The following is a 450616-nucleotide window of genomic DNA, read 5'->3' as shown; positions in this document are numbered from 1 at the left end:
GTCGGCGCCGGTGCCGTCGAGCTTGTGGGTGCGCAGGTGGCGGGGCTTGAGCGGAAGGTTCGGCACCCGGGCGAACGCGGGCGGGGTGAACTCCTCGGCCGCCACGATCGCGGTCGGCGCGTGCCGGTGGTAGAGCAGGGACGAGTCGGAGGAGAAGCCCTCCTGGCCCATCAGCTCCTCGGCGTAGAGGCTGCCGTCGGGCTGGCGGAACTGGGTGTGGCGCTTGCGCGGCACCTCGCCGACGCTGCGGTAGTACGGCATCTCGCCTCCCGGTTCGTCCCGTTCACCGATCCAACGGCGTCCGATAATCGGACGCTGTTGTCCGTTACTTGTAGCGTCCCGTACATTCTTGTCTCGTGTCAACGCAGGTGCCCGCGCTCGTCGACGGCCTCGTCGACGACGCCGCCGTCTTCCCGCCCGGCAGCGCGCCGCTGCCCGACGCCGTCGCCGCGCACCGGCGGCACCGCGCCTCCTGGTACGCCGACCTGGTCGGCCCGCTCCTGGTCCCGGCCACGAGGCTGCCCGAGGTGGCGGGCCTGCTCGGCGCCGACGAGCGGATCGCGGTCGGGGTGATCGGCGACGTGCCCCTCGACCGGCTCGACGAGGTGCGGGCCACGGCCGACCCGCGCATCCGGGTGCGCCAGGTGGAGGCGGCGGTCGCCAAGCGCGGCGAGGACCCGCTTCCCGGCCTGACCGAGCTGGTGGCGCTGGCCCGCCGCGCCGGTGCCGGTCCGGCCACCCTCGACGCCGTATACGCCGAGCTGCCGCTCACGTTCGGGCTGATGGGGGCGCTGGACGCGCTCGCCGCCGCCCGCGCCGACGGCGTGCCGATCGCCGCGAAGTTCCGCACCGGCGGGCTGGCCGCCGAGCTGTTCCCCACCCCGGCGGAGCTGGCCGCCGTGATCTGCGCCTGCCGGGACCGGGACCTGCCGTTCAAGCTGACCGCCGGGCTGCACCAGGCGGTCCGGCACCTCGACCCGGAGACCGGCTTCACCCACCACGGCTTCGTCAACGTGCTGGCGGCGACGCTGGCGGCCGCCGGGGGCGCCACCGTGGAGTCGGTCGCCGAGCTGCTCACCGCGACCGATCCGCGCCCGCTGGTGCAGTACGCCGAGGCCGGGCTGGACGCCCCGCGCCCGCTGTGGATCGGCTTCGGCTCGTGCAGCATCCTGGAACCACTGACCGATCTGATCCGGCTGGGGCTGGTGAACGGGGGCTTTCAAGCATGACCTGGGTGACGGGTGCCGACGGTTCGTCGTACGGGGTCGCCAACCTCCCGTACGGGGTGTTCCGCCACGCGGAGGGCGCGCCGCGCGTCGGCGTACGCATCGGCGACTTCGTGCTCGACCTGGCCGGCGCGGAGGAGGCCGGCCTGGTGCTGGCCGCCGGGACGCTGGGTCGGCCCACCCTCAACGACTTCATGGCCCTCGGTCGCCCGCAGTGGACGGCCGTCCGGCAGCGGGTGACCGAGCTGCTCACCGACGCCGCCCACCGGCCGGCGGTGGAGCCGCTGCTGGTGCCGCTGGCCGAGGTGCGGATGCAGCTGCCGTTCGAGGTCGCCGACTACGTGGACTTCTACTCCTCCGAGCACCACGCGTCCAACGTCGGCCAGATCTTCCGCCCCGGTCAGCCGCCGCTGCTGCCCAACTGGAAGCACCTGCCGATCGGCTACCACGGTCGGGCCGGCACGGTGGTCGTCTCCGGCACGCCGGTGGTGCGGCCGAGCGGGCAGCGGGCCACCCCGCAGGGCCCGGTCACCGGCCCGTCCGTACGCCTCGACATCGAGGCCGAGGTCGGCTTCGTGGTCGGCGTGCCCAGCCCGCTGGGCGATCGGGTCTCCGTCGACGACTTCGCCGACCACGTCTTCGGTGTCGTGCTGGTCAACGACTGGTCGGCCCGCGACATCCAGGCCTGGGAGTACCAGCCTCTCGGCCCGTTCCTCGGCAAGTCCTTCGCCACCTCGGTCGCGGCCTGGGTGACCCCGCTGGACGCGCTGGGCGACGCCTTCATTCCCGCCCCCGACCAGGACCCGCCGGTCGCCGCCTACCTGCGCGACGTGCCGCACCTCGGGCTGGACCTGCGCCTGTCGGTGGAGTGGAACGGCGAGCGGGTCAGCGAGCCGCCGTTCGCCACCATGTACTGGACGCCGGCCCAGCAGTTGGCCCACCTCACGGTCAACGGCGCCTCGCTGCGCACCGGCGACCTCTACGCCTCAGGCACCGTCTCCGGGCCGGAACGGGGACAAGTCGGCTCGTTCCTGGAACTCACCTGGGGCGGCAGCGAGCCGGTGAAGTTCGCCGACGGCGGGACCCGCACCTTCCTGGAGGACGGCGACACGGTGACGATCACCGCCACCGCGCCCGGCCCGGACGGCACCACCATCGCCCTGGGCGAAGTGACCGGGAAGGTCCTCGCCGCCCGCTGACCCACCTTCCGATCATCGACGGTCCCCGGTCGCACAGTTGGTGCGACCGGGGACCGTTGCTTGCGCGTTGATCGTCGCGGATTCCGTCGCCATGCCGCGCCGGGGCCGGGCCGGACGCCCCCTTCCGGTTCCGGCCTGGCCGCCGGTTGGCGTACCGACGACAGGAAGGTGACGACGATGAACGATCTCCCGGGCGCGGTCTGGCGTACCAGCAGCCGCTCCAACGACCAGGGCCTCTGCGTGGAGGTGGCGGACAACCTGGTCGACGACCTCGGCGTGGTGGGCGTACGCGACTCGAAGGACCAGGCAGGCCCCACGCTGGCGGTCAGCCCGCCGGGGTGGGCGGCCTTCGTCGACGCGATCCGGGCCGGCCAGTTCGGTCGCTGACGGGTCGACCGCTCCGGACCGGGGGCCCCCGGCGGTGGAAATTCCGCTCCGGGGGCCCCGATCCGCGCTCACCCGGCGTACCGTCGAGGCCACGGGAGGTGGCATGTCGACGGTGGCGGTCACGGAGTTCGTGGAGGCGCACGACGTCGACCTCTGGCGGCTGCTGACCGACCTGACCACCCGCACCCGGCGCTTCACCGGGCCGGTGGAGGTGCTCACCCCCGGCCCGTTCGGCCCCGGCACCGTGTGGCGGGAGACCCGTTCCCAGCCCGACGGCACCGCGCTGGTCGAGGAGTTCCTCGTCATCGAGGCCGAGCCGCCCCGACGGCTGGTGCTCGGCTCCCGGGGCGCCGGCGTGGACTACCGGATCACCTGGGCGCTGCGCCCGGTCGAGCGGCGTCGCCGGGGCTGCACCGCCGTCACGGTCGAGCAGGAGGCGGTGCCGACCGCCCCGTACGGCCGGGTGGTCGCGCTGCTGCTCGGCGGGCTGGCGGCCCGGGCGGTCGAGCGCGCGCTGCGGCACGACCTCGCCGACCTGGCCGCCGCCGCGGCGGCGACCAACGCGACCGAGGCGGCCTGAGGCGCACGCCGGGCGGCCCGAGGCGCACGCCGGGCGGTCCGAGGCGCACGCCGGGCGGCCCGAGGCGCACGCCGGGCGGTCCGAGGCGCACGCCGGGCGGTCCGAGGCGCATGCCCTGGGCGCTTCGTGGATGCCCCCGGCACGTCACCGCCGGAGCGCCCGGGCGCCGGTGACCTGACAGGGCCCTGACCGGCTCCGCTGGGTAGGGTGCCGGGCGGAGGTGCGGCATGGGGTTCCCGAACGGCCGGCGGCGGATCGCGGTGGCGGTCGCGGCGCTGCTCGGCACCGTCGCCGTCGCGGCGACGGTCTACCGGGTGCTCGCCCCCGCCGAGGTCAGCACGCCCGCGCGGGCCGGGTACCCGGCTGCCGCGTCCCCCTCGGCCGGCGTGATCGGCCGGCTGCCCGTGGCCCCGCTCGTCGTGGACGGCCGGCTGCGGGTCTACGCGGCCCACCGCCAGGTCTACGCCGACCGCCCGGTCGACGGCCGACACCGGACGACCCCGTACTGGTCGTACCGCCGCTGGCCGGCGGCGCTCGACGGGGTCGTGGCGAGCGGGACGACGGTGGTCACCCGCTGGTCCGACGGGCGGCTCGTGGCGCTGGACGCGCGGACGGGCCAGGTCGCCTGGCGGGCGGACGGGCCGGCGCCGGTCGGGGAGCGGGCGGTCCGGCGCACCGGCGCGGCGACGGTCTGGGATCCGCAGGGCATATTCGTGGCCCCCGCGCCCGACGGGCGGCAGGCGGTGGTGGCGGCCGGGGCGGAGTGGGCGCGTGCCGTGGACCTGGCCGACGGCCGCGAACTGTGGCGGTCGCACGTCACCGTCACGCTGCCACCGGGCGACACGGTCGCGGGGTGCCGGGACGCGCTCGGGACGACCGCGTCGGGACACCTGATCACCGTCGACTCCTGCGCGGCGCCGGCGACGGTGGAGTTCCGCGACGCCGCGACCGGGGCGGTGGGCCTGCGCTGGCGGCCGCCGGATGCCGGCGACGAGCTGGTGGCGACCCTGCTGGGCTGCGGCACCGGCCGGACGGGGTGCACCGGGTTGCGGACGGCGAGGCCGGGCGACGACGCGGGCCGGGGCTGGCTGCTCGGCGCCGGGGAACCGGTCGCCGCCCCGGCCCTGGACCGGCCGGACGCCGCACTCGTCGGCGGGACGGCCGTGGCGGTCGTGGACGGGGTGGCGGTTGGCCGCTCGGCACGTACGGGCGCGGAGCTGTGGCGCCGTCCGGGCCTGTCACAGGCGCGGCTGCTAGCCGTCCAGCCCGACCGGGTGCACCTGCTGACGGAGACGAACGACCTGCTGACGCTGGACCCGGCGACGGGGGCGCAGCGGTCCTTCTTCGCGCTCAACGTGGGCTCGGACGGGATCGGCTGGGCGCCCGGCGCGGTGTACGCGGCCAGCGGTTTCGTGGCCGTGGAGCGGCTCCGCAAGCCGGTCGACCCGACGGCGGACGACCAGCGGTACTACCTGACCTCGGAGCCGCTGGTCCTCGCCGCGACGTGAGCGGCGATCCGCGTCGCGCGTGACACCCCCGACCGGCTCGGCTGCTCGACAAATCGGACATAAGTTATTTATAGTCCCACTGTGCGCTTCCTGGCAGCCCTGTTGGGCGCGATCCTGATCCTCGCCACCGCCTCGCCGGCCGACGCCGCGCCGTCGGGCCGGACGGTCCGGCTGGCCCGGACGGTGGGGGTGGACATCACCGTTCCCGCCTCCGTCAACCTCGGCAGCGGGTTCACCGGCGGCACCATCACCCGCCAGTTGGGCACGGTCGAGGTGCGCGACGCGCGAGGCCCGGTCAACCCCAACACCTGGGTCGCCACGGTCTCCGCCACCGTCTTCGTCACCGGCGCCGGCGGGGCGCAGCGGACGATCGCGAACGACCGGGTCTCGTACTGGTCCGGGCCGGCGACGCGGAGCACGGGCGGCGGCACGCTGGTGCCCGGGCAGCCCACCTCCGCCCAGGCGGTGACCCTGAACGTCGTCCGCGAGGCGTTCCGCAAGACCGCCGGCAGCGGCAACAACACGGTGGCCTGGCTGCCGACGATCCGGATCGCCATCCCGGCCGGCATCGTCGGGGGAACCTACCGCGGCACGATCACGCACTCTGTCGCCTGATGGGCGATTTGTCGCGAATCTTCGTCACTGCTCCCGTTGCGACGTTTAACGTGCGTCTCATGAAGAAGCCACTTCTTGCCCTGACCGCCGCCGCGGCCGCCGTGGTGGCCATGGCGGCGCCCGCTGCGGCCGCGCCGACCGGCGACACCATCGTTACCTTCACCGTCGCGACCGCCGACCTCAACATCACGGTGCCCGCCTCGATCAACCTCGGCTCCGTCTTCTCCGGCGGCGTCATCACCGGCGAACTCGGCACCGTCACCGTCACCGACAGCCGGGCCGCCCTGAACGCCACCTGGACCGTCACGGTGTCGGCCAGCTCCTTCACCACCGGCGGCGGCACGCCCGAGGAGACCATCACGCCGGGCCTGGTGGAGTACTGGTCCGGCGGGGCGACCAACACCACCGGCACCGGCGTGTTCGTGCCGGGGCAGCCCACCCAGGCCGACGCGGTCACGCTGAGCGTCCCCCGCACCGCCTTCTCGAAGACCTCGGGCAGCGGCAACAACACGGCGAGCTGGGCCCCCGACATCCGGATCGCCGTTCCGCCCACCGCCGTCGGCGGCACCTACACGGGGGTGATCACCCATTCGGTGGCATGACCGGGCCCGCGCCCTCGCCCTGGCGGTGACCGTCCTGGTCACGGCCGGGGCGCCGGCGTCGGCCGCACAGCCCTCGCCGGCTGCCGCCGGCCGCCCGCCAGCGGTCGCCGAGCCGCAGGTTCCCGAGGCGGACGTGCCGGCCGTCGAGCCCGAGGGGCGGAAGGGCCCGCACAGGCCCTCGGCCAGCCCTTCGGCGCAGCCGAGCCCGGATGCGCCGTCGACGACGGTCGGGATACGCCTGCTCGACGCCCCCGTCGAGCGACGCGACGACACCCGGGCGCACAGGTACATCGTGGACCACGTCCGCCCCGGCACCACGATCAAGAGGCGGATCATGGTGCAGAACAGCTCGGAGATCCGCCGGACGGTAGCCCTCTACTCCGCCGCCGCCGACGTCACGAAGAAGGGGTTCGTCCTCGCCCCGCAGCGCACCGGGAACGAGCTGAGCAGCTGGATCGACGTCGACCCTGCGGAGGAGGTGCTGGCCCCCGACGAGGAGGTGGAGGCCCTCGTCACCATCACCGTGCCTCGCAGGGCCGAGGCCGGGGAGCGGTACGCGGTGATCTGGGCCGAGGTCGCCGGCGTGGACGGGCAGAACGTGCGCAACGTCGGCCGGGCGGGGATCCGGGTCTACCTCTCCGTCGGCCCGGGCGGGGAACCGCCCTCCGGCTTCGAGATCGGCCCGCTGACCGGCAAGCGGGAGAAGGACGGCACCCCCGTCCTCACCGCCCAGGTCCGCAACACCGGCAGGCGGGCGCTCGACCTGGCCGGCGAGCTGCGGCTCACCGAGGGGCCCGGCGGGCTCTCGGCGGGACCGGTGAAGGTGGAGGCAGGCACCCTCGCGCTGGACGGCAGCAGCACCGTCCGGGTCGCCCTGGACCGCCGGCTGCCGGACGGACCCTGGGGAGCGAAGCTCGACCTGGCCAGCGGCTGGACGAAGCGTTCCGCCACCGGCAGGGTCAGCTTCGGGCCCGTACCGGTGGCGGCCACCAGCGCCGTCGACCGCTCCGGGCAGGTGCTCACCGGAGGGCTGGCCACCTCGGGGCTGGTCCTGCTGCTGTTCGCGGTCCACGCCTATCGCCGCCGGGCCCGGATCCGGCAACCGGTGGAGGCCGCCTGAGAGTCCGGTCCGGTCCGCGAGGGGATGGCGGACCGGACCGGCACCTGGCTCAGGCCAGCGCGGTCTCCGCCGCCGCCAGGAAGGCGTCGTTCTCGGCCGGGGTGCCGATGGTGACCCGGACCCCGTCGCCCGCGAACGGGCGGACGATCACGCCCCGCGCCTCGCACGCCTTGCCGAAGTCCACCGCCCGGTCGCCCAACGGCAGCCAGACGAAGTTCGCCTGGCTGTCCGGCACGTCGCCGACGAGCTTGCGCAGCGCCTCCGTGACGCGGTCGCGCTCGCTGACCACGAGGGCGCACCGCCGCCGTACCTCGTCTTCCTGGGCCAGCGCGGCGAGCGCGCCCGCCTGCGCGGCCATGTTGCTGGAGAACGGCGTCACCACCTTGCGGATCGCCGCCGCCACCGCCGGCTGGCCGACCAGGAAGCCGATCCGCAGGCCGGCCAGGCCCCAGGCCTTGGAGAGCGTGCGCAGCACGACCACGTTCGGCCGGTCGAGGTAGGTGAGGCCGTCCGGCACGTCCGGGTCGGTGACGAACTCCCGGTACGCCTCGTCGATCACGACCAGCACGTCCTCGCCGACCGTGTCCAGGAACCGATCCAGCTCCGCCCGGCGCACCGACGTCCCGGTGGGGTTGTTCGGGTTGCAGACCACGATCAGCCGGGTCCGGTCGGTCACCGCCGCCGCCATCGCCGCCAGGTCGTGCCCGTGCCCGGCGTCGTTGGGCACCCGCACGCTTGTCGCGCCGCTGGTCGCCGCGATGATCGGGTACGCCTCGAAGGAGCGCCACGCGTAGAGGAACTCGTCGCCGGGCAGGCAGGTGGCCCGGACGAGGTGCTCGGCCAGCGCCACCGACCCGCAGCCGGTGGCGATCTGGTCGACGTGCACGCCGTACCGCTCGGCCAGCGCCTCGCGCAGCGCGAGCGCGCCCATGTCCGGGTAGCGGTGCACCCCGGCGGCGGCGCCGGCGACGGCCTCTACGACGCCGGGCAGCGGCCCGTACGGCACCTCGTTGCTGGCCAGCTTGATCGCCTCGGGGAGGCCGAGCTCGCGGGCCAGGTCGGCCGGGCTGCGGCCGGGCACGTAGTTGGGCAGCGCGTTCAGGTCGGGGCGGGTCAGCCGCAGCTCCGGCTGGTGACGTCCGGGGTCGGTCATGGGGTGTCTCCCGAGGGGTCGGTGCGGTCGTCGGGGGTGCGGTCGTTCGGGGCGGCGTCCCCGTCGGTGGCGGGCTTGTCGGTGGCGGCGCGCCCGCCCGTGGTGCCGCGGTCGCGTCGGGGGAGCTGGACCACCACGGTCTGCGCCCGCTTGTCGTGCAGCGCCTGACGCAGCGGGTGGTCGAAGAGCGGGGAGAGCGCGTCGACGAGCTGGAGCAGCAGGCCCAGGCCGCAGCAGTACCAGAGCAGGGTGGGCAGGCCGAGGGTGTTCCACCGGCGCAGCGCCCGGCCGAAGCCGAGCGGCTCGTCCGCGCTCACCGGCAGCACCTTGACGCCCACCAGCCGCTTGCCGAAGGTCTGCCCGCCCGAGGCCGTCGTCGGCACCTCGTACGCGAGCCAGAGGGCGGTGGCGATCAGCAGGATGACGACCTGGAGGCCGCCGGCCTGCTCGCTGGGCTGCGGCAGGTTGTCGGTGGAGCTGTCGCCCGCCATCGCCCGCCGGAACACCTCCCGCCAGTACGGCGTGGTTTCCTCGATCAGCCGCCAGACGAACCAGCCGTTCACCACGGCGTTCAGCGCGAAGACGACCATGAAGTCGATCAGCCGGGCGACCAGCCGGGCACCGAACCCGGCCAGCGGGAGCCCGTGCGGGCGCGGCTCCGGCGGCCGTCCGGGCCAGCCACCGGGCGGCCAGCCGGGCGGCGGGCCCTGCGGTTGGCCGGGCCCCTGCGGCGGCTGCCAGGGATAGGGCTGCCCCGGCTGCGGCTGCCCCGGGTGTGCCTGTCCCGGGTGCGGCTGCCCGGGGTGTGGCTGCCCTGGGAAGGGGTGCCCGCCCGTGGGGGCGCCCGACGCGGGCGCCGGGGCGGCGGGTGACGTCGGGGCGGGTGCGGGTGGCGGCTCGGCCGGCGGCGGCCCCTCGGGCGGGGTGGCGTCGACGGGGATCGGTGCGCCGATCCAGCCCTCGCCGTCCCAGTAACGTCGGGTCTCCGGATCAGCCGGGTCGACGTACCATCCCGGTCCGACACTCATGGCCTGGCCTCGCTGCGCTCGCTCACGCAGACACCTTAACGACGACGGTGCCGGCGAACTTGTCGTGGAGGCACTGCTGCCAGGGCTTGTCCCACAACTGCCAGAGCCCGTCGAGGTAGCTGAGGCCGGGCAGGAACATGGCGGCGACGTACTGCACGGCGTACCGCTTGCCGGCGATCCGCCGGTCCAGCGTGGCGGCCGGGTCGAGCGGCACGACCCGCAGCTTCATCACCTTCTTGCCGTACGTCTGCCCGGTGCGCTTCATGTACTCCACGTGGTAGAGCCAGTAGAGCCCGAGCATGACCACGATCAGGCCCAGTTCGAGCAGCAGGATCGGCAGCATGACGTCGGTCAGGAACGACGCGGGGTCGGGATCGGCGAGGGTGCCGTCCGGGTTGGTCCGGGTCAGGTCGTCCATCATGTTCCAGATCAGGATCAGGAACGGCGGCAGGAAGAGGACCATCGCCACCGCCGTGCTCAGCGCGACGTCGATCAGCGCGGCGAGCAGCCGGTCCCCGAAGCTGGCGAGTGGCTGGCCGCCCGGCCCGAGCGCCGGGGCCGGACGGGGCGGCCCGGCCCAGCCCGGGGGCGGCGGCGTCCAGCCCGGGGGCGGGACCTGACCGGGCGGGGCGTGTTGCGGTGGCACCGCGTACCCCTGACTGGAGGGACCGGAAGGCGGCGCGAAGCCGCCGGCGGCGGGCGGAGGCCCACCGGCCGGCGGCGTCGGGTACGTCGGAGGCTGCGTCACGCTCGTCAGTGTTACAGGTTGCCGCGCGCTTCCTGCTCCCGCTCGATGGCCTCGAAGAGCGCCTTGAAGTTGCCCTTGCCGAAGCCGAGCGAGCCGTGCCGCTCGATCAGCTCGAAGAAGACCGTCGGGCGGTCCTGCACCGGCTTGGTGAAGATCTGGAGCAGGTAGCCGTCCTCGTCCCGGTCCACCAGGATCTTGCGGGCCTTCAGCTCCTCGATCGGCACCCGCACCTGGCCGATCCGGGCGCGCAGCTCCGGGTCGTCGTAGTACGAGTCCGGGGTGTCGAGGAACTCGACGCCAGCGGCGCGCATGGCGTCGACGCTGGCCAGGATGTCGTTGGTGGCCACGGCGATGTGCTGCGCGCCCGGGCCCCGGTAGAACTCCAGGTACTCGTCGATCTGCGACTTCTTGCGGGCGATCGCCGGCTCGTTGAGCGGGAACTTCACCTTGCGGGTGCCGTTCGCGACGACCTTGCTCATCAGGGCCGAGTAGTCGGTGGCGATGTCGTCGCCGATGAACTCGGCCATGTTCGAGAAGCCCATGACGCGCTTGTAGAACTCGACCCACTCGTCCATCCGGCCGAGCTCGACGTTGCCGACCACGTGGTCGACGGCCTGGAAGAAGCGCTTCGGCTGGAGGCCGGCGTCGATCATCGGCTGCCGGTCCACGATCGGCTTGCGGGCCACGAAGCCGGGCAGGAACGGGCCGGTGTAGCGGGAGCGGTCGACGAGCGTGTGCGCCGTGTCGCCGTACGCGGCGATGGAGGCCATCCGGACGGTGCCGTGCTCGTCGCTGACGTCGTGGGGCTCGGTCACGCCGGTGGCGCCCTGCGCGGTCGCGTGCGCGTACGCGGCGTCGACGTCCGGCACCTCCAGCGCGATGTCGGAGACGCCGTCGCTGTGCCTGGTCACGTGCTCGGCGCCCGGGGCGTCCGGGCGGACCGCGCCGGTCAGCACGAACCGCGCCGAGCCGCTGGTCAGCACGTACTGGGCGTGGTCCCGGTAGCCCTGCTCAGGGCCCCGGTACGCCACACAGGTCATGCCGAACGCGGTGGAGTAGTAGTGCGCGGCCTGCTTGGCGTTGCCCACCAGGAAGTGCACGTGGTCGAGGCCCTTGACCGGGAACGGGTCGCGGCTGATGTCGTGGTCGACGGCGCCGACGAGCACGTCGACGTCGACGTCGTCGGTCGCCTGGGGTCGGTCGATCGCCTGGGTCATCGCGGTCTCCCTCAAGTTCCGGTCGGCCCCGTGGCCGCCGCCGTCGGTCGTGTGCGGTGGTTCTGTGGTGCGGTGGGTTCTGTGGTGCGGTGGTGCTGTGGCGAGGATCGCGGGGAAGTGCCGCACTGGGCAACTGTCGTGCCCAAGCCTGGTCAGGTTGCGCATTCAGTAGGGTGATATGCCATGAGTGCTGGTCAGGGTGTACAGCTCGACGCCCTCGACGCGCGGTTGATCGAACTGCTCGCCGAGGAACCGCGGATCGGGGTGCTGGAGTGCTCCCGGCGCCTCGGGGTCGCCCGGGGCACGGTGCAGGCCCGGCTGGACAAGCTCGTCGAGCGGGGCGTCATCTCGGGCTTCGGGCCGGAGATCTCCCCGGCGGCGATCGGGTTCGGGGTGACCAGCTTCGTCACCCTGGAGATCAGCCAGCGGGACGGGCACGACCTGGTCGCCGCGCACCTGGCCGCGATCCCGGAGGTGCTGGAGGCGCACACCATCACCGGCTCCAGCGACCTGCTCTGCCGGATCGTGGCCCGCTCGAACACCGACCTCCAGCGGGTGATCGACCAGATCGTCTCGTACGAGGGCATCCGCCGCGCCTCGACGATCATCGCCCTGGCCGAACAGATCACCTACCGCACCCTCCCCCTGATCCGCTCGGCCGCCCAGCGCTGAGCAGGCGCGCGAGAAAGGGGGGCGACACGGCGGCGCGGGACGGCGGCGGCGCGGCGGTCGTCGCTACCGTGTGCGTGTGGCGAAGGCGGGCGGCCTCGGGGGGTGGCGTGGCGGGCTGCTGCTCGCGCTCGTCGTCGTCGTCGCGCTCGCCGCGACCGGAGTGTGGAACCCGTTCCCCGGGATGTGGGACTGGGTGAACCGGAGCCAGCCCATCTCCGAGCCGGACGTGGTCTGGCAGCAGCGCGTCGGCGGCACCCCGCGCAGCGTGACCATCGCCGGCGAGACCGTCGTGGTCGAGCAGCGCACCCGCGTGGAGGCGCGCAGCCTGGCCACCGGCGCCCAGCTGTGGGAGCGCAAGGCCGACTGGGCCGCGGTGGCCGGCGGCGACCGGGACTCCGTCGTCGTCGTGGGCAAGCTGCTGGTCAAGGGCTACGAGGTGCTGGACCCGACGACCGGCGTCACCCGGCGGCGCAACGGCGACGCGGTGGCCGTCTGGACGTACCGCAACATGCTGCTCGACGCCCGCTGCGTCGAGGCCACCGACTGCACGGTGAGCGCCTGGGACGCGCGCGGCACCGCCCCGCTCTGGACGGCCTTCGTGCCCGGGGTGCGCAGCGGGCTGCTCGGCGACAACCCGGGGCTGCTCGACACCCGCCGGCTCGACGCCGTCCGCATCGACGACGGGGTGGCCGGCCCGGAGCCCGTACCGCCGCTGCTCGGCTTCCCCATCGACGGCCGGGTGCACGTCCTCGACACCGCCACCGGGCGGGTGCTCCAGGACGTCGAGCCCGGCCGGGACGAACGGCTGTCGGTGGTCGGCGGCCGGCTGCTGCGGATCACGGCCCGCTCCCAGGACGGCACCTGCTACTTCGCCATCTCCGGCCGGGACGCGGCGACCGGCCAGGAGACGTGGCAGCGGGCCGGGATCAACCTGCGGACCGCCGACAACGCCGGCTGCGTGCAGCGGGAGGACCCGCACGGCGCGCGCAACGTGCTGATCGGGGTGGCCCCGGACGCGCGCGAGGCGGTCCTCGACGGCTACGACGGGCGACTGCTGCTGGTCACCTCCGCCGGGGAGAAGCTGCTCGCGGTCGACGACCGGTACGCCCTGGTCCGGCCGGCCGACAAGCGCGCGGTGGTCGGCCGGGAGTTGGGCGCCGGGCGCGTCCGGTGGACCCGTCCGACCGGGCCGAAGGCCGGCGCGGCGCTCACCCCGTACGCGGCCGTGATCGCCGACGAGAAGCCGTCCCGGCTGGTGGCGCTGGACCCGCGTACCGGGCGGGAACTGGTGAGCCTGCGCACCTCCGCGAACGCCCTCGCGGTCGGCCCGAGGGGCATGGTCATCGGCGAGGGGCGGGAGATCGGCTACGTCCGCTTCGGCGGGGTGCCGGGCGCCCCCGTCCCGCCGCGCGACGGCGGCGTACCCGGTCCCGGCGGCACGGCGGGCGTACCCGGGCCGGAGGACAGCTGCGGCCCGAAGCGGGAGCTCTGCCCCGGGTGAGAGCGTCGTCCCAGGACCCACCCGGCGGGTGGGACTGATCGACCCTTCTGCCCTAGGCTTTCCGCTCATGAGCAGTGCCGCCGCGTTCTCGTACGCCCCCTTGCTGCCGACCGGCCCGGACCAGACGGAATACCGCCTGGTCACCGACGAGGGCGTCGACGTCGTCAACGGGCCGGGGGGTCGCCGGTTCCTCACCGTGGAGCCGACCGCGCTCACCGCGCTGACCGCCGAGGCGATGCACGACATCGCGCACTACCTGCGCCCCGCGCACCTGGCCCAGCTGCGGGCGATCATCGACGATCCGGCGGCCTCGCCGAACGACCGGTTCGTCGCGCTCGACCTGCTGCGCAACGCCAACATCGCGGCCGGCGGCGTGCTGCCGATGTGCCAGGACACCGGCACCGCCATCGTGATGGGCAAGCGCGGCCGGCACGTGCTCACCGACGGCAGCGACGCCGAGGCCGTCTCGCGCGGCGTCTACCAGGCCTACACCCGGCTCAACCTGCGCTACTCGCAGCTCGCCCCGCTGACCATGTGGGAGGAGCGCAACACCGGCAGCAACCTGCCGGCCCAGGTCGAGCTGTACGCGGAGGACCCGGACGGGCAGCCGGACGCGTACAAGTTCCTCTTCATGGCCAAGGGTGGCGGCTCGGCGAACAAGTCGTACCTCTACCAGGAGACCAAGGCGCTGCTGAACCCCACGCGGATGATGCAGTTCCTGGAGGAGAAGCTGCGGCTGATCGGCACCGCCGCCTGCCCGCCGTACCACCTCGCCATCGTCATCGGCGGCACCTCCGCCGAGTACGCGCTGAAGACCGCCAAGTACGCCAGCGCCAAGTACCTCGACGCGCTGCCCACCTCCGGCTCGATGAGCGCGCACGGCTTCCGGGACCTGGAGCTGGAGGCGGAGGTGCTGGAGCTGACCCGCAACTTCGGCATCGGCGCGCAGTTCGGCGGGCGCTACTTCTGCCACGACGTGCGGGTGGTCAGGCTGCCCCGGCACGGCGCCTCGTGCCCGGTGGCGATCGCCGTCTCCTGCTCCGCCGACCGGCAGGCGGTCGCCAAGATCACCCCGTCGGGCGTGTGGCTGGAGCGGCTCGAGACCGACCCGGCGCGCTTCCTGCCCGACGTCACCGACGAGACGCTCGACGCGTCCGAGGTCGTCCGCGTCGACCTCAACCGGCCGATGGACGAGATCCGCGCCGAGCTGTCGAAGTACCCGGTGAAGACCCGGCTGTCGCTGACCGGCCCGCTCGTGGTGGCCCGCGACATCGCGCACGCCAAGATCGCCGAGCGGCTGGACGCCGGTGAGCCGATGCCGCAGTACCTGCGCGACCACGCCGTCTACTACGCCGGCCCCGCCAAGACCCCGGAGGGCTACGCGTCCGGCTCGTTCGGCCCCACCACCGCCGGCCGGATGGACGCGTACGTGGAGAAGTTCCAGGCCGCGGGCGGCTCACAGGTCATGCTCGCCAAGGGCAACCGTTCCGCCCAGGTCACCCGCTCCTGCCAGCAGCACGGCGGCTTCTACCTCGGCTCGATCGGCGGCCCGGCCGCCCGGCTCGCGCAGGACTGCATCAAGCACGTCGAGGTCCTCGAATACGCGGAGCTGGGCATGGAGGCGGTCTGGAAGATCGAGGTCGAGGACTTCCCGGCCTTCATCGTGGTCGACGACAAGGGCAACGACTTCTTCGCCGAGGTCACCAAGCCGGTGCTGACCGTCGGTCGCCGCTGATCCACGCGTACGCGAAGGGGCGCCGGGCAGTGGCCCGGCGCCCCTCGTCGTCTCCGGTGCGTCAGCTCGCCCGGCTGGCGTAGAACGTGCCGCTGAAGGCCTCCGACGCGGTCCCGTCGGCGGTCCGCGTGTGGACGGTGACCCGGTGGATCCCGAAGGTCGTCGGGGTGTAGACCACGGACGCCGACCCGTCGGCGCCCGCCGCGACCGTCTGCGCCGGCTGACCGTCGAAGGAGTAGACGAACTCCGTCACCCCGGGCATGCCGGCCTGGAGGACGAACGTCCCCGGCGTGCCGGCGACCGCCCCCTGGAACTTGTTGATCGGGTACTCGACCGAGCTGACCGTGGGCTTGGTCGCCAGGTGGAACCGGTAGCTGCCCTCGCCGGACGGCAGGTCACCGGCCGTCCGGCTGCGCACATACACGGTGGTGTAGCCCGGCTTCGCCGGCGTGATCGTGACCGTGGCAGTGCCGTCGGCGGCCGCCGCCACGGTCTGCTCCGGCCCGTCGTCGAGCCGGTACGTGTACTCGACGACGTCCTCCATGCGGGGCGCGAACGTCAGGGTGCGCGGCTGGCCGTACCCGGCCGTCGGGTTGGCGTCGGTGATCGTCGGGCTGGTGGTGCGCACCAGGAACGCGTAGCTCGTGGCGGGGGAGCGGTTGCCCGCGAGGTCGACCGCCTCGACGGTGAGCGTCCTGGGCCCGTCCCGGTCCGGCGTGATGGTGACGGTCGCCGAGCCGCCCGGCGCGTCGGCCGCCACCTCGGTCGTCGGCTGCCCGGACAGGCTGTAGCGGAACTTCACCGCGTCGGTGTCACCGCCGGCCGAGAAGGTGAACTGGCCCGGGATGCCGGGACCGCCGTACCAGCCGTCGTCGGCCGGGTAGTCCGTGGAGCTGACCGTCGGCTGGGCGGGGCTGGTGGTGTCGACGGTGAACCGGCACTCCGCCGACCAGGCGGAGGTGTTGCCGACCCCGTCCGTGGCGCGGACGGCGAAGGCGTACCTCCCGTCGGCCATCAGACCGGCCGGAACGTCGTACCGGAAGATCGACCCGGCGGCCTTGGCCAGGGATGTCCACTCGGTCCGCATGGTGGGGTCGTCCACCGGCCACCAGGCGAAGGTGGCGGTCACCGGCTCGACGTTCGACGGTGCCGCGTCCGGGTCGGTGACCTTCGCCGCCAGGTACGGCGTGGTCGTGCCGATCTGCAACTCACAGGCGTAGGGGTACCCGTTGATTCCCAGCTCGGTCGGTACGTCCGGCGGCGTGTTCGCCTCGATGGAGATGCCGAGTTCCCTGATCCAGCGGCCGTAGGGCAGCTTGCTCTCGTGGTCTCCGGCGATCCGCATCATGAAGGTGATCGAGGTCTGCCCGGCCTCGACCGCCTGCTGCACCGCCTCGGTGAGCAGCACTTCCAGCTGCCCCTGGCAAGGAGCGGTCGGCGCGATGTCAGCGATCTTCTCTCGGACTGTGGGTGACGTCTCCCAGGTCGGTGCGCTGGTCGGTACGTCGGTGCGCCACAGCTCGATCTCGCGTGGCTTCGAGCAGTCGTTGACCGCCGTCTCCTCGGTGACACCGAGGGCACGGATGATGCGCTTGCCCTGGAACGGAGAGAGGTTGTAGGTGAAGTAGGCCCGCGAGGTGTGTTTGTCGTCGCCGGACTTCCAGGTGCCGACCGGCACGGTGCCGTCGGTCTCCACCGAGGCGGTCGACGGCTGGCGGGCGTCGGTCCAACTGCCGCTGGTCGGCAGGATGAACCGGCTCGGCCCGGCGGTTGCCGGCGCGGCGGTCACGACCAGGACGCTGGTGGCGGTGAGCAGGGCGGCGAGGCCGGTGGCCAGGAGCCGGCGCGGAGCGCGCGTGCGGCGTACGGCGGGCACGCCGGTGGAACCCCGTTCTTCGTGCAAGGTGAAAGACCCTCCGATGGGAGTGGAGCCGATCCCACGATCCTAGGTGGGTGACCACGGGGAACGCGCTCCACTTTCGAGCGACGTCGATGCGCCCGCCCCTGAGGAGTAGGCGGGCGCACCGCCCCCGTCGGTTGCCCTCGAAGGCAACCCGCTGACAAGTGTCGACGCGAGGGCTGTCGATCCGCTATCGGATCGCTATCGGCTCCGCCTCGCGATCCGTGACCGCCGGGCTACCCTGTGTAAGTTGCGCCGGATCGGGCGAGGGGGCAGATGCGGTTCGGAGACGAGCTGATCGACGCCGTCTGGGAGGAGCGACGTACACCCTGATCGGCGTGCTGGAACGCCGGGCGGGGCAGCCCACGAGGCCGCCGCCCTGCATCGGGAGGCGGGCGGACGACCCGGCTGCGACCTGGTCGCACTGGACCCGGGCGCTCGCGTTGTTCCGGCAGCTGGAGGTGCCGGAGCGGCACGAGGTTTCCCGGCTGCTGGCCGAGCTGCGCTGACCCGGCTCGCCGCGATCATCTGCACGTCGGCGCGCGGCGCGGCAGGATGGTACGCGTGACGACTCCAGAGGCGACGGGTTACCGGATCGAACGCGACTCGATGGGCGAGGTGGAGGTGCCCGCCGAGGCGCTGTGGCGGGCGCAGACCCAGCGCGCGGTGCAGAACTTCCCGATCTCCGGCCGGGGCATCGAGCCGGCCCAGATCCGGGCGCTGGCCCAGATCAAGGGGGCGGCGGCCGAGGTCAACGGCGAGTTGGGCGTGATCGACGCGAACGTGGCCGCGGCCATCGCCGCCGCCGCCGCGCACGTGGCCGACGGCGGCTACGACGACCAGTTCCCGATCGACGTGTTTCAGACCGGTTCCGGCACGTCGTCGAACATGAACACCAACGAGGTCATCGCCACGCTGGCCAGCCGGGAGCTGGGCCGGGGCGTGCACCCGAACGACGACGTGAACGCCTCGCAGTCCAGCAACGACGTCTTCCCGTCCTCGATCCACCTGGCCGCCACCGAGGCGGTCGCGCGGGACCTGCTGCCCGCGCTGGCCCACCTGGCGGAGGCGCTGGAGGGCAAGGCGGCGGAGTTCGAGACCGTGGTGAAGGCCGGGCGTACGCACCTGATGGACGCCACCCCGGTCACCCTCGGGCAGGAGTTCGGCGGGTACGCCGCCCAGATCCGCTACGGCATCGAGCGGCTGGAGGGGGCGCTGCCCCGGCTGGCCGAGCTGCCGCTGGGCGGCACGGCGGTGGGCACCGGCATCAACACGCCGTTCGGCTTCGCGGCGAAGGTCATCGAGAAGCTGCGTGGCTCGACCGGGCTGCCGCTGGCCGAGGCACGCAACCACTTCGAGGCGCAGGGCGCCCGGGACGCGCTGGTGGAGACCTCCGGGCAGCTGCGTACGGTCGCCGTCGGTCTCTACAAGATCGCCAACGACATCCGCTGGATGGGCTCCGGCCCCCGCGCCGGCCTGCGCGAGCTGCGCATCCCCGACCTCCAGCCCGGCTCGTCGATCATGCCGGGCAAGGTCAACCCGGTGGTTGCCGAGGCGGTGCGGCAGGTCTGTGCCCAGGTGATCGGCAACGACGCCGCCGTCGGGTTCGCCGGCTCCCAGGGCGACTTCGAGCTGAACGTCATGCTCCCCGTGATGGGCCGCAACCTGCTGGAGTCGGTCCGCCTGCTCGCCGCGTCGAGCCGGCTCTTCGCCGACCGACTGGTGGTCGGCCTGGTCGCGGACGCCGAGGTCTGCCTGGCGTACGCGGAGGGCTCGCCCTCGATCGTCACCCCGCTCAACCGCTACCTCGGGTACGACGAGGCCGCCTCCATCGCCAAGGAGGCGCTGGCCAAGCAGGTCTCGATCCGCGAGGTGGTCGTCTCCCGGGGGCACGTCGACTCGGGCAAGCTGAGCGAGACCCAGCTCGACGAGGCACTCGACCTGCTCCGGATGACCCACCCCTAACCTGGCTCGACTGGACCTGGCTCGGCCTGGCTCGGCTCGGCCTGGCTCGGCTCGGCCTGGCTCGGCTCGGCCTGGCTCGGCTCGGCCTGGCTCGGCTCGGGCCTGGCCGTCCTGCGCCTCGGTGACGCGCGACGGTCGGTGTCCGCACCGGCCAGTGGCGCCGGGTCCGCACGGTCGCACAGATGGGGCAGCTCGACAGGGCTGGAACCACTTCCGGTGGGCGCCGGGGGCTCAGTGCCGGCTGGCGCATGCAAGGGGCTCAGTGCCGGCGGTGTGTGTGGTCGGTTCAGTGCCGGCCGGCGGTCTTGCGGGCGCGGTAGGCGGTGACGGCGGCCCGGTTGCCGCAGCCCGCGTCGCAGAACCGGCGGGACCGGTTCTTCGACAGGTCGACCAGCACGTTCTCGCAGTCCGGGTGGTCGCAGATCCGCAGCCGGCGCAGCTCGCCGGTGCGTACGAGATCCGCCAGCGCCATCGCGGCCTCGACGGCCATCCGGGTCGCCAGCGGCGCGTCACGCGGCACGGCGTGGATGTGGTACGGCTCGTCGTCGTGCGTGATGAGCTGGGGCAGCGCGTCGTTCTCGCGCAGCAGCCCGTTGACGATGGCGACGATCCCCTCGGTGTCGGCGTACCAGACGCGGCGCAGCCGGGGCCGGAGGTCGCGTACCGCCCGCAGTTCGTCCTCGCTGTGCTCGTGCCGTCCGCTGTAGGTGTGGGCGACGAAGAACGCGTCCAGGGCGGCGACGTCGGGCAGGCCCTCACCGGCGCGGCCGTCGGTGTTGACCAGCGCGGCCACGGCAGTCAGGGAGCATTCCGTGTCATGGGTGAAGAGCAACTTGACTCCTGTCGTGGTGCCCGCCTAGCGTCATGAGCATAGTGGCATTTTACTGATGACAGTGGGAGTGGATCGATGCGTCAACCACCTGCCGCCGGGCTCGGTCTCGGCCTCGCCCTGCTCTCCGCCGTCACCTTCGCCACGTCCGGCACGTTCGCCCGGTCCCTCATCGACGCCGGCTGGTCGGCCGAAGCCGCCGTGGCCGCCCGGGTCGGCGTCGCCGCGCTGGTCGTGGCGGTCCCGGCCGTGCTGTCCCTGCGCGGCAGGTGGGGCGTCCTGCGCCGCAACCTCGCCGCGATCGGCGTGTTCGGGCTGCTCGGGGTCGCCACGGCCCAGGTCTGCTTCTTCAACGCGGTCCGCTACCTGCCGGTCGGCGTCGCGCTGCTGCTGGAGTACCTCGGGATCGTCCTGGTGGTGGGCTGGATGTGGCTGGTCCACCGGCAGCGTCCCCGCCGGCTGACCGTCGTCGGCTCCGTGGCGGCCCTTGCCGGGCTGTTCTTCGTCCTGGACCTGACCGGCGCGGGCGGGCTCGATCCGGTGGGCGTGCTCTGGGGGCTGGGGGCGGCGGTCGGCCTCGCCGGCTACTTCGTGCTCGCCGGGCGGGTCGACGAGGAGCTGCCCTCGGTGGCCATGGCCAGCGGCGGCATGGCCGTCGGGGCCGCCGTCCTGCTGCTGCTCGGCGCCGTCGGCGCGCTGCCGCTGCGGGTGTCCCTCGGCGACGTCACCTTCGCCGGGCAGCGCACCAGTTGGCTGGTGCCGGTGGTCGGCCTGTCGCTGGTCGCCGCCGTCGTCGCGTACCTCGCCGGGATCGCCGGCACCCGGATCCTCGGCGCCCGGCTGTCGTCGTTCGTCGGGCTGACCGAGGTGATGTTCGCCGTGCTGATCGCCTGGCTGGTGCTGGGTGAACTGCCCACCGTGGTGCAACTGCTCGGCGGCGCTCTGATCGTCGCCGGTGTCGCCCTGGTACGCGTCGACGAGCTGCGCGCTCCCCGTGCCGACGACCCCCGGCCGCAGGTCGCCGAGCCCGCCCTGCCGTGACTCGCACACGCCGTCCGACGGCGCCCACCACGGACGAAAGCCAGATTCGCGCGATAGCCGACGTTGCTATGGCGGAAAGTGCCGCGGTGTTGTCTGATGGCTGCCACGTCCCTCAACGAGAGGATCCGATGTGGTGAGCAAGCGCTTCACCGCCGGTGCCGTCGCGTCCGCGACGGCGCTGGCACTTGCGGTGACAGGCATGAGCGTGCCGGCCAGCGCCGAGCCGAGCAGTGCCCGTACCTTCACCGTCGTCGCCGAGGACGGCGTCTCGGCGGACGCCGCGATCGCCGCCATCCGGTCGGCCGGCGGCACGGTGGTCTCCCGCTCCGACGACGTCGGCATGTTCCGGGTGACCAGCGACCGGGCCGACTTCGCGGCGAAGGCCACCGCCGCGACGGCGCTGATCGGCGCCACCGAGCAGAAGGCCATCGGCCGCAAGCCCAAGCTGGACCGGGTCGAGCAGGAGCACCTGCTGGCCGCCGCCGCGGCCAAGGGCGCGGGTGCCAAGCGTGGCAAGAAGATGGATCCGCTGGACGACAGGCTCTGGGGCCTGGAGATGATCCGGGCGGACCAGGCCCGCAAGGTCGAGCCGGGCGACCGCCGGGTCACCGTCGGCGTGCTGGACACCGGCGTCGACGCCAGCAACCCCGACATCGCGCCGAACTTCAACTGGGCGCTGTCCCGCAACTTCGCCCCGGACATGGTGGACGTCGACGGCCCGTGCGAGGTGGCGAGCTGCCTCGACCCGGTCGGCACCGACGACGGCGGGCACGGCACCCACGTGGCCGGCACGATCGGCGCCGCCGCCAACGGCTTCGGCCTCTCCGGCGTCGCCCCGAACATCTCCCTGGTCGAGCTCAAGGGCGGCCAGGACTCCGGCTACTTCTTCCTGGAGCCGGTGGTCAACAGCCTGCTGCACGCCGGCAAGGTCGGCCTGGACGTGGTCAACATGTCCTTCTACGTCGACCCCTGGCTCTACAACTGCACCGCCAACCCGGCCGACTCCCCGGAGGACCAGGCCGAGCAGCGGGCCACCATCAAGGCCATGAAGCGGGCGCTGAACTTCGCCCACGACCGGGGTGTCACGCTGGTCGGCGCGCTGGGCAACAACCACGAGGACCTGGGCGCCCCGCGCACCGACGTGTCGAGCCCGGACTACGGCGACACCGCTCCCTACCCGCGCGAGATCGACAACGACAGCTGCTGGGACCTGCCCACCGAGGGCCCCAACGTGATCAGCGTGTCGGCGGTCGGGCCGTCGGGCAAGAAGTCGGACTTCTCGAACTACGGCACCGAGCAGACCGCCGTGGCAGCCCCCGGCGGCTGGTTCCGTGACGGCTTCGGCACGGACACCTTCCGCACCGACGCCAACATGATCCTCTCGACGTACCCGAAGAAGGTGCTCCAGGAGGAGGGCTCGGTCGACGCGAACGGCAACATCGTCGCCGGGTTCGAGGAGACGGTCTTCAAGCAGTGCAAGGCCAACGGTGAGTGCGGATACTACACCTACCTGCAGGGCACCTCCATGGCGGCCCCGCACGCCTCCGGCGTCGCCGCGCTGATCGTCAGCAAGCACGGCAAGAAGGAGCGGCACGGCGGCTTCGGCATGGCGCCGAAGCTGGTGGAGCAGCACCTCTACCGGACGGCGGCCGAGCACGCCTGCCCGGAGCCGCGCCTGCAGTCGTACGCCAACGAGGGCCGGGACGCCGAGTTCGACGCCTACTGCGCCGGAGGGCTGAACTTCAACGGCTTCTACGGTTACGGCATCGTCGACGCGTACGCGGCGGTGAAGACCCCGCTCAAGCCCAACGCCCGCCCGTAGGGCAGGACGGCAGGGGCCCGGCCGACTCGTTCGGCCGGGCCCCTCGCATGTCCGGCGGTGGACGGCCGACCCGCCGGATGGTGGCGGGAGCGCCCCGGTCACTGGCGCCAGCCCCGGGCCCCGAGCGCGGCGCGAACCTCGCGCAGGACCCCGGGGAAGTCCTGACGCAGTCGCCTGCCGGTCACGGGCAGCACGAGCCAGCCGGCACCGACCAGTGTGGTGGCGATCCGGTCGAGGTGCCCGCCGCCGGCCTCGGCGTGCTGCCCGTCCTGGGCGACGGCGACGCGGTACGCCGGCCACGCCAGGTCGGCGTGCAGCACCAGCCCGGAGGCGACCCGGACGGGGTGCCGGGCGGTGGGGCACGGCAGCCCGGACAGCACCAGCCGCACCCGCAGCTCGGACTCGGCCGGCGACCGGGCGCCCGGATCCGCCAATCCGAACACCCAGCGCGCCCGGCGGCCGCCGGGCCGGTCGGCGTTGCGGTCGGCGACGTCGGCGAGGGCCTCGCGGCTGGTCGACCCCTGCCGGAGCAGCGAGTCGACGATGCCGACCGCACGGAGCGGCTCCAACCAGACCGCCGTCTCCCACGCCGCCGAGGTCGGATCCGTGGCGACCGGCACGCCGGCGGTCCGCAGGTCCGCCACCCGCAGGCCGCCCGGGGACGGGAGGACCGCGGTGCGCCGGCCGCCCGTGCGCTGACGGACCGCCGTACTCAGGCTGCCGTCGGGCGCGCGGACCGCCGTGCCCAGGCTTCCAGCGGGCGGGCCGACCGTCGCGCCCGGACCGCCGTCCGTCGAACGGGACCGGGCGGACGCGTACGACGGTGACGTGGCCGGGCCCATGGAGTGCACGCGCAGGCCCCGCTGCGGGCCGAGGCGCATCGCCCTGGGGACGAGGACGTGCACGTCGTCGGCGAAGGAGGCGGCGTGCTCGACGCCGTGCAGGTAGGCCGCCGAAGGGCCGGCGACGACCGCCTCGGGCGGCAGCCGCAGGGCGGCGGCCCGGCAGGCGAGGGCGTGGTCCCGGTCCAGCCGGGCGTCGGCGTAGACGTCGTGGCGCAGGCGCAGCCAGGCCGAGCTGCGCAGTTGGTGCTCGGTGACCAGTCCCTGTCGGATGGCGTCTGAGCCGCGGAAGACCTGCCAGGCCAGTACGCCGGGCCGGTGCGGTGGAGGTGGCATGTGGGCAGCGTGCCCGCCGTCCTGCCCCGCCCGACAGCCCTGTGGACAACCGGGGCAGCCCCGAGGAACGCCGACTGTGGACAACCGGCACGGCGGTCCGTGAATGTGGTAGAGCACCCGTCCACGCCCGAGGACGGGCGGTGGCTCAGGAGAGGGCGGTGGCGATGGCGGTGGCGGCGGCGAGGACCTGCGCGCCGACCACCTCGGCGTCCAGCGGGGCCAGCGCCACCACCCCGACGCTCGCCTCCAGGCCCGGCACGCCGAGCACCGGGGCGGCCACCCCGTACGCCCCGGATTGCAGCTCCCCGGCGGTGCTCACCGGGCCGGCGGCGCCCGCCCGGCCGGCGAGGATGGCCCGCCCGGCCGCCCCGCGCTCCAGCGGGTGCCGCGCCCCCGTCCGGTACGCGACGTGGAACGACGTCCAGCTCGGCTCGACCACGACGAGCGCGACCCCCTCGCCGCCCTCGACCACCGTCAGGTGGGCGGTCGCGCCGGCCTGCTCCGCGAGGCGGCGCAACGCGGGCAGCGCCCCCTCGGCGAGCAGCGGCTGGGCCCGCCGGGCCAGGTGCAGCACCCCGGCGCCGAGGCGCAGGCGGCCCTCGCCGTCGCGGCGCAGCATGCCGTGCGCGGCGAGCGCGCCGACCAGCCGGTACACCGCCGCCCGGCCGACGCCCAACCGGTTCGCCGCCTCGGTGACGGTCAGCCCGCCCGGCGCGTCGGCGACCAGGTGCAGCAGTCGCAGCCCCCGGTCCAGCGTCTGCGCCGTCTCCCCGCCCCGCGCCGTCGTCTCCACGCCCAGCAGCGTACGACCCGGCTCCGGACAACCCAGGAATGCGGGGACGGCTACCCTTGTACGGTGACGCTACGCCTGTATGACACCGCCACCCGATCGGTGCGGGACTTCGTCCCGCGGGAAGCCGGCAAGGTGGGGGTCTACCTGTGTGGTCTCACCCTCCAGGCCCCGCCACACATCGGTCACCTTCGCTCCGGCGTCAACTACGACGTGCTGCGCCGCTGGCTGCTCGCCGCCGGCTACGAGGTCACCTTCATCCGCAACGTGACCGACATCGACGACAAGATCCTGGTCAAGGCGATGGAGCGGGGCCAGCCCTTCTGGTCGATCGCGTACGCCAACGAGTTGGTCCTGGCCGAGTCCTACCGGGCGCTCAACGTGCTGCCCCCGACGTACGAGCCGCGGGCCACCGGGCACATCCCGGAGATGCACGAGCTGATCGCCAAGCTCATCGCCGACGGGCACGCCTACCCGGCCACCGACGACTCCGGCGACGTCTACTTCGACGTCTGCTCCTGGCCGGCCTACGGCTCCCTGTCCGGGCAGTCGCCGGACGCGATGCAGTCGGCCGGGGACGCGCCCGACCGGGGCAAGCGCGACCCGCGCGACTTCGCGCTGTGGAAGGGCGCCAAGCCCGACGAGCCGGCGGACGCCTACTGGCCGTCGCCGTGGGGGCGGGGCCGGCCGGGCTGGCACATCGAGTGCTCGGCGATGTGCCGGCGCTACCTCGGGGCCGAGTTCGACATCCACGGCGGCGGACTGGACCTCACCTTCCCCCACCACGAGAACGAGATCGCCCAGTCGCAGGCCGCCGGGCTGCCGTTCGCCCGCTACTGGGTGCACCACGGGCTGCTCAGCATCGGCGGCGCCAAGATGGGCAAGTCGCTCGGCAACGCCCTCGACCTGGCGTACGTCGACTCGCTCGGGGTGCGCCCGGTGGAGCTGCGCTACTACTACGCCGCCGCGCACTACCGGTCCCGGATCGACTACTCGGAGGACGCGCTGCGCGAGGCCGCCGTCGCGTACCGCCGGATCGAGGGCTTCGTGCAGCGGGCCGTCGAGCGCGTCGGCGCCGGCCAGCTCGGCGAGCTGCCGGGCGCCTTCGCGGCGGCCATGGACGACGACCTGAACACCTCCGCCGCGTTCGCCGTCCTGCACGAGGTGGTCCGCGACGGCAACACCGCGCTGACCGGCGGCGACGATGTGACCGTCCGCACGGCGCTGGCCTCCGCGCGCGCCATGCTGGATATCCTCGGGGTCGACCCCCTCGACCCGGCGTGGACCGGTGGCGGCCGCACGGACGACCTGCGCGGCGTGGTGGACTCACTGGTCGCGCTGGCCCTGGAGCAGCGCGCACAGGCCCGCGGTCGCAAGGACTGGGCCGCCGCCGACGCCGTACGCGACCAGCTCAAGCAGGCCGGCGTGGTGGTCGAGGACACCCCCCAGGGCCCCCGTTGGACTATTGGAGAGCAGGACTGATGGCCGGCAACTCGCAGCGCCGTGGCCGGCGTCTGACGCCGAAGGCGGGAGCCCCGAAGGGCTCCGGTGGCAAGAACAAGGACTCCCTCGCCGGACGGGGCAGGACCCTGCCCGCCGACGAGCGGCCCTGGCACAAGGCCTACTCGGGCACCGAGAAGCTGCCCCAGCGCACCGCCTGGAAGCAGGACAAGGAGCGCCGGGCGGCGGCCGAGGAGGGGCGCGCCCCCAAGATCGGCCAGCCGGGCAGCAAGGACACCACCTGGGGCAAGGGTGGTGGCCGGGGCGTGCCGACCACGGGCGGGCGCGGTGCGGGCGGTCGGGGCGCCAGGCCCACCGGTCGCGGCGGCCCCCGGGTCGCGCCGGGCCGCAAGTCCAACCCGTCCAAGGACACGCCGGAGCTGCTGGTCGGGCGCAACCCGGTGCTGGAGTCGCTGCGTGCCCAGGTGCCGGCGACCGCGCTCTACACCGCGCAGGGCATCGACGCCGACGACCGGGTCAACGAGATCGTCCGGACGGCCGCCGACCGGGGCATCGCGATCCTGGAGATCAGCCGGGCCGAGCTGGACCGGATGACCGGCGGCGTGCTGCACCAGGGCATCGGGCTCCAGGTGCCGGCGTTCGCGTACGAGCCCTTCGAGGACCTCGTCGCGGCGGCGCTGGAGCAGGCCGCCCCGCTGCTGGTGGCGCTGGACGGGGTGACCGACCCGCGCAACCTCGGCGCGGTGATCCGGTCCGCCGCCGCCTTCGGCGCGCAGGGTGTCTTCGTACCGGAGCGGCGGGCTGCCGGGATCACCGCGACCGCCTGGCGGACCAGCGCCGGTGCGGCGGCGCGGGTACCGGTCGCCCAGGTGACCAACCTGACCCGGTCGCTGAAGGCCTGTCAGGACGCCGGCTTCCTGGTGGTGGGCCTGGACGCCGACGGCGAGACCGACCTCTACGACCTGGAGGCCGCCGTCGGCCCGCTGGTCGTGGTGGTCGGCTCCGAGGGCCGGGGGCTCTCCCGGCTGGTCGGCGAGACCTGCGACCTGACGGTCAGCATCCCGATGGTCTCCGACGTCGAGTCGCTCAACGCCAGCGTCGCCGCGGCCGTCACCCTCGCCGAGGTGGCGCGCCGCCGGGCCGCCGAGGGCTGATCCGCAGACACGGAGATGGGGCGGTCCGTTGATGGCGGGCCGCCCCTTCGCCTGTCCGGGGGCCCTCAGCCCGGAGACGACGATGGGGGCACCCGCCGGTCGGCGGGCACCCCCATCCCGTCGTACGTCAGATGCGGTTGCCGGTGCTCGCGTTGAAGACGTGGCTGCGGCCCTCGCGCGGCTTGACGAACACGGTGTCGCCCATGTTCGGCATGGTGCGCCGGTCGGTGCGGACCACGAAGCGCTCGTTGCTGCCCTCGAGTGCGGCGTGGCCGTAGATGTTGGCGTCCGAGCCGAGGTCCTCGACCAGCTCGACGACGACGGGCATGCCGCCCTCGGTCGGGCTGACCAGGTCGCAGTCCTCGGGGCGGAAGCCGACGGTCACCTTGTTGTCGCCGCCGTCGGCGCGGGCCGCCTCGACCTGCTCACGGGTGAGCGGGATCTGCAGGTCGGCGAAGGCGGCGCCCCGCTCGCCCAGCGGCACGGTCTTGATGTTCATGGCGGGGGAGCCCATGAAGCCGGCGACGAAGACGTTGGCCGGGGTGTCGTAGAGCGCCCGCGGGGTGTCCACCTGCTGGAGCACGCCGTCGAGCATGACCGCCACCCGGTGGCCCATGGTCATGGCCTCGACCTGGTCGTGGGTGACGTAGACGGTGGTGACGCCCAGCTTCGCCTGCAGCGACGCGATCTGGGTACGGGTCTGCACACGCAGCTTCGCGTCGAGGTTCGACAGCGGCTCGTCCATGAGGAAGACCTGCGGCTCGCGGACGATCGCCCGGCCCATGGCCACCCGCTGGCGCTGACCGCCGGAGAGGGCCTTCGGCTTGCGGCCCAGGTACTCCTCCAGCTGGAGCAGCGCCGCCGCCTCCTTGACCCGCCGGTCGATCTCGGCCTTCGAGGTCTTGCGCAGCTTGAGCGCGAACGCCATGTTCTCGTACACCGTCATGTGCGGGTAGAGGGCGTAGTTCTGGAAGACCATCGCGATGTCGCGGGCCTTCGGCGGCAGGTGGGTGACGTCCCGGTCGTCGATGTGGATCGAGCCCTGGTCGACGTCCTCGAGGCCGGCGAGCATGCGCAGGCTGGTGGACTTGCCGCAACCGGAGGGGCCGACCAGGACGAGGAACTCGCCGTCGCCGATCTCCAGGTCGAGCTGGTTGACGGCGGGACGCTCCGTGCCCGGGTAGATCCGGGACGCCTTGGAGTAGGTGACCGTAGCCATGGTGGGGTGCTTCCTTTCACCGGCAGGAACGTGCCGGACGATCCGAGTGAAGGAGCGGCCGGCACGGGACGCGCCGGCCCACGGGCGGCCTCTCGGTGATCGAGATGTCGTCCGTGTCACTGCACGGTAAACGGCTTTCCGTCACCTGCCAAGGCGGGGCGCACGGGATGGGACGGACCGCATAGACATTCCGGTCACTCGGGCACGGGCGGACATCAATCGACCGTCGATGTCGGTCCGCCGCAGGGGGGCGGAGACGTTTCCGGTGGTCGGGGGGCCTGCCGCGGCGGAAATCCGGACGTCAGTCGCTATGCTGGCGTCGGCACCACACGCCCCTGTAGCTCAGCTGGCCAGAGCACTCGCCTTGTAAGCGAGATGTCGCCGGTTCGATCCCGGCCGGGGGCTCCAAATTTCATCAGGCATCCTTCGCCGGGCGCTGTCGCACGCGGCCGACCGCCCGACCGCCCGGCGTCAGTGCTTCCAGAGGCCCTCCGCCCGGAAGTACCGGGCGGTGAACTCCCCTTCCAGGGAGTCCGTGTTCGCCTCATCCGTCCACCAGCCTGGCCAGACATCGACACCGGAAGGCGCGCTGATGGTCGCGAGGATGGTGGCGCATCGGTGGCAGCGCCGAGGAGCCGAGTCCCGGAACCGCCCGCCGCAGTCGCATCGCCGTAGCCGCGCCTCGAATGCCGCCATCAGCGTGGGGTAGGTCTCGTCCCGGGCAGGGAGCGCGTCCGCGATGGCCATGGCCGTGCTGTCGTAGTAACTGACATCCACCCGCATCGGGCAGCCGTCGCAGTAGACAGTCATCATGCTGAATTGCCCGGCGGATGCGTGGCGGCCGATCGACGAACTCATCGTGCAGCGGACGACTACGCAGCCGGTTGCCTCAGGTCGATACGCTCTCCCTCCGAGGATGGTCGATACGCCTGTCGTCCGAGGATGGTCAGGAGCCGATCTGGTGGAGTCTCTTGGTGCGAGGCGGGTTCAGCGCTGGCGTCAGAGCGTGACGGAACACGACAGGCACTGGCACCAGGTGCGGCGATCCAAGATGTTCACGGCGCTCCCCGCCGCGCTCGTGTCGATTCTGGCGGGTAACTTCCTCTGGGAAGCCGTGCGGGCGAACGTGAAGGTGCCCGTGGGCGAACTACCGTGGCGACTTTCCGTCCTGGACCTTCCCACCACTGCGAACCTGCTCGCCGTGTTCGGCGGGCTCATGCTCGCCCGTGCGCAGTTCGCCAAGACGGTCCGGCCCCACTTCGGCTACGGCTGGATGCAGAAGGAGGGCGACGGCGGGCGTTGGATCCTCTATTTCTTCAACGCGGGGCCAGGTCACGCGACGGTGACGCAGATCCTCTACCGGATCGCCTTTCACGGGGAGGAGCGGACGGGCGCGTCGGAGTGGATCAGGTTTCCCGATCTGGACGCTCGGCTCCGGCGTCGTGGCATCGAAGAAGCGGACGCCGAGTTGACGTGGATCGGGCGCACCCCGGTCGTTCCGCAGCAGCGGGGGGTCGACGGCCTCAAGATCGGCGAATTCTCCTATCGCGCCCTGGCTGCCATCGGCCACCTGGACGTCGAGATCCTGGCTGAGGACAGCGTGGGCGATCGGCATCGGCTCTTGATCCGCTCCACCGCGCGACTCCCGTCCAAGGCGACACGGGTGATCGACTCGCTGCGAGCGCGGGAGGTCGCCGACCGGCAGGATGCGGCGGGCCGGTAACCGGCGCACCTATGCTGGGCGGCGTGAGCAGGGCGACGGAGGAGTCGAACCGGGCCATGCTGCGCGCCCGGGACGCGATGGACCGCGCGTACGACCAGCCGCTGGACATCCCCGCCCTGGCCCGGATCGCGTACGTCTCCGAGGCGCACTTCATCCGCACCTTCCGGGCGACCTTCGGCGAGACCCCGCACCGCTACCTCCAGCGGCGGCGGGTGGAGCGGGCCATGTACCTGCTGCTGCACACCGACCGGGACGTCACCGACGTCTGCTACGCGGTCGGCTTCGCCAGCCTGGGCACGTTCAGCCGCACGTTCCGGCAGATCGTCGGGGAGTCGCCGTCGGAGTACCGCAGGCGCAAGGCGCCCACCGCCGCCGTGCCGGTGTGCTTCACCAAGGCCTGGACCCGGCCCAGCAGCTTCGGGCATTAGAGGTCAGTTTTGGATAAGCAGCAGGTCAGGGCAGCCCCGTAGCGTTTCCGGCATGACGATGAACGCGATCAGCCGCTCCCAGATCTACGTGCTCGACCAGGACGAGGCCCTCGACTTCTATGTGGGCAAGCTCGGCCTGGAGGTCAACACCGACCAGGACCTCGGCTTCATGCGCTGGTTGACGGTGAACCTGCCCGGCGACCCGGAGCGCGAGATCCTGCTGGAGAAGCCGGGCCCGCCGGCGCTGGACCCGGCGACCGCCGAGCAGGTCCGTGAGCTGCTCACCAAGGGGGCGCTGGGCGGTTACCTCTTCATGACCACCGACGACGCGCACAAGACGTACGAGGATCTCGTGGCCAAGGGCGTCGAGATCACCGACGAGCCGATGGAGCGCCCGTACGGCATCGACTTCGGCATCCGCGACCCGTTCGGCAACAAGATCCGCATCGGCCAGATGTTCCCCAGGGGCTGACCTGGCGGCGGGGAACCATGATCGGGAGGCGTGCCGCCAGTGGCACGCCTTTCGATCGCGTACGAGGGGGACGACGTGGGGACCCGCCTGCTCTACCTGGCCCGGCACGGCGAGCAGGACCGCCCGCCGGGAACCCCGTCGGGCGTCGACCCGCCGGAGATTGGCCTGTCCGACCGGGGCCGCCGGCAGGCGATCCTGCTCGGCGAGAGGCTGCGCGGCGTGCCCGTCGACGCCGTCCACCACGGCCCGCTGCGGCGCGCCGTCGAGACCGCCGAGCTGGTCGCGGCGGCGCTGCCCGGAGTGCCGGTGTACGCCGCCGAGGAGGTCGGCGACCACCTGCCGCACGACACCGATCCGGTCGGCCTGCCGCCCGCGTACGCCCGGCTGCTGGCGGGTTTCTCCCCGGCGGAGCGGGCCGACGGGCCGCGGCTGACGGCGGCGGCCCTGCGGCGCTTCGCCACCGCCCCGGACGACGGGGACCGGCGGGACCTGGTCGTCACGCACACGTTCCTGATCGCCTGGTTCGTCCGGCACGCGCTCGACGCGCCGGAGCGGCGCTGGCTGGGGTTCAACGCGCACCACTGCGGCCTGACGGTGATCCGCTACGGACCGGGCGGGCCGCCGACCCTGGTCGCCGTCAACGACACCGCCCATCTGCCGCCCGAGCTGCGCGGCACCGGCCTGCCGGAGGACTACCGGTTCTGACCCCGACCGACGGGCCTGTGCTCGCTCAGCCCGTGGCTCCGAGCAGGAGTTCCACGACCGCACGGGTCGCGGCCGGCGCGGCACCGTCGGCCGGGCAGTCCACGTAGCCGGTCTCCACCTCCCCGATCGTCAGCCGGTAGCTGTAGGCGTCCTGGCAGGCGGTGGGCGCCGACGGGCGGCCCGCCTCCGCGGTGAGCCCGGGGTCGACGACGAGCCGGCGCAGCCGGTCGAGATCCGCGCTGGAGAGCCGGCCGGTGCGCCGCGACCCGGCGCGGTCCACGGCGGTCCACCGGCCGTCGGGCTCCACCGTCACGGTGTCGCCGCGTCCGGCGAACCCGCCCGACCGGGTCAGCACGACGCGTGCCGCCGCGGCCGTCGGTGCGGAGGTGGGCGGCGCCACGGTCGGTGCGGACGGGCCCGCCGGGAAGCTCTTCGGCGGCGGCACCCGGGGCGGCTCGGTCGTCGCGCAGCCGGACAGGGCCGTCACCAGCAGCGCGATCTTGACGCCAGCCATCGAAACTGATCTCATTCCGCTCGGACGTGCGGCGAGGCGGCGTGGTTCCCGCCGGCCCCGGTTCCACCGAACGGTCAGTGTCCCGGGCGGAATCCGGATCACCTCTTCTCTTTTGGGTCGTCACATCGTTATATCTACATGCGTGACTATCCCTGTCGCGCATACCCCCGTTCAGGAGGGCACGTGAAAAGACCCATTGCCGCCGTCGGTACGGCCCTGCTCACCAGCGGCCTGCTGACCGGCGTCGCCACCCCGGCGCTCGCGGCACCCCCCACCGCCCCCGCCCCGGGCGGGCCCGCCGCCGCCGCGGCGAGCGTCCTGCGGACCAACCCCGGCGCCGTGCAGGGCACCAGCGCCGAGGCCTACCAGGTGCACAGCACCAAGGTCGACGCCAACGGCGCCGCACACACCCGCTACACCCGGACCTACCAGGGCCTGCGGGTGTACGGCGGTGACTTCGTCATCCACACGACCCCGACCGGCGGCTACGCCGGCTCCTCGGTCGGTCTGGACGCCCCGCTGACCCTGCCCACCACGGCGAAGGTCACCGCCGCGGCGGCGAAGAAGGCCGCCCGCGCCGAGTTCTCCGGCACGCTCACCGCCGTCGGCGCCCCGGAACTCTTCGTCGACGCCAGCTCCGGCAAGGGCCGGCTCGCCTGGGAGACCGTCGTCACCGGCTGGCACCCGGACGGGCAGACGCCGTCGCGGTTCCACGTCGTCACCGACGCCACCACGGGCAAGGTCGTCGGCTCGTACGACGAGATCGAGGCAGTCGCCGGCACGGGCAACAGCGTCTACTCGGGCACCGTCACCGTGGACACCACGCTCTCCGGCAGCACGTACCAGATGATCGACCCGTTGCGCGGCAACGGCTCCACGTGCGACATGAACAACGGCACGTCGACGTGCACCACGTTCACCGACGCCGACAACACCTGGGGCACCGGCGCCGCCTCCAACCGGCAGTCCGCCGCCGTGGACGCGCACCACGGCGCCGCCAAGACCTTCGACTACTTCAAGAACGTGCACGGCCGCAACGGCATCTTCGGCGACGGCCGGGGCGTGCCGAGCCGGGTGCACTACGGCAACAACTACGTCAACGCCTTCTGGGACGGCTCCCGGATGACCTACGGCGACGGCAGCGGCAACTCCCGGCCGCTGGTCTCCATCGACGTGGCCGCCCACGAGATGAGCCACGGCGTGACCGAGAACGTCGTCCCCGGCGGCCTGACCTACTCCGGCGAGTCCGGCGGCCTCAACGAGGCCACCAGCGACATCTTCGGCAACATGGTCGAGTTCTACGCCAACAGCTCCGCCGACCCGGGTGACTACCAGGTCGGTGAGAAGATCAACATCAACGGCAACGGTACGCCGCTGCGCTACATGTACAACCCGTCCCTGGACGGTTCGAGCGACAGCTGCTGGTCCACCGCGACCAGGAGCAAGGACGTGCACTACTCGTCCGGTGTCGCCAACCACTTCTTCTTCAACCTCGCCGAGGGCACCGGGGCCACCTCGTACGGCACCTCGCCGGTCTGCGGCTCCGCCCCGGCGGTGACCGGCATCGGCCGCGCCAAGGCCGAGAAGATCTGGTGGCGGGCGCTGGACGCGTACTTCACCTCCAACACCTCGTACGTCAACACCAGCAACCCGGCCAACACCGCCCGGGCGTACAGCCTGCGCGCCGCGACCGACCTGTACGGCAGCTGCTCCACCGAGTACCGGACCGTCCAGGCGGCCTGGACCGCGGTGAACGTGGCCGGCAACGACGCGCCGTGCTCGACCGGCAACGACTTCTCGGTCTCGCTGTCGCCGACCTCCGGCGCGGTGAACCCGGGCGGCTCGGTCTCCACCACCGTGGCCACGGCCACCACCAGCGGCTCGGCGCAGACCGTGACGCTGTCGGCCTCCGGCCTGCCGAGCGGGGCGACCGCCTCGTTCAGCCCGGCCTCGGTGACCTCGGGCGGCTCGTCGACCCTCACCGTCGCCACCACGGCCGCCACGGCGCCCGGTACCTACACGGTCACCGTGAACGGCGCCGGCTCGGTCACCCGCAGCGCCACCTACACGCTGACCGTCAACGGCACCGGCGGCGGCTGCACCAGCCCGGGTCAGAAGCTCGCCAACGCGGGCTTCGAGTCCGGGGCCACCGCCTGGACGCAGACCTCGGGCGTGATCGGCCAGCACGGCACCGCGCAGCCGGCCCGCACCGGCACGTGGAGCGCGTGGATGAACGGGTACGGGACCACCCGCACCGAGACGCTCTCCCAGTCGGTGAGCCTGCCGGCCGGGTGCACGTCGTACAACTTCAGCTTCTGGCTGCACATCGACTCGGCGGAGACCACCAGCAGCACCGCGTACGACACGCTGCGGGTGCAGGTGCTCAACTCCTCCGGGACGGTGCTGGCGACCCTCGCCACGTACTCGAACCTGAACAAGGCCGCGGGCTACAGCCAGAAGTCGTTCTCGCTGGCCGCGTACAAGGGGCAGACGGTGACCCTGCGGTTCACCGGCGTCGAGGACTCGTCGCTCCAGACGTCCTTCGTCGTGGACGACACCGCGCTGAACGTCTCCTGACGTAGCCGTACCGTCGCCGGCCCGGCGACCACCCCGCCAGGGTGGTCGCCGGGCCGGCGCCGTTATGGTCGCCGCACGCGTCGCCGCCCCCGGCGGCCGGGCGGTACGTCGAAGGGGTGGTGACGGTGGCGGACGCGGAACTCCTCGTCGAGGTGGCCGGGCCGGTGGCGACGGTGGTGATCCGCAACCCGGCGCGGCGCAACGCGATGACCACCGCCATGTGGCGGCGGCTGCCGGAGCTGCTCGACGGGCTGGAGGCCGACCCGGCCGTCCGGGCGCTGGTGCTCACCGGCGCGGGGGACACCTTCTGTGCCGGCGCGGACCTGGGCGACCTGGACGAGCTGCTGGACGCCGGTGACGCCAGCATCGCGGTGGCCGCCGAGGAGCGGCTCGCCGCCTTCGCCAAGCCCACCGTCGCCGCCGTCCGGGGCGCGTGCGTGGGCGGCGGCTGTCAGCTCGCCGTCGCCTGCGACCTGCGGGTCGCCACCACCGACGCGCGGTTCGGCGTGCCGCCGGCGCGGCTGGGCCTGGTGTATCCGGCGCCCACCACCCGCCGGCTGGCCCGGCTGGTCGGCCCGGCCGCGGCCAAGCACCTGCTCTTCACCGCCGAGCTGATCGACGCCGAGCGGGCGCTGCGGGTGGGCCTGGTCGACGAGGTGCTGCCGGGCGACGGGCTCGCCGCCCGGGTGGACGAGCTCACCGCCGCCGTGGTCGCCCGGTCGCAGCTCAGCGTCGCCGCCGCCAAGGAGATCGTCGACGGGCGGGCGGACGAGGCCCGGATCGCCTGGTGGCACGGGCAGGTCCGGGCCAGCGGCGAGGCCCGCGAGGGCGTGGCCGCCTTCCACGAGCGCCGCCCGGCCCGCTTCGGCTGGACCCCGCCCGCCCGGCACTGACCGCTCCACCTCCCGTGGGTGGGGGGCCGACGGGTGCCGCGCCGAGGGCGTACCCCCGACGCGGCCCCCCGTTCCCGCCGGCCGGTCCGTCACCGCCCCGCCAGCGCCGCCCAGCTCGGCACGACCGGCTCACGCCGCAGCGGCATGCCCGCCTCGGCCGGCGTCCGGTCGCCCTTGTGCTGGTTGCAGCCGTAGCAGGCGGCCGTCGTGTTCCGCCAGGTGTTCCGGCCGCCGCGCGAGCGGGGCAGGATGTGGTCGATGGTGCCGGCCGGCCCCCCGCAGTACGCGCAGCAGCGCCCGTCGCGGCGCAGCACGCCCGCGCGGGACCAGGCCGGGCCGGCGCTGAACCGCCAGCGGGTCACCACGTAGCGGACCAGGCGCACCACCCGGGGAACCGGGAACACCCCGATCACCCGGTCCGGCTCGGCCTCGTGGATCTCGGCGACCCGCCGGCAGAGCATCCGGATCGCGTGCTGGACGGTGACCCGGTGCAGCGGGCCGAGGTCGGCGTTGACGACGAGGACGGCGTCCACCGGTGTCTCCCTTCGTGGCGGTGACGATCTCGACGGGCCGGACAGCGAAAGAGCCGCCCGGTCCGGGTTACGGACGGGCGGCTCGACGTCGTGCGGGCACGCGTCAGTCGGGCCGGCCGCCCCCGGGGTCTTCGGCACGGTGACGACCGCCGCCGGCCGGCGATGCCGGACGCGTGGGCAGGCACGACGGCACACCGGTGACGTGCGACATCGACATGACCAGCTCCCGCGGCGGTGGTTGACCTTGCGCGATCACGGTAGGTCCGCGGGGGACAGAGGGGCAACGGATTTCGATCGAGGCCCCGGCTCGTCGGGGCGGCGCTGCCGGCGGGCCCGGCCGGCGGCCCGCGCGGCGGCCAGGGGCCGGTCGATGCGTACGGCCATCCGCGCCGTCAGCTCGCTCTCCAGCAGCGGCCGGTTGACCTCCCCGGCGACCGCGAGCGCCGGCCCCGAGACGGTGCGCCAGATCGCGGCCAGCCCGGCGCCCAGCCCGAGCAGGGCCACGGCGGCCCGGGTCACCGGCGGGCCGGCGGCGGCGAGCGCGCTCACCCCCACCACGGCGAACAGCACGGCGAGCAGCGGTACGAGCACCGGCCAGAAGATCCCCCGGACGGCCTGCACCACCAGCCTCCGGTCCCGCACGATCAGGTTCCGGGCGACGATCGCGTAGTCCTCCTCGTCGAGCAGGTCCCTCGGGTGCAGCCCGCCGGTGAGCACGCCCTGCCACAGCTCGCCCTGGTTGCGCAGCTCACGGGCCAGCTCGGGCAGCCCCGCCTCGGTCGGGTCGCCCACGCCCGCCCTGGTGACCGCCGCCGCCCACGCCGACAGGGAGTGGCGGACCACCGTTGCCGAGTACGGCGGCAGCACGCTGGCCAGCTCGCCCAGCCAACGGCCGATCTCGAACTGCCGCCCGCCGAAGCGCTGGGCAACCTGCCCGGCGTCGCCGTTCCGCACGGCGTCGCCGTACCGGACGGTGTCGGCCAGCGAGCGTCCCAGCCGGTACGCCAGCCCCACCCGCTGGTTGGTGGCCATCGTCCAGCGCAGCAGTTCCACGTTCAGGTCGTCGAGGGCGAGCAGCAGGGCTTCGGCGGACCCGTCGGCCACCCGGCCCCGCGCGTCGGCGGTGGCGGGCACGGGACCGACGCGCCGGGTCAGCTCGGCGATCTGGGTGAGCGCGACCTCCACGCCGTCCAGGTACATCTGCATGCGACGCCGCCCCGACATCTCGGTCAGGTTGGACAGCTTCGGCGGTGCGCCCGTTGGCCGATCGGCCCCGGGGTCGCGCAGCTCGGCGGTCCGCGCGTGGTGGTAGGCGTCCGCCATCCACCAGCCGAGCCGCAGGGCGGTCACGACGCAGGCCCGCTCGTCCCGGATCAGCGGGTACGCGTCGTCCCGCGGCACGTCGGCGACGAGCGGGCCGTCGTCCGTGCGCGGCGACAATCCGACCTCCCGGCTCACCCCAGACGGTCAGCCTAAGTGAACCGAACGGCCCATTTGCCTGTTTTGCTCCTCATCGCCGGCGTGCGGACCCCGGCCCGTTCAGCCCGAAGGGCGAGCAGGCCCGGGCCGGTCAGCCCCGTCCGGCGAGCAGGCCCCGGGGGCGGATCGAGCGGACCCGCTCCGCCGCGCCGCCCTCGGCCCGCAGGACGTGGTTGGCCGCGATGATCCCGGTCGCCGCCGACCGCTCCATCAGCGCGCTCGGGAAGTCCGTCCGGATGCCGTCGCCGGCCAGGTAGAGCCCGTCGGCGTCGGTGCGCACCCCCGGCCGCCAGGCGTGGCTGCCGGGCGTGAACGCCGGCGCCTGCGCCTCCACCCGGGCGCGCAGCTCGCGGACGCGCAGCCGGGCCGCCTCCGGCCAGAGCGCGGTCAGCTCGACCCGCATCCGTTCGGCCAGCTCCTCGGCGGGCACGCCCGCGTCGCAGGCGTACGCGTGCAGCTCGACGATCGAGCCGCCGGTGCGCTCGGCCCAGCGGCGGGACTCGTCCTCCAGCCGGTGGTAGAGGGTCACCGAGTCCAGAGTGGGCTGCCGGGACACCCCGCTGAACACCGCCCGGTCGGCGGAGACGTCCCCGTCGCACCAGAAGCGCGCCACCGCGTACGGCGGACCGGGCCGGCCGAACGCGGGCATCCGCGCCGCCAGCCGGGGCGCATGGTCGGCCAGGCCGGGCGAGGCCGCGACCAGCGCGGCCAGGGCGGGCGGGTCGACGGCGAGCACCACGTGCCCGGCCGGGTACGACGTGCCGTCGGCGGTCGCCACCCGCCAGCCCTCGCCGTCGCGGGTCAGGGCGGTGGCGGCGGCGCCCGTCAGCACCCGGCCGCCGTGCTTCTCCACGTGCCGGGTCAGCGGCTCCCAGATCGCCGTCGCGTAGTCCTCGTCGGGGCAGTCGAAGGCCAGCCCCTCCGGGTTGCCCAGCAGGTAGAAGTGGAACTGCGCGATCATCTCCGCCGCCGACATCTCCGCCTCGTGGTTGAAGAACGAGTGGGAGAAGACCTCGAAGAGCATCGCGCGGGCCCGGTCGGGCAGCCGCAGCGAGGTGAGCAGCGCGTCGGCGGTGCTGTCGTCGAACTCCGCGTAGGTGCGCACCGGGTCGTAGGTGAGCAGCGGCAGCGCCGCGTCCCGGTCCATGCCCCGCAGGTCGCCCAGGCGCAGGCTGGGGCTGCGCAGCAGCAGCGCCAGCAGGTTCGCCGGCGGCGCGGGCGGCAGCCTGCCGAACTCCTCGGTGGGCCACCGTTCGCTGAGGATCGGATAGCCGGGGACCGGCTTGAGGAAGGCCAACTCCGGGTCGGCGCGGCGCAGGATGGACCGCCAGTTGTAGTACTGCCGGAAGAACGCGTGGAAGCCGTGCTCGTTCATCTGCCGACTGCCGTCGGCCAGCGTCTCCGGCCAGGCCCCGAGCCGGCCGCCGAGCGTCGGCGCGGCCTCCAGCACCGTCACCGCCACCCCGCGCTCCGCCAGCACCACCGCCGCCGACATGCCGGCGATCCCGCCGCCGACCACCACCGCCTCGACCCGGCCCGGCACGCGGGGGGCGCCACCACCGCCCGGGTCCACCTCGTGCTCGCGTACGCCGATGAGTCGACCGACCACTTTCGACAGCGCCATGTGCACCTTCCCGCCGGGTGGGTCTCCAGTCTGCCCGCTCAGCCATCGCGGGAACCCTTTCCCGCGGGAAGCGCCTGACGTGCCCCGCCATCACTCCGGCGGCGGGAGGCAGCGACGTTCGCGGTCCGAGGCGGGCCAGACGTACTCCAGGTCGGGCGGGACGTCGTCGCCGAAGAGCGGCCCGTAGTGGCCGGGGTCCTTGCGCAGCAGCGACGAGCGGTGGCTCAGGTGCAGGTCGTCGCGGCCCAGCCAGGGCGGCAGCTCACCGGCCTCGGCCAGCTCGGCCTGGGTGCGGACCCGGGTCAGGCCGCAGGCGGCGGCGAGGTCCGTGGTCATCGTGGTCGCGCAGGTGTCGGCCCGGCCGGGCTCGCACCAGACCGCGCAGACGTCCAGCCCGTACCGGGTGAGGGCCTCCTCGTACCCGGCCCACATCTTCACCGCCGGGTGGTTGCGCCAGCCGTACGTGGGCCAGGTCAGCCCCCGCAGCACCTGGATGGTCTCCACCCGCTGCTTGCCCAGCCGCTTCTGGTCCAGCGTCCGGGCGCTGGCCAGGAAGTCCGGGTACGGCAGGAACGTCTGCATGCCGGTGCTCTACCCGTCACCGGGAGGGACATGCCGGCGCGACCAGCGTTCATGATCACGGGGCTGCGTCCGGCGCGACCGGCTGACTACGATGCGGCACATGGCGGAGCCCCTGCTGGATCGTGCGCGACGTGCCGGCCGGCGGCTCCGGGTCAACGGGGACGCGCGGGCGCACTACGTGATCTGTGGTCGCGACGCCCTCGCCTACTGGGTGGTGCGGGCGCTGCTCGCCACGGAGCTCCAGGCCGGCCGCGTCCGGATCACCCTGGTGGTGCCCGAACGACCGCGCTCGGACGAGCCCGACGGTCGGGACCTCCAGGGCGTCGAGGTCGTCCGCGCCGACCGGCTCGACGAGGTGACCTTCCGTCGGGCCGGGCTGGCCGGCGCCGACGGGCTGGCCCTGCTGCACCAGGACGACGTCGGCAACATGCACGCCGCGCTCTGCGCGCAGGAGGTCGAGCCCCGGCTGCGGCTGGTGGTGCGGATGTTCAACACCGGCCTCGCCAACGGGGTGCGGCAGATCTTCCCCGACTCGGCCGTGCTCTCCGACGCCTCCATGGCCGCACCCGCCTTCGTGGCCGCCGCGTTGGGCGAGGTCGCCCCCACCCACTTCCGGCACGGTGGGCGCACCCTCTACGTGGCCCGCCGCGAGGACGTACGCCCGACCGACGTGGTCTGCGGGGTCGCCGACACCCGCGACCCGCAGCAGGTCCGGCTGCTGCCCGCCGACGGGCGCGCGGCCGACCTGGTGATCGCCGAGGCGACCGGGACGCCGCCGGGGACGGAGCTGGCCGCCCGCCGGCTCAGGCGCGCCCGGCGGCGGCGTCGACCCCTGACGGTGCTGCTGCGCGCGGTACGCAGCTTCGCCACCCGCAAGATCGGCGTAGCGGTGATCGTGCTGCTGGCGGTGATCGGGTTGCTCGGCTCGCTCAACGGCTACGCCGCGCACGAGGACTGGGCCGACTCGCTCTACCTGACGCTGGTGACCACGCTGACCGGGCAGGATCCGAACCCGGACAAGTCGGCCGCCGAGCAGGTCATGCAGGTGGTGCTCAACCTGGCCGGGCTGGCGCTGATCCCGCTGATCACCGCCGTGGTGGTGGACGGCATCGTCAACGCCCGGCTGGCCCTGCACTCCGGCCGCATCCAGCCCGAGCGCTCCGGGCACGTGGTGGTGGTCGGGCTGGGCAACGTCGGCACCCGGGTCATGGCCCAGCTCTGCGACTTCGGCGTCGAGGTGGTGGCGATCGACAAGGTGCCCGAGCCGCGCGGCGGCGCGCTGGCACGGCGGCTCGGCGTACCGCTGATCGTGGGCGACGCCGCGCTGGAGGAGACCCTCCAGTCGGCGTCCGTGGGCGGCTGCCAGGCACTGGTGGTGGTCTCCACCGACGACGAGACCAACCTCCAGGCGGCGCTCATCGGCCGGGCCGTCAACCCGGAACTCCAGGTGGTGCTGCGCCTCTTCGACGGCCACTTCGCCGAACGCATCCAGCAGGCGTTCGGCATCGGCGTCTCGCGCAGCGTGTCGTACCTCGCCGCGTTCTCGTTCTCCGCCGCGCTGCTGGACCGCGCCGTGATCGCCACCATCCCGGTCGGCCGGCACGCGCTGCTGGTCACCGAGGTCTCCGTCGCCGCCGGATCGTCGCTGGACGGCCGGCCGCTCGCCGCCGTCGGGCGGGCCGAGAGCGTACGCCTGCTGGCGCACGCCCGGGCCGGACAGCGCCTCGACTGGGCACCCGATGCCCGGCTGGTGATCGTCGCGGGCGACCGGCTGACGGTGGTGGCCCGCCGGGCCGGCCTGAACGCCCTGCTCCGCGAGGCCGCGCCCCCGCCGGAGGACCCCGTCACGCCCGCGCCCCGCCAGCCGGAGGAGTGACCGTCAGCCCCGCCGGGGGCGCAGGGCGTACCAGAGGGCGCCGACGGCGAGCACGGCGACGCCGGCGAGCACGCTGGCCGGCGGCAGGTTGACCGCGAGCAGCAGGCAGCCGGCCAGCCCCAGCACGGCCAGCGCCCGCACCGGCAGCCGCCGGCCCGGCTCCCGGCCCAGCGTCAGCGCGGCGGCGTTGGCGATCGCGTAGTAGACCAGCACGGTGCAGCTGGAGAAGCCGATCGCGCCGCGTACGTCGCCCAGCAGCACGATGATCACCACCACGGCGGCCACGGCCAGCTCCGCCCGGTGCGGCACCCGGTGCACCGGGTGGACGGCGGCGAGCGCCCCCGGCAGGTCGCGGCGGCGGGCCATCGCCAGCGCGGTGCGCCCCACCCCGGCCAGCAGGGAGAGCAGCACCCCGGTCACCGCCACCGTCGCCCCGGCCCGCACCAGCCACGCCAGGCCGGGCAGCCCGGCGGCGGTCACCACGTCGGCCAGGGGCGCGGCGGAACCGGCCAGCCGGTCGGCCCCGAGCACGCCGACCGTGACCACGGCGAGCACCAGGTAGACCGCCAGCACCACGCCGAGGGCCAGCGGGACCGCCCGGGGAATGGTCCGCTCCGGGTCGCGTACCTCCTCGCCGAGGGTGGCGATCCGCGCGTACCCGGCGAAGGCGAAGAAGAGCAGGCCGGCGGCCGTGAGCACGCCCCGCCCGCCGCCGCCGAGGTCGCCGAGCCGGTCCAGCGAGACGTCGCCGCCGACCGCGCCGGCCACGGCGACCAGGGCCAGCACCGCCAGCACCACGCCCACCAGGACCTTCGTCGCGGTGGCGGTCCTGCCGATGCCGCGCAGGTTCACGGCGGTCACCGCCGCCACCGCGCCGACGGCGACGAGCCGGGCCTGCCCCGGCCAGAGGTACGCCCCGACGGTCAACGCCATCGCCGCGCAGCTCGCCGTCTTGCCGGCCACGAAGCCCCAGCCGGCCAGGAACCCGGCGAACGGGCCGAGCCGCTCCCGCCCGTACACGTAGGTGCCGCCGGACTCGGGGTAGCGGGCCGCGAGCCGGGCCGAGCTGGTCGCGTTGCAGAAGGCGATGAAGCCGGCCAGCACCAGCGCCGCCAGCAGGCCGGCCCCGCCGGCCGCCGCCGCGGCGGGCGCGAAGACCACGAAGACGCCCGCGCCGAGCATCGACCCGAGGCCGATGACCACCGCATCGCGTACGCCGAGGCGGCGCGCCAGTTGCTCCACGGCGTGACCCTAGGGAACGGAGATGAACGGACGGTTCCAGCCCCGCAGTGCTCCCGGCAACGGCAGGTCGTCCCACGGCACCCGGTGCACCAGCCGGTCGAGGAGAAGCCCCAGCAGCAGCCCGGCGACCGAGTCGGTCAGCCAGTGCCAGCCGAGGTAGGTGGTGGTGCAGAGCACCACCACCGGCGGCACGACCCGGACCACGGTGACCAGCCGGGGCGGCACTGTCCGGCCGTACGTGCGCAGCAGCGGGGCGAGCAGCAGCGCGATGACGCCGTACCAGAGGATCGCGTTCGCCACGTGGCCGGAGGGGTAGGACTGGGCGAACCTGAGCGGCAGCTCGTCCTGGAACAACGGGAGGGTCTGCTCGGCGGGCAGGAAGGGTTCCTTGACGCTCGCGCTGGGCGCGGGCCGGGCGGTCCACACCTTGAGCGGGCCGATGGTCAGGTAGCTGAGGGCGAAGGCGAGCACGGGCGGCAGCACCGGGCGGACCGACCTCAGCCGCACCGCGAGCAGCACCCCGAGCCCCAGGGCGATCAACGTCAACGGGGTGCCCTGGCCGAGGTAGTTGAAGACCACCGCCGTCCAGTGCGCGGCCGTCGGCCGGTGCGCCTGCGACCAGTCGGCGATCGCGCGGTCGATCCCGAAGAGCCGCTCGCCGGCGAGGGCCACGGTCAACCCGACGAGGGCCGTCAGCAGCAGCGCGTCGAACCACCAGCCGGCCGGCCGGACCGGCCGGAGCTGCACCTTCGCCCGTACCGTCGTGGTCTCCCGCACCCCGACCACGCTACCGGCCCCGCCCGGCGCCGGATGGGGACGGGCCGGGGCCGCCTGTGTGCCGAGCCACGAAGGGAGGCGCTCGGCGGGGGTTACCCGTCAGACTTGTCCCGTGCGGATCACCTCGGCCCTCGTGGACCCGGCGCTGCTCGACCTCCCCTGGTCGACCCCGCTGGAGGAGTGGCCTGCGCAGCACCTGGTGGCGTTGCCGCAGGGCATCTCCCGGCACATCGTCCGCTTCGTCCGGCTGGGTGAGTACGTCTACGCGTTCAAGGAGACCCGCGAGCGGATCGCCGAGCGGGAGTACGACCTGCTGCGCGCCCTGGAGCGGATCGACTTCCCGTCGGTCGAGGCGGTGGCGATCGTCGCCGACCGGCAGACCGACGACGGGGAACCCCTCGAGTCGGTGCTGATCACCCGGCACCTGCAGTTCTCGCTGCCCTACCGGGCGCTCTTCTCGCACACCCTGCGCCCGGAGACGATGGGCCGGCTGCTCGACGCGCTCGCCGCCCTGATCGTCCGGATGCACCTGACCGGCTTCTTCTGGGGCGACTGCTCGCTGTCGAACACCCTCTTCCGGCGGGATGCCGGAGCCTTCGCCGCCTACCTGGTGGACGCCGAGACCGGGGCGCTGCACCACTCCCTCTCCAACGGCCAGCGCGGCGAGGACCTGGAGATCGCCCGGGTCAACATCTTCGGCGAGGCGCTCGACCTCCAGGCCGCCGGGCTGCTGCACGAGTCGATCGACCCGGAGGTGGTCTGCGAGGAGGTCGTGCAGCGCTACGAGCGGCTGTGGCACGAGATCACCTACGAGCAGCAGGTCGAGCGGGAGGCCCGGCACGACATCGAGGGGCGGATCCGCCGCCTCAACGAGCTGGGCTTCGACGTCGCCGAGGTGGCCATGTCCACGATCGACAACGGGCGCTACCTGGTCCGGCCGAAGGTGGTCGACGCCGGCTACCACACCCGGCGGCTGCTCCGCCTGACCGGCCTCGACGCCGAGGAGAACCAGGCCCGCCGGCTGCTCAACGACCTGGACGCCTACCGGGCGGAGAGCTACCTGATGGACGAGCAGCAGGCCGCGCACCGCTGGCTGACCGAGGTCTTCGAGCCGGTGGTCCGGGCCGTACCGGCGCACCTGCGCCGCAAGCTGGAGCCGCAGGAGCTCTTCGCCCAGATCATCGAGCACAAGTGGCTGCTCTCCGAGCGGGCCGGCCGGGACGTCGGGATGGCCCCGGCCGTGCAGTCGTTCCTCTCCGACGTGCTGGTGCACCGCCCCGACGAGCAGGCCGTGCTCGGCGTCGAGGTCCCCACCGCCGGCTGAGCGGGTCACTCCACCCAGGAGCCCTCGCGCATCACCCGGACCACGTTGAGGTCGTCGTCGAGCACCACCAGGTCGGCCCGGAGTCCGACCTGGAGCGCGCCCAGCTGGTCGCCGAGGCCGATGGCGCGGGCCGGGGTGGTGGCCGCCATCCGTACGGCGTCCGCGATCGGGATTCCGGCGCCCACCGCGTGCCGCAGCGCGGCGTCCATTGTCAGGGTGCTGCCCGCGATCGCGCCGTCGCGGGCCAACCGGGCCACGCCGTCCGCCACCGTGACCGTCTGGCCGCCCAGGTCGTACTCGCCGTCGGCCATGCCGGCGGCGGCCATCGCGTCGGTGATCAGGGCGGACCGCTCGGGGCCCGCCGTCGACGTGGCGAAGGCCAGCATCCCGTCGTGCAGGTGCACGCCGTCGGCGACCAGTTCGCAGACCACGTTCGGGGCGTCCAGCAGGGCCACCACCGGGCCGGGCTCGCGGTGGTGCACCGGCCGCATCCCGTTGAACAGGTGGGTGCCGACGCTCGCGCCCGCCGCGACGGCGGCGCGGGTCTCGTCGTACGTGGCGTCGGTGTGGCCGACCGCGGCGACCACCCGGTGCGCGGTGAGCAGCTTGATCGCCTCCAGCGCGCCGTCCCGCTCGGGGGCGAGGGTGACCATCCGGACCGCCCCGTCGCCCAGCTCGATCAGCTCGGCCAGCTCGTCGGTGGACGGGTCGCGCAGGTACTCGGGGTTCTGCGCGCCGCAGCGGGCGGAGGAGAGGTACGGGCCCTCGAAGTGGATGCCGGCCAGCACGCCCTCGGCGACCAGCGGGGCGAACGCCTCGGTGGCCGAGCGCATGAGCACGAAGGGCGAGCTGACGAGGCTGGCCAGCAGGGTGGTGGTGCCGTGCCGCAGGTGGAAGTCGGCGGCCTGTCGGGCCTGCCCGGCGTCGCCGGTGGTGAAGGTGTGCCCGCCGCCGCCGTGCGTGTGCATGTCGACGAAGCCCGGCACGATCCAGTGCCCGTCGCGGACCGACGGGTACTCGGCCACCGCCCGGATCCGGCCCTCGTGCACCTCCACGCAGCCCTGCCGGATCACGCCGGTCGGGGTCACCACCTTGCCGTTCACCCGAAGAGCCATCACTTCTCCAGACTGTCGAGGGCGAGCAGGGCGGCGCCGAGGCAGCCGGCCTCGTCGCCGAGGGCCGCCGCGACCAGGCGCGGCTCCCGGTGGAACGTCATCCGCTCGTGCAGCGCGGCCCGCAGCGGGTCGAACAGCAGCGCGCCGGCCCGCGCCAGCCCGCCGCCGATCACGACGGTCTCCACGTCGAAGAGGGCCTGGCCGGTGGCGAGGCCGTCGGCGAGCGCCTCCACGGCCTCCCGCCAGACGTCCGCCGCCAGCGGCTCGCCGGCCGCCGCCCGGTCGGCCACCTCGGCGGCGGTCGCCGGGACGCCGGTCCGCGCCGAGTAGAGCCGGCCGATGGCGGAGGCGGAGGAGACCGCCTCCAGGCACCCGGGACGGCCGCAGCCGCAGCGCGGCCCGCCGGGGCGTACCAGAATGTGGCCGATCTCGCCGGCGGCGCCGTGCGCGCCGGTGGCCGCCGCACCACCGACCAGGTGCGCGGCGGCGATGCCGGTGCCGATCGCGACGAAGAGGACGTGCGCGGCGTCGCTGCCCGCGCCGAGCCGGGCCTCGGCCAGGCCGCCGGCGCGCACGTCGTGGCCGACCGCCGTCGGCAGTCCGAGCCGCGCCTGCGCCAGGTCCCGCAGCGGTACGTCCCGGAAGCCGACGTTCGCCGACCAGACGGCGACCCCGCGCCCCTCGTCGATCACCCCGGGGACGGCGATGCCGATCGCGACCGGGTCGAGCCCGTCGGCGCGGGCCTTGCCGGCCAGTCCCTCGGCGACCCCCAGGACCGTGTCGACGACGGCGTCCGGGCCGCGCTCCGCGTCGGTGGGGTGCCGCTCGGTGTGCAGCACGGCACCGTCGGCCCGGACCAGGGCACACTTCATCCCGGTGCCGCCGACGTCCAGCGCGACGACGACGTCGGCTGGCCTCACGCGAGGACCACGGAACGGGTCAGGTGCCGGGGCGCGTCCGGGTCGAGGCCCCGGCTGGTGGCGAGCGCGACCGCGAAGCGCTGCGCCAGGATCAGGTCGGCCATCGGGTCGACGGGGGTACGGCCGGCCGCCCAACTGCCGAGCACCGTGCGGCAGCCGTGGGTGCGGCTGTGCACGAACGCCGCTCCCGTCGCCGCCACGTCCTCCGGCAGCCCGTCGGGCAGCTCGCCGAACGCCCAGACCAGCCGGCCCGGCGCGGCGATCGAGATCGGCCCGTGCCGGTAGTCCATCGCCGGGTACGCCTCGGCCCAGAAGGTGGCCGCCTCGCGGCACTTCAGCGCCGCCTCCTGGGCGAGCCCGACCGTCCAGCCGCGGCCGAGGAAGGTGGCCTGCTCGATCCGGGTCGGGTCGATCGGCAGCGGGGCGCGTACGGCCACCTCCGCGTCGGCGGCGAGCGCGTCGATGTTGTCGCCGAGGTGGGCGCGGAGCAGGGCCAGGGCGGTGGTCGCGAAGCGGGTCTGCACCACCGAGCGCTCGTCGGCGAAGGGCATGGTCACCGCCGCGTCGGCCAGCGCGACGGCGGGGGAGTCGGGGTCGCCGACCAGGACGGTGCTCGGCACCCGCCCGCGCAGGGCGGCGATCAGCTCGGTGACCTCGGTGGTGGTGCCGGAGCGGGTGATCGCGACGAGCCGGTCGTAGCGCCGGCCGGCGGGGAACTCGGAGGCCTGGAAGGCGTCGGTCTCGCCCTGGCCGAGGTGCTCGCGGCGGGCCGCGTACGCCATCGCCATGAACCACGACGTGCCGCAACCCACGACGGCGACCCGCTCCCCGGGGCGGGGGAGGTGGTCCGTCGCGGTGGCGGCGAGGCGCGCCGCCTCCCGCCAGCAGTCGGGCTGGCTCGCGATCTCGGCGTCGACGTACGACATGAGAACTCCTACGCAGGGGAGCGGTGCGCAATACGGCTCGTTAGAGCCGCCTTTCGCGCGTTATTCTGCGCGAAAGCGGCTGGCTGTGGCAACCAGCCCCGGCATCGCGCAGGACAGGGTTTTGCGCCCTCGTAGTTTCGCGCACTACTGTGCACGCAATCAATCACCGACCGCGCAGTAACTGGAGGGCACGGGGTGGACCGCTACGCCAGATGGAACGCCCTGCTCGAGATGCTCACCGACAACGGGCGGGTCAGCGTCGAGGAGGCGGCCGAGCGGCTGGACGTCTCGCAGGCCACCATCCGGCGCGACTTCGACCAGCTCGCCCAGCAGCAGATGATCACCCGGACCCGGGGTGGCGCGGTCGCCAACGGCGTCTCGTACGACCTGCCGCTGCGCTACAAGACCGCCAAGCACTCGGCGGAGAAGCAGCGGATCGGCGCCGCCGCCGCGGCGCTCGTCTCGCCGGGCACCGTGGTGGGCCTCAACGGCGGCACCACCAGCACGGAGGTGGCCCGGGCGCTCGCCGTCCGGCCCGACCTGAACACCAGTGCCGAGGGCGCCCAGCTCACCGTGGTCACCAACGCGCTGAACATCGCCAACGAGCTGCTGGTCCGTTCCCGGATGAAGGTCGTGGTGGCCGGCGGCGTGGTCCGCCCGAAGTCGTTCGAGCTGGTCGGCCCGCTGGGCGGGGCGCTGCTGCGCGAGGTCACCCTGGACGTCGCGCTGCTCGGCGTGGACGCGATCGACCCGCAGCTCGGCGCCGCCGCCCACCACGAGGGCGAGGCGGCCATGAACAACCTGATGGTGGCCCGGGCCAAGCGGGTCGTCATCATCGCCGACTCGTCCAAGCTGGGCGGTCACGCCTTCGCCCGGATCTGCCCGGTGGACCGGGTGGAGACGCTGGTCACCGACTCCGGGGCCAACCCAGAGGTGGTGGAGGCGTTCCGCGCCGCCGGCGTCACGGTCATCTGCGCCTGACGTTGCAAGGAAGGGCCCCTTCCTGGCGCCTGGTGCACAGGAAGGGGCCCTTCCTTTCACCCGATCGGCGCGTCGGATGCATACCGGGTATTGCGGGGGCCTGCATACCGCGTATGGTGTCGCGTGTCATACACCCATCGGGGGAGGTGCAGCTTGCCAGCTGTCCTGGAGATCGAAGGTCTCCGCAAGACGTACAAGAGCCGTCGGCGCGGCACCCGCAACGCGCTCGACGGTTTCGACATGCGGGTCGAACAGGGGCAGGTGCACGGCTTCCTCGGCCCCAACGGGTCGGGCAAGACCACCACGCTGCGTACGCTGCTCGGCCTCATCCGGCCCAACGGCGGCCGGATGACGATCCTCGGCCACGAGGTGCCGGCGGCGCTGCCCGCGGTCGCCGGTCAGGTCGGCGCGATCGTGGAGAGCCCGCAGTTCTTTCCGCACTTCACCGCGCGGGACACCCTGTCCCTGCTCGCCGGCGCGGGCGACGTGCCGCAGCACCGGGTCGACGAGGTGCTGGAGCTGGTCGGGCTGCGTGACCGCGCCGGCGAGCGGGTCAAGACCTACTCGCTCGGCATGAAGCAGCGGCTCGCCGTCGCCTCGGCCCTGCTGAAGAACCCGAAGCTGCTGATCCTCGACGAGCCGGCCAACGGCCTCGACCCGGGCGGCATCCGGGAGATGCGCACCCTGACGCGCAACCTCGCCGAGTCGGGGATGACCGTGGTGCTCTCCAGCCACATTCTCGGCGAGATCCAGCTGATCTGCGACTCGGTCACCATCATCTCGCTGGGCCGGCGGGTGGCGTTCGGCCCGGTCGAGCAGGTGCTCGCCCAGCACTCCTCGGGCGCGGTCCGGGTGCGGCTGGAGGCGGTCACCGACCTGCCGGTCGCCGCCGACGCGCTGACCCGCGCCGGCATCCGGGTGAACGGTCAGGCCGACCACCTGATGCTCGCCGGGGTCGACAAGCCGGCCACGGTGACCCGGCTCCTCGCCGAGCAGGGCCTCTACGTCAGCGAGCTGGCCCCGGTCGCCGTCGACCTGGAGAGCGTCTTCCTCGAACTGACCGCCACCGCGCCGGTACCCGGCCAGCACCGGCAGGTCGACCAGTCCACGAAGGTCGGTGGCGCGGGGCAGCCCGGTTCCACCGGGGGAGGGTGGGGCGCGTGAGCCTCTACCGTACGGAGTTGCGCCGGCTCGCCAAGCGGCGCTTCACCCGCTGGATGGGCCTGCTGGGCCTGCTGGTGCTCGCGGCCGTGGTGGTCGGGGTCTTCTTCACCAACGAGAAGATCGACGCCAGCGCGCTGGCGAAGGCCGAGCGCGCCGCCGAGCAGCAGTGGCAGCGGGACGTCAGCCACAACACGCAGTACCGCGCGGAGTGCGAGAAGGCGAAGGCGGCCGGCACGGCCCAGGCCGGGGAGTTCCCCGACGACTGCGCGATGATCCAGCCCCCGCCCCGGGAGGCGATCCAGGCGGACTGGTTCCTGCCCTCCACGTTCGACTTCCGGGAGAACTTCGGCGACACGCTGCTGCCGCTCGCGGCGATCCTGGCGCTGGTCGGGTTCGTCGTGGGGGCCTCGTTCGTCGGGGCGGAGTGGAACACCGGCGGCATGATGAACCTGCTGCTGTGGCGGCCGAAGCGGCTGACCGTACTGCTGACGAAGCTGGCGGCGCTGCTCACCGGGCTGGTCGCCCTGGCGGTGCCCACGACCGTGCTCTGGTTCGGCAGCTTCTGGCTGGTCGCCACGTTCCGTGGCAGCACGGCGGAGATGACCTCCGGGGCGTGGCAGTCCTTCGCCCTGACCGGGCTGCGCGGGCTGGTGCTCGCACTGGTCACCGCGACCATCGGCTTCGCGCTCGCCTCGCTGGGGCGGCACACCGCGATGGCCCTGGGCGGGGTGATCGCCCTGATGGTCGTCGGCCAGTTCGGCCTCGGCATCCTGCTGGCGATGGCCGGCGTGCGCTTCGCCGAGGCGTGGCTGCTGCCGACCTACGCCGTGGCGTGGATGCAGAAGAAGGTGACCCTGGAGGACTGGAACACCTGCCAGGCCACCTACTTCGGTGAGTGCAAACCGGACACGATGGACATCACCTGGCAGCAGTCCTCGGTGATGATGGCGGTCGGATTCGTGGTGATCCTGGGCGCGGCCCTCTGGGCGATGCGCCGGCGGGACATCTCCTGACCGTCGGCGGTGCGACCGGCGGCTCTCCCCGGCCCCGGTCGCACCGCCCATGCCTGCCGAGGACGACGAACCGGCGTAATCCGGACGGGAGCGCCTTGGGTTCGCGGGACGGACACGACGTGAACCGGAGCGGTCACGTTCCGGCACTGTCGTCCGATGCGAACCGGGTCTGCCCTGGTTAGGCTGGGGGTCCCCCACCGGTCGGCGTCGTGGTGTGCCGCCCGCCAGCCCCACGAGGAGCGCCATGCAGCCCGCCGACGCCGCCCCGGCCGCCACCGAGCCGCCCGTGCCGGGCCGGCCCGGCGAGGCCGCCGCGACCGTCGGGGCGGACGCCACCGGGGAGGCGCGGGACACCGCCAGCGTCGTTCCCCAGCCGCGTACCGGTGCGGGCGCCGGGACGCCGACGGTCCCGCAGCCCCGCTCGGCGCCGGAGCCGGACGCCGCCGTGGCCCCGCCCCGCGAGGCCGCCGCTCCGCCGAGCGGGGCCGGCACCGACGCCGACGCCCCGCCGAGCGGGGCCGGCACCGACGCCGACGCCCCGCCGAGCGGGGCCGGCACCGACGCCGACGCCCCGGCGGACGCCGGGCCGGAGGGTGGCCTCACCGAGCGTGAGCGCGGCATCCTCGCCTTCGAACAGCAGTGGTGGCGGCACGCCGGCGCCAAGGAACAGGCGATCCGGGACACCTTCGGCCTCTCGGCCACCCGCTACTACCAGTTGCTGAACGGGCTGCTCGACAACCCGGCCGCCCTCGCCGCCGAGCCGGTGCTGGTCGGGCGGCTGCGCCGACTGCGTTCCTCCCGGGCCCGCAACCGCCGCCGCTGACCGCTGTCGTACCCCGCGACCGGTCCCGGCCCCGCCGACCCCGTTCCGACCGACCGGTCCGGTGCCGCCCGCGTGGCGGCGCGCCCGGGCGGACCGCCGCTCCTACCCCCGACGCCGGTGCGGAATGTCGGCGATCCGCGCGGGTACGCGGGTGTCGTTCCGGGCCGCATCTCGCGGCCGGTTCACGTTCCGGGCCGTGACCTACGGCCCGGGGCCGACGGAGGGAGCGGGCGATGACGCAGATCAACCCGAGCCGGCCACCGGACGGTGCGACCGGCACCGCACAGCAGACCCGGCAGGAGGCGTCCCGGGTCGGGCACCAGGCGGCCCAGGCCGGCGGACACCTCGCGCACACCGCCGCCGAGAAGGGCGCACACGCTGCGCACACCGCCGCCGAGAAGGGCGGACACGTCGCGCACGCCGCTGCCGAACAGGGTGGACACGTGGCGTCGGAGGCCCGGCGGCAGGCGCGCAACCTGACCGGCGAGGCCGGCACGCAGTTGCGTGACCAGGCCCGGGCGCAGCAGCACCGGGCCGCCGACGGGCTGCGCGGCATCGGGCGCGAACTCAGCTCGATGGCGGAGCGGAGCGAGGATTCCGGGATGGCCGCCCAGGCGGTCCGCCGGGCCGCCGACGCCGCCCAGCAGGCGGCCGGCTGGCTCGACGAGCGCGAACCCGGGGAGATGCTCCACGACGTGCGGTCGTACGCGCGCCGGCACCCGGGCACCTTCCTGGCCGGCGCGGCCCTGGCCGGCATGCTGGTCGGGCGGCTCACCCGGAACCTGACCGGGTCGGGCGACGGGGTGCGGCGCGAGGGCCAGCCGTCGATGCCGCCGACCGGGCCGGGTACCGCGCCCACCGCGGCCGGACCGCAGCCGTACGAGCGGACGGCCGAGGCGCCGTACATGCCCGAGGGGGCGTACACCGGGACGGCCCGGGTGCGCAACGCCTCGCCGTCCGGTCGGCAGGGGCCGGACATCCCGGGCGGGGTGGCGCCGTGAGTGCCCCCGAGAAGGAGCGGACGCAGTCGGTCGGCGACCTGCTGGGCGACGTGACCCGGGACTTCTCCGTGCTGGTCCGCAAGGAGGTCGAACTGGCCAAGGCGGAACTGCGCGAGGAGGCGGGTCAGGTCGGCAGGCTCGCCGGCATGTTCGGCGGAGCCTCGCTGGCCGGTTTCCTGACGGTGCTGTTCGTGTCGTACGCGCTGTGGTGGGGGCTGTCCAACGTGATGGACCAGAGCTGGGCGGCGCTGATCGTGGCCGTCATCTGGGGCGTCGTCACGGGTGTCCTGCTCTCCAGGGCGCGCAAGGAGAAGGAGCAGCTCCGCTCGGTGCTGCCCCGGACGAGGCAGACCGCACAGGAGATTCCGGACGCGGTGCGCGGCCGGTGAACCAGCCGGGAGGGAGCAGATCATGTCCAACGATCCGGACCGGATCCGGCGGGAGATCGAGAACACCCGGAACGAACTGAGCAGCGACGTCGACGCGCTGGCCGACAAGGTCAACCCGCGACGGATCGCAGGTGAGCGCGTCGGGCAGGCCCGCGGCGCGTTCACCCGGGCCAGGGAGAAGGTGATGGGCGTGCAGTCTGACGGGCACGGCGCCGCACAGCGGATGTCGCAGGCGACAGGTCAGCGGATGTCGCACGCGGCCGATTCGGCGCGGGAGTTCGGCGGGCAGTCCCGGGAACGGATGTCGCACGCGGCCGATTCGGCGCGGGCGTTCGGGGAGCAGTCCCGGGAGCAGGTGTCGCACGTGGCCGGGTCGGTGCGGGAGGAGGCCCGCTCGCTCGGGCAGCAGTCCCGCCAGCAGGCGCAGGGCAACCCCCTGGCGGCCGGCCTGATCGCCTTCGGCGCCGGGCTGCTGGTCTCGTCGCTCATCCCGCCCAGCCGCCCCGAACGGCACTGGGCCGGCCAGGCCAGGGACATGGTCGGCGAGCATTCCGACCAGCTGCTGGCGCAGGCCAGACACCTGCGGGAGCAGGCCGGCGAGGTGGGCCGCGAGATGGGCCACGAGGTCAGCCACAACATGCGCGGACCGGCGCGGGACGCGGCCCGGGCGGTCGGTGCGACGGCCGCCAGTGGCGCGTCCGCCGTCCGGGACCAGGGCCGGTCGGCCGCCCACCAGATGCAGGGGCAGGCGCATGAGACCGCCGACGACCTCCGTCGCCGCTGAGGCGACCCGGGTGGTCGGGGCGGCGCGGACGATGCGGGTACGCTCCGCGTCCGCGCCGCCCCCCGGCCGGGCGGTCAACGAGGACCTGGTCTTCCGGTTCGGACCGCTGGTCGGCGTGCTGGACGGCGCCAGCGTGCCGGAGGGCTTCGACACGGGCTGCGCGCACGGCACCGCCTGGTACGTCCGGCACCTCGCGGCCCGGCTCGGGCTCGCGGAGGCGGTCCGCCCGACGGCGACCCTGATGAGCAACCTGGCGGCGGCGATCCTCGCGGTCCGGGCCGACCACGGCGACGGGTGCGACCTCGACCATCCGGGCACCCCGTCGAGCACGGTCTGCCTGCTGCGCGACGGGGGCGACCACCTCGACTACCTCGTGCTCTGCGACAGCCCACTGGTGCTCGACGCCGGCGGTCGGGTCGGCGTGGTCACCGACGACCGACTGGACGCCGCCACGGCGGAGCTGCGGACCATGGTCGCGGCCCTGCCGGCCAGCGGCACCGACCGGGTCACCCGCATCCGGCAGGCGGTCGACATGCAGCGGGCGCGGATGAACCGCACCCACGGTTACTGGGTGGCGGCCGCCGACCCGGACGCGGCGTTCCACGCGGTGACCGGGACCCTGCCGCTGCGGGGGCCGGGCGCGGTACGCCGGGCGGCGCTGCTCAGCGACGGCGCGTCGGCCCTGGTGGAGCAGTTCGGCGTCCTCGACTGGGCGGGGCTGCTGGACGTGGCGACCGCCGAGGGCCCCGGCGGGTTGATCGACCGGGTACGCGTCGCCGAGCGCGACCATCCGGACCGGTTGCGCCGGCACAAGCCCGCCGACGACGCCTCCGTGGTGCTCTGCGAGTTCGACGCAGAGGCACCCTGACCGGTCCCCGGGTGGGCGGGCCCGCCGCCCGTCACTCGGGCCGGACGGGCGGTCGACAGCGGAGCGTGAGGCGGAACACGATGCGGTCCGACCGGCTGGTACCTTCCGCCGGACCGCCAGTCGGGGCCCGATGGGGTGGACTTGGGCCGGTGAGGCCGGCAGACTGCGGCACGTGGCGGGAACGGTGCGGCTGGAGCCGGTGGACGAGCAGAACCTGGAACCGTTGCTCTCCGTAGCGGCTGCGGAAGCGGAGCCCGGCGACGTGATGCCGCCGGTGGAGGCCCCTGCGGGCTGGTCGTGCGCCCGGCGGGAGGCGTTCCGGGAGTTCCACCGGGCGAGCTTCGGAGGTCTGGACGGCCCGACCGGCACCTGCATGTACGCGATCCTGGCCGGCGGCGAGGTGGTCGGCATGATCCGGATGAGCCGCCGCACCGAGCCGGGCACGGTCGAGACCGGGATGTGGCTGGGCCGCTCCGCCCGGGGCCAGGGAATTGGCCCAGCCGCCCTGCGCGAACTGTTGAACGAGGCGGCGGCGGCCGGAATGCGACTGGTGGTGGCGGAGACCACCGTCGACAACCACGGCGCCGTTTCCGTCCTCAAGAAGTGTGGCGCCAAATTGCGCGAAAGTGGCGGTGCGGTGCACGCCGAGATATGCCTCGACTCGACGCTGCCGGCCATGTGACGGCCGTTCCGCAATTATTTCCTTTCTGACGTTCTTCCTGCTCGGCGCTGCCTTCGTGTCGGCTTTGCGCGGTTCGTGAGGCGCGTGCTCCGGCCCGGGTTAATGGTGTCGGCAAGGCGCGGGAGTGTTTCGCCGATAGGCCAACGGGTACTGCCCGTCGGGTCCGATTAAACGGGACACCTGATGTGCGGTCCGGCGCGTGCTGATCCCCGGCGGCCATTCTTTCGACCATTGCCGTCAGGTGTCCGGCGCTCCGGGGAGCGAAGGAGAACTGATGAACAGCGGAGCACGAATCGGGCTCGCGGTCGGCTTCGGCTACCTGCTGGGCCGCCGGCGCAAGCTGCGTACCGCCCTCACCCTGGCCGCCGCGGTCGCGGCCGGCCGGGCCAGCCGGGAGCCCGGCGGACTGCTGAAGGCGGGCGGCAACCTGCTCCAGTCGTCTCCCCACCTGAGCAACCTCGGCCGTTTGGGCGGCCCGCTCGCCGCCGCCTCGAAGGCGGCCGCGACCGCCGCCGCCGGCAGCGGCATCGACGCCATCAGCGGCAAGCTGCGCGGCTCGGCCGACGCGCTGCGCCGCAAGGGCGGGGCCGGCGCCAGCGGCGACGGCGACCGGCCGGACCGGGACACCGATGCGGAGCATCAGGGGCGCGACGACGGCGGCGGGGAGCAGGACCGCGACGACGACAGCGGGCGGGAGCGCGACGACGAGGGCGGGCAGCGGAACCGCGACGGCGGCGACCAGCGGCGGGGGCGGTGACCATGCCGGACACGACGAACCCCGGCGGACTCGGGGACAAGGTCCGGGGCCAACTCGCCGGCGAGGCACGCAACCTGGCCAGCGCCATCGGCGAACGCGCGATGCGGGTGGTGACCGAGCGGATCACGGGCGCCACCGGCCGGCTCAGCGACTACGCGAAGCAGGGCGGCGGCCCCGGCCTGATCGCCGCCGCCACCGGCGCGCAGAAGATCGCGGAGGGCGGCTCACCGGTGAAGGCGATGGTCCATGCCGGACTGGCCGGCGGTAAGGAGAAGGTCATGTCGGCGCTCGGCAAGGGCGGCAAGGGTGGCAAGGGCGGCGGCAAGAAGGTCAAGGTCACCAACATCGTCGAGGCGATCGAGGTCGGCGTGCCGGTCCGGGTCGCGTACGACCAGTGGACCCAGTTCGGCGACTTCCCGAGCTTCATGAAGAAGGTCGAGAACGTCGACACCGAGTCGGACGAGAAGCTGACCTGGAAGGCGCAGGTCTTCTGGTCGCACCGCACCTGGGAGTCCACGATCGTCCGGCAGATCCCGGACAAGCTGATCCACTGGCGCTCGAAGGGCGAGAAGGGCTCCGTCGACGGCACCGTCAGCTTCCACGAACTGTCGCCCGACCTGACCCGGATCCTGGTGGTGCTGGAGTACCACCCGCAGGGCCTCTTCGAGCACACCGGCAACCTGTGGCGGGCCCAGGGCCGCCGCGTCCGGCTGGAGCTGAAGCACTTCGTCCGGCACGTGATGACCCGCACGGTCCTCGACCCGGATTCGGTGCAGGGCTGGCGCGGCGAGATCGAGGACTCGCGGGTGGTCCGCGACCACGAGACCGCGCTGCGCGAGGAGCAGGAGGAGCGCGAGAGGCAGGAGCGCGAGGAGCAGGAGCGCGAGGGGCAGGAGAAGGGCGAGGAGCGCGGGCAGCGCGGCCGGCGCGAGCCCGAGCCCGAGGAGGAGCCCGAGGATGAGGCCGAGGACGAGGAGTACGAGAAGCGCAGGCCCGCCGAGCGTGGCCGCCGCCGGCCGCCCCAGCGCCGTCGCCCGGCCGAGGACGAGGAGTACGAGGACGAGTACGACGAGGGCGAATACGACGAGTACGAGGAGGAGCCGGAGGAGGAACAGCCCCCGCCGCGCCGCCGTGCCCCGGAGCGGGCCCGCCGCCCGCAGCCCCGCGAGGAGCCCCGTTCCCGCGAGGAGCCCCGGGCCCGCCGTTCACCGGAAGCGCCCCGGCGTCCCGTGGTCCGCCGTCGACGGGAGGAGCGGGAGTGACAATCGCGACGAGTGAGGGCCAGGGCGGCGGCGCCCTGGAACGCGGCGGAGGGGGCTCCGGCCTGGCCGATGTCGTGGAGACCGTGCTGGACAAGGGCGTGGTGATCGACGCCCAGGTCTCGATCGCGGTGGTCGGCATCCAGCTTGTCGAGATCAACGCCCGGATCGTCATCGCCAGCGTGGAGACCTATCTGCGCTTCGCCGAGGCGGTCGACCGGTTCGACATCACGCCGAAGGGCCAGAAGGGGCTGCCCGACCTGGTCGAGGGGGCCTCGGGGGCGGTCGGCGCCGGCAAGGCGGTCTCGGGGGTCGGTAAGACGGTCGGCGCGATCAAGGACGCCGTCGGCGAGCTGGGCTCGGACGACCGGGACCGGGACCGTGACCGCGACCGGCCCCGGCGGCGACGGGACGAGGAGCGGTGAGCATGGCCGAGGAGACCGGACTGTTCATCTACGGCATCGTGCCCTCCGACGTGGAGCCGACCCCGGACGCCGCCGGGGTCGGCGATCCGCCTGGAGAGGTGACGGCGGTGCGGCACGAGGACCTGGCCGCGCTGGTCAGCGAGGTGAGCCTGACCGAGCCGCTCGGCCGGCCGGCGGACCTGACCGCGTACCAGGAACTGGTGGACGGCACGGCGGCGGTGGCGCCGGTGCTGCCGGTGCGTTTCGGCACGGTCGTCACCGGGCCCGACGCGGTCGCCGACCTGCTGGACGCGCACCACGACCGGTTCGTCGCAGCGCTCGACGAGTTCGAGGGCCGGATCCAGTACACGGTGCACGGACGCTACGACGAGGCGAACCTGATCGCGGCGGTGCTGGCGGACAACCCGGGCGCCGCCGACCTGGCGGACCAGGTGCGTGGGCAGCCTGAGGCGGCCACCCGGACGCAGCGGATCCGGCTCGGCGAGATGATCAGCCAGGCGGTGGAGCTGCGCCGGGAGGCGGAGAACCGGCAACTGGTCGACACCCTCGGTCCCCTCGTCGTGGCGAGCGCGCCCCGGCCGCCGAGCAACGAGCTGGACGCGTCGAACGCCGCCTTCCTGGTCGAACAGGACCGGGAGGACGAGTTCGTCTCGGCGGTCGAGGAGTACGCCGAGCAGCGCCGGGAGCTGATCCGGATGCGGCTGCTCGGCCCGCTCGCGCCGTACGACTTCGTCAGCGCCCACCAGTTGATGGGGTGACCGGTGGACATCCTGTGGACGCTGCTGACCCTGCCGTACGCGCCGGTGCGGGGGCTGACCGCCGTCGTGAAGGTGATCGCCCGGGAGGCGGAGTCGCGGCAGCGCAACCCCGTCGACGTCCGGCGCGAGCTGGAGACGCTGGACGCGGCGGCGGCGGCGGGCGAGATCAGCGCCGCGGAACGGGACCAAGGGCAGCAGCAGGTGCTGGAGCGGCTGACCGGCGGTGTCCAGCGGCCGGCGCCCGCCCCGGGCCGGGCCCCGGCCCGGAACGGCCCCGGGACCCGCCGGCAGAACGGCGGGACCCGGCACCAGTCCGGCGCGGACCGGGCGCGGCAGTCCGCCTCCGGCCGGGCGCGGCAGGCCGGCGCGGAACGGGCACCGCAGCCCGGCGAGGGTCGGGCGCGGCGGACCGGTACGGAACGGGCGCGGCAGGTCGGCACCGAACGCTCGCGGCGGGTGTCGCGCGGCGGCGAGGGAGGTGAGCGCAATGGAGGGTCTGATCCGCGGCGACGGCGGTCGGGCGCGTAGGAGCGAGCCCGTCGACGACGACCGGTACGACGACGAGGAGGAGTACCTCGAACCCATCACGGCCGCCGAGGCGGCGCGCGAGGGGATGCGGCAGATCGTCGAGTTGACCGGCCGGGATCCGGTGGGGACCACCTCGCTGAAGTCGTCGCGGGACGGCTGGCTGATCGGCGTGGAGGTGATCGAGGACCGGCGTATCCCCAGCTCCACCGACCTGCTCGGCCTCTACGAGGTGGAGCTGGACCTGGAGGGCGGCCTGCTCGGCTACCGGCGGGCGCGGCGCTACCAGCGCGGGAAGGGCGAGGTGGGTTGAGGTGAGCGTGCAGCCGCCCCCGGTGGTGCAGAACTCCGGCCAGGTCCTGCCCGCCGGGCACGAGCCGGCCAATCTCGGCGACATCCTGGAGCGCGTACTCGACCGGGGCATCGTGATCGCCGGCGACATCCGGGTCAGCCTGCTCGACATCGAGCTGCTGACGCTCAAGCTGCGACTGGTCATCGCCTCGGTCGACACGGCCCGGCAGATCGGCATCGACTGGTGGGAGCACGACCCGTGGCTCAGCTCCCGGGCGAGGCCGCCGGTGGAGCCCGGCCCACGGGACCCGGAGCAGGTGGAGGCGGAACGCCGCCCCCGGGTCGCCCGGACGGCCGCCCGCAGGGAGGCTCGGGATGAGTTCGACGGCTGACCTCGCGCCCGCCACCGGGCCGGCGAGCCCCGGCGTCGGGGTGTGGCTGCACGGCGTGGCGCGGGAGGTCGATCCCGCCCTGCTCGCCGCGACTGCCGGGATGGACGGCGCCCCGGTGCGCGCGGTGCGGGCCGCCGGCCTGGTCGCCGTCGTCAGCGCCGCGCCACTGTCCGAGTACGGCGAGGAGGCGCTGCGCCGGAACCTGGAGGACCTGGCCTGGTTGGAGCGGGCGGCCCGGGCGCACCACGCGGTGGTCGCGGCCCTGTCCCGCGAGGGCGTCGTGGTGCCCGCCCGGCTGGCCACCGTCCACCACGACGACGCCCGGGTGGCGGCGCAGCTCACCGCCCGGCGGGTCGAGCTGAGCACCGTCCTGAACCGGCTCACGGGCCACGACGAGTGGGGCGTGAAGGGGTACGTCGTGCCGGGCGCGACGCCCCGCGCGGCGGAGCCGGCCGGGTCGGGCGGCGCCGGTGCGGCGTACCTGCGGCGGCGCCGGGCCCAGCTCACCGCCCGCGAGGAGGGGCAGCGGATCGCCGCCGACGCCGCCTCCGCCGTGCACGAGGCACTGGCCGGGCACGCGGTGGCCGTCCGGCGGCACCCCCCGCAGGACCGCCGGCTCTCCGGCGCGCCCACCGCCATGGTGCTCAACGGGGCGTACCTGGTCGGCCAGGGGTCGGTCGCCGGATTCCGTCAGCTGGTCGGCGCGCTCGCCGGGCGGCACCCGGAGATCCGGTTGGAGCTGACCGGCCCGTGGCCGCCGTACTCCTTCGCCGAGGAGCGGCCCGCCGAGCCGGCGCTCACCGTACGGGAGCCGGCGTGCTGACGGCCCGGGGGCCGGCGTGGTGACCACGTCGCTTGCCCCCAGCAGCGCCGACGACCCGCTGGCCTACCGGCCGGTGGCCCTGGTCGACCTGCTCGACCGGGTCCTCGCCACCGGGGTGGTGATCAGCGGCGACATCACGATCGCCATCGCCGACATCGACCTGGTCCGGATCTCCCTGCGCGCGCTGGTGGCCTCCGTCGGGGCGCTCGCCCCGCCGGAACTGCGGGACACTGCCCCGAGCGCCGCCGCCGGGCCGCCGGGGACGTGGCCGTGACCGCCCCGGGTGGCCGTCCGGACGGCGCGACGGGCCCGGGTGGTGGGGGCGGCGCAGTGGGCGTGGGCAGACCGGGCGGCGGTGGCACCCGCCGGGACGAGCCGGGCGGCGGTGGCGGCCGGCGGGACGAGGCGGCCGAGCTCGCCGCCGCGCTCGGCGACACCCGGTGGCAGCCGCCCCGGGTGACGCCGCTGGACCGCCGGCTCGCCGTCGACCGGGACGGCGTCGAGCGGGGGCTGGCCAGCCTCGTGCTCACCGTGATCGAGCTGCTGCGGCAGCTCATGGAGCGACAGGCGCTGCGCCGGGTCGACCTCGGCGACCTCACCGAGGAGCAGATCGAACGGATCGGGACCACGCTGATGGCCCTGGAGGAGCAGATGGCGGGGCTGCGTGATTACTTCGGCCTCACGCCCGAGGACCTCAATCTCGACCTCGGGCCCCTCGGCCCCCTCCTGCCCACCGACTGACGAGTCGTCCACGCCATCGGGCCGCCAGCGCCCGTCACTCCCGGCCGCGCCGGGGGCGCGGGCGGTCAGCCGGCCCGCTTCTCGGCGTACGCGGCGAGCCAGGCGACCTGGGTCGGATCCAGGGACGGGCGGACCCGGGCGCGGGCCGCCGCCACGTGCGCGGCCGTGACCGTGGACGCCGTCAGCGACTCCCGCATGGCGGCCAGGGCCGCCTCGCGCACCAGCGCGGCACAGTCCGCCGCCGAGAAGCCGTCCAGCTCGCCGCCCAGCTCCACGAGGTCCACCTCGGGTGCCAGCGGCACGTTCCGGGCCGAGGCGCGCAGGATCTCCGCCCGCGCCGGCCCGTCCGGCGGCGGCACGTAGACCAGCCGTTCCAGCCGTCCCGGGCGCAGCAGCGCCGGGTCCACCAGGTCGGGGCGGTTCGTCGCGCCGACCACCACCACGTTGCGCAGCGTCTCCACGCCGTCCAGCTCGGTCAGCAGCGCGGCCACCACCCGGTCGGTGGTGCCGCCGTCGCTGGCCTGGCCGCGTACCGGGGCGAGCGCGTCCACCTCGTCCAGGAAGATCAGGGTGGGCGCGGCCTCCCGGGCCCGGCGGAACAGCTCGCGGACCGCGCGCTCGCTCTCACCGACCCACTTCGACAGCAGCTCCGCGCCCTTCACCGAGAGCACGTTCGCCCGCCCCGAGCCGGCCAGCGCCGTGACCAGGTAGGTCTTGCCGCAGCCCGGTGGGCCGTAGAGGAGCACCCCGCGCGGCGGCTGCACGCCGAGCCGGGCGAAGGTGTCCGGGTAGGTCAGCGGCCAGAGCACCGACTCGGTCAGCGTCGCCTTGACCTCCGTCAGGTCGCCCACGTCGTCCAGCGTCACCGAGGCCAGCTCCAGGGTGGAGGCGGCCATGGTGGTGGGACGGACCACCTCCAGCGCGGCGGTGAAGTCGGCCATCGCCACCGTCGGCGTCTCGGCCGACTTCTGGCGCAGCGCCGCGCGCACCCCGGCCTCGCGGAGCAGCGCGGCCAGGTCGGCGGCGACGAAGCCGGGGGTACGCCCGGCGACCTCGTCGAGCCGCACGTCGTCGGCGAGCGGGACCTGCCGGGTCAGCACCGTCAACTGCTCCCGGCGCAGGGCCGCGTCCGGCAGCGGCACGCTGATCCGCAGCGAGAGCAGGTCCGGGGCCCGCAGCGCGGGGTCGACGGCCTCGGGCCGGCCGGTGGTGCAGACGACCGCCGCCCCCGCCCGTACGGTCTCGGCCACCACCTGCCGGAACACGGTCGCCACCGGCCCCGGCCCGTCCGCCGGGGCGAGCGCCTCCACGTCGGTGACCAGCAGCACCCCGGGGCCGTCCGCGCGCGCCTCGGCCGCGGCGGCGCGCAGCCGCTCGGCGGCGGCCTGGTTGGTCAGCGCGGCCACCTCGGGAGCCCAGAGCGGGCTGACCCGGGCCCCGACCCGGGCGGCCACGGCCCGCACGAGGGCCGCCTTGCCGGAGCCGGCCGGACCGGCGACCAGCACGCCCAGCGAGACGGTCGTGCCCAGCCGGCCGAGCACCTCCCGGTGGTGGAAGCCGAGGTCGAGCAGCTCGGTCAGCTCCTCGGCCTGCGACCGCAGCCCGGGCAGCTCGTCCACCGCGGGCGGCGCGTCGTCGACGCTCCCGGCGGTGTGTCCCGCGGCGTCCACGGCGCCCGGGAGGCGTACGCCCCCCGTGGCAGCCGCCCGGCCCGGGGCGGTCCCGTTCGGCGTCGGGCCCGCGTCGAGGCGTCGCCCCTGCGGGGCGGGGCCGGTGCCGGCGGAGCCGTGGGTCGCCTGGCCGTGCTCCCAGCCGACGACGGTGTCCATGGTGACCAGCGAACCGGTGTCGGGCTCGGCGGCGACCACGGCGAGCAGGGTGCTGGTCCAGGCGTACCCGACGCTGTTGGAGAGGCTGCGCCGGGCGGCCTCCACGAGGCTGCGCACCGAGGCGTCGGGCAGCACGTCCTGCGGCAGCAGCGACACGTCGTCCCCGGTCGTCACCACCTTGCCGAGCAGGGCCAGCCGGAGCATCTCGGGCGAGACCACGGCGGCGATCTGCGCCGGACCGGCGAGAAGCACCCGACGGGCCGGCGTGACCGGCAGGCGGCTCACCGTCACCTGCGCGCCGTCGCGGATGCCGAGGTTGCCCAGCATCAGGTCGTCGGCGTAGAGCAGCGCGGTGCTGGCGGTCGGCTCGGCCGGCGCGACGATGCCGGCGGTCACCCGCCGGCCCGCCAGCCGCACCGGGTCGCCGGGGCGCAGCGCCAGCGCGGTGAGCACCTCCGGGTGCAGCCGGACGACGCCCCGTCGGGCGTCGAGGGCCGCCGGCCGCAGGCTCGCGGTCAGGGTCAGGTCGGGTTCCGCCACCGCCCGACCCTAGCCGCCGTGGTCACGCCCTGCCCGCTCCCGGTGCGTTCCGTGCTCCGCGGGGAGCGTCACCGTCCCCCACCAGGGAGGGGTCGCGGCGGATCAGCTCGGCCAGCCGCGCCGCCGGGTCGGGGGTCAGCCCCTCCTGGGCCGGCGTCCAGGCCGGCACCGTCTTGACCGACATCGGCCACGCCGGCGGCGGCGCGGGGGCCTCCGCGTCGACCGTCACGCCCGCGTCGGTCCAGGCGACCCGCAGCGGGTACGCCTGCCCGTCGTGCTCGACCCGGATGCTGACCGCCGTGCCGGGGTGGCCGGCCACCACGCGACGGACCGCCTCGGCGACCTCCACCACGGGATCGCGGTGTTCCGCGCCCCGCCGCGCGTCGGCCCAGCCGGGCCCGGCGTTGCGCCCCTCGCCCCGGACGTCCGCGCGCCCCGGCTCGGATCCGCCCCGCGCCTCCGGCGCCCCGACGGCCTCCCCGCCCGCCGGCTCCGCCTCGGCGGCCCGCCGCCGCAACGCCTCCTCGCGGCGCGCCATCCGGGCCAGTGTCTCGTCCAGTCCACCTCTCATCACGAACCACCCCTTCTCGTGAAACGGGTCGAACCGCCGCAGCGGTTCAGGACCTTCCCTCCCGGGTGGCCCGCTCCAGTGCGCGGTCGAGGACGACCAGCAGGGCGTCCCGCACCGAGAGCCGGTCCCGGGCGTCGAACTGCACCAGGGGCACGTGGTCGCCGACGGCCAGCGCCCACCGGATCGCGTCGAGGTCGTGCGCCAGCCGCCCGTCGAAGGCGTTCACGCCGACCACGAAGGGCAGGCCGGCCCGCTCGAAGAAGTCGATCGCCGGGTAGCAGTCGTCGAGCCGGGCGCTGTCCACCACGACGAGCGCGCCGAGCGCCCCCCGGGCCAGGTCGTCCCACATGAAACCGAACCGGGCCTGCCCCGGCGTGCCGAACAGGTACAGCTTCAGGCTGCGGTCGATGGTGACGCAGCCGAAGTCCATCGCCACCGTGGTGGTGGTCTTCGCGGAGCGTACGCCGGGGTCGTCGACGCCGATCCCGGCGGTGGTCATCTCCGCCTCGGTGGTCAACGGGGCGATCTCGGAGATCGCGCCGACCGTGGTGGTCTTGCCGACCCCGAAGCCGCCGGCGATGAGGATCTTGACCGGGATCGGCGGGGCGGCGGCCGGCGTGGGCCGGGGCACCGCGGCCACCCCGGTGGCCGGCACCCGGTGCGGCGGCGGAGCGGACGCGGCGGGTTGCGGCCCCGTCGGGGAGCCGTACCGGGTGGCGGCGCTGTTGGCGGCGATCCCGCCCAGCGGGGCGACCGGCCATTCAGGAGATCGCACGGAGTCCATCAATCACTCGCAGGATGATGTCGGGGTCGAGGGCGTCGGCGCCGTCGTGCACGTCGAGGTGGCCCGCGGCGCGGAGGTCGCCGACCAGCACCCGGGTCACGCCGAAGTGCAACCGGGTACGGGCGGAGATCTCGGCGACCGAGATCGGCTCGTCGCAGAGCGAGACGATCGCCTGCAACTCGGGTGCCAGCCAGGTCAGCGACGCCGGCCGGTCAGTCGCCGGCCGGGCGGTCACCTGCGTCTCCAGCCCGATCGCCGGATCGGCGCCGGCCACCCGCCCGGCGGTGAGCACGAACGGGCGCGGACCGGCGGGCCCGTCCTCGGTCGCCGGCGCGGCCGTGGTCGCCGGCAGGCCGGGCCGGGCGTCGTGCGGGGACGACGCGCGCAGGTAGGGCCGGATCCGGACCGTGGGTTCCGGGTCCGGCCCCTCGCCGGCGACCTCGGGGGTCATTGCTGGGCGGCGTTCTTCAGTTCGGCGATCAGTCTCGGGGTGAGGGCGCCACCGGCCCGCCCGGCGAAGAGCGTCATCTCGTAGGCGACGGTGCCGAGGTTCGCCGAGCGGTCGGCGACCACCCCGAGCACGGAGCCGCTGCTGATCGCGCTGATCAGCAGGTAACCCTCGGCCATGTCCACGACCACCCGGTTCAGCCCGCCGAGGGCGTACCAGCTCGCGGCGCCGCCGGCGAGGCTCGTCATGCCGGAGACCACCGCGGCGAGCCGTTCCGCGTTGGAGCGGTCCTTGATCGCCGACATGGCCATCAGCAGCCCGTCCGACGAGACGGCGATCGCCTCCAGCACGCCGGCCGTACTGGAGGTGAAGGAGTCCAGCAGCCAGTTGAAGGTGCGCGCCTCCGGGCTCAGGTCCCCGGCGCCCGGGTTCTGGTGGTCGACGTTGTCGTGCGGGAAGGTGCTGGTCACCGTGATGTTCCCTCTTCGTAGCGGTGGTCTTGGCTGACTTCGCGCAGGGCGCGGGCGACGCCCGCCTCGAACTCGGTGAGGAGGTCGCGGACCTCGTCCGGGTTCTCCGGCGGGCTGTCGGGCTGACGGGCCGGGGTGGCGGTCAGGTTCGCCCCGGGCACCCGCCGGGTCAGCCCGGCCGGCGCGGTGCCGTCCGGGCTGACCCGGCCCAGTTCGGCCCGGCGTACGCCCGACTCGACGGCCTCGACGAGTGCGCGGGCGGCGGCCGGGTCCGCGTCGGTGACCGGCACCGGCCCGCTCACCGGCGGGGCGGCCGATGGGGCCGGCGGCCCGGCCGGGCGCAGGGTGGCGCCGGGCACCCGCTGCCGGATGCCCGGCGGGGCGGCGGCGACCGGGGCCCGTGGCCCGGCGCCGGCCGGCGCCCGCAGTTCGACGCCGGCCGGCTCAGCACTGGAGCTGAACGCGTCCCAGGAGGCGCCGGACTCCAGGCTGCGGCTGGCACGGCTCAGCAGCGCCGCGTCGAACCCGGGCGGCACCGCCTCCGCCGCCGCGCCGACTCCGGACGGCGCCGTGCCGACCGCCGCGGGGGGTTGGGACGGTGCCGCGCCGGCCGCCGCGCGGGGTCGGGCAACCTCCGGCTCGTCGGGCGAGCGCCGGTCACGGACGGGTACGGCGGCCCGGGCCACGGTCACGCCGGCCCGCTCGGCGCGGTGGACGACCAGCGACGTCTCCGGGACGTCCAGGTGCGCGGTCACCCCGCCACCGGCGGTCGCCGTCAGCCGCACCTGCCAGCCGTGCCGGCGGGCCAGGCGACCCACCACGAAGAGCCCCAGCACCTCGGTCGGCGCGAGATCCAGCCGCTCCCGCCGGGTGAGCCGGGCGTTCTCCTCCGCCAGCCGCTCCGGGGCCATGCCGATGCCCCGGTCCACCACGGTCAGCCGGGCGCCGGAGCCGGTCGGCTCGCCGCCCACGGTGACCCGGGTGTGCGGCGGGGAGAAGACCGTCGCGTTCTCCATCAGCTCGGCCAGCGCCAGGACGAGGTCGCCGACGGTGCCGGGTGCCACCGACACGCCGGGCGGGACCTGCACGTCGACCCGGGTGTAGTCCTCGATCTCGCCGAGCGCCAGCCGGACCACGTCCGCGAGCGGCACCGGCGCCACGTGCGGGTCGGCGCCGGCCGAGCCGGAGAGCACCACCAGGCTGCCGGCGTTGCGGCGCAGCCGGCTGGAGATGTGGTCGAGCCGGTACAGGTGCTCCAGCCGGCCGGGGTCGGTCTCCTGCCGCTCCAGCCGGTCGATCAGCGCGATCTGCCGGCCCACGAGGTTCTGCGTACGGCGGCCGACGTGGCCGAACATCTGGGCCACGTTGCGTCGGCCGGCGACCTGCCGTTCCACGAGCCGGGCGGCGGTGCTCTGCACCCGGTCGAACGCGCGGGCCAGGTCGCCGATCTCGTCGCGGGCCCGTACGTCGACCGGGTCGAGGCGTACCGGCGCGGCGCCCTCGGTCTCGTCGTCGGCGACCCGGGTCAGCTCCGCCTCGGCGACCCGGGCCACCCGGTCGGCGGAGCGGGTGAGCCGGGTCAGCGGCCGGGCCACCGTCCGGGCGACGGCCGCGCTGAGCAGCACCACCACGGCGAGGATCAGGGTGACGATCCCCGCCACCAGGTACGCCTCGGTCAGCGCCCGGCGTTGCTGCCCGCTCACCTCGGCGATGACGTCGGCGACGAGCTTCTTCTCGATGAACTGCCCGAAGGTGATCATCGAGCGGACCGACGGGAAGAGGGCGTCCAGCGGGATGTCCCTGGTCGCGCCGGCCGGGTCCAGCGCGCTCCTGCTGAGGAAGTCCGCGCTGGTCCGGGCGGCCACGGCCGCGTCGTTCAGGGTCACCAGCTTCAACTGCTCCGGCGTGATGAGGCTGCGGAACCCCTGGTTGTCCGCCCGCAGCCCCGCCATGCAGGCGACGTACGAGGCGCTGACCCGGGGCGAGCCGGTGGCCTTGACGAGCACGATGAGGGTGGCGCAGGCGCCCATCGCCTCGTCGACGCGGAGCAACCCGTCCAGGGCCAGCACCTGCCGCCCGGCCGCCGTGTCGGTGTCCACCCCGAACGGCAGCCGCAGCGCGTCGATCAGTCCCGTGCTGACCGGCCCGTACGCGGCCATGATCTGGTCCGGGGTGGCGGTGCCGGCGAGCACCGCGGCACGCACGTCGGTCAGCCCGCGTACGCCGTGCAGGGCCCCGGTCACCTCCGGCGGCAGCAGGCCCGCCGGGGTGGCCCGCAGGTCGGCGACCCGGTCGTCCACGCCGGCGGTCCGCTGCATCAGCTCGCTGCGGGTGACCCGGCCGAGCAGCAGCCCGACCGAGAGGACGCGCTCCTGTTGCAGGTCCTGCACGAGGCTGCCGATCCGGCTGGCGACGCGGACCCGGTCGGCGATGTCGCCGGCCCGTTGCGCGGCGGCCACGCGGTCGAGCACCGCCGGCACGGCGAGCGCCACCATGCTGAGCAGCGGGATGACCACGAGCAGCGCGAGCTTGCCCCGGATGCGGAGCCTAGCGAGCAGCATCGGAGGGCCCCCACTGCGCGCCGCCGCGTTCGCGGGCCGACCCCGCCGGTTGGAGCTGACGCGGTTCGGCACCCCGTCCGGCGGCCGGCTGCCACGGCGTGTCCTCCGGCGGGGCGTCGGCGCCGTACCGCTCGCGTCGGGCCTGTGCCGCGCGTCCCGGGGCCCGCCGGGCGGCGGCGAGCCACACCGCGCCCAGTGCCGCCCACAGCAGGACGGCCAGCGCCCCGGCCGCCACGGTCAGCCAGCGGTCCCGGTCCAGGTCACGGGAGCGTCCGGCGAGGAGCGCGTCGAGTTCGTCCAGGATGACGGGCTGGAGCTGCTCGGCGGCGGCCTGCGCGTTCTGCCGGGCGCCGCCGATCCGCGCCTGGTCGGTCTCCGCGTCGCGACCGGCCGGCGCGGAGTGGGCCGCCAACGTCTCGACGGCCCGCTGGTAGGTGTCGAGCGGGTTCAGCACGCTCGGGCCGAGGTCGGCGCTCTCCGAGCTGTCCACGGCGGCCCGGAGGTCGGCGACCAGGTCACTGGCCGGGGTGAGGACGCCCACCCGGAGGGCGGCGATCTCGACGGCGGTGCGGTTCCGGTCGGCGGCGGGCCGGCGGTCGGCGAGCACGGCCAGATCGGCCAGCCGGCCGGCCGCCACGACCGCCTCGGGCAGGTCCCGGCTCGCGTGCTGGAGGAAGAAGGAGTCGGGCCGGGGGTCGCGGACGAGCCCGGACGTCTCCCGGACCTTGCCGTGCAGCGCCAGCAGCAGGTCGGTGGCCTCGCCGTACGCGGTGAAGGCCGCCTCCGGGTCGGCGGGGCCGCGGGCGCCCAGCGCCTCGATCCTGGCCCGCAGGCCCGCCCAGCGTTCCTTGGTGCGCAACTCGTCGCCGATCCGCGCGTCCACGGAGGCGGCGGCCTCGACCGCGCGGGTCAGCGCCCCGCTGGTGACGGGCCGGGCGGCGACGGCGGCGGACTGGGCCTCGACCAGGGCGTGGGTGACCGGGGCGAGGGCGCGCAGGTACTCCACGCCCAGCCGTTCCCGGCCGGCCAGGTCCCGGTCGTCGGCCGTGAGCCGCCAGGTCTGGACGAACAGCAGGGTCATCGGCGCGAGCAGGGCCACGAGGAGCAGCAGCGGCAGTACGCGGCCCACCGCGGTGGGCCGCCGGCGGGCCGGCGGTGCGGGGACGGTCATGTCTGTCTCCTCCGGCGGGAGCACGGGATCGGTGGGGGTGTCGGGGGTCGGCGGCGAAGTCCCGTGCACCGGACCGGAAAACTAACCGACCAGCGGGGGCCGTTCCGGCCGCCGGACGGTCAGCTTTGCGTCACGAAGCCCGAAGTAACCGCAGGGTCACTCGCCAGGCACCGTCCGTGCCAGGCCAGAGAGTGACAAGGATGGATCGGAGTGGATTTCCGACGAACATCGGAATTCACATGATCCGAATTCATCTCCGTGAGACCGTCTGGACCGCGCCGGTGCGACGCCGATCGGATCAACCGGACGGACGTACGGAGGATCTCAGCCAACGCTCAGGGTCCGGGCCGTACCGTGTGCCCAATGAGATCGCCGTTGTCGGCCGCGTGGATCCGGCGTGCCCTGCCCACCCGCCGGCGCGCCGTCGCCGCGACGGTGGTCGTCGTGCTGCTCGCCGCCGCCGTGACCTGGGCCGTCCTGCCGCAGGGGCCGGCCGTCCGCACCGAGGCGGCGTTCGTGAACGTCCGCTCCGGGCCGGGCGGGGACGAGCCCGTCGACCTGGACACCACCTTCTACCTGCCCGAGGACGCGTCGGCGGCGAACAAGGTGCCGGCGGTGCTGCTGGCGCACGGCTTCGGTGGCACCAAGGAGTCCGTCCGCGCCGACGCCGAGGAGTTCGCCGGGCGCGGCTACGCGGTGCTCACCTGGACCGCGCGGGGCTTCGGCCGCAGCGGCGGGCAGATCCACCTGGACCACCCGGACTACGAGGTCCGGGACGCCGAACGGCTGCTGGACTGGCTCGCCGCCCGTCCCGAGATCCGCACCGACGCCGCCGGGGACCCGAAGGTCGGCGTCGTCGGCGGCTCGTACGGGGGCGCCCTGGCGCTCCTGCTCGCCGCGCAGGACCAGCGCGTCGACGCGATCGTGCCGATGATCACCTGGAACGACCTGTCCCGCTCCTTCCTGCCGGAGAGCAGCGGTAAGGAGCCCACCGAGGGCGTGTTCAAGTCCGGCTGGGCCGGGCTGTTCTTCGGCGGCGGCGGCAACGTCGGCTCCGGGCCGGCCGGGCTCTCCGGGAACAGCGCCGCGCAGCCCGAGGGGGCGCCCGCCTCCGCCGGCCCGCCCAGCCCGGGGCCGGGCGCCGGCCCGGGGACGGGTCCGGGGCGTGCCCCCGCCGGGGCCGGTGACCCGGCCTGCGGCCGGTTCGCCGCCGACATCTGCGCCGCGTACCTGCGCATCGCCACCACCGGCAGGGCCGACCAGGCCGCCGTGGACCTGCTGCGCCGCTCCAGCCCGGCCGGGGTGCTCGACCGGATCAAGGCGCCGACCCTGCTGGTGCAGGGCGAGGCCGACACCCTCTTCCCGCTCGGCGAGGCGAACGCGAACGCGAACGGCATCGCCGCCGCCGGCACGCCTGTGCGGGTGGCCTGGTTCACCGGCGGTCACGACGGCGGCGAGGGCCCGAAGACCGACTCGGACCGGGTGAAGTTCCTGACCGTGCAGTGGCTCGACCACTACGTCAAGGGCGAGGGCGAGGCCCCGGGCGACGACTTCACCTGGTCGCGGATCGCCGGCTTCGACGCCCTCGACCGGGGGCTGGTGGCGACCGGCTACCGCTACGCCGACTACCCCGGCGTCGCCGGTACGGCCCGCCGGGACGTACCGGTGGCCGGCCCCGCCCAGCCCGTCGCCAACCCGCCGTCACGTAACCCGGCCGCCATCTCCTCGGTGCCCTTCGCCGGTGAGCTGTCGTCGCTGCTCGGCGGCGTGGCCGGCGACATTCCCGGCCAGCACGCCCGCTTCGAGTCGGAGCCGCTGGCCGAGGCGGTGGACGTCGTCGGCGCCCCGACGGTCGACGTGCGGGCGGCGTCGCCGACGGGGGAGGCCGTGCTCTTCGTCAAGCTCTACGACGTCGACCCCAACGGCGCGGCCACCCTGCCCAACGGTCTGGTCGCCCCGGTCCGGCTCACCGGCCTGCCGCCGACGATCGACGCGGCAAGCCCCGTCACCGTCACCCTGCCGGCGATCGTGCGCCGGATCGAGGCCGGGCACCGGCTGCGCGTGGTGGTGGCGACCTCCGACCAGGCGTACGCCACTCCGGTCGAGCCGGCCGTGCACACCGTCGCGGCCACCGGCGCGGTCAGCCTGCCGACCGTCGCCGGCGACCCGATCCCCACCTCCGCCACCGTGTGGCGCTGGGTGCTGGTCGGCCTGGTCGCCGCGATCGTCGTCGGGCTCGTCGTGGTCGTCGCCGTGGTCCGCCGCCGGCACCGCCGCCAGGACAGCTCCATCCACCCGGCGTACGCGGGCGTCCCGCTGGCCGTGCGGCAGCTCCGCAAGGAGTACGCGGACGGCTTCGTCGCCGTCTCCAACGTGGACTTCGAGGTGCACCCCGGTCAGGTCGTCGGCCTGCTCGGCCCGAACGGCGCGGGCAAGACCACCACGCTGCGGGTGCTGATGGGGCTGACCCAGCCCACGGCCGGCGAGATCTACGTCTTCGGGCACCGGCTGGTGCCCGGGTCGCCGGTGCTGTCCCGGATCGGGGCGCTCGTCGAGGGGCCGGGCTTCCTGCCGCACCTGTCGGGGCTGGACAACCTGAAGGCGTACTGGCGGGCCACCGGCCGGCCCGCCGGGGACGCGCACTTCGAGGAGGCCCTGGAGATCGCCGGCCTGGGCGACTCCGTGCACCGTAAGACCAACAACTACAGCCACGGCATGCGGCAGCGTCTCGCCATCGCGCAGGCGATGCTGGGCCTGCCCGAGCTGCTGGTGCTCGACGAGCCGACCGACGGGCTCGACCCGCCGCAGATCGCGGAGATGCGCCGGGTGCTCCAGCGCTACGCCACCGACGGCCGGGCGGTGCTGGTCTCCAGCCACCTGCTCGCCGAGGTGGAGCAGACCTGCACCCACGCGGTGGTGGTGAACAAGGGCCGCATCGTCGCCTCGGGCCCGGTCGAGGAGATCGTCGGCGAGTCGCCCAGCGTGCTCTTCGACGTGACCGACCCGGAGGCCGCCCGGGCGGTGCTGGACGGCCTGGACGGGGTGCGGGTGCTTCCCGACGGGGAGGGGCAGCTCGTGGTGGACACCAACGGCACCGCCCGCAGCGAGGTGGTCGCCGAGCTGGTCCGGGCCGGCATCGGGGTGGACCGGGTGGTGCCGCGGCGCCGTCTGGAGGACGCGTTCCTCGCCCTGGTGGGCGAGAACTCTCGGGGAAGCGGGGACCGATGATGGCGGGCACGTCACCCACGGTGGGAGCGGCGGCCGGCTACCGGCCCTCGGCAACCCTGCCGTTCGGCGCCGAGTTCCGGCGGCAGGCCTTCCGGCGGCGTACGCAGCTCGCGCTCGGGTTCATGGTGCTGCTGCCGCTGATCATCCTGATCGCGTTCCAGTTCGACACGGGCGGCGACGACGACAACGGGCGCGGGGAGTTCGGCAGCCTGGTGGAGTTCGCCACGTCGGGCGGGCTGAACTTCACGCTCTTCACCATCTTCGTCTCGGCGTCGTTCCTGATGGTCGTGGTGGTGGCGCTGTTCTGCGGGGACACGGTGGCCAGCGAGGCGAGCTGGGGCAGCCTGCGTTACCTGCTGGCGGTGCCGGTGCCCCGGGCCCGCCTGCTGACGGTGAAGCTGCTCGTCGCGCTCGTCTACTCGGCCCTGGCGCTGCTGCTGCTCGCCGGCACCGCCCTGCTCATCGGCACCCTCCGCTACGGCTGGGAGCCGTTGCGCAGCACGGTGGCGGCCCAGCTCGAACCGGGCGAGGGGCTGCTGCGGCTGCTGGGCGTGCTCGGCTACCTGGCGGTCGTACTCCTGGTGGTGGCCGGCCTGGCGTTCCTGCTGTCCGTGGTGACGGACGCCGCGCTGGGCGCGGTCGGCGGCGCGGTGCTGCTCTGGATCCTCTCCAGCATCCTCGACCAGATCACCGCCCTGGGCGCGCTACGCGCGTTCCTGCCGACGCACTACAGCACCGCCTGGCTGGGGCTGCTGTCGACGCCGGTGCAGACCGACGACGTGGTACGCGGGGCGATCTCGGCGATCAGCTACGCGACGCTGTTCTGGGGCCTGGCGTTCTGGCGCTTCACCCGCAAGGACGTCACCAGCTAGGGCGCCGGGTCGGTCTGCTTCTTCCAGGCGCTGACCCCGATCCGACCCGTGTTGCCGAGGTCGATCGGCCCGTCCAGGCCCACCATCTGCGCGGGCCGGCCCTCGGCGGGCGCGATGTCCAGGCGCTCGCCGTTGGTGGCGACGACCGTCGAGTCGGTCACCAGGTTGCGCCAGAGCACGGTGGCCGCAGCCCGTTCGCCGGGTTGCAGGGTCAGCGGCCGGGGCGGGGCGTCGAAGCCCGACGTGATCTCCTTCGCCCCGTCGACGACCCGGACGGATATCCGATCACCGTCGCCGTCGTAGAGACGCGGCACCGGGTGGCCGTTCAGCCGGTAGGGCTTCGTGCCGCAGTTGACCAGCAGCAGACCGAGCGCCCGCAGTCCCATCGCGGCGCTGCTGCCCGGTGACGTGATCCGTACGCCGGACTTCGGGCATTCGCCCGCGAGGTCGGACGCCGTGTCGCGCGGCGTCGGTTCGCCCGGCCTCGGGACGAGCTGCGGGGGATCGATCGGCATCGTATCGATCGGCAGGGGCTTGGCCGGTTGTGGGCTGGCCGGCTGTGGATCTGCCGGCACCGGGCCGGGCCCCGGCGCGCAGGCGCCGAGCAGGACGAGGCCGGCGATCGCGACCCCGACCGTCCGCACCGGACCGGGGACTGCGCGGCGCGAGCGTGGTGTGGGCCGGTGCGCGGGACTCGTTGCCGTTGCCGATGCCGATGCCGATGCCGATGACATCTTCCGATCATCGCACCGGACGGGCCCCGCACCCCTGCGTCGGCCCCGGCCGTCTGGCACGGCGGGGCTCCGGACGGTTGGCCGCCGGGATTCCGGTGCGGCGCTGTCGAGCTGCCCCATCTGTGGGACCGGCCCGGAGCGGCCCCTGGCAGTTTCCCGCCGACCCCCAGATGGGGCCCGTGTGGCAGTGTCACCATCAGGGCCGACGTTCGGCAGGGGCGGCGGCACGGCGCGCTGCGTGTCGAGCTGAATCGTCTACGACATCACCCGTCCCGCTCCCGCATGACCCGGGTCGGGCACTCCCTCGGCCCCGGTCCGACGGCAGGGCAAGGGACCGGTCCGACGGCAGAACGAGGAATCGCCGGTCGGGCCGCGAAGCCCCGGGGGTGCGGCGACGGCGGTCGGCCACCGGCACCGTGCACGTGTTCAGTGATGGCGTGGTGTCGGTGAGTGAGAATCGGGTATGGCCAATCCGCCCCCTGAGCCGCAGCCCGAGCCGCAGTCCGAGTCGCCGTCCACCTCGCCGCCCGCGCCGTCGTCCGAGCGGTCCGCCCCGTCTACGCCCGTGCCGCCGCCCGCGTCTGCGCCCGTGCCGCCGCCCGAGCGTTCCCCCGCGTCAGCGCCCGCGCCGTCATCCGCCTCTGCGCCTACGCCTGCGCCGTCGTCCGCGCCTACGCCTGCGCCGTCGTCCGCGTCTGCGTCGTCGTCTGCGCCTATGCCTGCGCCGTCGTCTGCGCCTACGCCCGTGCGGCCGTCCGCCTCTGCGCCTGCGCCGCCGTCTGCGCCCGCGCGGCCGTCCGCGTCGGCGGCCGAGCCGAAGGCCTGGACCGTGCTGGCGGATCAGCGCCTGCCCGGGATTCGCGGGCTGCCGCCGAAGCAGCGCGCGGTGTACGCGACCGCCGCCGTCGTCATCCTCGTGGTCGGCGCGCTGTTCGCCTACCAGGCCAACTTCCTCCTGGACCGGTCGACGGCCACCGATCGGGCCCGCTCGGACAGGCAGGCCGCGAAGGCGGTCGACCGTGAGCAGCCCGCCTTCGTGTCCACCGTCACGCCCCTGGACTACGACCGGGACCTGCCCGAGGCCTTCACCGTCCTGCTCGACCGGCCGCTGACCGAGGACGAGCAGGTCGCCCTCACCGCACTGACCGGCCCGAGGTCGGAGGTGTGGGAGTTCCTGAAGCCGCTCGGCGGCCGAGTGGTCGAGCACGCGTCCTACGTGGCCCCGTTCGAGGACGGCAACGAGAACCGCGGCCGTGCCCAGACGTTCGACCTGAACCTGAACAGCGATCGCGCCGCCGGGCTCACGATCAACGACATGACCGCCGTGAAGGACTCGTGCCGCGCACCCACGGCGCAGACCGTCGTCACCCTTCCCCCCGCGGGTGCGGAGTCCCGGCAGGGGCTGCTGTGGGACCTGACCGGTGGGCCGACGGACGAGCCGCACGGTCCGTACGTCCTGGCCGACGGCGAGGCGGAGGAGGGGCAGTTGTACTTCCGCCGCAACGTCGTCGAGTTGGGCAACGGCCAATCCAACATGGCCTTCCGGGTCCAGCCGGAGGTGTCCACCCACACGTGCGAGTGGCACATCGTCGCGTCCTACACCGACACGACCGGTGCCCACGAGCAACGCATCCCGAGCGGCACCGGCACGTTCACCACCGAGGCCGTCCCGTCGCAGCCCGTCCAGTACTTCGAACGCCCCCCGGGCACGGAGTGGGGCTGCCTCGGCGAGGTGCGTCAGCAGGACTGCCCGGCCACCGGATCCGTACGGCTGCCGAGGCCGCCGGTCCACCGGCCGGTCCCGGGCTGAGCCGCGCGTGCCCGGCACGACCGGAGCCGGCAACCGCCGACGGGTCCCGGCCGAGGCGGCCCGGTCGCGAGGACGTCAGCGGGAACGGGGCCTGCGCTTACGGGTGGGGGAGTCGGGGGAGTCCGGCGCGGTGCCCGAGTCGGCGGTGTCCCCGTCGTCGGACGAGTTGGTCACCCGGGCGTCGGTGTGGCTCAGCTCGGCCAGCGTCGCGCCCCTGAGCTGGTAGACGGCGGTGCGTCGGATGCTCAGCTCCGCCATCGGGCCGCCCGCCGGCCGGGTCAGGTAGACCACCGTCGCCCTGCCGTCGCGCACGCTGACGCTCTCCACCGGCGTACGGTCGCCGAGGTCGACCTGGGCCTGGTAGTCCGGCTCGCCCCTGACGTTCCGCCAGGCGGCGAGGGTGAAGAAGCGGCCGGTGCCGCCGCCGTCGAGCGCGACCACGCCGATCGCGTCGCCCGCGCCGTCGCCGTCGAGGTCGCCGACGGCGCACGGCCGCTGCAACTGCACCGTCGTGCCGTCCCGGTCGGCCCACCGGCCGTCGGAGAGGCGGAGCGGGGTGGCGTACCCGCGGTAGCGGACCTTCCGGCTGCCGACCCGGGTGTCGCGCAGTTCCAGGCAGGTGAGCTGGTCGCCGGTGCGGCGCGGGGTGAGGGTCGCCCGGGTGGTCGCCGGGGTGGCGTCGACGTCGTCCCGCTTCGCGGCGGTGCCGGCGGTCCGGTCGGCGGACCGGTTCCGCTTCTTGCGGTTGCCGGTGGAGCAGGCGGTGGTGAACGCCAGCAGGCAGGCCATGGAGAGGGCCACCACCGGGACGAGCTTGCGACGCATCGCGCGTTCCTTTCCGTCGATGTGCCCGCACCGTAACGGGCCCGCGCCAACGCCCTCGTAAACCGCCTGCCGCCGCTGATGGGAGCGTTCCCACAGAGGGGGAATCAATCGACACTGTCAAATGCCCGGCGGCATTCTGGTGTCGTCCCCTCTTCCTGACCGGAGGTGCCCTGATGCTCGCTGACCGGATCGGCGGCCCGGCCCTTTCCCTGTTCCGCGCCGTCGTCGGCCTGCTCTTCCTCTGCCACGGCCTGGCCTCACTGCTCGGGATCCTCGGCGGCAGCCGGGGCACCGGCGAGGCGGTCCCGCTCGGCGAGTGGCCGGGGTGGTGGGCCGCGCTGATCCAGGCGGTCTGCGGCGGGCTGGTGCTCGTCGGGCTGTTGACCCGGGCGGCGGCCCTGCTGGCGTCCGGCTCGATGGCCTACGCGTACTTCGTGGTGCACCAGCCCGACGCGCTGCTCCCGCTGCGCAACGGCGGTGAGCTGGCCGTCCTGTTCTGCTGGTCGTTCCTGCTGATCGCCGTGTTCGGCCCCGGCGCGTGGGCGGTCGACACCGCGCTGCGGGCCCGACGCCCCGCCGACTCCCGCTCGGTGACCGCCTGAATCCGTACCGTCGAGGAAGGCCCGACGGCGGCTGCGGGATCGCTCACAGCGTGGGATCTCGCGTCGATCCCGGCGGCGTCGGTGCTTAGACTCGACGGCACAACTGCATACCTCATCCAGAGGGGCTGAGGGATACGGCCCGACGACGCCCCGGCAACCACCCCGCGCGCTCATCGCAGAGCGACCGGCGGGGCAGGTGCCAATTCCGTCCCCGCCGCAGGGTGCGATGCGGGGAAAGATGAGAGGACCCGCGACATGACGTCGACGTTCGCCCCCTCCGGCATCGACACCACCGCCAGCCCCGCCCGCGCCCTGGTCTGCCGCGCCTGTTCGGCGCGCTACCCGCTCGCCGCCCAGCACGCCTGCTACGAGTGTTTCGGCCCGCTGGAGGTCGACTACGACGCCGCCGCGCTCGCGACGGTCACCCGGGAGCAGATCGAGGCGGGCCCGCAGAACATCTGGCGGTACGCGGCGCTGCTGCCCGCCGGCCAGGACCCGGCCACCCGGGTCACCCTCGACCCCGGCTTCACCCCGCTGGTGGCGGCCCCGCACCTCGCCGCCGAGTTGGGCATCACCGCCCCGCTCTGGGTCAAGGACGACAGCGCCAACCCGACCCACTCGTTCAAGGACCGGGTCGTCTCGGTGGCGTTGACCGCCGCCCGCGCGCTCGGCTTCAGCCGCTACGCCTGCGCCTCCACCGGAAACCTGGCCAACTCCGTCGCCGCGCACGCGGCCCGGGCCGGCGCGCCGTCGGTGGTCTTCATCCCCGGCGACCTGGAGCAGGGCAAGGTCATCACCACCGCCGTCTACGGCGGCGAACTGGTCGCCATCGACGGCTCGTACGACGACGTGAACCGGCTCTGCGGCGAGCTGGTGGAGACGGACGAGTTCGAGGACACCGCGTTCGTCAACGTCAACGTGCGCCCCTACTACGCCGAGGGCTCGAAGACGCTCGGCTACGAGGTCGCCGAGCAGCTCGGCTGGCGGATCCCCGCGCAGGTGGTGATCCCGATGGCCTCCGGCGAGCTGCTTACCAAGATCGACAAGGCGTTCGCCGAGCTGGTCGAGATCGGCCTGGTCGAGGCGCCGGCCGGCGGCTGGAAGGTGTTCGGCGCGCAGTCGGCGGGCTGCAACCCCATCGCCACCGCCCTGCACGCCGACACCGACACCATCACGCCCGTCAAGCCGACCGGCATCGCCAAGTCCCTCAACATCGGCGACCCGGCCGCCGGCATCTACGCGCTGGAGGCGGTGCGCCGCACCGGGGGCTGGATGGAGTACGTCGACGACGACGAGATCCGCGCCGGCATCCGGCTGCTGGCCCGGACCACCGGCGTCTTTGCCGAGACGGCCGGCGGGGTGACCGTGGCCGTGCTGCGCAAGCTGGTCGAGTCCGGCCGCCTCGACCCGACCGCCGAGACCGTCGTCTTCAACACCGGCGAGGGCCTCAAGACCCTCGACGCGGTGGCCGGCGAGGTCGGCCCCACCCACCGCATCAAGCCCTCGCTCCGCGCCGCCCGCGACGCCGGCCTCCTCGGCTGACCCGCGCCCCCGCCCGCACCCTGGCCGCGCGCGGTTCTCCACGTCGGCCGCGCGCGGTTCTCCGCGTCGATCATGAGATTGGCGGCGAAGTTGATCGCGAACAGTGCCGCCAACCTCATGATCGACGCCCGAGGGTCCGAGGGTCTGGGGGTCCGAGGGTCTGGGGGTCCGAGGGTCCGAGGGTCTGGGGGCCCGGGGGCCCGGGGGCCCGGGGGCCCGGGGGCCCGGGGGTCCGGGGGTCCGGGGGTTCGGGGGGGCCGGGGGTTGGGGGGTTGGGGTGGGGATTCGGGGGGTAACTGGGATTTCGCTGTGAGTGCGGAAAACGCGCCGACGAGGACTTGACGGCAGGAACCGGACGGCGCAAGATGCTCCGTGCGGGAGGGCGTTTCGCCGGAGACTTTCAGTTCTTGCGACCCAACGCCGGAGGCGTTGTGCGAGCGTCCCTCCCGACCAACTTTCGATCGGGCCAGCGTTAATTCGCTGGCCCGATCGTCGTCGGGTGGCGCACCCTCAGCCGATGAGCATCGCGATCGCGCCGCTCGACGCCGCCGACCAGGCCGCCGTCGACGAGGCTTACCGGATCGGCGCGGCGGCCAACGCTGTCGACCTGCCGGACTTTCCGCCCTTCTGCCGGCGGCGCTTCGAGGCGGCGATCCGGCACCCGATGCCGGGCAACGAGCCGCTCTGGGCGCTGGCCCGGCTCGACGGCGTGCCCGCCGGCTACCTCGCGTTGGACCTGCCGCAGCTCGACAACACCGAGAACGCCGAGGCCGACCTGGTCGTGCACCCGGAGCGCCGGCGCCGCGGCGTCGGGCGCGCGCTGCACGAGCACGGCGTACGCCTGCTGCGGGAGCGGGGCCGCAAGCGGGTGCTGGCGATGGCGGTCTCCGCGCTTCCCGGCGGCCCGGCCCGCTCCGGGGCCGCCGCCGCCTTCGCCGCGTCGACCGGCGCCCGGCCGGCACTGGCCGAGGTCCGCCGCCGGCTCGACACCACCCGGCTCGACCACGACGGCCTGGCCGCTGCGCTGGCCGATGCCCGGAGCCGGGCCGCCGGCTACGACGTCGTGCGCTGGCAGGGAGACACCCCGCAGGAGTACGTCGCCGACATCGCCTACCTCGACGGCCGGCTGATGGCCGACGCGCCCCTGGGCGACGTGGAGTGGGAGCCGGAGCGGATCGACGTCGAACGCGTCCGCGGCATCGAGCGGGCGCTGCAGGCGCGGGGGCGGCGGCGCTACCACACGGCGGTGCGCCACGAGGCGTCCGGCCGGGTGGTCGCCTGGACCCTGCTCGACGTCGGGGCGTCGGCCGACTGGCACGCGTTCCAGCAGATCACCATCGTCGACCCGGAGCACCGCGGTCGCCGCCTCGGCCTGCTCACCAAGGTCGAGAACCTGCGCCACCTGCTGGCCCACGAGCCGGCGGTACGCGCGATCGACACCTTCAACGCGGCGGAGAACGCCCACATGGTGCGGATCAACGAGCAGCTCGGGTTCCGTCCCGTCGACGGTTGGACCGACTGGCAGCTCACCATCTGAGTTGTGACACGCCCCTACTGATCTGAGGGGTTCCTGTTGCATGATGGCGGGCATGACGGAGACCCCGCACCCCCTGTACGACAGGCACGCCGACACCCTCAACCGGGCGCTGACCGCGATCACGGAGCGCGGGTACTGGTCCGCCTATCCCGAGTCGCCCAGCCCCCGGGTCTACGGCGAGACCGCCGCCGCTGACGGCAAGGCCGCCTTCGAGGCGTACCTCGGCGGTGACTTCCCCCTCGACCAGCCGGGCGCGGCCGACCGGGTCGCCACCGAGAGCAGCCCGTTCGGCGTCGAGCTGGACGTCCGCTACCCGCACGCCGGCGCCGACGAGCTGGTCGCCGCCGCCTCCGCCGCCCTGCCCGGCTGGCGCGACGCCGGCCCGCAGGCCCGCGTGGGGGTCTGCCTGGAGATCCTCGACCGGCTGCACAAGCACATCTTCGAGCTGGCCAACGCGGTGCAGTTCACCAGCGGCCAGGCCTTCGTGATGGCCTTCCAGGCGGGCGGCGCGCACGCGCTGGACCGCGCGCTGGAGGCGGTCGCCTACGCGTACGCGGAGATGACCCGGCACCCGGGGACGGCGGGCTGGGAGAAGGCGGCCGGCAAGGGCGACCCGCTGCGGATGACCAAGACCTTCCACGTGGTGCCCCGTGGCGTGGCGCTGGTGATCGGCTGCAACACCTTCCCGACCTGGAACTCGTACCCGGGGCTGTTCGCCTCGCTGGTCACCGGCAACCCGGTCGTCGTCAAGCCGCACCCGCGCGCGGTGCTGCCGCTGGCGATCACGGTGAAGTACGCCCGGGAGGTGCTCGCCGAAGCCGGCTTCGACCCGAACCTGGTGCTGCTCGCCCCCGAGGCTCCCGGGGAGAAGCTCGCCTCCACGCTGGCCCTGCACCCGGCCGTGAAGATCATCGACTTCACCGGTTCCACCGAGTACGGCGACTGGCTGGAGGCCAACGCCCGGCAGGCCGCGGTCTACACCGAGAAGGCCGGGCTGAACACGGTGGTGATCGACTCCACCGACGACTTCGCCGGGATGTGCCGCAACCTCGGCTTCACCCTGACCCTCTACAGCGGCCAGATGTGCACCACGTCGCAGAACATCCTGATTCCCGGCAACGGCATCGAGACCGATCAGGGGCACAAGAGCTTCGACGAGGTGGCGGGCGGGATCGCCGCGGCGGTCGCCAAGGTCACCGCCGACCCGGCGCGCGGGGTGGAGATGACCGGCGCGATCGTCAACGACGGGGTGCTGGAGCGCCTCGACGAGGTCACCAAGGTCGGCGAGGCGGTGCTGGAGTCGCGTACGGTCGAGCACCCGGCCTTCCCCGGCGCGGTGGTCCGCACCCCGACGGTGGTCAGGCTGGCGGCCGACGACACCGCGACCTACTCGAAGGAGTGGTTCGGGCCGATCTCGTTCGCCATCGCCACGGACTCCACCGCGCACAGCCTGGAGATCCTGCGCGCCACGGTCGGCGAGAAGGGCGCGCTCACCGCGGCGGTCTACTCCACCGACGAGGCGGTCCTCGACGCGGCCGAGGCCGCGGCGATCGAGGTCGGGGTGCACCTGTCCTGCAACCTGACCGGCGGGGTCTTCGTGAACCAGTCGGCGGCCTTCTCCGACTTCCACGGCAGCGGCGCCAACGCGGCGGCCAACTCGGCGCTCACCGACGGCGCCTACGTGGCCAACCGGTTCCGCATCGTGCAGTCCCGCCGGCACGCCTGAGGCTGTCCGGCTGCCCGGGTCGGCCCCCGCACGGGCCGCCCGGGCAGCCGATCCGGTCCTGGCGGAACGGGTCGCCGGCGCGGGTCAGGCCGGGCGGCGCATCTGGAGCTCGGTGAGCGCCGGGACCGTGGGGTGCGGGACGCGTACGCCGGTGTCGACGAAGCCCAGCCGCCGGTACGCGCGGTAGGCCCGGTCGTTGCCGACCACGACCTCCAGCATCAGTTCGGGGCGTCCGCAGGCGCGGGACCAGGCCGCGACCGCGTCGACGAGGTCGCCGAGGAGGCCCGTGCCCCGCCAGGGCGGGGTGACGTAGACGGCGTACACCACGGTCAGCCCCGGCTCCCCGGGGGCCACCGTGCCGCCGGCGTGCCCGACGAGCCGGCCGCCCGGGTCCGCGACGAACTGGGCGGTGCCCGCCCCGACGGAGACGGACGCGATCCTGGCCGCGTAGTCGGCGTGCGACCGGGCCGCCGCGTCGGCGAGGGTCTCCAGGAAGGCCAGCGGGGCGTCGGCGAGCATCTCCAGCCGCAGCGCCCGCATCCGAGCAGCGTCCGGGGGTCGGACCCGCCGGATCTCGGCCCGCCGCGTCGGCCCCGGACCGTCGGGCGTGCTCGTCATGCCGAATGCCTATCACAGCGATGACGGCCGATGGCGGTCGATCGGTGTATGTCCGATTTGTGGTCGTGCGCCGTCGTCACGCTTCGTGTAGCGTGCGATTTCGGTCACCGTTTCAGCGGCCCTCGTCGATCGCCGAGCCGGTGGTCCTCCGGTGCCGGCCCGCCCGGCCTCCGGGGTCGTGGAACGCCGCGCAGAGTGAGGAAGTGCACCGTGGCAGAGGGCACCGTGAAGTGGTTCAACTCCGAAAAGGGCTACGGCTTCATCGCCGTCGACGGTGGGCAGGACGTCTTCGTCCACTTCTCGGCGATCGAGATGGACGGCTACAAGGCGTTGGACGACGGCCAGCGGGTCGAGTTCGAGATCGCCCAGGGCCAGAAGGGCCCCCAGGCCGAGCGCGTGCGCGTCATCGCCTGACGGGCGTCCCTCCCGCGCCCCCGCGCCGACCGACCTCCCGACCACCGGTCAAGGGGCGCCGGCCGGGGGTGGCCCGGTGGTCCGGGCGGTCGTCTGCCGGTCCGCTCCACCGGGGCGGGCGGTCTGCCGGTCCGCTCCACGGGGGCGGGCTTCGGCGCGGTTGCGTCGGCAGGGGAGGATCGTGAGCCGTTCCAGCCATCGCTGAGGAGGGTTCATGTCCGACCAGCCGCCCCAGGCCGCGCCGCCCCCGGGAGATTCCGACCCCTCCGCGACGCCAGCCGTCGGCCCGGGCGGCGCTGCGCCCGCGGGCCCGCAACAGCCGCAGGACTGGGTCTTCCCGCCCACCGGCGGGTACCCGGCCGGCTCCGGCCCGTACGGCGGGCAGCCGTGGTACCCGGGGGCCCCGGTCGCGTACCCCGGGCACCCGGGCGCCCCGGTCGCCTATCCCGGGCAGCCGGTCCACGGGTGGTACCCGCCGGGGCACGGCCTCGACCCGGCCGACCTGCTCGTCACCCCGCCCGGCGCGGGCGTCAACGGCTGGTTCGGCCGGTGCGCCGGCGCGGTGCGTCGGGGCTGGCGGCTGCTGCTGCCGATCCTGCTGCTCACCCAGGCGCTGCCGGCCCTGGTGGTGTCGATGCTCTCGCTGGTCGTCGACCCGAGCGCCAAGTGGGAGCAGTCGATGGCCGGCGACCCCGCCGCGCTGCCCGACACCTTCCTGACCGACACGGTCGTCCTGCTGTCCGTGGTGCTCGGCAGCGCCCTCGTCTTCGGCTTCGTGCAGAGCCTGGGCTGGGCGGCCGGCACCTGGGTGGTCACCCGGCAGGCGGCGGGTCAGCCGCTGAGCGTGGGCGCCGCCCTCTCCTACGGGGCGCGCCGGGCGCTGGGCCTCTGGGGCTGGACCCTGCTGATGAGCGTGATCATCGGGCTCGGGGTCTGTCTCTGCGTGATCCCCGGCATCTACTTCGCCTTCGCGCTGAGCATGGCCGGCCCGGTCTACCTCTTCGAGCGACAGCACCCGATCGGCCGTTCCTTCCGCATGTTCCACGACCGGCTCGGTCTGCTGCTCGGCCGGGTGGCGCTGGTGGCGGCGGCGGTGATCGTCGGCAGCGGGGCCGCCAGCATGGTGCAGGGCATCGGCACGCTGCCGTTCGGCACCACCCCGCTGGAGTCGCCCGGCACGGCGGTCGGCGTGCTCGTGGTGACGCTGGTGGGCGCGGTGCTGGCCCTGCCGACCCACCTCGCCCAGCTGGTCGGCCTGGTCGTCACGTACGCCGAGCAGCGTGCCCACGAGGGGCCGGTGGACAGTGCGCGGCTGGCCGGTGAACTCGGCTGACCGGGGCGATCGTGCTTGCACTCGGCAGGGGAGAGTGCTAAACAAGTCATTGGCACTCGCATACCGCGAGTGCCAACGGTCGGGGCGGTAGGGCCACGGTCGTAGCGGCGTCCAGACGCGGCTGCGGCACATGGCCGGTCGTCGCGGGCTATCCGGCCCGGCCGAGGAGACGTCGTCGTCGCCAGGTGGCGACGTCCCAAGGTGCGTACACCAGGCGGCCCATCCGGGACACACACTCCGGGTGGCCCGTGAGTGTCCAGGAGGACAACGCCGTATGGCCAAGATGATCGCGTTCGACGAAGAGGCGCGCCGCGGCCTCGAGCGGGGCATGAACCAGCTCGCCGACGCCGTGAAGGTGACCCTCGGCCCCAAGGGCCGCAACGTCGTCCTCGAGAAGAAGTGGGGTGCCCCCACCATCACCAACGATGGTGTGAGCATCGCCAAGGAGATCGAGCTCGAGGACCCCTACGAGAAGATCGGCGCCGAGCTGGTCAAGGAGGTCGCGAAGAAGACCGACGACGTCGCCGGTGACGGCACGACGACGGCGACCGTCCTGGCCCAGGCCCTGGTCCGCGAGGGCCTGCGCAACGTGGCCGCCGGTGCCAACCCGATGGCCCTGAAGCGGGGCATCGAGGCCGCCGTGGCCAGCGTCTCGGAGGAGCTGCTCAAGCTCGCCAAGGACGTCGAGACCAAGGAGCAGATCGCCTCCACCGCCTCCATCTCCGCCGGTGACACCAGCGTCGGCGAGATCATCGCCGAGGCGATGGACAAGGTGGGCAAGGAAGGCGTCATCACCGTCGAGGAGAGCAACACCTTCGGGCTGGAGCTGGAGCTCACCGAGGGTATGCGCTTCGACAAGGGCTACATCTCGGCCTACTTCATGACCGACCCGGAGCGCATGGAGGCCGTCTTCGACGACCCCTACCTCCTGATCGTCAACAGCAAGATCTCGTCGGTGAAGGACCTGCTCCCGATCCTGGAGAAGGTCATGCAGTCGGGCAAGCCGCTGCTGATCATCGCCGAGGACATCGAGGGCGAGGCCCTGGCGACCCTGGTCGTCAACAAGGTCCGGGGCACCTTCAAGTCCGTTGCCGTCAAGGCGCCGGGCTTCGGTGACCGCCGCAAGGCCATGCTGGCCGACATCGCCATCCTCACCGGTGGCCAGGTCATCAGCGAGGAGGTCGGCCTCAAGCTGGACGCCGTCGGCCTCGACATGCTGGGCCGCGCCCGCAAGGTCGTGGTGACCAAGGACGAGACCACCATCGTCGACGGTGCCGGCGACGCCGAGCAGATCCAGGGCCGGGTCAACCAGATCCGGGCCGAGATCGACAAGAGCGACTCCGACTACGACCGCGAGAAGCTGCAGGAGCGGCTGGCCAAGCTGGCCGGCGGTGTCGCGGTGATCAAGGTCGGCGCGGCCACCGAGGTCGAGCTGAAGGAGCGCAAGCACCGCATCGAGGACGCCGTCCGCAACGCGAAGGCCGCCGTCGAGGAGGGCATCGTCCCGGGTGGTGGCGTCGCGCTGGTGCAGGCCGGCAAGACCGCCTTCGACAAGCTGGACCTGGTCGGCGACGAGGCCACCGGCGCGCAGATCGTCAAGATCGCGCTGGACGCCCCGCTGCGGCAGATCGCCGTCAACGCCGGTCTCGAGGGTGGCGTGGTCGTCGAGCACGTCCGCAACCTCAACCCGGGTCACGGCCTCAACGCCGCCAACGGCGAGTACGTCGACCTGCTGGCCGCGGGCATCATCGACCCGGCCAAGGTGACGCGCTCGGCGCTGCAGAACGCCTCGTCGATCGCGGCGCTCTTCCTCACCACCGAGGCCGTCGTGGCGGACAAGCCGGAGAAGACCCCGGCCGCCCCGGCTGGTCCGGGTGGCGGGGACATGGACTTCTGAGTCCAGCTCCAACAACGCCGCAAGGGGCGGGCCGCGTCTGCGGTCCGCCCCTTGCGCTGTCACGTCGGCAGTGGCCGTTGGTTGCGTCTCTTCTGCGCCCGGTCGTACGGCTGCGGGATCTGCACCGGCTCGTCGACCAGTGTCACCGGCTCGTCGGCCGGCTCGTCGACGCCGGCCATCTCCGCCTGCTGCTCGGCGTCGCCGTAGTCGAGCCGGTCGAACGGCAACGGGCCGGGGCGTTCGTCGTCCGTGGTCATGGCTGCCTCCTCTACCGGAAACGGTAGGGCGCGACGATCACCAATGCGGGCGAATGGCGTTATGGGGGTCTATATCCCGTTCGCCCGGTTGTCAGTCCCCGAGCGTCCTGCGGTACAGGAAGAAGACGCGCTCGATCCGGGCACCCGCGCTGCCCGAGTAGAACGGGACCGGCCCGACCCAGCCGATCTGCGCCGCCGTCACGCCCGCCGCCCGTTGCTCGCGCAGGCAGCGGCGCAGCAGCACCCCGCCGATCCCCGAGCCCTCGGCCGCCGGGGCGGTGCCCATCGGGCCGAACCAGCTCGGCCGCGACGACCCGTACGCGGCGAAGCCGAGCACCTCGCCGTCGCGCTCGGCCAGGTGGCAGCCCGCCCCCTCCCGGTCCACCGAGGCGGCCAGTTCGGCGTCCCAGGCCCCGCCGAAGGTGGCGCGGGCGAACTCCCCCAGCGCCGGCAGGTCATTCGCCTCGGCGCGGCGGACCGTGACGCCCTGTCCGGCCAGCCGCGCCTCCGCCGGCTCCGTCGGGCGCAGCGCGGGCGAGCCGTCGTACGACAGGTCGGCGGTCATGTTCCACGCCGTCCGGTCCTGCCGGTAGCCGAGCGCCAGCGCGGCGCAGACCGCCGGGGTGTAGCGCACGTCGATGCCGGGCCAGGCGTAGTGCGGGGGATTCCCGGCGAGCAGCACCTCCACCGCGCCGAGCTCGGCGAGCCGCGCCTCGGCGGTCGCCAGCAGGGCCCTGCCGACACCCTTCCGCCGCTCCTCCGGCGCCACCGCGACCAGGTCGACGTGACCACGGGCGTCGCCGGCGCCGGCGGCGAGGGAGCCGATGAGCACACCGACGAGGCGCCCCTGCCGGTGCGCGCCCCACGCGAACACCGGGCGGTGGGCGGCGGCCCGCGCCCAGAGAGTGTCCACGATGGCCGGCGCCTCGGCCGCGTCCTCCGGCAGGTCCAGTGCCCGCCCGCAGAGCTCCACCACGGCGGGCCGCCGGTCGGGCCCCAGCTCGACGATCTTCAGGTCCATGGACGCCGACCCTAGGTCACCCGGAGCGCTGCTGTTAAGCAGAGCCCCTGTCAGCGCCTGGGTCGGGCTCCGGAAGGGTCGGCGCGTCGGTGGGGTAGAGGCCGGCGACGAACCCGTACACCTGGTCGCCGGACCGGGGGATCTGGGCGAAGCGGCGGGCCAGCGCCTGCACCTCGGCCCAGAACGCGCGTACCTCCCCGATCGGGATGCGGGCGTGCACGAGGGTGCAGCGCAGGTCGTCGGCGGCGTGGGCGGCGGCCGATTCGGCGACGGCCTCCGCGAGCCCGTTGACGGCGGTCGCGACCTGTCTGTCCTCGGGACGGGTGAGCGCGCCGATGTAGAGCGTGCGGGCGACCCGGCCGTAGTACCGCTCGTCGATCGCCCGCACCCTCCGGGTCCGCACCACCCTGAGCAGGCCGGCGTCGACGAGCGCGGTCACGTGGTAGGCGACGCTGCTCTTCGGCCGGTCGACCGCCCGGGCCAGCTCGGTCACCGTGGCGGCCCGCTCCAGGAGCAGCTCCAGGAGGGTGGCGCGCAGGGGATCGGCCAGCGCGCGAAGCTGCGCGGGCGCGGTGACCACGAGCAGGTCGTCGAGGTCGTAGTCCGGGATCCGCTCATTGCTCGACATTTCTCGACCGTTCTAGAATCATGGATCATTCGATCGTTGTCGTCTGTTGACAGGAGTGTAGAGATGGCCGACGTGGTCCTGTTCCACCATCTGCTCGGGCTCACCGACGGGCTGCGCGAGTTCGCCGGACAGTTGCGGGCGGGCGGGCACACCGTGCACACCCCCGACCTGTTCGACGGTGAACTCCCGGCGACCCTCGACGAGGGCTTCGCGCTCACGAAGAGCATCGGGCGCGAGGTGCTGCGCGAGCGCGCCGACCGGGCCGTGACCGAGCTGCCCGACGGGCTGGTCCACGCGGGCTTCTCCTGGGGCGCCGCCACCGCCCAGCGGCTCGCCCAGACCCGGCCCGGCGCCCGTGGCGCGCTGCTCTACGAATCCTGCCTGCCCGTCACCGGCGAATGGGCCGTCGGCCCCTGGCCCGCCGGGGTCCCGGTGCAGATCCATGGCATGGACGCCGACCCGTTCTTCGCACTGGAGGGCGACATCGAAGCCGCCCGCGAGCTGGTCGGCATCGTCGGCCCCGACCTCGGCGAGCTGTTCGTCTACCCGGGCGACCAGCACCTGTTCACCGACAGCACGCTGCCGTCGTACGACGCGGAGGCCACGGCACTGGTGCTGCGGCGCTCGCGGGAGTTCCTCGACCGGCTGGGGTGAACCGGCGCTGCGCCCCTCAGCCCCGTGCCGCCCGCACCGCCGCGTACGCGTCGACCAGGCCGGCGCCGGTGATGTTCCGGTCGCCCCCGCAGGTCTGCGTCCGGGTGGCGTACGTGGCCACGGCCGGGGTCGCGGTGTCCCGCAGGATCTGCCGGGTGCGGGGCAGGTCGCCGACCAGCGCCGGGTTGGCCGACCACATCAGCGCCACCACGCCGGCCACCTGCGGCGTCGCCATCGAGGTGCCGCTCAGGACGGAGTACCCGCCGCCCGGCATCGCCGACAGCACCTCGTCACCCGGCGCGACCAGGTCCGGCTTGGCCGCCCCCGGCACCGGTCCCCGCGACGAGAAGAGGGTGACCTTGCGCTGCCGGTCCACCGCGCCGACGGTCAGCACGTCCGCGTACGGGGCGGGCGGGTCGTCGATCGAGCGGCAGTACGGCCCGGTGTTGCCGGCCGCGGCCACCACCATGACGCCGGCGGCGTCCAGGGCGGCGGTGGCCGGCCCGAGCACGCCCGGGTCGCAGCCCTCGATCGCCGGGCAGCCCCACGAGTTGGTGAGGATGTCCGGCGCGCGCGCCGGGCGCCCGTCGGTGAACGGGTCCCCGCCCGCCGGGAAGGGCGCCAGCATGAACTGGAGGCAGTCCAGGTAGTACGCGGGGTTGCCGAGGTTGCGGTCCAGGTTGACGCAGCCGGCCCAGCGGGCACCCGGGGCGACCCCGATGCCGCCCCGGCCCACCGCGCTGCCCGCCGTGTGGGTGCCGTGCCCGCCCTGGTCGGTCGGCGCCCGGGTGCCGTTCCACGGGTCGCGCCAGGAGTCGTCGCCGCCCCGGAAGCCGCCCGCCAGCGCGGGGTGCCCGCCGTCCACGCCCGAGTCCGAACTGCCCACCACGATCCCGGAACCGTCCACCCCGAGCTGGGACCAGACCCGGTCCGCACCGAGCATCCGGACGTTCCACTCGGGGCCGGCGGGCGCGGGCGCGGTGCCGCGACTGCGACCGGCCGGCGCGGGCAGCGGTCGCACCCGCTGGCTGACCAGCACCCGGTCGACCTCCGGCCGGCGCGACAGCCAGGCCCGCACCGCCGGTCCCCCGTCCACCTCGACGGCGTTGACGAGGTAGTAGGGGGTGTGGTCGAGCCGCAGCCGGCGCAGGTCCCGGCGCAGGTCGGCCTGGGTCCGCTCGGCGGTCGCGACCAGCCGCCGGTGGACCTCGGTGACCCGGGCGTCCCGGCCGGCCCGACCGGTCGTCGCCGGGACGCCGGCGAGGTCGGCCTGCTCGCGCAGCACCACGAACAGCCGCTCGCCGTGCAGGCCGGGCTGGCCCACGCCGACGGCCACCACGCCGACCGCCAGCAGCAGCGCGGCGGCGGTCACCCCGGCCACCCGCCGACTCGGCCGCCGGCCCCGGCCCAGCAGCACGCCGTACGTCACGGCGAGGACGGCCGCGACGGCGAGGCCGGCGCCAGCGGCGGCGGCCACCCAGAACGGCACGTCGCGGGTGCTGGCCAGGAGGAGGGTGATCTCCTCGGGATCGGTGAAGGCCAGCGGGCCGAGCACGCCGAGCCCCACCAGCCAACGGACCGCGGGCCGGAGGGCGCCCGTCCCCGGCCGCCCGGCCGGCTCCCGGCCGTCGGCGCCGGCTTGCCCGGCCGGGAGCGGGCCGGACGGGCCGGCGGGGAGCGGGCCGGAGGGGCCGGCCGGGAGCGGGCCGGAGGGGCCGGCGGGGAGCGGGCCGGACGGGCCGGTGGGAGCGGCACCCGGGGAACCGACGGAGGCGGGGCCCGGCGGGTCGGCCGGGGCCGGGTGGCGGGCCGCCGCGTGCAGGGCCGCCAGCGCGAAGCCGGCCGGCGGCAGGGTCAGCAGCAGGGGAAGCTGGGCCCCGGACTGGCCGACCCCGGCGGCGAGCAGCAGCAGCGCGACCCCGGCGACCAGCCCTCCGACCAGCACCAACCGGGCCGGCCGGGGCGGTTCGCCGACGGTGAAGCGGGACCAGAAGGCGTCGTCCAGCAGCGCCCCGGCGAGCACGCCCAGCGCGGCGGCGGCGACCCCGGCGAGCACCGTCTCCAGCAGCCCACCGAGGGCGCCCAGCCAGGCCCAGGGCAGCAGCAGCGCCAGCCCGCCGGCCACCCCGAGCAGCGTGGCGGCCGACGCGGGCGCCCGGCGCGGGGCGGTCGAGGCGGGCACCCGGGGGGTCGCGACCGCCGCGCGGCGGGCCAGCGCCCGCAGGACGAGGGCGGCCAGGGCGGCCGTGGCGGCCAGCGCGGCGAGGTACGCCTCGTGGTGCACCGGCGGCATCGCCCGGAGCAGCCCCAGCGCGCCGAGCGCGAGGGCCGCCGCCAGCCAGGTCCGGCCGGTGGTGCGGACCGCCGCCGAGCGGGGCAGCAGGGCCAGCGTCAGCGCGGGCGCCCCGACCAGCAGCACGGTGAACAGCACCGTCGCCGGCCAGAGCCAGACCACGCGGTCCAGCCCGGAGGCCAGCAGGACCTGGTCGGCCAGCCAGCCGCCGAGCTGGCCGACGACGACGAGCCCGACCGTCCAGCAGCCGGTCACCGCCGCCGCCACCACCGCCCAGGGGCTCGGCGGGCCCGGCGTGGCCGAGGGCCTTGGAACGGGTTGACCAGCGGGGAACGGGGGGCCGACCTCCATCCTGCGACAGTACGGCGCGGACGGGCTGTCCCGCCGGGTGGCGGCGGCGGTTACCGTGGACGGGTGCGTGACCCCAACGTGTCCCGAACGACGGCCGGCCAGCTCTCCCCCGAGCGCCGGGCCGCCGACCTGCGCCGCCTGCGCGCCGAACGCTTCGACGTGCTGGTCATCGGCGGTGGCGCGACCGGGGCGGGCGCCGCCCTGGACGCCGCCTCGCGGGGGCTGAAGGTGGCCCTGGTGGAGGCCCGCGACTACGCCGCCGGCACCTCCAGCCGCTCCAGCAAGCTCATCCACGGGGGCCTGCGCTACCTGGAGCAGTTGGAGTTCCACCTGGTGCACGAGGCGCTCACCGAGCGCGGGCTGCTCGCCACCCGGCTGGCCCCGCACCTGGTCCGGCCGGTGCCCATCCTGGTCCCGCTGCCCGACGGGCGGGGCGTACGCGGCCTGCCGGCCCGGGTGTTGCGCCGCTCCTACTACGGCGCCGGCGTCGCGGCGTACGACGCCTTCGCCGGGGTCTTCGGCGGCGGGCGCGGCATGCCGCTGCACCGGCACCTGACCCGCGAGGGCGCCCGCCGCGTCTTCCCCAGCCTGCGCGCCGACGCGGTGGCCGGCGCGATCCGCTACTACGACGGGCAGGTCGACGACGCGCGGCTGGTGGTGACCCTGGCCCGCACGGCGGCCAGCCTCGGCGCGACAGTGGTGAACAGCACCCGGGCGGTCGGGCTCATCCGGCAGGCCCGCGAGGTCACCGGCGTCCGGGTCCGCGACCTGGAGGCACCGCCCGGCTCCCCGGACGCCGAGTTCGAGGTACGCGCCCGCACCGTCATCGCCGCCACCGGGGTGTGGAGCGACGACATGTCGCGGATGCTGAACGACGTCGGGCTGCGCCCCGGCATCCGCGTCCGGGCCTCCAAGGGCGTGCACCTGGTGGTGCCCCGCTCGGCGATCACCGGCGAGGCCGGGCTGATCCTGCGTACGGCCACCAGCGTGCTCTTCGTCATCCCGTGGGGCGGGCACTGGATCATCGGCACCACCGACACCGACTGGCGGCTGGACCGGTCCCACCCGGCGGCCTCCGCCCGGGACATCGAATACCTGCTGGAGCAGGTCAACAAGGTGCTCGACCGGCCGCTCACGACGGCCGACATCGAGGGCGTCTACGCCGGGCTGCGGCCGCTGCTGGCCGGCGAGGCCGACTCCACCTCCAAGCTGTCCCGCGAGCACGCCGTCTTCGAGCCGATGCTCGGGCTGCTGCTGGTCGCTGGCGGCAAGTACACGACGTACCGGGTGATGGCCTCCGACGTGGTCGACCGGGCGGCCCACCGGCTGGGCGTCGTACGCCCCTCCCGCACCGCCGACCTGCCGCTGCTCGGCGCCGACGGCTACCCGGCGACGTGGCGGGACCGGGCGGACCTCGCCCGCCGGCACGGGGTGCCGGTCGGGGTGGTCGAGCACCTGCTGGAGCGCTACGGCACCCTCACCCGCGACCTGCTCGCGCTGATCGACGCGGACCCGCTGCAGGCGTCCCCGCTGGCGGGCGCACCGGAGTACCTGGCCGCCGAGGTGACGTACGCGGCCCGGGCCGAGGGGGCGCTGCACCTGGAGGACGTGCTCACCCGGCGGACCCGGATCTCCTTCGAGACGGCGCACCGAGGCCTGGAGTCGGTGGGCCACGCGGCCGAGCTGATGGGCGCGGTGCTCGGCTGGGACGAGGCCACCCGGGCCCGCGAGGTGGAGCACTACCGCGCCCGGGTGGAGGCGGAACGCGAGTCCCAGCTGATGCCCGACGACGCCACCGCCGACGCCGCCCGGCTCGGCGCACCCGACGTACGGGGCTTCGCGGCGGACCGTGGCGCGGACGACGACCAGGCCGAACTGCCGTCCTCGTCCCGCTGACGGCCCGGCCCCGGTCACCCCTACATTCGCCCGCCCGACCCCGGAGAGCGGTTACGGCCCTCACCCAGGGTGGGATAGGTTCCGGCCCGTGCCCTCCGCTTCCTGGTTGCGTCCGGTCCGCGTGTCCGTCGCCGCCCTGCTGGCCGCCACCCTCGCCGGCTGCTCGCTGCCCGGAAACGCCGACGACGGCCCCGCGCCGGGTCCGGCCGGCACCGGGCTGTCGCAGCCGGGGCCCGGCGGCGCGGCGACCGCCGGAAGGGGCGAGGTCAGCCTCCTCCAGCGGGTCGGCACGGACGGCCCGCTGCGCACGCTCAAGGTGGAACCGGACGGCAGGTGGGAGTGTGTCGACTGCGCCGGCGACGGCGTCACGTCGACCGGGGTGCTCGGCCCGGAACACGCCGCCCGGCTCCAGGAGCTGCTCGCCGACCCGGGCCTGGCGAAGGAGACCGACCAGGTCCGGCGCTACCAGGTCACCTGCATCGACGCGCTGACCTCCAGCCTGCTCACCTCGACCGGCCTGGTCACGTCGCAGGACTGCCCCGGCGAGGAGCACCCGCCCATCGCCAACGAGATCCTGCTGCTGCTCACCCAGGCCACCCCGGCCGAGATGACCGCCTGACGGCCGCGCCCCCGGCGGAGGCCCGCCCGGGACCGGCGCCACCGGCGTCCGGACCGCGGCCGGCGGGAGGCCGTCGCGCCGGGCCCGTCAGAGGACCTTGCCGGGGTTGAGCAGGCCGGCCGGATCGAGCGCCGCCTTGATCGCCTGATGCACGCGGACGCCCACCGGGCCGATCTCGCGGGCGAGCCAGTCGCGCTTGAGCAGGCCCACGCCGTGCTCGCCGGTGCAGGTTCCGCCCAGTTCGAGGCCGAGGCGCATGATCTCGTCGAACGCGCGCCGGCCGCGTTCGAGGCTCGCCGGGTCGGCCCGGTCCACCACGATGTTCGGGTGCATGTTGCCGTCGCCGGCGTGGCCGACCACGCCGATGGTCACGTCGCACTCCACCGCGATCCGGGCCACCCCGTCGAGCAGCGCCGCCAGCGCGCCCCGGGGGACCGCCACGTCGTCGATGACCAGGCCGCCGTTGCCGCCCGGGTAGGTCTCCGCCGCGAACTTCTCCATCGCCGGGTGCGCGAGCCGGCGCGCCTGCAACAGGGCCGCCGCCTCCACGGCGTCGGTGGCCGCGTAGACCTCGTCGGCGCCGGCCGCCTCGCAGACTGCGGCCAGGCCGGCCAGATCGTCGGCCGCGCGGGAGCCGGTGTCGGCGGCGGCCAGCAGCAGCGCCTGGGCGTCGGTCCGCAGCCCCATCGGACGGTACGCCTCGATCGCCCGCAGGTGCGTCCGGTCGAGCAGCTCCAGCAGGCTGGGGGAGAGCCCCCGGGCGGCGATCTCGGCCACGGCCGCGCCGGCGGCGGCGGTGGACGGGAAGACCGCCACCATGGTCAGCGACTCCGCCGGGGCGGGCCGCAGCGCCACCGTCACCTCCGTGATCACCCCGAGGGTGCCCTCGGAGCCGACGAAGAGCCGGGTGAGGTCGTACCCCGCCACCCCCTTGGCGGTACGCCGACCGGTGCGCAGCACCTCGCCGGAGGCGAGCACCACCTCCAGGCCCAGCACGTACTCGGTGGTGACGCCGTACTTGACACAGCACATGCCGCCGGCGTTGGTGGCGACGTTCCCGCCGATCGTGGACGACTCCCACGAGCCCGGGTCGGGCGGGTACCACAGCCCCTGCTTCGCCACGGCGGCGGCGAGCGTCGCGTTGACCACGCCGGGCTGCACCACGGCGATCCGGCTCACCGGGTCGATCTCCAGCACCGCGTCCATCGCGACCATGCTGACCACCATCGCGCCGTCGACGGCGTTGGCCGCGCCGGCCAGCCCCGTGCGCGCCCCCTGCGGCACCACCGGCACGCCGTACCGCGCGGCCGCCCGCAGCGCGGCGGCCACCTGTGCGGTGGTGCGGGGACGGACCACGACCAGGGGCGCACCGGCGGCGCAGAGGTCGGCCTCGTCCCGCTCGTGCATCCGCAACAGGTCCGGGTCGGTCAGGACGGCGTCGTCGCCGAGCGCCGCCCGCAGGTCGTCGAGGAGGGGGGATCCGGCCATGTCGCCGAGGCTACGGTCGGTCCCGCGCGATCACCAACCGGTCCCCGGCGCGGGGTACCTTGGCCGGCATGCTCTACCTGGACCGGCCCGCCTGGCCGTGGCGGGGGCGGCTCTGGTCCCACCTGATCAGCGACGTCTCCCCCGCCGAGCTGCACGCCTTCGCCGAGATGCTGGGCGCGCCCCGCCGGGGGTTCGACCGGGACCACTACGACATCCCGGCCGACCGGTTCGCGATGGCGGTCTGGCTGGGTGCCCGGGTGGTGCCGAGCCGGGAGCTGGTGCGCCTGCTCCGGCAGGCCGGGCTGCGCCGCCCCAAGCACCTGGCCCGCCCGCGTGGGGCGGGGGCGGAGGGCTAGCGGAGCGTGGACAGTTCGCGGGCCAGGTTGGCGCGGGCCCGGGGCTCCCAGCGCCGTGCCAGCGGCGGCAGCCGGAACAGCGCCGGCAGGGCGAGCAGCCCGGCGAGCACCCGGGCGCGGCCGGCCCGGAAGTCGGGCTCGGGCACGTGCGCGTACTCCCGTCGGATCGCCGCGGCGTAGCGGTCGTACGCCTCGGGCGGCGTCGCCAGGACGGCGAGGTCGGCGTCGCAGAGCAGCGCACCGTCGGCGTCGCCCGGCTCCACGGCGTGCCCGGCGGTGAGCAGCACCAGCCGGCGCACCTCGGCCACGGCGTCGGCCGGCAGGCCCGCCCGGGTGAGCAGCGTCCCGGCGAGCGCCGCGCTGTCGCGCTCGTTGGCGTCGCCCCCGGCGCGCGGGTCGTAGACGGCGTCGTGGCACCAGGCCGCGAGGCGCACCAGGTCCGGTCGCCCGGCGGCCGGCGCGTGGGCGTCGACCACGTCGAGGACGGCCGTCAGGTGGTCGACGTCGTGGTAGTGCCGGTGCGGTTCCCGCCAGCGGGCCAGCAGGTCCTCGCCGACCCGGGTCAGCTCCGCCGCGTCGGTCATCCCGGCGCCCCGGGCCGCGGCCCGCCACCGGTCGAGAAGGTCGACCACCCGGCCGAGTCTGCCCTACCGCCGTCGCCGGCGAGGATTCACCCGGCGCGGCACGGGTAGTCCCCGCCATGGCCGTGGCCCGGGACCGTCGACCCTCACTGGTGCGACGCGCCATACTGCGCGACCGGGGCAAGGAACTGGACGCGGCCCGGGTCGCCGAGGCCGTGAAGACGTTGCGGCACCGCAGCAAGACCACCCTGCACGACCGCCTGCACCGGCTGCGGATGGCGATGGGCCTCGCCGTGCAGGCCGGCCTCGCCGCCGGACTGTCCTGGCTGGCGGCGCACGAGCTGCTCGGCAACCCGCAGCCGGTCTTCGCGCCGATCTCCGCGGTCGGCACCCTCGCCGCCTCGGTCGGCCAGCGGTTCCGCCGCACGGTCGAGTTGATCGTCGGAGTGGCCATCGGGGTCGCCGTCGGCGACTTCCTCATCTACCTGCTCGGCACCGGCCCGTGGCAGCTCGGGCTGGTGGTCACCCTGGCCATCATGCTGACCATCTTCGCGGGCGCCAGCGTGGCCATCGTCATCCAGGCGGCGGCCACGGCGGTGCTGATCGTCACGCTCAGCCCGTCGACCGAGAACCTGGAGATCCCCCGGTTCATCGACGCGTTCGTCGGTGGCGGCATCGCGCTGCTGGTCACCGCGATCCTGCTGCCGCTCAATCCGCTGCGGGTCATCAACCGGGCCGCCCGGCCAGCCCTGGACCTGCTCGCCGCCCAGCTCGACGTGACCGCGGAGGCCCTGCGGGACCGGGACCGGGACAAGGCCCAGCGGGCCCTGGACCGGCTCCGCAACAACCAGGAGGAGATGACCGCCTTCACCGAGGCCATCGAGGGGGCGAAGGAGACCACCACGCTCTCGCCGGCCCGGTGGCACCGGCGCGACGAGCTCACCCACTACGCCGAGGCCGCCGACCCGATCGACCGGGCGATGCGCAACGCCGGCACGCTGACCCGGCGCGCGGTGACCCTGATCGAGGACGAGGAGCCCATCCCGGAGACGATGCCGGACGCGGTCGCCCATCTCGCCGAGTCGGTACGCCTGCTCAAGCACGAGTTCGCCGTCGGCGAGGAGCCCGAGCAGGCCCGGGAGCGGGCGCTGCGCGCGGTCAGCGAGGCCGGCCGGGCGTACGCCGACGGGGTCGGCTTCTCCGGCAGCGTGGTGATCGCGCAGGTGCGGACCACCGCCAGCGACCTGATGGTGGCCTCCGGCATCAGCCAGGAGGAGGCGAACCGCGGGGTCCGGCAGTCCTTCGGCGACCAGGACCGGCCGGGCGGCGAGGGGGAGCGGGACGACGCCCCGAAGCCGCCCGCCGCCCCGCCGCTCGGCTGACCCGCACCCCATCGGCCCGCCCAGGCCCGCGGGCGGGTGACCGCACCACCCGTGTGGGACCCGCCCAGGCCGGCACGGCGCGAGCGGGTGACCCTATCCCCGTCGACCCGGTCAGGTCCGCAGGGCGCGGGCCAGGCGGCGGACGGCCTCGTCCATGAGGTCGGGTGGGGCGGCGGCGTAGGTGAGGCGAAGGTGGGGGGCCGGGGGTTCGGCGGCGTACCAGGGGCGGCCGGGGAGGACGATGACGCCTTGGGCGGCCGCGGCGCCGGCCAGCGCGACGTCGTCGGTGCCCTCCGGCAGGCGTACCCAGAGGTGCATGCCGCCGCGCGGGACCGGCTGCCGGGCCAGCTCCGGCAGGTGCCGGCGGAGCGCGGTCAGCAGGGCCTCGCGGCGGGTCCGCAGGGCGGTGCGCAGGGCGCGGCGGTGGCGCGCCCAGGCCGGGGTGGTGACGAACTCGATCGTGGCCTGTTGCAGTGGCCCGGCGACGAAGAAGTCGTCGAGCAGCCGGGCCGCCCGCAGCCGGGCGCCGGCCGGACCGCGGGCGCCGATCGCGGCGACGCGCAACCCGGGAGCGGTCGACTTGGTCAGCGAACGCAGGTAGACGACGTGCCCGTCGGGGTCGTCGGCGGCCAGCGGTGGCGGGGCCTGGCCGTCGATGGTGAGGTCGCGGGCGTAGTCGTCCTCGATGAGGAACGCCCCGGCGTCGCGTACGGCCTCGGCGACCCGGGCCCGGCGGTCCTCCGCGAGCGTCGCGCCGTGCGGGTTGGCGTGCAGCGGCTGGCAGTAGAACAGCCGGGCGCCGGTGCGGGCGAACGCGGCGGCGAGCTGGTCGGGGCGTACCCCGTCTGCGTCGGCGGGCACGGGCACCACCCGGAGGCCGGCCGCCCGGGCGGCGGCCAGCGCGCCCAGGTAGGTCGGCGACTCGACGAGGAGGGTGTCGCCGGGCGCGGCGAGCGCCCGCAGCGCGGACGACAGGGCGGCCTGCCCGCCCGGGCAGACCACCATGTCCTCGGCGCGCAGCCCGGCCCCGGACTCGCGGGCGAACCAGGCGCGCAGGTCTTCGCGCCCCTCGGCCGGCCCGCGCTGCCAGGACGCGGGCTGCCGGGCGGCACGGGTGAGCGCGGCCCCGAGCGCGGCGGCGGGTTGCAGCTCCCCGTCCAGGTAGCCCCCGGACAGCGGGATCGCTCCGGCGGGCGGTAACGCCAGTAGCGCCTGCATCTCGTCCTCGCCCGGCCGGCGGGGGCCGAGCGCCACGGTCTGCCACGACAGGTCGGGGGCGCGCCACTCGCGTGGCGGGGCGGCCACGAAGGTGCCCCTGCCGGCCCGCGTCTCGACCAGCCCTTGAGCCACGAGCTGGCGGATGGCCTCGGCGACGGTGACCGGGGAGGCCTGGTGGCGGGCGGTCAGCTCGCGCACCGAGGGCAGCCGCGTGCCGGGATCCGCGGCAGCCGCGAGCCCGCGCAGGTCTTGGACGACGCGGTCGGCTGCGTTACCGTCATTCATGAACGGGAACAGTAGCGCTACTGTCAGGACCACGGTAACGGCGGACCGGACGGTCGGTCTCGCCCTCGGCGCGCTGGGCGTGCTCGCCTTCAGCATGTCGCTGCCCGCGACCCGCGTCGCCGTGCAACAGCTCGACCCGTGGTTCGTCGCCTTCGGCCGGGCCGTCGGCGCGGCGCTGCTGGCATGGGCGTACCTGCGATCCACCGGCGCCCCGCGGCCCACACGCGGGCAGTGGCGGCGGCTGACGGTCGTCGCCCTCGGCGTCGTCGTCGGTTTCCCGCTGTTCACCTCGCTGGCGCTCAGCACCCAGACCTCCGCGCACGGCGCGGTCGTCATCACCGTGCTGCCCGCCATGACCGCCGTGTTCGCGGTGCTGCGGGCCGGCGAGCGGCCGCCGCCGCTGTTCTGGGCCGCCAGCGCCGGCGGTCTGCTGGCGGTGCTCACCTTCCTCGGCGCCAGCGGCGCGGTACGCGGGGCCCTCGCCCCGCCCGACCTGTTCCTGCTCGCGGCGGTCGTGCTCTGCGGCCTGGGGTACGCCGAGGGCGGCGCGCTCGCCCGCGAGCTGGGCGGCGCCCGGACGATCTGCTGGGCGTTGCTGCTCTCGCTGCCCGTCACCGTCCCCGTCATGGTCGTCGCCGCCGTGGCCGCCCCGCCGCAGGCCGACCCCGTCGCCTGGTCGGCGTTCGGCTACCTCACCGTGGTCTCCATGTTCCTGGGCTTCTTCGCCTGGTACGCGGGCCTGGCCCGGGGCGGCATCGCGCAGGTCGGGCAGATCCAGCTCGCCCAGCCGGTGCTCACCCTGGCCTGGTCGGCGCTGCTGCTCGGCGAGGCCGTCACCCCTGCCTCGATCGCGGCGGCGGTGGCCGTGCTGGCGTGTGTGGTGCTGATCCAGCGCACCCGCGACCGCGCGCCGGCACCCGCGGTGGGGAAGGCCTGACGGGGACGGTGCGGGGGCGCACAGGAGTCGGCCGCCCCGCCGGCCCGGGGGAGTGGGCCGGCGGGTGCCCCCGGTCGGTCAGGCCAGCGCGGCGAGGGCGGCGAGCAGCCGGTCCACGTGCCCGGTCGTGCTGCCCAGGCCGATGCTGGCGCGCAGGGCGGTCGGCGGCAGGTCCCGCCGGCCGGCGCGGGCGGCCGCCTCGTCGAGCAGCCGCCGGGCCAGCGGGTGGGCGCAGAAGAGGCCGTCGCGCACCCCGATGTCGTACGTCGCCGCGAGCTCCGCCGCCACCTCCGTCGAGTCCCGGCCGGCCACCACGAACGACACGATCCCCACCCGGGGCGCCGTCGGCCCGAACATGCGCAGCTCCAGCACGTGCGGCAGGGCCGCGAGGCCCTCGCGCAGCCGGGTCAGCAGAGCCTGCTCGGCGTCGTGCAGGGCGTCCCGGTCCGCGTCGGCCAGCGCGGCGCAGACCGCCGCCAGGGGGACCGCGCCGAGCAGGTTCGGGGTGCCCGCCTCGTGCCGGGCCGGGCCGGTCGCCCACCGTACGTCGTGGGTGGCCGCCCCGACGTGGCTGGTGGCACCCCCGCCGGCCAGGTACGGCGGCGCGGCGTCCAGCCAGTCCGCGCGCCCGACGAGCACCCCCGCGCCGAACGGGGCGTACAGCTTGTGGCCGGAGAGCGCGACGTAGTCGACGTCGAGGGCGGCGACGTCCACCGGCGCGTGCGGGGCGAGCTGCGCGGCGTCCACCGCGATCCGGGCGCCGTGCCGCCGGGCCACCCGGGCCAGCTCGGCCACCGGCCAGCGCTCCCCGGTCACGTTGCTCGCGGCGGTCACCGCCACCAGCACGGGCGGGCCCTGCTGCGCGCTGCGGGGGCCCGACGGATCCGGCCTGCGCAGCTCGCCGAGCGCCGCGTCCAGCGCGCGGACCGCCCCGGCGGGATCCGGGGGCACCGGCAGCCGCACCGAGCCACGCGGCCAGGGCAGCAGGTTGGCGTGGTGCTCCCCGCCGAAGGTGACCACCGTCGTGCCGGCGGGCAGCGCCCGGGCCAGCAGGTTCAGCGCGTCGGTGGTGTTGCGGGTGAAGACCACGTGGTCGTCGGCGCGGGCGCCGAGGAAGTCGCCGACCGTCTGCCGGGCGCGCTCGTAGGCGAGGGTGCAGCGCCGCGACAGCGCCCCGGCGCCGCGGTGCACGCTGGCGTACCAGGGCAGCAGCTCGGCCACCGCGTCGGCCGCGGCCCGCGCGCAGGGCGCGGTGGCCGCGTAGTCGAGGTTCACCTGGCCGGGTACGCCGAGCACGTCGAGCGGATCGGCGACGGCGGGCGGCTGCGGCGCGGGCGGGGGTGCGAGGGTGACGGTCATGGGCCGACCTCCGGGTCCAGGGACCCCGGGTGGGCGCACACGGGCGGGGTCCGCGCTTGCCCGGCACGCGATCGGGCCGGGCCCGGTCATCACCCGGGGCACCCCACCGCGAACTCGACGAGGGTTGCCGGCCAGCAAGCCGGGGCTTGACGCTGGCGCTCGTGACCTGCCCGCAGCATAGCCGGGTGAATGCGGCCGGAACAGGCGGCCGGGGATGGCTACGCTGACCGCATGGCCGACACCCCGCCCGGCGCACCCCTGCCGCCGTCGCCGACCGCGCCCGCCGTTCCGCCGCCCGGTGGGGCGGGGCCCGGGATGCCGCTGCGCCGGTTGGGGTGGCGTCGGGCCCTGGTGCTGGCCGGCGCCGTCCTGTTCATCGCGGCGTGCGCGCTGTTCATGCTCTTCACGCTGGGCGAGAACCTGGGCGCCGAGGCGCTGCTGATCGGCGTGGCCGCCGCGATCCTCCCGGTTCCGGTGCTGGTGGCCTGTTTCCTCTGGCTGGACCGCTACGAGCCGGAGCCCCTGAAGTACCTGATCTTCTGCTTCGCCTGGGGCGCGTTCGTCTCCACCGCGGCCTCGCTGACCGTCAACGAGTTCTCCGCCGGGCTGTTCGAGGACTGGGGGCTGCCGACCGCGCTGACCGCGGTGCTGGTCGCGCCGTTCATCGAGGAGTTGACCAAGGCCCTCGGGCCGATCCTGCTGCTGATCTTCCGCCGGCGGGAGATCTCCGGGATCACCGACGCGCTGGTCTACTGCGGGCTCTCCGCGATCGGGTTCGCCATGGTGGAGAACATCCTCTACCTGGGCGGCCACGGCTACGCCAGCGGCGCGGAGCGGTACGGGCCGGCGACCGGCACCCAGCAGGTCATCGCCATCTTCATCGTCCGGATCCTGCTCTTCGGCTTCGCCCACCCGCTCTTCACCTCCATGACGGGGGTGGGGCTGGGCATCGCCGCGCGCACCGCCAGCCGGTGGGTCCGGGTGCTCGCCCCGCTCGCCGGCCTGCTGCTGGCGATGATGCTGCACGGGCTGTGGAACCTGCTGCCGACGCTCACCCAGGCCACCGGACAGGCCTTGATCATGCTGTACGGCTTCATCGGCGTGATGGTGCCGGTCTTCTTCGCCATGGTCGGGCTCGCCCTGTGGCTGCGGGCCTGGGAGGGGCGGCTCACCGAGCGGATGCTCCCGGACTACGTGCGGGCGGGCTGGCTGACCCCGCCGGAGGTGGCGGCGCTGAGCAGCCTGGGGCGGCGGCACGCGGCCCGGGTGTGGGCCAAGCGGGTGGCCGGCGACGGCGGGCTGAGGGCGATGCGCGGCTACCAGTTCGCGGCGACCCGGCTGGCGCTGCTGCGCGACGGCGCGCTGCGCGGCCTGGACCGGCGTCCGGTGGACCGGGAGCGGACCGCGCGGGAGGAACGGGAGCTGCTGGAGGCGATCGGCGCGTACCGGTCGTTCTTCGTGGGCCGGGACCCGCAGGTGCCGGCGGGGATCTGGGACGGGCACCGCTACCACCTGCGGTTCCCGGACGGCACGCAGCGGTCGGTCGAGGCGCCGGACGAGCCCGTCGTGCCGATCCCGGTGGTGCTCGTCCCGCCGCCCCCGCCGCCGGCCGGCTTCGGCCCGCCCGGCTGGTACGGCCAGCAGCCGCCGGCGCCGTGGCACCCCGGCCGCCCCTGAGCCCGGTCGTCAGGTCATCAGGCTGGTGAGGAAGTCACCGAGGCCCTGCGCCATCGCCATCAGTCCCGCCCCGATGGCCTTGAACATCTCCGCCGCGCCCTCCGGCCGGAAGGCCATGAAGTAGATCAGGAACGCGACGCTCCCCCAGAGCAGAATCTTCTTCACGAGTACCGGCATCGCGTCCCTCCCCAGGGCCGGTGATGCGGCTGGCTTCCCGGCGGGGGGCGACGCAAACGGCACCGGCGCCCTCATCCGGGCGGGCGGGGCGGGGTGGGCTCAGAGGTAGAGGCCGGTGGAGTCGTTCTCGACCCGCTCGGCGGCCACGGCGTGCACGTCGCGTTCGCGCAGCAGCACGTACCCGCGGCCGTGCAGTTCGACCTCGGAGCGGTCGTCGGGGTCGAAGAGGACCCGGTCGCCCGAGACGATGGCGCGCACGTTCGGCCCCACGCCCACGGCCGTGGCCCAGGCCAGCCGCTTGCCCACGGCGGCGGTCGCCGGAATCACGATGCCGGCGGTCGATCGTCGCTCACCCTCGCTCCCCTCCATCCGCACCAGGACACGGTCGTGCAGCAGGCGGATCGGCAGCTTGGAGTCGAGATTCTGGTCGGCGGTCACGCCGCAGACGCTACCGTGTCCCGGTCGGCGGGCCGTGGGCGGTTACGCGCCGGGGGCCGGGGGCAATGTGTGGCGGACCTGCCCTACGGTGGCGTCGTCGGACGTATCCTGTCCGCCCACCGGCGTGGGCGGGCCGGTCTCTTGCCAGGAGGTGCGCTTGAGCCGCTTCGAGCAGATCCGCGGACGGCTCCGTCGCGCGTACGAGTCGGGCCGGGAGGCGGCGCGGGCACGCCGTACGGATCCGGCCGACGGCCCCGAGTCGGCCGGCGTGGCCTCGCCGACGTCCCCCGGCCCGGTGGCGGCGCCGTCCGCGACCGTGGTCGGCGCCCCGCCGCCCGGGGCGATGCACAACTCCACCTCCAGCCGGGACGACGCGGACGTGCCGCACGCGTTGCGGATCGCCGCCGCGTGGTCCTGGCGGCTGATCGTGATCGGCGTCGTGGCCTGGGCGCTGCTGAAGGTCGTCGGCACCGTCCGGATCGTGGTCATCCCGCTGGCCGTCGCGCTGCTGCTCTCGGCGCTGCTCGCGCCGGCGGTCGGCTGGCTGCTGCGGGCCCGCCTTCCCCGGTCCATGGCGACGGCGGTGGTGCTGGTGGGCGGCCTGGCCGCGGTGATCGGGACGCTGACCCTGGTGGTGAACGAGTTCATCCAGGGCGTGCCGGAGCTGAGCAAGAAGTCCTCCGAGGGCGTCCGGCAGATCCAGGACTGGCTGAAGACCGGCCCGCTGCACCTCTCCGACGGCCAACTCGACAACTACATCGAGGAGGGCCAGAAGTGGATCAACAACAACACCGAGAAGTTCACCAGCGGCGCCCTCTCCACGGCCGCCACGCTGGCTGAGGTGCTGACCGGCACGCTGCTGGTGCTCTTCGCCACGTTCTTCTTCCTGCGCGACGGCAACAAGATCTGGCGCTTCCTGGTCCGGCTCCTGCCGGTGGCCGCCCGCTGGAAGGTCGACGACGCCGGGCGGGCGTCCTGGGCGACGCTGGTCGCCTACGTCCGGGCGACCGTGCTGGTCGCCTTCATCGACGCGGTCGGCATCGGCGTCTTCCTGGTCATCTTCGACATCCCGTTCGCCTTCCCGCTCGCCGCGCTGGTCTTCCTCGGTGCGTTCATCCCGATCGTCGGTGCGACCCTGTCGGGCGTCGTCGCGGTCCTGGTCGCGCTTGTCGACAGCGGCCCGGTGACCGCGCTGATCATCCTCGGCGCGGTGATCGGGGTGCAGCAGGTGGAGGGGCACCTCCTCCAGCCGCTGATCATGGGCCGGGCGGTGGCCATCCACCCGCTCGCGGTCATCATCGGCATCGCGGCCGGCGTGGTCCTCGCCGGGATCACCGGCGCGCTGGTCTCGGTGCCGCTGATCGCCGTGCTCAACACGGCCGTCCGCCGCCTCGCCGCCCGCACCGTTCCGGACACCCCGCCCGACGCCGTCGTCGTCGCCTCCCAGGCGCCCTGACGGGTCAGACCTTGGCGAGGCGGTCGAGGGCGCCCCGGGCGACCTCCGGCCGGGTGGTGTACCAGAACGGCGGCAGCGACCGGCGCAGGAACGGCCCGTAGCCCCGGGCCGTCTCCAGGCGCGAGTCGAGGACCGCCACCACGCCCTTGTCGCCCGTCGACCGGATCAGCCGCCCCACCCCCTGGGCCAGCCGGATCGCGGCGATCGGCACGCTGACCGCCGCGAAACCCGACCCCCCGCCGGCGTCCACCGCCGCGGCCCGCGCCGCCGCCAGCGGCTCGTCCGGCCGGGGGAAGGGCAGCCGGTCGATGACCACCAGCTGACAGGAGTCGCCCGGCACGTCGACGCCCTGCCAGAGCGACATCACCCCGAACAGGCAGCTGGACTTCTCCTCCCGGAACCGGCGTACCAGCAGCGGCAGCGCCTCCTCACCCTGGAGCAGGACCGGCAGGTCGGTCCGCGCGCGCAGCAGCTCCGCCGCCTGCTGCGCGGCCCGCCGGGAGGAGAAGAGGCCGAGGGTACGCCCGCCGAGCGCGGTGACCAGCTCGAGCAGTTCCTCGCCGGCCGCGTCGGGCAGCCCGGAGACGCTGGGCCGGGGCAGGTGCGCGGCGACGTACAGGATGCCCTGCCGGGGGTAGTCGAACGGCGAGCCGACGTCGAGGGAGCGCCAGCCCGGCCCCGAGGTGGCCGGCGCCACCGCCGCGACACCCTGTGCGGCGCCGTCCTGCGCCCGGCCGCCCTGGGCCGCGCCGCCGTCGGACGGTCCGGTGCCTCGTGCCGGTGCGGCGGTGCCGGTGCGCCCGGCCGACCGGGCGGCCATGGCGGCGGCGGCCGGTGACGGCGGGTCGGCCGGGGGCGCCTCCAGGCCCAGTGCCCGGGCCACCGTGTCGAACCGGCCGCCCAGCGTCAGCGTCGCCGAGGTGGCGACGACCGTGCGCTCCTCGTACAAATGGGTGGCGAGCGTGCCGGCGACCGAGAGGGGCGCGACCACCAGCGCCCGGCGACCGGTGTTGTCGTTCTTCTCCACCCAGGCGACGTCGTGGTCGGCCTCCTCCAGCAGCCGCTGCGCGGTGGCCGAGAGCTCGTCGAGCACCGCCTTGGCCTGCTGCTTGCGCACCGGATCCGGGTCGTCGGACTTGACGTCGCCGATCGCGTCGAGCGCCGCCCGGGTGGCCGCGTCGAGCAGGGTGCACGCCTCGTGCAGCGGGGACGGCAGCCCCGAGGTGATCCGCCCGGCCGGTGCCTCGGCCAGCCCGACGGCCAGGGCGTCGCCGGCCGCCGTCAGCGACTCGGCGACGTCCGGTCGCAGCAGCGGGCGGGCCCGCTTCGCGGAGCGGTCGATCAGCTCCGGCACCAGCTCGGCCTGCGCGGCGGAGGAGACCCGGTCGGCCAGCTCGTGCGCCTCGTCGACGATGAGCAGCTTGTGCGGCGGCACGATGTGCCGGCCGGCCAGCATGTCCACCGCGAGCAGGCTGTGGTTGGTGACCACGATGTCGGCCTCCCGGGCGCGGGCCCGGGACGCCTCGGCGAAGCACTCCGCGCCGAACGGGCAGCGGGACGCGCCGACGCACTCCCGGGCCGGCATGGAGACCAGCCGCCAGGCCTGGTCGTCGACGCCCGGGTCCAGCTCGTCCCGGTCGCCGGTGTCGGTCTTCTCCGCCCAGTCGCGCAGCCGCTGCACCTGCTTGCCGAGCCGACCCGCCTCGCCGAGCCACTTCGTGCCGCCGCCGGGGCGCGCAGCCGGGGCGTCGAAGAGGGTGTCCTCCGGCTCGTCCTCGGTGGAGTTGTCCAGCCGGGCCAGGCAGAGGTAGTGGTGCCGCCCCTTCAGCACCGCGAAGGTGGGCCGCCGGCCGAGCACCGGCTCCACGGCGTCGGCGAGCCGGGGCAGGTCGTGGTCGACCAGCTGGGACTGCAGCGCCAGGGTGGCCGTGGAGACCACCACCGGGCCGTCCACGGTCAGCGCGGGCGTCAGGTAGGCCAGCGACTTGCCGGTGCCCGTGCCGGCCTGCACCAGCAGGTGCTCCCGCGCCTGCACGCACTCCTCAATGGCGGTCGCCATCTGCTGCTGGCCGGGACGCGCCGCCCCGCCCGGCACCGCGCCGACCGCGGCGGCGAGCAGCTCCACCCCGCTCGGCCGGGCGCCCCGCCGCCGGCCTCCGGTGCGGGGCGAGGGGGCGGCGGAACCGGTGGCGAGGCGCGGAGTCACCGTGCGACGGTACCCGCCGTCCCCGACACCGGCCGCGCCGATCCGGGCGTGGCGTCGTCACGGTACGGTCTCCCACCGACCGCGTCCGGTTACTTCCGTGCGGCGACGGATGGGCGGTATCGGTTAGGGTGCGACTCATGCCGAGCGACGTGGTCCGCGTGATCTACCGCAAGTACGACGGCAGCGCCCACCGCGACTACCCGGCCCGCCGGCTGGCCGAGGACGAGCTCGGCGTCTGGCTCGGCGTGACCGAGGGCACGAAGTCCGTCTACCACGGCCGGCCGTCGGTGGAGCAGATCCCGTTCGTCCTCCTGGTGCCGCACCACGCCTGGTGGACCGGCATGTTCAACCCGCCGCCCCGGACCAGCGAGGTCTACTGCGACATCGCCAGCCCGGCCCGCTGGGAGGACGACGACACCGTCCACCTCATCGACCTCGACCTCGACGTGGTGCGCCGCCGGACCACCGGCCTGGTGGAGCTGCGCGACGAGGACGAGTTCGCCGAGCACCGGGCCCGCTTCGGCTACCCCGACGACGTGGTGGCGCAGGCCGAGGCGGCGGCCCGGTGGCTCCTCGACGCACTGGGCGACGGCACCGAGCCGTTCGCCACGTCGTACCGGAAGTGGCTGGCCCTGGTGGTCTGACCCGCCGGCGCCGGCCCCGGGCCGTCACCAGCGCGGCGGCCAGCCGCCCTCCTCCGTCAGCGGCGGCAGGTCGCCCAGCTTCTCCGGATTGAGCTGGTGGAAGACCCCGGTCACCCGGCCCTCGTCCACCGTGAGGGCGGCCACCACCCGCAGCGGTCGCCCGTCCGAGTGCCGGGTCTCCAGGTGCAGGCCCTCGACGCCGTCGACGAGCACCCGACGCGAGCGCAGCGTCCCGCCGTAGCGCCCGGCACGCCCGAACAGGCCCAGGAGGAAGCGGGCCACCGCGTCGGCCCCGAGCACCGGCCGCCGGGCCGCCGGGAAGTGGCCGCCGCTGTCGCCGACGGCGACCACGTCCGGGGCGAGCACCCGCACCAGCGCGGCAAGGTCGCCCGACTCGACGGCGGTCACGAAGGCGGCGAGCACGTGACGCTGCTCGACCGCGTCGGCGGTGTGCCGGGGCGCGTCGGGCGCGTGCACCGCCCGGCGGGCCCGGGAGGCGAGCTGGCGGGCGGCGGCGTCCGTCGTACCGAGCACCTCGGCGATCTGGGCGAACGGCACGGCGAAGACGTCGTGCAGCACGAAGGCCACCCGCTGCTCCGGCGCGAGGCGTTCCAGCACCACCAGCAGGGCGGTGCCGACCTGATCGGCGCGGACCGCCCGCTCCGCGGGGTCGGGCGCGAAGCCGTCGGGGCGCGGGCCCTGGTCGAGCGGCGTCACCACCGGCTCCGGCAGCCACTGGCCGGGGTACGCCTCCCGCCGTACCCGCGCCGAGCGGAGCACGTCGAGGCAGATCCGGGCGCAGGTGGTGGTCAGCCAGGCGCCGAGGTGCCGGATCTCGGCGCGGGCCGCCGGGTCGGCGAGCGCGGCCGCGTACCGCAGCCAGGTCTCCTGCACGGCGTCCTCGGCCTCGCTGCGGCTGCCCAGCATCCGGTGCGCCACCCCCAGCAGCCGCCCCCGCTCGGCCTCGAACTCCGTCACCATCTCCCGCACGCTGCCCCCGCTCCACTGCCGGGGCGCGACCGCCCCGCCCGCCCGCGATTCTCCCGCCCCGACCCCCACACCCCCAAGACCGCCGTCGATCATGCAGTCGTGGTGCCCCGCGTAACGGACCAAGCAGGCGATTCCGCCCACCGCAAGTGCATGATCGACGGCTCATGGTGGTGGGGGCGCGGGCGGGGTTGGCGGGCGGGTGGGGCGGATGTGGGTGATGATCCGGTGATGCGAGGGGTCGAGGGGAGCGGCGTGGGCCGCGATGCCGTGGGTCGGGCCGACGTCGTCGTGGGGCCGGTCGGAGGGACGATGCGGGAGCTGCTCCGGGTGGCGCCCGGCGGGGCGGTCGATCTCGGGGCGGTCGATCCCCGGTCGACGCCCGGGCTGCCGGGGCGGGAGGTGACCGGCCCGCAGCGCAAGGAGTGGGCCCGTGGCCAGCTCACGCTGCTCGGCGCGGAACTGGGCAGGCAGCAGGAGATGCTCTTCGCCGAGGCCAAGGCCCGGCAGTCGGCCCGACCCGTCGGCGCGGCGGCCCGTGGGGCGGGCGGGCGCCGGGTGCTGCTGGTGCTCCAGGCGATGGACAGCGGGGGCAAGGACGGCACCGTCAAGCGCGTGGCCGGCGCGATGAACCCGCTGGGCCTGCACGTCCGCTCGTTCGGCCCGCCCACCCCCGAGGAACTGCGGCACGACTTCCTGTGGCGGATCCGGCGGGCGCTGCCGCCGCCCGGGTACGTCGGGGTCTTCAACCGCTCGCACTACGAGGACGTGCTCGTGGCGCGCGTCGAGTCGCTGGTGCCCGAGTCGATCTGGCAGGCCCGGTACGACGAGATCAACGCGTTCGAGCGGGAGCAGGCCGACGCCGGGGTGGCCTTGGTGAAGGTGTTCCTGCACATCTCGTACGCCGAGCAGGGCCGGCGGCTGCTGGAGCGGCTGGACGAGCCGCGCAAGCACTGGAAGTACGACCCCTCGGACGTCGACGCCCGCGCCCGCTGGGACGACTACCAGGCCGCGTACGCCGAAGCCCTGGGCCGGTGCGGCACGGACGCCGCGCCCTGGTACGTGGTGCCGGCGGACCGCAAGTGGTACCGCGACTGGGCCGTCGCGCACCTGCTCCGCGAGACGTTCGACACCCTCGATCTCGGGTATCCGCCTGCCGGTTTCGACGTCCGGCGCGAACGGGAGCGGCTGCTGGGATCGGAGAGAACGGCGTAGGTGAACAGCAGGTGAACGACCGGTGAATGTGGCCTGACCTGGGGGAGGCCGCGCGATTCCCGGTTCCGTCGTTTTCTAGCATTCCCAGGCGGGCACCCTCCGGGCGACCGCCACCCTTCCACCGACACGACGAGGTCCGTGCTGTGAAGTTTTCCTTCCGCCCGAACGAGGGCGCCTTCTACGAGCTCTTCACCAGGGCCGCGCAGAACCTGGTGAAGGGCACCGAGCTGCTCAACGAGCTGGCCCTGCCCGGGGTGGAGGTGCAGTCGGTCAGCGAGCGGCTCACCGAGGTGGAGCACGACAGCGACCAGATCACCCACGAGCTGTACAAGAAGATCAACTCGACCTTCATCACGCCGTTCGACCGGGAGGACATCTACCGGCTCGGGTCGCTGCTCGACGACGTGATGGACCACCTCGAAGCGGTCGGCAACCTGCTCTACCTCTACGGCCTGACCAAGCTCCCCTCGCTGCCCCGCGAGATGCACGAGATGGTCAACGTCCTGGACGCGCAGGCGAAGCTGACCGCCGACGCGATGCCGCGCCTGAGGTCGATGAAGGATCTCGAGGACTACTGGATCGAGTGCAACCGGCTGGAGAACGACGGCGACCAGGTGTACCGGATGCTGCTGGTCCGCCTCTTCTCCGGCGAGTACGACGCGCTGACCGTGCTGAAGATGAAGGAGGTCGCCGACGAGCTGGAGGCCGCCTGCGATGCCTTCGAGCACGTGGCCAACACCGTCGAGACCATCGCGGTCAAGGAGTCCTGATCCTGTGAGTCCCGAACTCATCGCCGTGCTGGCGGTGATCGCGGTGGCGTTGGCGTTCGACTACACCAACGGCTTCCACGACGCCGCCAACGCGATCGCGACCAGCATCTCCACCCGGGCGCTCACACCCCGGGTGGCCCTGGCCATGGCGGCGGTCGGCAACTTCATCGGCGCCCACTTCGGCGCCGAGGTCGCCAAGACCGTCGGCAGCGGGCTGGTGAAACTGCCCACCGGCACGGCGAGCCTCGGCATCGTCTTCGCCGGCGTGATCGGCGCGATCGTGTGGAACCTGGTCACCTGGTACTTCGGCCTGCCGTCGTCCTCGTCGCACGCGCTGATCGGCGGCCTGGTCGGCTCGACCGTCGCCGCGTCCGGCACGGTCCTCTGGACCGGCATCGGGGAGAGTGTGATCATCCCGATGGTCCTCTCGCCGATGGTCGGCTTCGTGCTCGGCTACATCGTCATGATCGCCGTGCAGTGGATCTTCCGGAAGGGGCACCCGGGCCGGCTCAACCGTGGCTTCCGCTGGGCGCAGACCGCGTCCGCCGCCGCCATGTCGGTCGGCCACGGCATGCAGGACGCCGCCAAGACCATCGGCATCGTGGTGCTCGCCCTCTACGTCGGCGGCTACCAGGACGACCCCAGCTTCATCCCGGAGTGGGCGTTCTGGACGTCGGCCGCCGTGCTGGCCGCCGGCACGTACGCCGGTGGGTGGCGGATCATCCGGACCCTGGGTCGTAAGATCATCGACCTCCGGCCGCCGGAGGGCTTCGCCGCCGAGACCGTCGCCAGCGGGGTGCTCTACTTCAACGCGCTGGTCCTCGGCGCGCCGATCTCGACGACCCACACGATCACCTCGGCGATCATGGGCGTCGGCGCCACCAAGCGGCTCTCCGCCGTCCGGTGGGGCGTGGCCGGCAACATCGTCGGGGCGTGGATCCTCACCTTCCCGGCCGCCGGCTCGATCGGCGCCCTGATGTACTTCCTGGTCCGCCCGCTCTTCAGCTGAGGCCGAGCGGCCGACGGTGTAAGGAAGGGCCCCTTGCTGACGCAATGCGTCAGCAAGGGGCCCTTCCTTACACCTCAGGTGTAGGAGACGCCGATCTGGGCCCGGATGGTGTCGAGGAGCGCCATCACCTCCAGCGTGGCGGCGTGGGGGACCAGCGGGCTCTCCAGGAGGCCCTCGGCGAGGCAGCGCTGGACCTCGGTGGCCTCGTACTGGTAGCCGCCGCCGACCAGCTCACCGGTGATCGTCTCCGGCTCGGCGCCGGCCCGGTGCAGGGTCACCGAGCCGGGGCGGAAGAACAGCTCGGGCAGGTCGATCCGCCCGGCGGTGCCGGTGACGGCGGCGGTCACCGGGGTCGCCCCGACCAGGCCGCAGGTCAGCGTGGCCACCGCCCCCGAGTCGTAGCCGAGGACGATCCCGGTGTTCTCGTCGACCCTCTCGGGGCTGAGCTTCGCCCAGGACCGGACGTGGTCGGGCACGCCGAGCAGCAGGTGGGCCAGGCTGATCGGGTACACGCCGAGGTCGAGCAGCGCGCCGCCGCCGAGCGTACGGGCCCGCAGCCGGTGCTCCGGCGGGAACGGCCCCGCCAACCCGAAGTCGGCCCGCACGTTGGTCACCGTGCCGATCGCCCCGTCCGCGACCAGCTCGCAGACCCGGCGGATCAGCGGATTCGTCCGCATCCACATGGCCTCCATGAGGAAGACCCCGGCCGCGCGGGCCGTGTCGACCAGCTCCACGCTGGTCGCCAGGTCGAGGGTGAACGGCTTCTCCAGCAGCACCGCGCGGCCGGCCGCGAGGCAGGTCGAGGCCGCCTGGTGGTGCGCGGCGTGCGGGGTGGCGACGTAGACGACGTCCAGCTCGCCGTCCGCGGCGAGTTCCGCCCAGGAGGCGTACGCGCGCGGCACGCCGTGCCGGGCCGCGAACCGTTGCGCGCTCTCGGCGGTACGTGAGCCGACCGCCACCAGTTCGGCGCCCGGCACCAGCCGGAGGTCCTCGGCGAAGCGGGCGGCGATCTGGCCGGTGGACAGGATGCCCCAACGAGTCATGGCGGCCACGCTAGCGAAGATCACCGGACGTCGGCGTGGTCATCCACCCGTCGGGAACTAGGCTCGGCGCATGACGATCGACGCCGACGGCTTCCCCGCACCCCCGGCGCTCGTGGCGCACGCCCGCCGGTTCCACGCCGAGGGCGGCACCCCGGCCCCGCCCCGGGTCGCGGCGACCGTCCTGCTGCTCCGGCCCGCCGGCGACGACTTCGAGGTCTACCTGATCCGGCGGGTCGCCGCGATGGCCTTCGGGGGCATGTACGCCTTCCCCGGCGGCGGGGTCGACCCCTCGGACTCGCAGGCGCACCTGGACTGGGCCGGCCCGACGCCCGCCGGGTGGGGCGAGCGGCTGGGGCTGACCCCGGAGGCCGCCCAGGCGGTCGTCTGCGCCGCCGCCCGGGAGGTCTTCGAGGAGGCCGGGGTCCTGCTCGCGGGCCCTGACAGGCAGACCGTGGTCGGCGACGTGAGCGGCGACGACTGGGAGGCCGACCGGGTGGCGCTGGAGCAGCGCCGGGGCGGCTTCGCGGACCTGCTCGCCCGGCGCGGGCTCACCCTCCGGTCGGACCTGCTGCTGCCGTGGAGCCGGTGGATCACGCCGGAGTTCGAGCCGCGCCGCTTCGACACGTACTTCTTCGTGGCCCTGCTGCCGGAGGGGCAGCGGACCCGGGACGTCTCCGGGGAGGCCGACCACACCCTGTGGGCCCGCCCGGCGGACGCCCTGGCCCGGGCGGAGGCCGGCGAGCTGACCATGCTTCCGCCCACCCTGGTGAACCTGGCCCAGGTGGCGGCCGGCGGCGACCTGGCCGGCGTGGCCCGCGCGGCGGCGACCCGGGACGCGTCGACACCGGTCACCCCGCGCCTCGACGTGCCCGACGACGGCGAGCCCCGCTTCGTGCTGGCCTGACCCGTCACGGATCCCGGCAGGAAGCGGCCGGTCTCCTGCCAAGATCTCAGCGGACCAGGGCCGGGGAGGGCGGCGGCGCTAGGCCACGAAGATGCAGAACGGGTGGCCGGACGGGTCCGCGAAGACGTACAGCGGCTCGTCGGGGTTGTCGGTCCGGTCGAGCAGGAGTTCCGCGCCCAGGGCCTCCGCCCGCGCACGCTGCCTCTCCAGCTCGGACGCGTCCGGGACCGTGAAGTCGAGGTGCAACTGCATCGGCACGTCGTGCCGGGGCCAGGTGGTCCGAGGCAGGCGGTCGACGAGTTGGAAGGCGAGCTGGGCCGCCCCGTCGGAGTCTCTGAGCACGAGCCAGTCCCGGTCGTCGGCCGTCCCGTCCGTCGGCGGTTCGTCACCGGGCCGGTACCGCAGCCCGAGCAGTTGCCGGTAGAACTCGGCGAGTTCCCGTGTGTTCGTGGTGTCGAGCACGGTGTGCAGCAACCGGGGATATCCAGACATGCCCGTCCTCCGCAGCGACCGGTGGGCGATTCCGACCCGACCCTAGAGCAGATCCTCCGGTGCCGCCGGGCTCACCGGGTGGAAGGGAGGGCCCCTTCCTATCGCTTTCGCGACAGGAAGCGGCCCCGCCGCACGGGTCAGCCGAAGCGGCCGGTGATGTAGTCCTCGGTCTTCTTCACGCCGGGGTTGCTGAAGATCTTCTGCGTGTTGTCGTACTCGATGAGACGGCCCGGGTCGCCGGTCTTCTCGATCGAGAAGAAGGCGGTCCGGTCCGAGACGCGGGCGGCCTGCTGCATGTTGTGTGTGACGATGATGATGGTGAACTTGTCCTTGAGCTGGAACATCAGGTCCTCGATGGCCAGCGTGGAGATCGGGTCGAGCGCCGAGCAGGGCTCGTCCATCAGCACCACCTGCGGCTCGACGGCGATGGTCCGGGCGATGCAGAGCCGCTGCTGCTGACCACCGGAGAGGCCGGCGCCGGGCTTGCCCAGCCGGTCCTTCACCTCGTCCCACAGGTTGGCCGAGCGCAGCGCCTTCTCCGCCGCCTCGTCCAGGATCGACTTCCTACGGACCCCGTTGAGCCGCAGCCCGGCCACCACGTTCTCGAAGATGCTCATGGTGGGGAACGGGTTCGGCCGCTGGAAGACCATGCCGATCATGCGCCGGACGGCGGTGACGTCCACGTCCCGGTCGTAGATGTCCTGGTCGTCGATCGTGAGGCTGCCCTCGACCCGGGCGCCGGGCAGCACCTCGTGCATCCGGTTGATCGACCGCAGGAAGGTGGACTTGCCGCAGCCGGACGGGCCGATCAGGGCGGTCACCGTCTTCGGCTCGACCGTCAGGTTGATGTTCTCGATCGCCTTGAAGGCGCCGTAGTAGGCGGTGACGCCCGAGGCTTCGATGCGCTTGGCCATGGTGGTGGTACCTCCGGGGTTCATCGGCCGAGCCGGTTGCGACGGGCCAGCAGCTTCGCCGCGACGGTCAGGATCAGCACGAGGGCGACCAGGGTGAGTGCCGCGGTCCACGCCCGGGCCGGCGCGTACCGGGACGCGTCACCGGCCTGCTGGTAGACGAAGAGGGCCAGCGACGACTGGTTGTTCTCGAACGGGTTGAAGTTGATCGCCGCGCCGCCGCCGGCGACGAGCAGCACCGGGGCGGTCTCGCCGGCCGCGCGCGCGATGGCGAGCATGACGCCGGTGACGATGCCCGGCAGAGCGGTCGGCAGTACGACCCGCAGGATGGTCTTCCACTTCGGCACGCCGAGGGCGTACGCCCCCTCGCGCAGCGGCGCCGGGACGAGACGCAGCATCTCCTCGGTGGAGCGGACCACGGTGGGCAGCATCAGCACGCTCAGCGCGAGCGCGGCGGCGAAGCCGGAGAAGCTGGGCCGCCCGTCGTTGAACCACGGCGAGACGATCAGCACCCAGAACGCCAGCACGAACAGGCCGGCGACGATCGACGGGATGCCCGTCATCACGTCCACGAAGAACCGGATCGCGGCGGCGAACCGGCCCCGGCCGTACTCGACGATGTAGATCGCGCAGAGGATGCCGAGTGGGACGGTGATCAGGGCGGCGATGCCGACCTGCTGGAGCGTGCCGACGATCGCGTGGTAGGCGCCGCCGTTCGGGTCCCGCGCGCCGATGTTGTTCATCGAGGTGAGGAAGAAGTCGCCGTCCAGGCGCTCGGCGCCCTTGCTGACCAGCGTCCAGACCACCGAGGCCAGCGGCAGGACGGCCAGCACGAACGCGGAGTGGATCAGCGCGCTCCAGGTGCGGTTGCGGGCCGACCGCCGCCCCTCGACCCGGTTCGCGGCGGCGAACAGGCCGGCCAGGTAGAGCAGCGCGGCGACCACCACGACCAGCACCGGGCCGCCGGTGCCGGTGCCGTACACGAAGGCGGCGGCGACCAGCAGGGCGGCCGCGGCGATGGCCGGCGCGGCGTACCTGGGCAGGCGCCGCGCCTTGAGGGTGGGCGGCTGGGCGGGCGGGCGGGTCCGGTGCGACGTGACAGTAGTGGTCATGCGGCCGACTCCGTGAACTCCCGGCGGCGGTGGATGATCGCCCGCGCCGTGATGTTGACGATCAGCGTGATGGCGAAGAGCACCAGGCCCGAGGCGATCAGCGCGCCCCGCCCCGTGTCGTTCGCCTCGCCGAACGTGTTGGCGATGTTGGCGGCGATGGTGTTGCCGCCACTGGAGATGAGGTTGAACGAGATGCCGAAGGTGATGCCGAGGGTCATCGCCAGGGCGATGGTCTCGCCGAGCGCCCGGCCCAGGCCGAGCATCACCGCGGCGACGATGCCGGGACGGCCGTACGGCAGCACGGCGGTGCGGATCATCTCCCAGCGGGTGGCGCCGAGGGCGAGGGCCGCCTCCTCGTTGGCGGTCGGGGTCTGCATGAACACCTCGCGGGAGAGCGAGGTGATGATCGGCAGCACCATGATCGCCAGGACCAGCGCGCCCAGCATGATGGACTTCCCGAACGGTCCGTCGCCGCCGAAGATCGGGATCCAGCCGAAGTACGTGTTCAGCCAGGCGGAGAAGTCGCGTACCGGATTGATGAAGACGTCGCGGCCCCAGAGGCCGAAGACCACGCTCGGCACCGCCGCCAGCAGGTCGATCAGGAAGCCCAGCGTGGTGCCGAGCCGCCGCGGCGCGTAGTGGGACAGGTAGAGCGCGATGCCCAGGGCCACCGGGACCGCGATGAGCAGGGCCAGCGCGGAGCTGAGGACGGTGCCGAAGGCTAGCGCCCCGATGCCGAACTTCGGGTCCGCGTCGTTCGGGAACCAGCCCTCGAAGGTCCAGAAGCTCTCGGTGTTGGCCCGCAGCGCCGGGACCGCCTTGGCGACCAGGAAGACCGCGATCGCCGCGATGACGACCAGGACGGTGGTGCCGGCGCCCAGGGTGAGGGCGCGGAAGGCCCGTTCGGCGCCGAACGCGCGGGCCCGGGGCAGCGCGCCGCCGCCGCCCAACCCGGCTCCGCCCGGCGTACGGGTGCTGAGTGGTGCCTCGGCCGGACGCGCCGAGGCACCGGCGGGCCGGTCGTGACCTTCGGTCACGCGCGTCCCGCCGGTGCCGGCGTGGGCCGAGCGGTGGGGGGTTTCACCCATCTGCTCGCTCGCTTCGGGTTGAGGTGGTGGTGACGGTCTCGGCGCGGGCGGCTCAGGCGAGGTTCTTGACCGCGGCCTCGACCTTGGCGCGGACCGTCTCGGGCAGCGGTGCGTAGCCCAGCTCGGTCAGGTCGGCCTGGCCGGCGGTGCTCGCGGCGTGGCCGAGGAAGCCCTTGACCAGCGGGAGCTTGTCGGCGGCGAGGCCCTTGGAGCAGACGATCTCGTAGGTCACCAGGACGATCGGGTAGGCCCCGGCCTCCTTGGTGTTGTAGTCGATCTTCATCTTGAGGTCGTCGCCCTGGCCGACCACCTCGGCGCCGGCGATGGTCTTGCCGGCCGACTCGGCGGTCAGCTCGGCGAACTCGCCCGCGCCGTTGCCGACCTTGGCGGTCTTCAGGCCGCCGTTCTCGGCGTACGACCACTCGACGTACCCGATGGTGCCGTCCTGGCCCTTGATGGCGCTGGCCATGCCGTCGGACTTCGCCGCGCCGGTGCCGCCGGGGGCCTTCCACTCCTTGGCCTTGCCGAACGTCCAGTCGGACGCGGCGGTCTTGGTCAGGAAGTCGGTGAAGTTGTCGGTGGTGCCGGAGGAGTCCGAGCGGTGCACCGCGTTGATGGTGGTCGACGGCAGCTTGGCGTCGGGGTTGTCGGCCTTGATCGCCGGGTCGTCCCACTTGGTGACCTTGCCGGCGAAGATCTTCGCCAGGGTGGCCGGCTTGAGCTGGAGGTTGTCCACGCCGTTGACGTTGTAGGCGATGGCGACCGGGCCGATGACCATCGGCAGGTTGATCGCGGCGCCGCCGACGCACTTGGCGTCGGCCTTCGGCTGCTCCTCCTCCTTGAGGGCGGAGTCCGAGCCGGCGAAGTCGGCGGTGCCGGCGATGAAGGCCTGGATGCCGGCGCCCGAGCCGGACGGCTCGTAGTTGATCTTGGCGCCGGAGCACTTCTGCTGGTAGGCCTTGATCCACTCGTCCATGGCGTTCTTCTGCGCCGACGAGCCCTGGGTGTTCAGCGTGCCGGTGGCGCAGTCGGCGGCGGCCGACCCGGAGGCGGAGGCGCTGCTCGCGGGCTCGTTGTTGTCCGAGCCGCATGCGCTGAGAGCGAGCGTCGCGGTAAGAGCGAGGCAGGCGAGGGTGCCGTGCCGCTGGAGCTTCACCTGAGGGGTTTCCCTTCACGTCTGACTTCGCCCCCGGACTCGGGGCCCGGGGTACCGGCGCTCACCGGCTGATCCAAAAGTTAGGAGCGCCAGGTAGCCGGTTCGCCGGTCGGAAGTGAACGGGGAGTGAACAGGTGCGACAGGGCAGATGACCGCTCGCTGAGGGCGGGTTGTCCGTTGTGTGAACTCGGATGCCGTTGTCGGAAGTATGGGGATCTTCCGGGGCGGCGGCGCGCGCGGCACGGGCCCGGGCCGTCGCGACCCGGGCCCGTCCTGGCGTCAGGCCGACTGGTAGTTGACGTGCGCCGACCAGCGGGCGAAGCCGAGCCGTTCGTAGAGCGCGACGGCGGCGGCGTTCGACTCGTCGACGTAGAGCATGACCCGGTCCAGTTCCCGCCGGTCCCGCAGGTACGTCAGGCCGGCCGCGGTCAGCGCCCGGCCGAGCCCGCCGCGGTGGGCCGACGGGTCCACGCCGAGGACGTAGACCTCGCCGATCCGGGCCGAGCCGGGTCGTTCGTGGACCTTCGTCCAGTGGAAGCCGAGCAGCCGGCCGGTCGACCCGTCGACGGCGAGCAGGAAGCCCTCCGGGTCGAACCACGGCTCGTCGAGGCGTACCCGCAGGTCGGCGGGGGACCAGCGGCCCTGTTCCGGGTGCTCGGCGAAGGCCCGCGCGTTGAGCGCCAGCCACTCCTCGTCGTCGGCGCCGGGCCGGAACGCGCGCAGCGTCACCCCGTCCGGCAGCGGGTGGTCGGGGATCGGGGCGGTCAGCGGCCGGCGCAGCTGCCAGAGCACCCGGGCCCGGCGCAGGCCCAGGTCGACGCCGAGCGCGGCGGCGGAGGGGTGGTCGCCGTGCGCCCAGACCCGCAGCGGGCCGTCGGCCGCCGCCAGGACGCCCCGGGCCAGCGCGCGGCCCGTCCCGCGCCGCCGGTACGCCGGGTGCACCACCAGTTCCACCCCGACCCCCGCGCCCGGGTCGGTGGTGTCCAGGTGCGCGTACCCGGTCAGTGTGCCGTCGTCCGCCCGGGTGGTCAGGTGCACGGCGGGCGCGTCCGGGTCGCGCAGCCGGAGCAGGACGTGCTCGTCGAACGGGTCCGCCCCGTCCGCGTCGCCGGCGACCCGGGCGAGGGTCGTCACGTCGGCGATCTCCGTGGGGCTGAGGCGGTCGGCCCGGGTCACCCGGCCGCTGCTCGCTTCGGGGTTGCTCATGACGTCACCGTAGTCCGGTCGATGCCCGGCGCCGCCGCGCTCGGCCTGCCGCCGGGGCGGTGCGGCGGTCGCCCGGCCGGCTCACGTCCTCCCGTCGGGCAGCGCCTCCACCTCGAACCGGCTGGTCAGGTCGGGCAGGATGCGGTGCAGCGCGTCCACCGTGCCCTGCCGGTCGCCGCCGGCGTCGTGCAGCAGCACGACCGAGCCGGGTACGACGCCCGCCGCGACCGTCGCCGCGATCCGGCCGGCTCCCGGCAGCTCCCAGTCCGCCGGGTCCACGGTCCAGTGCAGCGGCGTCATGCCGAGTTCGTGGGACACCGACACCACGGGGCCCGTCCAGGCCCCGCCGGGCTGCCGGTAGTACGCGATCGGCGCGTCGGGCACCGCTGCCCGGATCGCCTCGCTGGTGCGCAGCAGGTCCGCCCGGATGACGGCGGGCGACCGGCGGCCGAGGTCGACGTCGTGGCTCCAGCTGTGGTTGCACAGGGTGTGCCCGTCGGCCGCGATGGCCCGGATCAGGTCCGGGTGGCGCTGCGCGTTCTCGCCGACCACGCAGAAGGTGGCCCGCACCTGGTGCTCGCGGAGCAGGGCGAGCACCTGCGGCGTGTACCGCGGGTCCGGCCCGTCGTCGAAGGTCAGCGCGACCAGCGAGGTGCCGCTGGTGGTCTGCGCGCCGAACGGCCCGTCGGCCGGTCCCGGCGACGGCGTGCCGTCGGGGCTGGCGCCGCCGTCCTGCCCGGTCTCCGCCGGGCTGGTGCTCGGCTCGCCCTCCGGGGTGCGGCGCGGAGCGTCCTTCGTCGGCGGCTGGTCGGCGTAGTGCGGGCCGGTGGCGCTGGTGGTCACGCTGGACCGGGACGCCGGCGGATCGGGGACCAGACTGCGCCCGAGGGCGTACGCGGAACCGAGCAGCGCGGCGACCACCAGCGTGACGAGCCCGATGGTGCGCGCGGCCGAGGGATCCCGGATCAGTGGACCCCACCGTGTCGAACCGCCGCCGCCCCCGTGGTCGATGCGCACTCCGCCGCCCCCTTTTTGTCGCAAACCCGGCAGTCAGAATAGAACCGGCGAGCTGCTCAAAAAGGGCATATGCGAAACCGTCCCCGAAGGGGCGAGGAGGTCAGACCGGCAGGGGCGCGTGCTCGCTCTCCGGCAGGGACCGCGAGGGCGGTACGACGAACTTGTAACCCACCTGCCGCACCGTGCCGATCATCGACTCGTACTCGGAGCCGAGCTTGGCGCGCAGCCGCCGGACGTGCACGTCGACGGTGCGTGTGCCGCCGAAGTAGTCGTAGCCCCACACCTCGCGCAGGAGCTGGTCCCGGGTGAACACCCGGCCCGGGTGCTGGGCCAGGAACTTCAGCAGCTCGAACTCCTTGTAGGTGAGGTCGAGCGGCCGGCCCTTGAGCTTCGCGGCGTAGGTGTCCGGGTCGATCGTCAGCTCGCCGGCGCGGATCGAGCCGCCGGCCCCGGAGGTGGCGTTGCTCAGCCGCCCGACGGCGAGCCGCAGCCGGGCCTCCACCTCGGCCGGCCCGGCGGCGGCGAGGATGACGTCGTCGACGCCCCAGTCGGCGTTGAGCGCGATCAGGCCGGCCTCGGTGACCACCGCGACCAGGGGCACCCCGAGCCCGGTGGCGTGCAGCATCCGGCAGGTCGCCCGCGCCTCGCTCAGCTCGGAGCGGGCGTCGACCAGCACCGCGTCCGGACTGGGGCCGGCGACCAGGGTGCGGACGTCGCGTGGCGCGGTGCGGACCGAGTGCGGCAGCAGGTCGAGTGCCGGCAGCACTGCGGATGGTTCGCCTGCGCGCGCGGTCACCAGCAGCAGGATCTCCACGATCACCTCCGTCCCGGCGGCCGTAGGCCGCGCGCGACCAGCGCACTCCGTGGCGGGGCGTGACGCTGATGAACTTGCGTGGGTCCCGGCGTCGCTGACGGGCGGGTAACGGCTTGAGCGTAACCGAAGGCCCCGGTCGCGCCTCCGCGTCCTTTCCTGTTTGCCCGGCTTGCCCCTGATCGTGACCCCAGGTTTTAACGTTGCCGAAACCGTGGCCCCCGCGTCGGCCGGCGGGTCTGGCACGATCGTGGCGTGTTTCCCTCCAGCTCGCCCGAGACCGGCCGCGACCAGTGGCCCGACGGGCCCCACCCCGGGCCGTCCGGCCCGTCCCGTGGCCAGCCGCCGGCGCCGCGCACCGGGCCGGCCCCCGACGACGACGGCGAGCGCCGGGAGCGCAGCGGCCCGCGCCGCGCCCGGCGGGCCGGTGAGCCGGCCCGACGACCCGACGACGAGCCGGACGACGAGCCGGACGAGGAGCTGGTGGAGCCGGTCGAGGTGCGCCGCCCGCTCGCGCTGACCGTCGCCGGGTTCGCCGCGCTGCTCGGGGTCGGTCTGGTGCTCGGGGCGCAGACCGCCGGCCCGGGGCACCGCCTGCCCTTCGCGTTCGTCGTCTTCGGCGTGCAGTTGCTCTTCGTGCTGGCCTGGACGATGGCCATGCGACCGCCCGCGCTGCTGCTGGTGGCCGCCGTCAGCGCCGCCGCCGCGGTGGCGGCCGACACCGCGGCCGTGCAGACGGACGTCGCCGGCCTGGCGCCGCTGGGCTACGTCGCGGCGGGCGGCTTCGCCCTCGGGGTGCTCGGCCAGCTCGTCCGGCGGGTCGACCGGGTGCGGGTGACCGACTCGCTCGGCAGCACCCTGCTGATCGTGGTCGGCGTCGTCGCCTTCGCCACCCTGATCGTGCTCAGCCGGATCCCGGCGGGCACCCAGGCCATCACGGTGTGCCTCACCGCCAGCGCGGTCGCGCTCACCGTCGCCCGGCTGACCGACGCGGTCGCGCCGTGGCCGCGGCTGGCTCCCCAGGTGCCCCGGGGCGCGGCCGGCGTGGTCGCCGGCGCGATGGTCGGCACGCTGGTCAGCGCCGTCCTCGGCAGCTACCTGGTGACGCCCTTCACCCCGACCCGGGCCGCGATCATCGGGCTGGTCGCGGCGGTCACCGCCGTGCTGGCCGACCTTGCCGTGGGCTACGCCGAGGCGGGCCGGCTGATGGCGGGGGAGCCGCCGACCATGTGGGTGGCCCGGCACATGCAGGGGCCTCTCGGTGGCTTCGCCCTGGCCGCGCCGGCCGCGTACGCCATGTGCAAGCTCGTTCTCTGACGCGGCGGTTGAGCTTTTCCCCGATCGGGTACCACCGGTGGGCCGCTCCGCGGCACCCTCGGCACTGACGACAGGAGGCGGCGTGGCGCACGACGACACGTACGAGGAGCGGCCCCGGCGACGCGGGCGCAAGGTGCTCATCACCCTCGTCGTGCTGCTGCTGGTCCTGGGCGGACTGATCGTGGTGGCCGACCGGGTCGCCGTGGGGGTGGCCGAGCGGGCCATCGCCGACCAGGTCCGGCAGGAGATCGCCAAGCAGGGGGCGCAGTCCTCGCCGCCGGAGGTGGAGGTCGGCGGGGTCCCGTTCCTCACCCAGGTGTTCGACGGCCGGTACGAGCGCATCTCCATCGCGCTGCGCGACGTGCAGGGCTCGGTGCGCGGCGACGCGGTCGCGCTGCCGAAGCTCGACGTGGACGCCCGCAACGTGCGCGCCTCGCTCGACACCATCCGTTCGGGGCAGGGCGACGTGGTCGCCGAGACCGTCGACGGGACGGGCACCATCAGCTACGACAGCCTCGCCAAGCTGCTCGACCGGCCGGGGCTGACCCTCGGCGAGCAGAACGGCCGGCTGGCCGTCACCGCCCCGGTCGACATCCTCGGCCGGCGCCTCACCGTGATCGGCACCGCCGACATCACGGTCGGCAAGGAGGGGCAGGTGGCGCTGAAGTTCAACGACCTGACCGCCGACGGCCTGCCGAACCTGCCGCTGGCCCGGACGCTGCTCAGCAACTACGCCCGCAGCATCTCCATCGACGTGCCCCTGCCCGAGCTGCCGTTCCAGCTCGCCGTCCGGGAGGTCCGGCCGCTGCCCGAGGGGCTGGCCGTCACCGCGGACGCCCGGAACGTGCCGATCAACTCCGCCGCCGGCTGACCGACCCGACCGATCCACCGCCTCCGGCCCCCGCCCCGCCCCGCCCCGCCCCGTCCGCGCCCGCGTCCGCCCGCGCGCGCCGGTTGGGAAGGGCCCCTTCCTCTACCGATTGCGATAGGAAGGTGCCCTTCCTTGCACCCCGGGCTACCAGTACGCGCGTCCCGGATGCTGGTCGGCCCCCTGGTGTGCCCGTGCCCGGCTGGTAGGCTCCCTGCTCATGGGGACGCTCCTCACCAAACGGCGCGCGGTCGACCTGTGCCGCGTGGCCACCTGCCTGTGTCGCCCCGTCATCTGACGGCGGGGCTGTCCTCGGCCGCCTAGCGGCCACCGGCAGGCAGGGATTTTTCTTCTCCCGTGCTCTCTTTCAACGCCCGGCAGCGGCGCCGTCGCACGAACCCGTGATCCGTCCATACGGTGGATCCCGCGCGTGGTGCGATCGTCACGACTTTCGATGCCCCCGTGCTGGTTCACCATCCATCCTCACCAGGGAGTGATCTGATGAGTCGCGACACCGCACTCGTCTCGGCCGAATGGGCCGAGAAGAACCTCGACGCCCCGGGCGTCGTCTTCGTCGAGGTCGACGAGGACACCTCGGCCTACGACACCGGCCACATCGCCGGCGCGATCAAGCTGGACTGGAAGACCGACCTCCAGGACCAGGTGCGCCGGGACTTCGTCAACAAGAGCCAGTTCGAGGCGCTGCTCTCCGAGCGGGGCATCAGCAACGACGACACCGTCATCCTCTACGGCGGCAACAACAACTGGTTCGCCGCGTACGCGTACTGGTACTTCAAGCTCTACGGCCACCGCGACGTGAAGCTGCTCGACGGCGGTCGCAAGAAGTGGGAGCTGGACGCCCGTCCGCTGGTCCGGGACGCGGTGACCCGCCCCGCGACGCAGTACGTGGCGCAGGAGCCGGACACCTCGATCCGGGCCTTCCGGGACGAGGTCGTGGCCGCCATCGGCACCAAGAACCTGGTCGACGTGCGCAGCCCCGACGAGTTCGCCGGCCGGCTGCTCGCCCCCGCCCACCTGCCGCAGGAGCAGGCGCAGCGGGCCGGGCACATCCCCACGGCGATCAGCGTGCCGTGGTCCAAGGCGGCCAACGAGGACGGCACCTTCAAGTCCGACGACGAGCTGCGCAGGATCTACGCCGACGCCGGGCTGGACGACAGCCGCGAGACCATCGCGTACTGCCGGATCGGCGAGCGCTCCTCGCACTCCTGGTTCGTGCTCCAGGAGCTGCTCGGCCACCGCAACGTGAAGAACTACGACGGATCCTGGACCGAGTACGGCTCGCTGGTCGGCGTGCCGGTCGCGCTCGGCGACGAGCCCGGGGAGGCCTGAGCCATGACCGCACCCACCGCTGCCGGCTGCGCCGCGCCCGACCAGGCCGCCCCGCTGCCCGCGAGCCTGGACCTGGAGAAGGAAACCGTGATCACCGGCGTCGTCCGCTCCGACGCGGGCGAGGCCGTCCCGGGCGCGTACGTCCGGCTGCTCGACTCGACCGGTGAGTTCACCGCCGAGGTGGTGACCTCGCCGGCCGGCCAGTTCCGGTTCTTCGCCGCGCCGGGCGCCTGGACCCTGCGGGCGCTCTCCCGGCACGGCAACGGCGACACCGCCGTGACCGCCGCCCGGGGCATCAACGAGGTCGCCGTCACGGTCGCCTCCTGACCTTTCCCCGCTCTGATCGGCCCGTGGCCCGTCGCCTTCCCAGGTGGCGGGCCGCGACCGTCTCCGGGCACTGTCGACCGGCGTGACACGATTGCCCCCGTGAACGGCGTGGAAGCGGCGGGGCAGGCCCCGCCTACCGGTCCCGATCGGCCGGCGGCCCCCCGACGGTGGCTGCCCTGGCTGCTCGCCGGCACGGTGGCGTGGGCGGTGCTGCTGGCGGCGCTGACCTGGCTCTCGGTGCGCAACGATCCGCCGACCGTCCGGGAGCAGCGCACCCTGACCGAGGCCGGTGGCGTCGTCGACCGCGCAGTCGGCGCACTGGTCGCGGCGGCCGGCGAGACCGCCGTGCTGACCCCGCCCGTGGTCGATCGGGGCTGCCGGGTCACCCCGTTCGCCGCCGGCGCCGACCTGTCGCGCGGGGTGGACGTCTTCGTCGCGGCGGGCGGGGAGGCGACGCTGTTGGAGCAGGTCGCCGGCCGGCTGCCGGCGGACTGGCGGGCCGGGGTCCGGGTCACCTCGAGCGGTCCCCGGTTGCGCGGCGACGCGGGCGAGTTCGTCACCGTCTCCGGCGGGGTCGCGGGGGACGGCCGGGTCCGGCTGACCGTCGACACCGGCTGTCGGCCGGTGGGCGACGGCTACGACGTACCCACGACCGGTGCCGCCGGCGCGGAGGCGGACGCCCTGGAGGAGGCCCTGCGGGCCCTCGGGGCTCCGGCCGGTCCGGCCCTGGTGGTGGTCACCGCGCCCTGCCCCGGCGGCGGCACCGCCCGCTCCGCGCGCTCCGCCGGTGTCCCGGCCCCCGCGTCCCCGGCCGCCGTCCTGGCCCCCGTCACGCGCCTTCCGGTGCTGGACGACCCGCAGGCGTACGCCTACCGTCGTGGCCCGGTGACCGTCGTCGCCGACCTCTCGGGCGACCGGGCCGTCGTCTCGGCCAGCACCGGCTGCCCTGCCTGACCCCTGGGGTCAGCGGCTGCCCTGCCTGACCTTGGGTCAGGGGCCGACCGGTGGGTCGCGCGGGGCGCGGCTGCGGCCCAGGGCGTCGACGTGGCCCCAGCGGCCGGGGATGTCGAGCAGCTCGATCCGCCCCATCCCCTCGGGCACGGCGGGGTTGATGATCAGGTGGTCGCCCTGCGGCTCCAGGCCCAGCATCACCCGGAGCAGCAGCAGTGGCGTGCCCGCCGACCAGGCCTGCGGGCTGCACGCGGTGGGGTACTCCACCGGGTAGTCGGTGAGGTCCCGCTCGTAGCCGGCGAAGGCCTCCGGCAGCCGCCCGTCGAAGAACGGGGACGCGGCCAGCATGGCCTCGCAGATCTGGCCGGCCTCCCGGCGGAAGCCGTACCGCCACAGCCCCCAGGCGATGATCGAGTTGTCGAACGGCCACACCGTCCCGACGTGGTAGCCGACGGGGTTGTAGCGCCCCTGGTCGTCGGCGAGGGTCCGGACGCCCCAACCGGAGTAGAGCCGCGGCCCCATCAGGTGTTCGGCGATCCGGCCGGCCCGCGACTCGTCGACGATGCCGCTCCACAGCAGGTGCCCGATGTTGGAGGTGAGCGCGTCGACCTGCCGGCCGTCGGCGTCCAGGGCGAGCGCGTAGTACTCCCGTTCCGGGATCCAGAAGTCCCGGTTGAACCGGATCTTCAGCTCGGCGGCCTCCCGCTCCAGCCGGTCGGCGTACGCGGGGTCGCCCCAGAACTTCCGGGCCAGTCGGGCGCCGCGGATCTTCGCGTCGTACGCGTAGCCCTGGAGTTCGCAGGTGGCGCGGGGGAAGCCGGGGAACCGGCCGTCGCGGTACGAGATCGAGTCCCAGGAGTCCTTCCAGCACTGGTTCGCCAACCCGGTCTGCGGGTTGCGGGTCTGGTACCAGAGGTAGCCCGTGCCGAGCAGGTCCCCGTACGTGTCGATCCAGGCGAGGGCGGCCCGGGTCTGGGCCTCCAGTCCCCGTACCAGCCTGTCGTCACCGGTCCACCGCTCGTACTCGTCGAGCAGGATGACGAACAACGGCGTCGAGTCCGCCGAGCCGTAGTACGGCGAATGGGGCTGTTCCTCGAAGCCCGCCGTCTCGCCGTAGCGCAGCTCGTGCAGGATCTTGCCCGGTTCCTCGTCCCGGAAGTCGTCGATCCGGTGCCCCTGGAGGCCGGCCAGCATCATGAGAGTCGGCGGGATCAGCTCCGGCAGGAAGGGCACCACCTGGAGCGAGGTGATGATGCTGTCCCGGCCGAACAGCGTCATGAACCACGGCAGACCGGCGGCCACCAGGCGTACGCCGAGGGTGATCGACTCGTAGCGCAGCGCCGCCAGGTCGTTGAGGCTCTGCCGGTACGCCCCGGCCAGCGGCTGGCAGTCGCAGCCGAGCTTCGGCGCCCGGGCGACGAGCTCGTCCTGCTCGGCCCGGATCGCCTCCGGGCCGCGGCTGCCCCCGTACTGCGGGAGGTTGGCCCGGATGTCCTCGCCGCGCGCGCCGTAGACGACGGTCGACACGTGCAGCCGCGTCGTCCACTCACCGCGCGGGCCGACCCGGACCCGGTAGGTCATGCCGGAGACCTCGATGTGCGCGGGCACGCTGGTGCGGACGACCGTCTCGCGGTGGAACCTCTCCCGGCGGTAGGTCAGGCGCAGCTCGTTCTCGCCGACGGTGGCGGTGGAGTGGCCCTCCTTGCGCCGCACGTGCTTGATCTCGAACAGGTCCGCGAAGTCGGCGCCCATGTCGAGGCGGACGACGAACTCCATCTCCTCGCCGGAGTGGTTGAGCAGCGTCAGCTCCTCCTCGAAGCTGCCGCCGATGGCCCGGCTGCGGATCATCGAGACCTTCGCGTCCAGGTAGTGCGTCGGTTCGCCGGGCACGAGGAAGAAGCGGGTGCGGAAGGACTCCGCGGTGTCGACGGAGAGGGCGTGCAGCCGTTCGCCGTCGAGGGTCAGCAACCAGGTGGAGAGGTGCCGGGTGTCGAACGAGAAGAGGCCGGTCGGGAAGTCGAGGGACGGCTCGATGTCGCCGCGACTGTCGCTGACCAGGAAGGTGTTGCCGTCCAGGATGCTGACCAGTTCCTTCACGGCAGCCGCCCGGCCTGTCTGCGGGCGACCGTGCGGGGGTCCCGGGTGCCGGGCGGGTCGGGGAAGAACCGGTGGAACAGCAGGAAGAGCACGATGTCGCCACTGAAGCTGCTCTCGTTGCGCAGGACCGACGAGATCGCCTGGGCCCGGCCGGTGACGAGCCGGTCGAACAGGTCCGCGCTGGTGTACCAGATCGCGTCGGCGGGCCCCCGGTCGCGGCTCACCTCGATCGCGCCCGGACGGAGACGGACCAGCCAGTGCACCGTCCGGCCGCCCTGCGCGAGATCGATCTGCATCGTCCCGCTGACCGGGCTGACCAGCACCTCGGGGGCGCGCGCCGGCAGTGATTCGAAGAATCGCTCCGTCGCCCCGGTCACACCCGAATCGTAGGCATCTGCCCGACCTGTCGGGCCGGTATCGGCGGGCGGCGGTCAGTAGACCAGGGCCTGGGCCCCTTCGGCCGTCGCCTCCTCGACGAAGACCGCGGCGCCGGCGATGCGCACGCCAGGCAGCACGTCGTCCGGCCCGATGTCCCGCCGGGCGGCGCACTGCGTGCAGGCGGTCACCGTGCCGGTGGTGAGGATCACGTGCAGCAGTTCGGCGAGCGGGGCCGAGTGCGGCAGCTCGAACTCCTGTGCCTTGCCCGGCAGCGCGAACCAGGTCGACTCCCCGGTCAGCCAGAGCGACACGTGCAGCCCGGCGGCGGCCGCGGTGGCGGCGACGGTGAAGGCCTGGGCACACCGCTCCGGGGCGTCCGCGCCGGCGGTGGCCTTGACGACGAGAGTGCGGGCCATGGGGCCCAGCATAGGATGGTCACGATGGTTACCGAGATCGGGTTCGTCAGCCTGCTGGTCGCCGGCCTGGGCGCGCTCGCCGGTGGCCTGGTCTACCTGGCCGTACGCATATCGAGAGGTAACTGGTGAGCGACGAGAACCCCCTGCAGCCGCCGCCGTGGCTGAACGCGCCGCCGGTCGACCCGTACCCCTACGAGGAGAGCCACGACCTGCGCGTCGGCCCGAAGCTGCATCCCTCGCTGGACGGCCTGCTGCCGTACGTCGGGGTGTGGCGCGGCCGGGGGCGGGGCGGCTTCCCCACCATCGAGGACTTCGACTTCGCGCAGGAGATCCGGATCAGCCACGACGGCCGGCCGTTCCTGTCCTACGAGTCGCGCGCCTGGCTGCTCGACGAGCAGAGCCGCCCGGTCCGCCCGGCGGGTCGCGAGGTCGGCTGGTGGCGGCCGGTGATGGACGGCGACCGGGTCACCGACGAGCTGGAGGCGCTGATGACCGTGCCCACCGGCGTGATGGAGCTGCACATCGGCAAGCGCAAGGGCACCCAGATCGAGTTCGTCACCGACGCGGTGGTCCGTACGGCGACCGCCAAGGAGGTCACCGCCGGTCACCGCCTCTTCGGCATCGTCGAGGGCGCGCTGCTCTACGCCCAGGAGATGGCGGCCCTGGGCCATTCCCTCTCCCCGCACCTCTCCGCCCGCCTCACCCGGGTGGCCGGCTGACCCTCCTTCCGGGGGTCACGGGCGGGGAAAGCCCAGGAGCGCCTGGAGGGCGGGGGTGTGCGCGCAGCGGCGCAGCGGGACGGCGTCCAGGGTGCGGACCTCCGCGAGGCCACGGACGGACGAGCTGAGCCAGACGCCGTCGGCGGCACGCAGCTCGGCCGGGGTGACCAGGCGCTCATCGGCGCGCAGGCCGAGCGCGTGGGCGTGCGCGAGGAGCCAGGCGGCGGTCACGCCCGGCAGGATGCCGGTCTCGGCGGCGGGCACCGTGCAGAGGGTGCCACCGGCCAGCCAGACCAGGTTGGCCGTGGGCCCCTCCAGCGCGTACCCGTCGGAGGAGACCCAGAGCGCGTCGTCCACGCCGGCGCGGGCGGCCCACCGGCGGGCGGCGGTGCTCACCGCGTACGAGATGGACTTGACCCCGGCCGGCAGCCAGTCGAGTTCGGCGCGGGCCCGCGCCGCGACGCCGAGCGGCAGGGTCGCCACGGTGATCCCGTCCCGGCGCGCCGCCCGGGTCGCCGCCGGCACCTCGCCCAGCGTGGCGTAGCCGGTGGGCGGGCCCCCGCCCTCCGGGCCCCGGGTGCAGACCAGGCGCAGCGCCCCCTCGACCTCGGCGGGCCAGCCGGCGCGGACGGCGTCCAGCAGTTCGACCAGCACCTCGGCGGCGGGCAGCGGCAGGTCGACGGCCGCCGCCGCCCGGGCGAGCCGGGCCAGGTGCGCGTCGCGCAGCCACGGCCGCCCGTGCCGCAGGTGCATCGTCTCGAAGAGCCCGTCGCCGTGCAGCACGCCCCGGTCGTCGCCGCGCAGCACCGGCTCGCCGGGCGGCACCAGCCCGCGGCCCGGCACGGCGATCCTCGACGCCACCATGACCGCCGAGCCTAGCGGCGGGCCGGACGACACCGGCGGCGCGCGTGGCGGGGCGAACTATGATCGGACGGTGTCCGAATCCTCCCTCGCGGAAATGCTCCGCGCCCGTGGGCTACGGCTGACGGCGCAACGGCAGTTGATCCTCCAGGCCGTGCTGGACCTGGGGCACGCCACCCCGGAGCAGGTGCACACCGCCGTCCGGGAGGTGGCCGCAGGGGTCAACATCACCACCATCTACCGCACGCTGGAGCTGCTGGAACGGCTCGGCCTGGTCACCCACACCCACCTCTCGCACGGCTCGCCGACCTATCACGCGGCCGGCGAGGACCAGCACGTCCACCTCGTCTGCCGGGGCTGCGGCGCGATCGACGAGATCGATCCGGAGCTGCTGCGCCCGCTGGCCGACCAGTTGGCGAGCCAGCGCGGGTTCCGGGTGGACATCGGCCACGTCTCGTTCTTCGGCCTCTGCGTCCGCTGTGAGAACGGGGACCGGAAATGATCGACATCGCGGGCGCGGTGAGCGTCGAGAGCATCGACGAGGCCAGCCGCGACCAGCCCGAGCCGGCGCACGCGGCGGCCGGCGTGCGGGGCGTGGCGGCGCACTACGGCGATCCGATGCGCGAGCAGCGCACCCTCGACACGGCGGTCGGCCTGGTCGACCGGTCGCACCGGGGCGTCGTCGCGGTGCCGGGCGAGGAACGGATCGGCTGGCTGCACACCCTCACCAGCCAGCACCTGGCGCAGCTCGGCGCCGGCCAGGGCACCGAGCTGCTGGTGCTCTCCCCGCACGGGCACGTCGAGCAGCACGCCATGGTCGCCGAGGACGGCATCACCACCTGGCTCGACACCGAGCCGGGCGCCACCGCCGGCCTGCTGTCGTACCTGGAGCGGATGCGGTTCTTCAGCAAGGTCGAGCCGCGCGACGTGACGCCCGAGCACGCGCTGCTCTCCCTGGTCGGGCCGGAGGCGCCCGCCGCAGCGGAGACGCTTGGCGCGACCGGGCTGGCCGCGCCCGACGTGGTCGCGGTGCCGGGCCCGAAGTTCCGCTCCGGCGAGCTGCCGCCCCGGCCGACCGCGCTCTACGACGTGCGCCCGCTGCCCGTGGGCGGCTGGGCCCGCCGGGGCCCGCTCGGCGTGGACCTGCTGGTGCCCCGGGCCGCGATGGAGCAGGTGGTCACCCAGCTGCGGGGCAACGGGGTGCCGGTCGCCGGGCTGTGGGCGTACGAGGCGGTGCGGGTGGCCGCCCGGCGGGCCCGGGTCGGGGTGGACACCGACCACCGGACGATCCCGGCCGAGGTGGACCTGGTCGCCCCGGCCGTGCACCTGGACAAGGGCTGCTACCGGGGCCAGGAGACCGTCGCCCGGGTGCACAACATGGGCCGGCCGCCGCGTCGGCTCGTACTCCTGCACCTGGACGGGGTGACCACCGACCAGCCGCCGGTCGCCGGCACGCCGGTGACCCTCGACGGCCGGGCGGTCGGCTTCGTCGGCACGGCCGTGCACCATCACGAGCTGGGTCAGGTCGCCCTGGCCGTGGTCAAGCGCAACGTCGCCGACGACGCCCGCCTGCTCATCGGCGAGACCGCCGCCGCGATCGATCCGGCCTGACCGCCTCTCGGCGAAAGAATCTCTGCTTAGGGGCGCTGAGGCCGGAAAAGTTCCGGTCGACTGGCCCGCCGGCCTCGGTCTAGGATCCGGGCATGACGACAGGGACGTTGATCACGGTTGCCCCCACCGGCGCGGAGTCGGCCAAGGCCGAGGTGCCGGCGCTGCCGGTGACGCTCGACGAGCTGCTGCTGACCGCCAAGGAGTGCGAGGCGCTCGGCGCCGCCGTGATCCACGTCCACATCCGCGACGACGAGGCCAGGCCCACCCTGGACCAGGGACGGCTGCGGGAGACCGTGACGGCGCTGCGGGAGAGCACCGACCTCGTCGTGCAGCTCTCCTCGGGCGGCGCGGTGACCGACCCGGAGGCCGACCGACTCGCCGTGCTCGACGCCGGGCCGGACATGGCCTCCTGCACGATGGGCACGCTCAACTTCGGCGACGACGTCTTCCTCAACCGGTGGGAGTTCATCGTCGACCTGCACACCCGGATGCAGGAGCGCGGCATCGTGCCCGAGTACGAGATCTTCGACCTCGGCCACCTGACGGCACTGCAACGGCTGCTCGGCAAGTACGGCCTGCCTGCCGGCGGGCACGTGCACGTCGACTTCGTGATGGGCGTGCCGGGCGGCATGCCGGGCACCACCCCGGCCCTGGTCGCCGCCCACCAGGCGCTGCGCGACCTGCCCGAGGGCACCACCTTCTCCGCCACCGGCATCGGCCGCAGCACCATCCCGGTCATGCTGGCCTCGCTCTCGGCCGGCGGGCACCTGCGCGTCGGCATGGAGGACACGGTGACCTACGCCAAGGGCCGGCCGGTCGAGTCCAACATGCAGCTCGTCGCCCGGGCGGTCGGCTTCGCCCAGCTCGCCCAGCGGCCGCCGCTGACCACCGCCGAGGCGCGCGGGCTGCTCGGCTTGCCGGCCGCCGGCAGGTAAGCGGCGACCCGGGACGGCGCTGCTGTACACCGGGTCGTCGACGACCTGCTCACCCGCCCGCCGACCGCTGCCGGGGGTGCCGGTACCGTCCACCCTGTGGGAAAGACGTACGAGGGCGGCGCGCCGCTCGCCGAGGTGGTCCGGTCGGGGTTCGTCGAGGGCGTGCACCGGGGCTCGGTGGTGGTGCTCGACGCCTCGGGGCAGACGGTGGCCGGTGCCGGGGACGTGACCTCCCCGGTCTTCCCGCGCTCGTCCAACAAGCCGATGCAGACGGTCGGGATGCTCCGCGCCGGGCTGACGCTGGCCGACCCCGCCGACGTGGCGCTGGTCTCGGCCAGCCACGCCGGGGAGGAGTTCCACCTGGCCCGGGTCGGGGCGCTGCTCGCCCGCGCCGGGCTGGACGAGTCGGCCCTGCACTGCCCGCCGGACCTGCCCGTGGGCGACGAGGCGCGAACGGCCGTGCTGCGGGCCGGTGGCGGCCCCACCCGTACGCAGATGAACTGCTCCGGCAAGCACAGCGGGATGCTGCTGACCTGCCTGGCCGCCGGCTGGCCGCTCGACGGGTACTGGCGTCCGGAGCACCCGTTGCAGCAGCGGCTCCGGGACGCGGTGGAGGAGTTCACGGGCGAGCCGGCTGCGGCGGTCGGGGTGGACGGCTGCGGCGCCCCGGTGCTCGCCGTATCGCTGGCCGGCCTCGCCGGGGCGTACCTCCGGCTCGTCTCGGCGGAGCCCGGCACCGTGGCGCGGACGGTGGCCGACGCGATGCGCGCCCACCCGGACCTGGTCGGCGGTACCCGGGCCGAGGACAGCCGGCTGATGCGGGGAGTGCCCGGGCTGCTCGCCAAGATCGGCGCCGAGGGGGTCGTCGCGGCGGCGGTGCCCGGGGTCGGCGCGGTCGCCCTCAAGATCGACGACGGCGCGGGCCGCGCCCGGATGCCGGTGCTGGTCTCCGCCCTGCGCCGCCTCGGGCTGGACGCGCCGGTGCTGACCGAGTACGCCGAACTGCCGCTCTTCGGCGGCGGCCTGCGGGTCGGCGCCGTCCGGCCCCTCTGGTAGCCGTTACGCCCGTCGTCGCGACGTTCACCGGGCGCGCGGCCGGGCGGTGGACCGCTTCGCTGGGCCACCGGCGGCTGCCTACCGTGCAGTCGCACGTCACCACCAGAGCCACTGGGCACCGTGTCGGTGCTGCTGGGTGGTCGGGATGGTGTCGACGATCCCGTTTCCGCGATGTTCCTTCGCGGCGTCACGGCACGCGGCTCTCACAGCCTGACGCTCCCTGCTGGTCCAGACAGCGTTGATGAACCAGCGCGGGGGACCTCCACCAGCGATCAGCCCCCGCAGGCCGGTTCGCGGGTGATGCGGACCGTCTTTGTCCGTACGAGACATGGTTGCCCCCTCCAGGGGCCGCGGACGCGGCCACCTAGCGGGGGTGGAAGGCGGCGCCGATTCTTGTCAGCGGGTCGACGACCACATCGTCGTCAGGGTGGAGAGCCATGGTCGTCACTCGTATCCCATGGCCGGGACGACCTCGCCGAGTGCTTCTTCGATGAACTCGCGGGTCTCGTCGTCGAACTGGTCGTTGCGCTGCGCCAGCTTGTGTGCCTGGAACGTCGAACGGGTGTCGAAGTCGTGGACGCCGAGCCGCTCGAACAGGGCGCGGCGCTGCCCGGGCCAGTCGGCTGCGAGATCCTCCGCCTTCACCTCGACGTATCGCCTGCCCGTCAGGTCGACCGTGTCCTTCCACGTGAGCCACCGATCGTAGATCGGCTTGAGGTAGGCGAGCGCACCGTCGACCGTGGACGGCGCCCATGGCTGGGCCAGATGGGATGCGAGCACCGACACCGGGTGACGTTTGATGTGCACGATGGTCGCCTCGGGGACCAGTTCCCAGAGGAACTCCATGCACAGCAGGTTGAACGGCGTCTTCTCGCACCAGGTCGGCTTGCCCGCGTCGGCAGCTGCTCCGCCGAAGATGGTGTCGACCAGGCCACGGAGGATTCCGAGGAGTTCGCCCCGGTCGTTGAAGTACCTGGGAACCACCCGCCGGCGGCTCAGCGGCGCGAACGGCCCGGCCGGACGGTCGGCGTCGCCGAAGCCTTCGGCGGGCGCAGGTTCGTCGAAGGTGTACGCGATCAACTGCGGCCAGAGTCGTTCCACCGCGTCCCGGTAGCGCCGCTCGCCGACCAGTTCGGGAACGGTCCTGCCGCGATCGTCGCGCCGGCCGGGCACCCGTACGGTGAGGAAGTCGCTGAGCCGGTGCAGGGCGTCCTCGCCGACGGTGGGGTCGTATCGACCGGTGAGCGCGTCGGCCAGGTCCCGCAGGCCGCCCGGGTCGACGAGGAACCTGGTCTCCATGGGGATCCGGTGGATCAGCGGATGTTCGCCGATGATGTCGGCGAGCCGTGACGTTCCCGAACGACCCGTACCCGCAACGAAGACGGGTGAGGGGGAAGGAGACATGGCGAGCAGTCAAACTCCCGGCCCGGAGCCCGGGCAATCCATTTATCCCCTTCACCCGTTCGACGCGGGCCGAGAGGCTGGCCGGCCGATCGGCAAGGACCGCCTCCGCTGCGGGCCTGGCGGGCGTCCGGCCGGCGCGCCGCCCACCTCGCACCTCGCGGAGGCGGGCGACGGGGCGGGTGTCAGGGCAGGAAGTCGAGCAGGGCGGCGTTGACCGGGGCGGGGCGCTCCAGCGGCAGCAGGTGGCCGGCGTCGGGCACGTCGGGCAGGCGGACAGCGTCGGGCGCCTCGGCGGCGATCCGGTCGGCGAGGCGGCTGATGTCGGGCACGTCGGCCGCGCCGGCGCCGACCAGGACGGGCATCCGCAGCTCGCCGAGGCGACCGATCGCGGGCGGGTCGAGTTCGGCGACGTCGACCGCGCTGAGCGCCAACTCGGCGGCGAGCGCCCGCTGGTCCATCTCGCGGGCGAAGGCGAGCAGCTCCGGGTCGACGTCGGCGGGCTCGCGGCCCGGGCCGACCACCCAGAAGCGCACCTCGCCGTCGGCGCTGGCGGCGAAGTCCTCCGGGTCGACCTCGCCCACCAGGCTCTCCCAGAGGTCGTTCGCCTCGTCCGACCATTCGTGGCCCGAGGCGGCGGTGCCGAGGAGGGCGAGCGCGCTCACCCGCTCCGGGTGGGCCAGCGCGGTGTCGATGGCGACGGCGCCGCCGAACGAGCAGCCGACCAGGGCGGCCCGGGGGAGGTCGAGCGCGTCGAGCAGTCCGGCCACGTCGTCGTGGTGGGCGAACGGAGTCGGCGGTAGCTCGGAGTCCCCGTAGCCGCGCAGGTCGAGGGCGATCACCCGGTGCCGCGCGGCCAGCGGGCCGACCTGCTCCCGCCACATCCGCCGGTCCGCGATGCCGGCGTGCAGCAGGACGACGGGCGTGCCGCTGCCGGTGTCGTCGTACGCGAGCAGGGCGCCGTTCACCTCGATCTTGGTCACTGCGGCAAGGTACGCACCGGGAGACCGGGGCGCAACCGCCTTGTGCCGGCGCGGGCGTCGGGCGAGTGGTCCCAGGCGCGACCGCCGGGTGGTGCGGGGATCCTGGTCAGCGGCCGAACATCGGCAGGCAGGCCGCCACGCCGTGGACCGTTGCCGCCGGCCGCTCCTGCCGGCGCCACTTCGCGCGGGTGAGCCGTAGGCGATCGGACACGAGGGCCTCGTCACCGCGGGCGTCGACGGAGATGCCGTCGTGCTCGTAGCCGAGCTTGCGGGAGACCCCCTGGGACGAGTGGTTGTCCTGGAAGACCTCGGTCAGGGCGGCATCGGCGCCGAGGTGGTCGAAGGCCAGCGTGAGCAGGCCGGCGCGGGCCTCGGTTCCGTAGCCCCTGCCCTGGTGTTCGATCCCGAGCCACGACGACGTCGTGACCTGCCGGACCACCCGGAAGTCGCGTGCGCCGAGCGTGACCACGCCGAGCGGATCCCCGTGCCGGAAGACGCCGAGCCCGAGCCGCCACGCCGAGTCACTCCAGTCGCCGAGCCGGCCCCAGTGCCCCTGCAACACGGCGCGCGCCCGCTCCTCCGGCCCGCCGTCGGTCCACGGCGTCAGGAACGGGCGTTCGTCCGGGCGGTGCACGCCCCGGCCCGCGAGATGCGCGAGTGCCGCCAGTTCCTCCTCGCGGGGCAGGCGAAGCTCAAGTCGTGGCGTGGAGATGGTGAGGCCGTACAGGGGCCACAGGTCGGCGAGCACGGGCTCGATCGTGACGATCGGGACCGCGGTGACGCCACCGGTTTACCGACGGCGACCGGTCCGCCGCACCCTGCGCGGGCGTGGCCGGGGCGGCGGGATGAGACGTCGCTAACTCTGGTTAGCGTTCTGCTTGCAGGAGCTAGCAGGGCGCGTTAGCGTCGGGCCATGGCCACTGGTAAGGACCTTCCCGACGTCGGCGGGTTCATTCGCGACCTGCGCCGCAACGCGAAGATCTCGCTGCGGCAGCTCGCCGAGCAGGCGGGGGTCAGCAACCCGTACCTCAGTCAGATCGAGCGCGGTCTGCGCAAGCCGAGCGCGGAGGTGCTCCAGCAGCTCGCCAGCGCGCTGCGCGTCTCCACCCCCGCGATGTACCTGCGGGCCGGGCTGCTCGACGACAAGGAGGGCCAGGGCGTGCTCGCGGCCATCTCCGTCGACCCCGACCTGACCATGGCGCAGAAGCAGTCGCTCACCCAGATCTACGAGACGTTCCGCCGGGAGAACGCGCGGCTCGCCGAGGCGACCGCGGCGGCCACCGGCGCGACGCCCACCGCCGGCACCGACGCCGCCGCCGGCGCGGGCACGCCGGATCCCGTCGAGGCCGCGCCCGACCTGGCCAACCTCGCCGCCACGGGCCCCACCACACCGGAGGGCACCCCGACCGAGGCCGTGCTGGAGTCGGTCGCCGTCACCGAGGCCGGCCCCGCCCCCGCACCGATCGACACCCCCGAGAAGAAGGCCGCCCGCGACGCGGCCGAAGAGGAGAAGCGATGACCCAGCCGAAGACCAGCCGCATCCCGGCCCCGATCTACGCCGCCGCGGGCGCGGGCGAGCTCGCCCTCCAGCAGCTGCGCAAGCTCCCCGCCGTGGTGACCGACCTCGGCACCAAGGTCGTCGCCGACCTGGGTGGCAAGGCCGTCGTCACCGGCGTCGAGCTGCGCCAGAAGGCCAACGACACGCTGCGTACGGCGAACCTGACCGCCGAGGGCCTGCGCGAGAAGGCCGTCCCGACCGAGCTGGACCTGAAGCGCCTGCGCGAGGCCGCAGACCTGAACAAGCTGCGCGAGGTCGCCGACCTGGAGCGGCTGCGCGAGGTCGCCGACCTCGACCGGCTCCGCGCGCTGGCCACCCGCAACGCCGCCGTGGTGGTCGCCGGCGCCCAGGCCGCGCAGGAGCGGGCGCAGGCCGCGTACGTCGCGCTTGTCGCCCGGGGTGAGCGGGTCGTCGGGGCCGGCGTGCTGGAGGCCGCCGAGACCGTGAACGCCGACATCGAGGCGACCGGAGCCGAGACCGAGCCGGCCGAGGCCGTCGCGAAGCCGGCCACCGTGCGGTCCGTCACCGCCGACGTGCCGACCCAGGCCGTGACCACCGACGTGCCGACCCCGGCCGTGACCGACGAGGTGCCGACCCCGGCCGACGTGGCCGAGGTGCTGGAGGCCAAGCCGGCCGCCGCGAAGAAGGCGGCGACCCGGGCCACCAAGGCCGCCAAGGCCGCCGCCGAGCCGGCCGCCACCCCGTCGGCGAAGCTGCCCCGGGCCACCAAGCGGACCCGCCCGGCCGCCGAGTAGATCGTTCCGCCGGTGACCCCGGATGCGTCCTGTCGGACGTATCCGGGGTCACCGGCATAAGCTTGCCGACATGGCCTACGCCGCGCCGCTCTTCGCCTTCGATGTTCGCTACGTGATCGAGCTGATCCTGCTCGTCTTCGCGTTGATCGTGCAGGGCATCGCCCTGGTGCACGCCATCACCCAGCGTTCCGACGCCTTCGCCGCCATCGGCACCCTGCCCAAGGGCGGCTGGATCGCGATCCTCGCCGTCTGCCTGGTGCTGACCCTGCTCGGCTTCGGCCCGATCAGTCTCTTCGGGCTCGTCGGCATCGCCGCCGGCCTGATCTACCTGCTCGACGTCCGGGTGGGGCTGCGCGACCTGAGCGACGGCAAAGGCTTCTGGTGAGGGGTTTCCGCTGGCCGCCCCCACCGGACGGCGGGCCCCGCACCTGGGGGCCGGGCCCGGGCGCCCCGCGTACCGGCCGACCGGCCCTGCCGGAGCCGGACACCGAGCTGGTCGCCACGCCGCACGGCGTACACCTGGAGCAGCTCGTCACCGGCGCGGGTGACCCGGTCACGGTGTTCGCCCACGGGCTGGGCAACGGCATCGCCACCACCCGGCCGTTCGGCAGCGGGGTGACGGGCCGCAAGCTGTTCTTCCAGTTCCGCGGGCACGGCCGCTCCGACGCGCCGCCCGGCCCGTGGAGCTACCTGGACCTCGCCCGCGACCTGCGCGCGGTCGCCGACCTCGGCGGCGCCACCCGGGCCTTCGGCGCCAGCCTCGGCGCCGGCGCGCTCTGCCGGCTGCTCGCCGAGAGCCCCGAACGCTTCGAGCGACTCATCGTCTTCCTGCCCGCGGCGCTCGACCGGCCGCGCGGCGAGGTCGCCCGGGCCCGGCTGACCGCGCTGTTCGAGGCGGTGGAGAGCGGCGACGCCGCCGCCGTGGCCGACGTGGTCCAGGCCGAGCTGCCGCCCGCCGTACGCAACACGCCGGCCGGCTGGGCCTACCTGCGCCAGCGCCTCGACCAGCTCCTGCGCGACGGGCTCGCCCCGGGGCTGGCGAGCCTGCCCGAGCAGGCGCCCCTGCGCGACGCCGGTTCGCTGGCCGCCGTCACCGCGCCGGCCCTGGTGATCGGCTGTGCCGGCGACGACCTGCACCCGGTCGAGGTCGCCGAGCAGCTCGCCGCCGCGCTGCCCCGGGCCACCCTGCACGTGTACGACCGGCCCGGCGTCCTCTGGACGGAACGCGCCGACCTGCGCAGCCGGATATCGGCCTTCCTGAACGAGTAACGTGCCCTGACATGGGCGTCACACACCACGGTCGTACGCACCGGCTGGACCTCGCCGATCCGACACTGCGGGAGTGGGAGTGCACGGTGCTGCACGCCGATCCCGAGCAGGGCATCGTGCTGGACCGCTCGGCGTTCTATCCGGGCGGCGGCGGGCAGCCGCCGGACCACGGCGTACTGCTCTGGCAGGGGGTGCAGACCCGGATCGCCGGCACCCGCAAGGGCGACGACCTCTGGCTGATCCCGGTCGAGGGCGACCCGCTGCCGCCGGCCGGCACGGCGGTCACCGGCGCGGTCGAGGACGACCGGCGCACCCGGCTGATGCGGACCCACTCCGGGCTGCACGTGCTCTGCGGGGTGGTGTTCCGCGACTTCGGCGCGCTCGTCACGGGCGGCAACATGGAACCGGGCGAGGCCCGGATGGACTTCAACCTGCCCGAGGTGCCGTCCGACTTCAAGAGCCGCATCGAGGAGCTGGTCAACGCCGAGGTCGCCGCCGACCGGGCGGTGGCCGTGCGGGTGCTGCCCCGCGACGAGGCGCTCGCCCTGCCCGACATCATCCGTACCCAGTCGAACCTGATCCCGCCGGAGGAGCAGGAGGTGCGGATCGTCGACATCGTCGGGCTGGACGTCCAGGCCGACGGCGGCACGCACGTCGCCTCCACCGCGCAGATCGGCAAGGTGCAGGTGGTCAAGGTGGAGAGCAAGGGGCGGGCCAACCGTCGGGTCCGCGTACGCCTGGCGGACTGAGCCCCCGCGCGGTCGCCCGCCGCCAGCCGGTCGAGGGCAACGAGTCCGACTTGCGGTGACCCGGACCGGTGGGTCAGGGCGTGGCGGGACCTGGCGACAGGTGGGCGGCGCGCACGTCGAGCAGCCAGCGTTCCACGGCCGCCTCGTCCGGGCGGTCCGGCAGCGGGGTACGGATCCGGTCGAAGTCGCGTTCCGCCTCGGCGATCAGGGCCCGTGCCTCGGCCAACGCACCGCCGGCCACCCGCTCGCCGAAGCTGCGGAACCACTGCGGATCGGCGAGCCGGATCTCCAGCACGCCGGTGGCGTAGAGCAGCCGGCCCTGGTGCACCAGCCGGGCCAGGTGCCGGGCGTGCTTGGCGGTGCGCCGCCGGGTGTCGGCCGAGAACGTGCCGTCGCCCCGGGACTCCAGCTTGCGGAACTGCTGGCCGGCGTAGCCCAGGTAGGCGTCGCGGACGCGGGGCGCGCTGAGGAACGCCGAGCGGATGGCGACCAGCCGGTCGCCGAACTCCGTACGGGTCTCGTAGCAGTCCTCCGGCAACCAGGCCAGCTCGGTGGCGGTCGGGTTGCCGCTCAGCGCCAGGCGGCACCACTTCGCCGCCTCGTGCAGGGTGATGTCGGGATCGGTGGTCACCACCGACTCGCGGGGCGGGCGCAGCCCGTGGAAGGCGACGGTGGGCGCGGCGAAGACGCCGATCCGGTCGACGTCGGAGCCCGGCCCGGCCAGCCCGTACGCGACCGAGCCGACGATCCCGGAGAGCAGCAGGTGCATGCCGGCGAGCATGCCGGACGACACGCGTTCGCGAAACCGGACTTCGGCTGTCAGGTATCGCTGACAGGCTCGCCGCATGACGAAACCGCTGACAGGAAAGATCGCGCTCGTCGCCGGGGCGACGCGGGGCGCCGGCCGGCAGATCGCGGTGCAGCTCGGCGCCGCCGGCGCCACGGTCTACGCCACCGGCCGCAGCAGCCGGGCCGGTCGCTCCGAGATGGACCGCCCGGAGACCATCGAGGAGACCGCCGAGCTGGTCACCGCCGCCGGCGGCACCGGCATCGCGGTCCGGGTCGACCACCTCGTCCCCGAGCAGGTCCGCGACCTGGTCGCCAGGATCGACGCCGAGCAGGGCCGCCTCGACGTGCTGGTCAACGACATCTGGGGCGGTGACCCCCTGACCACCTGGGAGAAGCCGGTCTGGGAGCAGCCGCTCGACGCCGGCTTCCGTAGCCTGCGCCTGGCGATCGACACGCACGTCGTCACCGCCCACTTCGCGCTGCCGCTGCTGATCCGCCGCCCCGGCGGCCTGGTCGTCGAGGTCGGCGACGGCACGAAGGCGTACAACGACGACCACTACCGGCTGTCGGTCTTCTACGACCTCGCGAAGACGTCGGTCAACCGGCTCGCGTACGTCTGGGGGCACGAGCTGAAGCCGCACGGCGGCACCGCCGTGGCGCTGACACCGGGCTGGATCCGGTCCGAGGCGATGCTGGAGCACTTCGGGGTCACCGAGGAGAACTGGCGCGACGGCGCCGCCAAGGATCCGCACTTCCTCATCTCGGAGACCCCGGCCTTCGTCGGGCGCGCGGTCGCCGCGCTCGCCGCCGACGAGGACCGGGCCCGCTGGAACCAGGCGTCCGTCTCGGCCGGCGAGCTGTCCCAGGTGTACGGGTTCACCGACGTCGACGGCAGCCGGCCGGACGGGTTCCGCTACATCACCGAGGTGGTGGAGAAGGACAGACCGGCCGACGTGACCGGCTACCGCTGACCGGGCGCCACCCGGTAGACCGCAGCGGACCGCCTGGCGGCGTCGACCATCAGCTCCCGCAGGTCCGGCGGGTCGAGCACCTCCACCTCCGGCCCCAGGGACAGCAACTGGGGGTACGCGACGTCGACGGACTCGACGGGCAGGCGGGTCACCACCCACCCCTGCCCGTCGGGCTCGCCGGCCGCGGCGAGCGCCTCGTCGTACGCGAAGGGGGCGTCGGCGACGAAGCGGAGCCGGCGCAGGCCGACGGGGCTCAGCCGCACCGTGACCTCGGCCCGGAGCATGCCGCGCAGGAACTCCTCGGCCTGCTCCCGCCAGTATCCGGCCAGGTCGAAGCGCTCGTCCCGGTCGAAGGTCGCGGTCTGGACCCCGACGTAAGTGACCCGGTCCACCCGGTACGTGCGCACGTCGTCGCCGACCCGGCCCACGAGATACCAGACGCCGTTCTTGAGTACCAGCCCGTACGGCCGCACGGTGCGCGTCACCTCGTGGTCGCCGCGCCGGTAGCGCAGCTCGACGATCCGGTCCCGCCAGACCGCACCGGCCAGTTCGGTCAGCCACGGCGGCGGCCCAGCCTCCCGGAACCAGCCCGGCACGTCCAGGTGGAAGCGCTGCCCGGTGCGCACCGGCGCGTCGCGCAGGCTCGGTGGGAGCGCGGCGAGCACCTTCAGCTCGGCCGAGGCCACCGCGTCGGCGAGCCCCATGTCGCCCGCCGGTCCGGGCAGCCCGGCCAGGAAGAGCGCCTCCGCCTCGTCCCGGGTCAGCCCGGTCAGCCGGGTCCGGTAGCCGCCGAGCAGCCGGTAGCCTCCCGCGCGGCCCCGGTCGGCGTAGACCGGCACCCCGGCGGCGGAGAGCGCCAGCACGTCGCGGTAGACGGTCCGCTCGGAGACCTCCAGCTCCCGCGCCAGCTCCGCGGCGGTCATCGTCTCCCGCGCCTGGAGCAGCAGGACCAACGAGATCAACCGGGCCGCCCGCACGTGTCCATCCTGCCGTGCCCGCCCGACGTCCCCAGCCGGCGGTCCGCCTACCGGGTGTACCGCGCCCACGACGTTGGTCGCGGCCAGCGGTAGGACCGGCACCGACGCGGCTTGACCCTCACGCCGCGTAAGGCCCCAGGGTGGGGTGCATGAGTGACTACTACGACGCTTTCGAGATCAGTCCCGTGCCCGATCCCGGCCCGGACGCGGTGGCGCCGGAGCCGTTCCGGGGCATCTACGGGATGCCCGCGTTCGTGACGATTCCCACGAGCGACCTGGCGGCGTCGGTGGACTTCTGGACTCGTGGTCTCGGCTTCTTCGAGTTGTTCAGCATCCCCGGCACGCTCGTGCACCTGCGCCGGTGGGCGTTCCAGGACGTACTCCTCCGCTCGGCGGAGAGCGTTCCGGCGCAGCCACCAGCGATGAGTTTCAGCTTCTCGGGCGTGCTCAGCCAGATCGATCCCCTCGTCGAGGCGTGTCGTGCGTTGCGCCCGGACTCGGTCGACGGCCCCCGGGACACCCCCTGGAACACCCGCGACGTGGAGGTGATCACCCCCGAGAACGCCCGGATCGTCTTCACCGCGGCGAAGCCCTTCGACCCGGCCAGCCAGGAGGCGCGGAACCTTGCAGCCATCGGGATCACCCCACCGGGCGGTCGCGGCGACAATGAGGAGCATGCCTGATGCCACCGACGCCGATGGCCTGACCGTCGGCCAGGTCTCGACGCGGCTGGGCGTGACGGTCCGCGCGCTGCACCACTGGGATGGCATCGGTCTGGCGCGACCGTCGCTGCGCACGACTGCCGGCTACCGGCTCTACACCGCCGCCGATCTGGAACGCCTGCACCGCATCCTCGTCTACCGGGAGATCGGCCTCGGCCTGGACAGCATCCGGGCCGTCCTGGACGACTCGGCCGCAGACGTGCCCGGCGCACTGCGCGCGCAGCGCATCCAGGTCGCCCAGCGGATCGACCGCCTCCAGCAACTCAGCGCCGGCCTGGATCGCATGATCGACGCCCACGAGCGCGGCCTGCTGCTGACCGTCGAGCAGCAGGCCGCGATCTTCGGCCCCCAGTGGGACCCGGACCGGCACGCCCAGGCCCGTCACCGCTACGGAGACACGACGCAATGGCAGCAGTACGCCGAACGCGCAGCCTCTCGCGGCCCGGAGGAATGGCAGGCCGTCGCCGACACCGTTGCCGACCTCGACCGTGCCCTCGGCGACGCGATGGACGCCGGGGTCACCCCTGGCAGCCCGGAGGCGAACCGACTCGTCGAGCGGCACCGCGAGGTCTTCTCCGCGTACTTTCCCCTCACCAGGCAGATGCAGGTCTGTCTCGGCCGCAGGTACGAGGCCGATCCGGCATTCGCCGCCCACTACGACGGCATCCGTCCCGGCCTCACCACGTGGTTCCGGCAGAGCATCGACGCCAGCGCACGCGCCCACGGCATCGACCCCGACACCGCCACCTGGCAGTAGAGCGCGGGTCCGGAGGCCCGCCAGGCGGCCGGCTGCGATCGCCCCCGTGACCGGGTACAACTAGGCTCTGCGGTCGTGAACGCACCCCGCATCGCCGCGCCCGTGACCGGCGCCGCCAGCCGGTTCTTCACCGGCGTGGGCCTGCTCCTGCGCGGCCTCGGCCTCTACGTCCGCAGCCCCGGGCTGATGCTGCTCGGCGTCATCCCGGCGTTGATCTCGGGTGTGCTCTTCGTGGCCGCGTTCGCCACCCTGGCGTACTTCGTCGAGGACCTGGCCGCGCTGGTCACGCCGTTCGCCGACGACTGGTCGACCACTTGGCGCAGCCTCATGCGGGTGGTCGCCGGGCTGGCCTTCCTCGGCCTCGGCGGCCTGCTCGCGGTGGTCAGCTTCACGGCCGTCACCCTGGTCATCGGCGACCCGTTCTACGAGAAGATCTCCGAACGCGTCGAGGAACGCCTCGGCGGCACGCCGAACGCCGTCGACGTGCCGTTCTGGCCGTCGCTGCGGCGCAGCCTCGCCGACTCCGTACGGCTGGTGGGCCTGTCGATCCTCTTCGGCATCCCGCTCTTCGCCGCCGGGTTCATCCCGGTGGTCGGCCAGACCGTGGTGCCGGTCATCGGCGCGGCGGTCGGTGGCTGGCTGCTCGCCGTGGAGCTGGTCGGCGCCCCCTTCTACCGGCGCGGGATGCGGCTGCCGGAGCGGCGGGCGCACCTCAAGGCGGACCGGCCGACCACGCTCGGCTTCGGCGTGGCGGTCTTCGTCTGCTTCCTGATCCCGCTCGGCGCGGTGCTCGTCATGCCGGCCGCCGTCGCCGGGGCGACCCTGCTGGCCCGCCGCTCGCTCGGCCAGTCCGTCACGGAGGGCTGACGTGGAGATCACCCTGGTCGGGGGCGACATCACGACGCAGCGGGTGGACGTGATCGTCAACGCCGCCAACTCGTCGCTGCTCGGCGGCGGGGGAGTGGACGGCGCCATCCACCGGCGGGGCGGGCCGGCCATCCTCGACGAGTGCCGGGCGCTGCGCGCCTCCCGGTACGGCCGGGGCCTGCCGACCGGCCAGGCGGTGGCCACCACCGCGGGCGACCTGCCGGCGCGCTGGGTGGTGCACACGGTCGGGCCGGTCTGGTCGACCGACGAGGACCGCTCGCCGCTGCTGCGCGACTGCTACGCGAACAGCCTGCGGGTCGCCGACGAGCTGGGCGCTACGAGCGTGGCGTTCCCGCTGATCTCGGCCGGCGTCTACGGCTGGCCGGTCGAGGACGCCGTCCGGCAGGCCCTGTCGGTGCTCGGCTCGGCCACCCCGGCGCACGTCACCGAGGCCCGGCTGGTGCTCTTCGGCGCCGAGACCCTGGCGGTCGCCCAGCGGGTGCGGGCCGCCGGCTGAGCGCACGCGCTCCAACTCCGCGCGACCCCGAGCCGGACCGTCAGGCGAGCTCGCGCAGGCAGGACCAGCTCGAACCGACCGGGCGGTAGCCGAGCCCGACGTTGACCGCCAGCATCGGCGCGTTCGCCTCGTCGTTCGAGGTGTAGGCGACGCGTACCCCGTTGGCTGCGGCGCGGTGCAGCGCCGCCGTCTTGACTAGGCGGGCCAGCCCGCGCCCCCGGTGCGCCGGCAGCGTGCCGGTGTAGTCCGACCACATCCGGTCGCCGTCGCGCTTGACGAGGCTGAACGACACGATCTCGCCGCCGACCTCGGCCACCGTGCTGGCCGCCCGGTCCAGGCCAGGGTTGTCCCAGACCTCGGAGCGCCAGGTCTCGTAGCTGATCGAGTCGCCGGGCACGTCCTCCGGCTCGTCGGCCGCCGCCGCCACCTCGGCCAGGTGGACCCGGCGCGGCTCGACGTCGGTCAGCGGCAGCAGCCGTACGCCCGACGGCGGTTGCGGCATCGGCGGGGCCGGCCGCAGGTCCAGCGCCGAGTAGCGCAGCTCCCGGCTCGGCGTGAACCCGTGCCGGCGGGCGAACGGCAGCGACTCCGGCAACGCCCAGGTACGCACCCGGCGCGCCCCGATGTCGCGCAGATGCCCCAGCGCGGCGGTCAGCAGCGCGGTGCCGGCGCCACGCCCCCGGTGCTCCGGGTGCACGTGCAGGGTGGAGACCTCGCCGACGTCGGGCTCGGAGGTCCGGTCGTTGCGGTACGCCGACACCCAGCCGACCACGGTGTCGTCCACCTCGACGACGTACGCGGTCCACTGCTCGCCGGGCGGGGGCTGGGCGATCATCTGCCGGGTCGACTCGACGCCGCGCACCAGGTAGGGGTGCACGAGCGCGCGCAGTGCCACCACGGCGGGCGCGTCGTCGGGACGGGCGGTCCGGATCCGCATGTCAGCCCTCCCCGCGTACGGCGGCGACGGCCTCGACCTCGACGAGCTGGTCGGAGTAGCCCAACACGGCCACCCCGAGCAGGGTGCTGGGCGGGTCGTGGTCGCCGAACGCGTCGCGGACCACCTCCCACACGGCCACCAGGTCTTCCTGGCGGGACGACGCCACGTACACCGTGGTCTTGACGACGTCGGTGAGTCGGGCCCCGGCCGCCGCGAGGGCGGTCTCCAGGTTGGCCATCACCTGCCGGGCCTGGTTGACGGGGTCGCCGGGCGCGACGGTCCGGCCCTCGGCGTCGAGCGGGCAGGCGCCGGCGGTGTGCACGAGCCGGGCCGGCGGCTCGACCGTCGCCGCGTACGCGTACTCGGCGACGTCGGAGAGGGCGGGTACGCGGATCAGGTTCACGGTCACCCGCGCGACGCTACCGGCGCCCGCGCAGCGCCTCCACGGATTAACTCCGGCACTCGTCGGGAGGTGTCAGGAGGGGGCCCTTCCCATACAGGAAACGTCAACAGGGTGCCCTTCCTTACACCTCAGGCCGACTCGCGGACGATCAGCTCGGTGGGGAGCACCAGGGATTCGATCGCCTCGCCGGCGGCCAGCCGCAGCAGCAGCCGGGTCATCTGCCGGCCCAGCTGCACGATGGGCTGCCGGACGGTGGTCAGCGGCGGCTCGGTGTACGCCGCCGTCTCGATGTCGTCGAAACCGATGACCGCCACGTCGTCCGGCACCCGCCTTCCCGCCTCGCGCAGCGCCCGCAGGGCGGCGTGCGCCATCAGGTCGGAGGCGGCGAAGACGGCGTCCAGGTCGGGGTGCTCGGCGAGGAGCTGCCGCATCGCCGTCGCCCCGGACTCGCGGGTGAAGTCGCCGGTCGCCACCAGCTCCGGCAGGCCGGCCTCGGCGACCGTGTTGCGGTAGCCGGCGAGGCGCTCGATGCCGGCCACCATGTCCTGCGGGCCGGCGATGGTGGCGATGCGGCGGCGTCCGCTGTCGAGCAGGTGCCGTACCGCCGTGGCCACCCCGCCGACGTGGTCGACGTCGACGTAGGGCACGTCGGCGCCGTCGAGGGGGCGACCGCTGCACACGACCGGGATGCCCAGCCGGGCGAGCCGGCCGGGCAGCGGGTCCTCGCCGTGCAGCGAGGCGAAGAGCACCCCGTCGACGTGTCGCCCGGTCGTGTAGCGCTCGACCCGGTCGTGCCCGGCGGGCGAGCCGGCCAGCATCAGCACGAGCTGCTTGTCGGCCGCCTCCAGCTCCTGCGCCGCGCCCCGGATGATCCCGGGGAAGACCTGGTCGTCGGAGAAGACCCGGGTGGCGGCCTCCGGCAGTACCAGGGCGATCGAGTCGGTCCGCTGGGTGACCAGGCTGCGGGCGGCCAGGTTCGGCACGTACCCCAGCTCGGCCACCGCCCGGCGGACCGCGTCCCGGATGGGCTCGGCGACCGTCGTGGAGCCGTTCACCACCCGGGACACGGTTGCCCGCGAGACGCCCGCCCGCCGGGCAACCGCTTCCAGTGTCGGCCGCTGCGCCGTCGTCATCCCCGTTACCACCCTCGTCACAGCCCGTTCCGGGAGATCACCTCCTGGTACCACCGGGCGCTGGACTTCGGTGTGCGTCGCTGCGTCAGGTAGTCGACGTGGATGATCCCGAACCGTCGACGGTAGCCCTCGGCCCACTCGAAGTTGTCCAGCAACGACCATACGAGATAGCCCCGGAGGTCCACGCCCCGGGAGATCGCCTCGTGCACGGCGCGCAGGTGCCCGTCGAGGTAGGCGATGCGGTCCGCGTCCAGCACCTGCCCGGCACCGTCGGCGTCGGCCTTGTCGGGGAACGCCGCGCCGTTCTCGGTGACCATCAGCGGCACGCCGGGGTAGTCCGTGGCGAGGCGTTCCAGCAGCCGGGTCAGCCCGGCCGGTTCGATCATCCACCCCATGTCGGTCAGCGGCCCGGTCGGCGGGAGGAACTCCACCGCGCCGTCGGTGCCCGGGTAGGCGCTGCCGCCCCCGCCGTCCGGCCGTCCGGCGACGTAGGTGGGGGCGTAGTAGTTGACGCCGAGCAGGTCGATCGGGGCGGCGATCAGCTTCTCGTCGCCGTCGCGGATGAACGTCGGTTCGACGATGCGGGCCACGTGCTCCAGCACGTCGTCGGGGTAGGCCGCGCGCAGCAGCGGGTCGAGGAAGATCCGGTTGTGCAGGCCGTCGACGAGGCGGACCGCCGCCGCGTCCGCGGCGCTGTCCGGGTCGGCCGCGCGTACGTCGGCCGGGTTGACCGTGATCCCGACGGTCTGCGCGCCGGCCGCGCGCAGCGCGCGGGCCGCCAGGCCGTGCCCGAGCAGCAGATGGTGTACGGCGGTGAAGGCCGCGCCCGCGTCCTGCTCGCCGGGGGCGTGCACCCCGTTGCCGTAGCCGAGGTAGGCCGAGCACCACGGCTCGTTGAGGGTCGTCCAGGTGCGGATCCGGTCGCCGAGCCGGGTGTGCACCGCCGTGGCGTACGTGGCGAAGTGCTCGGCCGTCTCGCGGTTGGTCCAGCCGCCCCGGTCCTCAAGCGCCTGCGGCAGGTCCCAGTGGTAGAGGGTGACGATCGGGTCGATGCCCCGGGCCAGCAGCGTGTCGGTCAGCCGGTCGTAGAAGTCCAGGCCGCGCGGGTTGACCGGGCCGGTGCCGTCCGGCTGGATCCGGGGCCAGGCCACCGAGAAGCGGTACGCCTTCAGCCCCAGCTCCGCCATCAGCGCCACGTCGTCGGCGTACCGGTGGTAGTGGTCGCAGGCGACGTCGCCGGTGTGGCCGTGGTGGACCTTGCCGGGCGTACGGCTGAAGGTGTCCCAGATCGACGGGCCGCGACCGTCGTCGGTGGCCGCCCCCTCGATCTGGTACGCGGCGGTGGCCGCCCCCCAGACGAAGTTGTCGGGGAATCGCAGAGTGCTCACGCCTTGACCGCACCTTCCATGATGCCGCCGATGATCTGGCGGCCGAACAGGACGAAGACCAGTAACAGCGGGAGGGTGGCGATGGCCGTTCCCGTGAACACCTGGGACATGTCCGTGTAGTACCCGTCGGACAGCGTGCGCAGGGCGAGCTGCACGGTCGGGTTCTCCGGGTCGTTGAGGACAGCGTACGGCCACAGGAAGTCGTTCCAGGTGGTCATGAACGTGAGCAGCCCCAGCACGGCGGCGGCCGGGCGCAGTGCCGGCAGCACGACGTTCCAGTAGATCCGCGCGGTGTTGCAGCCGTCCACCCGGGCCGCCTCGATCAGCTCGTTGCTGACCGCCTGGCCCGCGTACTGCCGCATCATGAACACCCCGAAGCCCGTGACCAGGGCCGGTACGATCACCGCCGGCAGCCGGTCGTTCCAGTTGAGCTTCGTCATCAGCAGGTAGAGCGGGATGACGCCGAGCTGGGTGGGCACCATCATCGTCGCGATGATCACCATGAGCAGCGCGTTGCGCCCCCGGAACCGCAGCTTGGCGAAGGCGAACCCGGCCAGCGTGGAGAAGAAGACCACCGAGACGGTGACCGTGACCGCCACGATCGCCGAGTTGACCAGGCCGGCGACGAAGTACGCGTCGGTGTTGTTCAGCAGCCGGGACACGTTCGCGCCGAAGTTGCCGCCGGGGGTGACCGGTGGTGGCAGCTGGCCCATCGCGTCGTTGGAGCGGCTCGCCACCACGAACATCCAGTAGATCGGGAAGATCGACAGGACCCCGGCGGCGATCAGCGCGGCGTAGGTGAGCCGGCTGGCGGCCCAGAGGCGGGTCATCGCGCTCCCTCCTTCGACTTCGCGTCCTCCTTCGGCGGCTTCGCGCCGCCGAGCCGGCGCAGGAGCAGCACGTTGATCGCCGCGACGAGCGCGATCAGGGCGAAGAGCAGCCACGCCACCGCCGAGCCGTAGCCGAAGTTGTAGTGGGGCGCGAAGGCGTTCTCGAACATGTACATGGTCACGGTCTGCGACTCCCGTAGCGTTCCGCCCCGGATCGGGTTGGTTCCGGAGTGGAACAGCCGGGGCTCGGTGAAGAGCTGGAGCCCGCCGATGGTGGAGATGATGACGGTGAAGATGATCGTCGGCTTGAGCAGCGGCACGGTGATGGACCAGAACTGGCGCGCCCGGCCGGCCCCGTCGATGGCGGCCGACTCGTACAGGTCGCGCGGGATGGCCTGCATCGCGGCCAGGAAGATCAGCGCGTTGTAGCCGGTCCACCGCCAGTCGACCATCGTGGAGATGGCCACCCAGGACGCGAACCGGTTCGACTTCCACTCGATCGCGTCGATCCCGACCAGGTCGAGGAGCCAGTTGACCATGCCGAACTCGCGGCCGAAGAGCACCCCGAAGACGATCGCGACCGCCGCCGTCGACGTGATGTTCGGGATCAGCACCGCCATCCGGAACGTCGTCCGGGCCCGCAGTTGCCGGTTGAGCAGGTTGGCCAGCCAGAGCGCGGCCAGCAGCTGCGGGACGGTGGAGATGACGAAGATGCCGAGGGTGTTGACGACGGAGTGCCAGAAGTCGGGGTCCTCCAGCAGCCGGCTGTAGTTCTCCAGCCCGACGAACGGGTGGTTGCTGCCGAGCAGGTCCCAGTCGTGCAGGGAGACCCAGAACGTGTAGATCAGCGGGTACGCCCCGAACACCCCGAAGAGCACGAAGAACGGGGCGATGAACAGGTAGGGCGAGTACTTCGTGTCGAGGCGGCTGAACCGCATCGCCGGTGTGCGTCGACCGGTGCGGGGCGCCGGTGCGACCGGCGGGCGCGGGTCGAGCTGGACGGTCATGCCCGGACCACTCCTTTCCCGGGTGCGGGCGGGACCGGCGCCCCCCGGCGCCCTCCGCCCGCACTCCGGCTCGGGCTACTTGGCGGCGGCCTTCTTCGCGTTGTTGACCGCGTCCGTCCAGCCCTGATCGGGCTTGCGCTGACCCAGTTCCACCGTCCGGACGGCGTTCTCGACCTCGGTGCGGACGGCCTGGTTCTTCGGCCCCATGTAGACGGGCTTCAGCGTCTTGGCGCCCTCGCCGAAGATCTGCCCGACGGGGGCGTCGGAGAAGTACGCGTTCTTGGCGTCGACGATCGCGGGGTCGGCCAGCGCCTGCGGCGAGGAGGGCAGCGGGCCCTTGGCCTTGAACGCCCCGATCTGGCCCTTGGCGCTGGTCAGGAACTTCGCCAGCTCGATGGCCTCGGCGCGGTGCTTGCTCTGGGTCGGCACGGCGAGCCACGAGCCGCCCCAGTTGCCGCCGTTGCCGGGCACCCGGGCGATGTCCCACTTGCCCTTGGCCTCGGCGCCGGCGTTGCCCTCGATGACGCCCGTCATCCAGGCCGGGCAGGCGATGGTGGCGAACTTGGCCTGCTTGAAGGCAGACACCCACTCCTCGGACCAGGAGCCGTACTTGCCGGAGAGGCCGGAGTCGATGATGTCCATGGTGGTGTCCCAGGCCTGCCGGACCGCCGGGTTGCTGTCCACCACCAGGTTTCCGCTGGTGTCGTAGTAGTGGTAGCCCTGCGCGTTGCCGGCCGTCTGGAGCACGATCGTGTTGAAGATGTTGGTCGCGGCGTCCAGGAACGCGGCGCCGGTGTTCTTCGCCTTGAACTGCTCACCGACCTTGACGTAGTCCTGCCAGGTCGGCCAGAGCTTCGACACGGACTCGCGGTCGGTGGGCAGGCCGGCCTTGGCGAACAGGTCCGTGCGGTAGCACATGGCCATGCCGCCGACGTCGGTGCCCAGGCCGATCAGCTTGCCGTCCTGGGTCATCCCGCCCTTCCACTTCCACTCCAGGAAGTTGCCCTGGAGCTCGGCTCCGCCGTGGTCGAGCAGGTTGACGAAGTTGTCGGGGTTGGCCTTGTACTCGACCATCAACCCCTCTTCGATGGCGACGACGTCGCCCGCGCCCTTGCCGGCGGCGAGCCACTGGGTCAGCTTCGGCGAGTAGTCGTCGAGGTTGGTGCCCGTGCCACGCTCGACGATCTTCACGTTCGGGTGGCTGGCCATGTACTCCTTGTAGAGCTCTTCATAGCCGAACTGGCTGAACACGTCCACGGTCAACGTGATCTTGCCGTCCTCGGCGGGTTCGTCGCCGGCGCAGCCGGCGGTGGCGAACAGCGCGGTGGCGGCGACGAGGGCCACCGCCGCCAGGCGGCGGCGCGGAAAGACACCCATATCGGTCGGACCCCTCTCAGGTCGTCTGAGGTGGTGAGGCAGGTGGTGGAGCAGAGCTGAGAGAGCGCTCTCACGACAGGGTGGTGGTTGGTCCGGTCCGGTGTCAAGAGAGCGCTCTCTCCTGGTTGTCGATCGAGACCGGACGCAAAGAGAGTGGCCGCCTGTGCCGGGCGGCCACTCTCGTCGTACGTTGCGGTGGGACTGCGCGGAGCCCTCGGGGCCCGGCTCCGCGCGGCGGTGGATCAGCCGACGCGGAGGCCCTCCAGCAGGGCCCGGTCGCCGGCCACGTCCAGCGTGTCGAGGCCGACCCGGCCCCAGAGCGCCAGCAGCAGGTCGCTCGCGGTGCCGCTGACCTGCGCCCGCGCGTGGTGGTCGTCATGGTCGAAGATGGTGGCCGTGTCGAGCAGCGCCACGCCCTCGCCGCGCAGCCGCAGGAACCACTCCTGACCGGCGTCGACCGCGGAGATCTGCACCACCCCGCGCCACTGGCCGGCCGTGCGGCGCCGACCGGCCGGCAGCCAGGTGTCCAGGATCTCGCTCACCCCGTCGGCGGCGAGCTTCGCCTCGACCGGCTCGCCCGCCGCGATGGCGAGCTGGGCGTCCCACCGGTGCACCGCGGTCTCGTGCGCCATCCGGCGCGGCCAGAAGCCCGCCTTCTTCGGCTGCGGCGCCCAGTTCCACGCCGGGGCCTCCGGGTCGAGGCCGTCGAAGAGGGTCATCAGCTGGTCGTACGCCTGCTGCCAGAGCTGGAGCGGGGCGACGCCCGGCTCCAGCTCGACCGGCTCGGACCTGCCGGGCGACGGGGTGGCCGCGCCGGTGCCCGCGAACGAGTGCACCCAGCGGTAGATGGAGGTGAGGTGCAGGGTCAGGTCGGCGACCGTCCAGCCGGGACAGGACAGCACCGGTGTCTCCGGCGGGGCTTCCGCCACGGCGGCGGCGAACGCCGGGCCCTCCGCCCGGAGCGCTCCCAACCAGAAGTCCTTCGTTGCGTGCAGTCTGCTCATCGCCATCCTCCCGGGGGTGACCGGGCCACCAGTGGGCGCCACGGCTACCCCTCAGCCTAGGGTGAAAGGCGTGTCAGACGTCTACGCCCAGCCGACAACCGGAACCGAACCCGCCACGACGTGCGACCTGGCGCGATACACCACCCTACGCCTGGGCGGTCCCGCCGGCCGTGTCGTCGCCGGCACCGACGCCGACGCGATCGTGCGGGCCGTGCGGGAGGCGGCCGGGCGCGACGAGCAGGTCCTGCTCCTCGCCGGGGGCAGCAACGTCGTGATCGGGGACGCCGGCTTCCCCGGCACCGTCGTCCTGGTGCGCTCCCGGGGCGTGCGGGTGGTCGCCGAGGACACCGACACCGTCACCGTACGCGTCGAGGCCGGCGAGCCCTGGGACGAGCTGGTCGCCACCACCGTCGCCAACGGCTGGTCCGGCCTGGAGTGCCTCTCCGGCATCCCCGGCTCGACCGGCGCCACCCCCATCCAGAACGTCGGCGCGTACGGCCAGGAGGTCGCCGAGACCATCCTCGGCGTCGAAGTCCACGACCGGGTCGAGGGGACCGTCGGGCGGATCGACGCCGCCGACTGCGGGTTCGCGTACCGGTCCAGCATCTTCAAGTACAGCGACCGCTGGGTGGTGCTCTCCGTCGACTTCCGGCTCGCCCGCTCGCCGCTGTCCGGCCCCGTGCGCTACGCGGAACTGGCCCGGGCGCTCGGCGTACAGGTGGGGGACCGGGTGCCGCTGGCCGACGCCCGGGCCACGGTCCTGCGGCTGCGCGCCGGCAAGGGCATGGTGCTCGACGCGACCGACCCGGACACCCGCTCGGTCGGCTCGTTCTTCACCAACCCCGTGCTGGACGCCGCCGCGTACGAGCTGCTGCGCGAGCGCGCCGCCGACCTCGGCGAGCCGCCGTCATGGCCCTGCCCCGGGGACATGGTCAAGGTCAGCGCCGCCTGGCTGATCGACCGGGCCGGCTTCGGCAAGGGCCACGCGGGGCCGGAGGGCGTCGCCATCTCCAGCAAGCACACCCTCGCCCTGACCAACCGCAGCGGCACCGCCAGCACCGCGTCCCTGGTCGAGCTGGCCCGGGAGATCCGCGACGGCGTCCACGACCGCTTCGGCGTGACCCTGCACCCCGAACCGATCCTCATCAACTGCACCATCTGACCCGCCGCCGGGCAGCCGTCAGGTGGGGGCGATCTCGGGCCAGGGGAGGGTGAGTTCGCCGTGGCGCCAGCGACGGGGGCCGTCCAGGACCGGCCAGCCCGCCGTACGGACCGCCGAGACCGCGTGCAGCCAGCGTTGGCGCGGGCCGAACGGGGCGTAGCCGGCGGCGGCGTGCCAGGCGTCGTCGAGCGCGCGGATCAGGTCGTGGACCCGCTCGCCGGGGACGTTGCGGTGGATCAGCGCCTTGGGCAGCCGCTCGGCCAGCTCCGCCGGAGTCTCCAGGGTGGTGAGCTTCGCGGCGAGGGTCAGCGTACGGGGGCCGTCGGCGTCGATCAGCAGCCAGCCGCCGAGCCGCCCCAACTCGTCGCAGGTGCCCTCGACCAGCAGCCCGCCCGGGGCCAGCCCGGCGGTCATGGTGCGCCAGGCGTCGGCGACCTCGCGCTCGTCGTACTGGCGCAGGACGTTGAACGCGCGGACCAGGGCGGGCCGCAGCCCGGCCAGCTCGAACCCGCCCCGGGCGAAGGTGAGCCGGGGCGGGTCGGTGGAGGGTTGGGCGGCGGCGACGCGTACCGGATCGATCTCCAGCCCGACGACCCGCACATCGGGGCGGACCGCGGTGGCGAGCCGGGCGCGCAGCTCGACGGCGGTCACCGGGCTGGCGCCGTAGCCGAGGTCCACCACCAGCGGGTCGGCCGCCCCGCGCAGCGCCTCCCCGCAGGTCTCGACGATCCAGTTGTCCACCCGGCGGAGCCGGTTCGGGTTTGTCGTCCCCCGGGTCACCACGCCCAGCGGCCGGTGCCGCGCCGTGCCCGCCATCGTCCGCGACCGTCCGGGCCGGCTCAGCCGACCCGGTGCACCTTGTGCTGGGCGGCCTGGGCCAGCGGCCGTACGACGAGGCGGTCCACGTTGACGTGCTGCGGGCGCGTCGCGCACCAGGCGACGCAGTCGGCGACGTCCTCGGCGACCAGCGGCTCCTCGACCCCGGCGTAGACCGCCGCCGCCCGCTCGGCGTCCCCCGCGAAGCGGACCAACCCGAACTCGTCGGTGCGGACCATGCCCGGGTCGATCTCGATCACGCGCACCGGTCGGCCGCAGAGTTCCAGTCGCAGCGTGCCGGCGATCGCCGTCTGCGCGTGCTTCGCGGCGGCGTAGCCGCCCCCGCCCTCGTACACGGTGAAGCCGGCGGTCGAGGAGACGACGACGATGGTGCCGGCCCCGGACGCCTCCAGGGCGGGCAGCAGCGCCTGGGTGACGCGCAGCGTGCCGAGCACGTTGACGTCGTACATCCACTGCCAGTCGCCGACCGACCCGGACTCGACCGGGTCCAGGCCGCGCGCGCCGCCGGCGTTGTTGACCAGGAGGGTGACCGGGCCCAGGGCCGTCGCCGCACCGGCCAGACCGGCCACCGACTCGTCGGAGGTGACGTCGCAGGCCACGGCGGTGGCCGCGCCCCCCGCGGCCTCGATCTCGGCCACCAGGGCGGCCAACCGGTCGGTACGCCGCGCGGCGGCGAGGACGTGGAACCCCTCGGCGGCGAGCCGGCGGGCGGTGGCCGCCCCGATTCCGCTGGAAGCTCCGGTGACGACGGCGACAGAGGTCATCCGGCCATTCTCCCCCGGGCCACCGGGGCGGGTGCGGGCGGCGTGGTGATGAGGTCCGTCACGCCCGGGCGCCGCCCCGGCGCATTACGGGTGCCCGATGGGGAAGATGACATCGGCCGGGGACGTTGTCCGAAGGGCGCCGGGCGTGCGGACGGCATAAACCGTGACAAAGGGGAGCGGACGTGGCGGAGTTGCACACCGGTGTGGGTCGTCAGCGCGGTGCGCGACCGTGGCCCCGCCCCCGGCGGATCGCGACGCTCTCGGTGCACACCTCACCCCTGCACCAGCCGGGCACCGGCGACGCCGGCGGCATGAACGTCTACATCCTGGAGGTCGCCCGGCGGCTGGCCGAGGCGGACGTCGAGGTGGAGATCTTCACCCGGGCCACCTCCGGCGACCTGCCCCCGGTGGTCGAGACGGCGCCCGGCGTGCACGTCCGGCACGTCACCGCCGGCCCCCTCGAAGGGCTCACCAAGGAGGAGTTGCCGGGGCAGCTCTGCGCCTTCACCGCCGGCGTGCTCCGCACCGAGGCGTCCCGGCCCCCGGGCCACTACGACCTGATCCACTCCCACTACTGGCTCTCCGGCCAGGTCGGCTGGCTGGCCAAGGAGCGCTGGGGGGTGCCGCTGGTGCACACCGCGCACACGCTGGCGAAGGTCAAGAACGCCCAGCTCGCCGCGGGGGACCGCCCCGAACCGAAGGCCCGCGTCATCGGCGAGGAACAGGTGGTCACCGAGGCCGACCGGCTGGTCGCGAACACGAAGGTCGAGGCCCGCGACCTCATCGACCGGTACGACGCCGATCCGGCGCGCGTCGCCGTGGTCGAGCCCGGCGTGGACCTGGACCGGTTCCGCCCGGCCCCGGGCAACCGCGACCGGGTCGCCGTCGAGGCCCGCCGCCGGCTCGGGCTGCCCGCCACCGGCTACGTGGTGGCCTTCGTCGGCCGCATCCAGCCGCTGAAGGCCCCGGACGTGCTCATCCGCGCGGTGGCCGCGCTGCGCGAGCGCGACCCGGTCCTCGCCGACCAGGTGACCGTGGTGATCTGCGGGGGCCCCAGCGGCAGCGGGCTGGACCGGCCGACCGCCCTGATGGAGCTGGCCGGCACGCTCGGCGTCGCCGACCGGGTGTGTTTCCTGCCCCCGCAGACCGGTGACGACCTGCCCGCCCTGTACCGGGCCGCCGACCTGGTCGCGGTGCCGTCGTACAACGAATCCTTCGGCCTGGTCGCGCTGGAGGCGCAGGCCTGCGGTACGCCCGTGGTGGCCGCCGCCGTCGGCGGCCTCGTGACCGCCGTGCGGGACCAGGTCAGCGGCGTGCTGATCGACGGCCACGACCCGGCCGACTGGGCCCGTACGCTAGGCCGCCTACTGCCGGACCGGCCCCACCGCGCCGAGCTGGCCCGGGGCGCCGCGCGGCACGCCCGCAACTTCTCCTGGCACCGCACCGCCTCCGGGCTGCTCACCGTCTACGGCGAGGCGATCGCCGCGCACCGGGCCCGGCTCGCCTCCGAGCTGGCCTGCGGCCCGGCGATGTCCTGCTCCTGGTGACCACTCGCGCGCGACCGCCTGCCCACGGTCGCGCGCCGACCCCCGTTGCCTGGTGCCGACCGTCGTTGCCTGGGCCGGCCGCTCTCGTACCGGCCGTCGTCGTCCGGTGCCGGGGCGGTGCCGGCCGTAGAGTGGATCCGATGAGCGGGAAGAGTGATCTTGCGGCCCTGATCGAGTCGGTCTGCGACGAGCGGGAGCTGGCCTGGGAGTCGACCGGCCCGGGCTCGTACGCGGTCACGCTGCCGGGCACCCACAAGCTGAAGACGGTCTGCAACCTCATCCTCGGCGAGCACGCGCTGCGGATCGAGGCGTTCGTGATGCGCCAGCCGGACGAGCGGCGCGAGGAGCTGTGGGCCTGGCTGTTGCAGCGCAACGCCCGCATGTACGGCGTGTCCTTCTCCGTCGACGCGGTCGGCGACGTCTACCTGACCGGTCGCGTCAACCCGGCCGGAATCGACGCCGACGAGCTGGACCGGCTCCTGGGCGCGGTGCTGACGTACGCCGACGAGTCCTTCGACACGATGCTGGAGATCGGCTTCGGCAGCTCGATCCGGCGGGAGTGGGAGTGGCGGGTCAAGCGGGGCGAGTCCACCGCCAACCTCGCGGCGTTCGCCCACCTCTTCGAGCCCTCCCCGGGCGCGGCCGGGCAGCCGGGCGCGGCCGGGCAGCCGGGCGCTGCCGGGTAGTCGGTCGCCGTCGGAATTCGGCCGCGGCCGGGCATTCGGATGCCGTCGGGCGGCCTGGTGCCGTCAGGCCGTACCGGTGCCGCCGGCAGTTGCATGCTGTCGGGCAGCCTGGTGCCGCCGGGGAGTCGGATGCCGTCGGGCCGTACCGGTGCCGCCGGGCCGACCGGGAGTGTCGCCGGCGACCGCCTCGGGCCGTGCTCGCCGGGATGGTCCTGGCCGCGCTCGTCGCCCGGGCCTGGACCACGGGTGCCCCGGTCGGAGGTTCGGACCGGTCCTGACGGGTATGCCGCACCGCGCGGTGCGGCACTGGGACCCGCCGCGCGCCGAGGACCAACTGTCGAGGAGCGTGAGCGTCCCATGGCTCAGCGGAACAGCTCAGGTCGCGGCGGGACTGCGACCAGGACGAAACGGCAGCCGGGCAACCAGACCCCGAACACCCCGTCGATCTCCGAATCCGAGATCTCCGGGATGAAGGTGGACGAGATCCGGGGGCAACTGCGCAAGCGCGGGGTCTCCGGCATCTCCGCCCTGCGCAAGCCGGAACTGGTGAAGACGCTGGCGAAGACCCTGCGGGCGGAGCGTCCCTCGGGCGGTGCCGCGCGTCGCAGCACCGGGCCCGCCGGTCGGGCGACGGGAACGCGGGCGTCCGCCGGACGGGCCGCCGCCACGAAGAAGGCGGCGTCGGGCCGGGCGGCGAACAAGGCCGCCCCGGGCCGGGCACAGGCGGCGAACAAGGCCGCTCCGGCGAAGAAGGCGGCTGCGAAGAAGGCTGCGGCGAAGAAGACGGCGGCGGCGAAGAGGGCACCCGCGGCGAAGAAGACGGCGGCGGCGAAGCGGGCTCCGGCGGCGAAGAAGACGGCTGCGGCGAAGCGGGCTCCGGCCAGGAAGGCCGCCGCGAAGGCGGCCCCGGCGAAGAAGACCACGCCGGCGGCCCGGAAGTCCACGGCGGCCCGCGCGTCGGCGTCGTCGCGGGCGGGCACGACGCGCGGCGGTACGGCGACCGGTGTCCGGACCGGGCGGAGCACCTCGCGGTCGGTGCGCTCCTCGCAGCTCATCTCGTCCACCGCCGACCGGCCGGAGCGCCCCGGCCGAAGCCTGGTGACCACCAACCACGACGTGATCCGCAACTGGGCGCGGGAGCGCGGCGCCGCACCGGCGACGATCGCGGGGACCGAGCGGGAGGGGCGGGCCGGCGTGCTCACCTTCAACATGCCCGGTTACCGCGAGAGCAGCCGGGTACGTGAGATCACCTGGGACGAGTGGTTCCGGACCTTCGACGAGCGGAAGCTGAACCTGATCTACCAGGAGCAGCTCCGTGACGGCCGGCCGAGCAACTTCTTCCGTACGGAATCGCCCGATCGTGAGGACGCCTGACGTGTTTGGGGGAATGGTCGACGGGTAAGCGCTGTTGGCCACCACCGAGGCCCGAAGTGACGGTACTCGCGGTGGGACACCGGAGCTGTGACCGGCGAGACAGCCCTTCCAGGTTGTCTTCGTAATCCCGGGCGAACTAACTTTATTGCACCGCGCCACGCTTGGAACCGTTCGGGGGAGCGGTGGATCGATCAGATCCGTGCACCGAGTGAGGCGCAGGGGACGGGTGGAACAACACCGTTGGGGGACGGTGGCCACCTGTTTGGACCGGCGGCGCGAGCGGGCGACGCCTACGGGGGTGGGCTTCGCCCGCCGCCGCCGGTCATACGGTGCGAACGCCCATCGCGATCACGAGTCGCGGTGGGCGTTCTGCTGTCCCCACCCCTTTGACTTTTCTCCCCGTCTGCCGCCTGGCGGTGGGCGATGTCGATCTCCCTCGGGGGCGCCGCCAACCTCACGATCACCGCACCGAGGACGGGGTGGGGGTCGGAGGCGGGGGGAGGGGGGCGGAGAGCTGGCGGAGGGCGGCTACGCGGCGTTCGCGGGGTGGGCCGGCGAGCAGGTGGCAGCCGGCGGCCAGCAGCCCGAGCCCGCCGACGATGAGCCAGTGCCGGTCCCCGAGGTACTGGAGGCTGACCCCGCCCAGGGTGGGCGCCACGAACGACGCCGCAGGGAAGGCCAGGTAGAACACCGACTGGTAGCGGGCCCGCAGCTCGAGCGGGGCGAGGTCGGCGTTGATCTGCGCGTTGGGCGGCGCGGCGAGCATCTGCCCGACCGTCCAGACCACCGCTGCGGCCAGGTAGACCGCCACGTCGTCGGCGAACGCGAGGGTGGCGAAGCCGAGCGCCAGCAGCGCGGTGGAGACGGCCAGGACGCGGTCCTTGCGGTGCCGTTCGATCAGCCGTGGTACGAAGAGCTGCCCGAGCACGATCAGCACTCCGCCGAGCGCCACCACCGCCCCGTACGCCGACGGGCGCAGGCCGTCCGACCTCATCGCCAGGGGCATGATCGTCGACGTCTGCATGGTCAGCACGGCCAACACGAAGGTCAGGCCCACGAAGGTGAGGAAGGTGCGGTCGGTCAGCGCAGTGTGCAGCCCCGGCTGCCGCACCCGCCCCACCCGCTGCTGCTGCTCCGCTGGCCGCCGCCACCCCGGCCGCTGCCCGCGCCCCGCCCGCCGCGTCACCGCTCCGCTGCCGCGGACCGGTGCCAGCCCAAGATCTTGGACACTTTCCGTCCCGTCGGAGCGGGAAGTGTCCAAGATCGGGGCAGCCCTGGCGGCGCGGCGGGGGAGCGTCTCCGGGACCTTCCAGGCGATGACCGCCGCCGCGAGCGCGGTGGCGGCGGCGTCGACCAGGAAGAGCGCGACGAAGCTCGCCTCGGCGAGGAGACCGGCCAGCAGCGAGGCCACCGCCATACCCAAATTGAACGCCCAGAACTGGAGGTTGAAGGCCCGGGAGCGTCGCCGTTCGGGCACCACGTCGACGATCGCCGCCACGAAGGCGGGACTGGGCATCGAGTGCGCCACCCCGACCAGGGCGGCGAGCGCCGCGATCATCATCAGGTGCCGGCTGAAGGCCAGCCCGACCATCAGTCCGGCGGTGGCCAGATGGGCGGCGAGCAGGGTGGACCGCCGACCCCACCGGTCGGCCAGCACCCCGCCGAGCAGCACGCCGCCCGCCCCGCCCAGCCCGTACGCCCCGACGACCGTGCCGGTGAGTGCCTCGCTCGCTCCCCGCGCCTCGGTCAGGTAGAGCGACAGGAAGAGCATCGCGAACGCGCCGGCCCGGTTGATCAGCAGGCCGGCCCAGAGGTACCAGAAGGTGGCGGGGAGCCCGCCCGCGGTGTCGTCCAGCCAGCGGCGCAGGGCCCGCACCCGTCCTCCCGACAGTTCTGTTTCCTAACCGAAGCGTCCTCGACCGTAGGAAGCCGAGGGCTGCCGCGCCAGCGTGTCGCTGGTCACCGCGCTCCCGTCGGCTCCGGCGCCCGCCCCGGGCCCCTGTCCGGCAGGCCGTCGCCCCGTGCCGGGCCGACCGGCCGCCCCGGGCCCCTGTCCGGCACGCCGTCGCTCCCTGCCGGGCCGACCGGCCGCCCCGGGCCCTCGTCCGGCAGATCGTCGTCCCCTGCCGGACCGATCGGCTCGGCGGGGGCCGTCGCCGCCGCCTCGGCGGCCTGCGGGGCGGGCGGGCGGATCGCCACCACCGGCACGACGGGACCGGTGCTGGTCAGCAGCAGCGTGGCCCGCCGCTCCCGGGCCGGGCCGGAGATCAGGTGGGCGAGCGCCATCAGCCCGCCGATGGCGGCGCAGCCGAACCAGAGCTGGGCGTTGCCGGCCTGCTCCCGGACCAGGCCCCCGAGGACTGGCGCGACCGCGGCGGCCCCCTGCCAGGAGAGCGAGAAGACGCCCTGGTAGCGGCCGCGCAGCTCGGCGGGGGAGAGTTCGGCGATCAGGGTGGCGTTGGACGGCGAGTTCAGCATCTCACCGACTGTCCAGACCAGCACGGTCAGGCCGTAGAACCAGGCGGTGTCGGCGAAGGCGGTGAGCCCGAACCCGACGCCCATCACCACCGACGCCAGGGCGAGCACGTGCGACCGGCTCCGGCCCCTGATCAGCCGGGGTACGAAGAGTTGGCCGACCACGATCAGCACCCCGTTGAGCGCGATGACCGAGCCGTAGGTGGTGGGGCTAAGCCCGGAGTCGCCCATGGCGATCGGCAGCATCGAGATGTGCTGGAGGAAGACCAGCGCGGCGAACAGGTTGAGCGTCACGAAGCCGAGGAAGACCCGGTCGCGCAGGATGGTGCGCAGCGCCCCGACCGGGGCGCCGGAGCCCCGCTGGCCACCCCCGCCGGCGGGGGCCCGACGGGTCTCGCCGACCTTGAGGAAGATGACCAGTGCGGTGATCACGGTGGTGGTCGCGTCGACCACGAAGAGCAGCAGGAAGCCGACCTCGGCGGCGAGGCCGGCGAGGATCGCCGCGCTGGCGAAGCCGAGGTTGATCGCCCAGTAGTTCAGCGAGAATGCGCGCAGCCGGTCCTTCTCCGGCACCACGTCGATCACCATCGCGCCGAACGCGGGCCGGGCCGCCTCGGCGAACATGCCGAGCAGCAGGGCGCCGAGCGCCACGGCCCACAGTTCCCGGGCGAAGCCGAGGGCGAGCATCATGGTGGCCGCGCCGAGATGCGCGGTGAGCAGGGTGGGCCGGCGGCCCCAGCGGTCGCTCAGCGTGCCGCCGGCAGTGGTGCCGAGCGCCCCTCCGACGCCCCACAGGCCGAGCACCAGCCCGGCCTGCGACGCGGAGAAGCCGCGCTCCTGCGTCAGGTAGATGGCCAGGAAGACCAGGACGAACGAGCCGAGCCGGTTGATCAGGGTGCCGGCCCACAGGTACCAGAAGGTGACCGGTAGCCCGCCGGTGGTGTCCCGGAACCAGCCCTGCATCGTCCGCACGTCGGCGCCCCCGCCCGTAATGACCGTCTTGATTGTTGCGCCTTACAACCTAGTGGCAGGCCGGATCTCCGGGCAGCGCATTTTCCACGTGGTGGTCGTCACGACCACCGCCCGCGCGTCGCCCGGCGACGTGCGGCAGGATGATCGGCATGACTGCTAGCGAGGGGCCCACCGTCGGGACGCTGGTCCTGCTGCGGCACGGCGAGAGCGACTGGAACGCCAAGAACCTCTTCACCGGCTGGGTCGACGTCGACCTGACCGAGAAGGGCGAGACCGAGGCGCGCCGCGGCGGCGAGCTGCTGCGCGAGCACGACCTGCTGCCGGACGTGGTGCACACCAGCGTGATGCGCCGCGCGATCCGCACCGCCGAGCTGGCGCTCAACGCCGCCGACCGGCACTGGATCGCCGTGCGTCGGTCGTGGCGGCTCAACGAGCGGCACTACGGCGCCCTCCAGGGCAAGAACAAGAAGCAGACCCTGGAGGAGTACGGCGAGGAGCAGTTCATGCTCTGGCGCCGCTCGTACGACACGCCGCCGCCGCCGATCGCGGACGACGACGAGTTCTCGCAGGTCGGCGACCCGCGTTACGCGCTGCTGCCGGGCGAGCTGATGCCGCGTACCGAGTGTCTCAAGGACGTCGTCGAGCGGATGCTGCCGTACTGGTACGACTCGATCGTGCCGGACATCCTGGCCGGCCGTACGGTGCTGGTGGCCGCGCACGGCAACTCGTTGCGCGCCCTGGTGAAGCACCTGGACCAGATCTCCGACGAGGCGATCGCCAAGCTGAACATCCCCACCGGCATCCCGCTGCGTTACGACCTGGACCCGCAGCTGCGCCCGCTCACCCTGGGCGGCACGTACCTCGACCCGACCGCCGCCAAGGCGGCCGCCGCCGCGGTGGCCAACCAGGGCCGCTGACGCACGTTTCAGGTGTAAGAAAGGGCCCCTTCCTGACGCTATGCGTCAGGAAGGGGCCCTTTCTTACACCCTCACCTCAGCCGGCCGTGGGGGTGGTCTGGCCGGTGATCAGGTAGACCACGTGCTCGCCGGCGTTGACGGCGTGGTCGGCGAAGCGCTCGTAGAAGCGACCGAGCAGGGTGGCGTCGATGGCGGTCTCCACCCCGTACGGCCAGTCCTCGCCGAGCAGCAGCCCGAACAGGCTGCGGTGCAGGTCGTCCATGGCGTCGTCGTCGCCGTCGAGTTCGGCGGCGAGGTCGGCGTCGGGCTTGGCGAGCACCGAGCCGATCTTGATGGCCATCCGGTCGGCGATGGCTGCCATGTCGGTGAAGGTCGGCCGCAGCTCCGCCGGTACGGCCGGCGAGGGGTGCCGGCGCAGGGCGGTCTTGGCGACGTGGTCGGCCAGGTCGCCCATCCGCTCCAGGTCGGCCGCGACGTGCAGCGCGGTGATCATCGCGCGCAGGTCGGAGGCGACGGGGGCCTGCCGGGCGAGCAGGTCGCAGACCCGCTCCTCGACGTGCCGGTAGAGCTCGTCGATCTCGGCGTCCCGCTCGATCACCGTCTCGGCCGCCCGGCGGTCCGCGGTGAGCAGGGCGTGGGTGGCCTGCCGCATCGCGGCCCGGACCCCTTCCGCCATGTCCACCAGCAGTTGGCTGACGATCTGGAGGTCAGCCCGGAACTCGTCGCGCATTGTCACGTCCTGTGGTCGCTGGTTGTCGGTCGCCCCGCCCGGGGCCGGCGCAACGGTCGCCGGCTCCGTGGCGAGGGCGAGGGGCGCTGGCCCCGGACCGGCCGGGAGCAGGTGCGCCGGCCCCGGACCGGCCGGGAGCAGGTGCGCCGGCCCCGGACCGGCCGGGAGCAGGTGCGCCGCCAACGGTAGGTCGGGCGGGGAGACCCGAGGTGAACCTCGGTGAACGACGCCGGACGCGGGAGTGAACTTTGCCGGAAGCGAAGGTGATTCATCCTATTTGTGGTGGTTGCCAGGTTAACAATGACCCTACGATCGCCGGGTGGAATGGGCGGTGACGGTCGCGGTGGCCGTGGGGCTGGCGGTCGGACTGGTCGCCGGGGTGCTGCTGCCCCGGCTCGTTCCGGCGCTGCGCGAACGCGCCACGCGGGCGGGGAGCCGGTCCGGCTTCCCCCACACCTCCGGGAGGCTCCCGATAGCCGAGGATCCGCAGTCCGGCATCGGCCGCCGGACCATCGACTCCCTACGGGCCGGCGTGGTCGTGCTCGACCCCGACGACCTGCCCGTCCTGGTCAACCCGGCCGCCCGCGCGATGGGGCTGCTCCGCACCGGCCCCACCCAGGGCTCGATCGCCGCCCACCCGCTGATCCGTACGCTCGCCGGGCAGGTGCGCCGCACCGGCGTGCGGCGCGAGATAGAGCTGGACCTGCCGCGGGGCCGCGACAACGCCGGGGTGAACCCGCTCGGGGTGCACCTGCGGGCGATGGGGATCGGCGCGGGCTTCATCGCCGTCGAGGCCTCGGACGTGACCGAGTCGCACCGGCTGGCCCGGGTCCGCCGCGACTTCGTCGCCAACGTCAGCCACGAGCTCAAGACCCCCATCGGGGCCCTGCAGCTCCTCGCCGAGGCGCTGCTGGACGCCACCGAGCCCGCCGGGGCGGGCGCGCCCGACCTCTCCGAGGACCTGGTCGCCGCGCGTCGGTTCGCCGAACGCATCCAGCACGAGTCGACCCGGCTGGGCCGCCTGGTGCAGGAGCTGCTGGAGCTGACCCGCCTCCAGGGCGCCGAGCCGCAGCCGCCCCCGGAGCCGGTCGCGATCGACTGGGTGATCGCCGAGGTGATCGACCGGACCCGCACCTCAGCCGCCGCCCGCCGGATCGAGGTGGCCGTCGACGCCGAACGGGGCCTGACCGTCCACGGCAGCGACACCCAGCTCGCCACGGCCGTGTCGAACCTGGTGGAGAACGCCGTCAACTACTCGGGCGAGGACACCACCGTCCGGATCACCGCCCGCGCCGCCGACGAACACGTGGAGATCTCCGTCGCCGACCAGGGCATCGGGATCGCCCCGACCGACGTGGACCGGATCTTCGAGCGGTTCTACCGGGCCGACCAGGCCCGGTCCCGGTCGACCGGCGGCACCGGCCTCGGGCTGGCCATCGTGAAACACATCGCCGGCAACCATGGCGGAAGGGTGGAGGTGTCGAGCACTCTTGGTGGTGGATCGACGTTCACCCTCCGGCTGCCCACCCGTCCCCCCGACGAGGGCCTGGCGACACCGCCGCCCGCTGGGATCGAGGCCGGTCCGGCCGAGCTCCGGCAGGCCTGACAGCACATGGAAAGGAAGTCCCGTTGAGCCGCGTACTGGTGGTCGAGGACGAGGAGTCGTTCTCCGACGCCCTGTCGTACATGCTCCGCAAGGAGGGTTTCGAGGTGTCCGTCGCCGCGACGGGGACCGACGCCCTCACCGAGTTCGACCGGACCGGCGCCGACATCGTGTTGCTCGACCTGATGCTGCCCGAGATGTCCGGCACCGAGGTGTGCCGGCAGCTCCGGCAGCGCTCGCACGTGCCGATCATCATGGTCACCGCCCGGGACAGTGAGATCGACAAGGTGGTCGGCCTGGAGATCGGCGCCGACGACTACGTGACCAAGCCGTACTCGCCCCGGGAGCTGGTCGCCCGGATCCGGGCGGTGCTGCGGCGGCAGAGCGCCGAGGCCGCCGAGTCGGGCGGGCCGACGCTGGCCGCCGGCCCGGTCCGGATGGACATCGAACGGCACGTGGTGACCGTCGACGGCGCCCCGGTCCAGCTACCGCTCAAGGAGTTCGAGCTGCTGGAGCTGCTGCTGCGCAACGCGGGCCGGGTGCTCACCCGGGGCCAGCTCATCGACCGGGTCTGGGGGGCCGACTACGTCGGCGACACCAAGACCCTCGACGTGCACGTCAAGCGGCTGCGCTCCAAGGTCGAGCCGGAGCCGTCCGCGCCGCGCTTCATCGTCACCGTGCGGGGTCTGGGCTACAAGTTCGAGCCCTGACCGGCGTACGCACGACGGGGCCCGCGCCGCGCGCGGGCCCCGTCGTCGTCGGTCGGTCAGGCGCCGTCGGCGGGGTGCGGGGCGACCATGCCCTGCCGCCTGCGCGCCCCGCACACCTCGGCCAGCTTCGCGTACGCGGGGGCGCCCACGAGCGCGGTCAGCTCCGGGCCGTAGGAGACGTACATCGGCTCGCTGCCGACGTGCGCGTCCGTGGACGACGTGCACCACCAGTCCAGGTCGTGCCCGCCGGCGCCCCAGCCCCGCCGGTCGAACTCGGAGAGCGTGGAGACCAGCACCTTCGTGTTGTCCGGCCGCTTGACCCACTCCTGGTCGCGGCGGATCGGCAGCTGCCAGCAGACGTCGGGCTTGTATTCCAGCGGGTGCACCCCGTCGCGCAGCGCCTGCGCGTGCAGGGCGCAGCCGGCGCCGCCCGGGAAGCCGGCGTCGTTGAGGAAGACGCACGGCCCGTCCGCCTCCTGGGTGGCGGTACGGCGGGCGGAGTTCTTGCCGTCGATCGTGTCGTTCTCCGTCCAGTTCTTGAACCCGCGCCGGAAGTGCTGCCACGTCGCCGGGGTCAGCCGCTTGACCGCGGCCCGGACCCGCTGTTCGTCGTCGGAGTCGGTGAAGAACGCGCCGTGCGAGCAGCAGCCGTCGGCGGCCCGACCGGCGACGATGCCGTGGCAGCCCCGCCCGAAGACGCACGTCCAGCGGGAGAGCAGCCACGTCAGGTCGGCCCGGATGAGATGGTTGTCGTCCGCCGGGTCGGCGAACTCGATCCACTCCCGGGGAAAGTCCAGGGGCACCTCGCGGCTGCGGGGGTCGTCCGGGTCGTCCACCAGCACACGGAGTTCGATCTGGCCTGTCACCCGGCCCAGCGTACGCCCGGTGCCCCCGCCGGTCCGCCGAGCCGCGCAATCCGGTTGGCCCTAGTGTCTTCAGCATGCGACTGGGTGTCCTCGACGTCGGTTCCAACACGGTGCACCTGCTGGTGGTCGACGCCCACCACGGGGCGCACCCCTGGCCGGCGCACTCGGAGAAGGTCGTGCTGCGGCTGGCCGAGCAGATCGGCCCGGACGGCGCGATCACCGAGGCCGGCGCGGACGGGCTGGTCAAGGCGGTCGGCATGGCCAAGGCGGCCGCCGCGGGGCTGGGCGCCGAGGACCTGATCGCGTTCGCCACCTCCGCCGTCCGCGACGCCACCAACGCCGCCGAGGTGCTGGCGCGGGTGCGCGACGAGACCGACGTACGCCTGGAGGTGCTGCCGGGTGCGGACGAGGCGCGGCTGACCTTCCTCGCGGTGCGGCGCTGGTTCGGCTGGTCGGCGGGCCGGCTGCTGGTGCTGGACATCGGCGGCGGCTCGCTGGAACTCGCGGCCGGCATCGACGAGGACCCGGCCGTGGCGGTCTCCCTGCCGCTCGGCGCCGGCCGGCTCACCCGGGACCGGCTCCGGGTGGCCCCCGACAGCGCGGCGCCGCCGCCGGCCGAGGCGGTCGACGAGCTGCGGGCGTACGTCGACGGGCTGCTGGAACCCGTCGTCGCGCAGCTGACCGCGGTGGGCTGGGAGCGGCCGGTGGCCACCTCGAAGACGTTCCGGACGCTGGCCCGGCTGGCCGGCGCGGCGCCCTCCGGCGCGGGCCTGTGGGCGCCCCGCCGGCTCACCCGCGCCGGGCTGCGCCAGGTGCTCGGGTTCATCCGGCACATCCCGCCGGCCCAGCTCGTCGAGCTGGAGGGGGTCAGCGCCGGCCGGGCCCACCAGCTGCTCGCCGGGGCGGTCGTCGCCGAGGCGGTGCTGCGCCAGCTGGACGTGGACGCGCTGGACATCTGCCCCTGGGCGCTGCGCGAGGGCGTGATCCTGCGCCACCTGGACCAGCTGGGTCCGGTGTAAGAGGAAAGCAGTGTGATCTGGGCGGTTTGCGGTCTCTCGTCACGAGGTGTCGATGGACCCCGGCTACCCTCGATGGTGTGACTTCCCGCGTCCCCGTGCTCCTGTCCACGTCCTCGGTCTTCCCTGAGCGGACCGCGGCGGCGTTCCAGTTGGCCGCCGCGCTCGGCTACGACGGCGTCGAGGTGATGGTCTGGACCGACGCCGTCAGCCAGGACGCCGGCGCGCTACGCGGGCTCGCCGAGCACTACGGCGTCCCGGTGCTCTCCGTCCACGCGCCCTGCCTGCTGGTCACGCAGCGGGTGTGGAGCCCCGACCCGTGGGAGCGGCTGCGCCGCTCCGCGGAGCTGGCGGCGACGCTCGGGGCGCCCACCGTGGTGGTGCACCCGCCGTTCACCTGGCAGCGGGACTACGCGCGCAACTTCGCCGACGGGCTCGCCGCGATCGCCGCCGACCACCCCGACCTGCGCTTCCCGGTCGAGAACATGTACCCGGTCCGGATGGCGGGGCGGCAGTTCGTGCCGTACGTCCCGGGCTGGGACCCGACCGAGACGGGGTACGACTCCTACACGCTCGACCTGTCGCACTGCGCCGCCTCGCACACCGACTCGCTGGCGATGGCCGACCGGATGGGGGCCAACCTGGCCCACGTGCACCTCGGCGACGGCACCGGCGAGGGCCGCGACGAGCACCTGGTGCCGGGGCGCGGCACCCAGCCCTGCGGCGAGGTGCTCTCCTCGTTGGCCGGGCGCGGCTTCACCGGCTCGGTCGCCGTGGAGGTCACCACCCGGGGCGCGAAGAGCCGCGCCGTGCGGGAGGCCGACCTGCGGGAGTCGCTGGCGTTCGCCCGCCAGCACCTCGGCACCCCGTCCCCGGTCGACGCCTGAACGCCGCGCCGTGCCGGGTAGGCGCCTGAAGGCCGCGCCGTGCCCGGTGGACGCCCGGAGGGCCGCCGCGCCGCGCCCGGCCGGCGCGAGGGCGCCGGCCGGGAACGGCGTCAGACGGTCGTGCTTAGCGATTCCTTGCTGCTCACGCCGGCCTGCTCGCCGATGGCCGCGCGCTTGCGGGCGCGGTGGGCGGCCACGTGCGAGCGGGTGGCGCAGCGTTCCGAGCAGAACCGCCGGCAGCAGTTGGACGAGGTGTCCAGGTAGACGTTGCCGCAGCGGTCGTCGGCACACACCCCGAACCGGGCGCTGCCGTATTCGCAGAGCCAGACCGACAGCCCCCAGGCGGCGCCGGCCAGGTATTCGGCACTCACCGAGGCGCCCCGGCTGGTCACGTGCATGTGCCAGTCGCTGGAGTCGTGCCCCGAGATGCGGGGTTGCACCGGGAACGCCTCCAGCAGCGCGTTGAGCTCGGTCACCGCCTGGGCGTCCCGCCCGGATGTGCCGTACTCGAAGACGTCGCGCAAGCGCTTCTGCGCCCGCCGGAATGTCGCGAGGTCCCGTTCCGCCACCTCGTCGCGCATCCACGCGTTGTCGTCGGGGAAGAGGGCCCGGAGGTCGTCGAGGTCGTCCAGGCGGGCGTTGACGAGGTCAACGCCGGTCCGGGCGTACGCGTCGAAGTTCACGCCCACAACCGTAGACGACTCAGGGGACCCGTGGCGCGTCGATGTAGTGCGGCAGGAACCGCGCGTAGCCGTCGGTGATGAGGCTCGCGCTCTCCCGCACCCCCACCCCGGCCGACTCACCGTCGACGATCCAGCTGCCCAGCACCATCCGGTTGCCGGCGAACTCCGGCAGCGCCCGGAACTCCTGGTAGCACCAGCCCTCGTCGCCGTAGATCCCCGGGTTGGTGATCTCGGTGTCGCCGGTGACGATCCGCACCGAGCCGCCCTCGCGGCCGAGCAGCGGCTTGGCCACGTACTCGGTCATGCCGCGCGGCGAGTCGAGGTACGCCGGCAGCAGCAGCTCGTGGCCCGGGTACAGCTCCCAGAGCACGGCGAGCAGCGCCTTGTTCGAGAGCAGCAGCTTCCACGCCGGCTCGATCCAGGTCGTCGGGGTGCCCGGCTCCAGCGCCAGCGGCCCGTACGGCTCGGCGAGCATCCACTCCCAGGGGTAGAGCTTGAAGCAGGTGGTGACCGGCTGGTCGGCCGCGTCGACGAAGCGGCGGCCGTCCCAGCCGAGCCGCTGGATCGGCTGGAGCGTGACCTCCAGCCCGGCCTGTCGGGCGGTCTCGGCGAGGTAGCCGGCGGTCATGTGGTCCTCGCCGGACTCCTCCTCGTTGGACCAGAGCACGTGCACCCGGCGGTCGTGCAGCCCCGCGCCGATCTTCGCCCAGGCCTCGACGAGGCGCTCGTGCAGGCTGTTCCACTGGTCCAGCTCCGGCCGGGTGTGCTCCAGCCAGTACCACTGGATGATGCTCGCCTCGACCAGCGCGGTGGGGGTGTCGGCGTTGTATTCCAGCATCTTCGGCGGCCAGCTGCCGTCGTAGGCGAGGTCGAAGCGCCCGTAGAGGGTGGGCGGCGCCTCGCGCAGCGACCGGGCCACGGCCTCGGCCGCCCAGGCGGGGATGCCGAACTCGGCGTAGCGGTTACGCGCGACGACGTGCTCGGCCGCGGCGACCGACATCCGGTGCAGCTCCTCGGTCGCCTCCTCCAGCCGCAGCACCTCGTCCAGCTCGAACGCGTACGCGGCGGTCTCGTCCCAGTACGACATGATGCCGCCGTCGGGCAGCTCGGTGTCGACGTACACCAGGCCCTGGGAGCGGATCGTGGCGTCCCAGTCCGGGCGGGGGGTGACCGACTCCCGGCGCACCTCAGCCGCCGCAGGAGGCGAGGTGGGTGCCGAAGCCGCCCCGGTCGGGCACCGCCGCGGCGGCCGGTTCCGGCGCGGTGCGCCCGGCGGTCACCGTGGGCGTCCGCAGCGCCAGGGCCACCGTCTCGCCGCCGCCCACGGGGCCGAGGGCGCAGTCGTCATCGTCGTCGTCCGAGGACATGTTGCAGCCGGAGAGGGTGAGCGCGAGGACGGTGAGCGCGCCGAGCTGCACGGAGGCCGACCGGAGCCGGCGGCGGGGGCGTTGTTCCACGTCATCGTTGTAACCGATGGGGGCCACCGCCGTCCGCCCCCGGTGGGTGCCTGTGACGGTGTTGGGACCTGGCGGCCGAGGCTGCGCCCGCTGCCCCGCGCGGGGCCACCGGCGGGCGTTACGCTCGGTCCATGCTCCGTACCGTCATCCTCGCCGCCTCCCGGTCACCCCAGGTCGAGCGGCTCGTCGCGACGGCCCCGTTCACGCGGGACCTCGTCCGCCGGTTCGTCGCCGGCGCCAAGACCGACGACGCGTTGCGCGCGACCCGCGAACTCGTCGACGACGGTCTCGCGGTCACCCTCGACAACCTCGGCGAGGACACCGTCACCCCCGAACAGGCCACCGCCACCCGCGACGAGTACGTCGGGCTGCTCCGGCGGCTCGCCGAGGCGGGGCTCACCCCGGCCGCCGAGGTGAGCGTCAAGCTGTCGGCGCTGGGCCAGATGTTCGACGAGCAGCTCGCCTACGACAACGCGCGGGCGATCTGCGCCGCCGCCGAGGAGGCGGGCACCACGGTCACCCTGGACATGGAGGACCACACCACCACCGACTCGACGCTCGACATCCTCGCCAAGCTGCGCAAGGACCACCCGTCGACCGGCGCCGTGCTCCAGGCGTACCTGCGGCGGACGGAGTCGGACTGCCGCGAGCTGGCCACGGCCGGTTCCCGGGTCCGGCTGTGCAAGGGCGCGTACAAGGAGCCGGAGTCGGTGGCCTACCAGTCCACGCGCGAGGTGGACAAGTCCTACGTGCGGTGCATGAACATCCTCATGTCCGGCGACGGCTACCCGATGCTGGCCACCCACGATCCCCGCCTGATCGCCATCGGGGAGGACCGGGCCCGCTGGTTCGACCGTGGTCCCGAGCGCTTCGAGTTCCAGATGCTCTACGGCATCCGCCCGGAGGAGCAGGCCCGGCTGGCCGGCGAGGGTTACACCGTGCGGACCTACCTGCCCTACGGCGAGGACTGGTACGGCTACCTGATGCGCCGGCTCGCCGAGCGCCCGGCCAACCTGATGTTCTTCGGCCGGGCCGTGCTGTCGAAGAAGTAGGTCAGCCGTTCGACCAGCCCCGGGTGCTCAGCACCATGCGGTAGCCGTCCGGATCGGCCACCGTCACCCCCCCCAGCGGGTCCCAGTACGGGCCGGCGGAGACCCTCGTCCCGCCGGCCCGTTCCCGTTGCCGGACGAGTTCGTGCGACCTGGTGCGGTCAGCCCTTGACGGCGCTGGCTAACTGCATTAGCTTTGCAGTTATGACAGTTAGCTATGTGGAGCGGGACGGCGGGCGGATCGCCTACGAGGTGCACGGGCAGGGGCCGCTCGTCGTCCTCTCGCACGGCATGGGCGAGAACCGCGGCTCCTTCCGCCACCTGGTCCCGCTGCTCGTGGCGGCCGGGCACCGGGTGGCGGCGGTGGACGTACGGGGGCACGGCGCGTCCAGCGCCGGCTGGCCGTCGTACGCCCCGGCGCAGGTCGGCGCCGACCTGCTCGCGGTGGTCCGCGACCTCGGTGGCGGACCGGCCACCCTCGTCGGCAGCTCGTCCAGCGCGGCGGCAGTGGTCTTCGCCGCCGCCGACGATCCCGCGCTGGTCAACGGCGTCGTCCAGCTCGCCCCGTTCGCCGAGGAGCCGAAGCTCAACCCGTTCATGCGGGTGGCCCTGGCCGCCGTGCTGCGCAGCCCCCGGCTGTTCGGGCTCTTCCACCGCACGCTCTTCCCGTGCGAGCGGCCGGCCGACGACGCCGCGTACCGCAAGGCGATGGTCGCCACCCTGCGCGAGCCCGGCCGGATGGCGGCGATGCGCGGCGTGATCGCGCCGGCCGACCCGCACTGGACCGCGCGGGCGCGCGAGGTCCGGCAGCCGGTGCTGGTGCTGATGGGCACGAAGGACCCGGACTTCCGCGACCCGGGTGCCGGGGCGCGGGCGGCCCGCCGGCACTTCGCCACCGCCGAGGCACGGATGATCGACGACTCCGGCCACTACCCACACGCCGACCAGCCGGCGCGCACCGCCGCCCAGCTCGCCGAGTTCCTGGCGGTCACCGGTGCCTAGGGCCGGGCTGACCCAGGCGAGCGTGGTGCGCGAGGCGGCCCGGCTCGCCGACGAGGTCGGCGCCGACCAGCTCACCCTCGCCGCGCTGGCCAACCGGCTCGGCGTCGCGCTGCCGAGCCTCTACAAGCACGTGCGGGGCGCCGACGCGCTCGCCCAGAAGCTCTCCGCGCTGGCCACCGCCGAGCTCGCCGACGAACTGACCGCCGCCGCCGCGGGCCGGGCCGGCGGGGACGCGCTGCGGGCCGTCGCCGCCGCCTACCGGGCGTACGCGCACCGGCACCCCGGTCGCTATCCGGCCACCCAGCGGGTGCCGGACCCGGCCGACCCGGAACACGTCGCCGCCGGCGAGCGGGCCGTCGGGGCGATCCGGGCCACCCTGCGGGGCTACGGGCTCGACGGCGACGACGCCGTCGACGCGACCCGGATGCTGCGCAGCACCCTGCACGGGTTCGTCTCGCTGGAGGCGGCCGGCGGCTTCGGCATGCCCCGCGCCGTCGGCGCCACGTTCGACAATCTGGTCGCCGCGCTGGACGGCGCGTTCCGGTCCTGGCCCCGCGCGGACCGCAGCTGACGGCCCTGGGCCTGCTGCCGCCCTTCCCGCTGGAACTGGCCGTCGGCGGCCGGTGGGGCTGGACCCTGGACCCTGGACGCGGCGATGCCCGGCCGGGGTGGGTGCCGTCGCCGTGCCGCCGTTTGCCGCCGCGCTCCGGGCTGCCACGCGGCGTGGCTCGCCGGGCCGTGGTCGCCCGGCCGGCCGGATGGTCGTACCCTTCGGCGGGTGACTGACGGGCAGCCCGGAACGGACGGCCGACCGGTGACGGACGGCACGCCGGCCGCCGCGACAGAAGAGGCCGACCCCGCTGACGGCCCCAGGCCCGTTGACGGGGCCGGGCCCACGGTCGAGGCCGAGCCGACTGACGGCGCCGAGCCAACTGACGGGGCCGGGCCCACGGTCGAGGCCGAGCCGACTGACGGCGCCGAGTCCATTGTCGAGACCGAGTCCGAGGTTGAGGCCGAGCCCGCCGAGAGGGCGGAGCCGGCTGGCCCCGCCGAGCGGACCGCGCCCGTACAGGAGGCCGCGCCCACTGGGAGAGCCGAGCTCGCTGGCCCCGCCGGGACGATCGAGCCCGCCGCGCCGGCCGTTCCGGTGGCGGTGGGCAGCGAGCGGCCGTCGCGACGGATCCGGCCGCTCGGGGTGGCGCTGGCGGTGGTCGTACTGCTGCTGGCCTGTGGCCTGCCCGCGGCGCTGGTGGCCGGCCTGGTGCGCGCCGGTGACCCGCCGGCCCCGGGGGCGTCCGCCGCGCCGGCCGACGACCCCGCCACCGCGGCCGCCCGCCGGCTCGGCGAGCGGATGACGGCCGAACTGGCCCGGCAGTCCGCCGCCCTGCTCGGCGGGGACCGCGCCGGGTTCCTGGCGGTCGCGGAGCCGGTCGCGCATCCGGACCTGCGCCGCCGGTACGCCGCGCTGCGCGCGCTGCGGGTGACCGCCTGGCAGGCTGGCGCCAACGGCCTGCCCACGCCGGTCGAGGGCCGGCCCGGCGAGTGGCGGTTGCTCGTCGAGTTCCGCTACTGCTTCGTCACGCCGGACTGCCGCACCAGCCGCGTGCTGACCGGCACCCGCTGGCGGGCGGGGGAGCGGCCCCGGCTGCTCGCCGTGGAGCCGTCCCGGTCCGCCGAGACCGGCACCCGGCCGTGGGAGGTCAGCGAACTGGCCGTGGCCGTCGGCCGGCGTACGCTCGTGGCCACCACTCCCGCCCTGCGCAAGGAACTGCCCGACCTGCTGGCCCAGGCGGAGGCCGCCGCCCGGGTCGCCGACACGTACGCCGTGGGCGGCCGCACGCCGGACCGGTACCGGATCTTCTACGCGGGCCGGGGCGAGTGGCAGCGCTGGTACGGCGGCGGCCGGCCGAAGTGGACGGGCGGGTACGCGGTCACGGTCGGCGGCGGCCACCACGAGGTGGTGCTCAACGCCGACGGGCTCGTCCCCGGCGGGGTGGACGACCTGCTCCGGCACGAGTTGACCCACGCCGCGTCCCTGCCGGAGCGGGGCTACCCGGGCAAGGGCACCTGGTGGCTGGTGGAGGGGCTGGCCGAGTACGCGGGCGCCGACGGCGAGCCGATCGACCGGTACGCGGGACTGGACGAGGTGCGGCGCCTGCTCGGCGGCGGCTGGGACGGCCGGCTCGACAGCCTCAGCCCGGCCGACGACGCCCCGGCCGACCGGGTCAGCGGCAGCTACGGCGTCTCCTACCTGGCGGTCCGGCACCTGGTCGACCGGTTCGGCCCGGAGCGGCTGCTCGCCTTCTTCGCGGCCGTGGTGCACGAGCGCACGCCCGTGGACCAGGCGGCCGAGCGGGTCCTCGGTGAACCCTGGTCCGCCCTGCACGACGAGTGCGTCGGGTACGTCCGGGCCGTCGTCGGCTGACGGGCCGTGGTCGGCTGGGGGCCGTGGTGGCTGAGGGGCCGGGCGGCGCCGTGACCCCCCGCTGGCGCCGGGCCGGGCGGTCCCCGACATTCATGATCGACCGCTGTCGGGCCGCGCCGGGCGACCTGACACACTGGTGCCCGCTCCCAGCGCGGAGCCCCGGTCCGCGTCCGGAAGCGGCCCGGGGCACCCGTCCGGTGGCTCCGGTGGCGCCGCCGGAGCCACCGGACGCCTTCCGCGCGGCGGCCCGGTTCCGACCGTCGCGGCGGCCACGTGCGTCGGGCAGCGTCCCGACCGCCCCGGACCCGGACGGCGTGTCCCGGACGAGGACCGATCGGACGCCGGGCGCAACAGGTTCGACAACGAACCGACCGGTCGGGTGGACACCGGCGAGAATCATGATCAGTTGTACGAAGGGATCGCGCCGGTCACAGCCGTCCCGCTACCGTACTGGTAACACGCGCGTCGCCGGTCCGGGCGGGACGAACCCGTCCGGTGGCACGCGCCGGGCATGGGATTGGTCGGTGAGCCATGGCCGGGTCGCAGTCCGACGGACGGCTGTCGGAGGTCAAGTTCCTCACCGTCGCCGAGGTGGCGACGGTGATGCGGGTGTCGAAGATGACGGTCTACCGCCTGGTGCACAGCGGTGAGCTCACCGCGGTCCGGGTCGGCCGGTCGTTCCGGGTGCCCGAACACGCGGTGCACGAATACCTGCGGGGCGCCTTTCAGGAGACCGCCTGACCCTCCCGCGGGCCGTCGTCCGAGCACGACGTAACGGGCATCGACGGGGGCGCGTTGGTCCTGCTGACGCTCTCCGGCTACCCTGGACCCCGACCGTGACCGCAGGTGCGCCCTGCCGCTTACCCCGCTGGTCCGGTCCGTTGTCCGCAAGCGGTCGCCGACGCCACACCGTGGCGTCATCCGGTCGCCCCGCACGTTGCATCGAAAGGCTTTCGTATGGGCTCGGTGGTCAAGAAGCGCCGCAAGCGCATGGCTAAGAAGAAGCACCGCAAGCTGCTGCGCAAGACCCGCGTCCAGCGTCGCCGTCTCGGCAAGTGACCGGGGCCGGGTCCCGGCCCGGCTCCCGTCGTCACTTGCCAACTGTCGACCCTCGGAGGCTCAGGTGATCACGCCGCGGATGTCCCGGTTCGATCCCTCCTGCCGGGGAAGGTGCGCGACATGACCCCCGGTGGCACCACAGGTGCCCCGGGGGTCGTCGTCGTCACCGGGGTCAGCCGCTACCTCGGCGCGCACGTCGCGGCCCGGCTCGCGGCCGACCCCCGCATCGAGCGGGTCATCGGCGTGGACCAGCCCGAGCCCGGCGCCGAGTTCTCCGACCTGCTCGACCGGGTCGAGCGCGTCCGCATCGACGCCGGCTCGCTCGGCGGCCTCCTCGCCGACCTCGACGTCGACGCGGTGGTCCACCTCGCGCTGGTGACCTCGCCGGACCCGCAGCACGGCGGCCGCTCGGCGATGAAGGAACAGAACGTCATCGGCACGATGCAGCTGCTCGCCGCCTGCCAGCGCGCCCCCCGCCTGCGCAAGCTCGTGGTCCGCTCGTCCACGGCCGCCTACGGCGCGTCCTTCCGCGACCCGGCCGTCTTCACCGAGGAGACCGAGCCGCGCGAGGTGCCACGCGGCGGCTTCGGCCGCGACATCCTGGACATCGAGGGGTACGTCCGCGGCTTCCGCCGCCGCCGGCCCGACGTCACCGCGACCGTGCTGCGCTTCGCGCCGTTCATCGGCTCGACCGCCGACACCACCCTCACCCGCTACTTCTCCCGGCCGGTGGTGCCCACCGTGTTCGGGCGGGACCCCCGGTTGCAGTTCCTGCACTTCGACGACGCGCTGGAGGTGCTGCACCGGTCGATCGTCGAGGACCATCCGGGGACGTACAACGTGGCCGGGCCGGGCGTGCTCTCCCTGTCGCAGGCGATCCGGCGGGCCGGCCGGGTGGCCGTGCCGGTGCTGGAGCCCGGCCTCTCCAGCGCCGCCGCGGTCGCCCGCAACCTCGGCTTCGGCCGCTACGGCCTGGACCAGGTCGACCTCTTCGTGCACGGCCGGGTCGTCGACACCAGCCGGCTGGAGCGGGAGTACGGCTTCACGCCCCGCTCCACCGCCGCCGCCTTCGACGACTTCATCCGCGCCCACTACGGCGGTGTCGTCGTGAACCGGGACCAGTTGGCAATCGCGGAGCAGCTCGTGCTGGACGGGATCCGGCAGGTCCGGGCTGCCGTGCGGGAGGGCTCGTGAACGGGCCGGAGGAGCGGCGCGACGGCCGCTACGACGTACCGCTGACCGTGGCCGCGCCGGACGCGGAGCCCGCGCGGGCGAACGGACACCATCGCGGCACGCCCGACGAGCCCGACATGTCCGCCACCGACGAGCCGGCCGCGCCCGACGCGCCGGCGCCGGTGGGTGGGCCGGCGGTGCCGGACCGGCCCGGCGACCACTGGGACCGCAAGGTCGCCAAGGGCCTGGCGTTCCTGCGCCGGCGGCTCTCCGGCGACTACGAGGTCGACGAGTTCGGCTTCGATCCCGAGATCACCGACGCGGTCTTCCACCCGCTGCTGCGGATGCTCTACCGTGACTGGTTCCGCACCGAGGTCACCGGCCTGGAGCACGTGCCCACCGAGGGTGCCGGCCTGGTGGTCGGCAACCACTCGGGCACCGTGGCGCTGGACGCGCTGATCCTCTCGGCGGCGCTGCACGACCAGCACCCGGCCCGCCGCTACCTGCGGCTGCTCGGCGCCGACCTGGTCTTCCGGATGCCGGTGGTCTCCGAGCTGGCCCGCAAGACCGGCGGCACGGTCGCCTGCAACCCGGACGCGGAGCGGCTGCTCGGCAACGGCGAGCTGGTCGGCGTCTTCCCCGAGGGCTTCAAGGGCATCGGCAAGCTCTACTCCGAGCGCTACAAGCTGCAACGCTTCGGCCGGGGCGGGTTCGTCTCGGCGGCGCTGCGCACGGGCACCCCGATCGTGCCGGTCGCCATCGTCGGCGGCGAGGAGACCTATCCGATGCTCGCCGACATCAAGCCCCTGGCGCGGCTGCTCAAGCTGCCCTATTTTCCGGTCACGCCGACGTTCCCCCTGCTGGGGCCGCTCGGCATGGTGCCGCTGCCGAGCAAGTGGCTGATCGAGTTCTGCCCGCCGATCCCCACCGCGCACCTGACCGACTCCGCCGACGATCCGCTGGTCGTGTTCAACCTCGCGGACCAGGTGCGGGAGACCATCCAGCAGACCCTGCACCAGCTGCTGGAGCGGCGCCCGGACCCGTTCGGCCCCTGACGGATGCGGCCGGCCCGCGTCGCTGAGGGCGCGGGCGGCCGGTGCCGCTGACGGCGCGGGCGGCCGGTGTCGTCAGCCGTCGCGGCGGCGCCGGTGCAGCGCCAGCCCGGCGCCGACCGCCCCGGCGACCAGGCCGGCCGCGGCGGTGGACGGTACGGCGATCTTGACGGCGCGGCGGCCGGTGCGGAAGTCGCGGACGTCCCAGCCGCGCTGCCGGGCCTCCTTGAACAGGGCCGCGTCCGGGTTCACCGCCACGCCCCGGCCCACCATGGAGAGCATCGGCAGGTCGTTGCACGAGTCGCTGTAGGCGGTGCAGCGGCCCAGGTCCAGCCCTTCGACCGCGGCGAGCTGGGTGACCGCCTCCGCCTTGGCCGGGCCGTGCATCAGGTCGCCGACCAGCCGGCCGGTGTACGCGCCGTCGACGATCTCGGCGACCGTGCCGACCGCGCCGGTCAGGCCCAGCCGCGCGGCGATCACCCGGCCGATCTCCACGGGCGCGGCGCTGACCAGCCAGACCCGCTCGCCGGCGTCCAGGTGGCGCTGGGCGAGCTGGCGGGTGCCGGCCCAGATCCGGGGCGCCATCAGCTCGTCGAAGATCTCCTCCGCGAGGCGCTCGACGTCGTCCACCCGCCAGCCCTCGACGAAGGCGAGGGCGGCCTCCTTGGCCTGCGACATGTCGCCGGCGTGCTCGGTGGCGAGCAGCCGGAACCGCAGCTGCTGCCAGGCGAACCGGGCCAGGTCCGCGGTGGTGAAGTAGTCGCGCGCGGCGAGACCCCGGGCGAACCAGTAGATCGACGCGCCCCGCATCATCGTGTTGTCGACGTCGAAGAAGGCCGCCGCGGTCGGATCGGGTGCCGGGGGAGCGAGGGGCGCGAAGTCGGTCTCCGCCCAGCCGGCGGTGTGACCGTGGGCGTCGGTACTGACGGTCACCTTGCGGCTGCGGACCACGCGACCTCCCTCCGCTCGACCGGCGCGACGTGTGCTTCCGCGAGGGTAGCCGGGCGCGCGTGGCGGACGGCCGCCCATGGGGAGAACTGTGGCGTGGACGTCTCGGCCGGTTCCGGCCGGGGCCGGGTCAGCGGTCGCCGGGGCAGGTGGCCGGGGCCGGGCCGAGGGCGTCGCTGTCGACGGGTGCGGGCCCACCGCAGGCGATCGTCGCGCGCAGCGCGTCGGAGCGCTTGCGGGCCGCGTCGAGAAGGGCGAGCGAGCGGCGGGTCCGGTCGCGTTCGGCCCGGCTGGCGTCGTCGAGGAGCCCGCCGACCGCCCGGCGCTGGCCGGTGAGGAAGGAGTTGACCGCGTCCAGCGCCGCCGGGTCCGAGCGCTGCGTCGCGGCGGTGGTCAGCAGGCGTACGCCCTGGCGGGTGTCGGCGTCCATGTCGTCGAGCACCGCGCTGAAGCCGTCCTCGTTGCCGCGCAGCGCGGCCGCCTCGGCGAGCCGGGTACGGGCGAAGTCCAGGAACAGCTGGCCCCGGCTGACGTCGGAACTGGCCAGCGCGAGCTGGGCGCGTTCGGTGGAGCGCTTCATGCCGTACAGCGCGTCGCCGGGGACGGCGTTCTCGCTGGCGGCCGAGATGCCCGAGAGGGCCACGGCGCCGGCCGCGACGCCGACCAGGATGGCGCCCCGGGCGCGGGCCCGGCGGGCGGTCACCGCCGGCAGCAGCCGGTTGCGGCCGGCGTCGGCGGCGGAGCGCCGGGACGACGGCTCGGTGGTGACGGCGGCCGGGGCACCGATGCCCTCGCGCTCGGCCGTGGCCAGGAGCATGGCCCGCAGGCTGGTGCGGAACTCCGGGTCCACCTCCACGGCGGGCGGGGCGGCGGGCAGCCGCTGACCCACCGCGACGAGCGTGGCCAACTGGTCGTCGGCCCGGGAACGGACGTGGTGTCGCCGGCCCCCGTTGGCCTCGTCGAGAAGCTGCGCGAAGCGCTCCGCGCGCCGACGGGAGAAGAGGTTGCTGTCCACCGTGGGCACCTCCTCTCGCTGGTCGCGGCCGGTCGGCCGCTGTCTTCGACAGCGACCGGTGACGGCGGACACCACGGACGAAGGTCGTGGCCGGCCGCGCTGCCGGACCTCGGGGGCCCGGGGGATGCCGGGGCTACCACCGGTCGCACCCGGAGAAACGGTCCGCACCGGACATGGGTTACGGGGCCGGCGGAGGCGAAATCACGGAAAGTGATCGCTGCCACGGGGTCGCGACGCCACGGACCTGCGCGTACATCGCATCGATGCACGGCGTTCTTCCTGTCCGGGACTACGGTTGGAAGCCGTCCGGTAGCAGCCGGGCCAGCGCTCGTACCGCGCGGTACTGGAGCGCCTTGATCGCGCCCTCGTTCTTGCCCATCGTGCGGGCCGTCTCGGCCACGGAGAAGCCCTGCAGGAAGCGGAGCACGATGCACTCCTGCTGCTCCGGGTTGAGCTGCTTGACGGCGCTGAGCAGGGCCACGTTGGTGATGTGCTCGACGACCGCCGCCTCCGGGCTGCCCTCCGGGCCCCGGTCCTCGCGGTCGGCGTCGAGCACGTCCCCGGTGGTGACCTCCAGCCGGTAGCGACCGGACTTGAAGTGGTCCGCCACCAGGTTCCGGGCGATGGTGACCAGCCAGGCGCCCAGGTCGCGCCCCTGCCAGGTGAAGCTGCCGATCCGCTTGAGGGCGCGCAGGAAGGTGTCGGAGGTGAGGTCCTCGGCGAGTTGCCGGTTGCCCACCCGGAAGTAGACGAACCGGAACACCGTGTCGACGTACCGGTCGTAGATCAGCCCGAACGCCTCGGACTCGCCGGCCTGGGCCCGCTCGACCAGCCCCCAGACCTCGGTCGCGGGGTCGGACGGGTCGGGACGGCTGGGGAAACCCGTCGAGGTGTTGACCGGCGTGGCGGCGGCCGGAACCGCCGGGAGCACCGCCGTCTCCGCGCCCGAGTCGTCGGGCGCCTTGGCCGGTTCCGTGGTGCGGCGACCCTGCGCCGGCATGGTGGGCCGGGGGACGGCGACCCGGCCGCCGGCCGACTTGGCGTTGCCGCCCGGGGTCGCGGAGCGGGGCGGCGGCTCGTTCTGGTGTGGCCGGCTGCGGGTCCGGCTCGACGTGCCCTCCCCCCGGACGGCGAGGCTGCCCGTGTCGTCCAGCGGACCCCGGGCGGCGGGCCGTTCGTTGAGCTGGCCGCGGATCACCGGGTTGGTCAGGCCGGCCGGCCGTTCCGCGTATCCGAAGGTGGTCACCGCGCCGCCTCCGTCCCGCCGGCCGACCACGCCGGTCGGCGCGTCGCCGTCGTGGCCCGGCCGGCTGGGCCGGGCAGGGCTGGCTCGGGGTGTGCCGACGGGCGGCAGATCCCCTTGAGGTGCTGGTCCAATGCGCTCACAGGCACGGGGGCCTCCTCGGGCTGAGGGGTGTCGACTCACGGCAAATGGGGTGAGCCGACCCGAGTGATGATAGGGCCAACGTCACCCACGCGTGGCAAGTCCGTTACACAGGGCGGAAGTATTTCCCGCCGCGTCGCACACCTGGCGGACCGGTTGTCCGTCGTGTGCGGTTGACTTTCGGATTACCTCGTGGTTGCGAAGGAAATTCCAGGTCAGCGGGCGTGTCGCGGGGTTTGGGCGGGACGGCGGCGCGGGTGTCGATCCAGGACCGTCCGGGACGCCCGGCGGGTCCCGGCGTGTCCTGTGGACGGGACCGATCGCGTCCCGCCCGCGCCCAGCGGTCGTCCCGCCGACGGGACTTGTCCGGGCCGCCGTTGCCGCCGACCGGGATGTCCCCTCCGGCCTCCGGCGGGCATGGCCCACAGGCCCCGCGCTGTGCCAGACTCAGCCACCGTGCAGGACGCAACCGACAGCTCCGCCTCGACCCTCGTCGAGCGGCTCCACCGGGCGGCCGCCGCCCACGGCGACCGACCCGCGCTGCACTGGCGCGAGCGGACCGTCACCTGGTCCGAACTGGACGCGTCGGTGACGGCCACCGCCCACGCCCTGGCGGCCCTGACCGGGGCGCGACCCGCCGGGCCCGGCCCGACGCCGGGCTCCGCCGACCCGCACCCGCCCCGGATCGCCGTCGCGCTCGCCAACTCGCCGGACTTCGTGGTGAGCTGCCTGGCCGCGCTGCGCGCCGGGCTGGTCGCGGTGCCGGTCAACCCCGGCCTCACCGCCCCCGAGCTGCGGCACGTGCTGGCCGACTCCGGCGCCTCGGTGCTGATCGGCACCGAGCGGGTGCGCGACCTGGTCGCCGACGCCGCCGGGGACCTGCCCGCGCTCGTCGCCGTGCACACCGCGCCGCCGGTGGCCGACGCCGGTCAGCCGTTCCCCGACCGGGGCGGCGACGACCTGGCGCTGCTGCTCTACACCTCCGGCACCGAGGGGCGGCCCAAGGGCGCGATGCTGACGCACCGGGCGCTGGCGGCCAACCACGAGCAGGTCGGCCGCATCGACCCGCCCGTCGTCGGCCCGGACGACACCGTGCTGCTGGCGCTGCCGCTGTTCCACGCGTACGGGCTGAACGCGGGGCTCGGCGCGGTCGTCCACCATGGCGCTACCGGGGTGCTCGTCGACGACCTCGGCTCCGACGCGGGGCTGGCCGTGATCGCCCGGCACCGGGTCACCGTGCTGGTCGGCGTACCGTCGATGGTGGCCGCCTGGTCCACGGCGGACGCCGCCGCCCTCGTCGCGGCGATGGCGTCGGTCCGGGCCGTGGTCTGCGGCGCGGCGCCGCTGGAGCCGGCCGTCGCGGCGCGCTTCGCCGAGGTCGCCGGCCGCCCGGTGCACGTCGGGTACGGCCTCACCGAGACCGCGCCGGTGCTCACCTCCACCCTGGTCGGCGGGGAGCCGAAGTCCGGCTCGATCGGCCGGCCGCTGCCCGGCGTCGAGTTGCGGCTGGTCGGGACCGACGGGGCCGACCTGTGGCGCGACGGCGTGGCCGAGCCGGAGGACGACGCCGACGAGCTGGACCTCTCCGACGTCACGCCCGGCACCGACCCGGGCCAGATCGTGGTGCGCGGGGCGAACGTCTTCGCCGGCTACTGGCCGGACGGCCGGGGCGGCCCGGACGCCGACGGCTGGTGGGCCACCGGCGACGTGGCGTACGCCGACTCCGACGGCGACCTCTTCCTGGTCGACCGGATCGGCGAGCTGATCCTGGTCAACGGGTTCAACGTGTACCCGCACGAGGTCGAGCTGGTGCTCTCCGCGCACCCGGGGGTGGCCGAGTCGGCGGTACTGGGTGTGCCGCACCCGCGGACCGGCGAGACTGTCCGGGCGTACGTGGTGCCGGTGCCGGGGCGTCCGGTGACCGGTGAGGAGCTGCTCGCCCACTGCGCCCGCAACCTGGCCCGGTTCAAGTGCCCGACCGCCGTCGAGTTCGTCGACGAGTTGCCGCACTCGGTGATCGGCAAGGTGCGCAAGACCCTGCTCCGGACGGCGTCGTCCCCGGCGTCCCCGGTGCCGTCCCCGGCGACGTCGCCGGAGACCCGCCCGCCGGCCCCGACCGGCGCCAGCACGACGGAGGAGACCGATGCGTGAGCCCCGACTCACCCTGATCACCCGCCCCGGCTGCCACCTCTGCGACGAGGCGAAGCTGGCGCTGGACCGGGTGGTGGCGGTCACCGGGGACCGGTGGACCGAGAAGGACGTCACCGACGACATCGAGCTGGAACGCGAGTACGGCGACCGGCTGCCCGTGGTGCTGCTCGACGGCAAGGAGCACGGCTACTGGCGGGTGGAGGAGGAGCGGCTGCTGCGGGACCTGACCACGCCGCAGCTGTAGTGCCGGGCGCTATGGTGCTGCCATGACGCCTGCGCGCAACCACCTGGTGTGGGACTGGAACGGCACCCTGCTCAACGACCTGAGCCTGGTGGTCGCCTGCACCAACGCCGCCTTCGCCAGCGTCGGCGGGCCCGCCGTGACCGCCGACGAGCACCGGGTGCGGTTCCGCCGCCCGATCGCCGACTACTACGCCGAGGTGCTCGGCCGGGCGGTCGACGACGAGGCGTTCGGCCGGCTGGACCGGATCTTCCACGACGCGTACCGCACCGGGCTGACGACCTGCGAGCTGGCGCACGACGCAGGCGTCGCGATGGCGGCCTGGCCGGGCAGCCAGTCCCTGCTGTCCATGTGGTTCCACGAGGAGCTGGTGCCGACCGTGCACACGTACGGGCTCACCGGGCACTTCGTCCGGGTGGACGGGCTGCGGGCGACCGTCGGCGGCGACCGCAAGGCCGAGTCGCTGCGGCGGCACCTGTCGGAGCTGGGCGTGGACGGCCGGGACGTGGTGCTGATCGGGGACTCCGTCGACGACGCCGACGCCGCCGTGTCGGTGGGGGGCCGCGCCGTCCTCTACACCGGCGGGTTCACCGACGCGGCACGGCTGCGCGCCTCCGGCCACCCGGTCGCCGACACCCTCAGCGAGGCGGTCAGCCTGGCGGCCACGCTGCCCTGACCGGGCCGGCCTCGTCCGGGCCCCGGCGGCAGGCCGGGGGCCGGTCCGTGCGCTGGTGGCCGGCCGGGCGGCGGGTCAGTTGCGCAGGTAGGCCAGCACGGCCAGGACCCGGCGGTGCTGCTCCGTGTCGGGCGGGAGCTGGAGCTTGGTGAAGATGTTCCGGACGTGCTTCTCGACGGCGCCGTCGGTGACCACCAGGGTCTTCGCGATCGCCGTGTTGGAGCGGCCCTCGGCCATCAGCCCGAGCACCTCGCGTTCGCGCGGGGTGAGCTCGCGCAGCGGGTCGTCGCGCCGACGCCGGGCGAAGAGCTGGCCGACCACCTCGGGGTCGAGCACCGTCCCGCCGGCGGCCACCCGGTCCAGCGCGTCGAGGAACTCGTCGATCGCGGCCACCCGGTCCTTGAGCAGGTAGCCGATCCCGCCTCCGCCGCCGCCGGTCGTGGCGAGCAGGTCGTCGGCGTACGACACCTCGACGTACTGGGAGAGGACCAGGATCGGGGTGCGGGGCACCAGGCGGCGGGCCTCCACGGCTGCGCGCAGCCCCTCGTCGGTGTGCGACGGCGGCATCCGGACGTCGACGATCGACACGTCCGGCCGGTGCGCCACCACCGCCGTCACCAGCGCGTCGCCGTCGGCCACGGCGGCCACCACCTCGTGCCCGCGCTCGGTGAGCAGCCGTACCAGCCCCTCCCGGAGCAGCACCGCGTCGTCCGCGATCACGATCCGCATGCCCTGTTGTCTACCACGTACCGCTCACAGCGGGAGTTCCGCGCGGATCTTGGTGGGCCCGCCAACCGGGCTGACCACGGAGAGCCGGCCCCCGGCGGCGCGTACCCGGTCGGCGATGCCGACCAGCCCGTGCCCCTTGGCCAGGTGGGCGCCGCCCTGCCCGTCGTCGTCGACGTCGACCTCCAGCCGCCCGTCGTGCCGGGCCACGGTGACCTGGCACTCGGTCGCCCGGCTGTGCTTGGCGACGTTGGTCAGCGCCTCGGACACCACGAAGTACGCGGTGCTCTCGACCGCCGGGTCGAGCCGGCCGGCCGGGCTGGCCAGTTCCGGGTCCACCCGCAGCTCGATCGGGATCAGGCCGCGCCCGGCCAGTGCCGCCAGGGCGCTGGGCAGTCCCCGGTCGACCAGGATCGGCGGCGCGATGCCCCGGGACAGGGCGCGCAGCTCGGCGAGCGTCTCCCGGGTCTGGGTGACCGCCTCGTCCAGGGTGCGCCCGGCGGCCCGCGGGTCGGTGGCGAGTTGCTGGCGGGCCCGGCTGAGGTCCATCGCGAGCCGGACGAGGCGCTGCTGCGGGCCGTCGTGGATGTCCCGCTCCAGTCGGCGCAGCGCGCTCGCCTCGGCGGAGACGGCGGCCCGCTTCTGTTCCTCCAGCACGGTGATCCGGTTGCGCATCTCGGCCACGCCGGTGAGCAGGGCCCGGCCGAAGCCGGCCTGGAGCAGCGCGCAGCCCCGGGCCACGATCGGCAGGGTGATCAGGAAGAACAGCCCGATCGCGGTGTGCAGCCCGATCCGGACGACTGTCGAGTTGCCGAGGCCGAGGAGCTGGGGGAGGCCGACGTCCTCCGGGTCGCCGTGCGGCAGCGTCCAGTCGTACGCCCAGTAGAGGGTGCCGGCGACGGCGCCGGCCCACCAGACCAGCGTGACCACGAAGGTGACGATGGCCACGATCAGCTTGAGGATGCCGTGCGCCAGGTCGAGCCAGGACTGCGCGTCCCCCATCGGCACGAAGATCCGCCGCCAGGCGCTCGCGCCGGGCTCCGGGAGCCGGTACTGGGGGCGGATCCGGGCCTGGTGGAGCACGGTGGGCAGGCGGAGGCGCTCGATGTCGGCGAGGCCCCGGGCGGCGTAGAGGGTGCCGCTGAGGATCGGCAGGCCGATCACCGTCACGACCAGCCCCAGCCCGGCAGCCAGGCCGACCAGCAGGACGACGAAGCTGGCCAGGGCCAGCGGGAGGCCCAGCAGCACGTAGCCGGAGTCCAGCAGGAGCTGTCGGGAGATGGTCGGCGCCGGCACGGGCTGATCGGCGGCGACGGGTACGGCGGTCATGTCACGAGGCTAGGCAGCGCGGGGTCGTCGACCCATCCCGTCGGCCCGCCTCTGCGGCGTAGGGCTGGCCCTACCGTGACCGGATCGTGGGCGAGCCGTGGGCCGCGCGATTGGTCAGAGAAGTCGTAATTGAGCAATAATCGGCGCTACCGGCACCATCGCCACCGCCCCGAGGCCGGGCGGTGGCCGGCGGCGGCCACTGGATCGATCTTGCGGAATGGAGGGGCTGGTGAAGCCGCGTCGCGAGCTGTCAAGATCGCGATTTGTGCACGCGTTCACAAGCGCCTACTCTGTAGTTCCGACGCGCCCTGCTAGCACAGCCGGCAATCTCGGTCGCCAGCGGGGATCCCGAAACGGCCGGCCGCCCGAGTTGGCCGAGGATCGCACCGCACGGAGTCTCATGAGTCAGCACCGTCACCCTGGCGCGCCCGGCCGCGCCGGTGCCGTACCGGCGCTCCCGGATCTGCCGGAGGCGACCGTCGCGCGGCTCCCGGAATACCTCCGTGCCCTGCACAACCTCGCCGAAACCGGCCACGAGACCGTGTCCAGCGAGGGGCTGGCGAGCGCCGCCGGCGTGAACTCCGCGAAGCTCCGCAAGGACCTGTCGCACCTCGGCTCGTACGGCACCCGTGGCGTCGGCTACGACGTGGCGCTGCTGGTCGACCAGATCGAGTACGTGCTCGGGCTCACCCAGCGGCGGGCCGTCGCCCTGGTCGGCGTGGGTAATCTCGGTCACGCCCTCGCCGGCTACGACGGCTTCGCCAGCCGCGGCTTCCGGATCGCCGCCCTCTTCGACGCCGACCCCGCCCGGGTCGGCGAGGAGATCAGCGGGCTGGTCGTCCGGCACATCGACGAGCTGCCCCGGGTCGCCGTCGAGGAGGCCATCGCCATCGGCGTGATCGCCACCCCGGCCCCGGCCGCCCAGGCGGTGGCGGACCAGCTCGTGGCCGTCGGTGTGACGAGCATCCTGAACTTCGCCCCGTGCGTACTCTCGGTTCCGGAGGGGGTCGACGTGCGCAAGGTCGACCTCGCGATCGAGCTGCAGATCCTGTCCTTCCACGAGCACCGCAAGGCATCGCTGACCGCGCTGCCCGCCACCGGTGGGTCCGCCCTGACCGCCCTGCCCGGGGGGCTCGCCGTCACCGACCCGCAGGAGGCGATCGGCACGTGAAACTGCTCGTCGTCGGCGCGTCCTACCGCACCGCTCCCGTCGCCACGCTGGAGCAGCTCGCGGTCGGCCCCGCGGACCTCACCCGCACCCTGGACCGCCTGGTCGCCCAGCCGTACGTGACCGAGGCCGTGATCGTCTCCACCTGCAACCGGGTGGAGGTCTACGCTGCCGTGTCCGGCTTCCACGGCGGCCTCGGCGACATCTGCGCGGTGCTGGCCGACCAGGCCGGCTGCCAGCCCGCCGCGCTCGCCAACCACCTCTACGTGCACTTCGACGCCGCCGCCGTGGACCACGTCTTCCGGGTCGCCGCCGGGCTCGACTCGATGGTGGTCGGCGAGGCGCAGATCCTCGGCCAGCTCCGGGACGCCTACCATTCCGCGACCGGTGCCGACACCGCCGGGCGGCTGCTGCACGAGCTGATGCAGCAGGCGCTGCGGGTCGGCAAGCGGGCGCACGCGGAGACCGGGATAGACCGGGCCGGCCAGAGCGTGGTGACCGCCGCGCTGGAGCTGGCCGCCGGGCACCTCGACGGCGACCTCGCCGGCCGTCCCGCGCTGGTGGTCGGCGCGGGCGCGATGGGCTCGCTGGGCGTCGCCACGCTGTCCCGGCTGGGCGCCGGGCCGCTCACGGTCACCAACCGGGGCGCCGACCGGGCCGTCCGGCTGGCCGAGGCGTACGGGGCCAGCGCGACGCCGATGGCGGAGCTGACCACCGTGCTCTCCACAGTGGACATCGTAGTGGCCGCCACCGCGGCCACCGAAGCGGTCCTCACCCGTGACGTGGTGACCCGGGCGCTCGCCGGGCGCGACCCCGGCCGGGGGCCGCTCGTCCTGCTCGACCTGGCCGTGCCGCGCGACGTGGAGGCCGGCGTCGCCGAGCTGCCCGGCGTCGAGGTCATCGACATCGACCGGATGGCGACGCTGCTCGCCGACGGGCCCGCCGCCGCCGACGCCGCCGCCGTCGAGCGGATCGTGGCCGGCGAGGTCGACGCCTTCCTCACCTGGCTGCGCGGCGCCGACGTGGCGCCCACGGTGGCCGCCCTGCGTGGCCGCGCCGACGACGTGGTCGGCGCCGAGCTGCGCCGGCTCGCCCAGCGCCGCCCGGACCTCACCGACGACCAGCGCGCCGAGGTGGCCCGGACGGTGCACCGGGTGGTGCAGCGGCTGCTGCACCAGCCGACCGTGCGGGTACGCCAGTTGGCGGCCGAACCCGGCGGCGACCAGTACGCGGCCCTGCTGCGCGAGCTGTTCGACCTAAAGGTGCCGCAGACGTCCCCGGTCGACAACGTCCCCGACATCGTGGCCGGCGACGCCGCGCCGCCGTTCGGCCTCGCCGACGTCCCGCCGCCGTTCGGCCTCGCCGACATTCCGCCGCCCGTCGGTCACACCGACAATCTGCCGCCCGTCGGTCACACCGACAAACTGCCGTCGACGGGTTCCGCCGACGTCCCGCCCCTCGGAGGTGAGCGATGAGCACGCCCCTGCGCCTCGGTACCCGGGGCAGCAAACTGGCGATGGCCCAGTCCGGCCACGTCGCGGAGGCCCTGACCGCCGCCACCGGCCGGCCCGTCGAGCTGGTCGAGGTGGTCACCGCCGGCGACCGCTCGTCCGCGCCGGTGCACCGGCTCGGCGTCGGCGTCTTCGTCTCCGCCCTGCGGGACGCCCTGACCGCCGGCACCATCGACTTCGCGGTGCACTCCTACAAGGACCTGCCCACCGCGGCGGCGGCCGGGCTGCACATCGCGGCGGTGCCGATGCGGCAGGACCCGCGGGACGCGCTTGTCGCCCGGGACGGCCGGACGCTCGCCGAGCTGCCCTCCGGCGCGACCGTGGGCACCGGAGCGCTGCGCCGCATCGCCCAGCTGCACGCCCTCGGGATGCAGCTGGAGGTCACCCCGATCCGTGGCAACGTCGACAGCCGCCTCGCGCGGGTGCTCGGCCCGGAGGCCGACCTCGACGCGGTCGTCCTGGCCCGGGCCGGGTTGGCCCGGCTCGGGCGTACCGACGTGATCACCGAGACGCTCGACCCGATGCTGATGCTGCCCGCGCCCGCCCAGGGCGCGCTGGCGGTGGAGTGCCGGGCCGACGACACGGACCTGGTCGAGCTGCTCGCCGTGCTCGACCACGCACCGTCCCACGCCGCGGTCACCGCGGAACGGGCGCTGCTGGCCACCCTGGAGGCCGGATGCTCCGCCCCGGTCGCCGCCTACGCCGTCGTCGCCGAAGGCGAGCCAACCGGCTCGGGCGTCGAGGGTGACTTCGTCCAGGAGATCTATCTGCGCGGGGCGGTGATCAGTCCGGACGGCACGAGAGACCTCCGGCTGTCCCGCACCGGAACGCTCGCCGACGCGGCGGAGATCGGCAAGGCACTCGCCGCCGAACTCCTCGACCTCGGCGCCGACTCGATCCTCGGCCACGATGGACACGCCGGCCCGGGGACCCAGCAATTTGGGAGCACAGAATGACCCGCACCCGTAAGCCCGTAGGCCGCATCGCCTTCGTCGGGGCCGGTCCCGGCGACCCGGGCCTGCTGACCCGCCGGGCGCACGACGCTCTGGTCGACGCCGACCAGGTGGTGTACGACCGGGGAGTCCCCGAGTCGCTGCTCGACGCCGTCCGCGCCCAGGCCAGGGAAGACGCCCAGTTCACCCCGGCGGAGGGCGCGCCGGGTGACGTGGCGAAGGTGCTGATCTCGGCGGCCCGTTCCGGGCTGAACGCGGTGCACCTGGTCGCCGGCGACCCGTTCGGCCACGAGTCGGTCGTCAAGGAGGTGCAGGCGGTCGCGCGGACCGCCGCGCACTTCGAGGTGGTTCCCGGGGTCGGCCAGGCCGAGGGGGTGGCGACCTACGCGGGCGTGCCGCTGCCGGGCGTACGGACGGCGGCCGACGTCGAGGACGTCAGCACGCTGGACTTCGACGCGCTGGCCGCAGCCGTCGGCCGGGGCTCGCTGGCCCTGGCCGTGGACGCCGGTGACCTCGCCGCGATCCGCGACGGGCTGCTCGCGGCCGGGGTGGACGGCACCACCGGCGTCGGGGTGACCGGCGACGGCACCGGCGAGACGCAGTACACCACCACGTCGACCGTGGACTCGTTCGTCGCAGCGGCGCTCGGCTTCACCGGCCGGGTGGTCCTGACCGTCGGCGAGGGCGTGGGCCAGCGGGACAAGCTGAGCTGGTGGGAGAACCGGCCGCTGTACGGCTGGAAGGTCCTCGTGCCCCGCACCAAGGAGCAGGCCGGCGTGATGAGCGCCCGGCTGCGCGCGTACGGGGCCATCCCCTGCGAGGTGCCGACGATCGCGGTCGAGCCGCCGCGTACCCCGGCCCAGATGGAGCGGGCGGTCAAGGGCCTGGTCGACGGCCGGTACGCCTGGGTGATCTTCACCTCCGTCAACGCGGTCCGCGCGGTCTGGGAGAAGTTCGCCGAGCACGGCCTCGACGCCCGGCACTTCGGCGGCGTCAAGATCGCCTGTATCGGTGAGGCGACCGCCGACGCCGTCCGCGCGTTCGGCATCCAGCCCGAGCTGATTCCGTCGGGGGAGCAGTCCTCCGAGGGCCTGCTGGCCGAGTTCTCGCCGCACGACGAGATCCTCGACCCGGTCGGTCGGGTGCTGCTGCCGCGCGCCGACATCGCCACCGAGACCCTCGCCGCCGGCCTCACCGAGCGCGGCTGGGAGGTCGACGACGTGACCGCCTACCGGACGGTCCGGGCCGCCCCGCCGCCCGCCGAGATCCGGGACGCGATCAAGTCGGGTGGCTTCGACGCGGTGCTCTTCACGTCCAGCTCGACGGTGCGCAATCTGGTGGGTATCGCGGGGAAGCCGCACGCCCGTACCGTCGTTGCAGTGATCGGGCCCAAGACGGCGGAGACCGCGACGGAGTTCGGCCTGCGGGTCGACGTCCAGCCGCCGCACGCCTCGGTCCCCGATCTGGTGGAGGCGCTCGCCGCCTACGCCGTCGAGCTGCGCGAGAAGCTCGCCGCCATGCCGGCGAAGCAGCGCCGTGGCTCGAAGGTGCAGGGGCCGACCGCCCTGAGGTTCCGGTAGTCGTAGCAGGAGGTCCGTGATGCCGTACCCCGAGATCCGGCCCCGCCGGCTGCGCCGCAACGCGGCCATCCGGCGGCTGGTCTCCGAGACCCGCGTCGACCCGGCCGAGCTGGTCGTGCCGATGTTCGTCAGGGAGGGGTTGACGGAACCGCGGGCGATCGCGTCGCTCCCGGGAGTGCTCCAGCACTCCCGGGACTCGCTCCGCAAGGCCGCGGCCGAGGCGGTCCAGGCGGGCGTCGGCGGGATCATGCTCTTCGGCGTGCCGGAGCGGCGGGACGCCACCGGCTCCGGCGGGACCGATCCGAACGGCATCCTCAACGTCGCGATCCGCGACGTCGTCGCCGAGGTGGGCGACGCAACGGTGGTGATGAGCGACCTCTGCCTGGACGAGTTCACCTCGCACGGGCACTGCGGCGTGCTCACCCCCGACGGTGGCGTCGACAACGACGCCACGCTGGAGGCGTACGCCGAGATGGCGGTCGCCCAGGCCGCCGCCGGGGTCGGTGTGGTCGGGCCGTCCGGCATGATGGACGGCCAGATCGCCGTGGTACGCCGGGCGCTCGACGCCGCGGGCCACCAGGACGTCGCCGTGCTGGCGTACGCCGTGAAGTACGCCTCGGCCTTCTACGGCCCGTTCCGGGACGCGGTGGAGTCGGCCCTGGAGGGCGACCGCCGCACCTACCAGCAGGACCCCGCCAACCTGCGGGAGTCGCTGCGCGAGGTGGAGCTGGACGTCGCCGAGGGCGCCGACATGGTGATGGTCAAGCCGGCCCTGCCCTATCTCGACGTGGTGTCGGCGGTCCGCGCGGCGGTGGACGTCCCGGTCGCCGCCTACCAGGTCTCCGGCGAGTACGCGATGGTCGAGGCGGCCGCCGCCAACGGCTGGATCGACCGGGAGCGCGTGATGCTGGAGACGCTCACCTCGATCCGTCGGGCCGGCGCGCAGATCATCCTCACCTACTGGGCGGTCGAGGCCGCCGGCCTTCTCCGCCAGCGCTACTGACCCAACCCGCCCCGGCGCGATCCACCCCAGCGCGGCGCGGCTTGGCCCTGTGCGGCGCGACCCGGCGCGCCCTGGTCCTGCCCGGCGCGGCCTGGTCTGGCGTGCCCTGATCCGGTTCGACCCCTTCGGTCTCCGACCCGTTCAGGGCAGGCGGAGTCCGATCGAGCCAACTCATTCCTCCGCTGCCCGTCTCGGGACACTCGCCGGACTCACCTGCCCACTCGCCGTCCAGTGCGATGTGCTGGTGCGCGGCGTTGTCGCCCCTTGCAGGCATACGCAGGCGTTGGTGCTAGTTGCCGGCTTCGAGTAGCCGCCCGCTCCGCATGCCAGCATTCCTGACGGTAACGCTGAGTACTCGACCGCGCCCCGGATCTCACTGCCCTTCGGACGCTTTGCTCTGCATCCATATATGCGCCAGTAACCCGGAGTGCCTGTTGCATATGAGGATGCAGAGCAAAGGGCGGGCAGAGGTTCGTCGCTCCTGAGGAGGGCCCACACGTAACTCGCTGGTCATGGCGTTGTGGCCGTCGTCGGCGGTGATCGAGGGTCGTTCAGGGCCGGATTTGCCATCACTGAGCGTAGGCAGGTGCGGAAGGACCGCTCCTGTTACAGCGAGTTACTGTCTAGCTGGGTGCGCCCGGGGGTGTGGGGAAGGACCGGTCGTCGGTTTTCCACAGGCGGCTGAGTTATCCACAGGCGGAGCGGGCGGGATTGCGGGAGAGGCATCGCAGCCGGGAGCGTGACGGGATGACCGAGCTTCCCGCCGAACCGGAAATTGACCGGGAGCCCGACCGACCGGCTGGCTCCGACCAGTTGTCCGGTGCCGCCGGGCCGTCGGGACCCGCAGGACCGTCGGGCGGTGTCGGGTCGTTGGGCGGTGACCAGGCGGTGGGTACCGATCAGGGGGCGGGATCGCGCGAGCCGTCCGTGCTGCTGACCGAGCCCTTCGACACCCCGTGGCCGGCTGCGGGCATCGTCCGGGCGGTCCGGCGGCATGCCAGCCTCAGCCAGCGGGAGCTGGCCCGGTGGGCCGGGGTGAACCATTCCACCGTCGGGCGGATCGAGGCGGGCCGGATGGTGCCGAGCATCCTGCTCCTACGCCGCATCATCGGGGTTGCCGGGTTCCGGCTGGCCGTCGTCGACGAGTTCGGGCGGGTGCTGAAGCCGATGCGGGACTGGCAGGACACCCGCGACGGGGCGGGGCGTCGCTACCCCTCGCACCTGGACACCATTCTCGACCCCGAGCCGGGCGAGTGGTGGGCGGACATCTACGGGCTGGCCCGCCCGCCGGAGACGTTCTACCGCGACCGCCGGGTGCGCGACGCCATGCGGCGGCGCAGCCAGTGGGAGGTGCGGGTGGCGAAGTACCGCAGCGTGCCCCCGCCGCCACGCGTGCCTCCGCCACCGCGCGTGCCTCCGCCGCCGCGCGTGCCCCCGCCGTCGCGGCTGCCCGGCCCGGGCTTCCCGTGGTGAGCGGACGGCCCGCCGGCCAGGACGTTCCTGGGCGGCGGGCCGTCGGGGTGGGCTCCGGTGTGACATCAGTCGTCGTCGGTGATGGTGCCCACGGCGAGAGGATCAGCCAGCCGCAGGCCGGGCACCCCGGCCACGACCAGGTTCACCTTCTCGTCGGCCTCCCGCTTCCGGTCACCGCGTACGGTCACCGGGAAGGCCAGCGACGTCTGCCCGGCGGCCAGAACCTTGCAGCCGACGTACGGGTCGTAGTCGGCGCCGGCCTGGGCCGTGGTGCCGTAGGTGGCGGCACAGAGCAGCACCGGCTGGGACAGCGGGCGCGACACGGTGACCGTGTAGGTCAGCGGCCGGGTGCCCCGGTCGCCCTCGACCACCGAGGCGTCGCCGACGCTCAGCGACGCCCGGGAGCGGAAGCGGGCCACCTGCGGGTCGTGGTCGCTGGAACCCCGACTGCCGTCGGCCGCGTGGTCGGCCGGCCAGTCGGCGTTGACGTGCGCGGCCCGCATCTCCACCAGGTCCCGGTGCAGCGCGCCGTTCACGAACAGGTGGTCCAGCGTCTGCGCCTGCCCCTCGAAGCTGTACGAGTAGGCGGACGACGGCGCGTCGGCGAGCAGGTCGTCCCACAGGTTGCGCATGCCCGCCTCGTACAGCGGCCCGAGCTGGTCCGACGGGGTGGGATCCGCCGCCGTCGCGATGGGATCGTCGGGACGGGGGAAGACGTTCAGGTCCCCGCCGTAGACCACCCGCGCGTGCGGGTCCGACGCCTCGATCGCGGTGACGATCGCGGCCCCGTACGCGGCCTGCTCCCGGCGCTGCCCGACCCGGCTGTCCGGCCCGGACGAGTAGTGGTTGCTGGCGGCCCAGAGCGTGTAACGCTCGGCGGAGCCGGGCGCGGCGGCCACCGTGAACTTGCCGAGCTGCGGTGCGCGGGTGAAGACGTTGTTTCCGTCCTTGCCGGTGGACGTGTCCACGTCGTCCGGAAGCACCGCGTTGAGCGCCTTCGGGTTCTGCACGTCAGCATTGCCCGGCAGCGCCGCCCCCCGGTACTCGACTGTCGGCGCCGAGCCCAGCAGCGGGTCGCCGGCGGTGGGCGTCGCCAGAGACACCCGGTCGGTGCGGAACAGGAACGCCGCGGTGATGCCCCGGGCGTCCGCGCCGGTGCGGTCGTACGCGGCCTGGTAGGCGGGGCCACCGGCGGCCGTGATGGCCAGCGCCAGGTCCTGGAGGCTGTCCGGTGCGCCGTCGGCGTTGTCCGTGCTGCCGCAGACCAGCGCGCCGCCGGAGACCGAGCAGATGTCCTGGTCCTCGGCCTCCTGCACCAGGATCAGGTCCGGGGAGTGCAGGTCGGTGGTGATCTGGTCGGCCAGCGCGACGAGCTGCTCGCGGTACTCCTGCTCGCTGCCCGGCACGTAGTCGAACGGCGGGCGCACCCCGGTGCAGCCGGCGTTGCCGGCGAAGTCGCAGCCGTCGAACGGGTCGTCACGGTAGTCGTACAGGTTCTCGACGTTGTAGGTCGCGACCGCGACCTCCTCCGACCGGTTGGCCGGCTTCGGCGGGTTGTTCGCCGACGGGTCGGCCCCGCCCGTGAACGCCGCCGCCTCGACCTGCACGCCGTACTTCTCGAACGAGTAGTAGAGCCCACCGACCGCGTCGGCGGTCAGCGTGTCGAACGTGCGCGCCGGCGGGAGCAGCGCGGCGCTGTCGCCCGTGCTGCCCTTCACGCCCATGCTGCCGAGCAGGACGCGCTGCCCGTTGCCGTCGTCGAAGCGGCGGGTCGGGTCGTTGTCGAGCGGGTGCGCGTCCCGGAACACCCGGCGGGCGTACGGGTCGGCGCGGTCGAGCAGCGGGTCGTCCCGGTCGATCACGAAGATCTCGGCGTCGGCGGTGGAGGCGAAGACGTTGCGCCCGCTCACCGCGCCGCTGCCGGTGCGTACCCGCAGCCGGGCGCCCTCGTGCCGCTCGAAGAAGCGCTGCGCCGCCGCTACCTCGACCGGCGGCACGGCGTCGGTCACCTGGACCTCGGCGTTCACGTCCACGCCGGAGGCGATCCGGCGCACCAGCGACGCGCCGGAGAGCTGGGTGAAGTTGAAGTACTCGGAGACCCGGGCGCGCAGCACCACCTCGTCGCCGACCGTCGGCACGTAGCCGCCGATCAGCGAGGTGAACGAGCCCATGAAGACGAAGATGCCGTCCGAGCTGGTCGGGTCGCCGTCAGTGGCGTCCTTCCGGCTCTGCAGGAAGAACCCGTGCTGGTCGCGGCCCGACGAGTCGCGCGCGAGGGTCCGTTGGGTGATCACGCCGCGTACGTCGTACAGCGTGCTGCTGGTGCCGTTGCCGGAGGCCGGTGCGAGCGGCGACCGGTCGGCGGGGCCGGACTCGCCGTCGGTGGTCGGGCCCTGCACCTCGCCGACGGTCAGCTCCCGGGTCACCTGCACGGCCAGCGTGCAGGTGGCGGTGTCACCGTCGGCGTCGGTGGCGGTCAGCACCACGGTGTACGCCCCGCCGGCCAGGTCGGCGCTCGTGCCGACCGTGGCGCGGGCGGTGCCGCCGACCGCGTCGGCCGGGGTGACCGCCGAGCGGCTGACGGAGCCGGTGGCCGGGGTCGGGACGACCGAGGTGACCGCCAGGTCGACGATCCGGTCGTCCGGGTCGGTGGCGGTGACCTCCCGGGTGGCCGCCGTGCCGGCCGAGGTCACCAGCGCCGGGCCGCAGGTGAGCGTGGCGGGCGCGTCGACCGGGCCGCCGCCGTCGACGGCGTGCGCGCCGAGGCCGTCGAACGTGTCGACGGGGAAGCCGGCCCACTGCGCGGCCGGGTCGAACGCGTCGGAGGGGTCGGTGTCGCCCGAGGTCACGGCGGCCGACCGGCGCAGCGTGTTGTCGGCGGTGCTGGTGACGCCGGCGCCCCACTCGGTGCCCGGGTCGACGCCGACCTGGCCGATCGAGTCGAGCACGGTGCCGCCCCGACGCAGCACGATCGCGTCGTCGCCGTTGAACAGGCTGGCACTGGTGGTCTGGTCGGCCCGGTCCAGGATGCCCGGCGCGGCCGAGGCGGCGGCGAGGACGAAGGCGTCGCCGGCCGCGACGGTGCCGGTGAGGGCCAGATTCGTCGGCGTGGTGGAGCCGTTGAAGTGCAACTGGAGCTGGTAGCCGCCGGCGGCCAGGTCGACGGCGGCGCCGGTGCCGTTGAACAGCTCGATCGCCTTGTTGTTCGACGAGCCTTCGACGTACTCGGAGATGAAGAGGTCGGTGGGCGCGGCGCTGGCCGCGGTGGGTGCGACGCCGACAGCCGCGACGGTCACGGCGGCGGTGGCGGTCGCGAGCGCGGCAAGAGTGCGGCGCGGGCGCATGGGGCCTCCACGATGGGTGGACGGGGAACTAACGCACGTTAAGGGGCGGTGCTGACCGCCGTCCATCCCCCACCGGACAGTTTCGTGAACTCTCCGGTCAGCGTCCGGCGTCGAGGCGGTGCACCAGCTCGGCCACGTCGATGCTGTATTCGCACCACTCGCGGTCCGGACGGTAGCCCAACTCGGCGTTGACCTTGAGCATGGCCTCGTTGGCCTGCGCGTTCCACGTCTGCACCTCGGTCAGCTCCGCCTCCGCCGAGCGCAGCTCCATCAGCATCCGCGCCTTGATCGCCCGGTCGATGCCGTAGCCCCGGTGGTCCTGCACGACGATGGTGTCGTACTGGTCGGCGCGGGTCGGATGCTGGACCGGCACGACCACCTCGGTCAGCCCCGCCACCTCCCCGGTCTGCTCGTGCAGGGCGAGCACGATGTAGGGCTTCATGCCCCGCCGGTGCAGGCAGTCCAGACTGTCGCGCAGCCGCTGCGGGTCGTAGGAGCTGGGGCGCAGTTCGCCGTCCTCGACGTCGCGTACCTCCGCCTTGGCCCGCGCGTACGCCTCGATCAGCTCGTCCGGTGGGCCGCCGGGGTGGAACTCCAGGTGGTAGCCCGCGCCGATGCCGGTGGCCATCTCGGACAGCTCGGCCCAGTCCACCCCGGACAGGTCCAGCACGCTGCGGGTCTCGACGTACTCCTTCGAGAAGCCGAGCGACTCGTAGAAGGCGACGGCCGGCGTGTCGCCGACCACCTCGACCCCGATCGACTGGAAGCCCTCCTGGTAGACCCGCCTGGCGGCGGTCAGGACCAGGTCCCGCCCGAGGCCCGTGCGCCGCTCCGCCGGGTGCACCAGCACCTCCAGCACCCCGATGTCACCGAGCAGCAGCACGTGCACGTGGCCCAGGATCGCCCCGGGGCTGCCGTCGGTCGCCGGCTCCGCCTGGGCGACCCAGGAGATCCGCCGCTCGCCGGGCATCACCTCGGCGAGGTATTCCCGCATGGAACTCTCCCGCCACGGCGGGTCCTGCGGCAGATCGGCCGCCAGGACCGCGTTCAGCGTGTCCAACAGCGACGCGATCTCGGCGGACGACGCGGTCCTGGGGTCCCACTCGCGCACCATCACCCGTCTAGCTTGCCGCTAACCGCTGCCCGGGGGAAGTGTCCAGTTCTCCAATGTATGCGGACGATCACTTCACGTGCGGCTCGCCTGTCCGTACCGGTTGGCGGTGTCGTAGACGTCCTGGGCGTACCGGCGGACGTCGTTGTAGGACAGGATCGCGTTCCACCAGTCGGCGGGGATGGTCAGGTTCCGGCCGCCCTTGCAGAGGTAGTTGCCGGCGGCGAGGGCGGCGTCGTCCAGGTCGTGCGGGTCCTTGACGCCGTCGTTGTCGGCGTCGGCGCCGATCTCCTGCCAGGTCGTCGGGATGAACTGCATGGGCCCGACCGCCCGGTCGAGGACCGGGTCCTTGTCCATCACGCCGCGGTCCGTGTCGGGGATGCGCATCCGGCCGCCCTGCCCGTCGAGCGGCAGACCGATGATCTCGGGCAGCGCCTTGCCGTCCTGGCGGAGCGTCGCGTTGTTGGCCTGGCCGTGCCCCGACTCGACGAACCCGATGGCCGCCAGGGTGGTCCAGCTCAGCCCGCAGCTGCGGTTGGTCTGGGCGAGCACCGCCTCGGCGTAGCCGTACGCCTGCATGGCCACCGGCGAGATGCCGACCTTCGGCCCGATCTGGGCGGCCCAGCCGGCCAGCGCGTCCGACGGCCGGCCGGTGATCCCGCCGGGGAGCGGACCGGGCGGCACCGTCCCGCCGGGCAGCACCGTGCCGCCGGGCAGTGGCGTCTGACCGGGCAGCACCGTGCCGCCGGGCAGCGGGGTCCCGCCGGGCAGCGGCGCCTGCGGAACGGTGGTCGGCGCGGTGGAGGTGGCGTCGACCGCGACCGGGCGGGGCCCTCGGGCCGTCGCGGGCACCAGCAGCGCACCCGCCGCAGCCGTCGCCGCGACCAGGGCGAGCAGGAACACCCCGGGCAGGGTGAGCCGCCCGCTGGGCCGCCGCGACCAGTCCCGGGTCGCGCGGGCGGCACCCATCGCGACGCGGTGCGGCGGCCGGCGTACGGCGTGCGCGAACTGCACCCGGCGGCGCCGGGGCCCGGTGGCCGGTTTCGTGGCGGGCACGTCGACCTTCGTCTCCGCGAGGTCGCCCGTGGCCGACGCCGCACCGGCGTCGTCACCGGTCTTCGCCCCGGGCCCGGTCGTGGCGGCCCCGGCCGCGCCGCCGGCCTTCGTGCCGGGGGCGGTTCCGTCGCCCGGCTTCGCGCCCGTGCCGGCGCTGTCGCCCGGCTTCCCGGTCGTGGCCGGCTTCGCGTCGTCGGCCGGCCCGTCGCCCGACTTCGCCTCTTCCGCCGACTTCGCTCCGGCGGTGGGCTCGGTGACCGGCCTGGTGCCGGTGGCCGGCTTCGCGTCGTCGGCCGGCTTCGCCTTCTCGGCGGTGGCCTCGGTCGCCGGCTTGGCCTCGGTGGCCGGCTTCGTGTCGGCGGTGGCCTCGGTGGCCGGCCTGGTTTCCTTGGCCGGCTTCGTGTCGCCGGCCACGGTGGATCTCAGCCAGGGGCGGCGCGGACGCGGCAACCGCGTCGCGGGTTCGGGCGCGGCGCCGGAACCGGCGAGCGGCCCGTCGATCGGTGCCGCCGGCCGCAGGGGCCGAAGGGTCGTCCTGTCCTCGCCGTCCACCACAAGTTGAGTATCACCCATGTCCCCCCGTACGTCAGGACCGGTCGTACCCTGGTGCCATGCCCCGGTACGAGTTCCGTTGCCGCGCCTGCGGCGACACCTTCGAGGTCAACCGCCCGATGTCGCAGGCCGCTGAGCCGGCGTCCTGCCCGCAGGGGCACGCCGACACCGTCAAGCTCCTTTCCACCGTCGCGGTCACCGGCCGGGGCGGCGGTGCGGCCGGTGGCGCGCCGGCGCCGGCCGGTGGGGGTTGTTGCGGCGGTGGCTGCGGCTGCTGACCTGCGGGCCCGCAGTCGGCTCCGGCCGACCGTTCTCACGATGCGTGATCGTCCGGTATCAGGCAGCATGAGTCCGACGTCACGGGCGGAGGTTCCACCATGTCGCCACGGATCCACCTTCCGAGCGGGTTGGTGACCTTCGTCTTCACCGACATCGAGGGTTCCACCCGGCTGGCCCAGCTGCTCGGCCCGGACTACCGCCCGGTGCTGCGGGAGCACCGCCGGCTGCTGCGCCGCACGATCGCCGCGACCGAGGGCGCGGAGCTGCTGACCGAGGGGGACTCGTTCTTCCTCGCCTTTCCCGACGCGACCGCCGCGTTGACCGCCTGCCTGACCGCGCAGCGGGCGCTGGCCAGCCACGAGTGGCCCACCGCCGAGGCCATGCCCCGGGTCCGGATGGGGCTGCACACCGGCTGGGCGGAGCCGCGCGACGGCGAGTACGTCAGCCCGGAGGTGCACCGCGCGGCCCGGATCGCCGCCGCCGCCCACGGTGGCCAGGTGCTCTGCTCGGCGTCGACGGCGCGGCACGCCCAGCCGCTGCCGCCCGAGGTGTCCCTGCACGACCTGGGCCTGCACCGGCTGCGCGGCTTCGACGACCGGGAGCGGCTCTTCCAACTGGTCGCCCCCGGCCTGGAGCGGCAGTTCCCGCGACCCCGCACCGCCGACGCGTCCGCGCACAACCTGCCGACCCCGGTCACCTCGTTCGTCGGCCGGCACGCCGAGCGGACCGAGCTGAAGCGGCTGGTGGAGGCGCACCGGCTGGTCACCGTCCTCGGCGCGGGGGGCGCGGGCAAGACGCGGTTGGCCGTGGAGCTCGCCGTCGACCTGGTGGAGTCCCATCCGGACGGTGTCTGGTTCGTCGACATCGCCGCGGTCACCGACCCGGGGCTGGTGGCGTTCGAGGTCGCCGCCGTGCTCGGTCTGCGTCCCGAGCCGGGCCGCCCGATGGTCGACACGCTTGTGGAGTACGCGGCCGCGCGCCGGATGCTCGTCCTGCTGGACACCTGCGACGCCCAGCCGGCCGCCTCGGCCGACGTGATCTCCCGGCTGCTGGCCGGCGGGGTGGGCGTCCGGGTGCTCGCCACCAGCCGGGAGTCGTTCGGCCTGCCGGGCGAGGTGGTCTGGCGGATCCCGTCGCTGTCGGTCGACCCGCCGGTGGGCGGGGCGGAGAGCGACGCGGTCGCGCTGCTGCTGGACCGGACGGCGGCGGCCCGGGGCGGCCGGCCGCCGGACCCGGGGGAGTCGGCCGACCTGCGGCGGGTGGTACGGCGGTTGGACGGGCTGCCGCTCGCCATAGAGCTGGCCGCCGCCCGGCTGCGGGTGCTCTCCGTCGGGCAGCTCGCCGAGCGCCTCGACGACGTGCTGGGCACCCTCGACGCGGGCCGGGCGGACCCGGACTCCCCGGTGGAGCCGGACCGGGCGGTGGAGCCGGACCGGGCGGGCGGCCGGCCGGACACGGTGGACCTGGTGGCGGCGGCCGTGGGGATGGTGCCGCCCAGCCCGGCCGTCCGGGCGGTGCAGCGTTCCGCCACCGAGCGGCACCTGACGATGCAGGCCACGGTCACCTGGTCGTACCGCACGCTGGGGCCGCGCGCCGCCCGGCTGCTGCGCTGGCTGGCGGTCTTCGCCGGCCCGGTCGACCTGGCGACGGTGGAGTGGCTGCTCGGCGACGACCCGCTCGATCCGCTCTCGGTGCTTGTCGACAAGTCGATGGTGCTGGCGGAGCCGCACGCCTCGGGCAGCACCTACCGGATGCTCGACCCGATCCGGGCGTACGCGGCGCGGCGGCTGGCGGAGGCGGGGGAGGAGAGGTCGGCCCGCAACCGGCACGTGGCGTGGTCGACGCACGCGATGGAGCGCGCCCACCTGGGCCCGGACGGGCGGCCGGTGACCCTGTCGCTCTACGCCCTCGACCCGCTCGCCGGCGAGCTGCGCGCCGCGCTGCGCTGGTGCGCCACCGGCGGCAGTGCCCGGGCCGGTCTGCGGCTGGCCGGGGGCCTCGACCAGTGGTGGCGGGAGCGGGGCCTGGCCCGGGAGGGGCGGCTCTGGCTGTTCCGGCTGTACGGGCGGATCGCCGAGACGGGGGAGCGGATCCCGGACGCCGAGCTGGCGGCGGCGTACCACATGCACTCGCTGCACGCCGGCGCGGACGGCGAGTTTGCCGAGGAGCTGCGCTACTCCCAGCGGGCGGAGGCGGCGGCCCGGCAGGCGGGCGACGCCGGCCTGCTCGCCCGGGTGCTCGCCGGGCGGGCGGCCCCGCTGGTCGACATGGGACAGTTCGCGGAGGCGGAGCGGATCTGCCGCGAGGTGATCGACTGGGCGTCCGGCCAGGAGGTGCTCGGCGACGCGCTCTTCGGGGTGTTCAGCCTGGCCGAGCTGCTCTGGCGGCGGGGCGCCCTGGACGAGGCGGCCGAGCTGCTGGGCGCGGCCCGCCCGGTGGAGGCGGCCCGCCCGGTGGAGCGGGGGCGGCGCTCGGTCGACATGCTGCTCGGGATGGTAGCCCTGGCGCGCGGGGACCTGGTCGCCGCGCACGAGCATCTCCAGGTGGCGCTGCGCTCGCGGATGAGTCACGGCTTCCACGGTCGGGCCTGCGACACGCTGAACGCGATGGCCGTGCGCTGCGCGGCCGGCGGCGACGGGCTCACGGCGGCCCGCCTGTTCGGCGCGGCGGGGGCGACCCGGGCGAGCATGCGCTGCGCCCCGGGCATCTACGGCGGGTACTGGGCGCAGCGGCAGGGGGAGTTGCGCCGGGAGCTGGGCGACGCGACCTTCGACGGCGCGTACGGCGAGGGGACCGAGCTGGGGCTGGAGGAGGCGGCGGCGCTGGCCCTCGCCGTCGAGCATCCGGACCTGGCGGTCGGCTCGGCGAGGTTCGGCGCCGGTCACGCCCGCGTGGCTCCCCGCCAGTCCGTCGCCCCGGACCGTCGCCGTCACCACACCGGCCACGCCTGACGGGCGGGTTGGGGCCCGCCGGTCGGGGTCCGCGTCATCGGGCTGGCCGGGGACGCGAACCCCTGGGCGTACGGGCGCGGTCAGCGCAGGGCGGCGCGGCTCTCGGCGTCGGCCTTCATCCGGGCGGCGCGGTCGATGTCGGCCTGCTGCACGGCGGCGAGCGAGCCGAAGGCCTTGACGGCCTGGTAGTACGTCCAGGCGAGGCTGGTGCAGGCGGGCCGCACGGCGGCGTTGTACGTGGCGCAGACCCGCTTCAGGTCGGCGTAGAAGGCGTCGTCGAGGCGGGCCTTGTTCGCCGAGAACCGGCCCATCGCCTTGTAGTTGCGGTAGCCGAAGTCGTGCCGGTAGCAGGAGAGGTTGAACGTGAAGCCGAGCGGGTTGTCCGGGCTCGACGAGCAGTAGTCGGTCGACCAGTTGAATCCGTACGCCGCCCAGGCGCCCTGGTTGAGCCGGCCGGAGTTCCAGGAGCTGTAGCTGGAGGCGCTCGTCTGCGTCCAGCTGGAGAGGACGGACAGCTTCTGCGAGGTCGTGACGGCGGCGGCGGGGGAGGAGACCCCGAAGACGAAGAGCATCGTGAGCGCGGCCGAGGCGAGCAGGGTGGTGAGGCGTCTGGGCACGGGTACCTCCGCGGGGGATGTGCGGGCGGGACGGGGGTTACCGGCGGGTCACCGGAGTGCCGAACAGTGTCGATCATGAATGGTTCCGGGGGATGCGGTGCCCACCGACATTTGGTGACAGGCGTCGAAACAGACGAATGCCCCGGGCGCCAGGGGCACCCGGGGCATTCGGTGTCACGTCAGCGGACGAACGCCGGCGGGCTGGCCGGGCTCTCGTTCGCCAGTCGGTCGAGCGCGGTCACGTAGTAGGTGTACCGCTTGCCGGCCTCGGCGGTGGTGTCCACCCAGGACTGCGTACGGCTGCCCGCGTCGGCGCGGACCGTGTCGACGAGGTGCGCCGCGTCGGCGAAGTCGCACCGGCCGGCCAGGCCGGTCCCGTCGAAGCGGTAGACCGCGTACGACGTGGCGGTGCCGAGCGGGCCCACGCCGTCAGCCGGCTGGAGCCAGTTCAGGCGGACCCCGTCGGACTGCCGCGCGGCCTTGGTGACCACCGGCATGAGCAGCGGCTTCTTCGGCAGGTGCGTCATGGTCGGGATCAGCGCCGGGCGGGAGTAGTGCTCGGCGGCGTAGATGTCGGTCGCGCCGAGCCGGTTGGCCCGCACCTGCACGGCCGAGAAGTGGACGTTGCCCAGGACCTCCGGGTACTGCCGGTTCAGCGTCAGGTGGTTGGACAGCTCCTGCGGGTTCATCCAGAAGGAGCCGTAGGCCGGGTCACCGCTCTTGTAGTCGGCCTGCCCGATGTAGAGCTGCACCCGGGTGCCCTTGACCACGTCCGCCCACCACGGCACCAGCCGGGTGTAGTCGGCGGCCGGGTACTGGCCCATGTACCAGTAGAGCTGCGGCACGATGTAGTCGATCCACTCCTCCTTGACCCACTTGCGGGTGTCGGCGGAGATGATGTCGTACGACTGGCTGCCGGTGGTGTCCGAGCCCAGCGGGTCGGCCGACTGGTTGCGCCAGATGCCGAACGGGCTGACGCCGAACTTCACCCACGGCTTCTCGGCCTTGATCTTGGCGTTCATCTCCTGGACCAGCAGGTTGATGTTGTCCCGCCGCCAGTCGGCCTTGTCGGTGAAGCCCCGGTTGTGCGCCGCGAAGGTGGCGTCGTCGGGCACCTGGTGGGTGCCGCTCGGGTAGGGGTAGAAGTAGTCGTCGAAGTGCACGCCGTCGACGTCGTACCGCTTGACCGCGTCCATCATCGCGGTCTGCACGAACTCGCGGACCTCGGGGATGCCGGGGTTGTAGTAGAGCCGGCTGCCGGCGACCCCGGCCGGCGGGTAGGCGAAGGTCCACTCGGGGTGCTCGCGGACCGGGTGGTTGGGCGCGAGCTGGTTGATGTCGGCGCCGGCGCCGCCCGGGGCGGGCATGGAGACGCGGTACGGGTTGAACCAGGCGTGGAACTCCAGGTTGCGCTTGTGCGCCTCCTCGACCACGAACTTCAGCGGGTCCCAGCCCGGGTTCTCGCCGCGGACCCCGGTCAGGTACTCCGACCAGGGCTCGTGGGGCGAGGGCCAGAACGCGTCGGCGGTCGGCCGGATCTGGACGACCACGGCGTTGTGGTTGAGCCGCTCGGCGAGGTCGAGCAGCTGGCGGTACTCGGTCTGCTGCGCGGCGACGCGGTCCGGCGACGTCTGGGACGCCTTGCTCGGCCAGTCGATGTTGACGACCGAGGAGATCCACATGGCCCGGAACTGCCGCTTCGGCGTGGCCGGGTCGGTGACGCAGGAGGTGGTGGAGGCGGCGGTGGTCGCCGCGTCGGGTGCCGCGCTCGCCGGGGTGGCGGCGACGAGCGCGCCGAGCAGTGCGGCGGCCAGCCCGGCGGCTCCGAGCCGAGTTGCCTTCATGCGGTGTGTCCCTTCGTTGGGGCTCCCGTGTCAGGGGTTCATCGCGGCGCAGACGGCAAGATTCGCCGTTGACATTCTGCCGCTGGTAGGAAATTTTCACACCTCACGGGCTCTGCGCAAGAGTCTGGGCGCGATCGATCCGTCCGTCCACGCCGGCTCCCCCTAGTGGCCGGGCTCACGGGACGCGCCGTGGCGGGGCGCACACGTGGGGTGGCGGCCTTGATGGCCCCACCGGCTACCGGCTGGTCGGGGGCCGGGCTCCCCGAAAACCCTCCGGGTCGGCCGCCGCGGTTCGGTCACGCTTGCCTTGGTGTACGAGGACAGCGCGGCACCCGATCCTGTCGGGTGCCGCGCTGCCGGTGTCTGCGGCCGTCAGGGTTTCTGCTGCGGCCCCGCCGTCGGGCCCTTCACGACGGGCTTGCCGTCGGTCCAGACGACCTCGTCGAGCCAGACGTGGCGGCCCGGGTCGACGGTGCCCTCCTGGCCGGGTGGCCAGGCGTGGTAGAGCAGCCAGGTGCGCCCGTTCTCGACCACCATCGAGGCGTGCCCCGGCCCGGAGGCGACCTCGTTGGTCCTCAGGATCGGGTTCTCCGGGGCCTTCACGCACGGCCCGGCGGGCGACTCGCAGATCGCGTAGCCCTCCGCGTACTCGGCCCGGTCGTAGGCGTTCGCGGCGAAGAACAGGAACAGCCTGCCGTCGTGGCGGTGCAGGAACGGGCCCTCGATGAGGGTGCCCTCCCACGGCTCGGTCTGCTTCAGCAGCTTCGTCGGCTCGCCGACCAGGCGCAGCCCGTCGTCGGAGAGGCGCTGCGACCAGATCCAGGTGTCCACCCCGATGGCGTTGCCGTCGTTCTTCCACAGCAGCCAGAGGCTGCCGTCGGCGTCCCGGAACGGGCTGGCGTCGATCGCCCCGCCCAGCTCCGCCTGGCAGATCAGCGGGCCGGTCGAGTCGTCCCGGTACGGCCCCTGCGGCGCGCTCGCCACGGCCCGCCCGACGCACTGCCGCCCGGACTCGCGCCCGGCGACCGTGTAGTAGAGCGCGAACCGGTCCGGGGCCAGCTCGATCGCCTCGGGCGCCCAGGTCTTCCCGGCGTCCGCCCACGCCGGCAGTTCCGGCAGCGCGTCCCCGGCCGGGGTCCAGTCGACCAGGTCCGGGGAGGTGAGCACCGGGACGTTGCGGCCACCGGCGTTCGTGTGGAACAGGTACCAGGTGTCGCCCACCCGGATCGCCTGCGGGTCGGGCGCGTCGGTGCGTACGACCGGGTTGGTGAACATGCGCGCGTCGTCTCCCGTGCTCGAAGGTCCTTCTCCACCACCGCAACCGGCGGCGAGCAGCGCGGCGGCGAGCACCGCCGCCGCGCCGCGCCGCCGGGTCGTCCCGACGGTCATCCCTTCAGCCCGCTGCGGGAGACGCCCTGGATGATGTGCCGCTGGGCGAGCACGAAGAGGATCAGCACCGGCACGCTGGCCAGCACCGCCCCCGCCATGATCACCGGGTAGTCGGTGACGTAGGAGCCCTGGAGCAGGCCCAGGCCCGGCGGCAGGGTGAGCGTCTCCGGGCTGAACAGCACGAAGATCGGCCAGAGGAAGTCGTTCCAGTTGGTGAGGAACGACAGCACCGCCAGCGTGGCCAGCGCCGGCCTGGACAGCGGCAGCACCACCTTCCAGAAGATCTGCCACTGGTTGGCCCCGTCCAGCACTGCGGCCTCCTCCAGCTCCCGGGGCAGGGAGAGGAAGAACTGCCGCAGGAAGAACACCCCGAACGCGCTCGCCGCCCCGGGGACGATCACCACGGCCAGGGTGTCGATCCAGTTCAGCTCGTCGACGATCAGGAAGTTCGGGATGATCAGCGAGGTCGGCGGGATGAACAGCGTCCCGACGATCAGCGCGAAGAGCACCCCGCGGCCGCGGAACCGCATCCGGGCCAGGGCGTACGCGGCCATCGAGGCTGTCGCCAGCACCAGCAGCGCGTGCGCGGTGGCGGCCAGCATGCTGTTGGCGAACCAGCGCAGCACGGGGTTGGCGGTGTTGTTCAGGACCTGCTCGTAGCCGTACCCGGAGATCGGATCCGGCAGCCAGGTCGGCGGGATCTGCTGGGCCCCGGTGTAGGTCTTCAGCGAGGTGATGACCATCCACCCCAGCGGCAGCAGGAAGACCAGGGCGAGCGCGACCAGGGTGGCGTAGAGCGCGGTCCGGCGCAGCGCGCTCCCCGGGGCGCGGCCGGTCGCCGGGGCGCGGGTCGGCGCGGGGGCGCGCATGGTGCGCGTGGGCGTCGTCATGGCGGTCCCCTCAGTCTTCCCGGTAGCGGAAGAGGCGGAAGTTGGCGATGCTCACGACCGCCAGCATCAGCGCGAACACGATGCTCATCGCGGCGGCACGGCCGGCGTCGTTGTCCCGCAGCCCCTCCTCGACGATGAACCAGACCACCGTGCGGGTCTCCGTGCCGGGCGCGCCCTGGGTGATCAGGAACGACTGGCCGAACACGTTCGCCGAGGCGAGCACGGTCGTGGTGATCACGAAGAGCAGCACCGGACGCAGCCCGGGGAGCGTGACGTGCCGGAACCGTTCCCAGGCGCTCGCGCCGTCCACCTTCGCCGCCTCGTACAGCTCCTGCGGGATGTCCTGGAGCCCGGCCAGGTAGATCACCGCGTTGAAGCCGGAGGTCCACCAGACGGTCACCCCGACCAGCGAGACCCAGGCCCACGGCACGTCCGTCACCCACGGGGTGTCGGCCGGCAGCCCGACCATCCCGGCGATCCGGTTGACCAGACCCAGGTTGGCGTCGAGCAGGAACCGCCAGAGCAGGCCGATCACCGCCACGCCCAGCACGTACGGCGCGAAGTAGATCGCCCGGAAGAAGGTCCGGCCGGGGAACGAGCGGTTCAGCAGCAGCGCCAGCCCGAGCGGGACGACCACCAGCAGCGGCACCGCGAAGACGGTGAAGATCGCCGTCGCCCGGACGCTCTGCCACCAGTCGCCGTAGACGGCCGAGTCGCTGGAGAACATCTCCTTGTAGTTGTCCAGCCCGACGAAGGGCCGGTTGGGCAGCTGGAAGTCCCACTGGTGCACGGAGAGCCAGAGGCCGAGCAGGATCGGCAGCAGCCCGAAGACCCCGAACAGGAGCAGGTACGGGGCGAGGAAGAGGTACGGCGTCGCCCGCCCGGCCCGGCCCGCCCGGGCACCGCCACGGGGGGCGTCGGCCGCCGGGGGCGGCGCGTCAGCACGCACCGCCCCCGCCTCGATCACGTCCGCCACGGGGACTCAGCTCCCGTACTTCTTGCGGTTGTCCTCCAGCTGCTTGTTCGCCTTGGCCACCCCGTCGTCCAGCGCCTGCTTCGGCGACTTCTTGCCCAGCGCCGCCTCGTTGTACGAGTTGTAGAAGGTCGTCATGACCTCACCGAGGCCCGGGGCCGCCGGCGGGAAGGCCGCGTACTCCAGCTCGGGGGCGAGCGCGTTGACCTCGGCCAGCGCCTTGAAGTCGGCGCTGTCCCGTACGGCCTTGCGGGCCGGGACCTGGCCGCCCTTGGCCCAGTCCAGAGAGTGCTGGCTGAGCCAGTTGATGAAGACCTTCGCCGCGGAGACCTTGTTGGCGTCGTTGGCCCGCTGCTTGACGATCGTGAAGTTGTGCGAGTTGGCCCAGGCGGCCGGCTGGGTGCCGATCTGCGGCAGGGGCGCCACACCCCACTGGATGTCCGGGCTCTTCTTCAGGTCGTTGATCTGCCAGATGCCGTTCCAGTTGAAGGCGTTCCTGCCGCTCTTGAAGGCCAGGTAGTCGGCGTCCTGGCCGACGTTGGCCGGGGAGTGGCCCTGCTTGATCAGGTCGGTCAGCCAGGTGCACGCCTCGACGGCCTGGTCGGAGTTGAAGGTGGCCCTGGTGGCCTCGGCGTCGAAGACGCTGCCGCCCCACTGGTGCAGCAGCGAGTAGAACGTCATGCCGCCGGTGAACGGGAACGGGCTGACCCAGAAGCCCTGCACCCCGGACTTCTTCAGCTCGGTCAGCGCGGCGGTGTAATCGTCCTTCGTCGTCGGCGGCTTGTTCGGGTCCAGACCGGCCTTCTGCATGACCCCCTTGTTGTAGTAGAAGCCGAGGGGGTGCATGTCCAGCGGGATGCCGTACCGCTTGGAGTTGTAGAGCCCGCCCTTCCAGACGGTGGGGGCGAAGTCGCCCTCCGACAGCTCCAGGGTCTTGGCGACGTCGTCCAGCTCGGTGATCACGCCGCGCGCGGCGAAGGTGGCGAGCTGGTCCATGTGCATGACCGCGATGTCCGGGCCGGCGCCGCTGGAGGCCGCGCCGGGGAGCTTGTTGTAGTAGTCCTCCCACTGGTACGTGGCGATCGAGACGGCGATGTTCTGGTGCTCGGTGTTGAACTGGTTCACCAGCGCCTTGAAGATGTCGCCGTCGCCGCCGGTGAATCCGTTCCACAGCTTCAGGTCCACCTTCGGGCCGGTGTAGTCCTTGCCGCCGTTGCCGGCCGCCGGGCCCGAACTGTCGTCGCCGCCGCCGCACCCGGCCAGGGTCAACGAGGCCGCGGCACCGAGCCCGAGGCCGAGGCCGAGCAGGCGCCGCCGGCTCATTTCGTTCTGCATCATGGGGTTTCGCTCCTTGGGGGACGGGATGAAGTGTGCCTGCTCAGGACCTGTGCGGTGTCAGCCGCCGGTGGGGGAGAAGCGCAGCACGTTCCAGGAGACGGCCGGAAGGCGCACGGAGCACTGGCCGCCGTCGGTGGTGGGGTCGGGCAGCTGCCGGGGCCTCACCCGGTCGGGCTCGGCCTCGGTGTTCGTCGCCGTCGGGTCGTCCCCGGCGGCGAGGCTCAGGTGGGATGAAGCGGATAGTCCTGCGAGGCCGCGCAGGTCGAGGTGCAGCTCCAGGTCCGTGTCGCCCCGGTTGACCGCGAACACGGTCAGCTCGCCGGTCTCCTCGTCGTGCACGGCGACCGTGTCGAGCACCGGGACCTCGCCGTACCGCTTCGTCTCGTAGGTCGGGCCGACCGGTTCGGTGCGCAGCACGGTGCCGCGGGCGTGCCGGGCGGTAAGCGCGAACGGGTGGAAGATGCTCTGCCGCCAGGCGGGGCCGCCGGTGCGGGTGCGGATCGGGGCGATCACGTTGGCGAGCTGGGCCTGGCAGGCCACCCCGACCCGGTCGGCGTGCCGGAGCAGGGTGATCAGCAGGTCGCCGACCACCACCGCGTCGACGGCGGTGAAGTCGTCCTCGATCAGCGCCGGTGCCTCCACCCAGCCGCGCCGGTCCAGGTCGGCCTGGAGACGGGACTGGTACCAGACGTTCCACTCGTCGAAGGAGATCTTCAGCTTCCGCCGGTGCCGCTGCTTGGCGGCCACGTGGTCGGCCGTGGCGACGACCTCGCGGATGAAGTTGTCCATGTCGACGGCGGAGGCGAGGATGCTGGCCCGGTCGCCGTCGGACGGGTCGTAGTAGGTGTGCGCGGAGATGTAGTCGACGTGCTCGTAGGTGTGCTCCAGCACGGTCGCCTCCCAGGAGGCGAAGGTGGACATCGTCCGGTTGGAGCTGCCGCAGGCCACCAGGCTGATCGACGGGTCGATCATCTTCATGGCGCGGGCGGTCTCGGCGGCGAGCCGGCCGTACTCGTCGGCGGTCTTGTGGCCGACCTGCCAGGGGCCGTCCAGCTCGTTGCCCAGGCACCAGAGCCGCACCCCGTACGGCTCCTCGGCGCCGTGCTTGCGGCGCAGGTCGGACAGCTGGGTCCCGCCCGGATGGTTCGTGTATTCCAGCAGGTCGCAGGCCTCCTGCACGCCCCGGGTGCCGAGGTTGACGGCCATCATCGGCTCGACGCCCGCCCCGGCGGCCCAGGTCATGAACTCGTCGAGCCCGAAGGCGTTGGTCTCGATGGTCTTCCAGGCCAGGTCGAGCCGGCGGGGGCGGTCACCGACCGGGCCGACGCCGTCCTCCCAGCGGTAGCCGGAGACGAAGTTGCCGCCGGGGTAGCGGACCACGGAGACGCCCAGCTCCCGGGTCAGCTCCAGCACGTCGCCGCGCAGGCCGCGCGGGTCGGCGGTGGGGTGCCCGGGCTCGTAGACCCCGCCGTAGACGCAGCGACCCATGTGCTCGACGAACGAGCCGAAGAGCCGCCGGTCGGCCGGTCCGACGGCGAAGGCCGGGTCGATGGTGAGCTGCGCGGTCCGCAAGGGGTGCCACCTTTCCTCGTTGCCGGTCCCGGGTGACCGTGGTCACCTGGTGCTCCTGGTTTGTACAACGTTGTAAGCAACGTTGTAAAGGGCCGCCCACGCGGTAAAGTGCGCGCCATGGGGGAGGGCGACGTGGTGCGGCACAGGCTCAAGGACGTGGCGGAGCGCGCCGGCGTGTCGGTGAAGACCGTCTCCAACGTGGTCAACGGCTACGTGCACGTCCGCCCCGACACCCGGGCCCGGGTCGAGGAGGCCATCGCCGAGCTGAACTACCGGCCCAACCTCTCCGCGCGCAACCTCCGCAAGGGGCGCACCGGGATCATCGCGTTCGCGGTCCCCGAACTGGACATCCCCTACTTCGCCGAGCTGGCCCGGCACGTCGTCACGGCCGCAGCCGAGCTGGGCTGGACGGTGCTGATCGACCAGACCGGCGGCGGTCGGGAGCAGGAGCGGGTGGCCGCGTCGGGCATCACCGAGCACCTGATCGACGGGCTGATCTTCAGCCCGCTGGCGCTCACCGCCGAGGACCTCACCGGGCTGGCCGGCACCCCGATGGTGCTGCTCGGCGAGCGGGTCGACCACGGTCCCGCCGACCACGTCGGCATCGACAACGTGGGCGCCGCCCGGGAGATCACCGCCCACCTGGCCGGTCTCGGCCGGCGCCGGATCGCCGCCATCGGCTCGCAGCGCACCCCCGAGGGGGCCAGCGCCCGGCTGCGGCTCGCCGGCTACACCGCCGCGCTCGCCGACGCCGGCCTCCCGTACGACGAGCGGCTGGTGGCGCCCGCGACGGCCTGGCACCGCGCGGACGGCGCCGCCGCGATGCGCGGACTGCTGACCTCCGGCGTACGCCCCGACGCGGTCTTCTGCTTCAACGACACCCTCGCCCTGGGCGTCCTGCGCGCCCTGCACGAGGCGGGCCTGCGCGTCCCCGAGGACGTGGCGGTGGCCGGTTTCGACGACATCGAGGACGGCCGCTTCTCCGTGCCCACCCTGAGCACCATCGCGCCGGACAAGGAGCGCATCGCCCGGCTGGCGGTGGAACTGCTCGCCGGCCGGATCGACGGCGACCGCACCGCCCCGCCCCGGGAGCTCTCGGCCCCCTGGCGCCTGGCCCCCCGGGAGAGCACCCTGGGCCGCTGACCCCCCTGCTGCCCAGGGGCGGCGGTCAGTCGAAGAAGCGGGCCAGGTGGGCGGGGGTGGGCCCGTCCGCGTCCTGGGGCAGCGGGGTGAGGTCGGCGAAGATCGAGGCGCCGTCGCAGCCGACGTGCAGCGGATACCAGCGCGGGGTGCCCGGCGGGCGCTGGAGGCAGACGCCCTTGACCGTCTGCACGTCGAGCAGCCGGACGTGGGTCGGGTCGGCGACGGCGTTCACGTGCCGCCACCACGGGCTCATCACGTGCAGCACGCCACCCGGCCGGAGCGCCCGGTGGCACTCGTCGACCAGCGGCAGGAAGTCGATCAGGTGCTCCAGGATGTGCACCGCGAAGAAGACGTCCACCGAGTCGTCGGCCAGCGGCAGCGAGCCGGAGAGGTCCGCCACCGCGTCCACCCCCGGGGCCGGGAAGATGTCCAGCCCCAGGTTGCCCGGCCACTGCTTGGTGGCGCCGCAGCCCAGGTCGACCACCACCGGGTCGCGCCCGCCGACGCGTACCCGGCACCAGACGCCGAGCACCCCGGCGAGCCGGCCGACCCGGTCCCGGACCAGGCGCAGCTCGTCCTGCCCGGCGACCTCGCCGCTGAGGTGGGCCACCCCCCGGTCGAAGCGCACCTCGACCGCGAGGTCGCGCAGCCGCTCGTCGTGCCGGGCCTGGTCGACCCAGGCCTCGGCGAGGAATCCGTCGACCGCCCGCAGCCGCTCGGCCGAGGGCGGGTTCTGTGCCAGCGCGACCATCCGGGCCACCTCCCGCCGGCCGATACCCGGATCCCCGCCCGTCATGCCCGCTCTGCGTCGCCAATCTCGCGCGCCGCGATCCCGGCCGGCGCCGACGGTCGGCCGTGCGATTCCGGCCGGCGTCAGCCGCCGATCGTCCGCCGGGGGCGTCCGCCGCCGCGCATCCGCTGCCGGGGCGGCGGGGCGGCCGCCTTGGGCCGCTTGAGGTGGTAGCGGTGCAGCTCGCTGTTGCCGGGCATGGACGGGTCCTCGCTCATCGCGACCAGCTCCCAGCCCTGGTCACCGGCCCGGTTCAGATGGGCCAGCGCGGTGTCGCCGTAGGGCGTCACGTCGACCATGGAGCCGTCGGGGCCGTACCAGACGAAGACGATCTCCCAGCCGATGTCGGTGGTGGCCGCCTGGCGGCGGCGGACCAGCAGCGCGTACTCCCACTTGAGCATGGGGTCATTCTCACCCGCCGCGAGCGGGTCGGCACGGATCAATCCTCGGCGATCCTTCCGGCGGCCACCCGCAGCCGCCGGTTCGTGGTCACGGCGTCGAGCATCCGCCGGTCGTGGGTGACCAGCAGCAGCGTGCCCGGGTAGCTGGCCAGCGCGGACTCCAGCTGCTCGATGGCGGGCAGGTCCAGGTGGTTCGTCGGCTCGTCCAGCACCAGCAGGTTCACCCCGCGTCCCTGGAGCAGCGCCAGCGCCGCCCGGGTCCGCTCGCCCGGCGACAGGGTCGCCGCCGGCCGCAGCACGTGCCCCGCGCGCAGGCCGAACTTGGCCAGCAGCGTGCGCGCGTCCGCCGGCGACAACTGCGGTACGGCGGCGCCGAACGCGTCGATCAGCGGCACGTCGCCGAGGAACAGTCCCCGGGCCTGGTCCACCTCGCCGACCACCACGCCCGGGCCGAGCGCGGCGTGCCCGGAGTCGAGGGGGAGCCGGCCCAGCAGGGCGGCGAGCAGGGTGGACTTGCCGGAGCCGTTCGCCCCGGTCACCGCCACCTTGTCGGCCCAGTCGATCTGGAGGGTCACCGGGCCGAGGGTGAAGTCGCCCCGGCGTACGACGGCGTCGCGCAGCGAGGCCACGACGGCGCCGGCGCGGGGCGCGGCGGCGATCTCCATCCGAAGCTCCCACTCCTTGCGCGGCTCCTCGACCACCTCCAGCCGCTCGATCAGCCGCTCGGTCTGCTTGGCCTTGGCCGCCTGCTTCTCGGTCGCCTCCGCGCGGAACTTGCGGCCGATCTTGTCGTTGTCGGTGGCCTTGCGGCGGGCGTTCTTCACGCCCTTCTCCATCCAGGCCCGCTGGGTGCGGGCGCGCGCCTCCAGCCCGGCGCGGGTGTCGGCGTACTCCTCGTAGTCCTCCCGCGCGTGCCGGCGGGCGACCTCGCGCTCCTCCAGGTAGCCCGCGTAGCCGCCGCCGTAGTGCCGGACCTGCTGCTGGTGCAGGTCCAGCTCCAGCACGCGGGTGACCGTGCGGGCGAGGAACTCCCGGTCGTGGCTGACCAGCACGGTGCCGGCGCGCAGCCCGGTGACGAACTCCTCCAGCCGCTCCAGGCCGGCCAGGTCCAGGTCGTTGGTCGGCTCGTCGAGCAGGAACACGTCGTAGCGGCTGAGCAGCAACGAGGCCAGCCCGGCCCGGGCCGCCTGGCCGCCGGAGAGGCCGGTCATCGGGTGCTCCAGGTCGACAGTGAGCCCCAGCTCGGCGGCCACCTGCTCGGCCCGTTCCTCCAGGTCCGCCCCGCCGAGGGCGAGCCAGCGCTCCAGGGACTCGGCGTAGGCGTCGTCGGCGCCGGGCGCGCCGTCGGTGAGCGCGACCGTCGCCGCGTCCAACGCGGCCTGCGCGGCGGTGACGCCGGTGCGCCGGGCCAGGAAGTCCCGCACGGTCTCGCCGGGCCGCCGCTCGGGCTCCTGCGGCAGGTGCCCGACGCTCGCCGTGGGCGGGCTGAGCGTCACGCTGCCGGCCTCCACCGGCAGAAGTCCGGCGAGGGTACGCAGCAGCGTCGACTTGCCGGCCCCGTTCGGCCCGACCAGCCCCACCACGTCCCCCGGTGCGACCACCAGGTCCAGCCCGGCGAACAGTGCCCGGTCCCCGTGCCCCGCGGCCAGCCCCTTGACGATCATCGTCGCGCTCATCAACCCCCGACCCTATCCGCCCCGATCGCCCACCCTTGCTTCGCGCCCCGGGAGGTACGCGGCACACTGCTCGGGTGGTGACCACACTGGCGATCGACTGTGGCGGCGGCGGGATCAAGGCATCCGTGCTGGACGAGGCGGGCACGATGCGCGCCCGGCCGCTGCGGGTGCCCACGCCGTACCCCCTGCCGCCGGCGCTCTTCGTGAAGACGCTGCTGGACCTCGCCGGCCGGCTGCCCACGGCGGACCGGCTCACCGTCGGCCTGCCGGGCATGATCCGGCACGGGGTGGTGGTCGCCACCCCGCACTACGTGACCCGCTCCGGGCCCCGGTCGAAGGTCGACCCGGGCCTGGTCGCCCAGTGGTCCGGGTACGACGCGCGGACCGCGCTCGCCGAGGCGTTCGGCGTGCCCGCGCTGGTGCTCAACGACGCCGAGGTGCACGGCGCCGGCGTGGTCGCCGGGACCGGCTGCGAGCTGGTGCTGACCCTCGGCACCGGGCTGGGCAGCGCGCTCTTCGACGGCGGGGTGCTCGCCCCGCACCTGGAGCTGTCCCACGCGCCGGTGCGCTGGAACACCACCTACGACACGTACGTGGGGGAGCCGGAGCGGCGCCGCCTCGGGGACGCCTTCTGGTCCCGGCGCATTCGTCAGGTCGTGGACGGGCTGCGCCCGGTGTTCCGCTGGGACCGGCTCTACCTGGGCGGCGGCAACTCCCGGCTGATCCGCCCCGAGCAGCTCGTGCGGATGGGCGACGACGTGGTGGTGGTGCCCAACACCGCCGGCATCGTCGGCGGCGTACGCGCCTGGGAGCTGGCCGCCGGCCGGCACGGCGCCCCCACCTGACCCCGGCCCGCGCGGCTCCCGGCCCCCGGGAACAGTCGCGGTACGGCTGATGTTGTGCCAGCGTCGGGACAGTGGCGCGACACGAGGGGGTGGGTCGGATGGACCTTCTGGCCGAGTACCGGCGGGCGACCATGTTCTTCGAGGCCGGTGACCCGACCGGGGCGGCCCGGCTGCTCGAGCCGATCGTCGAGGCCGAGCCCGGCAACGCCTCGGTACGTCAGCTGCTCGCCCGCGCGTACTTCCAGTCGGCCCAGCTCAACCGGGCCGAGGCGCAGCTGCGGGAGCTGATCGACCGGGACCCCGCCGACCACTACGCCCACCACGTGCTGGGCCGCACGCTGGAGCGGCTCAACCGGCACGCCGACGCGCTGCGGCACCTGCGCATCGCGGCGGCCATGCACAGCGGCAACGACGACTACCGCACCGCCCTGGACCGGGTGCAGACCCGGGTCGAGGGCACCCGCTGACGGCGCGGACGAGGGCGGGGCAGCTCCACCGGGCTGCCCCGCCCTCGTGCTCGTACAAAGACGCGCAACGCCGAGCGCCGGGGTGATCAGGACGCCATGGAGGTCAAAGTCGTCGGATGACGTCCATGGCGTCCTGATCACCGGACATCGCGGCGGCGGCGTCGGGCGGCCTACCATCGGCGTCATGGGACGTGAGCTGGCGGCGGGTGTGCGGTGAAGCTGAAGCTGGACCTGCACGACATCTTCAACAAGGGCCAGGACATCGACCGGGCCCTGCGCGGGATCATGGACGAGGCCGTGGCGAAGAAGGCCACCCTGGTCGAGATCATCCCCGGCAAGGGCTCTGGCCAGCTCAAGAAGCGGGTGCTGCGCTTCCTCGACCAGAAGGACGTCAAGCAGCTCTACCACCGCGTCGAGAAGGACTCGAAGAACTTCGGCCGCCTCTTCGTCCACTTCCGCTGGAAGTAGCGCCGCCATGGTCGACGACGCGCCGCTCTCGACGGACGAGCTCCTGGACATCGTGGACGAGCACGATCGGGTGGTGGGTCAGGCCCGGCGGGGCGTCGCGTACGCCCGTCGGCTGCGGCACCGCTGCGCGTTCGTCCTGGTGCGCAACGCGGCCGGCGAGATCTTCGTGCACCGGCGCACCGAGCGGAAGCTGGTCTTCCCGTCGCTGTACGACATGTTCGTCGGCGGGGTGGTCGGCGCGGGCGAGTCGTACGACGAGGCGGCGCGGCGCGAGGCGGAGGAGGAGCTGGGCGTGTCGGGGCTGCCCGCTCCGACGCCGTTGTTCAGCTTCCTCTACGAGACGCCGGAGCACACCTGGTGGTCGGCCGTCTACGAGGTCCGCTGCGACGCGCCGGTGCACCCGCAGGCCACCGAGGTCGCCTGGCACGCCTTCCTCAGCGAGGAGGAGCTGGACCGGCGGCTCACCGAGTGGGAGTGGGTGCCCGACGGCTTGGCGGCGTACCGCCGGTTGCTGGCGTGGCGGCGCGGGCGACCCGGCCGGGACGGATGACGCCGCGCGGGCGGTGCGGGCGGTCGCGTGCCCGCACCGCCCGCACCTGCGCTACGCCGCCGCCCGCGACACGGCCGAGGTCGACGCCGAGGTCCTCGCCGACCCCCGGCGACCTACAGCGGGTAGGTGCGGGCCACCGCCAGCATCTCCGAGCTGTGCGAGCCGACGATCCCCACGCCCGGCGGGCGGGCCCGGAAGCCGGGCAGCGCGTCCAGGCCGTCGCTGGCGTCCATCGCGCGCAGCGCCACCTGTCCCGCCTTCGGCGTCACGGTGAGCGTCACCTCGATCCCCTCCGGCGGCGGGGCGTGGAAGACCAGGCCGAAGCCCCAGCGCCCCTCCCGGGCCTCCACCGGCACCGCCCGGCCGGCCACCTCCGCCCGCAGCACCGTGGCCGTCGCCGCGTCGACGTGCAGGGTGGTCAGCCGGACCTGGCGTTGCGGGACGAGCCGCAGGCGCAGGGTGCGCTCGGTGCCGGCGGTGGTGTCGGCGAGCACCTCCAGCTTGGGGGCGGGCAGGTTCGCCGCCTGCGCCGGGCCGGCGCGTAGCTCGGCGTCGCCCAGGCCGGGGAAGTCGGCGACCTCGGTCACCCCGTCGACGTAGCCGTCGGTCCAGGGCTGGGGGTCCTCCTCGTGGCTGAGCCAGCGGGCCTGGCCGGTGCCGGCGTCGAGGGCATACATCAGGTGGGTGGGCGCGGGGTGCGCGGCGTCGAAGCGGTCGACGGCGAACCCGACTCCGGCGAGGACCACGGCCGCCAGCGTGGTGGCGGCGGCCGGCAGCGCGCCGAGGCGGCGCGCGCGCAGGGCGGCCATCGCCCGCTGCCCGCCGGCCTGCGGGTGCAGCAGGTCGACCACCGGCAGCGCGGCGAGGCCGAGCAGCACCGCGACCAGCGCCGCGACCCCGCCCATGGCCATGCCGAGCGCCGGGAAGAGCAGGACGACGGTGGGCAGCAGGATCACCACGGCCACCGCGGCGGCCAGGGTCGTCGCGACCACCGGCCACGGGCCGTCGATCCGCACGCTCAGCGCGACCAGCCCGGCGAGCGCGCCGGCCAGGGCCGGGAGGGTGACCAGGTACGCCCCGCCGGGCACCAGCACGGCGAGCAGCACCCCGAGCACGGCCAGCCAGCCCAGCCCGCCGACGGCGAGCGCGGCCGGGCCGACCCGGCGGCGGGTCAGCGCGTACCAGGTGAACAGGACGGCGGCGGCGAGCGCCACCACGGCCAGCCGGTACCAGGTGGGCCGGTACGGGTCGAGCAGCTCGGCGTAGCCGGGCCGCAGCGCGGTGATCGCCGCCCAGAGCAGCTGCGCGGCGAGCGGGGCGAGCACGAGCGGCAGCAGCGCCAATCCGAACCCGGCGGCGAGCCGGCCCCCGGTGGTGCGGCCCCGCCGCAGGGTGAGCCAGCCGAGGGCCGCCACGGCGGCGAGCGCGAGCAGCGCCAGGGGCAGGACCAGCCAGCCGGGGTAGCGGACCAGCCCGCCCGGGACGGGGAAGTAGGTGGCGTCGTGCCCGGAGTCCAGCGCCCTCAGGTCGACGCGGCCGAACTCGCGGGCCAGGCCGAGGGCGTTGTCGCCGTGGTGCTGGAGGCTGGCCCGGTCCATGGCGGCGGGAGTGTCCAGGGGGGTGTGGTAGATCGCCCCGCCGTCGATGTACGCCGAGTTCAGCCCGACGAAGTCGTTGTCGAGGAACGCCGTGAAGTCGGTGTCGTTGGGCAGCGCGCGGTAGATCTCCACCGCGAACGAGGTGCCCACGGGGTGCGGGGCGGCCCGGCCGAAGGCGTCCACCAGGGCGGCGTTGTCCCGCGACGTCTCGAACATGATCACCGGGCCGGTCGAGCCGCGCGCCTCCAGGTTGAGCACGACGCCGCCGCCGGCGGCCAGCGGGTGGCTGGACGCGAACGCCGCCGCCCCGCACAGGCACGCCTCCTCGGCGTCGGTGAGCACGAAGACGATGTCGTTGCGCGGCCGGGGGCCGGCGGCCAGGGCGCGGGCCACCTCCAGGATGGCCGAGGTGCCGGCGGCGTCGTCGTTGCCGCCCGGCCCGGACTGCACCGAGTCGTAGTGCGAGACGAGGAAGACCTTGCCGGTGGGATCGGTGCCGGGCAGCCGGGCCACCACGTTGCGGACCCGGGCCAGGGTGGCCCCGCCGGCCGCCCCGCTGAGCTGGCCGGCCTCGGGCGCGACGGTGTCCTGCACCTCGGTCTCCAGGCCGAGGCCGCGCAGCACCCCCTCGACGTGGGCGCGGACCTGGTCGTTGGCGGGGCTGCCCGCCACGTGCGTCCGCGCGGCGACGACCTCGACGTGCTCGTACGCCCGGGCGGCGCTGAATTCGCCCGGCGGCGCGTCGGCCGGGCGCGGTGCGGGGGTGCGCAGGTCGAGCAGGGTGCCGGCGCCGACGGCGACGAGCGCGGCGAGCGCCGCCGCGGCGGCGGCCAGCCGGCGACGGGGCCGGGCCAGCGCGCGGTCGGCGGGGCGGGTGGGGGGTGCGCCCACGGGGTCTCCTCGGGACTGGTCTCAGGTGGGCACCATCCTGCACCCCGGCGGCCGTCGGCGGGACTCCCGGTGTGGGCGCGGGGAGCGCGGACGCCCGCTTTGCCCCTCGCCGCACAGTGATCCGACCCATGCCCGCGCATGCGGAGCCCGTCGTGTTGTGTGCGAACGTTGTCTAATACAGGATCAGCAGGGCACTCGGAAGGAGCCCGACATCACCAGCGATCTCCCGCGTCTCGCGGCGGTGACCCGGCCGCACCGGGGAACCGGCCTGGCCGGTTCCTCCGTCGCGCCGTACCCGCACGGCGGCATGGGACGTCATCCCAACCTGCCTCCCGGCGAGCGGCTGCGGGTGCTGCTGGTGGAGGACGACGAGGGCGACGCCTTCCTGGTCGGTGAGCTGCTCGCCGAGACCAACTCGATGATCGACCTGCTGGTGGCGACCAGCCTCAGCGAGGCCCGGCAGCGCGTGATGGGCGTCGACTGCGTCCTGCTCGACCTGGGCCTGCCCGACGCGCAGGGCCTCGACGGGCTGCGTCAGGTGCTGGAGATGGCCAGCGGCGCCGCCGTCTGCGTGCTGACCGGCCGCTCCGACGAGCACCTCGGCATCGTCGCGGTCGCCGAGGGCGCCCAGGACTACCTGGTCAAGGGTCAGGTCGACGGCGTGCTGCTGACCCGGGCGCTGCGCTACGCGGTGGAGCGCAAGCGGGCCGACGAGAACGCCCGGCGGCTGCGCGAGGTCGAGCTGCGCCAGGCCGAGTCCGCCCGCCTCGAACGGGGCCTGCTGCCCCAGCCGCTGATGACCACCGACGTGGTCGCGGTGCACACCTTCTACCGGCCCGGCCGGCACGCCGCCCTGATCGGCGGTGACTTCTACGACGTGGTGCAGACCCGGCCCGACCGGCTCGACCTGATCGTCGGCGACGTCTGCGGGCACGGCGTGGACGAGGCGGCGCTCGGCGTCGAGCTCCGGGTCGCCTGGCGGGCGCTGATCCTCGCCGGTGTGCCCGACGACGAGGTGCTCCCGGCGCTGGAACAGGTGCTGATGAGCGAGCGCCGGCTCCAGGAGATCTTCGCGACCGTCGCGACCGTGCGGCTGGACCTCGACGCCAACCGGGCCACCGTCCGGCTGGCCGGGCACCCGCCGCCGCTGCTGCTCGCCGGGGGCAAGGTGGTGCCGGTTCCGGCACCGGGCGGCCTGCTGCTCGGCGTACGACCCCGCCGGCCCGTGGCCTACGACCTGGAGTTCGACACCGATGACTGGTCCCTGTTGATGTACACCGACGGCCTCATCGAGGGCCGGATCGGCGAGGGCGACGAGCGCCTCGACGTGCCGGGCCTCAGCGGTCTGCTCGCCGATCCGGCGACCCTCGCCGTGCCGCTGTCGGAGCTGCCGGCCTGGCTGGTCGGGCGCGCCGAGCAGCTCAACGGCGGTCCGTTCGCCGACGACGTCGCCATGCTTCTGGTCAGCCGGGGCGGTGGCCGGTGACGCGCGTCGGCGACTGGACCCTGCGCCGGCGGGTCGTCACGCTGCTCACCGTCGTCGCGGTCCTGCTGATCGGGCTGGCCGGCGGCGAGGTGGCGCTGGCGGCGAAGAACCGGACGCACATCGACGCGATCCTGAACAAGACCGGCCCGCTGCGGGTGCAGGCGCAGGAGCTGCTGAACGCGTTGCTGGACCAGGAGACGGCGGTCCGCGGCTACGCGGTCAGCGGCAACCCGGCCGACCTGACGCCGTACGAGGCGGGCCGCAAGCGCGAGCAGGACCTGGTCGCCTCGATGCAGCGGCTGGTCGACGACTATCCGGAGCTCCGGCAGGAGATCCGGCTGGTCGAGGAACGGGCCGAGGAGTGGCGCCAGGCGGTGGCGGTGCCGGTGGTCACCACGACGCAGCAGAACGGCACGACCGCGGGGCAGGCGCTCATCACCGACCAGGCACGGGAGCAGTTCGACGAGGTACGCGGCGCCGTTGACCACCTCCAGCAGGAGATCTTCGAGGCCCGGCAGCGCAGTGCCGAGGACGTGCTGCGGACGAGCAACCTGCTGGTCGTCCTGCTGATCGCCGCCCTCGCGGTGGTGATCATCGCCGGCAGCATGCTGCTGGTCTCCCTGGACAAGATGGTGATCCGCCCGCTGACCGGCCTCGCCGACCAGGTCCGCGAGGTGGCCGAGGGCGACTACCAGCACGGGATCGCCGGCGCCGGCCCGCCCGAGTTCCTCCGGCTCGCCGAGGACGTGGACGCCATGCGGCGCAAGATCGCCAAGGACCTGGCCGAGGTACGGGAGGCCCGGGAGCGGATCGAGTGGGTCAACAGCCAGCTCCAGAAGCAGGCCGAGGAACTCACCCGCTCCAACCGTGACCTGGAGCAGTTCGCGTACGTCGCGTCGCACGACCTCCAGGAGCCGCTGCGCAAGGTGGCCAGCTTCTGCCAGCTCCTCCAGCGCCGCTACGCGGGGCAGTTGGACGAGCGGGCCGACCAGTACATCGCGTTCGCGGTCGACGGCGCGCAGCGGATGCAGCGCCTGATCAACGACCTGCTCGCCTTCTCCCGGATCGGCCGGCTCACCACCGGCTTCACCGAGGTCGACATGGACAAGGTCATGGGCGACGTGGCCGGCCAGACCGAGGCGGCCCGGCAGTACGCCGACGCGGAGCTGACCTGGGGCGAGCTGCCCGTCATCCGTGGCGAGGAGCCGCTGCTGACGAACCTGCTGGCCAACCTGGTCAGCAACTCGGTCAAGTTCCGCCGTCCCGACGTGCCCCCGAAGGTGCACGTCTCGGCCCGTCTCGTGGGCGACGAGTGGGAGATCAGCTGCCAGGACAACGGCATCGGGATCGAGCCGGAGTTCGCCGACAAGATCTTCGTCATCTTCCAGCGGCTGCACGCCAAGGACGCGTACCCGGGCACCGGGATCGGGCTGGCGATCGTCAAGAAGATCGTGGAGTACCACGGCGGTCGGGTCTGGGTGGACACGGGCACCGAGGAGGGCACGGCGATCCGCTTCACCCTCCCGGCGCTCCCCGAGGACGTCGAGGCGGCCGCCGCGTCGGCAGCCGATCCGGCGACCGGGGACGGCGTGGCCGGGGACGGCGACGAGACGCCCGTGGACGCCGACGAGTCCGCCGCCGGGGCCGGCACGGGCGGTGCCCCGGCGCAGGCCGACCGGCGCGACGACGAGACGGAGACCACGGACGGGCCCGGCCGGGCACCGGAAGGCGGTAGAACGGGAGACATGAGGGAGACGGTGGGATGACCGCGCCGGCGGACGGCAAGAGCCCGATCGAGGTCCTGCTGGTCGAGGACGATCCGGGTGACGTGTTGATGACCCAGGAGGCGTTCGAGGAGCACAAGCTCCGCAACCGGCTGACCGTCGTCTCCGACGGCGCCGAGGCGCTCGCCTACCTGCGGCGGGAGGGCCAGTACGCCGACGTGGTGCAGCCGGACCTGATCCTGCTCGACCTGAACCTGCCCCGCCGCGACGGCCGGGAGGTGCTGGAGGAGATCAAGAAGGACGAGCAGCTCTGCCGGATCCCGGTGGTGGTGCTGACGACCTCCCAGGCCGACGAGGACATCCTGCGCAGCTACCAGCTGCACGCCAACGCGTACGTGACGAAGCCGGTGGACTTCGAGCGCTTCATCTCGGTGGTCCGGCAGATCGACGAGTTCTTCGTCAGCGTGGTGAAGCTGCCGCCGCGTGGCTGACACCCTGCTCGACGACGTCGGTGGTCTGCTGCGCGAGACCGCCGACCAGGTCGTGCTTCCGCTGTTCCGCAAGCTCGACGACGCCGACGTGAGCGAGAAGGCGCCGGGCGACCTCGTCACCGTCGCCGACCGCCGCGCCGAGGAGGTGATCTCGGCGGCCCTGCGCCGGCTGCGCCCCGGCTCGGTCGTGGTGGGCGAGGAGGCGGTCGCCGACGACCCGGGCCTGCTGGAGCACCTGCGCGCCTCCGGCGACGTGTGGCTCGTCGACCCGGTCGACGGCACCTCGAACTTCGCCGCCGGCCGGCAGCCGTTCGCGCTGATGGTGGCGCTGCTGACCGACGGGGATCCCGTCGCCGCGTGGGTGCTCGACCCGCTCGCCGGGACGCTGGCCGCCGCGCGGGCCGGCGAGGGCACCTGGCTCGACGGCCGGCCGGTGCGTACCGGCGACCGGGCGCCCGCGCTCGACGCGGTGCGCGGCGCCGCGATGTCGCACGCCCTGCCGGCCGCGCCGCGCGCGCTGGTCGAGGCGGGCGGCGCGCGGCTGGGCGAGATGCTGCCCGGCCAGCACTGCGCCGGCCGGGAATACCTGGACGTGCTGACCGGGGACCAGGACTTCGTGCTCTTCTGGCGCACCCTGCCGTGGGACCACGCCCCGGGCGCCCTGCTGGTCCGGGCGGCGGGCGGGGTCGCCCGGCGCTTCGACGGCACCGACTACCGCCCTGGGGACGACGGCCACGGCCTTCTGGTCGCCGCGAGCGAGCAGGTCTGGGTGGGCGTGCGCGAGGCTCTGCTCGACGGCGCGTGACGCGGTTGCGACCCTGCGTGGACGTCCGACGGTCCGGGCGTTCGCGGGCCTGGCCGGGCGTGCTCCGTCCGGTATCCTGACCGCCGGTCTCCGCCAGCAGGCCGCCGACCGGCGCCCGGCGGGGGCCGCCGCCGCGCCGTGTTGTCATCCGGGGCCGGCGGCCGACGGAAGGATGCTTTCGTGCGCAGGACCATGCCCGTCGGGCGTCACGGCCGCCCGCTGACCGCCCTGTCGGCCGGGCGGCGTGCCCGCCGTCCGCTGACCGCCCTGCTCGTCGCCGTCACGCTGTTCTTCGGCGTGGGCGCCGTGCCGGCGTACGCGGAGCCCAACGAGGGCGGCACCAAGAAGCTCCGGGACGCCCTGGAAGCCACCGCCAAGGCGCACATCGAGGCCAAGGGGAAGCTGGAGAACTCCAAGGTCCGGCAGAAGCGGCTGGCCGTGCAGCTGGGCGCGGTGGAGGTCCGGCTGGTCGAGCTGACCGCCCAGGTCGGCGAGGTGGCCGCGCAGTCCTACCGGCTGGGCCGGCTGACGCCCACGTCGATGCTGCTCAACAGCGCCTCCCCGGAGGCGTTCCTGGACCGGGCGGCCAGCCTCGACCTGATGGCACAGCGCGACAGCAGGCGGCTGCGCAGCCTGATCGAGACGCGGGAGCAGGCGCGGCAGGCCAAGATCGCCATCGACACCGAGGTCCGGGAGCAGCAGAAGCAGCTCGCCGTGATGGCGAAGAAGAAGAAGGAGGCCGAGGCGGCGCTCGCGGAGGTCAGCTCGGGCAGCAGCGGCGGCTTCAGCGGCGGCAACTCCACCTCGGCGAAGCCGGCCCCCCGCAACTCGGACGGGTCCTGGCCGTCGGAGTCCTGCTCGGTGAACGACCCGACCACCTCCGGCTGCATCACCCCGCGCACGCTCAACGCCCTCAAGCAGACCCAGGCCGCGGGCTACAAGCGGCACGTCTCCTGCTACCGCAGCGGCGGCTCCGGCGAACACCCCAAGGGCCGGGCCTGCGACTTCTCGGCCGCCACCGGCGGGTTCGAGGACAAGACCGCCACTGGCGGGGACAAGTCGTACGGGGACAGCCTCGCCGCCTGGCACGTGCGCAACGCCAGCCGGCTGGGCGTGCTCTACGTGATCTGGTACCGGCAGATCTGGCACCCCGGCACCGGCTGGCGGGCGTACGGCGGCAGCGGCAGCCCCGCCGCCGACCACACGAACCATGTTCATCTCTCGATGTACTGACCCGGGCGCCCAGTTTTCCTGCGTACCATCGCGCGGGTGAGCTCCACATCCTCCGACGTCACGGTCCCGCCCGCCACTCCGGCGGCCTCGACCGCCCGGGCCCTGCCCAACGGCCTCGCCGCGTTCCTGGTCTTCTTCTCCAGCGGAGCAGTCCTGGTGCTGGAGACCGCCGCGCTGCGGCTGGTCGGGCCGTACGTCGGGGTGACCCTCCAGGTGACCAGCTCGGTCATCGGCATCGCCCTGGCCGCCATCGCCTACGGCGCGTGGACGGGCGGCTGGCTGGCCGACCGCCGCAACCCGAGGGCGATGCTGGCTCCGGCGCTGGTGCTGGCCGGCATCGCCACGGCCGTCACCCTGCCCGTCGTCCGGTACGCCGGCGAGGTGCTGCGCGGCGGGGCGGCCTCGGCCATCCTGCTGCTCGTCGCACTCGCCGTCTTCGTGCCGGCGGCCCTGCTCGCCGCCGTCACCCCGCTGGTCGTCAAGCTCCAGCTCGCCGACCTGCGGCGCACCGGCCAGGTCGTCGGCCGGCTCTCCAGCGTGGGCACGCTTGGCGCGGTCACGGCCACCCTGGTCACCGGTTTCGTGCTGGTGGCCGCGCTGCCCAGCACGGTCATCCTGTTCGCCCTCGCGGCCGCGCTCGGGCTCACCGGGCTCGGCCTCGGGGTGTGGCTGCGCCGCCAGGACCGCGCGGAGCTGCCCGGCCCCGCCCGCGCCAGGGCCGCCCTGGCGGTGCTCGGCCTCGTCGGCGCCGGGCTGACCACCGTCGCCCCGAACCCGTGCGACATCGAGACCGCCTACCACTGCGCCAGCGTGGAGGTCGACCCCGGCCGGGACTCCGGCCGCACCCTGCTGCTCAACTCGGCGCAGCACTCGTACGTGGACCTCGCCGACCCCACCCACCTGGAGTACGCGTACACCCGGTGGATCGGGGCGGTGGCCGACGTGGTCGCCCCGAAGGGGCAGCGGCTCGACGCGCTGCACCTGGGCGGCGGCGGGTTCACCGTGCCCCGCTACCTGACCGCCACCCGTCCGGGCACCGACAACGTCGTGTTCGAGATCGACGGCGGGCTGGTGGAGCTGGGCGAGCGGCAGCTCGGCGTACGCCAGGGGCCGGACCTGCGGGCGGTGGTGGGTGACGCCCGGCTGCTCGTCGCGGGGGAGGCCACCGACAGCCGCGACCTCGTGGTCGGCGACGCGTTCGGGCACCTGGTGGTGCCCTGGCACCTCGCCACCCGGGAAATGGCCGCCGAGGTCCGCCGGGTGACCCGCCCGGGCGGCGTCTACGTGCAGAACGTCATCGACTACCCGCCGCTGCGCTTCATCCGCAGCGAGCTGGCCACCGTCGCCGCCGAGTTCCGGCACGTCGCCCTGATCGCCCCGGCGGCGGCGCTCGCCGGCCAGGAGGGCTCGAACTTCCTCATCGTCGCCTCCGACGCCCCGCTGCCGCTGGAGGCGGTCCGCGCCCGGCTGGCCGAGGTGCGGGAGGACGCCAGCCTGCTGGCGGGCGCCGACCTCACCGAGTTCGTCGGCGATGCGCTGGTGCTGACCGACGACTACGCGCCCGTGGACCAGCTCCTCGCCACCGCCTGAACGGGTGAATCGCTGACCGATTCCGACCCTTCAGGTGTAGCCGGGTCGGTCCGGGGCAACAACGATCCTCATGGGTGGACCGATCCGGGACGGCGCACAACTGCTGGGCGAGCGGTACCGGCTGATCGAACAGCTGGGGGCGGGCGGCATGTCCGTGGTCTGGCGCGGCTACGACGAGGTGCTGGGCCGGCAGGTGGCGGTCAAGGTGCTCGCGTCGCGGCTGGCCGCCGACCGCGCGTTCCGGCACCGCATCCGGATCGAGGCGCAGGCCGCCGCAAGGCTGTGCCACCCCAACATCACAAACGTCTACGACTACGGCGAGTCGGAGCAGGTCGGCCTGACCGTGCCGTACGTCGTCATGGAACTGGTCGACGGGGAGTCGCTGACCGGCCGGCTGCGCCGGGGCAGTCTGCCCTGGCGGGAGGCGGTGACGATCGGCGCGGAGGTCACCTCGGCGCTGGCCACCGCGCACGCCCGTGGCGTGGTGCACCGCGACGTCACCCCGGGCAACGTCATGCTGACCGCCACCGGTGTGAAGGTGGTCGACTTCGGCATCTCCGCGCTGGTGGGGGAGAAGGAGAAGGGGCCGGACGGCGCGCTGCTCGGCACCCCCGCGTACCTTGCCCCGGAGCGGCTCGACAACGGTCAGGTCTCCCCGGCCACCGACGTGTACGCGGTCGGCCTGCTGCTCTATCGCATGCTCACCGGCCGGCTGCCGTGGCAGGCGAGCACCACCACGCAGATGCTGCGCGCGCACATGTACAACGAGCCGGAGCCGATGCCGCCGGTGCCGGGGCTGCCCGACGAGGTGCGCGAGCTCGTGAGCCGCTGCCTGGCCAAGCGCCCGGGCGACCGGCCCGCCACCGCCGAGGTCGCGCGTACGCTCGCCGAGGCCGCCGGCATGATCGCCCCGGTGCCGGTCTCCCCCGCATCGGGGCCCGTGGACGAGGACGCGCTGGCCGCCGCCGGCACCACGATCCTGCCCTGGTCCGCCGCGACCGACGCGCTGCCGTTCTCCCGTACGCGCAACCGGCGCGCGGCGACCCGGCGCCGGCGGATCGAGGCGGGGGTGGCCGCCGCCGGGCTGGTGGCTTTGACCGCGGCGTTGTGGGGGGTGACCTCGCACAGCCCCGCCAGCGGCGGCATCGACCAGCCGACCGAGGCGCGGATGGGGGCGGAGACGCCGCCGCCCTGCCGGGTCACGTACGCGCTGCGCACGGACTCCGGCAAGGACTTCGCCGCCGAGCTGACCCTGACCAACGTCGGCAAGCGCGAGTTGCGCGACTGGCGGCTCAGCTTCACCTTCCCCAGCCAGCAGACGGTGACGAAGGCGACCCCCGTCCCGGTGCGCCAGCAGGGGCGCACGGTGCTCGTGGAGCCGGCTGCGGAGCGGGCCGCGCTGGCCCCGGGCGCCTCCGAGAAACTCACCCTGACCGGCCGCCACGGCGGGGCCAACCCGCTGCCGCTGGAGTTCCGCCTCGGCGACGAGACCTGCGGCGCGCAGGTCTCCGGGGTGGCCGGCGCGGCGCCCAGCGTGGCACCCACCAAGGCGCCGGCCAAGGCACCGGTCAAGGCGCCCACCGTCAAGGCCCCGACGAAGAAGGCCGGCACGTCGGCCGGGAGTTCCGGCGGGTCGAAGGCCAGGTCCGACAACTCCGGCAAGGGCAAGGGCAAGGCGGGTGGTGGAAAAAAAGTAAGCCAGGAAACGGAAAGGGAAAGGGACACGGAAAGGGACGATGATGATGACGACGACTGAGCCCGCCGGGGTCAGCTGAACTCCGCGAACCGTTGCACCTGCTCGATGTCCCCCTCGACGATCAGCATGCTGCCCGGGGCGATCACGGTGGCGTCGGTGGCGTACCGGAAGCGTTCCCCGGGCAGCTTCACGCCCACCACGCGCACCCCGTAGCGCCCGGTGGGCGTCAGTTCCGAGAGCGGCCGGCCGAGCATCGCCTCCGGGGCGCACACCTTGGCGATGGCGAAGTCGTCGCCGAACTCGATGAAGTCGAGCATCCTGCTGACGATGAGGTGGGCCAGCCGCTCCCCGGTCTCCGCCTCGGGAAAGATCACGTGGTGCGCGCCGACCGAGTCCAGGATCTTGGCGTGCTTCGTCGAGGTGGCCCGCGCCCAGATCTGCGGTACGCCCAACTCGACCAGCGCCAGCACCGTCAGCACGCTCGCCTCCAACGAGGCGCCGATGGCGACCACCGCCCGGCCGAAGTCCGCCACGCCGAGTTGGCGCAGCGACCCCTCCTCGGTGGCGTCGGCCTGCACGACGCGGTCGAGCTGCGCCGACCACCGCTGCACCTGCTCCGGGTTGCGGTCGATGGCCAGCACCTCGTGGTTCATCGCGGCCAGCGCGCCGGACAGGTGACACCCGAACCGGCCCAGTCCGATCACCACGACACTGCCCTCGTCCGTCCTCCTAGCCGACAATGGGTTGCTCCTCCGGGTAGCGGTACAGCCGCCGGCGGGTGTTCAGGGCGAGCGCCGACCCGAGGGTCAGCGGCCCGATCCGGCCGACGAACATGAGAATGATCAGGGCGAGCTGGCCGTTCTCCGGCAGCGACGCGGCGACCCCGAGGCTGAGGCCGGTGGTGGTGAGCGCCGAGGTCACCTCGAACAGCGCCGCGTAGTAGGGGACTCCCTCGGTGAGGAAGATCAGCAGTACCGTGCCGCAGGCCACCAGCGCGACGCTGAGCAGGGCGACGGTGATGGCCTGCCGCTGGCTGGCGGTGGCCACCCGGCGTTTCCCGACCGTCACGTCCGGCTCTCCCCGTAGTTCCGCCCACATCACGAAGGCGAGCAGGAAGAAGGTCGTCACCTTGATCCCGCCGGCCGTGCTGGCGCTGCCGCCGCCGATGAACATCAGCGCGATGAAGAGGGGATAGCTCTCATCTTCCAGGCCGCCCATGTCCAGGACGTTGAAACCGCCGGTGCGGATGTACGAGTTCTGGGCGAACGCCACCAGGAGCTTGTCCCACCAGGTGTAGATCCCCAGGGTGCGCGGGTTGGCCCACTCGATGGCCAGCAGGGCGGTGAAGCCCACCGCCAGCAGTGTCAGGCTGCCCCAGACGGTCAGCTTGGTGGCGACCGCCCACCGGGTGGGGTGCCGCCACTCCCGTACCGCCTCGAAGAGCGCCGGGAAGCCCAGCCCACCGACGATCGTGCCGAAGGTCAGCGGCAGGGTGACCCAGGCGTCGGTGGAGAAGGCGACCAGGCTGTCGGTGTAGAGGGCGAAGCCGCCGTTGTTGAACGCCTGGACGGCGTGGAAGACGCTGTCCCAGAGGGCCCGGCCGAACGGGTAGTCGTAGGCGAGCCACAGCCGTGCGGTCAGGATCACGGTGATGACCGCCTCGCAGGCCAGCGCGAGGCCGGCGATGCGCAGCAGCAGCCGGCGTACGTCGCCGATGCCGAACTCGGCGGTCTCGGCCTGCACCAGCAGCCGGCTGCGCAGCCCCAGCCGCCGGGCCACCACGAGGATCACCAGGGTCGCACCGGTCACGATGCCGAGGCCCCCGACCTGGGTGAGCACGGTGATCATCACGAGCCCGAACCCGTTCCAGTAGTTCGGGGTGTCCACCACCGCCATCCCGGTCACCGAGACCGCCGAGGTGGCGGTGAAGAGGGCGGTCAGGAACGGGGTGTGCCGGTACTCGCTGGTGGCCCAGGGCAGCATCAGCAGTCCGGTGCCGACCAGGATCGTCACCAGGAAGCCGAGCGGCACGAGCCGCACGGGGTGACGAAGAAGCCGGCGCACCAGACAATCTTCCTTTTCCGCTGCGGATCGGGTGTGGAAACCGGCATCCCGAGGGTTCATCCGCCGGCCAGGCAGCGACCAACTCGCCGTCAACGCGGGCCTGTCTGCTGAGGCGGATTCCTCGACGACAAGGAGACTGCGTTGCGACGTACCCTTTCCGCCCTCGGCCTGGCCGGCGCCCTGCTCGCGGCGGCCGTGGCCGTGCCGGCGCTGACGGCCTCGGCCGCCCCGGCACCCGCCGCCGAGCGTGCCCGGGCGGCGGACCGGCCGCTCGTGATCGGTCACCGGGGCGCCAGCGGCTACCGGCCCGAACACACCCTGGAGGCCTACCGGTTGGCGATCCGGCAGGGCGCGGACTACATCGAGCCGGACCTGGTCGCCACCCGCGACGGCGCGCTGGTCGCGCGGCACGAGAACGAGATCAGCGGTACGACCGACGTGGCCGCCCGCCCCGAGTTCGCCGCGCGCCGGGCCACGAAGAGCATCGACGGCGTCGCGGTCACCGGCTGGTTCACCGAGGACTTCACCCTCGCGGAGCTGCGGACCCTGCGGGCCAAGGAGCGGCTGCCCAAGGTGCGTGTCACCAACACCGCCTTCGACGGCCGGTTCCAGGTGCCCACCCTCCAGGAGGTCATCGACCTGGCCCGGAGCGAGGGGCGGGCGCGGGGCCGGACGATCGGCGTCTATCCGGAGACCAAGCACCCCAGCTACTTCGCGTCCATCGGGCTGCCGCTGGAGGAGCCGCTGGTCGAGGTGCTGCGGCGCAACGGGCTGACCCGCCGCAACTCGCCGGTCATCATCCAGTCGTTCGAGACGGCCAACCTGCGCAAACTCGACAAGATGACCGACGTCCGGCTCGCGCAGCTCCTCGACGCCACCGGCCGCCCTTACGACTTCACCGTCGCCGGCGACGTTCGCACCTACCAGGACCTGGCGAAGCCGGCCGGCCTGAAGTGGATCGCCTCGTACGCCGACGGCGTCGGCGCCAACAAGAACCTGATCATCCCTCGGGACGCCACCGGCCGGCTGCTCGCCCCGACCACCCTGGTGCGGGACGCGCACCGCGAGCGGCTGATCGTGCACGCCTGGACGTTCCGGGCCGAGAACCAGTTCCTGCCGACCGACCTGCGCATCGGCGCCGACCCCAACGCTCGCGGCGACATCCAGGCCGAGTACGAGCTGTTCCTCACCCTCGGCCTCGACGGCGTCTTCACCGACCACCCGGACACCGCCGTCGCCGCCCGCGAGGGCCTCGCCCGCCGCTGACCTCCCCCGCACGGGCTTGCCGGAGATCTTGGTAGGAAACGGCCCCTCAAGGGGCACTTTCCTACCAAGATCTCGACGGTCCCGACCGGCCCGGTGTGGGTATCGGTGGCGCGGAGCGACACAGCATCACTTCCGTCGATGGGGCGGGCGCCCATCGCGGACGGGTGGGATCGCCACCGCGTCGGGATCGTTGTAACCCCCGACCACCCCACCCCTGTTACTTGTGTGTTTCGACCACATAGCCCGTGGGTGACGTCACTTCTAGCGTGAGCCGTCATATGAGTTCCCTACCTCCGAGTCCTCACGTGGAGTCGCAATGACGGTCCGGACGACGCGGCGGGTGTTCCTCTCCGCCGCCACGATGATGGCCGCGGCGCTCGCCGCCACGGCCTGTGGCAGCCCGCAGGACACCGCCTCCGGTGGCGGCGACAGCGCCGCCCCGGTGAAGGTTGGCCTGGTCTACTCCCAGTCGGGAGCCCTCGCCAGCTACGGCAAGCAGTACATCGAGGGATTCAAGGCCGGCCTCGACTTCGCCACCAAGGGCACCAACAAGGTGGGCGACCGGGCCGTCGAGGTCACCGAGGTCGACGACGCGGGTGACCCGGCGAAGGCGGTCTCCGCGGCCAAGGACCTGATCGGCAAGGGCAACAAGATCATCGCGGGCTCGACGGCTTCCGGCGTGGCCCTCCAGGTCGCCCCGATCGCCGCCCAGAACAAGGTCCTCTTCATCTCCGGGCCCGCCGCCACCGACGCGGTGACCGGCGCTAACAAGTACACGTTCCGTTCCGGGCGGCAGTCGTACCAGGACGTGGTCACCGCCAAGTCGTTCATCGGCGACCCGGCCGGCAAGAAGGTCGTGGTGTTCGCCCAGGACGGCGCCTTCGGCGACGCCAACGAGGCGGCCGTGAAGGCCGTCATCGGCGGCGCGGGCGCGGCCGTCAGCAGCGTCCGGGCGCCGGCCAGCGCCACCGAGTTCACCCCGTTCGCCAGCCAGATCAAGTCCGCCAAGCCGGACCTGCTCTTCGTCGCCTGGGCCGGCACCACCGCCCCCGCGATGTGGCAGACGCTCGACCAGCAGGGCGTGCTCTCCTCCACCACGGTCGTCACCGGCCTGGACATCCGCGCCTCGTGGCCGACCTTCGGCGCCGCCGGCAGCAAGATCTCCTTCCTGTCGCACTACTTCGACGGGGCCTCCGACAACGAGGCCGTGAAGGCGCTTAAGGCCAAGGTCGGCACTGTCGACCTGTTCCACCCGGACGGCTTCGCCGCCGCGCAGATGGTCGTACGGGCCATCGAGGAGGGCGGCGACGACGTCGAGAAGATGGTGAAGGCGCTGGAGGGCTGGAGCTTCGACGGGGTCAAGGGCAAGATGACCATCCGCGCCGAGGACCACGCGCTGCTCCAGCCGATGTTCCAGGCCAAGCTGTCCGGCAGCGGCACCGCGTTCACGGCCACCGCCCAGAAGGCGCTGACCGGGGACGAGTCCGCGCCGCCGGCCGTGGCGATGAAGGGCTGACACCAGATGCTCGCCACCCGCGGTCTGACCTGGCGGATCGGTGAGGTCGCCATCGTCGACAGCGTCTACCTCGACCTGGCGCCCGGGGAGTTCCTCGGCGTCATCGGGCCCAACGGCGCCGGCAAGACCTCACTGTTCAACCTGATCACCGGCATCCGCCGGGCCACGGAAGGACGGATCACCCTCGACGGGCAGGACATCGGCTCCCTGCCGCCGCACCAGCGGGCCCGTCTCGGCCTCGGCCGTACCTTCCAGGCAAGCTCGGTCTTCGGCTCGCTCAGCGTGCGGGAGAACGTCCGGCTCGCCGTGCAGGCGCACCGCGGGGGCTCGATGAAGCTGTGGCGGCGGGCGGCGGCCGACCGGGAGGTCGCTGCCGCCGCCGACGCGGCGCTCGACCGGGTCGGCCTCGCCCACCGGGGTACGGCGCTGGCCGGCACCCTCGCCCACGGCGAGAAGCGGAAGCTGGAGATCGCCCTGCTGCTCGCCGGGGAGCCCCGGGTCATGCTGCTCGACGAGCCGATGGCCGGGGTCAGCGCCGAGGACGTGCCCGAGCTGGTCTCGGTGATCCGCTCGCTCACCGGCGACAGCGGCCGGTCGGTGCTGATGGTCGAGCACCACATGGACGTCATCCTGGAACTGGCCGACCGGATCGCCGTGATGCATCACGGCGCGCTGCTGGCCTGCGACACCCCGGAGACGGTGATGGCCAACCCCACAGTGCAAGAGGCCTACCTGGGGGAGTCGCTCTAGTGGAACCCATTCTCAGTGTGGAGAACCTGTCGGTCCGCATCGCCGGGCTGCACATCCTCCAGGGGGTGTCCTTCACGGTCGCCCCGACCGGCGTCACCGTCCTGCTCGGACGCAACGGCGTGGGCAAGACGACCACGCTGCGCGCGATCGTCGGCCTCACCCCGCCCGCCGGCGAGGTGCGGGGCGCCGTCCGGATGGGCGCCCAGAGCCTGCTGGCCCGGCCCACCCACCGGCTGGTCCGCGGCGGGCTGGGCTACGTGCCGGAGGACCGGTGCGTCTTCGCCGGGCTCACCGTCGCGGAGAACCTCCGGCTCGCCGAGCGGCGGGGCAGCACCCCGGCGTACGACAAGGTCTTCGCGCTCTTCCCGGAGCTGGACCGGCGCGGACGGCAACGGGCCGGCTCGCTCTCCGGCGGGCAGCAGCAGATGCTCGCGATCGGCCGGGTGCTGCTCAACGACAACCGGCTGCTGCTCGTCGACGAGCCGACCAAGGGGCTCGCGCCGAAGGTGGTGACCGAGGTGGCCGAGGTGCTGGAACGGGTCGCCGAGTCCGTGCCGGTGCTGCTCGTCGAGCAGAACCTGGCCGTGGTCCGGCGGCTCGCCCGGGACGCGGTCGTGCTGGCCGCCGGCCAGGTGGCCTGGACCGGCGACGCCCAGGAACTGCTGCTGGAGACCGCCCTGACGAAGTCGCTGCTGGGCGTCGGCTCGGCGGAGGGACACCACCCCGCAGGTACGCCGGCCGGCGCACGGAAGGACGAGCACTGATGGACACCGTCATCCTGTTGACGCTGACCGGGCTCGGCCTGGCGGCGCTCTACTTCCTGGTCGCCAGCGGGCTCTCCCTGGTCTTCGGCCTGGCCGACGTGCTCAACTTCGCGCACGGCGTCTTCCTCGGCGTCGGCGCGTACGGGACCTGGTGGGCGGCGCACAACCTGCCCGGCGCCGGGTCGGACGGCTTCGGCTTCGTGCTCGCGGTCGCCTTCGGGGTGGCCGCCGGCACACTCGTGGCGGTGCTGGTCGAGCTGGTGCTGATCCGGCCGCTCTACTCCCGCACCATCGAGCAGGTGCTGGTCACCGTCGGCCTCTCGCTGGCCGGCGTGGCGCTGCTCCAGGCCACCTGGGGCGCGGACGCCCGGCCGTTCCCGCGCCCCGAGTGGAGCCGGCAGGTCACCTCGATCCTCGGCGCCAACGTGCCCAACGGCGGCCTGCTGCTGATCATCGCCGCGGTGCTGGTGCTCGGCGCGATCCTGGCCTTCCTCCGCTGGACCCGCTACGGCCTGATCATCCGGGCCGGCGTGGAGAACCGGGAGATGGTCACCGCGCTCGGCATCGACGTGCGCAAGGCGTTCACCCTGGTCTTCGCCATCGGCGGGGCGGCGGCGGCGCTGGCCGGCGCGCTCGGCGGCGTCTACTTCGGCACCGTCTCGCCCGGCCAGGGCGGCTCGCTGCTGATCTTCGCGTTCATCGTGGTGGTCATCGGCGGGATGGGCTCGGTGATCGGGTCCGCGTACGCGGCCGTCGCGGTCGGCCTGACCCAACAGTTCGTCAACTACTACGGCACCTCCGGGCTGGGCGACATCTGTGTGGTCGCGCTGCTGGCCGTGGTGCTGCTGCTGCGCCCGCAGGGCATCGCCGGAAAGGTGGCAACGGCATGACCGAGGTCAAGAGCCCCGAGGTGCCGGCGCCGCCGGCCGCCGTGCCCGACGAGCTGACGCCGGGGCGCCGACGGTGGCACGGGCTGCGCCCGTACCTGCCGCTGGTCGCGCTGGTGGTGGCGCTGATCCTGCCGTACTCGACGCTGCACCTGCCGGGCATCTTCGAGGGGGCGCTGAACTCCCCGGGCACCCTGCAACTGCTCGCCGTCTGCCTGGTCTTCGGCGGCCTGGCCGCCGGCTACGACCTGCTCTTCGGCCGGACCGGGATGCTCTCCTTCGGGCACGCCCTCTACTTCGCCGCCGGCGTCTACGGCACCGACATCCTGGTCACCAAGGCGGGGCTGCCGCTGTGGCAGGCCGCGCTGCTCGCGACCACCGGCGGGACGATCCTCGCCGCGCTGCTCGGCGCGGTGGCGCTGCGTACCGTCGGCATCGCGTTCGCCATGGTTACGCTCGCCTTCGCCCAGGTCGGGGCGATCCTGGTGGCCCGCGACTTCGGCGGGCTCACCGGCGGCGAGGAGGGGCTGCCGCTGGACGTCTCCGGGCTGCCCGAGGGGCTGGTCGGGGTCACCAACACCGTCAACCTCTACTGGCTGGCGCTGGCGTACCTGGTCGTGGTGGTCTTCGTGGTGCACCGGGTCTCCGGCTCGCCGACCGGGCGGGTGCTCGCCGGCCTGCGCGACGACGAGCGGCGGATCGGGGTGCTGGGGCTCGACCCGTACCGGTTCAAGCTGGTGGCGTTCACCCTGGCCGGCGGCCTCGCGGCGGCCGGGGGCGCGGTCTACGTCCTGATCGTCGGCGGCGCCTCGCCGCACATCACCTCCTCCGAGTGGACCCTGGCGCTGCTGGTCATGGTGGTGCTCGGCGGGCCGGGCACCCGGTGGGGCCCGGTGATCGGCGGGATCCTCTACATGTACCTGGACCACCGGCTGGTCGCGTTCGGCACGTCCGACGCGGTGGAGGCCCTGCCGGCGTTCCTGAGCAACCCGCTGTCCCAGCCGCTCTTCGTGCTCGGCACGGTCTTCATCCTGGCCGTCTACTTCTTCCCCGGCGGCCTGGCCAGCCTCGCTCCCCGCGTGGCGCTCCTGCGGCACTCCCTGCGCGCCCCGTCCCGCCGCCCCTGACGGCGTGGGCTCAGGCCCCGCCGATGACGGAGCTGCCGCCGCCCGGCGACGGCCCGTCATCGGCGGGGCTTGCGCGTGGACGGGGACCGACGGCCCGCGGGCGGCTATCGAGTACCGACCGCTGTGGGCGGAGCGCGCCTCCGGATCCGTTCAGGCGGGAGGCTTCGGCGGTGCGAGGTTGCGGAACCGCTCGTGCGCCGACTGCCGGCTGATGCCGAGCGCGTTGCCGATCTCGGCCCAGGAGAGCCCGGCCTCCCGCGCCGCCACGACGGCGCGTTCGATCAGCGGCCGTTGCCAGCGTTCGACCTCGGCGAGGATGCCGAGCGCCTGCAACGGCCACGTGGTGGCCAGCTCGGCGACGTTGTCGCGGAGGGTGTCGGAACGGCCCACCAGCCAACCGGGCGGTGTGGCGGCCAGGATCGGCCTGATGTGTCCGCCCCACTCGGAGGCGGCCATCCAGCGGCCCTCCTCAGCGGCCGGGTAGTCGCTGGCGCCGACCCAGCCGCAACTGCACCGGGCCCGGTAGCCGACGGTCGTCGCGGGTGCTGCGGCGTCGGTACTCAGCGTCCCGTCGGGCAACCGGAACCCGATGAGGTCCGCGTGCCCCGGCACCACTTGCTCCGCCATCCCGCAAGCATAAGCTTGTCAGGGTTTCCTGACTGTCAGAGTCAGGCTATCCTGACGCGACTGCCCGGGCTGATCGTCGTCCGGGCCCGACGCTCCGGAAGGAGAGCGCATGTCCGTGGTCAGCGGCACCGTGGCGGCAGGTTACGAGCCGGTCCGGGAGGCGTTCCTGGCGAACTTCGAGACGCGGTCCGAGATCGGCGCGGCCCTCAGCGTCTACCGGCACGGTCGGGAGGTGGCCAGACTGTGGGGCGGGCTCGCCGATCCCGCCACCGGCCGCGCCTGGCGGGAGGAGACCCTCCAGGTGGTCTTCTCGGCCACCAAGAGCGTGCCGGCGGCCTGCGCGCACCTGCTGGTTCAGCGCGGGCAGCTCGACCTGGACGCACCCGTCGCCGAGTACTGGCCGGAGTTCGCGGCGGCCGGCAAGGGCGAGATCCTGGTCCGCTGGCTCCTGTCCCACCAGGCGGGGCTGCCGGTGCTCGACCGTCCGGTTCCACTGGCGCAGGCGCTGACCTGGGAGCCGATGGTCGCCGCGCTGGCCACCCAGGCGCCGGCCTGGCCGCCGGGCACGGCACACGGCTACCACGGGCTCACCTACGGCTGGCTGGTCGGCGAGGTGGTACGCCGCGCCTCCGGCCGCAGCCTCGGCACGTACTTCGCCGACGAGATCGCCACACCGCTGGGCCTGGACTTCTGGGTCGGCCTGCCCGCCGTCGAGAAGCACCGGGTCGCCCGGCTCGTCGAGCAGCCGGTCGCCCCGCCCGCCGCTGCGGCGGCGTCCGAGGCGCTGGCCGCCGGGGCAGCGTCCGAGGCGCTCGCCGCGTACACCGATCCGACCTCGTTGGTGGTCCGGTCGACGATGGTGACCGACCCGCCGCTCGACCTCGCCGATTCGCGTGCCTGGGCGGCCGAGATCCCGGCGGTCAACGGCATCTGCACCGCCTCGTCGCTGGCCCGCTTCTACGCCGGCCTGATCGGCGAGGTCGACGGCGTCCGGATCCTCGACGCGGCCACCCTCGACGCCGCCACCCGCGAACAGGCCGGCGGGGTCGACCGGGTCCTGCTGGTGCCGACCCGGCCGGCGCTCGGCTTCGGCCTGCCGTTGCCCGAACAGCCCTGGTGGTCGCCCACCGCCTTCGGCTTCCCCGGCCACGGCGGCTCGCTCGGCTACGCCGACCCGGCCAGCGGCATCGCCTTCGGCTACGTGACGAGCGGGCTCCGCGTCACGATGGGTCCGGACCCCCGCACGACAGGCCTGGTCGAGGCGGTACGGGCGGTGGTGTCCCGCCCGCCGGCCTGACCACTGCCGGCCTGCCCCGACCGGGGCCGCGGCCCCCTCGCGCGACCGCGACCCCTTTCCGTCCTCGTGCCGTCAGCTGTTCAGCAGCTCGTACGCCGACGCCGGAGCCTTCTGCGCCTGGCTGCCCGTCGGCACGGTGACCTTCGGGGCCTTGCCGAAGTCGAAGTACTTCACGACGTACTTCGTGGCCTTGAGCTTGCCGGCCGCCGGGATCTCCAGGGTCAGCGAGGTGAGGTTCCCGTCCGCCCCGACGACGGCCGTGAACGGGATCGTCTTCGCCGCGGCACCCAGCGCGTCGACGTCCACGGCGTCGGCCATGGCCTGGCGCACGTGCTCGCCGTGGGTCAGGTCCACGGTCCCGGTGTAGGTCCCGCCGCCCTGGTCCGTCACGGTGTCTCCCACCGCCCCGAGGATCGCGCCGGTGTTGCCCGGGTCGGCACCCTCGTAGTAGGGCACGCTGGCCGGGTCCGTCAGCTTCGCGTGGTCCAGCTCCATCCACTTCTTCGGCAGCTTGAGCATGCTGCTGAGCTCCTCGGCGCCGTCGAAGCTCACCTTCATCCAGGAGCGCTGCTCGATCAGGCGGAAGGAGAGCTTCATCGTGAAGTCGAGCTTCTCGTCCTTTTCGGTCACGGTGAGGTCCATGCCCTTGCCCGCCGGGTCCACCACGCCGGTGACGACGCCGGTCGGGTCGCTGCCGCTGAACCGGAAGGCCGGGTCCTCCTCGTCCGGCACCGCCGCCAGGAGCGTGCTCTTCGGGTTGGCCGACGGGGACGCCGAGGGGACCGGCGAGGGGGCTGCCGGGGCGTCCTGGACGTCGTCGTCGCCACACCCGGCCACCAGGGAGGTCGCGGCCACCAGGGACACGGCTGCCGCCGCGACCCGCCGGACCCTGCCGGCGGGGCCGCTCTGCTGCGTGATTCGCATGATTCTCTTTCCTAGCTGGACTGCTGCCGCCGCAGATCTTGGCACGCGCCGGTGCCGCCGCGTTGGCCCTGAAGGCCCGCGCGGCCGTCCGGCACACCGTCGACCGGGCCGAGCGTGGTGGTGACGCGGGTCACCGGCCTCACCGGTGGCCGATCCGCACGGGGACCGTCCCCGTCCCAGGGCGGTCGGGCGGCGTGCCCGGGCGGTCCACCGTCTCGCGGGAGCGGGCAACGTCCGCCGTAGCTGGTAGAAATGCCGGATGAGCCAGGACCGGACGGCGGTACGGGAGCGGGCCGAGGCGGTGCTGCGGCGGTTGGCCGGCGAGCACGCTCGGCTCCGGGAGGACCAGTGGCGGGCGATCGAGGCGCTGGTGGTCGACCGTCGTCGGGTCCTCTGCGTGCAACGCACCGGGTGGGGCAAGTCGGCGGTCTACTTCGTGGCCACCGCCCTGCTGCGGGACCGGGAGGCGGCCGGCGCGGAAGGCGTCGCCGGGCCCACCGTGATCGTCTCGCCGCTGCTGGCGCTCATGCGCAACCAGGTCGAGTCGGCGGCCCGCGCCGGCATCCGGGCGCGCACGATCAACTCCGCCAACCTCGACGAGTGGGACGCGATCACCGCCGAGATCCACGCCGGCGCCGTGGACGTGCTGCTGATCAGCCCGGAACGGCTCAACAATCCGGACTTCCGGGACACCGTGCTGCCGAAGCTGGCCGCCACCACCGGCCTGCTGGTGGTCGACGAGGCGCACTGCGTCTCCGACTGGGGGCACGACTTCCGGCCGGACTACCGCCGGCTGCGCACCTTCCTGGGCAACCTGCCCGAGCGCACTCCGGTGCTGGCCACCACGGCCACCGCCAACGCCCGGGTCACCGCCGACGTGGCGGAGCAGTTGGGCGACGCCCTCGTGCTGCGCGGCAGCCTGGACCGCGAGTCGCTGCGCCTCGGCGTGGTCGAGCTGCCGAGCCCGGCACACCGGCTGGGCTGGCTCGCCGACCACCTGGACCGGCTCCCCGGCTCGGGCATCGTCTACACGCTGACGGTCGCCGCGGCGGGGGAGACCGCCGAGTTCCTGCGTTCCCGGGGCTACGCCGTCGCCTCCTACACCGGGCAGGCCGAGGACGCCGACCGGCGGGCCGCCGAGCAGGACCTGCTGGACAACAAGATCAAGGTGCTCGTCGCCACGAGCGCGCTGGGCATGGGCTTCGACAAGCCCGACCTCGGCTTCGTCGTGCACCTCGGCGCGCCGCCATCCCCGATCGCGTACTACCAGCAGGTCGGCCGCGCCGGCCGGGCCGTCGCACACGCCGAGGTGCTGCTGCTGCCCGGCACCGAGGACGCCGCGATCTGGCGCTACTTCGCCTCGCTCGCCTTCCCGCCCGAGGCGCAGGTCCGCGCCGTCCTGGCCGCCCTGCACACCGACCGCCCGCTCTCCACCCAGGCGCTCGAACCGATCGTCGACCTGCGCCGGGCCCGGCTGGAGCTGATGCTCAAGGTGCTCGACGTCGATGGCGCGGTCCGCCGGGTGCGCGGCGGCTGGCTCGCCACCGGGGAGCCCTGGGTCTACGACGAGGCCCGGTTGCGCCGCGTCGCCGAGGCGCGCACCGCCGAGCAGCAGGCCATGCGGGAGTACGCGACCACCCCCGACTGCCGGCTGCGCTACCTGCGCGAGTGCCTGGACGACGCCGGGGCCGCCGACTGTGGCCGCTGTGACCGTTGCGCCGGCCCGCTGTTCACGGCCGACGTGTCGGACGCGGCGCTGACCGCCGCGCAGACCTTCCTCGGCCGGCCCGGGGTGGAGATCACGCCGAAGAAGCTCTGGCCGACGGGGCTGGAGGCGGTGGGCGTACCGCTGAAGGGGCGGATCGCCCCGGCGGAGCAGGCGCTGCCGGGGCGCGCGGTGGGGCGGCTCTCCGACCTGGGGTGGGGCGGCCGGCTGCGCGACCTGGTCGGGCCGGAGGCGGCGGACGTGGCCGTACCCGACGACGTGGCCGCCGCCGTGGTCGAGGTGTTGAAGGCGTGGGCGCACGGCGACGAGCGGTGGCCGCGCCGCCCGGTCGGGGTGGTCTCGGTCGGCTCGCGCCGTCGGCCCCGGCTGGTCGGCTCGCTCGCCGAGCGGATCGCCGCCGTGGGCCGGCTGCCGCTGCTCGGTGCGGTGACGCCGGCCGGCGCGCCGGCCGGCGGCCCGCGCGGCAACAGCGCCCAGCGGGTACGCGCCCTGCACGGCGCCTTCGCCGTGCCGGACGAGCTGGCCGACGCCCTCGCCGGGCTCGACGGGCCCGTGCTCCTCGTCGACGACCTGGTCGACTCGGGCTGGACGATGACGATGGCCGCCCGGGAGCTGCGCCGGGCCGGCGCCCCCGACGTGTTCCCGCTCGCCCTGGCGGTGGCCGGCTGAGCCACCGGCGCCGCCCGCCCACCGCCGGCTGCCCGGCGTCGTGACCGGACCGGTCGGGGAAGTTCCCGGCGGGGGCGGACTGCGACCGTCGCCACGCCGCGCCACCGGCTGGCCGGCGCGGTGCCGACGGGCGGTAGCGTGGGCGGCATGACCGATGAGCAGCCCGTTCGCGACCGGGACGGCGGCGGTGCCTGACCGGGTGTCGGCCGCGCCGGAGCACGCCTCGGCCGCCCCGGAGCACGTGCCGACCGCGTCCGACGGCGCGCCGGCCGCGCCGGACCAGGCGCCGGTCTCGTCGGAGCAGGCGCCCGCCGGGCCGGAGCACGTGTCGGCCGTGCCGGACCGCGGCACCGTCCGGCTGGCGCTGGTCGTCGGCGGGTTGGTGCTCGCCGTCCTGCTCGGCTTCGGCCTCGGTCGGCTCAACGGCGGCGGCCCGTCCGCGACGGCGGGGCCGGACAGCGCCCTCACCGGCCACAGCCACCCGCCGGGCACGGGCGCCCACGAGCACGGCGTCGACCAGGCCGCGGCGGCGCAGGCCGCCGGTCTCTCGATCAGCTCGGCGGGCTACACGCTCACCCCCCTGACCGCCGCGTTCACCGCCGGCCGCGCGGGCGAGCTGCGCTTCCTGGTCCGGGACGCGCAACGCCGCCCGGTGACCCGGTTCGCGGTCGTGCACGAGAAGCCGATGCACCTCATCGTGGTACGTCGCGACCTGACGGGCTACCAGCACCTGCACCCCACGATGGCGGCCGACGGCACCTGGTCGGTGCCGCTGACCCTGCCGCAGCCGGGCGTCTGGCGGGCGTACGCCGACTTCACCGCGCTCGCCGACGACGGCCGGCAGACCGCCGTGACCCTCGGGGTGGACCTGACCGCGCCGGGCGGCTATCAGCCGAGGCCGCTGCCGGAGCCGGCGTCCTCGGCCACGGTCGACGGCTTCACCGTCAACTACCAGGGCACCCCGCAGGCCAGCGTGACCGTGCCGCTGACCTTCCGTGTCGACTCGGCCGGCGGGCCCCCGGCGCTGGAGCGTTACCTCGGCGCGTACGGACACCTGGTCGCCCTGCGCGAGGGGGATCTCGGCTACCTGCACGTCCACCCCGATCCGCAGCCGGTCGACGGGGCGGTGACGTTCTGGGTGACCACGCCCGACCCGGGCCGGTACCGGCTCTACCTGGACTTCCAGGTCGCCGGCGTGGTGCGCACCGCCGAGTTCACGCTCACCGTGCCCTGACCTCGGGGATGCCGCCCGAAGCCGGGTGAGGCACGTTTCCGCTGGTGGGCGCTCAGCCGGCGCGGCGGATGGGGCGGCGGGCCAGGTAGCGCAGCAGGTCGCGGATGTGGTGCTTCTCCTCGGCCGGCACGGTCGGGTCGGCCAGCCGTTGCAGGATCACCCGGACGTCCGCCTCGACCGGGCCGTCGTCGACGCGCCGGCGGGGCGCGGGACCGGCGTCGGGCAGGCCGAGCGCGCGGAACGCGGCCGCGACCGGCAGGTCCAGCGCGGCGCAGAAGCCGCGCACCTTGGCCAGCTCGGGGTAGTCCTGCCAGTCTCCGGCGAGCCAACGGAACACGGTCGACCGACCGACGCCGGTGTGGGACGCCAGGTCGGTGACGGTCCAGCCGCGTTCCTCGCGGGCGTCGTCGATGGCGCGCCGTACGAAACGTGCGAAGGCCATCTGCGGAGAAACCTCTACGGAACCCATCCCTGCGGGTCTTCCCTCCCGACCGGCACCCGGCGGTGCGCCTCCGAGGGTAGTACGGAAAGGCAGCGAAACAGTTGACTGATCGACCAGACCGTCTCGTGAGCGGGACTCCGCACCCTGCGGAATGGCGTGGATCACACGCGGCCGGCGGTCTCCGTGACCGCTCGACCACGCTCGTCCGGCGCGGGCGCCGGCGGCAGCAGCGCCGCCAGCCGTGGGGTGACCGCCCACTGGTCGACGAGTTCCCGGTACTCCGTCCGCTGGGCGGCGGTGGGCGCGGTGCCGGTGCGGCGTGCCCGGATGAGCAGGTTGCGCGGGGTGTGCCGGGAGTCGACGAACTCCACCACCTCGGCCCGGTAGCCGTGCAGCCGGAGCAGCCCGGCCCGCAGCGCGTCGGTGAGGACGTCCGCGAAGCGCTCCCGGAGGATGCCCTGCCGGGTCAGCAGCTCGTACGGGGCCGGGGCCGGCCGCGCGCGCAGCTGGGCCGCGACGTCGTGGTGGCAGCACGGCGCGGCGAGCACCCAGCGGGCCTGCCAGCGCACCGCCCGGGCCAGCGCCTCGTCGGTGGCGGTGTCGCAGGCGTGCAGGGCCAGCACCAGGTCGGGGGCGGGCTCCACGACGGCCTCGGCGATCGTGCCGGCCACGAAGCTGACCCGGTCGGCCCAGCCCAGCCGCTCGGCCAGCTCCGTGTTGCGTCGCCGCTGGTCCTCCCGGACGTCCACGCCGACCAGTTCGACGTCGACCCCCCGCTGCGCCAGCCACCGGTACGCGGCGAAGGTCAGGTACGCGTTGCCGCAGCCCAGGTCGACCACCCGCAGCGGGCCGGTCAGGTCGTCCGGGAGGGTCGCCGCGAGCGCCCGCAGGAACGCGTCGACCTGCCGCCGCTTCGCCGCCGAGCCGCCGATATCGGTGAAGATCGGGTCACCGGGGTCGAGCAGGTACTCCTTCGCCCGGTCGTGCCCACCCGGCTCGACGGCGGGTCGGGCCGCAGCGGCCCGGTGCACCTGCGCCTCGCCGGACTTGGTGACCCGCAGCTGGAGCGTCGCGTCGGCCGTCTCCACGTGCCAGTTGCCGAACGGCTCGGCCAGTAGCGCGTCCACCGCCGCGTCCGCCTCCGGGCCGGGGGCCACGTTTCGGGTGTACGGGCGGGAGCCGTCGGAGGTGGAGATCTGCAACCGGGGGCCCGCCTTGAGCGCGACCGGCCGCAGTTCGGCGCGGACCATCGAGGGGCGGTGTCCACGCCGGCGCCCGGCGGCCACCGCACGGGTGAGCGCCGGGTCGAGCAGCAGTGCCCGGACCTCGGTCAGGGCGGCGTCCAGTGGTTCGGGCATTGCTCCATCTTCCTCGTCGACCGGCGGTCTGCCCGGCACGCGTCCCGGCGGCGGTGTCCGGCGGGGGGGTCTCGCCGGTGTTGTCGCGTCCGCCCAGCCCGCGGATCACGGCCCGGACGAGGAGATCCCCCGGCACCGGGTGCACCGGTCCGGGGGATCTCGGGTGACGTACGTCGGTCAGTCGGCGGTCGCTTCGGCCGGCGTACCGGCGGCGGAGCCACCACCACGACGGCGCCGGCGGCGGCGGGGCTTCGCGGCCTCGCCCTCGGCGGCGGCCGGGGCCTCGGTGGCCTCGGCGGTGATCACCGTGGCCGGCTCGCCCGCGACGGTCTCGCCGGCGCGGCGACGCCGACGGCGACGCGGGACGCGGGGGCCGTCCTCGGCGGTGTCGGTCGGCGCGTCGGCCTCCGGTGCGCCGGTCGCAGCGCCGGTGCGGTCCGAGCGGCGCTCGCCGCGACCACGGCCCTCGCCGCGTTCGCCACGCTCGCCGCGCCGGGAGCCCCGGCCGCCCTCGCCCCGGCGGGACCGTCCGCCGCCGAGGTCCTCCTCGACCTCCGCGGACAGCCCGGCGCGGGTGCGCTCGGCGGTCGGCAGGGTGCCGCTGACGTCGGTGGGGATGTGCAGGTCGGTGTAGAGGTGCGGGGACGTGTGGTACGTCTCCGCGGGCTCCGGCATGTCCAGGCCCAGCGTCTTGTCGATGATCCGCCAGCGGGGCATGTCGTCCCAGTCGACGAAGGTCACCGCGACGCCCGTCGCCCCGGCCCGGCCGGTACGACCGATCCGGTGGGTGTAGGTGTCCTGGTCCTCGGGGCAGTCGTAGTTGATGACATGGGTGACGCCGCTGACGTCGATGCCCCGGGCGGCGACGTCGGTGGCGACCAGGGTGTCGATCTTGCCGGCCCGGAACGCCCGCAGCGCCCGCTCGCGCGCGCCCTGCCCGAGGTCACCGTGCACGGCGGCGACCGCGAAGCCACGGAAGTCGAGGTCCTCGGCGACCCGGTCGGCGGCCCGCTTGGTGCGGGTGAAGATCATGGTCAGCCCGCGCCCCTCGGCCTGGAGGATCCGGGCCACGATCTCGATCTTGTTCATCGAGTGCGTGCGGTAGGCGAGCTGCTCGGTCTGCGGCGACGGGCCGGTCTCGGCGGTGTGCCCGGCGTGGATCGTCATCGGCTGGCGCAGGAAGCGCCGGGAGAGGGTGACGATCGGGTCCGGCATGGTCGCCGAGAAGAGCATGGTCTGCCGGTCCTCCGGCAGCATCGCCAGGATCTTCTCGACGTCGTCGAGGAAGCCCAGGTCGAGCATCCGGTCGGCCTCGTCCAGCACCAGCGCGCGGACCCGGTCCAGCCGCAGGTGCTTCTGCTTCTGCAGGTCCATCAGGCGGCCGGGGGTGCCGACCAGGATCTCCACGCCCTTGCGCAGCGCGTCGATCTGCGGCTCGTACGCCACGCCACCGTAGATGGGCAGCACCCGGACGCCCCGGGTCCGGCCCGCGGCGGCGAGGTCCTTGGCCACCTGGATGCCCAGCTCACGGGTGGGCACGACGACCAGGGCCTGCGGCACGCCGTCGCTGCCCTCGCCCGGCGCGAAGACCCGCTCCAGCAGCGGTACGCCGAAGCCGAGGGTCTTGCCGGTGCCGGTGGGCGCCTGGCCGATCATGTCGATGCCGCGCATCGCGATCGGGATCGCGTACTCCTGGATGGCGAAGGCGCGGGTGATGCCGGCCGCGGCCAGCGCGTCGACGGTCTCCTGACGCGCGCCCAGCTCGGCGAAGGTGGGTGCCTCCGGGCGCACCGGAGCGGTGGCGGCCAGTTCCTGGCCGTCCATGAGGTCTTGAGTCAGCTCGCTCATATGGATTTGGGGGTGCCCTCTCGTGGGTGCGCCCCGTCATGTCCTCAGGGCGCGTTCGGTGTGGCGCGGGCCACACGGTCGGCGGCTGAATGCCTCTGCCGGACCGGGCCGCACGCGCGCCGCGGGCCTCACACTTCGACCGGGCCGGCTGATCGCTCGGATCAGCCTGGGTCAGGTCGGCGCCCGCGGCAACTGCTCCATGCTACCTGAACCGACCCGGAGGCGTCCCGATTCCATCCGCACGCGCCACCCGGGGGCCACCCATGTGACCTGCATCACTTCTGATCGGTTTGCTGGCGGGCGGTAGCCTGCGCTCGTGCCCGCGACCGATCTGCCCGACCGTGCCGTCGTCGACCTGCTCGGCCTGGTGGCCTTCGGTGAGCTGCTCGCCTTCGAACGGATGGCTGTCGACGCCCGGCTCGCCCCCGACCTGCGCCGGCGGGCGGCGCTGGGCGAGATGGCCGCCGCCGAGATCGGCAACTACCGGCGGCTGGCCGACCGGCTCGTCGCGCTCGGTGTGCTGCCCGACGACGCCATGGCGCCGTACGTCGAGCCGCTCCAGGCGTACCACGACTCGACCGAGCCGAGGGACTGGGCGGAGGCGGTGACGAAGGCGTACGTGGGCGACGCCATCACCGACGACTTCCTCCGGGAGATCGCCGCGGCCCTGGCCGAGCCGGACCGTCAGCTCGTCCTCGACGTGCTGCACGACTCGTCGTACGCCGACTTCGCCGTCGCCGAGATCCGGGCGGCCGTCGAGGCCGATCCGAGGGTGGCCGGCCGGCTCTCGATGTGGGCGCGGCGACTGGTCGGCGAGGCGCTGTCACAGGCCGGCCGGGTGGCCGCCGCCGAGCGGGGGGTGCTCACCGCGCTCGTCGCACAGAGCGGTCGGGTGGACGTGCCGGGGCTGTTCGGTCGGCTGACCGCGGCGCACGCCACGCGGATGGCCGCCGCCGGGCTGAACAACTGACCGCGACCGGGCGTCCGCGACGGGCGATCGTCGGGTCACCCGTCGCGGCCGACCGGACCACTCAGCGGACGGTGAACCCGACCGCGCGCGGCGACGCCTCGGCGATCTCGACGTAGGCGACCTTGTTGACCGGCACGATCACCCGCCGGCCCTTCTCGTCGGTCAGGGAGAGGGTGCCCTCGTCCTTGCCGAAGGCGTCGGTCACGATCTGCTCGATCTCGGCCGGCGACTGCGCGCTCTCCAGGACCAGCTCGCGGGGCGCGTACTGCACGCCGATCTTGACCTCCACTGTGCCTCCTCATTCGGGCGAAAGAGCCGCCGTTGGGAAGGCTATCCGATCTCGGGGCCGGATGTTCAGGCTGACTCACCTTGCAGCGGGAAGCTGGCGATGCCCCGCCAGGAGAGCGCAGCGACCAGTGCCTCCGCCTCGGCCTTGGGCAGCTGCCGGCCACGGGCCAGCCAGAACTGCGCGGCGGTCTCGGCCGCGCCGACCAGGCCGGAGGCGAGCAGTTCGGCGTGCGCCCGGCTGATCCCGGTGTCGGAGATGATGGTGTCGGTGATCGCCGCGATGCAGCCCTGCTCCACCCGCTCAACGCGCTGACGCACCGCCGGGTCGTTGCGCAGGTCCGACTCGAAGACGAGGCGGAACGCCTCGCTCTCGTGGTCGACGAAGTCGAAGTACGCCCGCACCGACGCGCCGACGCGCTCCTTGTTGTCGTTGGTGCCGCGCATCGCGTCGTCGACCTTCGCGAGGATCGCGTCGCAGTGCGTGTCCAGCAGGGCGAGGTAGAGGTCCATCTTGCCGGGGAAGTGCTGGTAGAGCACGGGCTTCGAGACTCCCGCCCGCTCGGCGATGTCGTCCATCGCGGCCGCGTGGTAGCCCTGGGCGACGAACACCTCCTGGGCCGCGGCGAGCAGCTGCTTACGGCGCGCGGAACGGGGCAGGCGGGTGGGCCGGCCGGCGGTCTGGGCACCGTTCCCCACAGCGGTCATGGGAACCTCCGAGTCTCTTCGTACGAGCCGGCAATTCACCCGAACCGGTCGGGGCCCGGGGACCCGTCGCGGAATTGGCCCGCCGCTGTAACTTATCGCCACTGTCACCACACGGTAGCCTCAGCGGGGGCGACCAAGGAGTGCGCGGTGAGTGAAACAGGGCAACCCGGTGCCGCCAACCCGGGGGAGCACGGTGACGGGACGGGTCCGCAGGACGACCTGGCCCGTTCCGGCAGCGGGTGGGCGCCCCCGGCGGCCAGTTGGTCCCGGGGCGGGGAGATCTCCGGCCACCGCGAGCCGGCCTCGCCATGGGGTCCGCCCGAGCCGCCCCCCGGTTGGGCCGCCTCGTCCCCGCGGCACGGCGACCTGCCGCCACCGCTGCCCGGCCCGCCGGCCGCGACCGAGCCGCCGGCCCGGGTCAACGGCCACCACGCCAACGGCGTCGACCACGCCGCCGACGACGCGCCGGTCAACCGCCAGGTCCCGGTGAGCGCCCCGCCCGGCATCCCCGGCGACCAGCGCCGCGACCCGGGCAACGACCGGCTGGTGGTGCCCGCACAGCGCCCGGCGCCGACGGCCGAGCAGCCGCCCGGGACGCAGCACGGGTTCACCGACCCCGAGTCCCGTCCGGTCCGGCGCTCCGCCGAGGACCCGCCGGCCGGCCGCCAGAACCGCTGGTCGGAGCCGGGGCTGCCGACGTCGGCGCCCCCCGCCGTCCAGGTCCCGCCGGTGGGCACCGCCGCCAGCGGCTTCGAGGTGCCGCCCGGCTTCCACGCGCCGACGGCCGACCGTGCCGCCGCCGACGAGCCCCCGCCGGCCGCCGGCCCGACGCGCGGCTGGAGCGACCACTACGCGCCGGAGCCGTCGGCCCCCGACCCGCGCCACTTCCCGCCGCCCACCGAGCGCCCGCCCACCGAGCGCCCGGTCGATGCCGCGCCCGCCACCGGCGACCGCGCGACGGCCGGCGACCGGCTCGCCGGCGTCGACCGAGCGCTGGGCGCGGACCGCGCCTTCCGTGAGGACCGGGCCGCCGACCCGGTCGCCGCCGGCACGGACGGCGCACCGGGGGAGTTCGGCCAGGACCGCGCCGCCAGCCGGCCGGGCCAGGGCCACGCCCCGGACGGCCCCCACGCGGAGCGGACGCTGGGCGCCCCCGGCCAGGACCGCACGGCGGCCGGGTTCGAGCAGGACCGCACGGCGGCCGGGTTCGACCAGGACCGCACGGCGGGTGGGTTCGATCAGGACCGCACGGCGGGTGGGTTCCAGCAGGAGCGCGCGCCGGGCGGGTTCGACCAGGACCGCGCGCCGCACGCCGCAGGGCACGAGCGGGCTGGGCGTGGCTTCGGCGCGGACCCGGGTGCCGACCGGTCCCCGGTCGCCGAACCGGCGGCCGGTGCGCAGCACGTTCCGGGCGGCGGCCGGGAAGCGTCGTCCCGGTCGGAACCGGGCGGTTCGCGACAGTCGGCCGCCGAGTGGCCGCCGAGCACCGAACCGGACTGGACCGGCCCGAACTGGAACCGCCCGAGCTGGGGCGCCGCGTGGGCGCCGCCCTGGTCCCGGGAGGAGGCCGAGCCGGTGGATCGTCGCTCCCGGGAGGACGCCGAACCGGCGGGGCGCCGAGCCCGCGAGGAGCCCGAGCCCGTCGGTCGCCGGTCCCGCGAGGAACAGCCGCCGGCCTGGGCCGGTGAGCCGCAACGACCGCACGAGCCGTCACGCGCCGTGTCTCCGCGCCCCTACGACCCGCCCCGCGAGCCCGGCCGTCCCTACGACGTCGCCCAGACCGCGCCGGTGCCCCGACCGGCGTACGAGCGACCGCCCGCCGCCGACCGGCTCACGGGGCCCGAGGCCGAACAGCCGGCCCCGACCGAGCGACCGGCCTGGGCGTCGGGCGGGTCGGTCCCCGCGCCGGCGGGCGCGCCCCCGCTCGCGTACGCCCCGGAGACCGCCGCCGCGGCGGCCCGTGCCGAGGACACCCCGGACCGGGTCACCCGGCCGTTCCGGCTCCGGCCGGAGAGCGCGGAGCCGGACCCGAGGCCGCCGGGCGGCCCGCAGTCCGCCGCCGAGGCCGCCACCAGCGGGTTCGGGCGGCGTGAGCGCACCCCGTCCGGGCCCGCCCCGACGAGCGCACCCCCCTACGCGGCCCGCCGGTCCGCACCCGAGCCGGCCCCGGCGGCCCCGCCGGCCGCCGCCGACCAGGCGCCGGAGTCCGCATCGGCGGTGTTGCCGCAGCGCGTCCCCGCCGAGCCGGACGTGCCCGTCGTGCCGGAGCCGCCAGCCGTGGAGCCACCCGCCGAGACCCCCGAACTCGCCCGCATCGCCACCCATCTGCGCCGCGAGGACGAGCCCGCCCCGCCGCGGGAGCGTCCGGAGGGCTTCGACGTCAACGCCATCCTCGACGCCGTCCGTGGCGTGGCCGGTGTCCGCGACGCGGCGCTGCGCCGTACCCCGGCCGGCGCGCACAGCCTGCGGCTCGACCTTGCCGACGGGGCCGACCCGGCCGAGGTGAGCCGGCAGGTCGCCCGCCTGCTCCAGGACCGGATGGGGCTGGCCGCCGCGCCGCAGAACCTGCCGGGCATGCCGGCGGCACCCGCCCCGCCGGTGCGCCGCCGGTCGGCGGAGCCGCGCGGCGCCGACCCCCGGTCGGCGGGCGTCGCGGCACGCCCCGCCGAGCCGTCCTCCGCCGAGCCCCGGGTGCCCGGCGCCAGGGTGACCGGCGGCCCGTCGGAGGCCGCGTCGACCCGGGCCGAACAGCGTCCCGAGGCGGCGCCCGAGACCCCGCGCCGGCGCCGGCAGCCCGTCGCCCCGCACCGGGGCCGGGCCACGGTGGAGGAGCCGGGCTCGGTCTCCGCCGCCCCGGCCGGGACTCCGGCCGGTGCCCCGGCGACCGTCGGTACGTCGTACTCCGGTGGGCAGGTGACGACGACGGAGACCGCGCCGTCCCGGCCGCTGGACACCGGCGGCGCGGTGGGCCCCCGGGTGGTGATCGACCACGTCCAGGTGAGCACCTTCGGGCTCGACGCCACCGTGGAGGTACGCCTGCTCGCCGGCGGGGAGAGCGCCGCCGGCTACTCGACCGGGCCGGCCGTCGACGGGTACGTGCTGCGGCTCTGCGCGGTGGCCGCGGCGGCGGCGGTGGACGAGCTGCTGCGCGGCGGTGAGCCCGGCCCCGACGCCGGCCCCGACCGTGGGCGCTGCTTCGTCGAGCACGCCGCCGTGGTGCCCTTCGGCAACTGCGACGTCGCCACGGTCGTGGTGCTGCTCGTCTGCGACGGCTGGGTGGAGCAGCTCGTCGGCTCCGCGCTGGTCGCCGGCGACCCCCGGCAGGCCGTCGTCCGGGCCACCCTGGCCGCGGTCAACCGCCGGATCGAGGCGCTGCTGGCCTGAGCGCTGCCGGTCGTTGCGGCCCCGGGCAGACTGGAGTCATGAAGCGCGCCACCCTGCGGCCGGACCACCTCCTTCCCGAGCACTCCGTCCCACCGCCCTGGCCGGGGCGGGAGGTACGCCTCGACGGCACGGTGACGTACGTCCGGGACACGCCGGCCACCAGGCCCGGCGCGGAGCCGGCGCTCTACGTGCACGGGCTCGGCGGTTCGTCGCAGAACTGGACCGACCTGGCGTACCTGCTCGCCGGCCACCTCGACGGGCAGGCCATCGACCTGCCGGGGTTCGGCCGCAGCGAGCCGGGCAGCCGGTACACCGTCCCGTCCTTCGCCGACCGGGTTGTCCGCTGGATCGAGCACTCCGGCCGGGGGCCGGTGCACCTGTTCGGCAACTCGCTGGGCGGGGCGGTCTCGGTGCAGGTGGCGGCGGTACGGCCGGACCTGGTCCGGAGCCTGACCCTGATCTCGCCGGCGCTGCCGTTCCTGGACTTCCGGCGCTCGTTGCAGGGCCGGATGCTGCCGCTGCTGGCGATCCCCCGGGGCGAGCGCCTGGCCGCCTGGCGGCTGGCCCAGATCGCGCCCGAGGTGATGGCCCAGCAGGTGATGGAGTCCTGCGTGGCAGACCTCACCCGGATCTGCGACCAGCGCCGGGAGGAGGCGCTGGAGGAGATCCGGGTGCGGCACGAGGCCGCGCACTACGCCGCCGCGTACGTCCGGACGTTCCGGGGACTGGTCTCCAGCTTCCTGCGGTCGTACCTGCCGGGGTCGGGGTCGCTGTGGCGGCTCGCCGCGACGGTCGAGGCGCCCACCCTGGTCGTCGGCGGGCGGGCCGACCGGCTGGTGGACGTGCGGGTGGCCCCGCAGACGGCCCGCGTCGTCCCGGACAGCCGGCTGCTGATGCTCGACGGGGTCGGCCACGTGGCGCAACTGGAGGTGCCGCGCCTGGTGGCCCGGGCCGTGTTGGGCCTGCTCACCGAAACGGGGGACACCCTCAGGCGGTCCGACATGGCAGGCTGACCGGGATGTCCCCTGCCCGTCACCCCACCCCGACCCGTCGTGCCCCGGCTCCCGTCGAGGGCCGCCGTCGCGCCCAGGCCACGTCGCCCCCACGGGACGGCGGCGTGGACCTGACCCGCCCGCGGCACCGCCGTCCGGAGCGTCGGCGGCGCCTCACGGGGCTGGTCGCGCTGGTGCTCGCCGTCGGCGCGGCGGTCGCGGTGATCGCCGACCGGCGGGGCGCCGACGTCGGGGCGGAGGCGCTCACCGCCGGGGAACTGGCTCCCGCGCCGATGCTCGCGCCGGGGGCGGCCTCGCCGCTGCCGTCGGCGCCGGCCGCGACGCCCTCGGCCGTCGAGCCACCGCCGGCCGTGCTCCGGCTGCCCGGGCCGGTGCCGTCGGCGGGCCGGGGCAGCTTCGGCTACGACGACCGGGTGGGCCCGGTGCTGGGTGACGCGGGCACGCTGCGCCGCTACCGGGTCGCCGTGGAGACGGGCGCCGGCGAGGACGCGGGCGAGTTCGCCGCCGCCGTCGAGCGGGCGCTCGCCGGGCCGGGGAGCTGGGTCGACGGTGAGCTGCGGTTGCAGCAGGTACGCGCCGCCTCCCGGCACGACTTCACGGTCTACCTCGCCACGGCCAGAACGGCGGGCCGGCTGTGTGCCGCCGGCGGGGTGGACATCCGGGTGGGCGGGAAGCCCTACACGTCGTGCCGGGCGCCCGGCAAGGTGATCATCAACCTGGACCGCTGGCGGCTCTCGGTGCCGCACTTCGTGAGCGCCAAGGTGCCGCTGGCGGTCTACCGGACGTACGTGGTGAACCACGAGGTCGGGCACCAGTTGGGGCACCGGCACGAGCGCTGCCCCGGCCGGGGCCGGGTGGCGCCGGTGATGATGCAGCAGACGCTCTTCCTCAACGGCTGTGTCGCCAACCCCTGGCCGTACCGGGACGGTCGCCGGTACGCGGGCCCGCGGCTCTGACCGGCGGCGATCGGGCGTCGGGCACCGGCTGAGTTCACCCCTGGGGGCATGAGCGAGGTTCACGTTTTTCGCGGCGTAATGCCCGATTAGTGTGGGACGCTCGGTCCATGACGTCGTCGTCCCCTTCCGACCCGACCGGCCCGGCCCGCCGCCCGACGCCGACCCGACCGTCGTCACCTCGGCCGACGCGCTGGTGGCGGCCGTCGGCCCCGCTCCGGAACCGCCGGCTGGTGGTGCTCGGCGTCACCCTCCTGCTCGCGGCGACCGCCGCCGTGACGCTGGCCCGGGCCGGCGAGCGCGCGCCCGTGCCGACCACGGGCGAGGGGAACCGCACGTCGTACGCGGCGGGGGCGGACGAGCGGGCACGGCCCTCCGCCTACCCCCGCACGGGTACGGGCGACTTCACCACCGCGCCCGGCGACTCCCCGGTTCGGGGCACCGACGGGCCGCTCCGGTACTACCGGGTGGCCGTGGAACAGGGCACCGACCAGGACGTCGCCGCCTTCGCCGCCACCGTGGACGAGGTGCTGGGCGACCCCCGCAGCTGGATCGCCTCGGCGGAGCTGCGGCTGCGGCGGGTGGCGGAGGCGGACGACGCCGACTTCACCGTCTACCTCGCCACCCCGGAGACCTCGGAGCGGATGTGCGCCGAGGGCGGGCTCAGCACCGAGGGCTACACCTCCTGTCGGCTCCCCGGGCAGGTGATCATCAACCTGGCGCGCTGGCTGGAGGCGGTCCCCGACTACGGGGCGCCGCTGGAGATCTACCGCGCCTACGTGGTCAACCACGAGGTGGGCCACGAACTCGGCGAGGAACACCAGGCGTGCCCGGCGCCCGGCGAGCCGGCGCCGGTGATGCAGCAGCAGACGTACGGCCTGGACGGCTGCGTCGCCAACGCCTGGCCGTACGTCGACGGCTCGCGCTACGACGGTGAGCTCGTTCCCGGCACCTGAGTTATTCCCCTTCCCGCAGTTCGGGCGACGTGTCGCTCCTCATGGCCGATCGAGGCCGGTGCGAGCGACAATGGGCCGGTTCGCCTTCAGCCGATCCCGGGGAGTCCACCGTGTCGTTGCCCCCGCTCGTCGAGCCCGCCGCCGAGCTGACCGTTGACGAGATCCGCCGCTACTCGCGCCACCTGATCATCCCGGACGTCGGGGTCGAGGGGCAGAAGCGGCTGAAGAACGCCAGGGTGCTCTGTGTCGGCGCCGGCGGCCTCGGCTCGCCGGCCCTGATGTACCTCGCCGCCGCCGGGGTCGGCACGCTCGGCATCATCGACTTCGACACCGTCGACGAGTCCAACCTCCAGCGCCAGATCATCCACGGCGTCTCCGACGTGGGCCGCTCCAAGGCCGAGTCGGCCGCGGCCTCGATCCGCGAGATCAACCCCCTGGTCAACGTGGAGATCCACAACACGGCGCTGGACCGGGAGAACGTGCGGGACATCTTCTCCCGCTACGACCTGATCGTCGACGGCACCGACAACTTCGCCACCCGCTACATGGTCAACGACGCGGCGGTGCTGCTCGGCAAGCCGTACGTCTGGGGGTCGATCTACCGCTTCGACGGCCAGGCGTCGGTGTTCTGGGCCGAGCACGGCCCCTGCTACCGCTGCCTCTACCCGGAGCCCCCGCCGCCCGGCATGGTCCCCTCCTGCGCCGAGGGCGGCGTGCTCGGCGTGCTCTGCGCGTCGATCGGCTCCATCCAGGTCAACGAGGCGATCAAGCTGCTCGCCGGCATCGGGGAGCCGCTGGTCGGCCGGCTGATGGTCTACGACGCCCTGGAGATGAGCTACCGCAAGATCAAGGTCCGCAAGGACCCGAACTGCGTGCTCTGCGGCGAGAACCCCACGGTCACCGACCTGCTGGAGGACTACGAGGACTTCTGCGGCGCGGTGTCGGTGGAGGCCCAGGAGGCGGTGGTCGACGCGACCATCACCGCGCTGGAGCTCAAGGAGTGGCAGGACGCGGGCAAGGACATCTTCCTCGTCGACGTCCGCGAGCCGGCCGAGTACGAGATCGTCCGGATTCCCGGCGCGACGCTGATCCCCAAGGGCGAGATCATCTCGGGCGAGGCGCTCGCCAAGCTGCCGCAGGACCGGCAGATCGTGCTGCACTGCAAGTCCGGGGTCCGCTCGGCGGAGGCGCTCGCCGCGCTCAAGGCGGCCGGCTTCCGCGACGCGGTGCACGTGCAGGGCGGCGTGCTCTCCTGGATCAAGCAGATCGACCCGTCGCTGCCGGCGTACTGACCCGCGCCGTCGGTCGAGGTCGCGGCGGGCCGTCCCGACCCCCGCGGCCTCGGCCGATTCGCCGAGGCGTGATCACGTTTGCGCAGGTAGCGTTGCCGCCGTGGTCGACATCGATGCGGCGGTCGGGTTCGTCGTGGCACACGGGGACGCGGTGGACCGCGCCCGGCTGTCCCGGCTGCGCACCGGCGCGCCGCCACCACCCGGACTGCTCGACGACGCCGAGGTCGGCCAGGCGCCCGACGGCGGCTGGCCGGCGACGCTGGGCGGGGGAGTCTCCTCCGTGGACGCCACCTGTTTCCGCCTGTCCGAGTTGGACGATCTCGGCGCGCTCGCTCGTCCGGCCGCCCGCCGGGCCCTGGACTGGCTGGCCGCGCGGCAGTCGCCCGACGGCGGCTGGGAGGAGGACCCGGCGCTGGCCGACCTGGCCCCCGAGTGGGCCCGGCCGGGCGACCCCGAGGCGGGGTTCCACCTGACCGCCAACGCCGGGTTCTGGCTGACCGTCGCCGGCCTGGACGCGCGCGCGGCCGGGCCGCTCGACCACCGGGTCGGCGGCGCGTACGCGGGCGTCGTGCACGCCGCCGCCCAGTCGCTCGTCGCGCGGCTGCGCCCGGACGGTAGCTGGCCGTCCTTCCTGCCCGCCGGCTGGCTGAGCGCGGCGGTCCTGCACCGGCAGGAGATGTTCCACGAGGCGGCGCGGATCCAGGTGATTCTCGCCGAGCGGGTACCGGAGCTGTCCCCGGGCGACGTGGCCTGGCTGGCCGCGACGCTGCGCCGCGTCGGCATCGACGGGCAGGACTGGCTGCTGGGGCGGGCGCGGCGGCGGCTGGCCGAGACCCAGCGCAGCGATGGCGGGTGGGAGAGCGACGACGGGCCCCAGTTCGACGTGCACACCACGCTGAGCGCCATCCGGGCCTGCCGCTGAGGCTCCACCGGCCGACGGGTGGCGCGCGGCCTCACTTGAGCTGGCTGATCACCAGCGGCCACCAGGCGTCCGGGGCGAACGCGGCGCGGTCGATGCTCTCCAGGACGGTACGCAGCGTCTCCGCCCGCTCGGCCCGGCCCGGCTTGCCCTCGTCGGCCTCCACGAAGAGCGCGAACTGGTAGAGGAACTCGACGAAGGTGCGGAAGGTGCTGTTGACGGCCTGGATGTCCTGCTGCTCCAGGTCGAACTGGAGGATCTCGCCGGTCCCCGGGTCGAGCACGTAGAGCAGCTCCGGGTTGTCGGCGACCGCGCCGACCACGATCAGCCGGATGTCCAGGGAGCCGTCCTCGGTGCTCAGCTGGATCGTGTCGAACAGCTCGATGTCGCCTTCGAGGAACGCGGTGTAGACGACCGCCACGTCGAGCGGGATCTCGTCACCGGCGGGGAGCAGGTCGGGGTCGAATCCCCCCTCCAGCCACGCCTCGCGCGGGTACGGGATGAGCTCGTCCTCGTTCCACAGTGAGCGGAACCGGGGGTCAGCGGCCATCGGTGGTCCTTTGTGTCTCGGTGGTGGAGGGGGTGCGGGCGCCGCGGGTGGCGGGGCCGGGACGCCGGGTGCGCAGCGGCGTCAGGACGCCAGGTCGGCGGCGATCAGCAGGCGTCGCCAGTTGTCGGCGTACTCGCCGGCGTGCCGGCCCTTGCGGAGCCGCTGGTCCCGGACGCCGGGCCCGAGGACGACGGCGACCAACTCCGGGTAGCCGGGACCGAGCACGTGCTCGTCGAAGAACGTGGCCACGTCGGGCGCGACGACGGTGAACTCCACGTCCTCGTCGGGGTGCTCGTACTGGAAGACGTAGTCGTCGGGCTCCATCCAGTAGACGTCGAGGTCCTCGGTGTCGAGGCGGATCGGCGCCCCCGCCCCGATCTCGCCGCGCAGCCGGGGCGGGATGCTGTGCACCTCGTGGCCGACCGCGAGCGGGCTGCCCATCGGGTCGTCCTCGTCCACCGTGCGGGCCGCCCAGGCCGCCGGGCTGCGGATCTCCTCGGGCGGGTCGAACCGGAAGTTGTCGCCGGCCAGCCGGCCGAAGAGACCGTAGACCTCGGCCACGCCGGGCAGGTCGGGGATCGGCTCCAGCGGGGTCGGCTCGCCGATGACCACGCCGAAGCCGTGCTCGGCCTCCAGGCGCCGCAGCAGCGTGAGCTTCTCCCGGATCCGGTCCAGCCGCGCCGGGTCCTGGGGGGCGGTCACGGGATCACCTTCACGATGACCGGGGTGCCCTCGGGAACGTCCCGCAGCGCGACGGAGATGTCGCTGCCGAGCTGGCGATTCGTCCAGGCGTCCATCGGCCTGAGGTTATCGTATGTGTCCGTTCCGTCCAGTTGCAGCTCCTGGATGTGGTCGGGGTCGTAGCCCTGGCCCCGGGCGGTGATCGGCCCCTTGCCCGCGTAGAGGCGCTCGACCACGTTCTTGTTGGCCAGGTACTTGTTCGTCTCCGGGGTGCCCATGTCCTGGGTGAGGCGGCCGTCCTTGGTGAGGCTGCGGATCATCCGGTCCCGGTAGATGTTGGTACGGGTGCGGCGCTTGCCGGTCGACGGGTCGTACACCTTGTTGCTGTCGCGGTCCGACGGCGCCTTCTTCAGCGCCCCGTCCTGGCCGAGCCGTTGCAGGTCGCGGGCCTTGCGGTCGAAGTCGCGCCGGTCGAAGTCCGGCCGGTTCTTCAGCACCAGCACCGCCGGGCCCTTCGGCTTCGTGCCGGCCGACTTGGCGGTGCGGAAGACGTCGGCGTTCTCCAGGTAGGCCGAGACGACGCGGGCGCCCTTGGCCTGCGTCTGCCGGGGCGGGCTGGTCCGCTTCCTAGCCATTGAGCACCGTCTCCACGGCCATGCCGATGAGCTGGTCGATGATGAAACCGGTGATCATCTTGAAGATCGGGATCTGGAGGAGGGACGCCCCAAAGGTGACCGCCGCCGTCACGATGGCCTGCGCGATCTGGATCGCCAGCAGGGCCAGCTGGATGATCACCTGGATCTTCAGGGCCAGCACCACGCCCGCCGCGACCATCAGCCCGACGCCGATGACGATGGCCGGGCGGGCGACGTCGGCGATGTTGCGCGCGGCCGACTCGCCGTCGTTCCACTCGCCGGCGAAGGCGGTGAAGCTCTCGCCCCGGTTGTTGTCGAGCACCGTCCGCGCCGCCGCCTCCAGCTGCGCGACCGATCCGGAGATCTGGCCGGCCATGCCGGTCCACTCCCCGGCGAGCTGGAAGATCGCCGTCTCGTCCGACTGTGGCCACTCGTAGCCGAGCATCGAGAGCAGGGAGGCGAGCTCACCCGGGAGCGTCAGTCCCACCGGGGCTCCTTTCGTGGTCGGGGCGGCTCAGGCACCCAGCGAGCCGAGGATCGAGCGGAAGGACGCGGCCGCGTTCTCCTCGGCGGCGCGGTAGCCGTCGGCCATCCCGCGCAGGCCGTCGACGTAGCTCTCCAACTCGGTGATGTTGGTGCCGAGGCACTCGGCCAGGGCGTCCACGCACGCCTGGTGGGCGACGCCGAGCAGGGATCCGATGTCGTCGCCGCCGAAGGCCGCGGCGTAGCCGCCGGCCGCCGCCTGGAAGCCCTCGAAGACCTGGCGGACGGACTCCTTGGCTCGTTCCAGCTCGTCAGCGCCGCGACCCAGCGCGTCGAGGTCGACGTCGAGGCTCTCCACGCTCAGCTCCCGTGCAGTTTCCGCATTGTCTCGCTGACGGCCTGGCTGATCTCCCGCATCTGCCGCAGGCCCTGGTCCTGGAGGCGTTCGATGGTGGCGGTCATCGCGGCGAGGTCGGGCATCGGTTCGGTGGCGGCGACCCCGTCGTCCTGGCCGTCGAGCGCGGCGTTGACCGCCTGGCGCAGCTCGGCGGAGAGGTATTCCGAGCCCTCCCGGAGCACCCGGGGGTCGATGTCGACGGCGCTCACCCGGCCGTCCGTGCCGAGCGTGACCCGGATGCGGCCCTCGGCGGCCTCGGCCACCGACTCCACCCGCTCCCGGGGCGTGGCGGCGCCGCCCACCTCGCGCAGCGCGGCCCGCGCCTGCGCCAGTTGCTGTTCCAGGGCACTCTCGCCCAGCATGCCGCCTCCCCAAGACAAGCCGTGCCGAACCCGCACCAGCGTAACGGTCACCCACAACCGCGCGGGCGCCCCGGCACGGCCGCACGATCAGCCGCGCAGGTGGCCGTCCCCGGTCACCACGTACTTGGTGGAGGTCAGCTCGGGCAGGCCCATCGGACCGCGCGCGTGCAGCTTCTGCGTGGAGATGCCGATCTCCGCGCCGAAGCCGAACTCGCCACCGTCCGTGAACCGGGTCGAGGCGTTGACCATCACGGCCGCCGCGTCCACCCGGGCCACGAACTCCCGGGCGGCGGTGGTCGAGTCGGTGACGATCGCCTCGGTGTGCCCGGTGCCGTACCGCCGGATGTGCGCGACCGCCGCGTCGAGCGAGTCGACGACGGCGACCGAGATGTCGGCGGAGAGGTACTCGGTGGCGAAGTCCTCGTCGGTGGCCGGCCGCACGGCGGCCGAGTAAGCGGCGACCCGCTCGTCGCCGTGCACGGTGACCCCGGCCTCGGCGAAGGCGGCCAGCATCGGCGGCAGGAAGGCGTCGGCGACCGCCGCGTGCACGAGCAGCGACTCGGCGGTGTTGCAGGTGGAGAGCCGCTGGGTCTTCGCGTTGAGCGCGATCGCCACGGCCTTGGTCAGGTCGGCGGCGGCGTCGACGTAGACGTGGCAGTTGCCCACGCCGGTCTCGATCACCGGCACGGTGGACTCCTCGACCACCGTGCGGATCAGGGACGCGCCGCCGCGCGGGATCAGCACGTCGACCAGGCCCCGGGCGCGCATCAGCTCCTTGACCGAGTCGCGGCTGCTGGCGTCGAGCAGCTGCACCGCGTCCGCCGGCAGGCCAGCCCCGGCAACGGCGTCGCGCAGCACGGCGACCAGGGCGGCGTTGGAGTGGGCCGCCGACGACGAGCCGCGCAGCAGCGCCGCGTTGCCGGACTTCAGGCAGATGCCGGCGGCGTCGACAGTCACGTTCGGCCGGGCCTCGTAGATGATCCCCACCACGCCGAACGGCACCCGGATCTGGCGCAGCTCCAGCCCGTTGGGCAGGGTGGAGCCCCGGACCACCTCGCCCACCGGGTCCGGTAGCGCGGCCATCTGCCGCAGCGCGTCGGCGATGCCGGCCACCCGCCCCGCGTCGAGGGCCAGCCGGTCCAGCACGGCCGCGCTCAGCCCGGCCTCGCGCCCTGCCGCCAGGTCCGTCGCGTTCGCGGCGAGGATCTCCGGCGTACGCGCCACCAGCGCGTCGGCCATCGCCACCAGCGCGGCGTCCTTCGCCGTACGCGTGGCGACGGCCAGCGCCTCCGCCGCCGTACGCGCCCGCCGGGCCTGTTCGCTCACGCTCATCGCCGCACTCATCTCCTCAGTCGTCAGGAAGGGCTACAGCAGTACCAGGTCGTCGCGGTGGACTACCTCGCGTTCGTACGCCGGGCCGAGCGCCGCGGCGAGTTCCGTTGTCGACCGGCCGAGCAGCCCGGGCAGCTCGACCGCGTCGTAGTTGACCAGTCCCCGGGCGACCGGCGCGCCCTCGACGTCCACCAGGTCGACCGGGTCGCCCGCGGTGAACGCCCCGTCCACGGCCGTGATGCCGGCGGGCAGCAGCGACTTGCGGCGGCCCACCACCGCCGCGACCGCGCCCGGGTCGAGGTGCAGCCGCCCCCGGGGAGTGGTGGCGTGGGCCAGCCAGAAGAGCCGGGCCGTCGGGCGGCGGCGGCTCGGGTGGAACAGGGTGCCGACGGGCTCGCCGGCCAGCACGGGGGCGGCCAGCGGCGCGGCGGTCAGCACCACCGGGATGCCGAACCCGGTCGCGATCCGGGCCGCCTCCACCTTCGTCACCATGCCGCCGGTGCCCACGCCGGCCCGGCCGGCGCCGCCGATGTCGACCCCGGTCAGGTCCCGCTCGTCGTGCACCTCGCTGATCCGGCTGGAGCCCGGGCGGGTGGGGTCGCCGGTCCAGAGGGCGTCCACGTCGGAGAGGAGCACCAGCAGGTCGGCGTGGACCAGGGCGGCGACGAGGGCGGCCAGCCGGTCGTTGTCGCCGAACCGGATCTCCTCGGTGGCGACCGTGTCGTTCTCGTTGACGATCGGCACCGCCCGCAGGTCGAGCAGCTTGCGCAGCGTGCGGTACGCGTTGCGGTAGTGCGCCCGCCGGGTCACGTCGTCGACGGTGAGCAGCACCTGCCCGACGGTCAGCCCGTGCCGGGCGAAGGCGGCCGCGTACCGGCCGATCAGCAGGCCCTGCCCGACGCTGGCGGCGGCCTGCTGGGTGGCCAGGTCGCGCGGGCGCCGGGACAGCCCCAGCGGCGCGAGGCCGGCGGCGATCGCGCCGGAGCTGACCAGCACGACCTCCCGGCCCTCGGCGGCGAGCGCGCCCAGGGTGCCGACGAGCGCGCCGACCCGCCCGTCGTCCAGCCCGCCTTCGGCGGTGGTCAACGAGGAGGATCCGATCTTGACGACGACCCGCCGGGCCGCCGTGACCATGTCACGCACCCGCCCATTCTGCGTGGTCGGTCCCGGCACGCCCCGGCGCGTTCTCATATCGTGGCCGGTCGTGAGACCTGACGAGTACGTCGAGGCGGTGCTGGAGCTCGTCGAGCGGATCCCGCCGGGCCGGGTGATGTCGTACGGGGCGGTGGCCGACGCGCTGGCCGAACGCTCGGGGCGGGCGTCGGCCCGGCTGGTCGGCTCGATCATGGCCCGGCACGGCGGGGGAGTGCCCTGGCACCGGGTCGTGAACTCGGCCGGCCGGCTGCCACCCGGGCACGAGCGCGAGGCGCGGGCCCGGCTGCGCGCCGAGGGGACGCCGCTGCGCGGCGACGGGGTGGACATGAGGGCGAGCTGGTCCCCCGAGGAGGGGATGTGACCCGTGCCATAACGTGAGTAACATTCGGCGTCATGGACGCGCCGCCGGGTGGAGCCGGCTCGCCAGGCCCCGTCGCACCGGCCGGACCGCCCGCTTCTGGCGACTCGCCGGGGCCGGCGAGCCCGTCGGCACCGGCCGACCCGCCGGCACCGGCCGACTCGTCTGCGTCAGCCGGCTCGCCGGGGCCGGCCGGGTCGTCCGCGCCGGGCGTGCTGCCGCGCCGGGTGCACGCCGGCTATGCGCTCGGATCGCTGGCGACCGGCGCGTTCGGCACCGTGCCCGGCCTGCTCCTGCTGCCGTACCTGACCGACACCCTCGGCGTCGCGGCGGGCGCGGCGGCCCTGCTGGTGCTCCTGCCGAAGGCGTGGGACGTGCTGGTCAACCCGGTCGCCGGCCGGATCTCCGACCGCACCCGGTCGCGCTGGGGCGCCCGCCGGCCGTACCTGCTGGTCGCCGGGCTCGCGCTCGGCGTGCTCTTCGCCGCCATCTTCGCCGCGCCGTTCGGGGCCGGGCCGGCCGCCGGGGCGTACGTGGCGTTCGCCTTCCTCGCCACCGCCACCGCGTTCGCCTTCTTCCAGGTGCCGTACGTGGCGATGCCGGCGGAGCTGACCGGCGACTACGCCGAACGTACCCGGATGATGAGCTGGCGGATCGCGGTGCTGGCGCTGGCCATCCTGGTCTCCGGCGCGGTGGCCCCGCTGGTGCGCGACGTGGGCGGCGGGGGCGTCCCCGGGCACCGCTGGATGGGGCTCTTCGTCGCCGGCCTGATCGTGCTCGGGGCGGTCGGCGCGTTCCTCGGCACCCGGTCCGCGCCCGGCGGCACGGTGGGGGAGAGCGAGCCGACGCTGCGCGCCCAGCTCGCCGTCGCCGCCCGCAACCGACCGTTCCGGGCGCTGCTGGTCTGCTTCGTGGTGCAGTCCGCCGGGGTGGCCACCGTCCTCGCCGGGGTCAACTACTTCGCCGACCAGATCCTGCGCGATCCCAAGGGTGGGCCGACCGTCCTGTTCGCCTGCTTCGTCGGGCCGGCGCTGCTGGTGATGCCGCTCTGGACCCGGGTCGGGGCGCGGGTAGGCAAGCTCGCCGCGCTGGTCGCCGCGTCGCTGATCTTCGCGGTGGGCGCGCTGGCCCTGGTCGCCGCCCCGGTGCTGCCCCCGCTCGCGGTCTACCTGCTGGTCGCGCTGATCGGCGTCGGCTACGCCGGGCAGCAGGTGTTCGCCCTCGCCATGCTCCCGGACTGCATCGCGTACGACACGGCGCGCACCGGCCGGCGGCAGGCGGGCGTCTTCACCGGGCTCTGGACGGCCGGGGAGACCTTCGGGCTGGCCCTCGGGCCGGGCATCTTCGGCCTGGTGCTCCAGCTCAGCGGCTACGTCTCCTCCGACACCGGCACGGCGGCCACCCAGTCCGGCACCGCCCGCCTGGGCATCCTGCTCGGCTTCACGGTCCTCCCCGCTCTCCTGGTCGGCCTGGCGGTCCTGGCCCTCCGCCCCTACGACCTGACCCCGGCCCGCCTGACCGCCGCCGAGACCCACCCCACCCCACACCCCCGCACCCACCCCGCCGATCATGCGGTTGTGGTGGGGGAGGAAAGCCGCTGAACCCCATGGAAAGGGCACCACGACTCCATGATCGACGAGGGAACCGAGCGGCGGGCGCTGCCCGGGAACGGGGTGCCCGCCGAGCGGGTGCTGGCGGAGGTGTCGGCGTTACGCGCCGCCGACCGGCCTACGCACGGGGGGCGGCTGTTCGCGTACGTCTACGACCCGGCGGTGCCGGGGCTGGACGAGCTGGCCGCCGCCGCGTACGCCGGCAGCGCCCACGTCAACGGGCTCGACCCGACCGCCTTCCCGTCGCTGCTGGCAATGGAGAACGCGCTGGTCGGCGCTGCCGCCCGGCTGCTCGGCGGCGGCCCCGGCAGCGCCGCGCCGGACGTCGTCGGCAGCGTCACCAGCGGCGGCACCGAGTCGCTGATCCTGGCCGTGAAGGCTGCCCGGGACGCCCACCCGGAGATCGCGGCGCCCCGGATCGTGGTGCCGGCCAGCGCACACGCCGCGTTCGCCAAGGCGGCGCACTACCTGCGGGTCGCCGTGGACACAGTGCCCGTGTCGGCGTCGACGCTGCGGCCGGCCGTCGCCGACGTGGCCGCCGCCATCGGGCCGGAGACCGTGCTGGTGGCCTGCTCCGCCCCCTCGTACGCGCACGGCGTCGTCGACCCGGTCGCCGGGATCGCGGCGGCGGCGGCCGAGGCCGGGGTGCGCTGCCACGTGGACGCCTGCTTCGGCGGCTGGACCCTGCCGTACCTGCGCCGCCTCGGGGCGGACGTGCCGCCGTTCGACTTCGCGCTCGCGGGGGTCACCTCGATCTCGGTGGACCTGCACAAGTACGCGTACGCCCCGAAGGGCGTGTCGGTCCTGCTGCACCGCGACCCGGCGTTGCGCGCCCCGCAGTACTTCGCGTACGCGGACTGGCCCGGCTACACGATGGTCAACCCGGTCATCGCCTCCACCCGCTCCGGCGGACCGATCGCCGCCGCGTACGCCACCCTGCGGCACCTCGGCGACGACGGTTACCTGCGGCTCGCGGCGGCCACGCGGGACGCCGTCGCCGGCCTGGCCGACGCCGTCCGCGCGGTCGACGGGCTGCGGCTGATGGCCGAGCCGGAGTCGACAGTCGTCTGCTTCACCGCCACCGATGCGGGCCCCGACCTCTTCGTCCTGGTCGACGAGCTGGCCGCCCGCGGCTGGCACACCCAGCCCCAGCTGTCGTACGCCGACCTGCCGCCGAGCGTGCACCTGACGGTGACCGCCGCGGTGGCGCCCCGGGTGGCGGAGTTCGGCCCGGACCTGGCCGACGCCGTGGCCGCCGCCCGGGCCGCCGGACCGGTGGCGCTCCCCGTCGAGCTGCTCGCCCTCGCGACCACGCTCACCCCCGACGCGCTCACCCCCGACCTGGTCGCGGGCCTGGCCGCCGGCCTGGGCCTGACCGCCCCCGCCGACGCGACCGGTCCAGGCCGCTCCGCCGGTCCCGCGGATGCCACCGGGCCAGGCCGCTCCGCCGGTCCCGACGACGCCCCCGGTCCCGCCGACGCTGCCGACACCGGTGGTTCGCCGGCGGGGCGGATGGCGGTGGTGAACACCCTGCTCGACGCCGCGCCGCCGGCGCTGCGGGAACGGCTGCTGGTGGAGTTCGTCGGCCTGCTGCAACGCCCCACCTGGTGAGCGGCGGCGTCCACCCCGCCGGGTGGACGCCGCCGCCGGATCACCTGTCCACCCGGACGGCGACGTGGTTGTCGCCGGGGGTCAGGTCCGGCCAGTAGCGGTGGTCGGCGCCGTAGTGGACCAGCCAGACCGACAGGCCCGTCTCAAGGCCCTCCGGCCCGAGGCGGAAGCGGAAGGTCCAGCTCCGGCGCTCCCCGGCCGGCACCCCCTCGGTCAGGCACGACGGCCACTCCGGCTGCACGCGGGCCGGCTCGCACCGGTTCCAGTCGCCACCGTCGGGCGTGCCGAAGGCCTCCAGGTGCCGGAAGGCGACGCGGTCCGCGTCGAGGGACCCCCGGTTGGTCACGGTCACCGTCAGCGTGCCCTGGAACCGGCCGTGCCCGTCCGCCGGTCCGAGGACGAACGGCCCGGCGGAGATCGCGAGGTCGGTGAGGCGGGAGTCCCGGCCGAAGGTGGCCGGGCCGCCGGTCTGGGCGAACCCATCGCCGTTCCAGCCGTACGTCCGCCACTGCTGGCGCGCCCAGTACGCCGGAATGCTGCAACAGGGCTGGATGTCGGCGACCTGGACGCGGACCTTCCCGTCGGTCACGGCGACGGCGCGGACGTCCTCGAAGCCGCCGTCGCCCCCCTCGTGCGTCCGGGCCACCCGCCCCAGCGTGACGATCCGCCCGGCGGCGTCCCGGTCGAAGGCGACCACCTGCTTCGCCGACGCCTCGCCGATGCGGCAGCCGAGCAGGGCCAGCGTCTCGATGGCGCCGTCGGCGTCGACGTCGCCGTGCGTGACGCTGATCAGGTACGGCCGGTCCACCTCCGGCGTGGTGGCCGGCAGCAGGGCGACCCGCGTGGTGTCGGCGCAGTTGCGGCCGGCCCACGCCGGCAGGTCGGGTCGGGCGGCGCGCAGCTGCCGCTCGGTGATCCGGCCGTCCGGCGCCTCCGGTGACGGCGGCGCCGACGACGGCGACCGCGACGCGTCGGGTGAGGGTCGGGGCGACGGGGACCAGGTCGCCTCGGCCGTCGGCGTCGCCGCCGGCGGTGCCGGCGGCGGGGCGTCCCGCAGCGCCGCGACGGCGGCGATCGGGGCCACCACCAGCGCGACGGTGACCGCCCCGGTCGCGACGGTGGCGCGGCGGCGACGCCGCAGCGTGCGCCGGGCCGCGTCCGGGCCCGGACCGTCGATCCGGTCCGTCAGGTCTCCGCGGTACGCGGCGAAGCGCGCCCGCAGCGGGTCCTGCTCAGGCATGACCGACTCCCTCCGGGTTCTCGTCGAGCAGGGTGGCCAGGACGGCGCGGCCCCGGTGCAGCCACGACTTGACCGTTCCCTCGGCCACCCCCTCCTGGACGGCGATCTGGGCGACGGACATGTCGGCGAGGTAGTGCAGGACCACGGCCCGCCGGTGTTTCTCGGGCAGCGCCGCGAGCGCCCTGTCGATGGCCACCCGGTCCGGCGTCGGGCCCGGCACCTGCGTCTCCACCCGCCGCTGCCGCAGCAGGTGGCCGCGGGCGGTACGCAGCCGACGCCACCGGCTGCGGGCGAGGTTCCAGGCCACCCGCCGGATCCAGGCCACCGGGTCGTCGTAGCGGGCCAGCCGGTCCCACCGGGCGAGCGCCCGGCAGAACGCCTCCTGCGCCAGGTCCTGGGCCTGGCCCAGGTCTCCGGTGTACGCGCAGAGCTGCGCGGTCACGCTGCGGAAGTGCGCGTGGTAGAAGTCGTCGAAGGTGATCGTCGCCGCGCCCTCGCCGGCCCGCGCGTCGACCGTCGGAGGTGGTTCGTTGGCGCGGGCCCCCATCGTCACAGTCACTGTCCCTCCCCGTTCGGGCCGCCGTGCGTGTCTGGCGGCGGTAACACTCCACCGGGCCGCGGCCGGTTGCGGCCGGCGCGGTCGTGGATCCGACGGGGGAACCGGCCACCGACGGGTCGACCGGCGCCGCCGTGGGCTGTGGTTGACTTGTGGCGGTGCTCGGGAAGGGGGCGGTCGTGCAGGTGCCGGGAGTGCTCGGTGAGCCGATCCGGTTCGTGCTGAACTGGGGCCGCCGCTACTCGCTCTGGGTCTTCAACTTCGGCCTGGCCTGCTGCGCGATCGAGTTCATCGCCACCAGCATGGGCCGGCACGACTTCATGCGGCTGGGCGTGATCCCGTTCGCGCACGGGCCCCGGCAGGCCGACCTGATGGTGGTCTCCGGGACGGTCACCGACAAGATGGCCCCCGCGATCAAGCGGCTCTACGACCAGATGCCCGAGCCGAAGTACGTCATCTCCTTCGGCGCGTGCTCCAACTGCGGCGGCCCCTACTGGGACTCGTACTCGGTGACCAAGGGCGTCGACCAGCTCATCCCGGTCGACGTCTACGTGCCCGGCTGCCCGCCCCGGCCCGAGGCACTGCTGCACGGCATCCTGCGCCTCCAGGAGAAGATCGCCGCCGAGCAGTCCGGGATCGGCGGCGTGCCCCGGCCGGACGCGCTCGCCCCGCCGGTCGACGCCCCGCCGGCCGACGCCGGCTCGACCGGCGTGCTCCCGCGCTCGGCGGAGTCGCTGACCGCCCCGCCGGTCCGCCCGCCCACCCCCTGAGCCGTACCGTCCGGTCGGACGAGAGCCCCGGTTGGCCGGCGGGGGCTAGCCTGCGCACCATGAACCACTCCGCCGACCAGCGTTCCGCCCACATCGCCGACGTGCTCACCGAGGAGTTCGGCGCGTCGATGGCTCTCGACCCGGCCGCCTTCCGCCGCAAGTTCCGCAAGATGGCCGCGTCGCCGTTCGCCTTCTACCGGGGCAGCGCCTCGCTCTTCTACGCCGACCAGGTCGGCGACTTCGCCGACGACCGGTTCCTCGACGACCGGACCAGCCGGGTGTGGATCCACGGCGACCTGCACGCGGAGAACTTCGGCACGTACATGAACGCGTCCGGGCAGCTCGTGTTCAACGTCAACGACTTCGACGAGGCGTACGTGGGGCCGTTCAGCTGGGACCTGAAGCGGCTGGCGGCCAGCGTGGCGCTGATCGGCTACGCCAAGGCGCTCTCCGACCGGGCGATCAGCGACCTGGTCACCGGCTTCGCGCGGTCGTACCTGACCGAGCTGCGCGCCATCGCCGAGGGGGGCGACGACGCGATCGGCTCGATCACCCTGGACAACGCCGACGGGGTGCTCCGCCGGGTGCTCCAGCAGGCGCGGCTCAACACCCGGGTCGACCTGCTCGCCACGCAGACCACCATCGACAACTACGAACGCCGGTTCTCGCTTGGCGACGGCGTCTTCGAGATCGACGCCGAGACCCGGGAGCGGGTCTGCGCCGCGTTCGAGGACTACCTCGGCACGCTGCCCGCCTCCTCCGCCCAGCTCCGTCCCGTGGCCACCCAGATCAAGGACGTGGTGCTGCGCAAGGGGGTGGGCATCGGCTCGGCCGGGCTGCCGTCGTACAACCTGCTGCTGGAGGGGCACACCCAGGCGCTGGAGAACGACGTCGTCATCTACATGAAGCAGGCCCAGGTGCCGGCGGTGGCCCGGCACATCGCCGACGAGGCGGTCGCGGGCTACTTCCAGCACCAGGGGCACCGCACCGCCGAGTCGCAGCGGGCACTCCAGGCGCACGCCGACCCGTGGCTGGGCTTCACCGAGCTGGACGGGGCCGGGCAGCTCGTCGCCGAGGTCTCCCCGTACGCGGCCGACCTCGACTGGGCGGACGTGAACGAGCCGGAGGAGCTGGCCGGCGTGCTGACCGACCTGGGCCGGGCGGTCGCCCGGATGCACTCGGTGGCCGACGACGAGTCCAGCCACGACCTGGTCGACTACTCCACGGAGGAGGCGATCGTGGCGGCGGTGGACGCCGACGAGGCGGGCTTCGTGACGCACCTGGTCGACTTCGCCCACGCGTACGGCGTCCGCGCCCGGCAGGACCACCAGCTCTTCGTCGACCTGTTCCGCAACGGCCGGCTGCCCGGCCTCTGAGCGGAGTCAGGAACCGAACTCCAGCACCACCTTGATGTCGTCCGGCTCGGAGGTGTACGCCCCGGCGTACGCCTCCACCGGCACCCGGCGGGTGATCAGTGCGTCGAGCCACGACCGGTCGGCGCGGGCCAGCGCCGCGGCGGCGAGGTCCCAGTGCCGGCGGTTGGCGTTCACCGAGCCGAACACGACGTTGTTCTCCAGCACGAGCGCGCGGTTGAGCGCCCCGGCGTCGAGGTCGATGGTCCGCCCGCCGCTGGAGACGCCGGTCAGGCAGACGATGCCGGTCGGCGCGGCCTTGTACATCACGTCGAGGACGACGACCGGCGCCCCGGTGCACTCCAGCACCACGTCCGGCTCGAAGTCCAGCTCGCTGACGGGCACGGTGTGGTAGGTCGCCCCGAGCGCCCGTACCAGATCGGGCTTCGGCCCGGTGGTGTTGCGGTCCAGCACGTGCACGGCGAGCCCGCGCTGCGTGGCCAGCAGCGCGGCCAGCAGGCCGATCGGCCCCGCCCCGGTGACCAGTACGGTCTGCGGCTGCCACTCGGCGCGGGCGCCGATGCGCTCGATGTGCTCCCACGCCTTCGCCACCACGCTGGTCGGCTCCAGCAGCATGCCGACCGGGGCGAGGGCCCGGTCCAGTCCTACGGCGAACCGGGGTTGCAGCCGCCAGCGGTCCCGGGCGAAGCCGGGCAGGGCCTTGATGCCGTGCTCGGTGAACCGACCGTTGCGGCACATGTCCCACTCGCCGACCGCGCAGTTCGGGCAGGGCACCGGGTCGGGGTGCCGGACGACGCCCGCCACCAGGTCGCCGGGTTGCAGCGTGCCCGACGGGTCCTCCAGCACCCGGCCCAGCGACTCGTGCCCCAGCACCAGCCGGTCCGCGCCGGGCGGCGCCTCGCCGTAGTCGCCGGCGATGATCTCGTGGTCGGTGCCGCAGATCCCCACCGCCAGTGCCTCGACCAGGATCGCGCCCTCCTCGGGCGGCGGCTCCGGATGATCGTCGACCAGCCGCAGCGAGTCGGCGACACCCGGGTTGACAGTCACAGCGCGCACGCCCCCATCCTTCCCCGCCCCGGTCTCCCCCGCCGCCAAAGCCCGACATCCACCCCGCACCTCCACACCCGCACCCGCGCCCCGCGCTCCCGCACTCCGTGCCCCGCGCCCCGCGCCCCGCGCCCCGTGGCCCGCGCCCGCACCCCGCACCCCGCGCCCGCTCGATCATGCAGGTGTGGTGGGGGACGAAGGTCGCTTTCCCTGCCGAACCGGGCACCACAACTGCATGATCGTCCCGGCGGCAGGGCGGGGGATCGGGGGCGGGGTGGGTGCGGGGCGTGGGGCGTTCGGTTGGGTGGGGGGTGCGGGGGAGGACCTAGGATCAGCGGCATGACTCCGGAAGAGGTCGGCCAGCGGATGGTGGCGCTGCTCGCGCCCGCCGAGGTGACCCCGTCGGTCTCCGGCGGCCAGGCGCACGCGCGCGCCACCGTCGACGTACCGCCGGCGAACTGGCCGGACGCGCTCCGCGCGGCCCGCGACGACGCCGAGCTGGCCTGCGACTACTTCGACTGGCTCTCCGCCGTCGACGAACTCGCCGGCGGCTTCGACGTGGTGGCGCACCTCTGGTCCACCACCCGCCGGCACGGGATCCTGCTGCGGACCCGGGTGCCCCGGGACGCCCCGGCGGTCGCCTCGGTCGTCGACGTCTACCCGGGCGCCGCATGGCACGAGCGGGAGACCCACGAGATGTTCGGCATCGACTTTCCCGGTCACGCCGGGCTGGCGCCGCTGCTGCTGCCGCCCGAGTTCGAGGGGCATCCGCTGCGCAAGGAGTTCGTGCTCGCCTCCCGGGTGGCGAAGCCCTGGCCGGGCGCGAAGGAGCCGGGCGAGTCCGAGGCCGGCGGCGGACGCCGCCCGATCCGCCCGCCGGGCGTACCCGCGCCGGGGGAGTGGGGGACGACGCCGACACCTGCCGGCGCGGGCGGGGTCGGCGAGGGGCCGCGCGGCGGCACCCCGGCCCGCCCGGCCCGGGAGCGGCCCGCCCGACCGGCCCCGGGGGCCCGTCCACCGCGTACCGCCCGGCCCGCCGCCACCGCCGACGGCCCGGCGCCTGCCGGCGGCCCGGCGCCCGCCGACCCGGCGGTCCCCCGTCCCGCCGGCCCGGGGGCCGACGCCGGTCCGCCACCCGGCGGGCCCGGTCGGACCGCCCGCTCCGGCCCGGCGACGGACCGGCCCGCGCCCGAGGGGCCGGCAGCGTCGGAGCGTTCCGGCGACGACGGAGGTACGCCCTGATGCCACTGTGGTTGGAGCTGGTCATCCGGGTGGGGGGCGTGCTCGTCGCCTTCCTCACCCTGCCGTTGCTGGTCGGGCAGGCCGAGCACAAGGTGATGGCGCACATGCAGGGCCGGCTCGGCCCGATGTACGCGGGCGGCTTCCACGGCTGGGCCCAGCTCGTCGCCGACGGCGTGAAGTTCGTGCAGAAGGAGGACGTCACGCCCCGGGAGGCGGACCGCGCGGTCTTCCGGCTCGCCCCGGCGGTCGCCCTCGTGCCCTACCTGCTGGTCCTGCTGGTGATCCCGCTGGGCCCGGACGACCTGGTCGGGCAGCCGCTGGACATCGGCCTGTTCTTCGTGCTGGCCGTGGTGGGCGTGGGCGTCGTGGCGGTGCTGATGTCGGCGTGGGCGTCCGCCAACAAGTACAGCCTGCTCGGCGGGATCCGCGGCGCGGCCCAGCTGCTCGGCTACGAGCTGCCGCTGGTGCTGGCCGCCGCGTCGGTGGCGATGGCGGCCGGGACGCTCAGCCTCTCCGGCATCGTCGAGGCGTGGCAGCCGTGGTGGCTGCTCTGGCAGGCCCCGGCCATGGTCGTCTTCTTCCTGGCCGGGCTCGCCGAGATCCGCCGTCCCCCGTTCGACATGCCGGTCGCCGACTCGGAGCTGGTCTTCGGCTACATGACGGAGTACACGGGCCTGCGGTTCGCGTTCTTCCTGCTCGCCGAGTACGTGGGCATCGTGGTGATCGCCGCGCTCACCACCGTGCTCTTCCTCGGGGGCTGGCAGGGCCCGTTCGCCGACGCGCAGCTCGGCTGGCTGTGGACCCTGCTGAAGGTCTTCGCCGTCTCGTTCCTGATCATCTGGCTACGGGTGTCCTACCCCCGTCTGCGCGAGGACCAGCTCCAGCGTCTCTGCTGGCTCGTCCTGGTCCCCGTCTCCCTGGGCCAACTGGTCCTCACCGCCGCCGTCCGCGTCGCGCTGTAGGGGCGCGCCGTCAGCGCAGCGGGGTGTGGGCGGGGTCGACACGCTCGGCGGGCGGGGGCGGCGGGGGCGGGGTGCCGTCGCCGAAGGGGCGACCGCCGAGGGCCTCGCGGCCGTGCGGGGTCAGCCAGTTCGCCAGGTCGGGGCCGAGCGGCACCACCCCGGTCGGGTTGATGTCGCGGTGCACCTCGTAGTAGTGCCGCTTGATGTGGTCGAAGTCGACCGTGTCGCCGAAGCCCGGCGTCTGGAACAGGTCCCGGGCGTACGCCCAGAGCACCGGCATCTCGGTCAGCTTGCTCCGGTTGCACTTGAAGTGCCCGTGGTAGACCGGGTCGAAGCGGACGAGCGTGGTGAACAGCCGCACGTCCGCCTCGGTGATGGTGTCCCCGACCAGGTAGCGCTGCCCGGCCAGCCGCTCGCTGAGCCAGTCCAGCCGGTCGAACAGCCGGTGGTACGCCTTCTCGTACGCCGCCTGGTCGCCGGCGAAGCCGCACCGGTAGACGCCGTTGTTGACGTCCCGGAAGAGCAGCTTGCTCACCTCGTCGATCTCGTCGCGCAGCCGCTCCGGGTAGAGGTCGGGCGCCCCCTCGCGGTGGTACGCCGTCCACTCGGTGGACAGGTCGAGGCTCATCGGCCCGAAGTCGTTGGTGACCACCTGCCCGGTGGGCACGTCCACGATCGCCGGCACGGTGATGCCCCGCTCGTAGCCGGGGAACCGGGCGAAGTACGCCTCGGCCAGCCGCTCGATGCCGAGCACCGGGTCGCGCCCGCCCGGGTCGAGGTCGAACGTCCAGCTCCGCTTGTCGTGGGTCGGGCCGGCCACCGCCAGCGAGATCGCGTCCTCCAGCCCGAGCAGCCGCCGGACGATGATCAGCCGGTTCGCCCAGGGGCAGGCGCGGCTGACCGCCAGCCGGTACCGGCCGGGCTCCACGGGCCAGCCGTCGCGGGCGTCGGCGGTGATCCGGGTGGCGATGTAGCGCTGGTCCCGGGTGAACTCGCCGCCCGGCTCGACGTACCGGCCGCCGGTGCGCATCAGCACCTCGTCCGCGTTGGTCGCCGCGCCGCCCTCGGTCGTGCCGCCCATGTCCGTCCCCTCCGCCGTCGCTCGTCGCTCGTCCCATCATGGCGGCTGCGCCGTCCCCAGGCGCGCCGAGTGCCGACCTGGGCCGTCGCGCCGGACGCCGCCCACGGCCGTCCCGCGGGGGCAGACGGCGGCGGGCAGGGTGGGCGGGGGCCTACGGTGCTGACCTGGGCCGGGGCGGTCGGCGGTTAGGCTGCCGCGATGATCGATGTGGAGGCGGCGGCCCGACGCTTCATCGCCGACGTGTGGAACGGCGCGCGGGAGGAGTCGGCGTACGAACTGGTGTCGCCGGACTGCCCCGGGCTGGGCGGCGAGGGGCCGGAGGCGACGCTGGCGTGGCACCGGGAGCGCCGCGCCGCCTTCCCCGACCTGCGGTACAAGCTCGTGGACGTGGTGGCCGCGGGGGACCGGGTGGCGGTGCACTGGCGGGCGGCGGGCACCCAGGCCGGGCCGTTCGGGCCGGTGCCGCCGACCGGGCAGGTGGTCAGCTACTCGGGGGCGAGCTTCCTGCGCTTCGACGACGCGGGCCGGATCGTCGACGTGTGGAGCTGCAACGAGCTGTTCCAGCTCCTCCAGCAGCTCGGCGTCGAGATGCTTCCGCCCGTGGCGGGTGGCGTCAGCGGGACCGGGGCGTGATCCTGCCCAGCGGGATGTCGATCTCCCAGGGCTCAGGAATGAGGATGCCGTCGGTCATCCGGGCCTGCTCGACGTAGACGCGCTTCGCCGGGTGACCTCGTGGGGCTGGTAGTACGAGGGGTTGCGCGAGGCCGCGTCCAGCTCGGTGACCAGCACGTCGGGGACGAAGGACCGGGTCCGGGAGAGCCGCACCTCGACGCCCTGCGTGACGTCCAGGTCGGCGGGGCAGCTTTCCTCGAGCGCGGCCATGAGGCGACCGGCGATGGACTGGTGGAGTCGCGTGGGGGAGGGCGACACGATGAGGTTTCCGTCCAGGAGTTCGTGGCGGCGGCCGTCGTCGGGCAGGCGGTCGAGGTCGTCGACCGTCCACCCGCCCGGCGGCGGAAAGTCGCCCTGCAGCGCGGCGGTCATGGCGAGCCCTTTCCGGTGCGTCGTTCTCCCCGCCCCACCGTACCGCCGGCAGACCTCGGGGGGTGGTCGCGCGCGCCGCGGCCACAGGGCAGGATGGTCGGCATGACCGACCGCAGCGAGCGCAGCGAGCCCGGCGGCACCGGCGCAGACCGTGGCCTGCCGGGCGCGGGCCTGGTGAAGGGGCTCGCGGTCACGTTGAAGACGATGACCCGCCGCTCGACCACCCAGCAGTACCCGGACGTCGCCCCCGAGCTGCCGCCCCGCTCGCGCGGGGTGATCGCGCTGCTGGAGGAGAACTGCACGGTCTGCATGCTGTGCGCCCGGGAGTGTCCGGACTGGTGCATCTACATCGACTCGCACAAGGAGGAGGTGGCGGTGCCCGGGGCCGCCCGCCCCCGCCAGCGCAACGTGCTCGACAAGTTCGACATCGACTTCTCGCTCTGCATGTACTGCGGCATCTGCGTGGAGGTCTGCCCCTTCGACGCCCTCTACTGGTCGCCGGAGTTCGAGTACTCCGAGTACGACATCAAGGACCTGCTGCACGACAAGGACCACCTCGGGCAGTGGATGGCCACCGTGCCACCGCCGCCCGCGCACGACCCCAACGGTGAGCCGGCGAAGGAGGAGACCGCCGCCGCGCGCAAGGCCGCGGTCCCGGCCGCGCCCGCCGCCCGTCCCGCCGCCCCGGCCGTACGCCCCGAGCCCGAGGCCGGCGCATGACCGGTGCGGACGTGCTGCTGCTCGCCCTCGGCGCGCTGGCGGTCGGTTCGGGGGTGCTGGTGGTGGCGACCCGGCACCTGGTGCGCGCCGGCCTCTACCTGGTGCTCTGCCTCGGCGCGCTGGCCGGGATGTACCTGGTGCTCACCGCCGAGCTGGTGGCCTGGGTCCAGGTGCTGATCTACGTGGGCGCGGTGGTGGTGCTGCTGCTCTTCGCGGTGATGCTCACCCGCGCCCCGATCGGCGCCTCCGACGACCTGGACCGGCCGGGCTGGGCGGCGGCGCTGATCGGTGGCGGCACGGGGCTCGGGCTGGCCGCCCTGCTCGTCGACGCGTACCGGTGGACGTCCGTGGAACTGCCCGACGCGGGCACCGCGGAACGCCTCGGCGACCAGATCTTCCGTAGCTGGGTGCTGCCCTTCGAGGTGCTCTCGGTGCTGCTGCTGTCCGCCCTGGTCGGCGCCATCGTGATCTCCCGCCCCGACATCGGCCGGCCGAAGGCCGACCAGCGGGGCGGCGACCGGCCGGGCACCGAGGGGCGGTCGCGGTGAGACCCGTCATCCCGTACGTCACCGCCGCGCTGCTGTTCGGCCTCGGCGTCTACGGCGTACTGCGCCGGCGCAACGCGGTGCTGGTGCTGATGGCCGTCGAGCTGATGCTCAACGCGGTCAACCTGATCCTGGTCACCGCCGACACCACCGTGCGCGCGCAACTGCCGCACGGCGGTCAGGTCTTCGCGCTCTTCGTGATCGTGCTGGCCGCCGCCGAGATCGGGGTGGGCCTGGCGATCGTGCTCCAGCTCTACCGGCTCCGGGCCACCGTCGCCGTCGACGAGGTGCCGCTGACCGAGGGCCAGCCGATCGGCGGTCCGGCCGAGCCGGCGCTGACCCGATCCGGCGCGGGCAACGGCGCCGGGACCGACGCCCCGCCCGGGTCCGCCGACCGTCCGGAGGGGGAGCGGTGAGCACGACCACGCTGCTCGGCGCGCTGCTGCCGGTCGTACCGCTGGTCGCGGGTCTGCTCGGTCTGCTGCTGCCACCCGCGCCGCGCGACGCCGGGACCGACGGGGGCCGCGCCCGACAGGTGGCGATCGCGCTCGGCGTGACCGGGGCGGCCGGTGCGCTGGCGCTCGCCGTAGCGCTGCTGGCCACCCTCGACCGGCCCGCCGAGGCGTCCACCACCTGGGTCGACCTCGGCGGGCTGACCGTGAGCCTCGGGGTACGGCTGGACGGCGCCGCCGCGCTGGTCGCCGTCGCGGTGGCCGCGGTGGCGCTGGCCGTGCAGGTCTACTCGGTCGGCTACCTGCGCCGGGGCCCGCACGACGACGTCGACACCGACCACCGCTACCCGCCGTACGCGGCGCAGATCAGCCTCTTCACCGCCGCCATGCTGCTGGTGGTGGTCGCCGGCGACCTGATCCTGCTGCTGGTCGGCTGGGAGGTGATGGGCATCTGCTCCTACCTGCTCATCGCCCACGACCGCCGGCTGCCCGAGGCGCCGGCCGCCGCGATGAAGGCGTTCCTGGTGACCCGGGTCGGCGACGTCGGCTTCCTGCTCGGCATCGCGCTGCTCGGCGTCTCGGCCGGCAGCTTCCGGATCGCCGACGTGCTCGCCCACGACCACGCCACCGGCACGCTGACCGCCGCCTGCCTGCTGCTGCTCGCCGGGGTGGCCGGCAAGAGCGCCCAGTTCCCGCTGCACACCTGGCTGCCGGACGCGATGGCCGGCCCGACGCCGATCTCGGCGCTGATCCACGCCGCCACCATGGTCGCCGCCGGCGTGTACGCGGTGACCCGGCTCTACCCGCTGTTCGAGGCGACCCCGGCCGCGCTGGCCGTGCTCGGCGTCATGGCCTCGGTCACCCTGCTGCTCGGCGCGTTCGCCGCCACCGCCCAGGACGACCTCAAGCGGGTGCTGGCCTGGTCGACGGTCTCCCAGATCGGCTACATGACGGGCGCGCTGGCGGTCGGCTCCACCCCGGCCGCCCTGTTCCATCTGCTCACCCACGCCGCGTTCAAGGCGCTGCTGTTCCTCGCGGCCGGTGCGGTGATCCACGCCGTCGGCACCACGCTGATGTCCCGCATGGGCGGGCTGCGCCGCACCATGCCGGTCACCTTCTGGTGCACGGTCGTGGGTCTCGGTGCCCTGGCCGGGCTGCCCCCGCTGTCGGGCTTCTGGAGCAAGGACGGCGTGCTCACCGTCGCCCAGGACGCCGCCCTGCACGGCAGCGGCCCGGCCCCGGCCTGGGTCGGCTGGCTGGTCTGGCTGGCCGGGCTCCTCGGCGTCGCGGTCACCGCCTGGTACGCCACCCGCCTGCTGCTGCGCACGTTCTTCGGCGAGACGCGGATCCCGCTGGCGCACCCGCACGACCCGCCCGCGGTCATGCGCTGGCCGGTGCTGCTGCTCGCCGTGCCGGCCGCCCTGCTCGGCCTCGCCGGCTTCGACTGGGCCTTCGCCCGCCGGCTGCTGCTGACGCCGACCGTCAGCGCGCCGGCCGAGGAGCACCTGCTGATCCACGTCGGCCCGGAGTTGCTGCTGCCGCTGGCGCTGCTGGTCGTCGGGGCGGGGCTGGCCTGGCTGCGCTGGCGGCGGGACCCGGCCGCCGACCCGGCGACCGCGTTGGGTCCGCTGCGGCCGGTCTTCGCCGCCGCGTTCCGGCTCGACGACGTCCAGCGCACCCTTGTCGTACGCCCGGCGAAGGCGCTGGCCCGCGCCACGCGTACGGCCGACGAGGTGGTGGTGGACGGCGCGGTCGAGGGCAGCGGCCGGGCCGCGCTCGGCCTCGGCGGCGGCCTGGCGTCGCTGCACCGCGCGGCGCTGCCGCGCGCGGCGGCCGGCGTGCTCGCCGGGGCGCTGCTGATCGGCCTGGCGGCCGTCGTGATCGGAGTGGCCCCGTGAGTGCGAGGAGTGAGCCGATCTTGCGAGCCCCGCAGTCGCGAACTGAGGTGGCCCCGTGAGCGCGAGGAGTGAGCCGATCTTGCGAGCCCCGCAGTCGCGAACTGAGGTAACGCTGTGAGCGCGGGGGAGTTCCTGCTGGTGGCGGTGCTGGCGCTGCCGGCGCTCGGCGCGCTCCTGGTGGCGGCGACGCCCCGGGACCGGGCGGCCCGGGTGGTCGGCACGGTCGTCGCCGCGCTGACCCTGGTGGCCGCCGCGCTGCTCTTCCTCGGCGACCGCGGCTGGACCAGCTACGCGGCCGACACCCCCGCCGTGCGCCCCTGGCACCGGCTCGACCTGCCCTGGGTGCCCGGGCTCGACCTGCGCTTCCACCTCGGCGTGGACGGCATCTCCTGGCCGCTGGTCGTGCTGACCGCCCTGCTCACCCTGCTCTGCTGCGCCTACACGCTCTGGAAGGTCCCCGACGGCGGCAGTGGGCGGGCGCTGGTGGCCCTGCTGCTGGTCGTCGAGGTCGGCATCCTCGGCACCTTCCTCGCCCTCGACCTCGTGCTCTTCTTCGTCTTCTTCGAGGTCGTCCTGCTCCCCATGTACGCGATCATCGCCGGCTGGGGCGGCGCGGACCGGCGGCGGGCGGCCCGCAAGTTCGCCCTCTACACGCTGTTCGGCTCGGTGCTGCTGCTGGTCGGCGTGTTCGTGGTGGTGGCCGCCGCCGGGACGGCCGACGTGGTGGCGCTCACCGGCGGCACGGGCCTGTCCCGGGGCACCCAGCTCGCGGCGTTCACGCTGCTGGCGCTGGCCTTCGCGGTGAAGAGCCCGCTCTGGCCGCTGCACTCCTGGCTGCCCGACGCGCACACCCAGGCGCCCACCGTCGGCAGCGTCGTGCTCGCCGGGGTGCTGCTCAAGATGGGCACGTACGGGCTGGTCCGCATCGCGGTCGGGGTGGCCCCGGAGGGCGCCCGCTGGGCCGCCCCGGTGCTCGGCGTGCTGGCGGTGGCGGCGATCCTCGTCGGGTCGCTGGTCTGCCTCGCGCAGCGGGAGCTGAAACGGCTGATCGCGTACTCGAGCGTCGGGCACATGGGCTTCGTGCTGCTCGGGGTCGCCACGCTCACCACCACCGGCATCCAGGCGGCCCTGATCGGCAACGTCGCGCACGGGGTGATCACCGGCCTGCTCTTCTTCCTCGCCGGGGCGGTCAAGGACCGTACGCACACCGGGTCGCTGGACGAGCTGTCCGGACTGCGGGAGACCGCGCCCCGGCTGGCCGGGCTGCTCGGTTTCGCCGCCGTCGCCTCGCTCGGCCTGCCCGGGCTGGCCGGCTTCTGGGGCGAGGCGTTCGCCGTGGTGGCCGCCGTCGAGGTCGGCGGGGCGCTCTGGACCACCCTGGGCGTGCTGGCGGCGATCGGCGGGGCGCTCACCGCCGCGTACCTGCTGCGGCTGCTGCGGCGGGTGACGCACGGGCGGCCCAGCCCGGCGGTCGGGCGGCTGACCCCCGGCCTGGCCGGTGCGGAACTGCTCGCGTGGGCGCCGCTGGTACTGCTCGCCCTCGCGGTCGGCCTGGCCCCGACCCTGGTGCTCGGCGTCGCCGAGGCCCCCGTCGACGCCCTCGTGGAGGTGCTGCGGTGAGCGATCCGGGCCGGCGGTACGGACGTGACGGGGAGGTGCTGCGGTGAGCGTGGTGCAGAGCGTCGACAACGTGGCGCTGCTCCCGGCGTACCTGGCCGCCGGGACGGCCGTGCTGGTGCTGCTCGCCGACCTGCTGGTGGCCCGCGCCCGGGTCACGCTGGCCACGGCCGCGGTCGGCGCGGCGGCCACGGCGCTCGGCGCGGCTCTGGTCGGCGCCGGGGGCGAGCGGCGCACTTTCTGCGTGGGCCCCGACTGCTCGTACGTCTTCGGCGGCCGGGCCGCCCTGGTCGCCGTCGTCGTCGCCCTGCTGACCCTCGGCGTGCTCGCGCTGTCCGGCCCGCTGCTGCGGGCGGGGCAGTCGCCGGCGGGGGAGTACTGCTTCCTGCTCGCCTGCTCGATGACGGGCGGCGTGGTGCTCGGCGCGGCCGGCGACCTGATCACCCTGATCGTGGCGCTGGAGACGCTGACCCTCCCGCTGTACGTCCTCGTCGGGCTGCGCCGGGACAGCCTGGCCAGCGCCGAGGCGGCCGTCACCTTCTTCGTGGTCAGCGTGGTCGCCACCACGCTGACGCTGCTCGGGGCGGCGCTGCTCTACGCGGCCACCGGCGGGCTGCACCTGGGCCGGATCGGCGCGATCCTCGCCGACCGCGCGGACCTGCTCGACCTGCCCCTGACGACCGCAGCCGTGGCGCTTGTGGTGCTGGGGCTGGCATTCAAGGTGGCGGCGGTGCCGTTCCACGCCTGGGCGCCGGCCGCCTACGACGGCGCACCGCTGCCGGTGGCGGCGTACCTGTCCACCGCCTCCAAGCTGGGCGGCGTGGTGGCCCTGCTCGCCGTGGTGCAGTACGCGCTGCCCGCCGACGTGACCGGCCCGGTGCTCGCCCTGCTCGCGGTGCTGACGATGACCGTCGGCAACCTGGTGGCGCTGCGCCAGCGGCGTACGGTCCGGCTGCTCGCCTGGTCGTCGGTCGCCCAGGCCGGCTACATCCTCGCTCCGCTCGGCGCGCTGGCGCTGGCCTCCGGGCGCACCGCCGACGCCCGCACCGCCGCGTACGCGGCCGCCGTGGCGTACGCCGTCTTCTTCGTGGTGCTGGAACTGGCGGCCTTCGCGGCCGTGGTGGCGTTGCGCCCGGCGGGCGCGGACGGCGGCACGGTCGACGACCTGCGCGGGGCGGCCCGGCGCCACCCGTGGCGGGCGGCGGCGCTCGGGCTGGCGCTGATCGGGCTCGCCGGCCTGCCGCCGGGCCTGGCCGGGCTCTTCGCGAAGGTGACAGTGGTCCGTTCGCTGCTGGACGGCGGCGCGGGCTGGCTGGCCGTGGTGGTGGCCGTGAACGCGGTGATCGGCCTGGCCTACTACCTGCGTCTCACCGCCGCCCTGTGGGCCGCGCCGGCCGGAGGGCCGGCCGTTCCGGTGGGCGGGGCCGCCACGCCGGGCGTCGGGTCCGGCGGCGTCCCGACCGTGGCCCCCGTGCGGGCCCGGACGGTCGGCGTGGTGCTGGCCGTGGCGACGGCGGCGGCGCTGGTGCTCGGCTTCGCCCCGCAACTCGTGCTCGACGTCGCCGCCCGCTGACGCGGTTCGCGTCGGACGGTCTTCCCGTCTTCGGGGGCTTCAGTCCCGACGGGCACTTCGGACATCCCAGGCAACTCACAGCCATGAGACGGATGGTTGACGGGTACCGGGTTGTTGAACCGGTCAGCGGATCCCGAGCGATCCGTGCTGCACCGAAGGAGTGATCGTGCACCACAACCGTCTGAAGACCGCCGCGCTGCTCGGCCTGCTCACGTCGCTGATCCTGGCGGTGGGCTACTGGTTCGGCGGCAGTGGCGGCCTGGTCATCGCCGTCGTCGTGTCGCTGGTCATGAACGGCGTCACCTACTTCTACTCCGACAAGCTCGCGCTGCGCTCGATGCGGGCGCAACCGGTCAGCGAGGCACAGTTCCCCGAGCTGTACCGGATGGTCCGCGAACTGGCCACCGAGGCCGGGCAGCCGATGCCGCGCCTCTACGTGAGCCCGACGTCGCAGCCCAACGCGTTCGCCACCGGGCGGAACCCGCAGCACGCGGCCGTCTGCGTGACCCAGGGGATCACCGAGATCCTCGACTACCGGGAGCTGCGGGGCGTGATCGGGCACGAGCTGTCGCACGTCTACAACCGGGACATCCTCATCTCCAGCGTGGCGGCCGGTCTGGCCGGCATCATCACCATGCTGGCGAACATCGCCTGGTTCATCCCGCTGGGCGGGGGCGACGACGAGGACTCCCCGAACCCGGCCGTGCTGCTGCTCACGATCATCCTGGGGCCGATCGCGGCCACCGTCATCCAGCTGGCGATCAGCCGCAGCCGGGAGTTCCAGGCGGACGCCTCCGGGGCCACGCTCACGAAGGACCCGCTGGCCCTGGCCAGCGCCCTGCGGAAGATCCACATGGGGGCCCAGCGTCGGCCGCTGCCGGCCCAGGGGCAGCTCACCAGCACCGCCCACCTGATGATCGCCAACCCGTTCAAGGGCGGCGGCGTGGCGGCGCTCTTCTCCACCCACCCCAAGATGGAGGAGCGGGTCGCCCGGCTGGAGCGGATGGCCGCGAACAGCGGCCCCGTGCAGTTCCAGCGCTGAGGCGTTGATCACCTTTCCGCCCGTGTCCGGTCCGCCGGACACGGGCGGACCTGCGTGTGAGCGCGTTAACCGTTTCTTTCGCCCGCCGCGCGGCGTTAGGGTCGAAAGGTTTCCCGCTCGTTACATCCCCTGGAGGTCGACCGTGGCCGCACTGCGCCAGTACCTGGGCGTCTGGCGGATCCCCGGAGCGCCGATGCTGCTGCTCACGGGCATCGTCGGCAGGCTCGGGATCGGCATGACGCCGCTGGCGCTGCTGCTGGTCGTCGAGCAGGTCACCGGCCGGTACTCGTTGGCGGCCGTCGCCGGGGGCATCTACGCCCTCTCCGGCGCCGCGCTCAGCCCCGTGGCCGGCCGGATCGCCGACCGGATCGGCCCCACCCCGGTGCTCGTCGGCACCGCGATCGCCCACCCGTTCGCCCTGCTCGGCCTGCTCTGGTCCGCCCGCTCCGACGCCGGCAGCCTGACGCTGGTCTTCGTGGCCTCCGGGGTCGCCGGGGCCACCTACCCGCCGCTGACCGCCGCGATCCGCGGCGCCTGGAACGACCTCACCTCGCCGTCGTCCGGCCGGTGGCACCTGCGCAACACCGCCCTCGCCGCCGAGACCACCCTCTTTGAGATCGTCTTCGTGCTCGGTCCGCTGCTGGTCGCCGGCTTCATCCTGTTCGCCGACGCCGGGGCGGCCCTGGTCGGCTCGGCCGTGGTGACCCTGGTCGGCACCATGGCGGTGGCCCTCGGCCGGGTCATGCGCGGCTGGCGGCCGCACCCGCGCGAGCACCAGACCAGAGGGCTCGGCCCGCTGCGCGTGCCCGGCTTCCCGGCACTGCTGCTCTGCGTCGCCAGCCTGGGCATCGCCTTCGGCGCGGCCGGCGTGACCGTGCCGGCGTTCGCCACCGCCTACACGTCCGACGACCCCGACAGCCTCGCCGGGGTGCTGCTGGCCGTCTGGGGCGTCGGCAGCGCCGTGGGCGGTTTCTGGTTCGGCGTCCGCAAGCCGGCCCGGAACATGACCCGGCAGTTCTCGCTGCTGCTCGGCGGCGTGGCCGCCAGCTTCGCCGTCTTCGCGGTGATGCCCACGCCGGTGGCGCTGGGCACCGCCCTGGTGATCGGGGGTGCCATGATCGCGCCCGCGCTCACCCTGGAGAACACCCTGGTCGGCCGGATCTCCCCGACCAGCATGCTGAACGAGGCGTACACCTGGGTGGTGACCATGTCGGTGGGGGCCAGCGCCGCCGGCGGCGCGGTGGCCGGCCTGATCGTCGACCACGCCGGCGGCGTGCCCTGGGCGTTCGTCTTCGCGGGGGCCGCGGTCGCCGTCGGGGCCGGGGTCGCGGCCCTGCCCGCCGGGCCCATCTCCCGCGCGGAGGCCACGGCGGTACGCACCGAAGAGCTGCTGCCGGCCTGACGCCCACGGGTCCTGACCCGGTCGGCCCCACCGCGGCGGGGCCGACCGGACACCGTCAGCGGTAGTTGGTGAACTGGAGGGCGACGCCGAAGTCCTCGCCCTTGAGCAGCGCGATGACGGCCTGGAGGTCGTCCCGCTTCTTGCCGGTGACGCGGAGCTGGTCGCCCTGGATCTGGGCCTGGACGCCCTTCGGGCCCTCGTCGCGGATCTTCTTGCTGATCGCCTTGGCCTTGTCCGAGTCGATGCCCTGGATCACCTTGCAGTCGATCTTGAAGATCTTGCCCGACGCGCGCGGGTCACCGGCGTCCAGCGACTTCAGCGAGATGTTCCGCTTGATCACCTTCTCTTTGAAGACCTCCAGCGCCGCCCGCACCCGCTCCTCGGTCTCCGCCTGGAGGCTGATCGCCTCCTCGCCCGACCAGGAGATCTCGGCGCCGGTGCCCCGGAAGTCGAACCGCGTCGCGAGCTCCTTCTCCGCCTGACGGAGAGCGTTGTCGACCTCCTGGCGGTCGACCTTGCTCACGATGTCGAACGACGGGTTCGCTGCCATGCTCATGCTCCTGCTGTCCGGCGGTCTGTGGTCCTTCGTCCCCCGCTGACCAGCGGTACGACCCCCTGACGGTACCCGGTTGCGCCGAGGCCGGGGTGAGCCGCTATCCTTGCTTCCGCTGCCGCGTTACGACGCGGTGGGGTGCCCTGGCGGGTTGCCCGAGCGGCCAATGGGAGCGGACTGTAAATCCGTCGCGAAAGCTACAGAGGTTCGAATCCTCTACCCGCCACCAGGTGCAAAAAGAGGCCCCCGACCTGCGCGAACGCCGGTCGGGGGCCTCTTTCGTGAGTCTCGCTCAGTCCCGCTCTAGCCCGCTCCATCTCGCTGGCTGTGTCGGATACGTGTCGCAGTCTCGTTCCTCAGTCGCCCCAGAAGACTATGCTGCCGAGCCAAGGAGTTGCCTTGGCGCGTTGCCTAGCGCGTCCTTGTGACTCCACCCAGGAGATGGTGGCAGGACATTCGTTCGAATGTCCTGACGCTCACAGAGAGGAGTGGTGCTATGACAGATCGCTCAGAAGCGTCCCTAACCTCTTCTGGCGCATAACGCCAGAAGAGGTTAGTTCGCTATCTCTGGATGATGTTGCGGCTCTCCATCCGCAGCCTCATCGAAGGGGCTCTCTCGCCGCTTTGTTCGCGCAGGTGGCGAGGGTGACCTGGGGCCTCCCGTTCTTCGGGGCGGGAGGCCCCGCCCTTGGCTGATCCATGGCCTCCAGATCCCCCTCTCCTGGGGGAGATATGGAGATCACGAGGCAGTGGGTAACTCCCGGAAGAACGAGCACGAGAAGGCTCTGCCCCAGCGGTGGGCCTTGATCTTGCTCACGGCCAGCGCCGTGGGCATCGCCGTCGGGCTGTTGGGCGGTGTCGTGGAGGGTGTTGGGGCCGGTTTCGCGGCCTTGGCGGTCTTGAACGAGGTCATCAGCTAGTGCTCGGAGCCTGGGCACTTCCCTTAGGCAAGGAGTGCCCAGGCTCCACCTGGACGTACGGCTTGACAGCTAGAGCCGCCTCGATGCGGTGGCGTGCAGCCTCTTCCTGGCCGTATACACACTTGGCGTAGACCCGCATGAGGACGTGCACGCTGTGCCCGGCCCACTCGGCGACCTGGGTAGGCGGTACCCCGGAGTTGAGCCAGAGCGACACGGCGGCGTGCCGTAGGTCGTACGGCCGCCGGGCCAGCGTTGAGCGCTGCTGAGCCGGAGTGAGCACCTTTGCCCGCGCGTCCCGCCACGCCTTTCCGTAGGTGTTGTTCGGGATCGGCTGCCCTGCGGTGGGCACGTACCGCCCGCCGGGGCCGCGCCGGGTGACGAACAGCTTGCCGTTTGATCCAGGCGGATATTCCTTGATGTGATGATCGAGTAGCCGCACGAGCGGCGGCGGCACCGGCACGTCTCGGGTGGCTGACTTCGCCCGGTGTTTCAGCCCTCGATCCTCGGCGGCGTCGTTACCGTCGGCCCAGTCTCGACCCACGGCCACCGTCGAGCCGGTCAGGTGAAGCACGCCCCATCCCCCACCCTGGGTGGGCCGCTCGTACTCGTCTTCCCGTAGGTGGAGCACTTCCTCAGGCCGCAGCGCGGCGTAGTACATGCACCCGAAGAACGCCTCCAGCTCGGGCACGGTGCGCCCCACCTCGGCGAGTAGCGCCCGCGCCTGATCGGGGTTGACCACCGCCCGGCGGTCCACGTCATCGGCCGGTTTCGGCGCGGTCCAGCTCACCAGCGACATCGGGTGCGCATCGAGTATTCGCAGCTCAACGGCATACTTGAGGGCGCCGGAGAAGACCGCCCGCTTCCGGGCGATCGTGCTGGGCGACGCGGGAGCGCCGTCCATCCGGAGGGCAAGCGTGTCGAGCGCCTTCCGGACCAGCGCTGCGTCGGCGAGCGCGGCCAGGTCAACGGTGTTGGCCTTCAACCAGCGCACGGCAGCGGCGAGGTCGGCGGGCGGCTCTCCGGCATCACGGCGGGTCTTGTTGAACACCCATCCGTAGAGAGCGGCGCGCAGTTCCTTGTCGCTGGGTATGCCTCGGTCCGTCGAGAGCAGGGCCGGGGTGACGGTGGCCAGGGTTTCGGCGATGCCCTTGCGGTGCTTAGCCGACGCGCGGGGCCACTTCATGTCGACGTAGGCCACGGCGTGCTCGTACCACGATCGGGTGTTGAGTGCCCGCGCCATCGGCTCGGGCAGGCCACTGGCCTTATCGAACGCAACGCCTTCCCGTTGGGCTACGACCAGCTTGGACCGGAAGCTTTCGGCCAGGGCGCGGGTCGCGAACGTTTTGCGGAACGCCCGACCGGCGACCTTCCACCGGACCACGTACGAGTAGCCCTTGGCGAGTTGGTTCTTCAGGATGCCGTGTACGCGTACGTCGTAGGTGCTCATGCTGCCTCTTCGTGGTCGTTGAGCCAGGCGTCCAGATCGCGGCGACGGACGTACAGGCTGCCGTTGGGGTACTTGATGGTTCGGGGTGCGCGGCCGGTGGCCTTCCAGCGGAAGAAGGTCGACCGGGGCACGCGGAGTTCGTCGAGGACTTCGGCGAGGGTGAGCAGGTTGCCGGTCGGGGTGCGGCGGGTGGTCATCGGCTGGTGTCCTCCCTCGGGTTGGCGTCGAGGTAGATGCGCTGGAACATCGGGGGATCGCCGGTCGGGGCCGGGCCGGGAGACGGCGCGGACGTGCAGCACTTGGCCGGTGGCGGCGAGCGCTGCGGCTGTTTCAGCGGGTGTGCCGTGCAGGCTGATTCGCACGGTGGGGGCCTTTCGGTCGGCGCGGGTCACATACGGAGGAAGAGGGAAACGTCGCTGCAGAACGGCACAGAGCGGTTCGCCGAGGGCGCCGTAGACGCAAGATCCGGGGAAGGCATAGGCCGACCCGTCTCCGTGGTTCTCAGCGGGCCGTTTCCGGCGGGCCGCCCGGTGGCCGGCGGCGTGCGGCGAGGGGGCCGGGGAAGCGTTGACACGTTGACAATCGGCCCCCGCGCGAACGTCTCTGCAGGTGAAGGCGGGTGTCGGGGTGTCAACGCCTATCGTTGACAGGCGTTGACACTCGTTGACACCGGCGGGTCGGCGAGCGGGGTGTCAACGCCTGTCAACGGCTGTCGACGCGGTCCGTTGACAGCCTCCTAGCTGTCTTGAACTGCGGGAATGTCGTCGTCGGGGGCGGGTGTCAACGTGTCAACGCTTCCGGGCACGTTCGCCACGGCGCGCGGGTGCAGTTCGTATTGGCCGGCCGGTCCGTGGCGGACCCATCCGAGGGCGGCCAGCTCGGCGAGCACCACCGACACCTCTTCGGACTTGGGGAGGCGGCGGGAGACGCGGCGGTGCAGTTCTCGGCGGGTGAAGGTGGTCATGCCCTTAGCGGTGAGCACCCCGAGCACGTAGCGGGCGTTTGCCATCGCGGTGTCCGTGCCGATTGCGGTGAGGGCGGCTCGGTAGTGCGCCGCGAAGAACTCGGCCAGCCGCACGGCGTCGGCCATCCGGTCGGCGTCGACCGGACGCCGCCAGGCGTCGGCAGGGTGGTGGGCGACGTGCAGCAAACCGGCCAGCCGCAGCGTCGCGCCGGACAGCTTGTTGCCCCATTCGCGCATGTCGTAGAGGCTGCCGCCGGGCCGTAGCTCGGTCTCGACCTGCTCGGCGGCGGCCCGCCGTACGCGGCCGGCGTCCTCGGTGAGGGTGACCACCGTCGGGTCGGTCCACTCGGCGAGGGTGGCGGCCAGGTCGTGAACGCGGTGGGCGTAGCCGGCGGTCACCTGCTCGGGCACCGGTTCGGTGTCGACCGCCCGGTACCCGGCCAGCGAGCGTGGGAGGGCGAACAGGAACCGGGCGGGTAGTCCTCGGCCGGCGAGGTCGGCATTGCCGCCGAACTTGCGCAGCACGGTCGGTTGCGCCATCACGCATACGGTCAGCGCGGGTTTCTCGACCGAGGCACCCTCGCGGGTCTGCCGTTCGTTGCTCATCGGCTGTCCCGCGTGCCCCTTCAAGTAGGGGTCAAGGTTGGGGGCACCGGAGTATCGGCCGGCGAGGGTGTCAAAGATGCCGCCCTCATCGCTGATGATCGCCATACGCCCGCCGTTGGCGGCCATCAGCCCGATGAGGGCTTCCGGGGTGGCGTCGTCCACGATCAGTTTCGGCAGGCTGGGAACGGTGATGGCCCCGGCGGCGATGGCGGCGGCCACCGCCTCGGCCGATGCCTCATCGCGCTTGTGTGGATCGGTGGCCTTTGCCGCCTGGGTCTTGGCCTGTTCGGCTTGCCGGTCGGCGATGTCGCGCAGGGCGGCGGCCTCGGCGATCCTCGGGCGCATTGCCTCGGCGAGTGTCGACTGTGCGGCGAACAGCGGTGCCGTCATCGCGCGGTGAACGGGGCTCTTGCGTTCGCCGGGGCCGGCGATGACGGCGGCGAACACGTTCACCGGCTCCCGCCACCCGGCGACCGGCTCTACCTCCAGGCGGCCACCCGCGCACGCGGACAGCACCGCCACGGCGAGGGTGCCGGCCATCGCGGGATCGGTCTGCGTGAACCGGGCGACGCCGGTCACCATGTCGGCCAGCCAGCGGGGGAACACGTCGACCGGGAACGGCGGCGGTGCGGCGTTGAGGCCGGTCAGGGGCACTGGAACATCCCACAGCGGGCCGCCCGCGGTTTCCTCGCCGGTGGCTTGCGAGTGGTCGGCGACCAAGTGCAGACGTGCTGGTGTCATGAGGTCACCTGCTTTCGTGGTGGTCGAGGATGATGCGGCCGATGCGTTCGGCGACGGCGGGGACGACGGCGTTGCCGAGGGCGGTAACTCGGTCCACCCGGCCGGGAAGCCCATCAACCACTCGACCCACTCGGGGTTCAGCGGGCCACCGGCTCGCTCGGACAGGGGCCGGCCGGGCAGGTTCCAGCCAGCGCCGCGCCGGCCATCCCTCGCCGTTGGAGTGGGCCAGGACGAACACCCTCGGTCGTGGGTGTGGGGCGCCCATCTCGCAAGCTCGGACAACGCCGGAGGTGGGGGTGTATCCGAGTCGTCGGAGGTCTCGGAGCACGAAACGAAGTCCCCGGGTGCGGTGACCAAGGACGTTCTCCCCGACGACGTATCGCGGGCGGAGGGCGTGGATGACCCGGGCCATCTCGGGCCAGAGCCACCGTTGGTCCTCAGTGCCGAGCCGGGGCCCGGCGAGGGAGTCCGGCTGGCAGGGGTAGCCACCGGCGACGACATCAACGCGCGGGCGAGGCTGTGAGCGCCACCAGGCGGTGGCGGTGCGTACGTCGTCATGTGAGGGCACCTCCGGCCAGTGCTTGTGCAGAACGGCTCGACAGAACGGATTGATCTCGACGTGACCGACGATCCGCATCCCGGCCCGTTGCAGGCCCAGGGACAGGCCACCGATGCCGGCGAACAGCTCCAACACGTTCAGCGGCTCGGCGCTCACGCGGCCACCGTCCGGGGTCGCTTGCTGCCGGCGGTCAGGCCGGATCGGACGGTGCGGTACGCCTCGGCGGTGCGCAACCCGGCCGTCACGCCCGCCTGTTCCAGCACGCTTTGGGCGTCGTCCTCGCCGAGTGCTCCACCGGCCACCAACTGGCCGAGGGCCACGGCAGCGATGTACAGCGCCCGGTTGCGCTCACCACTGGCGGCGGTGGCCACCCGGTCGACCTCGCGGGCGACGGCGGCCCGCACGTACCCGCCGGCCCGTCCGGTGCCGAGGTCGACCACCACCGGCCGTTGCGGCGGCAGCGGGGCCGGGGCGAGCAGTCGGGCGAGCCATTCGGGCAACGGCGCGGGGTCGGTGTCCAGGTCGACGGTGTAGGGGCGTCCGGCCACGGTGGAGCCGGCGGCGACGACGTATCCCCCCTGGGCGCGGGTGTCGACCATCGGGCCGAGGGTGCCGGCGGTGTTGCGCAGCGTCGGCCCGGTCTCGGGGTGCCGGTAGTAGAGGTGGGTGCCACCCCGCCCCGTGGTCACGGTGTACGTGGCGTCGATGCCGGCCCCATGGGCGGCGGCGAGGTCGGCGAGGGTGTCCAGCCCGGTCCGGTCGGCGGTGTCGTCCTTCGGGGTGTCGAGGTCGACCACGATGAGGCGAGACGGGCCGCAGGCGATGCCGATGCCGTAGGGGCGGGCGGTCCAGGCTCGGCGGATGCGGTCGGGGTCGGTGGTGGCGCGGGCTTCCCACCCAAGGTGGTGGCCGGCGGCGCGGCAGCGTGGGTCGCGGCCGGTGCAGTCGTCGGCGGTGTGGTCGGGGAAGGCGGGGCGCTTGTCGTCGGGGCGTAGCGGGAAGACGTGCCAGCCGCGTGCGGCGTGGGCGAGCGCGGCGGTGAGCAGGTCAGGCACCGGGCATCTCCTTTCGCGTGGTGGTACGGCGGGTGCGGGCGGCGTCGAGGTCGATCAGCGCCGCCCCCTGGCCCGGCGGTGGGGTGTGCCGGCGGGTGGCGGGTGCGGTGGTGACGGCCAGTTGCAGGTAGACGCGGTAGCGGCCGGCGTCCACACCGGCCATCGCGCGTCGCTGGCTGACGTAGGACACGTAGGCGGCATCGGTGAGCGCCTGGACAGCGGCGTCGAGTTCGGCACGGGTGCCGGCCAGCCAGACCTCCATTAGCCGGCCCTCCGAGGTGCGGGCCGGGCGGCAACGGCAGCCCGGGTCACGGCCTGCCGCAGGTCGCCGAGCAGACCGACCAGTTGGCGGCGGGCGGCGATTTCGCCGGGGGCGAGGGCGACCCTGACGCGTACCTCGGCGTGTTCACGGCCGGCGACGGTGCGTACCCGCACGAGGACGGCGCGGGCGTGGTTGGCGACGTCGACCACGATCTCTTCCGACCGGTGTTCGCCGAGCCCGCAGCGGTGGTCTCGGCCGCACCATTCGGTGTGACCGGTGCGGCGGTTCATCGTGGGGTGCCCTTGTCGTGTAGCTCGCGTAGGTAGTTGAGGGCGGTGCGGCCGGGGCGCAGGTGTTCGCCGTTGCCGTCGCAGCGGTAGCAGGTGCGGCCGGTGCGCAGGATCAGGGAGCGTCGGCGGCCGGTGCCGTGGCAGCGGCGGCAGCGCCGGAACGGCCGTATCCAGCACACGGCGAGGTAGCAGAGCGTGACGGTCGCGAGGGTGAGCAAGATCAGGCCGGCGGTGGTGCCGGCGGTGGTCGCGGTCGCGGCGAGGGTGGACACGATCAGGCCTCCCAGGGCGTTTTTAGGGCTGAAACAGGAGGTGGGGCGACCCGCGACCGGCCTATGTCTGGGCTGACCAGGCCGGTCGCGGGTCGGGTCGCGTGAACGCGACCGGTCGCGGGGACGCCGCGACCGGTCAGGCGCTCTTGCGGCGGCTGATCGCGGCGTCGATGGCGTCGGCTTTGGCTCCCTTGAGGGCCTTGCCGGCGCGCTTGACATCTACGCTCGGTACACCGAACGCGCGGACCTGAGCGGAGATCGATTCGGCGGTGGTGTCGGCGTAGTGCTCCGGCATCCGCTCGGCCAGGCGGGCGGCGAGGTCCTCCCACTGCAACCCGCGCTCGTTCGGGCCGAACAGCGCCCGCACGTCGGCGAGCACGTCCCGCGACTCGCGGGCGATGTCCTCACCGGCGGCCATGCCGGTCAGGGTGCCGGCAGCCTCACGCAGCTTCCGCGCCGCGATGAGGATCTTCTCCGCGTCGTCGGCGTCGGCGAGGTACGTGCGCACCGTCGGGGTGGCATCCGATGCGCCGCGCAGGATGCCGACGCCCTTGTAGCTGGGCAGCAGCGTCGAGGAGTCGTAGCCCTCGGAGTTCGCCCCGGCCCCCAACACCAGGTCGGACACGTTCCACGAGCCGGTACGCAGGGAGAACCGCACCTGGTGGTTGTCGCGGAAGCTGATGAACTGGGTAGCGACCTGCCCCCCGCCAACCCCCGAGGGGCGCTGCGTGGCGTCGATGAAGCCGACCCCGGCGGCGGGGGCGACCTTGACCAGGTAGACTAGGAGCGCCGCGATCTCCTTGCTGATCTCGCCGAGGTCGAAGTACTCCTGGAACTCGTCCAGGACGACCAGGCGCACCGGCATCCGGTACTTCGGGTCACGGGCGATCTCGCGGGTCAGCTTGCCTTCCGGGCAGACATCGGCGGGCAGCTTCGACAGCCGCTCGTAGCGGTCCTGCACATCGGCCTTGATCTCCCGCAACGCTTCAAGCACGATCTCGGCGGGGTCACCGTCGCGGGTCATCGCCAGCCCGAACGCGCACCGGTCAGCGACCAGCGCGAACTTGCGCCAGTCGGGCTTGCCGCCGCCGTCGAGGACGGTCAGCTTCACGTACGGGTCGAGCGCGGCGTAGAGGGCCAGCAGGCGGGCGGCGAACGTCTTGCCCTGCCGGGGCTGCGCCCCGATCAGAACGCTGTTCCACATCAGGTCAACGGCGACCTTGTTGCCGCGCTCGTCCAGCCCGAACGGGGCCGGCTGCCAAATGTCGGTCGGCTTGCACCGCAACAGCGGCGTCCGTCCGGCACCGGCCGCCAGAGGGTCACGGTCGGCTACCCACAGCGTGTGCCGCCGGTGCGACGACGGATCGCGGGTGATGAACACCTGCGACATGGCCACGTCGAGGCCGGAGGCGATGGCACCACGGGCCTTCACCGCGTCGTCGAACGTCTTGCCGTACGGCAGGTCGATCGACACTTGAGAGCCGGTGCCGGAGGGGTCACGGGCCATCGTGGAGCCGAACTCCACCCGCTGGTGTGCCTTCTCCGGGTGGCCCAGCCCTGCCGCGTAGTAGGCGCGAAGGATGATGTCCGGGTTGACCCGCCGGAAGCGGCCCGCCACCGTCGCGGGGGTGATGATCGGCCGGTCGTCCGGGCGGCCGACGTGCGCCAGGTAGGCCACCGCCAGCCCGGCCCCGGCGGTCAGCGCCCACCACGGCGCGAGCGTCCACGCGATCGGCCCGCCGATGCCGAGGGTCAGCGCCTCGGCGGTGAGGACGATGCCGCGCCACGTGCGGGTGGCCTTGACCTCCCGGTGCAGCTTGTGCCAGGTCTGCGCGTCGCCCTCGTCGGCGGCGGCCTGCCGCAACCCGGTCTGCTCACTGACCCACCACCACCGCAACTGGCGGCCAGTGAGGCGGAACACCCCGACCGTCGACCAGAACGCGGCCTGCGTGGCGTACCAGGGGGCGCGCACCGCGTGGAACCCCACCCGATACGCGGTCACCTCGGCCAACTCACGAACGCTGTGCTTGATGTTGCGCCAGCCCGACCACCCCGCCGGAATAATTGGCCGACGCCCCGACGGGCCAGCCGCCGGCGGCTCCACCGGCATCCCGCCGGCCTGCGGCATTTCGTCCAACGTCACGTCAAAGTGCGTGTCACCCGCCGGCCGGGGCCGGGGGGCTGTCCGGCGGGCGCGGGCGTCGTCCAGGTCGACAACCTCAGCGTCCGGGCCGGTGAGGCCGGCCTCGGCGGCCTGCCAGTCGAAACGGTTCTCATCAGGGGCAGTCATGATGGGGGTTCCTCCATCTGATCCGTACTCGGGTCGGGGGTTGAGGGCCGGCGGCGCGGCCGGGTTGTCCAGGCCGTGGGCCGCGCCGCCGGGCAGGGTCACCAGCGGATGGTCAAGCCACCCCGGATCTCGTCGGCCTGCCGGCCGACCTTCGCGTTGCCGGAGCGGACGTTCTCGCCCCGGCCCGACGTCGTGTCGTTGGTGCTGGCGTCCTTGGGGGTCTTGCCGGTGTCGCGGCGGCCGGTGACCTCACCGGCCTGAACGGCGACGCGGTCAGAGCCGGAGGCGACGTTGCGCTTACCCATAGCGGGGGTGCTCCTTCGGTTGGGGGGCCGTCAGCGGGTCTGGCGGCTTCCGCACGCCACCGGGTGATGAGCCGGTGACGACGGGAGCGGTCAGGGCCAGTGAGTTGCGGCGTCGATGAGAGCGATGTCGCGGTGGTCCTTGGGTCGCCCGGTGAGCTGCTTGGAGCGGCGGACCTGGGCCAGCGGGGCGAACGGGATTCCGCCGTGGTGCTCGGCGGTGGCGATCAGATGGCCGGTGTCGAAACCGGGTAGCCACTGGTCGGCAGCCTCGATTTGCAGGCGCACCATCTGCCCATGCCCAGACGGAGCGACCTCGGGTGCCTTCATCGCGGTCAGGCGGTGCCAGGCCGCGCCCCGGGCAACGATGTCCAGGTCGCCGAGGTGGGTGCGCAGGCCGTGGGCCAGCAGCGGCCCGGACCCGAACACCACGTAGTCGCCGGTGGACAGGTCCAGGGCACGCAGCATGCGGATCAGCGGGTGCCGGTCGAGGCGGCTCATGCCGTCGCCAGCAGGGCCGCGACGAACAGGAACCCGATGTGCCACGACTGGTCGAGGGCGTAGAGGCCGCCGCCCCGGGTCAGCCATGCCGGGTCCTTGCCGAGGGCGTCGGCGAGGCGGCGCAGCGGCACCCGCCGGTCGGCGACGTAGTGCGACACGGCCGAGACCATTAGGCCGACCGCGACCGCCCACGGGTCGAGCCGCAGGCCGGTGCCAGCGATCAGAAACACCAGCGCCACCAGGGCGGTGAGGGTGTAGGTGGCGACGTGGGCGGCGCAGGCGATACGGCCCGGCCAGCCCGGTTCGCCCTTGCAGTTGGCCTGATGCTGGGTCTGCACCCAGTGGTCGGCGACCTGATGCGCGACGTAGAGGGCGACGAACACGGCAGCGAACGCGGCGGCGTGGCGGCCGGTGGGGTCTGCGAACATGGGTGGTCTCTCCCGAGGTCGTTGGCTGAGGGGTGAGGGCCGGCGGCGCGGCCGGGTTGTCGAGGCCGTGAGGCCGCGCCGCCGGGCAGAACTAGTCGTGGGTGCGGACGAGGTGTGCGAGGGCGGCGCCCATGCCGAGCACCGCGACCGGAAGGCACGCCACGGCGGTGGTGATCCACCACGGGGCCGAGGTGACCCCCGCCGCCTCCAAGAGGTGGTAGGCGACCTGGCCGAGCGCGCCCACCGCGAGAGAGCCGAGGGCCGACCACTTGGCGAAGCGGCGGGCGGGGGCAGGCACCCTGCCGGACAGCCACACGTAGAGGGCGTACGCGCCGTAGGTCTCCACGCCGATCGGCAGGGTGATCGCGGAGTTGATGGAGAAGGTGTCCCAGATGCCCGGCAGCGGGTGCACCACCCCGAACCCGGTGAGTCCGCCGAGTCCGACCCATCCGGACCAGATCGCCACGAACGCGGGTAGCGCCAGCAGCACTACCGGCCACACCACCGCCGATTTGGCCGGCTTGGTCGGGGTGGGCGTGTCCGGGTGACCGACCGTCGTGACCTGCTCGGCCGGCTCAGCGGCAGGGGCCGCCGGGGCGGGGGTCGGGTCCGGCTCGGCGACCGGCGCGAACCCGGGCGTGACCGGGTCCGTCCACGACGTGCCGGCGGGCGGCAGCAGCGCGCCCCGGGCGATCATCGCCGCGCGCAGCGTCTCGTACCGGTCCGTCGTCTCGGCCTGCTCCGGTGCCGGGGCCGGGCCGATCGGCTCGGCGTAGTCCAGCGACACCGGGGCCGGCTCGGCGAGGTCGGTCAGTGCGAGGTCGGTCAGGTCGGCGTCGAGGGGCAGCAGGGCACCCCGGGCGATCATCGCCGTGCGGGTCTGCTCGGTGCGGGTGCGCTGCTCGTGCTCGGCCTTGAGGCGGGCGAGCAGGTCGTCAGCCTTCGGCGCGCCGATGCGGAACTCCCGCATCAGGCGGTTGCGCGAGGGAAGCGGCTGACCCTCGGGCAGGTCCAGGGCTCGCGCGGCCGGCAGGAGGGCGTCTACCGGCTGCGGGTAGCGGGTGCCGTTGACGGTGGGGGCAGTCATGACAGGTGGCCTCCGGTCAGTCGTTGAGGATGTCGGCGAGCAGGTCGCGATGGGCGGCGAACACCTCGCCGCCGTAGACCTCGGCGAGGTGCCGGGTTACGCAGGCGTAGTCGACGGCGGGCACCCAGACGGCGCGGCGGGCGTCGTCGCGGCCGTTCACGTCGGGGAGGATGTAGAAGCCGCTGCCGAGGTCGATGCGCACGGGGGTGGTGACCATCCACGCCTCATCGGAGGCGCGGGGGTCGGGCACGTAGCGGGCCGGCAGGGTCACGTAGTGCTCCTGGGCGCGGTCAGCGATCAGGCCGGTTTCCTCGGCCAGCTCGCGGAACGCGGCGTCGGTGGGGTCCTCGCCGGGGTCGACGTAGCCGCCGGGCAGCGCCCAACCGTTGCCGTCGGCGCGCTCCACCAGCAGCAGCCACCGCCACCCGTGGGCGTCTGCGGCGGTGACGATCGCGTCGGCGCAGGGCTGCTCGCCCCAGTGGCCGAGAAGGTTGCGGCCGTAGCGGATGCCGGTCGGTGCGTACGGGTTCACCGGCCGCCCGTCGACCAGCGGAAACGGGATCGCGGCGGCGGCCCGGCGGGCGGTCCAGTCGATGGCGGTGGGGTCCATGGTCGGGTCGGCCCACGACGCCCCGGCGGTGATGCCGGCCAGGACGCTCGCATCGGTGTAGGTACGGGCGGTCATGCGGCGGCCTCCTCGGGGTAGGCGCATTCGAGGCACTCGCCGAGCGAGCGCGGGATGTAGTACGGCCGGACCACGCCACAGGTGCCGCAGGTACGGCGGGTGGCCAGCGCCTTGCCGATCGCGGCCAGTTGGGCGGGGGTGGCAGTGCGCTTGGGTCGGGCCAGGTCGACCCGGTACAGGTAGGCGGCACGGGTACCGCCAATGCCGCGCCAGAGCACCTGAGCGGCGATCGGCTGACCACCAGGACACAGCCCAGCGGCGCGCAGTTGACGGCGGGTGGCGTAGCAGGCGGGGGCACCTCGCCACCAGTAGGTGGGGATGCCGTACCGGGTGCCTTCCGGGTCGTAGTAGGCGGCGCGGATGCGCGGCATCAGGCCGCGCGGTGCGGCTCGGCGAGGGTGCCGCCGGCCAGGTCGGCGGCGGCGCGGGTGACACGGGCCTCAGCCCGGCGCAACCTGCGCCAGTCCAGCACGGTCGGACCGCCGTGGTCCTCGGCGTAGAGCATCGTGATTTCGGCGTCGAGTACGTCCAGTTCGGCCGCGATCAGCGGCCACTCCGTGTCGATCGCGGCCAGGTCGGCGGCGGTCGGCTCGGCGGTGACGGGGGCAAGGTGCTTCCGCACGGGAAACCTCCTGAGAGTCGTAGCGATCAAAGGCGGCGGCGCGGGCCGATCAGCCCGCGCCGCCGCGTCAGTTCCTTGGGATGAAGCACGCGTGCAGTCCGCCTCACTCGTCCGCTCGCCCGGGACCTACCGGGGTCGGCCACCATGTGGCTCAAGGCAGAAAGCTGCTGCTCAGCGGCCTACACGCGCTTGGTTCCTGGTGTCGCTGTGAAGTTGAGAAAGATCAGCTCCCGCTCCGGTGGTCCATGGGCGTGCGCAGTGTTTGCCGCCTTCCCTGGGGCCATCCGGCCGGCTGGGTGAGAGCAAGCTAACAACTGGTAGGGGACCCAGTCAACTGTTAGGTCCGAAGTAGGCTCGATCTGGCCGCTGAGCTGCGGCAGCGCGGCATAACACCTGTTAGGCGGCTGGTAGGCTGGCGCGGTTCGCATGCGTCCAGCAAGGGAGAGCGACCGATGGCAACCCCTCCGGCCCCGCTAAACCGCGCGGAATCACTCCATGTGCAGGTTGCTCGCAACATCAGGAACGACATCGAATCCGGTGCATTGCGCGACGGCACGGTTTTGCAGTCCACTCGCGAGCTAGCGACGCAGTGGGGCGTTAGCGTATTCACCATTTCCGAAGCGATGAAGATTCTTGCGCAAGAGGGTTTGATTGAGAGCAAGTCGCGGTCGAAGCGAATTGTTCGCGCGCCAAGCCAATCACGCACGAGCGAGATTCGACTAAGGAAGCCCAGCATTGTGCTAGTCGGGGGATATCCGGGCAGCGGCAAGACTGAGCTAGGACGAATCCTTGCCAGAGAAACGGGCTGGCCGATGCTCGATAAGGACACGCTTACCCGGCCGGTCGTAGAGGCCGCCTTGGAGTTTCTTGGACATTCACCCAACGACCGAGAGTCGAGCGATTATCTCGACAAGATCCGCCCTAGAGAGTACGAGGCTTTAGCGGCAGCAACACGCGAAAACATCATTTGCGGAAATAGCGTGGTCGTCACTGCTCCCTTTATTCGCGAATTTAACGACGAAGCATGGATCAAGCGAACAAAAGCGGCTTACGCGGATATGGGCGCGGAAATGATCCTTGTGTGGCTCTACTGCGACAAGGAAGTAATGCACACCTACGTTCGCCGACGGGGGGCCGCTCGCGACGCTGCAAAGCTTGCCAACTGGGCAACCTATGTTGCGGGAATTGACACGGACTTTCGACCTTCCACCCCCCATCACCTTATCGACAACTGCGCATCGGGACTACCCTTGCAGCAGCAAGCCAAGGAGCTGCTCGAACGCATCTTGGATGGCGAGGCACGCAGATGAAGGGGCTAGTCCTGTACGGCCCCCCCGGGTCAGGAAAAGACACCATCACCCAAGAGCTGGAGCGCATTGATTCGCAATTCCGGTTGTTCCGTCGCCTAAAAGTCGGCAGTGGACGAACTACCGGATACCGAATGACGACTAGGGATGAGGTGACCGAACTCCGATCGCGCGGCGAGATTGTCTGGGAAAACAGCCGCTATGACTCCCTCTACATAATCGACCGCCCCGCTCTTCGAGAAGACATTTACCACGGGATCCCCGTGGTTCACCTCGGCCAAACACAGGCAGCCAAGGCCGTCGTTGAGGCAATTCCTCAGTCTCGCTGGCTGATAGTTGAATTGACATGCCCTAGAGACCTGGCGCTTGAGCGGATTTCGGCACGGCGCACCGGGGATGTGGATGCGCGAATGCGAGCCTGGGATGAAACGAAAGCCTTAGGCGGTGCCGATTTGAGAATTGACACCAGTACCGTGACCCCAGATCGAGCCGCCGCACTAATCGCAGACAAGGTAGGTCGCCTTAACTGCCTACGCTAGGCTCACATCGAATATGCTTTCCACACAGCGGCGGGGCATCGATCCGGCAGATTTTCCATCCGCCATCGATGCCCCGCTCTTGCTTTGCATGAAAGCGCCATTCGTGCGATTGCCCCTGGATGAAGGTCACACGGCCTGTCAACAAGTCGGTATGCGTAAAACGAAAGGAAATGAGCGCGGAGACTATACCCTCGTCGTGCAGTTTCCAATCGGCGGATTCCACTTTGGTGGGCGTCCGCACCTTTGCAAGCTCGGCACGTAAAGCGCTTGCCTGCGCAAGGAGTTCTGGCTCATGACGGTCGCACAAACAGCGTCGGATGCCCCGCTCTCCGTCGGAGCCATCGAACACGGCCAGGAGGTAGGCGTTCGCGGCGCGGCAGTCCGAGCCGGTCGACGATGAGCCGCCACGCGAAGAGCGCTACCTGCTGACACCGAGAGATCTGCTCATCTTGAGCATCACCCTTATCGTCGGCCTTCTTGCAGCGATAGTTGCCGGCTTGACCGCAGGGATACAGACCAACCCAGTCCTAGGGCCCGGACCGAGCATCGCGTTGGGAGTTGCAAGCGGCGTCGTCACCTTGGTCCTGACTGGCCTCGTGGTAGCTAACAAGCTTCACAAGCTCGTGCAATAGCAAGATCATCGCTTGACTATGCCTCGTCCTGTTACCGCAGAGCGAGGCATAGTTGCTGTTGGCAGGCCGGGCGCCCAATGGTGATGGATTCGTCAGCGGCCAGCGGTAGGCCGAGCGCTGCCTCCAGGCGGCGGCGGGCTGCTTCCTCTTGGCCGTAGACGCACTATCGCCCCAGTCTCGGCCGACAGCAACCGTCGAGCCGGTCAGGTGCCACACGCCCCCGTGCGCTGGTCGTCCGTGAGGCTGTCACCTGGCCGATAGCGCTTGTCGCGGTAGCGGTGCTGGCTGGCGTCGGGCTCGCGCAGCGCCGCGTCCTGCCAGGAGCCAAACTAATGTGATGGCAAATGAGCGGTAACAACCTCGGGACGTCGAGCGTTCGACCAGCTAGGACGCTTGCAGAAGATGGTCTTGAAAGCCTGCAGGCGGGCCGCTTGCTCCGATCGACTACGAAGGTGAACTGTGGAGCGTGATAGTCGATCTTTGTCCCGGCTGCCTGCCAGCATCGGAGTTTCACCAGTTCTACCAGCGGATAGTCCAGTACCGGCGCTTCGGCTTTGGGGTATCCGCCGCTCGATAACGCTGGTCATCGTGGCTGCGGTGCTGGTGGTCGGAGCCTTGGTTGCTGGAGCGCTCTGGTATGGCGGTTGGCCGGCCATCCGGCGGGAGGGCACCGTCACAGCGGCAACGCTGTTTGATCTGCTGAAGCTGATCTTCGCTGTGGTGGCGGGCATTGGAGGCGTCGCAGCCCTTGTCGTGGCATATCGACGGCAGCGTGTCGCTGAGCACGCGAACAAGCTGGCCGAGTTTGCCCACGAGTTGGCGCACGCCGCTGACCTACGCGCCGAGGCGGCAGATGGCCGAGCCGAACTCGAAGCCGACCGTAATGGCATTCGGCTCTTCAACGAACGATTTGCCAAGGCGTCCGAACAGCTCGGATCCACGGAGCCCGCCATAAGACTTGCTGGTGCTTACGCGATGCTAAACCTTGGCTCTGATTGGCCTGTGGGTAGGCAAATGTGTGTCGACGTTCTCTGCGGCTATCTCCGAATGCCGTTCAATATAAGCCCTGACGATGTTGACATAAATCCACTAAAGACCGGAAGAGCCGTAGTTGACGAAGATGTGGACACGGGTGCAGGCTCCAGCGCTGGCGCAACGAGCCGGATTGCGCCGAATCACGAAATCCGTCAGGAGTTTCAGGTAAGGTTGGCTATACAGCGAACGCTGGCGGCCCATCTGCGGAATGCAAATAAGAGGCATTCGACACGCGAAGAGATACTTGATTACTGGCCGGAAGTGCGGATAGATCTATTCGGGGCGACTCTTTGTAATTTTGACTTGGCGGGCTGCAATGTGGCGTGGTGCGACTTTCGTAAGGCCAGATTCGTCGGAGATGCGAGATTCGGGCAGTTCACTGTGGATCACGAGTCCAATTTTACGGGTGCCTCATTCCTCGGGCATGTCGGATTCTCCGGAGCCAACTTCCGTGAGCATGCGAGCTTCTGTGGCGTCTCTTTTTCCGGTGATGCGCACTTCAACGCCACGCGCTTCGGGATGGATGGCGAGTTTAATGAAGCCACTTTCGACCAGACTGCAAACTTCAAAGGGGCAAAGTTCGGTGCCGGCGCTTGGTTTCCTGCCGTCATCTTCGGAGGGCAAGTGCAGTTCGAGGCAAGCGTGGCCAAGGACGGCCACCACTTCGACGATGCAAAGGTCAAGCTTCCCAAGTTGGCTCACAGGTGGCCTTCGGGATTGACCGTCAAGCAGGGAGGCGTTCACGGTGGCGCGAAGCAACCCTAGCCGGTGAGCTAGACGGGCCGACGGAATGTGTGGCCCCGATGCCAGGCGAAATAGTGCTCACGTTCGGGGGTCCACCAGCTGGTTCTGCTTCCGATCAACAGGGCGTCGCAGTGCGCTGCGACCGCCGGGGCAAGCGCCACCTGCGGGCTTACTTGGATCATGCCACCGGGCTGGACTGTGATATAGCCGTGCTCATATAGGCTGTCACAACCCAGGACGCAGGCGAGCATCGCGACGTTGTCGAAGTCGAGCTTCTCGGCGTCCGTGCATTCGGAGCGCTTCTTGATATGCGCCGCGACGAGGAACTGCGGCGGCAGCTCGCGACCGCAGAGTGCACATGACTTCCCGCCGATATCGCGCAAGCGTCGCTTGAGCTGAGCCTGCTCTCGCCGATAGGCGGCCAAACGGCGGCCGTCGGGGTCCCCGGGGAAGTCCTTGATGGCCTCCCTCAGCTCGCGAATGTCAGCCGGTTCTTTGTTGCCGATAAGATCGCTCGGGTCGAGGTTTGCTAAGGCGGTTAGGGCGGAGGCTTTGTCGCCTTCATAGACGCGGACGCCCTGGACGACAGCTTTGTCGCTCCAGCCCAGGATGGCCTGGACTTCACGGATAGGAATCTCCGTCGTCCTACAGGCGTCGAGGGCGTACATGTATTCCCACGTTTGGCTCTTGTGGTCGCGTCCCCAGAGCTTGTCGGCCAAGCGCTCGTTGTGAAATAGATAGGCGATGGTGCCAGCGAGGTAAAGCCTGCCCTCGCGTCCGCGAGATCCCCGTTCATGCGGCCGGCCGTAGAACATCACGAAGTCGCCGAGCTGCAACTTGCGCACTTGGCTGACGTTGATCCCACCAGCGCCTGGCGTGATGCCCCACATCTGCGCCGCTCCCTGGGGGAACCGCTGCCGCAGCGCCTTGGCGTCAGCGGGCGAGAGGAGGTCGATGTGGTCATCGAATCGAACAGGCTTGTCGATCGTGTCGAGGTAGTGCTGATTGACATCGGCGTTCTGTCGTGACGCCGGCTGCAGCGCGACTCTCATGGGGTGGTGTCCTCTCCAGCCGGTCGTTCTTGTCGGCCCGGCCATGTACCAGGTCTACGGGGTGCCCGTCCTCGCTGGGAGATCTTCTCATCGAGGGCTGACGGAACATCGACGCCGACCGGGTCGCCACGACCGTTTTTTGGGGACGACGGCAATGGCGGGAGCGCCCGGCGAACAGTGCCACCGACGTGACAAGACAGCAGAGTGGCGGTGTACCAGGGCTTGAGTGCGCCCAAGCTGCGGCGCACCGCACTGATGGCTGCCATGATCGCTGGCCCGCGCACTTCCGGTCGGCCGCGCCCCGCGTGGCTACGTGCTCGTACTCTCGCTCCCATGCTGTGGCAGACCTTGATCCCCGTCATCACCCTGGTCCTAGGTGGAATCTTGCAGTACCTCGGTCAGTGGGGCACCGACGCCCGGCAGCGCCGGGCTGCCCGAGAGGCGCGCGATGCCGACCGCGACCGGGCGCGCCAGGAACGCCGGGAGACGTTCGAACTCGATCACCTGCTGCGTCTCAACGAGGCACTGCTGCGGTACGGCAGGGCAATGGGCCGGGTGCATTTCCACGACACAATGATGGCCAAGCAGAGCGGCGCTTACGGGAGCCATCAGCTGCCGGAGGAGGTAGACGCCGAAGCGTACAACGCTGGCCGCGAGGTGCTGAGCATGATGCACCTGGTGCTCGACGACGACCTCCGGGCAACGGTGGAGAAGGTATACAGCGCCTACAAGCAAGTGCTCACCCTCATGCGGACCACCACTCAGGAGGCCGACGCGGCGATGATGACTGCCGCCGACGCGCAGGACGCGGCGATCCGCGCGATTGGTGCTCGGGTGCGGCAGATCTACATCGACCAAGCGCAGCCCGCCCAGGAGCCTCCGGCCCCCATCCGACAGCGAGCCTGACGGCAAGTCCAGCTACGAGCACTGCCGGCCGCTCCGGGCGACTGGTGCCATGTCGTATTCGTGTCGCCGACCTGAGCCTGGCACATGTCTGTGCTGGTCAGAGGTGTGCGAGTGACGCTCTGTAAATCCGTCGCGAAAGCTACAGAGGTTCGAATCCTCTACCCGCCACCAGGAGCACCAACGGCCCCTGACCAGCAGGAATGCTGATCAGGGGCCGTTGTCGTTGATCTAGCGGAGTCCGGCTGCGTCCAGGCGTCTACGAGCCTCCACGGGAACATCACGGGAACGCTGATCTTGGCTCCGGAGGCTCGACCGGCGGCGTGCTGGTGCGCCCGGGACGCTGGTCAAGTCGATGCTGACATTCCAGATGTGAGCCTGGCCGCCTCGGCGTGGGTTTGCAGTGCGGCGACGACTGTTGCGGGATGTCATGCCCGGGTGCACCCTCACCCAGCACGAAGCCGTCGCGGCCCTGGATGCGCGCGGGTAGCGCTGTGCCGCCGCCTACTCTTGCCCTGCGGGTCATTCTCGGCGCTCAGTCCCCGGCGGCGGCCCATTCTGACGACGCCGGGGTAGACGAGGGGGAGCCCGGTCGGCCGGGGAACTGCGCTGCGGCTGTCAAGGGCTCCCCTGATGCGCCGTGCGCCGGGGCGTGACCGGACGCCAGGCCGCAGGCCCGCCCTTGATCAAGTAAAGAAAGTCTGAACACACTACGCTTCACCGTAGGTGCGTGAACTGCAATACCAAGGCCGATGTGCGGGGAAGTCTCAGGATTGTCCCGACTACCTTGTGCCCGTCCGCATTAGAGGTGAGATTATGGAGATCCAGCAGAGTGGGCGGTGGCGCGTCGCCACCCGCGGGCTTCGGATCGGCCTCACGAGTATGCCGATCATGCTTGTTTTGATGCTGTTGGGGCGCTTTGCGAACGCCAAAGAGATTGTCGTCCCCATCATTTTCACGATTCTTCCTGTAGCCATAGTCTCGATTCTTATGGGTTGGGTGAGCGCCGTGCTTCTGATTCCTGACACGAGTCGCTACACGCGCACAGCTAGTGGATATGTCAATCCCAGTCGAGCCTGGGAACTCATGCAGGCGGCAATTTCTGACGTCTGCAATTTCCGTAAGTGGTAGGCGGCTGTCAACAGACCCGTTGCGGTCTCTGAGGGAGGGTCGGGGTGCGGGGCAGCGCCCCGCCGTCGTTTGGGGTAGCAGGCGTTGGGCGGCCGGCTTGGAGGGAGGCTGTTCCTGGTCGTCTTGTGTTGGGTCAGGGCCGAATGCCGAGGCGCACCGCGAATTCGAGGAAGCTAGGTGCTTCAAGCGACGGGTCGTCAACGTCGTGGTAGTGGAACCAGACCTCGTCGCTGCACCGGCCGTCGAGGACAGGGAAGCACCAGTAGTCGCCTGTGCCGACGGGTGCCACCGCGACGAACGATCCGTCCGGGAACTCGGCGTGGCTGACGGAGACAACGTCGTCGATGTGGTGCACGGATCCTGCTGTGGGTATGGGCAGCAGGTCGAGGAATCCGAACTGCCCGCCGCCGTAGCGCCTCATGAATGCCTTGTACTGCTTGGGCAGGGTCACGCCCAGCGCTCGCTGCGCCTCGGCGATGTCCTCCGCCGACGCCGTCAGCCCTTCGATCACCTTGAAGTCTTCGATCTCCTCGAAACCGGACCGAGCCGCCCGGGCGCGCAGTGTTTGAACGTGCTGGTCGAACTCCTCAAGGTCCATGCCGTCGATCATCTCCGACTCATGGCCGGGTGTTGATGGGGTTGGTGACTGGAGTTGGAAACGGCGGTTGTCGCAGAGCATGGCTCACAAGCACGTCGACGCGGCGACGGGCGAGGGCGATCAACGCCTGCTGGTGCTTGCGTCCCTCACCGCGTTTGCGCTGGTAGTAGTCCCGGTTCGGGCCATTCATCCGCAGATGCTCAGCGGAATTCGGCAGTGTTGTGAGGCGTCGCCGTGTCATGTCCCGGCTGATGCTTTACACCTGCGTCCCCACCTGATGCTTTACTCGTGCTGCTAGCTTTGCCCTTCGCTGGCCACTCGCACATAGGAGCGCGCATGCCGAACGTTGCTCTCATTGCCGGACCGCTAGTCGACCTGTCCTCCGCTGCATCGATTCTGGCAGAAGCGACCGCCGGCCTGCAGGTCATCAGCCCAGGCAATGTCTGCCGTGAGCACGTGCAAATGAGGACGCCGCTAGGCGAACAGATGAGCCGCTATATGCAGACCGGGCACCTTGTCCCGGATGAGCTGACCACGAAGGCCATCGCTGACGCCCTAGCCGACGTGGATGGCGACTGGCTGCTGTGCAACTACCCGCGCAGGATCGGTCAGGCGGAGTTGTTAGCGCAGAGCGGCCACGGACCTGACACGGTGATCGGGCTCGTCTTGACTGAGGACGAGATCGGCCTCGCGGTCCGTCGCCGGGTAGAACGCCAGATAGAGCGGGACCCTCAGCAAGCCGAGCGACGCCAAGAGTTGCTGCGGATGTACTCGATCCATCAAGAGGACTACCAGGATCAGGTCGAGCCGCTGTGCGGTTACTACCGCACGCGCGGCGTGTTGCGGACCGCCAGTGGGTCCGGCGACTACGAGGACGTAGCTGCGAGGCTGCTTCCGATCGCTTCCGATGATCAAGGCCACCCGTAAGCACATCCTGGGACGGAAACGTCAAGCATCAGGTGGGACTCGACAATCCGTCGCGAAAGCTATAAAGGTTTGAATCCTCTATCTGCCCATGAGGGAGCACGGACGGCCCCGGGGGCTGCGAAACGCATCCCGGTCCGTTCTCGTCTTCAGACCAGCGGAGTCCAACCATGATCCGACTCTCCACGGAAACAGCGGGATCAGGTGTTCCTGGCAGAGGGCTGTGATCGACGGTCTCTTGAACGTAACCATCGGCCGATGCTGTCCGTAGGGTTCGCGCCCACCAACGCAAGCGCGCCCACCCCCTGAATCGAGGGCGGGCGCGGATTCGCAGCGGTCAGCAGCAGTTTCCCTGGGCTCCGGTGGTGGCCGTTTCCCTGTCGGTGGCGGGTGTGCAGCACGCGCTCTCGGTGACCTTGTCCAGTTGGTCGGAGTCGGCCTTGACGGTGTAGACCTCCCAGGGCTCGTTGCCGGGGCCGCGTACCCAGACCTTGTCCTGGAGGGCGTAGCAGCATTCGGTGCTGTTCTCCTCCAGGGTGATCAGGCCGGAGTCGGTGAGGCGCCTGGTGGCGGCGTTGACCTCGTCGGTGCTGAACACCTCGACGCCCAGGTGGTCCATCACGGTGGGCTGGTCGGCTTCGCCCTCCAGGAGCACGAGCTTCAGCGGCGGGTTCTCGATGGCGAAGTTGGCGTAGCCGGGGCGACGTTTGGCCGGCTCGGTGTCGAACAGCTTCGAGTAGAAGGCGATGGAGCCTTCGAGGTCGGACACACGCAGGGCGAGCTGGACGCGGGACATGGTTCCCCTCCTGGCGGATTCAGCGGATGTGGTGGCTGGTGAGAGTGGTGGTGCGGGTGCGCTCGTAACGGGCGTCGGCGCGGCAGTCCGCAGTGCAGACCTGGCCGCACGGCTCGCAGAGCGTCACGTCTCGAACGCGGGTGTGGCGACGACGGGTGAACAGCTTGAGCATCACTTCGCCCTTGCCTAGATGTTTTTCGAAGCAGGACCTACGTTGCACGCTGTTTCGAGATCTGTCAACCTAGAGGCATGTCGAAACAAGCGCTGCCGGTGGTGGATCTCCAAGCCGTGGCCTGCTGCTCCCCGATCGCGGTCCGCCCGCTGGAGGCCGAGCAGGCGGCAGTGGTCGCGCCAATGTTCAAGGCGCTGGGCGACCCGATCCGGCTGCGGCTGATGTCGATGATCGCCTCCGTGCCGGAGATCTGCGTCTGCGACCTGACTCCGGCGTTCGACCTGTCCGGGCCGACCATCTCCCACCACCTCAAGGTGTTGCGCGAGGCCGGCCTGGTCGACTCCGACCGTCGCGGCACCTGGGTGTGGTACCGGGCCCGCCCGGAAGCATTTCGGCAGCTCGGCGCGCTGCTGGATCTTCCCGCCGGGTCCGCGCAGGCCACCGCGTGACCCTCACCCTGGCCCGCCGGGCATCGGCTGAGTTCACGGGTACGGCCCTGCTGGTCGCCGCCGTCGTCGGCTCCGGGATCGCCGCCTCCCGGCTCTCTCCCGACGACGTCGGGCTCCAGCTCCTGGAGAACGCGATCGCCACCGCCCTGGCCCTGGGCGCGCTGATCCTCATGTTCGGGCCGGTGTCCGGGGCGCACTTCAACCCGGTCGTCTCCGCCGTCGACTGGTGGCTCGGCCGCCGCGCCGGCACCGGCCTGACCGCCCGAGACCTCGCCGCCTACTCCGCCGCCCAGACCGGCGGTGCCATCACCGGGGCGGTGCTGGCTGGCCTGATGTTCGACCTGCCGGCCGTGGCCTGGTCGCGTACCGAGCGGACCGGCGGGAACCTGTGGCTGGCCGAGGTGGTCGCCACCGCGGGTCTCATCGTCCTGGTCTTCGCCCTCGCCCACACCGGCCGTACGTCCGCCGCCCCCGCCGCCGTGGGCGCCTACATCGGCGCGGCCTACTGGTTCACCTCGTCGACCTCGTTCGCCAACCCCGCTGTCACCATCGGTCGCGCGTTCACCGACACCTTCGCCGGCATCGCCCCGGCGTCGGTGCCCGGCTTCGTCGCCGCCCAGCTCGTCGGCGGCCTGGTCGCCGTCGCGGCCCTCGCCGCCTGGTATCCCCACGCCGCAGACTCCGCCGACGCCGTCGTCGTGCCGCACCTCGCCCGGGAGAACCGATGACTGCCACCGGCATCACCATCGCCGCCATGGGCGATCAGCACGCCGACGCTGTGCTGGACATCTACCGGCTCGGCATCGCCACCGGCAACGCCACCTTCGAGACCGAGCCGCCCACCTGGGAGCAGTTCACCGCCAGCCGGCTGCCCGGTCACCGCTGGGTGGCTGTCGACCCCACCGGCCGGGTCCTCGGCTGGGTCGCCTGCTCCGCCGTCTCCGACCGGTGCGTCTACGCCGGGGTCGTCGAGCACTCCGTCTACGTCCACCCCGACGCCCGCGGCCAGGGAGTCGGCCGCCTCCTGCTCGACGCCCTGATCGCCTCCACCGAACAGGCCGGCATCTGGACCATCCAATCCGGCGTCTTCCCCGAGAACACCGCCAGCCTCGCCCTGCACACCGCCTGCGGCTTCCGCACCGTCGGCACCCGCGAACGCGTCGGCCGCCACCACGGCACCTGGCGTGACGTCACCCTCATCGAACGCCGCAGCCCGATCTTCACCTGACAGGAAGAACATCACCGATGAGCGACAAGCCCAGCGTCCTGTTCGTCTGCGTCCACAACGCCGGCCGCTCCCAGATGGCCGCCGCCTGGCTGCGCCACCTCGCCGGAGACACCATCGAGGTCCGCTCCGCCGGCAGTGCACCCGCCGACCAGATCAACCCCTTCGCCGTCGACGCCATGCGGGAGGTCGGCATCGACATCGTCGGCCAGACCCCGGCCCAGCTCACCTGGGACACGGCCGAAGCCAGCGACGTCATCATCACCATGGGCTGCGGCGACGCCTGCCCCGTCTTCCCCGGCAAGCGCTACGAGGACTGGAAGCTCACCGACCCTGCCGGCCAACCCCTCGACATCGTCCGCCAGGTCCGCGACGACATCAGGACCCGGGTTACGCAGCTGCTGGTCAGCATCGAGCAACACGGCTGAGCACCCCCGCTCGCTACTTCCCACCTGCTTACTGCCGCCATCCGATGCTCCCACCCGGTTCGTGGCGAAGCTTTTGTCGGTCCGTCGTCTCAGCCCTGGCGTGCTGGCGCAGAACGAGTATGGTGGTCGATGTCCGGCCGGGCCTCCTCCCGGGCAGGAGGTCACCCATGGTGAAGGTGGGTACGCTCGGACTCCCGGACCTTCCCCAATTGCGCGGAAGGTCGCAATCCGCAATGTGCGAAGTGCACGGTGCCCGCTCAGCCCCGTGATCAGGGCTCGGTCGGGGCGGCCCGGTGGCCGAACGGCGGAACGTCCTCGACGCTCGGTCCGGCGGTACGCGCACCGCTTTTCTGGGTACCTGCCTTGTGGCACGATCGTGGAACCTCCACCATCCCCGTGACACTTCCTGACAGGAGCAAACATGTCTGGTCGAAGGCTGGGCCGGCTGCTTGGCTCGCTTTTCGTACTCGCAGCCCTCGCGAGCGTCGTCTCGGTCGGTGACGCCTGGGGTCCCGCAGATGCCCAGCTCGGCGACATCATCTGGAACATGCCCGCACCTCGCTGAGCAACCACCGCTCGATGACGTGACACCGGCGGGCCGGTAAGGGGGCACGGGATGGCGGGTCGTGGCCCCACCGGCCCCCGCTCGACTGAGTACGCGTGGCTGATCACCGGGCCGTTGGCCCTGATCGCCATCGTCTGCACGACGGCGGTCAGCCTCGTCGCGCCGCAGCCGTTCGGCGGGTGGTCGCTAGCGCTGCCACTCCTCGTGGCCATGGTGGCCGCCGGGCTCCCGGTGCTGAACTTCACCGTCCGGCGGCAGTCCCTCGGCGTGACCCTGACCGAGATCCCGCTGGTCCTCGCGTTCTTCCTCGTCGAACCACTGACGGTCGTCGTGATCTACACGGTCGCGTCGGCGGCGACCCACCTGCGGCACCGGTTCGGCGCGACGAAGTTCTGGTTCAACGTGGGCCGGGCGGCCGCGGGCTCGTCGCTGGCCGTCCTCGTGCTCGAGGCGATGCCGCCCGTCGAGGGCGTCGGCCCGGCCACCTGGCTCAAACTGTCCCTCGCGGCCAGCATGGTCAACCTGTTGAGCCTCGCCTCGGTCGCCGGCGTGCACACGCTGTTGCAGGGCTGGCAGGCCGGCCGGGGCGCGCTCAGGCAGTCGCCGCCCGCGCTCCTGGCCGCGATGATCAACATCGCCAGCGGCATGATCGTCCTCATCCTCATCGCGGCCACCTGGTGGTCGCTGCTGCTGCTGGGGGCCCTCCTCGTCGCGCTGGCCCTCGTCTACCGGGCGTACGCGCAGTTCTTCCGGCAGCACCGCACCCTCACCGACATGTACGAGCTGAGCCGCGCGGTCAGCGAGAGCGGTGAGTACGGCACGCTGCCCGACGCCCTGCTGGGCCGCGTACGGGCGCTCATGCAGGCGGAGTACGCGACGCTCTGGCTGCCCGCCCAGGGCCGGCATCCCGAGGTGCTGCTGACCGCCCGCAACGACGCCCCCGGTCTGCTCGACTTCGCCAAGACCCCGGCCGCCCTGCGGGAGAGGGCCCGGGACGAGGGCCGCACCGTGGCCGTCGGTCGAGGACTGACGACCGACGGCGACCTGCGCGCCCCCCTCTCGACGCACCGGGTCAAGGACGTGATCGTCCTTCCACTGCGGTCCGGCCAGGCGGTCATCGGGACGCTGGAGGTGGCCAACCGGCTGGGGGACAGCAACTACTTCGTCCGCACCGACGTGCCGCTCTTCGAGACGGTGGCGGCGCACGCGGCGGTGGCGTTGGAGAATTCGCGGCTGGTCGACCGGCTCCGGCACGACGCCAGCCACGACACGCTGACCAGGCTGCCGAACCGGCGACGGATCACGGGCGCGCTGGAGGAGGCCGTCAAGATCCGGGCGCCCGGCGAGGTGGTGGCCCTGCTGCTGTTCGACGTCGACCGGCTGCGCCAGGTCAACGAGTCGCTCGGGCACGCCGCCGGCGACAAGGTCCTGGTGGAGGTCGCCAACCGGCTGCGCTCCTGCGTACCCTCGTCGGCCCTGGTCGGGCGGGCCGGCGGGGACGAGTTCCTGGTGACGCTGCGCCTGGAGAGCGCCGAGGCGGCGATGGAGCTGGCCGCGCAGCTTCGCGAGCAGATCCGCGACGAGATGGTCTTCGACGCGCTCACCCTCGACGTGGACACGGCGGTCGGTGTCGCCGTGTACCCCGACCACGGCAGCGACGCCGTCGCCCTGCTGCAACGGGTGGATCTGGCGGCGACGGCGGCCAAGTCCGTGCCGGGCAGCGTGCAGCTGTTCAGCCCGACGCTGGAGTCGCGGTCGCTGCGGCGGCTCGGCCTCGCCGGCGACCTGCGGCGCGCGCTGGACGCCGACGAGCTGGAGGTCTACTTCCAGCCCAAGGTGACGCTGCGCGACCGCCGGCTGGTCGGCGTGGAGTGCCTGGCCCGCTGGGAACACCCGGCGCACGGCACGGTCGCCCCGGAGGACTTCGTCGCGGTGGCCGAGCACACCGGCCAGCTCGGCCGGTTCACCGAGTTCGTGCTCCGCGAGGGGCTGCGGCGCAGCCGGGACTGGACGCACGCCGGCCAGCCGCTCGCCGTCGCGGTCAACCTCTCCGCGCGTACGCTCACCGACCAGCACTTCCCGGCCCGCGTCAAGGAGCTGCTCGACGAGTACGGCGTGCCGCCGCAGCTGCTCACGCTGGAGATCAAGGAGGCCGGGGTGCTGGACGGCACCGACCGGCCCATCCCGACCCTGCGGCGACTGCGGGACCTCGGCGTACGGCTGTCGGTGGACGACTTCGGCACCGGCGACTCGTCCCTGGCCCACCTGCGCCGCCTGCCCGTGCACGAGGTGAAGGTCGACCGCTCCTTCGTGCAGGGCATGGCGACGGACCCGGGCGACCTGGCGATCGTCAACGCGGTGGTCACGCTCTCCCAGCAGTTCGGCCTGGCCGTGGTCGCCGAGGGCGTGGAGAGCGAGCTGACCCTGGAGCTGCTCCAGGACATCGGCTGCGAGATCGGCCAGGGCTTCCTGTTCAGCCGCCCGTTGCCGTACGAGCGGCTGGAGGCCTGGTTCGGCGCCCAGGTGGACCCGGAGACGATCTCCCCGGGGGAGCTTCCCCGGCTGCGTGCCGTGCCCTGAACTGCGGAGACGCCCCGGTAGGGGATCCGATTTCTTCTCCGCCGCACGGCCGTGTAATGTATCCCCTGCGCGTCACCCCCCGGGGAGATCGCGCAGGCCCCCTTAGCTCAGTCGGCAGAGCGTCTCCATGGTAAGGAGAAGGTCTACGGTTCGATTCCGTAAGGGGGCTCAGAGGGTCCGGCTGGACCCGCCACGGCGGTGTAGCTCAGATGGTAGAGCAAGCGGCTCATAATCGCTGTGTCGCCGGTTCAAGTCCGGCCACCGCTACTCTCGTCCACCGGGCCAGCTCCCGGCGGTCGGTGGGATGGGCGCCACTGGCGCCCACTTTGCATGTCCGCGCCGTCAGCGCGTAGGCTGATGCGCCGTAGTTGTTACCCGTAGCGAGGAAGGCACTCCGCCGTGGCGAAGGCGACCGATGTCCGGCCGAAGATCACTTTGGCGTGTGTGGAGTGCAAGGAGCGCAACTACATCACGCGCAAGAACCGTCGTAACGACCCCGACCGCATCGAGCTGAAGAAGTTCTGCCCGCGGGACGGCAAGCACACGGTCCACCGCGAGACCCGCTGACCCACGGCCGGCACCGCCGGCCCGGTCCTCAGGCACTTCCCCGATCGCCGGTCCGTAGGGACGGCGCGGCTCCGGCCGCCGCCGACCGTACGGATCGGCGATCGGCGTTTGCGTGTAGGTTCGCGGCATGTCCCTGGACCCGTCCTTCGTCGGCCGGACGTATCCGCCGACCGCCCCCTACCAGGTGGGCCGAGAAAAGATCCGCGAGTTCGCCACGGCGATCGGTGCCGCCGATCCGGCCCACCACGACCCGGAGGCCGCCCGCGCGCTCGGCCACCCGGACGTGGTCGCCCCGCCGACCTTCCCCATCGTGCTCACGATGGCGGCCAACCAGCAGATCATCGATGACCCGGCCCTCGGCGTCGACTACAGCCGCGTCGTCCACGGCGACCAGCGCTTCGCCTACACCCGGCCGGTGGTGGCGGGGGACGAGCTGGTCTGCGTCAGCGTCATCGACGACGTCAGCAGCCGTGGCGGGCACGGCTTCCTGACCACCCGCACCGAGGTCGCCACCCCGGCCGGTGAGCCGGTCGTGACCGTCTGGTCGAAGCTCGTCGTACGCGGGGAGGGCTGAGATGGAGCTGCCAGCCAGGACGTTCCGGGTGACGCGCGCGGACCTGGTCCGCTACGCCGGCGCCTCGGGGGACTTCAACCCGATCCACTGGAACGACCGGACCGCCACGAAGGTGGGTCTGCCCGGCGTGATCGCCCACGGCATGTTCACCATGGCGCTGGTCGGCCGCGCGGTGGCGGAGTGGGCCGGGGCGCCCGACGCGATCGTCGACTACAACGTCCGCTTCACCCGGCCGGTGGTCGTCCCGGACGACGACGAGGGCACCGAGATCGAGGTCACGGCCGTGGTCCGGGAGGTCGCCGAGGACGGCCTGACCAGGCTCGACGTGACCGCCGTCTGCCGGGGGGAGAAGGTGCTCTCGCAGGCTCGCGCGACCGTCCGGACGGCCCGCTGACCAGGCTTCCGACGCGCGAGGGGCAGACCGGTTGGGAAAGTGGTGCCGCTACCCGTACACTGGTCCGCCGTGGGGCAAGTAACCCCTGCACGGTCGTGCATGACCGGGCAGGGTGAGCATTGCCGCACAGGGGTGTAGCTCAATTGGCAGAGCAGCGGTCTCCAAAACCGCAGGCTGCAGGTTCAAGTCCTGTCACCCCTGCGCCTCAGGCCTGACCGTTCCCGTGGGTCGCGCCGCCGTACGGCGGCGTCCGGCCCGTGGTGGTGGCATCGGCGGGGTGGCCCCGAGGCAATTCGGGCCCTCCCGGCTGATCCGCCGGCCGCGGCCCGTCGCGGGACGGTTGGTCCGGCCGGCGTGACCAAGCGCCGCGCACGCCCGACAGCGTGCGACCCGACATCCCGCGACGGAGGGCGAAGTGGCCGACAAGAAGCGGCGCGGCGAGGACGCCGGCGACGACCGTCTGCACGACGAGGTCGTCGACGACGTGGCCGACGACGACGCCACCGACGCCGAGGAACCGGTATCCCGGGGCGGCACCGCGACGCGCTCGCGGGCGAAGGCGGATTCGGCGGACAGCAAGCCGAAGACCAAGGCGGAAACCGACCGGGTCGGTCTGTTCGGCCGCATCGCCCGATTCATCCGCGAGGTCGTGGCGGAACTGCGTAAGGTCATCTGGCCGACCCGCAAGGAGCTGCTGACCTACACGGCTGTGGTGGTCGCCTTCGTCGCGGTGATGCTGACGATCGTGGCCGGCCTTGACTTCGCCTTCGCGAAGGGCGTGCTGTGGGTCTTCGGCAACCCCAGCTGACCGGCCGACTGAGCCGATAGTGACGGAAGTGAGCGAGCGTGCCTGAGTACGACGAGACCGCCGAGACCACGGACGAGCAGTCCACGGTGGCGACGGCGGCTGGTGACGAGTCGGTCGAGGCCGCCAGCGAGCCGGAGTTCCCCACCACCGAGCCCGCGCCGGACGAGGACTACGACCCGGTCGCCGAGCTGCGGCAGAAGCTGCGCTACGCGCCGGGCGACTGGTACGTGGTGCACTCGTACGCCGGCTACGAGAACAAGGTCAAGACCAACCTCGAGACCCGGATCACGAGCCTCGACATGGAGGACTACATCTACCAGGTCGAGGTGCCGACCCGGGAAGAGGTGGAGGTCAAGAACGGGAAGCGGTCGCAGATCCAGGCCAAGGTCTTCCCGGGCTACATCCTGGTCCGGATGGAGCTGACCGCCGAGTCCTACTCCTGCGTGCGCAACACGCCGGGTGTCACCGGTTTCGTGGGCGCGACGGACCGGGCCGACCGCCCGGCCCCGCTCTCCCTCGACGAGGTGCTGAAGTGGCTGGCGCCGGCCGTCGAGACCGAGCAGAAGAAGGCCAAGCCCGAGATCAAGGTCCTCGACTTCGAGGTCGGCGACTCGGTCACCGTCACCGACGGCGCCTTCGCCTCGCTGCCGGCGACGATCAGCGAGATCAACGCCGACCAGCAGAAGCTCAAGGTGCTGGTGTCGATCTTCGGTCGCGAGACGCCGGTGGAGCTGAACTTCAACCAGGTCGCCAAGATCTGACGTCGGGAGCGCCGGCGGTGGGTAGCGTCCCGCCGCCGGCGTACCTGTTCCGCCCCCCGCCCGACCTCGGCGCAGGCGGCGGCGGGACGCTGCGCTACTCTAGAACGTCGCCGCTGTCGCATCGCGCTGACCGTGCGCGCCTACGGCCGGCACCTTTCCCAGTTCCAAGCCCCAGGAAGAGACATGCCTCCGAAGAAGAAGCTCGTCAAGACTTTCACGCTTCAGCTGAAGGCGGGCCAGGCCACGCCGGCGCCGCCGGTCGGCCCCGCGCTCGGCCAGCACGGCGTGAACATCATGGAGTTCTGCAAGTCCTACAACGCGCAGACCGAGTCCCAGCGGGGCGACATCGTCCCCGCCGAGATCAGCGTCTACGAGGACCGCAGCTTCACCTTCGTCCTGAAGACCCCGCCCGCCGCCCGGCTGCTGCTCAAGGCCGCCGGGGTGGAGAAGGGCTCGGGCGTCCCGCAGAAGGACAAGGTCGGCTCGGTGTCGCAGGCCCAGGTGCGTGAGATCGCCGAGAAGAAGATGGTCGACCTCAACGCCAACGACATCGACCAGGCTGCGAAGATCATCGCCGGCACCGCCCGGTCGATGGGCATCGTCGTCAACGACTGACCTCGGTCACCGCCAGATCCAGTTCGTGGGAGGGCGCGCGGGAAGTCGCGGCCCGCCATAGACCACAGGAGTACGTAGAAAATGCAGCGCAGCAAGAGCTACCGCAAGGCCGCCGAGGTCATCGACCGGTCGAAGCTCTACACCCCCGCCGAGGCCGTGAAGCTGGCCAAGGACACCACCTCCGCCAAGTTCGACGCCACGGTCGAGGTCGCCATGCGCCTCGGCGTCGACCCCCGCAAGGCGGACCAGATGGTCCGTGGCGTGGTCAACCTGCCGCACGGCACCGGTAAGACCGCCCGCGTGATCGTCTTCGCCGCCGGTGCGAAGGCCGAGGAGGCCGTCGCCGCCGGTGCGGACGAGGTGGGCACCGACGAGCTGGTCGCCCGGATCCAGGGCGGTTGGCTCGACTTCGACGCGGCGATCGCCACGCCGGACCAGATGGCCAAGATCGGCCGGATCGCGCGGATCCTGGGCCCGCGCGGTCTCATGCCGAACCCGAAGACCGGCACCGTGACCATGGACGTCACCAAGGCCGTCTCGGACATCAAGGGCGGTAAGATCACCTTCCGGGTGGACAAGCACTCCAACCTCCACCTGATCATCGGCAAGGCCTCGTTCTCCGAGACCCAGCTGATCGACAACTACGCGGCGGTCCTCGACGAGGTCCTGCGGGCCAAGCCGTCCGCCGCGAAGGGCAAGTACCTCAAGAAGGTCACCCTCACCACCACCATGGGCCCGGGCGTCCCGGTCGACCCCAACGTGGTGAAGAACCTGCAGGAGGCTCCGGCCGAGGCCTGAGCACCCGTACCCGTGACGGGGCGTCGCCACATCGTGGCGGCGCCCCGTTCCGTGTCGGTTGTGGCATGCTCGGCCGGTGCGCCTGGAGAACGTCTGGCTGCGCTACCGGCGGCGGGGCCCGTGGGTGCTGCGGGAAGCCGCGGTGCGGATCGGCCCCGGTGAGGTCGTGGTCGTCCTCGGCCGCAACGGCGTGGGCAAGTCGACCCTGCTCCAGGTGGCGGCCGGGGTGCTGCGGCCGAGCCGGGGGCGGGTCACCGGTCGACCCCGGCACGTCGGCTGGGTCCCGGAGCGCTTCCCGGCCGACCAGCCCTTCACCGTCGAGCGCTACCTGACCGCCATGGGACGTGTCGCCGGCCTCGACCCGGCGGCCGCCGGCCACGCGGTCGACCACTGGACCTCCCGGCTGGGCCTGTCCGGGTTCCGCCGGGTCCGCCTGCTCGAGTTGTCCAAGGGCACCGCCCAGAAGGTCGGCCTGGCCCAGGCGATGCTGCGGCCGCCCGGCCTGCTGGTGCTCGACGAGCCGTGGGAGGGCCTCGATGCCGCGACCCGGGACCTCGTGCCCGAGGTGATCGACGAGGTGGCGGCGGCGGGCGGTTCGGTGCTGGTCAGCGACCACCGGGGCGAGATCGCCCGGCTGCCGGGTGCCCGCCGGTGGACGGTGGCGGACGGCACGGTCACCGAGGCCGCCCCGTCGGCGGAGGCGGCACTGGCGGTGGTCGAGGTCGTGGTCCCGGCGGCGCGGGTCGACGGCACCGTCGCCCGGCTGCGTGCCGAGGGGCACCGGATCCTCCGCGTACGCCGGCCCGCCCGATCCGGCGTGGTCGCTCCGGACGACGCCGAGGGGCCGCCGGCGGGGACCGTGGACCCCGGCGCGCCGCCCGTCGCCCGGGCGCCAGAGGCCACGGGCGGGACCACCGGGGGGCCGCGGTGACCGCGCTGCTCCGGCTGCGGCTGGCGGGCTTCCTGCGTACGGGACGGGCGCTCGCCCCCCTGCTGGCCGGCCTGGTGGCTCTCGGCGTCCTCTACGGCGGCGGCCGGGCGCAGCCGGGGGAGGCGTACGGCGTCTCGGCGGTGGTGCTCTTCCCGGTGCTCGCCTGGCAGACCAAGGTGCTGCTGGACGTCGAGCCGGACGTGCAGCGCCGGCTGGCGCAGGCGCTCCTCGGGGTGCGCCGGGAGCGACTGGCCGGGCTGCTGGCGGCCGGCGTGGCCGGGCTCGGCACGGTGGCCGTCGCGCTGGTCTTCCCGTGGCTGGTGGGCGGGGTCGCCGGTCCGGTGGGGCCGGGCGACCGGTCGGTGCCGGTGGGGATCGCCGTCGGGCTGTGGGCGCACCTGCTGGCCGTACCCGCGGCGGTGGCGCTCGGGGCGCTGGCCAGCCGCGCCTGCACGGGTAGCGCCGGCTACGGCGTCGCGGTGCTCGCGCTCGGCGGGGTCGGCGCGGTCGCCCTCGGCCTGAGCGGCTCGGTGGCGCCGTGGCTGGCGCCGCCGGTGATGGCCACCGCGCGGGCCGCCGCCGACGGCCTGGCCGCGTCCACGGTGGGCCTGCTCACCGCCTGGGCCGCGGCCTGGAGCGCGGTGGCCGCGGCCGCGTACCTGTGGCGGCGGCGCCACCGCCCCTGACCGTCGACCCCTCGGGGTGCGGGGGAGTGACCCGGCCCACCGGGGGGGCGATTTGGTGGTCGCGGGGCTCCTCGCGTAACCTTGGCCGCGAAGTTCCACCCAGAGACCGCTGGTCACCGTGCCCCGGCACGGTCGAAGGTCCCGCGACTACGGGCGACCCGCGCAGGGCGGTAAGCGAAAATCGGTGCTGAGCATGGTCCGCCGACCGTGTCCGTGTGCCGGCCCTCGCCCCGTGCGCCCTGCGCCGGGGCCTTTCTCGTTGTCGTGGCACCTGCGCTCCCGTCGAAGGCTCCGGCCGACGACGGTGACCGGCCTCGAGTAACGAGAGAGGAGGGACATGGCGGACAAGCCGATCCGGGCCGACAAGGCCACGGCCGTCGCTGAGCTGACCGAGAGCTTCCGCAACGCGGGTGCCACGGTGCTGACCGAGTACCGCGGTCTGACGGTTTCCCAGCTCACCCAGCTGCGGCGCTCGCTCGGCAAGGAGACCAGCTACACCGTTGCGAAGAACACGCTCGCGAAGCGTGCCGCGACCGACGCTGGTATCTCCGGCCTCGACGAGATGTTCTCCGGTCCTACCGCGCTGACTTTCGTTTCGGGCGACGTCGTCGAGGCGGCGAAGGGGCTTCGCGACTTCGCGAAGGCCAACCCGAAGCTCGTCATCAAGGGCGGTGTCTTCGAGGGCAAGGCCATTACCGCGGCCGAGGTCACGAAGCTCGCCGACCTGGAGTCCCGTGAGGTGCTGCTGGCCAAGCTGGCCGGCGCGATGAAGGGCAACCTGAGCAAGGCCGCGGCCCTGTTCCAGGCCCCGCTGTCGAAGACCGCCCGTCTGGCGGCCGCCCTGCAGGACAAGCGCGAGAAGGAGGGCGCCGAGGCGGCCTGAGGCCCCGCGGCGCACCCAGTTCTTACCTAACAGATTCAGGAAAGGACGCCAGACATGGCGAAGCTCAGCACCGACGAGCTGCTCGACGCGTTCAAGGAGATGACGCTGATCGAGCTCTCCGAGTTCGTGAAGCAGTTCGAGGAGACCTTCGAGGTCACCGCGGCCGCTCCGGTCGCCGTCGCCGGCCCGGCCGGCCCGGCCGCCGCCGCTCCGGTCGAGGAGGAGAAGGACGAGTTCGACGTCATCCTCGAGGCTGACGGCGGCAAGAAGATCCAGGTCATCAAGGTCGTGCGCGAGCTGACCGGCCTGGGCCTCAAGGAGGCCAAGGACCTGGTCGAGGCCGCTCCGAAGGCCGTCCTGGAGAAGGCCAACAAGGAGACCGCCGAGAAGGCGAAGACCAAGCTCGAGGGCGAGGGCGCCAAGGTCACCCTCAAGTGACCTGACGTACCACCAGGCGCGTGTCCGGCTCCGTGAGCCGGGGCACACCGCGTCAGGGCGGGCGGTGATCCGACACTGGATCGCCGCCCGCCTTCGTGGTGGATCCGGCGACAGGGGCGGTGAGCAGGGCGTCGACGCGTCGCGACGGTCGGCGACCGGGGCCCGCGGGTAGCCCGTCGGTGGGAAAGAAGCGGCGACCCGGATGCCGGGCCTTGACGCGGCCCCGGGCTGACAGGCACGCTGACACAGCAAGACCTTCCGCGCTTGCAACGGCCACCACTTGGGTAATGGCAGCGGCGACACCATCGGCTGCGGCACCCGAGCGGCCCGGCAGGAACGTCGCGTTCCGAGCGGCCCGGTTAGACCCCGGTTCAGGGGTCCCGAGGCACGTTCCGCGACGACCTGCGGGTTGGGCTGGACAGCGGTTAGCCTCTCGGCTACACTGCTAGTTTGCGCTGCCTTCCGACTTGACCCCTGCTCGGAAATGTCCGTTTACGGATATTTCTGGTGGGGTCATTGGAGTGCACGCGTACCAGCCGTTCTGCAGCACCGGTCCTCGGAAGGACGCATCTTGGCAGCTTCCCGCCCTGCGAAGACCAGTCGTACGTCGAGCGCATTCGCTCCCCGCCGAGTTTCATTCGGCAGGATCACCGAACACCTCGAGGTCCCCAACCTCCTCGCCATCCAGAACGAGTCCTTCGACTGGCTCGTCGGCAACGAGGCTTGGCAGGGCCGGTCGGCGGACGACCCGCACGCACGCTCGGGTCTCGCGGAGATCCTCGACGAGATCAGTCCCATTGAGGACTTCTCCGGCACCATGTCGCTCTCCTTCTCGGCTCCGCGCTTCGACGAGGTCAAGGCCTCGATCGAGGAGTGCAAGGAGAAGGACCTGACCTACTGCGCCCCGCTCTTCGTGACCGCGGAGTTCACCAACAACACCACCGGCGAGATCAAGAGCCAGACGGTGTTCATGGGTGACTTCCCGATGATGACGCCGAAGGGCACCTTCATCATCAACGGCACCGAGCGCGTCGTGGTCAGCCAGCTCGTCCGGTCCCCGGGCGTCTACTTCGACAAGCAGCCGGACAAGACCTCCGACCGCGACCTCACCAGCGTCAAGGTCATTCCCAGCCGGGGCGCCTGGCTGGAGTTCGACATCGACAAGCGCGACACGGTCGGCGTCCGCATCGACCGCAAGCGCCGGCAGGCCGTCACCGTTCTGCTCAAGGCCGTCGGTTGGTCGGCCGAGCGCATCCGCGAGCGGTTCGGCTGGTCCGAGCTGATGATGACCACGCTCGAGAAGGACCACATCGCCGGCGCGGACGAGGCGTTGCTCGACATCTACCGGAAGCTCCGCCCTGGCGAGCCGCCGACCCGCGAGAACGCCCAGACCCTGCTCGACAACCTCTTCTTCAACCCGAAGCGGTACGACGTCGCCAAGGTCGGTCGTTACAAGTTCAACAAGAAGCTCGAGCTGGAGGTGCCGATCACGACCGGCACCCTGACCGAGGACGACATCGTCGCCACCGTGGAGTACCTCTGCCGGCTGCACGCCGGTGAGGACGGCTACGAGGCCGACGACATCGACCACTTCGGCAACCGGCGCCTGCGTACCGTGGGTGAGCTGATCCAGAACCAGGTCCGGGTCGGTCTGTCCCGGATGGAGCGCGTCGTCCGCGAGCGGATGACCACCCAGGACGTCGAGGCGATCACGCCGCAGACCCTGATCAACATCCGTCCCGTGGTGGCGGCGATCAAGGAGTTCTTCGGCACGTCGCAGCTGTCCCAGTTCATGGACCAGACCAACCCGCTGGCGGGCCTGACCCACCGGCGCCGGCTGAGCGCGCTCGGCCCGGGTGGTCTGTCCCGGGAGCGGGCCGGCTTCGAGGTCCGCGACGTGCACCCGTCCCACTACGGCCGGATGTGCCCGATCGAGACGCCGGAAGGCCCGAACATCGGCCTGATCGGCGCGCTGTCCACCTTCGCCCGGGTCAACCCGTTCGGCTTCATCGAGACGCCGTACCGGAAGGTCGTCGACGGTCGGGTCACCGACCAGATCGACTACCTGACCGCGGACGAGGAGGACCGGTTCGTCAAGGCGCAGGCCAACGCGCCGCTGAAGGCCGACGGCACGTTCGCCGAGGACCGGGTCCTGTGCCGCCGTAAGGGCGGCGAGACCGAGGACGTGGTGCCGAGCGCCGTCGACTACATGGACGTGTCGCCGCGGCAGATGACCTCGGTCGCGACCGCGATGATCCCGTTCCTCGAGCACGACGACGCCAACCGGGCACTGATGGGCGCGAACATGCAGCGCCAGGCGGTGCCGCTGGTCAAGGCCGAGTCCCCGCTCGTCGGCACCGGCATGGAATACCGTGCCGCGGTCGACGCCGGTGACGTGGTCGTCGCCGAGGTCGGCGGCGTCATCGAGGACCTCTGCGCCGACTACATCACCATCCACCAGGACGACGGCCACCGCCGCACGTACCTGCTGCACAAGTTCCGCCGCTCCAACGCCGGCTCCTGCGTCAACCAGAAGCCGGTCGTCTTCGAGGGCGACCGCGTCGAGGCCGGCCAGGTCATCGCCGACGGTCCGTGCACCGACGAGGGCGAGATGGCGCTCGGGCGCAACCTGCTCGTGGCGTTCATGTGCTGGGAGGGCCACAACTACGAGGACGCGATCATCCTGTCGCAGCGCCTCGTGCAGCAGGACGTGCTCACCTCGATCCACATCGAGGAGCACGAGGTCGACGCCCGGGACACCAAGCTGGGTCCGGAGGAGATCACCCGCGACATCCCGAACGTCAGCGAGGAGATGCTCGCCGACCTCGACGAGCGCGGCATCATCCGGATCGGTGCCGAGGTCGTCCCCGGCGACATCCTGGTCGGCAAGGTCACGCCCAAGGGCGAGACCGAGCTGACCCCGGAGGAGCGGCTGCTCCGCGCGATCTTCGGTGAGAAGGCGCGCGAGGTCCGTGACACCTCGCTGAAGGTGCCGCACGGCGAGACCGGCACGGTCATCGGCGTGCGTACCTTCTCCCGCGAGGACGGCGACGAGCTGCCGCCGGGCGTCAACGAGCTGGTCCGGGTCTACGTCGCCCAGAAGCGGAAGATCCAGGACGGCGACAAGCTCGCCGGCCGGCACGGCAACAAGGGCGTCATCTCCAAGATCCTGCCGATCGAGGACATGCCGTTCCTGGAGGACGGCACGCCCGTCGACATCGTGCTCAACCCGCTGGGTGTGCCGTCCCGGATGAACATCGGCCAGGTGCTGGAGACGCACCTCGGCTGGGTGGCGAAGACGGGGTGGAGCGTCGACGGCGACGACGCCGAGTGGAAGCGCCAGCTGCGCTCCATCGAGGCGCACGAGTCGGAGCCGGACACCAACGTGGCCACGCCGGTCTTCGACGGTGCCCGCGAGGAGGAGATCTCCGGCCTGCTGGCGTCGACCCTGCCCAACCGGGACGGCAAGCAGCTGATCGGTTCCACGGGCAAGGCGCAGCTGTTCGACGGTCGCTCCGGCGAGCCGCTGCCGGACCCGATCGCGGTCGGCTACATCTACATCCTGAAGCTCAACCACCTGGTCGACGACAAGATCCACGCGCGGTCGACCGGCCCGTACTCGATGATCACTCAGCAGCCGCTGGGTGGTAAGGCGCAGTTCGGTGGCCAGCGCTTCGGCGAGATGGAGTGCTGGGCGATGCAGGCGTACGGCGCCGCGTACGCCCTGCAGGAGCTGTTGACGATCAAGTCCGACGACGTCCTCGGCCGGGTCAAGGTCTACGAGGCCATCGTCAAGGGCGAGAACATCCCGGAGCCGGGCATCCCGGAGTCGTTCAAGGTGCTGCTCAAGGAGCTGCAGTCGCTGTGCCTCAACGTCGAGGTGCTGTCCAGCGACGGCGTGGCCCTGGAGATGCGCGAGACCGACGACGAGGTGTTCCGCGCCGCGGAGGAGCTGGGCATCGACCTGTCCCGGCGCGAGCCGAGCTCGGTCGAAGAGGTCTGAGGTGAGCGGTCGGGGGCCGGCTCGCCGGCTCCCGACCCCACCCACTAGCTAGCAGTACAGACGACGACATAGGGGACATAGTGCTCGACGTCAACTTCTTCGACGAGCTGCGCATCGGCCTCGCCACCGCCGACGACATCCGTCAGTGGTCGCACGGTGAGGTCAAGAAGCCTGAGACGATCAACTACCGCACCCTGAAGCCGGAAAAGGACGGGCTCTTCTGCGAGAAGATCTTCGGTCCGCAGCGGGACTGGGAGTGCTACTGCGGTAAGTACAAGCGGGTCCGGTTCAAGGGCATCATCTGCGAGCGCTGCGGCGTCGAGGTGACCCGGTCGAAGGTCCGCCGCGAGCGGATGGGGCACATCGAGCTCGCCGCGCCGGTGACCCACATCTGGTACTTCAAGGGCGTGCCGAGCCGGCTGGGCTACCTGCTGGACCTCGCCCCCAAGGACCTCGAAAAGATCATCTACTTCGCCTCGTACGTCGTGACGAGCGTGGACGCCGAGTCGCGTCACCGTGACCTCTCGACGATCGAGAACGAGATCCTGGCCGAGAAGCGGCAGGCCGAGAACAGCCGCGACTCGGAGATCGAGAAGCGGGCCACCAAGCTCGAGGCCGACCTGGCCGAGCTGGAGGCCGAGGGTGCCAAGGCGGACGTCCGGCGCAAGGTCAAGGAGGGCGGAGAGCGCGAGATGCGCCAGATCCGCGACCGGGCCCAGCGCGAGATCGACCGCCTGGACGAGGTGCTGGACACCTTCCGCAAGCTGGAGCCGAAGCAGCTCGTCACCGACGAACTGCTCTACCGCGAGCTGCGGGACCGGTTCGGCGAGTACTTCACCGGCGGCATGGGCGCCGAGGCCATCAAGGCGCTGGTCCAGAACATGGACCTCGACGCCGAGGCCGAGAACCTGCGCGAGACCATCCGCTCCGGCAAGGGGCAGCGGAAGATCCGGGCGCTCAAGCGACTCAAGGTCGTCGCGGCGTTCCTGAACACCCGCAACTCGCCGCTCGGCATGGTGCTCGACTGCGTGCCGGTCATCCCGCCGGACCTGCGTCCGATGGTGCAGCTCGACGGTGGCCGCTTCGCGACCTCCGACCTGAACGACCTGTACCGCCGCGTGATCAACCGGAACAACCGCCTCAAGCGGCTGATCGACCTCGGCGCGCCCGAGATCATCGTCAACAACGAGAAGCGGATGCTCCAGGAGGCCGTCGACGCGCTGTTCGACAACGGCCGCCGCGGCCGGCCGGTCACCGGGCCGGGCAACCGCCCGCTGAAGTCGCTCTCCGACATGCTCAAGGGCAAGCAGGGCCGGTTCCGGCAGAACCTGCTGGGCAAGCGCGTCGACTACTCGGGCCGTTCGGTCATCGTCGTCGGCCCGAAGCTGAAGCTGCACCAGTGCGGCCTGCCCAAGCAGATGGCGCTGGAGCTGTTCAAGCCGTTCGTGATGAAGCGGCTGGTCGACCTCAACCACGCGCAGAACATCAAGTCCGCCAAGCGGATGGTCGAGCGGCAGCGCCCGGTCGTGTGGGACGTGCTCGAAGAGGTCATCGGCGAGCACCCGGTCCTGCTGAACCGGGCGCCGACCCTGCACCGCCTGGGCATCCAGGCCTTCGAGCCGCAGCTCGTCGAGGGCAAGGCCATCCAGATCCACCCGCTGGTCTGCACCGCGTTCAACGCCGACTTCGACGGTGACCAGATGGCGGTGCACGTGCCGCTGTCCGCCGAGGCCCAGGCCGAGGCGCGGATCCTGATGCTGTCGTCGAACAACATCCTCAAGCCGGCCGACGGCAAGCCCGTAACCATGCCCACCCAGGACATGGTCATCGGCCTCTACCACCTCACCCACCTCACGGCGGGCGAGAAGGGCGAGGGCCGGGCGTTCAGCTCGGACGCCGAGGCCCGGATGGCGTACGACAACGGCGAGCTGCACCTCCAGGCCCCGGTGAAGATCCGCCTGCGTGGCGTGATCGGGGTCGACAACGGTGCCGGCGCCGAGGCGTGGACCGCCCCGGAGGGCTGGGTCGAGGGCGAGCCGCTGACCGTGGAGACGACCCTCGGTCGGGTGCTGTTCAACGAGACGCTGCCGCAGGGCTACCGCTTCGTGAACTACGAGATCCGCAAGGGTCAGCTCTCCGCGATCGTCAACGACCTCGCCGAGCGCTTCCCCAAGGTGGCGCTGGCCGCCACCCTGGACGGGCTCAAGGAGGCCGGCTTCCACTGGGCCACCTGGTCCGGCGTGACGATCGGCATGGAGGACGTCATCGCCCCGCCGCGCAAGCGGGAGATCCTGGAGCGGTACGAGAAGGAAGCCGACCAGATCGACAAGCAGTACCAGCGCGGTCTGATGACCCCGGAGGAGCGTCGCGGCGAGCTCATCCAGATCTGGACCAAGGCGACCAACGAGGTCGCCAAGGAGATGGACACCGCCCTGCCGCAGGAGAACCCGCTGTGGAAGATGATCAACTCGGGCGCCCGCGGTAACCTCCTCCAGCTCCGGCAGATCGCGGCGATCCGTGGTCTGGTGGCCAACCCGAAGGGCGAGATCATCCCGCGGCCGATCAAGGCCAGCTACCGGGAGGGTCTGTCCGTGCTGGAGTACTTCATCTCCACGCACGGTGCCCGTAAGGGTCTCGCGGACACCGCCCTGCGTACCGCCGACTCGGGTTACCTGACCCGTCGTCTGGTTGACGTCTCGCAGGACGTCATCATCCGCGAGGAGGACTGCGGCACCGACCGCGCCATCCCGATGCAGATCGGCGAGCGGATCGACGGCAAGCTGGTCGTGCACGAGCACGCCGAGACCAGCGTGCACGCCCGGACGCTGGCCGACGACATCAAGGGGCCGGACGGCGTCGTCGTCGCCGAGCGGGGTCAGGACATCAACTCGATCCTGGTCGACAAGATCGTCGCCGCCGGGACGGAGACGGTCCGGGTGCGCAGCGTGCTCACCTGCGAGTCGAAGCTGGGCGTCTGCGGTGCGTGCTACGGCCGCTCGCTGCCGACCGGCAAGACCGTGGACGTCGGCGAGGCGGTCGGCATCATCGCCGCCCAGTCGATCGGTGAGCCGGGTACGCAGCTGACGATGCGTACCTTCCACACCGGTGGCGTCGCGGGTGAGGACATCACCCAGGGTCTGCCCCGTGTCCAGGAGATCTTCGAGGCCCGGGTCCCGAAGGGCAAGGCGCCCATCGCCGACACCCCGGGTCGGATCCGGATCGAGGACGGCGAGCGCTCGCGGAAGATCATCGTGGTGCCGGACGACGGCAGCGACGAGATCGTCTACGACAAGATCTCCAAGCGGGTCCGGCTGCGGACCCACGACGGCGGTCACGTCGCGGTCGGCGAGAAGCTGACCGAGGGCACCATCGACCCGCACGAGCTTCTGCGGATCATGGGTCCGCGAGCGGTCCAGGTCCACCTGACCAGTGAGGTCCAGGAGGTCTACCGCTCGCAGGGTGTGCTCATCCACGACAAGCACATCGAGATCATCATCCGCCAGATGCTCAAGCGGGTGACGGTCATCGACTCCGGCTCGACCGAGTTCCTGCCGGGCGTGCTGGTCGACCGGGCGCTGTTCGAGTCGGAGAACCGCCGACTCGTCTCCGAGGGCGGCGAGCCCGCCGCCGGCCGTCCGGTGCTGATGGGTATCACCAAGGCCTCGCTGGCCACCGACTCCTGGCTCTCGGCGGCCTCCTTCCAGGAGACCACCCGGGTGCTGACCGACGCGGCGATCAACTCGCGCAGCGACTCGCTCGTCGGCCTCAAGGAGAACGTGATCATCGGTAAGCTCATCCCGGCCGGTACGGGCATCAGCAAGTACCGCAACGTCCGGGTCGAGCCGACCGAGGAGGCGAAGGCCAAGGTCTACTCGATGACCGGCTACCCGGAGACCGACTACGGCTTCGGGCCGGCCAGTGGCCAGGCGGTTCCGCTGGACGACTTCGACTTCGGGTCGTACCGCTAGGCAGCACGATCGACGAGGCCCCCGGCACGCGCCGGGGGCCTCGTCGCGTCCCGGGGTCGGGGTGGCCCGTGCGGGCGCCGCGGCGGAGCGGCCCGGGGCATGATGGGGGCATGACGACCGCACCCGGGCAGGCGCCCGTCGCCCAGCCGGGGCTGCCCCGCCATCCGCTCGACCCGGACCCGGCCCGGGCCACCAAGGCGCGGGCGGTCTTCGCGCTCGGCCTGATCGGCGCGTTGACCGGCCTGTTCATCGGCGGCGTGGTGCCGGCCACGGTGGCGCTCCAGCTCGCCCGCCAGGCGCGCCGGGAGGCGTACGCCTCGGGGGGTTTCCTGACCGGCTCCGCCTGGCTGCGGCGGGGGGAGCGGCTGGCCTGGACGGGCCTGGTGCTCGTCGCCGTCAGCGTGGTGGCCGCGGTGGTGCTCGGGGTGGTCCGGCTCGCCGACACGCCCTACGGGCAGGACTTCGCACCGAACATGGACTGACCGACCCGCCCGAGGGGAACGGGTCTCGCGCCGGGCGCGGGCCGTCGGGCCGGCGGCGGTAGCCTGGCCCGGTGTCCGTCGCGCGGCGGTGGACGCCGAGACGTCGACAGGAGGACCCGTGACGGAACCGGCGCGCTACCCGGGCGGCGATCCCGTGGCGCACCCCGCCGCGAATCCCGACGCCCCGCCCGGCGGGACGCAGTGGGCGCGACCCGACGCGGGCACGCCGTCCGCCGCGCCGGGGCACCCGCCGCCGGTGGCGCCCTGGAACGGCCCGTCCGGGGCAGGGGACCCGGGCCCGCCGTCGGCATCGTCCTGGGGCGCCTCGCCCGGGGCGGGGATCCCGGGTCCGTCGTCGGTGTCCTCGTGGGGCACCTCGCCCGCGGCAGCGGGCCCGCCGCCGGCGCCGGGCTGGGGCCCGGGCCCGCCCCCGCCGCCGCGCGAGGCCGCCCGGCCGCCGAAGCGGGTCGACCCGGTCGCGGGCACGTCCTTCGGCGTGGTGCACCTCGACGTGCCGCCGGTCACCTCCGGCCTGGCCGTGGGTTCGCTGGTGGCCGGGATCGTCTCGACGCTTGTCGCGCTGCTCGTGATCTGTGTCGGCGCGGTCGGCGGCGTGGGTGGCGCATGGGCGGCCGGCGCGTTCACGGTGCTGGGCGTCCTGGCCGGCGCGGGCGCCGTCGTGGCCGGCCTGCTGGGGATGCGGCAGATCCGGCGCCCGGCCGCCCCGCCGGCGGTCCGGTTCACCGGGCGGGGCCTGGCGGTGGCCGGCGTCAGCTGTGGCGGGGCGGGACTGCTGCTCAGCCTGCTCGGCCTGGGGCTGGCGTTGCTGCTGACGCTCGGGTGACGCCCGTGCCCGCCCGTGGGGCGTGACGGCGGCCGTGACGGGGTCGACGGGTCGGTCTGCGGGGAAGCCGGTACACTTGGGTCCGTAGGTGCCCACCACGGGCGGGTAGGCGCGACGGGTTCGATCGGCAGGCGGTGGACGCTCCGCAGGCCGCTCCGTTTTGACCTGTGCGGTTGTGGTAGGTACTCTTTCCCCTTGTGCCCGGGCCAGCCCGGGCAACTCGTGCGTGCGCTGGATCCGGTGAGCCGGAGATCGCGTGGGAGCACGACAAAGCCAAAGATCCGGCGCGCGGCCCGCCGTGCGCCGGTGCAAGACCCCGTCGACAACGCGCGAGCGTCGGCGGCGGGGCCGTGAGCTGGGCGACACGCCCGACCGCGGGTGCCGGGACCACCGCGAGGTGGCCCTGGTCGGAATGTAGGAGAGTCGACCATCTGGTCGGCTACGGCAGACGGTGCGGCCGCCACCAGGCGGTCGAAGGGAGCGGAGAAACCCGGTGCCCACGATCCAGCAGCTGGTCCGAAAGGGCCGCCAGGCTAAGACGAGTAAGACCAAGACCCCGGCGCTGAAGGGTTCCCCTCAGCGGCGCGGCGTGTGCACCCGCGTGTACACCACCACCCCGAAGAAGCCGAACTCGGCGCTGCGCAAGGTCGCTCGTGTCAAGCTCAGCAGCCAGATCGAGGTGACCGCCTACATCCCGGGCGTCGGCCACAACCTCCAGGAGCACTCGATCGTGCTCGTCCGCGGCGGCCGGGTGAAGGACCTCCCCGGCGTGCGTTACAAGATCGTTCGCGGCTCGCTGGACACCCAGGGTGTCCGCAACCGCAAGCAGGCGCGCAGCCGTTACGGCGCGAAGAAGGAGAAGAGCTGACATGCCGCGTAAGGGACCCGCTCCGCGGAAGCCGCTGGTCGCTGACCCGGTGTACAACTCGCCGCTGGTCACCCAGTTGGTGAACAAGATCCTCCTGCGCGGTAAGCGTCAGCTCGCCGAGCGCATCGTCTACGCCGCCCTCGAGGGCTGCCGTGAGAAGTCCGGCACCGACCCGGTCGTCACCCTCAAGCGGGCGATGGACAACGTCAAGCCGACCCTCGAGGTGCGTAGCCGCCGCGTCGGTGGCGCCACCTACCAGGTCCCGGTCGAGGTCCGCCCCGCCCGGGCGACCACCCTGGGCCTGCGCTGGCTGGTCACCTACTCCCGCGCCCGTCGCGAGAAGACCATGATCGAGCGGCTGATGAACGAGCTGCTGGACGCGAGCAACGGCCTCGGTGCCGCCGTCAAGCGGCGCGAGGACACGCACAAGATGGCCGAGTCCAACAAGGCCTTCGCGCACTACCGCTGGTAACACCCTGGTTCCGGCGCCCCCACGGGCGCCGGAACCGCCACCAGTTGTGTCGAGACGACGATAAGTAGGGATTGAAGTGGCCGCCGCAGACGCGCTCGCCAACGTACGCAACATCGGCATCATGGCCCACATCGATGCCGGTAAGACCACCACCACCGAGCGGATCCTGTTCTACACCGGCATCACGTACAAGATCGGTGAGGTCCACGAGGGCGGTGCCGTCATGGACTGGATGGAGCAGGAGCAGGAGCGTGGTATCACCATCACCTCCGCTGCTACCAAGTGTGAGTGGAAGGGCCACACGATCCAGATCATCGACACGCCCGGCCACGTCGACTTCACGGTCGAGGTCGAGCGGTCGCTGCGGGTGCTGGACGGCGCGGTCGCGGTCTACGACGGTGTCGCCGGCGTGGAGCCGCAGACGGAGAACGTCTGGCGGCAGGCGGACAAGTACAACGTCCCCCGGATGTGCTTCGTCAACAAGCTCGACCGGACCGGTGCCGACTTCTTCCGCTGCGTGCAGATGATGATCGACCGGCTCAACGCCACCCCGCTGGTCCTCCAGATCCCGATCGGCGCCGAGTCCGACTTCATCGGCGTGGTCGACCTGGTCGAGATGCGGGCCCTCACCTGGCGCGGCGAGACGCAGAAGGGTGAGGACTACGCGATCGAGGAGATCCCTGCCGACCTCGCCGACTCCGCCGCGGAGTGGCGCGAGAAGCTGGTGGAGACCCTGGCCGACGTCGACGACGCGGTGATGGAGAAGTACCTGGAGGGCGAGGAGATCTCCGTCGAGGAGATGAAGGACGCCATCCGTCGGGCCACCATCGCCGGCAAGGCCAACCCGGTCCTCACCGGCACCGCCTTCAAGAACAAGGGCATCCAGCCGATGCTGGACGCGGTCATCGCGTACCTGCCGTCGCCGCTGGACATCCCGGCGATCGAGGGTACGGCCACCGACGGCGAGACCCCGCTGCAGCGCAAGCCGTCGAAGTCGGAGCCCTTCTCGGGCCTCGCCTTCAAGATCCAGACGGACAAGCACCTCGGCAAGCTCACCTACGTGCGGATCTACTCCGGCACGCTCGAGTCCGGCTCCCAGGTGGTCAACTCCACCAAGGACCGCAAGGAGCGGATCGGCAAGATCTACCAGATGCACGCCAACAAGCGGGAAGAGCGCAGCTCGGCCCAGGCTGGCGACATCATCGCGGTGCAGGGTCTCAAGCAGACCACCACCGGTGACACCCTGTGCGACCCGGCGAACCCGGTCATCCTGGAGTCGATGACCTTCCCGGAGCCGGTCATCGAGGTCGCCATCGAGCCGAAGACCAAGGCCGACCAGGAGAAGCTCAGCACCGCCATCCAGCGGCTGGCCGAGGAGGACCCGACCTTCCGCGTCAAGCTGGACGACCAGACCGGTCAGACGGTCATCTCCGGCATGGGCGAGCTGCACCTGGACATCCTGGTCGACCGGATGCGCCGCGAGTTCAACGTCGAGGCCAACATCGGTAAGCCGCAGGTGGCGTACCGCGAGACCATCCGCCGCAAGGTGGACAAGGTCGAGTACACCCACAAGAAGCAGACCGGTGGTTCCGGCCAGTACGCCCGGGTGATCATCAGCCTGGAGCCGCTGCCGCTCGGCAACGACGCCCCGACCTACGAGTTCGCCAACGCCGTCACCGGTGGCCGCATCCCCCGGGAGTTCATCCCGTCGGTGGACGCGGGCGCGCAGGACGCCATGCAGTACGGCATCCTCGCCGGCTTCCCGCTGGTGGGTGTCAAGCTCACCCTGCTTGACGGCCAGTACCACGAGGTGGACTCGTCGGAAATGGCATTCAAGATCGCCGGCTCGATGGTGATGAAGGAGGCGGCCCGCAAGGCCGACCCCGCGCTCCTCGAGCCGATGATGGCCGTTGAGGTCACCACTCCTGAGGAGAACATGGGTGACGTCATCGGCGACCTCAACTCCCGCCGCGGCATCATCCAGGCGATGGAGGAGCGCAGCGGCGCCCGCGTCGTCAAGGCACTGGTGCCGTTGTCGGAGATGTTCGGCTACGTCGGCGACCTGCGGTCGAAGACCCAGGGCCGGGCTAGCTACAGCATGCAGTTCGACTCCTACGCCGAGGTTCCGTCCTCGGTCGCGAAGGAGATCATCGCCAAGGCGACGGGTGAGTGACCCTCACCTGACGTGATCGATGATCCGAGGCGGTCGCGGGAGGGTGCTCCCGCCCGCGACCACCTCGGTCGGAACGCGTGAGACCGGGCCTGTAGGCTTCATCGCCGCAGAACCCACCAAAGCTCTCCGGCCGTCAGGCCGGAAAGGCTGTCGACAGAGTCCTAAGCGCCGACCGGCGCGCCGGGCGTACGAACCAAGAAGTCCACAGGAGGACCCAGTGGCGAAGGCGAAGTTCGAGCGGACTAAGCCGCACGTCAACATCGGCACCATTGGTCACATCGACCACGGTAAGACGACGCTGACGGCGGCCATCACCAAGGTCCTGCACGACCAGTACCCGGACCTGAACCCGTACACGCCGTTCGACGAGATCGACAAGGCGCCGGAGGAGAAGGCCCGCGGCATCACGATCTCCATCGCGCACGTCGAGTACCAGACCGAGGCGCGGCACTACGCGCACGTCGACTGCCCCGGTCACGCCGACTACATCAAGAACATGATCACCGGTGCCGCCCAGATGGACGGCGCGATCCTGGTGGTCGCGGCGACCGACGGCCCGATGCCGCAGACCCGCGAGCACGTGCTGCTGGCCCGCCAGGTCGGCGTGCCGTACATCGTCGTGGCGCTCAACAAGAGCGACATGGTCGACGACGAGGAGCTCCTGGAGCTCGTCGAGCTCGAGGTTCGTGAGCTGCTGTCGAACCAGGACTACCCGGGCGACGACCTGCCGGTCGTGCGGGTCTCCGCGCTGAAGGCCCTCGAGGGTGACCCCGAGTGGACCGGCAAGCTGCTGGACCTGATGACCGCGGTCGACACCGCGATCCCGCAGCCGGAGCGCGAGACCGAGAAGCCGTTCCTCATGCCCATCGAGGACGTCTTCACGATCACCGGTCGTGGCACGGTCGTCACCGGCCGCGCCGAGCGTGGCGTGCTCAAGCCGAACGAGGAGGTGGAGATCGTCGGCATCCGCGAGAAGTCGATGAAGACCACCTGCACCGGCATCGAGATGTTCCGCAAGCTGCTCGACGAGGCCCGCGCGGGCGAGAACGTCGGCCTGCTGCTGCGTGGCATCAAGCGCGAGGACGTCGAGCGCGGCATGGTCGTCATCAAGCCGGGCACCACGACCCCGCACACGGAGTTCGAGGCGACGGTCTACATCCTCTCCAAGGAGGAGGGTGGCCGCCACACCCCGTTCTTCCAGAACTACCGTCCGCAGTTCTACTTCCGGACCACGGACGTCACCGGTGTCGTCACCCTCCCCGAGGGCACCGAGATGGTCATGCCGGGTGACAACACCACCATGACGGTGAAGCTGATCCAGCCCATCGCCATGGAGGAGAACCTCAAGTTCGCGATCCGCGAGGGTGGCCGCACCGTCGGCGCCGGGTTCGTCACCAAGATCATCAAGTGAGCTAGGTAACCCCGATTAGACCCGCCGCCGGTCGTGCGGCATACTAGTCAGGTTGCGTAACGACAGTTCGCTGCCTGTGTTCGGCTTTCGCTGAACCTCCGGGTGGCAGAGCAGTCGAGCGTAGGGTGGTTGGCGGCCCGTCCGCCAACCACCCTCGCACGGCGTTCAGGTCGCGGTAGTGCGATCGACGCCTTGACCCACCGCGCGGTCAGAGTCGCTCCGGAGTCCCGGGGCGGAGCCTGGCCCGAGGGCGCGACACGCCCGACCGCGGGGGTCGGCGAAGTGGGCCTGTGCCAGCCGGTACAGGCGCCCGCAACACAGCGGCATCGAGAGAAGGAACAGAAGCCACCATGGCGGGACAGAAGATCCGCATCCGGCTCAAGGCCTATGACCACGAGGTCGTCGACTCCTCGGCTCGGAAGATCGTCGAGACGGTGACGCGTACCGGGGCGCAGGTCGCGGGCCCGGTGCCGCTGCCCACGGAGATCAACCGTTTCTGCGTTATCCGCTCGCCGCACAAGTACAAGGACTCGCGCGAGCACTTCGAGATGCGCACGCACAAGCGGCTGATCGACATCATCGACCCGACCCCGAAGACGGTCGACTCGCTCATGCGCCTCGACCTGCCGGCTGGCGTCGACATCGAGATCAAGCTGTAGGGACCGGACAAATGGACAGGCAAGTCAAGGGGATCCTGGGCGCCAAGCTCGGCATGACCCAGGTCTGGGACAACAACCGTGTTGTCCCGGTGACCGTGGTCGAGGCCGGCCCGTGCGTCATCAGCCAGGTTCGTAGCGCCGAGAAGGACGGTTACTCCGCGGTCCAGCTCGCGTACGGCACGATCGACCCGCGCAAGGTCAAGAAGCCGATCAGCGGGCACTACGCGAAGGCCGACGTCGCGCCGCGCCGCCACATCGTCGAGCTGCGCACCGCCGACGCCGCGGACTACTCGCTCGGCCAGGAGATCACGGTCGAGGAGTTCCCGGCCGGCGTCTCCATCGACGTGACCGGCAAGACCAAGGGCAAGGGCTACGCCGGCCCGATGAAGCGGCACGGCTTCCACGGTCTGCGCGCCAGCCACGGTGTCGAGCGCAAGCACCGCTCGCCCGGCTCCATCGGCGCCTGCGCCACCCCGGGTCGTGTCTTCAAGGGCACCCGGATGGCCGGCCGCATGGGTGGCGTGCGCTACACCGTGCAGAACCTGACCGTCCAGGCGGTCGACACCGAGAACAACCTCCTGCTCGTCCGTGGCGCCATTCCCGGCCCCAAGGGCGCGCTGGTCCTGGTCCGTACCGCGGCCAAGACCAAGGCGAAGAAGGGCGGTGCGGCCAAGTGACCACCGTTGACGTCCTCACCGTCGAAGGCTCCAAGAGCGGCTCCGTCGAGCTGCCCGCCGACATCTTCGACGTCCAGGCCAACGTCGCGCTGATGCACCAGGTCGTGGTGGCCCAGCTCGCGGCGGCCCGGCAGGGCACGCACAAGGTCAAGACCCGCGGCGAGGTCGCCGGCGGCGGCAAGAAGCCGTACAAGCAGAAGGGCACCGGTCGCGCCCGGCAGGGCTCGATCCGCGCGCCGCAGTTCGCCGGCGGTGGCGTCGTGCACGGCCCCGTGCCGCGCGACTACAGCCAGCGGACCCCGAAGAAGATGAAGGCCGCCGCCCTGCGTGGCGCCCTCTCCGACCGGGCCCGCGCCGGACAGGTGCACGTCGTCGAGGCGTTCGTCTCGGGCGAGAAGCCGTCGACCAAGGCCGCCCTGGCCACGCTGGCGAAGCTGACCGAGGCCCGTCGGGTCCTGGTCGTGCTGAGCAGCACCGACGAGCTGAACTGGGTGTCGCTGCGCAACGAGCCGCGGGTGCACCTGATCGAGGCCGGCCAGCTCAACACGTACGACGTGCTGGTGGCCGACGACGTGGTCTTCACCAAGGACGCCCTGGACGAGTTCCTGGGTGTTCCCGCCGAGACCACCGAGGAGGGTGGCAAGTGAGCACGATCGCCGACCCGCGCGACATCATCGTGGCGCCGGTCGTCTCGGAGAAGAGCTACAGCGAGCTGAACCGCAACTGGTACACCTTCCTGGTGCACCCGGACGCGAACAAGACCGAGATCAAGATCGCGATCCAGCAGATCTTCGACGTCCGCGTCCTGACGGTCAACACGCTCAACCGCCAGGGCAAGCGCAAGCGGACCAAGACCGGTTTCGGGCAGCGTAAGGCCACCAAGCGGGCGATCGTGAAGCTGGCTGACGGTGACCGTATCGAGGCCTTCGGCGGCCCGGTCAGCTGAGGGGTGTAGACAATGGCTATCCGTAAGTACAAGCCGACGACGCCGGGCCGGCGTGGCTCCAGCGTCGCCGACTTCGCTGAGATCACCCGGTCGACGCCTGAGAAGTCGCTGCTGGCTCCGCTGCCGAAGAAGGGTGGGCGTAACGCCCACGGCCGGATCACCGCGCGGCACCACGGTGGCGGCCACAAGCGCCAGTACCGTCTGATCGACTTCAAGCGGGTCGACAAGGACGGCGTGCCGGCGAAGGTCGCCCACATCGAGTACGACCCGAACCGCACCGCGCGCATCGCGCTGCTGCACTACGCCGACGGCGAGAAGCGCTACATCCTCGCGCCGAAGGACCTGAAGCAGGGCGACCGCGTCGAGTCGGGTCCGGGCGCCGACATCAAGCCGGGCAACAACCTGCCGCTGCGCAACATCCCGGTCGGTACCACGATCCACAGCGTGGAGCTGCGTCCGGGCGGCGGTGCCAAGCTGGCCCGCTCGGCCGGCGTCGGTATCCAGCTGCTCGGCCGTGAGGGTGTGTACGCGACCCTGCGCATGCCGTCCGGCGAGATCCGGCGGGTCGACGTCCGCTGCCGCGCCAGCATCGGTGAGATCGGCAACGCCGACCAGTCGAACATCAACTGGGGCAAGGCCGGCCGGATGCGGTGGAAGGGCAAGCGCCCGACCGTCCGTGGTGTCGCCATGAACCCGGTCGACCACCCGCACGGTGGTGGTGAGGGTAAGACCTCCGGTGGTCGCCACCCGGTCAACCCGCAGGGTAAGCCCGAGGGCCGCACCCGTCGTAAGGGCCAGCCGAGTGACCGGCTGATCGTCCGCCGCCGCTACGCCACGCGTAAGCGCGGCTGAGGGAGATAAGACATGCCTCGCAGCCTGAAGAAGGGCCCGTTCATCGACGACCACCTGCTCAAGAAGGTGGAGACGCAGAACGACAAGGGCTCGAAGAACGTCATCAAGACCTGGTCGCGGCGCTCGACGATCATCCCCGAGATGCTGGGCCACACGATCGCCGTGCACGACGGACGCAAGCACGTCCCGGTGTTCGTGACTGAGGCGATGGTCGGGCACAAGCTCGGCGAGTTCGCGCTGACCCGCACGTTCAAGGGTCACGAGAAGGACGACCGGAAGAGCCGTCGGCGCTGACGCCGCGGGCATACGGATAGAGGAACAAGGGGTTACAGCGATGCCAGGAAAGGGCGACGCTCCGGTGCTTCCGGGCGCGCGGGCGGTTGCGCGGCACGTGCGCATCTCGCCGATGAAGGCGCGCCGGGTGGTCAACCTCGTCCGCGGCCTGCCCGCGAAGGAGGCGCTCACGGTGCTGCAGTTCGCGCCGCAGGCTGCGAGCGAGCAGGTGTACAAGGTGCTCGCGAGCGCGATCGCCAACGCGGAGAACAACGAGCGGCTGGACCCCGACGCGCTGCTCGTCAGCGAGGCGTTCGTGGACGAGGGCCCGACCATGAAGCGGTTCCAGCCGCGGGCGCAGGGCCGGGCGTACCGGATCCGCAAGCGCACCTGCCACATCACCGTCGCGGTGGAGGCGGTGGCGCCGGCCGCGCCGAAGAAGGCGGCCGCGAAGAAGGCGGCCCCCGCGAAGCAGGCGGAGCCGGCCGAGACGCAGAGCAAGACGGAGGGCGCCGAGTAATGGGTCAGAAGGTTCACCCGCACGGGTTCCGGCTCGGCATCTCGACCGACTGGAAGTCCCGCTGGTTCGCGGACAAGCTCTACAAGGACTACATCGGCGAGGACGTCAAGATCCGCCGCATGATGTCCAAGGGCCTCGAGCGCGCCGGCATCTCCAAGGTCGACATCGAGCGCACCCGGGACCGGGTCCGCGTCGACATCCACACCGCCCGGCCGGGCATCGTCATCGGCCGTAAGGGTGCGGAGGCCGACCGGATCCGCGGCGAGCTCGAGAAGCTGACCGGCAAGCAGGTCCAGCTGAACATCATCGAGGTGAAGAACCCCGAGTCGGACGCGCAGCTCGTCGCACAGGGTGTGGCCGAGCAGCTCTCCAGCCGGGTCAGCTTCCGTCGGGCGATGCGCAAGGCCATGCAGTCCGCGATGAAGAACCCGGTCTGCAAGGGCATCCGGGTCCAGGTCTCGGGTCGTCTCGGCGGCGCCGAGATGAGCCGGACCGAGTTCTACCGCGAGGGCCGGGTTCCGCTGCACACGCTGCGGGCCAACATCGAGTACGGCTTCTTCGAGGCCCGTACGAGCTTCGGCCGGATCGGCGTGAAGGTCTGGATCTACAAGGGCGACGCGGTGCCGGGTCGGGAGACTCCGGCCGAGGCGCCGTCGCGTCCGCGCCGTGACCGTGGCGACCGCCCCGAGCGGCCGCGCCGTGGCCGGTCCGGCTCGTCCGGCACGACCGCCGGCGGTACCGAGGCCGGCCGGGCCGCCGCCGCGACGACCATCGCGCAGCAGGCCGAGACGCCGAGTGGGGACGCGGTGGATCCCGCCGCCGTCGCCGCCGCGGCAGAAACGCAGCAGGAGGGCTGACAGATGCTGATGCCGCGCAAGCCCCCGAAGGGCTTCCGCAAGCCGCACCACCCGGACCGCAGTGGCGCGTCCAAGGGTGGTAACCGGGTGGTGTTCGGCGAGTTCGGGATCCAGGCTCTCGAGCCGGCGTACGTGACGAACCGCCAGATCGAGTCGGCGCGTATCGCGATGACCCGCCACATCAAGCGTGGTGGCAAGGTCTGGATCACGATCTTCCCGGACCAGGCTCTCACCAAGAAGCCGGCCGAGACCCGGATGGGTTCCGGTAAGGGCTCGCCCGAGTGGTGGGTCGCCAACGTCAAGCCGGGGCGGGTTCTCTTCGAGATGTCCTTCCCCAACGAGCAGATCGCGCGAGAGGCGATGCGTCGCGCGATCCACAAGCTCCCGATGAAGTGCCGCATTGTTACGCGCGAAGTGGGTGAATCCTGATGGCAGCGGGCGTTAAGGCCTCCGAGCTGCGTGAGCTCTCCGAGGAGGAGCTGGTCACGAAGCTGCGCGAGGCCAAGGCGGAGCTGTTCAACCTCCGCGTGCAGGCCGCGACCGGCCAGCTGGACAACAACCGGCGGTTGCAGGTCATCCGTCGGGAGATCGCCCGGATCTACACGATCATGCGTGAGCGCGAGCTGGGTCTCTCGGCCGCGCCGACTGAGGTGACTGCATCATGAGCGAGAACACCACCACCGCCGCCGCGCGGGCCCGCCGCAAGGTGCGTGAGGGCCTCGTGGTCAGCGACAAGATGGAAAAGACCGTCGTCGTCGAGGTCGAGGACCGGGTCAAGCACGCGCTGTACGGCAAGATCATGCGTCGTACGCGCAAGTTGAAGGTGCACGACGAGCAGAACACCGCAGGCATCGGCGACCGGGTCATGATCATGGAGACCCGGCCGCTGTCCGCCACGAAGCGGTGGCGGCTCGTGGAGATCCTGGAAAAGGCCAAGTAGCGAAGGCTCGAGCTCGCCCGGCGTCAGTCGGGCGCGGGTTCCGCCAGGCTCCGGCCGCCATGCGCGGCCGGAGAACCGGCAGACATAGGAGATAGACGTGATTCAGCAGGAGTCGCGACTGCGCGTCGCCGACAACACGGGTGCCCGGGAGATCCTGTGCATCCGGGTTCTCGGTGGCTCCGGTCGGCGCTACGCGAGTATCGGCGACGTCATCGTGGCCACCGTCAAGGACGCGATCCCGGGTGCCGGTGTGAAGAAGGGCGACGTCGTCAAGGCCGTCGTCGTTCGCACCGCCAAGGAGAGGCGGCGGCCGGACGGTTCGTACATCCGCTTCGACGAGAACGCCGCCGTCATCATCAAGGACGGCGGGGACCCGCGCGGTACCCGCATCTTCGGCCCGGTGGGCCGGGAGCTGCGGGACAAGCGGTTCATGAAGATCATCTCTCTCGCGCCGGAGGTGTTGTGACCGTGAAGGTCAAGAAGGGCGACACGGTCGTCGTCATCGCCGGCAAGGACAAGGGTGCCAAGGGTAAGGTCATCGCGGCCTACCCGCGGCAGGACAAGGTCCTGGTCGAGGGCGTGAACCGGGTCAAGAAGCACACCCGCATCAGCACCACCCAGCGTGGCGCCAAGACCGGTGGCATCGTCACCCAGGAGGCCCCGATCCACGTCTCGAACGTGCAGGTCCTGGACTCCGACGGCAAGCCGACCCGCGTCGGTTACCGGATCGACGACAACGGCCAGAAGGTCCGCATCGCGCGTAGCACCGGTAAGGACCTGTGATGACCACGGCTACCGAAACCAAGACCATGCCGCGCCTCAAGGAGCGGTACCGCAACGAGATCGTGGCGCAGCTGCAGGAGCAGCACCAGTTCGGCAACCCGATGCAGGTGCCGCGGCTCGTCAAGATCGTCGTCAACATGGGTGTCGGCGAGGCCGCCCGGGACGCCAAGCTGATCGACGGCGCCGTCCGGGACCTGGCCACCATCACCGGCCAGAAGCCGCAGGTGCGGCGGGCGACCAAGTCCATCGCGCAGTTCAAGCTCCGCGAGGGCATGCCGATCGGCGCGAAGGTGACCCTCCGCGGCGACCGGATGTGGGAGTTCCTGGACCGGCTGCTCTCGATCGCGCTGCCGCGTATCCGCGACTTCCGCGGCCTGGACGGGCGCAAGCTCGACGGGCACGGCAACTACACGTTCGGTCTGACCGAGCAGTCGGTGTTCCACGAGATCGACCAGGACAAGATCGATCGGCAGCGGGGCATGGACATCACGGTGGTCACGACCGCCACGACCGACGACGAGGGCCGGGCGCTGCTCAAGCTCCTGGGCTTCCCGTTCAAGGAGAACTGAGATGGCCAAGAAGGCGCTGATCATCAAGGCGGCCGCGAAGCCGAAGTTCTCGGTTCGCGCGTACACCCGCTGCCAGCGGTGCGGGCGTCCCAAGGCGGTCTACCGCAAGTTCGGTCTCTGCCGGGTCTGCATCCGGGAGATGGCCCACCGCGGTGAGTTGCCGGGCGTGTCCAAGGCTTCCTGGTAAGGGCGACCGCGTCCCGGCCTTCGGGCCGGGACCCCTTGCACCGATCACGTATTGCTCTTCGCCGTAGGCCCGGCGTGCATCGCCTCGGGAACCCCGGCGAGAAAGGCTGACGAAATCCATGACGATGACCGACCCGATCGCAGACATGCTCACGCGTCTGCGTAACGCCAACCAGGCGTACCACGACCAGGTGACGATGCCCTACTCGAAGATCAAGGCGAACATCGCCGAGGTCCTCAAGGCCGAGGGCTACATCGCCACCTGGTCGGTCGAGGAGCCCGAGGAGGGCGCCGTCGGCAAGCGACTGGTCGTCGAGCTGAAGTACGGCCAGAACCGGGAGCGGAGCCTGGCCGGCATCAAGCGAGTGTCCAAGCCCGGTCTGCGGGTTTACGCCAAGTCGGACGGGCTCCCGCGGGTGCTCGGCGGGCTGGGCGTGGCGATCATTTCGACGTCCCAGGGGCTGCTCACCGACCGGCAGGCCCGCAAGCGGAGCGTTGGCGGGGAAGTCCTCGCCTTCGTCTGGTAACGGGAGACAGGTAGAAATGTCGCGTATTGGACGTAAGTCGATCCCGGTGCCGACCGGCGTCGACATCACGATCGACGGGCAGACCGTCAAGGTCAAGGGCCCGAAGGGCGAGCTCTCGCACACCTTGGCCGAGCCGATCACGATCGACCGGGCCGAGGACGGGCAGCTGAACGTCAACCGCCCGAACGACGAGCGCAAGGCCAAGGAACTGCACGGCCTCAGCCGTACCCTGGTCGCCAACATGATCGTCGGCGTCACCGAGGGCTACCGCAAGAGCCTGGAGATCGCCGGCACCGGTTACCGCGTGACCGCCAAGGGCCAGGACCTCGAGTTCGCGCTCGGGTTCTCGCACCCGGTGCACGTGGCGGCGCCCGCCGGCATCACCTTCACGGTGGAGAGGCCGACGCTGTTCCACGTGGCCGGCATCGACAAGCAGCTCGTCGGTGAGGTTGCCGCCAACATCCGGAAGATCCGCCCGCCGGAGCCCTACAAGGGCAAGGGCGTGAAGTACCAGGGCGAGGTCATCCGCCGCAAGGCTGGAAAGGCAGGTAAGAAGTGAGCGCCACGCTGCTCAAGCGCCGCCGCGGCGTCGCCGCCAAGCGTGCCGTCGGGCGTGCGCGCCGGCACTTCCGGGTCCGCAAGAACGTCAGCGGCACCGCCGAGCGTCCCCGCCTCGTGGTCACCCGTTCCCTGCGGCACATCGTGGCCCAGATCGTGGACGACACCAAGGGTCACACCCTGGCGTCGGCCTCGACCCTGGACGCCTCGCTGCGCGGCACGGAGGGCGACAAGAGCGCCCTGGCCGGCAAGGTCGGTGCCCTGCTCGCCGAGCGCGCCAAGGCCGCCGGCGTCTCCAAGGTCGTCTTCGACCGCGGTGGCAACCGGTACGCGGGGCGGGTCGCCGCGCTTGCCGACGCCGCCCGCGAAGCCGGGCTCGAGTTCTAGAAACCCCGTCACGAGAGAGAAGGAAGGCTGCTGATGCCAGGTCAACAGCGCCGTGGCGGCGGGTCCGGTGGCAACGAGGGTGGTCGCCGCGACAACCGCCGTGAGGGCGGCCGCGGAAACGCGCCCGTCGAGAAGACCCCGCACCTCGAGCGGGTCGTCGCGATCAACCGCGTCGCCAAGGTCGTGAAGGGCGGTCGTCGCTTCAGCTTCACCGCCCTGGTGATCGTGGGCGACGGCGACGGCACCGTCGGTGTGGGCTACGGAAAGGCCAAGGAGGTGCCCGCGGCGATCGCCAAGGGCGTCGAGGAGGCCAAGAAGCACTTCTTCAAGGTGCCGCGGATCGCCGCGTCGATCCCGCACCCGGTGACGGGTGAGGCCGCGGCCGGTGTGGTGCTGCTCAAGCCGGCGTCCGCCGGTACGGGCGTCATCGCCGGTGGCCCGGTGCGTGCCGTGCTGGAGTGCGCGGGTATCCACGACGTGCTCTCCAAGAGCCTCGGTTCGTCGAACCCGATCAACATCGTGCACGCCACCGTGGCGGCGCTGAAGGGGCTCGAGTCCCCCGAGGCCGTCGCCGCCCGTCGTGGCCTGCCGGTCGAGGACGTCGCGCCGGCCGCCATGCTGGCGTCGCGGGCGGGGGTGGCTTCCTGATGGCTCGCCTGAAGGTCACCCAGGTCCGGTCCGGGATCGGGACCAAGCAGAACCAGCGTGACTCGCTGCGTTCGCTCGGTCTCAAGCGGATCAACGACGTGGTGGTCAAGGAGGACCGTCCGGAGATCCGCGGCATGATCTTCACGGTCAACCACCTCGTGAAGGTCGAGGAGGTCGAGTAATGACGATCAAGGTCCACCACCTGCGCCCGGCGCCCGGTGCCAAGACCGCGAAGACCCGCGTGGGTCGCGGTGAGGGCTCCAAGGGCAAGACCGCCGGTCGCGGTACCAAGGGTTCCAAGGCCCGTAAGAACATCTCGGCGGCGTTCGAGGGTGGGCAGATGCCCATCCACATGCGCCTGCCGAAGATGAAGGGCTTCAAGAACAAGTTCAAGGTGGTCTTCCAGGTGGTCAACCTGGATCGGCTCGCCGAGCTGTTCCCGAACGGCGGCCAGGTCGGCCCGCTCGAGCTGGTCGAGGCCGGCGCGGTCCGCAAGGGCCACCCGGTCAAGGTCCTCGGCACCGGGGACCTGGGCGGGGTCGCTCTCCAGGTGTCGGCGCACGCGTTCAGCGCGTCGGCCAAGGAGAAGATCACCGCCGCCGGTGGCTCCGTCACCGAGCTGTAAGGGCTGCACGATCCACGGCGCCCGCTCAGTTGTCGCAACTGGGCGGGCGTCATGGTCTGCCTGGCATGTGTGCGCCGGGTAACATCGGATTCGGTTTATGTAGCCGGGCAGATCTGCCCGGACGGGGATCGGGCTGTTAGAGTCCCTTCCCAGCCATGGATATCGGGCACTCGCCCGGCACCCAACCCGCCCCGCCAGGGATCACCGGCGGCCCGCCTCGCGCAGGAGGAAGAAGTTGCTGTCCGCCTTTCTCAGTGCGTTCCGTACGCCTGACCTGCGCAAGAAGCTGCTGTTCACAGTAGGCATCATCGCGGTCTACCGGCTCGGGGCGACGCTGCCCAGCCCGGGTGTCTCGTACGGCAACGTCCAGAAGTGCATCGACGCCATGGAGAACGGCTCCACGGGCGTGATGAACCTGCTCAACCTCTTCTCCGGCGGCGCGCTGCTGCAGCTCTCGGTCTTCGCGCTGGGCATCATGCCCTACATCACAGCGTCGATCATCCTGCAGCTGCTGACGGTGGTGATCCCCCGGCTGGAGCAGCTCCGCAAGGAGGGCCAGTCCGGCCAGGCGAAGATCACCCAGTACACCCGCTACCTGACCCTGGGCCTGGGTGTCCTCCAGGCGTCGGCGTTCGTGGCGCTGGCCCGCTCCGGGCAGCTGTTCAACAACCAGTGCGACCAGTTCCCGATCATCCCCGAGGGGACCGGGATCCCGGACTGGCTGACCCTCAGCCTCCTGGTCATGACGATGACCGCCGGCACCGGCGTGGTGATGTGGCTCGGTGAGCTGATCACCGACCGGGGCGTCGGCAACGGCATGTCCGTCCTGATCTTCACCTCGATCGCCGCCCGGCTCCCCAGCGAGGGCTGGCAGATCAAGCAGACCGGTGGCTGGGGCAAGTTCCTCCTCGTCATCGCGCTGGTCCTGGTGGTCATCACCGCGGTCACCTTCATCGAGCAGGCGCAGCGCCGGATCCCGGTGCAGTACGCCAAGCGCATGATCGGCCGGCGGATGTACGGCGGCACCTCGACCTACATCCCGCTGAAGGTCAACCAGGCGGGTGTCATCCCGGTCATCTTCGGCTCCTCGCTGCTCTACCTGCCCCAGTTGGCGCTGCAGTTCTTCGACCAGAACAACCCGGGCAAGACGCAGGCGTGGATCCAGAACAACCTGGTGGACCCGACCAGCCCGATCTACATCGCGGTCTACTTCCTGCTGATCATCTTCTTCACGTACTTCTACGTCTCGATCACGTTCAACCCGACCGAGGTCGCGGACAACATGAAGAAGTACGGCGGCTTCGTGCCGGGCATCCGCCCGGGCAAGCCGACCGCCGACTACCTCGACTTCATCCTCAGTCGGATCACGCTGCCGGGCGCCCTCTACCTGGGCATCATCTCGATCCTGCCGAACTTCTTCTTCATCTGGCTGGACAAGCAGCAGTACCTGAACTTCCCGTTCGGCGGCACCGCTGTGCTGATCATGGTCGGCGTCGGTCTGGAGACCACGAAGCAGATCGAGAGCCAACTCATGCAGCGGAACTACGAAGGGTTCCTGCGGTAGATGAGACTCGTTCTGGTTGGCCCGCCGGGTGCGGGCAAGGGCACGCAGGCCGAGTTCATCGCCGCGCACCTCTCGGTCCCGAAGATCTCGACCGGCGACATCTTCCGGTCGAACGTCTCGCAGGGCACCCCGCTCGGCGTCGAGGCGAAGCGCTACATGGACGCCGGCGAGCTGGTGCCCGACGAGGTCACCATCAACATGGTGCGGGACCGGCTCGCCGAGCCGGACGCCTCCGAGGGCTTCCTGCTCGACGGCTTCCCGCGCACGACGCCGCAGGCCGCCGCGCTGGACAAGCTCCTCGCCGACCTGGGCACCGCGCTGGACCTGGTGCTGGAGCTGGTCGTCGACGACGACGAGGTGATCCGGCGGCTCTCCGGCCGGCGTACCTGCCGGGGCTGCGGCAAGATCTGGCACGTCGAGTTCGACGCCACCTCGCGTGACGGCATCTGCGACCGGTGCGGCGCCGAGCTGTTCCAGCGCGACGACGACAAGCCGGAGACCATCGCCACCCGCCTGCGCGAGTACGCGGACAAGACCGCGCCGCTTGTCGACTACTACGGCGCCCAGGGCAAGCTGGTGGGCATCGACGCCACCGGCCCGGTGGAGGACGTCACCGTCCGCGCCATCGACGCCCTGCGCTCGTACGGCGGCTGACGTCCCGCCGGGCTCCGGCGGATAGAGTGCGAAGAGCGGGGTACGCCTGACGTGCCCCGCTCTTCGGCATCTGCAACGAAAGGTAACGGCTCCATGCGTCGTCCCCAGCTGGACATCCAGCTGAAGACCCCTGACCAGATCGAGAAGATGCGGGCCGCCGGGCTGGTGGTCGCCGAGGCACTGCGTCGGATGCGGGAGGCGGTCGCCCCCGGGGTCAGCACCGCCGACCTGGACGCCATCGCCGAGTCGACCATCCGCGAGGCCGGTGCCGTCCCCTCGTTCAAGGGCTACCACGGCTTTCCCGCGTCGATCTGCTCGTCCGTCAACGAGCAGGTCGTGCACGCCATCCCGTCGGCGAAGCAGGTGCTCCGCGACGGCGACCTGATCTCGATCGACTGCGGTGCGGTGCTCGACGGGTGGCACGGCGACGCCGCCATCACCGTCGGGGTGGGCGAGGTCGAACCGGCGCTGCTGAAGATGGCGGCGGTGGCCGAGGACGCCATGTGGGCGGGCATCGCCGCAGGCGCCCGCGGCGCGGCCAGCGGCAAGGGCCGGCTCACCGACATCTCGCACGCCGTCGAGGACGCGGTTCGCAAGGGCGGGCGGTACGGCATCGTCGACGGCTACGGCGGGCACGGCATCGGCACCGAGATGCACCAGGACCCGCACGTGCTCAACCACGGGCGGCCGGGCAAGGGTCCGCGTCTGGTGCCGGGCATGGCGCTGGCCATCGAGCCGATGATCACGATGGGCTCGCCCCGGACGGTCGAACTCTCTGACGGCTGGACCGTGATCACCCGGGACCGGTCGATGGCGGTGCACGTCGAACACACGATGGCGCTGCTCCCGGACGGTGTCTGGGTGCTGACCGCGCCGGACGGCGGGCGCGCCCGCCTGGGCGAGCTGGTCACCTCCCGGCAGCCCGCGGGCTCGCCGGCTCGCTGAGCCCTCAGCAGCGCTCCGCCGGGCGCCGCGTCCCGTCCTCCCGCCCCCTGATGCGCGCCAGCCGCACCAAGGGCCTGGACGGCGACCGCGTCGAGAGCCTCGACAGCGACGGCCCCACGAGGCCCGGACGGCGACGCACACCGAGGGCCCGGACGGCGACGCACGCGGAGGGCCAAAGTCGCGGGGCTCGGCTGCGCGATGCCGGACCGGCACGAGTCGGGGCTCCGGCGCACCGCCTCCCCGACCGCCGGCCGGGGTTCCCTCCTGCGCCTCAGGCTCGGAGCGGCGGGAGGGGCAGCGGCTGGTGGAGCGGTGGCATGCTTGCGGGCATGGAGGGACGCGACGGGATGCGGGCCGCCGACGCCGACCGCCAGGCGGTGGCGGAGCGGCTGCGGGTGGCCGTCGACGAGGGCCGGCTGGACCTGCACGAGTACGACGAGCGGTTGCAGCGGGCGTACGCCGCCCGCACGTACGGCGAGCTGGACGCGCTGGTGGTCGACCTGCCGGCGCCGGCGTCCCCGGCGGCGTCGGAGCTCGCCACGCGGCGGGAGGCCGCCCCGTCGCCGGCGGAGGATGTCCGGTCGTCGGCGACCTCGTCCGTGACGGCCCGGTGGCTGGCCGAGGTGTGGCTGCCGTACCTGCGGGTGGTCGCGATCACGGTGACCGTCTGGGCGGTGACGTCCGCGCTCTCCACGGATCTGCTCTACTTCTGGCCCGTCTGGGTGGCCGGGCCGTGGGGAGCAGTGCTCGTGGTGCGCACGGTCGCCGGCCTCGTCGGCGGGGAGCCGCGGCGGCAGGCTGAGCAGCGGGAGCGACGGCGCGAGCGCCGCCGGGCGAAGCGGGCGCGCAAGCGCGAGCTGGCTGCCGCCGAGGAGGGGAGCCGGAGCCCGGTGCGGGAGCTGCCGCCGGCCCAGCGGGAAGGCCGACCCGGCGAGGCCGACGCCGAGGTGTGAATCGCCCGTTCCGTCCGGTTCGACGCACCGATTCCCGGCCGGTTTGGCGACGGCCCGCAGGCGGGCGTACACTTTCTGATCGGCGCACAGCGTCCACTCCGGCATGCCCACCCTGCGCTTCGGTGGGAGCCGGAGCCGCGGCTGGCGCGGGCAATCTGATCTTGATCGGTGGCCCGTGTAAGACGTTGTGGGCCGTCCGGAGTAACCGACGTCAGGACAGCGGAGGACATGCCGAAAAAAGACGGAGCCATCGAGATCGAGGGTCGGGTCATCGAGCCCCTGCCGAACGCCATGTTCCGGGTGGAGCTCGCGAACGGCCACAAGGTGCTGGCTCACATCAGCGGCAAGATGCGGCAGCACTACATCCGCATCCTGCCGGAGGACCGGGTCGTCGTCGAACTCTCGCCGTACGACCTGACCCGCGGGCGCATCGTCTACCGCTACAAGTAAGCCTGACGGCGGCCGGGACGTCCCCGTGTCCGTCTTCGACGTCCGGTGTCGCGCCTCGGCGCGTCGTCGGGCCAGATGGGAAGTAAGGCAACCGTGAAGGTCAAGCCGAGCGTCAAGAGGATCTGCAACAAGTGCCGGGTCATTCGCCGGCACGGCCGGGTCATGGTCATCTGCACCGACCCGCGCCACAAGCAGCGCCAGGGCTGAACCAGTTCCGGCCGGCCGTGTGACAACGGTCGGTCGAAATCGGTCCGGGCCGCAGATCCAGACACCGAATCACATGCTCGTCCCAGCCGCGGGCGGTGCGCATCGCGTACCTCATCGCGGTTGACCCCCGGTCGGAGGCCGGGGCCCGCTCGGGCAGCGACCGACCTGGTCGCCGGCGCACGACGCCGGTGGCGGAACGGTCGGTAGCGGGGTGGGACGGGTCCACACCTCCGCCAGAACATCACGAGGAGTACGCCCGCACATGGCACGTCTAGTCGGCGTCGACCTCCCCCGCGAGAAGCGGATGGAGATCGCGCTCACCTACATCTTCGGCGTGGGTCGCACCCGGGCCCTGGAGACGCTCTCTGCCACCGGCATCTCGCCGGACAAGCGCGTCCGGGACCTCACGGACGAGGAGCTGGTCCAGCTCCGTAACCACATCGAGGGCAACTACAAGGTTGAAGGCGACCTGCGCCGCGAGGTCGCCGCTGACATCCGCCGCAAGGTCGAGATCGGCTGCTACGCGGGTATCCGGCACCGCCGGGGCCTGCCCGTGCGTGGCCAGCGGACCAAGACCAACGCGCGGACCCGCAAGGGCCCGAAGCGGACCGTGGCCGGCAAGAAGAAGCCCGGCAAGAAGTAACTAGGAGCGCACAGACTTATGCCACCGAAGGCTCGTGCCGGAGCCGCCGTCAAGAAGGTCCGGCGCAAGGAACGCAAGAACGTCGCCCACGGGCAGGCGCACATCAAGAGCACCTTCAACAACACCATCGTGTCGATCACCGACCCGACTGGTGCGGTCATCTCCTGGGCCTCCTCGGGCCAGGTGGGCTTCAAGGGCTCCCGCAAGTCGACCCCGTTCGCCGCGCAGCTGGCCGCCGAGGCCGCCGCGCGCCGGGCGATGGAGCACGGCATGCGCAAGGTCGACGTGTTCGTCAAGGGACCCGGCTCCGGCCGGGAGACCGCCATCCGTTCGCTGCAGGCAGCCGGGCTCGAGGTCGGGCAGATCTCCGACGTCACGCCGCAGCCGCACAACGGGTGCCGTCCGCCGAAGCGTCGCCGGGTCTGAGAGGTTAGAGAGAGATGGCTCGTTACACCGGTGCTGACTGCCGCCGTTGCCGGCGGGAGAAGATGAAGCTGTTCCTCAAGGGCAGCAAGTGCGATGGCCCGAAGTGCCCGTTCGAGTCCCGGCCGTTCCCGCCCGGGCAGCACGGCCGCGGCCGCACGAAGGAGACGGAGTACCTGCTCCAGCTCCGTGAGAAGCAGAAGGCCCGTCGCGTGTACGGCGTGCTGGAGAAGCAGTTCCGCGGCTACTACGAAGAGGCCGTGGGCAAGAAGGCCAAGACCGGTGAGGTTCTCCTGCAGATCCTCGAGTCGCGGCTGGACAACGTGGTCTACCGGGCCGGCTACGCCAAGTCCCGGGACATGGCCCGCCAGCTCGTCAAGCACGGTCACTTCACCGTGAACGGCAAGAAGGTCGACATCCCGTCCTTCCGCGTCAAGGAGCACGACATCATCGAGGTCCGGGGCAAGAGCAAGGAGCTCACCCCGTTCATCGTGGCGCAGGCCGAGGCCGGCTCGAAGTCGGTTCCGGCGTGGCTGGAGGCTATCCCCAGCCAGATGAAGGTGCTCGTGCACTCGCTCCCGGCCCGCCAGGTCATCGACACGCAGGTCCAGGAGCAGCTGATCGTCGAGCTCTACTCCAAGTAGTCGGAGCTCGTTGCGGTGGCCCGCCCTTCCGGGGCGGGCCACCGGAACAGTTTGTCGTGGGCGTCATATGGCGGGCGCCCCGGAAGAGAAGAGAAGACATGCTCATCAGCCAGCGACCGACTCTCTCCGAGGAGTCGATCAACGAGACCCGGTCCCGGTTCACCATCGAGCCGCTGGAGCCGGGCTTCGGGTACACCCTGGGCAACTCGCTGCGGCGCACGCTGCTGTCGTCGATCCCGGGTGCGGCGGTCACCTCGATCAAGATCGACGGCGTGCTGCACGAGTTCACCACGATCCCCGGTGTCAAGGAGGACGTGGTCGAGCTCGTCATGAACATCAAGGAGCTCTGCGTCAGCTCCGAGCACGACGAGCCGGTCAGCATGTACCTGCGCAAGCAGGGCCCGGGCGACGTGACGGCGGGCGACATCCAGCCGCCGGCCGGCGTCTCGGTGCACAACCCGGACCTGAAGCTCGCCACCCTCAACGGCAAGGGCCGGCTCGACATGGAGCTGACCGTCGAGCGGGGTCGTGGCTACGTCACGGCGGCGCAGAACAAGCAGGCCGGCGCCGAGATCGGCCGGATCCCGGTCGACTCGATCTACTCGCCGGTGCTGAAGGTGACGTACCGCGTCGAGGCGACCCGTGTCGAGCAGCGGACCGACTTCGACCGGCTGATCATCGACGTCGAGACCAAGCCGTCGATGGGCCCGCGTACCGCGCTGGCCTCCGCCGGCTCGACGCTGGTGGAGCTGTTCGGTCTGGCCCGGGAGCTGGACGAGACCGCCGAGGGCATCGACATCGGGCCGTCCCCGCAGGACGCCCAGCTCGCGGCCGACCTGGCGCTGCCGATCGAGGAGCTGGACCTGACCGTCCGCTCCTACAACTGCCTCAAGCGCGAGGGCATCAACTCCGTTGGTGAGCTCATCGGGCGTACCGAGGCCGACCTCCTCGACATCCGCAACTTCGGTCAGAAGTCGATCGACGAGGTCAAGATGAAGCTCGCCGGGATGGGGCTGGGGCTGAAGGACTCGGCCCCGAACTTCGACCCGGCGCACGTCGTGGACGCCTTCGGCGAGGCCGACTACGACACCGACGACTATCGCGAGACCGAGCAGCTCTAGTCCGCGCTGCCGCCACACCTGAGGAGCACCAAGCATGCCCACGCCCACCAAGGGCCCCCGCCTCGGCGGCAGCCCCGCGCACGAGCGGCTGATGCTGGCCAACCTGGCCACTGCGCTGTTCCAGCACGGCAAGATCAAGACCACCGAGACGAAGGCCCGGCGGCTGCGTCCGCTGGCCGAGCAGCTCATCACCAAGGCCAAGCGCGGCGACCTGGCGTCCCGCCGGCGGGTGCTGGGCGTCGTCAAGGACAAGGACGTGGTCTACGCCCTGTTCGACCAGATCGCCCCCCGGTTCGCCACCCGCAACGGTGGCTACACCCGGATCGTGAAGACCGGTCCGCGCAAGGGTGACAACGCGCCGATGGCGATCATCGAGCTGGTCGAGGAGCTTCAGGTCGCCGAGCCGAAGGCGAACAAGAAGACCGCCGCCCGCAAGGCCGCGCAGCAGGACAAGGTCGAGGCGCTCGCCCCGGCCGAGGAGGCCCCGAAGTCGAACTCGGGCGACCAGGACGCCGAGGCACCCGTGTCGGCGTCCGGCGACACCGCCGCCGCCCGCGAGGACAGCGACGAGGCCGGCGAGAACGACAAGGCCTGATCCAGGCCACCGTCGGGCCCGGCACCCCTCGTGGGGTGCCGGGCCCGACCCCGTGAGGCGGAGGTACGAGTGGACGAGCGCATCCGGCTGCGGCTGGACGTCGCGTACGACGGGTCGGGCTTCTCCGGCTGGGCCGCCCAGCCCACCCGGCGCACGGTCGCCGGGGTGCTCGTGGAGACCCTCGACCTGGTCCTCGGCGCGGGTACGGCGACCGGCCTGACCGTGGCAGGTCGCACCGACGCCGGGGTGCACGCCACCGGGCAGGTCTGCCACCTCGACCTGCCGGCCGCCGTATGGCGGGAGCACGACGGACGGCTGCTGCGCCGACTGGCCCGGCTGCTCCCCACCGACGTCCGGGTACGCGCGATGGCCGAGGTGCCCGCCGACTTCGACGCCCGGTTCTCGGCCACCTTCCGCCGCTACGAGTACCGGGTCACCGACGCCACCTGGGGTGCCGAGCCGCTGCGCCGGCACGAGATCCTGGCCTGGCCGAAGCCGCTGGACCTGACCGCGTTGAACGCCGCCGCCGCCGGGCTGGTGGGGGAGCACGACTTCGCCGCGTACTGCCGGCGCAAGGAGAACGCCACCACGCTGCGCGAGGTGACCCGGCTGGACTGGCGGCGGGACCCGGACGGGATCCTCGTGGCCACCGTGCAGGCCGACGCGTTCTGCCAGGCGATGGTGCGCAGCCTCGTCGGCGCCATGCTGGTCGCCGGCGACGGGCGCCGGCCGGCCGGGTGGCCGGGCAGCCTGCTGGCCCGCCGGGAACGCTCAAGCGAGGTGACCGTGGCGCCGGCGCACGGGCTGACCCTGGTCGCCGTCGGCTACCCCGATGACCCGGCCGAGTACGCCCGCCGCGCCGAGGCGACCCGGCAGCTGCGCGTACCCGTGGAGGGCTGACCGCCCGGGGCCGGCCTCCCGGCACCCGGCAGAGATCGTCGAGCGTCAAGGAGTGGAAGCCGTGCAGGAACCTCGCCGTGGACGGGACCTCGGCATCGTCGTCGGGACGCTGCCGACGGGACCGCTGAACGCCGTCACCGACGTGCCCGGCGTGCGGGTGGGCCACACCACGCTGGTGGACGGGGACAGCATCCGCAGCGGGGTGACGGCGATCGTCCCGGACCAGCTGACCGACCACCGGTCGCTGCCGGCGGGGCTGTTCGTGGGCAACGGGCACGGCAAGATGGTCGGCTCGACCCAGGTGGCCGAGCTGGGCGAGATCGAGACGCCGGTGGTGCTGACCGCGACGCTGTCGACGTTCCGGGCCGCGGACGCGCTGGTCACGTACATGCTCGGGCAGCCGGGCCGGGAGACGGTCGAGTCGTTGAACCCGGTGGTGGCGGAGACCAACGACGGGTTCCTGTCCGACATCCGGGCGCGGCCGGTGCGGGAGCAGCACGTCCTCGCGGCGCTGGCGGAGGCCCGCGGCGGACTGCCCGCGGAGGGTGCCGTCGGCGCCGGTACGGGCACGGCGGCCCTCGGCTTCAAGGCCGGCATCGGCACGTCCTCGCGGCTCGCCACGACCTCCCGTGGCGCCGTCACCGTCGGTGTGCTGGTGCAGTCCAACTTCTCCGGTCTGCTACAGGTGTGCGGGGTGCCGATTCGGCCCGAGCAGGTCGGAGTGCCGAGCCTGTCGCTGCCGGGCCGGCCGGAGCAACCGGGAAACTCCTGCGTCATCGTGGTCGCCACGGACGGCCGCCTCGACGCGCGGCAGCTGGGTCGGGTGGCCCGCCGGGCCATCTTCGCCATGGCGCGGGTCGGTTCGGACTTCGCCGGCGGCAGCGGCGACTACGCCCTGGCGTTCTCCACCGCCGACACGCAGGCACCGACGGCGCCGGAGTCCGACCTGGAGCCGGTCTTCGCGGCGGTGCTGGAGGCCACGGAGGAGGCACTGCTGAACTCGATGTTCATGGCACGCACCACCGTCGGAGTCAAGGGGCGGGTCAAGTACGCGGTCCCGCACGACCGGATGCTTGACCTGTTGCGGGCACACCGGGTCGAGCTCCGGACGTAGGTGGCCGGGGGCGGGACGCGGAACGGGTACGCGGCCGTGGCCCACGTACCCGTTGCGCGCGTTCGCCGCCGCGGCCCGGTCAGTCGCCCCCGTCCTGCCTGCCGGTGTCGCTCGCGCCCTCGTCGGTCGGCTGGCCGGCCGTGCCGCCGTCCGCCCGGCGCTCCAGCACGCCCCGATTGAGGTGCAGCTCGATCATGTCGAAGAGGATCTCCCGGGCCTTCGTGTCGCCGGACCCGATCGTCTCGCCGTCGCTGCGGGTGACCACCGCGTACGCGAGGTAGTGGCCGCGCACCTGCCAGCCGACGCGGGCCGGCGCGGTGGCGATCGCCGCGCTCTCGTCGTCGGCCGCCATGCCCCGGAACCGGCCCTCCCGCTCGTCGAGCAGCAACCGGATCCGGTCCCGGGCGCGTTCGGCGTTGGCCCGGTCGGTCAGGTTGAACAGGCCGGTGGTGACGAGGTGGCCGCCGTCGGGCGTCCGCAGCGTGGCCCGGACCACCTGGGTGCAGCCGAGGCGGACCAGCAGGTCGGCGACCTCACCGGTGGCCGCCACCGCGCAGGCGGCGCTGGACTGGCTCTTCAACACCTTGTAGGCGGGCTCCCCGTCCGCGACGACGAGCTGCTTGCCGGGGAAGAGCTCCTTGGCGGTCAGCGGCGCCTGGTCGGTGTCCCGCGAGTCGAGCGGCTGCGCCCCGACGTCGGCGGACTCGGCCGCCTCCGGTTGGGACGTGGGCGTGTTCTGCGGCGTCCCGTTGCGCTCGGCCAGCAGGGCGGCGGCACCGAGGCCGCAGAGCGCCAGCAGCGCGAGGACGGCCGCGCCGCCGACCACGACCTGCCACCACCTGCCGCCGCCACCCCGCTGCGACCGCTCGGCTGACGGCGGCGGCTCGACCGGCGTGGCCGACTCGACCGGCGGATAGGCCTCGACCGGCGCGGGCGGCCGGGCCGGCGACTGCCCCTCGGCGGGCGCCCGCACATGGGCGGACGGCGGCGGCGACACCTGCGCCGCGGCGTGGACCGGCTCCGGCGCGGCGGCGGGCGGCGGCGACACCTGCACCGCGGCGCGGACCGGCTCCGGCGCGGCGGAGGGCAGCACGACCCGGTTGGCGCGGGGCAGCGACGGCGTCGGGAAGCGGGACGGGGAGGGGCCGGCGGGGGGAGGCGGACCAGCACCGAGCACCGGCCCGTCGGACCCGGGCTCCGGGTACTCCATGAATGCGTCCTCATCGGACTCGTACCGATACACCATGCCGCCCAGAGTAGGAGGCATTGTCCCTTTAGGTGTGAATAATGGGAAATTGTGGGCGGAGTCGTTTCGGCTCGTGCTGGGCACCGGCGCCGGGCCGGGCCGGGTCGGGTCCGCGACGGCGTGGCCGGCGGCGGTGCGAGAATTGCCGGCGTGACCGGCGAACACTACTTCACCGTTGAGCCCACGACCGCCGCCAACCCGCGCGAGGTCGAGTTCTCCGTCGCCGGCCGCGACTACACCCTGGCATCCTCCGCCGGCGTCTTCTCCGCCGCCCGCCTCGACCCCGGCACGGCCGTGCTGCTGCGCAAGGCCGACCTGCCGGCCACCGACACCACCGGCGCCCTGCTCGACCTCGGTTGCGGCTTCGGCCCGATCACCTGCGTACTCGCGGATTCCGCCCCCACGGCGACCGTGTGGGCCGTCGACGTCAACGAACGGGCCCGGGAGCTCACCGCGGCCAACGCCGCGCGGGTCGGCGCGGCCGACCGGGTACGCGTCGCCGCGCCGGACGACGTACCCGCCGAGCTGACCTTCGCCGAGATCTGGTCCAACCCCCCGATCCACGTCGGCAAGGACGAACTGCACGCGATCCTGCTGCGCTGGCTGCCGCGCCTCGCCCCGGACGGCGTCGCCTGGCTGGTGGTGGCCCGCTACCTCGGCGGGGACTCGTTGCAGCGCTGGCTGGTCGAACAGGGCTGGCAGGTGGGGCGCCACGCTAGCCAGAAGGGCTACCGCGTGCTGCGGGTCACCCGGTAATTGGTTGGGCCGCCCGGCGGTGCTCGGGCAGGATGCCGGCGTGGGATACGTGGACGTGGCAGCGGTCGGGCACATCCTTCCCGACGGCCGGGAACTCTTCTCCGACGTGTCGTTCCGGGTCGGGGAGGGCGCCAAGGTGGCCCTGGTCGGGCCGAACGGCGCGGGCAAGACGACGTTGCTGCGGATGGTCGCCGGCGACCTGCCGGTGAAGACCGGCGCGATCGCGCGCGCCGGCGGGCTGGGCGTGATGCGCCAGTTCATCGGGATGATCGGCGACGAGTCGACGCTGGCCGACCTGGCCCTGTCGCTGGCGCCGCCCGCGCTGCGCGACGCCGGCCGCCGGCTGGTCGAGACCGAGGGGGCCATGCGCGCCGCCGAGGTCCGCGGCAAGTACAGCACCGCCGCCGGCAAGGCCCAGCTGGCGTACGCGGACGCGCTCGCGGCCTGGGGCGAGGTCGGCGGGTACGACGCCGAGGTGCTCTTCGACACGGTCGCCACCATCGTGCTCGGCCTGCCCTGGGAGAGCGCCCGGGAACGGCCCGTCCGGACCCTCTCCGGCGGCCAGCAGAAGCGCTTCGCCCTCGAACTGCTGCTGCGCGGCCCCGACGAGGTGCTGCTCCTCGACGAGCCGGACAACTTCCTCGACGTGCCCGGCAAACGGTGGCTGGAGGGGCGGCTGCGGGAGTCGACCAAGTCGGTGCTCTACGTCTCGCACGACCGGGAACTGCTCGCCCAGACCGCCGACCGGGTGGTCGCCGTGGAGGGCGGCAGCGCCTGGGTGCACCCGGGCGGCTTTGCGAGCTGGCACTCCGCCCGGCTGGCCCGGCACGCCCGCCTCGACGAGCTGCGCAGGCGGTGGGACGAGGAGCACCAGAAGCTGCGCGAGCTGATGCTGATGTACAAGCAGAAGGCCGCGTACAACGACGGGCTCGCCTCGCGCTACCAGGCCGCGCAGACCCGGTTGCGCAAGTTCGAGGAGGCCGGGCCGCCGCCCGTACCGCCGAAGGACCAGGACATCCGGATGCAGCTCACCGGCGGGCGGACCGGCAAGCGCGCGGTGATCTGCGAGCAGCTGGAGCTCGACGGCCTGACCTTCCCGTTCGACCTGGAGATCTGGTACGGCGACCGGGTCGCGGTGCTCGGGGCCAACGGCACGGGCAAGTCGCACTTCCTGCGGCTGCTCGCCCGGGGCGGCACCGACCCCGACCCGGCCAACGGACCGGTCGACGGCGCTGCCGCGCTCGCGCCGGTGGTGCACGACGGGGTGGCCCGGCTCGGCGCGCGCGTGCGCCCCGGGCACTTCTCGCAGACCCACGACCGGCCGGAACTGATGACGAAGACCCTCGTCGAGATCCTCTGGCGGGGCGACGAGCACCGGACCGGCATGGACCGGCACGCCGCGATGGCGGCGCTGAGCCGGTACGAGCTGGCCGGGCAGGGCGACCAGCGCTTCGGCACGCTCTCCGGTGGTCAGCAGGCGCGCTTCCTGGTGCTGCTGCTGGAGCTGTCCGGCGCGACGCTGCTGCTGCTCGACGAGCCCACCGACAACCTCGACCTGGCCTCGGCGGAGGCGCTGGAGGCCGGGCTGACCGCGTTCGAGGGGACGGTGGTGGCGGTGACCCACGACCGCTGGTTCACCCGCACCTTCGACCGGTTCGTGCTCTTCCGGGGCGACAACGAGGTGGTGGAGACACCCGAGCCGGTCTGGGACGTGGCGTGATCCCCACCGACCCGGATCGGCCGGCATAGGGTGGATCTCGTGACTGAGATGACCTACCGCCGGTTGGGCGACTCCGGGCTCGTGGTGTCCGTGGTCGGCGTCGGCTGCAACAACTTCGGCCGCAAGCTCGACCTCGACGGCACCCGGGCGGTGGTCGACGCCGCGCTCGACGCCGGGATCAACTTCTTCGACACCGCCGACATCTACGGAGAGCCGCAGGGCGGCTCCGAGGAACTGCTGGGCCAGGCGCTCAAGGGCCGGCGCGACGACGTGGTGGTGGCCACCAAGTTCGGCATGGACATGAACGGCATGAACGGCCCCGACTTCGGCGCCCGGGGCGCCCGCCGCTACATCGCCCGGGCGGTGGAGGCGTCGCTGCGTCGGCTCGGCACCGACCACATCGACCTGTACCAGATGCACGAGCCGGACCCGGGCACCCCGATCGACGAGACGCTCGCCGCGCTCGACGACCTCGTCCGCGCCGGCAAGGTCCGCTACCTGGGCAACTCCAACTTCGCCGGCTGGCAGATCGCCGACGCCGACTGGGTGGCCTCGTCGAACGGCCGGTCCCGGTTCATCAGCGCACAGAACCACTACAGCCTGCTGGAGCGCGGCGTCGAGGCCGAGGTGGTGCCGGCCTGCGAGCGCTTCGGCCTCGGGCTGCTGCCGTTCTTCCCGCTCGCCAACGGGCTGCTCACCGGCAAGTACAAGCGCGACGAGAACCCGCCGGCAGGCAGCCGCCTGGCCGGTGGCGGCCGGTACGCCGAACGGCTCGCCGCCGCCGACTGGGACACCATCGAGGCGATCGAGGCGTACGCCGCCGAACGGGGGCTGTCGATGCTCCAGGTGGCGATCGGCGGGCTGGCCGCCCAGCCGGCGGTGACCTCGGTGATCGCCGGCGCCACCACGCCCGAGCAGGTACGCGCCAACGCGGCGGCGGGCACCTGGCAGCCCACCGACGAGGACCTCGAAGCCCTGCGCGCAACCTTCTGAGCGCTCACCCTTGCCCGGGCTGCCACGGGTGGAACACCACAGACCCTTCCGGCCCCGGGAGACGTGCTTGGTGTTCCACCCGTCGGCATTGCTCGTCGTTGTAGTGGGGTGGTGCCGGAGCGGACGTGCCCGCCGCTGGGGTCGAACCGTCAGGGCTGTCACCGAGGGCGGTCAGGCGGAGGCGTGGCGTTCGCGGAGGGCGGCGGTGACGAGGCGTACCGTCCGGTTCCGGTTTCGGAGCACGTCGTCGGCGGTGAAGCGGAGGACGATCCAGCCGGCCGCGCGCAGCGCGTTCAGGCGGGCGACGTCCTGCCGGAACTGGACGCGCTCCCGGTGGTGGTCGCCGTCGTACTCGACCGCGACACGCAGCGTCGGCCACGCCAGATCGACCCGGCCGACCAGCCGCCCTCGGGAGTCGCGAACGTCGTGCTGCGCCGTGGGTGGAGGCAGGCCGCTGTCGAGCAGGAGCAACCGCAACCGGGTCTCCATCGGCGACTCGCTCAGGGGCTCGGCCAACGCCAGCACCTCCCGCAGCAGTGGCAGTCCGGGCCAACGACGACGAGCGTCGGCGTAGGCCCGTAGGGCCGGCAGCCCAATCACCCGACGGTGCATCAGCGCGTCGACGGCCACCAGAGCCTCGGCGCGCGGAGCCTGTCGCCCGAGATCGAACGCCGTCCGCAGTGGTGTGGTGACCGGTAGGCCGGTGAAGCAGGTCAGGTCGCCTTCCGGCAGGTGCGAACGGGTGACCGACAGTCGGGGATGCGGACGCAGTCTCGCCGAGCGAGGCAGGAGGACACTGACCGGCGCGTCCCGGGCCAACAGGTCGACGCCCCACAGGTACGCGGCACTCGTTCCGGCGATCGCGGCGCCAGCGGGCAGGAGGAGGGCCACCGCATCGCACCAGAGCCGATGGTCAGGTGCGCGCAGCGCGTCACGGTGCACGTACACGTCGGGCAGCAGGCGTTGCCAGGCCGAAGCGCGCAGCATGGCGCGGGTCAGGAGGCCGTCGGCGATGGCGGCGCTGGCCCGGAACGGCAGGAAGGCCAGGCGGGGTGGTACCCGGGCGGCGGAGGGCATCCGGACAGCATCGCGTGACGGGACGGTCACCCGCCGCCCCGTCCCTCGGCTTCGGGCGGTCGATGTGAAATCCGCGTCCCGACCTTGGCGGATCCGGCGATCCGTCGTACGGTGACACCCGCAAGTGACCCACGGGAGCCCGGTGGACCGGGCTGAGAGGGGGGCTGTCAGCCCCCGACCGTCGAACCTGATCCGGGTAATGCCGGCGCAGGGAGGAGTGTTGCCGTGCCGTCCCTCGGGCGACTGCATCTCATCACCGACACCCGACCCGGGCGGGAGCCGCTCACCGTGCTGCGGGCCGCCCTCGCGGTGGCCCGGGCGGAACTGGTCGTGCAGGTCCGCGTGGAGGACGACGCCACCGACCGGGAGGCGTACGACCTGACCCGCCGGGTGGTCGCGCTCTGCGCCCCGTACGACGTCACCTGCCTGGTGAACGACCGGCTGCACGTGGCGTTGGCGGCGGGTGCCGCCGGCGGGCACGTCGGCGCGGACGACCTGCCGGTGGGGGCGGCCCGCCGGGTGCTCGGCGCGACCGCCGTGCTCGGCGCCACCGCCCGTGAGCCGGGGACGGCCGCCGAGGCGGTCGCCGCCGGGGCCAGTTACCTGGGCGTGGGCCCCTGCCACGCCACCGGCACCAAGGCGGGGCTGCCGGCGCCGATCGGCCCGGCGGGGGTACGCGCCGTCGCCGACGCCGTGGACGTGCCCGTCGTCGCGATCGGCGGCGTGACCGCCGCTCGGGTGCCCGCGCTGCTGACCGCCGGGGCGTACGGGGTGGCGGTGGTGGGGGCGCTCTCCGGGGCGGCGGATCCGGGTCGGGCGACGGCGGAGCTGCTGGGAGCGCTGGGGTGCTGAACCGACCGGACGTCGCCGTGGTGGGGGCGGGGCCGGTCGGGCTGGCGGTCGCCTGGCGCTGCGCGCAGCGCGGACTGCGGGTCGTCGTGCACGATCCCGCCCCGGGCTCCGGCGCGTCCCACGTCGCCGCCGGGATGCTCGCGCCGGTCGCGGAGGCGTACTTCGGCGAGCACGAGCTGACCGGGCTGCTGACCGCCTCCGCCGCCCGCTGGCCGGCCTTCGCCGCCGAGTTGACCGCCGCCGCCAGCGTGGACGTCGGCTACCGGACCGAGGGCACGCTGATGGTCGGGCTCACCGCCGACGACCTGGCCGAGGCGCGCCGGTTGTGGGCGTACCAGCAGGGGATCGGACTGCCGGTGACGCCGCTGCGCCCGTCGGCGCTGCGGGACCGCGAGCCGGCGCTGGCGCCCCGGGTGCGCGGCGGCGCGTTCGCCGCCACCGACCACCAGGTCGACCCGCGCCGGCTCGTGCCCGCGCTGCGCACGGCCGCCGAGCGGGCCGGCGCCACGCTGGTGCCCGCCGCCGTGCGCTCCCTGTCCGACGTGGACGCCGGGGTCACCGTGGTCGCGGCCGGCTGCGGCGCGGCGGCCCTGACGGGGCTGCCCGTGCGGCCGGTGAAGGGGCAGGTGGTCCGGCTCCGCGCGCCCGGCGGCGGCGCGCCGGGCTTCCGGCACGTCATCCGGGGGTACGCCGACGGCGAGCACGTCTACCTCGTGCCCCGCGCCGACGGGGAGGTGGTGGTGGGCGCGACCGTCGAGGAGCGCTCCGACACCGACGTGTCCGCCGGGGCGGTGCTGCGCCTGCTCCGCGCCGCCGTCGACCTGCTGCCCGAGCTGGCCGAGTACGACCTGGTGGAGACGCTCGCCGGCCTGCGCCCCGGCACCCCCGACAACGCCCCGATCCTCGGCCCGCTGCCCGGCCGGCCCGGCGTGCTCGCCGCCACCGGACACCACCGGCACGGCATCGTGCTCACCCCGGTCACCGCCGACCTGATCGCCGAGCTGGTCGTCACGGGTGCGGCGGACCCACTGCTCGCCCCCTTCAGCCCGGCCCGGTTCGGTCACGACTTGTCCGCATCCGAGGAGGAGCACACGTGGAACTGACGGTGAACGGTGCCGGGCGTAGCCTGCCCGGCGGCTCGACCGTGGCGGACCTGGTCCGCGCGGTCACCGACCAGCAGCGCGGCCTCGCTGTCGCGGTCAACGGGGAGGTGGTGCCGCGTACGGGCTGGCCGGCGACCGTGCTGCGCGACGGCGACCGCGTCGAGGTGCTCAGCGCCGCCCAGGGCGGGTGACGCGGTGAGCTTCGACCTGGGCGGCGTGAGCTTCACGTCCCGGCTGATCCTCGGCACCGGCGGCGCGGCCAACCTGCGCGTGCTGGAGGACGCCATCCGTGCCTCCGGCACCGAACTCGTCACCCTGGCCCTGCGTCGCGTCGACACCGCCCCCGGCACCGCCGGCGGGCTGCTGGACCTGCTGGACCGCTGCGGCGTACGGCTGCTGCCGAACACCGCCGGCTGCTACACGGCGGGCGAGGCGGTCAAGGTGGCGCACCTGGCCCGGGAGGCGTTCGGCACGGACTGGGTGAAGCTCGAGGTGATCGGCGACGAGCGCACGCTGCTGCCCGACGGGGTGGAGCTGCTGCGCGCCGCCGAGGAACTCGTCGACGACGGGTTCGTGGTGTTGCCGTACACGTCGGACGACCCGATCCTGGCGCGCCGGTTGGCCGACGTCGGCTGCGCGGCGGTGATGCCGGCGGGCGCCCCGATCGGCTCCGGCCTGGGCGTGTCGAACCCGCACCACATCCGGCTGATCCGGCAGGGCGTCGACGTGCCGGTGATCCTGGACGCCGGCATCGGCACCGCCTCGGACGCGGCGCTGGCCATGGAGCTGGGCTGCGACGCGGTGCTGCTCGCCAGCGCCGTCACCCGCGCCGCCGACCCGGTGGCGATGGCAACCGCGATGCGGTACGCGGTCGAGGCGGGGCGGCTCGCGTACCGGGCGGGCCGGATCGCCCGTCGATTCCACGCGCTCGCCTCCACCCCGGACGAGGGACGGCCGGACCTGTGACCCGCCCCGCCCCCCTCACCACCCGGCCCGCAGCTGTCGCGTCGACTCCGCCCCCGGCCGGCGCGCCAGCTTCGGATTTGGATCTTGGTAGGGAAGAGCTCCTGGAAGGGCCGTTTCCTACCAAGATCTCGGGCGGGCCGGACGGCGTCCTGCTGCTGACCGACCGGCGGCAGGCTCGGCGGCCGTTGGCCGAGGTCGTTGCCGGGGCGGTGGCCGGGGGAGTGCGGTGGGTGCTGCTGCGGGAGAAGGACCTCCCGTGGGCCGAGCGCGTCGCCCTCGCCACCGAGCTGCGCGCGATCCTCGCCGAGGCGGGCGGCACCCTGGTCGTCGCCGGTCCCGACCCGCTCGACGGCGACGCGGTGCACCTGCCGTCGGCAGGGCCGTACCCACCGCCGCGCCTCGGCCTGGTGGGCCGCTCCTGCCACGACCTGGCGGAGCTGGCGCGACTGACCACCGAGGACTACGCGACCCTCTCGCCCGTCTACCCGACCAGCACCAAGCCCGGCTACGGCCCACCCCTGCGCCCGGACGGGCTCAGCACGCTGATCGCGGCCAGCCTCGTGCCGGTCCTGGCGCTCGGCGGAGTGCAGAGCCCGGACCAGGTGGCCGCCTGCGTCGAGGCGGGAGCCGTCGGCGTGGCGGTGCTCGGCGCGATCATGCGAGCCGACGACCCCGAGGCGGCAGCGGCCACCCTGACGGCAGCCGCCAACGCGGCGAGCCGGACCGGGCACGGTCGGCCGCAGCCCTCAGCCGCGACTACCCCGCAGGCCCGGCGCGAGATCCCGTACGCCATCACGGAAGAGGAACGATGACCCCGACGACCGTGCTCACCATCGCCGGCTCCGACTCCGGCGCCGGTGCCGGCATCCAGGCCGACCTGAAGGTCTTCGCGGCCCTCGGCGCGTACGGCACCAGCGTGCTCACCGCAGTCACCGCGCAGAACACGAGGGGCGTCGACGCCGTGCTGCCGCTGCCGCCCCGCACCGTCACCGAGCAGCTGGACAGCGTGCTCGCCGACTTCACCGTCCGCGCCGTCAAGACGGGGGTGCTCGGCACCCCGGCGGTCGCCGACGCGGTGGCGGGCGCCGCCAGGGACGGCCGGCTGCCGCACCTCGTCGTCGACCCGGTGCTCGTCGCCACCAGCGGGCACCGGCTGGGCGTGGTCGCCGCGGTGGAGCGGCTGCTGCCGTACGCGCAGGTGGCGACGCCGAACTGCGCGGAGGCCGCGGCCATCACCGGACGCCCGGTGACCACGGTCGAGGAGATGGTGGCCGCCGCCGAGGCGCTGGCCGCCGGCGGGCCGGCGCACGTGGTGGTGACCGGCGGCGACGTGGACGCCGACGGTGAGGCGGTCGACGTGCTGCACGGGGGCGGCGTCACCACCCTGCTCCGCGCGCCGCGGGTCGACACCCGGCACAACCACGGCACCGGGTGCTCGTTCTCGGCGGCGATCGCGGTCCGGCTGGCGCGCGGCGACGAGGTGCCGACGGCGGTCGCCGCCGCCAAGGAGTACGTCCTCCGCGCGCTGACCGGCGCGCGGCACTGGGAGCTGGGCGCGGGACGCGGCCCGCTGGACCACTTCGGCTGGTCCGCTTGATCACCAGGGAGGCTGTCATGCAGGCACGTCGCAAGGTTTACGTGGAGGGGTCCCGGCCGGACGTGCGGGTGCCGTTCGCCGAGGTGGAACTGACCGGCGACAACCCGCCGCTGCGGCTCTACGACACCTCGGGTCCCGGCTCCGACCCGGAGGTCGGGCTGCCGCCGCTGCGTGCGGGGTGGATCGCCGAGCGCGGCGACGTCGCACCGGTGCGGGGCGCGGGCACGCCGCTCGCGGGCGCGGACGGCCGCCGCCCCACCCAGCTCGCGTACGCCCGGGCGGGCGTGGTGACGCCGGAGATGGAGTTCGTGGCGGTGCGGGAGGGGATGGCGCCGGAGTTCGTCCGGGACGAGATCGCCGCCGGGCGGGCCGTGCTGCCGCTCAACGTCAACCACCCCGAGTGCGAGCCGGCCATCATCGGCAAGGCGTTCCTGGTGAAGGTCAACGCCAACATCGGCACCTCGGCGGTCTCCTCTTCCGTCGCCGAGGAGGTGGAGAAGCTGACCTGGGCCACCCGGTGGGGCGCGGACACCGTGATGGACCTGTCGACGGGGAAGCGGATCCACGAGACCCGCGAGGCGATCGTGCGGAACTCGCCGGTGCCGATCGGCACCGTGCCGATCTACCAGGCGCTGGAGAAGGTCGGCGGCGACCCGGTGAAGCTGAGCTGGGAGGTGTTCCGGGAGACCGTGATCGAGCAGGCAGAACAGGGCGTCGACTACATGACGGTGCACGCCGGGGTGCTGCTGCCGTACGTGCCGCTGGCGGTGGACCGGGTGACCGGGATCGTGTCGCGGGGCGGCTCGATCATGGCGGCCTGGTGCCTGGCGCATCACGAGGAGAACTTCCTCTACACGAACTTCGCCGAGCTGTGTGCGCTGCTCGCGCGCTACGACGTGACGTTCTCGCTGGGTGACGGGCTGCGCCCCGGCTCGATCGCGGACGCCAACGACGAGGCGCAGTTCGCCGAGCTGCGCACTTTGGGCGAGCTGACGAAGGTCGCCTGGGAGCACGACGTGCAGGTGATGATCGAGGGCCCGGGTCACGTGCCCATGCACAAGATCAAGGAGAACGTGGACCTCCAGCAGGAGTGGTGCCACGAGGCGCCGTTCTACACCCTCGGCCCGCTGACCACCGACATCGCCCCCGCGTACGACCACATCACGTCGGCGATCGGCGCCGCGATGATCGGCATGTTCGGCACCGCGATGCTCTGCTACGTGACCCCGAAGGAGCACCTGGGACTGCCGGACCGCGACGACGTGAAGGCCGGCGTGATCGCGTACAAGATCGCGGCGCACGCGGCCGACCTGGCCAAGGGGCACCCGGGCGCGCAGGCGTGGGACGACGCGCTCTCCAGGGCGCGGTTCGAGTTCCGCTGGGAGGACCAGTTCAACCTGTCGCTGGACCCGGAGACCGCGCGCTCGTACCACGACGCGACCCTGCCGGCGGAACCGGCGAAGACCGCCCACTTCTGCTCGATGTGCGGCCCGAAGTTCTGCTCCATGAAGATCACCCAGGAGCTGAAGGAGTACGCGGCGCGCGGCATGCAGGACAAGTCGGAGGAGTTCCTCTCCTCCGGCGGCCGGGTCTACCTGCCGCTCGCCTGAGCGGCGCGACCGGGCGTCCGACGACGACGCCCGTCCCCGCCGACGTTCGGGAGAAAGGGGCGGGCGTCCCCCCCCCGGCTCCGGTCACCCCGGGCGGGGCGGGCGTCGCCCGGTCGGTCAGTCGCGGTGGTGGCGACCGGTGGAGCGCAACGACCGCCGGCCGCTCTCCTGCTCGGGTTCGTTGTCCGGGACCGGCTTGCTGAGGCCGGTGACCCAGTCCACGTACTCCTCGTCCTGCGCCGCCAACGGCTCGGGCCCCCGGTCGGTCGGGGCGTCCTCGGCCCGGGGCCGGTTGCGGCGGAACAGGCCCAGCCGGCCCCGGCCCCGCCCGGTGGGCTGCTCGGCCTCGGCGGGCGACGCGGAGCCGGGCCCCGGCGCCTCCGCCCGGGCGGTGGGGATGCCGTTCTCCGGCGCGGCGTCGACGGGCGCTGGGACGGGACCTCCCCGTCGTGCGGTGGCGAGCGCCTCCCAGTTCGCGGCCCGGGCCAGGTCGGGCATCGGGGCCCGGTGGCGGGGCCGGGGCGTCGGGTCGGGGGCAGGTTCTGTGGCCGGCTGCGCCGCCTCGGCGGTGCCGTCGGCCTGGGGCCGGGGCGAGACGGGCCAGGGCGGGGCGGGCGGGGGCGCGGTGCCGGCGTCCGGCCCGACGGCCCGGCCGGGAGCCGCCTCGCCGTCCGCCGTGAAGAGCGGCACGGCGCGGTGGCCGCTGTCGTCCGGCCCCGGTACGCCGGAACCCGCAACGGCCGCGCCGCCGGGCGCGGCGTCGGCCGCGGCACCGGACTCGGGACCGGTCGTGCTGCTGGGCTTGGCGTCGGTCGTGCTGCCGGACCCGGCCCCGGTCGTTTCGCCCAACCCGGACCCGGCGTCGGTCGTGTTGCCGGACCTGGCCCCGGTTGTGACGTGGGGCTCGGACCTGGCCGTGTTGTGGGGCTCGGACCCGGTCGTGTTGTCGAGCGTGGTGCCGGTCGCGGTGTCGGGGCCGGTTCCGGCTGGGGCACCGGGCTGGGGGCTGGTCGTCGTGTTGGGTGCGGTCGTGCCGGTCGTGGTGTCGGGCGCGGCGGAGGCGTCCGGGGACGGCGACGACATCGCCGAGCCGGGTGCGGTGGCCCCGGTCTCGGGGGCGCCCGTGGCGACGGGTACCGGGCCCGCACCCTCCGGTGCCGTGGTGGCGGCGGGCTGGCGCGTCGAGCGGGGCTTACGGGTGCGGCGGGGCTTGGGCGCGTTCGGGACACCCCGCGGGTCGGCGACCGCTTCTGCCGGCTGGCCTGCGGGTGTGGGCCCCTCGGCCGGCTGTGTTGGTCCCTCTGCCGGCTGGCCTGTGGGCGTCGCCGCCCCGGCCGGCTGTCCGTCGGGCGCCGCCACCCCGGCCGGCTGTGCCACGGTCGTCGCCCCTCCGGTCGACCGTTCGGCGGGCGTCACCTCCCCGGCGGGCTGCGCGTCGGGCGCCGTCTTCCCGGCCGGCGGCGCCTCGTCGGCGACCGGTGCGGCCGGGACGGTCGGGGTTGCTGGGACGCTGTTGCCGGGAGCCGAGGCCGACGGTTCGGCCGTCCACGCGGGAACCCCGCTCGCCCCGATGTCGGCGGCGGGAGCCGGGACGGTTCCTCCGTCGGCGGGCCAGTCCCAGTGCGGGGGCACGGCCCGGGGTGCCGCGCCGTCGCCGGTCGCGGCGGTGACCGCGCCGGAGCCCGTACCGCCGCCGGCCTGGTCGGCGACGACCAGGGTGGCGCCGGCCAGGTCGACCGTCTCCGGCTCGTCGCTGTTGGTGGGCGCTGCGGTGTGCGGCAGGGCCGGACCGGTGGGCAGCGGCCGGAGGATGTCGGTCGGCTCGATGGCCCCGGTGGGGGCGGTGCGCGCGACGAGCGGCCAGCGCAGCAGCGCGGCCGCGGCCGAGCCGAGCGCGCCGACGGCCACCGCGAGCAGCGCCGCGTAGTACGGCGTGAGTTGGTAGCGGTCGGCGGTGTCACCCGGGCCGGCGGTCAGGTAGGCGAACGCGACCAGCGCCGGTCCCGCCACCCCCGTCGCGCCGCTGACCAGCGGCGGGTGGCCCCGCCACCGGGCCAGCCCGCCGGTCGCCGCGCCGGCCAGCAGCGCCACCAGCGGCAGGACCACCAGGGCCAGCCCCTGCACCGCGCCGGCGTCGAGCGACGCCGGCTCCAGCACCCCCAGTCGTACGGTGTCGAACGGGCCGGTCGAGACCAGGGACGGGGCCACCGAGACCAGGGCCAGCAGCCAGACCGCGCCCGCGATCGCCGCCACGTTCCATCCCACCGGCGGCTGGAGCAGGACGGCGACGGCGGCGCCCGCACCCACCAGCGCACCGAGGACCGCGCAGATGCCGACGGCCCAGACCGGGTCCATCGAGACGAGTTCGGCCGCCCGGGCCGGCTGCATGCAGAGCGGCGCGACGACGGTGGCGCCCAGCGCGGCGGCGCCGGCGACGGCGAGCAGGCGCCCGGTGCCGGCCAGCCCGCCGTCCCGGCGGGCCAGACGCTCGGTGAGCACCGCGCCCACCACGGCGGCGTTCGCCGCGAACCAGCCCGCCCAGACGAGCTGGGCCGGCCACTGGTTGACGGTGGCGCCGGTGAAGGTGCCGGAGAGCCGGACGATGCCGAAGCCGAAGGCGATGCCGAGCTGACCGGCCCCGGCCAGCAGGCTCACCCCGAGCGCGGTGAGCAGCAGTCTGCCCCAGGTCCGAAAGGCCATGTCCGGCACGTTACGCACCTGTTGACCAGGCCGCCACCGGCGCGCCGCGAGCGGGGGGCGACCCGCCGGCCGGCGGTTACTTCAGTTCGACCAGCCGGGCCAGGTACGTCGTGTCGCCCACGTTGGTCAGCATGTGCACGGCGCCCGGATCCCGGTAGACCACCCCGCCAGTCGGCTCGTCGGCGTCGATGAGGGTGCCGTCGATCGTCTGTACGACGTTCTTCGCGCCCTGGATCGCCACCACGAGGTACGGGTGGTCGTGCCGGTGCAGCGGCTGCCGCTCGCCCGGCTCCAGCCGGATGTGCCAGACGCGGACGCGGTCGTTCTCGTACACGATCTCCTGGCCCACGGGGCCGAGTTCGAGGTGTGCGTCGGTCATCGGGTTCCGTCCAGTCGGGGGAGCACCTCGGCGGCGATGAGCTCCAGGTGGTCGAGGTCGGCGAAGTCGACCAGGCGCAGGTGCACCCGGGTGGCGCCGACGGCGGCGAACTCGCCGATCCGGTCGACGAGCTGCGCGGGCGAGCCGACCACCGCGTCCTCCGGCGGCAGCGCGCTCGTGACGTGCAGCGGGGCGGCGCGGCGTTGTGCCTCGGCGTCGGTGCGGCCGATCGCCACCACGATGCCGGCGGAGAGGGTGAGCGGGGCGCGTCCCGACTCGGCCCGGCCGGCCCGGTCGCAGGCCTCCCGCACCCGCTCGTACGCGGCGGCGGTCTCCGCGACCGTCTTGAACGGCATGTTGAACTCGTCGGCGTACCGGGCGGCGAGGTCGGGGGTGCGCTTCGGGCCGCGTCCGCCCACGATGACCGGTGGGCCGGGCACCTGCACCGGCTTCGGCAGGGCGGGGGCGTCCACCAGTCGGTAGTGGTCGCCGGTGAAGCTGTACGTCTCGCCCGGCGGCGTCCGCCACAGCCCGGTGACGATCTCCAACTGCTCGGCCAGCCGGTCGAAGCGCTCGCCGACGCCGGGGAACGGGATGCCGTGGGAGGTGTGCTCGCGTTCGTACCAGCCGGCGCCGATGCCGAGGTCGACCCGGCCGCCGCTCATCTGGTCCACCTGGGCCACCATCACGGCCAGCGGGCCGGGCAGCCGGAAGGTGGCGGAGGTGACCAGGGTGCCGAGCCGGATCCGGCTGGTCTCGCGGGCCAGCGCGGCCAGCGTCAGCCAGGCGTCGGTCGGGCCGGGCGGCGCGGGCTCGTCACCCATCGCCTGGTAGTGGTCGGCGCGGAGGAAGCCCTCGAAGCCGCCGTCCTCGGCCAGCCGGGCGAAGCGGAGCTGGTCGTCGTAGCTGGCGCCCCGGTGAGGCTCGGTGAAGACGGTGACCCGAATGCTCATCGTGTTTCCGCGCCGGCTGTCGCCGGCAGGTCCCGCTCCATGAGGAGTTCGTGCAGGTCGGCGCTGACCCGGGCGACGTCCGCCAGGTGCGCGTTGCGGCCGAGGGTGCGCGGTCGCGGGATGTTCACGTCGACCACCTTGCGGATCCGGCCGGGGCGGGGGCTGAGTACGACCACCCGGTCGGCCAGCAGCACCGCCTCGTCGATCGAGTGGGTGACGAAGACGACGGTGGCCCCGGACGTCATGTGTACGCGCTGCAACTCGCCGGAGAGCTCCTCGCGGGTGAGCGCGTCGAGCGCGGAGAACGGCTCGTCCATCAGCATCACCCGGGGCTCGCCGATCAGCGACCGGCACAGCGAGACCCGCTGCTGCATGCCGCCGGAGAGTTCGTGCGGCAGCCGCTTCTCGAAGCCGCCCAGCCCGGCGAGTTCCAGCAGTTGCCGGGCCCGGTCGCGGTGCTTGGCCCGCTTCCAGCCGAACATCTCGACCGGCAGCAGGACGTTGTCCAGGACGGTGCGCCAGGGGAGCAGGGCCGGCCGCTGGAAGAGCATCGCGATGTCCGGGCGGGGCCTGGTGATCGGGGCGCCGGCCACGGTGATGCTGCCCTCGCTGACCGGGAGCAGGCCGGCGATCAGCCGCAGCATCGTGGACTTGCCGCAACCGGAGCGGCCGAGTATGGCGACGAATTCGCCCGCCGCCACGTCGAGGTCGATGCCGCGCAGCGCCTCGACCCGGCCGCTGCGGCCGTCGAAGGTGCGGGACACTCCGGAAAGCTTGATCATCTCCGGCGACCTCCTGAGTGGGCGATCAGCGATCGCGGGCCAGGGTAACCGCCTGGTGTGGACGACACGACGTCCGGGGTGGAAGCGAGGATTTTTCCGTAACGAAACCCATACGCCGGGCATTGTCGGGGCCGGTTTCTCGTACGCTGTGCCAGCTAAGAGTCCCCTCACGACGGTTGGTGCCGGCCCAACCCCTCGGCCGGCCCGCCAGACAACCCCCTCCGGCGGCGGCGCGCCGCTCCGGTCGGAAAGGACATGGTGCACTGATGAGAAGGCTGACCCGTACGGTCGCTGCCGTTGCGCTGGCCACCGCCCTCGCCCTGGTCTCCGGGTGCAGCGGCGACTCGGACTCCGGCGCCGACGCCAAGGGCGGCAACGGCGCGGCGTTGGAGAAGGTGACCTACCTCACCTCGTTCGGCAACTTCGGCCGTGACTCCTACGCCTGGGTCGCTAAGGAGAAGGGCTTCTTCAAGGAGGCCGGGTTCGACGTCGACATCAAGCCGGGTCAGGGCACCAACGCCGTGATCGGGACAATCGTCGGCGGCCAGGCCCAGTTCGGTCCGATCGACCTCACCGGCGGTCTGCTCCAGCTCGGCGGCGGCCAGGCCAAGGACTTCGTCGCGGTCGCCGCGATCCAGCAGCGCACCATGGCCGCCATCGCCACCGTCGAGGGCAAGGGCATCGCGTCGCCGAAGGACCTGGAGGGCAAGAAGCTCGCCGACACCGAGGGCTCCGTCGTGCGCAACCTCTTCCCGACGTACGCCCGGATGGCCGGCGTGGACGCCAGCAAGGTGCAGTGGGTACCCGGTCAGGCGCAGGCCCTGATGGGCATGCTCGGCTCCGGCACCGTGGACGGCATCGGCCAGTTCGTCGTCGGCCAGCCCACGATCGAGACGGTGACGAAGCAGAAGGCCGTCATGCTGCCCTACAGCAACGTGATGCAGGACCTCTACGGCAACGTGCTGATCACCTCCTCCAAGATCGCCAAGGAGAAGCCGGAGATGGTCAAGCGGTTCACCGGGGCCCTGTTGAAGGGCCTGGACTACGCGCTGACCAACCCGCAGGAGGCGGGCGAGCTGCTGAAGAAGAACGTCGACGCCGCCAACCCCGCCGCGGCCGCCGCCGAGCTCCAGCTCATGGCCGGCTACGTGCGCTCCAACAACTCCGGCACCCAGCTCGGCACCCTGGACAGCGGCCGGGTCGCCAAGAGCATCGCGATCCTGCAGGGCGCCGGCGCGCTCAAGCAGAACATCACCCCCGACCAGATCATCGACTTCAGCCTCGCGCCGAAGGCCTGACAGCCGCCCACCGTGGCACGGGGGTGCGGTCGACCGGGGTGACCCGGTGGACCGCACCCCCGTCGCGTGCCGGCCAAGCCGGCAGGAGAGGAGATTCCGTGACGGAGACGACCGGTACCCGGTCCGTCCGCACCGGGACGGAGCCCGCGCCCCGGCCCGCGGCCCCGCGCCGCTCCGGCGTACGCCCGGCGGCCGTCGGGCTGCCGCTGCTCGGCGCGGTGATCACGCTGGCCGCCTGGTGGCTGGTCACGTCGGGCCTGCAACTGGTGCACCCGGTGTCGCTGCCCCCGCCGCAGGCGGTGTGGAAGGCGCTGGTCGCGGGCGCCGACGTGCTGATGCCGGCGCTGGGCGTCACCACCACGATGACAGTGGTCGGCTTCCTGCTGTCGGCGGTGGCCGGGGTGCTGATCGGGATGGCCCTGGCCGGATCCCGCCGCGTCGAGCGGATGTTCGCGCCGCTGCTGGTGGCGGTCAACGCGGTGCCGAAGATCGCCCTCGGGCCGCTGCTGGTGGTCTCGGTCGGCTGGGGTACGAAGCCGATCCTGACCATGGTGTTCCTGCTCTGCTTCTTCCCGGTCGTGCTCTCCACGGCGACCGGTCTCACCACCACCCCCAACGACCTGGCCGAGCTGGCCCGGTCGCTGAACGCCTCGTGGTGGCAGGCGTTCCGCAAGGTGCGCTTCCCCGCCGCGCTGCCGCAGATCTTCGTCGGGCTCAAGGTGGCGATGCCGTTGGCCGCGATCGGCGCGGTGATCGGCGAGTTCTACTCCGACAAGCCGGGGCTGGGCTACCAGATCCTGCAGTACAACGGCGTGGGGGACACCGCGACCGCCTGGGCGGCGATCGTGCTGATCGCGCTGATGAGCATCCTGCTCTACAGCGCACTGTCCCTGGTCGAGCGGCTCGCCCTGCCGTGGGTCCGCGCCACCACGTCGGCCCGCTGACCCGTCGCAACGGTCGATGGTGTGGCCCGCCGGGGTACGGCGGGCCACACCGACGCGCTGGTCCGACGCGGTGCCGTGCGCCGGATCCCGTCCACCACCGACCGGACGGTCAGCCCGCGAGGCGCCAGCGGCCGTTGCGCGCGACCAGGGTGGTGAGGGCCTGCGGCATCAGGCCGGAGTGGTTGTCCGGGGTCATCCGGATCGGCCCGGAGAGGCCGTCCAGCTGGGTCGTCTCCAGCACGTTGCGGACGCCGTCCCGGTCGACCTCGCCGGGCTCGCCGCCCGAGCGGAGTTCGGCGTCGGCGATGAGCTGCACGGCATCGGCGGCGAACGACGAGGATCCGTTGTAGCCGCCGAAGCGGGCGGTGTAGTCCTGGAACCACTGGCGGCGGGCCGCCTTGGCCGGGGTGGTGGCGATGACGTCGTCGATCACCATGGTCTGGGTGAAGACCAGCGTGGTGCGTTCGGTCGCCGCGGACGCGGCACCGAGGAAGAGGTCGCCGGCCGCCGACGCGTCGAAGAAGAGCTCGCCCTCGAACTTGGCCTTCTGGGCGGCGGTGGCGGCCAGCGTCGCCTGCTCCGCCGGGGTCCAGACGACCAGCGCGTCCGGCTTCTTGCCGATCAGGCCCTCGACCGGCTTGGCGACGTCGGTGTCGGTGGTGCGCACGGCCTCCTCGCGCAGCAGCTTGACGCCGGCCTTCGCGAACTCGGCGCGCAGCGCGGTCAACCCCTCGCGGCCGTAGGCGTCGTCGCTGTGCAGCACGCCCGCCTTGCGGACGCCCTTGCGGCGCATCTCTCCGACGAGGGCGGCGGCGCTGTCGGCCGCGTTCGGGGAGAGCTTGAACACGTACCGCCGTTCGGCGACCGGGGTGGACACGGCGCTGGAGGCGGCGAGCGCAATGGTGGGAATTCGCTTCTCGTTGATGGTGCGGACGGCGCCGACGGCGCATTCGTTGCAGCCGCCCATGATGATGGCGCTGACTTGGGAATCAGCGCTGAAGTCACCGATGTTGCGCAGCGACTCGCTCGCGTCCGACCGGTTGTCCTTCACCCGTAGCTCGACCTTCCGGCCGTTGAGCGCGCCGGAGGAGTTCAGCTGCTCGACCTTCAGTTCCAGCGCCCGCTGGTACGCCTTGCCGACGGGCGCGGCCGCGCCGGAGAGTTCGAGGTCCGCGGCGATGACGATGGGACTCGTGTCCTGCTCGTCCGCCCCGAACTGGCAGCCGGTGAGCGTGGTGGCCAGCACGGCCGATGCGAGCGCCGCGGCGGTCGCGGAGCGGATGGGGCTCAACTCAGTCCTCCAGATGCGGCCCGGGCGGTACCCGGTCACCGCCGGGTTGTCCGTCCTCAGTAGAGGATCGGGATCGGTCTGCCGTACGGTGTGCGCGAAGCCTGCAAAACCTTGCCAACGCCGGGCCCTGCGGTCAAGCGGAGCCTCGGATGCGTTTCGGGACGCGTATCCCACATGGTGGGGCAACGGGAAGTTTGCAAGCGCTTACTAATACGACACGGATGACCACTCTGGAGTTACATGCCCTGTTCAAGGGCATGGAGAATTGAAGGTATTAGTTGACCGGATCACGGGATGCGAGCCCTCAGACCGTTTCCTACCCCACCGCGACTTCCCAAACAGGATCAGTTCTGATGAAATCGCGGCCGTGCCGCGTGTGGCGCAGTCCGCTGCACCGGGCGCGAGTCGGCGGGGCAGGCGTGGAAGAAACGACGGAGGCGATGTCGTGAGCACCGGACCGACGACCCTGCCCGCGAGTGGCGACACCGAACAGCCCAAGCGGCGTCGGCTGCCCCGGCTCCGCGACGTGCGGATCCGCTCCAAGCTCGCCCTGATCCTGGTCGTGCCGGTCGCCGCGGTGCTCGCGTTGGCCACGGTCCGACTCGTCACCATCGGTGAGAACACCTTCGACGCCAACCAGGCCCGGGCGCTGACGGCGCTCTCCATCGACGTCTCCGCGCTGACGCAGGACCTGCACGCCGAGCGGATGGCCGCCGCCACCTTCCTGTCGACGCCGCAGCAGAAGGCCGACGCCTACAACCTGCGGGTGCGCAGCACCGACGAGCGGGTCGAGGCGTACCGGGCGGAGCGCGGACGGGTCGGTGAGGTGCCGGCCGCCGTACGGGAGCGGCTGGCGACCATCGACGAGCACCTGGAGACGCTCGCCAGCACCCGGCAGGAGGTGCTGGACCGCCAGCAGATGGCGGTCGCCGAGGCGGCGCTGCGCTACGGGATCATCATCACGGACCTGGTCGCGTACGGCGACGGGCTGGCCCAGCTGCCCGGTGACGAGCGGCTCGCGGACGCCCGGCGCGCGGTCGCCGCGTTCGCCCGCGCCAAGGCTGCCGTCGCCGAGGAGCAGTCGGTCGTCTACACCGCTCTTCTCTCCCGCCAGCTCGACGAGGAGCAGTTCTCCTCCTTCGTGGCCACGCTGACCAGCCAGCAGGAGGCGCTGGTCGCCTTCTCCCTGGCCGCCGACCCGACCCAGCGCGCCCTCGTCGACAGCACGGTCTCCGGCGACGCGGTGACCCTCGCCGACCGGGTGGCCGCCGACCTCACCCGCTCGGTCGGGCAGACCTCGCCGGTGACCGCCCAGGACGCCACCGCCGCCATCGGCGCGGTCAACGACCTCATGCGGTGGGCCGAGATCCGGCTCCAGGAGCGGCTGCTCAGCCAGGCCGACCAGGCCCGGTCGGACGTCATCCGGCAGGCCTTCATCGAGACGGGGCTGGTGCTGCTGACCCTCATCGTCGCGGTGACCCTCGCCGTGGTGCTGGCCCGCTCGCTCAACCACTCGCTGCGCCGGCTGCGGGAGGGCGCCCTCTCGGTGGCGAACCACGACCTGCCGGACGCGGTCAAGCGGCTGCAGAACGTCGGCAACGTCGGCGACGGCGGCGTCGAGGAGATCGTCCGGCAGGTACGCGACCCGATCAAGCTCAACAACCGCGACGAGGTGGGCCAGGTCGCGCTCGCCTTCAACGTCGTACACCGCGAGGCGGTCCGGGTGGCGGCCGAGCAGGCCGCGCTGCGTACCAGCGTCTCGGCGATGTTCCTCAACCTGGCCCGCCGCAGTCAGACCCTGGTCGACCGCATGATCGGCGAGCTGGACGCGATCGAGCGCGGCGAGGAGGACCCGAAGCGGCTCGCGCAGCTCTTCGAGCTGGACCACCTCGCCACCCGGATGCGCCGCAACGACGAGAACCTGCTCGTCCTGGCCGGCGCCGACTCGGCCGTGCCGCGCCGCGACGACGCCCTGCTGGTGGACGTGCTGCGGGCCGCGCAGTCCGAGGTGGAGCTCTACAACCGGATCGAGTTCGGCACCGTCGACACCGACATCTCGGTGGCGGCGCACGCGGTCAACGACGTGGTGCGGCTCGTCGCCGAGCTGCTCGACAACGCCACCCGCTTCTCGCCGCCGACCACCACCGTGGTCGCCGACGCCCGACGGATCCGGGACTACGTCCTGATCCAGGTCGAGGACCGGGGCCTCGGCCTGACCGACGACCAGCTCGACTCGCTCAACCGGCGACTGGCCGCCCCGCCGAGCGTCGACGTCGCGGCGTTCCGGCTGATGGGTCTGGCCGTGGTCAGCCGGCTGGCCTCCCGCTACAGCATCCGCGTGGAGCTGCGCCGCAACGTGGAGGGCGGCACCGTCGCCCAGGTGACGCTCCCCGCCGCGACGGTGGTGCTGCCGCCCGTGCACAGCCGGGACCAGCAGATCACCCGCCCCCGGCAGCCGCTCGCGGTCGAGCAGAACCCGCTCACCCCGGCCGGCCTCGGCGAGCCGGCCGGCGCGGGGCGTACCGCCTCGGCCACCCTCACCGACCAGTGGCGGTCCGCCGCCCCGACGCCGTGGCAGGCCCCGGAGCAGGCGCGGGACACCGCGGCCCCGGTGCAGGCCGGTGGCCTGACGTCGCCGCCCCCGGCGGCACCCCCGGCCCGGCCGGCCTTCGCCGGCGGAGTCCCCTCGGTCGGTACGCCGACCGTCGCGTACCCCACGGTCGACGCGCTGCCCAAGCGCGTCCCCGGCGGGGACGCGCAAGCCCCGGGCGCGCCGGCGCTGCCGGTCGGCCCGATCGCCGGCGCGCCGGCCACCGGGCTGTCGGCGGGGTTCGCCGGCTCCGCCCGGGAGACCGGCTTCGGCACCGACCCGGGCGCCGGCCGCGGCCTCGGGGCCGGCCTGGCCGCCACGGCCCCGCCCGCCCCCGCCGCGCCGATCACCCCGCGCGCCGAACTGCCGGCCGAGGCGCCGATCTTCCGGGAGATGGAGGCGGTGTGGTTCCGGTCGCACGGTAACGACGCCACGGCCATCTTCACCCGCCCCGACTTCAGCCAGTCGGCCGCGGCCCAGCAGGCCGCCGGGGCGCCCAGCGCCGCAGCACCCGCCGCCGGGACGCCGGCCGCCGCCCAGCCGGCACCGGCGCAGCCCCGCGCGCCCCGACTGCCCACGCGTACGCCGGGCAGCACCGACACCGCCCCGCTGCCCGTGCAGCCGGCACCGCCGGCGTACACCCCGCCGGCCGCGGCGCGACCCGCCACGCCGGACACACCCCCCGCAGCGCCTCCCGCGGCGCCCCCCGCCGCTCCGGTCGCGGAGCCGCCCCCGGCGGCGCCCGCGTCCGACACGGACGCCTGGCGCACGGCGGCGGACGAGGGCTGGTCCCGGGCCAGCCGGGCGGCGGCCCCCGCCACCGCCGGCACCACCCGCTCGGGGCTGCCCAAGCGGCAGCCGCAGGCACAGCTCGTGCCCGGCGGGATCGAACCCCGGAGCGGCCGCGACCGCAGCCGGCGTACCCCGGACGAAGTTCGGGGCCTGTTGTCGGCCTACCACCGCGGCGTGCAGCGCGGCCGGGCGGCCGGCACGGACCAGGACAGCACCTCGACCAAGGAGACGAGTCGATGAACAGGCCAGCGGCCATGCAGGACATGAGTTGGTTGCTCACCAACTTCGCCGACAGCGTGGCGGGGATCGCCCACGTGGTGGCGGTGTCCGCCGACGGGCTGCTGCTCGCCTCCTCGCGGGACCTGCCCGCGGACCGGGCGGACCAGCTCGCGGCGATCACCTCGGGCGTGGTCAGCCTGACCGAGGGCGCCGCCCGGATGTTCAGCGCCGGCGGTGTGCTCCAGACGGTCATCGAGATGGACAGCGGCTACCTGTTCCTGATGTCGATCAGCGACGGCTCGTCGATGGCCGTGCTGGCGGCCCGCAGCTGCGACGTCGGTCAGGTGGGTTACGAGATGGCGCTGCTGGTCGAGCGCGTGGGTGCGGCGCTGGTGCCGCTGCCCCGGGACGCGGTGCGGTCCTAGCGGGCGCGACGCGCGGACCGTGCGTCGCAGGAACGAGAGGATCCGGTGCCCGACCAGGGGCCCGGCCGGGAGAGGAGGTGATCGTCGATGGACCAACGGCGCGTGGACCCACGTGGTGCGCTGGTACGGCCGTACGCGGTCACCCGCGGCCGGACCGAGGCCCGAATGGACATCGCCCTGGAGGCGGTCCTGACGGCCAGCGCGACCCAGGCTGCGGAGGCCCGCTTCGCGGGGCACGACAAGCACCGCATCGCCACCGTTTGTGAGGGCCGGGCGCAGTCGCTGGCCGAGATCTCCGCGTACACCCGGATGCCGCTGGGCGTCACCCGGGTGCTGGTCGCCGACATGGTGGCCGAGAGCCTGCTGACGCTACACACTGCCGCTCCCGCCGAGGGGTTCGAGGAGCGGATGGAAATCCTTGGAAGGGTGCTAAGTGGACTTCGCAGGCTATGACCCCGCCGGGGCCCGCCGAAACCGGGGAATCATCTCCGCGAAGATCGTGGTCGCGGGTGGCTTCGGCGTGGGCAAGACGACCCTGGTCGGCGCGATCTCGGAGATCACCCCGCTGAGAACCGAGGCGGTGATGACCGCGGCCGGTGTCGGCATCGACGACCCGTCCAAGGTGCCGGGGAAGCAGACCACCACGGTCGCCATGGACTTCGGCCGGATCACCATGGCCGAGGACCTGATCCTGTACCTCTTCGGCACGCCCGGCCAGACCCGGTTCTGGTTCATGTGGGACGAGATCATCAAGGGCGCCGTGGGGGCGGCCGTGCTGGTGGACACCCGCCGGATCACCGACGCCTTCGCGCCGCTGGACTACTTCGAGAACCGCCGGCTGCCGTACGTCGTGGCGTTGAACCGCTTCGACGGCGCGCCGCAGTACGAGCTGGAGGAGGTCCGCGAGGCGCTGGCCATCTCGCCGGACGTACCGCTGGTGCTGACCGACGCCCGGCACCGGGACGCGGTCAAGCAGGTGCTGGTGACCGTCGTGGAGCACGCCATGCTCCGCCTCGAGGCCGAGCACGGCCGGGGCTACCCGGCGCCGGTCGGCTGATCGGGACGGCTTCCGCCTCCGGGTCGCGTCAGTCGACCCGGAGGCGGTAGCCGCGCTTGACGACCGTCTGCACCACCCGGGGCGCACGCAACCCGGCGCGCAGCCGGGCCACCGCCATCTCCACGGCGTGCTCGTCGGCGCCGCGCGGCAGCGTACGCAGCAGGGCGGTCCGGGACAGCACCCGACCCGGCGAGCCGCACAGTGCCCGCAGCACCGCCATCGGCGCCGGCGCGAGCGGACGCAGTTCGCCGTCGACCACGGCGGCGTGCCCGCGCAGCGTGAGCAGGTGACCGGCCACCTTCAGGGTGACCGTCCGGCGTGGCAGTTCGTCGACGATGGTCCGCACCAGGGCGCCCAGCCGGGCCCGTGCCGGCGCGCTCACCGGCACCCCGCGCCGCAGCAGCGGCTCCGCGGTGACCGCGCCCACGCAACTGGCGAGCACGTCGCCCCGGAACGCGTCCAGCACCGCCTCGGAGCGGTCCCCGGCGGCGCGCAGCAGCGCCTCGGCCGCCGGGGCGGAGGTGAAGGTGACCGCGTCGACCAGCCGCCCGGCGACCAGGTCGATCAGCCGGTGCAACGGGGCCGGATCGGTCGGCGGCGCCCAGCGGTAGACGGGCACCTCGATCACGGTGGCCCCGGCCGCCTCCAGCGCCAGCGTGCACTCGGGCTGCCGCTCGCCGTGCAGTTGCATGGCGACGACCTGCCCGGCCACGCCGCGCCGGCACAGGTGCTCGATCACCTCGTCGCAGCTCTCCGAGTCGGGCGACCACTGGTCGTGCAGGCCGGCGGCCCGGATGGCCCCGCGCGCCTTGGGACCCCGGGCCACCACGTACGCGTCGGCCAGCACGGCGCGCAGCGGCTCGGCCAGCCCCCAGCCCTCGGCCGCCTCCAACCAGCCGCGCATACCGATGCCGGTGTTGGCCATCAGGACGTCCGGCGGCCGGTCCAGGCAGGCCCGGGTGGCCTCCCGCAGGTCCGTGTCGTCGGCCAGCGGCACGATCCGCAGGGCCGGGGCGATCACCACCCGGGCGCCGCGCCGCTGGAGCAGCGCGGCGAGTTCGTCCCGCCGGCGGTCGGCGGTCACCCCGATGGTGAAGCCCGCCAGTTCGTCGCGCATTCACTCCTCCTGTCGCAGCCGCACCTCGACCAGGCCGTCCCGGCAGCGCACGTCGTGCCGGGGCACGGCGACGCCGGGCAGGTCCAGGCAGACCCCGGTGCGCAGGTCGTACACCTGCTTGTGCAGGGGCGAGGCGACCGTCGGCACCCCGCCCCGGCTGCCGACGATCCCCCGCGACAGCACGTACGCCCCGGCGACCGGGTCGCGGTTGTCGAGGGCGAACAGCCCGTCGGCGGTGCGGAAGAGGGCCACCTGCACGCCCTCGACGAGCGCGGCGACGCCCCGGTCGGGGTCCAGCCGGTCGAGCGGGCAGACCGGCGTCCAGGTACGCGTCGGGCTGGTCATCGTGATGGTCATCGCCGTACCTCCGGCAGTCGGGACGTCGTGGTGGTCATCGCCGCACCTCCGGCATGCCCAGCGTGACCGGCTGCCGGCCCTCGCCGGCCGGTGCCCGGCCCACCGGGACCGGCTGGCCCCGTTCGCGCGCGAACGCGATGGACGGGTCGGGCACCCCGGGGGCGTTGACGAAGGAGTCGAACCGGCGCAGCCGGACCGGGTCCTCCAGCACGTCGCGCCACTCGTCGGAGTAGGAGTCGACGTGCCGGGCCATCGCGGCGTCGAGTTCGGCGCACAGGCCGAGGGAGTCGTCCACGATGACCGCGCGGAGGTGGTCCAGCCCGCCCTCCATCGCCTCGATCCAGGCGGCGGTGCGTTGCAGCCGGTCGGCGGTGCGGATGTAGTACATCAGGAACCTGTCGATGAGCTGGACCAGCGCCTCGGTGGACAGGTCGGTGGCGAAGAGGTCGGCGTGCCGGGGCCGGAAGCCGCCGTTGCCGCCGACGTAGAGGTTCCAGCCGGTCTCGGTGGCGATGATGCCGAAGTCCTTGCTGCGCGCCTCGGCGCACTCGCGGGCGCAGCCCGACACCGCCGACTTGATCTTGTGTGGGCCGCGCAGTCCCCGGTAGCGCAGCTCCAGGGCGATCGCCAGCCCGACCGAGTCCTGCACGCCGTACCGGCACCACGTCTCGCCGACGCAGGACTTCACCGTGCGCAGCGCCTTGCCGTACGCGTGGCCGGACTCGAAGCCGGCGTCGACCAGCCGGCGCCAGATCTGCGGCAACTGGTCCACCCGGGCCCCGAACAGGTCGATCCGCTGCCCGCCGGTGATCTTCGTGTAGAGCTGAAAGTCCCGGGCCACCTCGCCGATCACGATGAGCTTCTCCGGGGTGATCTCCCCGCCGGGGATCCGGGGCACCACCGAGTAGCTGCCGTCGCGTTGCAGGTTGGCCAGGAAGTGGTCGTTGGTGTCCTGCAACGACGCCTGCTCGCCGTCCAGCACGTGGCCGGTGCCGAGGGAGGCGAGGATCGAGGCGACCACCGGCTTGCAGATGTCGCAGCCGCGGCCCCGGCCGTGCTCGGCGACGAGTTGCGAGAAGGTGCGGATGCCGCGTACGCGCACGATGTCGAAGAGTTCCTGCCGGCTGGCGTCGAAGTGCTCGCAGAGCGCCGTGGACTGCCGCACGCCGGCCGCGTCGAGGAGCTGCTTGAGCATCGGCACGCAGGAGCCGCAGCTCGTACCCGCCCGGGTGCACGCCTTCAGCGCCGGCACGTCCGCGCAGCCGCCGGCGATCGCCGCGTCGACGTCGGCGCGGGTCACCGCGTTGCAGGAACAGACCTGCGCGGCGGCGGGCAGCGCGCCGGCTCCCGCGCCCGCCGCGCCCTCGGGGGCGAGCAGCGCCAGCGGCGGCCCGGGCAGCGGGCCGCCGACGCTGGCCCGCAGCGTCGGGTACGCGCTCGCGTCGCCGACCAGCACCCCGCCGAGCAGGGTCTGCGCGTCGTCGGAGAGGACCAGCTTGGCGTAGACCCGGGTGGCCGGGTCGGTGAACGTCACGTCGAGGCAGCCGGGCGTCGTGCCGTGCGCGTCGCCGAACGAGGCCACGTCCACGCCGAGCAGCTTCAGCTTCGTGGCCGTGTCCGCGCCGGGGAAGGTGGCCGCCCCGCCGACCAGCCGGTCGGCGACGACCTCGGCCATCGCGTACCCGGGGGCGACCAGGCCGTGGCAGACGCCGTCGACCGCCGCGCACTCGCCGACCGCCCAGATCCGCTCGTCGGCGGTACGGCAGGCGCCGTCGACCAGTACGCCGCCGCGCGGGCCCAGGGCGAGCCCGGCCGCCCGGGCCAGCTCGTCGCGGGGCCGGATGCCCGCCGCGACCACCACCAGGTCGGCGTCGAGCACGGTCCCGTCGGCCAGTTCCAGCCCGGCGACCGTGCCGTCCGGGCCGGACCGGATCGCGGTGGTGGCCACGCCCAGTTGGGTGGTCACGCCCAGCTCGTCGACGTACCGGCGGAGCATCGCGCCACCGGCCGTGTCCACCTGCACCGGCATCAGCCGCGGCGCGAACTCCACCACGCTGGTGTCCAGCCCGAGCAGGCGCAGCGCGTTCGCCGCCTCCAGCCCGAGCAGCCCGCCGCCGATCACCGCCCCCGTCCGCCGCCTCGCCGCGTGCTCCCGGATCGCCTCCAGGTCGTCAAGCGTCCGGTAGACGAAGACCCCGGGCAGGGTCGCGCCCGCCACCGGCGGCACGAACGCGGACGAGCCGGTGGCCAGCACCAGCGCGTCGTACGGGTGCTCGCCGGTCGCGGTGCGCACCAGCCGCCGCTCCCGGTCGATCGCCGTCGCCGGCTCGCCCAGGCGCAGCTCCACCCCCTCGTCGGGGGTGTGCAGGTTCAGCTCCTCGGCGCCGACCCCGTCGAGGAACGCCGAGAGCCGCACCCGGTCGTACGCCGGGCGGGTCTCCTCGGCGAGCACGGTGACCCGCCACCGCCCCTCGGGGTCACGGGCGCGCAGCGCGTCGACGAAGCGCTGCCCCACCATCCCGTTGCCGACGACCACCAGCCTGCTGGTTCGTTCGCTCATGACGGCCCTCCGCTCCGCGGCGTGCCGTCATGAGGCTTCACCGCACTGAGCCTGATGATTCGCTCGCTTTGCTCGCTCATCGCGCCACCTCCGCCGAATCCACCTCGGACAGCCAGCCGACGATGCCGGCGACCGCGTCCCGGCAGCCGCCGCACCCCGTGCCGGCCCGGGTCGCGCCGACCACGGCGTCGACGGTCCGGGCCCCGGCACGCCAGCACCCCACCAGCGCTCCCTTGCTGACGTCGTTGCACTGGCAGACGGTCGCCGCGTCCGGCATCAGCGCCGGGGTCGCGGCCGGCGCCGCTGCCGCCGCGCCGAACGCCCGGCCGAGCAGCAGTGAGCGCCGGTCGGCCGGCACCGGCTGGCCCCGGTCGAAGAGCTGGATGACCGTGCCGACCGCCGGGTTGTCGCCGAGCAGGATCGCGGCCGTCAACCGCTCGTCGTGGATGCGCAGCCGCGCGTACGTGCCCCGGGACGGGTCGGCGAAGGTCAGCTCCTCGCCGGTCCCGCCGTCGCCCGGGTCGCCCATGGCGGCGAGGTCGATGCCGGCCGCCTTGAGCCGGGTCACCGCCGGCCGGGGCCGGTAGCGGGCCTGCGGTTCCTCCCCGGTGAGCACCTGCGCCACCACCCGGGCCTGTGCCCAGGCGGGGGCGACCAGCCCGGTCAGGTTGCCGTCGTGCTGGGCGCAGTCGCCGATCGCCGAGATCCGTGGGTCGCTGGTGCGCAGCCGGTCGTCGACCAGCACGCCCCGCTCCACTGCCAGCCCGGCCGCGCGGGCGAGGGCGGTGTCGGGGCGTACCCCGCAGGAGAGGACCAGCAGGTCGGCGGTGAGTGACCGGCCGTCGGCCAGGTCGAGCCGGACCCCGTCGGCGTCCGCGACCACCCCGGTGGCCGACACGGCCAGGTGGGTGGTGACCCCGAGGTTGGCGAGGGTGCCGGCCAGGACGGCCGCGCCGGCCGGGTCGAGCTGCCGCTCCATCAGGTACGGCACCGGGTGCACCACCCCGACGTCGAGACCCCGGGCGGCGAGCCCGCGCGCCGCCTCCAGCCCGAGCAGCCCGCCGCCGAGCACCAGGGCGCTGCGCGCGCCGCCGGCCACGGCGAGGATCCGGCGGCAGTCGTCAAGCGTGCGGAACGGCACCACCCGCTCCGGCAGCCCGGGCCCGTCCAGCCCGGGCAGCGGCGGCACCACGGCCCGGCTGCCGGTGGCGAGCACCAGATGGTCGTACGCGATGCGGTCGCCGTCGTCGGTGTGGACCGTGCCGGTGGCGCGGTCGATGGCGCTGACCGTCACCCCGGTACGCAGGTCGACGCCCTGCCCGGCGGCCTCGGCCAGCTCCACGTCCGGCTCGCCGACCTTGCCCGCCAGCAGGGTGGAGAGCATGATCCGGTTGTACGCCCGGTGCGGCTCCGCGCCGAGCACGGTCACCTTCCGGTCCCCGCCCCGGGCGTGCAGCTCGCCGGCCAGCCGCGAACCGGCCATCCCGTTCCCGACGATCACGACACTCTCGCTCATGACCGACCTCCGCTGCGCTCCGGCCGGCCATGACCTGCTTCCGCGCTGTGCCGGATGATTCGCTCGCTCCGCTCGCTCACGGCTCGTCCACCCTCTCCAGTCGGACGGCGCAGATCTTGAATTCCGGCATCCCGGAGACCGGGTCGACGGCGTCGTTGGTGACCGAGTTGGCCCGCGCGGCGCCGCCCCAGTGGAACGGCGCGAAGACGGTGTCCGGCCGGATCGCGGTGCTGAACCGCGCGGGTGCGCAGAACTCGCCCCGGCGGGAGACCACCCGCACCGGCTCGCCGTCGTCGACGCCCAGCCGCGCGCCGAGGTCGGGATGCAGCTCGACGAACGCGTCCGGGGCGGCCCGGCGCAGCGCGGCGACCCGGCGGGTCTGGGTGCCGGACTGGTACTGCGCGAGCACCCGGCCGGTGGTGAAGTGCAGCGGGTACTCGGCGCACACCTCCTCGGCCGCCGGCCGGTGCTCCACGACGTGGAACCGGGCCCGCCCGTCGGGGGTGGGGAAGCGGTCGGCGAAGAGCCGGGGGGTGTCCGGGCCGTCCTCGGCCGGGCAGGGCCAGAACACCCCGTCGCGTTCGTCGATCCGCTCCCAGCTCACCCCGGCGTAGTCGGCGATCCCGCCGGCCGAGGCCCGCCGCAGCTCCGCGAACACGACCCGCGGGTCGCCGGCGTCCGCCCCACCCCGCCCGGGAGGTCCAGGGAAGGGCACCTGGAGGCGGGCGGTGAGGTCGGCGAGGATCTCCAGGTCGGTACGGACGCCGGACGGCGGCGGGCGCAGTGCGCGGCGGCGCAGCACCCGGCCCTCCAGGTTGGTCATCGTGCCGTCCTCCTCGGCCCACTGGGCGGTGGGCAGCACCACGTCGGCGAGCGCGGCGGTCTCGGAGAGCAGGAAGTCGGCGACCACCAGCAGGTCGAGATCGCGGAGCCGGCCCTCGATGCGGGCGGCCCGGGGCGCGGAGACCACCGGGTTGGAGCCGAAGACCAGCAGCGCCTTCGGCCCGGCGGGCGTGCCCAGCGAGTCCAACAGTTGGTACGCCGGCACGCCCGGCCCGGGCAGCTCCTCGGCCGGCACCCCCCAGACCCCGGCGACGTGCTCCCGGGCGGCCGGATCGTCGATCCTGCGGTAGCCGGGGAGCTGGTCGGCCTTCTGCCCGTGCTCCCGTCCGCCCTGCCCGTTGCCCTGCCCGGTCAGGCAGCCGTAGCCGGAGCCGGGGCGGCCGGGCAGCCCGAGGGCGAGCGCCAGGTTGACGAAGGCGGTGACGGTATCGACGCCCTTGGCGTGCTGCTCGGCGCCGCGCGCGGTCAGGATGATCACGCGTTCGGCGGTGCCGAGAGCCCGGGCGGTCGCCTCCAGGTCGGCCACCGGCACCCCGGAGAGGGCCTCGGCGCGGGCCGGCCACCAGCCGGCCACGCCGCGACGGACCGCCTCGAAGCCGGTGGTACGGGCGGCCACGTACTCCCGGTCGACCCAACCCTCGGTGAGCGCGATGTGCAGCAGCGCGTTGGCCACCGCCAGGTCGGTGCCGGGCAGGGGTTGCAGGTGCAGGTCGGCCTGCCGGGCGGTGGCGGTGACCCGGGGGTCGACCACGATCAGCCGGCCGCCGCGTTCGCGCTGCGCGGTCAGCCAGCGCACCAGCGGGGGCATGGTCTCCGCCGGGTTGGCGCCGACCAGCAGCAGCGTGTCGGCCCGGCCCAGGTCGGCCAGCGGGAACGGCAGGCCACGGTCGATGCCGAAGGCGCGCATCCCGGCCGCCGCCGCCGAGGACATGCAGAAGCGTCCGTTGTAGTCGATGTGCCTCGTGCGCAGCGCCACCCGGGCGAACTTCCCCAGCGCGTACGCCTTCTCGTTGGTGAGCCCGCCGCCGCCGAAGACGGCGACCGCGTCGCGGCCGTGTCCCCGCTGGACGGCGCGCAGGCCGGTGACGATCCGGTCGAGGGCGGCGGCCCAGCTCGCCGGGCGCAGCTCGCCGGCCGGGTCCCGCAGCAGCGGGGTGGTCAGCCGCTCGGGGTGGTCGAGCAGTTCGGCGGCGGTCCAGCCCTTCTGGCAGAGGCCGCCCCGGTTGGTGGGGAACTGCCGGGGGAGCACCGTCGCCCGGCCGGCCTCCTCGCGCAGCGTCATCCCGCACTGGAGGGCGCAGTACGGGCAGTGCGTCGCCACCTCCCGGGGCGTCCGCCCCGGTCCGGTCGCCGCGTGTGCACCGTCTGTCATGTCGGCAAAGCGTGCCGGGGGGCGATTTCCGGTCGGGGTCCCGTCTGTTTCGGTCCTGTCAAGAGCCGCTCACACCGCACGCGGGCACCGGGCCGGCTGGCGTTTACAATATGAGACAACAATCCTGTTATTTGGGAGGCGCGATGAACGTGGCCGAGGCCTTCGACGCGGTGGCGGGCAGCTACGACGAGGCCCGACGGCGCCTGGTGCCCTGCTTCGACGCCTTCTACGGCACCGCCGTCGAGGTGGCCGCCCCGCCGCTGCGGGCCGCGCTCGCCGCGGGGCGTACCCCGGAGGTGCTGGACCTGGGCGCGGGCACCGGGCTGCTGTCGTTGCTGCTCGCGGCGGCGGTGCCGGGGATCCGGCTGACCCTGGTCGACGCCGCGCCGGCCATGCTCGCCGTCGCCGCCGACCACCTGCGGTCCCGCGGCGTCGCGCACCGGACGGTCCGGGCCGACCTGGCGGGGGAGTTGCCCGCCGGCCGCTACGACGCCGTGGTCAGCGCGCTGGCCATCCACCACCTCGACGACGCGGGCAAGCGCGAGCTCTACCGGCGGCTGCCGGCGGCGTTGGCCCCCGGCGGCGTCTTCGTCAACGCCGAGCAGGTCGCCGGCCCCACCCCTGCGCTGGACCGGCGGTACCACGAGGTGTGGCTGGGGCAGGTCGCCGCGCTGGGCTCCGACGCCGACGAGATCGCCGCCGCCGAGGGCCGGATGGCGTACGACCGGCCGGCGCCGGTCGCCGCGCAGTGCCGCTGGCTGGCCGACGCCGGCCTGGTCGACGTCGACTGCTTCTTCAAGCAGTGGCGGTTCGCCGTGTTCGGCGGCCGGCGTGGCCCCGACGTCGAGCCTGCTGGCTGACCACCCCGCCCGGCGGGAGGCGGTGGGTTTGTCGGGTTGGGCGGTCGGTGGTGAGCGGGATGACTGTCGGTCATACCGTTGGGTAGTCTCCTCGGCATGACTGCCAAGGTGACCCTGTCGTTCTCGGACGAGACGATCGAGGAGGCCCGGCGGTTCGCGAAGCGCGAGGGGCTCTCCCTGTCGGCGTGGATGGACCAGGCGGCCCGGGAGAAGGCGCTGCGCGAGGTCTTCACCGCGCACGCCGCCGCCGTCGGCCGGGCCGGGTTCGACCTCGAAGCCGCCGCCCTCGCCGACGCCCGCGAGGTGGGCATGGTCGACGACGCGCTCTTCGGCGGGCGCCCGCGTGCTGCGTAGGGGCGAGGTCTGGCGCATCGACGGCGCCCGGGAACGGCTCGGACTGGTGATCAGCTCCGACGTCTACAACTCCACCGACGTGCCGATCGTGATCGTCGTCGAGGTGGTCGAGGAGGCGCTGCTGCGCGACTCGCCCCTGGCGGTGCCGATGGGCGCGTACGTGGTGATGCCCGACCGGATCTCATCGCCGATGAAGAAGTGGTTCACCGAGTGCGTGGACGTCGCCGACACCGGGACCATGCTCAGGGTCGGCCGGGCGCTGCGCATCCTCCAGGAACTCTGACATCTCACCGGCGGCATCCGCCCGTGGTGCGGTCTCCGTTTCCCGCCCGACCCGCGACGGGCACCCCGGGGTAATCCCGGATTCCTAGCGTTCCTCCAGGTCGCACCCGACGAGGAGGAGTCGCCGTGAGCACACTGGCCCCCACCACACCCCCGGCCGAGGCCGTTCCGCCGGCCGTCGGCCGCCGGCACCGCATCGACGACTGGCGACCCGAGGACCCGGAGTTCTGGCGTACGACCGGGGCGCCGGTCGCCCGCCGCAACCTCTGGGTCTCGATCTTCGCCGAGCACGTGGGCTTCTCGGTGTGGAGCCTCTGGTCGGTGACGGTGCTCTTCCTCGGCCCCGAGTACGGCATCGACCCGGCGGGGAAGTTCCTGCTCACCGCCGTGCCGGCTGCGCTGGGGGCGGCGCTGCGGCTGCCCTACACGCTGGCCGTGGCCCGCTTCGGCGGGCGGACCTGGACGATCGTCAGCGCGCTGCTGCTGCTCGTCCCGGCCGTGCCGATGACGGTGCTGCTGGAGCCCGGCGTCTCCTACTCCACCCTGATGGTGCTGGCCTGCCTGACCGGCGTCGGCGGGGGCAACTTCGCCTCCTCGATGGCGAACATCAACCTGTTCTTCCCGCAGCGGCTCAAGGGCCGGGCGCTCGGACTCAACGCCGGCGGCGGCAACCTCGGCGTGCCCGCGGTGCAGTTGGTCGGCCTGGCGGTGCTGGCGACGGCGGGAGCGGCGTACCCCCGGCTGGTGCCGGCGGTCTACCTGCCGCTGATCGTGCTGGCCGCGCTCGCCGCGGCGCGCGGGTTGGACGACATCTCCGGGGCGCGCAACGAGCCCGGCGCGCTGCGCGAGGCGGCCCGCGACCCGCACACCTGGATCATGTCGCTGCTCTACGTCGGCACCTTCGGCTCGTTCATCGGCTTCTGCTTCGCCTTCGGGCAGGTGCTCCAGCTCCAGTTCGCCGAGCGCTTCCCGACCCCGGTCGACGCCGCCTGGCTCACCTTCCTCGGCCCGCTGGTCGGCTCGCTGATCCGGCCGGTCGGCGGGCACCTCGCCGACCGCCTCGGCGGGGCCCGGGTGACCTTCTGGAACTTCGTCGCGATGGCGGCCGGCGCCTCGTTGGTGCTGTACGCCGCCCGGGAGCGGTCGTTCGGGCTCTACCTGCTCGGCTTCCTGTCGCTCTTCGTCTTCTCGGGCATCGGCAACGGCTCGACCTACAAGATGATCCCGGCGATCTTCCGGGCCCGGGCGACGGCGGAGGTGGCCGCCGGTCGGCGGGAGGCGGTCGCGGCGCAGCGCCGGGCCGGGCGGATGACCGGCTCGGTGATCGGCATCGCCGGGGCGGTCGGGGCCTCCGGCGGGGTGCTGGTGAACATCGCCTTCCGGCAGTCGTTCCTGACCGGGGGCAGCGCGGACGCGGCGTACGTCGCCTTCATCGTCGCGTACGCGCTCTGTTTCGGGGTGACCTGGCTGGTGTACCTGCGGCCGGGCCCGCGCCGGCTGACCGGTGTGTGACCGCCGCCATGTATCCTCTGGGGGCCAGGCGGGGGCGTACCCCGTTTTGACCTGCCGACGGGGCGGCGGGTATCGTTGCCTGCTGTTGTACGACATCCAGAGGCGTGCCGCCTGAGGTACGCTTGGTCGTTCGTGCGCGCCCGGTAACCTCGGCGCGCGACCCCAGACCGACGACGAGACAAGGTATACCTGTGCGTACGTACAGCCCGAAGCCGGGTGAGATCGAGCGTCAGTGGCACGTCATCGACGCCTCTGATGTCGTGCTGGGCCGCCTGGCCACCCACGCCGCCACGCTGCTGCGCGGCAAGCACAAGCCGACTTTCGCGCCGCACGTCGACACGGGCGACTTCGTCGTCGTCGTGAACGCGGGCAAGGTCGCGCTGACCGGCAACAAGCGTCACACCAAGGTCGCCTACCGCCACTCCGGCTACCCGGGTGGTCTGAAGCAGGTCGGCTACGACGAGCTGCTGACCAAGCGTCCCGAGCGGGCCATCGAGCTGGCCGTCAAGGGCATGCTCCCGCACAACAAGCTCGGCCGTCAGCTCATCAAGAAGCTGAAGGTCTACGCCGGTGCCGAGCACCCGCACGGCGCGCAGCAGCCGGTGCCGTTCGAGATCAAGCAGATCGCGCAGTGAGCGCGGGCGAAGGAAACAGCATGACCGACATCACCGAGACCGAGGTTGCCCCCGAGGAGGCCACCGAGGCGCCGGCGCCCGTCGCCCGCGCGCCGCGTGGTGACCGCCCGATCCAGACCGTGGGTCGGCGCAAGGAGGCCATCGTCCGGGTGCGCATCGTCCCCGGCAGCGGCAAGATCACGTGCAACGGCCGTGACCTCGAGGCCTATTTCCCGAGCAAGGTGCACCAGCAGCTGATCAAGGACCCGCTGGTCACCGCCGAGAAGCCGGAGGCCTTCGACGTCATCGCCAACCTGCGTGGCGGCGGCACCACCGGTCAGGCCGGCGCGCTGCGCCTGGCCATCGCCCGGGCCCTGATCGTCAGCGAGCCGGACGACCGTCCGGCGCTGAAGAAGGCCGGCTTCCTCACCCGGGACGCCCGGGTCAAGGAAAGCAAGAAGTACGGCCTCAAGAAGGCCCGTAAGGCTCCCCAGTACTCGAAGCGCTGATCATCAGCGGCGCGTTGTACTTCTGACGGACGGCCGGGTTCACCTCCCCTCGACGGGAGGTGGCCCGGCCGTTCGCCTTTCCTGGACCGTTTCATCGGAGGTTGGCGGGTATGGGCCGGTTGTTCGGCACGGACGGCGTACGCGGGCGGGCGAACGCGGATCTCACGCCTGAGTTGGCGCTGGCGGTGGCGGTCGCCGCCGCCCACACGCTCGCCGAGTCGGACCGGAGCCATCCCCCGCTGGCCGTGGTCGGGCGGGACACCCGGGCCAGCGGCGAGATGCTGGAGGCCGCCGTGGTCGCCGGGCTCACCAGCGCCGGAGCCAACGTGGTCCGGGTGGGCGTGCTGCCCACCCCGGCCGTGGCGTTCCTCACCGCCGAGGCCAAGGCCGACCTCGGCGTGATGCTCTCCGCCTCGCACAACCCGATGCCCGACAACGGGATCAAGCTCTTCGCCGCCGGCGGGCACAAGCTGCCGGACGAGATCGAGATGCGGATCGAGGCGGCCGTCGAGGCGAACGCCACCACCGCCTGGGAGCGGCCGGTCGGCGCCGGCGTCGGCCGGGTGCACGACCTGCTCGACGGCGCGGACCACTACGTGCAGCACCTGATCGGCACCCTGCCGCACCGCCTCGACGGCCTCAAGGTCGTGGTCGACTGCGCCAACGGCGCGGCGGCCGAGGTGGCGCCGGTGGTGTACCGGGAGGCCGGGGCCGAGGTCGTCGCCATCTACGCCGAGCCGGACGGCCTCAACATCAACGACGAGTGCGGCTCCAACCACCTCGACGCCCTGCGGGCCGCCGTGGTCGAGCACGGCGCGCACCTCGGCATCGCCCACGACGGCGACGCCGACCGCTGCGTCGCGGTGTCCGCCGACGGCGACGAGGTCGACGGCGACCAGGTGATGGCAATCCTCGCGCTCGCCATGCGGGAGGCCGGCACGCTCACCGACGACACCCTGGTCGCCACGGTGATGAGCAACCTCGGCCTGCGGCTGGCCATGTCCGCGCAGGGCATCCGCCTCCTGGAGACCAAGGTCGGCGACCGGTACGTGCTGGAGGAGCTGCGCGCGTCCGGCCTCGCGCTGGGCGGCGAGCAGAGCGGGCACATCGTGATGCCCGCGTACGCGACCACGGGCGACGGCGTGCTGACCGGGCTGCACCTGATGTCGCGGCTGGCCGCCACCGGCAAGTCCCTCGCGGAGCTCGCCGCCGTGGTGACCAGGCTGCCGCAGGTGCTGATCAACGTCCCCGTCGGCGACCGTACGGTCGGCGCGGCCGCACCCGCCGTCCGGGCCGAGGTCGAGCGGGCCGAGGCGGAGCTCGGCGAGACCGGCCGGGTGCTGCTGCGCCCGTCCGGCACCGAGCCGCTGGTCCGGGTCATGGTCGAGGCGGCCACCGAGCAGGTCGCCCGAAGCGTCGCCGAGCGCATCGCCGAGCAGGTCCGCACCGCCAGCCCGACCGCCTGACCTTTCGCATCGGCCCGGGCCCCGGCCGGTCTACAGGCGCAGGCCGGCGGCCCGCCGGAAGGTGGCCGCCGGGTCCTCGCCGTCGGTGAGGTCCACGTCCTCGACGACCCGCCCGTCGCCGAGGCGGATCAGCCGGTCGCACCGGGCGGCCACCGCCCGCTCGTGGGTGGCGAGCAGGACCGTCATGCCGTGCCGGTCGCGCAGGTCCAGCAGCAGGTCGAGGATCTGCCCGCCGGTGGTCGAGTCGAGGTTGCCGGTCGGCTCGTCGGCGAGCAGCAGCCCGGGGGAGCCCATCAGCGCCCGGGCGATCGCGACCCGCTGCTGCTGGCCGCCGGAGAGCTGGGCCGGCAGGGCCCGCTCCCGCCCGGCCAGGCCGACCGCGTCGAGCAGCTCCCGGGCCCGGGCGGCGTGGTCGGCCCGGCCCCGGCGGGGCAGCACCGGCACGACCACGTTGTCCAGCACGGTGAGGGCGGGCAGCAGGTGGTAGCGCTGGAAGACGAAGCCGACCCGCTGCCGGTACCGGGTCAGGGCGGACCGGCCGAGCGCGGTGATCTCCTGCTCGTCCACGGTGATCGTGCCGGCGTCCACCTGCTCGATCGCGCCGATCATGTGCAGCAGCGTCGACTTCCCGGAGCCGCTGGGCCCGGTCAGCGCCACCACCGCCCCCGCCGGGATCTCCAGGGAGACGTCGTCGACCGCCGTCACCTGCTGCGGGCCGGCCCCGAAGCGCCGGACCAGCCCGGCGACCCGGACCGTGCTGCCCGTCGTCGTCTCCATCGTCACTCCTCCGCAAGCAGTCGGGCGGTCGGCAGCCGGCGCAGCAGCGCGGCCGGGACCAGGGCGGCCACCGAGGTGACCAGGACACCGGCCGCCGCCACCGACGCGGCGACCGCGACCAACGTGCCGGGCAGGGCGCCGACCAGCCAGGCCGCCCCGGTCAACCCGAGGCCGGCGCCGGTGACCGCGCCGAGCAGACCCAGGGCCAGCCCCTCGTAGGCGATGAGGCGGCCCAGTGCGGCGTCGCTCCAGCCGACCGCGCGTAGGGTGGCCAGCTCGGCGGCCCGGTCCCGGATGTTCAGGTAGAGCACGTCGGCGACCGCGGCGGCACCGAGCAGCACCGTCGCGACGGCGGCCATGGTGTCCGCGCCGCGCACGCTCAGCGAGACCGTGTCACCGAGCAGGCTGCCGACGATGGCACCCCGGAACGCGTATCCGGCGGCGGCGACCAGGGTCAGCGCGGCGACCCCGATGGCCAGCGCGCCGGCCCCGAGCAGGGTGCGGCCGGGCGTGCGGGCCAGGTTGGCCAGGGCCAGCCCGACGAGGGTGCGCGGCCGGCGTACCCACCGGGCCGTCGCCACCGCCGGGCGCAGCGCGGCGGCCGGGTGGGCGCGCGCGGCCCGCAGGGCCGGCGTCAGGCCCGCGACCAGCGCCAGCAGCAACGCCACCGGTACGGCCAGCAGCGCCCGCCGCCACCCCACGTCGATGCCGAGCGCGGCTCCCAGCGGTACGGCCAGTGCCAGCGCGAGCAGCCCGGCGGCCAGCCCGAGGGCGGCGACCTCGCCGAGGATCAGCGCGCCGATCCGCCGGGCCGGCCAGCCGAGGCAGGCGAGCACCGCCAGCTCGGACCGGCGGTCCCGGACGGCGGCGGCGACCGCGTTGCCGAGGAAGAGCGCGCAGACCACCAGCACCAGTACGAAGAGCGCGACGCTCTTGCGGTCCACCGCCTTCGTGATCACCGAGGCGACCCCGAGCGCCGACCACTCCTCGGTCAGCCGCAGCGCCGGCCGGCCGAACGATCCGGCGGGCAGCTCCACGGCCTGCGGGGCGGGGGACGAGCCGAGGGTGATGTCGACGTCGAGCCCGGTGACCTGGGCGATCCGCTCGGCGACGAGCCGGACCTGTTCGGCGGCACGGTCGCTGTAGCCGCCCACGTCAGCGACCCGGACCCGGATCGCGCTGATCGGGGCGGCGAGTTGCGGACTGCCGCCGCCCGCCAGCAGCTTCGGCACGCTGGCGAGGCTGGTCAGCAGCAGCGGCGGGGCGGCGAGGTAGCCGGCGGGATTGCCGCTCGGCTCCAGCGGTCGCCCGCCCAGCGCGTCCCGGCTGGCGGCGTCGGCGCCGGCGGCCCGCGGCGGCTCGTACGTCTCCAGCGGGACCTTGCCCAGGTCGCTGAACCCGGTCAGCTTCTGCGGGTCGAAGACCCCCACCGCCCGCCAATGGCGCCAGAGGGGTTTCTTGGGGGTCGACTTCCTCAGCGACAGCTCGCGTAGCGGGCGGGCGCCGACGTCCTCCGTCAGCCAGGGACGCGGGAACGGGTTGAAGTCCTGGTGTCCACCGTAGAGTTCGGGGGCGGCCGGCGGGACCGGACGGACCCGCAGGGTGCCGTCGGGGAGGCGGTCGTACTCCGCGGGCCCGGCCTGCACGATGTCCTGAAGCTGGCCGAAGCAGCAGCCGGTCGGGGTGAGGCCCTCGGCCAACTGGGAACGCCAGCCGGAGACGACGTCGGCGCTGGCTTTCCCGGCGGGGGTCGCCGGTCCTCGCCGCAGCTCCCGCTCCAGATCGGCCAACGGCACGCCGGCCGGGCGCGCGGCGGGCAGCCGCGCGACGTCGACGCGCAGTTCCTCGTCGAGGAAGGGGCGGCTGGTCGTGAGGACCGGTACGGTGGATCCGCCCTCCTCACGGCCAGCGATGACCGAGTCGTCGGGACGGAGCGCCCGCCCCTCGACCACCGTCCCGGCGAGGCCGACGAGTCGGTCCTCGGCGGTCGGGTCCACCGCGGCCAGCAGAAAGGGCACGGTCAGGTTGGTCCGGATGCGGAGCCGGTCCGAGGTGGTCACGTCACCCGGCCCGTGACCCTCGCCGTCGGCGAGGACGTTGGCGTGGGCCTCGAACCGGCCGTCGGGCAGCAGCCGCACAGGCATCACGGTCCAGTCCTCCCGCTCCGAGTAGGCGCCCATACTGCCCATGGCGTACCGCGGGTCGCAGATCGAGTGGGTGCGGCCGTCGGGCAGGACCTCGCGCGGGGAGGCACCACACTGGTCGTGCCAGGGGTAGCGCCGGCCGTCGGTGTAGGTGGTGGCGTCGGAGCTGGAGACCAGGTCGTTGCGGGCATGGATGATCGGGTGTTTGGTGACGTACAGGTACCGGGCGCGGCCCGAGGCGGTGGAGAGGCTGCGCTCGGCGACGAACCGGGGATCGACGCGGATGACCTGCCGGTCGAGCGAGCGGTCGACGGCGTCGGTCAGGTCCAGCGGGGTCGGCACCGGGGCGGTGGAGTAGCCGAGCATCGCGATGGGGGCGGCGACGTCCACCCCGGTGACCGCCTTCACCTGGTCGTACTGCGCGGTGGTGATGCCGCCGAAGAGGCCGGAGAGGTAGTTGGGCTGGACCAGCCGGCGGTCGGCCTCCAGCGGGGTGCGCGTGCCCTTCGGGCGGACCAGGATGTCGTAGGCGGCTTCGGTGTTCCGCTCGACGGAGCCCGTGACGTCGAGGCGGGAGGTGGTGGTGGCGCCGGTCAGCACGACGAACCCGGTGGTCGCCACCAGTACGCCGAGCAGCAGCGCCACCGACCGTCCCGCACGGCCGCGAAGCTGTCTCCAGATGATGTCGAACATGTCGCGCCTCCCCGTGTGCTGAGCACACTGTGCGGGATACATTGTGACAATGCAAGGCCCGGCGGTGGTCAGCCCCCGGGTCGGATCGGAGTAGACGGTGGCGATACAGCACGCGGTCCTGGCCCTGCTCGCCGGCGGCCCCAGCTACGGCTACGAGCTGAAGGGCGCCTTCGAGGAGGCGGTCGGCCCGCAGTGGGGACCGCTCAACATCGGGCACCTCTACCAGATCCTCGACCGGCTCTCCCGCGACGGCCTGGTGGTGGCCGAACGGCAGCCCCAGCCGGTCAAGCCCGACCGGGTGGTCTACGAGATCACCCCGGAGGGCCGGGCCGAGCTGGCGCGCTGGCTCGGCGAGCCCAGCCCGCGCAGCGGCGGGTTCCGGGACGACTTCTTCCTCAAGGTGACCGCCGCGGCCCGCTCCGGCGAGCCGGCCACCGTGCGCACGGTGCTCGGCAACCAGCGCGGTCACCTGATGCGGGAGCTGCGCAACCTCGACGGGCTGCGCCGCCGGGCCGACGACCCCGTGGTCGGCCTGCTGCTCTCGGCGGCGAGTCGACACGTCGAGGCCGACCTGGCCTTCGTCGACGACGCCGAACAGGTGTTGCTCGCCGACGGCGGCGCGGCGCTCGCCCGGCTCCGGGCGCCCCGCTCGGAGGCGGCCCCGCCGGAGCGGGAGACCGGCCCGACCCGGGCGGCCGGCTGACGCTCAGGCGTCCGCGTCGACCGGCGCGACCCACCCGACCCGGCGCGGCCCGGCCCACCCGACCCGACCCGACGCGGCCCGGACGGCGCGCGCGGCCGGCCGCGGGAGGCTCAGGTCGCGGACAGCCGACGCAGCCGGGTGACGGCCTCGGTCAGCACCTCGGGGCGCTTGCAGAAGGCGAAGCGGATCAGGTGCCGACCGGCCTCGGCGTCGTCGTAGAAGACCTGCGTCGGCACGGCGACCACCCCGCACCGCCCGGGCAGGGACCGGCAGAACTCCACCCCGTCCCGCCCGCCCAGCGCGCCGACGTCGGCGGTGACGAAATAGGTGCCCTCCGGCGGGAGCACCTCGAACCCGGCGTCGGTCAGCCCGCCGACGAGCTGGTCGCGGCGGGCCTGCATGCCGTCGCGGAAGTCGGCGAAGTAGTCGTCCGGCAGGGCCAGCGCCACCGCGACCGCCGGCTGGAGCGGCGCGGCGTTGACGAAGGTCAGGAACTGCTTCACCCGCAGCACCGCCGAGACCAGCGCCGCCGGCCCGCTCACCCAGCCGACCTTCCAGCCCGTGCAGGAGAACGTCTTGCCGGCAGACGAGATGCGCAGCGTCCGCTCCCGCATGCCGGGCAGCGTGGCCAGCGGGACGTGCGGGGTGGCCGCGTCGGTGAAGACCAGGTGCTCGTACACCTCGTCGGTCACCGCGTACGCGCCGTGCTCCCGGCACAGCTCGGCGACCAGGGCCAGCTCGTCGGGGGTGAAGACCTTGCCGGTCGGGTTGTGCGGGGAGTTGAGCAGCACGAGCCGGGTGCGCGGGCCGAACGCGGCGCGCAGGGCGTCGGGGTCGAAGGCGTACCGGCCGTCGGCGGCGGGACGCAGCGTCACCGGGCGCCGGACCGCGCCGGCCAGTGCGACCGAGGCGGCGTACGAGTCGTAGTAGGGCTCGAAGCAGACGACCTCGTCGCCCGGCTCGCAGAGCCCGAGGATCGCCGCCGCGATCGCCTCGGTGGCGCCCGCCGTCACCACGACCTCGCCGTCCGGGTCGTACTCCAGCCCCCAGAACCGGCGCTGGTGCGCCGCCACCGCCGCGCGCAACGCCGGGACGCCCGGACCCGGCGGGTACTGGTTCTGTCCGGTGCGCAGCGCCTCCGCGGCGGCGGCCAGCATCTCCGGCGGACCGTCGGTGTCGGGGAAGCCCTGGCCGAGGTTGACCGCGCCGGTGCGCACGGCGAGGGCGGACATCTCGGCGAAGACGGTCGTCCCGAACGGGCGCATCCGGGCCACCAGCGGATCCACGTCGGCGGTCGTCACGCCCGCCAGCCTACGGACTCCCGGCGCGGCTTCAACCCCTGCCGACGGCGGCCCCGACCGCCCGGGACCGTCGCCGGCAGCACCGTCGCCCGGCGGAGCTATGTCACGCAGAGTGCCGCTTCCCCTCCGATCGCTCAAGTTAGGTGATCGTTTACCCGGCTTTCGCGCACGCGCGGTGAGTGGAACTAGGTTAGGCTGCGGGACATGTGTGGAATCGTTGGTTACGCCGGCGCGCGCCCGGCGCTCGGCATCGTGCTCGACGGACTGCGGCGGCTGGAATACCGCGGCTACGACTCGGCCGGCGTCGCCATCGTCTGCGACGGCGCGCTGCTGACCGAGAAGAAGGCCGGCAAGCTGGCCAACCTGGAGAAGGTGCTCTCCGAGCGGGCCGCCGAGGATCCCACGTCCTGCGCGGCCAGCCCGATCGGCATCGGCGACGGCACCACCGGCATCGGGCACACCCGCTGGGCCACCCACGGCGGCCCGACCGACCGCAACGCCCACCCGCACCTGGCCCCCGACGGCCGCGTCGCCGTGATCCACAACGGCATCATCGAGAACTTCGCGAAGCTGCGCGCCGAGCTGGAGGCCGACGGCGTCCAGTTCACCAGCGACACCGACACCGAGTGCGCCGCGCACCTGCTCTCCGCCGCGTTGGCCGACCTGCGCGCCGCCGGCCACCCCGACGGGCCGCAGCTGCTCGCCGCCGGCATGCGGGTGGTCTGCCAGCGGCTGGAGGGCGCGTTCACGCTGCTCGCCGTCGACGCCGCGGTGCCCGGCGCGGTGGTCGGCGCCCGGCGCAACTCGCCGCTCGTCGTCGGGCGGGGCGACGGGGAGAACTACCTGGCCAGCGACGTGGCCGCGTTCATCGAGCACACCCGGGAGGCGGTGGAGCTGGGCCAGGACCAGATCGTCCTGATCACTGGCGACACCATCGAGATCACCGACTTCGCCGGCCAGCCCGCCAGCGGCAAGGACTTCCACATCGACTGGGACTCCTCCGCCGCCGAGAAGGGCGGCTACGACTGGTTCATGCTCAAGGAGATCGAGGAGCAGCCGCAGGCCATCGCCGACACGCTGCTCGGCCGGCTCACCGACTCCGGCGAGATCATGCTCGACGAGGTCCGCCTCAGCGACCAGGACCTGCGCGACGTCGACAAGATCTTCATCGTCGCCTGCGGCACCGCGTACCACTCCGGTCTGGTCGCCAAGTACGCCATCGAGCACTGGACCCGGATCCCCTGCGAGGTGGAGCTGGCCAGCGAGTTCCGCTACCGCGACCCGGTCCTCGACCGGTCCACGCTGATCGTGGTGATCTCGCAGTCCGGCGAGACGATGGACACCCTGATGGCGCTGCGGCACGCCAAGGAGCAGAAGGCGCGCGTCCTGGCCATCTGCAACACCAACGGCTCCACCATCCCCCGCGAGTCCGACGCGGTCCTCTACACCCACGGCGGACCGGAGATCGCCGTCGCGTCCACCAAGGCGTTCCTCACCCAGCTCGTCGCCTGCTACCTGATCGGCCTGCACCTGGCGCAGGTGCGCGGCATCAAGTTCGCCGACGAGGTGGCCGCCGTGGTCGCCCAGCTCCAGGAGATGCCGGGCAAGCTGCGCGAGCTGCTGGACCGGATCGAGCCCGTCCGCGAGCTGGCCCGCGACCTGAAGGCCGAGCCGACCGTGCTCTTCATCGGCCGGCACGTGGGCTACCCGGTGGCCCTGGAGGGCGCGCTCAAGCTCAAGGAGCTGGCGTACATGCACGCCGAGGGCTTCGCCGCCGGCGAGCTGAAGCACGGCCCGATCGCGCTGATCGACAAGGGCACGCCGGTGATCTGCATCGTGCCGTCCCCGGTCGGCCGGGGCATGCTGCACGACAAGGTGGTCTCCAACATCCAGGAGGTACGCGCGCGCGGCGCCCGGACCATCGTGATCGCGGAGGAGGGCGACGAGGCGGTCGTCCGCTACGCCGACCACCTGATCTACGTGCCGCGTACGCCGACGCTGCTCGCGCCGCTGGTCACCACCGTGCCGTTGCAGGTCCTGGCGGCCGAGATCGCCGCCGCCCGGGGGCACGACGTGGACCAGCCCCGCAACCTGGCCAAGTCGGTCACGGTCGAGTAGGCCGCGCCGCCCGACGACGGGCCCCGCCCACCCCCGCCGGTGGGCGGGGCCCGCCGCGTTGCACGGGTCAGCGGCCGAGCACCACCCGGGCCATCCCGTCGAGGGCCGGGTTGTCGGGCGCCCAGTAGCCGGTGTGGCCGTGCCGGCCGCTGGGGAACGTACGCCCGCCGAAGCCCGGATGGGACGGGTCCTGCCCGAACCACAGCTCCCGCTCCGGCGCGCCGAGCAGCGCCCCGATCGCCGGGCCGACCGGCGACGCGCCCAGCAGGGACCGGCGGGCCAGCTCGTCCGGCGGCCGGGCCCACCGGATCACGTCGTCCGGCGCGGTGCTCGCCCAGACCTGCCCGGGCGGCACACCCAGCTCGCCCGCGTGCGCGACCCCCACCCCCGGCGAGCCGACGAAGACCAGCGCGTCGGCGGCCAACCCGTGGTCGCGGGCGGCCGTGCCGACCACCAGCGAGCCGTAGCTGTGCCCGAGCACGGTCTGCCGGCCCGGCGGCCCGTCGTGGGTCTCCCGCAGCCCCTCCTGGAACCGGTGCAGCGCCGGGCCGGCGTTCTGGGCCTGGCCCGGCCACGCCGCCTCGTGCAGGAAGTCGGGGGCGTCGTAGTCCAGCCATAGCACCGCCGCGGCCTCCTCCTCGGGGGCGAGGGCGGCGCAGCGGGCCAGCACCCGGGCCGCCCGGCCCAACTCGCCGGGCACGTCGTGCAGGCCGGCGGTCATCCCCGGCACGTAGGTCAGCACCCGGGCCGACCGGTCGGGGTTGCCCAGCGCCACCACCGCCCGTCCCTCGCCGCCCGTGCCCAGCCCCAGCAGGTACGCCCGGGGCTGCTCGTCGCCCGCCAGACGGGCGGCCAGCGCGTCCAGCCCGGCCAGGGACTTCCCGATCCGCGACAGCCCGGCCAGCTCGACCGGCCCGCGCGGCACCCGCTCCAGCAGCCGTCGCCGCGCGGCCAGCAGCTCCTCCCGCCGCACCCCGAGCAGCAGCCGGTTGGCCTGGTCGCGGGCGGCCACCGGCACCCCGTCGAGGCGGCCGAGGAGCCCCGGCTCGTGCGCGACGAGCCACCGGCGCTGCGCGGGGTGAGCCCGGCCCACCAGGCCCGCACGGAGGCCGGGTCGGCGCCGGCCTTCGGGCGGCCGGGCGGCGGCCGCTCGGCCCACCCCGCGCGGGCGGCGCCGGCCAGCGCGTCCAGCCGCCCCGCGGCCTCCCGGTCGGCCGCGCCGGCCAGCTCCAGCGCCGCCCGGATCGCCGCACCCACCTCGGACGCCCCGGCTCCGGACGCCCCGGCTCCGGACGCCCCGGCTCCGGACGCCCCGGCTCCGGACGCCCCGGCTCCGGACGCCCCGGCTCCGGACGCCCCGGCTCCGGACGCCCCGGCTCCGGACGCCCCGGCTCCGGACGCCCCGGCCCCGGACGCCCCGGCCCCGGGTGCGCCGGCCCTGGACGCGCCAGCCCCGGCTGTCCCGGCCCCGGGCGCGCGGACCACGGGGGCGCCGGCTCCGGCCGCGCCCGACCCGGGGCGTGCGGTCACCGGTGCGCGGGCGGGGTCGGCGGTGACCCGGCCCTGCCGGTCGACCAGCAGCCCGGCCGCGTCGGCGCGGGCCACCGCGGCGGCGAGCCGGGCCTTGGCGGCGGCCAGCCGGCCGGCGAACTCGGCCAGCACCTGGTCGGCCTCGATCAGGGCGGGGGAGACGGCGGTCAGCTCGGTGCGCAGGGCCGCGAGCCGGGCGTCGGCGGCGACGCCGGCCCCGCCCGACCAGCCGGACCGCAGCACCGCCGCGCCGGCGGCCAGCTCGTCGGCCCGCCGCGCCACCGGGCCGGTCAGCCCCCGCCAGGCCACCCCGGCCGCCCGCCACGCGTCGGGATCGGCCGCCCACAGCTGCCGGTAGCCGACGTCCGCCGCGCGCTCGGCGGGGTGCGCCGGGCGCGTCGGCGGCATAGGGCGCGGCGGCGGCGTCGGGCGTGCCGGGGGCGCCGGCGGGACCGGGCGCGCCGCGTGCCCGGCCGGGGCCGACCGACCCCGCGCCGGGGGTGCCGGCGCGTTCACCGGGGCAGCGCGGTGAGGCGGCCGGCCGCCCGGTCGTCCACCGCCTCGTACGCCTCGGCGGCGGAGCGGACCGCCCCGGCCGTGTGGGCCACCCGGGCGCCGAGCCCGCCGAACCAGGCGTGCACGGCCGACTCCAGCCCGGCCGACGCCGCCGCGGTCGACCACTCCGGGGCCGGCACCACCAGCCCGGACGCCCCGGCCAGCCCGTGCGCCAGCCGGTACGCGTCGTCGTCGAGCCCGCGCGCGGCCCGGCGCAGCGCGTCCGGTCGTACGGTCAACGGCTCATCGGTCATCCTCGGCCCCCGCCTTTCGAAACATCGACGGCCGCGACGCTAGGCGTCGTCCACACCCCCGCACGTGGCCTGTGGACGACGGCCCGCCCACGTACGGCCGCGTCGTCCACAGGCGTTGCCGCGCGCGGCGCCGAGGGCTAATCTGCGGCCGCCCGCGCCGGTAGGGTGAGCGGGTGATCGTCGCTGTCGGCATCGACGTCGTCCTCGTCGAGCGGTTCGCCAAGGCCCTGGCACGGACACCGCTGCTCGCCGACCGGCTCTTCACGGAGGCCGAGCGGTGCACCCGCTCCGGCAACCCGCGCTCGCCCGAGTCGCTGGCCGCCCGCTTCGCGGCCAAGGAGGCGGTCGCCAAGGCGCTCGGCGCCCCGGCCGGCCTGAGCTGGCACGACTGCGAGGTCGTGCCGGACCCGGACGGCCGGCCCTGGCTGACCGTCTCCGGCACGGTCGCGGCGGCGGCCACCGAGCGCGGGGTCAACCGGTGGCATCTCTCGTTGTCGCACGACGGCGGGATCGCCTCGGCGATGGTGGTCGCGGAGCGGTGATCGGGGGCGTGCCGGGTCGCGGCGCGCCGGGAGTCCGACGGGACGGGGTGGCATGAGATCGGTCTGGCGGGTCGCGGACGTACGCGCTGCGGAGGCGGGCTTGATGGCCACGCTGCCGCCCGGGACGCTGATGAAGCGCGCGGCGGCCGGGCTGGCCCGTCGCTGCGCGCTGCTGCTGGCCGACCGGGGCGGCGTCTACGCCGCGCGGGTGCTGCTGCTGGTCGGCTCCGGCGACAACGGCGGCGACACGCTCCTCGCCGGCGCGCACCTGGCCCGGCGGGGTGCCGCCGTGTCGGCGCTGCTGCTGGCCCCCGGCCGGGCGCACGCGGAGGGGCTGGCCGCGCTGCGGGCCGCGGGCGGGCGGGTCGTCGACCGGCCGTCGGGGACCGTCGACCTGGTGCTGGACGGCATCGTGGGGATCGGCGGGCGCGGCGGGCTGCGGGACACCGCCGACCAGCTCGCCGCCAGCCTCGTGCGGCACCGGGGGCGCGACGGCGCACCGGCCACCGTGGTCGCCGTGGACGTGCCCAGCGGGGTCGCGGTCGACACCGGGGGAGTGCCGTTGACCGCGTCGGGCCGCCCCAGCGCGGTGCGGGCCGACGTGACGGTGGCGTTCGGCGCGCTGAAGCCCGCGCTGGTGGTGGGCCCGGCCGCCGCGCTCGCCGGTGAGGTGGAGCTGGTCGACATCGGGCTGGAGCCGTGGCTGCGGGGCAGCCCGGCGTTGGGCGTGACCGAGTGGTCGGACGTCGTCGACTGGTGGCCCCGGCTCGGCCCGGCCTCGGAGAAGTACAGCCGGGGCGTGGTGGGCGTCGCGACCGGCTCGGCGACCTACCCCGGCGCGGCCGTGCTCTCCGTCGCGGGGGCGCTGGCCGGCCCGACCGGGCTGGTCCGCTACGCCGGCTCGGCCCGGGCCGACGTGCTGCGCCGGCACCCGTCGGTGATCGCGACCGGCCGGGTCGCCGACGCCGGGCGGGTGCAGGCGTGGGTCTGCGGTTCCGGCCTGGGCACCGGCGAGGAGGCGGCCGGGGAGCTGCGGGCGGTGCTCGCCGCCCCGGTGCCGGTGGTGCTCGACGCCGACGCGCTGACGCTGCTGGTCGACGGCTCGCTCGCCGGCCGGCTGCGCACGCGGGACGCCCCGATCGTGGTCACCCCGCACGACCGCGAGTTCACCCGGCTCTGCGGGGAGGAACCGGGGGCCGACCGGGTGGCCGCCACCCTGCGGCTGGCCGCCTGGATGAACGCGGTGGTGCTGCTCAAGGGCGACCGCACGGTGATCGGCACGCCGGACGGCCGGGCGTACGTCAACCCGACCGGCACCCCGGCGCTGGCCACCGGCGGCACCGGCGACGTGCTGGCCGGGCTGCTCGGCTCGCTGCTCGCGGCCGGGCTGCCCCCGGAGCGGGCGGCGGCCGCCGCCGCGTACCTGCACGGGCTGGCCGGCCGTGAGGCGGCCCGGGGCGGGCCGGTGACGGCGCCCGACGTGGCCGACGCCCTCCGCCCGGTCATCGCCCGTCTCGGCTGACCCGCCGGCCCCGGCGACACCTCCTGCCACCGTCGGCACCGCTCAGCGGGCCCGCCTCCTGCCTCGGCCGCGTCGGCTGCGCCGGCCTTGGCCGGGAGGATCGGCGTGGAAAGTAGGCTGGGGGCATGTGGCAGGCCGAGGTGCGCGTGGACCTGGACGCGATCCGCGAGAACGTGAGCCGGCTGAGGTCCGGCACCGCCGCCGAGCTGATGGCGGTGGTGAAGGCCGACGGCTACGGCCACGGCATGGTCCCGGCCGCCCGCGCCGCCCTCGACGCCGGGGCCGACTGGCTGGGGGTCTGCACGCTCGACGAGGCGCTCACGCTGCGCCGGGCCGGGATCACCGTGCCGGTGCTGGCCTGGCTCCTCGCGCCCGGGCTGCCGCTGCACGAGGGCGTCGCCGCCGGGGTCGACCTCGGCGTCGCCAGCCTGCCCCAGCTCGACGAGATGGTCGCGGCGGGCCGCGCCGCCGGCCGGCCGGCCCGACTGCACCTCAAGATCGACACCGGGCTGGCCCGGGGCGGCGCGACCGTCGCCGACTGGCCGGCCCTGCTCGACGCCGCCGCCAAGGCGCAGGCCGACGGCCTGGTCGAGGTGGTCGGGGTGTGGAGCCACTTCGTGTACGCGGACTCGCCCGGCCACCCGACCATCGACCGCCAGATCGCCGTCTTCCACGAGGGGATCGGCATGGCCGAGCAGGCCGGCCTGCGCCCGCGCTACCGGCACCTGGCCAACTCGGCGGCCACCCTGACCCGGCCGGACACCCACTTCGACCTGGTCCGACCCGGGCTGGCCGTCTACGGGCTCTCCCCGGTGGTCGGCGAGCGCTACGGGCTGCGCCCGGCCATGACCGCCCGCGCCCGGGTGATGCTCGCCAAGCGGGTCCCCGCCGGCTCCGGCGTCTCGTACGGGCACACCTACACCACCGAGCGGGCGGCGAACCTCGCGGTGGTGCCGCTCGGCTACGCCGACGGGGTGCCCCGGCAGGCCTCGAACAGCGGCCCGGTGCAGCTCGGCGGCAAGCGCCGGACGATCTCGGGCCGGGTCTGCATGGACCAGTTCGTGCTCGACTGCGGCGACGACCCGGTGGCCGCCGGCGACGAGGTCACCCTCTTCGGCAGCGGCGCCGACGGCGGGCCCACCGCCGACGACTGGGCCGAGGCGGTCGGCACCATCAACTACGAGATCGTCACGCGGTTCGGCGGCACCCGGGTGCCCCGCGTCTACGACGGCGAGCGCCCGTGACGACCCGTTCCCGCATCCCGCTGCCGCGTACCGGACACGCCAGGGCGGCCATCGGCGCGTTGGCCGCCGTCGGGGTCGCCGCCGCCGGGCTCGCGGCCGGCGTCGCCACCGAACGCGCCCTGGTCCGCAAGCTCAAGGCCGACCCCACCGACCGGTACGCCGGGGAGGTCTTCGGCGAGCAGCGGTACGACGACTCCTTCCGGCTGGAGATGCCCGACGGCACCGACATCCACGTCGAGGTGGTGGAGCCGACCCGGCCCGTGCCCGGCAACCCGACCGTGGTGCTGGTGCACGGCTTCTGCCTCGACATGGGCACCTTCCACTTCCAGCGCAAGCTGCTCGCCGAGCGGGGCGAGCACCGGATCGTCGCCTACGACCAGCCCGGGCACGGCCGGTCGGGGCGGCTGGAGACCGGCGAATACGACCTCACCGCGCTCGGCCGGACGCTGCGCGAGGTGATCGACCGGACCGCCCCGGAGGGGCCGCTGGTGCTGGTCGGCCACTCGATGGGCGGAATGACCATCATGGCGTTCGCCGAGCTGTTTCCGGAGCTGTTCGGCGACCGGGTCGTGGGCACCGTGCTGATGGCCACCTCGGGCGGCCTGATCGCCGAGACCAAGCTGGTCGCGCCCGCCCTGCTCGGCCGGGTCGGCGCGCCGGTGCTGCACATGGTCGGCAACGTCACCCGCTACGGCGGCCCGGTGATCGACCGGGCGCGCAGATCCACCACCAACGTGGCCTGGCTACTCACCCGCAGGTACGGCTTCGGCACCCGCCAGCCCAGCCCGGCCCTGGTGTCGTACGTCGAGACGATGAACTCCCGCACCTCCGCCGACACGGTGACGCGTTACCTGCGGACGCTGGCCACGCACTCCCGGTTCCCGGCGCTCGCCGCGCTGGCGGACACCCCCGTGCTGGTGGTCGTCGGCGACAAGGACATGATCACCCCCGTGACGCACTCCGAGGAGATCGTCCGGCGACTGCCGCACGCCGAGTTCGTCAAGATCTCCGACAGCGGGCACGTGGTGATGCTGGAGCACGCCGACGAGGTCAACACGGCGCTGGTCCGGTTCCTGGAGGCGCTGTGAGCCACGTCGTGAAGCTGCCGACCGTCGACGACACCCACGAGTTCGGGCGGCGGCTGGCCGGGCTGCTGCGCGCCGGCGACCTGCTGCTGCTGACCGGGCCGCTCGGCGCCGGCAAGACCGCGCTGACCCGGGGCGTCGGGGCCGGGCTCGGGGTGCTCGGGGACGTCACCTCGCCCACCTTCGTGATCGCCCGGGTGCACCGGCCCGACCCGGCCCGGGGCGGCACGGTGGCGCTGGTGCACGCCGACGCGTACCGGCTGGGGGACGCCGCCGACCCGCGCGCCGAGATCGACGACCTCGACCTGGACGCCTCGGTGGACGAGTCGGTGACCGTGGTCGAGTGGGGCGAGGGCCTGGTCGAGCAGCTCGTCGACGCCCACCTGCGGGTACGCGTCGACCGGCGCGACGACGACACCCGGGTGGTCGAGCTGGAGCCGGTCGGCGGCGACTGGGCGCAGCGCCTGACCGCCCTCGGGTGAGCGCTGTCGTACCGGCTGCCTAGAGTGCGCGGGACGGATTCGACAGGCGAAAGGTTGCCGATGCCCGACGACGCCCCCACCCTGGACCTGCCGGCTCTGCTGCCGGAGGACTGGCGTGCCGTGCTCACCCCGCACCTCGACCCGGCCCGCACCGCCGCGCTGGCCGGGTTCGTCGCGGGCGAGTACGCGACCCGCACCGTCTTCCCGCCGGTCGAGGACCTCTTCTCGGCCTACCGGCTCTGCGCCCCGGCCGACTGCCGGGTGCTGATCCTCGGGCAGGATCCCTACCACAAGGCGGGGCAGGCCCACGGACTCAGCTTCAGCGTGCGGGAGGGCGTGAGCGTGCCGCCGTCGCTGCGCAACGTCTTCAAGGAGCTGGGCGAGGACCTCGGCGTGCCGAAGCCGCGCGGCGGCAACCTGAGCGGCTGGGCGGCGCAGGGCGTGCTGCTGCTCAACGCCGTGCTCACCGTCCGCGAGGCGACGCCCGGCTCGCACGCCAACCGTGGCTGGGAGGAGTTCACCGACGCCACCATCCGGGCGCTCGACGCGATGGACTCGCGGGTGGTCTTCCTGCTCTGGGGCGGCTACGCGCGCAAGAAGGCGGCCCTGGTGACCAACCCGCGGCACGTGGTGCTGGAGGCCGGGCACCCCAGCCCGATGAACCCGCGCGGCTTCCTGGGCAGCCGCCCGTTCAGCGCGGCCAACAAGGCGCTCGCCGACGCCGGCCTGCCCACGGTCGACTGGGAGCGTTCCGCCGGCTGACAGCTGCGCACTTTCGCGGTCACCGTGCGGTGACCGTCCGTTGTAGCCTGTGCTGCGAGCGGTCGGTCGGCGCGTACGCCGTGGCGGTGCCGACCTCGCCGAGCAGCGACGCGAGCCGGGAGGCGGCGATGGCGGCGACGGTCAGCGAACAGCGGTGGCGGGTGGCGCGGACGGCGCTGGCGGAGCAGACCGACCGCTTCCTCGACCTGGTCCGCGCCACCCCACCCGGGGCCATGGCCACCGCCCACTGGTCGGTGGCCGACACGCTGGCCCACGTGGGCTCCCTGGCGTGGTACTACGCGTGCCTCGTGGACCCGGACCATCCGCCCCTGCCGGTGCCGGGTCTGCACCGGCAGCTCCCGGACGTCACCGTCGACACGGTGGCGGACTTCAACGACGTGCTGCTGCGGCACCTCACCGAGCGCGAGCCGCAGGCCCTGGCCGACCGGTTGCGGGCCGACGTCGGGCGGCTCCTGGCCGTCTGCGAGGATCAGCGCCCCGACGAGACGGTGCCCTGGCTCGGCGGGGCCCGGGTGCCCCTCGCCGGCCTCTGCGCACACCTGGTCAACGAGCTGCTCATCCACGGTCACGACGTCGCCCGCGTCGCCGGGCGGCCGTGGTCGCTCCCCGGCCGGGACGCCGCGCTGTTCATGGAGCTGTTCGTGGCCGGCGTGGTCCGGCACGGCTACGGGCGGCTCATCGACGGCGGCGCGCCGCCGAGCGAACGCCCCGTCGTGGTCGAGTTCCGCTCGGCGTACGCCGCACCGGTCCGGCTCCTGCTGCACCGGGGGCGGATGACGTTCGCCGACCCGGGAGCACGGGCCGACGCCCGGATCGACCACGATCCCGGGACGCTCAACCTGATGATGTTCGGCCGGGTCAGCCGCGCCCGGGCGGTGCTCACCGGCAAGGTGCGCGTCAGCGGGCGGCGCCCCTGGCTGCTGCCGGCCTTCCTGCGCAAGTTCCGCACCCCGAGCTGACCCCCGGCCGCCCGCGCCACCGGCCTCTCCGCTCGTCCCACCCGGCCGGGGCGTGACCGGGGGTGACCACGGGGGCGACTAGGCTGGCTCACCGTGCTCGTACTGGTGGTGGACAGCTCGACCCCCGCGGTGACCGCGGCGCTGGTGGAGGTCGCGGCGGACGGTGTCGCGGCCCGCGCGCACCGCTGCACGGTCGACGCCCGCGCCCACGGTGAACTGCTCGCGCCGCAGGTCGACGCCGTGCTCACCGAGGCCGGCGCCCGCCCGGCCGACCTGGGGGCGATCGTCGCCGGCCTCGGCCCCGGCCCGTTCACCGGGCTGCGGGTGGGGCTGGTCACCGCCGCCACCATCGGCCAGGTGCTGGGCGTCCCGACGTACGGTGTCTGCTCGCTGGACGCCATCGGACACCCGGCGGCCGCCGGCGAGCCGGTGCTGGCGGCGAGCGACGCGCGCCGCCGGGAGATCTACTGGGCGGTCTACGACGGCGCGGGCCAGCGGATCGTCGGCCCGGAGGTGTCCGTGCCGGCGGTCGCCGCCGAGCGCGCCCGGAGCCTGGCCGTCACGGCCGCGGTCGGCGACGGCGCGCACCGGTACGCGGACGCGCTCGGCCTGCCCGTGCGCGACGAGCCCCGCTACCCGGACGCGGCCGTGCTGGCGACCCTGGCCGCCGCGCGCATCCGGGCCGGCGCCCCCTCGGAGGCGCTCACCCCGCTCTACCTGCGCCGCCCGGACGCCGTGGCGGCGACGGCCCGCAAGCCGGTGCTGCCGTGAGCGCGAGGAGTGAGCCGGGTCTGCGAGCCCCGCAGTCGCGAGCCGAGGTGCTGCCGTGAGCGCGAGGAGTGAGCCGGGCCTGCGAGCTCCGCAGTCGCGAGCCGAGGTGCTGCCGTGAGTGTGCGGTTGGGGCGGTTCCGGTGGTGGCACGTCGACGAGGTGCTGCCGATCGAGGCGGACCTGTTCGGTGCCGAGCAGTGGTCGGCGGCGATGTTCTGGAACGAGCTGGCCAACGGGCACTTCTACCTGGTTGCCACCGGCGACGACGGCGACCTGCTCGGCTACGCCGGGCTCGCCGTGGCCCCGCCCGACGAGGCGTGGGTGCAGAACGTCGCGGTGCGCCGGGACGCCCAGCGGCGCGGCGTCGGCCGGCTCCTGCTGGAGGCGCTGCTCGCCGAGGCCGCCCGGCTCGGCCTCCGCAGCGTCCTGCTGGAGGTCGCGGCGGACAACGCCCCCGCCCAGAAGCTCTACGCGACGTACGGCTTCGAGCCGATCGGCGTACGGCGCGGCTACTACCAACCGAGCAACACCGACGCGCTGGTCATGCAGCGCACGCAGGATGTGAGCGATGACTGACGAACCCCTGATCCTCGGCATCGAGACCTCCTGCGACGAGACCGGGGTCGGCATCGTACGCGGGCACACCCTGCTGGCCGACGCGCTCGCCTCCAGCGTCGAGCAGCACGCCCGCTTCGGCGGCGTCGTGCCCGAGGTGGCCAGCCGGGCCCACCTGGAGGCCATCGTGCCGACCATGGACCGGGCGTTGAAGGAGGCGGGGGTGACCCTCGCCGACATCGACGCGATCGCGGTCACCTCCGGCCCGGGGCTGGCCGGCGCGCTGCTGGTGGGGGTGGCCGCCGCGAAGGGCTACGCGCTCGCCGCCGAGAAGCCGGTCTACGGCGTCAACCACCTGGCCGCGCACGTCGCCGTGGACACCCTGGAACACGGTCCGCTGCCCGAGCCGGCGATCGCCCTGCTGGTCTCCGGCGGGCACTCCTCCCTGCTGCTCGTCGACGACCTGGCCCGGGGCGTCACCCCGCTCGGCGCCACCATCGACGACGCGGCCGGCGAGGCGTTCGACAAGGTGGCCCGGCTGCTCGGGCTGCCGTTCCCCGGTGGCCCGTACATCGACCGGGAGGCCCGGGCCGGCGACCCGGCCGCCATCGGCTTCCCGCGCGGCCTGACCGCCCCCAAGGACCTCGCCGCCCACCGCTACGACTTCTCCTTCTCCGGGCTGAAGACGGCGGTGGCCCGGTGGGTCGAGGCGCGGCAGCGCGCGGGTGAGGCGGTGCCCGTCGCCGACGTGGCCGCGTCCTTCCAGGAGGCGGTCTGCGACGTGCTGGTACGCAAGGCGCTGGACGCCTGCCGGACCACCGGCGTCGAGACGCTGGTCATCGGCGGGGGCGTGGCGGCCAACTCCCGGCTGCGGGCGATGGCCGAGGACCGCGCCGCCGCGTACGGCATCCGGGTCCGGGTGCCCCGCCCCGGGCTCTGCACGGACAACGGCGCGATGGTCGCCGCCCTCGGCTCGCACCTGGTCGCCTCGGGTGTCGCGCCGAGCCGGCTGGACCTGCCCGCCGACTCCGCCATGCCGCTGACGACAGTCAGCGTCTGAACCCGAGGATGGCTGACGTGATCGTGCGGATGTGGGAGGCGCGGGCGGAGCCGTACGGCGCCGCGGACCTGATCACCTGGGTGTGCGACACCGCGCTGCCGGAGTTCGAGCACGACCCGATGCACCTGTCCAGCGAGGTGTTCTCCTCCACCGACCACCGGGTGGTGGTCATCTCCAAGTGGCGCAGCAACCCGCGTCCGCTGCCGGAGCCGCCGGCGACGCTGCTGGCCCGCCCGCCGCATTCCTGGGACTTCACGCAGGTCGACCGCTGAGGCCGGGCCGGCCGGTCGACGACGGAGGATACGTGAGCCGCGGCACTCCGAGGCGGTAATTGGTTGGCGGGGTGACCGGCCCGCCACCTAGCGTCGGTGGGCCATGCGTTTCTCACCGGCCGGTGACCCCGGCGTACCCGACATCCGCTCGGCGACCCGCTACCTCGTGTGGCTGGCCGGGCGGCACAAGGCGCTGCTCACCGTCGGCATCCTGCTGGGCGTCGTCTGGATGGTCGCCCAGGCGCTGGTGCCGGCGGCCGTCGGCCGGGCGGTCGACGGGCTCACCCGCCGCGACGAGGAGGCGCTGCTCACCTGGGGGCTGGTGCTGCTGGGCCTGGGCGTGTTCCAGGCAGCCGCGGGGATCCTGCGGCACTACTGCGCGGTGCACAACTTCCTCGCCGGGGCGTACCGGACGGTGCAGTTGACCGTGGGCGCGGCGAACCGGCTCGGCGCCGCGCTGCCCCGCCGGGTCTCCGCCGGCGAGGTGGTGAGCATCGGTACGGCCGACATCAGCCAGATCGGCTCGGCCATCGACATCACCGCCCGGGGAGCCGGCGCGATCGTGGCGATCGTGACCGTCGGGGTGCTCCTGCTCGGCGCCTCCGTGCCGCTCGGGCTGGTCGTGGTGCTCGGCGTGCCGTTGCTGATGGCGGTCGTCGGGCTGCTCATCCGGCCGCTGCACCGGCAGCAGCAGGCGTACCGGGACTCGGAGGGGGCGCTGACCGCCCGGGCCGGCGACATCGTCTCCGGGCTGCGGGTGCTGCGCGGCGTCGGCGGCGAGCCGGTGCTCTCCGCCCGCTACCGGTCGCGGTCACAGGCGCTGCGCGCCGACGGCCTGCGGGTGGCCCGCGTCGAGTCGCTGCTGGAGGCGGCCCAGGTGCTGCTCCCGGGGGCGTTCCTCGTGCTGGTCACCTGGCTGGGCGCCCGGTTCGCACTGCGCGGCGAGATCAGCGCCGGTGAGCTGGTGGCGTTCTACGGCTACACGGCGTTCCTGGTCAGCCCGCTGCGGCAGCTCACCGAGGCGGTGGACAAGCTGACCCGGGGACACGTCGCCGCCCGGCGGGTGGTGCGGCTGCTGCGGCTCACCCCGGAACTGCTCGACCCGGCCCGCCCGGCCGCCCTGCCGGACGGCCCCGGCGAGCTGGTCGACGTGGCCTCCGGCGTGACGGTACGGCCGGGCCGGTTCACCGCGCTCGCCGCCACCGCCCCCGAGGACGCGGCGGCAATCGTGGACCGCCTCGGCCGGTACGTCGACTCGGACGCGACGCTGCACGGCGTACCGCTGCGGGAGGTGGCGCTGGCGACGGTGCGGGAGCGGATCCTGGTGGCCGACAACGACGCGCACCTGTTCACCGGCCCGCTCCGCGCGGAGCTGGACCCGCACGACCGGGCCGACGACGCGACGCTCGAAGCGGCGCTGGCGGCGGCGAGCGCGACCGACATCGTCGAGGCCCTGCCGGCGGGGCTGGACAGCGTGGTCGCCGAGCGCGGCCGGGAGTTCTCCGGCGGCCAGCAGCAGCGGCTGCGGCTGGCCCGGGCGCTGGTCGCCGACCCGGAGATCCTGCTGCTGGTCGAGCCGACCAGCGCCGTCGACGCGCACACCGAGGCCCGCATCGCCGACCGGCTCGGCGCCGCCCGGGCGGGCCGCACCACCCTGGTCTGCACCACCAGCCCGCTCGTGCTGCACCGCGCCGACCACGTGATCTTCGTGGAGGACGGCAAGGCGGTGGCCGAGGGGTCGCACACCGCACTGCTCGACGGCGAGCCGCGCTACCGGGCGACGGTCAGCCGGGGGGAGGACTGATGGCCACCGCACTGCCGGTCGCCGACGGGCGCCAGGTGCGCCGCTACGCCCGCACGCTGGCCCGCCGGCATCCGAGGGCGCTCGGGGTCGCGCTCGGCCTGCACGCGCTGGCCGCTGCGGCCGGCCTGGTCGCGCCGTGGCTGCTCGGCGACCTGGTCGAGGGGATCTCCCGGGGCACGTCCGGCGTCACCGTGGACCGGATCGCCCTGCTGATCGCCGGGTTCGTGCTGGTGCAGTCGGTGCTGGTCCGCTTCGCCCACCTGGCGTCGGCCCGGCTCGGCGAGCGGGTGCTGGCCGAGCTGCGCGAGGAGTTCGTCGACCGGATCCTGGCGCTGCCGCTGGCCACCGTGGAGCGGGCCGGCACGGGCGACCTGCTCACCCGGACGTCCCGGGACGTCTCGGCGCTGTCGCGGACGGTCCGGTTCGCGGTGCCGGAGACGCTGATCGCGATCGTCACCGGCTTTTTCATCGTCGGCGCGCTGCTCCTGGTCGACCCGCTCTTCGCGCTGCCCTGCCTGCTCGCGGTGCCGCTGCTGTGGGCCGGCACCCGCTGGTACCTGCGCCGCGCCCCCGCCGGCTACCTGCGGGAGAATGCCGCCTACTCCGACATCACCGACGGCATCAGCGAGACCGTCGAGGGTTCGCGGACCACGGAGGCGCTGCGGCAGCAGGCGCGCCGCCGGGCCCGCACCGACGCCGACATCCGCCGGTCGTACGCGGCCGAGCGCTACACGCTGCGGCTGCGTACGGTGTTCTTCCCGATCGCCGAGATCGGCTACGTGCTGCCGGTGGTGGCCACGTTGATCATCGGCGGCTGGTTCCACCTGAAGGGCTGGGTGAGCCTCGGCGAGGTCACCGCCGCCACGCTCTACGTGCAGGCGTTGATCGATCCGGTCGACCGGCTGCTCTCCTGGCTGGACGAGTTGCAGGTCGGCGGCGCCTCCATGGCGCGCCTGCTCGGGGTGGCCGACGCCAACCCGCCGGCCGGCTCCCCGACCCGGCCCGCCGCGGGCTCTGCGGGCCCGCCCGATCCTCCGCCACCGGGGGAGCGGCGGCTCGCCGCCCGGGACGTCCGGTACGCGTACCGGGAGGGCCGGGACGTGCTGCACGGGGTGACCCTGCTGCCGGAGCCGGGGGAGAAACTGGCCATGGTGGGCCCCTCGGGCGCCGGCAAGTCCACGCTCGGCCGGCTGCTCGCCGGGGTGCACGCGCCCCGTACCGGCTCGGTCACGGTGGCCGGCCGGCGACTCGACGAGCTGCCCCTGTCCGAGCTGCGTACGCACGTCGCCCTGGTCACCCAGGAGCACCACGTCTTCATCGGCACGCTGCGGGAGAACGTGGCGATGGTGCGACCGGGCGTCGACGAGGCGGCCGTGCGGTCGGCGCTGGCCGCCGTCGACGCGTCGGAGTGGGCCGACGGGCTGCCGGACGGGCTGGACACCGTGGTCGGTGCCGGCGGGCACCCGCTGTCGCCCGCGCAGGCGCAGCAGCTGGCGCTGGCGAGGCTGGTGCTGGCCGACCCGCACACCCTGGTGCTGGACGAGGCCACCTCGCTGATCGACCCCCGCGCCGCCCGGCACCTGGAGCGGTCCCTCGCGGCCGTCCTCCAGGGCCGTACGGTCGTGGCCATCGCGCACCGCCTCTTCTCGGCGCACGACGCCGACCGGGTGGCGGTGGTGGAGGACGGCCGGATCGCCGAGATCGGCTCGCACGACGAACTGGTCGCGGCCGACGGCTCCTACGCGGCCCTCTGGCGCTCCTGGCACGGCACCGGCTCCTGACGCGCGCGGCGTGCGGCGTGCCGTGTCCGGGGCCGTCGCCGTCGATGCCGGCGGGCGGGGTGCCTGTTTCCCTGTTCGAGGGTGCCGCGCCGGACCGCCGTACCACGATGGTGGAGCGGCAGGCGACCGGCGCGTACCCGTCACCGTGCCGGCGGCCGGTGACGGGGGTGCGGCGTGGGCGGTCTCGAACTGATCGTGGTGCTGGGCGTCACGGTGCTGGTCGGCACGACCCTCGGCGGACGGTACAGCGTGGCGCCCCCGGTCCTGCTCATCACGATGGGCGCGCTGCTCGCGCTCCTGCCGCCGCTGTCCCACGTGGTGCTGGAGCCCGACGTGGTGCTGCTGCTGTTCCTGCCGGCGATCCTCTACAAGGAGAGCATCACCACCAGCCTGCGCGAGATCCGCACGAACCTGCTCGCGATCGCGTTGCTCGCGGTGGGGCTGGTGGTGGCGACGATGGTCGCGGTGTCGCTCGTCGTGCAGCGGTTCGGCGTGGAACCGGCCGCCGCCTGGGTGCTCGGCGCGGTGCTCGCGCCGACCGACGCGGCGGCGGTCGCCGGCCTGGCCAAGCGGATGCCGCGCCGGATCCTGACGACCCTGCACGCGGAGAGCCTGATCAACGACGGCACCGCGCTGGTGCTCTTCTCCGTCGGGCTGGGCCTGATCGTGGGCGGCACCGAGCCGGGGCTGCTCGGGCTGACCGAGCGGTTCGTCCTTGCGTCGACCGGTGGCGTCGTCGCCGGCCTGCTGGTCGGCTGGGCCGTGATCCTGCTCCGGCGGCGGCTCGACGATCCGCTGCGCGAGGGCGCGCTGAGCGTCCTCACGCCGTTCGTCGCGTTCCTCCTCGCCGAGCTCGTGCACGCCAGTGGCGTCCTGGCGGTGGTGGTCGCGGGCCTCGTGCTGGCGTACGCCGCCCCCCGCGTCATCCGGGCCCGCTCCCGGGTGCTGGCGTACGGCTTCTGGGACCTCGCCACGTTCCTGATCAACGGCGGGCTCTTCGTGCTCCTGGGGATGCAGATCCCGCGCGCCCTGCGCGACGTGACCAGCCTGTCGGCGATGCGGGCGATGGCCATCGCGGTGGTGGTGACCGGCGTGGTCGTGCTGACCCGGATGGTGTGGATCCACCTGGCGGCGTTCGCCTTCCTGGTCGTCGACCGCCGGGCGGCGGAGCAGGACGAGCGGGTCGACTGGCGGGTGCGGACGGCGGCCGGGTGGGCGGGGTTCCGGGGCGCGGTCTCCCTCGCGGCCGCCCTCGCGGTGCCGGTGACCACGCCCACCGGCACCCGTGTGCACGAGCGTGACCTGATCATCTTCGCCACCGCCGTGGTCATCCTGCTGACGATGCTGATCCAGGGCACCACGCTGCCCGCCGTCGTCGGGTGGGCGGGTCTGGTCGGCGACACCCGGCGGGTCGGCGAGCTGCGCCTGGCCCGGGTGCGGGCCACCGAGGCCGCGCTGGCGGTGCTGCCCGAGGTCGCGGACCGGCTCGGCGCGGCGCCGGACGCGGTCGACCGGATCCGGGCGGACTACGAGCAGCACCTCGACGACATCCGCTCCACCGACGAGGAGAGCCGGTCGGCGGAGCAGGCCCGGGACCTCGACCGGCGGCTGCGGCTGGCCGTGCTCGAACACAAGCGGCGCGAGATCACCAGGCTGCGGGACACGAACGAGATCGACGACATCGTCCTGCGGGAGCTGCAGGCCGTCCTCGACATCGAGGAGATCCGCCTGCTGGGCCCGGAGGTCAACGAGTAGCCGTGGCCGCCCGTAGTGCCGGGCGTGCGTGCGTGCGTGCATGCGTGCGTGCCGGCGTGCCGGCGTGCCGGGGCGCACGGGCCTGCCGGGTGTGCGGATCGTGCCGGGTGTGCGGGCCTGCCGGTGTGCGGGTCGTGTCGGGCGTGTGGGCCTGCGGGCCGCACCGGCGTGCCGGCACGCGGCCGACCGCTGTGCGGACCCTATCGCTGATGACTCACCGTGATGATGCTCGTGAGGGCCGAAAATATCACGCACAGTAGTCGAATCTGCCTGGCTTCCAAGCGCGAGCGGCCTCGTTTCAGAGCTTACCCCGCTGACCAGCGCTTTCTTCTCGCGATCACCGAGCCGGCCGACTGTCCTCGCGCCCCCTTTGCTCTGCAGCCGCGGATGCGCCAGCCACTGTCCGTAGCTGGTGCGTGGATGGTTGCAGAGCAAAGGGGGCGAGGCGAGTGCCCGGTGGCGACGGTGTGACACCCCTGACGATTACCGAAAGTGACGTCGGCGGCCGGGCTGCGAACAGGAGGAGGTGAAGCAGGGCCGCGAGCAGCCAGGCAGCCACCCGCCCAGCCGCCACATGGCCAGGCCGCCACACCGCCACACCGCCAAGGCGCCAGGCACCAGGCACCAGGCACCAGCGGCAGGTTCCCCTGCGGTCCGGCGGCCTCCCGGTCCGTGGCCGTCGGGAGGACCGCCGTGGTCAGGTGCGGCGCAGGATGCGGTACGTGGCGACGCCTCCCGTGCCGAGCGCGGCGAGGAAGACCAGCCAGACCACCGTGCTGCTGACCCCGATGGGCGGGCCGGAATTGGCGGAGGCGGCGGCGAGCAGGCCGTCGTCGCCGGGGGCGGGCAGGGCGGCCGGCGGCAGTTCCGGCCAGCGCACCAGCCCGGTGCTCTCCAGCATCTGCATGTGGTGCAGGACGAACCGGTTGGCGTCGTCGGCGAGCTTGCGGATCACCGGGTCGCGGGTGCTGGCGCGGACCGCCCCGATGACCGGGAAGATCTTGCCGTGAGCGACCCGGAGCCGGGTGACGAAGATCTGGTCGAAGCGGGCACCGGAGGCGTTCTGCATCTCCGTCAGCCAGCCCTTCTGCTCGGCCGTCGGGTCGCTCGGGATGCTCGCCCCGAGCTTGTTGGCCGCCTCGACCGTGAGCCGGTCCAGTTCCTCGTGCTCGGTGGCGATGCCGGCGCCGATCTCGCGTACCTTCGCGCTCTGCCCCTTGTCGGCGGCCAGTTGCCCGGCCGGCATCTCCCAGAGCCCAGCCAGGCGTACCCCGTTGAGCAGGGCCGCGTCGGCCGCGTTGAGCTGTTGACCGCCCGGCGCGGCGACGGCCACGCCGGGCAGCACCCCGAGCCCGGCGGCGATCGTGACCAGCAGCGCGGCCAGGCGACTGCTGCGGTGTCCCTGTCGGCGACGGGCGGATCTGAGCGGTGTCATGTCCGTGGTGTCTCCTCGGTCCGGTCCGAAACGAGTCCGGGCCGGGCGACGCCTCCGCCTTCGCCCGTCCGCGCACTGGTACGGACGGACCGACCGATCGGTTCACCGGACCCGCCCGCTCCGGCACCTGTCCACCATCCGTCGGCACGGCACGGCACGGCACGGCACGGCACGGCACGACCGCGGCACGGCACGACCGCGGCACGGCAAAGGGCGGGGCCGGTCAGCCGACGTCGAGGGGGTCCGCCAGCAGGCGTTCGAAGGCCAGCTCGGCGGCGCCGATCAGCGCCGCGTCGTCCCCGAGCTTCGGGGTGCGCAGCCGGACGTGCTCCAGGCAGGCGGGCAGGGCCATCGAGTTGAGCCGGCTGCGGACCTGGGCCGCCGCCGCGAGGTAGAGGTCCCGCATACCGCCGCCGAAGATGACCATCTCCGGGTTGAAGATGTTCACCAGGTTGGCCACCCCGAAGCCGAGCCAGTCGCCGGCCTGGCGTACCGCCGTCTGCGCCCGCAGGTCGCCCCGGTCGGCGGCGTCGAAGACGGCCAGCAGCGCGTCGCGGCCCCGCGCGTCGGAGTGGCCGGCCGCGCGCAGCAGCGCGTGCTCGCCGATCTCGGTCTCCCAGCAGCCCCGGGAGCCGCACTCGCAGGGCGCGCCGTCGCGGACGACCACCATGTGGCCGACCTCGCCGCCGTAGCCGCCGTGCCCGGTCAGCCGGCGCCCACCGGCGATGATGCCGGCGCCGACGCCCACGTCCCCGTACAGGTAGATGACGTTGTCGCAGCCGGCCGCCGCGCCCCGGGCGTGCTCGGCGAAGGCCGCCACGTCGGCCACGTTGCCGACCGTGACCGGCACGTCGCAGCCCAGCTCGGCGCCGAGCGCCGCGCCGATCGGCTCGTCCACCCATCCGGTGGTCGGGCCCAGCCGGACCAGCCCGTCGTCGCGGCGGACCATGCCGCAGACCGCGACGCCCGCACCGACGCAGACGGCGTCCGCCGGCGAGCTCTGCTGCATGTCCTTGACCGCCCCGGCCAGCAGCGGGGCGGCCTCCGCGGCGGTCAGACCCCGGGGACGGTCCAGCTCCCGGCGGTCGAGCACCGCGCCGCCGAGACCGATCCGCGCGGCGCGCAGCCGGTCCACCTCGATGCTGTACGCGTACGCGTGCACCCGGTCCGACTCGGGCCGGACGACCAGCGACGGTCGTCCGGCCCGGCCGGTCTCCTTCGGCGTCCCCTCGCTGACCAGTCCGGCGCCGGCCAGGTCGGCGGTCAGCGCGCCGATGGTGCTGCGGTTGAGCCCCAGCGCGGTGGTGAGTTCGGCGCGGGTGGTGGCCCCGTGCACGTGCACGTAGCGCAGCAACGCGCCCAGGTTCTGCCGGCGGATCTCGTCCTGGCTCGGTCCTGCGCGCATCGCCGTCGTCACTTCCGGTGCCGCGCGGTCAGCGGTTGCCGGTGGCGGTGGAACGCCGGCGGGAGAACGCGTCCACGCTCGCGGCGAGCAGCAGCACCACGCCGGTGACCACGTACTTCACCCCCGAGCTGTATTCCATCAGACCCATCCCGTTGTCGATGACCGCGACGACAGCGCCACCGAGGACGGCGTCGAACACCCGACCCTTGCCGCCGAAGAGGCTGGTCCCACCGATGACCGCCGCGCCGACCGCGTAGAGCAGTACGTCACTGCCCCCCGTGTTGGGGTCCACCGAGTTGGCCCGGCTGGCGGCGACGATACCGCCGACGGCCGCCATCGAGGAGCAGATGACGAAGACCGAGATGCGGATGCGGTCCACGTTGATGCCGGCCCGGCGTGCCGCCTCCCTGTTGCCGCCCACAGCGTAGACGTGCCGGCCGTAGCTGGTGCGCTGGAGCACGAAGGTCCAGAAGACCAGCAGCGCCGCGATGATCGGCACCACGATCGGCACGCCCTTGAGCGAGCTGATCACGACGTTGCGGCTGCGCTCCAGGTTGAGGATGAAGACCGCGAGGCCGAGGATGAGAGCCAGCCCGCCGATCCGGGCGAGGACCACCGCGATCGGATCGGTCACCAGGCCCCGGGCGGCCCGCGTACGGTGGCGGAGCAGTTGCACGGCCGCGTAGCCGGCGACCGCCACCGCGGCCAGCAGCCAGCCCAGGACGGGCGGGAGGTTGCGGTTGGCGATGGCCACCAGCACGTCGTCGCGGACGGAGATGTTGGCGCCCTCCTCCATCAGCATCAGCACGATGCCCTGGAAGGCGAGGAACCCGGCGAGGGTCACCACGAAGGACGGGATGCCGATCTTCGCGACCAGGAAGCCGAGGATGGTGCCGATCACCGCGCCGGTGACGATCGCGGCGAGCACGGCCACGTACCACGGGTAGCCGAGCACGGTGACCACGTTGGCGAGGATGGCGGCGCAGACACCGCTGGCGAAGCCGGCGGAGAGGTCGATCTCGCCGAGCAGCAGGACGAAGACCAGCCCCATCGCGATCAGCGTGACCGCGGCGCCCTGCGTGAACAGGTTGGCGAAGTTGCCGGCGCTGAGGAACGTCGGCTGCATGATCGAGAAGACCGTGCAGAGCACGACCAGGCCGAGTACGGCGGGCAGCGCACCGATGTCGCCGCCGCGGACCCGGCCCACGTAGTTGCGGAGGTGGCTGCCGAACGTGGGCGGCGGTGTGACGGCTGCCGGGCCGTCCTTGTGCACGACGGTGGTGGTCATCGGACGCCTCCTGGGTTGCTGTCGGCCGGCTCCGCGCCGCGCCCGTTGCCGCCGTTGGCCGGCTCGGTGGCGAGCCCGAGCCCGCCGGAGCGGCCGGCGGTGATCAGCTCGACCACCTGCGAGTGGGTGATGTCGGTGGTCTTCACCTGCGCGACCATCTGGCCGAGGTAGAGCGCGGCGACCCGGTCGGAGACGGCGAAGACGTCGTTCATGTTGTGCGAGATGAGCACCACGGCCAGGCCGTTGTCGGCGAGCCGGCGGACCAGTTCGAGCACCTGGGCGGTCTGCGCGACGCCGAGCGCGGCGGTGGGCTCGTCGAGTATGACGAGCCGGCTGTTCCAGAGCACGGCCTTGGCGATCGCCACGGTCTGCCGCTGGCCGCCGGAGAGGCTGGAGACGTGCTGCCGCAGCGACTTCACGGTCCGCACGCTGAGCCCGGCGAGGGTGTCGGCGGCCATCTGCTCCATGGTCGGCTCGTCGAGCACGATGCCGCTGCGCTTCTCCCGGCCGAGGAACATGTTCTGCACGATGTCGAGGTTGTCGCAGAGCGCAAGGTCCTGGTAGACGACCTCGATGCCGAGGGCGGCGGCGTCGCGGGGGCTGTTGATGGTCACCGGCCGGCCGTCGAAGCGGAACTCGCCGGCGTCGGTGGGGTAGATGCCGCTGATGCACTTGACGAGGGTCGACTTGCCGGCGCCGTTGTCGCCTACCAGCGCTGTCACCTCGCCCGCGTGGGCGGAGAAGGCGACGTCGCGCAGGACCTGGACGGGACCGAAGCTCTTGTCGATCCCGTGTAGTTCCAGCAGGGGGGTTGCGGACACGGGGGGTCTCCTTCAGGTGGAGGGGAGGTCTCGGATCCCGTCCGGCGCGAACCGCCGCCCGGCACAGGGTCCGTGCCGGGCGGCGTGCGCGGGGAATCGGGTACGGGTCAGCTGATGCCGGCGTCGGCGCAGAGCTTGGCGTACGCCCCGGCGCAGACCTCGTCCTTGGTGACGAAGCCGTCGGCGATGACGTCCTTGACGTTCTCCTTGAAGATCAGCTTCGGGGTCAGCAGGACCGACGGGACGTCCCGGCCGCCCTCCGGGTCCTTGACCGTCTGGCCGGTCTCCTTCTTCTCACCCTTGGCGACCGCGATGGCCAGGTCCGAGGCGGCCTTCGCCTCCTCCCTGATCGCCTTGTAGACGGTCATGCACTGGTCGCCGGAGAGGATGTTCTGCAGGCCCTGCGGGGTGGCGTCCTGGCCGGTCACCGGGACCTTGCCGTTGAGCTTGTTCTTCTTCAGCACCGAGATGGCCGCGTTGCCGAGGCCGTCGTTGGCGGCGAGTACGCCGTCGATCTTGCCGCGCTGCTGGGTGAGCATCTGCTCGAAGATGGTGGCCGCCTGGGCGTTGTCCCACTCCGGCACGTTCTGGTCCGGGCCCTTGGTGTACTCCTTCGAGTCGAACTTCGGCTTGAGCACCGAGTCGTACCCGTTCTTGAACAGGGTGGCGTTGTTGTCGGTGGGGGAGCCGTTGAGATAGGCCACGACCGGGTTCTTGGCGCCCTTGTCGGTCAGGCACTTGCTCAGGCCCTCGCCCTGGAGCTTGCCGACGACCTCGTTGTCGAAGCTGACGTAGTAGGTGGCCGAGCCGCCCAGCGTGAGCCGGTCGTAGTCGATGGTCGCCACGCCCTGGGACTTGGCCTTGTCGAGCACGGCCTTGCCGGTGCCGGAGTCCAGGTTGACGATCATCAGGGCGGTGACGCCCTTGGTGATCATCTGGTCGGCGATGGTCTGGAACGCCGTCTTGTCGCCCTGGGCGTTCTGGATGTCGTAGTCGACGCCGGCGGCCTTGAACGCCTCCTCCAGGAACTTGCGGTCCGCGCCCTCCCAGCGGGCGGAGGATTTGCTGTCCGGCAGGATCACGCCGATCTTCGGCTTCTTCTCGGTGGAGCCGCCGGCATCGGAACCGGAGTCGTCGCCGCAAGCGGTCAGGCCGCCGGCGGCCAGCAGGCCCACGGCGGCGAAGGTGAGGAAGCCCTTGCGCATCAGCAGGGTCCTTTCGGGGGTGGGGGATGATGTTGGTTTGTTGTGTCCGGCAACGTATTCCGGTTCGCGCCGTGGGCACAAGAGCACCGAGGTGGCGAGTTTGTTGTCGGCAGTAACAATTCAGCAACGTCCCTGACACCCGGCCGTCGTCCACGGGGGAGCGCTCTCTCGTCGCCGCCGGGAGCGGCGCAGCTCAGCGGGCCGACAGCGGGGCCATGACCGCCCCGGTGAGGGCGACGAGGTCCTGCGGGGCGAGCTGGAGCTGGAGCCCGCGCCGGCCCGCCGAGACGTAGACGGCGGGATGGTCGAGCACCGACGAGTCGAGCACCGTGGGCAGCCGCCGGCGCTGGCCGAGCGGGCTGATCCCGCCGCGCACGTAGCCGGTGGCCCGTTCGGCGACCGCCCGGTCGGCCATGGTGGCCCGCTTGCCGCCGACCGCCGCGGCGAGCGCCTTGAGGTCCAGCTCGCCGGTGACCGGCACGACCGCCACCGTCAGCGCGCCGTCGACCTCGGCGACCAGCGACTTGAAGACCCGCTCCGGCGGCACCCCCAGGGCCGCCGCGACCAGCGCGCCGTAGTGGGGCGCGTCCGGGGAGACGTCGTACGGATGGGTGCTGTGGGCGATCTTCCGCTTCGTCAGCAGCGCGGTCGCCGGAGTGCCCTGTCCCGCCATGACGGTCAAGCTAACCCGACCCCGTACGACCCGCGAGTCGAAAAGGCCGGACGCTGCCGGCGCGGGTACGGGCCCGCCGCCGGACGCCCCCGCGCGCTACCCGACCGGCCGGCAGACCAGCACCGTCGGCGCCCCGGCGACCCGGGTCAGCACCAGGCTGGCCGCCTCGTCCCCGGTCAGCCGCAGGTCCCGGCGGAGCTTCTCCGGCTCCAGGGCGGACCCGCGCTTGAGGATCTCCACCCGCCCGACCCGGCGCTCCCGCAGCAGCGCCCGCAGCCGCTTGAGCGAGAACGGCAGCACGTCGGTGACCTCCAGGCAGCGGGCGAACGGCGTCGGCGTCGGCGCGTCCGCGTAGAGGTAGGCGATGCTCGGGTCCGCCAGCGTCGCGCCCAGCGTCTCGGCCAGTTCCGCGACCAGGTGGGCGCGGACCACCGCCGGGTCGGGGTCGTACAGGAAGCGGCGCGCCGGGCCGACCGCTGCCTCGGCGTCCCCGGAGCCCGTCACCTGATGGCAGGGGACCCTTCCGCTGCCGGAAGCGTTGACAGGGGGCCCTTCCTTACCGCGCAGCAGGGTGGCGCGGCGGGGGACCCGCGCCAGTTCGCCGCACCACAGGGCCGCCTCGACCAGGTCGCCGTCGACGCTCACCCACTCCGCCTCGGCGCCCGCCGGGACCAGCGCGTGGTCGATGCCGGGCGCCACCTTCACGACGGTGTGCGGCACCCGCTCGGCCAGCCCGACGACGAAGTCCCAGGGCGGCGAGTAGGCGTTCGGGTCGAAGATCCGCCGCCCGGTGCCCGCCTTCCGGCGCGCCGGGTCGCAGAACACCCCGTCGACCCGGTCCACGTCGAACGCCGTGGCGTCGCCGCACTCCACCGTGAACAGCTCGGCCAGCCCGGCCGCCTCGGCGTTCGCGGCGGCCATCGCGGCGGTCAGCGGGTCGGCCTCCACGCCGTACACCCGGATGCCGGCGCGGGCGGCGGCGAGCGCGTCCGCGCCGAGGCCGCAGCCGAGGTCGGCGAGGACGCGCACCCCGGCGGCCCGCAGCCGCTCGGCCCGCCGTGCCGCGACGACGCCCCGCGTGGCCTGCTCCAACCCGGCCCGGGTGAGGAGCATCCCGGCCGCCGCCGGCCCGAACTTGCCGACCGCCCGGCGGCGCAGCTCGGCCTGGGTGAGGGCGGCCGACGCCAGGCCGGCCGGCAGCCCTGTCGAGCGGAGCGCGGCCGCCGCGGCCAGCGGATCGCCGCCGGCCACCCGCGCGGCGGCGGCGAGTGCGGCCGACCCCTCGGGCGTACGCAGGGCGGCGAGTTGGTCGAGATCCACCCGGTCATTGTGGTCGGCGGACCCGACGCGCCGGCCGGCGGGTTGGCACTCTCCTTGACGGAGTGCTAGCCGAGGAATAACCTGCGATTAGCACTCTCACCCCGAGGGTGCCAGCTTCCGGGCCTCGTGGCCCGGGCGCTGAACGCCAGGCGGACCGGCACCCGCGACGACGGCCCCGCCCGGTGGCATGTGGCAGATTGACGCCGGTCGGCTCGCCGACCGGTAACGAAACCAGTACCCCAGGAGGGTATGCCCGTGACTACCGCGACCAAGGTTGCGATCAAGCCGCTCGAGGACCGGATCCTGGTCCAGGCGAACGAGGCTGAGACCACCACGGCGTCGGGCATCGTGATCCCCGACACCGCCAAGGAGAAGCCGCAGGAGGGCACCGTCCTCGCTGTCGGCCCGGGCCGGATCGACGACAAGGGCAACCGGATCCCGGTTGACGTCTCCGTCGGCGACACCGTCATCTACTCGAAGTACGGCGGCACCGAGGTCAAGTACGCCGGCGAGGAGTACCTGGTGCTCTCCGCCCGCGACGTCCTCGCGGTCATCGAGAAGTAAGCAACCGATCAGTGTCGTCGCCCCGGTCCGGCTCGCCGGGCCGGGGCGACGACGCTTCGAAGGGACATTCATGGCGAAGATCCTGAGCTTCTCGGACGACGCCCGGCACCTGCTCGAGCACGGTGTCAACGCCCTCGCGGACGCGGTCAAGGTCACCCTCGGCCCGCGCGGGCGCAACGTCGTCCTGGACAAGAAGTTCGGTGTGCCCACGATCACCAACGACGGCGTGACCATCGCCAAGGAGATCGAGCTCACCAACCCCTACGAGAACCTCGGTGCGCAGCTGGTCAAGGAGGTGGCGACCAAGACCAACGACGTCGCCGGCGACGGGACCACCACCGCCACCGTGCTGGCCCAGGCCATGGTCCGTGAGGGCCTGCGCAACGTCACGGCCGGCGCCAACCCGGCCGGCCTCAAGCGGGGCATCGACGCGGCGGCCACCAAGGTCTCCGAGGCGCTGCTCGGCCGCGCCGTCGAGGTCGCCGACAAGAAGTCGATCGCGCACGTCGCGACGATCTCCGCGCAGGACGCCACGATCGGCGAGCTGATCGCCGAGGCGATGGAGAGGGTCGGCCGCGACGGTGTCATCACCGTCGAGGAGGGCTCCGCCCTGCACACCGAGCTGGACGTGACCGAGGGTCTCCAGTTCGACAAGGGCTTCATCTCGCCGAACTTCGTCACCGACATGGAGTCGCAGGAGTCGGTCCTGGAGGACCCGTACATCCTGATCACGACCCAGAAGATCTCGGCGATCGAGGAGCTGCTGCCGCTGCTGGAGAAGGTCCTCCAGAACAGCAAGCCGCTGCTGATCATCGCCGAGGACGTCGACGGCCAGGCGCTGTCGACGCTGGTGGTCAACTCGATCCGCAAGACCCTCAAGGTCTGCGCGGTCAAGGCCCCCGGCTTCGGTGACCGGCGCAAGGCGATGCTCCAGGACATGGCGATCCTCACCGGCGCCGAGCTGGTCGCGCCCGAGCTGGGCTACAAGCTCGACCAGGTGGGCCTGGAGGTGCTCGGCACCGCCCGGCGCGTCGTGGTCGACAAGGAGAACACCACGGTCGTCGACGGCGGCGGCAAGTCGAGCGAGGTCGCCGACCGGGTCGCGCAGATCCGCAAGGAGATCGAGGCCTCGGACTCCGACTGGGACCGGGAGAAGCTCGCCGAGCGGCTGGCCAAGCTGTCCGGCGGCATCGCGGTCATCAAGGTCGGTGCCGCGACCGAGGTCGAGATGAAGGAGCGCAAGCACCGCATCGAGGACGCGATCGCCGCGACCAAGGCCGCGGTCGAGGAGGGCACCGTCCCCGGCGGCGGCGCCGCCCTGGTGCAGATCCTGCCGGCGCTCGACGACGACCTCGGCTTCACCGGTGACGAGAAGGTCGGCGTCTCGATCGTGCGCAAGGCGCTGGTCGAGCCGCTGCGCTGGATCGCCCAGAACGCCGGCCACGACGGCTACGTCGTCGTGAACAAGGTGGCCGGCAAGGAGTGGGGCCACGGCCTCGACGCCGCCACCGGCGAGTACGTCGACCTGGCGAAGTCCGGCATCGTCGACCCGGTGAAGGTGACCCGTAACGCGGTCACCAACGCGGCGTCGATCGCCGGCCTGCTGCTCACCACGGAGAGCCTCGTGGTGGAGAAGCCGGAGAAGGCCGAGCCGGCCGCCGCCGGTGGGCACGGCCACAGCCACGGCCACGGCCACCAGCACGGCCCGGGCTTCTGACCCTCGCCGTACGCCCAGTCGGGGCGCACCGTCCGTGTGACGGTGCGCCCCGACGCCTTTCGGCGGGCCGGGGGCGCGACCGTCGGCTGGCCGGTGCGTCGCGAACCCGGGCGGGAACGCCGCGTCCCCGGGCGGGGACGCGGCGTCGGTGTGGTCTCTCGAGGAGGTTGCCGGCTCAGGCGATCTTGCGCTGGGCGGGGACGGTCGACCGGTGCGGCTGGCCCAGGCGGGCCTCCAGTCGGGCCACGTCGACCCGGCTCTGGCGGCGGTCGGCCAGGTCCTCCCAGCCGACGGCGAGCAGCCGCAGCCGCTCCGACTCGCTGAAGCCGCCCCAGACGCCGTACGGCTCGCGCACGGCGAGGGCGTGGGCGGCGCACTCGGCCCGCACGGGGCAGGCGCGGCAGACGGCCTTCGCGCCGGACTCCCGGCGCAGGCGGGACGAGCCACGCTCGCCGTCCGGGTGGAAGAACTGCGCGCTGTCCCGGCCCCGGCAGGCACCGAGCCGCTGCCAGTCCCAGAGGTCGACGATGGGTCCGGGCAGTCTGCGTACGTTCGACATCAGCACCCCTCCTCCCGCGCGGCACCGCGCAGATCCTGGTGAATCGGCGTCCGGGCGACGGTCCGCGCAGGCGCGCCGTTTCCGGCCTGGGACCTCCGTACCCGGGCCGTCGCCGGCTCACACACCTGTGATCGAAAACTTCCGGCAACTAGCGGCATATGCCCCACTTGTCGGAAAAGTTCGGAGGATTGCCCGAACCCCCTCGCGACCCGACCCGGTCATGGTCTGCTCTTGGACGGAGAGGAGACCACTGTGCGTACGGTTCTCGTGTGCGTTCGGACACCGCTCGCGGCGCAGCATCTGGCGTCCGCGGCGGCACGGCTCGGGCTGTCCGCCGTGGTGCGGACGGCTGTCTCCGATCCCGAGGTGATGTTGCGGCTGGCCGAGCGCCCGGCCGACGTGGTGCTCGCGGACACGGCCCTCACCCGGCCGGACAGCGCGGGCTTCGTCCGGCGGGTGCTCGCCCGCGCGCCGCAGGCCTCCGTGCTGCTGCTCGGCACGGAGGAGTCGGAGGCCGCCGCGGCCACCATCAGCGCGGGTGCCCGGGGCCTCATCCAGGGCGTCGACCAGGACCTGACCAGCGCGGTGGCCAAGGCCCTGCTGCTGCTCTCCTCGCCCGGCCGGGCGGCCCGACGCCCAGCCACCGACCCGGCCCGGGACACCGCTGCGGTCGGCGGTCCCGCCCGTACCGGCCCGGCCGGCCGGTCGCCGGCCGAACCGGGGTCCGGCTGGCAGACGACGGGCCCCGACGGCCCGGGCGGCACCCCGACGGTGGTGCCGGCGCAGCGCGGCGACGACCCGGCCGAGCCCGCCGACGAGCCGGCCGAGGCCACGCCCCCCGGGCGGCGGTCCGGGCCCGGACCGCGCGGCGGCCGGTCCCAGGTCGGGCTCACCGAACGCGAACTCCAGGTGCTGCTGGGCATGGCGGAGGGCAAGAGCAACGCCGAGATCGGCCGGGAGCTGTTCGTCTCCGAGGACACCGTGAAGACCCACGCCCGGCGGCTGTTCCGCAAGCTCGGCGCGCGGGACCGCGCGCACGCGGTGGCGGCCGGCTTCCGCGCCGGCCTGGTGGCCTGAACCGCACCCCGGCCGTACGGCCGCCGGCGCGCGGAGCGGGGCCGGCACGCCTCGGCGCGCGGTACGGCCGGCCGGAGGGCCCCGACGCGCGGAGCCGGGGCGGGTGGCCCGGGTCCCGCCGGTGCGGTCCCGCCCGCCTCAGCGTTCGGCGTCGGGCTCCTCGTCGGTGCCCTCGGTCAGCGTGTCGTGCACCCCGTCGGCGTAGCCACGGGCGTAGTCCCAGGTGACGTAGTGGTCCGGGTCCGGGTCGTAGGCCGGCTCGTGCACCCGGGGACGCCCCGAGCTGAGCAGGTGGCGCAGGTTGCCCCGCAGCAGGTCCCAGTCGAAGTAGTGCGGCTCCCGGCAGTCCTCGCACTCGATGACCAGCCCGCGCACCCCGATCGGCGCCAGCAGCGCCTGGTAGATCTCCAGGTCGGCGAGATCCTCCAGCACGTCCTGACGCTCGACGTCGGTCAGCGGGTCGAGCGGGGCGTCGTCGCCCGGATCGTGCAGGCCGGCGGCCGGATCAGCCGGGTCGCCGTTGAAGGGGTCGATGGGCTCGTCGTGCACCCCCTCACCGTAGACCCAACGCCAGGGCCGCGTCCGCCCCCGCCACCGGTGACCTGGGCTGCCACCGCCCGGGGACGGCCCGTGCCGGTGGGTACGATGGGACGACGCGCCCGTCACCCGGCGTGTGCCGGTGCCCGCCCGCGCCACCTCGCTGAAGCCCGTCCGAGCAGCTCAGGGGAGCAATCGTGGAATTTTCGCCCAGCACCGATCTACCGGCCGGCGCCGACAGCGGCGAGCTGGGCGGCCACCTGCCGGAGCTGCCCGCCGGCTCCGCCCGGGTGGTTCCGCTCGGGTTGACCTTCGACGACGTGCTGCTCCAGCCGGGCGAGTCGGACGTCGTGCCCAGCCGGGTCAACACGGTGACGAAGCTGACCCGCAACATCAGCCTGAGCATCCCGCTGCTCTCCAGCGCGATGGACACGGTGACCGAGGCCCGGATGGCGATCGCCATGGCCCGCCAGGGCGGCATCGGCGTGCTGCACCGCAACCTCTCCCTGGAGGACCAGGCGCTCCAGGTCGACCTGGTGAAGCGCTCCGAGTCCGGCATGATCACCAACCCGGTGACCGCCAGCCCCGACGACACCCTGCGCGACGTCGACGCCCTCTGCGGGCGCTACCGCATCTCCGGCGTGCCCGTCGTGGACGGCGAGGGCCAGCTCGTCGGCATCGTCACCAACCGCGACATGCGCTTCGTCTCCGACCCGGCCACCCCGGTCCACCAGATCATGACCCGCACCCCGCTGGTCACCGCCCCGGTCGGGGTGCGCAAGGAGGACGCGCTCGACCTGCTGCGCCAGCACAAGGTCGAGAAGCTGCCGATCGTCGACGACTCGGGCCGGCTGCGCGGCCTGATCACGGTCAAGGACTTCACCAAGAGCGAGCAGTACCCGAACGCCACCAAGGACGACGCCGGCCGGCTGCGGGTCGCCGCCGCCGTCGGGGTGGGCGACGACGCCTACAAGCGGGCGCGGGCGCTGGTGGACGCGGGCGTCGACGTGCTGATCGTGGACACCGCGCACGGCCACCAGCGGGCCGTGCTGGAGATGGTCGCCCAGCTCAAGAAGGACGTCACCATCGACATCGTCGGCGGCAACGTCGCCACCTACGCCGGCGCCCGGGCGCTGGTCGAGGCGGGCGCCGACGGTGTGAAGGTCGGCGTCGGGCCGGGCGCGATCTGCACCACCCGGATCGTCGCCGGGGTGGGCGTACCGCAGATCACCGCGATCATGGAGGCCGCGCGGGCCGCGCGGCCGGCCGGCGTCCCGGTCATCGGCGACGGCGGCATTCAATACTCTGGCGACATCGCCAAGGCGCTCGTCGCGGGCGCCGACACGGTGATGCTCGGCAGCCTGCTGGCCGGCTGCGAGGAGAGCCCCGGCGAGCTGATCTTCATCAACGGCAAGCAGTACAAGGCCTACCGGGGCATGGGCTCGCTCGGCGCGATGCAGTCCCGGGGCCAGGGCAAGTCCTACTCCAAGGACCGCTACTTCCAGCAGGACGTGCTCGCCGAGGACAAGCTGGTCCCCGAGGGCGTGGAGGGCCAGGTGCCCTACCGGGGCCCGCTGTCCGCGGTCGCCCACCAGCTCACCGGTGGGCTGCGCGCGGCGATGGGGTACGTCGGCGCGGAGAGCATCCCCGAGCTGCACCGCCGCGGGCAGCTCATCCGGATCACGGCGGCGGGGCTCAAGGAGAGCCACCCGCACGACATCCAGATGACGGTCGAGGCGCCCAACTACCACTCCCGCTGACCATCCCCCCTGCGACAACTGGAGTCCCCCATGCGTGACGTGGTCGAGATCGGGCTGGGCAAGACCGCGCAGCGCGGTTACCACCTGGACGACATCGCCATCGTGCCGAGCCGCCGGACCCGGGACGTCGACGACGTCTCCACCGCCTGGCAGCTCGACGCGTACCAGTTCGGCATCCCCTGCGTCGGGCACCCGTCGGACGCGACGATGAGCCCGGCTTCCGCCGTCCGGCTCGGCCAGCTCGGCGGCCTCGGCGTGCTCAACGTCGAGGGCCTGTGGACCCGCTACGAGAACCCGACCAAGGTCCTGGAGGAGCTGTCCGGGCTCGACGAGGACGCCCGCGCCACCAAGCGGCTCCAGGAGGTCTACGCGGAGCCGATCCGCCCCGACCTGATCGCCGAGCGGGTCCGCGAGCTGCGCGCCGGCGGCGGCACGGTGGCGGTGCGGGTCTCCCCGCAGCACACCCTGGCGCTGGCCCCGGTGATCCTCGACGCCGGCGTCGACATCCTCGTCATCCAGGGCACCATCGTCTCCGCCGAGCACGTCTCGACCACCGACGAGCCGCTCAACCTCAAGGAGTTCATCGCCGACCTGGACCTCCCGGTCGTCGTCGGCGGCTGCACCGACTACAAGACCGCGCTGCACCTGATGCGTACGGGGGCGGCCGGCGTCATCGTCGGCATCGGCGGCGACGAGTGGTCCACCACCGAGTCGGTGCTGGGCATCCGGGTGCCGATGGCGACCGCGATCGCCGACGCGGCGGCGGCCCGGCGGGACTACCTCGACGAGACCGGCGGCCGGTACGTGCACCTGATCGCCGACGGCGACATCGAGACCTCGGGCGACATCGCCAAGGCGCTCGGCTGCGGCGCCGACGCGGTGATGCTCGGCGAGCCGCTGTCGCTCTGCGCCGAGGCGCCGGCCGGTGGCGCCTGGTGGCACTCCGCCGCCAGCCACCCGTCGCTGCCCCGGGGCGCGTTCGAGACCGCCGGCGACCCGCTCGGCTCGATGGAGCAGCTGCTCTTCGGCCCGGCCGACGAGCCGGACGGCCAGCTCAACCTCTTCGGTGGCCTGCGCCGCGCGATGGCCAAGTGCGGCTACCGCGACCTGAAGGAGTTCCAGAAGGTCGGCCTGGTCCTCGACCGCTGACCTGCGCAAGCAGCACCACCCGCACCGGCCGCGCCGATAGGCTCGGCCGGTGCGTCGTACCCGCCGTCGGATCCGCCCCGCGCTCGCCGTCGCCCTCGTCGCGGCCCTGGTTTTCACGGCCTGCACGAGCGGCGACGAGCGGGGTGGCTTCCGGCCCGGGGCGGCCGACCTCGGCGACCCGTACGTCCCGGGGGCCGGCAACGGCGGCTACGACGTCGCGGGCTACCGGCTCGCCGTGCGCTACGACCCGGCGACCGACCGGCTCGCCGGGCGGGCCGCGCTGACGGCCACCGCGACCACCGGGCTGTCCCGGTTCAACCTGGACCTCGCCGGGCTGGACGTGTCGCGGGTGGCCGTCGACGGCCGGACGGCCGGGTCCGCCCGCGACGGCGACGAGCTGGTGGTCACCCCGCGCGACGGCCTTGCCAGGGGCGCCCGGTTCGTCGTCGAGGTCGACTACTCCGGCGTGCCGGCGGCCAGGGCCGACGGGCAGCTCGGCAGCGGCGGCTTCCTGCACACCGACGACGGCGCGATCGCCCTCGGCCAGCCCTGGTCGGCGGCCACCTGGTTCCCGGTCAACGACCACCCGTCCGACAAGGCCACGTACGACGTCGAGGTGACCGTCCCGGACGGGCTGGCCGCGCTGAGCAACGGGGTGCCGGGGGAGCGGACGAGCGCCGGCGGCTGGACCACCTGGCGCTGGGCCGAGCGGTCGCCGATGGCCAGCTACCTCACGACCCTGGTGATCGGCGACTACCGGGTACGCAGTGGCACGCACGCCGGCAGGCCGATGGTCACGGCGGTGCCGGCGAGCCTGCCGGAAAACGGGCCGGAGGCCGCCTCGCTGGCCCGCACCGGCGAGATCGCCGACTTCCTGGCCAGCCGCTTCGGGCCGTACCCGTTCGACTCCTACGGCGGGGTGGTGGTCACCGACGCCCGGATCGGCTACGCGCTGGAGACCCAGTCCCGGCCGGTCTACGGGCCGGGCTTCTTCCGTGGCGGTCGGCCCAACCCGGGGGTGGTCGCGCACGAGCTGGCCCACCAGTGGTTCGGCAACAGCGTGGCGCTGAGCCGGTGGAGCGACATCTGGCTCAACGAGGGCTTCGCCAGCTACGCGGAGTGGCTGTGGGAGGAGCACGACGGCGGTCGCACCGCGCAGCGCAACTTCGAGCTGGAGTACGCGGCGACCGACTGGTCCCGGCCGTCCGTCGACCCCGGACGCTCCCGGTTGTTCGGTGCGGCCGTCTACAAGCGCGGAGCGCTCGCCGTGCACGCGCTGCGCCGCACGGTCGGCGACGAGACGTTCTTCCGCGTCCTGCGGACCTGGACGGCCGAGCGGCGCGACGGCAACGCCACCACCGACGACCTGATCGCCCTGGCCGAGCGGGTCGCCGGCAAGCCCCTGCGCCCGTTCTTCGACGCCTGGCTCGTCGGCGGGAGCGCCCCCGCCCTGCCCTGACGCGGCTGCCCGTCGGCGCTCGGTAGGCTGCGGCCGGACCCGGCGCGGCACCGCCTGCCCGCCCGCCCCGTGCGGCGGGGCCGGCGGCACCGGCCGGCGCGGGTCCACCACGCTCGCCGGTGGGGCAGCCGGCGACGCAGGGAGGAGAAGAGGCGATGACGCTGTCGCGGCGGACGCTGTGCGCGGGCACCGGCCTGCTACTGGCCGGGATGCTGGGGCTGGCCGGCTGCGGGTCGGCCGAGGAACCGGTTCCGGCCCCGAGCTCCGCCGCGCCGGCCGCGCCGCGCCAGTTCCTCCTCGGCGCGGCCGGCGCCGGCGACGCCTACTTCCCGACCTACGGCAACGGCGGGTACGACGTCAGCCGCTACACGGTCAAGGTGCGCTACGACCCGGCGGAGGACCGGCTGACCGGAAACACCACCGTGCAGGCCGCGGCGACCGGTGACCTGTCCGCGTTCAACCTGGACCTGGCCGGGCTGACCGTGCGGTCCGTGACGGTGGACGGTGCCCCGGCGAAGCACGGCCGCAAGGGCGACGAGCTGGTGGTGACTCCGGCCCGTGGCCTGATCGCGGGCAACGGCTTCGTCGTCGAGATCGCGTACGACGGTAAGCCGGAGCCGCTGCGCAACGAGGTCCTCGGCAGCGGCGGCTTCCTGCACACCGACGAGGGGGCGATCGCGCTCGGCCAGCCCGAGTCGGCGAGCACGTGGTTCCCCGTCAACGACCATCCCTCGGACAAGGCCACCTACGACTTCGAGATCACCGTGCCGAAGGGGCTGACGGCGGTCAGCAACGGTGTGCCGGCGGGAAAGAGCACGACCGGCGACTGGACCACCTGGAAGTGGGCCGAGCGCAGCCCGATGGCGAGCTACCTGAGCACCGTGGTCATCGGGAATTTCCGGATCACCGAGGGCGAGCACAAGGGACGGCCGGTGTTCCACGCGGTCACCACCGACCTGCCCTCGGGCGCGGCGGACCGGTCGATCGCCGACACGGTCAAGGTGACCGACTACCTGGAGAGCGTCTTCGGGCCGTACCCGTTCGGGGCGTACGGCGGCGTCGTGATCTCCGACGCCCGGATCCGGTACGCCCTGGAGACGCAGAGCCGCCCGGTCTACTCCGCGAGCTTCTTCTCCCGCGGCGAGAACACGGCCGTGGTCGCCCACGAGATGGCGCACCAGTGGTTCGGCAACAGCGTGTCGCTGGCGAGGTGGCAGGACATCTGGCTCAACGAGGGCCTGGCCACGTACGCCGAGTGGCTGTGGGCCGAGCACGACGGCGGGCGCACCGCCCAGCAGGAGTTCGACGACCGGTACGCGGGCTCCTCGGGCCAGGTGTGGCGGACGCCGCCGGGCGAGCCGGGGGTGCCGAACCTGTTCAGCGAGTCGGTCTACCAGCGCGGCGGGATGACCGTGCACGCGCTGCGGGTGGCCGTCGGCGACAAGGCGTTCTTCGAGATCCTGAAGACCTGGGCGGCGCAGAAGCGCGACGCGAACGCGACCACGGCCGAGTTCGTCGCGCTGGCCGAGCGGGTCTCGGGCAAGCAGCTCGACGACCTCTTCGAGGCGTGGCTGTACGGCAAGCAGCGGCCGGACCGTCCCGAGCGGATGTGACGGCGCTCAGCGCGTGACGCGCAGCTTCGGGTTGGCGGCGAGGTAGGCGTCGGCCCGGCCGGCGCGCAGCTCGGTGAGGAACTTCCGTCCGGTCTGCGTGAGCTCCTCGCCCCGGTAGGCGCTGCCCCTGCCGACGCCCGCGCCGGGCAGGTCGACCAGCACGAACCTCTCCGGCGTGAGCCCGCCGAGGGCGTACGCGACGTCCACGACGCGCGGCCCGCCGGCGTAGACCAGGGTGTCGCCGAGCGCGTCGACCACCTGCTGGACGCGCTCCGGCTGCCGGGCCAGGTCCTCGCCGAGGATCTTCGTGGCCAGCGCCTTGATCAGCTGCTGCTGGTGGCGCTGCCGGGCGTAGCCGCCGCCGGTGGTGTAGCGCTGCCGGGCGTAGTCCAGCGCCTGCCAGCCGGTGAGGTGCCGCTCGCCCTTCTCGTAGACCATCTGTGGCCCGGTGTAGCCGCCACCGCCGGGCGCGGGCTCCCGGTGCCGGCCGTCGGGGCGGCGGTGCAGCGAGACCACCCGCTGGTCGACGTAGAGGTCCACCCCGCCGAGGCTGTCCACGAGCCGGTCGAAGCCGTTGAAGGTGAGCACCGCGCCGGCGTCGAAGCGCAGCCCCGTGTAGCCGCTGACCGTGCTGCGCAGCAGCTCGTACCCCTGGGCGGTGCTCGGCTGCTTCGGCTTGCCGGGCACCCGGCTGCCGTAGCTCATCGCGTGGGTGAGCTTGGTCCTGCCGCCGCGGTAGCCGGCCTTCGGGAAGGCCGGGATGTCGACCAGCAGGTCGCGGGGGAGGGCGAAGAGGTACGCCCGGTCGAGTCCCTTCGGCACGTGCAGCACCAGTACGGCGTCGCCGTGCGGCTCCCAGCCCGGCACGCTGACCCGGGTGTCCACCCCGACGAGCAGGAGGTTGAGCGGGCCGGTGATGCCGGCGCCCGGCGTCGCGGTCGGGCTCGGGCTCGGGGTGGGGCTCGCCTGCGGCGTCCCGGTGGCGCCCGTCGGCCCGATCGCGCGCCGCGGCCCGTCGTCGCGGACGAGCCGGGTGACGACGAGGGCGCCCACGGCCACCAGGACCACCGCCGCCAGGGCGGCCAGCCCCAGCACCCATCGTGGGCGTGGTGCCCCTGTCCGCTGAGTCATGCGACACCCCCGGTGATGACAACGCCTCGACGGGGGCGCCGGGTTGTGGGCGGGCGCCTCCGGGATCGTGGACCGGAGCATGATCCCGCGAAATCGGGCGCTGGCGCGATGGCTACCGAGCGGTAATGATGCGGTCATGCGGTACGACGTGCTCGTCATCGGGTCCGGCTTCGGCGGCAGCGTCACCGCGCTCCGGCTGGCCGAGAAGGGCTACTCGGTCGGGGTGCTGGAGGCCGGGCGTCGCTTCGCCGACGACGAGTTCCCGCAGACCTCCTGGCGGCTGCGGCGCTTCCTGTGGGCGCCCCGCCTCGGCTGCTACGGCCTCCAGCGGCTCACCCTGCTGCGCCCGGCCGACCGGAAGGCCGGCGGCGGCGTGCTGGTGCTCTCCGGCGCCGGGGTCGGCGGCGGCTCACTGGTCTACGCCAACACCCTCTACGAGCCGCTGGACGCCTTCTACACCGACCCGCAGTGGCGGGACGTCACCGACTGGCGCGACGAGCTGGCCGGCCACTACGACCAGGCGAAGCGGATGCTCGGCGCCACCACGTACCCGCTCGTCACCCGCGCGGACCGGGCGATGCGGGCGGTGGCCGACCGGATGGGGGTGGGGCACACCCACCACGCCACCCCGGTCGGCGTGTTCATCGGCCGTCCCGGCCAGCGGGCCACCGACCCCTACTTCGGCGGGGCCGGGCCGGAGCGCACCGGCTGCACGCACTGCGGCGCGTGCATGACCGGCTGCCGGCAGGGCGCGAAGAACACGCTGGTCAAGAACTACCTCTGGCTGGCCGAGCGACTCGGCGCGCGGGTGCACCCGCTGACGACGGTCACGGCCGTCCGCCCGGCCGGCGACGGCGGCTACGCGGTGCACACGGTGCGCACGGGGGCCTGGCTGCGCGCGCGACGGCAGGTGATCCACGCCGACCAGGTGGTCTTCGCGGCCGGCGCGCTCGGCACCCAGCGGCTGCTGCACGCGATGAAGGCGGAGGGTGCCCTGCCCGCGCTCTCGCCCCGCCTCGGCGAGCTGACCCGGACCAACTCGGAGGCGATCCTCGGCGCCTCGGTGCCCCGCCGGCAGGCCCGTGCCCAGGGGCTCGACTTCACCGAGGGGGTGGCCATCACCAGCTCGTTCCACCCCGACCCGCAGACCCACGTCGAGCCGGTCCGCTACGGCCGCGGCTCGAACGCGATGGGCCTGCTCCAGTCGCTGCTGGTCGACGGCGGGCCGCGCCGGGTCCGCCGTTGGCTGGGAGTCCTGCTGCGCCAGCCCGGCACGGCGGCCCGGCTGCTGTCGGTGCGCGGCTGGTCGGAGCGGACGGTGATCGCCCTGGTCATGCAGTCGGTGGACAACTCGCTGACCACCCGGCTGCGGCGCGGCCCGTTCGGCCGGCGGCTGGTCTCCGGGCCGGGTCACGGCGCGCCCAATCCGACCTGGATCCCGGCCGGCAACCAGGCGGCCCGCCTGCTGGCCGAGGAGATCGGCGGTACGCCCGGCGGCGCCCTGACCGAGCCGTTCGACATCCCGATGACCGCCCACATCCTCGGCGGAGCGGTGATCGGCGCCTCCCCGGCCGACGGCGTGATCGACCCGTGGCACCGGGTGTTCGGCCACCCGGGGCTGCACGTGGTCGACGGCGCGGCGGTCTCGGCGAACCTCGGGGTGAACCCGTCGCTGACCATCACCGCCCAGGCGGAACGCGCGATGTCCTTCTGGCCCAACAAGGGCGACGCGGACCCGAGGCCGCCGCTCGGTGAGCCGTACCGCCGGCTGGAGCCGGTGCCACCGCGCCGCCCAGCGGTGCCGGCCGACGCCCCCGGCGCCCTGCGCAGGTGACCAGGCCCGGCGGTCAACCTGTCCGGCCTGAGGGCTCCGGCCCGCGTCGGTCCGTCCAGGCGACCAGCACCGCGTGCGGGAGGGTCAGCGCGGCCAGCACGGCGAACGTGGCGGGCAGCGGGTCCGACCGGTGGCCGGGCCAGGCGACCAGGGCGATCAGCGCGGCGAGGGCCACTGCCGTGGGAGCCGCCGCCTGCCGGGCGAAGCGCCGCAGCGGCGCTCCGACCCGTCCGGCCGCCAGGTCGGCCGCGTTGCGCGGGTCGTGCCGCAGCAGCCGGGCCACGTGGCGGCAGGAGTGCCAAACCGCGAAGTACGCCCCCACGGCCAGGGCCGGCGGCACGGTGCCGAACAGCCCGGCGAGGAGGACGGGTTCGACGGCGTCGCGGGCGCGTCCGGCGCGGGCGTACCGGATCGCGGTGACCGCGACCGCGCCCAGCACGGCGGCCAGCGCCAGCGCCCGCACCTCGGCGGTGAGCAGCGCCGGTGCCCGGGGTGCCACCGCCGCCAGCAGCGGGTCGACCTGGTCCCGCCACAGCGCCAACGGGACGACCACCGGCGGCCCCCCGTACGCGAGCACGGCGGTCACCCCCGGCCGGACCGGCCGGCGGTCCCGCTCGGCGTGGAACGCCAGGTCGGCGGTGCCGAAGTGGACGACCGACACGAGGAGGAACCCGACCAGCGCCAGGTCCGGCGCGGCCCGGAAGGCCGCCAGCCCGGCACCGGCCACGGCGGCGTAGACCACCAGCAGCGCCACGCGCGCCGCCAGCGGCCGGGCGCGCGCCGACAGCCGGGCGGGCACGAGATGGTCGACCGCGCCGTGCGGCAGCCCGAGGAGCAGTCCCGCGACCAGGAAGGCCGGCGAGTCGCCCGGCCCGGCGGCGTCGATCAGCGGCGACATCGTCAGCAGCCCGCCGAGCACGAGTAGCGAGGCGGTCCCGGCGCGCCGCAGCAGCGGGTCCGGCCGATCCGGGCCGTCCGCTACGCCGGTCGTACGCTCCGACGGCCGTGGGGTCCGGGCGGGTGCGCGGCCGTCCGCCGCCGGCACTCCGGGGCCGGCTCCGGTGGCCGGGTCAGACGACGGTGAGGTGACCACGGTTGGACAGGGCGCGTAGCCGGCCGAGATCGAGGATGCTCCAGCCCACCTTCGTCAGGATGGACAGCAGGACGAAGAGCAGGCTGGTGGTGGCGGAACTGACCAGGCCGACCCCGGCTGGGCCGATCATCCAGAACACGGGGTAGCCCACCCAGAGCACGCTGAGCAGCAGGGCCGCCTCTGTGTACACCGCCGCGATCCCTTCCGGCTGCCGGTGCGCGTGGGCGCGTAGCGGTCCCCAGATCAGGCCGTAGAGCCCGAGGAGGGCCAGGACCCCGATCGTGAAGAGGGTGTAGCGGATCGTGTCGTTCGCCGCGAGTTCGGCGGCCAGCCCGCAGAGGAAGACCGTCAGGTTCGCCCCGACGAGGGCGCCCGTCAATCCCCAACAGCGTCCGGGCAGCGAGTGTGTCGCGGTCAGCATCAGCGCCACCAGCAACAGGGGCGAGGAGACCGCCCAGTCGACGTACCGCGCCCAGTAGAGCGTGTGGCCGGCCACCTCCGCAGTGCCGGCGCCCAGCGCCAGGACCAGGTACCAGAAGCCGGACCAGAGCGGGATGGCGATCGCCACCCGGTACTCGCTGCGCGGAACGCCCCGCGGGTCCGCGTGCCACCGGCTGAACAGCACGACCCCGCCCGCCATGGCGGCGACGTACATCCACAGCCACCACCCGGTCATGCCCACCCCCGGCCGACTCCCGGCGCCCCGCGCCCGCTGCTGCGATCCGGGCGTACGGCCGGACAGCCGCCCGAATCCGTCGAGTCCCGTGCGTGCCCCGTCGACAGGCGGTACGAACACCGTATACGGAGCAAAAGCCGCACACAGGTCTAACGGCTCCCGCCGGGAGGGCGGTGGTGCGGCGGACCGCCCGTACGGTGGCCGACGTCACCTCGCCGCGACGGCGGCGTGGGGCGGACCGGCAGGGGGGCGCGGCGGCGTCGTCGGTAGGATTTGCTGCCATGAGCACGCCTCGCCCCGTCCTCGTGGTGGACTTCGGAGCCCAGTACGCCCAGCTCATCGCGCGTCGGGTGCGTGAGGCCAACGTCTATTCCGAGATCGTGCCGCACTCGATGCCGGTCGCCGAGATGCTGGCGAAGGACCCGGCGGCGATCATCCTTTCCGGCGGCCCGTCCAGCGTCTACGCGCCGGGCGCCCCGCAGATCGACGCCGGCATGTTCGAGGCCGGCGTGCCGGTCTTCGGCATCTGCTACGGCTTCCAGGCGATGGCCCAGGCGCTCGGCGGCACGGTGGCCCGCACCGGCAACCGTGAGTACGGCGGCACCCCGCTGCGCCCCCGCCTGCTCGACCCGGGCGTGCTGCTCCGCGACCTGCCGGCCGACCTGCCGGTCTGGATGAGCCACGGCGACTGCGTGACCGAGGCCCCCGAGGGCTTCACGGTGACGGCCGAGTCGGCGGGGGCGCCGGTCGCCGCGTTCGAGGACGTCGCCGGCCGCCGGGCCGGCGTGCAGTTCCACCCGGAGGTCGGGCACACCGCGCACGGCCAGGAGATGCTGCGCCGCTTCCTGCACGACATCGCCGGCATCGCGCCGACCTGGACGCCCGAGAACATCATCGACGAGCAGGTCGCCCGGATCCGCGAGCAGGTCGGCGACAAGGAGGTCATCTGCGGCCTGAGCGGCGGGGTCGACTCGGCCGTCGCCGCCGCGCTGGTGCACAAGGCCGTCGGCGACCAGCTCACCTGCGTCTTCGTCGATCACGGCCTGCTGCGCGCCGGCGAGGCCGAGCAGGTGGAGAAGGACTACGTCGCCGCCACCGGCATCAAGCTCAAGGTGGTCGACGCGGCCGACCGGTTCCTCGGCGCCCTGGCCGGGGTGACCGACCCGGAGCAGAAGCGCAAGATCATCGGTCGGGAGTTCATCCGGGTCTTCGAGGCCGCGGCGCGGGAGGTCGCCGCCCACGGCGACGTCGAGTTCCTCGTCCAGGGCACCCTCTATCCGGACGTGGTGGAGTCCGGCGGCGGCACCGGCACCGCCAACATCAAGAGCCACCACAACGTCGGCGGCCTGCCGGAGGACCTGAAGTTCGCGCTGGTCGAGCCGCTGCGCACGCTGTTCAAGGACGAGGTCCGGGCGCTCGGGCTCCAGCTCGGCCTGCCCGAGGCGATGGTCTGGCGGCACCCGTTCCCGGGCCCGGGCCTGGCCATCCGGATCATCGGCGCGGTCGACCGGGAGCGGCTCGACCTGCTCCGGCGGGCCGACCTGATCGCCCGCGAGGAGCTGACCGCCGCCGGCCTGGACCGGGGCGTCTGGCAGTTCCCCGTCGTGCTCCTGGCCGACGTGCGCAGCGTCGGCGTGCAGGGCGACGGCCGCAGCTACGGGCACCCCGTGGTGCTGCGGCCCGTCTCCAGCGAGGACGCCATGACCGCCGACTGGTCCCGGCTGCCCTACGAGGTGGTCGCGCGGATCTCCACCCGGATCACCAACGAGGTCGCC

General features: G+C 73.3%; 437 protein-coding genes, 5 tRNA genes, 8 pseudogenes and 3 riboswitches (2 of these 453 only partly in view). Of the genes and pseudogenes, 278 read left to right on the top strand and 172 right to left on the bottom strand.

What is annotated here, in order from left to right; all coding sequences use genetic code 11:
* A protein-coding gene (locus tag AC0OO9_RS12620) for a homogentisate 1,2-dioxygenase domain-containing protein (RefSeq protein ID WP_484517376.1) crosses the window boundary here: on the bottom strand, positions 1–261 show its start. The gene continues 936 nt to the left of window position 1, outside the view; only the first 261 of its 1197 coding nucleotides appear in the window; the start codon lies at positions 259–261; the stop codon falls past the left edge of the window.
* A 95-nt stretch (positions 262–356) separates the two neighbouring features.
* Between AC0OO9_RS12620 and AC0OO9_RS12615 the strand changes: the two genes are divergently transcribed.
* The 8 genes from AC0OO9_RS12615 (at position 357) to AC0OO9_RS12580 (ending at position 7237) form a co-directional block, all read left to right on the top strand.
* Positions 357–1229, top strand: a complete 873-nt coding sequence (locus AC0OO9_RS12615; protein WP_484517375.1) for a hypothetical protein — start codon at positions 357–359, stop codon at positions 1227–1229.
* Complete coding sequence (fahA, locus tag AC0OO9_RS12610; RefSeq protein ID WP_484517374.1) at positions 1226–2425, top strand: fumarylacetoacetase; 1200 nt, start codon at positions 1226–1228, stop codon at positions 2423–2425. Before AC0OO9_RS12615 ends, fahA begins: the two co-directional genes overlap by 4 nt.
* Before the next feature lie 177 nt (positions 2426–2602).
* On the top strand, positions 2603–2812 hold the full coding sequence (locus AC0OO9_RS12605) for a DUF397 domain-containing protein (RefSeq protein ID WP_484517373.1): 210 nt from the start codon (positions 2603–2605) through the stop codon (positions 2810–2812).
* Positions 2813–2915: 103 nt separating this feature from the next.
* Positions 2916–3392: an SRPBCC family protein gene (locus AC0OO9_RS12600; protein WP_484517372.1), complete on the top strand. Its 477-nt coding sequence runs from the start codon at positions 2916–2918 to the stop codon at positions 3390–3392.
* Between the two features lie 227 nt (positions 3393–3619).
* Complete coding sequence (locus tag AC0OO9_RS12595) at positions 3620–4900, top strand: outer membrane protein assembly factor BamB family protein (protein ID WP_484517371.1); 1281 nt, start codon at positions 3620–3622, stop codon at positions 4898–4900.
* A gap of 81 nt (positions 4901–4981) precedes the next feature.
* Entirely contained in the window at positions 4982–5515 is a 534-nt protein-coding gene (locus tag AC0OO9_RS12590) for a hypothetical protein (protein WP_484517370.1), read from the top strand.
* A 59-nt stretch (positions 5516–5574) separates the two neighbouring features.
* A complete protein-coding gene (locus AC0OO9_RS12585) occupies positions 5575–6117 on the top strand; it encodes a hypothetical protein (protein ID WP_484517369.1) in 543 nt (180 codons plus the stop codon).
* A 25-nt stretch (positions 6118–6142) separates the two neighbouring features.
* On the top strand, positions 6143–7237 hold the full coding sequence (locus AC0OO9_RS12580; RefSeq protein ID WP_484517368.1) for a hypothetical protein: 1095 nt from the start codon (positions 6143–6145) through the stop codon (positions 7235–7237).
* Between the two features lie 49 nt (positions 7238–7286).
* On the opposite strand, the gene hisC is transcribed toward AC0OO9_RS12580, so the two are convergent.
* The 4 genes from hisC to hppD all read right to left on the bottom strand — a co-directional run bounded on the left by hisC (position 7287) and on the right by hppD (position 11383).
* On the bottom strand, positions 7287–8390 hold the full coding sequence (hisC, locus tag AC0OO9_RS12575; protein ID WP_484517367.1) for a histidinol-phosphate transaminase: 1104 nt from the start codon (positions 8388–8390) through the stop codon (positions 7287–7289).
* Complete coding sequence (locus AC0OO9_RS12570; protein ID WP_484517366.1) at positions 8387–9418, bottom strand: RDD family protein; 1032 nt, start codon at positions 9416–9418, stop codon at positions 8387–8389. The genes hisC and AC0OO9_RS12570 overlap by 4 nt, the downstream gene beginning before the upstream one ends.
* 22 nt (positions 9419–9440) lie before the next feature.
* Positions 9441–10064 carry an RDD family protein gene (locus tag AC0OO9_RS12565; protein ID WP_484517365.1) on the bottom strand — a complete coding sequence of 208 codons (624 nt, stop codon included), beginning with the start codon at positions 10062–10064 and terminating at the stop codon, positions 9441–9443.
* Positions 10065–10177: 113 nt separating this feature from the next.
* Positions 10178–11383, bottom strand: coding sequence for a 4-hydroxyphenylpyruvate dioxygenase (gene hppD, locus AC0OO9_RS12560; RefSeq protein WP_484517364.1), 1206 nt, complete (start codon positions 11381–11383; stop codon positions 10178–10180).
* A 183-nt stretch (positions 11384–11566) separates the two neighbouring features.
* Between hppD and AC0OO9_RS12555 the strand changes: the two genes are divergently transcribed.
* From AC0OO9_RS12555 to AC0OO9_RS12545, 3 genes are all read left to right on the top strand, one after another.
* A complete protein-coding gene (locus AC0OO9_RS12555; RefSeq protein WP_132239914.1) occupies positions 11567–12055 on the top strand; it encodes an Lrp/AsnC family transcriptional regulator in 489 nt (162 codons plus the stop codon).
* Positions 12056–12131: 76 nt separating this feature from the next.
* Entirely contained in the window at positions 12132–13556 is a 1425-nt protein-coding gene (locus AC0OO9_RS12550; protein WP_484517363.1) for an outer membrane protein assembly factor BamB family protein, read from the top strand.
* A 67-nt stretch (positions 13557–13623) separates the two neighbouring features.
* Positions 13624–15291: a fumarate hydratase gene (locus tag AC0OO9_RS12545; protein WP_132239915.1), complete on the top strand. Its 1668-nt coding sequence runs from the start codon at positions 13624–13626 to the stop codon at positions 15289–15291.
* A 61-nt stretch (positions 15292–15352) separates the two neighbouring features.
* Here AC0OO9_RS12545 and AC0OO9_RS12540 read toward each other — a convergent pair whose 3' ends face one another.
* Positions 15353–17194 (bottom strand): hypothetical protein, encoded by a 1842-nt coding sequence (locus tag AC0OO9_RS12540; protein WP_484517362.1) that lies wholly within the window; start codon positions 17192–17194, stop codon positions 15353–15355.
* Positions 17195–17529: 335 nt separating this feature from the next.
* On the opposite strand from AC0OO9_RS12540, the gene AC0OO9_RS12535 reads away from it, so the two are divergent.
* Positions 17530–17700 carry a hypothetical protein gene (locus AC0OO9_RS12535; protein WP_484517361.1) on the top strand — a complete coding sequence of 57 codons (171 nt, stop codon included), beginning with the start codon at positions 17530–17532 and terminating at the stop codon, positions 17698–17700.
* Positions 17701–17746: 46 nt separating this feature from the next.
* Positions 17747–19156: a class II fumarate hydratase gene (locus AC0OO9_RS12530; protein WP_484517360.1), complete on the top strand. Its 1410-nt coding sequence runs from the start codon at positions 17747–17749 to the stop codon at positions 19154–19156.
* 286 nt (positions 19157–19442) lie between these two features.
* On the opposite strand, the gene AC0OO9_RS12525 is transcribed toward AC0OO9_RS12530, so the two are convergent.
* Positions 19443–19988 (bottom strand): CGNR zinc finger domain-containing protein, encoded by a 546-nt coding sequence (locus tag AC0OO9_RS12525; RefSeq protein WP_484517359.1) that lies wholly within the window; start codon positions 19986–19988, stop codon positions 19443–19445.
* Between the two features lie 75 nt (positions 19989–20063).
* Here AC0OO9_RS12525 and AC0OO9_RS12520 point away from each other — a divergent pair, with 75 nt between their 5' ends.
* Together AC0OO9_RS12520 and AC0OO9_RS12515 are read left to right on the top strand one after the other, a co-directional pair.
* Complete coding sequence (locus tag AC0OO9_RS12520) at positions 20064–21026, top strand: EamA family transporter (protein ID WP_484517358.1); 963 nt, start codon at positions 20064–20066, stop codon at positions 21024–21026.
* A 133-nt stretch (positions 21027–21159) separates the two neighbouring features.
* A complete protein-coding gene (locus AC0OO9_RS12515; RefSeq protein ID WP_484517357.1) occupies positions 21160–22848 on the top strand; it encodes a S8 family serine peptidase in 1689 nt (562 codons plus the stop codon).
* Positions 22849–22946: 98 nt separating this feature from the next.
* On the opposite strand, the gene AC0OO9_RS12510 is transcribed toward AC0OO9_RS12515, so the two are convergent.
* Positions 22947–24026, bottom strand: a complete 1080-nt coding sequence (locus AC0OO9_RS12510; protein ID WP_484517356.1) for a hypothetical protein — start codon at positions 24024–24026, stop codon at positions 22947–22949.
* A 145-nt stretch (positions 24027–24171) separates the two neighbouring features.
* Positions 24172–24819, bottom strand: coding sequence for an IclR family transcriptional regulator (locus AC0OO9_RS12505; RefSeq protein ID WP_421455390.1), 648 nt, complete (start codon positions 24817–24819; stop codon positions 24172–24174).
* Between the two features lie 63 nt (positions 24820–24882).
* On the opposite strand from AC0OO9_RS12505, the gene cysS reads away from it, so the two are divergent.
* Positions 24883–26298, top strand: a complete 1416-nt coding sequence (cysS, locus tag AC0OO9_RS12500) for a cysteine--tRNA ligase (RefSeq protein ID WP_484517355.1) — start codon at positions 24883–24885, stop codon at positions 26296–26298.
* The gene (gene rlmB, locus AC0OO9_RS12495) at positions 26298–27431 is read left to right on the top strand and encodes a 23S rRNA (guanosine(2251)-2'-O)-methyltransferase RlmB (protein ID WP_484517354.1); all 1134 of its coding nucleotides are present in this window, start codon (positions 26298–26300) and stop codon (positions 27429–27431) included. Before cysS ends, rlmB begins: the two co-directional genes overlap by 1 nt.
* 127 nt (positions 27432–27558) lie before the next feature.
* Here the strand turns inward: rlmB and AC0OO9_RS12490 are convergent, their stop codons facing one another.
* On the bottom strand, positions 27559–28650 hold the full coding sequence (locus tag AC0OO9_RS12490; protein ID WP_484517353.1) for an ABC transporter ATP-binding protein: 1092 nt from the start codon (positions 28648–28650) through the stop codon (positions 27559–27561).
* Positions 28651–28981: 331 nt separating this feature from the next.
* Here AC0OO9_RS12490 and AC0OO9_RS12485 point away from each other — a divergent pair.
* Positions 28982–29058: transfer RNA gene (locus AC0OO9_RS12485), tRNA-Thr, on the top strand.
* Between the two features lie 63 nt (positions 29059–29121).
* On the opposite strand, the gene AC0OO9_RS12480 is transcribed toward AC0OO9_RS12485, so the two are convergent.
* Entirely contained in the window at positions 29122–29508 is a 387-nt protein-coding gene (locus AC0OO9_RS12480) for a hypothetical protein (RefSeq protein ID WP_484517352.1), read from the bottom strand.
* Positions 29509–29656: 148 nt separating this feature from the next.
* Here AC0OO9_RS12480 and AC0OO9_RS12475 point away from each other — a divergent pair, with 148 nt between their 5' ends.
* Genes AC0OO9_RS12475 through AC0OO9_RS12460 form a run of 4 tightly spaced genes read left to right on the top strand, consistent with a single transcriptional unit; the run spans position 29657 to position 31978 of the window.
* On the top strand, positions 29657–30373 hold the full coding sequence (locus tag AC0OO9_RS12475; protein WP_311411707.1) for a hypothetical protein: 717 nt from the start codon (positions 29657–29659) through the stop codon (positions 30371–30373).
* A gap of 23 nt (positions 30374–30396) precedes the next feature.
* Positions 30397–30801, top strand: a complete 405-nt coding sequence (locus AC0OO9_RS12470) for a helix-turn-helix domain-containing protein (protein WP_484517351.1) — start codon at positions 30397–30399, stop codon at positions 30799–30801.
* A 52-nt stretch (positions 30802–30853) separates the two neighbouring features.
* Positions 30854–31273 (top strand): VOC family protein, encoded by a 420-nt coding sequence (locus AC0OO9_RS12465; RefSeq protein WP_121401524.1) that lies wholly within the window; start codon positions 30854–30856, stop codon positions 31271–31273.
* Between the two features lie 39 nt (positions 31274–31312).
* A complete protein-coding gene (locus tag AC0OO9_RS12460; protein WP_484517350.1) occupies positions 31313–31978 on the top strand; it encodes a histidine phosphatase family protein in 666 nt (221 codons plus the stop codon).
* 25 nt (positions 31979–32003) lie between these two features.
* Here the strand turns inward: AC0OO9_RS12460 and AC0OO9_RS12455 are convergent, their stop codons facing one another.
* Complete coding sequence (locus AC0OO9_RS12455; RefSeq protein ID WP_484517349.1) at positions 32004–32492, bottom strand: hypothetical protein; 489 nt, start codon at positions 32490–32492, stop codon at positions 32004–32006.
* 183 nt (positions 32493–32675) lie between these two features.
* Between AC0OO9_RS12455 and AC0OO9_RS12450 the strand changes: the two genes are divergently transcribed.
* Positions 32676–35069 (top strand): M4 family metallopeptidase, encoded by a 2394-nt coding sequence (locus AC0OO9_RS12450; RefSeq protein ID WP_484517348.1) that lies wholly within the window; start codon positions 32676–32678, stop codon positions 35067–35069.
* 119 nt (positions 35070–35188) lie between these two features.
* The gene (locus AC0OO9_RS12445; protein WP_484517931.1) at positions 35189–35962 is read left to right on the top strand and encodes an enoyl-CoA hydratase/isomerase family protein; all 774 of its coding nucleotides are present in this window, start codon (positions 35189–35191) and stop codon (positions 35960–35962) included.
* A gap of 89 nt (positions 35963–36051) precedes the next feature.
* On the opposite strand, the gene AC0OO9_RS12440 is transcribed toward AC0OO9_RS12445, so the two are convergent.
* The 4 genes from AC0OO9_RS12440 to AC0OO9_RS12425 form a co-directional block, all read right to left on the bottom strand.
* Positions 36052–36495 carry an HNH endonuclease gene (locus AC0OO9_RS12440; RefSeq protein WP_484517347.1) on the bottom strand — a complete coding sequence of 148 codons (444 nt, stop codon included), beginning with the start codon at positions 36493–36495 and terminating at the stop codon, positions 36052–36054.
* A gap of 252 nt (positions 36496–36747) precedes the next feature.
* On the bottom strand, positions 36748–37953 hold the full coding sequence (locus AC0OO9_RS12435) for a hypothetical protein (RefSeq protein WP_484517346.1): 1206 nt from the start codon (positions 37951–37953) through the stop codon (positions 36748–36750).
* Between the two features lie 112 nt (positions 37954–38065).
* Entirely contained in the window at positions 38066–39598 is a 1533-nt protein-coding gene (locus tag AC0OO9_RS12430; RefSeq protein ID WP_484517345.1) for an FAD-dependent oxidoreductase, read from the bottom strand.
* A 90-nt stretch (positions 39599–39688) separates the two neighbouring features.
* Complete coding sequence (locus tag AC0OO9_RS12425) at positions 39689–40180, bottom strand: MSMEG_6728 family protein (RefSeq protein ID WP_484517344.1); 492 nt, start codon at positions 40178–40180, stop codon at positions 39689–39691.
* 100 nt (positions 40181–40280) lie between these two features.
* Between AC0OO9_RS12425 and AC0OO9_RS12420 the strand changes: the two genes are divergently transcribed.
* Positions 40281–42056 carry a potassium channel family protein gene (locus AC0OO9_RS12420; protein WP_484517343.1) on the top strand — a complete coding sequence of 592 codons (1776 nt, stop codon included), beginning with the start codon at positions 40281–40283 and terminating at the stop codon, positions 42054–42056.
* 3 nt (positions 42057–42059) lie between these two features.
* Here AC0OO9_RS12420 and AC0OO9_RS12415 read toward each other — a convergent pair whose 3' ends face one another.
* Both AC0OO9_RS12415 and AC0OO9_RS12410 read right to left on the bottom strand, forming a co-directional pair.
* The gene (locus AC0OO9_RS12415; RefSeq protein WP_484517342.1) at positions 42060–43298 is read right to left on the bottom strand and encodes an APC family permease; all 1239 of its coding nucleotides are present in this window, start codon (positions 43296–43298) and stop codon (positions 42060–42062) included.
* Positions 43299–43307: 9 nt separating this feature from the next.
* Complete coding sequence (locus AC0OO9_RS12410; protein ID WP_484517930.1) at positions 43308–44045, bottom strand: phosphatase PAP2 family protein; 738 nt, start codon at positions 44043–44045, stop codon at positions 43308–43310.
* A 142-nt stretch (positions 44046–44187) separates the two neighbouring features.
* Between AC0OO9_RS12410 and AC0OO9_RS12405 the strand changes: the two genes are divergently transcribed.
* Positions 44188–45399, top strand: a complete 1212-nt coding sequence (locus AC0OO9_RS12405; RefSeq protein WP_421455336.1) for a DUF4032 domain-containing protein — start codon at positions 44188–44190, stop codon at positions 45397–45399.
* Between the two features lie 5 nt (positions 45400–45404).
* Here AC0OO9_RS12405 and nagA read toward each other — a convergent pair whose 3' ends face one another.
* From nagA to AC0OO9_RS12390, 3 genes are read right to left on the bottom strand one after another with little or no spacing between them, the layout of a single operon-like run.
* On the bottom strand, positions 45405–46514 hold the full coding sequence (nagA, locus tag AC0OO9_RS12400) for an N-acetylglucosamine-6-phosphate deacetylase (RefSeq protein ID WP_484517341.1): 1110 nt from the start codon (positions 46512–46514) through the stop codon (positions 45405–45407).
* Entirely contained in the window at positions 46514–47434 is a 921-nt protein-coding gene (locus tag AC0OO9_RS12395; RefSeq protein WP_484517340.1) for an ROK family protein, read from the bottom strand. Before AC0OO9_RS12395 ends, nagA begins: the two co-directional genes overlap by 1 nt.
* A complete protein-coding gene (locus AC0OO9_RS12390; RefSeq protein ID WP_151454743.1) occupies positions 47431–48360 on the bottom strand; it encodes an SIS domain-containing protein in 930 nt (309 codons plus the stop codon). The genes AC0OO9_RS12395 and AC0OO9_RS12390 overlap by 4 nt, the downstream gene beginning before the upstream one ends.
* Before the next feature lie 195 nt (positions 48361–48555).
* On the opposite strand from AC0OO9_RS12390, the gene AC0OO9_RS12385 reads away from it, so the two are divergent.
* The 19 genes from AC0OO9_RS12385 to AC0OO9_RS12295 all read left to right on the top strand — a co-directional run bounded on the left by AC0OO9_RS12385 (position 48556) and on the right by AC0OO9_RS12295 (position 62036).
* Positions 48556–49341 carry a DeoR/GlpR family DNA-binding transcription regulator gene (locus tag AC0OO9_RS12385; protein ID WP_091626905.1) on the top strand — a complete coding sequence of 262 codons (786 nt, stop codon included), beginning with the start codon at positions 48556–48558 and terminating at the stop codon, positions 49339–49341.
* Positions 49342–49494: 153 nt separating this feature from the next.
* Entirely contained in the window at positions 49495–50505 is a 1011-nt protein-coding gene (locus tag AC0OO9_RS12380; RefSeq protein WP_484517339.1) for an ATP-binding cassette domain-containing protein, read from the top strand.
* Positions 50502–51518, top strand: coding sequence for an ABC transporter permease subunit (locus AC0OO9_RS12375; protein ID WP_484517338.1), 1017 nt, complete (start codon positions 50502–50504; stop codon positions 51516–51518). The genes AC0OO9_RS12380 and AC0OO9_RS12375 overlap by 4 nt, the downstream gene beginning before the upstream one ends.
* 244 nt (positions 51519–51762) lie before the next feature.
* Positions 51763–52341, top strand: a complete 579-nt coding sequence (locus AC0OO9_RS12370; protein WP_484517337.1) for a DUF3263 domain-containing protein — start codon at positions 51763–51765, stop codon at positions 52339–52341.
* Positions 52342–52574: 233 nt separating this feature from the next.
* Positions 52575–53342 (top strand): hypothetical protein, encoded by a 768-nt coding sequence (locus AC0OO9_RS12365; RefSeq protein WP_484517336.1) that lies wholly within the window; start codon positions 52575–52577, stop codon positions 53340–53342.
* On the top strand, positions 53339–53731 hold the full coding sequence (locus AC0OO9_RS12360; protein WP_484517335.1) for a phage holin family protein: 393 nt from the start codon (positions 53339–53341) through the stop codon (positions 53729–53731). Before AC0OO9_RS12365 ends, AC0OO9_RS12360 begins: the two co-directional genes overlap by 4 nt.
* 22 nt (positions 53732–53753) lie before the next feature.
* Entirely contained in the window at positions 53754–54515 is a 762-nt protein-coding gene (locus tag AC0OO9_RS12355; RefSeq protein ID WP_484517334.1) for a DUF3618 domain-containing protein, read from the top strand.
* A complete protein-coding gene (locus AC0OO9_RS12350; RefSeq protein ID WP_484517333.1) occupies positions 54484–55383 on the top strand; it encodes a hypothetical protein in 900 nt (299 codons plus the stop codon). The genes AC0OO9_RS12355 and AC0OO9_RS12350 overlap by 32 nt, the downstream gene beginning before the upstream one ends.
* Before the next feature lie 172 nt (positions 55384–55555).
* Positions 55556–56065: a GNAT family N-acetyltransferase gene (locus tag AC0OO9_RS12345; protein ID WP_484517332.1), complete on the top strand. Its 510-nt coding sequence runs from the start codon at positions 55556–55558 to the stop codon at positions 56063–56065.
* Between the two features lie 274 nt (positions 56066–56339).
* Positions 56340–56822: a hypothetical protein gene (locus AC0OO9_RS12340; RefSeq protein WP_484517331.1), complete on the top strand. Its 483-nt coding sequence runs from the start codon at positions 56340–56342 to the stop codon at positions 56820–56822.
* A gap of 2 nt (positions 56823–56824) precedes the next feature.
* Positions 56825–58084 (top strand): SRPBCC family protein, encoded by a 1260-nt coding sequence (locus tag AC0OO9_RS12335; RefSeq protein WP_484517330.1) that lies wholly within the window; start codon positions 56825–56827, stop codon positions 58082–58084.
* Positions 58081–58506: a gas vesicle protein GvpJ gene (gene gvpJ, locus AC0OO9_RS12330; RefSeq protein WP_484517329.1), complete on the top strand. Its 426-nt coding sequence runs from the start codon at positions 58081–58083 to the stop codon at positions 58504–58506. Before AC0OO9_RS12335 ends, gvpJ begins: the two co-directional genes overlap by 4 nt.
* A gap of 2 nt (positions 58507–58508) precedes the next feature.
* Positions 58509–59264 carry a GvpL/GvpF family gas vesicle protein gene (locus tag AC0OO9_RS12325; protein ID WP_484517328.1) on the top strand — a complete coding sequence of 252 codons (756 nt, stop codon included), beginning with the start codon at positions 58509–58511 and terminating at the stop codon, positions 59262–59264.
* Positions 59265–59267: 3 nt separating this feature from the next.
* On the top strand, positions 59268–59792 hold the full coding sequence (locus AC0OO9_RS12320) for a gas vesicle protein GvpG (RefSeq protein WP_484517327.1): 525 nt from the start codon (positions 59268–59270) through the stop codon (positions 59790–59792).
* Positions 59752–60102: a gas vesicle protein GvpO gene (locus tag AC0OO9_RS12315; RefSeq protein ID WP_132239953.1), complete on the top strand. Its 351-nt coding sequence runs from the start codon at positions 59752–59754 to the stop codon at positions 60100–60102. The genes AC0OO9_RS12320 and AC0OO9_RS12315 overlap by 41 nt, the downstream gene beginning before the upstream one ends.
* A 1-nt stretch (position 60103) precedes the next feature.
* Positions 60104–60472 carry a gas vesicle protein gene (locus tag AC0OO9_RS12310; RefSeq protein WP_484517326.1) on the top strand — a complete coding sequence of 123 codons (369 nt, stop codon included), beginning with the start codon at positions 60104–60106 and terminating at the stop codon, positions 60470–60472.
* Positions 60456–61295, top strand: coding sequence for a GvpL/GvpF family gas vesicle protein (locus AC0OO9_RS12305; RefSeq protein ID WP_484517325.1), 840 nt, complete (start codon positions 60456–60458; stop codon positions 61293–61295). Before AC0OO9_RS12310 ends, AC0OO9_RS12305 begins: the two co-directional genes overlap by 17 nt.
* A gap of 19 nt (positions 61296–61314) precedes the next feature.
* Positions 61315–61569 (top strand): gas vesicle protein, encoded by a 255-nt coding sequence (locus tag AC0OO9_RS12300; protein ID WP_484517324.1) that lies wholly within the window; start codon positions 61315–61317, stop codon positions 61567–61569.
* 62 nt (positions 61570–61631) lie between these two features.
* The gene (locus tag AC0OO9_RS12295) at positions 61632–62036 is read left to right on the top strand and encodes a gas vesicle protein K (RefSeq protein ID WP_484517323.1); all 405 of its coding nucleotides are present in this window, start codon (positions 61632–61634) and stop codon (positions 62034–62036) included.
* A 65-nt stretch (positions 62037–62101) separates the two neighbouring features.
* On the opposite strand, the gene AC0OO9_RS12290 is transcribed toward AC0OO9_RS12295, so the two are convergent.
* Genes AC0OO9_RS12290 through AC0OO9_RS12260 form a run of 7 tightly spaced genes read right to left on the bottom strand, consistent with a single transcriptional unit; the run spans position 62102 to position 70410 of the window.
* Complete coding sequence (locus AC0OO9_RS12290; protein ID WP_484517322.1) at positions 62102–64405, bottom strand: AAA family ATPase; 2304 nt, start codon at positions 64403–64405, stop codon at positions 62102–62104.
* A 22-nt stretch (positions 64406–64427) separates the two neighbouring features.
* Complete coding sequence (locus AC0OO9_RS12285) at positions 64428–64976, bottom strand: hypothetical protein (protein WP_484517321.1); 549 nt, start codon at positions 64974–64976, stop codon at positions 64428–64430.
* A gap of 46 nt (positions 64977–65022) precedes the next feature.
* Complete coding sequence (locus tag AC0OO9_RS12280) at positions 65023–65760, bottom strand: GTP-binding protein (protein ID WP_484517320.1); 738 nt, start codon at positions 65758–65760, stop codon at positions 65023–65025.
* Positions 65738–66211 carry a DUF742 domain-containing protein gene (locus tag AC0OO9_RS12275; RefSeq protein ID WP_311411741.1) on the bottom strand — a complete coding sequence of 158 codons (474 nt, stop codon included), beginning with the start codon at positions 66209–66211 and terminating at the stop codon, positions 65738–65740. Before AC0OO9_RS12275 ends, AC0OO9_RS12280 begins: the two co-directional genes overlap by 23 nt.
* On the bottom strand, positions 66208–66678 hold the full coding sequence (locus AC0OO9_RS12270) for a roadblock/LC7 domain-containing protein (RefSeq protein WP_484517319.1): 471 nt from the start codon (positions 66676–66678) through the stop codon (positions 66208–66210). Before AC0OO9_RS12270 ends, AC0OO9_RS12275 begins: the two co-directional genes overlap by 4 nt.
* Positions 66675–69239 (bottom strand): sensor histidine kinase, encoded by a 2565-nt coding sequence (locus AC0OO9_RS12265; protein WP_484517318.1) that lies wholly within the window; start codon positions 69237–69239, stop codon positions 66675–66677. The genes AC0OO9_RS12270 and AC0OO9_RS12265 overlap by 4 nt, the downstream gene beginning before the upstream one ends.
* Entirely contained in the window at positions 69226–70410 is a 1185-nt protein-coding gene (locus AC0OO9_RS12260; RefSeq protein ID WP_484517317.1) for a hypothetical protein, read from the bottom strand. The genes AC0OO9_RS12265 and AC0OO9_RS12260 overlap by 14 nt, the downstream gene beginning before the upstream one ends.
* A gap of 363 nt (positions 70411–70773) precedes the next feature.
* On the opposite strand from AC0OO9_RS12260, the gene AC0OO9_RS12255 reads away from it, so the two are divergent.
* Positions 70774–73638: an alpha/beta fold hydrolase gene (locus AC0OO9_RS12255; RefSeq protein WP_484517316.1), complete on the top strand. Its 2865-nt coding sequence runs from the start codon at positions 70774–70776 to the stop codon at positions 73636–73638.
* Positions 73635–74510 carry an ABC transporter permease subunit gene (locus AC0OO9_RS12250; RefSeq protein ID WP_132239964.1) on the top strand — a complete coding sequence of 292 codons (876 nt, stop codon included), beginning with the start codon at positions 73635–73637 and terminating at the stop codon, positions 74508–74510. The genes AC0OO9_RS12255 and AC0OO9_RS12250 overlap by 4 nt, the downstream gene beginning before the upstream one ends.
* Here AC0OO9_RS12250 and AC0OO9_RS12245 read toward each other — a convergent pair.
* Positions 74507–75025, bottom strand: a complete 519-nt coding sequence (locus AC0OO9_RS12245; RefSeq protein WP_484517315.1) for a DUF4232 domain-containing protein — start codon at positions 75023–75025, stop codon at positions 74507–74509. The genes AC0OO9_RS12250 and AC0OO9_RS12245 overlap by 4 nt on opposite strands.
* A gap of 1048 nt (positions 75026–76073) precedes the next feature.
* On the opposite strand from AC0OO9_RS12245, the gene AC0OO9_RS12240 reads away from it, so the two are divergent.
* A complete protein-coding gene (locus tag AC0OO9_RS12240; RefSeq protein ID WP_484517314.1) occupies positions 76074–77054 on the top strand; it encodes a hypothetical protein in 981 nt (326 codons plus the stop codon).
* 75 nt (positions 77055–77129) lie between these two features.
* Here the strand turns inward: AC0OO9_RS12240 and AC0OO9_RS12235 are convergent, their stop codons facing one another.
* On the bottom strand, positions 77130–77879 hold the full coding sequence (locus AC0OO9_RS12235; RefSeq protein ID WP_484517313.1) for a hypothetical protein: 750 nt from the start codon (positions 77877–77879) through the stop codon (positions 77130–77132).
* A gap of 173 nt (positions 77880–78052) precedes the next feature.
* On the opposite strand from AC0OO9_RS12235, the gene AC0OO9_RS12230 reads away from it, so the two are divergent.
* From AC0OO9_RS12230 to paaN, 4 genes are all read left to right on the top strand, one after another.
* The gene (locus AC0OO9_RS12230; RefSeq protein ID WP_484517312.1) at positions 78053–78481 is read left to right on the top strand and encodes a DoxX family protein; all 429 of its coding nucleotides are present in this window, start codon (positions 78053–78055) and stop codon (positions 78479–78481) included.
* A gap of 109 nt (positions 78482–78590) precedes the next feature.
* Positions 78591–78726: riboswitch (SAM riboswitch) on the top strand.
* A gap of 10 nt (positions 78727–78736) precedes the next feature.
* A complete protein-coding gene (gene thrC, locus AC0OO9_RS12225) occupies positions 78737–80023 on the top strand; it encodes a threonine synthase (protein ID WP_132239969.1) in 1287 nt (428 codons plus the stop codon).
* 517 nt (positions 80024–80540) lie between these two features.
* Complete coding sequence (locus tag AC0OO9_RS12220; RefSeq protein WP_484517311.1) at positions 80541–81560, top strand: GNAT family N-acetyltransferase; 1020 nt, start codon at positions 80541–80543, stop codon at positions 81558–81560.
* A gap of 52 nt (positions 81561–81612) precedes the next feature.
* The gene (paaN, locus tag AC0OO9_RS12215; protein WP_484517310.1) at positions 81613–83286 is read left to right on the top strand and encodes a phenylacetic acid degradation protein PaaN; all 1674 of its coding nucleotides are present in this window, start codon (positions 81613–81615) and stop codon (positions 83284–83286) included.
* An 84-nt stretch (positions 83287–83370) separates the two neighbouring features.
* Here paaN and AC0OO9_RS12210 read toward each other — a convergent pair whose 3' ends face one another.
* A complete protein-coding gene (locus AC0OO9_RS12210) occupies positions 83371–83904 on the bottom strand; it encodes a GNAT family N-acetyltransferase (RefSeq protein WP_357578716.1) in 534 nt (177 codons plus the stop codon).
* Positions 83905–84114: 210 nt separating this feature from the next.
* Between AC0OO9_RS12210 and AC0OO9_RS12205 the strand changes: the two genes are divergently transcribed.
* The 3 genes from AC0OO9_RS12205 (at position 84115) to groL (AC0OO9_RS12195) (ending at position 87548) form a co-directional block, all read left to right on the top strand.
* Positions 84115–84318, top strand: a complete 204-nt coding sequence (locus AC0OO9_RS12205; protein WP_121400069.1) for a cold-shock protein — start codon at positions 84115–84117, stop codon at positions 84316–84318.
* 214 nt (positions 84319–84532) lie between these two features.
* On the top strand, positions 84533–85651 hold the full coding sequence (locus AC0OO9_RS12200) for a hypothetical protein (protein WP_484517309.1): 1119 nt from the start codon (positions 84533–84535) through the stop codon (positions 85649–85651).
* A gap of 274 nt (positions 85652–85925) precedes the next feature.
* Positions 85926–87548 carry a chaperonin GroEL gene (groL, locus tag AC0OO9_RS12195; RefSeq protein WP_132239974.1) on the top strand — a complete coding sequence of 541 codons (1623 nt, stop codon included), beginning with the start codon at positions 85926–85928 and terminating at the stop codon, positions 87546–87548.
* A gap of 59 nt (positions 87549–87607) precedes the next feature.
* On the opposite strand, the gene AC0OO9_RS12190 is transcribed toward groL (AC0OO9_RS12195), so the two are convergent.
* From AC0OO9_RS12190 to AC0OO9_RS12180, 3 genes are all read right to left on the bottom strand, one after another.
* Positions 87608–87805 carry a hypothetical protein gene (locus AC0OO9_RS12190; protein ID WP_088998151.1) on the bottom strand — a complete coding sequence of 66 codons (198 nt, stop codon included), beginning with the start codon at positions 87803–87805 and terminating at the stop codon, positions 87608–87610.
* A gap of 91 nt (positions 87806–87896) precedes the next feature.
* On the bottom strand, positions 87897–88826 hold the full coding sequence (locus AC0OO9_RS12185) for a GNAT family N-acetyltransferase (RefSeq protein ID WP_484517308.1): 930 nt from the start codon (positions 88824–88826) through the stop codon (positions 87897–87899).
* A 34-nt stretch (positions 88827–88860) separates the two neighbouring features.
* Positions 88861–89454 carry a helix-turn-helix domain-containing protein gene (locus AC0OO9_RS12180; RefSeq protein WP_484517307.1) on the bottom strand — a complete coding sequence of 198 codons (594 nt, stop codon included), beginning with the start codon at positions 89452–89454 and terminating at the stop codon, positions 88861–88863.
* A gap of 63 nt (positions 89455–89517) precedes the next feature.
* On the opposite strand from AC0OO9_RS12180, the gene AC0OO9_RS12175 reads away from it, so the two are divergent.
* Positions 89518–90108, top strand: a complete 591-nt coding sequence (locus tag AC0OO9_RS12175) for a dienelactone hydrolase family protein (RefSeq protein WP_484517306.1) — start codon at positions 89518–89520, stop codon at positions 90106–90108.
* A 16-nt stretch (positions 90109–90124) separates the two neighbouring features.
* Here the strand turns inward: AC0OO9_RS12175 and AC0OO9_RS12170 are convergent, their stop codons facing one another.
* Positions 90125–92752 carry a S8 family serine peptidase gene (locus AC0OO9_RS12170; protein WP_484517305.1) on the bottom strand — a complete coding sequence of 876 codons (2628 nt, stop codon included), beginning with the start codon at positions 92750–92752 and terminating at the stop codon, positions 90125–90127.
* A gap of 78 nt (positions 92753–92830) precedes the next feature.
* Between AC0OO9_RS12170 and AC0OO9_RS12165 the strand changes: the two genes are divergently transcribed.
* Positions 92831–94648, top strand: coding sequence for a glycerol-3-phosphate dehydrogenase/oxidase (locus tag AC0OO9_RS12165; protein WP_484517928.1), 1818 nt, complete (start codon positions 92831–92833; stop codon positions 94646–94648).
* A gap of 88 nt (positions 94649–94736) precedes the next feature.
* Positions 94737–95267, top strand: coding sequence for a hypothetical protein (locus AC0OO9_RS12160; RefSeq protein ID WP_484517304.1), 531 nt, complete (start codon positions 94737–94739; stop codon positions 95265–95267).
* Between the two features lie 87 nt (positions 95268–95354).
* Here the strand turns inward: AC0OO9_RS12160 and AC0OO9_RS12155 are convergent, their stop codons facing one another.
* The gene (locus AC0OO9_RS12155; RefSeq protein WP_484517303.1) at positions 95355–96755 is read right to left on the bottom strand and encodes an FAD-binding oxidoreductase; all 1401 of its coding nucleotides are present in this window, start codon (positions 96753–96755) and stop codon (positions 95355–95357) included.
* Positions 96756–96823: 68 nt separating this feature from the next.
* On the opposite strand from AC0OO9_RS12155, the gene AC0OO9_RS12150 reads away from it, so the two are divergent.
* Positions 96824–97111, top strand: a complete 288-nt coding sequence (locus AC0OO9_RS12150) for a DUF4031 domain-containing protein (protein WP_484517302.1) — start codon at positions 96824–96826, stop codon at positions 97109–97111.
* On the opposite strand, the gene AC0OO9_RS12145 is transcribed toward AC0OO9_RS12150, so the two are convergent.
* Positions 97108–97743: an HD domain-containing protein gene (locus AC0OO9_RS12145; RefSeq protein WP_484517301.1), complete on the bottom strand. Its 636-nt coding sequence runs from the start codon at positions 97741–97743 to the stop codon at positions 97108–97110. The genes AC0OO9_RS12150 and AC0OO9_RS12145 overlap by 4 nt on opposite strands.
* Positions 97744–97817: 74 nt before the next feature.
* On the opposite strand from AC0OO9_RS12145, the gene AC0OO9_RS12140 reads away from it, so the two are divergent.
* Positions 97818–99074 carry an FUSC family protein gene (locus tag AC0OO9_RS12140; RefSeq protein ID WP_484517927.1) on the top strand — a complete coding sequence of 419 codons (1257 nt, stop codon included), beginning with the start codon at positions 97818–97820 and terminating at the stop codon, positions 99072–99074.
* A gap of 111 nt (positions 99075–99185) precedes the next feature.
* Here the strand turns inward: AC0OO9_RS12140 and AC0OO9_RS12135 are convergent, their stop codons facing one another.
* Positions 99186–100577 (bottom strand): aminotransferase-like domain-containing protein, encoded by a 1392-nt coding sequence (locus AC0OO9_RS12135; protein ID WP_484517300.1) that lies wholly within the window; start codon positions 100575–100577, stop codon positions 99186–99188.
* Between AC0OO9_RS12135 and AC0OO9_RS12130 the strand changes: the two genes are divergently transcribed.
* Entirely contained in the window at positions 100576–101514 is a 939-nt protein-coding gene (locus tag AC0OO9_RS12130) for a DMT family transporter (RefSeq protein WP_484517299.1), read from the top strand. The two genes, AC0OO9_RS12135 and AC0OO9_RS12130, sit on opposite strands and share 2 nt — an antisense overlap.
* A 78-nt stretch (positions 101515–101592) precedes the next feature.
* Here the strand turns inward: AC0OO9_RS12130 and AC0OO9_RS12125 are convergent, their stop codons facing one another.
* A complete protein-coding gene (locus AC0OO9_RS12125; RefSeq protein WP_484517298.1) occupies positions 101593–102873 on the bottom strand; it encodes an aminotransferase class V-fold PLP-dependent enzyme in 1281 nt (426 codons plus the stop codon).
* 47 nt (positions 102874–102920) lie between these two features.
* Positions 102921–103040: riboswitch (SAM riboswitch) on the bottom strand.
* 22 nt (positions 103041–103062) lie between these two features.
* Here AC0OO9_RS12125 and AC0OO9_RS12120 point away from each other — a divergent pair.
* A complete protein-coding gene (locus AC0OO9_RS12120; RefSeq protein WP_484517297.1) occupies positions 103063–104550 on the top strand; it encodes a PrsW family intramembrane metalloprotease in 1488 nt (495 codons plus the stop codon).
* Positions 104551–104559: 9 nt separating this feature from the next.
* On the opposite strand, the gene AC0OO9_RS12115 is transcribed toward AC0OO9_RS12120, so the two are convergent.
* On the bottom strand, positions 104560–104727 hold the full coding sequence (locus AC0OO9_RS12115) for a hypothetical protein (RefSeq protein WP_165947924.1): 168 nt from the start codon (positions 104725–104727) through the stop codon (positions 104560–104562).
* 99 nt (positions 104728–104826) lie between these two features.
* Positions 104827–105165 carry a GroES family chaperonin gene (locus AC0OO9_RS12110; protein WP_121400053.1) on the bottom strand — a complete coding sequence of 113 codons (339 nt, stop codon included), beginning with the start codon at positions 105163–105165 and terminating at the stop codon, positions 104827–104829.
* Between the two features lie 88 nt (positions 105166–105253).
* Here AC0OO9_RS12110 and AC0OO9_RS12105 point away from each other — a divergent pair, with 88 nt between their 5' ends.
* A complete protein-coding gene (locus AC0OO9_RS12105; RefSeq protein WP_484517296.1) occupies positions 105254–106621 on the top strand; it encodes an AI-2E family transporter in 1368 nt (455 codons plus the stop codon).
* 4 nt (positions 106622–106625) lie between these two features.
* Here AC0OO9_RS12105 and AC0OO9_RS12100 read toward each other — a convergent pair.
* A pseudogene (locus tag AC0OO9_RS12100) lies at positions 106626–107321 on the bottom strand (ATP-dependent DNA helicase); the annotation flags it as partial.
* Between the two features lie 153 nt (positions 107322–107474).
* A pseudogene (locus AC0OO9_RS12095) lies at positions 107475–108895 on the bottom strand (ATP-dependent DNA helicase); the annotation flags it as partial.
* Positions 108896–108964: 69 nt separating this feature from the next.
* Between AC0OO9_RS12095 and AC0OO9_RS12090 the strand changes: the two are divergent.
* Complete coding sequence (locus tag AC0OO9_RS12090) at positions 108965–109471, top strand: DUF402 domain-containing protein (RefSeq protein WP_484517295.1); 507 nt, start codon at positions 108965–108967, stop codon at positions 109469–109471.
* 24 nt (positions 109472–109495) lie between these two features.
* On the opposite strand, the gene sigJ is transcribed toward AC0OO9_RS12090, so the two are convergent.
* Complete coding sequence (gene sigJ, locus AC0OO9_RS12085; RefSeq protein WP_484517294.1) at positions 109496–110452, bottom strand: RNA polymerase sigma factor SigJ; 957 nt, start codon at positions 110450–110452, stop codon at positions 109496–109498.
* A gap of 318 nt (positions 110453–110770) precedes the next feature.
* On the opposite strand from sigJ, the gene AC0OO9_RS12080 reads away from it, so the two are divergent.
* The 3 genes from AC0OO9_RS12080 to AC0OO9_RS12070 all read left to right on the top strand — a co-directional run bounded on the left by AC0OO9_RS12080 (position 110771) and on the right by AC0OO9_RS12070 (position 113452).
* On the top strand, positions 110771–111673 hold the full coding sequence (locus tag AC0OO9_RS12080; RefSeq protein ID WP_421458525.1) for a PPK2 family polyphosphate kinase: 903 nt from the start codon (positions 110771–110773) through the stop codon (positions 111671–111673).
* Positions 111674–111816: 143 nt separating this feature from the next.
* The gene (locus tag AC0OO9_RS12075; RefSeq protein ID WP_132239991.1) at positions 111817–112443 is read left to right on the top strand and encodes a DUF47 domain-containing protein; all 627 of its coding nucleotides are present in this window, start codon (positions 111817–111819) and stop codon (positions 112441–112443) included.
* 4 nt (positions 112444–112447) lie between these two features.
* Positions 112448–113452 (top strand): inorganic phosphate transporter, encoded by a 1005-nt coding sequence (locus AC0OO9_RS12070; RefSeq protein WP_132239992.1) that lies wholly within the window; start codon positions 112448–112450, stop codon positions 113450–113452.
* Between the two features lie 74 nt (positions 113453–113526).
* On the opposite strand, the gene AC0OO9_RS12065 is transcribed toward AC0OO9_RS12070, so the two are convergent.
* Positions 113527–114495, bottom strand: coding sequence for a Gfo/Idh/MocA family protein (locus AC0OO9_RS12065; RefSeq protein ID WP_484517293.1), 969 nt, complete (start codon positions 114493–114495; stop codon positions 113527–113529).
* A 70-nt stretch (positions 114496–114565) separates the two neighbouring features.
* Here AC0OO9_RS12065 and AC0OO9_RS12060 point away from each other — a divergent pair, with 70 nt between their 5' ends.
* Positions 114566–115399: an NUDIX hydrolase gene (locus AC0OO9_RS12060; protein WP_484517292.1), complete on the top strand. Its 834-nt coding sequence runs from the start codon at positions 114566–114568 to the stop codon at positions 115397–115399.
* 78 nt (positions 115400–115477) lie between these two features.
* Here AC0OO9_RS12060 and AC0OO9_RS12055 read toward each other — a convergent pair whose 3' ends face one another.
* The 8 genes from AC0OO9_RS12055 to AC0OO9_RS12020 all read right to left on the bottom strand — a co-directional run bounded on the left by AC0OO9_RS12055 (position 115478) and on the right by AC0OO9_RS12020 (position 123201).
* Positions 115478–115891: a VOC family protein gene (locus AC0OO9_RS12055; RefSeq protein WP_484517291.1), complete on the bottom strand. Its 414-nt coding sequence runs from the start codon at positions 115889–115891 to the stop codon at positions 115478–115480.
* Between the two features lie 137 nt (positions 115892–116028).
* Positions 116029–116805, bottom strand: coding sequence for a phosphate ABC transporter ATP-binding protein PstB (gene pstB, locus AC0OO9_RS12050; RefSeq protein WP_484517290.1), 777 nt, complete (start codon positions 116803–116805; stop codon positions 116029–116031).
* Between the two features lie 20 nt (positions 116806–116825).
* Entirely contained in the window at positions 116826–117914 is a 1089-nt protein-coding gene (gene pstA / locus AC0OO9_RS12045) for a phosphate ABC transporter permease PstA (RefSeq protein ID WP_484517289.1), read from the bottom strand.
* On the bottom strand, positions 117911–119002 hold the full coding sequence (pstC, locus tag AC0OO9_RS12040) for a phosphate ABC transporter permease subunit PstC (protein WP_484517288.1): 1092 nt from the start codon (positions 119000–119002) through the stop codon (positions 117911–117913). The genes pstA and pstC overlap by 4 nt, the downstream gene beginning before the upstream one ends.
* A gap of 52 nt (positions 119003–119054) precedes the next feature.
* The gene (gene pstS / locus AC0OO9_RS12035; protein WP_421455209.1) at positions 119055–120158 is read right to left on the bottom strand and encodes a phosphate ABC transporter substrate-binding protein PstS; all 1104 of its coding nucleotides are present in this window, start codon (positions 120156–120158) and stop codon (positions 119055–119057) included.
* Positions 120159–120437: 279 nt separating this feature from the next.
* Entirely contained in the window at positions 120438–121364 is a 927-nt protein-coding gene (gene mshD / locus AC0OO9_RS12030) for a mycothiol synthase (RefSeq protein WP_484517287.1), read from the bottom strand.
* Between the two features lie 81 nt (positions 121365–121445).
* Complete coding sequence (locus AC0OO9_RS12025) at positions 121446–122375, bottom strand: polysaccharide deacetylase family protein (protein WP_484517926.1); 930 nt, start codon at positions 122373–122375, stop codon at positions 121446–121448.
* 106 nt (positions 122376–122481) lie between these two features.
* A complete protein-coding gene (locus tag AC0OO9_RS12020; RefSeq protein ID WP_197697787.1) occupies positions 122482–123201 on the bottom strand; it encodes a winged helix-turn-helix transcriptional regulator in 720 nt (239 codons plus the stop codon).
* Between the two features lie 246 nt (positions 123202–123447).
* Between AC0OO9_RS12020 and AC0OO9_RS12015 the strand changes: the two genes are divergently transcribed.
* The 6 genes from AC0OO9_RS12015 to AC0OO9_RS11990 all read left to right on the top strand — a co-directional run bounded on the left by AC0OO9_RS12015 (position 123448) and on the right by AC0OO9_RS11990 (position 128008).
* Entirely contained in the window at positions 123448–124509 is a 1062-nt protein-coding gene (locus AC0OO9_RS12015; protein WP_421455204.1) for a hypothetical protein, read from the top strand.
* A gap of 82 nt (positions 124510–124591) precedes the next feature.
* The gene (locus tag AC0OO9_RS12010; RefSeq protein ID WP_484517286.1) at positions 124592–125380 is read left to right on the top strand and encodes an LmeA family phospholipid-binding protein; all 789 of its coding nucleotides are present in this window, start codon (positions 124592–124594) and stop codon (positions 125378–125380) included.
* 217 nt (positions 125381–125597) lie between these two features.
* Complete coding sequence (locus AC0OO9_RS12005; RefSeq protein ID WP_311202345.1) at positions 125598–125675, top strand: Ms5788A family Cys-rich leader peptide; 78 nt, start codon at positions 125598–125600, stop codon at positions 125673–125675.
* A gap of 203 nt (positions 125676–125878) precedes the next feature.
* On the top strand, positions 125879–126727 hold the full coding sequence (locus AC0OO9_RS12000) for a sulfurtransferase (protein ID WP_311411781.1): 849 nt from the start codon (positions 125879–125881) through the stop codon (positions 126725–126727).
* Between the two features lie 3 nt (positions 126728–126730).
* On the top strand, positions 126731–127054 hold the full coding sequence (locus AC0OO9_RS11995; RefSeq protein ID WP_132230747.1) for a DUF1416 domain-containing protein: 324 nt from the start codon (positions 126731–126733) through the stop codon (positions 127052–127054).
* A 99-nt stretch (positions 127055–127153) separates the two neighbouring features.
* The gene (locus tag AC0OO9_RS11990; RefSeq protein WP_484517285.1) at positions 127154–128008 is read left to right on the top strand and encodes a hypothetical protein; all 855 of its coding nucleotides are present in this window, start codon (positions 127154–127156) and stop codon (positions 128006–128008) included.
* Positions 128009–128044: 36 nt separating this feature from the next.
* Here AC0OO9_RS11990 and AC0OO9_RS11985 read toward each other — a convergent pair whose 3' ends face one another.
* The 3 genes from AC0OO9_RS11985 to AC0OO9_RS11975 are packed head-to-tail and all read right to left on the bottom strand — an operon-like array spanning position 128045 to position 130908.
* Positions 128045–130102, bottom strand: coding sequence for an amylo-alpha-1,6-glucosidase (locus tag AC0OO9_RS11985; RefSeq protein ID WP_484517284.1), 2058 nt, complete (start codon positions 130100–130102; stop codon positions 128045–128047).
* The gene (locus AC0OO9_RS11980; protein ID WP_484517283.1) at positions 130099–130479 is read right to left on the bottom strand and encodes an SCP2 sterol-binding domain-containing protein; all 381 of its coding nucleotides are present in this window, start codon (positions 130477–130479) and stop codon (positions 130099–130101) included. Before AC0OO9_RS11980 ends, AC0OO9_RS11985 begins: the two co-directional genes overlap by 4 nt.
* A 54-nt stretch (positions 130480–130533) precedes the next feature.
* Complete coding sequence (locus tag AC0OO9_RS11975; RefSeq protein ID WP_484517282.1) at positions 130534–130908, bottom strand: DsrE family protein; 375 nt, start codon at positions 130906–130908, stop codon at positions 130534–130536.
* Positions 130909–130920: 12 nt separating this feature from the next.
* Here AC0OO9_RS11975 and mtfM point away from each other — a divergent pair, with 12 nt between their 5' ends.
* The gene (mtfM, locus tag AC0OO9_RS11970; RefSeq protein WP_266320062.1) at positions 130921–131025 is read left to right on the top strand and encodes a small membrane protein MtfM; all 105 of its coding nucleotides are present in this window, start codon (positions 130921–130923) and stop codon (positions 131023–131025) included.
* Positions 131022–131615 (top strand): heme-binding beta-barrel domain-containing protein, encoded by a 594-nt coding sequence (locus AC0OO9_RS11965; protein ID WP_484517281.1) that lies wholly within the window; start codon positions 131022–131024, stop codon positions 131613–131615. Before mtfM ends, AC0OO9_RS11965 begins: the two co-directional genes overlap by 4 nt.
* A 15-nt stretch (positions 131616–131630) precedes the next feature.
* Here the strand turns inward: AC0OO9_RS11965 and AC0OO9_RS11960 are convergent, their stop codons facing one another.
* A complete protein-coding gene (locus AC0OO9_RS11960) occupies positions 131631–132479 on the bottom strand; it encodes an aminotransferase class IV (protein ID WP_484517280.1) in 849 nt (282 codons plus the stop codon).
* Positions 132480–132549: 70 nt separating this feature from the next.
* On the opposite strand from AC0OO9_RS11960, the gene AC0OO9_RS11955 reads away from it, so the two are divergent.
* The 4 genes from AC0OO9_RS11955 to AC0OO9_RS11940 all read left to right on the top strand — a co-directional run bounded on the left by AC0OO9_RS11955 (position 132550) and on the right by AC0OO9_RS11940 (position 136078).
* Positions 132550–132978 (top strand): Fur family transcriptional regulator, encoded by a 429-nt coding sequence (locus tag AC0OO9_RS11955; protein WP_132230754.1) that lies wholly within the window; start codon positions 132550–132552, stop codon positions 132976–132978.
* A complete protein-coding gene (gene ygfZ / locus AC0OO9_RS11950; protein WP_484517279.1) occupies positions 132975–134087 on the top strand; it encodes a CAF17-like 4Fe-4S cluster assembly/insertion protein YgfZ in 1113 nt (370 codons plus the stop codon). Before AC0OO9_RS11955 ends, ygfZ begins: the two co-directional genes overlap by 4 nt.
* Positions 134088–134179: 92 nt before the next feature.
* Positions 134180–135022: a beta-keto acid cleavage family enzyme gene (locus AC0OO9_RS11945; RefSeq protein ID WP_484517278.1), complete on the top strand. Its 843-nt coding sequence runs from the start codon at positions 134180–134182 to the stop codon at positions 135020–135022.
* 96 nt (positions 135023–135118) lie between these two features.
* Positions 135119–136078 carry an asparaginase gene (locus AC0OO9_RS11940; protein WP_484517277.1) on the top strand — a complete coding sequence of 320 codons (960 nt, stop codon included), beginning with the start codon at positions 135119–135121 and terminating at the stop codon, positions 136076–136078.
* 444 nt (positions 136079–136522) lie between these two features.
* Here AC0OO9_RS11940 and AC0OO9_RS11935 read toward each other — a convergent pair whose 3' ends face one another.
* The 3 genes from AC0OO9_RS11935 to AC0OO9_RS11925 form a co-directional block, all read right to left on the bottom strand.
* Positions 136523–137377: a sulfotransferase family protein gene (locus tag AC0OO9_RS11935; protein ID WP_484517276.1), complete on the bottom strand. Its 855-nt coding sequence runs from the start codon at positions 137375–137377 to the stop codon at positions 136523–136525.
* A 287-nt stretch (positions 137378–137664) separates the two neighbouring features.
* Positions 137665–138462, bottom strand: coding sequence for an alpha/beta fold hydrolase (locus tag AC0OO9_RS11930; RefSeq protein WP_484517275.1), 798 nt, complete (start codon positions 138460–138462; stop codon positions 137665–137667).
* Between the two features lie 106 nt (positions 138463–138568).
* Positions 138569–139210 (bottom strand): GNAT family N-acetyltransferase, encoded by a 642-nt coding sequence (locus tag AC0OO9_RS11925; protein ID WP_484517274.1) that lies wholly within the window; start codon positions 139208–139210, stop codon positions 138569–138571.
* Between the two features lie 165 nt (positions 139211–139375).
* Between AC0OO9_RS11925 and AC0OO9_RS11920 the strand changes: the two genes are divergently transcribed.
* From AC0OO9_RS11920 to AC0OO9_RS11900, 5 genes are all read left to right on the top strand, one after another.
* Positions 139376–139981 (top strand): helix-turn-helix domain-containing protein, encoded by a 606-nt coding sequence (locus AC0OO9_RS11920; protein WP_484517273.1) that lies wholly within the window; start codon positions 139376–139378, stop codon positions 139979–139981.
* Positions 139978–140775, top strand: a complete 798-nt coding sequence (locus AC0OO9_RS11915; RefSeq protein WP_484517272.1) for a hypothetical protein — start codon at positions 139978–139980, stop codon at positions 140773–140775. The genes AC0OO9_RS11920 and AC0OO9_RS11915 overlap by 4 nt, the downstream gene beginning before the upstream one ends.
* A gap of 70 nt (positions 140776–140845) precedes the next feature.
* Positions 140846–141160 carry a DUF2516 family protein gene (locus tag AC0OO9_RS11910; protein ID WP_088998194.1) on the top strand — a complete coding sequence of 105 codons (315 nt, stop codon included), beginning with the start codon at positions 140846–140848 and terminating at the stop codon, positions 141158–141160.
* The gene (locus AC0OO9_RS11905) at positions 141157–142044 is read left to right on the top strand and encodes an alpha/beta fold hydrolase (protein WP_484517271.1); all 888 of its coding nucleotides are present in this window, start codon (positions 141157–141159) and stop codon (positions 142042–142044) included. Before AC0OO9_RS11910 ends, AC0OO9_RS11905 begins: the two co-directional genes overlap by 4 nt.
* 11 nt (positions 142045–142055) lie before the next feature.
* Positions 142056–142793, top strand: coding sequence for an alanyl-tRNA editing protein (locus AC0OO9_RS11900; protein WP_132230765.1), 738 nt, complete (start codon positions 142056–142058; stop codon positions 142791–142793).
* Between the two features lie 73 nt (positions 142794–142866).
* Here the strand turns inward: AC0OO9_RS11900 and AC0OO9_RS11895 are convergent, their stop codons facing one another.
* On the bottom strand, positions 142867–143562 hold the full coding sequence (locus AC0OO9_RS11895; protein ID WP_484517925.1) for a nucleotidyltransferase domain-containing protein: 696 nt from the start codon (positions 143560–143562) through the stop codon (positions 142867–142869).
* Between the two features lie 76 nt (positions 143563–143638).
* On the opposite strand from AC0OO9_RS11895, the gene AC0OO9_RS11890 reads away from it, so the two are divergent.
* Positions 143639–144553, top strand: a complete 915-nt coding sequence (locus AC0OO9_RS11890) for an SDR family oxidoreductase (protein WP_421455158.1) — start codon at positions 143639–143641, stop codon at positions 144551–144553.
* On the opposite strand, the gene AC0OO9_RS11885 is transcribed toward AC0OO9_RS11890, so the two are convergent.
* The gene (locus AC0OO9_RS11885; RefSeq protein ID WP_484517270.1) at positions 144544–145530 is read right to left on the bottom strand and encodes a helix-turn-helix transcriptional regulator; all 987 of its coding nucleotides are present in this window, start codon (positions 145528–145530) and stop codon (positions 144544–144546) included. The genes AC0OO9_RS11890 and AC0OO9_RS11885 overlap by 10 nt on opposite strands.
* Before the next feature lie 149 nt (positions 145531–145679).
* Here AC0OO9_RS11885 and AC0OO9_RS11880 point away from each other — a divergent pair, with 149 nt between their 5' ends.
* The 4 genes from AC0OO9_RS11880 (at position 145680) to AC0OO9_RS11865 (ending at position 148393) form a co-directional block, all read left to right on the top strand.
* Entirely contained in the window at positions 145680–146213 is a 534-nt protein-coding gene (locus AC0OO9_RS11880) for a VOC family protein (RefSeq protein WP_484517269.1), read from the top strand.
* Positions 146206–147009 (top strand): MerR family transcriptional regulator, encoded by an 804-nt coding sequence (locus tag AC0OO9_RS11875; protein ID WP_484517268.1) that lies wholly within the window; start codon positions 146206–146208, stop codon positions 147007–147009. Before AC0OO9_RS11880 ends, AC0OO9_RS11875 begins: the two co-directional genes overlap by 8 nt.
* A gap of 75 nt (positions 147010–147084) precedes the next feature.
* Positions 147085–147876 carry an EI24 domain-containing protein gene (locus tag AC0OO9_RS11870; RefSeq protein WP_484517267.1) on the top strand — a complete coding sequence of 264 codons (792 nt, stop codon included), beginning with the start codon at positions 147085–147087 and terminating at the stop codon, positions 147874–147876.
* Between the two features lies 1 nt (position 147877).
* The gene (locus AC0OO9_RS11865) at positions 147878–148393 is read left to right on the top strand and encodes an O-acetyl-ADP-ribose deacetylase (protein WP_484517266.1); all 516 of its coding nucleotides are present in this window, start codon (positions 147878–147880) and stop codon (positions 148391–148393) included.
* Positions 148394–148433: 40 nt separating this feature from the next.
* On the opposite strand, the gene AC0OO9_RS11860 is transcribed toward AC0OO9_RS11865, so the two are convergent.
* The 8 genes from AC0OO9_RS11860 to AC0OO9_RS11825 all read right to left on the bottom strand — a co-directional run bounded on the left by AC0OO9_RS11860 (position 148434) and on the right by AC0OO9_RS11825 (position 156472).
* Positions 148434–149330: a GNAT family N-acetyltransferase gene (locus tag AC0OO9_RS11860; protein WP_484517265.1), complete on the bottom strand. Its 897-nt coding sequence runs from the start codon at positions 149328–149330 to the stop codon at positions 148434–148436.
* Between the two features lies 1 nt (position 149331).
* The gene (locus AC0OO9_RS11855; RefSeq protein WP_484517924.1) at positions 149332–149733 is read right to left on the bottom strand and encodes a RidA family protein; all 402 of its coding nucleotides are present in this window, start codon (positions 149731–149733) and stop codon (positions 149332–149334) included.
* A 128-nt stretch (positions 149734–149861) separates the two neighbouring features.
* Positions 149862–150866, bottom strand: a complete 1005-nt coding sequence (locus tag AC0OO9_RS11850; protein ID WP_484517264.1) for a LacI family DNA-binding transcriptional regulator — start codon at positions 150864–150866, stop codon at positions 149862–149864.
* Between the two features lie 17 nt (positions 150867–150883).
* On the bottom strand, positions 150884–152254 hold the full coding sequence (locus AC0OO9_RS11845) for a GH1 family beta-glucosidase (protein WP_484517263.1): 1371 nt from the start codon (positions 152252–152254) through the stop codon (positions 150884–150886).
* Positions 152251–153084: a carbohydrate ABC transporter permease gene (locus tag AC0OO9_RS11840; RefSeq protein ID WP_132230775.1), complete on the bottom strand. Its 834-nt coding sequence runs from the start codon at positions 153082–153084 to the stop codon at positions 152251–152253. Before AC0OO9_RS11840 ends, AC0OO9_RS11845 begins: the two co-directional genes overlap by 4 nt.
* The gene (locus tag AC0OO9_RS11835; protein WP_484517262.1) at positions 153081–154091 is read right to left on the bottom strand and encodes a carbohydrate ABC transporter permease; all 1011 of its coding nucleotides are present in this window, start codon (positions 154089–154091) and stop codon (positions 153081–153083) included. Before AC0OO9_RS11835 ends, AC0OO9_RS11840 begins: the two co-directional genes overlap by 4 nt.
* A 75-nt stretch (positions 154092–154166) precedes the next feature.
* Complete coding sequence (locus AC0OO9_RS11830) at positions 154167–155468, bottom strand: ABC transporter substrate-binding protein (RefSeq protein ID WP_484517261.1); 1302 nt, start codon at positions 155466–155468, stop codon at positions 154167–154169.
* Positions 155469–155710: 242 nt separating this feature from the next.
* Positions 155711–156472, bottom strand: coding sequence for a maleylpyruvate isomerase family mycothiol-dependent enzyme (locus AC0OO9_RS11825; RefSeq protein WP_484517260.1), 762 nt, complete (start codon positions 156470–156472; stop codon positions 155711–155713).
* A gap of 70 nt (positions 156473–156542) precedes the next feature.
* Between AC0OO9_RS11825 and AC0OO9_RS11820 the strand changes: the two genes are divergently transcribed.
* The gene (locus AC0OO9_RS11820) at positions 156543–157634 is read left to right on the top strand and encodes a UDP-N-acetylmuramate dehydrogenase (RefSeq protein ID WP_484517259.1); all 1092 of its coding nucleotides are present in this window, start codon (positions 156543–156545) and stop codon (positions 157632–157634) included.
* A gap of 18 nt (positions 157635–157652) precedes the next feature.
* Here AC0OO9_RS11820 and AC0OO9_RS11815 read toward each other — a convergent pair whose 3' ends face one another.
* Together AC0OO9_RS11815 and AC0OO9_RS11810 are read right to left on the bottom strand one after the other, a co-directional pair.
* Positions 157653–158450 carry a class I SAM-dependent methyltransferase gene (locus tag AC0OO9_RS11815; protein WP_484517258.1) on the bottom strand — a complete coding sequence of 266 codons (798 nt, stop codon included), beginning with the start codon at positions 158448–158450 and terminating at the stop codon, positions 157653–157655.
* A gap of 23 nt (positions 158451–158473) precedes the next feature.
* Complete coding sequence (locus tag AC0OO9_RS11810; protein WP_484517257.1) at positions 158474–159235, bottom strand: SDR family NAD(P)-dependent oxidoreductase; 762 nt, start codon at positions 159233–159235, stop codon at positions 158474–158476.
* Positions 159236–159417: 182 nt separating this feature from the next.
* On the opposite strand from AC0OO9_RS11810, the gene mshA reads away from it, so the two are divergent.
* The 3 genes from mshA (at position 159418) to AC0OO9_RS11795 (ending at position 162842) form a co-directional block, all read left to right on the top strand.
* Entirely contained in the window at positions 159418–160782 is a 1365-nt protein-coding gene (gene mshA / locus AC0OO9_RS11805) for a D-inositol-3-phosphate glycosyltransferase (RefSeq protein ID WP_484517256.1), read from the top strand.
* A gap of 140 nt (positions 160783–160922) precedes the next feature.
* On the top strand, positions 160923–161468 hold the full coding sequence (locus tag AC0OO9_RS11800) for a type III secretion system chaperone family protein (protein WP_484517255.1): 546 nt from the start codon (positions 160923–160925) through the stop codon (positions 161466–161468).
* A 468-nt stretch (positions 161469–161936) separates the two neighbouring features.
* Positions 161937–162842: a hypothetical protein gene (locus tag AC0OO9_RS11795; protein WP_484517923.1), complete on the top strand. Its 906-nt coding sequence runs from the start codon at positions 161937–161939 to the stop codon at positions 162840–162842.
* A 460-nt stretch (positions 162843–163302) separates the two neighbouring features.
* On the opposite strand, the gene AC0OO9_RS11790 is transcribed toward AC0OO9_RS11795, so the two are convergent.
* Positions 163303–164718, bottom strand: a complete 1416-nt coding sequence (locus AC0OO9_RS11790) for an MFS transporter (protein ID WP_484517254.1) — start codon at positions 164716–164718, stop codon at positions 163303–163305.
* A gap of 212 nt (positions 164719–164930) precedes the next feature.
* Positions 164931–166289 (bottom strand): annotated as a pseudogene (locus AC0OO9_RS11785) (MDR family MFS transporter); the annotation flags it as partial.
* Between the two features lie 149 nt (positions 166290–166438).
* On the opposite strand from AC0OO9_RS11785, the gene AC0OO9_RS11780 reads away from it, so the two are divergent.
* Positions 166439–167206: a phosphoglyceromutase gene (locus AC0OO9_RS11780; RefSeq protein ID WP_151453377.1), complete on the top strand. Its 768-nt coding sequence runs from the start codon at positions 166439–166441 to the stop codon at positions 167204–167206.
* 76 nt (positions 167207–167282) lie between these two features.
* Here the strand turns inward: AC0OO9_RS11780 and phoU are convergent, their stop codons facing one another.
* Entirely contained in the window at positions 167283–167936 is a 654-nt protein-coding gene (gene phoU / locus AC0OO9_RS11775) for a phosphate signaling complex protein PhoU (RefSeq protein WP_132230787.1), read from the bottom strand.
* 319 nt (positions 167937–168255) lie between these two features.
* Between phoU and AC0OO9_RS11770 the strand changes: the two genes are divergently transcribed.
* Together AC0OO9_RS11770 and AC0OO9_RS11765 are read left to right on the top strand one after the other, a co-directional pair.
* The gene (locus AC0OO9_RS11770) at positions 168256–169542 is read left to right on the top strand and encodes a sensor histidine kinase (protein WP_484517253.1); all 1287 of its coding nucleotides are present in this window, start codon (positions 168256–168258) and stop codon (positions 169540–169542) included.
* A gap of 23 nt (positions 169543–169565) precedes the next feature.
* Positions 169566–170249 carry a response regulator gene (locus AC0OO9_RS11765; RefSeq protein ID WP_392998164.1) on the top strand — a complete coding sequence of 228 codons (684 nt, stop codon included), beginning with the start codon at positions 169566–169568 and terminating at the stop codon, positions 170247–170249.
* Positions 170250–170305: 56 nt separating this feature from the next.
* Here the strand turns inward: AC0OO9_RS11765 and AC0OO9_RS11760 are convergent, their stop codons facing one another.
* On the bottom strand, positions 170306–171115 hold the full coding sequence (locus AC0OO9_RS11760; protein ID WP_132230790.1) for a DUF3109 family protein: 810 nt from the start codon (positions 171113–171115) through the stop codon (positions 170306–170308).
* 74 nt (positions 171116–171189) lie between these two features.
* On the opposite strand from AC0OO9_RS11760, the gene AC0OO9_RS11755 reads away from it, so the two are divergent.
* Together AC0OO9_RS11755 and AC0OO9_RS11750 are read left to right on the top strand one after the other, a co-directional pair.
* A complete protein-coding gene (locus tag AC0OO9_RS11755; protein WP_484517252.1) occupies positions 171190–172134 on the top strand; it encodes a Ppx/GppA phosphatase family protein in 945 nt (314 codons plus the stop codon).
* A gap of 77 nt (positions 172135–172211) precedes the next feature.
* Complete coding sequence (locus AC0OO9_RS11750; protein ID WP_484517251.1) at positions 172212–173018, top strand: sugar phosphate isomerase/epimerase family protein; 807 nt, start codon at positions 172212–172214, stop codon at positions 173016–173018.
* A gap of 110 nt (positions 173019–173128) precedes the next feature.
* On the opposite strand, the gene AC0OO9_RS11745 is transcribed toward AC0OO9_RS11750, so the two are convergent.
* From AC0OO9_RS11745 to AC0OO9_RS11735, 3 genes are read right to left on the bottom strand one after another with little or no spacing between them, the layout of a single operon-like run.
* A complete protein-coding gene (locus tag AC0OO9_RS11745; protein ID WP_132230792.1) occupies positions 173129–173701 on the bottom strand; it encodes a CGNR zinc finger domain-containing protein in 573 nt (190 codons plus the stop codon).
* A 19-nt stretch (positions 173702–173720) separates the two neighbouring features.
* The gene (locus AC0OO9_RS11740; RefSeq protein ID WP_484517250.1) at positions 173721–174887 is read right to left on the bottom strand and encodes a glutathionylspermidine synthase family protein; all 1167 of its coding nucleotides are present in this window, start codon (positions 174885–174887) and stop codon (positions 173721–173723) included.
* A 1-nt stretch (position 174888) separates the two neighbouring features.
* On the bottom strand, positions 174889–175158 hold the full coding sequence (locus tag AC0OO9_RS11735) for a hypothetical protein (protein ID WP_484517249.1): 270 nt from the start codon (positions 175156–175158) through the stop codon (positions 174889–174891).
* Between the two features lie 131 nt (positions 175159–175289).
* On the opposite strand from AC0OO9_RS11735, the gene AC0OO9_RS11730 reads away from it, so the two are divergent.
* Complete coding sequence (locus AC0OO9_RS11730; protein ID WP_484517248.1) at positions 175290–176210, top strand: proline dehydrogenase family protein; 921 nt, start codon at positions 175290–175292, stop codon at positions 176208–176210.
* A 1-nt stretch (position 176211) separates the two neighbouring features.
* Here the strand turns inward: AC0OO9_RS11730 and AC0OO9_RS11725 are convergent.
* Positions 176212–176355, bottom strand: a pseudogene (locus AC0OO9_RS11725) (VOC family protein); the annotation flags it as partial.
* Positions 176356–176411: 56 nt separating this feature from the next.
* Here AC0OO9_RS11725 and AC0OO9_RS11720 point away from each other — a divergent pair.
* The 7 genes from AC0OO9_RS11720 (at position 176412) to AC0OO9_RS11690 (ending at position 182921) form a co-directional block, all read left to right on the top strand.
* The gene (locus tag AC0OO9_RS11720; RefSeq protein WP_484517247.1) at positions 176412–177209 is read left to right on the top strand and encodes an alpha/beta fold hydrolase; all 798 of its coding nucleotides are present in this window, start codon (positions 176412–176414) and stop codon (positions 177207–177209) included.
* A complete protein-coding gene (locus AC0OO9_RS11715) occupies positions 177202–177780 on the top strand; it encodes a TetR/AcrR family transcriptional regulator (RefSeq protein ID WP_421455094.1) in 579 nt (192 codons plus the stop codon). The genes AC0OO9_RS11720 and AC0OO9_RS11715 overlap by 8 nt, the downstream gene beginning before the upstream one ends.
* A 207-nt stretch (positions 177781–177987) precedes the next feature.
* Complete coding sequence (locus tag AC0OO9_RS11710) at positions 177988–179634, top strand: hypothetical protein (protein WP_484517246.1); 1647 nt, start codon at positions 177988–177990, stop codon at positions 179632–179634.
* 531 nt (positions 179635–180165) lie between these two features.
* Positions 180166–180375, top strand: a complete 210-nt coding sequence (locus AC0OO9_RS11705; RefSeq protein ID WP_007465625.1) for a helix-turn-helix domain-containing protein — start codon at positions 180166–180168, stop codon at positions 180373–180375.
* A 216-nt stretch (positions 180376–180591) separates the two neighbouring features.
* Complete coding sequence (locus AC0OO9_RS11700; RefSeq protein ID WP_007465623.1) at positions 180592–180693, top strand: 30S ribosomal protein bS22; 102 nt, start codon at positions 180592–180594, stop codon at positions 180691–180693.
* A 120-nt stretch (positions 180694–180813) separates the two neighbouring features.
* A complete protein-coding gene (locus AC0OO9_RS11695; protein ID WP_484517245.1) occupies positions 180814–181887 on the top strand; it encodes an NAD-dependent epimerase/dehydratase family protein in 1074 nt (357 codons plus the stop codon).
* Positions 181888–182048: 161 nt separating this feature from the next.
* Positions 182049–182921, top strand: coding sequence for a lysophospholipid acyltransferase family protein (locus tag AC0OO9_RS11690; protein ID WP_484517922.1), 873 nt, complete (start codon positions 182049–182051; stop codon positions 182919–182921).
* Between the two features lie 72 nt (positions 182922–182993).
* Here AC0OO9_RS11690 and AC0OO9_RS11685 read toward each other — a convergent pair whose 3' ends face one another.
* The 3 genes from AC0OO9_RS11685 to AC0OO9_RS11675 form a co-directional block, all read right to left on the bottom strand.
* Positions 182994–183869, bottom strand: a complete 876-nt coding sequence (locus tag AC0OO9_RS11685) for an HAD family hydrolase (RefSeq protein ID WP_484517244.1) — start codon at positions 183867–183869, stop codon at positions 182994–182996.
* 127 nt (positions 183870–183996) lie between these two features.
* The gene (locus tag AC0OO9_RS11680) at positions 183997–184881 is read right to left on the bottom strand and encodes a DUF5667 domain-containing protein (RefSeq protein ID WP_484517243.1); all 885 of its coding nucleotides are present in this window, start codon (positions 184879–184881) and stop codon (positions 183997–183999) included.
* A gap of 289 nt (positions 184882–185170) precedes the next feature.
* Positions 185171–186127 (bottom strand): ECF subfamily RNA polymerase sigma factor, BldN family, encoded by a 957-nt coding sequence (locus tag AC0OO9_RS11675; protein WP_484517242.1) that lies wholly within the window; start codon positions 186125–186127, stop codon positions 185171–185173.
* A 555-nt stretch (positions 186128–186682) separates the two neighbouring features.
* Here AC0OO9_RS11675 and AC0OO9_RS11670 point away from each other — a divergent pair.
* From AC0OO9_RS11670 to AC0OO9_RS11660, 3 genes are read left to right on the top strand one after another with little or no spacing between them, the layout of a single operon-like run.
* Positions 186683–188416: an AMP-binding protein gene (locus tag AC0OO9_RS11670; RefSeq protein ID WP_484517241.1), complete on the top strand. Its 1734-nt coding sequence runs from the start codon at positions 186683–186685 to the stop codon at positions 188414–188416.
* Positions 188409–188660, top strand: a complete 252-nt coding sequence (locus AC0OO9_RS11665; protein WP_121399981.1) for a glutaredoxin family protein — start codon at positions 188409–188411, stop codon at positions 188658–188660. Before AC0OO9_RS11670 ends, AC0OO9_RS11665 begins: the two co-directional genes overlap by 8 nt.
* A gap of 22 nt (positions 188661–188682) precedes the next feature.
* Positions 188683–189333, top strand: coding sequence for an HAD family hydrolase (locus tag AC0OO9_RS11660; protein WP_484517240.1), 651 nt, complete (start codon positions 188683–188685; stop codon positions 189331–189333).
* Positions 189334–189408: 75 nt separating this feature from the next.
* On the opposite strand, the gene AC0OO9_RS11655 is transcribed toward AC0OO9_RS11660, so the two are convergent.
* Positions 189409–190062, bottom strand: coding sequence for a response regulator transcription factor (locus tag AC0OO9_RS11655; RefSeq protein ID WP_484517239.1), 654 nt, complete (start codon positions 190060–190062; stop codon positions 189409–189411).
* A 24-nt stretch (positions 190063–190086) separates the two neighbouring features.
* Positions 190087–191388, bottom strand: a complete 1302-nt coding sequence (locus AC0OO9_RS11650; RefSeq protein WP_484517238.1) for a sensor histidine kinase — start codon at positions 191386–191388, stop codon at positions 190087–190089.
* A 400-nt stretch (positions 191389–191788) separates the two neighbouring features.
* Between AC0OO9_RS11650 and AC0OO9_RS11645 the strand changes: the two genes are divergently transcribed.
* The 6 genes and pseudogenes from AC0OO9_RS11645 (at position 191789) to AC0OO9_RS11620 (ending at position 199076) form a co-directional block, all read left to right on the top strand.
* Entirely contained in the window at positions 191789–192559 is a 771-nt protein-coding gene (locus AC0OO9_RS11645; protein ID WP_151453397.1) for a redox-sensing transcriptional repressor Rex, read from the top strand.
* Positions 192556–193914, top strand: a pseudogene (locus tag AC0OO9_RS11640) (glutamyl-tRNA reductase); the annotation flags it as partial. The gene AC0OO9_RS11645 and the pseudogene AC0OO9_RS11640, both read left to right, overlap by 4 nt.
* 113 nt (positions 193915–194027) lie before the next feature.
* Positions 194028–195023, top strand: coding sequence for a hydroxymethylbilane synthase (gene hemC, locus AC0OO9_RS11635; RefSeq protein WP_357579596.1), 996 nt, complete (start codon positions 194028–194030; stop codon positions 195021–195023).
* Entirely contained in the window at positions 195020–196600 is a 1581-nt protein-coding gene (locus AC0OO9_RS11630) for a bifunctional uroporphyrinogen-III C-methyltransferase/uroporphyrinogen-III synthase (protein WP_484517237.1), read from the top strand. Before hemC ends, AC0OO9_RS11630 begins: the two co-directional genes overlap by 4 nt.
* A gap of 19 nt (positions 196601–196619) precedes the next feature.
* Complete coding sequence (gene hemB / locus AC0OO9_RS11625; protein WP_484517236.1) at positions 196620–197603, top strand: porphobilinogen synthase; 984 nt, start codon at positions 196620–196622, stop codon at positions 197601–197603.
* Between the two features lie 888 nt (positions 197604–198491).
* Entirely contained in the window at positions 198492–199076 is a 585-nt protein-coding gene (locus tag AC0OO9_RS11620) for a helix-turn-helix domain-containing protein (RefSeq protein ID WP_484517235.1), read from the top strand.
* A 65-nt stretch (positions 199077–199141) separates the two neighbouring features.
* On the opposite strand, the gene AC0OO9_RS11615 is transcribed toward AC0OO9_RS11620, so the two are convergent.
* The 3 genes from AC0OO9_RS11615 to AC0OO9_RS11605 form a co-directional block, all read right to left on the bottom strand.
* Complete coding sequence (locus tag AC0OO9_RS11615; protein WP_484517234.1) at positions 199142–202420, bottom strand: lamin tail domain-containing protein; 3279 nt, start codon at positions 202418–202420, stop codon at positions 199142–199144.
* Positions 202421–202517: 97 nt separating this feature from the next.
* Positions 202518–203534 (bottom strand): GNAT family N-acetyltransferase, encoded by a 1017-nt coding sequence (locus AC0OO9_RS11610; protein WP_484517921.1) that lies wholly within the window; start codon positions 203532–203534, stop codon positions 202518–202520.
* Positions 203535–203606: 72 nt separating this feature from the next.
* On the bottom strand, positions 203607–205088 hold the full coding sequence (locus AC0OO9_RS11605; RefSeq protein ID WP_484517920.1) for a lytic transglycosylase domain-containing protein: 1482 nt from the start codon (positions 205086–205088) through the stop codon (positions 203607–203609).
* 110 nt (positions 205089–205198) lie between these two features.
* Between AC0OO9_RS11605 and AC0OO9_RS11600 the strand changes: the two genes are divergently transcribed.
* On the top strand, positions 205199–205417 hold the full coding sequence (locus AC0OO9_RS11600) for an FmdB family zinc ribbon protein (protein WP_132230813.1): 219 nt from the start codon (positions 205199–205201) through the stop codon (positions 205415–205417).
* 99 nt (positions 205418–205516) lie between these two features.
* Positions 205517–208369 (top strand): ATP-binding protein, encoded by a 2853-nt coding sequence (locus AC0OO9_RS11595; protein ID WP_484517233.1) that lies wholly within the window; start codon positions 205517–205519, stop codon positions 208367–208369.
* Between the two features lie 80 nt (positions 208370–208449).
* Here the strand turns inward: AC0OO9_RS11595 and AC0OO9_RS11590 are convergent, their stop codons facing one another.
* The 7 genes from AC0OO9_RS11590 to arfA form a co-directional block, all read right to left on the bottom strand.
* Positions 208450–208986: a phospholipase gene (locus tag AC0OO9_RS11590; RefSeq protein ID WP_132230815.1), complete on the bottom strand. Its 537-nt coding sequence runs from the start codon at positions 208984–208986 to the stop codon at positions 208450–208452.
* Positions 208987–209165: 179 nt separating this feature from the next.
* Entirely contained in the window at positions 209166–210830 is a 1665-nt protein-coding gene (locus AC0OO9_RS11585; RefSeq protein WP_484517232.1) for a glycoside hydrolase family 10-like protein, read from the bottom strand.
* A gap of 372 nt (positions 210831–211202) precedes the next feature.
* Positions 211203–212219, bottom strand: coding sequence for a glycoside hydrolase family 43 protein (locus AC0OO9_RS11580; RefSeq protein WP_484517231.1), 1017 nt, complete (start codon positions 212217–212219; stop codon positions 211203–211205).
* The gene (locus AC0OO9_RS11575) at positions 212216–213109 is read right to left on the bottom strand and encodes a carbohydrate ABC transporter permease (RefSeq protein ID WP_484517230.1); all 894 of its coding nucleotides are present in this window, start codon (positions 213107–213109) and stop codon (positions 212216–212218) included. Before AC0OO9_RS11575 ends, AC0OO9_RS11580 begins: the two co-directional genes overlap by 4 nt.
* Before the next feature lie 10 nt (positions 213110–213119).
* On the bottom strand, positions 213120–214085 hold the full coding sequence (locus AC0OO9_RS11570; RefSeq protein ID WP_484517229.1) for a carbohydrate ABC transporter permease: 966 nt from the start codon (positions 214083–214085) through the stop codon (positions 213120–213122).
* A 6-nt stretch (positions 214086–214091) separates the two neighbouring features.
* Positions 214092–215420 carry an ABC transporter substrate-binding protein gene (locus tag AC0OO9_RS11565; protein WP_484517228.1) on the bottom strand — a complete coding sequence of 443 codons (1329 nt, stop codon included), beginning with the start codon at positions 215418–215420 and terminating at the stop codon, positions 214092–214094.
* Positions 215421–215477: 57 nt separating this feature from the next.
* Positions 215478–216992, bottom strand: coding sequence for an arabinosylfuranosidase ArfA (gene arfA, locus AC0OO9_RS11560; protein ID WP_484517227.1), 1515 nt, complete (start codon positions 216990–216992; stop codon positions 215478–215480).
* A gap of 135 nt (positions 216993–217127) precedes the next feature.
* Here arfA and AC0OO9_RS11555 point away from each other — a divergent pair, with 135 nt between their 5' ends.
* Positions 217128–218135: a LacI family DNA-binding transcriptional regulator gene (locus AC0OO9_RS11555; protein WP_357579605.1), complete on the top strand. Its 1008-nt coding sequence runs from the start codon at positions 217128–217130 to the stop codon at positions 218133–218135.
* A gap of 25 nt (positions 218136–218160) precedes the next feature.
* On the opposite strand, the gene AC0OO9_RS11550 is transcribed toward AC0OO9_RS11555, so the two are convergent.
* The 3 genes from AC0OO9_RS11550 to AC0OO9_RS11540 form a co-directional block, all read right to left on the bottom strand.
* The gene (locus AC0OO9_RS11550; protein ID WP_484517226.1) at positions 218161–218886 is read right to left on the bottom strand and encodes a methyltransferase domain-containing protein; all 726 of its coding nucleotides are present in this window, start codon (positions 218884–218886) and stop codon (positions 218161–218163) included.
* Positions 218887–219008: 122 nt separating this feature from the next.
* A complete protein-coding gene (locus AC0OO9_RS11545; RefSeq protein ID WP_357579586.1) occupies positions 219009–219326 on the bottom strand; it encodes a hypothetical protein in 318 nt (105 codons plus the stop codon).
* Between the two features lie 38 nt (positions 219327–219364).
* A complete protein-coding gene (locus tag AC0OO9_RS11540; RefSeq protein ID WP_484517225.1) occupies positions 219365–221002 on the bottom strand; it encodes an ABC-F family ATP-binding cassette domain-containing protein in 1638 nt (545 codons plus the stop codon).
* Positions 221003–221076: 74 nt separating this feature from the next.
* On the opposite strand from AC0OO9_RS11540, the gene AC0OO9_RS11535 reads away from it, so the two are divergent.
* The 4 genes from AC0OO9_RS11535 to AC0OO9_RS11520 all read left to right on the top strand — a co-directional run bounded on the left by AC0OO9_RS11535 (position 221077) and on the right by AC0OO9_RS11520 (position 223332).
* Positions 221077–221847 (top strand): ROK family protein, encoded by a 771-nt coding sequence (locus AC0OO9_RS11535; protein ID WP_132230825.1) that lies wholly within the window; start codon positions 221077–221079, stop codon positions 221845–221847.
* 98 nt (positions 221848–221945) lie between these two features.
* Positions 221946–222314: a tetratricopeptide repeat protein gene (locus AC0OO9_RS11530; RefSeq protein WP_484517224.1), complete on the top strand. Its 369-nt coding sequence runs from the start codon at positions 221946–221948 to the stop codon at positions 222312–222314.
* A gap of 213 nt (positions 222315–222527) precedes the next feature.
* The gene (locus tag AC0OO9_RS11525; RefSeq protein WP_088987488.1) at positions 222528–222782 is read left to right on the top strand and encodes a Smr/MutS family protein; all 255 of its coding nucleotides are present in this window, start codon (positions 222528–222530) and stop codon (positions 222780–222782) included.
* Positions 222783–222789: 7 nt separating this feature from the next.
* On the top strand, positions 222790–223332 hold the full coding sequence (locus AC0OO9_RS11520) for an NUDIX hydrolase (RefSeq protein WP_484517223.1): 543 nt from the start codon (positions 222790–222792) through the stop codon (positions 223330–223332).
* Positions 223333–223445: 113 nt separating this feature from the next.
* Here the strand turns inward: AC0OO9_RS11520 and AC0OO9_RS11515 are convergent, their stop codons facing one another.
* Positions 223446–225821 (bottom strand): M28 family peptidase, encoded by a 2376-nt coding sequence (locus AC0OO9_RS11515; protein WP_484517222.1) that lies wholly within the window; start codon positions 225819–225821, stop codon positions 223446–223448.
* 307 nt (positions 225822–226128) lie between these two features.
* Here AC0OO9_RS11515 and AC0OO9_RS11510 point away from each other — a divergent pair, with 307 nt between their 5' ends.
* From AC0OO9_RS11510 to AC0OO9_RS11480, 7 genes are all read left to right on the top strand, one after another.
* Positions 226129–227307, top strand: coding sequence for a PP2C family protein-serine/threonine phosphatase (locus tag AC0OO9_RS11510; protein ID WP_151456478.1), 1179 nt, complete (start codon positions 226129–226131; stop codon positions 227305–227307).
* Positions 227304–229073, top strand: coding sequence for a sensor histidine kinase (locus AC0OO9_RS11505; protein WP_484517221.1), 1770 nt, complete (start codon positions 227304–227306; stop codon positions 229071–229073). Before AC0OO9_RS11510 ends, AC0OO9_RS11505 begins: the two co-directional genes overlap by 4 nt.
* Positions 229070–229522 carry a response regulator gene (locus AC0OO9_RS11500; RefSeq protein ID WP_311413128.1) on the top strand — a complete coding sequence of 151 codons (453 nt, stop codon included), beginning with the start codon at positions 229070–229072 and terminating at the stop codon, positions 229520–229522. Before AC0OO9_RS11505 ends, AC0OO9_RS11500 begins: the two co-directional genes overlap by 4 nt.
* Positions 229515–230327 (top strand): inositol monophosphatase family protein, encoded by an 813-nt coding sequence (locus AC0OO9_RS11495; protein ID WP_484517220.1) that lies wholly within the window; start codon positions 229515–229517, stop codon positions 230325–230327. The genes AC0OO9_RS11500 and AC0OO9_RS11495 overlap by 8 nt, the downstream gene beginning before the upstream one ends.
* Before the next feature lie 192 nt (positions 230328–230519).
* Entirely contained in the window at positions 230520–231560 is a 1041-nt protein-coding gene (locus AC0OO9_RS11490; protein ID WP_484517919.1) for a coiled-coil domain-containing protein, read from the top strand.
* Between the two features lie 36 nt (positions 231561–231596).
* Entirely contained in the window at positions 231597–233150 is a 1554-nt protein-coding gene (locus AC0OO9_RS11485; RefSeq protein ID WP_484517219.1) for a fused MFS/spermidine synthase, read from the top strand.
* A gap of 70 nt (positions 233151–233220) precedes the next feature.
* Positions 233221–234906 (top strand): serine/threonine-protein kinase, encoded by a 1686-nt coding sequence (locus AC0OO9_RS11480; RefSeq protein WP_484517218.1) that lies wholly within the window; start codon positions 233221–233223, stop codon positions 234904–234906.
* Positions 234907–234917: 11 nt separating this feature from the next.
* Here the strand turns inward: AC0OO9_RS11480 and AC0OO9_RS11475 are convergent, their stop codons facing one another.
* Both AC0OO9_RS11475 and AC0OO9_RS11470 read right to left on the bottom strand, forming a co-directional pair.
* A complete protein-coding gene (locus AC0OO9_RS11475) occupies positions 234918–235586 on the bottom strand; it encodes a potassium channel family protein (RefSeq protein ID WP_311413124.1) in 669 nt (222 codons plus the stop codon).
* Positions 235576–236910 (bottom strand): TrkH family potassium uptake protein, encoded by a 1335-nt coding sequence (locus tag AC0OO9_RS11470; protein ID WP_484517217.1) that lies wholly within the window; start codon positions 236908–236910, stop codon positions 235576–235578. Before AC0OO9_RS11470 ends, AC0OO9_RS11475 begins: the two co-directional genes overlap by 11 nt.
* A 141-nt stretch (positions 236911–237051) precedes the next feature.
* Here AC0OO9_RS11470 and AC0OO9_RS11465 point away from each other — a divergent pair, with 141 nt between their 5' ends.
* From AC0OO9_RS11465 to AC0OO9_RS11440, 6 genes are all read left to right on the top strand, one after another.
* Positions 237052–238176 carry a glycerophosphodiester phosphodiesterase gene (locus tag AC0OO9_RS11465; RefSeq protein WP_484517216.1) on the top strand — a complete coding sequence of 375 codons (1125 nt, stop codon included), beginning with the start codon at positions 237052–237054 and terminating at the stop codon, positions 238174–238176.
* A 316-nt stretch (positions 238177–238492) separates the two neighbouring features.
* Complete coding sequence (locus AC0OO9_RS11460) at positions 238493–239692, top strand: substrate-binding domain-containing protein (RefSeq protein WP_132230839.1); 1200 nt, start codon at positions 238493–238495, stop codon at positions 239690–239692.
* Between the two features lie 6 nt (positions 239693–239698).
* The gene (locus AC0OO9_RS11455; protein WP_132230840.1) at positions 239699–240442 is read left to right on the top strand and encodes an ABC transporter ATP-binding protein; all 744 of its coding nucleotides are present in this window, start codon (positions 239699–239701) and stop codon (positions 240440–240442) included.
* The gene (locus tag AC0OO9_RS11450; RefSeq protein WP_421454987.1) at positions 240442–241206 is read left to right on the top strand and encodes an ABC transporter ATP-binding protein; all 765 of its coding nucleotides are present in this window, start codon (positions 240442–240444) and stop codon (positions 241204–241206) included. The genes AC0OO9_RS11455 and AC0OO9_RS11450 overlap by 1 nt, the downstream gene beginning before the upstream one ends.
* Positions 241206–242096: a branched-chain amino acid ABC transporter permease gene (locus AC0OO9_RS11445; RefSeq protein ID WP_484517215.1), complete on the top strand. Its 891-nt coding sequence runs from the start codon at positions 241206–241208 to the stop codon at positions 242094–242096. Before AC0OO9_RS11450 ends, AC0OO9_RS11445 begins: the two co-directional genes overlap by 1 nt.
* Positions 242093–243220: a branched-chain amino acid ABC transporter permease gene (locus AC0OO9_RS11440; RefSeq protein WP_484517214.1), complete on the top strand. Its 1128-nt coding sequence runs from the start codon at positions 242093–242095 to the stop codon at positions 243218–243220. The genes AC0OO9_RS11445 and AC0OO9_RS11440 overlap by 4 nt, the downstream gene beginning before the upstream one ends.
* A gap of 150 nt (positions 243221–243370) precedes the next feature.
* On the opposite strand, the gene AC0OO9_RS11435 is transcribed toward AC0OO9_RS11440, so the two are convergent.
* The gene (locus AC0OO9_RS11435) at positions 243371–243847 is read right to left on the bottom strand and encodes a hypothetical protein (RefSeq protein WP_484517213.1); all 477 of its coding nucleotides are present in this window, start codon (positions 243845–243847) and stop codon (positions 243371–243373) included.
* A gap of 109 nt (positions 243848–243956) precedes the next feature.
* Here AC0OO9_RS11435 and AC0OO9_RS11430 point away from each other — a divergent pair, with 109 nt between their 5' ends.
* Complete coding sequence (locus tag AC0OO9_RS11430) at positions 243957–245144, top strand: serine hydrolase domain-containing protein (protein ID WP_484517212.1); 1188 nt, start codon at positions 243957–243959, stop codon at positions 245142–245144.
* Between the two features lie 72 nt (positions 245145–245216).
* On the opposite strand, the gene AC0OO9_RS11425 is transcribed toward AC0OO9_RS11430, so the two are convergent.
* Positions 245217–246068: a hypothetical protein gene (locus tag AC0OO9_RS11425; protein ID WP_484517211.1), complete on the bottom strand. Its 852-nt coding sequence runs from the start codon at positions 246066–246068 to the stop codon at positions 245217–245219.
* A gap of 259 nt (positions 246069–246327) precedes the next feature.
* Between AC0OO9_RS11425 and AC0OO9_RS11420 the strand changes: the two genes are divergently transcribed.
* Entirely contained in the window at positions 246328–248463 is a 2136-nt protein-coding gene (locus tag AC0OO9_RS11420; RefSeq protein WP_484517210.1) for a RecQ family ATP-dependent DNA helicase, read from the top strand.
* A gap of 154 nt (positions 248464–248617) precedes the next feature.
* Entirely contained in the window at positions 248618–249697 is a 1080-nt protein-coding gene (locus tag AC0OO9_RS11415; protein ID WP_484517209.1) for a hypothetical protein, read from the top strand.
* A gap of 52 nt (positions 249698–249749) precedes the next feature.
* Here the strand turns inward: AC0OO9_RS11415 and AC0OO9_RS11410 are convergent, their stop codons facing one another.
* The 3 genes from AC0OO9_RS11410 to AC0OO9_RS11400 form a co-directional block, all read right to left on the bottom strand.
* On the bottom strand, positions 249750–250166 hold the full coding sequence (locus AC0OO9_RS11410) for a helix-turn-helix domain-containing protein (protein WP_091627481.1): 417 nt from the start codon (positions 250164–250166) through the stop codon (positions 249750–249752).
* Positions 250167–250300: 134 nt separating this feature from the next.
* Complete coding sequence (locus AC0OO9_RS11405; RefSeq protein ID WP_484517208.1) at positions 250301–251497, bottom strand: class I SAM-dependent methyltransferase; 1197 nt, start codon at positions 251495–251497, stop codon at positions 250301–250303.
* A gap of 177 nt (positions 251498–251674) precedes the next feature.
* Positions 251675–253345 carry a DEAD/DEAH box helicase gene (locus AC0OO9_RS11400; RefSeq protein ID WP_484517207.1) on the bottom strand — a complete coding sequence of 557 codons (1671 nt, stop codon included), beginning with the start codon at positions 253343–253345 and terminating at the stop codon, positions 251675–251677.
* 316 nt (positions 253346–253661) lie between these two features.
* Here AC0OO9_RS11400 and AC0OO9_RS11395 point away from each other — a divergent pair, with 316 nt between their 5' ends.
* Positions 253662–254315 carry a ferritin-like fold-containing protein gene (locus AC0OO9_RS11395; protein ID WP_484517206.1) on the top strand — a complete coding sequence of 218 codons (654 nt, stop codon included), beginning with the start codon at positions 253662–253664 and terminating at the stop codon, positions 254313–254315.
* 61 nt (positions 254316–254376) lie between these two features.
* On the opposite strand, the gene AC0OO9_RS11390 is transcribed toward AC0OO9_RS11395, so the two are convergent.
* A complete protein-coding gene (locus AC0OO9_RS11390; protein ID WP_088960194.1) occupies positions 254377–254604 on the bottom strand; it encodes a DUF3107 domain-containing protein in 228 nt (75 codons plus the stop codon).
* Between the two features lie 65 nt (positions 254605–254669).
* Complete coding sequence (locus AC0OO9_RS11385) at positions 254670–255308, bottom strand: TetR/AcrR family transcriptional regulator (protein ID WP_132230849.1); 639 nt, start codon at positions 255306–255308, stop codon at positions 254670–254672.
* 147 nt (positions 255309–255455) lie between these two features.
* Between AC0OO9_RS11385 and AC0OO9_RS11380 the strand changes: the two genes are divergently transcribed.
* The 6 genes from AC0OO9_RS11380 (at position 255456) to AC0OO9_RS11355 (ending at position 263828) form a co-directional block, all read left to right on the top strand.
* Positions 255456–258692 (top strand): hypothetical protein, encoded by a 3237-nt coding sequence (locus AC0OO9_RS11380; RefSeq protein ID WP_484517205.1) that lies wholly within the window; start codon positions 255456–255458, stop codon positions 258690–258692.
* A 38-nt stretch (positions 258693–258730) separates the two neighbouring features.
* Positions 258731–259705, top strand: coding sequence for an alpha/beta fold hydrolase (locus tag AC0OO9_RS11375; RefSeq protein ID WP_484517204.1), 975 nt, complete (start codon positions 258731–258733; stop codon positions 259703–259705).
* 5 nt (positions 259706–259710) lie between these two features.
* The gene (locus tag AC0OO9_RS11370) at positions 259711–260661 is read left to right on the top strand and encodes a DUF3152 domain-containing protein (RefSeq protein WP_484517203.1); all 951 of its coding nucleotides are present in this window, start codon (positions 259711–259713) and stop codon (positions 260659–260661) included.
* A 230-nt stretch (positions 260662–260891) separates the two neighbouring features.
* Entirely contained in the window at positions 260892–261614 is a 723-nt protein-coding gene (locus tag AC0OO9_RS11365; protein WP_484517202.1) for a DUF3152 domain-containing protein, read from the top strand.
* Between the two features lie 41 nt (positions 261615–261655).
* On the top strand, positions 261656–262906 hold the full coding sequence (gene moeZ / locus AC0OO9_RS11360) for an adenylyltransferase/sulfurtransferase MoeZ (RefSeq protein WP_421454953.1): 1251 nt from the start codon (positions 261656–261658) through the stop codon (positions 262904–262906).
* A 100-nt stretch (positions 262907–263006) separates the two neighbouring features.
* Complete coding sequence (locus tag AC0OO9_RS11355; RefSeq protein WP_484517201.1) at positions 263007–263828, top strand: prenyltransferase/squalene oxidase repeat-containing protein; 822 nt, start codon at positions 263007–263009, stop codon at positions 263826–263828.
* A gap of 31 nt (positions 263829–263859) precedes the next feature.
* Here the strand turns inward: AC0OO9_RS11355 and AC0OO9_RS11350 are convergent, their stop codons facing one another.
* The 8 genes from AC0OO9_RS11350 to proB form a co-directional block, all read right to left on the bottom strand.
* A complete protein-coding gene (locus AC0OO9_RS11350; RefSeq protein WP_484517200.1) occupies positions 263860–264375 on the bottom strand; it encodes an SUKH-4 family immunity protein in 516 nt (171 codons plus the stop codon).
* Positions 264376–264456: 81 nt separating this feature from the next.
* A complete protein-coding gene (locus AC0OO9_RS11345) occupies positions 264457–265077 on the bottom strand; it encodes a hypothetical protein (RefSeq protein WP_421454947.1) in 621 nt (206 codons plus the stop codon).
* A complete protein-coding gene (locus AC0OO9_RS11340; protein ID WP_151456502.1) occupies positions 265074–265691 on the bottom strand; it encodes a hypothetical protein in 618 nt (205 codons plus the stop codon). Before AC0OO9_RS11340 ends, AC0OO9_RS11345 begins: the two co-directional genes overlap by 4 nt.
* Positions 265684–266178 (bottom strand): WXG100-like domain-containing protein, encoded by a 495-nt coding sequence (locus AC0OO9_RS11335; protein ID WP_484517199.1) that lies wholly within the window; start codon positions 266176–266178, stop codon positions 265684–265686. The genes AC0OO9_RS11340 and AC0OO9_RS11335 overlap by 8 nt, the downstream gene beginning before the upstream one ends.
* 27 nt (positions 266179–266205) lie before the next feature.
* Positions 266206–266532, bottom strand: a complete 327-nt coding sequence (locus tag AC0OO9_RS11330) for a hypothetical protein (protein WP_132230860.1) — start codon at positions 266530–266532, stop codon at positions 266206–266208.
* A 2-nt stretch (positions 266533–266534) separates the two neighbouring features.
* A complete protein-coding gene (locus AC0OO9_RS11325) occupies positions 266535–266933 on the bottom strand; it encodes a YbaB/EbfC family nucleoid-associated protein (protein ID WP_421454942.1) in 399 nt (132 codons plus the stop codon).
* Between the two features lie 87 nt (positions 266934–267020).
* Positions 267021–268265, bottom strand: coding sequence for a glutamate-5-semialdehyde dehydrogenase (locus AC0OO9_RS11320; RefSeq protein ID WP_484517198.1), 1245 nt, complete (start codon positions 268263–268265; stop codon positions 267021–267023).
* Positions 268266–268298: 33 nt separating this feature from the next.
* Complete coding sequence (proB, locus tag AC0OO9_RS11315; RefSeq protein ID WP_151456506.1) at positions 268299–269456, bottom strand: glutamate 5-kinase; 1158 nt, start codon at positions 269454–269456, stop codon at positions 268299–268301.
* Between the two features lie 13 nt (positions 269457–269469).
* On the opposite strand from proB, the gene AC0OO9_RS11310 reads away from it, so the two are divergent.
* From AC0OO9_RS11310 to AC0OO9_RS11300, 3 genes are read left to right on the top strand one after another with little or no spacing between them, the layout of a single operon-like run.
* A complete protein-coding gene (locus AC0OO9_RS11310) occupies positions 269470–269781 on the top strand; it encodes an MGMT family protein (RefSeq protein ID WP_484517197.1) in 312 nt (103 codons plus the stop codon).
* 32 nt (positions 269782–269813) lie between these two features.
* On the top strand, positions 269814–271379 hold the full coding sequence (locus tag AC0OO9_RS11305; protein ID WP_484517196.1) for an MFS transporter: 1566 nt from the start codon (positions 269814–269816) through the stop codon (positions 271377–271379).
* 27 nt (positions 271380–271406) lie between these two features.
* The gene (locus AC0OO9_RS11300; RefSeq protein ID WP_484517195.1) at positions 271407–272999 is read left to right on the top strand and encodes a pyridoxal phosphate-dependent decarboxylase family protein; all 1593 of its coding nucleotides are present in this window, start codon (positions 271407–271409) and stop codon (positions 272997–272999) included.
* 40 nt (positions 273000–273039) lie between these two features.
* Here the strand turns inward: AC0OO9_RS11300 and AC0OO9_RS11295 are convergent, their stop codons facing one another.
* Positions 273040–274239 carry a hypothetical protein gene (locus AC0OO9_RS11295; protein WP_484517194.1) on the bottom strand — a complete coding sequence of 400 codons (1200 nt, stop codon included), beginning with the start codon at positions 274237–274239 and terminating at the stop codon, positions 273040–273042.
* A complete protein-coding gene (locus tag AC0OO9_RS11290; protein ID WP_484517193.1) occupies positions 274232–274798 on the bottom strand; it encodes a SigE family RNA polymerase sigma factor in 567 nt (188 codons plus the stop codon). The genes AC0OO9_RS11295 and AC0OO9_RS11290 overlap by 8 nt, the downstream gene beginning before the upstream one ends.
* Before the next feature lie 176 nt (positions 274799–274974).
* On the opposite strand from AC0OO9_RS11290, the gene AC0OO9_RS11285 reads away from it, so the two are divergent.
* Together AC0OO9_RS11285 and AC0OO9_RS11280 are read left to right on the top strand one after the other, a co-directional pair.
* Positions 274975–275565: an NADH-quinone oxidoreductase subunit B gene (locus AC0OO9_RS11285; protein WP_132231313.1), complete on the top strand. Its 591-nt coding sequence runs from the start codon at positions 274975–274977 to the stop codon at positions 275563–275565.
* Positions 275566–275624: 59 nt separating this feature from the next.
* Positions 275625–276941 (top strand): DUF2252 domain-containing protein, encoded by a 1317-nt coding sequence (locus tag AC0OO9_RS11280; protein ID WP_132230867.1) that lies wholly within the window; start codon positions 275625–275627, stop codon positions 276939–276941.
* 6 nt (positions 276942–276947) lie between these two features.
* On the opposite strand, the gene AC0OO9_RS11275 is transcribed toward AC0OO9_RS11280, so the two are convergent.
* Positions 276948–277994 (bottom strand): glucose 1-dehydrogenase, encoded by a 1047-nt coding sequence (locus tag AC0OO9_RS11275; RefSeq protein WP_484517192.1) that lies wholly within the window; start codon positions 277992–277994, stop codon positions 276948–276950.
* Between the two features lie 330 nt (positions 277995–278324).
* Here AC0OO9_RS11275 and AC0OO9_RS11270 point away from each other — a divergent pair.
* Both AC0OO9_RS11270 and AC0OO9_RS11265 read left to right on the top strand, forming a co-directional pair.
* Positions 278325–278921 (top strand): annotated as a pseudogene (locus AC0OO9_RS11270) (NADH-quinone oxidoreductase subunit C); the annotation flags it as partial.
* 305 nt (positions 278922–279226) lie between these two features.
* Entirely contained in the window at positions 279227–280189 is a 963-nt protein-coding gene (locus tag AC0OO9_RS11265; RefSeq protein ID WP_132230869.1) for a complex I subunit 1/NuoH family protein, read from the top strand.
* A 10-nt stretch (positions 280190–280199) separates the two neighbouring features.
* Here AC0OO9_RS11265 and AC0OO9_RS11260 read toward each other — a convergent pair whose 3' ends face one another.
* Positions 280200–281270 (bottom strand): glutathione S-transferase family protein, encoded by a 1071-nt coding sequence (locus AC0OO9_RS11260; RefSeq protein ID WP_484517191.1) that lies wholly within the window; start codon positions 281268–281270, stop codon positions 280200–280202.
* A gap of 198 nt (positions 281271–281468) precedes the next feature.
* Between AC0OO9_RS11260 and AC0OO9_RS11255 the strand changes: the two genes are divergently transcribed.
* Positions 281469–281903, top strand: a complete 435-nt coding sequence (locus AC0OO9_RS11255; protein ID WP_484517190.1) for an ester cyclase — start codon at positions 281469–281471, stop codon at positions 281901–281903.
* Between the two features lie 54 nt (positions 281904–281957).
* On the opposite strand, the gene AC0OO9_RS11250 is transcribed toward AC0OO9_RS11255, so the two are convergent.
* The gene (locus tag AC0OO9_RS11250) at positions 281958–282314 is read right to left on the bottom strand and encodes a Uma2 family endonuclease (RefSeq protein WP_484517189.1); all 357 of its coding nucleotides are present in this window, start codon (positions 282312–282314) and stop codon (positions 281958–281960) included.
* Positions 282315–282407: 93 nt separating this feature from the next.
* On the opposite strand from AC0OO9_RS11250, the gene AC0OO9_RS11245 reads away from it, so the two are divergent.
* The 8 genes from AC0OO9_RS11245 to AC0OO9_RS11210 all read left to right on the top strand — a co-directional run bounded on the left by AC0OO9_RS11245 (position 282408) and on the right by AC0OO9_RS11210 (position 291563).
* Positions 282408–283034, top strand: a complete 627-nt coding sequence (locus AC0OO9_RS11245) for a NuoI/complex I 23 kDa subunit family protein (protein ID WP_484517188.1) — start codon at positions 282408–282410, stop codon at positions 283032–283034.
* Complete coding sequence (locus AC0OO9_RS11240; protein WP_484517187.1) at positions 283031–283582, top strand: NADH-quinone oxidoreductase subunit J family protein; 552 nt, start codon at positions 283031–283033, stop codon at positions 283580–283582. The genes AC0OO9_RS11245 and AC0OO9_RS11240 overlap by 4 nt, the downstream gene beginning before the upstream one ends.
* The gene (nuoK, locus tag AC0OO9_RS11235; protein WP_484517186.1) at positions 283579–283995 is read left to right on the top strand and encodes an NADH-quinone oxidoreductase subunit NuoK; all 417 of its coding nucleotides are present in this window, start codon (positions 283579–283581) and stop codon (positions 283993–283995) included. The genes AC0OO9_RS11240 and nuoK overlap by 4 nt, the downstream gene beginning before the upstream one ends.
* A complete protein-coding gene (locus AC0OO9_RS11230; RefSeq protein WP_484517185.1) occupies positions 283992–285929 on the top strand; it encodes an NADH-quinone oxidoreductase subunit 5 family protein in 1938 nt (645 codons plus the stop codon). The genes nuoK and AC0OO9_RS11230 overlap by 4 nt, the downstream gene beginning before the upstream one ends.
* Positions 285930–286043: 114 nt before the next feature.
* Positions 286044–287549: a complex I subunit 4 family protein gene (locus AC0OO9_RS11225; protein WP_484517184.1), complete on the top strand. Its 1506-nt coding sequence runs from the start codon at positions 286044–286046 to the stop codon at positions 287547–287549.
* A gap of 43 nt (positions 287550–287592) precedes the next feature.
* The gene (locus AC0OO9_RS11220; RefSeq protein ID WP_484517183.1) at positions 287593–289119 is read left to right on the top strand and encodes an NADH-quinone oxidoreductase subunit N; all 1527 of its coding nucleotides are present in this window, start codon (positions 287593–287595) and stop codon (positions 289117–289119) included.
* A gap of 166 nt (positions 289120–289285) precedes the next feature.
* Positions 289286–290161: a zinc metalloprotease HtpX gene (gene htpX / locus AC0OO9_RS11215; protein ID WP_421454894.1), complete on the top strand. Its 876-nt coding sequence runs from the start codon at positions 289286–289288 to the stop codon at positions 290159–290161.
* A gap of 142 nt (positions 290162–290303) precedes the next feature.
* Complete coding sequence (locus tag AC0OO9_RS11210) at positions 290304–291563, top strand: MFS transporter (RefSeq protein ID WP_484517182.1); 1260 nt, start codon at positions 290304–290306, stop codon at positions 291561–291563.
* A gap of 55 nt (positions 291564–291618) precedes the next feature.
* On the opposite strand, the gene AC0OO9_RS11205 is transcribed toward AC0OO9_RS11210, so the two are convergent.
* The gene (locus AC0OO9_RS11205; protein ID WP_132230880.1) at positions 291619–292113 is read right to left on the bottom strand and encodes a YajQ family cyclic di-GMP-binding protein; all 495 of its coding nucleotides are present in this window, start codon (positions 292111–292113) and stop codon (positions 291619–291621) included.
* 148 nt (positions 292114–292261) lie between these two features.
* Here AC0OO9_RS11205 and AC0OO9_RS11200 point away from each other — a divergent pair.
* A tRNA-Tyr gene (locus AC0OO9_RS11200) sits at positions 292262–292345 on the top strand.
* 683 nt (positions 292346–293028) lie between these two features.
* Here AC0OO9_RS11200 and AC0OO9_RS11195 read toward each other — a convergent pair.
* From AC0OO9_RS11195 to AC0OO9_RS11120, 16 genes are all read right to left on the bottom strand, one after another.
* A complete protein-coding gene (locus AC0OO9_RS11195) occupies positions 293029–294483 on the bottom strand; it encodes a tyrosine-type recombinase/integrase (protein WP_484517181.1) in 1455 nt (484 codons plus the stop codon).
* Positions 294480–294680: a helix-turn-helix transcriptional regulator gene (locus AC0OO9_RS11190; protein ID WP_203222408.1), complete on the bottom strand. Its 201-nt coding sequence runs from the start codon at positions 294678–294680 to the stop codon at positions 294480–294482. Before AC0OO9_RS11190 ends, AC0OO9_RS11195 begins: the two co-directional genes overlap by 4 nt.
* A gap of 539 nt (positions 294681–295219) precedes the next feature.
* Positions 295220–296794 carry a YfjI family protein gene (locus AC0OO9_RS11185; protein ID WP_484517918.1) on the bottom strand — a complete coding sequence of 525 codons (1575 nt, stop codon included), beginning with the start codon at positions 296792–296794 and terminating at the stop codon, positions 295220–295222.
* A 4-nt stretch (positions 296795–296798) separates the two neighbouring features.
* Positions 296799–297488, bottom strand: a complete 690-nt coding sequence (locus AC0OO9_RS11180) for a DNA cytosine methyltransferase (protein ID WP_484517917.1) — start codon at positions 297486–297488, stop codon at positions 296799–296801.
* 17 nt (positions 297489–297505) lie between these two features.
* The gene (locus tag AC0OO9_RS11175) at positions 297506–298408 is read right to left on the bottom strand and encodes a bifunctional DNA primase/polymerase (protein WP_484517180.1); all 903 of its coding nucleotides are present in this window, start codon (positions 298406–298408) and stop codon (positions 297506–297508) included.
* On the bottom strand, positions 298401–298670 hold the full coding sequence (locus tag AC0OO9_RS11170) for a hypothetical protein (RefSeq protein WP_484517179.1): 270 nt from the start codon (positions 298668–298670) through the stop codon (positions 298401–298403). The genes AC0OO9_RS11175 and AC0OO9_RS11170 overlap by 8 nt, the downstream gene beginning before the upstream one ends.
* The gene (locus tag AC0OO9_RS11165) at positions 298670–298960 is read right to left on the bottom strand and encodes a hypothetical protein (protein WP_484517178.1); all 291 of its coding nucleotides are present in this window, start codon (positions 298958–298960) and stop codon (positions 298670–298672) included. The genes AC0OO9_RS11170 and AC0OO9_RS11165 overlap by 1 nt, the downstream gene beginning before the upstream one ends.
* Entirely contained in the window at positions 298957–299232 is a 276-nt protein-coding gene (locus AC0OO9_RS11160) for a hypothetical protein (protein ID WP_484517177.1), read from the bottom strand. The genes AC0OO9_RS11165 and AC0OO9_RS11160 overlap by 4 nt, the downstream gene beginning before the upstream one ends.
* Before the next feature lie 136 nt (positions 299233–299368).
* Positions 299369–301522, bottom strand: a complete 2154-nt coding sequence (locus tag AC0OO9_RS11155; RefSeq protein ID WP_484517176.1) for a cell division protein FtsK — start codon at positions 301520–301522, stop codon at positions 299369–299371.
* Positions 301523–301620: 98 nt separating this feature from the next.
* Complete coding sequence (locus tag AC0OO9_RS11150; protein ID WP_484517175.1) at positions 301621–301827, bottom strand: hypothetical protein; 207 nt, start codon at positions 301825–301827, stop codon at positions 301621–301623.
* A 90-nt stretch (positions 301828–301917) separates the two neighbouring features.
* Entirely contained in the window at positions 301918–302325 is a 408-nt protein-coding gene (locus AC0OO9_RS11145; RefSeq protein WP_484517174.1) for a hypothetical protein, read from the bottom strand.
* A complete protein-coding gene (locus tag AC0OO9_RS11140) occupies positions 302322–302753 on the bottom strand; it encodes a helix-turn-helix domain-containing protein (protein WP_484517173.1) in 432 nt (143 codons plus the stop codon). The genes AC0OO9_RS11145 and AC0OO9_RS11140 overlap by 4 nt, the downstream gene beginning before the upstream one ends.
* Positions 302754–302844: 91 nt before the next feature.
* Positions 302845–303840, bottom strand: coding sequence for an ABC transporter permease (locus tag AC0OO9_RS11135; protein ID WP_484517172.1), 996 nt, complete (start codon positions 303838–303840; stop codon positions 302845–302847).
* A 16-nt stretch (positions 303841–303856) separates the two neighbouring features.
* Positions 303857–304525, bottom strand: coding sequence for an NUDIX domain-containing protein (locus AC0OO9_RS11130; protein WP_484517171.1), 669 nt, complete (start codon positions 304523–304525; stop codon positions 303857–303859).
* A complete protein-coding gene (locus AC0OO9_RS11125) occupies positions 304522–304896 on the bottom strand; it encodes an RRQRL motif-containing zinc-binding protein (protein WP_484517170.1) in 375 nt (124 codons plus the stop codon). Before AC0OO9_RS11125 ends, AC0OO9_RS11130 begins: the two co-directional genes overlap by 4 nt.
* Positions 304896–305147 carry a DUF6284 family protein gene (locus AC0OO9_RS11120; RefSeq protein WP_484517169.1) on the bottom strand — a complete coding sequence of 84 codons (252 nt, stop codon included), beginning with the start codon at positions 305145–305147 and terminating at the stop codon, positions 304896–304898. Before AC0OO9_RS11120 ends, AC0OO9_RS11125 begins: the two co-directional genes overlap by 1 nt.
* 452 nt (positions 305148–305599) lie before the next feature.
* Between AC0OO9_RS11120 and AC0OO9_RS11115 the strand changes: the two genes are divergently transcribed.
* A complete protein-coding gene (locus tag AC0OO9_RS11115; protein WP_484517168.1) occupies positions 305600–306457 on the top strand; it encodes an AAA family ATPase in 858 nt (285 codons plus the stop codon).
* 1756 nt (positions 306458–308213) lie between these two features.
* Positions 308214–309425 carry a pentapeptide repeat-containing protein gene (locus AC0OO9_RS11110; protein WP_484517167.1) on the top strand — a complete coding sequence of 404 codons (1212 nt, stop codon included), beginning with the start codon at positions 308214–308216 and terminating at the stop codon, positions 309423–309425.
* 8 nt (positions 309426–309433) lie between these two features.
* On the opposite strand, the gene AC0OO9_RS11105 is transcribed toward AC0OO9_RS11110, so the two are convergent.
* Positions 309434–310456: a hypothetical protein gene (locus AC0OO9_RS11105; protein ID WP_484517166.1), complete on the bottom strand. Its 1023-nt coding sequence runs from the start codon at positions 310454–310456 to the stop codon at positions 309434–309436.
* Between the two features lie 333 nt (positions 310457–310789).
* Here AC0OO9_RS11105 and AC0OO9_RS11100 point away from each other — a divergent pair, with 333 nt between their 5' ends.
* Both AC0OO9_RS11100 and AC0OO9_RS11095 read left to right on the top strand, forming a co-directional pair.
* Positions 310790–311362, top strand: a complete 573-nt coding sequence (locus tag AC0OO9_RS11100) for a hypothetical protein (protein ID WP_484517165.1) — start codon at positions 310790–310792, stop codon at positions 311360–311362.
* A gap of 813 nt (positions 311363–312175) precedes the next feature.
* Positions 312176–312490, top strand: a complete 315-nt coding sequence (locus AC0OO9_RS11095) for a hypothetical protein (RefSeq protein ID WP_484517164.1) — start codon at positions 312176–312178, stop codon at positions 312488–312490.
* A gap of 133 nt (positions 312491–312623) precedes the next feature.
* Here AC0OO9_RS11095 and AC0OO9_RS11090 read toward each other — a convergent pair whose 3' ends face one another.
* Together AC0OO9_RS11090 and AC0OO9_RS11085 are read right to left on the bottom strand one after the other, a co-directional pair.
* Positions 312624–313100, bottom strand: coding sequence for an SMI1/KNR4 family protein (locus tag AC0OO9_RS11090; RefSeq protein ID WP_484517163.1), 477 nt, complete (start codon positions 313098–313100; stop codon positions 312624–312626).
* Positions 313101–313107: 7 nt separating this feature from the next.
* Positions 313108–313266: pseudogene (locus AC0OO9_RS11085) on the bottom strand (IS110 family transposase); the annotation flags it as partial.
* Positions 313267–313424: 158 nt separating this feature from the next.
* Here AC0OO9_RS11085 and AC0OO9_RS11080 point away from each other — a divergent pair.
* Positions 313425–314015, top strand: a complete 591-nt coding sequence (locus tag AC0OO9_RS11080; RefSeq protein WP_484517162.1) for an adenylate kinase family protein — start codon at positions 313425–313427, stop codon at positions 314013–314015.
* A gap of 334 nt (positions 314016–314349) precedes the next feature.
* Here AC0OO9_RS11080 and AC0OO9_RS11075 read toward each other — a convergent pair whose 3' ends face one another.
* Both AC0OO9_RS11075 and AC0OO9_RS11070 read right to left on the bottom strand, forming a co-directional pair.
* Positions 314350–314808: an ArsI/CadI family heavy metal resistance metalloenzyme gene (locus AC0OO9_RS11075; RefSeq protein ID WP_484517161.1), complete on the bottom strand. Its 459-nt coding sequence runs from the start codon at positions 314806–314808 to the stop codon at positions 314350–314352.
* Positions 314809–314827: 19 nt separating this feature from the next.
* Entirely contained in the window at positions 314828–314980 is a 153-nt protein-coding gene (locus AC0OO9_RS11070; protein ID WP_484517160.1) for a hypothetical protein, read from the bottom strand.
* A gap of 77 nt (positions 314981–315057) precedes the next feature.
* On the opposite strand from AC0OO9_RS11070, the gene AC0OO9_RS11065 reads away from it, so the two are divergent.
* From AC0OO9_RS11065 to AC0OO9_RS10765, 61 genes and pseudogenes are all read left to right on the top strand, one after another.
* Positions 315058–315429, top strand: coding sequence for an ArsR/SmtB family transcription factor (locus AC0OO9_RS11065; protein ID WP_421454877.1), 372 nt, complete (start codon positions 315058–315060; stop codon positions 315427–315429).
* Positions 315426–316133, top strand: a pseudogene (locus tag AC0OO9_RS11060) (aquaporin); the annotation flags it as partial. The gene AC0OO9_RS11065 and the pseudogene AC0OO9_RS11060, both read left to right, overlap by 4 nt.
* 20 nt (positions 316134–316153) lie before the next feature.
* A complete protein-coding gene (locus AC0OO9_RS11055; RefSeq protein ID WP_484517159.1) occupies positions 316154–316657 on the top strand; it encodes a GNAT family N-acetyltransferase in 504 nt (167 codons plus the stop codon).
* A 17-nt stretch (positions 316658–316674) separates the two neighbouring features.
* Entirely contained in the window at positions 316675–317082 is a 408-nt protein-coding gene (locus AC0OO9_RS11050; protein WP_484517158.1) for an arsenate reductase ArsC, read from the top strand.
* 616 nt (positions 317083–317698) lie between these two features.
* A complete protein-coding gene (locus tag AC0OO9_RS11045) occupies positions 317699–320227 on the top strand; it encodes a putative bifunctional diguanylate cyclase/phosphodiesterase (RefSeq protein ID WP_484517157.1) in 2529 nt (842 codons plus the stop codon).
* A gap of 96 nt (positions 320228–320323) precedes the next feature.
* Positions 320324–320396, top strand: a tRNA-Thr gene (locus tag AC0OO9_RS11040).
* A 25-nt stretch (positions 320397–320421) separates the two neighbouring features.
* Positions 320422–320494 (top strand) — tRNA-Met (locus AC0OO9_RS11035).
* A gap of 132 nt (positions 320495–320626) precedes the next feature.
* A complete protein-coding gene (gene rpmG / locus AC0OO9_RS11030) occupies positions 320627–320794 on the top strand; it encodes a 50S ribosomal protein L33 (RefSeq protein WP_013288652.1) in 168 nt (55 codons plus the stop codon).
* A 127-nt stretch (positions 320795–320921) separates the two neighbouring features.
* Positions 320922–321368 carry a MaoC family dehydratase N-terminal domain-containing protein gene (locus AC0OO9_RS11025; RefSeq protein WP_121399901.1) on the top strand — a complete coding sequence of 149 codons (447 nt, stop codon included), beginning with the start codon at positions 320922–320924 and terminating at the stop codon, positions 321366–321368.
* A gap of 1 nt (position 321369) precedes the next feature.
* Positions 321370–321762, top strand: coding sequence for a MaoC family dehydratase (locus AC0OO9_RS11020; RefSeq protein WP_484517156.1), 393 nt, complete (start codon positions 321370–321372; stop codon positions 321760–321762).
* A gap of 128 nt (positions 321763–321890) precedes the next feature.
* Positions 321891–321963: transfer RNA gene (locus tag AC0OO9_RS11015), tRNA-Trp, on the top strand.
* Positions 321964–322177: 214 nt separating this feature from the next.
* The gene (gene secE, locus AC0OO9_RS11010) at positions 322178–322570 is read left to right on the top strand and encodes a preprotein translocase subunit SecE (protein WP_088998337.1); all 393 of its coding nucleotides are present in this window, start codon (positions 322178–322180) and stop codon (positions 322568–322570) included.
* A gap of 38 nt (positions 322571–322608) precedes the next feature.
* Positions 322609–323331: a transcription termination/antitermination protein NusG gene (nusG, locus tag AC0OO9_RS11005; protein WP_088998338.1), complete on the top strand. Its 723-nt coding sequence runs from the start codon at positions 322609–322611 to the stop codon at positions 323329–323331.
* A 183-nt stretch (positions 323332–323514) separates the two neighbouring features.
* Positions 323515–323946, top strand: coding sequence for a 50S ribosomal protein L11 (rplK, locus tag AC0OO9_RS11000; protein WP_132230892.1), 432 nt, complete (start codon positions 323515–323517; stop codon positions 323944–323946).
* An 81-nt stretch (positions 323947–324027) separates the two neighbouring features.
* The gene (gene rplA / locus AC0OO9_RS10995) at positions 324028–324744 is read left to right on the top strand and encodes a 50S ribosomal protein L1 (protein ID WP_132230893.1); all 717 of its coding nucleotides are present in this window, start codon (positions 324028–324030) and stop codon (positions 324742–324744) included.
* 76 nt (positions 324745–324820) lie between these two features.
* Positions 324821–325675 (top strand): ATP-binding cassette domain-containing protein, encoded by an 855-nt coding sequence (locus AC0OO9_RS10990; protein WP_484517155.1) that lies wholly within the window; start codon positions 324821–324823, stop codon positions 325673–325675.
* A complete protein-coding gene (locus tag AC0OO9_RS10985; protein WP_484517154.1) occupies positions 325672–326361 on the top strand; it encodes a hypothetical protein in 690 nt (229 codons plus the stop codon). Before AC0OO9_RS10990 ends, AC0OO9_RS10985 begins: the two co-directional genes overlap by 4 nt.
* 337 nt (positions 326362–326698) lie before the next feature.
* On the top strand, positions 326699–327244 hold the full coding sequence (rplJ, locus tag AC0OO9_RS10980; protein ID WP_132230896.1) for a 50S ribosomal protein L10: 546 nt from the start codon (positions 326699–326701) through the stop codon (positions 327242–327244).
* A gap of 54 nt (positions 327245–327298) precedes the next feature.
* Entirely contained in the window at positions 327299–327682 is a 384-nt protein-coding gene (gene rplL / locus AC0OO9_RS10975) for a 50S ribosomal protein L7/L12 (RefSeq protein ID WP_132230897.1), read from the top strand.
* Positions 327683–328253: 571 nt separating this feature from the next.
* The gene (gene rpoB / locus AC0OO9_RS10970; protein WP_132230898.1) at positions 328254–331685 is read left to right on the top strand and encodes a DNA-directed RNA polymerase subunit beta; all 3432 of its coding nucleotides are present in this window, start codon (positions 328254–328256) and stop codon (positions 331683–331685) included.
* An 80-nt stretch (positions 331686–331765) separates the two neighbouring features.
* Positions 331766–335653, top strand: coding sequence for a DNA-directed RNA polymerase subunit beta' (locus tag AC0OO9_RS10965; RefSeq protein WP_357579609.1), 3888 nt, complete (start codon positions 331766–331768; stop codon positions 335651–335653).
* 110 nt (positions 335654–335763) lie between these two features.
* Complete coding sequence (locus AC0OO9_RS10960; protein WP_132230900.1) at positions 335764–336135, top strand: hypothetical protein; 372 nt, start codon at positions 335764–335766, stop codon at positions 336133–336135.
* Between the two features lie 496 nt (positions 336136–336631).
* Entirely contained in the window at positions 336632–336979 is a 348-nt protein-coding gene (locus AC0OO9_RS10955; protein WP_327029603.1) for a hypothetical protein, read from the top strand.
* A gap of 493 nt (positions 336980–337472) precedes the next feature.
* Positions 337473–337847 (top strand): 30S ribosomal protein S12, encoded by a 375-nt coding sequence (gene rpsL, locus AC0OO9_RS10950; RefSeq protein WP_014440718.1) that lies wholly within the window; start codon positions 337473–337475, stop codon positions 337845–337847.
* 1 nt (position 337848) lies between these two features.
* Positions 337849–338319, top strand: coding sequence for a 30S ribosomal protein S7 (gene rpsG, locus AC0OO9_RS10945; RefSeq protein WP_077938296.1), 471 nt, complete (start codon positions 337849–337851; stop codon positions 338317–338319).
* 76 nt (positions 338320–338395) lie between these two features.
* The gene (gene fusA / locus AC0OO9_RS10940; RefSeq protein ID WP_151453325.1) at positions 338396–340492 is read left to right on the top strand and encodes an elongation factor G; all 2097 of its coding nucleotides are present in this window, start codon (positions 338396–338398) and stop codon (positions 340490–340492) included.
* A 217-nt stretch (positions 340493–340709) separates the two neighbouring features.
* A complete protein-coding gene (gene tuf, locus AC0OO9_RS10935) occupies positions 340710–341903 on the top strand; it encodes an elongation factor Tu (protein ID WP_088998349.1) in 1194 nt (397 codons plus the stop codon).
* 350 nt (positions 341904–342253) lie between these two features.
* A complete protein-coding gene (gene rpsJ, locus AC0OO9_RS10930; protein ID WP_007073037.1) occupies positions 342254–342562 on the top strand; it encodes a 30S ribosomal protein S10 in 309 nt (102 codons plus the stop codon).
* Positions 342563–342573: 11 nt separating this feature from the next.
* Positions 342574–343239, top strand: coding sequence for a 50S ribosomal protein L3 (rplC, locus tag AC0OO9_RS10925; protein WP_121399890.1), 666 nt, complete (start codon positions 342574–342576; stop codon positions 343237–343239).
* Entirely contained in the window at positions 343236–343886 is a 651-nt protein-coding gene (rplD, locus tag AC0OO9_RS10920) for a 50S ribosomal protein L4 (protein WP_101412800.1), read from the top strand. The genes rplC and rplD overlap by 4 nt, the downstream gene beginning before the upstream one ends.
* Positions 343883–344185 (top strand): 50S ribosomal protein L23, encoded by a 303-nt coding sequence (rplW, locus tag AC0OO9_RS10915; RefSeq protein ID WP_088998352.1) that lies wholly within the window; start codon positions 343883–343885, stop codon positions 344183–344185. The genes rplD and rplW overlap by 4 nt, the downstream gene beginning before the upstream one ends.
* Before the next feature lie 12 nt (positions 344186–344197).
* Positions 344198–345037 (top strand): 50S ribosomal protein L2, encoded by an 840-nt coding sequence (rplB, locus tag AC0OO9_RS10910; protein WP_484517153.1) that lies wholly within the window; start codon positions 344198–344200, stop codon positions 345035–345037.
* A gap of 12 nt (positions 345038–345049) precedes the next feature.
* Positions 345050–345331, top strand: a complete 282-nt coding sequence (gene rpsS, locus AC0OO9_RS10905; RefSeq protein WP_088647003.1) for a 30S ribosomal protein S19 — start codon at positions 345050–345052, stop codon at positions 345329–345331.
* Between the two features lie 40 nt (positions 345332–345371).
* Entirely contained in the window at positions 345372–345830 is a 459-nt protein-coding gene (gene rplV, locus AC0OO9_RS10900) for a 50S ribosomal protein L22 (RefSeq protein WP_132230903.1), read from the top strand.
* On the top strand, positions 345830–346687 hold the full coding sequence (rpsC, locus tag AC0OO9_RS10895) for a 30S ribosomal protein S3 (RefSeq protein ID WP_088998355.1): 858 nt from the start codon (positions 345830–345832) through the stop codon (positions 346685–346687). The genes rplV and rpsC overlap by 1 nt, the downstream gene beginning before the upstream one ends.
* Positions 346688–346690: 3 nt before the next feature.
* Entirely contained in the window at positions 346691–347116 is a 426-nt protein-coding gene (gene rplP, locus AC0OO9_RS10890) for a 50S ribosomal protein L16 (RefSeq protein WP_007465292.1), read from the top strand.
* Positions 347116–347352: a 50S ribosomal protein L29 gene (gene rpmC / locus AC0OO9_RS10885; RefSeq protein WP_007073028.1), complete on the top strand. Its 237-nt coding sequence runs from the start codon at positions 347116–347118 to the stop codon at positions 347350–347352. Before rplP ends, rpmC begins: the two co-directional genes overlap by 1 nt.
* Entirely contained in the window at positions 347349–347627 is a 279-nt protein-coding gene (rpsQ, locus tag AC0OO9_RS10880) for a 30S ribosomal protein S17 (RefSeq protein ID WP_210832540.1), read from the top strand. The genes rpmC and rpsQ overlap by 4 nt, the downstream gene beginning before the upstream one ends.
* 97 nt (positions 347628–347724) lie before the next feature.
* Positions 347725–348093 carry a 50S ribosomal protein L14 gene (gene rplN, locus AC0OO9_RS10875; protein ID WP_007465279.1) on the top strand — a complete coding sequence of 123 codons (369 nt, stop codon included), beginning with the start codon at positions 347725–347727 and terminating at the stop codon, positions 348091–348093.
* Positions 348090–348410 carry a 50S ribosomal protein L24 gene (rplX, locus tag AC0OO9_RS10870; RefSeq protein WP_007465276.1) on the top strand — a complete coding sequence of 107 codons (321 nt, stop codon included), beginning with the start codon at positions 348090–348092 and terminating at the stop codon, positions 348408–348410. Before rplN ends, rplX begins: the two co-directional genes overlap by 4 nt.
* The gene (gene rplE / locus AC0OO9_RS10865) at positions 348410–348979 is read left to right on the top strand and encodes a 50S ribosomal protein L5 (RefSeq protein WP_132230905.1); all 570 of its coding nucleotides are present in this window, start codon (positions 348410–348412) and stop codon (positions 348977–348979) included. Before rplX ends, rplE begins: the two co-directional genes overlap by 1 nt.
* A 1-nt stretch (position 348980) precedes the next feature.
* A complete protein-coding gene (locus tag AC0OO9_RS10860) occupies positions 348981–349166 on the top strand; it encodes a type Z 30S ribosomal protein S14 (RefSeq protein ID WP_007465272.1) in 186 nt (61 codons plus the stop codon).
* Between the two features lie 118 nt (positions 349167–349284).
* Positions 349285–349692 (top strand): 30S ribosomal protein S8, encoded by a 408-nt coding sequence (gene rpsH / locus AC0OO9_RS10855; RefSeq protein ID WP_073828943.1) that lies wholly within the window; start codon positions 349285–349287, stop codon positions 349690–349692.
* Between the two features lie 16 nt (positions 349693–349708).
* Positions 349709–350251, top strand: coding sequence for a 50S ribosomal protein L6 (gene rplF, locus AC0OO9_RS10850; protein ID WP_311410826.1), 543 nt, complete (start codon positions 349709–349711; stop codon positions 350249–350251).
* Positions 350248–350637 carry a 50S ribosomal protein L18 gene (gene rplR / locus AC0OO9_RS10845; RefSeq protein WP_088998360.1) on the top strand — a complete coding sequence of 130 codons (390 nt, stop codon included), beginning with the start codon at positions 350248–350250 and terminating at the stop codon, positions 350635–350637. Before rplF ends, rplR begins: the two co-directional genes overlap by 4 nt.
* A 33-nt stretch (positions 350638–350670) precedes the next feature.
* Entirely contained in the window at positions 350671–351285 is a 615-nt protein-coding gene (rpsE, locus tag AC0OO9_RS10840; protein WP_132230907.1) for a 30S ribosomal protein S5, read from the top strand.
* A complete protein-coding gene (gene rpmD, locus AC0OO9_RS10835; protein WP_074314584.1) occupies positions 351285–351467 on the top strand; it encodes a 50S ribosomal protein L30 in 183 nt (60 codons plus the stop codon). Before rpsE ends, rpmD begins: the two co-directional genes overlap by 1 nt.
* Complete coding sequence (rplO, locus tag AC0OO9_RS10830) at positions 351467–351910, top strand: 50S ribosomal protein L15 (protein ID WP_121399885.1); 444 nt, start codon at positions 351467–351469, stop codon at positions 351908–351910. Before rpmD ends, rplO begins: the two co-directional genes overlap by 1 nt.
* Before the next feature lie 235 nt (positions 351911–352145).
* Positions 352146–353474 carry a preprotein translocase subunit SecY gene (gene secY, locus AC0OO9_RS10825; RefSeq protein ID WP_132230908.1) on the top strand — a complete coding sequence of 443 codons (1329 nt, stop codon included), beginning with the start codon at positions 352146–352148 and terminating at the stop codon, positions 353472–353474.
* Positions 353475–354128: an adenylate kinase gene (locus AC0OO9_RS10820; protein ID WP_151453332.1), complete on the top strand. Its 654-nt coding sequence runs from the start codon at positions 353475–353477 to the stop codon at positions 354126–354128. It abuts the gene before it with no gap.
* Positions 354129–354221: 93 nt separating this feature from the next.
* Complete coding sequence (map, locus tag AC0OO9_RS10815) at positions 354222–355073, top strand: type I methionyl aminopeptidase (RefSeq protein ID WP_484517152.1); 852 nt, start codon at positions 354222–354224, stop codon at positions 355071–355073.
* Between the two features lie 329 nt (positions 355074–355402).
* Positions 355403–356026, top strand: a complete 624-nt coding sequence (locus AC0OO9_RS10810; protein WP_484517151.1) for a DUF1707 SHOCT-like domain-containing protein — start codon at positions 355403–355405, stop codon at positions 356024–356026.
* Between the two features lie 228 nt (positions 356027–356254).
* A complete protein-coding gene (infA, locus tag AC0OO9_RS10805; protein WP_007073013.1) occupies positions 356255–356476 on the top strand; it encodes a translation initiation factor IF-1 in 222 nt (73 codons plus the stop codon).
* A 93-nt stretch (positions 356477–356569) separates the two neighbouring features.
* Entirely contained in the window at positions 356570–356683 is a 114-nt protein-coding gene (gene rpmJ / locus AC0OO9_RS10800) for a 50S ribosomal protein L36 (RefSeq protein ID WP_012184307.1), read from the top strand.
* 262 nt (positions 356684–356945) lie between these two features.
* Positions 356946–357326: a 30S ribosomal protein S13 gene (gene rpsM, locus AC0OO9_RS10795; RefSeq protein ID WP_088998365.1), complete on the top strand. Its 381-nt coding sequence runs from the start codon at positions 356946–356948 to the stop codon at positions 357324–357326.
* Between the two features lie 18 nt (positions 357327–357344).
* A complete protein-coding gene (gene rpsK / locus AC0OO9_RS10790) occupies positions 357345–357752 on the top strand; it encodes a 30S ribosomal protein S11 (RefSeq protein ID WP_014440747.1) in 408 nt (135 codons plus the stop codon).
* Between the two features lie 14 nt (positions 357753–357766).
* A complete protein-coding gene (gene rpsD, locus AC0OO9_RS10785) occupies positions 357767–358393 on the top strand; it encodes a 30S ribosomal protein S4 (protein WP_132230910.1) in 627 nt (208 codons plus the stop codon).
* 98 nt (positions 358394–358491) lie between these two features.
* Complete coding sequence (locus tag AC0OO9_RS10780) at positions 358492–359514, top strand: DNA-directed RNA polymerase subunit alpha (protein ID WP_013735931.1); 1023 nt, start codon at positions 358492–358494, stop codon at positions 359512–359514.
* Positions 359515–359548: 34 nt separating this feature from the next.
* Complete coding sequence (rplQ, locus tag AC0OO9_RS10775) at positions 359549–360109, top strand: 50S ribosomal protein L17 (RefSeq protein WP_132230911.1); 561 nt, start codon at positions 359549–359551, stop codon at positions 360107–360109.
* A gap of 69 nt (positions 360110–360178) precedes the next feature.
* Positions 360179–361009 (top strand): tRNA pseudouridine(38-40) synthase TruA, encoded by an 831-nt coding sequence (truA, locus tag AC0OO9_RS10770; RefSeq protein ID WP_484517150.1) that lies wholly within the window; start codon positions 360179–360181, stop codon positions 361007–361009.
* A 61-nt stretch (positions 361010–361070) separates the two neighbouring features.
* Positions 361071–362123: a P1 family peptidase gene (locus AC0OO9_RS10765; RefSeq protein WP_484517149.1), complete on the top strand. Its 1053-nt coding sequence runs from the start codon at positions 361071–361073 to the stop codon at positions 362121–362123.
* A 79-nt stretch (positions 362124–362202) separates the two neighbouring features.
* Here AC0OO9_RS10765 and AC0OO9_RS10760 read toward each other — a convergent pair whose 3' ends face one another.
* The gene (locus AC0OO9_RS10760; RefSeq protein ID WP_484517148.1) at positions 362203–363369 is read right to left on the bottom strand and encodes a hypothetical protein; all 1167 of its coding nucleotides are present in this window, start codon (positions 363367–363369) and stop codon (positions 362203–362205) included.
* A gap of 150 nt (positions 363370–363519) precedes the next feature.
* On the opposite strand from AC0OO9_RS10760, the gene AC0OO9_RS10755 reads away from it, so the two are divergent.
* From AC0OO9_RS10755 to AC0OO9_RS10745, 3 genes are read left to right on the top strand one after another with little or no spacing between them, the layout of a single operon-like run.
* Entirely contained in the window at positions 363520–364125 is a 606-nt protein-coding gene (locus AC0OO9_RS10755; protein WP_484517147.1) for a class I SAM-dependent methyltransferase, read from the top strand.
* Between the two features lie 40 nt (positions 364126–364165).
* Complete coding sequence (locus tag AC0OO9_RS10750; protein WP_132230915.1) at positions 364166–365845, top strand: ATP-binding cassette domain-containing protein; 1680 nt, start codon at positions 364166–364168, stop codon at positions 365843–365845.
* Positions 365846–365875: 30 nt separating this feature from the next.
* Positions 365876–366838 (top strand): aldo/keto reductase, encoded by a 963-nt coding sequence (locus AC0OO9_RS10745; RefSeq protein WP_484517146.1) that lies wholly within the window; start codon positions 365876–365878, stop codon positions 366836–366838.
* A 171-nt stretch (positions 366839–367009) separates the two neighbouring features.
* On the opposite strand, the gene AC0OO9_RS10740 is transcribed toward AC0OO9_RS10745, so the two are convergent.
* A complete protein-coding gene (locus tag AC0OO9_RS10740) occupies positions 367010–367915 on the bottom strand; it encodes a DUF559 domain-containing protein (RefSeq protein ID WP_484517145.1) in 906 nt (301 codons plus the stop codon).
* Positions 367916–368037: 122 nt separating this feature from the next.
* A riboswitch (TPP riboswitch) is annotated at positions 368038–368146 on the top strand.
* Here AC0OO9_RS10740 and thiE point away from each other — a divergent pair.
* The 7 genes from thiE to thiC all read left to right on the top strand — a co-directional run bounded on the left by thiE (position 368141) and on the right by thiC (position 374043).
* A complete protein-coding gene (gene thiE / locus AC0OO9_RS10735) occupies positions 368141–368767 on the top strand; it encodes a thiamine phosphate synthase (protein ID WP_484517144.1) in 627 nt (208 codons plus the stop codon). (Overlaps the previous riboswitch by 6 nt.)
* Complete coding sequence (gene thiO, locus AC0OO9_RS10730) at positions 368761–369870, top strand: glycine oxidase ThiO (RefSeq protein WP_484517143.1); 1110 nt, start codon at positions 368761–368763, stop codon at positions 369868–369870. Before thiE ends, thiO begins: the two co-directional genes overlap by 7 nt.
* Positions 369861–370061, top strand: a complete 201-nt coding sequence (gene thiS / locus AC0OO9_RS10725) for a sulfur carrier protein ThiS (protein WP_132230919.1) — start codon at positions 369861–369863, stop codon at positions 370059–370061. The genes thiO and thiS overlap by 10 nt, the downstream gene beginning before the upstream one ends.
* Positions 370062–370065: 4 nt before the next feature.
* On the top strand, positions 370066–370836 hold the full coding sequence (locus tag AC0OO9_RS10720; RefSeq protein WP_484517142.1) for a thiazole synthase: 771 nt from the start codon (positions 370066–370068) through the stop codon (positions 370834–370836).
* A 125-nt stretch (positions 370837–370961) separates the two neighbouring features.
* Entirely contained in the window at positions 370962–371648 is a 687-nt protein-coding gene (locus AC0OO9_RS10715; RefSeq protein ID WP_484517916.1) for a thiamine phosphate synthase, read from the top strand.
* Positions 371645–372433: a bifunctional hydroxymethylpyrimidine kinase/phosphomethylpyrimidine kinase gene (thiD, locus tag AC0OO9_RS10710; protein ID WP_484517141.1), complete on the top strand. Its 789-nt coding sequence runs from the start codon at positions 371645–371647 to the stop codon at positions 372431–372433. Before AC0OO9_RS10715 ends, thiD begins: the two co-directional genes overlap by 4 nt.
* A 17-nt stretch (positions 372434–372450) precedes the next feature.
* The gene (thiC, locus tag AC0OO9_RS10705; protein ID WP_484517140.1) at positions 372451–374043 is read left to right on the top strand and encodes a phosphomethylpyrimidine synthase ThiC; all 1593 of its coding nucleotides are present in this window, start codon (positions 372451–372453) and stop codon (positions 374041–374043) included.
* A 117-nt stretch (positions 374044–374160) separates the two neighbouring features.
* On the opposite strand, the gene AC0OO9_RS10700 is transcribed toward thiC, so the two are convergent.
* The 4 genes from AC0OO9_RS10700 to AC0OO9_RS10685 form a co-directional block, all read right to left on the bottom strand.
* Positions 374161–376743, bottom strand: a complete 2583-nt coding sequence (locus AC0OO9_RS10700) for a hypothetical protein (protein WP_484517139.1) — start codon at positions 376741–376743, stop codon at positions 374161–374163.
* 76 nt (positions 376744–376819) lie between these two features.
* Positions 376820–377122 (bottom strand): cupin domain-containing protein, encoded by a 303-nt coding sequence (locus AC0OO9_RS10695; protein ID WP_088998381.1) that lies wholly within the window; start codon positions 377120–377122, stop codon positions 376820–376822.
* Positions 377119–378069, bottom strand: coding sequence for an LLM class F420-dependent oxidoreductase (locus tag AC0OO9_RS10690; RefSeq protein WP_484517915.1), 951 nt, complete (start codon positions 378067–378069; stop codon positions 377119–377121). The genes AC0OO9_RS10695 and AC0OO9_RS10690 overlap by 4 nt, the downstream gene beginning before the upstream one ends.
* A gap of 2 nt (positions 378070–378071) precedes the next feature.
* Positions 378072–378857, bottom strand: coding sequence for an ABC transporter ATP-binding protein (locus tag AC0OO9_RS10685; protein ID WP_484517138.1), 786 nt, complete (start codon positions 378855–378857; stop codon positions 378072–378074).
* Between the two features lie 266 nt (positions 378858–379123).
* On the opposite strand from AC0OO9_RS10685, the gene AC0OO9_RS10680 reads away from it, so the two are divergent.
* Together AC0OO9_RS10680 and AC0OO9_RS10675 are read left to right on the top strand one after the other, a co-directional pair.
* The gene (locus AC0OO9_RS10680) at positions 379124–380155 is read left to right on the top strand and encodes an ABC transporter substrate-binding protein (protein ID WP_484517137.1); all 1032 of its coding nucleotides are present in this window, start codon (positions 379124–379126) and stop codon (positions 380153–380155) included.
* A gap of 98 nt (positions 380156–380253) precedes the next feature.
* Positions 380254–381099, top strand: a complete 846-nt coding sequence (locus AC0OO9_RS10675; protein ID WP_484517136.1) for an ABC transporter permease — start codon at positions 380254–380256, stop codon at positions 381097–381099.
* A 109-nt stretch (positions 381100–381208) separates the two neighbouring features.
* Here AC0OO9_RS10675 and AC0OO9_RS10670 read toward each other — a convergent pair whose 3' ends face one another.
* Entirely contained in the window at positions 381209–382390 is a 1182-nt protein-coding gene (locus tag AC0OO9_RS10670) for an ABC transporter substrate-binding protein (RefSeq protein WP_484517135.1), read from the bottom strand.
* Positions 382391–382835: 445 nt separating this feature from the next.
* On the opposite strand from AC0OO9_RS10670, the gene AC0OO9_RS10665 reads away from it, so the two are divergent.
* The 4 genes from AC0OO9_RS10665 to AC0OO9_RS10650 all read left to right on the top strand — a co-directional run bounded on the left by AC0OO9_RS10665 (position 382836) and on the right by AC0OO9_RS10650 (position 387473).
* On the top strand, positions 382836–386012 hold the full coding sequence (locus tag AC0OO9_RS10665) for a sensor histidine kinase (protein ID WP_484517134.1): 3177 nt from the start codon (positions 382836–382838) through the stop codon (positions 386010–386012).
* Positions 386009–386416 carry a roadblock/LC7 domain-containing protein gene (locus tag AC0OO9_RS10660; RefSeq protein ID WP_067359650.1) on the top strand — a complete coding sequence of 136 codons (408 nt, stop codon included), beginning with the start codon at positions 386009–386011 and terminating at the stop codon, positions 386414–386416. Before AC0OO9_RS10665 ends, AC0OO9_RS10660 begins: the two co-directional genes overlap by 4 nt.
* Before the next feature lie 87 nt (positions 386417–386503).
* Positions 386504–386869, top strand: coding sequence for a DUF742 domain-containing protein (locus tag AC0OO9_RS10655; protein ID WP_088998388.1), 366 nt, complete (start codon positions 386504–386506; stop codon positions 386867–386869).
* Positions 386850–387473, top strand: a complete 624-nt coding sequence (locus AC0OO9_RS10650) for a GTP-binding protein (protein WP_088998389.1) — start codon at positions 386850–386852, stop codon at positions 387471–387473. The genes AC0OO9_RS10655 and AC0OO9_RS10650 overlap by 20 nt, the downstream gene beginning before the upstream one ends.
* 28 nt (positions 387474–387501) lie before the next feature.
* On the opposite strand, the gene AC0OO9_RS10645 is transcribed toward AC0OO9_RS10650, so the two are convergent.
* The 5 genes from AC0OO9_RS10645 to AC0OO9_RS10625 all read right to left on the bottom strand — a co-directional run bounded on the left by AC0OO9_RS10645 (position 387502) and on the right by AC0OO9_RS10625 (position 395148).
* Positions 387502–388590 carry a uroporphyrinogen-III synthase gene (locus tag AC0OO9_RS10645; RefSeq protein ID WP_311410805.1) on the bottom strand — a complete coding sequence of 363 codons (1089 nt, stop codon included), beginning with the start codon at positions 388588–388590 and terminating at the stop codon, positions 387502–387504.
* Positions 388591–388935: a nitrite reductase small subunit NirD gene (gene nirD, locus AC0OO9_RS10640; protein ID WP_484517914.1), complete on the bottom strand. Its 345-nt coding sequence runs from the start codon at positions 388933–388935 to the stop codon at positions 388591–388593.
* A gap of 46 nt (positions 388936–388981) precedes the next feature.
* Positions 388982–391507 (bottom strand): nitrite reductase large subunit NirB, encoded by a 2526-nt coding sequence (gene nirB / locus AC0OO9_RS10635; RefSeq protein ID WP_484517133.1) that lies wholly within the window; start codon positions 391505–391507, stop codon positions 388982–388984.
* 76 nt (positions 391508–391583) lie between these two features.
* On the bottom strand, positions 391584–393023 hold the full coding sequence (locus AC0OO9_RS10630) for an FAD-dependent oxidoreductase (RefSeq protein WP_484517132.1): 1440 nt from the start codon (positions 393021–393023) through the stop codon (positions 391584–391586).
* A 76-nt stretch (positions 393024–393099) separates the two neighbouring features.
* Complete coding sequence (locus AC0OO9_RS10625; protein ID WP_484517913.1) at positions 393100–395148, bottom strand: molybdopterin oxidoreductase family protein; 2049 nt, start codon at positions 395146–395148, stop codon at positions 393100–393102.
* Positions 395149–395381: 233 nt separating this feature from the next.
* Here AC0OO9_RS10625 and AC0OO9_RS10620 point away from each other — a divergent pair, with 233 nt between their 5' ends.
* From AC0OO9_RS10620 to glmM, 7 genes are all read left to right on the top strand, one after another.
* Positions 395382–396098, top strand: coding sequence for a methyltransferase domain-containing protein (locus AC0OO9_RS10620; RefSeq protein WP_484517131.1), 717 nt, complete (start codon positions 395382–395384; stop codon positions 396096–396098).
* 96 nt (positions 396099–396194) lie between these two features.
* On the top strand, positions 396195–396452 hold the full coding sequence (locus AC0OO9_RS10615) for a DUF6364 family protein (protein ID WP_484517130.1): 258 nt from the start codon (positions 396195–396197) through the stop codon (positions 396450–396452).
* Positions 396442–396735 (top strand): hypothetical protein, encoded by a 294-nt coding sequence (locus AC0OO9_RS10610; protein WP_151454581.1) that lies wholly within the window; start codon positions 396442–396444, stop codon positions 396733–396735. Before AC0OO9_RS10615 ends, AC0OO9_RS10610 begins: the two co-directional genes overlap by 11 nt.
* 125 nt (positions 396736–396860) lie before the next feature.
* Positions 396861–398246 (top strand): MFS transporter, encoded by a 1386-nt coding sequence (locus AC0OO9_RS10605; protein ID WP_484517129.1) that lies wholly within the window; start codon positions 396861–396863, stop codon positions 398244–398246.
* A 191-nt stretch (positions 398247–398437) separates the two neighbouring features.
* Positions 398438–398881 (top strand): 50S ribosomal protein L13, encoded by a 444-nt coding sequence (gene rplM, locus AC0OO9_RS10600; RefSeq protein ID WP_425877343.1) that lies wholly within the window; start codon positions 398438–398440, stop codon positions 398879–398881.
* A 20-nt stretch (positions 398882–398901) separates the two neighbouring features.
* A complete protein-coding gene (gene rpsI / locus AC0OO9_RS10595; protein WP_121399850.1) occupies positions 398902–399369 on the top strand; it encodes a 30S ribosomal protein S9 in 468 nt (155 codons plus the stop codon).
* Positions 399370–399479: 110 nt separating this feature from the next.
* Entirely contained in the window at positions 399480–400835 is a 1356-nt protein-coding gene (gene glmM / locus AC0OO9_RS10590; protein WP_421454765.1) for a phosphoglucosamine mutase, read from the top strand.
* A 30-nt stretch (positions 400836–400865) separates the two neighbouring features.
* On the opposite strand, the gene AC0OO9_RS10585 is transcribed toward glmM, so the two are convergent.
* Together AC0OO9_RS10585 and AC0OO9_RS10580 are read right to left on the bottom strand one after the other, a co-directional pair.
* On the bottom strand, positions 400866–401612 hold the full coding sequence (locus tag AC0OO9_RS10585; RefSeq protein ID WP_484517128.1) for an ABC transporter ATP-binding protein: 747 nt from the start codon (positions 401610–401612) through the stop codon (positions 400866–400868).
* Between the two features lie 2 nt (positions 401613–401614).
* Entirely contained in the window at positions 401615–404449 is a 2835-nt protein-coding gene (locus AC0OO9_RS10580) for an FtsX-like permease family protein (RefSeq protein WP_484517127.1), read from the bottom strand.
* A gap of 97 nt (positions 404450–404546) precedes the next feature.
* On the opposite strand from AC0OO9_RS10580, the gene AC0OO9_RS10575 reads away from it, so the two are divergent.
* On the top strand, positions 404547–405152 hold the full coding sequence (locus AC0OO9_RS10575; RefSeq protein ID WP_484517126.1) for a helix-turn-helix transcriptional regulator: 606 nt from the start codon (positions 404547–404549) through the stop codon (positions 405150–405152).
* Between the two features lie 110 nt (positions 405153–405262).
* On the opposite strand, the gene AC0OO9_RS10570 is transcribed toward AC0OO9_RS10575, so the two are convergent.
* A complete protein-coding gene (locus AC0OO9_RS10570) occupies positions 405263–406453 on the bottom strand; it encodes a pyridoxal phosphate-dependent aminotransferase (protein ID WP_484517125.1) in 1191 nt (396 codons plus the stop codon).
* A 204-nt stretch (positions 406454–406657) separates the two neighbouring features.
* On the opposite strand from AC0OO9_RS10570, the gene glmS reads away from it, so the two are divergent.
* Entirely contained in the window at positions 406658–408571 is a 1914-nt protein-coding gene (gene glmS, locus AC0OO9_RS10565) for a glutamine--fructose-6-phosphate transaminase (isomerizing) (RefSeq protein ID WP_484517124.1), read from the top strand.
* A gap of 67 nt (positions 408572–408638) precedes the next feature.
* On the opposite strand, the gene AC0OO9_RS10560 is transcribed toward glmS, so the two are convergent.
* Positions 408639–409664 carry an alpha/beta hydrolase gene (locus AC0OO9_RS10560; RefSeq protein ID WP_484517123.1) on the bottom strand — a complete coding sequence of 342 codons (1026 nt, stop codon included), beginning with the start codon at positions 409662–409664 and terminating at the stop codon, positions 408639–408641.
* On the opposite strand from AC0OO9_RS10560, the gene AC0OO9_RS10555 reads away from it, so the two are divergent.
* Complete coding sequence (locus AC0OO9_RS10555; protein WP_484517122.1) at positions 409620–410459, top strand: hypothetical protein; 840 nt, start codon at positions 409620–409622, stop codon at positions 410457–410459. The two genes, AC0OO9_RS10560 and AC0OO9_RS10555, sit on opposite strands and share 45 nt — an antisense overlap.
* A 154-nt stretch (positions 410460–410613) precedes the next feature.
* Here AC0OO9_RS10555 and AC0OO9_RS10550 read toward each other — a convergent pair whose 3' ends face one another.
* Positions 410614–410910 (bottom strand): type VII secretion target, encoded by a 297-nt coding sequence (locus tag AC0OO9_RS10550; RefSeq protein WP_484517121.1) that lies wholly within the window; start codon positions 410908–410910, stop codon positions 410614–410616.
* A 173-nt stretch (positions 410911–411083) separates the two neighbouring features.
* Between AC0OO9_RS10550 and AC0OO9_RS10545 the strand changes: the two genes are divergently transcribed.
* The 14 genes from AC0OO9_RS10545 (at position 411084) to AC0OO9_RS10480 (ending at position 425525) form a co-directional block, all read left to right on the top strand.
* Positions 411084–411452 carry a holo-ACP synthase gene (locus AC0OO9_RS10545; RefSeq protein WP_132230942.1) on the top strand — a complete coding sequence of 123 codons (369 nt, stop codon included), beginning with the start codon at positions 411084–411086 and terminating at the stop codon, positions 411450–411452.
* 52 nt (positions 411453–411504) lie between these two features.
* The gene (locus AC0OO9_RS10540; RefSeq protein ID WP_484517120.1) at positions 411505–412974 is read left to right on the top strand and encodes an NAD(P)H-hydrate dehydratase; all 1470 of its coding nucleotides are present in this window, start codon (positions 411505–411507) and stop codon (positions 412972–412974) included.
* 125 nt (positions 412975–413099) lie between these two features.
* A complete protein-coding gene (gene alr, locus AC0OO9_RS10535) occupies positions 413100–414218 on the top strand; it encodes an alanine racemase (protein ID WP_484517119.1) in 1119 nt (372 codons plus the stop codon).
* Positions 414215–415306 carry an alpha/beta fold hydrolase gene (locus tag AC0OO9_RS10530; protein WP_484517118.1) on the top strand — a complete coding sequence of 364 codons (1092 nt, stop codon included), beginning with the start codon at positions 414215–414217 and terminating at the stop codon, positions 415304–415306. The genes alr and AC0OO9_RS10530 overlap by 4 nt, the downstream gene beginning before the upstream one ends.
* Positions 415303–415785 carry a tRNA (adenosine(37)-N6)-threonylcarbamoyltransferase complex ATPase subunit type 1 TsaE gene (gene tsaE / locus AC0OO9_RS10525; protein ID WP_484517117.1) on the top strand — a complete coding sequence of 161 codons (483 nt, stop codon included), beginning with the start codon at positions 415303–415305 and terminating at the stop codon, positions 415783–415785. Before AC0OO9_RS10530 ends, tsaE begins: the two co-directional genes overlap by 4 nt.
* Before the next feature lie 60 nt (positions 415786–415845).
* Positions 415846–416547, top strand: coding sequence for a uracil-DNA glycosylase (ung, locus tag AC0OO9_RS10520; protein ID WP_484517116.1), 702 nt, complete (start codon positions 415846–415848; stop codon positions 416545–416547).
* Between the two features lie 29 nt (positions 416548–416576).
* Positions 416577–417527 carry a maleylpyruvate isomerase family mycothiol-dependent enzyme gene (locus tag AC0OO9_RS10515; RefSeq protein WP_484517115.1) on the top strand — a complete coding sequence of 317 codons (951 nt, stop codon included), beginning with the start codon at positions 416577–416579 and terminating at the stop codon, positions 417525–417527.
* A 93-nt stretch (positions 417528–417620) separates the two neighbouring features.
* Positions 417621–418298: a tRNA (adenosine(37)-N6)-threonylcarbamoyltransferase complex dimerization subunit type 1 TsaB gene (tsaB, locus tag AC0OO9_RS10510; protein ID WP_484517114.1), complete on the top strand. Its 678-nt coding sequence runs from the start codon at positions 417621–417623 to the stop codon at positions 418296–418298.
* Between the two features lie 120 nt (positions 418299–418418).
* Positions 418419–418874, top strand: a complete 456-nt coding sequence (gene rimI, locus AC0OO9_RS10505) for a ribosomal protein S18-alanine N-acetyltransferase (protein ID WP_484517912.1) — start codon at positions 418419–418421, stop codon at positions 418872–418874.
* Positions 418867–419913 carry a tRNA (adenosine(37)-N6)-threonylcarbamoyltransferase complex transferase subunit TsaD gene (tsaD, locus tag AC0OO9_RS10500; protein WP_484517113.1) on the top strand — a complete coding sequence of 349 codons (1047 nt, stop codon included), beginning with the start codon at positions 418867–418869 and terminating at the stop codon, positions 419911–419913. The genes rimI and tsaD overlap by 8 nt, the downstream gene beginning before the upstream one ends.
* 17 nt (positions 419914–419930) lie before the next feature.
* The gene (locus tag AC0OO9_RS10495; RefSeq protein WP_091627865.1) at positions 419931–420185 is read left to right on the top strand and encodes a hypothetical protein; all 255 of its coding nucleotides are present in this window, start codon (positions 419931–419933) and stop codon (positions 420183–420185) included.
* A 103-nt stretch (positions 420186–420288) separates the two neighbouring features.
* Positions 420289–421989, top strand: a complete 1701-nt coding sequence (locus tag AC0OO9_RS10490; RefSeq protein WP_484517112.1) for an ABC transporter ATP-binding protein — start codon at positions 420289–420291, stop codon at positions 421987–421989.
* A complete protein-coding gene (locus tag AC0OO9_RS10485; RefSeq protein ID WP_484517111.1) occupies positions 421989–423770 on the top strand; it encodes an ABC transporter ATP-binding protein in 1782 nt (593 codons plus the stop codon). The genes AC0OO9_RS10490 and AC0OO9_RS10485 overlap by 1 nt, the downstream gene beginning before the upstream one ends.
* A 174-nt stretch (positions 423771–423944) precedes the next feature.
* Entirely contained in the window at positions 423945–425525 is a 1581-nt protein-coding gene (locus AC0OO9_RS10480; protein ID WP_484517110.1) for a Na+/H+ antiporter, read from the top strand.
* A 697-nt stretch (positions 425526–426222) separates the two neighbouring features.
* Here AC0OO9_RS10480 and AC0OO9_RS10475 read toward each other — a convergent pair.
* From AC0OO9_RS10475 to AC0OO9_RS10445, 7 genes are all read right to left on the bottom strand, one after another.
* Positions 426223–426960, bottom strand: coding sequence for a DUF4142 domain-containing protein (locus tag AC0OO9_RS10475; RefSeq protein WP_132230952.1), 738 nt, complete (start codon positions 426958–426960; stop codon positions 426223–426225).
* Between the two features lie 223 nt (positions 426961–427183).
* Entirely contained in the window at positions 427184–428365 is a 1182-nt protein-coding gene (locus AC0OO9_RS10470; RefSeq protein ID WP_484517109.1) for an ROK family protein, read from the bottom strand.
* Between the two features lie 28 nt (positions 428366–428393).
* The gene (locus AC0OO9_RS10465; protein WP_484517108.1) at positions 428394–429653 is read right to left on the bottom strand and encodes a sugar ABC transporter permease; all 1260 of its coding nucleotides are present in this window, start codon (positions 429651–429653) and stop codon (positions 428394–428396) included.
* A complete protein-coding gene (locus AC0OO9_RS10460; protein WP_132230955.1) occupies positions 429650–430474 on the bottom strand; it encodes an ATP-binding cassette domain-containing protein in 825 nt (274 codons plus the stop codon). The genes AC0OO9_RS10465 and AC0OO9_RS10460 overlap by 4 nt, the downstream gene beginning before the upstream one ends.
* A gap of 107 nt (positions 430475–430581) precedes the next feature.
* Entirely contained in the window at positions 430582–431679 is a 1098-nt protein-coding gene (locus AC0OO9_RS10455; protein ID WP_132230956.1) for an ABC transporter substrate-binding protein, read from the bottom strand.
* Positions 431680–431872: 193 nt separating this feature from the next.
* Positions 431873–432352, bottom strand: a complete 480-nt coding sequence (ybaK, locus tag AC0OO9_RS10450; RefSeq protein WP_484517107.1) for a Cys-tRNA(Pro) deacylase — start codon at positions 432350–432352, stop codon at positions 431873–431875.
* 96 nt (positions 432353–432448) lie between these two features.
* Entirely contained in the window at positions 432449–433672 is a 1224-nt protein-coding gene (locus AC0OO9_RS10445; protein WP_484517106.1) for a THUMP-like domain-containing protein, read from the bottom strand.
* Between the two features lie 249 nt (positions 433673–433921).
* Between AC0OO9_RS10445 and groES the strand changes: the two genes are divergently transcribed.
* Both groES and groL (AC0OO9_RS10435) read left to right on the top strand, forming a co-directional pair.
* On the top strand, positions 433922–434236 hold the full coding sequence (groES, locus tag AC0OO9_RS10440; protein WP_121399825.1) for a co-chaperone GroES: 315 nt from the start codon (positions 433922–433924) through the stop codon (positions 434234–434236).
* Between the two features lie 70 nt (positions 434237–434306).
* The gene (groL, locus tag AC0OO9_RS10435) at positions 434307–435953 is read left to right on the top strand and encodes a chaperonin GroEL (protein WP_132230959.1); all 1647 of its coding nucleotides are present in this window, start codon (positions 434307–434309) and stop codon (positions 435951–435953) included.
* Between the two features lie 175 nt (positions 435954–436128).
* On the opposite strand, the gene AC0OO9_RS10430 is transcribed toward groL (AC0OO9_RS10435), so the two are convergent.
* Positions 436129–436512 (bottom strand): WhiB family transcriptional regulator, encoded by a 384-nt coding sequence (locus tag AC0OO9_RS10430; protein ID WP_089003203.1) that lies wholly within the window; start codon positions 436510–436512, stop codon positions 436129–436131.
* 252 nt (positions 436513–436764) lie between these two features.
* Between AC0OO9_RS10430 and AC0OO9_RS10425 the strand changes: the two genes are divergently transcribed.
* Positions 436765–437589, top strand: a complete 825-nt coding sequence (locus tag AC0OO9_RS10425) for a helix-turn-helix transcriptional regulator (protein WP_484517105.1) — start codon at positions 436765–436767, stop codon at positions 437587–437589.
* A 138-nt stretch (positions 437590–437727) separates the two neighbouring features.
* Here the strand turns inward: AC0OO9_RS10425 and AC0OO9_RS10420 are convergent, their stop codons facing one another.
* Positions 437728–438138 carry a DUF5319 domain-containing protein gene (locus AC0OO9_RS10420; RefSeq protein WP_089003204.1) on the bottom strand — a complete coding sequence of 137 codons (411 nt, stop codon included), beginning with the start codon at positions 438136–438138 and terminating at the stop codon, positions 437728–437730.
* A 185-nt stretch (positions 438139–438323) separates the two neighbouring features.
* Here AC0OO9_RS10420 and guaB point away from each other — a divergent pair, with 185 nt between their 5' ends.
* The 4 genes from guaB (at position 438324) to AC0OO9_RS10400 (ending at position 444107) form a co-directional block, all read left to right on the top strand.
* Complete coding sequence (gene guaB / locus AC0OO9_RS10415) at positions 438324–439886, top strand: IMP dehydrogenase (RefSeq protein ID WP_311410773.1); 1563 nt, start codon at positions 438324–438326, stop codon at positions 439884–439886.
* A gap of 30 nt (positions 439887–439916) precedes the next feature.
* Positions 439917–441035, top strand: coding sequence for a GuaB3 family IMP dehydrogenase-related protein (locus tag AC0OO9_RS10410; RefSeq protein ID WP_357579187.1), 1119 nt, complete (start codon positions 439917–439919; stop codon positions 441033–441035).
* Positions 441036–441084: 49 nt separating this feature from the next.
* On the top strand, positions 441085–442494 hold the full coding sequence (locus AC0OO9_RS10405) for a M1 family metallopeptidase (RefSeq protein ID WP_484517104.1): 1410 nt from the start codon (positions 441085–441087) through the stop codon (positions 442492–442494).
* A gap of 155 nt (positions 442495–442649) precedes the next feature.
* Complete coding sequence (locus AC0OO9_RS10400; RefSeq protein WP_484517103.1) at positions 442650–444107, top strand: M1 family metallopeptidase; 1458 nt, start codon at positions 442650–442652, stop codon at positions 444105–444107.
* A gap of 6 nt (positions 444108–444113) precedes the next feature.
* Here AC0OO9_RS10400 and AC0OO9_RS10395 read toward each other — a convergent pair whose 3' ends face one another.
* Entirely contained in the window at positions 444114–445238 is a 1125-nt protein-coding gene (locus tag AC0OO9_RS10395) for an LCP family protein (protein WP_484517102.1), read from the bottom strand.
* A gap of 136 nt (positions 445239–445374) precedes the next feature.
* On the opposite strand from AC0OO9_RS10395, the gene AC0OO9_RS10390 reads away from it, so the two are divergent.
* Positions 445375–447072 (top strand): FAD-dependent oxidoreductase, encoded by a 1698-nt coding sequence (locus AC0OO9_RS10390; RefSeq protein ID WP_484517101.1) that lies wholly within the window; start codon positions 445375–445377, stop codon positions 447070–447072.
* A gap of 13 nt (positions 447073–447085) precedes the next feature.
* On the opposite strand, the gene AC0OO9_RS10385 is transcribed toward AC0OO9_RS10390, so the two are convergent.
* A complete protein-coding gene (locus AC0OO9_RS10385) occupies positions 447086–447991 on the bottom strand; it encodes a Brp/Blh family beta-carotene 15,15'-dioxygenase (protein WP_484517100.1) in 906 nt (301 codons plus the stop codon).
* A gap of 151 nt (positions 447992–448142) precedes the next feature.
* On the bottom strand, positions 448143–448841 hold the full coding sequence (locus tag AC0OO9_RS10380) for a bacteriorhodopsin (RefSeq protein WP_484517099.1): 699 nt from the start codon (positions 448839–448841) through the stop codon (positions 448143–448145).
* A 281-nt stretch (positions 448842–449122) separates the two neighbouring features.
* Here AC0OO9_RS10380 and guaA point away from each other — a divergent pair, with 281 nt between their 5' ends.
* Positions 449123–450616, top strand: the 5' portion of a protein-coding gene (gene guaA, locus AC0OO9_RS10375) for a glutamine-hydrolyzing GMP synthase (RefSeq protein WP_484517098.1). The gene runs 63 nt beyond the window's last position; 1494 of the gene's 1557 nt are visible here — the first part of the coding sequence; it begins with the start codon at positions 449123–449125; the stop codon falls past the right edge of the window.

Source organism: Micromonospora sp. USAFONa4 (assembly GCF_057197825.1).
This window is presented reverse-complemented; position numbering and strand designations above follow the sequence as displayed.

Excerpts from the sequence above, each read along its gene's own strand:
- AC0OO9_RS11890 (WP_421455158.1), top strand. The coding sequence starts at position 143,639 with ATGACGAAACCGCTGACAGGAAAGATCGCGCTCGTCGCCGGGGCGACG.
- AC0OO9_RS11835 (WP_484517262.1), bottom strand. The coding sequence starts at position 154,091 with ATGACCGTCCAGCTCGACCCGCGCCCGCCGGTCGCACCGGCGCCCCGC.
- AC0OO9_RS11520 (WP_484517223.1), top strand. The coding sequence starts at position 222,790 with ATGGTCGACGACGCGCCGCTCTCGACGGACGAGCTCCTGGACATCGTG.
- AC0OO9_RS11320 (WP_484517198.1), bottom strand. The coding sequence starts at position 268,265 with ATGAGCGTGAGCGAACAGGCCCGGCGGGCGCGTACGGCGGCGGAGGCG.
- AC0OO9_RS11645 (WP_151453397.1), top strand. The coding sequence starts at position 191,789 with ATGAGTCAGCACCGTCACCCTGGCGCGCCCGGCCGCGCCGGTGCCGTA.
- AC0OO9_RS10485 (WP_484517111.1), top strand. The coding sequence starts at position 421,989 with ATGGCCACCGCACTGCCGGTCGCCGACGGGCGCCAGGTGCGCCGCTAC.
- pstA (WP_484517289.1), bottom strand. The coding sequence starts at position 117,914 with ATGACCACTACTGTCACGTCGCACCGGACCCGCCCGCCCGCCCAGCCG.
- AC0OO9_RS12605 (WP_484517373.1), top strand. The coding sequence starts at position 2,603 with ATGAACGATCTCCCGGGCGCGGTCTGGCGTACCAGCAGCCGCTCCAAC.
- AC0OO9_RS11850 (WP_484517264.1), bottom strand. The coding sequence starts at position 150,866 with ATGACGACGGCGCAGCGGCCGACACTGGAAGCGGTTGCCCGGCGGGCG.
- rpsG (WP_077938296.1), top strand. The coding sequence starts at position 337,849 with ATGCCGCGTAAGGGACCCGCTCCGCGGAAGCCGCTGGTCGCTGACCCG.
- AC0OO9_RS12425 (WP_484517344.1), bottom strand. The coding sequence starts at position 40,180 with ATGCAGACGTTCCTGCCGTACCCGGACTTCCTGGCCAGCGCCCGGACG.
- AC0OO9_RS12585 (WP_484517369.1), top strand. The coding sequence starts at position 5,575 with ATGAAGAAGCCACTTCTTGCCCTGACCGCCGCCGCGGCCGCCGTGGTG.
- AC0OO9_RS11350 (WP_484517200.1), bottom strand. The coding sequence starts at position 264,375 with ATGGCCGCTGACCCCCGGTTCCGCTCACTGTGGAACGAGGACGAGCTC.
- hemC (WP_357579596.1), top strand. The coding sequence starts at position 194,028 with ATGAGCACGCCCCTGCGCCTCGGTACCCGGGGCAGCAAACTGGCGATG.
- AC0OO9_RS11070 (WP_484517160.1), bottom strand. The coding sequence starts at position 314,980 with ATGCTCAAGCTGTTCACCCGTCGTCGCCACACCCGCGTTCGAGACGTG.
- AC0OO9_RS10820 (WP_151453332.1), top strand. The coding sequence starts at position 353,475 with ATGAGACTCGTTCTGGTTGGCCCGCCGGGTGCGGGCAAGGGCACGCAG.
- AC0OO9_RS11055 (WP_484517159.1), top strand. The coding sequence starts at position 316,154 with ATGACTGCCACCGGCATCACCATCGCCGCCATGGGCGATCAGCACGCC.
- AC0OO9_RS12490 (WP_484517353.1), bottom strand. The coding sequence starts at position 28,650 with ATGGCTACGGTCACCTACTCCAAGGCGTCCCGGATCTACCCGGGCACG.
- AC0OO9_RS10810 (WP_484517151.1), top strand. The coding sequence starts at position 355,403 with ATGGAGGGACGCGACGGGATGCGGGCCGCCGACGCCGACCGCCAGGCG.
- AC0OO9_RS10620 (WP_484517131.1), top strand. The coding sequence starts at position 395,382 with ATGAACGTGGCCGAGGCCTTCGACGCGGTGGCGGGCAGCTACGACGAG.
- AC0OO9_RS11655 (WP_484517239.1), bottom strand. The coding sequence starts at position 190,062 with ATGCGGATCGTGATCGCGGACGACGCGGTGCTGCTCCGGGAGGGGCTG.
- AC0OO9_RS11610 (WP_484517921.1), bottom strand. The coding sequence starts at position 203,534 with ATGGTGCGCGAGTGGGACCCCAGGACCGCGTCGTCCGCCGAGATCGCG.
- AC0OO9_RS10615 (WP_484517130.1), top strand. The coding sequence starts at position 396,195 with ATGACTGCCAAGGTGACCCTGTCGTTCTCGGACGAGACGATCGAGGAG.
- AC0OO9_RS12260 (WP_484517317.1), bottom strand. The coding sequence starts at position 70,410 with ATGACCGTCCCCGCACCGCCGGCCCGCCGGCGGCCCACCGCGGTGGGC.
- AC0OO9_RS11100 (WP_484517165.1), top strand. The coding sequence starts at position 310,790 with ATGCTGTGGCAGACCTTGATCCCCGTCATCACCCTGGTCCTAGGTGGA.
- AC0OO9_RS12285 (WP_484517321.1), bottom strand. The coding sequence starts at position 64,976 with ATGAGAGGTGGACTGGACGAGACACTGGCCCGGATGGCGCGCCGCGAG.
- AC0OO9_RS10540 (WP_484517120.1), top strand. The coding sequence starts at position 411,505 with ATGAGATCGGTCTGGCGGGTCGCGGACGTACGCGCTGCGGAGGCGGGC.
- AC0OO9_RS11295 (WP_484517194.1), bottom strand. The coding sequence starts at position 274,239 with ATGCCTGAGCAGGACCCGCTGCGGGCGCGCTTCGCCGCGTACCGCGGA.
- AC0OO9_RS11545 (WP_357579586.1), bottom strand. The coding sequence starts at position 219,326 with ATGCTCAAGTGGGAGTACGCGCTGCTGGTCCGCCGCCGCCAGGCGGCC.
- AC0OO9_RS12245 (WP_484517315.1), bottom strand. The coding sequence starts at position 75,025 with ATGCCGATCGATCCCCCGCAGCTCGTCCCGAGGCCGGGCGAACCGACG.
- hemB (WP_484517236.1), top strand. The coding sequence starts at position 196,620 with ATGCCGTACCCCGAGATCCGGCCCCGCCGGCTGCGCCGCAACGCGGCC.
- AC0OO9_RS11045 (WP_484517157.1), top strand. The coding sequence starts at position 317,699 with ATGGCGGGTCGTGGCCCCACCGGCCCCCGCTCGACTGAGTACGCGTGG.
- rpsI (WP_121399850.1), top strand. The coding sequence starts at position 398,902 with ATGACCGACATCACCGAGACCGAGGTTGCCCCCGAGGAGGCCACCGAG.
- AC0OO9_RS11630 (WP_484517237.1), top strand. The coding sequence starts at position 195,020 with ATGACCCGCACCCGTAAGCCCGTAGGCCGCATCGCCTTCGTCGGGGCC.
- AC0OO9_RS11205 (WP_132230880.1), bottom strand. The coding sequence starts at position 292,113 with ATGGCAGCGAACCCGTCGTTCGACATCGTGAGCAAGGTCGACCGCCAG.
- AC0OO9_RS11705 (WP_007465625.1), top strand. The coding sequence starts at position 180,166 with ATGGCCGGGTCGCAGTCCGACGGACGGCTGTCGGAGGTCAAGTTCCTC.
- hppD (WP_484517364.1), bottom strand. The coding sequence starts at position 11,383 with ATGACCCAGGCGATCGACCGACCCCAGGCGACCGACGACGTCGACGTC.
- rpsD (WP_132230910.1), top strand. The coding sequence starts at position 357,767 with ATGGCTCGTTACACCGGTGCTGACTGCCGCCGTTGCCGGCGGGAGAAG.
- AC0OO9_RS10625 (WP_484517913.1), bottom strand. The coding sequence starts at position 395,148 with ATGACGCTGCGCGAGGAGGCCGGCCGGGCGACGGTGCTCCCCCGGCAG.
- AC0OO9_RS12595 (WP_484517371.1), top strand. The coding sequence starts at position 3,620 with ATGGGGTTCCCGAACGGCCGGCGGCGGATCGCGGTGGCGGTCGCGGCG.
- AC0OO9_RS10455 (WP_132230956.1), bottom strand. The coding sequence starts at position 431,679 with ATGCGCAAGGGCTTCCTCACCTTCGCCGCCGTGGGCCTGCTGGCCGCC.
- AC0OO9_RS11800 (WP_484517255.1), top strand. The coding sequence starts at position 160,923 with ATGAGCGGGAAGAGTGATCTTGCGGCCCTGATCGAGTCGGTCTGCGAC.
- AC0OO9_RS11595 (WP_484517233.1), top strand. The coding sequence starts at position 205,517 with ATGTCGCCACGGATCCACCTTCCGAGCGGGTTGGTGACCTTCGTCTTC.
- AC0OO9_RS11695 (WP_484517245.1), top strand. The coding sequence starts at position 180,814 with ATGACCCCCGGTGGCACCACAGGTGCCCCGGGGGTCGTCGTCGTCACC.
- AC0OO9_RS11185 (WP_484517918.1), bottom strand. The coding sequence starts at position 296,794 with ATGACACCAGCACGTCTGCACTTGGTCGCCGACCACTCGCAAGCCACC.
- AC0OO9_RS12530 (WP_484517360.1), top strand. The coding sequence starts at position 17,747 with ATGGTACGCGTGACGACTCCAGAGGCGACGGGTTACCGGATCGAACGC.
- AC0OO9_RS10685 (WP_484517138.1), bottom strand. The coding sequence starts at position 378,857 with ATGATCAAGCTTTCCGGAGTGTCCCGCACCTTCGACGGCCGCAGCGGC.
- AC0OO9_RS12180 (WP_484517307.1), bottom strand. The coding sequence starts at position 89,454 with ATGTCGAGCAATGAGCGGATCCCGGACTACGACCTCGACGACCTGCTC.
- thiC (WP_484517140.1), top strand. The coding sequence starts at position 372,451 with ATGCAGGCACGTCGCAAGGTTTACGTGGAGGGGTCCCGGCCGGACGTG.
- AC0OO9_RS12060 (WP_484517292.1), top strand. The coding sequence starts at position 114,566 with ATGACGATCGACGCCGACGGCTTCCCCGCACCCCCGGCGCTCGTGGCG.
- AC0OO9_RS11135 (WP_484517172.1), bottom strand. The coding sequence starts at position 303,840 with ATGACTGCCCCCACCGTCAACGGCACCCGCTACCCGCAGCCGGTAGAC.
- AC0OO9_RS11190 (WP_203222408.1), bottom strand. The coding sequence starts at position 294,680 with ATGACCACCCGCCGCACCCCGACCGGCAACCTGCTCACCCTCGCCGAA.
- AC0OO9_RS12005 (WP_311202345.1), top strand. The coding sequence starts at position 125,598 with ATGGGGACGCTCCTCACCAAACGGCGCGCGGTCGACCTGTGCCGCGTG.
- rplJ (WP_132230896.1), top strand. The coding sequence starts at position 326,699 with ATGGCGGACAAGCCGATCCGGGCCGACAAGGCCACGGCCGTCGCTGAG.
- AC0OO9_RS10695 (WP_088998381.1), bottom strand. The coding sequence starts at position 377,122 with ATGACCGACGCACACCTCGAACTCGGCCCCGTGGGCCAGGAGATCGTG.
- groES (WP_121399825.1), top strand. The coding sequence starts at position 433,922 with ATGCCCGTGACTACCGCGACCAAGGTTGCGATCAAGCCGCTCGAGGAC.
- hisC (WP_484517367.1), bottom strand. The coding sequence starts at position 8,390 with ATGACCGACCCCGGACGTCACCAGCCGGAGCTGCGGCTGACCCGCCCC.
- AC0OO9_RS11025 (WP_121399901.1), top strand. The coding sequence starts at position 320,922 with ATGTCCCTGGACCCGTCCTTCGTCGGCCGGACGTATCCGCCGACCGCC.
- AC0OO9_RS11325 (WP_421454942.1), bottom strand. The coding sequence starts at position 266,933 with ATGCTGGGCGAGAGTGCCCTGGAACAGCAACTGGCGCAGGCGCGGGCC.
- AC0OO9_RS12340 (WP_484517331.1), top strand. The coding sequence starts at position 56,340 with ATGAACAGCGGAGCACGAATCGGGCTCGCGGTCGGCTTCGGCTACCTG.
- AC0OO9_RS11510 (WP_151456478.1), top strand. The coding sequence starts at position 226,129 with ATGGGACGTCATCCCAACCTGCCTCCCGGCGAGCGGCTGCGGGTGCTG.
- AC0OO9_RS11960 (WP_484517280.1), bottom strand. The coding sequence starts at position 132,479 with ATGGTGGCGTCGAGGATCGCCGTGCCGGGCCGCGGGCTGGTGCCGCCC.
- AC0OO9_RS12335 (WP_484517330.1), top strand. The coding sequence starts at position 56,825 with ATGCCGGACACGACGAACCCCGGCGGACTCGGGGACAAGGTCCGGGGC.
- AC0OO9_RS11080 (WP_484517162.1), top strand. The coding sequence starts at position 313,425 with ATGCCGAACGTTGCTCTCATTGCCGGACCGCTAGTCGACCTGTCCTCC.
- AC0OO9_RS11340 (WP_151456502.1), bottom strand. The coding sequence starts at position 265,691 with ATGGCTAGGAAGCGGACCAGCCCGCCCCGGCAGACGCAGGCCAAGGGC.
- AC0OO9_RS10960 (WP_132230900.1), top strand. The coding sequence starts at position 335,764 with ATGACGACCGCACCCGGGCAGGCGCCCGTCGCCCAGCCGGGGCTGCCC.
- AC0OO9_RS11370 (WP_484517203.1), top strand. The coding sequence starts at position 259,711 with ATGTCCCCTGCCCGTCACCCCACCCCGACCCGTCGTGCCCCGGCTCCC.
- AC0OO9_RS11780 (WP_151453377.1), top strand. The coding sequence starts at position 166,439 with ATGACTGCTAGCGAGGGGCCCACCGTCGGGACGCTGGTCCTGCTGCGG.
- AC0OO9_RS11090 (WP_484517163.1), bottom strand. The coding sequence starts at position 313,100 with ATGATCGACGGCATGGACCTTGAGGAGTTCGACCAGCACGTTCAAACA.
- AC0OO9_RS10380 (WP_484517099.1), bottom strand. The coding sequence starts at position 448,841 with ATGACCGGGTGGTGGCTGTGGATGTACGTCGCCGCCATGGCGGGCGGG.
- AC0OO9_RS11430 (WP_484517212.1), top strand. The coding sequence starts at position 243,957 with ATGTCCGTGGTCAGCGGCACCGTGGCGGCAGGTTACGAGCCGGTCCGG.
- AC0OO9_RS11565 (WP_484517228.1), bottom strand. The coding sequence starts at position 215,420 with ATGATGCAGAACGAAATGAGCCGGCGGCGCCTGCTCGGCCTCGGCCTC.
- AC0OO9_RS12185 (WP_484517308.1), bottom strand. The coding sequence starts at position 88,826 with ATGGACCTGAAGATCGTCGAGCTGGGGCCCGACCGGCGGCCCGCCGTG.
- rplA (WP_132230893.1), top strand. The coding sequence starts at position 324,028 with ATGCAGCGCAGCAAGAGCTACCGCAAGGCCGCCGAGGTCATCGACCGG.
- AC0OO9_RS11435 (WP_484517213.1), bottom strand. The coding sequence starts at position 243,847 with ATGGCGGAGCAAGTGGTGCCGGGGCACGCGGACCTCATCGGGTTCCGG.
- rpmC (WP_007073028.1), top strand. The coding sequence starts at position 347,116 with ATGGCAGCGGGCGTTAAGGCCTCCGAGCTGCGTGAGCTCTCCGAGGAG.
- AC0OO9_RS11125 (WP_484517170.1), bottom strand. The coding sequence starts at position 304,896 with ATGCCGCGCATCCGCGCCGCCTACTACGACCCGGAAGGCACCCGGTAC.
- rplF (WP_311410826.1), top strand. The coding sequence starts at position 349,709 with ATGTCGCGTATTGGACGTAAGTCGATCCCGGTGCCGACCGGCGTCGAC.
- AC0OO9_RS11995 (WP_132230747.1), top strand. The coding sequence starts at position 126,731 with ATGACCGCACCCACCGCTGCCGGCTGCGCCGCGCCCGACCAGGCCGCC.
- AC0OO9_RS11455 (WP_132230840.1), top strand. The coding sequence starts at position 239,699 with ATGCTCGCCACCCGCGGTCTGACCTGGCGGATCGGTGAGGTCGCCATC.
- AC0OO9_RS11400 (WP_484517207.1), bottom strand. The coding sequence starts at position 253,345 with ATGAGCGAGCTGACTCAAGACCTCATGGACGGCCAGGAACTGGCCGCC.
- thrC (WP_132239969.1), top strand. The coding sequence starts at position 78,737 with ATGACGTCGACGTTCGCCCCCTCCGGCATCGACACCACCGCCAGCCCC.
- AC0OO9_RS12265 (WP_484517318.1), bottom strand. The coding sequence starts at position 69,239 with ATGCTGCTCGCTAGGCTCCGCATCCGGGGCAAGCTCGCGCTGCTCGTG.
- AC0OO9_RS12350 (WP_484517333.1), top strand. The coding sequence starts at position 54,484 with ATGAGACCGCCGACGACCTCCGTCGCCGCTGAGGCGACCCGGGTGGTC.
- AC0OO9_RS11195 (WP_484517181.1), bottom strand. The coding sequence starts at position 294,483 with ATGAGCACCTACGACGTACGCGTACACGGCATCCTGAAGAACCAACTC.
- AC0OO9_RS12420 (WP_484517343.1), top strand. The coding sequence starts at position 40,281 with ATGGCGGAGCCCCTGCTGGATCGTGCGCGACGTGCCGGCCGGCGGCTC.
- AC0OO9_RS11730 (WP_484517248.1), top strand. The coding sequence starts at position 175,290 with ATGCTCCGTACCGTCATCCTCGCCGCCTCCCGGTCACCCCAGGTCGAG.
- mtfM (WP_266320062.1), top strand. The coding sequence starts at position 130,921 with ATGGTTACCGAGATCGGGTTCGTCAGCCTGCTGGTCGCCGGCCTGGGC.
- AC0OO9_RS12315 (WP_132239953.1), top strand. The coding sequence starts at position 59,752 with ATGGAGGGTCTGATCCGCGGCGACGGCGGTCGGGCGCGTAGGAGCGAG.
- AC0OO9_RS11150 (WP_484517175.1), bottom strand. The coding sequence starts at position 301,827 with ATGGGTAAGCGCAACGTCGCCTCCGGCTCTGACCGCGTCGCCGTTCAG.
- rpsK (WP_014440747.1), top strand. The coding sequence starts at position 357,345 with ATGCCACCGAAGGCTCGTGCCGGAGCCGCCGTCAAGAAGGTCCGGCGC.
- AC0OO9_RS11140 (WP_484517173.1), bottom strand. The coding sequence starts at position 302,753 with ATGTTCGCAGACCCCACCGGCCGCCACGCCGCCGCGTTCGCTGCCGTG.
- AC0OO9_RS11585 (WP_484517232.1), bottom strand. The coding sequence starts at position 210,830 with ATGAAGGCAACTCGGCTCGGAGCCGCCGGGCTGGCCGCCGCACTGCTC.
- rpsJ (WP_007073037.1), top strand. The coding sequence starts at position 342,254 with ATGGCGGGACAGAAGATCCGCATCCGGCTCAAGGCCTATGACCACGAG.
- AC0OO9_RS11440 (WP_484517214.1), top strand. The coding sequence starts at position 242,093 with ATGACCGAGGTCAAGAGCCCCGAGGTGCCGGCGCCGCCGGCCGCCGTG.
- tsaD (WP_484517113.1), top strand. The coding sequence starts at position 418,867 with ATGACTGACGAACCCCTGATCCTCGGCATCGAGACCTCCTGCGACGAG.
- AC0OO9_RS12555 (WP_132239914.1), top strand. The coding sequence starts at position 11,567 with ATGAGTGCTGGTCAGGGTGTACAGCTCGACGCCCTCGACGCGCGGTTG.
- AC0OO9_RS11580 (WP_484517231.1), bottom strand. The coding sequence starts at position 212,219 with ATGACCGTCGGGACGACCCGGCGGCGCGGCGCGGCGGCGGTGCTCGCC.
- AC0OO9_RS11840 (WP_132230775.1), bottom strand. The coding sequence starts at position 153,084 with ATGACCCGCCTCTGGGCCGCCAGCCGGCTCACCTACGCCGCGCTGATC.
- rplK (WP_132230892.1), top strand. The coding sequence starts at position 323,515 with ATGCCTCCGAAGAAGAAGCTCGTCAAGACTTTCACGCTTCAGCTGAAG.
- AC0OO9_RS11530 (WP_484517224.1), top strand. The coding sequence starts at position 221,946 with ATGGACCTTCTGGCCGAGTACCGGCGGGCGACCATGTTCTTCGAGGCC.
- AC0OO9_RS10585 (WP_484517128.1), bottom strand. The coding sequence starts at position 401,612 with ATGGAGACGACGACGGGCAGCACGGTCCGGGTCGCCGGGCTGGTCCGG.
- AC0OO9_RS11910 (WP_088998194.1), top strand. The coding sequence starts at position 140,846 with ATGGCCTACGCCGCGCCGCTCTTCGCCTTCGATGTTCGCTACGTGATC.
- AC0OO9_RS10395 (WP_484517102.1), bottom strand. The coding sequence starts at position 445,238 with ATGACTCAGCGGACAGGGGCACCACGCCCACGATGGGTGCTGGGGCTG.
- AC0OO9_RS10700 (WP_484517139.1), bottom strand. The coding sequence starts at position 376,743 with ATGGCCTTTCGGACCTGGGGCAGACTGCTGCTCACCGCGCTCGGGGTG.
- rplC (WP_121399890.1), top strand. The coding sequence starts at position 342,574 with ATGGACAGGCAAGTCAAGGGGATCCTGGGCGCCAAGCTCGGCATGACC.
- AC0OO9_RS12230 (WP_484517312.1), top strand. The coding sequence starts at position 78,053 with ATGCTCGCTGACCGGATCGGCGGCCCGGCCCTTTCCCTGTTCCGCGCC.
- AC0OO9_RS11660 (WP_484517240.1), top strand. The coding sequence starts at position 188,683 with ATGACGCCTGCGCGCAACCACCTGGTGTGGGACTGGAACGGCACCCTG.
- AC0OO9_RS11260 (WP_484517191.1), bottom strand. The coding sequence starts at position 281,270 with ATGGGCGGCACGACCGAGGGCGGCGCGGCGACCAACGCGGACGAGGTG.
- AC0OO9_RS11155 (WP_484517176.1), bottom strand. The coding sequence starts at position 301,522 with ATGACTGCCCCTGATGAGAACCGTTTCGACTGGCAGGCCGCCGAGGCC.
- AC0OO9_RS10490 (WP_484517112.1), top strand. The coding sequence starts at position 420,289 with ATGCGTTTCTCACCGGCCGGTGACCCCGGCGTACCCGACATCCGCTCG.
- AC0OO9_RS11020 (WP_484517156.1), top strand. The coding sequence starts at position 321,370 with ATGGAGCTGCCAGCCAGGACGTTCCGGGTGACGCGCGCGGACCTGGTC.
- AC0OO9_RS12455 (WP_484517349.1), bottom strand. The coding sequence starts at position 32,492 with ATGGCTGGCGTCAAGATCGCGCTGCTGGTGACGGCCCTGTCCGGCTGC.
- AC0OO9_RS11755 (WP_484517252.1), top strand. The coding sequence starts at position 171,190 with ATGCGACTGGGTGTCCTCGACGTCGGTTCCAACACGGTGCACCTGCTG.
- AC0OO9_RS10645 (WP_311410805.1), bottom strand. The coding sequence starts at position 388,590 with ATGCGCGACGAACTGGCGGGCTTCACCATCGGGGTGACCGCCGACCGC.
- pstC (WP_484517288.1), bottom strand. The coding sequence starts at position 119,002 with ATGGGTGAAACCCCCCACCGCTCGGCCCACGCCGGCACCGGCGGGACG.
- AC0OO9_RS11650 (WP_484517238.1), bottom strand. The coding sequence starts at position 191,388 with ATGACCGCCGTACCCGTCGCCGCCGATCAGCCCGTGCCGGCGCCGACC.
- AC0OO9_RS12275 (WP_311411741.1), bottom strand. The coding sequence starts at position 66,211 with ATGACCCCCGAGGTCGCCGGCGAGGGGCCGGACCCGGAACCCACGGTC.
- AC0OO9_RS11935 (WP_484517276.1), bottom strand. The coding sequence starts at position 137,377 with ATGGAGACCAGGTTCCTCGTCGACCCGGGCGGCCTGCGGGACCTGGCC.
- mshD (WP_484517287.1), bottom strand. The coding sequence starts at position 121,364 with ATGAGCAACCCCGAAGCGAGCAGCGGCCGGGTGACCCGGGCCGACCGC.
- AC0OO9_RS11105 (WP_484517166.1), bottom strand. The coding sequence starts at position 310,456 with ATGAGAGTCGCGCTGCAGCCGGCGTCACGACAGAACGCCGATGTCAAT.
- AC0OO9_RS11255 (WP_484517190.1), top strand. The coding sequence starts at position 281,469 with ATGATCGATGTGGAGGCGGCGGCCCGACGCTTCATCGCCGACGTGTGG.
- AC0OO9_RS12510 (WP_484517356.1), bottom strand. The coding sequence starts at position 24,026 with ATGCCACCTCCACCGCACCGGCCCGGCGTACTGGCCTGGCAGGTCTTC.
- groL (WP_132239974.1), top strand. The coding sequence starts at position 85,926 with ATGGCCAAGATGATCGCGTTCGACGAAGAGGCGCGCCGCGGCCTCGAG.
- AC0OO9_RS11075 (WP_484517161.1), bottom strand. The coding sequence starts at position 314,808 with ATGTCCCGCGTCCAGCTCGCCCTGCGTGTGTCCGACCTCGAAGGCTCC.
- AC0OO9_RS12170 (WP_484517305.1), bottom strand. The coding sequence starts at position 92,752 with ATGGAGGTCGGCCCCCCGTTCCCCGCTGGTCAACCCGTTCCAAGGCCC.
- AC0OO9_RS11500 (WP_311413128.1), top strand. The coding sequence starts at position 229,070 with ATGACCGCGCCGGCGGACGGCAAGAGCCCGATCGAGGTCCTGCTGGTC.
- thiD (WP_484517141.1), top strand. The coding sequence starts at position 371,645 with ATGACCCCGACGACCGTGCTCACCATCGCCGGCTCCGACTCCGGCGCC.
- AC0OO9_RS10860 (WP_007465272.1), top strand. The coding sequence starts at position 348,981 with ATGGCCAAGAAGGCGCTGATCATCAAGGCGGCCGCGAAGCCGAAGTTC.
- AC0OO9_RS11305 (WP_484517196.1), top strand. The coding sequence starts at position 269,814 with ATGGACGCGCCGCCGGGTGGAGCCGGCTCGCCAGGCCCCGTCGCACCG.
- AC0OO9_RS12120 (WP_484517297.1), top strand. The coding sequence starts at position 103,063 with ATGCGGCCGGAACAGGCGGCCGGGGATGGCTACGCTGACCGCATGGCC.
- AC0OO9_RS11880 (WP_484517269.1), top strand. The coding sequence starts at position 145,680 with ATGAGTGACTACTACGACGCTTTCGAGATCAGTCCCGTGCCCGATCCC.
- nirB (WP_484517133.1), bottom strand. The coding sequence starts at position 391,507 with ATGAGCGAACGAACCAGCAGGCTGGTGGTCGTCGGCAACGGGATGGTG.
- AC0OO9_RS11240 (WP_484517187.1), top strand. The coding sequence starts at position 283,031 with ATGACCGGTGCGGACGTGCTGCTGCTCGCCCTCGGCGCGCTGGCGGTC.
- AC0OO9_RS10655 (WP_088998388.1), top strand. The coding sequence starts at position 386,504 with ATGGACCAACGGCGCGTGGACCCACGTGGTGCGCTGGTACGGCCGTAC.
- rpsH (WP_073828943.1), top strand. The coding sequence starts at position 349,285 with ATGACGATGACCGACCCGATCGCAGACATGCTCACGCGTCTGCGTAAC.
- AC0OO9_RS11795 (WP_484517923.1), top strand. The coding sequence starts at position 161,937 with ATGAAGGTGGACGAGATCCGGGGGCAACTGCGCAAGCGCGGGGTCTCC.
- AC0OO9_RS10760 (WP_484517148.1), bottom strand. The coding sequence starts at position 363,369 with ATGGTGTATCGGTACGAGTCCGATGAGGACGCATTCATGGAGTACCCG.
- AC0OO9_RS11700 (WP_007465623.1), top strand. The coding sequence starts at position 180,592 with ATGGGCTCGGTGGTCAAGAAGCGCCGCAAGCGCATGGCTAAGAAGAAG.
- glmS (WP_484517124.1), top strand. The coding sequence starts at position 406,658 with ATGTGTGGAATCGTTGGTTACGCCGGCGCGCGCCCGGCGCTCGGCATC.
- AC0OO9_RS12210 (WP_357578716.1), bottom strand. The coding sequence starts at position 83,904 with ATGACGAGCACGCCCGACGGTCCGGGGCCGACGCGGCGGGCCGAGATC.
- AC0OO9_RS12355 (WP_484517334.1), top strand. The coding sequence starts at position 53,754 with ATGTCCAACGATCCGGACCGGATCCGGCGGGAGATCGAGAACACCCGG.
- AC0OO9_RS10400 (WP_484517103.1), top strand. The coding sequence starts at position 442,650 with ATGACGCTGTCGCGGCGGACGCTGTGCGCGGGCACCGGCCTGCTACTG.
- AC0OO9_RS12600 (WP_484517372.1), top strand. The coding sequence starts at position 2,916 with ATGTCGACGGTGGCGGTCACGGAGTTCGTGGAGGCGCACGACGTCGAC.
- AC0OO9_RS11265 (WP_132230869.1), top strand. The coding sequence starts at position 279,227 with ATGCCACTGTGGTTGGAGCTGGTCATCCGGGTGGGGGGCGTGCTCGTC.
- AC0OO9_RS11945 (WP_484517278.1), top strand. The coding sequence starts at position 134,180 with ATGACGACAGGGACGTTGATCACGGTTGCCCCCACCGGCGCGGAGTCG.
- AC0OO9_RS10660 (WP_067359650.1), top strand. The coding sequence starts at position 386,009 with ATGAACAGGCCAGCGGCCATGCAGGACATGAGTTGGTTGCTCACCAAC.
- AC0OO9_RS12090 (WP_484517295.1), top strand. The coding sequence starts at position 108,965 with ATGCCGAGCGACGTGGTCCGCGTGATCTACCGCAAGTACGACGGCAGC.
- rpsE (WP_132230907.1), top strand. The coding sequence starts at position 350,671 with ATGCCAGGTCAACAGCGCCGTGGCGGCGGGTCCGGTGGCAACGAGGGT.
- AC0OO9_RS10470 (WP_484517109.1), bottom strand. The coding sequence starts at position 428,365 with ATGCGCGCAGGACCGAGCCAGGACGAGATCCGCCGGCAGAACCTGGGC.
- AC0OO9_RS11895 (WP_484517925.1), bottom strand. The coding sequence starts at position 143,562 with ATGCACCTGCTGCTCTCCGGGATCGTCGGCTCGGTCGCGTACGGGCTG.
- AC0OO9_RS10390 (WP_484517101.1), top strand. The coding sequence starts at position 445,375 with ATGCGGTACGACGTGCTCGTCATCGGGTCCGGCTTCGGCGGCAGCGTC.
- AC0OO9_RS11540 (WP_484517225.1), bottom strand. The coding sequence starts at position 221,002 with ATGAGCGCGACGATGATCGTCAAGGGGCTGGCCGCGGGGCACGGGGAC.
- AC0OO9_RS11165 (WP_484517178.1), bottom strand. The coding sequence starts at position 298,960 with ATGAACCGCCGCACCGGTCACACCGAATGGTGCGGCCGAGACCACCGC.
- moeZ (WP_421454953.1), top strand. The coding sequence starts at position 261,656 with ATGGCCGATCGAGGCCGGTGCGAGCGACAATGGGCCGGTTCGCCTTCA.
- AC0OO9_RS12115 (WP_165947924.1), bottom strand. The coding sequence starts at position 104,727 with ATGCCGGTACTCGTGAAGAAGATTCTGCTCTGGGGGAGCGTCGCGTTC.
- AC0OO9_RS11115 (WP_484517168.1), top strand. The coding sequence starts at position 305,600 with ATGGCAACCCCTCCGGCCCCGCTAAACCGCGCGGAATCACTCCATGTG.
- AC0OO9_RS12055 (WP_484517291.1), bottom strand. The coding sequence starts at position 115,891 with ATGTCTGGATATCCCCGGTTGCTGCACACCGTGCTCGACACCACGAAC.
- AC0OO9_RS11095 (WP_484517164.1), top strand. The coding sequence starts at position 312,176 with ATGGAGATCCAGCAGAGTGGGCGGTGGCGCGTCGCCACCCGCGGGCTT.
- AC0OO9_RS11860 (WP_484517265.1), bottom strand. The coding sequence starts at position 149,330 with ATGCGGATCCGGACCGCCCGTCCCGACGACGCGCCCGCCGTGGTGGCA.
- AC0OO9_RS11915 (WP_484517272.1), top strand. The coding sequence starts at position 139,978 with ATGACCCAGCCGAAGACCAGCCGCATCCCGGCCCCGATCTACGCCGCC.
- rplE (WP_132230905.1), top strand. The coding sequence starts at position 348,410 with ATGACCACGGCTACCGAAACCAAGACCATGCCGCGCCTCAAGGAGCGG.
- AC0OO9_RS12480 (WP_484517352.1), bottom strand. The coding sequence starts at position 29,508 with ATGAGTTCGTCGATCGGCCGCCACGCATCCGCCGGGCAATTCAGCATG.
- AC0OO9_RS12190 (WP_088998151.1), bottom strand. The coding sequence starts at position 87,805 with ATGACCACGGACGACGAACGCCCCGGCCCGTTGCCGTTCGACCGGCTC.
- AC0OO9_RS11410 (WP_091627481.1), bottom strand. The coding sequence starts at position 250,166 with ATGGGTTCCGTAGAGGTTTCTCCGCAGATGGCCTTCGCACGTTTCGTA.
- AC0OO9_RS11460 (WP_132230839.1), top strand. The coding sequence starts at position 238,493 with ATGACGGTCCGGACGACGCGGCGGGTGTTCCTCTCCGCCGCCACGATG.
- nirD (WP_484517914.1), bottom strand. The coding sequence starts at position 388,935 with ATGACCAGCCCGACGCGTACCTGGACGCCGGTCTGCCCGCTCGACCGG.
- ygfZ (WP_484517279.1), top strand. The coding sequence starts at position 132,975 with ATGATCGACATCGCGGGCGCGGTGAGCGTCGAGAGCATCGACGAGGCC.
- rplP (WP_007465292.1), top strand. The coding sequence starts at position 346,691 with ATGCTGATGCCGCGCAAGCCCCCGAAGGGCTTCCGCAAGCCGCACCAC.
- AC0OO9_RS11875 (WP_484517268.1), top strand. The coding sequence starts at position 146,206 with ATGCCTGATGCCACCGACGCCGATGGCCTGACCGTCGGCCAGGTCTCG.
- AC0OO9_RS12220 (WP_484517311.1), top strand. The coding sequence starts at position 80,541 with ATGAGCATCGCGATCGCGCCGCTCGACGCCGCCGACCAGGCCGCCGTC.
- paaN (WP_484517310.1), top strand. The coding sequence starts at position 81,613 with ATGACGGAGACCCCGCACCCCCTGTACGACAGGCACGCCGACACCCTC.
- AC0OO9_RS12465 (WP_121401524.1), top strand. The coding sequence starts at position 30,854 with ATGACGATGAACGCGATCAGCCGCTCCCAGATCTACGTGCTCGACCAG.
- AC0OO9_RS11405 (WP_484517208.1), bottom strand. The coding sequence starts at position 251,497 with ATGCCCGAACCACTGGACGCCGCCCTGACCGAGGTCCGGGCACTGCTG.
- rplB (WP_484517153.1), top strand. The coding sequence starts at position 344,198 with ATGGCTATCCGTAAGTACAAGCCGACGACGCCGGGCCGGCGTGGCTCC.
- rpsM (WP_088998365.1), top strand. The coding sequence starts at position 356,946 with ATGGCACGTCTAGTCGGCGTCGACCTCCCCCGCGAGAAGCGGATGGAG.
- rplV (WP_132230903.1), top strand. The coding sequence starts at position 345,372 with ATGCCAGGAAAGGGCGACGCTCCGGTGCTTCCGGGCGCGCGGGCGGTT.
- AC0OO9_RS12130 (WP_484517299.1), top strand. The coding sequence starts at position 100,576 with ATGAACGGGAACAGTAGCGCTACTGTCAGGACCACGGTAACGGCGGAC.
- glmM (WP_421454765.1), top strand. The coding sequence starts at position 399,480 with ATGGGCCGGTTGTTCGGCACGGACGGCGTACGCGGGCGGGCGAACGCG.
- fahA (WP_484517374.1), top strand. The coding sequence starts at position 1,226 with ATGACCTGGGTGACGGGTGCCGACGGTTCGTCGTACGGGGTCGCCAAC.
- AC0OO9_RS11170 (WP_484517179.1), bottom strand. The coding sequence starts at position 298,670 with ATGGAGGTCTGGCTGGCCGGCACCCGTGCCGAACTCGACGCCGCTGTC.
- ung (WP_484517116.1), top strand. The coding sequence starts at position 415,846 with ATGCCCGACGACGCCCCCACCCTGGACCTGCCGGCTCTGCTGCCGGAG.
- AC0OO9_RS11575 (WP_484517230.1), bottom strand. The coding sequence starts at position 213,109 with ATGACGACGCCCACGCGCACCATGCGCGCCCCCGCGCCGACCCGCGCC.
- rpmD (WP_074314584.1), top strand. The coding sequence starts at position 351,285 with ATGGCTCGCCTGAAGGTCACCCAGGTCCGGTCCGGGATCGGGACCAAG.
- rplQ (WP_132230911.1), top strand. The coding sequence starts at position 359,549 with ATGCCCACGCCCACCAAGGGCCCCCGCCTCGGCGGCAGCCCCGCGCAC.
- AC0OO9_RS12135 (WP_484517300.1), bottom strand. The coding sequence starts at position 100,577 with ATGAATGACGGTAACGCAGCCGACCGCGTCGTCCAAGACCTGCGCGGG.
- alr (WP_484517119.1), top strand. The coding sequence starts at position 413,100 with ATGTGGCAGGCCGAGGTGCGCGTGGACCTGGACGCGATCCGCGAGAAC.
- AC0OO9_RS11550 (WP_484517226.1), bottom strand. The coding sequence starts at position 218,886 with ATGGTCGCGCTGGCACAGAACCCGCCCTCGGCCGAGCGGCTGCGGGCG.
- AC0OO9_RS12250 (WP_132239964.1), top strand. The coding sequence starts at position 73,635 with ATGATGGCGGGCACGTCACCCACGGTGGGAGCGGCGGCCGGCTACCGG.
- AC0OO9_RS10580 (WP_484517127.1), bottom strand. The coding sequence starts at position 404,449 with ATGTTCGACATCATCTGGAGACAGCTTCGCGGCCGTGCGGGACGGTCG.
- groL (WP_132230959.1), top strand. The coding sequence starts at position 434,307 with ATGGCGAAGATCCTGAGCTTCTCGGACGACGCCCGGCACCTGCTCGAG.
- AC0OO9_RS12125 (WP_484517298.1), bottom strand. The coding sequence starts at position 102,873 with ATGACCGTCACCCTCGCACCCCCGCCCGCGCCGCAGCCGCCCGCCGTC.
- AC0OO9_RS12545 (WP_132239915.1), top strand. The coding sequence starts at position 13,624 with ATGAGCAGTGCCGCCGCGTTCTCGTACGCCCCCTTGCTGCCGACCGGC.
- rplO (WP_121399885.1), top strand. The coding sequence starts at position 351,467 with ATGACGATCAAGGTCCACCACCTGCGCCCGGCGCCCGGTGCCAAGACC.
- AC0OO9_RS11425 (WP_484517211.1), bottom strand. The coding sequence starts at position 246,068 with ATGCGAATCACGCAGCAGAGCGGCCCCGCCGGCAGGGTCCGGCGGGTC.
- AC0OO9_RS12235 (WP_484517313.1), bottom strand. The coding sequence starts at position 77,879 with ATGCGTCGCAAGCTCGTCCCGGTGGTGGCCCTCTCCATGGCCTGCCTG.
- rpsS (WP_088647003.1), top strand. The coding sequence starts at position 345,050 with ATGCCTCGCAGCCTGAAGAAGGGCCCGTTCATCGACGACCACCTGCTC.
- AC0OO9_RS11665 (WP_121399981.1), top strand. The coding sequence starts at position 188,409 with ATGCGTGAGCCCCGACTCACCCTGATCACCCGCCCCGGCTGCCACCTC.
- infA (WP_007073013.1), top strand. The coding sequence starts at position 356,255 with ATGCCGAAAAAAGACGGAGCCATCGAGATCGAGGGTCGGGTCATCGAG.
- AC0OO9_RS10475 (WP_132230952.1), bottom strand. The coding sequence starts at position 426,960 with ATGACACCGCTCAGATCCGCCCGTCGCCGACAGGGACACCGCAGCAGT.
- AC0OO9_RS11975 (WP_484517282.1), bottom strand. The coding sequence starts at position 130,908 with ATGCTGGGCCCCATGGCCCGCACTCTCGTCGTCAAGGCCACCGCCGGC.
- AC0OO9_RS11385 (WP_132230849.1), bottom strand. The coding sequence starts at position 255,308 with ATGACCGCTGTGGGGAACGGTGCCCAGACCGCCGGCCGGCCCACCCGC.
- AC0OO9_RS10740 (WP_484517145.1), bottom strand. The coding sequence starts at position 367,915 with ATGCCCTCCGCCGCCCGGGTACCACCCCGCCTGGCCTTCCTGCCGTTC.
- AC0OO9_RS12570 (WP_484517366.1), bottom strand. The coding sequence starts at position 9,418 with ATGAGTGTCGGACCGGGATGGTACGTCGACCCGGCTGATCCGGAGACC.
- pstB (WP_484517290.1), bottom strand. The coding sequence starts at position 116,805 with ATGGCCAAGCGCATCGAAGCCTCGGGCGTCACCGCCTACTACGGCGCC.
- sigJ (WP_484517294.1), bottom strand. The coding sequence starts at position 110,452 with ATGGTGACGGAGTTCGAGGCCGAGCGGGGGCGGCTGCTGGGGGTGGCG.
- AC0OO9_RS11720 (WP_484517247.1), top strand. The coding sequence starts at position 176,412 with ATGACAGTTAGCTATGTGGAGCGGGACGGCGGGCGGATCGCCTACGAG.
- AC0OO9_RS11250 (WP_484517189.1), bottom strand. The coding sequence starts at position 282,314 with ATGACCGCCGCGCTGCAGGGCGACTTTCCGCCGCCGGGCGGGTGGACG.
- AC0OO9_RS12305 (WP_484517325.1), top strand. The coding sequence starts at position 60,456 with ATGAGTTCGACGGCTGACCTCGCGCCCGCCACCGGGCCGGCGAGCCCC.
- rplL (WP_132230897.1), top strand. The coding sequence starts at position 327,299 with ATGGCGAAGCTCAGCACCGACGAGCTGCTCGACGCGTTCAAGGAGATG.
- AC0OO9_RS11480 (WP_484517218.1), top strand. The coding sequence starts at position 233,221 with ATGGGTGGACCGATCCGGGACGGCGCACAACTGCTGGGCGAGCGGTAC.
- AC0OO9_RS12150 (WP_484517302.1), top strand. The coding sequence starts at position 96,824 with ATGCTCTACCTGGACCGGCCCGCCTGGCCGTGGCGGGGGCGGCTCTGG.
- phoU (WP_132230787.1), bottom strand. The coding sequence starts at position 167,936 with ATGCGCGACGAGTTCCGGGCTGACCTCCAGATCGTCAGCCAACTGCTG.
- AC0OO9_RS11050 (WP_484517158.1), top strand. The coding sequence starts at position 316,675 with ATGAGCGACAAGCCCAGCGTCCTGTTCGTCTGCGTCCACAACGCCGGC.
- rpsQ (WP_210832540.1), top strand. The coding sequence starts at position 347,349 with ATGAGCGAGAACACCACCACCGCCGCCGCGCGGGCCCGCCGCAAGGTG.
- AC0OO9_RS11670 (WP_484517241.1), top strand. The coding sequence starts at position 186,683 with ATGGCCCACAGGCCCCGCGCTGTGCCAGACTCAGCCACCGTGCAGGAC.
- proB (WP_151456506.1), bottom strand. The coding sequence starts at position 269,456 with ATGAGAACGCGCCGGGGCGTGCCGGGACCGACCACGCAGAATGGGCGG.
- AC0OO9_RS11245 (WP_484517188.1), top strand. The coding sequence starts at position 282,408 with ATGGTCGGCATGACCGACCGCAGCGAGCGCAGCGAGCCCGGCGGCACC.
- AC0OO9_RS10630 (WP_484517132.1), bottom strand. The coding sequence starts at position 393,023 with ATGAGCGAGAGTGTCGTGATCGTCGGGAACGGGATGGCCGGTTCGCGG.
- AC0OO9_RS12175 (WP_484517306.1), top strand. The coding sequence starts at position 89,518 with ATGGCCGACGTGGTCCTGTTCCACCATCTGCTCGGGCTCACCGACGGG.
- AC0OO9_RS12255 (WP_484517316.1), top strand. The coding sequence starts at position 70,774 with ATGAGATCGCCGTTGTCGGCCGCGTGGATCCGGCGTGCCCTGCCCACC.
- AC0OO9_RS12430 (WP_484517345.1), bottom strand. The coding sequence starts at position 39,598 with ATGGCGCTGTCGAAAGTGGTCGGTCGACTCATCGGCGTACGCGAGCAC.
- AC0OO9_RS10550 (WP_484517121.1), bottom strand. The coding sequence starts at position 410,910 with ATGACCGATGAGCCGTTGACCGTACGACCGGACGCGCTGCGCCGGGCC.
- AC0OO9_RS12065 (WP_484517293.1), bottom strand. The coding sequence starts at position 114,495 with ATGACTCGTTGGGGCATCCTGTCCACCGGCCAGATCGCCGCCCGCTTC.
- map (WP_484517152.1), top strand. The coding sequence starts at position 354,222 with ATGCGTCGTCCCCAGCTGGACATCCAGCTGAAGACCCCTGACCAGATC.
- AC0OO9_RS11825 (WP_484517260.1), bottom strand. The coding sequence starts at position 156,472 with ATGAGCAGACTGCACGCAACGAAGGACTTCTGGTTGGGAGCGCTCCGG.
- AC0OO9_RS12325 (WP_484517328.1), top strand. The coding sequence starts at position 58,509 with ATGGCCGAGGAGACCGGACTGTTCATCTACGGCATCGTGCCCTCCGAC.
- AC0OO9_RS11810 (WP_484517257.1), bottom strand. The coding sequence starts at position 159,235 with ATGACCTCTGTCGCCGTCGTCACCGGAGCTTCCAGCGGAATCGGGGCG.
- AC0OO9_RS11300 (WP_484517195.1), top strand. The coding sequence starts at position 271,407 with ATGATCGACGAGGGAACCGAGCGGCGGGCGCTGCCCGGGAACGGGGTG.
- AC0OO9_RS11815 (WP_484517258.1), bottom strand. The coding sequence starts at position 158,450 with ATGGCGGGCACGGCGCGGCACCGGCCGCTGGGCGTGGTGACCCGGGGG.
- AC0OO9_RS10410 (WP_357579187.1), top strand. The coding sequence starts at position 439,917 with ATGCGTGACGTGGTCGAGATCGGGCTGGGCAAGACCGCGCAGCGCGGT.
- AC0OO9_RS12080 (WP_421458525.1), top strand. The coding sequence starts at position 110,771 with ATGCGGGAGCTGCTCCGGGTGGCGCCCGGCGGGGCGGTCGATCTCGGG.
- ybaK (WP_484517107.1), bottom strand. The coding sequence starts at position 432,352 with ATGGCGGGACAGGGCACTCCGGCGACCGCGCTGCTGACGAAGCGGAAG.
- AC0OO9_RS11280 (WP_132230867.1), top strand. The coding sequence starts at position 275,625 with ATGAACCACTCCGCCGACCAGCGTTCCGCCCACATCGCCGACGTGCTC.
- AC0OO9_RS11600 (WP_132230813.1), top strand. The coding sequence starts at position 205,199 with ATGCCCCGGTACGAGTTCCGTTGCCGCGCCTGCGGCGACACCTTCGAG.
- AC0OO9_RS12200 (WP_484517309.1), top strand. The coding sequence starts at position 84,533 with ATGTCCGACCAGCCGCCCCAGGCCGCGCCGCCCCCGGGAGATTCCGAC.
- rlmB (WP_484517354.1), top strand. The coding sequence starts at position 26,298 with ATGGCCGGCAACTCGCAGCGCCGTGGCCGGCGTCTGACGCCGAAGGCG.
- rpsC (WP_088998355.1), top strand. The coding sequence starts at position 345,830 with ATGGGTCAGAAGGTTCACCCGCACGGGTTCCGGCTCGGCATCTCGACC.
- AC0OO9_RS11920 (WP_484517273.1), top strand. The coding sequence starts at position 139,376 with ATGGCCACTGGTAAGGACCTTCCCGACGTCGGCGGGTTCATTCGCGAC.
- AC0OO9_RS10465 (WP_484517108.1), bottom strand. The coding sequence starts at position 429,653 with ATGACCACCACCGTCGTGCACAAGGACGGCCCGGCAGCCGTCACACCG.
- nagA (WP_484517341.1), bottom strand. The coding sequence starts at position 46,514 with ATGGCTCTTCGGGTGAACGGCAAGGTGGTGACCCCGACCGGCGTGATC.
- AC0OO9_RS11445 (WP_484517215.1), top strand. The coding sequence starts at position 241,206 with ATGGACACCGTCATCCTGTTGACGCTGACCGGGCTCGGCCTGGCGGCG.
- AC0OO9_RS12520 (WP_484517358.1), top strand. The coding sequence starts at position 20,064 with ATGCGTCAACCACCTGCCGCCGGGCTCGGTCTCGGCCTCGCCCTGCTC.
- AC0OO9_RS10430 (WP_089003203.1), bottom strand. The coding sequence starts at position 436,512 with ATGTCGAACGTACGCAGACTGCCCGGACCCATCGTCGACCTCTGGGAC.
- AC0OO9_RS11830 (WP_484517261.1), bottom strand. The coding sequence starts at position 155,468 with ATGGGTGTCTTTCCGCGCCGCCGCCTGGCGGCGGTGGCCCTCGTCGCC.
- AC0OO9_RS12370 (WP_484517337.1), top strand. The coding sequence starts at position 51,763 with ATGCAGCCCGCCGACGCCGCCCCGGCCGCCACCGAGCCGCCCGTGCCG.
- AC0OO9_RS11490 (WP_484517919.1), top strand. The coding sequence starts at position 230,520 with ATGCCCGTCGGGCGTCACGGCCGCCCGCTGACCGCCCTGTCGGCCGGG.
- AC0OO9_RS11145 (WP_484517174.1), bottom strand. The coding sequence starts at position 302,325 with ATGAGCCGCCTCGACCGGCACCCGCTGATCCGCATGCTGCGTGCCCTG.
- AC0OO9_RS12390 (WP_151454743.1), bottom strand. The coding sequence starts at position 48,360 with ATGTCGTACGTCGACGCCGAGATCGCGAGCCAGCCCGACTGCTGGCGG.
- AC0OO9_RS11375 (WP_484517204.1), top strand. The coding sequence starts at position 258,731 with ATGAAGCGCGCCACCCTGCGGCCGGACCACCTCCTTCCCGAGCACTCC.
- AC0OO9_RS12365 (WP_484517336.1), top strand. The coding sequence starts at position 52,575 with ATGACGCAGATCAACCCGAGCCGGCCACCGGACGGTGCGACCGGCACC.
- AC0OO9_RS11065 (WP_421454877.1), top strand. The coding sequence starts at position 315,058 with ATGTCGAAACAAGCGCTGCCGGTGGTGGATCTCCAAGCCGTGGCCTGC.
- AC0OO9_RS10680 (WP_484517137.1), top strand. The coding sequence starts at position 379,124 with ATGAGAAGGCTGACCCGTACGGTCGCTGCCGTTGCGCTGGCCACCGCC.
- AC0OO9_RS10780 (WP_013735931.1), top strand. The coding sequence starts at position 358,492 with ATGCTCATCAGCCAGCGACCGACTCTCTCCGAGGAGTCGATCAACGAG.
- AC0OO9_RS11130 (WP_484517171.1), bottom strand. The coding sequence starts at position 304,525 with ATGACCGCCCGTACCTACACCGATGCGAGCGTCCTGGCCGGCATCACC.
- AC0OO9_RS11420 (WP_484517210.1), top strand. The coding sequence starts at position 246,328 with ATGAGCCAGGACCGGACGGCGGTACGGGAGCGGGCCGAGGCGGTGCTG.
- AC0OO9_RS11900 (WP_132230765.1), top strand. The coding sequence starts at position 142,056 with ATGGGCGTCACACACCACGGTCGTACGCACCGGCTGGACCTCGCCGAT.
- AC0OO9_RS11615 (WP_484517234.1), bottom strand. The coding sequence starts at position 202,420 with ATGCGCCCGCGCCGCACTCTTGCCGCGCTCGCGACCGCCACCGCCGCC.
- AC0OO9_RS12280 (WP_484517320.1), bottom strand. The coding sequence starts at position 65,760 with ATGGACTCCGTGCGATCTCCTGAATGGCCGGTCGCCCCGCTGGGCGGG.
- AC0OO9_RS12155 (WP_484517303.1), bottom strand. The coding sequence starts at position 96,755 with ATGGCCGGATCCCCCCTCCTCGACGACCTGCGGGCGGCGCTCGGCGAC.
- AC0OO9_RS11415 (WP_484517209.1), top strand. The coding sequence starts at position 248,618 with ATGAGCAGCCCGTTCGCGACCGGGACGGCGGCGGTGCCTGACCGGGTG.
- AC0OO9_RS12000 (WP_311411781.1), top strand. The coding sequence starts at position 125,879 with ATGAGTCGCGACACCGCACTCGTCTCGGCCGAATGGGCCGAGAAGAAC.